This window comes from Devosia sp. ZB163 (assembly GCF_028613635.1).
Taxonomy (GTDB): domain Bacteria; phylum Pseudomonadota; class Alphaproteobacteria; order Rhizobiales; family Devosiaceae; genus Devosia_A.
On record NZ_JAQRMY010000001.1, the window covers coordinates 1001117 to 1451880 of the forward strand.

At 66.0% G+C, this 450764-nt stretch carries 435 protein-coding genes, 4 tRNA genes, 1 other RNA gene, 2 pseudogenes and 2 riboswitches (2 of these 444 running past the window's edge); of the genes and pseudogenes, 203 read left to right on the plus strand and 239 right to left on the minus strand.

Annotated features, from left to right (window positions below):
• The 5 genes from PRN20_RS05140 to PRN20_RS05160 form a co-directional block, all read left to right on the plus strand.
• Nucleotides 1-237, plus strand: the 3' portion of a protein-coding gene (locus PRN20_RS05140; protein ID WP_273955997.1) for an extracellular solute-binding protein. It extends 1188 nt beyond the left edge of the window; 237 of the gene's 1425 nt are visible here — the last part of the coding sequence; the start codon falls outside the window, past its left edge; its stop codon occupies nucleotides 235-237.
• A 176-nt stretch (nucleotides 238-413) separates the two neighbouring features.
• A complete protein-coding gene (locus PRN20_RS05145) occupies nucleotides 414-1652 on the plus strand; it encodes an ADP-ribosylglycohydrolase family protein (protein WP_273955998.1) in 1239 nt (412 codons plus the stop codon).
• A 102-nt stretch (nucleotides 1653-1754) separates the two neighbouring features.
• On the plus strand, nucleotides 1755-3884 hold the full coding sequence (locus PRN20_RS05150; RefSeq protein WP_273955999.1) for an ADP-ribosylglycohydrolase family protein: 2130 nt from the start codon (nucleotides 1755-1757) through the stop codon (nucleotides 3882-3884).
• A 163-nt stretch (nucleotides 3885-4047) separates the two neighbouring features.
• Nucleotides 4048-5238: a CaiB/BaiF CoA transferase family protein gene (locus PRN20_RS05155; protein WP_273956000.1), complete on the plus strand. Its 1191-nt coding sequence runs from the start codon at nucleotides 4048-4050 to the stop codon at nucleotides 5236-5238.
• The gene (locus PRN20_RS05160; protein ID WP_273956001.1) at nucleotides 5235-6056 is read left to right on the plus strand and encodes an HpcH/HpaI aldolase/citrate lyase family protein; all 822 of its coding nucleotides are present in this window, start codon (nucleotides 5235-5237) and stop codon (nucleotides 6054-6056) included. The genes PRN20_RS05155 and PRN20_RS05160 overlap by 4 nt, the downstream gene beginning before the upstream one ends.
• Here PRN20_RS05160 and PRN20_RS05165 read toward each other — a convergent pair.
• Entirely contained in the window at nucleotides 6053-6916 is an 864-nt protein-coding gene (locus tag PRN20_RS05165) for an AraC family transcriptional regulator (RefSeq protein ID WP_273956002.1), read from the minus strand. The genes PRN20_RS05160 and PRN20_RS05165 overlap by 4 nt on opposite strands.
• An 87-nt stretch (nucleotides 6917-7003) precedes the next feature.
• Between PRN20_RS05165 and PRN20_RS05170 the strand changes: the two genes are divergently transcribed.
• Nucleotides 7004-8458 carry an alpha-glucosidase/alpha-galactosidase gene (locus tag PRN20_RS05170; protein WP_273956003.1) on the plus strand — a complete coding sequence of 485 codons (1455 nt, stop codon included), beginning with the start codon at nucleotides 7004-7006 and terminating at the stop codon, nucleotides 8456-8458.
• Nucleotides 8459-8631: 173 nt separating this feature from the next.
• On the opposite strand, the gene PRN20_RS05175 is transcribed toward PRN20_RS05170, so the two are convergent.
• Nucleotides 8632-9474 carry a hypothetical protein gene (locus PRN20_RS05175; RefSeq protein WP_273956005.1) on the minus strand — a complete coding sequence of 281 codons (843 nt, stop codon included), beginning with the start codon at nucleotides 9472-9474 and terminating at the stop codon, nucleotides 8632-8634.
• Nucleotides 9475-9598: 124 nt separating this feature from the next.
• On the opposite strand from PRN20_RS05175, the gene PRN20_RS05180 reads away from it, so the two are divergent.
• The 5 genes from PRN20_RS05180 (at nucleotide 9599) to PRN20_RS05200 (ending at nucleotide 15884) form a co-directional block, all read left to right on the plus strand.
• A complete protein-coding gene (locus PRN20_RS05180) occupies nucleotides 9599-10615 on the plus strand; it encodes a flagellar hook-length control protein FliK (protein ID WP_273956006.1) in 1017 nt (338 codons plus the stop codon).
• Nucleotides 10612-10890 carry an EscU/YscU/HrcU family type III secretion system export apparatus switch protein gene (locus PRN20_RS05185; RefSeq protein WP_273956007.1) on the plus strand — a complete coding sequence of 93 codons (279 nt, stop codon included), beginning with the start codon at nucleotides 10612-10614 and terminating at the stop codon, nucleotides 10888-10890. The genes PRN20_RS05180 and PRN20_RS05185 overlap by 4 nt, the downstream gene beginning before the upstream one ends.
• 57 nt (nucleotides 10891-10947) lie before the next feature.
• On the plus strand, nucleotides 10948-12000 hold the full coding sequence (locus PRN20_RS05190) for a D-TA family PLP-dependent enzyme (RefSeq protein WP_273956008.1): 1053 nt from the start codon (nucleotides 10948-10950) through the stop codon (nucleotides 11998-12000).
• A 32-nt stretch (nucleotides 12001-12032) separates the two neighbouring features.
• A complete protein-coding gene (locus tag PRN20_RS05195) occupies nucleotides 12033-13973 on the plus strand; it encodes a beta-N-acetylhexosaminidase (RefSeq protein WP_273956009.1) in 1941 nt (646 codons plus the stop codon).
• A gap of 102 nt (nucleotides 13974-14075) precedes the next feature.
• Nucleotides 14076-15884 (plus strand): putative bifunctional diguanylate cyclase/phosphodiesterase, encoded by a 1809-nt coding sequence (locus tag PRN20_RS05200; protein ID WP_273956010.1) that lies wholly within the window; start codon nucleotides 14076-14078, stop codon nucleotides 15882-15884.
• 183 nt (nucleotides 15885-16067) lie between these two features.
• Here PRN20_RS05200 and PRN20_RS05205 read toward each other — a convergent pair whose 3' ends face one another.
• The 10 genes from PRN20_RS05205 to PRN20_RS05250 form a co-directional block, all read right to left on the minus strand.
• Complete coding sequence (locus PRN20_RS05205; RefSeq protein WP_273956011.1) at nucleotides 16068-17042, minus strand: ABC transporter substrate-binding protein; 975 nt, start codon at nucleotides 17040-17042, stop codon at nucleotides 16068-16070.
• 20 nt (nucleotides 17043-17062) lie between these two features.
• Nucleotides 17063-17953 (minus strand): ABC transporter permease, encoded by an 891-nt coding sequence (locus PRN20_RS05210; protein WP_337956234.1) that lies wholly within the window; start codon nucleotides 17951-17953, stop codon nucleotides 17063-17065.
• Between the two features lie 221 nt (nucleotides 17954-18174).
• On the minus strand, nucleotides 18175-19059 hold the full coding sequence (locus PRN20_RS05215; RefSeq protein WP_273956012.1) for an ABC transporter permease: 885 nt from the start codon (nucleotides 19057-19059) through the stop codon (nucleotides 18175-18177).
• Between the two features lie 3 nt (nucleotides 19060-19062).
• Nucleotides 19063-19863: an ABC transporter ATP-binding protein gene (locus PRN20_RS05220; protein WP_273956013.1), complete on the minus strand. Its 801-nt coding sequence runs from the start codon at nucleotides 19861-19863 to the stop codon at nucleotides 19063-19065.
• 3 nt (nucleotides 19864-19866) lie between these two features.
• On the minus strand, nucleotides 19867-21321 hold the full coding sequence (hydA, locus tag PRN20_RS05225) for a dihydropyrimidinase (RefSeq protein ID WP_273956014.1): 1455 nt from the start codon (nucleotides 21319-21321) through the stop codon (nucleotides 19867-19869).
• Nucleotides 21318-21764, minus strand: coding sequence for an endonuclease domain-containing protein (locus PRN20_RS05230; protein ID WP_273956015.1), 447 nt, complete (start codon nucleotides 21762-21764; stop codon nucleotides 21318-21320). Before PRN20_RS05230 ends, hydA begins: the two co-directional genes overlap by 4 nt.
• A 161-nt stretch (nucleotides 21765-21925) precedes the next feature.
• Nucleotides 21926-23176, minus strand: coding sequence for a Zn-dependent hydrolase (locus PRN20_RS05235; protein WP_273956016.1), 1251 nt, complete (start codon nucleotides 23174-23176; stop codon nucleotides 21926-21928).
• Nucleotides 23177-23179: 3 nt separating this feature from the next.
• Nucleotides 23180-23614: an endonuclease domain-containing protein gene (locus PRN20_RS05240; RefSeq protein WP_443112529.1), complete on the minus strand. Its 435-nt coding sequence runs from the start codon at nucleotides 23612-23614 to the stop codon at nucleotides 23180-23182.
• A 129-nt stretch (nucleotides 23615-23743) separates the two neighbouring features.
• Nucleotides 23744-25240, minus strand: a complete 1497-nt coding sequence (locus PRN20_RS05245) for a CoA-acylating methylmalonate-semialdehyde dehydrogenase (RefSeq protein ID WP_273956018.1) — start codon at nucleotides 25238-25240, stop codon at nucleotides 23744-23746.
• 60 nt (nucleotides 25241-25300) lie between these two features.
• Entirely contained in the window at nucleotides 25301-26632 is a 1332-nt protein-coding gene (locus PRN20_RS05250; RefSeq protein ID WP_273956019.1) for an aspartate aminotransferase family protein, read from the minus strand.
• A gap of 132 nt (nucleotides 26633-26764) precedes the next feature.
• Here PRN20_RS05250 and PRN20_RS05255 point away from each other — a divergent pair, with 132 nt between their 5' ends.
• A complete protein-coding gene (locus PRN20_RS05255) occupies nucleotides 26765-27433 on the plus strand; it encodes a TetR family transcriptional regulator C-terminal domain-containing protein (protein WP_273956021.1) in 669 nt (222 codons plus the stop codon).
• Between the two features lie 62 nt (nucleotides 27434-27495).
• Nucleotides 27496-28503: an ATP-grasp fold amidoligase family protein gene (locus PRN20_RS05260; protein WP_273956022.1), complete on the plus strand. Its 1008-nt coding sequence runs from the start codon at nucleotides 27496-27498 to the stop codon at nucleotides 28501-28503.
• Here the strand turns inward: PRN20_RS05260 and PRN20_RS05265 are convergent.
• From PRN20_RS05265 to PRN20_RS05275, 3 genes are all read right to left on the minus strand, one after another.
• Nucleotides 28489-29412 (minus strand): DMT family transporter, encoded by a 924-nt coding sequence (locus PRN20_RS05265; RefSeq protein WP_273956023.1) that lies wholly within the window; start codon nucleotides 29410-29412, stop codon nucleotides 28489-28491. The two genes, PRN20_RS05260 and PRN20_RS05265, sit on opposite strands and share 15 nt — an antisense overlap.
• A complete protein-coding gene (locus PRN20_RS05270; RefSeq protein WP_273956024.1) occupies nucleotides 29412-29780 on the minus strand; it encodes a DoxX family protein in 369 nt (122 codons plus the stop codon). Before PRN20_RS05270 ends, PRN20_RS05265 begins: the two co-directional genes overlap by 1 nt.
• 169 nt (nucleotides 29781-29949) lie before the next feature.
• Entirely contained in the window at nucleotides 29950-30852 is a 903-nt protein-coding gene (locus PRN20_RS05275) for a GGDEF domain-containing protein (protein ID WP_273956025.1), read from the minus strand.
• 219 nt (nucleotides 30853-31071) lie between these two features.
• On the opposite strand from PRN20_RS05275, the gene PRN20_RS05280 reads away from it, so the two are divergent.
• Nucleotides 31072-31278 (plus strand): TOBE domain-containing protein, encoded by a 207-nt coding sequence (locus PRN20_RS05280; RefSeq protein WP_273956026.1) that lies wholly within the window; start codon nucleotides 31072-31074, stop codon nucleotides 31276-31278.
• A 13-nt stretch (nucleotides 31279-31291) separates the two neighbouring features.
• On the opposite strand, the gene preA is transcribed toward PRN20_RS05280, so the two are convergent.
• Both preA and PRN20_RS05290 read right to left on the minus strand, forming a co-directional pair.
• Nucleotides 31292-32617, minus strand: coding sequence for an NAD-dependent dihydropyrimidine dehydrogenase subunit PreA (gene preA / locus PRN20_RS05285; RefSeq protein WP_273956027.1), 1326 nt, complete (start codon nucleotides 32615-32617; stop codon nucleotides 31292-31294).
• A gap of 13 nt (nucleotides 32618-32630) precedes the next feature.
• The gene (locus tag PRN20_RS05290) at nucleotides 32631-33980 is read right to left on the minus strand and encodes an NAD(P)-dependent oxidoreductase (protein ID WP_273956029.1); all 1350 of its coding nucleotides are present in this window, start codon (nucleotides 33978-33980) and stop codon (nucleotides 32631-32633) included.
• Between the two features lie 471 nt (nucleotides 33981-34451).
• Here PRN20_RS05290 and PRN20_RS05295 point away from each other — a divergent pair, with 471 nt between their 5' ends.
• Nucleotides 34452-34805, plus strand: a complete 354-nt coding sequence (locus PRN20_RS05295; protein ID WP_273956030.1) for a septal ring lytic transglycosylase RlpA family protein — start codon at nucleotides 34452-34454, stop codon at nucleotides 34803-34805.
• A gap of 181 nt (nucleotides 34806-34986) precedes the next feature.
• Here the strand turns inward: PRN20_RS05295 and PRN20_RS05300 are convergent, their stop codons facing one another.
• The 6 genes from PRN20_RS05300 to PRN20_RS05325 form a co-directional block, all read right to left on the minus strand.
• Entirely contained in the window at nucleotides 34987-35130 is a 144-nt protein-coding gene (locus tag PRN20_RS05300; protein ID WP_273956031.1) for a hypothetical protein, read from the minus strand.
• The gene (locus tag PRN20_RS05305; RefSeq protein ID WP_273956032.1) at nucleotides 35117-35266 is read right to left on the minus strand and encodes a hypothetical protein; all 150 of its coding nucleotides are present in this window, start codon (nucleotides 35264-35266) and stop codon (nucleotides 35117-35119) included. Before PRN20_RS05305 ends, PRN20_RS05300 begins: the two co-directional genes overlap by 14 nt.
• A gap of 57 nt (nucleotides 35267-35323) precedes the next feature.
• Nucleotides 35324-35878, minus strand: coding sequence for a phosphonate metabolism protein/1,5-bisphosphokinase (PRPP-forming) PhnN (gene phnN, locus PRN20_RS05310; RefSeq protein ID WP_273956033.1), 555 nt, complete (start codon nucleotides 35876-35878; stop codon nucleotides 35324-35326).
• Nucleotides 35878-37014 (minus strand): alpha-D-ribose 1-methylphosphonate 5-triphosphate diphosphatase, encoded by a 1137-nt coding sequence (locus PRN20_RS05315; RefSeq protein ID WP_273956034.1) that lies wholly within the window; start codon nucleotides 37012-37014, stop codon nucleotides 35878-35880. Before PRN20_RS05315 ends, phnN begins: the two co-directional genes overlap by 1 nt.
• Entirely contained in the window at nucleotides 36992-37714 is a 723-nt protein-coding gene (locus PRN20_RS05320) for a DUF1045 domain-containing protein (protein ID WP_273956036.1), read from the minus strand. The genes PRN20_RS05315 and PRN20_RS05320 overlap by 23 nt, the downstream gene beginning before the upstream one ends.
• Before the next feature lie 90 nt (nucleotides 37715-37804).
• Nucleotides 37805-38284 carry a hypothetical protein gene (locus tag PRN20_RS05325; RefSeq protein ID WP_273956037.1) on the minus strand — a complete coding sequence of 160 codons (480 nt, stop codon included), beginning with the start codon at nucleotides 38282-38284 and terminating at the stop codon, nucleotides 37805-37807.
• A gap of 298 nt (nucleotides 38285-38582) precedes the next feature.
• On the opposite strand from PRN20_RS05325, the gene PRN20_RS05330 reads away from it, so the two are divergent.
• On the plus strand, nucleotides 38583-39839 hold the full coding sequence (locus PRN20_RS05330) for a glycerate kinase type-2 family protein (protein WP_273956039.1): 1257 nt from the start codon (nucleotides 38583-38585) through the stop codon (nucleotides 39837-39839).
• A 27-nt stretch (nucleotides 39840-39866) separates the two neighbouring features.
• Here the strand turns inward: PRN20_RS05330 and PRN20_RS05335 are convergent, their stop codons facing one another.
• Nucleotides 39867-40067, minus strand: coding sequence for a hypothetical protein (locus PRN20_RS05335; RefSeq protein ID WP_273956040.1), 201 nt, complete (start codon nucleotides 40065-40067; stop codon nucleotides 39867-39869).
• A gap of 125 nt (nucleotides 40068-40192) precedes the next feature.
• On the opposite strand from PRN20_RS05335, the gene PRN20_RS05340 reads away from it, so the two are divergent.
• The 3 genes from PRN20_RS05340 (at nucleotide 40193) to PRN20_RS05350 (ending at nucleotide 42592) form a co-directional block, all read left to right on the plus strand.
• Nucleotides 40193-41131, plus strand: coding sequence for a Gfo/Idh/MocA family protein (locus PRN20_RS05340; protein ID WP_273956042.1), 939 nt, complete (start codon nucleotides 40193-40195; stop codon nucleotides 41129-41131).
• Between the two features lie 107 nt (nucleotides 41132-41238).
• Nucleotides 41239-41736: a 2,4'-dihydroxyacetophenone dioxygenase family protein gene (locus PRN20_RS05345; protein WP_273956043.1), complete on the plus strand. Its 498-nt coding sequence runs from the start codon at nucleotides 41239-41241 to the stop codon at nucleotides 41734-41736.
• Nucleotides 41737-41863: 127 nt separating this feature from the next.
• Nucleotides 41864-42592: an SDR family NAD(P)-dependent oxidoreductase gene (locus PRN20_RS05350; RefSeq protein ID WP_273956044.1), complete on the plus strand. Its 729-nt coding sequence runs from the start codon at nucleotides 41864-41866 to the stop codon at nucleotides 42590-42592.
• Here PRN20_RS05350 and PRN20_RS05355 read toward each other — a convergent pair.
• The 5 genes from PRN20_RS05355 to PRN20_RS05380 all read right to left on the minus strand — a co-directional run bounded on the left by PRN20_RS05355 (nucleotide 42585) and on the right by PRN20_RS05380 (nucleotide 46431).
• Nucleotides 42585-43052, minus strand: a complete 468-nt coding sequence (locus PRN20_RS05355) for an anthrone oxygenase family protein (protein WP_273956045.1) — start codon at nucleotides 43050-43052, stop codon at nucleotides 42585-42587. The two genes, PRN20_RS05350 and PRN20_RS05355, sit on opposite strands and share 8 nt — an antisense overlap.
• A gap of 292 nt (nucleotides 43053-43344) precedes the next feature.
• Entirely contained in the window at nucleotides 43345-43878 is a 534-nt protein-coding gene (locus tag PRN20_RS05365; protein ID WP_273956046.1) for a hypothetical protein, read from the minus strand.
• On the minus strand, nucleotides 43875-44822 hold the full coding sequence (locus tag PRN20_RS05370) for an aldo/keto reductase (protein WP_273956048.1): 948 nt from the start codon (nucleotides 44820-44822) through the stop codon (nucleotides 43875-43877). Before PRN20_RS05370 ends, PRN20_RS05365 begins: the two co-directional genes overlap by 4 nt.
• Nucleotides 44823-44899: 77 nt before the next feature.
• Nucleotides 44900-45466: a hypothetical protein gene (locus PRN20_RS05375; RefSeq protein WP_273956049.1), complete on the minus strand. Its 567-nt coding sequence runs from the start codon at nucleotides 45464-45466 to the stop codon at nucleotides 44900-44902.
• 131 nt (nucleotides 45467-45597) lie between these two features.
• The gene (locus PRN20_RS05380; RefSeq protein ID WP_273956050.1) at nucleotides 45598-46431 is read right to left on the minus strand and encodes an alpha/beta hydrolase; all 834 of its coding nucleotides are present in this window, start codon (nucleotides 46429-46431) and stop codon (nucleotides 45598-45600) included.
• A gap of 162 nt (nucleotides 46432-46593) precedes the next feature.
• Between PRN20_RS05380 and PRN20_RS05385 the strand changes: the two genes are divergently transcribed.
• Nucleotides 46594-47046: a MarR family winged helix-turn-helix transcriptional regulator gene (locus PRN20_RS05385; protein WP_273956051.1), complete on the plus strand. Its 453-nt coding sequence runs from the start codon at nucleotides 46594-46596 to the stop codon at nucleotides 47044-47046.
• A 67-nt stretch (nucleotides 47047-47113) separates the two neighbouring features.
• On the opposite strand, the gene fabA is transcribed toward PRN20_RS05385, so the two are convergent.
• The 7 genes from fabA to PRN20_RS05420 all read right to left on the minus strand — a co-directional run bounded on the left by fabA (nucleotide 47114) and on the right by PRN20_RS05420 (nucleotide 54522).
• Complete coding sequence (gene fabA, locus PRN20_RS05390; RefSeq protein ID WP_273956053.1) at nucleotides 47114-47653, minus strand: bifunctional 3-hydroxydecanoyl-ACP dehydratase/trans-2-decenoyl-ACP isomerase; 540 nt, start codon at nucleotides 47651-47653, stop codon at nucleotides 47114-47116.
• A gap of 34 nt (nucleotides 47654-47687) precedes the next feature.
• Nucleotides 47688-48263, minus strand: coding sequence for a TetR/AcrR family transcriptional regulator (locus PRN20_RS05395; protein WP_273956054.1), 576 nt, complete (start codon nucleotides 48261-48263; stop codon nucleotides 47688-47690).
• Between the two features lie 142 nt (nucleotides 48264-48405).
• Nucleotides 48406-49326: a transporter gene (locus PRN20_RS05400; RefSeq protein ID WP_273956055.1), complete on the minus strand. Its 921-nt coding sequence runs from the start codon at nucleotides 49324-49326 to the stop codon at nucleotides 48406-48408.
• Between the two features lie 205 nt (nucleotides 49327-49531).
• Nucleotides 49532-51346 carry a phosphogluconate dehydratase gene (edd, locus tag PRN20_RS05405; protein WP_273956056.1) on the minus strand — a complete coding sequence of 605 codons (1815 nt, stop codon included), beginning with the start codon at nucleotides 51344-51346 and terminating at the stop codon, nucleotides 49532-49534.
• 33 nt (nucleotides 51347-51379) lie between these two features.
• Nucleotides 51380-52078 (minus strand): 6-phosphogluconolactonase, encoded by a 699-nt coding sequence (gene pgl / locus PRN20_RS05410; RefSeq protein ID WP_273956058.1) that lies wholly within the window; start codon nucleotides 52076-52078, stop codon nucleotides 51380-51382.
• Nucleotides 52075-53556 carry a glucose-6-phosphate dehydrogenase gene (zwf, locus tag PRN20_RS05415; protein WP_273956780.1) on the minus strand — a complete coding sequence of 494 codons (1482 nt, stop codon included), beginning with the start codon at nucleotides 53554-53556 and terminating at the stop codon, nucleotides 52075-52077. Before zwf ends, pgl begins: the two co-directional genes overlap by 4 nt.
• 39 nt (nucleotides 53557-53595) lie before the next feature.
• Nucleotides 53596-54522 (minus strand): BadF/BadG/BcrA/BcrD ATPase family protein, encoded by a 927-nt coding sequence (locus tag PRN20_RS05420; RefSeq protein ID WP_273956060.1) that lies wholly within the window; start codon nucleotides 54520-54522, stop codon nucleotides 53596-53598.
• A gap of 220 nt (nucleotides 54523-54742) precedes the next feature.
• On the opposite strand from PRN20_RS05420, the gene cobU reads away from it, so the two are divergent.
• Nucleotides 54743-55309 (plus strand): bifunctional adenosylcobinamide kinase/adenosylcobinamide-phosphate guanylyltransferase, encoded by a 567-nt coding sequence (cobU, locus tag PRN20_RS05425; protein ID WP_273956062.1) that lies wholly within the window; start codon nucleotides 54743-54745, stop codon nucleotides 55307-55309.
• A gap of 187 nt (nucleotides 55310-55496) precedes the next feature.
• Here the strand turns inward: cobU and PRN20_RS05430 are convergent, their stop codons facing one another.
• On the minus strand, nucleotides 55497-56549 hold the full coding sequence (locus tag PRN20_RS05430; protein WP_273956064.1) for a LacI family DNA-binding transcriptional regulator: 1053 nt from the start codon (nucleotides 56547-56549) through the stop codon (nucleotides 55497-55499).
• Between the two features lie 150 nt (nucleotides 56550-56699).
• Between PRN20_RS05430 and PRN20_RS05435 the strand changes: the two genes are divergently transcribed.
• Both PRN20_RS05435 and PRN20_RS05440 read left to right on the plus strand, forming a co-directional pair.
• Nucleotides 56700-57080: a hypothetical protein gene (locus PRN20_RS05435; RefSeq protein ID WP_273956066.1), complete on the plus strand. Its 381-nt coding sequence runs from the start codon at nucleotides 56700-56702 to the stop codon at nucleotides 57078-57080.
• A 9-nt stretch (nucleotides 57081-57089) separates the two neighbouring features.
• Entirely contained in the window at nucleotides 57090-57398 is a 309-nt protein-coding gene (locus PRN20_RS05440; protein WP_273956068.1) for a MoaF-related domain-containing protein, read from the plus strand.
• Here PRN20_RS05440 and cbiB read toward each other — a convergent pair.
• Both cbiB and PRN20_RS05450 read right to left on the minus strand, forming a co-directional pair.
• On the minus strand, nucleotides 57395-58348 hold the full coding sequence (cbiB, locus tag PRN20_RS05445) for an adenosylcobinamide-phosphate synthase CbiB (RefSeq protein ID WP_273956069.1): 954 nt from the start codon (nucleotides 58346-58348) through the stop codon (nucleotides 57395-57397). The two genes, PRN20_RS05440 and cbiB, sit on opposite strands and share 4 nt — an antisense overlap.
• Nucleotides 58348-59799 carry a cobyric acid synthase gene (locus PRN20_RS05450; RefSeq protein WP_273956071.1) on the minus strand — a complete coding sequence of 484 codons (1452 nt, stop codon included), beginning with the start codon at nucleotides 59797-59799 and terminating at the stop codon, nucleotides 58348-58350. Before PRN20_RS05450 ends, cbiB begins: the two co-directional genes overlap by 1 nt.
• Nucleotides 59800-59844: 45 nt before the next feature.
• Between PRN20_RS05450 and cobF the strand changes: the two genes are divergently transcribed.
• Nucleotides 59845-60600 (plus strand): precorrin-6A synthase (deacetylating), encoded by a 756-nt coding sequence (gene cobF / locus PRN20_RS05455; RefSeq protein ID WP_273956073.1) that lies wholly within the window; start codon nucleotides 59845-59847, stop codon nucleotides 60598-60600.
• 135 nt (nucleotides 60601-60735) lie between these two features.
• Here the strand turns inward: cobF and PRN20_RS05460 are convergent, their stop codons facing one another.
• Complete coding sequence (locus tag PRN20_RS05460; protein ID WP_273956075.1) at nucleotides 60736-62061, minus strand: cobyrinate a,c-diamide synthase; 1326 nt, start codon at nucleotides 62059-62061, stop codon at nucleotides 60736-60738.
• A gap of 77 nt (nucleotides 62062-62138) precedes the next feature.
• Between PRN20_RS05460 and PRN20_RS05465 the strand changes: the two genes are divergently transcribed.
• Entirely contained in the window at nucleotides 62139-62864 is a 726-nt protein-coding gene (locus tag PRN20_RS05465) for a cobalt-precorrin-6A reductase (RefSeq protein ID WP_273956077.1), read from the plus strand.
• 73 nt (nucleotides 62865-62937) lie between these two features.
• On the opposite strand, the gene cobM is transcribed toward PRN20_RS05465, so the two are convergent.
• From cobM to PRN20_RS05500, 7 genes are read right to left on the minus strand one after another with little or no spacing between them, the layout of a single operon-like run.
• Complete coding sequence (gene cobM / locus PRN20_RS05470; RefSeq protein ID WP_273956079.1) at nucleotides 62938-63720, minus strand: precorrin-4 C(11)-methyltransferase; 783 nt, start codon at nucleotides 63718-63720, stop codon at nucleotides 62938-62940.
• Nucleotides 63717-65489, minus strand: a complete 1773-nt coding sequence (locus tag PRN20_RS05475; protein ID WP_273956082.1) for a cobalamin biosynthesis protein — start codon at nucleotides 65487-65489, stop codon at nucleotides 63717-63719. The genes cobM and PRN20_RS05475 overlap by 4 nt, the downstream gene beginning before the upstream one ends.
• Nucleotides 65486-66196, minus strand: coding sequence for a precorrin-2 C(20)-methyltransferase (gene cobI, locus PRN20_RS05480; RefSeq protein WP_273956084.1), 711 nt, complete (start codon nucleotides 66194-66196; stop codon nucleotides 65486-65488). Before cobI ends, PRN20_RS05475 begins: the two co-directional genes overlap by 4 nt.
• A complete protein-coding gene (gene cbiE / locus PRN20_RS05485) occupies nucleotides 66193-67548 on the minus strand; it encodes a precorrin-6y C5,15-methyltransferase (decarboxylating) subunit CbiE (protein WP_273956086.1) in 1356 nt (451 codons plus the stop codon). Before cbiE ends, cobI begins: the two co-directional genes overlap by 4 nt.
• Nucleotides 67549-68169 carry a precorrin-8X methylmutase gene (locus PRN20_RS05490; protein ID WP_273956088.1) on the minus strand — a complete coding sequence of 207 codons (621 nt, stop codon included), beginning with the start codon at nucleotides 68167-68169 and terminating at the stop codon, nucleotides 67549-67551. It lies immediately after the preceding gene.
• The gene (locus tag PRN20_RS05495; RefSeq protein WP_273956089.1) at nucleotides 68166-69146 is read right to left on the minus strand and encodes a hypothetical protein; all 981 of its coding nucleotides are present in this window, start codon (nucleotides 69144-69146) and stop codon (nucleotides 68166-68168) included. The genes PRN20_RS05490 and PRN20_RS05495 overlap by 4 nt, the downstream gene beginning before the upstream one ends.
• Nucleotides 69147-69148: 2 nt before the next feature.
• Nucleotides 69149-70447, minus strand: a complete 1299-nt coding sequence (locus PRN20_RS05500) for a sirohydrochlorin chelatase (RefSeq protein ID WP_273956091.1) — start codon at nucleotides 70445-70447, stop codon at nucleotides 69149-69151.
• A gap of 254 nt (nucleotides 70448-70701) precedes the next feature.
• On the opposite strand from PRN20_RS05500, the gene PRN20_RS05505 reads away from it, so the two are divergent.
• Nucleotides 70702-71601 carry a cation diffusion facilitator family transporter gene (locus tag PRN20_RS05505; protein ID WP_273956092.1) on the plus strand — a complete coding sequence of 300 codons (900 nt, stop codon included), beginning with the start codon at nucleotides 70702-70704 and terminating at the stop codon, nucleotides 71599-71601.
• A gap of 144 nt (nucleotides 71602-71745) precedes the next feature.
• The gene (locus PRN20_RS05510) at nucleotides 71746-72210 is read left to right on the plus strand and encodes a hypothetical protein (RefSeq protein WP_273956094.1); all 465 of its coding nucleotides are present in this window, start codon (nucleotides 71746-71748) and stop codon (nucleotides 72208-72210) included.
• A gap of 1 nt (nucleotide 72211) precedes the next feature.
• On the opposite strand, the gene cobO is transcribed toward PRN20_RS05510, so the two are convergent.
• The 6 genes from cobO to PRN20_RS05540 form a co-directional block, all read right to left on the minus strand.
• A complete protein-coding gene (cobO, locus tag PRN20_RS05515; RefSeq protein WP_273956096.1) occupies nucleotides 72212-72853 on the minus strand; it encodes a cob(I)yrinic acid a,c-diamide adenosyltransferase in 642 nt (213 codons plus the stop codon).
• The gene (gene cobN, locus PRN20_RS05520; RefSeq protein WP_273956099.1) at nucleotides 72850-76554 is read right to left on the minus strand and encodes a cobaltochelatase subunit CobN; all 3705 of its coding nucleotides are present in this window, start codon (nucleotides 76552-76554) and stop codon (nucleotides 72850-72852) included. The genes cobO and cobN overlap by 4 nt, the downstream gene beginning before the upstream one ends.
• Nucleotides 76554-77615 carry a cobalamin biosynthesis protein CobW gene (gene cobW / locus PRN20_RS05525; protein WP_273956102.1) on the minus strand — a complete coding sequence of 354 codons (1062 nt, stop codon included), beginning with the start codon at nucleotides 77613-77615 and terminating at the stop codon, nucleotides 76554-76556. The genes cobN and cobW overlap by 1 nt, the downstream gene beginning before the upstream one ends.
• A complete protein-coding gene (locus PRN20_RS05530) occupies nucleotides 77612-78370 on the minus strand; it encodes a CbtA family protein (RefSeq protein ID WP_273956105.1) in 759 nt (252 codons plus the stop codon). Before PRN20_RS05530 ends, cobW begins: the two co-directional genes overlap by 4 nt.
• Before the next feature lie 18 nt (nucleotides 78371-78388).
• Nucleotides 78389-78574 carry a CbtB domain-containing protein gene (locus tag PRN20_RS05535; RefSeq protein ID WP_273956108.1) on the minus strand — a complete coding sequence of 62 codons (186 nt, stop codon included), beginning with the start codon at nucleotides 78572-78574 and terminating at the stop codon, nucleotides 78389-78391.
• A 38-nt stretch (nucleotides 78575-78612) separates the two neighbouring features.
• Nucleotides 78613-78824: riboswitch (cobalamin riboswitch) on the minus strand.
• 20 nt (nucleotides 78825-78844) lie between these two features.
• Nucleotides 78845-79441 (minus strand): hypothetical protein, encoded by a 597-nt coding sequence (locus PRN20_RS05540; protein ID WP_273956111.1) that lies wholly within the window; start codon nucleotides 79439-79441, stop codon nucleotides 78845-78847.
• 116 nt (nucleotides 79442-79557) lie between these two features.
• Here PRN20_RS05540 and PRN20_RS05545 point away from each other — a divergent pair, with 116 nt between their 5' ends.
• Nucleotides 79558-79914, plus strand: a complete 357-nt coding sequence (locus PRN20_RS05545; RefSeq protein WP_273956113.1) for a DMT family protein — start codon at nucleotides 79558-79560, stop codon at nucleotides 79912-79914.
• A 16-nt stretch (nucleotides 79915-79930) separates the two neighbouring features.
• On the opposite strand, the gene PRN20_RS05550 is transcribed toward PRN20_RS05545, so the two are convergent.
• Nucleotides 79931-80878 (minus strand): zinc ABC transporter substrate-binding protein, encoded by a 948-nt coding sequence (locus PRN20_RS05550; RefSeq protein ID WP_273956115.1) that lies wholly within the window; start codon nucleotides 80876-80878, stop codon nucleotides 79931-79933.
• A 122-nt stretch (nucleotides 80879-81000) separates the two neighbouring features.
• On the opposite strand from PRN20_RS05550, the gene PRN20_RS05555 reads away from it, so the two are divergent.
• Genes PRN20_RS05555 through PRN20_RS05565 form a run of 3 tightly spaced genes read left to right on the plus strand, consistent with a single transcriptional unit; the run spans nucleotide 81001 to nucleotide 83061 of the window.
• Nucleotides 81001-81822 (plus strand): ATP-binding cassette domain-containing protein, encoded by an 822-nt coding sequence (locus PRN20_RS05555; RefSeq protein WP_443112530.1) that lies wholly within the window; start codon nucleotides 81001-81003, stop codon nucleotides 81820-81822.
• Complete coding sequence (locus PRN20_RS05560; protein ID WP_273956781.1) at nucleotides 81815-82621, plus strand: metal ABC transporter permease; 807 nt, start codon at nucleotides 81815-81817, stop codon at nucleotides 82619-82621. Before PRN20_RS05555 ends, PRN20_RS05560 begins: the two co-directional genes overlap by 8 nt.
• Nucleotides 82622-82623: 2 nt before the next feature.
• Nucleotides 82624-83061, plus strand: coding sequence for a Fur family transcriptional regulator (locus PRN20_RS05565; protein ID WP_273956116.1), 438 nt, complete (start codon nucleotides 82624-82626; stop codon nucleotides 83059-83061).
• A 51-nt stretch (nucleotides 83062-83112) separates the two neighbouring features.
• On the opposite strand, the gene PRN20_RS05570 is transcribed toward PRN20_RS05565, so the two are convergent.
• The 6 genes from PRN20_RS05570 to PRN20_RS05595 all read right to left on the minus strand — a co-directional run bounded on the left by PRN20_RS05570 (nucleotide 83113) and on the right by PRN20_RS05595 (nucleotide 90676).
• Nucleotides 83113-85263, minus strand: coding sequence for a putative bifunctional diguanylate cyclase/phosphodiesterase (locus PRN20_RS05570; protein WP_273956119.1), 2151 nt, complete (start codon nucleotides 85261-85263; stop codon nucleotides 83113-83115).
• A 166-nt stretch (nucleotides 85264-85429) separates the two neighbouring features.
• The gene (locus PRN20_RS05575; RefSeq protein ID WP_273956122.1) at nucleotides 85430-86266 is read right to left on the minus strand and encodes a dipeptide ABC transporter ATP-binding protein; all 837 of its coding nucleotides are present in this window, start codon (nucleotides 86264-86266) and stop codon (nucleotides 85430-85432) included.
• Nucleotides 86266-87102, minus strand: a complete 837-nt coding sequence (locus tag PRN20_RS05580; protein WP_273956123.1) for an ABC transporter ATP-binding protein — start codon at nucleotides 87100-87102, stop codon at nucleotides 86266-86268. The genes PRN20_RS05575 and PRN20_RS05580 overlap by 1 nt, the downstream gene beginning before the upstream one ends.
• Before the next feature lie 8 nt (nucleotides 87103-87110).
• On the minus strand, nucleotides 87111-88013 hold the full coding sequence (locus PRN20_RS05585; RefSeq protein WP_273956125.1) for an ABC transporter permease subunit: 903 nt from the start codon (nucleotides 88011-88013) through the stop codon (nucleotides 87111-87113).
• Nucleotides 88013-89020: an ABC transporter permease subunit gene (locus tag PRN20_RS05590; RefSeq protein WP_273956126.1), complete on the minus strand. Its 1008-nt coding sequence runs from the start codon at nucleotides 89018-89020 to the stop codon at nucleotides 88013-88015. The genes PRN20_RS05585 and PRN20_RS05590 overlap by 1 nt, the downstream gene beginning before the upstream one ends.
• 60 nt (nucleotides 89021-89080) lie before the next feature.
• Nucleotides 89081-90676, minus strand: coding sequence for an ABC transporter substrate-binding protein (locus PRN20_RS05595; RefSeq protein ID WP_273956127.1), 1596 nt, complete (start codon nucleotides 90674-90676; stop codon nucleotides 89081-89083).
• 290 nt (nucleotides 90677-90966) lie between these two features.
• Here PRN20_RS05595 and PRN20_RS05600 point away from each other — a divergent pair, with 290 nt between their 5' ends.
• Entirely contained in the window at nucleotides 90967-91356 is a 390-nt protein-coding gene (locus tag PRN20_RS05600; RefSeq protein WP_273956128.1) for a VOC family protein, read from the plus strand.
• Between the two features lie 36 nt (nucleotides 91357-91392).
• Here the strand turns inward: PRN20_RS05600 and PRN20_RS05605 are convergent, their stop codons facing one another.
• Genes PRN20_RS05605 through PRN20_RS05615 form a run of 3 tightly spaced genes read right to left on the minus strand, consistent with a single transcriptional unit; the run spans nucleotide 91393 to nucleotide 95098 of the window.
• Nucleotides 91393-92934 (minus strand): hypothetical protein, encoded by a 1542-nt coding sequence (locus tag PRN20_RS05605; protein WP_273956131.1) that lies wholly within the window; start codon nucleotides 92932-92934, stop codon nucleotides 91393-91395.
• Nucleotides 92935-92947: 13 nt separating this feature from the next.
• A complete protein-coding gene (locus PRN20_RS05610) occupies nucleotides 92948-93889 on the minus strand; it encodes a DUF6384 family protein (RefSeq protein WP_273956132.1) in 942 nt (313 codons plus the stop codon).
• Nucleotides 93890-93910: 21 nt separating this feature from the next.
• Entirely contained in the window at nucleotides 93911-95098 is a 1188-nt protein-coding gene (locus PRN20_RS05615; RefSeq protein ID WP_273956134.1) for a cell surface protein, read from the minus strand.
• 237 nt (nucleotides 95099-95335) lie between these two features.
• On the opposite strand from PRN20_RS05615, the gene PRN20_RS05620 reads away from it, so the two are divergent.
• The 8 genes from PRN20_RS05620 to PRN20_RS05655 all read left to right on the plus strand — a co-directional run bounded on the left by PRN20_RS05620 (nucleotide 95336) and on the right by PRN20_RS05655 (nucleotide 104983).
• Complete coding sequence (locus tag PRN20_RS05620; RefSeq protein WP_273956136.1) at nucleotides 95336-95797, plus strand: CoxG family protein; 462 nt, start codon at nucleotides 95336-95338, stop codon at nucleotides 95795-95797.
• A 192-nt stretch (nucleotides 95798-95989) separates the two neighbouring features.
• Entirely contained in the window at nucleotides 95990-96982 is a 993-nt protein-coding gene (locus PRN20_RS05625; protein WP_273956138.1) for a BMP family lipoprotein, read from the plus strand.
• 96 nt (nucleotides 96983-97078) lie between these two features.
• Nucleotides 97079-98629 (plus strand): ABC transporter ATP-binding protein, encoded by a 1551-nt coding sequence (locus PRN20_RS05630; RefSeq protein WP_273956782.1) that lies wholly within the window; start codon nucleotides 97079-97081, stop codon nucleotides 98627-98629.
• A complete protein-coding gene (locus PRN20_RS05635) occupies nucleotides 98626-99762 on the plus strand; it encodes an ABC transporter permease (protein WP_273956140.1) in 1137 nt (378 codons plus the stop codon). Before PRN20_RS05630 ends, PRN20_RS05635 begins: the two co-directional genes overlap by 4 nt.
• A gap of 3 nt (nucleotides 99763-99765) precedes the next feature.
• Nucleotides 99766-100731, plus strand: a complete 966-nt coding sequence (locus PRN20_RS05640) for an ABC transporter permease (RefSeq protein ID WP_273956142.1) — start codon at nucleotides 99766-99768, stop codon at nucleotides 100729-100731.
• 212 nt (nucleotides 100732-100943) lie between these two features.
• Nucleotides 100944-101351 carry a cytidine deaminase gene (locus PRN20_RS05645; RefSeq protein WP_273956145.1) on the plus strand — a complete coding sequence of 136 codons (408 nt, stop codon included), beginning with the start codon at nucleotides 100944-100946 and terminating at the stop codon, nucleotides 101349-101351.
• Nucleotides 101352-101407: 56 nt separating this feature from the next.
• Complete coding sequence (gene deoC / locus PRN20_RS05650; protein WP_273956146.1) at nucleotides 101408-102442, plus strand: deoxyribose-phosphate aldolase; 1035 nt, start codon at nucleotides 101408-101410, stop codon at nucleotides 102440-102442.
• A 168-nt stretch (nucleotides 102443-102610) separates the two neighbouring features.
• Nucleotides 102611-104983 carry an aldehyde dehydrogenase family protein gene (locus PRN20_RS05655; protein ID WP_273956149.1) on the plus strand — a complete coding sequence of 791 codons (2373 nt, stop codon included), beginning with the start codon at nucleotides 102611-102613 and terminating at the stop codon, nucleotides 104981-104983.
• Nucleotides 104984-105070: 87 nt separating this feature from the next.
• On the opposite strand, the gene PRN20_RS05660 is transcribed toward PRN20_RS05655, so the two are convergent.
• Together PRN20_RS05660 and PRN20_RS05665 are read right to left on the minus strand one after the other, a co-directional pair.
• The gene (locus PRN20_RS05660; RefSeq protein WP_273956152.1) at nucleotides 105071-106108 is read right to left on the minus strand and encodes an FUSC family protein; all 1038 of its coding nucleotides are present in this window, start codon (nucleotides 106106-106108) and stop codon (nucleotides 105071-105073) included.
• Between the two features lie 12 nt (nucleotides 106109-106120).
• Nucleotides 106121-107386: an HlyD family secretion protein gene (locus tag PRN20_RS05665; protein WP_273956154.1), complete on the minus strand. Its 1266-nt coding sequence runs from the start codon at nucleotides 107384-107386 to the stop codon at nucleotides 106121-106123.
• Nucleotides 107387-107493: 107 nt separating this feature from the next.
• On the opposite strand from PRN20_RS05665, the gene PRN20_RS05670 reads away from it, so the two are divergent.
• Nucleotides 107494-107988: a MarR family winged helix-turn-helix transcriptional regulator gene (locus PRN20_RS05670; RefSeq protein WP_273956155.1), complete on the plus strand. Its 495-nt coding sequence runs from the start codon at nucleotides 107494-107496 to the stop codon at nucleotides 107986-107988.
• 54 nt (nucleotides 107989-108042) lie between these two features.
• Here PRN20_RS05670 and PRN20_RS05675 read toward each other — a convergent pair whose 3' ends face one another.
• Entirely contained in the window at nucleotides 108043-108882 is an 840-nt protein-coding gene (locus tag PRN20_RS05675; protein WP_273956158.1) for a 5'-3' exonuclease, read from the minus strand.
• A 136-nt stretch (nucleotides 108883-109018) separates the two neighbouring features.
• On the opposite strand from PRN20_RS05675, the gene deoA reads away from it, so the two are divergent.
• Genes deoA through upp form a run of 3 tightly spaced genes read left to right on the plus strand, consistent with a single transcriptional unit; the run spans nucleotide 109019 to nucleotide 112156 of the window.
• Complete coding sequence (gene deoA, locus PRN20_RS05680; protein WP_273956160.1) at nucleotides 109019-110332, plus strand: thymidine phosphorylase; 1314 nt, start codon at nucleotides 109019-109021, stop codon at nucleotides 110330-110332.
• Complete coding sequence (locus PRN20_RS05685; RefSeq protein WP_273956164.1) at nucleotides 110332-111510, plus strand: phosphopentomutase; 1179 nt, start codon at nucleotides 110332-110334, stop codon at nucleotides 111508-111510. The genes deoA and PRN20_RS05685 overlap by 1 nt, the downstream gene beginning before the upstream one ends.
• Nucleotides 111511-111526: 16 nt before the next feature.
• The gene (gene upp / locus PRN20_RS05690; RefSeq protein WP_273956165.1) at nucleotides 111527-112156 is read left to right on the plus strand and encodes a uracil phosphoribosyltransferase; all 630 of its coding nucleotides are present in this window, start codon (nucleotides 111527-111529) and stop codon (nucleotides 112154-112156) included.
• A 109-nt stretch (nucleotides 112157-112265) separates the two neighbouring features.
• On the opposite strand, the gene PRN20_RS05695 is transcribed toward upp, so the two are convergent.
• From PRN20_RS05695 to PRN20_RS05710, 4 genes are all read right to left on the minus strand, one after another.
• On the minus strand, nucleotides 112266-112883 hold the full coding sequence (locus tag PRN20_RS05695) for an HAD family hydrolase (RefSeq protein WP_273956167.1): 618 nt from the start codon (nucleotides 112881-112883) through the stop codon (nucleotides 112266-112268).
• A gap of 63 nt (nucleotides 112884-112946) precedes the next feature.
• On the minus strand, nucleotides 112947-113525 hold the full coding sequence (locus PRN20_RS05700; RefSeq protein ID WP_273956169.1) for a TadE/TadG family type IV pilus assembly protein: 579 nt from the start codon (nucleotides 113523-113525) through the stop codon (nucleotides 112947-112949).
• Nucleotides 113507-114115: a TadE/TadG family type IV pilus assembly protein gene (locus PRN20_RS05705; RefSeq protein ID WP_273956171.1), complete on the minus strand. Its 609-nt coding sequence runs from the start codon at nucleotides 114113-114115 to the stop codon at nucleotides 113507-113509. The genes PRN20_RS05700 and PRN20_RS05705 overlap by 19 nt, the downstream gene beginning before the upstream one ends.
• A 112-nt stretch (nucleotides 114116-114227) precedes the next feature.
• Nucleotides 114228-114695, minus strand: a complete 468-nt coding sequence (locus tag PRN20_RS05710; protein WP_273956783.1) for a pilus assembly protein N-terminal domain-containing protein — start codon at nucleotides 114693-114695, stop codon at nucleotides 114228-114230.
• 323 nt (nucleotides 114696-115018) lie between these two features.
• Here PRN20_RS05710 and PRN20_RS05715 point away from each other — a divergent pair, with 323 nt between their 5' ends.
• The 8 genes from PRN20_RS05715 (at nucleotide 115019) to PRN20_RS05750 (ending at nucleotide 123258) form a co-directional block, all read left to right on the plus strand.
• The gene (locus tag PRN20_RS05715; protein WP_273956175.1) at nucleotides 115019-115216 is read left to right on the plus strand and encodes a Flp family type IVb pilin; all 198 of its coding nucleotides are present in this window, start codon (nucleotides 115019-115021) and stop codon (nucleotides 115214-115216) included.
• 126 nt (nucleotides 115217-115342) lie between these two features.
• The gene (locus tag PRN20_RS05720; protein WP_273956178.1) at nucleotides 115343-115855 is read left to right on the plus strand and encodes an A24 family peptidase; all 513 of its coding nucleotides are present in this window, start codon (nucleotides 115343-115345) and stop codon (nucleotides 115853-115855) included.
• A gap of 133 nt (nucleotides 115856-115988) precedes the next feature.
• Nucleotides 115989-116972 (plus strand): Flp pilus assembly protein CpaB, encoded by a 984-nt coding sequence (cpaB, locus tag PRN20_RS05725; RefSeq protein ID WP_273956180.1) that lies wholly within the window; start codon nucleotides 115989-115991, stop codon nucleotides 116970-116972.
• Nucleotides 116969-118471, plus strand: coding sequence for a type II and III secretion system protein family protein (locus tag PRN20_RS05730; RefSeq protein WP_273956182.1), 1503 nt, complete (start codon nucleotides 116969-116971; stop codon nucleotides 118469-118471). Before cpaB ends, PRN20_RS05730 begins: the two co-directional genes overlap by 4 nt.
• A gap of 15 nt (nucleotides 118472-118486) precedes the next feature.
• The gene (locus PRN20_RS05735) at nucleotides 118487-119767 is read left to right on the plus strand and encodes an AAA family ATPase (protein ID WP_273956185.1); all 1281 of its coding nucleotides are present in this window, start codon (nucleotides 118487-118489) and stop codon (nucleotides 119765-119767) included.
• A 14-nt stretch (nucleotides 119768-119781) separates the two neighbouring features.
• A complete protein-coding gene (locus tag PRN20_RS05740) occupies nucleotides 119782-121254 on the plus strand; it encodes a CpaF family protein (protein WP_273956188.1) in 1473 nt (490 codons plus the stop codon).
• 9 nt (nucleotides 121255-121263) lie between these two features.
• On the plus strand, nucleotides 121264-122244 hold the full coding sequence (locus PRN20_RS05745) for a type II secretion system F family protein (protein ID WP_273956190.1): 981 nt from the start codon (nucleotides 121264-121266) through the stop codon (nucleotides 122242-122244).
• Between the two features lie 9 nt (nucleotides 122245-122253).
• Nucleotides 122254-123258, plus strand: a complete 1005-nt coding sequence (locus tag PRN20_RS05750; protein ID WP_273956192.1) for a type II secretion system F family protein — start codon at nucleotides 122254-122256, stop codon at nucleotides 123256-123258.
• 88 nt (nucleotides 123259-123346) lie between these two features.
• On the opposite strand, the gene PRN20_RS05755 is transcribed toward PRN20_RS05750, so the two are convergent.
• Complete coding sequence (locus PRN20_RS05755) at nucleotides 123347-124135, minus strand: tetratricopeptide repeat protein (protein WP_273956193.1); 789 nt, start codon at nucleotides 124133-124135, stop codon at nucleotides 123347-123349.
• 153 nt (nucleotides 124136-124288) lie between these two features.
• Between PRN20_RS05755 and PRN20_RS05760 the strand changes: the two genes are divergently transcribed.
• Both PRN20_RS05760 and PRN20_RS05765 read left to right on the plus strand, forming a co-directional pair.
• Nucleotides 124289-125632, plus strand: coding sequence for a leucyl aminopeptidase family protein (locus tag PRN20_RS05760; protein WP_273956197.1), 1344 nt, complete (start codon nucleotides 124289-124291; stop codon nucleotides 125630-125632).
• A 35-nt stretch (nucleotides 125633-125667) separates the two neighbouring features.
• Nucleotides 125668-126582 carry a bifunctional helix-turn-helix transcriptional regulator/GNAT family N-acetyltransferase gene (locus tag PRN20_RS05765; RefSeq protein WP_273956199.1) on the plus strand — a complete coding sequence of 305 codons (915 nt, stop codon included), beginning with the start codon at nucleotides 125668-125670 and terminating at the stop codon, nucleotides 126580-126582.
• A gap of 45 nt (nucleotides 126583-126627) precedes the next feature.
• Here PRN20_RS05765 and PRN20_RS05770 read toward each other — a convergent pair whose 3' ends face one another.
• Nucleotides 126628-127575, minus strand: coding sequence for a 2-hydroxyacid dehydrogenase (locus PRN20_RS05770; RefSeq protein ID WP_273956202.1), 948 nt, complete (start codon nucleotides 127573-127575; stop codon nucleotides 126628-126630).
• A 72-nt stretch (nucleotides 127576-127647) separates the two neighbouring features.
• The gene (locus PRN20_RS05775) at nucleotides 127648-128322 is read right to left on the minus strand and encodes a c-type cytochrome (RefSeq protein WP_273956205.1); all 675 of its coding nucleotides are present in this window, start codon (nucleotides 128320-128322) and stop codon (nucleotides 127648-127650) included.
• A gap of 245 nt (nucleotides 128323-128567) precedes the next feature.
• Between PRN20_RS05775 and PRN20_RS05780 the strand changes: the two genes are divergently transcribed.
• Nucleotides 128568-129407 carry a prephenate dehydratase gene (locus PRN20_RS05780; RefSeq protein ID WP_273956207.1) on the plus strand — a complete coding sequence of 280 codons (840 nt, stop codon included), beginning with the start codon at nucleotides 128568-128570 and terminating at the stop codon, nucleotides 129405-129407.
• Here the strand turns inward: PRN20_RS05780 and PRN20_RS05785 are convergent.
• On the minus strand, nucleotides 129401-129619 hold the full coding sequence (locus tag PRN20_RS05785; RefSeq protein ID WP_273956209.1) for a hypothetical protein: 219 nt from the start codon (nucleotides 129617-129619) through the stop codon (nucleotides 129401-129403). The genes PRN20_RS05780 and PRN20_RS05785 overlap by 7 nt on opposite strands.
• A gap of 88 nt (nucleotides 129620-129707) precedes the next feature.
• A complete protein-coding gene (locus PRN20_RS05790) occupies nucleotides 129708-130103 on the minus strand; it encodes a hypothetical protein (RefSeq protein WP_273956213.1) in 396 nt (131 codons plus the stop codon).
• A gap of 99 nt (nucleotides 130104-130202) precedes the next feature.
• On the opposite strand from PRN20_RS05790, the gene ffs reads away from it, so the two are divergent.
• From ffs to recR, 4 genes are all read left to right on the plus strand, one after another.
• Nucleotides 130203-130298, plus strand: an RNA gene (gene ffs, locus PRN20_RS05795) — signal recognition particle sRNA small type.
• Nucleotides 130299-130393: 95 nt separating this feature from the next.
• On the plus strand, nucleotides 130394-132160 hold the full coding sequence (locus PRN20_RS05800) for a DNA polymerase III subunit gamma/tau (RefSeq protein WP_273956216.1): 1767 nt from the start codon (nucleotides 130394-130396) through the stop codon (nucleotides 132158-132160).
• Entirely contained in the window at nucleotides 132157-132477 is a 321-nt protein-coding gene (locus tag PRN20_RS05805; protein ID WP_055877229.1) for a YbaB/EbfC family nucleoid-associated protein, read from the plus strand. The genes PRN20_RS05800 and PRN20_RS05805 overlap by 4 nt, the downstream gene beginning before the upstream one ends.
• Before the next feature lie 234 nt (nucleotides 132478-132711).
• Nucleotides 132712-133308: a recombination mediator RecR gene (gene recR / locus PRN20_RS05810; RefSeq protein WP_273956230.1), complete on the plus strand. Its 597-nt coding sequence runs from the start codon at nucleotides 132712-132714 to the stop codon at nucleotides 133306-133308.
• Nucleotides 133309-133481: 173 nt separating this feature from the next.
• Here the strand turns inward: recR and PRN20_RS05815 are convergent, their stop codons facing one another.
• Nucleotides 133482-133958 (minus strand): hypothetical protein, encoded by a 477-nt coding sequence (locus tag PRN20_RS05815; RefSeq protein ID WP_273956233.1) that lies wholly within the window; start codon nucleotides 133956-133958, stop codon nucleotides 133482-133484.
• Between the two features lie 64 nt (nucleotides 133959-134022).
• Entirely contained in the window at nucleotides 134023-134910 is an 888-nt protein-coding gene (locus tag PRN20_RS05820; RefSeq protein WP_273956235.1) for a dienelactone hydrolase family protein, read from the minus strand.
• Between the two features lie 238 nt (nucleotides 134911-135148).
• Here PRN20_RS05820 and PRN20_RS05825 point away from each other — a divergent pair, with 238 nt between their 5' ends.
• On the plus strand, nucleotides 135149-137551 hold the full coding sequence (locus PRN20_RS05825) for a bifunctional diguanylate cyclase/phosphodiesterase (protein WP_273956238.1): 2403 nt from the start codon (nucleotides 135149-135151) through the stop codon (nucleotides 137549-137551).
• Here the strand turns inward: PRN20_RS05825 and PRN20_RS05830 are convergent, their stop codons facing one another.
• Nucleotides 137552-138679 carry a DNA recombination protein RmuC gene (locus PRN20_RS05830; RefSeq protein WP_443112542.1) on the minus strand — a complete coding sequence of 376 codons (1128 nt, stop codon included), beginning with the start codon at nucleotides 138677-138679 and terminating at the stop codon, nucleotides 137552-137554. It lies immediately after the preceding gene.
• 200 nt (nucleotides 138680-138879) lie between these two features.
• On the opposite strand from PRN20_RS05830, the gene def reads away from it, so the two are divergent.
• From def to truA, 3 genes are all read left to right on the plus strand, one after another.
• On the plus strand, nucleotides 138880-139401 hold the full coding sequence (def, locus tag PRN20_RS05835; RefSeq protein WP_273956240.1) for a peptide deformylase: 522 nt from the start codon (nucleotides 138880-138882) through the stop codon (nucleotides 139399-139401).
• 203 nt (nucleotides 139402-139604) lie between these two features.
• Nucleotides 139605-140525: a methionyl-tRNA formyltransferase gene (gene fmt, locus PRN20_RS05840; RefSeq protein WP_273956243.1), complete on the plus strand. Its 921-nt coding sequence runs from the start codon at nucleotides 139605-139607 to the stop codon at nucleotides 140523-140525.
• A gap of 289 nt (nucleotides 140526-140814) precedes the next feature.
• Complete coding sequence (gene truA, locus PRN20_RS05845; protein WP_273956246.1) at nucleotides 140815-141552, plus strand: tRNA pseudouridine(38-40) synthase TruA; 738 nt, start codon at nucleotides 140815-140817, stop codon at nucleotides 141550-141552.
• Here the strand turns inward: truA and PRN20_RS05850 are convergent.
• The 6 genes from PRN20_RS05850 to dapD form a co-directional block, all read right to left on the minus strand.
• A complete protein-coding gene (locus PRN20_RS05850; RefSeq protein ID WP_273956248.1) occupies nucleotides 141549-142127 on the minus strand; it encodes a hypothetical protein in 579 nt (192 codons plus the stop codon). The two genes, truA and PRN20_RS05850, sit on opposite strands and share 4 nt — an antisense overlap.
• Nucleotides 142127-142666 carry a hypothetical protein gene (locus PRN20_RS05855; RefSeq protein ID WP_273956250.1) on the minus strand — a complete coding sequence of 180 codons (540 nt, stop codon included), beginning with the start codon at nucleotides 142664-142666 and terminating at the stop codon, nucleotides 142127-142129. The genes PRN20_RS05850 and PRN20_RS05855 overlap by 1 nt, the downstream gene beginning before the upstream one ends.
• Nucleotides 142663-143211 (minus strand): hypothetical protein, encoded by a 549-nt coding sequence (locus PRN20_RS05860; protein WP_273956253.1) that lies wholly within the window; start codon nucleotides 143209-143211, stop codon nucleotides 142663-142665. Before PRN20_RS05860 ends, PRN20_RS05855 begins: the two co-directional genes overlap by 4 nt.
• Nucleotides 143211-144365, minus strand: a complete 1155-nt coding sequence (gene dapE, locus PRN20_RS05865; RefSeq protein ID WP_273956255.1) for a succinyl-diaminopimelate desuccinylase — start codon at nucleotides 144363-144365, stop codon at nucleotides 143211-143213. The genes PRN20_RS05860 and dapE overlap by 1 nt, the downstream gene beginning before the upstream one ends.
• Before the next feature lie 19 nt (nucleotides 144366-144384).
• Entirely contained in the window at nucleotides 144385-144942 is a 558-nt protein-coding gene (locus PRN20_RS05870) for a DUF805 domain-containing protein (RefSeq protein WP_273956257.1), read from the minus strand.
• A 171-nt stretch (nucleotides 144943-145113) separates the two neighbouring features.
• Nucleotides 145114-145953: a 2,3,4,5-tetrahydropyridine-2,6-dicarboxylate N-succinyltransferase gene (dapD, locus tag PRN20_RS05875; protein ID WP_273956259.1), complete on the minus strand. Its 840-nt coding sequence runs from the start codon at nucleotides 145951-145953 to the stop codon at nucleotides 145114-145116.
• A gap of 115 nt (nucleotides 145954-146068) precedes the next feature.
• Between dapD and PRN20_RS05880 the strand changes: the two genes are divergently transcribed.
• Nucleotides 146069-146920: an LOG family protein gene (locus PRN20_RS05880; protein WP_273956261.1), complete on the plus strand. Its 852-nt coding sequence runs from the start codon at nucleotides 146069-146071 to the stop codon at nucleotides 146918-146920.
• Here PRN20_RS05880 and PRN20_RS05885 read toward each other — a convergent pair.
• Both PRN20_RS05885 and PRN20_RS05890 read right to left on the minus strand, forming a co-directional pair.
• Nucleotides 146887-147531, minus strand: coding sequence for an NAD(P)H-dependent oxidoreductase (locus tag PRN20_RS05885; RefSeq protein WP_273956263.1), 645 nt, complete (start codon nucleotides 147529-147531; stop codon nucleotides 146887-146889). The genes PRN20_RS05880 and PRN20_RS05885 overlap by 34 nt on opposite strands.
• 28 nt (nucleotides 147532-147559) lie before the next feature.
• The gene (locus PRN20_RS05890; RefSeq protein ID WP_273956265.1) at nucleotides 147560-148264 is read right to left on the minus strand and encodes a pyrimidine 5'-nucleotidase; all 705 of its coding nucleotides are present in this window, start codon (nucleotides 148262-148264) and stop codon (nucleotides 147560-147562) included.
• Between the two features lie 143 nt (nucleotides 148265-148407).
• Here PRN20_RS05890 and PRN20_RS05895 point away from each other — a divergent pair, with 143 nt between their 5' ends.
• The 3 genes from PRN20_RS05895 (at nucleotide 148408) to PRN20_RS05905 (ending at nucleotide 150851) form a co-directional block, all read left to right on the plus strand.
• Complete coding sequence (locus PRN20_RS05895) at nucleotides 148408-149022, plus strand: TetR/AcrR family transcriptional regulator (RefSeq protein WP_273956268.1); 615 nt, start codon at nucleotides 148408-148410, stop codon at nucleotides 149020-149022.
• 3 nt (nucleotides 149023-149025) lie between these two features.
• The gene (locus PRN20_RS05900; RefSeq protein WP_273956270.1) at nucleotides 149026-150522 is read left to right on the plus strand and encodes an MFS transporter; all 1497 of its coding nucleotides are present in this window, start codon (nucleotides 149026-149028) and stop codon (nucleotides 150520-150522) included.
• Between the two features lie 116 nt (nucleotides 150523-150638).
• Nucleotides 150639-150851 carry a hypothetical protein gene (locus tag PRN20_RS05905; protein ID WP_273956272.1) on the plus strand — a complete coding sequence of 71 codons (213 nt, stop codon included), beginning with the start codon at nucleotides 150639-150641 and terminating at the stop codon, nucleotides 150849-150851.
• Nucleotides 150852-151099: 248 nt separating this feature from the next.
• On the opposite strand, the gene argB is transcribed toward PRN20_RS05905, so the two are convergent.
• Complete coding sequence (argB, locus tag PRN20_RS05910; RefSeq protein ID WP_273956274.1) at nucleotides 151100-152008, minus strand: acetylglutamate kinase; 909 nt, start codon at nucleotides 152006-152008, stop codon at nucleotides 151100-151102.
• A gap of 139 nt (nucleotides 152009-152147) precedes the next feature.
• Here argB and PRN20_RS05915 point away from each other — a divergent pair, with 139 nt between their 5' ends.
• From PRN20_RS05915 to PRN20_RS05935, 5 genes are all read left to right on the plus strand, one after another.
• Nucleotides 152148-152696 carry a sigma-70 family RNA polymerase sigma factor gene (locus PRN20_RS05915; RefSeq protein WP_273956277.1) on the plus strand — a complete coding sequence of 183 codons (549 nt, stop codon included), beginning with the start codon at nucleotides 152148-152150 and terminating at the stop codon, nucleotides 152694-152696.
• Entirely contained in the window at nucleotides 152693-153409 is a 717-nt protein-coding gene (locus PRN20_RS05920; protein ID WP_273956281.1) for an anti-sigma factor, read from the plus strand. Before PRN20_RS05915 ends, PRN20_RS05920 begins: the two co-directional genes overlap by 4 nt.
• 159 nt (nucleotides 153410-153568) lie before the next feature.
• Nucleotides 153569-154132: a fasciclin domain-containing protein gene (locus PRN20_RS05925; protein ID WP_273956284.1), complete on the plus strand. Its 564-nt coding sequence runs from the start codon at nucleotides 153569-153571 to the stop codon at nucleotides 154130-154132.
• 135 nt (nucleotides 154133-154267) lie between these two features.
• A complete protein-coding gene (msrB, locus tag PRN20_RS05930; RefSeq protein WP_273956286.1) occupies nucleotides 154268-154777 on the plus strand; it encodes a peptide-methionine (R)-S-oxide reductase MsrB in 510 nt (169 codons plus the stop codon).
• A 215-nt stretch (nucleotides 154778-154992) separates the two neighbouring features.
• A complete protein-coding gene (locus tag PRN20_RS05935) occupies nucleotides 154993-155697 on the plus strand; it encodes a glutamine amidotransferase-related protein (protein WP_273956290.1) in 705 nt (234 codons plus the stop codon).
• A 131-nt stretch (nucleotides 155698-155828) separates the two neighbouring features.
• Here PRN20_RS05935 and yihA read toward each other — a convergent pair whose 3' ends face one another.
• Genes yihA through rpmH form a run of 5 tightly spaced genes read right to left on the minus strand, consistent with a single transcriptional unit; the run spans nucleotide 155829 to nucleotide 159720 of the window.
• Nucleotides 155829-156479: a ribosome biogenesis GTP-binding protein YihA/YsxC gene (yihA, locus tag PRN20_RS05940; protein WP_273956293.1), complete on the minus strand. Its 651-nt coding sequence runs from the start codon at nucleotides 156477-156479 to the stop codon at nucleotides 155829-155831.
• Nucleotides 156480-156534: 55 nt separating this feature from the next.
• Nucleotides 156535-157302, minus strand: coding sequence for a class I SAM-dependent methyltransferase (locus PRN20_RS05945; RefSeq protein ID WP_273956297.1), 768 nt, complete (start codon nucleotides 157300-157302; stop codon nucleotides 156535-156537).
• A 51-nt stretch (nucleotides 157303-157353) separates the two neighbouring features.
• Nucleotides 157354-159213: a membrane protein insertase YidC gene (gene yidC / locus PRN20_RS05950; RefSeq protein WP_273956298.1), complete on the minus strand. Its 1860-nt coding sequence runs from the start codon at nucleotides 159211-159213 to the stop codon at nucleotides 157354-157356.
• On the minus strand, nucleotides 159213-159572 hold the full coding sequence (gene rnpA / locus PRN20_RS05955; protein WP_273956300.1) for a ribonuclease P protein component: 360 nt from the start codon (nucleotides 159570-159572) through the stop codon (nucleotides 159213-159215). Before rnpA ends, yidC begins: the two co-directional genes overlap by 1 nt.
• Before the next feature lie 10 nt (nucleotides 159573-159582).
• Nucleotides 159583-159720, minus strand: a complete 138-nt coding sequence (gene rpmH, locus PRN20_RS05960; RefSeq protein ID WP_055886015.1) for a 50S ribosomal protein L34 — start codon at nucleotides 159718-159720, stop codon at nucleotides 159583-159585.
• A 278-nt stretch (nucleotides 159721-159998) separates the two neighbouring features.
• On the opposite strand from rpmH, the gene PRN20_RS05965 reads away from it, so the two are divergent.
• From PRN20_RS05965 to PRN20_RS05975, 3 genes are all read left to right on the plus strand, one after another.
• The gene (locus PRN20_RS05965) at nucleotides 159999-161432 is read left to right on the plus strand and encodes a dihydrolipoyl dehydrogenase family protein (protein WP_273956306.1); all 1434 of its coding nucleotides are present in this window, start codon (nucleotides 159999-160001) and stop codon (nucleotides 161430-161432) included.
• Nucleotides 161433-161489: 57 nt separating this feature from the next.
• Nucleotides 161490-162920 (plus strand): sensor histidine kinase, encoded by a 1431-nt coding sequence (locus PRN20_RS05970; protein ID WP_273956308.1) that lies wholly within the window; start codon nucleotides 161490-161492, stop codon nucleotides 162918-162920.
• Nucleotides 162921-163022: 102 nt separating this feature from the next.
• Nucleotides 163023-163099 (plus strand) — tRNA-Arg (locus PRN20_RS05975).
• Here PRN20_RS05975 and PRN20_RS05980 read toward each other — a convergent pair.
• From PRN20_RS05980 to PRN20_RS06010, 7 genes are all read right to left on the minus strand, one after another.
• Nucleotides 163070-164716 (minus strand): recombinase family protein, encoded by a 1647-nt coding sequence (locus PRN20_RS05980; RefSeq protein WP_273956310.1) that lies wholly within the window; start codon nucleotides 164714-164716, stop codon nucleotides 163070-163072. The two genes, PRN20_RS05975 and PRN20_RS05980, sit on opposite strands and share 30 nt — an antisense overlap.
• Nucleotides 164717-164844: 128 nt before the next feature.
• Entirely contained in the window at nucleotides 164845-165264 is a 420-nt protein-coding gene (locus PRN20_RS05985) for a hypothetical protein (protein ID WP_273956312.1), read from the minus strand.
• Between the two features lie 79 nt (nucleotides 165265-165343).
• Nucleotides 165344-165550: a hypothetical protein gene (locus PRN20_RS05990; RefSeq protein WP_273956314.1), complete on the minus strand. Its 207-nt coding sequence runs from the start codon at nucleotides 165548-165550 to the stop codon at nucleotides 165344-165346.
• Nucleotides 165543-168233, minus strand: a complete 2691-nt coding sequence (gene mobF, locus PRN20_RS05995; protein ID WP_273956316.1) for a MobF family relaxase — start codon at nucleotides 168231-168233, stop codon at nucleotides 165543-165545. The genes PRN20_RS05990 and mobF overlap by 8 nt, the downstream gene beginning before the upstream one ends.
• Nucleotides 168234-168368: 135 nt before the next feature.
• Entirely contained in the window at nucleotides 168369-170135 is a 1767-nt protein-coding gene (locus tag PRN20_RS06000; protein ID WP_273956318.1) for a type IV secretion system DNA-binding domain-containing protein, read from the minus strand.
• Entirely contained in the window at nucleotides 170128-170733 is a 606-nt protein-coding gene (locus PRN20_RS06005) for a hypothetical protein (protein WP_273956320.1), read from the minus strand. The genes PRN20_RS06000 and PRN20_RS06005 overlap by 8 nt, the downstream gene beginning before the upstream one ends.
• On the minus strand, nucleotides 170726-171601 hold the full coding sequence (locus PRN20_RS06010; protein ID WP_273956323.1) for a hypothetical protein: 876 nt from the start codon (nucleotides 171599-171601) through the stop codon (nucleotides 170726-170728). The genes PRN20_RS06005 and PRN20_RS06010 overlap by 8 nt, the downstream gene beginning before the upstream one ends.
• Before the next feature lie 407 nt (nucleotides 171602-172008).
• Here PRN20_RS06010 and PRN20_RS06015 point away from each other — a divergent pair, with 407 nt between their 5' ends.
• The 6 genes from PRN20_RS06015 (at nucleotide 172009) to PRN20_RS06040 (ending at nucleotide 179116) form a co-directional block, all read left to right on the plus strand.
• A complete protein-coding gene (locus tag PRN20_RS06015) occupies nucleotides 172009-173190 on the plus strand; it encodes a DUF932 domain-containing protein (RefSeq protein ID WP_273956784.1) in 1182 nt (393 codons plus the stop codon).
• A gap of 143 nt (nucleotides 173191-173333) precedes the next feature.
• Entirely contained in the window at nucleotides 173334-175454 is a 2121-nt protein-coding gene (locus PRN20_RS06020) for a ParB/RepB/Spo0J family partition protein (RefSeq protein ID WP_273956325.1), read from the plus strand.
• Nucleotides 175455-175523: 69 nt separating this feature from the next.
• Nucleotides 175524-175955 (plus strand): hypothetical protein, encoded by a 432-nt coding sequence (locus PRN20_RS06025; RefSeq protein ID WP_273956327.1) that lies wholly within the window; start codon nucleotides 175524-175526, stop codon nucleotides 175953-175955.
• A gap of 68 nt (nucleotides 175956-176023) precedes the next feature.
• The gene (locus PRN20_RS06030; RefSeq protein WP_273956329.1) at nucleotides 176024-177061 is read left to right on the plus strand and encodes a DUF7146 domain-containing protein; all 1038 of its coding nucleotides are present in this window, start codon (nucleotides 176024-176026) and stop codon (nucleotides 177059-177061) included.
• Nucleotides 177062-177383: 322 nt separating this feature from the next.
• Complete coding sequence (locus tag PRN20_RS06035; RefSeq protein WP_273956332.1) at nucleotides 177384-178304, plus strand: DUF2493 domain-containing protein; 921 nt, start codon at nucleotides 177384-177386, stop codon at nucleotides 178302-178304.
• 494 nt (nucleotides 178305-178798) lie between these two features.
• Nucleotides 178799-179116, plus strand: a complete 318-nt coding sequence (locus PRN20_RS06040) for a DUF736 domain-containing protein (protein WP_273956334.1) — start codon at nucleotides 178799-178801, stop codon at nucleotides 179114-179116.
• Nucleotides 179117-179175: 59 nt separating this feature from the next.
• Here the strand turns inward: PRN20_RS06040 and PRN20_RS06045 are convergent, their stop codons facing one another.
• From PRN20_RS06045 to PRN20_RS06055, 3 genes are read right to left on the minus strand one after another with little or no spacing between them, the layout of a single operon-like run.
• Nucleotides 179176-180900 (minus strand): hypothetical protein, encoded by a 1725-nt coding sequence (locus PRN20_RS06045; RefSeq protein ID WP_273956335.1) that lies wholly within the window; start codon nucleotides 180898-180900, stop codon nucleotides 179176-179178.
• Between the two features lie 38 nt (nucleotides 180901-180938).
• Complete coding sequence (locus tag PRN20_RS06050; RefSeq protein ID WP_273956336.1) at nucleotides 180939-181325, minus strand: hypothetical protein; 387 nt, start codon at nucleotides 181323-181325, stop codon at nucleotides 180939-180941.
• 48 nt (nucleotides 181326-181373) lie between these two features.
• Nucleotides 181374-183038 (minus strand): DUF3987 domain-containing protein, encoded by a 1665-nt coding sequence (locus tag PRN20_RS06055; RefSeq protein WP_273956338.1) that lies wholly within the window; start codon nucleotides 183036-183038, stop codon nucleotides 181374-181376.
• Between the two features lie 568 nt (nucleotides 183039-183606).
• Between PRN20_RS06055 and PRN20_RS06060 the strand changes: the two genes are divergently transcribed.
• A complete protein-coding gene (locus PRN20_RS06060; protein WP_273956339.1) occupies nucleotides 183607-184266 on the plus strand; it encodes a hypothetical protein in 660 nt (219 codons plus the stop codon).
• A 399-nt stretch (nucleotides 184267-184665) separates the two neighbouring features.
• Here PRN20_RS06060 and PRN20_RS06065 read toward each other — a convergent pair whose 3' ends face one another.
• The 3 genes and pseudogenes from PRN20_RS06065 to PRN20_RS06075 form a co-directional block, all read right to left on the minus strand.
• On the minus strand, nucleotides 184666-185358 hold the full coding sequence (locus PRN20_RS06065) for a hypothetical protein (protein WP_273956340.1): 693 nt from the start codon (nucleotides 185356-185358) through the stop codon (nucleotides 184666-184668).
• Nucleotides 185342-185602 (minus strand): annotated as a pseudogene (locus tag PRN20_RS06070) (transposase); the annotation flags it as partial. The pseudogene PRN20_RS06070 and the gene PRN20_RS06065, both read right to left, overlap by 17 nt.
• 65 nt (nucleotides 185603-185667) lie before the next feature.
• On the minus strand, nucleotides 185668-185985 hold the full coding sequence (locus tag PRN20_RS06075) for a hypothetical protein (protein ID WP_273956341.1): 318 nt from the start codon (nucleotides 185983-185985) through the stop codon (nucleotides 185668-185670).
• 794 nt (nucleotides 185986-186779) lie between these two features.
• Between PRN20_RS06075 and PRN20_RS06080 the strand changes: the two genes are divergently transcribed.
• The 7 genes from PRN20_RS06080 to PRN20_RS06110 all read left to right on the plus strand — a co-directional run bounded on the left by PRN20_RS06080 (nucleotide 186780) and on the right by PRN20_RS06110 (nucleotide 192396).
• The gene (locus tag PRN20_RS06080; protein ID WP_273956785.1) at nucleotides 186780-187616 is read left to right on the plus strand and encodes a transglutaminase-like domain-containing protein; all 837 of its coding nucleotides are present in this window, start codon (nucleotides 186780-186782) and stop codon (nucleotides 187614-187616) included.
• A 103-nt stretch (nucleotides 187617-187719) separates the two neighbouring features.
• Complete coding sequence (locus tag PRN20_RS06085; protein WP_273956342.1) at nucleotides 187720-187995, plus strand: hypothetical protein; 276 nt, start codon at nucleotides 187720-187722, stop codon at nucleotides 187993-187995.
• A gap of 159 nt (nucleotides 187996-188154) precedes the next feature.
• Nucleotides 188155-188346, plus strand: coding sequence for a hypothetical protein (locus tag PRN20_RS06090; protein ID WP_273956343.1), 192 nt, complete (start codon nucleotides 188155-188157; stop codon nucleotides 188344-188346).
• Nucleotides 188347-189359: 1013 nt separating this feature from the next.
• Entirely contained in the window at nucleotides 189360-189734 is a 375-nt protein-coding gene (locus tag PRN20_RS06095; RefSeq protein ID WP_273956344.1) for a hypothetical protein, read from the plus strand.
• Between the two features lie 556 nt (nucleotides 189735-190290).
• Nucleotides 190291-190536: a hypothetical protein gene (locus tag PRN20_RS06100; RefSeq protein WP_273956345.1), complete on the plus strand. Its 246-nt coding sequence runs from the start codon at nucleotides 190291-190293 to the stop codon at nucleotides 190534-190536.
• An 847-nt stretch (nucleotides 190537-191383) separates the two neighbouring features.
• The gene (locus PRN20_RS06105; protein WP_443112531.1) at nucleotides 191384-192187 is read left to right on the plus strand and encodes a DUF2092 domain-containing protein; all 804 of its coding nucleotides are present in this window, start codon (nucleotides 191384-191386) and stop codon (nucleotides 192185-192187) included.
• The gene (locus PRN20_RS06110; RefSeq protein WP_273956346.1) at nucleotides 192184-192396 is read left to right on the plus strand and encodes a hypothetical protein; all 213 of its coding nucleotides are present in this window, start codon (nucleotides 192184-192186) and stop codon (nucleotides 192394-192396) included. Before PRN20_RS06105 ends, PRN20_RS06110 begins: the two co-directional genes overlap by 4 nt.
• Before the next feature lie 560 nt (nucleotides 192397-192956).
• Here the strand turns inward: PRN20_RS06110 and PRN20_RS06115 are convergent.
• Nucleotides 192957-193373: a BA14K family protein gene (locus PRN20_RS06115; protein WP_273956347.1), complete on the minus strand. Its 417-nt coding sequence runs from the start codon at nucleotides 193371-193373 to the stop codon at nucleotides 192957-192959.
• Nucleotides 193374-193643: 270 nt separating this feature from the next.
• Between PRN20_RS06115 and PRN20_RS06120 the strand changes: the two genes are divergently transcribed.
• The 4 genes from PRN20_RS06120 to PRN20_RS06135 all read left to right on the plus strand — a co-directional run bounded on the left by PRN20_RS06120 (nucleotide 193644) and on the right by PRN20_RS06135 (nucleotide 196235).
• A complete protein-coding gene (locus PRN20_RS06120; protein WP_273956348.1) occupies nucleotides 193644-194147 on the plus strand; it encodes a hypothetical protein in 504 nt (167 codons plus the stop codon).
• The gene (locus PRN20_RS06125; protein ID WP_273956349.1) at nucleotides 194144-195220 is read left to right on the plus strand and encodes a TrkA C-terminal domain-containing protein; all 1077 of its coding nucleotides are present in this window, start codon (nucleotides 194144-194146) and stop codon (nucleotides 195218-195220) included. Before PRN20_RS06120 ends, PRN20_RS06125 begins: the two co-directional genes overlap by 4 nt.
• A 50-nt stretch (nucleotides 195221-195270) precedes the next feature.
• A complete protein-coding gene (locus PRN20_RS06130; RefSeq protein ID WP_273956350.1) occupies nucleotides 195271-195720 on the plus strand; it encodes a universal stress protein in 450 nt (149 codons plus the stop codon).
• A 227-nt stretch (nucleotides 195721-195947) separates the two neighbouring features.
• Nucleotides 195948-196235: an HdeA/HdeB family chaperone gene (locus PRN20_RS06135; RefSeq protein WP_273956351.1), complete on the plus strand. Its 288-nt coding sequence runs from the start codon at nucleotides 195948-195950 to the stop codon at nucleotides 196233-196235.
• 257 nt (nucleotides 196236-196492) lie between these two features.
• Here the strand turns inward: PRN20_RS06135 and PRN20_RS06140 are convergent, their stop codons facing one another.
• On the minus strand, nucleotides 196493-197185 hold the full coding sequence (locus PRN20_RS06140; protein ID WP_273956352.1) for an outer membrane protein: 693 nt from the start codon (nucleotides 197183-197185) through the stop codon (nucleotides 196493-196495).
• A gap of 2403 nt (nucleotides 197186-199588) precedes the next feature.
• On the opposite strand from PRN20_RS06140, the gene PRN20_RS06145 reads away from it, so the two are divergent.
• The 5 genes and pseudogenes from PRN20_RS06145 to PRN20_RS22850 all read left to right on the plus strand — a co-directional run.
• Nucleotides 199589-199795: a cold-shock protein gene (locus PRN20_RS06145; RefSeq protein ID WP_273956353.1), complete on the plus strand. Its 207-nt coding sequence runs from the start codon at nucleotides 199589-199591 to the stop codon at nucleotides 199793-199795.
• 88 nt (nucleotides 199796-199883) lie between these two features.
• The gene (locus PRN20_RS06150; protein ID WP_273956354.1) at nucleotides 199884-200135 is read left to right on the plus strand and encodes a hypothetical protein; all 252 of its coding nucleotides are present in this window, start codon (nucleotides 199884-199886) and stop codon (nucleotides 200133-200135) included.
• A 64-nt stretch (nucleotides 200136-200199) separates the two neighbouring features.
• Complete coding sequence (locus PRN20_RS06155; protein ID WP_273956355.1) at nucleotides 200200-200430, plus strand: hypothetical protein; 231 nt, start codon at nucleotides 200200-200202, stop codon at nucleotides 200428-200430.
• A 42-nt stretch (nucleotides 200431-200472) separates the two neighbouring features.
• Nucleotides 200473-200727 (plus strand): 30S ribosomal protein S21, encoded by a 255-nt coding sequence (gene rpsU, locus PRN20_RS06160; RefSeq protein WP_273956356.1) that lies wholly within the window; start codon nucleotides 200473-200475, stop codon nucleotides 200725-200727.
• Between the two features lie 177 nt (nucleotides 200728-200904).
• Nucleotides 200905-201033, plus strand: a pseudogene (locus tag PRN20_RS22850) ((2Fe-2S)-binding protein); the annotation flags it as partial.
• A gap of 38 nt (nucleotides 201034-201071) precedes the next feature.
• Here PRN20_RS22850 and PRN20_RS06165 read toward each other — a convergent pair.
• The 8 genes from PRN20_RS06165 to PRN20_RS06200 all read right to left on the minus strand — a co-directional run bounded on the left by PRN20_RS06165 (nucleotide 201072) and on the right by PRN20_RS06200 (nucleotide 208572).
• Nucleotides 201072-201419 carry a hypothetical protein gene (locus PRN20_RS06165; protein WP_273956357.1) on the minus strand — a complete coding sequence of 116 codons (348 nt, stop codon included), beginning with the start codon at nucleotides 201417-201419 and terminating at the stop codon, nucleotides 201072-201074.
• Nucleotides 201419-202420 (minus strand): Gfo/Idh/MocA family protein, encoded by a 1002-nt coding sequence (locus tag PRN20_RS06170; RefSeq protein WP_273956358.1) that lies wholly within the window; start codon nucleotides 202418-202420, stop codon nucleotides 201419-201421. The genes PRN20_RS06165 and PRN20_RS06170 overlap by 1 nt, the downstream gene beginning before the upstream one ends.
• A gap of 13 nt (nucleotides 202421-202433) precedes the next feature.
• Nucleotides 202434-203201 carry an SDR family oxidoreductase gene (locus tag PRN20_RS06175; protein WP_273956359.1) on the minus strand — a complete coding sequence of 256 codons (768 nt, stop codon included), beginning with the start codon at nucleotides 203199-203201 and terminating at the stop codon, nucleotides 202434-202436.
• Nucleotides 203202-203213: 12 nt separating this feature from the next.
• Complete coding sequence (locus tag PRN20_RS06180; RefSeq protein WP_273956360.1) at nucleotides 203214-204419, minus strand: amidohydrolase/deacetylase family metallohydrolase; 1206 nt, start codon at nucleotides 204417-204419, stop codon at nucleotides 203214-203216.
• A 77-nt stretch (nucleotides 204420-204496) separates the two neighbouring features.
• Nucleotides 204497-205576 (minus strand): Gfo/Idh/MocA family protein, encoded by a 1080-nt coding sequence (locus PRN20_RS06185; protein ID WP_273956361.1) that lies wholly within the window; start codon nucleotides 205574-205576, stop codon nucleotides 204497-204499.
• Between the two features lie 67 nt (nucleotides 205577-205643).
• Nucleotides 205644-206804 (minus strand): ABC transporter substrate-binding protein, encoded by a 1161-nt coding sequence (locus PRN20_RS06190; protein ID WP_273956362.1) that lies wholly within the window; start codon nucleotides 206802-206804, stop codon nucleotides 205644-205646.
• A gap of 69 nt (nucleotides 206805-206873) precedes the next feature.
• Complete coding sequence (locus PRN20_RS06195) at nucleotides 206874-207719, minus strand: ABC transporter permease (RefSeq protein WP_273956363.1); 846 nt, start codon at nucleotides 207717-207719, stop codon at nucleotides 206874-206876.
• Between the two features lie 7 nt (nucleotides 207720-207726).
• Nucleotides 207727-208572 (minus strand): ABC transporter ATP-binding protein, encoded by an 846-nt coding sequence (locus PRN20_RS06200; protein WP_273956364.1) that lies wholly within the window; start codon nucleotides 208570-208572, stop codon nucleotides 207727-207729.
• Nucleotides 208573-208859: 287 nt separating this feature from the next.
• Between PRN20_RS06200 and PRN20_RS06205 the strand changes: the two genes are divergently transcribed.
• A complete protein-coding gene (locus tag PRN20_RS06205) occupies nucleotides 208860-209786 on the plus strand; it encodes a MurR/RpiR family transcriptional regulator (protein ID WP_273956365.1) in 927 nt (308 codons plus the stop codon).
• A gap of 449 nt (nucleotides 209787-210235) precedes the next feature.
• Here PRN20_RS06205 and PRN20_RS06210 read toward each other — a convergent pair whose 3' ends face one another.
• The 3 genes from PRN20_RS06210 to PRN20_RS06220 all read right to left on the minus strand — a co-directional run bounded on the left by PRN20_RS06210 (nucleotide 210236) and on the right by PRN20_RS06220 (nucleotide 213157).
• The gene (locus PRN20_RS06210) at nucleotides 210236-211027 is read right to left on the minus strand and encodes an ATP-binding cassette domain-containing protein (protein ID WP_273956366.1); all 792 of its coding nucleotides are present in this window, start codon (nucleotides 211025-211027) and stop codon (nucleotides 210236-210238) included.
• Entirely contained in the window at nucleotides 211024-212031 is a 1008-nt protein-coding gene (locus PRN20_RS06215) for an ABC transporter permease (RefSeq protein WP_273956367.1), read from the minus strand. Before PRN20_RS06215 ends, PRN20_RS06210 begins: the two co-directional genes overlap by 4 nt.
• A 64-nt stretch (nucleotides 212032-212095) precedes the next feature.
• Nucleotides 212096-213157 (minus strand): sugar ABC transporter substrate-binding protein, encoded by a 1062-nt coding sequence (locus PRN20_RS06220; RefSeq protein WP_337956235.1) that lies wholly within the window; start codon nucleotides 213155-213157, stop codon nucleotides 212096-212098.
• A 28-nt stretch (nucleotides 213158-213185) separates the two neighbouring features.
• On the opposite strand from PRN20_RS06220, the gene PRN20_RS06225 reads away from it, so the two are divergent.
• The gene (locus PRN20_RS06225; RefSeq protein ID WP_273956369.1) at nucleotides 213186-213974 is read left to right on the plus strand and encodes an SDR family NAD(P)-dependent oxidoreductase; all 789 of its coding nucleotides are present in this window, start codon (nucleotides 213186-213188) and stop codon (nucleotides 213972-213974) included.
• A 79-nt stretch (nucleotides 213975-214053) separates the two neighbouring features.
• Here PRN20_RS06225 and PRN20_RS06230 read toward each other — a convergent pair whose 3' ends face one another.
• Nucleotides 214054-214833, minus strand: coding sequence for a DUF3147 family protein (locus tag PRN20_RS06230; protein WP_273956370.1), 780 nt, complete (start codon nucleotides 214831-214833; stop codon nucleotides 214054-214056).
• Between the two features lie 90 nt (nucleotides 214834-214923).
• Here PRN20_RS06230 and PRN20_RS06235 point away from each other — a divergent pair, with 90 nt between their 5' ends.
• Nucleotides 214924-216231: an alpha-L-fucosidase gene (locus PRN20_RS06235; protein WP_273956371.1), complete on the plus strand. Its 1308-nt coding sequence runs from the start codon at nucleotides 214924-214926 to the stop codon at nucleotides 216229-216231.
• A 35-nt stretch (nucleotides 216232-216266) separates the two neighbouring features.
• On the opposite strand, the gene PRN20_RS06240 is transcribed toward PRN20_RS06235, so the two are convergent.
• On the minus strand, nucleotides 216267-217271 hold the full coding sequence (locus tag PRN20_RS06240; RefSeq protein ID WP_273956372.1) for an N-acetylglucosamine kinase: 1005 nt from the start codon (nucleotides 217269-217271) through the stop codon (nucleotides 216267-216269).
• A 106-nt stretch (nucleotides 217272-217377) separates the two neighbouring features.
• On the opposite strand from PRN20_RS06240, the gene PRN20_RS06245 reads away from it, so the two are divergent.
• From PRN20_RS06245 to PRN20_RS06260, 4 genes are all read left to right on the plus strand, one after another.
• Complete coding sequence (locus tag PRN20_RS06245; protein WP_273956373.1) at nucleotides 217378-218322, plus strand: MurR/RpiR family transcriptional regulator; 945 nt, start codon at nucleotides 217378-217380, stop codon at nucleotides 218320-218322.
• 4 nt (nucleotides 218323-218326) lie between these two features.
• Nucleotides 218327-219073, plus strand: a complete 747-nt coding sequence (locus tag PRN20_RS06250; RefSeq protein ID WP_273956374.1) for an SIS domain-containing protein — start codon at nucleotides 218327-218329, stop codon at nucleotides 219071-219073.
• A 62-nt stretch (nucleotides 219074-219135) separates the two neighbouring features.
• Nucleotides 219136-220509, plus strand: a complete 1374-nt coding sequence (ngcE, locus tag PRN20_RS06255; RefSeq protein ID WP_273956375.1) for an N-acetylglucosamine/diacetylchitobiose ABC transporter substrate-binding protein — start codon at nucleotides 219136-219138, stop codon at nucleotides 220507-220509.
• Between the two features lie 11 nt (nucleotides 220510-220520).
• A complete protein-coding gene (locus tag PRN20_RS06260; protein WP_273956376.1) occupies nucleotides 220521-222419 on the plus strand; it encodes an ABC transporter permease in 1899 nt (632 codons plus the stop codon).
• A 95-nt stretch (nucleotides 222420-222514) separates the two neighbouring features.
• Here the strand turns inward: PRN20_RS06260 and PRN20_RS06265 are convergent, their stop codons facing one another.
• Entirely contained in the window at nucleotides 222515-222661 is a 147-nt protein-coding gene (locus PRN20_RS06265; protein WP_273956377.1) for a hypothetical protein, read from the minus strand.
• 63 nt (nucleotides 222662-222724) lie between these two features.
• The gene (locus tag PRN20_RS06270; protein ID WP_273956378.1) at nucleotides 222725-224224 is read right to left on the minus strand and encodes a beta-N-acetylhexosaminidase; all 1500 of its coding nucleotides are present in this window, start codon (nucleotides 224222-224224) and stop codon (nucleotides 222725-222727) included.
• A gap of 68 nt (nucleotides 224225-224292) precedes the next feature.
• Between PRN20_RS06270 and PRN20_RS06275 the strand changes: the two genes are divergently transcribed.
• The 7 genes from PRN20_RS06275 to PRN20_RS06305 all read left to right on the plus strand — a co-directional run bounded on the left by PRN20_RS06275 (nucleotide 224293) and on the right by PRN20_RS06305 (nucleotide 230968).
• The gene (locus tag PRN20_RS06275) at nucleotides 224293-224766 is read left to right on the plus strand and encodes a hypothetical protein (RefSeq protein ID WP_273956379.1); all 474 of its coding nucleotides are present in this window, start codon (nucleotides 224293-224295) and stop codon (nucleotides 224764-224766) included.
• 89 nt (nucleotides 224767-224855) lie between these two features.
• Nucleotides 224856-225866 (plus strand): ATP-binding cassette domain-containing protein, encoded by a 1011-nt coding sequence (locus PRN20_RS06280; protein WP_273956380.1) that lies wholly within the window; start codon nucleotides 224856-224858, stop codon nucleotides 225864-225866.
• Nucleotides 225863-226675 (plus strand): ABC transporter permease, encoded by an 813-nt coding sequence (locus PRN20_RS06285; RefSeq protein WP_273956381.1) that lies wholly within the window; start codon nucleotides 225863-225865, stop codon nucleotides 226673-226675. Before PRN20_RS06280 ends, PRN20_RS06285 begins: the two co-directional genes overlap by 4 nt.
• Entirely contained in the window at nucleotides 226672-227484 is an 813-nt protein-coding gene (locus PRN20_RS06290) for a substrate-binding periplasmic protein (protein WP_273956382.1), read from the plus strand. The genes PRN20_RS06285 and PRN20_RS06290 overlap by 4 nt, the downstream gene beginning before the upstream one ends.
• Before the next feature lie 182 nt (nucleotides 227485-227666).
• Nucleotides 227667-228287 (plus strand): c-type cytochrome, encoded by a 621-nt coding sequence (locus tag PRN20_RS06295; protein WP_273956383.1) that lies wholly within the window; start codon nucleotides 227667-227669, stop codon nucleotides 228285-228287.
• 40 nt (nucleotides 228288-228327) lie between these two features.
• The gene (locus tag PRN20_RS06300; protein ID WP_273956384.1) at nucleotides 228328-230085 is read left to right on the plus strand and encodes a pyrroloquinoline quinone-dependent dehydrogenase; all 1758 of its coding nucleotides are present in this window, start codon (nucleotides 228328-228330) and stop codon (nucleotides 230083-230085) included.
• A gap of 61 nt (nucleotides 230086-230146) precedes the next feature.
• Complete coding sequence (locus PRN20_RS06305) at nucleotides 230147-230968, plus strand: substrate-binding periplasmic protein (protein WP_273956385.1); 822 nt, start codon at nucleotides 230147-230149, stop codon at nucleotides 230966-230968.
• Here the strand turns inward: PRN20_RS06305 and PRN20_RS06310 are convergent.
• On the minus strand, nucleotides 230965-231579 hold the full coding sequence (locus tag PRN20_RS06310; RefSeq protein WP_273956386.1) for a hypothetical protein: 615 nt from the start codon (nucleotides 231577-231579) through the stop codon (nucleotides 230965-230967). The genes PRN20_RS06305 and PRN20_RS06310 overlap by 4 nt on opposite strands.
• 109 nt (nucleotides 231580-231688) lie before the next feature.
• A complete protein-coding gene (locus tag PRN20_RS06315; RefSeq protein WP_273956387.1) occupies nucleotides 231689-232405 on the minus strand; it encodes a FadR/GntR family transcriptional regulator in 717 nt (238 codons plus the stop codon).
• Nucleotides 232406-232506: 101 nt separating this feature from the next.
• On the opposite strand from PRN20_RS06315, the gene PRN20_RS06320 reads away from it, so the two are divergent.
• Together PRN20_RS06320 and araD are read left to right on the plus strand one after the other, a co-directional pair.
• A complete protein-coding gene (locus PRN20_RS06320; RefSeq protein WP_273956388.1) occupies nucleotides 232507-233187 on the plus strand; it encodes an RraA family protein in 681 nt (226 codons plus the stop codon).
• An 8-nt stretch (nucleotides 233188-233195) separates the two neighbouring features.
• Nucleotides 233196-234905: an L-arabinonate dehydratase gene (gene araD / locus PRN20_RS06325; RefSeq protein ID WP_273956389.1), complete on the plus strand. Its 1710-nt coding sequence runs from the start codon at nucleotides 233196-233198 to the stop codon at nucleotides 234903-234905.
• A 22-nt stretch (nucleotides 234906-234927) separates the two neighbouring features.
• On the opposite strand, the gene PRN20_RS06330 is transcribed toward araD, so the two are convergent.
• Entirely contained in the window at nucleotides 234928-235641 is a 714-nt protein-coding gene (locus PRN20_RS06330) for a GntR family transcriptional regulator (protein ID WP_273956390.1), read from the minus strand.
• Nucleotides 235642-235887: 246 nt separating this feature from the next.
• On the opposite strand from PRN20_RS06330, the gene PRN20_RS06335 reads away from it, so the two are divergent.
• From PRN20_RS06335 to PRN20_RS06355, 5 genes are all read left to right on the plus strand, one after another.
• Nucleotides 235888-237132, plus strand: coding sequence for an ABC transporter substrate-binding protein (locus PRN20_RS06335; RefSeq protein WP_273956391.1), 1245 nt, complete (start codon nucleotides 235888-235890; stop codon nucleotides 237130-237132).
• A gap of 71 nt (nucleotides 237133-237203) precedes the next feature.
• Nucleotides 237204-238145 (plus strand): carbohydrate ABC transporter permease, encoded by a 942-nt coding sequence (locus PRN20_RS06340; RefSeq protein ID WP_273956392.1) that lies wholly within the window; start codon nucleotides 237204-237206, stop codon nucleotides 238143-238145.
• A 10-nt stretch (nucleotides 238146-238155) separates the two neighbouring features.
• Complete coding sequence (locus PRN20_RS06345) at nucleotides 238156-239010, plus strand: carbohydrate ABC transporter permease (RefSeq protein ID WP_273956393.1); 855 nt, start codon at nucleotides 238156-238158, stop codon at nucleotides 239008-239010.
• A 22-nt stretch (nucleotides 239011-239032) separates the two neighbouring features.
• Nucleotides 239033-239956 (plus strand): dihydrodipicolinate synthase family protein, encoded by a 924-nt coding sequence (locus PRN20_RS06350; RefSeq protein WP_273956394.1) that lies wholly within the window; start codon nucleotides 239033-239035, stop codon nucleotides 239954-239956.
• A gap of 50 nt (nucleotides 239957-240006) precedes the next feature.
• Entirely contained in the window at nucleotides 240007-241326 is a 1320-nt protein-coding gene (locus PRN20_RS06355; RefSeq protein WP_273956395.1) for a mandelate racemase/muconate lactonizing enzyme family protein, read from the plus strand.
• A gap of 46 nt (nucleotides 241327-241372) precedes the next feature.
• On the opposite strand, the gene PRN20_RS06360 is transcribed toward PRN20_RS06355, so the two are convergent.
• The 3 genes from PRN20_RS06360 to PRN20_RS06370 are packed head-to-tail and all read right to left on the minus strand — an operon-like array spanning nucleotide 241373 to nucleotide 243905.
• Nucleotides 241373-241807 carry a winged helix-turn-helix transcriptional regulator gene (locus PRN20_RS06360; protein WP_273956396.1) on the minus strand — a complete coding sequence of 145 codons (435 nt, stop codon included), beginning with the start codon at nucleotides 241805-241807 and terminating at the stop codon, nucleotides 241373-241375.
• Nucleotides 241808-241848: 41 nt separating this feature from the next.
• A complete protein-coding gene (locus tag PRN20_RS06365) occupies nucleotides 241849-243234 on the minus strand; it encodes a sensor histidine kinase (RefSeq protein ID WP_273956397.1) in 1386 nt (461 codons plus the stop codon).
• Nucleotides 243231-243905 carry a response regulator transcription factor gene (locus PRN20_RS06370; RefSeq protein WP_273956398.1) on the minus strand — a complete coding sequence of 225 codons (675 nt, stop codon included), beginning with the start codon at nucleotides 243903-243905 and terminating at the stop codon, nucleotides 243231-243233. Before PRN20_RS06370 ends, PRN20_RS06365 begins: the two co-directional genes overlap by 4 nt.
• Nucleotides 243906-244067: 162 nt before the next feature.
• Between PRN20_RS06370 and PRN20_RS06375 the strand changes: the two genes are divergently transcribed.
• The 4 genes from PRN20_RS06375 to PRN20_RS06390 all read left to right on the plus strand — a co-directional run bounded on the left by PRN20_RS06375 (nucleotide 244068) and on the right by PRN20_RS06390 (nucleotide 251221).
• On the plus strand, nucleotides 244068-245300 hold the full coding sequence (locus PRN20_RS06375) for an efflux RND transporter periplasmic adaptor subunit (protein ID WP_273956399.1): 1233 nt from the start codon (nucleotides 244068-244070) through the stop codon (nucleotides 245298-245300).
• Nucleotides 245301-245303: 3 nt separating this feature from the next.
• Entirely contained in the window at nucleotides 245304-248432 is a 3129-nt protein-coding gene (locus tag PRN20_RS06380) for an efflux RND transporter permease subunit (protein ID WP_273956400.1), read from the plus strand.
• Between the two features lie 28 nt (nucleotides 248433-248460).
• The gene (locus tag PRN20_RS06385) at nucleotides 248461-249888 is read left to right on the plus strand and encodes an efflux transporter outer membrane subunit (protein ID WP_273956401.1); all 1428 of its coding nucleotides are present in this window, start codon (nucleotides 248461-248463) and stop codon (nucleotides 249886-249888) included.
• A gap of 283 nt (nucleotides 249889-250171) precedes the next feature.
• Nucleotides 250172-251221 (plus strand): aldo/keto reductase, encoded by a 1050-nt coding sequence (locus tag PRN20_RS06390; RefSeq protein WP_273956402.1) that lies wholly within the window; start codon nucleotides 250172-250174, stop codon nucleotides 251219-251221.
• 150 nt (nucleotides 251222-251371) lie between these two features.
• Here the strand turns inward: PRN20_RS06390 and PRN20_RS06395 are convergent, their stop codons facing one another.
• The 22 genes from PRN20_RS06395 to PRN20_RS06500 form a co-directional block, all read right to left on the minus strand.
• Complete coding sequence (locus PRN20_RS06395; RefSeq protein ID WP_273956787.1) at nucleotides 251372-252178, minus strand: alpha/beta fold hydrolase; 807 nt, start codon at nucleotides 252176-252178, stop codon at nucleotides 251372-251374.
• Nucleotides 252179-252244: 66 nt separating this feature from the next.
• A complete protein-coding gene (locus PRN20_RS06400; RefSeq protein WP_273956403.1) occupies nucleotides 252245-253375 on the minus strand; it encodes an alpha-D-ribose 1-methylphosphonate 5-triphosphate diphosphatase in 1131 nt (376 codons plus the stop codon).
• An 84-nt stretch (nucleotides 253376-253459) separates the two neighbouring features.
• Nucleotides 253460-254008, minus strand: a complete 549-nt coding sequence (locus PRN20_RS06405) for a hypothetical protein (protein WP_337956224.1) — start codon at nucleotides 254006-254008, stop codon at nucleotides 253460-253462.
• A gap of 51 nt (nucleotides 254009-254059) precedes the next feature.
• The gene (locus tag PRN20_RS06410; RefSeq protein WP_273956404.1) at nucleotides 254060-254617 is read right to left on the minus strand and encodes an acyloxyacyl hydrolase; all 558 of its coding nucleotides are present in this window, start codon (nucleotides 254615-254617) and stop codon (nucleotides 254060-254062) included.
• A gap of 172 nt (nucleotides 254618-254789) precedes the next feature.
• On the minus strand, nucleotides 254790-255494 hold the full coding sequence (locus tag PRN20_RS06415) for a hypothetical protein (RefSeq protein WP_273956405.1): 705 nt from the start codon (nucleotides 255492-255494) through the stop codon (nucleotides 254790-254792).
• A 7-nt stretch (nucleotides 255495-255501) separates the two neighbouring features.
• Complete coding sequence (locus PRN20_RS06420; protein WP_273956406.1) at nucleotides 255502-257244, minus strand: ABC transporter ATP-binding protein/permease; 1743 nt, start codon at nucleotides 257242-257244, stop codon at nucleotides 255502-255504.
• Between the two features lie 55 nt (nucleotides 257245-257299).
• Nucleotides 257300-259612 (minus strand): TonB-dependent hemoglobin/transferrin/lactoferrin family receptor, encoded by a 2313-nt coding sequence (locus PRN20_RS06425; RefSeq protein WP_273956407.1) that lies wholly within the window; start codon nucleotides 259610-259612, stop codon nucleotides 257300-257302.
• A 146-nt stretch (nucleotides 259613-259758) separates the two neighbouring features.
• Nucleotides 259759-260274, minus strand: coding sequence for an invasion associated locus B family protein (locus PRN20_RS06430; protein WP_273956408.1), 516 nt, complete (start codon nucleotides 260272-260274; stop codon nucleotides 259759-259761).
• Entirely contained in the window at nucleotides 260271-261068 is a 798-nt protein-coding gene (locus PRN20_RS06435) for a HugZ family pyridoxamine 5'-phosphate oxidase (RefSeq protein WP_273956409.1), read from the minus strand. Before PRN20_RS06435 ends, PRN20_RS06430 begins: the two co-directional genes overlap by 4 nt.
• A gap of 16 nt (nucleotides 261069-261084) precedes the next feature.
• A complete protein-coding gene (locus PRN20_RS06440; RefSeq protein ID WP_273956410.1) occupies nucleotides 261085-262209 on the minus strand; it encodes an energy transducer TonB family protein in 1125 nt (374 codons plus the stop codon).
• On the minus strand, nucleotides 262209-262646 hold the full coding sequence (locus PRN20_RS06445; RefSeq protein ID WP_273956411.1) for an ExbD/TolR family protein: 438 nt from the start codon (nucleotides 262644-262646) through the stop codon (nucleotides 262209-262211). The genes PRN20_RS06440 and PRN20_RS06445 overlap by 1 nt, the downstream gene beginning before the upstream one ends.
• Nucleotides 262646-263359 (minus strand): protein TolQ, encoded by a 714-nt coding sequence (tolQ, locus tag PRN20_RS06450; protein WP_273956412.1) that lies wholly within the window; start codon nucleotides 263357-263359, stop codon nucleotides 262646-262648. Before tolQ ends, PRN20_RS06445 begins: the two co-directional genes overlap by 1 nt.
• Nucleotides 263359-263796, minus strand: coding sequence for a hypothetical protein (locus PRN20_RS06455; RefSeq protein ID WP_273956413.1), 438 nt, complete (start codon nucleotides 263794-263796; stop codon nucleotides 263359-263361). The genes tolQ and PRN20_RS06455 overlap by 1 nt, the downstream gene beginning before the upstream one ends.
• Before the next feature lies 1 nt (nucleotide 263797).
• Complete coding sequence (hemP, locus tag PRN20_RS06460; RefSeq protein WP_273956414.1) at nucleotides 263798-263992, minus strand: hemin uptake protein HemP; 195 nt, start codon at nucleotides 263990-263992, stop codon at nucleotides 263798-263800.
• A gap of 167 nt (nucleotides 263993-264159) precedes the next feature.
• On the minus strand, nucleotides 264160-265248 hold the full coding sequence (locus PRN20_RS06465; RefSeq protein ID WP_273956415.1) for a VWA domain-containing protein: 1089 nt from the start codon (nucleotides 265246-265248) through the stop codon (nucleotides 264160-264162).
• Nucleotides 265249-265295: 47 nt separating this feature from the next.
• Entirely contained in the window at nucleotides 265296-266228 is a 933-nt protein-coding gene (locus PRN20_RS06470) for a DUF58 domain-containing protein (RefSeq protein WP_273956416.1), read from the minus strand.
• On the minus strand, nucleotides 266203-267225 hold the full coding sequence (locus tag PRN20_RS06475) for an AAA family ATPase (protein ID WP_273956417.1): 1023 nt from the start codon (nucleotides 267223-267225) through the stop codon (nucleotides 266203-266205). Before PRN20_RS06475 ends, PRN20_RS06470 begins: the two co-directional genes overlap by 26 nt.
• A 27-nt stretch (nucleotides 267226-267252) precedes the next feature.
• Nucleotides 267253-268146 carry a S1C family serine protease gene (locus PRN20_RS06480; RefSeq protein WP_273956418.1) on the minus strand — a complete coding sequence of 298 codons (894 nt, stop codon included), beginning with the start codon at nucleotides 268144-268146 and terminating at the stop codon, nucleotides 267253-267255.
• A 277-nt stretch (nucleotides 268147-268423) separates the two neighbouring features.
• Nucleotides 268424-269647: an OpgC family protein gene (locus PRN20_RS06485; RefSeq protein WP_273956419.1), complete on the minus strand. Its 1224-nt coding sequence runs from the start codon at nucleotides 269645-269647 to the stop codon at nucleotides 268424-268426.
• Nucleotides 269640-271379, minus strand: a complete 1740-nt coding sequence (gene mdoH, locus PRN20_RS06490; RefSeq protein WP_273956420.1) for a glucans biosynthesis glucosyltransferase MdoH — start codon at nucleotides 271377-271379, stop codon at nucleotides 269640-269642. The genes PRN20_RS06485 and mdoH overlap by 8 nt, the downstream gene beginning before the upstream one ends.
• A 43-nt stretch (nucleotides 271380-271422) precedes the next feature.
• On the minus strand, nucleotides 271423-271563 hold the full coding sequence (locus tag PRN20_RS06495) for a hypothetical protein (RefSeq protein ID WP_273956421.1): 141 nt from the start codon (nucleotides 271561-271563) through the stop codon (nucleotides 271423-271425).
• Entirely contained in the window at nucleotides 271560-273227 is a 1668-nt protein-coding gene (locus PRN20_RS06500; protein WP_273956422.1) for a glucan biosynthesis protein, read from the minus strand. The genes PRN20_RS06495 and PRN20_RS06500 overlap by 4 nt, the downstream gene beginning before the upstream one ends.
• An 82-nt stretch (nucleotides 273228-273309) precedes the next feature.
• Between PRN20_RS06500 and PRN20_RS06505 the strand changes: the two genes are divergently transcribed.
• The 10 genes from PRN20_RS06505 (at nucleotide 273310) to recQ (ending at nucleotide 281644) form a co-directional block, all read left to right on the plus strand.
• Nucleotides 273310-274470 (plus strand): hypothetical protein, encoded by a 1161-nt coding sequence (locus PRN20_RS06505; RefSeq protein WP_273956423.1) that lies wholly within the window; start codon nucleotides 273310-273312, stop codon nucleotides 274468-274470.
• The gene (locus PRN20_RS06510) at nucleotides 274463-275062 is read left to right on the plus strand and encodes a hypothetical protein (RefSeq protein WP_273956424.1); all 600 of its coding nucleotides are present in this window, start codon (nucleotides 274463-274465) and stop codon (nucleotides 275060-275062) included. Before PRN20_RS06505 ends, PRN20_RS06510 begins: the two co-directional genes overlap by 8 nt.
• Nucleotides 275063-275142: 80 nt before the next feature.
• Complete coding sequence (locus PRN20_RS06515) at nucleotides 275143-275691, plus strand: SRPBCC domain-containing protein (RefSeq protein ID WP_273956425.1); 549 nt, start codon at nucleotides 275143-275145, stop codon at nucleotides 275689-275691.
• A 5-nt stretch (nucleotides 275692-275696) separates the two neighbouring features.
• Nucleotides 275697-276506 carry an alpha/beta fold hydrolase gene (locus PRN20_RS06520; protein ID WP_273956426.1) on the plus strand — a complete coding sequence of 270 codons (810 nt, stop codon included), beginning with the start codon at nucleotides 275697-275699 and terminating at the stop codon, nucleotides 276504-276506.
• A 14-nt stretch (nucleotides 276507-276520) separates the two neighbouring features.
• Complete coding sequence (locus PRN20_RS06525) at nucleotides 276521-276865, plus strand: ArsR/SmtB family transcription factor (RefSeq protein WP_273956427.1); 345 nt, start codon at nucleotides 276521-276523, stop codon at nucleotides 276863-276865.
• An 89-nt stretch (nucleotides 276866-276954) separates the two neighbouring features.
• Nucleotides 276955-277623, plus strand: coding sequence for an SRPBCC family protein (locus PRN20_RS06530; RefSeq protein WP_273956428.1), 669 nt, complete (start codon nucleotides 276955-276957; stop codon nucleotides 277621-277623).
• Nucleotides 277624-277625: 2 nt separating this feature from the next.
• A complete protein-coding gene (locus tag PRN20_RS06535) occupies nucleotides 277626-278123 on the plus strand; it encodes an SRPBCC domain-containing protein (RefSeq protein ID WP_273956429.1) in 498 nt (165 codons plus the stop codon).
• Entirely contained in the window at nucleotides 278120-278554 is a 435-nt protein-coding gene (locus PRN20_RS06540; protein WP_273956430.1) for a YdeI/OmpD-associated family protein, read from the plus strand. The genes PRN20_RS06535 and PRN20_RS06540 overlap by 4 nt, the downstream gene beginning before the upstream one ends.
• A 312-nt stretch (nucleotides 278555-278866) precedes the next feature.
• Nucleotides 278867-279667 (plus strand): alpha/beta fold hydrolase, encoded by an 801-nt coding sequence (locus PRN20_RS06545; RefSeq protein ID WP_273956431.1) that lies wholly within the window; start codon nucleotides 278867-278869, stop codon nucleotides 279665-279667.
• 153 nt (nucleotides 279668-279820) lie between these two features.
• On the plus strand, nucleotides 279821-281644 hold the full coding sequence (gene recQ, locus PRN20_RS06550) for a DNA helicase RecQ (protein ID WP_273956432.1): 1824 nt from the start codon (nucleotides 279821-279823) through the stop codon (nucleotides 281642-281644).
• A 197-nt stretch (nucleotides 281645-281841) separates the two neighbouring features.
• Here the strand turns inward: recQ and hrpB are convergent, their stop codons facing one another.
• The 9 genes from hrpB to PRN20_RS06595 all read right to left on the minus strand — a co-directional run bounded on the left by hrpB (nucleotide 281842) and on the right by PRN20_RS06595 (nucleotide 294938).
• Nucleotides 281842-284286, minus strand: coding sequence for an ATP-dependent helicase HrpB (gene hrpB / locus PRN20_RS06555; RefSeq protein ID WP_273956433.1), 2445 nt, complete (start codon nucleotides 284284-284286; stop codon nucleotides 281842-281844).
• A 41-nt stretch (nucleotides 284287-284327) separates the two neighbouring features.
• Complete coding sequence (locus PRN20_RS06560; RefSeq protein ID WP_273956434.1) at nucleotides 284328-285212, minus strand: PAS domain-containing protein; 885 nt, start codon at nucleotides 285210-285212, stop codon at nucleotides 284328-284330.
• Nucleotides 285213-285272: 60 nt separating this feature from the next.
• The gene (locus PRN20_RS06565; protein WP_273956435.1) at nucleotides 285273-287741 is read right to left on the minus strand and encodes a sensor domain-containing protein; all 2469 of its coding nucleotides are present in this window, start codon (nucleotides 287739-287741) and stop codon (nucleotides 285273-285275) included.
• Nucleotides 287742-287887: 146 nt separating this feature from the next.
• On the minus strand, nucleotides 287888-289132 hold the full coding sequence (locus PRN20_RS06570; RefSeq protein ID WP_273956436.1) for an aminopeptidase: 1245 nt from the start codon (nucleotides 289130-289132) through the stop codon (nucleotides 287888-287890).
• A gap of 352 nt (nucleotides 289133-289484) precedes the next feature.
• Complete coding sequence (gene ppk2 / locus PRN20_RS06575; protein WP_273956437.1) at nucleotides 289485-290408, minus strand: polyphosphate kinase 2; 924 nt, start codon at nucleotides 290406-290408, stop codon at nucleotides 289485-289487.
• Between the two features lie 74 nt (nucleotides 290409-290482).
• Nucleotides 290483-292246 (minus strand): adenylate/guanylate cyclase domain-containing protein, encoded by a 1764-nt coding sequence (locus PRN20_RS06580; protein ID WP_273956438.1) that lies wholly within the window; start codon nucleotides 292244-292246, stop codon nucleotides 290483-290485.
• A gap of 85 nt (nucleotides 292247-292331) precedes the next feature.
• Nucleotides 292332-292742 carry a cupin domain-containing protein gene (locus PRN20_RS06585; RefSeq protein ID WP_273956439.1) on the minus strand — a complete coding sequence of 137 codons (411 nt, stop codon included), beginning with the start codon at nucleotides 292740-292742 and terminating at the stop codon, nucleotides 292332-292334.
• A 163-nt stretch (nucleotides 292743-292905) separates the two neighbouring features.
• Nucleotides 292906-293742: a phosphoenolpyruvate hydrolase family protein gene (locus PRN20_RS06590; RefSeq protein WP_273956440.1), complete on the minus strand. Its 837-nt coding sequence runs from the start codon at nucleotides 293740-293742 to the stop codon at nucleotides 292906-292908.
• Nucleotides 293730-294938, minus strand: a complete 1209-nt coding sequence (locus tag PRN20_RS06595) for a Tm-1-like ATP-binding domain-containing protein (protein ID WP_273956441.1) — start codon at nucleotides 294936-294938, stop codon at nucleotides 293730-293732. Before PRN20_RS06595 ends, PRN20_RS06590 begins: the two co-directional genes overlap by 13 nt.
• Nucleotides 294939-295071: 133 nt before the next feature.
• On the opposite strand from PRN20_RS06595, the gene PRN20_RS06600 reads away from it, so the two are divergent.
• From PRN20_RS06600 to PRN20_RS06655, 12 genes are all read left to right on the plus strand, one after another.
• Complete coding sequence (locus tag PRN20_RS06600; RefSeq protein WP_273956789.1) at nucleotides 295072-295704, plus strand: TetR/AcrR family transcriptional regulator; 633 nt, start codon at nucleotides 295072-295074, stop codon at nucleotides 295702-295704.
• Nucleotides 295705-296051: 347 nt separating this feature from the next.
• Nucleotides 296052-297344: an extracellular solute-binding protein gene (locus PRN20_RS06605; RefSeq protein WP_273956442.1), complete on the plus strand. Its 1293-nt coding sequence runs from the start codon at nucleotides 296052-296054 to the stop codon at nucleotides 297342-297344.
• A gap of 64 nt (nucleotides 297345-297408) precedes the next feature.
• Nucleotides 297409-298305 (plus strand): carbohydrate ABC transporter permease, encoded by an 897-nt coding sequence (locus PRN20_RS06610; RefSeq protein ID WP_273956443.1) that lies wholly within the window; start codon nucleotides 297409-297411, stop codon nucleotides 298303-298305.
• Nucleotides 298306-298535: 230 nt separating this feature from the next.
• Entirely contained in the window at nucleotides 298536-298940 is a 405-nt protein-coding gene (locus PRN20_RS22855) for an endonuclease domain-containing protein (RefSeq protein ID WP_443112532.1), read from the plus strand.
• Nucleotides 298940-299896 carry a carbohydrate ABC transporter permease gene (locus PRN20_RS06620; protein ID WP_273956445.1) on the plus strand — a complete coding sequence of 319 codons (957 nt, stop codon included), beginning with the start codon at nucleotides 298940-298942 and terminating at the stop codon, nucleotides 299894-299896. The genes PRN20_RS22855 and PRN20_RS06620 overlap by 1 nt, the downstream gene beginning before the upstream one ends.
• Nucleotides 299893-300135: a hypothetical protein gene (locus PRN20_RS06625; RefSeq protein WP_273956446.1), complete on the plus strand. Its 243-nt coding sequence runs from the start codon at nucleotides 299893-299895 to the stop codon at nucleotides 300133-300135. Before PRN20_RS06620 ends, PRN20_RS06625 begins: the two co-directional genes overlap by 4 nt.
• Nucleotides 300128-301231, plus strand: coding sequence for an ABC transporter ATP-binding protein (locus tag PRN20_RS06630; RefSeq protein WP_273956447.1), 1104 nt, complete (start codon nucleotides 300128-300130; stop codon nucleotides 301229-301231). The genes PRN20_RS06625 and PRN20_RS06630 overlap by 8 nt, the downstream gene beginning before the upstream one ends.
• A 4-nt stretch (nucleotides 301232-301235) precedes the next feature.
• A complete protein-coding gene (locus tag PRN20_RS06635) occupies nucleotides 301236-302309 on the plus strand; it encodes an ABC transporter ATP-binding protein (RefSeq protein ID WP_273956448.1) in 1074 nt (357 codons plus the stop codon).
• 181 nt (nucleotides 302310-302490) lie between these two features.
• The gene (locus PRN20_RS06640; RefSeq protein ID WP_273956449.1) at nucleotides 302491-303540 is read left to right on the plus strand and encodes a TIM barrel protein; all 1050 of its coding nucleotides are present in this window, start codon (nucleotides 302491-302493) and stop codon (nucleotides 303538-303540) included.
• 176 nt (nucleotides 303541-303716) lie between these two features.
• A complete protein-coding gene (locus tag PRN20_RS06645) occupies nucleotides 303717-304850 on the plus strand; it encodes a Gfo/Idh/MocA family protein (RefSeq protein ID WP_273956450.1) in 1134 nt (377 codons plus the stop codon).
• A 119-nt stretch (nucleotides 304851-304969) separates the two neighbouring features.
• Nucleotides 304970-305821, plus strand: a complete 852-nt coding sequence (locus PRN20_RS06650; RefSeq protein WP_273956451.1) for a sugar phosphate isomerase/epimerase family protein — start codon at nucleotides 304970-304972, stop codon at nucleotides 305819-305821.
• Nucleotides 305822-306037: 216 nt separating this feature from the next.
• Nucleotides 306038-307051: a lactonase family protein gene (locus tag PRN20_RS06655; RefSeq protein ID WP_273956452.1), complete on the plus strand. Its 1014-nt coding sequence runs from the start codon at nucleotides 306038-306040 to the stop codon at nucleotides 307049-307051.
• 202 nt (nucleotides 307052-307253) lie between these two features.
• Here the strand turns inward: PRN20_RS06655 and PRN20_RS06660 are convergent, their stop codons facing one another.
• A complete protein-coding gene (locus tag PRN20_RS06660; protein ID WP_273956453.1) occupies nucleotides 307254-308459 on the minus strand; it encodes an MFS transporter in 1206 nt (401 codons plus the stop codon).
• Between the two features lie 228 nt (nucleotides 308460-308687).
• Complete coding sequence (locus tag PRN20_RS06665) at nucleotides 308688-309680, minus strand: NAD-dependent epimerase/dehydratase family protein (protein ID WP_273956454.1); 993 nt, start codon at nucleotides 309678-309680, stop codon at nucleotides 308688-308690.
• 183 nt (nucleotides 309681-309863) lie between these two features.
• Between PRN20_RS06665 and PRN20_RS06670 the strand changes: the two genes are divergently transcribed.
• The 4 genes from PRN20_RS06670 (at nucleotide 309864) to PRN20_RS06685 (ending at nucleotide 313254) form a co-directional block, all read left to right on the plus strand.
• A complete protein-coding gene (locus PRN20_RS06670; protein ID WP_273956455.1) occupies nucleotides 309864-310223 on the plus strand; it encodes a GntR family transcriptional regulator in 360 nt (119 codons plus the stop codon).
• Nucleotides 310216-311097, plus strand: a complete 882-nt coding sequence (locus tag PRN20_RS06675) for an ABC transporter ATP-binding protein (protein WP_273956456.1) — start codon at nucleotides 310216-310218, stop codon at nucleotides 311095-311097. The genes PRN20_RS06670 and PRN20_RS06675 overlap by 8 nt, the downstream gene beginning before the upstream one ends.
• The gene (locus tag PRN20_RS06680) at nucleotides 311094-311978 is read left to right on the plus strand and encodes a hypothetical protein (RefSeq protein ID WP_273956457.1); all 885 of its coding nucleotides are present in this window, start codon (nucleotides 311094-311096) and stop codon (nucleotides 311976-311978) included. The genes PRN20_RS06675 and PRN20_RS06680 overlap by 4 nt, the downstream gene beginning before the upstream one ends.
• Before the next feature lie 355 nt (nucleotides 311979-312333).
• Complete coding sequence (locus PRN20_RS06685; RefSeq protein WP_273956458.1) at nucleotides 312334-313254, plus strand: VOC family protein; 921 nt, start codon at nucleotides 312334-312336, stop codon at nucleotides 313252-313254.
• A 112-nt stretch (nucleotides 313255-313366) separates the two neighbouring features.
• Here PRN20_RS06685 and PRN20_RS06690 read toward each other — a convergent pair whose 3' ends face one another.
• Nucleotides 313367-314404, minus strand: a complete 1038-nt coding sequence (locus tag PRN20_RS06690; RefSeq protein ID WP_273956459.1) for a threonine aldolase family protein — start codon at nucleotides 314402-314404, stop codon at nucleotides 313367-313369.
• Nucleotides 314405-314548: 144 nt separating this feature from the next.
• On the opposite strand from PRN20_RS06690, the gene PRN20_RS06695 reads away from it, so the two are divergent.
• Complete coding sequence (locus PRN20_RS06695) at nucleotides 314549-315550, plus strand: zinc-binding alcohol dehydrogenase family protein (protein ID WP_273956460.1); 1002 nt, start codon at nucleotides 314549-314551, stop codon at nucleotides 315548-315550.
• Between the two features lie 132 nt (nucleotides 315551-315682).
• Here PRN20_RS06695 and PRN20_RS06700 read toward each other — a convergent pair whose 3' ends face one another.
• Both PRN20_RS06700 and PRN20_RS06705 read right to left on the minus strand, forming a co-directional pair.
• A complete protein-coding gene (locus PRN20_RS06700) occupies nucleotides 315683-316453 on the minus strand; it encodes an alpha/beta hydrolase (RefSeq protein WP_273956461.1) in 771 nt (256 codons plus the stop codon).
• Nucleotides 316454-316724: 271 nt separating this feature from the next.
• On the minus strand, nucleotides 316725-317018 hold the full coding sequence (locus PRN20_RS06705; RefSeq protein ID WP_273956462.1) for a hypothetical protein: 294 nt from the start codon (nucleotides 317016-317018) through the stop codon (nucleotides 316725-316727).
• A 45-nt stretch (nucleotides 317019-317063) separates the two neighbouring features.
• On the opposite strand from PRN20_RS06705, the gene PRN20_RS06710 reads away from it, so the two are divergent.
• Both PRN20_RS06710 and PRN20_RS06715 read left to right on the plus strand, forming a co-directional pair.
• Nucleotides 317064-317663: a DUF924 family protein gene (locus tag PRN20_RS06710; RefSeq protein ID WP_273956463.1), complete on the plus strand. Its 600-nt coding sequence runs from the start codon at nucleotides 317064-317066 to the stop codon at nucleotides 317661-317663.
• Nucleotides 317663-318283 carry a LysE family translocator gene (locus PRN20_RS06715; protein ID WP_273956464.1) on the plus strand — a complete coding sequence of 207 codons (621 nt, stop codon included), beginning with the start codon at nucleotides 317663-317665 and terminating at the stop codon, nucleotides 318281-318283. The genes PRN20_RS06710 and PRN20_RS06715 overlap by 1 nt, the downstream gene beginning before the upstream one ends.
• 138 nt (nucleotides 318284-318421) lie before the next feature.
• Here PRN20_RS06715 and PRN20_RS06720 read toward each other — a convergent pair whose 3' ends face one another.
• A complete protein-coding gene (locus PRN20_RS06720; protein WP_273956465.1) occupies nucleotides 318422-319339 on the minus strand; it encodes a sugar kinase in 918 nt (305 codons plus the stop codon).
• Between the two features lie 173 nt (nucleotides 319340-319512).
• Here PRN20_RS06720 and PRN20_RS06725 point away from each other — a divergent pair, with 173 nt between their 5' ends.
• Nucleotides 319513-320988, plus strand: coding sequence for a mannitol dehydrogenase family protein (locus PRN20_RS06725; protein WP_443112533.1), 1476 nt, complete (start codon nucleotides 319513-319515; stop codon nucleotides 320986-320988).
• A gap of 189 nt (nucleotides 320989-321177) precedes the next feature.
• Here PRN20_RS06725 and PRN20_RS06730 read toward each other — a convergent pair whose 3' ends face one another.
• The 6 genes from PRN20_RS06730 to ppk2 (PRN20_RS06755) form a co-directional block, all read right to left on the minus strand.
• Entirely contained in the window at nucleotides 321178-322335 is a 1158-nt protein-coding gene (locus PRN20_RS06730) for an iron-containing alcohol dehydrogenase (RefSeq protein ID WP_273956466.1), read from the minus strand.
• Nucleotides 322336-322433: 98 nt separating this feature from the next.
• Nucleotides 322434-323816, minus strand: a complete 1383-nt coding sequence (locus PRN20_RS06735; protein WP_273956467.1) for an aldehyde dehydrogenase family protein — start codon at nucleotides 323814-323816, stop codon at nucleotides 322434-322436.
• A gap of 29 nt (nucleotides 323817-323845) precedes the next feature.
• The gene (locus PRN20_RS06740; RefSeq protein WP_273956468.1) at nucleotides 323846-325210 is read right to left on the minus strand and encodes a glutamine synthetase family protein; all 1365 of its coding nucleotides are present in this window, start codon (nucleotides 325208-325210) and stop codon (nucleotides 323846-323848) included.
• Between the two features lie 77 nt (nucleotides 325211-325287).
• Nucleotides 325288-326811, minus strand: a complete 1524-nt coding sequence (locus PRN20_RS06745) for an amino acid permease (RefSeq protein ID WP_273956469.1) — start codon at nucleotides 326809-326811, stop codon at nucleotides 325288-325290.
• Nucleotides 326804-327640: an N-formylglutamate amidohydrolase gene (locus tag PRN20_RS06750; protein ID WP_273956470.1), complete on the minus strand. Its 837-nt coding sequence runs from the start codon at nucleotides 327638-327640 to the stop codon at nucleotides 326804-326806. Before PRN20_RS06750 ends, PRN20_RS06745 begins: the two co-directional genes overlap by 8 nt.
• A 124-nt stretch (nucleotides 327641-327764) precedes the next feature.
• Complete coding sequence (gene ppk2, locus PRN20_RS06755; protein WP_273956471.1) at nucleotides 327765-328622, minus strand: polyphosphate kinase 2; 858 nt, start codon at nucleotides 328620-328622, stop codon at nucleotides 327765-327767.
• A gap of 97 nt (nucleotides 328623-328719) precedes the next feature.
• Here ppk2 (PRN20_RS06755) and PRN20_RS06760 point away from each other — a divergent pair, with 97 nt between their 5' ends.
• From PRN20_RS06760 to PRN20_RS06780, 5 genes are all read left to right on the plus strand, one after another.
• Nucleotides 328720-330000, plus strand: a complete 1281-nt coding sequence (locus PRN20_RS06760) for an ATP-binding protein (RefSeq protein ID WP_273956472.1) — start codon at nucleotides 328720-328722, stop codon at nucleotides 329998-330000.
• 408 nt (nucleotides 330001-330408) lie between these two features.
• Complete coding sequence (locus tag PRN20_RS06765) at nucleotides 330409-331050, plus strand: ThuA domain-containing protein (protein WP_273956473.1); 642 nt, start codon at nucleotides 330409-330411, stop codon at nucleotides 331048-331050.
• Nucleotides 331035-332075, plus strand: coding sequence for an aldo/keto reductase (locus PRN20_RS06770; RefSeq protein WP_273956474.1), 1041 nt, complete (start codon nucleotides 331035-331037; stop codon nucleotides 332073-332075). The genes PRN20_RS06765 and PRN20_RS06770 overlap by 16 nt, the downstream gene beginning before the upstream one ends.
• A 55-nt stretch (nucleotides 332076-332130) precedes the next feature.
• Entirely contained in the window at nucleotides 332131-332805 is a 675-nt protein-coding gene (locus PRN20_RS06775) for a dienelactone hydrolase family protein (protein WP_273956475.1), read from the plus strand.
• Nucleotides 332806-332860: 55 nt separating this feature from the next.
• On the plus strand, nucleotides 332861-333232 hold the full coding sequence (locus PRN20_RS06780; protein ID WP_273956476.1) for a hypothetical protein: 372 nt from the start codon (nucleotides 332861-332863) through the stop codon (nucleotides 333230-333232).
• Nucleotides 333233-333236: 4 nt separating this feature from the next.
• Here PRN20_RS06780 and PRN20_RS06785 read toward each other — a convergent pair whose 3' ends face one another.
• Entirely contained in the window at nucleotides 333237-333794 is a 558-nt protein-coding gene (locus PRN20_RS06785) for a DUF1697 domain-containing protein (protein WP_273956477.1), read from the minus strand.
• A 60-nt stretch (nucleotides 333795-333854) separates the two neighbouring features.
• Entirely contained in the window at nucleotides 333855-334403 is a 549-nt protein-coding gene (locus PRN20_RS06790) for a GcrA family cell cycle regulator (RefSeq protein WP_273956478.1), read from the minus strand.
• A gap of 382 nt (nucleotides 334404-334785) precedes the next feature.
• Here PRN20_RS06790 and PRN20_RS06795 point away from each other — a divergent pair, with 382 nt between their 5' ends.
• The 4 genes from PRN20_RS06795 (at nucleotide 334786) to PRN20_RS06810 (ending at nucleotide 338865) form a co-directional block, all read left to right on the plus strand.
• On the plus strand, nucleotides 334786-335982 hold the full coding sequence (locus tag PRN20_RS06795) for an aspartate aminotransferase family protein (RefSeq protein WP_273956479.1): 1197 nt from the start codon (nucleotides 334786-334788) through the stop codon (nucleotides 335980-335982).
• A 75-nt stretch (nucleotides 335983-336057) separates the two neighbouring features.
• A complete protein-coding gene (gene argF / locus PRN20_RS06800; RefSeq protein WP_273956480.1) occupies nucleotides 336058-336993 on the plus strand; it encodes an ornithine carbamoyltransferase in 936 nt (311 codons plus the stop codon).
• 92 nt (nucleotides 336994-337085) lie between these two features.
• Entirely contained in the window at nucleotides 337086-338102 is a 1017-nt protein-coding gene (locus PRN20_RS06805; RefSeq protein ID WP_273956481.1) for an Hsp33 family molecular chaperone, read from the plus strand.
• A gap of 61 nt (nucleotides 338103-338163) precedes the next feature.
• Nucleotides 338164-338865 carry a methyltransferase family protein gene (locus tag PRN20_RS06810; protein WP_273956482.1) on the plus strand — a complete coding sequence of 234 codons (702 nt, stop codon included), beginning with the start codon at nucleotides 338164-338166 and terminating at the stop codon, nucleotides 338863-338865.
• An 88-nt stretch (nucleotides 338866-338953) separates the two neighbouring features.
• Here the strand turns inward: PRN20_RS06810 and phoB are convergent, their stop codons facing one another.
• The 7 genes from phoB to metZ form a co-directional block, all read right to left on the minus strand.
• Nucleotides 338954-339655 (minus strand): phosphate regulon transcriptional regulator PhoB, encoded by a 702-nt coding sequence (phoB, locus tag PRN20_RS06815; protein ID WP_273956483.1) that lies wholly within the window; start codon nucleotides 339653-339655, stop codon nucleotides 338954-338956.
• A 10-nt stretch (nucleotides 339656-339665) separates the two neighbouring features.
• Nucleotides 339666-340364 (minus strand): phosphate signaling complex protein PhoU, encoded by a 699-nt coding sequence (phoU, locus tag PRN20_RS06820; protein WP_273956484.1) that lies wholly within the window; start codon nucleotides 340362-340364, stop codon nucleotides 339666-339668.
• A gap of 23 nt (nucleotides 340365-340387) precedes the next feature.
• Nucleotides 340388-341203 (minus strand): phosphate ABC transporter ATP-binding protein PstB, encoded by an 816-nt coding sequence (gene pstB, locus PRN20_RS06825; protein WP_443112534.1) that lies wholly within the window; start codon nucleotides 341201-341203, stop codon nucleotides 340388-340390.
• 20 nt (nucleotides 341204-341223) lie between these two features.
• Nucleotides 341224-342543 (minus strand): phosphate ABC transporter permease PstA, encoded by a 1320-nt coding sequence (gene pstA / locus PRN20_RS06830; protein ID WP_273956486.1) that lies wholly within the window; start codon nucleotides 342541-342543, stop codon nucleotides 341224-341226.
• Entirely contained in the window at nucleotides 342540-344009 is a 1470-nt protein-coding gene (gene pstC, locus PRN20_RS06835) for a phosphate ABC transporter permease subunit PstC (RefSeq protein ID WP_273956487.1), read from the minus strand. Before pstC ends, pstA begins: the two co-directional genes overlap by 4 nt.
• A 73-nt stretch (nucleotides 344010-344082) precedes the next feature.
• Nucleotides 344083-345105: a PstS family phosphate ABC transporter substrate-binding protein gene (locus PRN20_RS06840; protein ID WP_273956488.1), complete on the minus strand. Its 1023-nt coding sequence runs from the start codon at nucleotides 345103-345105 to the stop codon at nucleotides 344083-344085.
• Nucleotides 345106-345388: 283 nt separating this feature from the next.
• The gene (metZ, locus tag PRN20_RS06845) at nucleotides 345389-346600 is read right to left on the minus strand and encodes an O-succinylhomoserine sulfhydrylase (protein WP_273956489.1); all 1212 of its coding nucleotides are present in this window, start codon (nucleotides 346598-346600) and stop codon (nucleotides 345389-345391) included.
• A 37-nt stretch (nucleotides 346601-346637) separates the two neighbouring features.
• A riboswitch (SAM riboswitch) is annotated at nucleotides 346638-346716 on the minus strand.
• Nucleotides 346717-346900: 184 nt separating this feature from the next.
• Between metZ and PRN20_RS06850 the strand changes: the two genes are divergently transcribed.
• From PRN20_RS06850 to PRN20_RS06860, 3 genes are all read left to right on the plus strand, one after another.
• A complete protein-coding gene (locus PRN20_RS06850; RefSeq protein ID WP_273956490.1) occupies nucleotides 346901-348010 on the plus strand; it encodes a 2'-deoxycytidine 5'-triphosphate deaminase in 1110 nt (369 codons plus the stop codon).
• Between the two features lie 840 nt (nucleotides 348011-348850).
• Entirely contained in the window at nucleotides 348851-349942 is a 1092-nt protein-coding gene (locus PRN20_RS06855; RefSeq protein ID WP_273956491.1) for a helix-turn-helix transcriptional regulator, read from the plus strand.
• 262 nt (nucleotides 349943-350204) lie between these two features.
• Nucleotides 350205-351566, plus strand: coding sequence for a hypothetical protein (locus PRN20_RS06860; RefSeq protein ID WP_273956492.1), 1362 nt, complete (start codon nucleotides 350205-350207; stop codon nucleotides 351564-351566).
• Between the two features lie 74 nt (nucleotides 351567-351640).
• On the opposite strand, the gene csgH is transcribed toward PRN20_RS06860, so the two are convergent.
• From csgH to PRN20_RS06880, 4 genes are all read right to left on the minus strand, one after another.
• Nucleotides 351641-351934 carry a curli-like amyloid fiber formation chaperone CsgH gene (gene csgH, locus PRN20_RS06865; RefSeq protein ID WP_273956493.1) on the minus strand — a complete coding sequence of 98 codons (294 nt, stop codon included), beginning with the start codon at nucleotides 351932-351934 and terminating at the stop codon, nucleotides 351641-351643.
• A 173-nt stretch (nucleotides 351935-352107) separates the two neighbouring features.
• A complete protein-coding gene (locus PRN20_RS06870) occupies nucleotides 352108-352551 on the minus strand; it encodes a hypothetical protein (RefSeq protein WP_273956494.1) in 444 nt (147 codons plus the stop codon).
• Nucleotides 352552-352562: 11 nt separating this feature from the next.
• On the minus strand, nucleotides 352563-353126 hold the full coding sequence (locus tag PRN20_RS06875) for a hypothetical protein (RefSeq protein ID WP_273956495.1): 564 nt from the start codon (nucleotides 353124-353126) through the stop codon (nucleotides 352563-352565).
• A 296-nt stretch (nucleotides 353127-353422) separates the two neighbouring features.
• A complete protein-coding gene (locus PRN20_RS06880) occupies nucleotides 353423-353638 on the minus strand; it encodes a hypothetical protein (protein WP_273956496.1) in 216 nt (71 codons plus the stop codon).
• 331 nt (nucleotides 353639-353969) lie between these two features.
• On the opposite strand from PRN20_RS06880, the gene PRN20_RS06885 reads away from it, so the two are divergent.
• Nucleotides 353970-354758, plus strand: a complete 789-nt coding sequence (locus PRN20_RS06885) for a metallophosphoesterase family protein (protein WP_273956497.1) — start codon at nucleotides 353970-353972, stop codon at nucleotides 354756-354758.
• Between the two features lie 63 nt (nucleotides 354759-354821).
• Nucleotides 354822-354895 (plus strand) — tRNA-Gly (locus tag PRN20_RS06890).
• Nucleotides 354896-354958: 63 nt separating this feature from the next.
• Here the strand turns inward: PRN20_RS06890 and PRN20_RS06895 are convergent.
• The 4 genes from PRN20_RS06895 to PRN20_RS06910 are packed head-to-tail and all read right to left on the minus strand — an operon-like array spanning nucleotide 354959 to nucleotide 361614.
• Nucleotides 354959-355249 (minus strand): ubiquitin carboxyl-terminal hydrolase 14, encoded by a 291-nt coding sequence (locus PRN20_RS06895; RefSeq protein WP_273956498.1) that lies wholly within the window; start codon nucleotides 355247-355249, stop codon nucleotides 354959-354961.
• Nucleotides 355246-356676: a sensor histidine kinase gene (locus PRN20_RS06900; protein WP_273956499.1), complete on the minus strand. Its 1431-nt coding sequence runs from the start codon at nucleotides 356674-356676 to the stop codon at nucleotides 355246-355248. The genes PRN20_RS06895 and PRN20_RS06900 overlap by 4 nt, the downstream gene beginning before the upstream one ends.
• Nucleotides 356677-356679: 3 nt before the next feature.
• The gene (locus tag PRN20_RS06905) at nucleotides 356680-358371 is read right to left on the minus strand and encodes an FAD-dependent oxidoreductase (protein ID WP_273956500.1); all 1692 of its coding nucleotides are present in this window, start codon (nucleotides 358369-358371) and stop codon (nucleotides 356680-356682) included.
• 3 nt (nucleotides 358372-358374) lie between these two features.
• Complete coding sequence (locus PRN20_RS06910) at nucleotides 358375-361614, minus strand: adenylate/guanylate cyclase domain-containing protein (protein WP_273956501.1); 3240 nt, start codon at nucleotides 361612-361614, stop codon at nucleotides 358375-358377.
• A gap of 385 nt (nucleotides 361615-361999) precedes the next feature.
• Between PRN20_RS06910 and PRN20_RS06915 the strand changes: the two genes are divergently transcribed.
• From PRN20_RS06915 to PRN20_RS06935, 5 genes are read left to right on the plus strand one after another with little or no spacing between them, the layout of a single operon-like run.
• Nucleotides 362000-362821 carry a cytochrome c oxidase subunit II gene (locus PRN20_RS06915; protein ID WP_273956502.1) on the plus strand — a complete coding sequence of 274 codons (822 nt, stop codon included), beginning with the start codon at nucleotides 362000-362002 and terminating at the stop codon, nucleotides 362819-362821.
• Nucleotides 362822-362874: 53 nt separating this feature from the next.
• A complete protein-coding gene (locus PRN20_RS06920; protein WP_273956503.1) occupies nucleotides 362875-364644 on the plus strand; it encodes a cytochrome c oxidase subunit I in 1770 nt (589 codons plus the stop codon).
• Nucleotides 364641-365345: a cytochrome c oxidase subunit 3 gene (locus PRN20_RS06925; RefSeq protein ID WP_273956504.1), complete on the plus strand. Its 705-nt coding sequence runs from the start codon at nucleotides 364641-364643 to the stop codon at nucleotides 365343-365345. The genes PRN20_RS06920 and PRN20_RS06925 overlap by 4 nt, the downstream gene beginning before the upstream one ends.
• 17 nt (nucleotides 365346-365362) lie before the next feature.
• Nucleotides 365363-366082 carry a heme-copper oxidase subunit III family protein gene (locus PRN20_RS06930; protein WP_273956505.1) on the plus strand — a complete coding sequence of 240 codons (720 nt, stop codon included), beginning with the start codon at nucleotides 365363-365365 and terminating at the stop codon, nucleotides 366080-366082.
• 10 nt (nucleotides 366083-366092) lie between these two features.
• On the plus strand, nucleotides 366093-366449 hold the full coding sequence (locus tag PRN20_RS06935) for a cytochrome C oxidase subunit IV family protein (protein ID WP_273956506.1): 357 nt from the start codon (nucleotides 366093-366095) through the stop codon (nucleotides 366447-366449).
• Nucleotides 366450-366475: 26 nt separating this feature from the next.
• Here the strand turns inward: PRN20_RS06935 and PRN20_RS06940 are convergent, their stop codons facing one another.
• Nucleotides 366476-366865, minus strand: a complete 390-nt coding sequence (locus tag PRN20_RS06940; protein ID WP_337956227.1) for a c-type cytochrome — start codon at nucleotides 366863-366865, stop codon at nucleotides 366476-366478.
• Between the two features lie 95 nt (nucleotides 366866-366960).
• Nucleotides 366961-368433 carry a hypothetical protein gene (locus PRN20_RS06945; RefSeq protein ID WP_273956507.1) on the minus strand — a complete coding sequence of 491 codons (1473 nt, stop codon included), beginning with the start codon at nucleotides 368431-368433 and terminating at the stop codon, nucleotides 366961-366963.
• 228 nt (nucleotides 368434-368661) lie between these two features.
• Between PRN20_RS06945 and PRN20_RS06950 the strand changes: the two genes are divergently transcribed.
• Nucleotides 368662-369918, plus strand: a complete 1257-nt coding sequence (locus PRN20_RS06950) for a D-amino acid dehydrogenase (RefSeq protein WP_273956508.1) — start codon at nucleotides 368662-368664, stop codon at nucleotides 369916-369918.
• Here the strand turns inward: PRN20_RS06950 and PRN20_RS06955 are convergent.
• Nucleotides 369906-371738 (minus strand): glycosyltransferase family 2 protein, encoded by a 1833-nt coding sequence (locus PRN20_RS06955; RefSeq protein ID WP_273956509.1) that lies wholly within the window; start codon nucleotides 371736-371738, stop codon nucleotides 369906-369908. The genes PRN20_RS06950 and PRN20_RS06955 overlap by 13 nt on opposite strands.
• Before the next feature lie 165 nt (nucleotides 371739-371903).
• Between PRN20_RS06955 and PRN20_RS06960 the strand changes: the two genes are divergently transcribed.
• Entirely contained in the window at nucleotides 371904-372713 is an 810-nt protein-coding gene (locus PRN20_RS06960; RefSeq protein ID WP_273956510.1) for a transporter substrate-binding domain-containing protein, read from the plus strand.
• Here PRN20_RS06960 and PRN20_RS06965 read toward each other — a convergent pair.
• Nucleotides 372710-373114 (minus strand): tellurite resistance TerB family protein, encoded by a 405-nt coding sequence (locus PRN20_RS06965; RefSeq protein ID WP_273956511.1) that lies wholly within the window; start codon nucleotides 373112-373114, stop codon nucleotides 372710-372712. The two genes, PRN20_RS06960 and PRN20_RS06965, sit on opposite strands and share 4 nt — an antisense overlap.
• Nucleotides 373115-373257: 143 nt before the next feature.
• Here PRN20_RS06965 and PRN20_RS06970 point away from each other — a divergent pair, with 143 nt between their 5' ends.
• Entirely contained in the window at nucleotides 373258-374871 is a 1614-nt protein-coding gene (locus PRN20_RS06970; protein ID WP_273956512.1) for a lysine--tRNA ligase, read from the plus strand.
• Here the strand turns inward: PRN20_RS06970 and PRN20_RS06975 are convergent.
• A complete protein-coding gene (locus tag PRN20_RS06975; protein ID WP_273956513.1) occupies nucleotides 374868-375467 on the minus strand; it encodes a dienelactone hydrolase family protein in 600 nt (199 codons plus the stop codon). The genes PRN20_RS06970 and PRN20_RS06975 overlap by 4 nt on opposite strands.
• Complete coding sequence (locus PRN20_RS06980) at nucleotides 375464-376108, minus strand: S24 family peptidase (RefSeq protein ID WP_273956514.1); 645 nt, start codon at nucleotides 376106-376108, stop codon at nucleotides 375464-375466. Before PRN20_RS06980 ends, PRN20_RS06975 begins: the two co-directional genes overlap by 4 nt.
• Nucleotides 376109-376252: 144 nt before the next feature.
• Here PRN20_RS06980 and PRN20_RS06985 point away from each other — a divergent pair, with 144 nt between their 5' ends.
• Nucleotides 376253-376606, plus strand: a complete 354-nt coding sequence (locus PRN20_RS06985; RefSeq protein WP_273956515.1) for a DUF952 domain-containing protein — start codon at nucleotides 376253-376255, stop codon at nucleotides 376604-376606.
• Entirely contained in the window at nucleotides 376603-377712 is a 1110-nt protein-coding gene (locus PRN20_RS06990; protein WP_273956516.1) for a quinone-dependent dihydroorotate dehydrogenase, read from the plus strand. Before PRN20_RS06985 ends, PRN20_RS06990 begins: the two co-directional genes overlap by 4 nt.
• A 579-nt stretch (nucleotides 377713-378291) precedes the next feature.
• Here the strand turns inward: PRN20_RS06990 and pdeM are convergent.
• Together pdeM and PRN20_RS07000 are read right to left on the minus strand one after the other, a co-directional pair.
• The gene (gene pdeM, locus PRN20_RS06995) at nucleotides 378292-379023 is read right to left on the minus strand and encodes a ligase-associated DNA damage response endonuclease PdeM (protein WP_273956517.1); all 732 of its coding nucleotides are present in this window, start codon (nucleotides 379021-379023) and stop codon (nucleotides 378292-378294) included.
• Complete coding sequence (locus tag PRN20_RS07000; protein WP_443112543.1) at nucleotides 379020-381554, minus strand: ligase-associated DNA damage response DEXH box helicase; 2535 nt, start codon at nucleotides 381552-381554, stop codon at nucleotides 379020-379022. The genes pdeM and PRN20_RS07000 overlap by 4 nt, the downstream gene beginning before the upstream one ends.
• A 137-nt stretch (nucleotides 381555-381691) precedes the next feature.
• Here PRN20_RS07000 and PRN20_RS07005 point away from each other — a divergent pair, with 137 nt between their 5' ends.
• The 3 genes from PRN20_RS07005 to PRN20_RS07015 all read left to right on the plus strand — a co-directional run bounded on the left by PRN20_RS07005 (nucleotide 381692) and on the right by PRN20_RS07015 (nucleotide 383838).
• Nucleotides 381692-382138: a DUF1931 family protein gene (locus tag PRN20_RS07005; RefSeq protein ID WP_273956519.1), complete on the plus strand. Its 447-nt coding sequence runs from the start codon at nucleotides 381692-381694 to the stop codon at nucleotides 382136-382138.
• Between the two features lie 247 nt (nucleotides 382139-382385).
• Nucleotides 382386-383093 (plus strand): head GIN domain-containing protein, encoded by a 708-nt coding sequence (locus PRN20_RS07010; RefSeq protein ID WP_273956520.1) that lies wholly within the window; start codon nucleotides 382386-382388, stop codon nucleotides 383091-383093.
• A gap of 64 nt (nucleotides 383094-383157) precedes the next feature.
• Complete coding sequence (locus PRN20_RS07015; protein ID WP_273956521.1) at nucleotides 383158-383838, plus strand: nucleoside/nucleotide kinase family protein; 681 nt, start codon at nucleotides 383158-383160, stop codon at nucleotides 383836-383838.
• On the opposite strand, the gene PRN20_RS07020 is transcribed toward PRN20_RS07015, so the two are convergent.
• From PRN20_RS07020 to PRN20_RS07030, 3 genes are all read right to left on the minus strand, one after another.
• Entirely contained in the window at nucleotides 383835-384593 is a 759-nt protein-coding gene (locus PRN20_RS07020; protein WP_273956522.1) for a TIGR02186 family protein, read from the minus strand. The genes PRN20_RS07015 and PRN20_RS07020 overlap by 4 nt on opposite strands.
• Complete coding sequence (locus PRN20_RS07025) at nucleotides 384593-385525, minus strand: sulfite exporter TauE/SafE family protein (protein WP_273956523.1); 933 nt, start codon at nucleotides 385523-385525, stop codon at nucleotides 384593-384595. The genes PRN20_RS07020 and PRN20_RS07025 overlap by 1 nt, the downstream gene beginning before the upstream one ends.
• 217 nt (nucleotides 385526-385742) lie before the next feature.
• Nucleotides 385743-389390, minus strand: a complete 3648-nt coding sequence (locus PRN20_RS07030; RefSeq protein ID WP_273956524.1) for a peptidoglycan-binding protein — start codon at nucleotides 389388-389390, stop codon at nucleotides 385743-385745.
• 207 nt (nucleotides 389391-389597) lie between these two features.
• Between PRN20_RS07030 and PRN20_RS07035 the strand changes: the two genes are divergently transcribed.
• Nucleotides 389598-390257 (plus strand): response regulator, encoded by a 660-nt coding sequence (locus PRN20_RS07035; protein ID WP_273956525.1) that lies wholly within the window; start codon nucleotides 389598-389600, stop codon nucleotides 390255-390257.
• A gap of 4 nt (nucleotides 390258-390261) precedes the next feature.
• Here the strand turns inward: PRN20_RS07035 and PRN20_RS07040 are convergent, their stop codons facing one another.
• Nucleotides 390262-391890: a hybrid sensor histidine kinase/response regulator gene (locus PRN20_RS07040; protein ID WP_273956526.1), complete on the minus strand. Its 1629-nt coding sequence runs from the start codon at nucleotides 391888-391890 to the stop codon at nucleotides 390262-390264.
• Between the two features lie 197 nt (nucleotides 391891-392087).
• Here PRN20_RS07040 and mscL point away from each other — a divergent pair, with 197 nt between their 5' ends.
• From mscL to PRN20_RS07055, 3 genes are all read left to right on the plus strand, one after another.
• Nucleotides 392088-392525 carry a large conductance mechanosensitive channel protein MscL gene (mscL, locus tag PRN20_RS07045; protein WP_273956527.1) on the plus strand — a complete coding sequence of 146 codons (438 nt, stop codon included), beginning with the start codon at nucleotides 392088-392090 and terminating at the stop codon, nucleotides 392523-392525.
• 325 nt (nucleotides 392526-392850) lie between these two features.
• Complete coding sequence (locus tag PRN20_RS07050; RefSeq protein ID WP_273956528.1) at nucleotides 392851-393489, plus strand: response regulator transcription factor; 639 nt, start codon at nucleotides 392851-392853, stop codon at nucleotides 393487-393489.
• Nucleotides 393490-393664: 175 nt separating this feature from the next.
• Nucleotides 393665-394378: a glyoxalase superfamily protein gene (locus PRN20_RS07055; protein WP_273956529.1), complete on the plus strand. Its 714-nt coding sequence runs from the start codon at nucleotides 393665-393667 to the stop codon at nucleotides 394376-394378.
• 33 nt (nucleotides 394379-394411) lie between these two features.
• On the opposite strand, the gene PRN20_RS07060 is transcribed toward PRN20_RS07055, so the two are convergent.
• Complete coding sequence (locus PRN20_RS07060) at nucleotides 394412-394879, minus strand: GNAT family N-acetyltransferase (protein ID WP_273956530.1); 468 nt, start codon at nucleotides 394877-394879, stop codon at nucleotides 394412-394414.
• 40 nt (nucleotides 394880-394919) lie between these two features.
• Complete coding sequence (hemA, locus tag PRN20_RS07065; RefSeq protein ID WP_273956531.1) at nucleotides 394920-396200, minus strand: 5-aminolevulinate synthase; 1281 nt, start codon at nucleotides 396198-396200, stop codon at nucleotides 394920-394922.
• 385 nt (nucleotides 396201-396585) lie between these two features.
• Here hemA and PRN20_RS07070 point away from each other — a divergent pair, with 385 nt between their 5' ends.
• A complete protein-coding gene (locus tag PRN20_RS07070) occupies nucleotides 396586-397911 on the plus strand; it encodes a hypothetical protein (RefSeq protein ID WP_273956532.1) in 1326 nt (441 codons plus the stop codon).
• 150 nt (nucleotides 397912-398061) lie between these two features.
• Here PRN20_RS07070 and PRN20_RS07075 read toward each other — a convergent pair whose 3' ends face one another.
• Nucleotides 398062-399066: an endonuclease/exonuclease/phosphatase family protein gene (locus PRN20_RS07075; protein ID WP_273956533.1), complete on the minus strand. Its 1005-nt coding sequence runs from the start codon at nucleotides 399064-399066 to the stop codon at nucleotides 398062-398064.
• 143 nt (nucleotides 399067-399209) lie between these two features.
• Here PRN20_RS07075 and PRN20_RS07080 point away from each other — a divergent pair, with 143 nt between their 5' ends.
• Both PRN20_RS07080 and PRN20_RS07085 read left to right on the plus strand, forming a co-directional pair.
• On the plus strand, nucleotides 399210-399980 hold the full coding sequence (locus PRN20_RS07080; RefSeq protein ID WP_273956534.1) for an SDR family NAD(P)-dependent oxidoreductase: 771 nt from the start codon (nucleotides 399210-399212) through the stop codon (nucleotides 399978-399980).
• A 129-nt stretch (nucleotides 399981-400109) separates the two neighbouring features.
• Nucleotides 400110-400775, plus strand: a complete 666-nt coding sequence (locus PRN20_RS07085) for an OmpA family protein (protein ID WP_273956535.1) — start codon at nucleotides 400110-400112, stop codon at nucleotides 400773-400775.
• 49 nt (nucleotides 400776-400824) lie between these two features.
• On the opposite strand, the gene PRN20_RS07090 is transcribed toward PRN20_RS07085, so the two are convergent.
• The 4 genes from PRN20_RS07090 to PRN20_RS07105 form a co-directional block, all read right to left on the minus strand.
• Complete coding sequence (locus tag PRN20_RS07090) at nucleotides 400825-401010, minus strand: hypothetical protein (RefSeq protein ID WP_273956536.1); 186 nt, start codon at nucleotides 401008-401010, stop codon at nucleotides 400825-400827.
• Nucleotides 401007-401624, minus strand: a complete 618-nt coding sequence (locus tag PRN20_RS07095) for a sugar phosphate isomerase/epimerase family protein (protein WP_273956537.1) — start codon at nucleotides 401622-401624, stop codon at nucleotides 401007-401009. Before PRN20_RS07095 ends, PRN20_RS07090 begins: the two co-directional genes overlap by 4 nt.
• 10 nt (nucleotides 401625-401634) lie before the next feature.
• Entirely contained in the window at nucleotides 401635-402006 is a 372-nt protein-coding gene (locus PRN20_RS07100; RefSeq protein ID WP_273956538.1) for a cupin domain-containing protein, read from the minus strand.
• Nucleotides 402007-402095: 89 nt separating this feature from the next.
• Nucleotides 402096-403040 (minus strand): S1C family serine protease, encoded by a 945-nt coding sequence (locus tag PRN20_RS07105; protein ID WP_273956539.1) that lies wholly within the window; start codon nucleotides 403038-403040, stop codon nucleotides 402096-402098.
• Nucleotides 403041-403179: 139 nt separating this feature from the next.
• On the opposite strand from PRN20_RS07105, the gene PRN20_RS07110 reads away from it, so the two are divergent.
• Both PRN20_RS07110 and PRN20_RS07115 read left to right on the plus strand, forming a co-directional pair.
• Nucleotides 403180-404043: a S1C family serine protease gene (locus PRN20_RS07110; protein ID WP_273956540.1), complete on the plus strand. Its 864-nt coding sequence runs from the start codon at nucleotides 403180-403182 to the stop codon at nucleotides 404041-404043.
• Nucleotides 403991-404587: a helix-turn-helix transcriptional regulator gene (locus tag PRN20_RS07115; RefSeq protein WP_273956541.1), complete on the plus strand. Its 597-nt coding sequence runs from the start codon at nucleotides 403991-403993 to the stop codon at nucleotides 404585-404587. Before PRN20_RS07110 ends, PRN20_RS07115 begins: the two co-directional genes overlap by 53 nt.
• 56 nt (nucleotides 404588-404643) lie before the next feature.
• On the opposite strand, the gene coaA is transcribed toward PRN20_RS07115, so the two are convergent.
• Together coaA and coaBC are read right to left on the minus strand one after the other, a co-directional pair.
• A complete protein-coding gene (gene coaA / locus PRN20_RS07120) occupies nucleotides 404644-405603 on the minus strand; it encodes a type I pantothenate kinase (RefSeq protein WP_273956542.1) in 960 nt (319 codons plus the stop codon).
• Nucleotides 405600-406817, minus strand: coding sequence for a bifunctional phosphopantothenoylcysteine decarboxylase/phosphopantothenate--cysteine ligase CoaBC (coaBC, locus tag PRN20_RS07125; protein WP_273956543.1), 1218 nt, complete (start codon nucleotides 406815-406817; stop codon nucleotides 405600-405602). Before coaBC ends, coaA begins: the two co-directional genes overlap by 4 nt.
• Before the next feature lie 119 nt (nucleotides 406818-406936).
• Here coaBC and PRN20_RS07130 point away from each other — a divergent pair, with 119 nt between their 5' ends.
• The 5 genes from PRN20_RS07130 to PRN20_RS07150 all read left to right on the plus strand — a co-directional run bounded on the left by PRN20_RS07130 (nucleotide 406937) and on the right by PRN20_RS07150 (nucleotide 412832).
• Nucleotides 406937-407935, plus strand: a complete 999-nt coding sequence (locus tag PRN20_RS07130; protein ID WP_273956544.1) for an ABC transporter ATP-binding protein — start codon at nucleotides 406937-406939, stop codon at nucleotides 407933-407935.
• The gene (locus tag PRN20_RS07135; protein ID WP_273956545.1) at nucleotides 407932-408726 is read left to right on the plus strand and encodes an ABC transporter permease; all 795 of its coding nucleotides are present in this window, start codon (nucleotides 407932-407934) and stop codon (nucleotides 408724-408726) included. The genes PRN20_RS07130 and PRN20_RS07135 overlap by 4 nt, the downstream gene beginning before the upstream one ends.
• A 4-nt stretch (nucleotides 408727-408730) precedes the next feature.
• The gene (locus PRN20_RS07140; protein ID WP_273956546.1) at nucleotides 408731-409528 is read left to right on the plus strand and encodes an ABC transporter permease; all 798 of its coding nucleotides are present in this window, start codon (nucleotides 408731-408733) and stop codon (nucleotides 409526-409528) included.
• A gap of 107 nt (nucleotides 409529-409635) precedes the next feature.
• Nucleotides 409636-411342, plus strand: a complete 1707-nt coding sequence (locus PRN20_RS07145) for an alpha/beta hydrolase (RefSeq protein ID WP_273956547.1) — start codon at nucleotides 409636-409638, stop codon at nucleotides 411340-411342.
• Complete coding sequence (locus tag PRN20_RS07150; RefSeq protein WP_273956548.1) at nucleotides 411339-412832, plus strand: alpha/beta hydrolase; 1494 nt, start codon at nucleotides 411339-411341, stop codon at nucleotides 412830-412832. The genes PRN20_RS07145 and PRN20_RS07150 overlap by 4 nt, the downstream gene beginning before the upstream one ends.
• A gap of 46 nt (nucleotides 412833-412878) precedes the next feature.
• Here the strand turns inward: PRN20_RS07150 and PRN20_RS07155 are convergent, their stop codons facing one another.
• From PRN20_RS07155 to murA, 13 genes are all read right to left on the minus strand, one after another.
• The gene (locus PRN20_RS07155) at nucleotides 412879-413451 is read right to left on the minus strand and encodes an HdeD family acid-resistance protein (protein WP_273956549.1); all 573 of its coding nucleotides are present in this window, start codon (nucleotides 413449-413451) and stop codon (nucleotides 412879-412881) included.
• A gap of 105 nt (nucleotides 413452-413556) precedes the next feature.
• Nucleotides 413557-414264 (minus strand): exopolysaccharide biosynthesis protein, encoded by a 708-nt coding sequence (locus tag PRN20_RS07160; RefSeq protein WP_273956550.1) that lies wholly within the window; start codon nucleotides 414262-414264, stop codon nucleotides 413557-413559.
• A 10-nt stretch (nucleotides 414265-414274) separates the two neighbouring features.
• Nucleotides 414275-415345, minus strand: coding sequence for a helix-turn-helix domain-containing protein (locus PRN20_RS07165; protein ID WP_273956551.1), 1071 nt, complete (start codon nucleotides 415343-415345; stop codon nucleotides 414275-414277).
• Nucleotides 415346-415358: 13 nt separating this feature from the next.
• Entirely contained in the window at nucleotides 415359-415739 is a 381-nt protein-coding gene (locus PRN20_RS07170; protein ID WP_273956552.1) for a PLDc N-terminal domain-containing protein, read from the minus strand.
• A gap of 758 nt (nucleotides 415740-416497) precedes the next feature.
• Nucleotides 416498-416573: transfer RNA gene (locus tag PRN20_RS07175), tRNA-Phe, on the minus strand.
• 144 nt (nucleotides 416574-416717) lie between these two features.
• The gene (locus PRN20_RS07180) at nucleotides 416718-418556 is read right to left on the minus strand and encodes an MFS transporter (protein WP_273956553.1); all 1839 of its coding nucleotides are present in this window, start codon (nucleotides 418554-418556) and stop codon (nucleotides 416718-416720) included.
• Nucleotides 418557-418772: 216 nt separating this feature from the next.
• A complete protein-coding gene (gene yacG, locus PRN20_RS07185) occupies nucleotides 418773-418982 on the minus strand; it encodes a DNA gyrase inhibitor YacG (protein ID WP_273956554.1) in 210 nt (69 codons plus the stop codon).
• Between the two features lie 62 nt (nucleotides 418983-419044).
• Nucleotides 419045-419683 carry a Maf-like protein gene (locus PRN20_RS07190; protein ID WP_273956555.1) on the minus strand — a complete coding sequence of 213 codons (639 nt, stop codon included), beginning with the start codon at nucleotides 419681-419683 and terminating at the stop codon, nucleotides 419045-419047.
• 6 nt (nucleotides 419684-419689) lie between these two features.
• Complete coding sequence (gene infA, locus PRN20_RS07195; RefSeq protein ID WP_035082742.1) at nucleotides 419690-419908, minus strand: translation initiation factor IF-1; 219 nt, start codon at nucleotides 419906-419908, stop codon at nucleotides 419690-419692.
• A 230-nt stretch (nucleotides 419909-420138) separates the two neighbouring features.
• Complete coding sequence (locus PRN20_RS07200) at nucleotides 420139-421098, minus strand: UPF0262 family protein (RefSeq protein ID WP_273956556.1); 960 nt, start codon at nucleotides 421096-421098, stop codon at nucleotides 420139-420141.
• Nucleotides 421099-422391 carry a histidinol dehydrogenase gene (gene hisD / locus PRN20_RS07205; protein WP_273956557.1) on the minus strand — a complete coding sequence of 431 codons (1293 nt, stop codon included), beginning with the start codon at nucleotides 422389-422391 and terminating at the stop codon, nucleotides 421099-421101.
• On the minus strand, nucleotides 422391-422819 hold the full coding sequence (locus tag PRN20_RS07210; RefSeq protein WP_273956558.1) for a DUF2948 family protein: 429 nt from the start codon (nucleotides 422817-422819) through the stop codon (nucleotides 422391-422393). Before PRN20_RS07210 ends, hisD begins: the two co-directional genes overlap by 1 nt.
• 119 nt (nucleotides 422820-422938) lie before the next feature.
• Complete coding sequence (gene murA, locus PRN20_RS07215; protein ID WP_273956559.1) at nucleotides 422939-424225, minus strand: UDP-N-acetylglucosamine 1-carboxyvinyltransferase; 1287 nt, start codon at nucleotides 424223-424225, stop codon at nucleotides 422939-422941.
• 386 nt (nucleotides 424226-424611) lie between these two features.
• Here murA and PRN20_RS07220 point away from each other — a divergent pair.
• Nucleotides 424612-424686, plus strand: a tRNA-Thr gene (locus PRN20_RS07220).
• Nucleotides 424687-424735: 49 nt separating this feature from the next.
• Here PRN20_RS07220 and PRN20_RS07225 read toward each other — a convergent pair.
• From PRN20_RS07225 to PRN20_RS07260, 8 genes are all read right to left on the minus strand, one after another.
• Complete coding sequence (locus PRN20_RS07225) at nucleotides 424736-425458, minus strand: ABC transporter ATP-binding protein (RefSeq protein ID WP_273956560.1); 723 nt, start codon at nucleotides 425456-425458, stop codon at nucleotides 424736-424738.
• Between the two features lie 4 nt (nucleotides 425459-425462).
• Nucleotides 425463-426305 carry an ABC transporter ATP-binding protein gene (locus tag PRN20_RS07230; protein ID WP_273956561.1) on the minus strand — a complete coding sequence of 281 codons (843 nt, stop codon included), beginning with the start codon at nucleotides 426303-426305 and terminating at the stop codon, nucleotides 425463-425465.
• Nucleotides 426302-427201, minus strand: a complete 900-nt coding sequence (nikC, locus tag PRN20_RS07235; RefSeq protein ID WP_273956562.1) for a nickel transporter permease — start codon at nucleotides 427199-427201, stop codon at nucleotides 426302-426304. Before nikC ends, PRN20_RS07230 begins: the two co-directional genes overlap by 4 nt.
• On the minus strand, nucleotides 427198-428232 hold the full coding sequence (locus PRN20_RS07240; protein ID WP_273956563.1) for an ABC transporter permease: 1035 nt from the start codon (nucleotides 428230-428232) through the stop codon (nucleotides 427198-427200). The genes nikC and PRN20_RS07240 overlap by 4 nt, the downstream gene beginning before the upstream one ends.
• 236 nt (nucleotides 428233-428468) lie before the next feature.
• A complete protein-coding gene (locus tag PRN20_RS07245) occupies nucleotides 428469-430079 on the minus strand; it encodes an ABC transporter substrate-binding protein (RefSeq protein ID WP_273956564.1) in 1611 nt (536 codons plus the stop codon).
• A gap of 53 nt (nucleotides 430080-430132) precedes the next feature.
• Nucleotides 430133-430648 (minus strand): hypothetical protein, encoded by a 516-nt coding sequence (locus tag PRN20_RS07250; protein ID WP_273956565.1) that lies wholly within the window; start codon nucleotides 430646-430648, stop codon nucleotides 430133-430135.
• The gene (locus tag PRN20_RS07255) at nucleotides 430645-431250 is read right to left on the minus strand and encodes a helix-turn-helix domain-containing protein (protein WP_273956566.1); all 606 of its coding nucleotides are present in this window, start codon (nucleotides 431248-431250) and stop codon (nucleotides 430645-430647) included. Before PRN20_RS07255 ends, PRN20_RS07250 begins: the two co-directional genes overlap by 4 nt.
• Nucleotides 431251-431492: 242 nt before the next feature.
• The gene (locus PRN20_RS07260; RefSeq protein ID WP_273956567.1) at nucleotides 431493-432461 is read right to left on the minus strand and encodes an NAD-dependent epimerase/dehydratase family protein; all 969 of its coding nucleotides are present in this window, start codon (nucleotides 432459-432461) and stop codon (nucleotides 431493-431495) included.
• 235 nt (nucleotides 432462-432696) lie between these two features.
• On the opposite strand from PRN20_RS07260, the gene PRN20_RS07265 reads away from it, so the two are divergent.
• The 3 genes from PRN20_RS07265 to PRN20_RS07275 all read left to right on the plus strand — a co-directional run bounded on the left by PRN20_RS07265 (nucleotide 432697) and on the right by PRN20_RS07275 (nucleotide 435676).
• Entirely contained in the window at nucleotides 432697-433680 is a 984-nt protein-coding gene (locus PRN20_RS07265; protein WP_273956568.1) for a sugar phosphate isomerase/epimerase family protein, read from the plus strand.
• A 14-nt stretch (nucleotides 433681-433694) separates the two neighbouring features.
• A complete protein-coding gene (locus PRN20_RS07270) occupies nucleotides 433695-434504 on the plus strand; it encodes an SDR family NAD(P)-dependent oxidoreductase (RefSeq protein WP_273956569.1) in 810 nt (269 codons plus the stop codon).
• Between the two features lie 107 nt (nucleotides 434505-434611).
• Nucleotides 434612-435676, plus strand: coding sequence for a hypothetical protein (locus tag PRN20_RS07275; RefSeq protein WP_273956570.1), 1065 nt, complete (start codon nucleotides 434612-434614; stop codon nucleotides 435674-435676).
• Here the strand turns inward: PRN20_RS07275 and PRN20_RS07280 are convergent.
• Entirely contained in the window at nucleotides 435626-435784 is a 159-nt protein-coding gene (locus PRN20_RS07280) for a hypothetical protein (RefSeq protein WP_273956571.1), read from the minus strand. The genes PRN20_RS07275 and PRN20_RS07280 overlap by 51 nt on opposite strands.
• A 304-nt stretch (nucleotides 435785-436088) precedes the next feature.
• Here PRN20_RS07280 and PRN20_RS07285 point away from each other — a divergent pair, with 304 nt between their 5' ends.
• Nucleotides 436089-436505 (plus strand): CAP domain-containing protein, encoded by a 417-nt coding sequence (locus PRN20_RS07285; RefSeq protein WP_273956572.1) that lies wholly within the window; start codon nucleotides 436089-436091, stop codon nucleotides 436503-436505.
• A 166-nt stretch (nucleotides 436506-436671) separates the two neighbouring features.
• Here PRN20_RS07285 and glpK read toward each other — a convergent pair whose 3' ends face one another.
• The 3 genes from glpK to PRN20_RS07300 are packed head-to-tail and all read right to left on the minus strand — an operon-like array spanning nucleotide 436672 to nucleotide 440473.
• A complete protein-coding gene (gene glpK, locus PRN20_RS07290) occupies nucleotides 436672-438162 on the minus strand; it encodes a glycerol kinase GlpK (RefSeq protein WP_273956573.1) in 1491 nt (496 codons plus the stop codon).
• Nucleotides 438159-439691 carry a glycerol-3-phosphate dehydrogenase gene (gene glpD / locus PRN20_RS07295; RefSeq protein ID WP_273956574.1) on the minus strand — a complete coding sequence of 511 codons (1533 nt, stop codon included), beginning with the start codon at nucleotides 439689-439691 and terminating at the stop codon, nucleotides 438159-438161. Before glpD ends, glpK begins: the two co-directional genes overlap by 4 nt.
• On the minus strand, nucleotides 439688-440473 hold the full coding sequence (locus PRN20_RS07300; RefSeq protein WP_273956575.1) for a DeoR/GlpR family DNA-binding transcription regulator: 786 nt from the start codon (nucleotides 440471-440473) through the stop codon (nucleotides 439688-439690). Before PRN20_RS07300 ends, glpD begins: the two co-directional genes overlap by 4 nt.
• Nucleotides 440474-440763: 290 nt before the next feature.
• Here PRN20_RS07300 and PRN20_RS07305 point away from each other — a divergent pair, with 290 nt between their 5' ends.
• Entirely contained in the window at nucleotides 440764-441699 is a 936-nt protein-coding gene (locus tag PRN20_RS07305; protein ID WP_273956576.1) for an AEC family transporter, read from the plus strand.
• Between the two features lie 91 nt (nucleotides 441700-441790).
• Here the strand turns inward: PRN20_RS07305 and PRN20_RS07310 are convergent, their stop codons facing one another.
• From PRN20_RS07310 to PRN20_RS07320, 3 genes are all read right to left on the minus strand, one after another.
• Nucleotides 441791-442588 carry a transglutaminase family protein gene (locus PRN20_RS07310; protein ID WP_273956577.1) on the minus strand — a complete coding sequence of 266 codons (798 nt, stop codon included), beginning with the start codon at nucleotides 442586-442588 and terminating at the stop codon, nucleotides 441791-441793.
• Nucleotides 442588-443532, minus strand: coding sequence for an alpha-E domain-containing protein (locus PRN20_RS07315; protein WP_273956578.1), 945 nt, complete (start codon nucleotides 443530-443532; stop codon nucleotides 442588-442590). The genes PRN20_RS07310 and PRN20_RS07315 overlap by 1 nt, the downstream gene beginning before the upstream one ends.
• Before the next feature lie 216 nt (nucleotides 443533-443748).
• Complete coding sequence (locus PRN20_RS07320; RefSeq protein ID WP_273956579.1) at nucleotides 443749-445167, minus strand: circularly permuted type 2 ATP-grasp protein; 1419 nt, start codon at nucleotides 445165-445167, stop codon at nucleotides 443749-443751.
• Between the two features lie 483 nt (nucleotides 445168-445650).
• On the opposite strand from PRN20_RS07320, the gene PRN20_RS07325 reads away from it, so the two are divergent.
• From PRN20_RS07325 to PRN20_RS07335, 3 genes are all read left to right on the plus strand, one after another.
• Nucleotides 445651-446580 (plus strand): 2-hydroxyacid dehydrogenase, encoded by a 930-nt coding sequence (locus PRN20_RS07325; protein WP_273956580.1) that lies wholly within the window; start codon nucleotides 445651-445653, stop codon nucleotides 446578-446580.
• 2 nt (nucleotides 446581-446582) lie between these two features.
• Entirely contained in the window at nucleotides 446583-447365 is a 783-nt protein-coding gene (locus PRN20_RS07330; RefSeq protein ID WP_273956581.1) for an SDR family NAD(P)-dependent oxidoreductase, read from the plus strand.
• Nucleotides 447366-447827: 462 nt separating this feature from the next.
• The gene (locus PRN20_RS07335) at nucleotides 447828-449474 is read left to right on the plus strand and encodes an alpha-glucosidase family protein (RefSeq protein ID WP_273956582.1); all 1647 of its coding nucleotides are present in this window, start codon (nucleotides 447828-447830) and stop codon (nucleotides 449472-449474) included.
• A 115-nt stretch (nucleotides 449475-449589) separates the two neighbouring features.
• Here the strand turns inward: PRN20_RS07335 and PRN20_RS07340 are convergent, their stop codons facing one another.
• Nucleotides 449590-449898: a hypothetical protein gene (locus PRN20_RS07340; protein ID WP_273956583.1), complete on the minus strand. Its 309-nt coding sequence runs from the start codon at nucleotides 449896-449898 to the stop codon at nucleotides 449590-449592.
• Nucleotides 449899-449950: 52 nt separating this feature from the next.
• Nucleotides 449951-450764 carry the 3' portion of an AbrB family transcriptional regulator gene (locus PRN20_RS07345; RefSeq protein ID WP_273956584.1) on the minus strand. Its footprint extends 239 nt past the window's final position, so only the last 814 of its 1053 coding nucleotides appear in the window; the start codon falls outside the window, past its right edge; it ends in the stop codon at nucleotides 449951-449953.

Below are 450764 nucleotides of genomic sequence, written 5' to 3' on the forward strand. Positions count from 1 at the left end.
GCCGCCCAGGAGTCGCTGAAGAACGTCTCGGCCTGGTTCAAGCCCGACAATGCCTTCGTCTGGCCGGCTGACTTCGCCGCCGATCTCGATGCGACCGAGAACGTCTACCGCGCCTGGGTCTACAAGTTCATCTCGGGCGAAGCCTCGATGGACCAGTGGGATGCCTTCGTAGCCGAGTGGAAGGCCGCCGGTGGCGACCGTCTCAACGAGTACGCCCGGACCAAGCTGAACGGCTGAGGCCCGGCGTTTGCCCGAAGGCCGGTGAGGAACCTCCCCCTCATCCGGCCTTCGGCCACCTTCTCCCACGAGGGAGGAGGTCTGACTGAAAGGTCTCGGCCCCTTCACCTCTCCCCTTGTGGGAGAGGGTGCCCGACAGGGCGGGTGAGGGGTAGCCAAGTACACAGGACGTAAGAGTGACCGATCCTAGAACTTCCCTTCGCGGCCGCGTCCGCGCCATGTTGCACGGCATCGCTCTCGGCGATGCGCTCGGCGCCCCGGTCGAAAAGCTCTCGGCCGCCGATATCCGCGCCCGCTATGGCCGTGTGACCTCCCTCGAGGCGCGCTGGCACAAGATGGACCTGCCGCCCGAGCAGCGGAACCACCGCATTCGCGGCAACGGCATCGTCACCGACGATACGCTGATGACGCTGGCGCTGATGGATATCTACGCCGATACCAACCGCCATCTCGACGCCTGGGACATGGCCGACGGCATGGTGCGTCAGATCGCCTGGAAGCCGCGCTGGATCCCCGAGATGCAGCGCGAGGCCAACCTGATCGATCGCCTGTTCTATCCCGAGAAGTGGATCTTCCAGCGCCACCAGCTGGCCAACTGCGACCCCCGCCAGGGCGGTATCGGCAACATGGTCAACTGCGGCGCGGCCATGTACATCGCACCCGTCGGTGTGGTGAATGCCTGCGACCCCCGCGCCGCCTATGATGAAGCCATCGCCTTCGCCTCCGGCCACCAGGAGAGCTTCGGCCTCGAGGCTGCCGGCGTATTCGCCGCCGCCGTCGCCGCTGCCTTCGTGCCAGGCACCACGATCGAGGCGATCGTCGAGACGGTGATTGCTCTCGCCAAAGACGGCACCAGGGCCGCCATCTCCGAGATTGCCCAGCAGGCCGTCACGCTCAAGGGCGTCGACCACGCCATCGTCGTCGAGCGGTTCCACGGCATCATCGGCCGCTATTCGCCGATGGGCGACGAAGTGAACCACACCGCTGCTCGCGCCGGCCGCCTCTCTGCCGCCTATCAGCCCTCGCGGCTCGGCGCCATCGAGGAACTGCCGCTGGCGCTCGGCTTCGCTCTCGCTAACGGCGGCGACTTCCGCAAGTCCATCGAGGACGGCATCAACTCCGGCCGCGACACGGACTCCATCGGCGTCATGGCCGGCGCGATCCTCGGCGTCCTGCACGGCGAGAGCGTCATCGACGCGGCCGACCGCGCGACACTCGACAGCGCCAACCGCTTCGACCTCGCCGCGGCCGCCGACCGCTTCACCGCCACCGCCACCGACATCCTCCTCGCCGACCGTCGGCAGCGCGAGGCCGCCGAGCGCAGCCGCGACACGCTGTTCGGGGAAGGCCTCCTCAACCGGCCCGCGGCCGACCTCCCCCCACGGGGCGCTACCCCCAAGGGAGAGGTGGTGTAGCGGCACGACATCGCCCATGCCCCACCTCTCCCTTGGGGGAGAGGTCGCTGCGAAGCAGCGGGTGAGGGGGCCTTTTGCCTACTCAGACGCCAAGGACCGTTCATGCCCCTGACCACCCAAGCCCTTTCGACCCAAGCCCTTTCGACCCAAGCAATCTTCGATCGCATCTATGCCGGCTTCATCGGCAAGGCCATCGGCGTCCGCCTCGGCGCGCCGGTCGAGCCGACCATCTGGAGCTATGAGCGCATCCGCAACACCTACGGTGAGGTCACCCAGTACCTCCGCGATTTCAAGAATTTCGCCGCCGACGACGACACCAACGGCCCGGTCTATTTCATCCGCGCCCTGCGCGATTACGGCCTCAAGGCGACCGCCGCCGATGTCGGCCGCACCTGGCTCAACTACGCCGCCGAAGAGCACGGCATGTACTGGTGGGGCGGCTTCGGCAACTCCACCGAGCACACCGCCTACAAGAACCTCAAGTCCGGCATGGAAGCGCCGGAGTCCGGCTCCATCGCCACCAACGGCACCACCGTCGCCGAGCAGATCGGCGGCCAGATCTTCATCGACAGCTGGGGCTGGGTGAACCCGGGCAACCCGAAGCGCGCCGCCGAAATGTCGGCCATGGCCGCCTCGGTCGCCCATGACGGCGACGGCCTCAACGGCGCCCGCTTCTGCGCCGCCGCCATCGCCCAGGCGTTCGTCGCCAAGTCCATCGACGAGATCGTCGAGACCGGCCTGTCGACGATCGACGCCAACTCGACCTACGCCAAGGTCGCCCGCGCCGTCATCGACTTCCACAAGGCCAACCCCAAGGACTGGCGCGCCTGCCGCGACATGCTCACCGCCGACTGGGGTTACGACCGTTACCCCGGCGTCTGCCACATCATCCCCAATGCCGGCGTCACCGTCATGGCCATTCTCTACGGCGAGGGCGAGCTGACCCGCACCGCCGAGATCGCCACCATGGCCGGCTGGGACACCGACTGTAACGCCGGCAACGCCTGCGCCATCGTCGGCACCTTCCAGGGCGTACAGCCGAGCTGGGACAAGTATCGCAAGCCCATCAACGACTTCGTCATCGCCTCCGGCGTCATCGGTACGCTCAACGTCGTCGATATCCCGAGCTTTGCCCGCGAGCTCACCGTGCTCGCCCTCCGCCTCGACGGCAACGAGCCGCCGGCGCTCTGGGTCGAGGATTTCGAACGCCGCGGCGTCCGCTTCGACTTCGATGCGCCGGGCGCCACCCACGCGTTCCGCACCGAGCCGTTCAACCAGATCGAGGTGAAGGCCGCGAAAGACAAGCAGGGCCCGAACTCGCGCGGCGCGCTCGAAGTGCTGCTCGACCGGCTTGAGCGCGGGCAGGGTGGCCGCATCTTCTGGAAGCCCTTCTATCGCCGCGAAGACTTCGACGACGAGCGCTACCGCCCGATGTTCACTCCGCTCGCCGACGCCGGCCAGACGGTGAAGTTCAAGCTGCAGCTCGACCCCTGGAACGGCGACGGGAACCTCCGCGTTGCTCCCTATGTCCGCCGCGCCATCTCCCGCGAGATCGTCGAAACCGGCGCCTGGCACGTCCCCAGCTCCGAGGGCTGGCAGGACTATGAGTTCACCATCCCCGAGGGCGACGAGGCCATCGACGAGATCGGCGTGCTGGTCGAGTATTTCGGCCGCCTGAAGTTCCTCGGCCGCCTGTTCCTCACCGAGTTCTCGGTGTCGGGCAAGGGCAAGCTCGCCATCGATCCCAAGGTCGAAAAGCAGGAGTGGGGCGGCATCACCCGCTTCACCTGGAACCGCGGCCACTGGTCCCTCCAGAACGGCGCCATCCACGCCCACACCGCCGAAGACGCCGACGCCTGGACCGGCAACGGCTACCTCCGCGACGTAACCGTCACCGCCGACCTCACCCCCCTCGCCGGCAAGTCGCACCTGGTTACTGCCCGTGTCCAGGGCACGAGCCGGTTCTACGCCGCCGGCTTCGAGAACGGCGAAGCGGTGATCCTGAAGCAGGACCACGGCACCACCGTGCTGGCCCGCGCACCGTTCGCGATCAAGCCGGGCGAGGCGCACAAGGTCGCCCTGACGGTCAAGGGCGACAAGCTCACCCTAACCGTCGACGGCAAGGACCTCGTCACCGCGAGCGACAGCCAGTTCCGCTACGGCCAAGCCGGCTTGCGTATGGCCTCAGCTGGCCGCATGACGGTGGCTCGGCTGGAAGTGGTGGAACTCTAGTGTTCGAGCGCTTGGCACCCCCCTCCCCAACCCTCCCCGCAAGGGGGAGGGTGCCCGCCTGTGCCAGTGGCACCACGTCGCCACAAACTCGATCGGCACCTCCCCCCTTGCGGGGGAGGTTGGGAGGGGGGGCGACCTACGCTGGATCTATGGGCATTGCACCATGACCCAGCCCATCCCCTTCAACCCCGCCCTCACCGGCCCTCTCGACGGCATCCGCGTCATCGACCTCTCCCGCCTCGTCGCCGGCAACATGTTGTCCCTCCAGCTCGCCGACTTCGGCGCCGACGTCATCAAGATCGAACCCCCGCAGGGCGATCCCTTGCGCGAGTGGCGCGATGACGGGCACTCGCTCTACTGGAAGACCTACGGCCGCAACAAACGCTCGGTGCAGCTCAACCTCAGGCAAGCCCCGCACATGGCCGCGCTGAAGGCCCTGATCGCCACCGCCGACGTGTTCATCGAGAACTTCCGGCCCGGCACGCTCGAGGAGATGGGCCTGGCGCCCGACACCCTCCTCGCCGCCAACCCCAACCTGATCGTCGTCCGCATCTCCGGCTTCGGCCAGACCGGCCCCTACGCCCAGTTCCCCGGTTTCGGCACCATCGTCGAGGGCATGTCGGGCTTCGCCTACCGCACCGGTTTCCCGGATCGCGAGCCGGTGCTGCCGCCGCTGGCGCTGGCCGATATGATCGCCGGCGTCTACGGCGCCAACGCCACCGTCACCGCACTGCTCGCCCGCTTCCGTGGGCGTGCCAAGGGCCAGGTCATCGACCTCAGCCTGCTCGAACCCATGTACTCCGTCCTCGGCCCCGAAGCCGCGATCTATCAAGTCACCGGCAAGGTCAAGGAGAGATCCGGCTCCGCCTCCAACACCGCCTCGCCGCGCAACGTCTACCGCTGCGCCGATGGCCAGTACGTGGCGCTGAGCGGTTCCACTCCGCAGGTCGCCCGCCGCATCTTCGAGGTGATCGGCAAGCCCGAGATGAACACCGACCCGCGCTTCGCCACCAACTCCGATCGGGTGAAACACCGTGATCTAGTCGATGCTGCCGTAGGCGAATGGTTCGGCCGCCACACCCACGACGAGGCACTCGCCATCATGCGCGAGGCCGGCGCCACCGTCGGACCGATCTACTCGATCGCCGATATCGCAAGGGATCAGCATTTCGTTGATCGAGGCATCATTATCGATGTCGAAGACAAGGATTTCGGCTCGCTGCCCATCCACAACATCGTCCCGCGCCTCAGCGAAACCCCCGGCACCTTCCGCCGCCCGGCGCCGGACCTCGGCGAGCACACAGCCGAAGTGTTGATCGAAGCCGGCGTCGATCCTGCTACAGTGCTGGGATGAAGCTCCGTTCCCTTCTCTACGTGCCGGCGCATTCCGAGCGCTTCATCGCCAAGGCGCATGAGCGCGGCGCCGACGCCATCATCCTCGACCTCGAAGACTCCGTCCCCGAGGCCGACAAGGATGCAGCGCGCGCCAACCTCGCCACCGCCGTCCCCAGCGTTGGCCAGGCTGGCGCCCAGGTCTTCGTCCGCGTGAACGCCGGTCCCCGCCAGCGCGAGGATGCGCTCGCCGCCTGTCGCGCCGGGGCAGGGGGATTGCTCATCCCCAAGGCCGCCTCCACTGGTGCCCTCGAATCCCTTGCCGGAACGCTGCGCGCCGAGGAGGCCTCGCTCGCCCGCCCCGCCATGAGCTTCATCGCGACCATCGAAGACCCGGCGGCCCTGCTCGATGCCCGCGCCATCGCCGGCGTGCACCGTGTCATCGGCCTCTGCCTCGGCAGCGAGGATTTCGCCCTCGCGATCGGCGCGACGCCCACCCCGGATGTGCTGCGCCACCCCAAGCTGATGCTGCACTATGCCGCCAAGGCCGCCGGCAAGCTCTCGCTCGGCCTCCTCCGCTCCATCGCCGACTACTCCGATCTCACTGCCCTGACCGAAGCGGCCCGCGAGGCCCGCCTCCACGGCTTCGATGGGGCCACCTGCGTCCACCCGTCGGCCGTCCCCGTGCTCAATGCCGCCTTCCAGCCCAGCGACGAGGAGCGGACCTGGGCTGCTCGCGTGATCGCCGAGGCCGCCCACCACTCCGGCGCCTTCGAGTTCGATGGACGGATGATCGATGCCCCCGTCCTCGCCCGGGCCCGCCGGATCGCCGAGGGCTAGTCGCCGCCGCGCGCCGCCGCCGCCCGGTACTCGCTGGGCGACACCCCGTTGAGCCGCCTGAAGGCCTTGGCGAAATAATTGCCATTGGCAAACCCGGTCGCTGCCGCGATGAGGCTTACCGGCTGGTCGGTCGCGATCAGCAGGCGCGTCGCCCGCTCCATCCGCGTCCGTGCCACGAAATCCGATGGACTCTGCCCGGTCTCGGCGCTGAACCGCCGCACGAAATGCGCCCGGCTTAGCCCCGCAACCCGCGCCAGCCGGTCGACCCCCAGCGGGTCCGCGAGATGGGCCTCGACATAGGCTCGCGCGCGGGTCACCGGAGCTGCCAGCTTGGGGGCATCCGGCGCCGCACCGAACAGCCCGTCATAGAGCGCCATCACCGCGTCATAAGTGGCGGCCGACACCGTGCCGCTGAGTTCCGGCCCCGCCATCAGCGCAAGGCACGCCCCCGCCATGCGATCGACCGCCCCCGCCGACGGGGTTACCACCGGCCCCTTGAGATCGATCACCGCCCGGATAAGGCGCAGCGCCTCGCGCCCGTTGGCGCCGATCCAGAAATACTCCCACGTCTGGCCCCGATCGAGCCAGTAGCGGTTGGCATGCGGAAAGCTCAGCACCATGGTCTGCCCGGGCAACAGCACATGCCGCGTGCCCTCGAAATCGAGCTCGCCCCGCCCCGCGATCGTATGCTGGATGATGACGAAAGGCGCGTCGCCGCGCTTCAGCCCCTCCCAGTTGTAGACCTCGTTCTGGCGCTTCTCGAAGCCCGCGCCCGTGGCCATCACGTGAAAGCCCAGCGGCCCTCGCGGCGCCTCGATGCCCTGCACCTTGTGTCCGTGCGCGATCAGATCCGACAGCATGAAATTACCCGCGAGCGCATGACTTTCCTCTACAAGCTTGCGGACGTCGCGGCTACAAAAATGCCAGTTTCGTTAGGGAGGAACGGCATGTCGTTTAAGGTCGCCATCATCGGCGCGGGCTCGGTCGGGTTCACCAAGACCCTGGCCTCGGATCTGCTGAAAGTGCCGGAATTCGCCGATGTCGAGTTCGCGCTGACCGATATCAACGCCCACAACCTCGACATGATCCACCAGATCATCTCGTCGATCGTGGCGGTCAACAAGCTGCCGGCCAAGGTCACCGCGACCACCAACCGGCGCGAGGCGATATCAGGCGCCCGCTACATCATGAGCTGCGTCCGTGTCGGCGGGCTCGAGGCCTTCGCGACCGACGTGAACATCCCGCTCAAGTACGGCGTCGACCAGTGCGTCGGCGACACCATCTGCGCCGGCGGCATCCTCTACGGCCAGCGCAACATCCCGGTCATCCTCGATTTCTGCAAGGACATCCGCGAGGTCGCCGAGCCCGGCGCGCTGTTCCTCAACTATGCCAACCCGATGGCGATGAACACCTGGGCCGCCGATCTCTATGGCGGCGTCGACGTGGTCGGCCTTTGCCACGGCGTCCAGCACGGCGCCCACCAGATCGCCCAGGTGCTCGGCGTCGACGACCGCGACCTCGATTACGTCTGCTCGGGCATCAACCACCAGACCTGGTACATCGACATCCGCGCCAAGGGCCGCAAGATCGAGGCGGACGAGCTGATCGCCGGCTTCGAAAAGCACCCGGTCTATTCCAGGCAGGAAAAGGTCCGCATCGACGTCCTGAAGCGGTTTGGCGTCTACTCGACGGAGTCCAACGGCCACCTCTCCGAATACCTGCCCTGGTACCGCAAGCGCCCCGAGGAAATCTCGCGCTGGATCGACATGAGCGACTGGATCCACGGCGAGACCGGCGGCTACCTCCGCCACTCGACCGAACGCCGGAACTGGTTCGAAACCGATTTCCCCAAGTTCAAGGCTGAAGCCACCAAGCAGCTCTCGGAGCACAAGCGCACCACCGAGCACGCCAGCTACATCATCGAGGCGCGCGAGACCGGCCGCACGTATCGCGGCCACTTCAACCGTCGCAACAACGGCATCATCAGGAACCTGCCGGCTGACGCCATCATCGAGAGCCCCGGCTTCGTCGACCGCTTCGGCATCAACATGGTCGAAGGCATCGAGCTGCCGATCGCCTGCGCCGCCACCTGCTCGGTCTCCGTCTCGGTGCAGCGCATGAGCGTCGAGGCCGCAATGACCGGCAACATCGACATGCTGAAGCTCGCCGTCCTGCACGATCCGCTGGTCGGCGCCATCTGCACCCCCGACGAGGTCTGGCAGATGGTCGACGAGATGGTCGTCGCCCAGGCCGAGTGGCTGCCGCAATACGCCGACGCCGTCCCGGCCGCCAAGGAGCGCCTCGCCAGGGCCACGGTAAAGACCAGTGACTGGGCCGGCGCCGCCCGCAAGGTCGTCCGCTCGGTCGAAGAACTGCGCGAGATGAAGGGCGCCCACCACTGAACTGGGGGCGCAACCGAAGGCCCCCTCACCCGGCCTTGGCCGACCTCTCCCCCCGAGGGAGAGGTGCGGGGCGGCGCGATCGTGCCAACGCACCACGTCTCCCTTCGGGGGAGAGGTCGCCGCGCAGCGGCGGGTGAGGGGGCCTTTCGCAGTCCTGCAACAGTTAACTCCCGTTAACCCGACTCCCTGCATGGTGGCGGCATGTCCGATGTCGCCACCCTCCTGGCCCAGTTGAGCGGCCGCGCCGAGCCTGCCGCCGATCCGGCCATGGCGGCAGTGCGGCTTGCCCGCGCCAGCCTCGATGCGCTGGTGCTGAAACTCGGCCAGACCATTGCCGCCAAAGTGGTAGCCGAACTGCCGGGCGGCTTCACCCAGCTCTCCTCTGGCAGCGACAACTTCGTGCTGAAGCTCGCAACGCCCCTGCCGGCCGGCACCCCCGTGAAGCTCACCGTCACCCCGACGCCCTCGGGCCAGCCGCAGGTGACAGTGACCCCGCTGCCGGCGCCGACGAGCAACTCACCACCCCCGGTGTCTGCCCCTCCCGCAACGCGGCCGCCCGCGACAACCTCGGTTCCACCTCCTCCCGTCGCCCAAAACCCCGTCGCAGCACCCCCACTGCCTTCCTCGCCACCAACTGCTTCCCCGGCACCGACCGTACCCCCGTCGCCCCCGGTACCCGCTCCAGTAGCCACCGCCGCTCCAGCTCCCGTGCCACCTTCCCAGCCTGCGGCATCTCCACTTCCCGTACCCACATCGACCTCGGCAACCATCCCGCACCAACCGCAGCCGGTTCCACCGCCCACGACCGGCCCGCTGCCCCAGATGCAGCCGTCACCAGCCCCACCGGCGATCACCCCCACGCCGCCAACTCCCGCGCCGATTGTGCCGACGCCGACCGCCACAGCACCGGCGCCGGCTCCACCACCCCAGATCGCCGCGCCGCCATCGCCTCCCGTCCAGCCAGCACCAGCCGTCGTCGTGGCCACAACGCAGCCCGCCATCGCAGCGCCAGCCACCCAGACCGCTCCGTCGCCAGGCTCACCGCCGATTGCGGCACCGGCGGTTCAGCCGCCACCGCTCGCCCAGGCACCATCCGCGCCGCCCTCCCAGCCGCTCCCGGCGACGCCGTCGCCCTATCCCGTGGCCGCGCGACCAACGACCACGTCGACGCCGTCGCAGCCCGTCACGACGCAATCGCTCCCGGCACAGCCCGCGCTCCCGCCAGCCCGCCCCGCCGCAGTCACCGCTCCTCCACCCCTCGCCCAGGTCCTCGCCGATCCGGTGCAGGCAGCAGCGCGGCAGGATAGTCTCGCGCCTCTCCTCGCCAAGGCCGCCTCGGTTCTCGCGGCACCTGCCGCTGCCGCATCGTTCCCGCGACCGGTCATCGAGGCCGTGGTCCGCCTCCTCGCCGTCCGGGTGGATCTCAACCGCGCGCCGCTCGACGGCAAGGCGCTGAAAGAGGCCGTGCTCAAGGCCGGCGTCCTGAGCGCGCCTGCACCGAGCCAGGGCAATGCCCGCTCGGCGCTCCTTGCCTTGCGTTCCGCCGCGCTCGGTTTCCTCGGCGGCGAAGTCGAGCCCGTTGCGCCCGTCGGCTCCCGGCCGCCGCCACCGCTCAAGGGCGAGCCGCCGCGTGCCCCCGAGCCACGCCTGGCCCTGCCGCAACTGGGCGAGGAGCCGGCCGAGACCGTGCGCCAGCTGCTCGGCCATACCGACAGCGCGCTCTCCCGCCTGAAGCTGCTCCAGCACGCCTCGTCCCCGCCCGATGCCCGGCCGGGCGCCGCTGCCCTCGCGAGCCCCGAGCTCCGCGTCGAAATCCCCCTGCAGCTCGGCGCCGAGACCGGCATCCTGCAACTGCTGGTCGAGCGCGACGGCCGCCGCAAGGCGACGCCGCGCGAACGCGGCTGGCGCATGCGCTTCGCCCTCAACTTCAGCGCCACCGGCGAGGTCGGCGCCGAGATCGCCCTGTTCGGCCGCGCCGCAAACATCGGCCTCTGGGCAGCTGAGCCCGCGACGGCCGCTGCCCTCGAAGCCATGCTGCCCGAGCTGGCGCCGGCCCTTGCCCGTCGCGGCCTCGAGGTCACCGGCCTCCACGTTCGTCGTGGCGCCCCCCGGCGCCAGTCCGCCGCCCCCGGCCAGCTCCTGGATAGCGCCCGATGAGCGACACGCCCGATCCGACCGTCAACCTCGCCGTCGCCCTCGACTACGAGCGCGGCACACGCGACGCCCCGCGTGTCATCGCCAAGGGACGGGGCGAGCTTGCCCGCCGCATCGTCGCTGTCGCCGGGGAGAGCGGTGTCGTCATCGACGCCAACGGCCCGCTGGCTGAAGCCCTGTCCGGTGTCGAACTCGACGAGGAGATTCCCATCGAGCTTTACGAAGCCGTGGCCGAGATCATCGGCTTCGTGCTGCGGGCTGCACACTCGCGCCAATAGCTTGCATTCTTGCCGGCTCCGGCGCCAATTGTCGGCCGCCAGTTCGGAGCCTTTGCCATGACCAAAATCGCAGATCTCGATACGCCCGTCGTCCTCATCGACATTGATCGGGTCGAAGCCAACCTGAAGCGCGCCCAGGAGCATGCCGACAAGGAAGGCTATGCGCTTCGCCCGCATATCAAGACGCACAAGCTGCCGCGCTTCGCCAAGCGCCAGATCGAGCTCGGCGCCGTCGGCATCACCGTGCAGAAGCTGGGCGAAGCCGAGGTCATGGCCGACGCCGGCATCACCGACCTCTTCCTGCCCTACAACATTCTCGGCGCGAAGAAGCTGGCCCGTCTCAAGGCCCTCAACGACCGCCTGACCATCGCCGTCACCGCCGACAGCCCCGACACCGTCGCCGGCTATGCCGCGACCTTCGCTTCCGGCAAGCCGCTCACCGTCCTCGTCGAATGCGACTCCGGCGGCGGCCGCTGCGGTGTGCAGACCCCCGCACAGGCGCTGGCCCTCGCGCGGCAGATCGAGCTTGCGCCCGGCCTCCGCTTCGGCGGGCTGATGACCTATCCGCCGCTCCACGGCGTCGACAAGTCCAACGCCTGGATCAACGACACTCTCGCGGTGTTCAAGGAGGCAGGCATTGCCGTGCCCAAGGTCACCTCCGGCAACAGCCCCGACATGTGGGCGCCGGGCGGCGGTCCGGTCACCGAACGCCGTCCCGGCACCTACATCTACTACGACCGCTTCCAGGTGCACGAGAAGGTGGCCAACCTCGACGATTGTGCCCTCACCGTCATGGCCACCGTCGTCAGCCGTCCCACCCCGACCCGCATCGTCATCGATGCCGGCTCCAAGTCGCTGACCTCGGATCTCCTCAACATGAATGGCTACGGCCTCGTCATGGGCACCGACCTCACCGTCAAGGGCCTGTCCGAGGAGCACGGCGTGATCGAGCTGCCGGTCGCCTCCGACTGGCCGCGCATCGGCGAGCGCCTGCGCATCATCCCCAACCACGCCTGCGTCGTCTCCAACCTGTTCGACACCGTCACGCTGATTTCGGGCGACGAAGTGCAGGAAACCGTGCCGGTTGCCGCTCGCGGACGAGTCGACTAGAACTTCCACCCGCAAGGGGGAGTGGTATCAAAATGGTCGCCGATTGGTATGATGGCCTGACGCTGTCCAGTGAGTGGCGACCAGCGGGCGAGGGGACAGCACCCCGCTATCGCCTGGTCCTGCGCAACGATGGCGCCCAGGCCCTGCGCGATTTCCGGCTCGGCATCTCGGGTCCGATGCGCATCAGCGACGATGCCGAGCTCATCGGCGGCAAGGTGATCTCGCAGTTGTCGAACTTCTGCGAGATCGCCCCGACCAGGGGCTTCGAGCTGAACCCCGGCGAAAGCTGGATCGTCGATATCCTCAAGCTCGACTTCCCCCTCCGCCACTGGACCGACGGCGTCACCACCGGGTTCCTCATTCTCGCCGATGGCAGCATCCGCTCACTGCGCACCATCCCGACGGCCCGCGAGGGCAGCGATGCGCCGCGCCTCAAGGGTACGGCGATCTTCGAGGTGCCAGAGGTTCCTCCCGTACCGGTCTCGATCGTGCCGTGGCCGAAGACGGTGGCCGTCTCCGGCCGCCGCACCGTGCCGTCGGGCCTCGCGCTCGTCGCCAACGGTGATTTCGGCAAGGCCGCAATCACCGCCTTCAGCAAGCTCACCGACCGTCTCTTTGCCGGCGAAGGCCTCGTCCGCCCCGCCCATGAGGGCGGTCTGCCGGTCGAACTAGTCGCCGGCCCCGGCGGCAAGGAAGGCTACGCCATCGAGTTTTCCGCCGAGCGCGTGCGCATCGCCGCGGAAACCGAGACGGGCGCACTCTACGGCCTGATCACCCTCGGGCAGGTCCTTCGCGGCGCCCGCCTCCACCTGCGCCAGTTCGACTTCCCGGTCGCCGGCCGCATCGAGGATGCACCGGCCATGCTCTGGCGCGGCTCGCATCTCGATGTGGCGCGCCGCGTCTACGCGCGCGACGAGGTCGAGCAGTTCCTCGCCGTCCTCGCCTGGAACAAGCTCAACGTCTTCCACTGGCATCTCAGCGACGACGAGGCCTGGCGCGTCGAGATCGAGGCCTATCCGCAGCTGACCGGCAAGGGCGCCTGGCGCGGCTACGGCATGACCGTGCCACCGCTGCTCGGCTCGGGTCCCGAGCGGACCGGCGGCTACTACACCAAGGCCGATATCCGCGCGATCGTCTCGCTCGCCGGCGAGTGGGGCATCGACGTGGTGCCCGAAATCGACGTGCCCGGCCATTGCTTTGCCATGCTGCAGGCCATTCCGGCCCTGCGCGATCCGGGCGAGAACGCGCCCTACCACTCGATCCAGAGCTTCCCCAACAACTGCCTCAACCCGGCAGTCGAGGCGACCTACGGCATCATCGAAACCATCTTCTCGGAGATGATCGAGCTCTTCCCCTCGCGCTATTTCCATGTCGGCGCCGACGAGGTGCCCGAGAATGCCTGGCACGCCTCGCCTGCCGCCAAGCGCATGCGCGCCGATCTCGGCGTGAGCGGCGCTGCGCCGCTCCAGGCCCGGTTCCTGCAGCGGCTGCAGGCCTACCTCACGGCGAGGGGCAAGATCACCGGCGCCTGGGAGGAAGCTTCCCATGGCGGTGGCATCGACAAGGCCAACTGCTATCTCGTCGGCTGGCGCACCACCGAAGGCAGCCAGCAACTCGCCGCCGAAGGCTACGATGTCGTCGTCGCGCCCGGCCAGGCCTACTATCTCGACATGGCCAACTCCGAGGATTGGCACGAGTGCGGCGCTGCCTGGGCCGGCTGGTCCTCGCCGGAAAAGACCTACCGCTATGAGCCTGCCGCGGGCTGGAGCGAGGCCGAGCGCAAGCGGCTCCTTGGCGTCCAGGCCTGCATCTGGTCCGAGCCGATGACCGACCGCGCCGTCTTCGACCGGCTGGTCTTTCCCCGCCTGTCGGCCATCGCCGAAACCGGCTGGAGCCATGATCGCGACTACGATCGTTTCAAGTCGCTGGTCGGCCTGATGCCCAATCTCTACGGGGGCTACGAGGGGTTCTGAGGGCTCGCGGCGTATCGCGCGGATACGGCGCGCATAACCGAGTCTTTACTGCCGCGACGATAGCGTGGGAAACGCCTTCCCAAGCCATCGGGGCCTCATCTCTTGCCCAAGACCGGCGCTACGACCGGACTGCCGCCCGAGGATCCACCGTCTCCGCCATCCGGCGCCGAGACGGCAGTGGTCCGCCTCGAGGGCAACGAGGCGCATCTGCGCGGCTCGCTCGAAACGCTCGAGCTCAGGGTCCGCGCCATCCTCGACAATCTCGCGCACGGGCTGTCGCTCTACGACAGCCAGGGCCGGCTCGTGCTCTGCAACCAGCAGTTCCTCGATATCTACCGGCTGGGCCCCCAGTTCGGCCGGCCGGGAACGACCTTTCGCGAAATCCTCGAGGCGCGCATCGCCGGCAACACCCATGTGGGCGACGACCCCGGCGGCTATCTCGCCGACCGTCTCTCGGCCGTCAGCGAAAGCCGGACGCTTGGCGGCATCCACCGGCTCAATTCCGGCCAGGTGATCTCGATGACCCACACACCGCTGGCGGACGGCGGCTGGGTCTCGACCCACAAGGACGTGACCGAACTGCACAACATGCAGGCCGAGCTCACCCATCTCGCCTACCACGACGCGCTGACCGGCCTGCCCAACCGCACCCTGTTCTATCGCCGGCTTGGGAACGCCGTCGGCAACGTCACTCCTCGGTCGGGCTGTGCCGTCCTCTGCCTCGATCTCGATGGCTTCAAGCCGATCAACGATTCCCTCGGCCACGCGGCGGGTGACACGCTCCTCCGCCAGTTTGCCGAACGCCTCAGCAGCTCTCTCGGTCCCGAGGATTCGGCCGCCCGCATGGGCGGCGACGAGTTCGCCGTCCTGCATCACGGCTCGGTTGCATCGGCCACCGCCGTCGCCACGCGGATCACCGACGCCATGCAGCATCCCTTCGATCTCGATGGCGATGTGGTCAGCATGGCCGTGAGCGTCGGCCTCGCCGCGACCGAAGACAACGGGACCGATACCGACACCCTGCTGCACCAGGCCGACCTCGCCCTCTACGCGGCCAAGCGCGAGCGCCACGGCGGCATCCGGTGCTTCGAGCCCGATCTCGACCAGGCCATGGCCGACCGGCGTCGGCTCGAGGTCGATCTCAAGCGCGCGCTCGAACATCGGGAGTTCGAACTCCACTTCCAGCCCATGCTGGATCTGTCCCTGCAGGAATTCACCGGCTTCGAAGCCCTGCTGCGCTGGCGCCATCCCGAGCGCGGGCTCGTGTCGCCGGCCGAGTTCATTCCGGTGGCCGAGGAAACGGGGCTCATCGTCCCCATCGGCGATTGGGTTCTCCGGCAGGCCCTCGCCGAGGCGTCGCGCTGGCCGGCCGGGTTGCGCATCGCCGTGAACGTCTCGTCGGCCCAGTTGATCCGCGGCAGCCTCGTCACCACGCTCATGCAGGCGCTCGCCAGTTCGGGCATCGCCCACGACCGCGTCGAGCTCGAGATCACCGAGTCGGTCTTTCTCGCCAACTCCGAGCAGAGCCTCGATACCCTGCGCCAGCTGCGCAGCCTCGGCGTGCGCATCGCCCTCGACGATTTCGGCACCGGCTATTCCGCGCTCGGCTACCTGCTCGCCTTCCCCTTCGACCGCATCAAGATCGACGGCGCCTTCGTTCGCGCCCTCTCGAGCACCGACGATGCCAAGACCATCGTCGCCGCCGTCGCCGATATCGGCGCCCGCCTCGGCATGCAGACCACCGCCGAAGGCATCGAAACCGCCGACCAGCTCCGCGCCGTCCACGCCGCGGGCTACTCCGAAGCACAAGGCTTCCTGCTCTCCCGCCCCATGACGCGCGAAGCCGTCCACCGCATGCTCGCCGCCGCCTATGACGTCGTGTCCGCGACCCCCGAGCTGCTGGCCGGTTAGGCGTCCCGCACCATCCCGGCGCAGGTGCAGCAACAAGCACCGCCCACGCTGAAAACCTCCGTCATCCCCGGGCTCGACCCGGGGACCCATGTCACCCGCACCAGACATGCGAACGGCAGCTGGCACCCGCAAAAGCAAAAGGCGGGGATCGCTCCCCGCCCTCTCAAATCATGACCAGTCAGCTCAGAGCTTGTCGGTGATCTCGCTCGTGTAGGCGCCCGACGGCTGGTTCTTGATGATCTTCTGGTCGAGCAGCGCCTTCTCGGTGCGGTTGTACGCGTCCATGTTGAGCTTGAAGTCGCTGGCGTCGACCAGCTTGGCCACTTCGCCCATCATGTACTTCTGGTGCGCGAGCGTCTGGGCGCCCGACTCGTCGTTGTCGATGACGATCTGGGCCGCCTCATCGGGATGCTCGATCGCATACTGCCAGCCCTTCTGCGAGGCGCGGACGAAGCGCACCATCTTGTCGGCGAATGCCGGGTCGGCGAGCTTGTCCTCCATCGCATAGAGGCCGTCCTCGAGCAGGTCGTTGCCGAGCTCGGTGTAGTTGAAGACGACCAGCTTATCGAGCGTGAAGCCGGCGTCGATCGCCTGGCCGAGCTCGTTATAGGTCATCACCGAGATACAGTCGGCCTGCTTCTGGACCAGCGGCGACACGTCGAAGCTCTGCTTGAGGACGTTCACGCCATCGGGGCCGCCCTCGGTCGGAATGCCGAGCTTGTTCATCCAGGCGTAGAACGGATACTCGTTGCCGAAGAACCAGACGCCGAGCGTGCGGCCCTTGAAGTCGGCTTCGGTCTGTACCGGGCCGTCCTTGGGGCAGATCATGAGGAGGCCGGATTTCTTGTACGGCTGCGCGATGTTGACGAGGCCGACGCCCTGTTCGCGTGCTGCCAGCGCGCCGCCCATCCAGTCGACGATCACATCGGCGCCGCCGCCGGCGATCACCTGCTCGGGCGCGACGTCCGGGCCACCCGGCTTGATCGTGATGTCGATGCCTTCATCGGTGTAGAAGCCCTTGTCCTTGGCGACGTAATAGCCGGCGAACTGCGCCTGCGTTACCCACTTGAGCTGCAGCGTGACCGGGTCAGCCGCGAAGGTCGCCGAAGCGCCGAGCGCCATGGCGCCGGCCAGCAACCCAACCAGAAGCTTGTTCATTCTCGTTCCCTCATTCCCTGTTACGCCCGACCACCACGGACGGACGGATGCCAGAAGGTGACTGCCCTCTCGATGAGCGCCACCACCCAGTAGAAGACAGAGCCCGCTAACGCCGCCACGGCGATCTCTGCCCAGACCATCTCGACATTGAGCTTGCCGATCTCACTCGAGATGCGAAAGCCCATGCCGACGATGGGTGTCCCAAAAAACTCGGCCACGATTGCGCCGATCAGCGCCAGTGTCGAGTTGATCTTCAACGCGTTGAAGATGAACGGCGCCGCAGCCGGCAGCCTGAGCTTGAACAGCGTCGACCAATACCCGGATGCGTACGTGCGCATCAGGTCGCGCTCCATGTGGCCGGCGACGTTCAGGCCCGCCACCGTGTTCACCAGCATGGGGAAGAACGTCATGATGACGACGACGGCCGCCTTGCTCGGCCAGTCGAAACCGAACCACATGACCATGATCGGCGCGATGCCGATGAGCGGCAGCGCCGAGATGAAGTTGCCCAGCGGCAGCAGCCCGCGCTTCAGGAACGGCGAGCGGTCGATCGCGATGGCAACGAGGAAGCCCGCCCCGCAGCCCAGCACATAGCCGGCCAGCACCGCCTTGAGGAAGGTCTGCTGGAAGTCCGCCGCGATCTTGGGAATGTTGTCGATGAGGCTCGTCCAGATGCCGGAAGGCGAGGGGAGCAGCACCTTGGGCACGTTCCCGCCCCGCGTGATCGCCTCCCAGGCCACGACGATGGTGAGCCCGAAGACGACGGGAATGAGCACGCCCGCCACCTCCCGCACCTTGTCGGCGCTGATCGCGCTGGAGAGCCGCTCGGCAAACAGCCAGGCGAACAGCCAGGCCGAAACCAGCGCGAACCAGTAGCCCGGCTCGCCCTGCTGCAGCGTGTCGAGCGCCATTATCAACCCGATCGCGCCGAGCGCCGCGAGCCCGCCATCGATCCAGTAGGAGAGCGCCAGGCGGAAGCGCGCGAGGCTGAGGAGTGCGAGGACGAGGAACACGCCGACAACCGGGAACTCCCACACCGGCAGCGGCGCCCCCTCGGTCGAGGCGAAATCGAAGATCAGCGCCAACAGCGCAAAGCCCGACGCAAAAGCCGCGAGGAGGCGCTGGAACATGCTCATGCCCGCGCCCCCAGTGCCGTATTGGTCACCCGCTCCGCAAGGCTCACCAGCGCAATCAGTGCACCAGCCAGCAGCGCCGCAGCCAGCAGGGCCGACCAGATCTGGATCGTCTGCCCATAGTACGAGCCGGCCAGGAGCCGCGCGCCGATCCCGTTGCTCGTGCCCGCCGGCAATTCGCCCACGATGGCCCCGACAAGGCTCGCCGCCACGCCCACCTTCATCGAGGTGAACAGGTAGGGCAGGGCAATCGGCCAGCGCAGCTTGGTGAACACCTCGAAGCGCGAGGCATTGTAGGTCCGCATCAGGTCGAGCTGGATCTGCTCGGGGCTGCGGAAGCCCTTCACCATGCCCACGACGACCGGGAAGAAGCTCAGATAGGTCGAGATCAGCGCCTTGGGGATCAACCCCGAAATGCCCACTGCGTTCAGCACCACGATCACCATCGGCGCGATGGCGAGGATCGGGATGGTCTGGCTGGCGATGATCCACGGCATCAGCGAGCGATCCATCGCCTGGTTGTGGACGATGAACACCGCCAGCCCGATGCCGAACACCGTGCCCATGATGAACCCGAGCAGCGTCGCCGAGAGCGTCTGCCAGCCATGGTAGACGAGGCTGCGCTTCGATGTGACGGCCTGCTCGACCGTGGTCTTCCAGAACTCGCCGACGATCTGATGCGGGGCCGGCAGCAGCGGCTTCTCCGCGTTCAGCACATCATTGAGCTGCTGGCCGAAGCTGACATTGCTCACGTCGGTGCGCTGGTAGAAATCCGACATCCCCTGCCAGTTCATCAGCACCGCCGCCACGTACCAGACGACGATCAGCCCCGCGAGCACGATCAGGATCGGAACGAGACTGCCCTCCCTCAAGGATCTGCCCATCCCCTACACCTCGTAGGAATGGCCGGCCCGCAATCCCTCGCGGACCCGGTGCGCGATCTCGAGGAACTCGGGCGTCTCGCGGATTTCGAGCGGGCGCTCGGCTGGCAACGTGCTCTCGATGATGTCGGTGACGCGACCCGGGCGGGGCGACATCACCACGATCTTGGTCGAGAGGTACACGGCCTCGGGGATGGAGTGCGTCACGAACGCGATGGTCTTCCGCGTCGAGGCCCAGAGCTTCAACAGCTCCGAGTTGAGGTGGTCGCGCACGATCTCGTCGAGCGCGCCGAACGGCTCATCCATCAGCAACAGGTCGGCATCGAATGCGAGCGCCCGCGCGATCGAAGCGCGCTGCTGCATGCCGCCCGAGAGCTGCCAGGGGAACTTCTTCTCGAACCCATCGAGGTTGACGAGCTTCATCGTGCGCGCAATGCGCTCGCGGCGCTCGGCCTCGCTATAGCCCATGATTTCCAGCGGCAGCGCCACGTTCTTTTCGATCGTCCGCCATGGGAACAGGGCCGGCGCCTGGAACACGTAGCCATACGAGCGGTTGACCCGCGCATCAGCCGGCGACGTGCCATTGACCGTGATCGAACCCGATGTCGGCTGTTCGAGGTCGGCGATGACGCGCAGGAACGTCGTCTTGCCGCAGCCCGATGGGCCGATGAACGAGACGAATTCCCCGCGCTTGATGTCCAGGTTGACATCCGACAGCGCCACCACGTCGCCGTCCGCTGTCTTGAAGGTCAGGCCGAGACCCTTGGCCTCGACCACGCTTTGCGATTTGCCCCCGTCAGTCGTCAAACTTCAAACCCCGCTCTGCGGAATGCCAGTGCGCTCGATCTTGCGCGGAGCCGTGATTTCCTTCCACTGGCTCAGTGCCCGGTTCACAGGGTTCTTGGCCTCGCGCGCGACGAATTCGCCATGCCCGGGCTCATTCGACACCGTCCCCTCGGTCACCGCAACCTTGCCGCGGGTCAGCGTGAAGCGCGGCAGGCCCGTCACCTCGATTCCCTCGAACACGTTGTAGTCGATGATCGATTGCTGCGTCTTGGCCGCGATGGTCTTCTTCCGCTTGGGATCCCAGACCACGATGTCCGCATCGGCCCCGACGAGGATCGCGCCCTTCCTGGGGTACATGTTGAGGATCTTGGCGATGTTGGTCGAGGTCACCGCCACGAATTCGTTCGGCGTGAGCCGGCCGGTATTGACGCCCTTCGTCCACAGCACCGGCATCCGGTCCTCGAGCCCGCCCGTGCCGTTCGGGATCTTGGCGAAGTTGCCGATGCCCGTGCGCTTCTGCTCGGTGGTGAAGGCGCAATGGTCGGTCGCCACCACCTGCAGCGAGCCCGAAGCGAGCCCGGCCCATAGCGAATCCTGATGCTGCTTGTTGCGGAATGGCGGGCTCATCACCCGGCGCGCCGCATAGTCCCAGTCCTTGTTGAAATACTCGGTCTCGTCGAGCACGAGATGCTGGATCAGCGGCTCGCCATAGACGCGCATCCCCTTGCTCCGCGCCCGGCGGATCGCCTCATGCGCCTGCTCGCACGAGGTGTGCACGATATAGACAGGCACCCCCGCCATGTCGGCGATCATGATCGCCCGGTTGGTCGCCTCGCCCTCCACCTCGGGCGGCCGCGAATAGGCATGCGCCTCCGGCCCGTTGTTGCCGGCGTCGAGCAGCTTCTGCGTCATAGTCGCGACCACGTCGCCATTCTCGGCATGCACGAGGGGCAGGGCGCCGAGGTCCGCGCAGCGCTGGAACGAGGCGAACATCTCGTCGTCGTTCACCATCAGCGCGCCCTTGTAGGCCATGAAGTGCTTGAACGAGGTGATGCCGCGATCGACGACCTCGGCCATCTCGTTGAACACCTGCTCGCCCCACCATGTGATCGCCATGTGGAACGAGTAGTCGCACGATGCCTTGGAGGTCTTGTTGTCCCACATCTGCAGCGCTTCGAGCAGCGACTGGTTGGGGTTCGGCAGGCAGAAATCCACCACCATCGTGGTGCCCCCGCTCAGCGCCGCCCGCGTCCCGCTCTCGAAATCGTCGGTCGAGTAGGTCCCCATGAACGGCATCTCGAGATGCGTATGCGGATCGATCCCGCCCGGCATCACATAGCAGCCCGAGGCATCGAGGATTTCTCCCCCCGTCAGGTTCTGCCCGATCTCGGTGATCTTCCCGTCCTCGATACGGACATCGGCCGCATAGGTGAGATCGGCGGTAACGACGGTGCCGTTCTTGATGATTTTGCTGGTCATTCGAGTTCCCCTGTCATTCGAGTGTGCCCCCGGGCCACCTCTCCCTTGGGGGAGAGGTCGGATTTCGCGAAGCGAAGTCCGGGTGAGGGGGCCTTCTCCAGCCTGTCGGCGATAACCTGCAGCACGCCGTCGATGTTCGTCAGAACGTCTGAGTTCCAGAAGCGCACGACTCGATAGCCATGCTGGCTCAGCACTTCGGTCCGCCCCGCGTCTGCTAGGACACCGTCAGCGGTGCCATGCTGCCCGCCATCGAGTTCCACGATCAAGTCGCGTTCGCGGCAGGCGAAGTCGACGACGTACGAACCCACCGGCTGCTGGCGCACGAACTTGCAGCCCAGCAGCTGTCTATCCCGCAGTCGGTACCAGAGCTTGCGCTCGGCATCCGTCGAGTTTTCCCTGAGGGAACGGGCACGCGCGACGAACCTGCTCTTGAGCGTCCCCATAAGGCCCCCTCACCCGGCGCTACGCGCCGACCTCTCCCCCAAGGGAGAGGTGGAGCCGCGGCACGATCTGGCCCTCCCGTCACCTCTCCCTTGGGGGAGAGGTCGGATCGCGTGAGCGATCCGGGTGAGGGGGCCTTTCGTTGATTGGGTGGAAACTAACCTCACCCCACGATCTCCGCCGTCTCCAGCACCGCGCGCAGCAGCACATCCGTCCCCGCCGCGGCCCATTCCTTCGAAATCTCTTCCGCCTCGTTGTGGCTCAGTCCATCCACGCACGGGCACATGATCATCGCCGACGGCGCCACGCGGTTGATCCAGCACGCGTCATGCCCCGCCCCCGAGACGATATCGCGATACGAGTACCCCAGCTCCTTCGCCGCGGCCCGAACATTTCCCACCAGCGTTTTGTCAAATGTCACCGGGTCGAAATGCCCGACCTGCTCGACCTCGAAGCCGATATCCAGCCCCTCGGCGATATTCTCGATGCCGTAGCGGATGCGCTCGTCCATCTCGTCGAGCACCTCCTTGTTCGGTGAGCGGATATCGATCGTGAACACCGCCTTGCCGGCGATGATGTTGCGCGAGTTCGGGTAGACCTGGATGTGCCCCACCGCGCCGACGGCATCGGGCTGGTAGTCCATCGCCACCTCGTGCACCAGCTCGATCACCCGTGCCATGCCGAGGCTGGCATTGCGCCGCTTCGGCATCGGAGTGGAGCCGGTATGGGCCTCCTTGCCGGTCAGCGTCACCTGCAGCCACTTGAGCCCCTGGCCGTGCGTCACCACGCCGATATCGATGCCCTCGTCCTCGAGGATCGGCCCCTGCTCGATATGGAGCTCGTAATACGCGTGAATCTTCCGCGCCCCGACCACCTCGTCGCCGCGCCAGCCGATCCGCTCCAGCTCCTCGCCGAACGTCTTCCCGTCCTTGTCCTTGTGCGTATAGACGTCGGCCTGATCCAGCACCCCGGCGAATACGCCGGATGCCATCATCGCCGGCGCAAACCGCGCCCCTTCCTCATTGGTCCAGTTCACCACCACGATCGGGCGCTTGGTCCGGATGTCGAGGTCGTTGAGCGTCCGGATCACCTCGAGCCCGCCCAGCACCCCGAGCACCCCGTCATAGCGTCCGCCGGTCGGCTGCGTGTCGAGATGGCTGCCGACATAAACCGGATCGAGCCCCGGCTCGGTGCCCTCGCGCCGCGCGAACATGGTGCCCATCTGGTCGAGCCCCATCTCCATCCCGGCCGCCTCGCACCACCGCTTGAACAGCGCCCGGCCCTTGGCATCGTCATCCGTCACCGTCTGCCGATTGCTGCCGCCCGCAACCCCCGGACCGATCTCGGCCAGTTCGTGAATGGAGCTCCAAAGGCGCTCGGGGTCGATACGGAGGTTTTCGCCAGGAGCTGCCATAGGTCAGTCTTTCTGTGAGGTCGCAGTCAGGTCCCCTCGCCCCTCTGGGGAGAGGGTGGCTGGCGCAAAGCGCCAGTCGGGTGAGGGGCAGTTGCGCAAGGTCAGGAGCAGCGCCTGCAGAACGCCGTCAGTATTGTCGAGGACTTCATTGTTCCAGAAGCGGAGTACCGAAAAGCCCTGTTCGTTCAGGTAGCGCGTTCGGCGCGCGTCGTTCGCCGATACCGAATGCTGGCCGCCATCCACTTCCACAACAAGCATTGCATCGCGGCACACGAAGTCAGCAAAGTATGGGCCGATCGCGTACTGACGGACGAACTTGAACCCTTCCAGCCGACGGTCGCGCACACGGGACCACAGGCGCGACTCGGCATCAGTCGGTTGGGCCCTTAGCCCTCGCGCCCGCTTCCGAATCTCTGGGTCCCCGTGGCTGCCCCTCACCCTGACCCTCTCCCCGGCGGGGAGAGGGGACGCGCCTTGCACTGCCGGTGCCCCATCGCCCCCTCTCCCCTCTGGGGAGAGGGCCGGGGTGAGGGGCAGACCAGCAATGCCAGCGCTTATCCGCATCGCTTACTTCATGCTCGGGAAGGTAAACTCAGCCCCGCTCTTGATCCCCGCGGGCCAGCGCGTCGTCACGGTCTTGAGCCGCGTGTAGAAGTGCACACCCTCCGGCCCATAAATCCCGTGGTCGCCGAAAATGCTGCGCTTCCAGCCGCCGAACGAGTGGTAGGCCACCGGCACCGGGATCGGCACGTTGATGCCGACCATGCCCACTTCGATCTTGTCGGCAAAATCGCGTGCGGCGTCGCCGTCGCGGGTGAAGATCGCGGTGCCGTTGGCATATTCGTGCCCGTGGATCAGGTCGACCGCATCCTGGTAGCTCTGCGCCCGCACCACCGAGAGCACCGGCCCGAAGATCTCCTCGCGGTAGATCTTCATGTCCGGCTTCACATGGTCGAACAGCGTGCCGCCGACGAAAAAGCCGTTCTCATAACCCTGCAGCTTGAAGCCGCGGCCGTCCACCACCAGCTCTGCCCCGGCTTCGACGCCGGAGTCGATGTAGCCGACGATCTTGTCGCGCTGCGCCTTGGAAACGATCGGGCCCATCTGCGCGTCCTTGTCGGTCGCGGGGCCGATCTTCAGAGCCTCGACGCGCGGCTTCAGCCGGGCGATCAGCGCGTCCGCGGTCTTGTCGCCCACCGGCACCGCCACCGAGATCGCCATGCAGCGCTCGCCGGCCGAGCCGTAGCCCGCGCCCATCAGCGCATCGGCCGCCTGGTCCATGTCGGCGTCGGGCAGGACGATCATGTGGTTCTTGGCGCCGCCCAGCGCCTGCACGCGCTTGCCGGCCTGCGTACCGCGTCGATAGACGTACTCGGCGATCGGCGTCGAGCCGACAAAGCTCACCGCCTTGATGTCGGGGTGGTCGAGAATGGTGTCGACCGCTTCCTTGTCGCCATGGACGACGTTCAGCACGCCGTCCGGCAGGCCCGCATCCATCAAGAGCTGCCAGGCGAACATCGGCGCACTCGGATCACGCTCGCTCGGCTTCAGGACAAACGTGTTCCCGCAGGCGATCGCCAGCGGATACATCCACATCGGCACCATGGCGGGGAAGTTGAACGGCGTGATGCCGGCGACGACGCCCAGCGGCTGCCGGTCGGAATAGCTGTCGATGTTCGGGCCGACATTGCGGCTGAACTCGCCCTTCAGGAGCTGCGGGATACCGCAGGCGAAGTCGACGCAGTCGATGCCGCGCGCCAGCTCGCCCAGCGCATCGTCATGCACCTTGCCGTGCTCGCGGCTGATGTGCTCGGCCAGCTCGTCGGCATGCTTTTCGAGCAGCTCCTTGAACTTGAACATCACCCGCGCCCGCTTCATCGGCGTGGTGGCGGCCCAGGCGGGCAGGGCTTTCTTGGCCGCGGCGACCGCGGCGTTGATCTCGTCGACGCTCGACAGCGGCAGCGTCGCGATGGCCTCGCCGGTGGCCGGGTTGAACACCGGCTGCGTGCGGCTGCTGGTCGAGGTGACGAGCTTGCCACCGATGGCGTTCTGAATCGTCTGCATCACATGTCTCCGCCTGGAACGTTCATTCTATTCGCGTCGATATAGAACATGCGTTCCATTCTACTCAAGCGTCTTCAGGATGCCCCCGAGTGTGCCGATGAGTTCGTCGATCTGCGCCTTGGAGATGATCAGCGGCGGGCTCATGGCGATGATGTCGCCGGTGGTGCGGATCAGGATGCCGGTCTCGAACGCCTTCACGAACGCCGAGAAGGCGCGCTTGGTCGGCTGCCCGGCGATCGGCTCAAGCTCGATCGCACCGATCAGCCCCAGGTTGCGGATGTCGATGACGTGCGGCAGCCCCTTGAGGGAATGGAGCGCATCGGCCCAGTAGGGCGCCAGTTCCGCGCCGCGGGTCAGCAGCCCCTCGTCCTTGTAGGTCTCGAGTGTCGCAAGGCCCGCCGCCGAGGCGATCGGATTCCCCGAATAGGTGTAGCCGTGCATGAACTCGATGACGTGCTCGGGCCCCTGCATGAAGGCGTCGTGGATTTCCGAGCTGACCAGCACCGCGCCCATCGGGATCACGCCGTTGGTGAGCCCCTTGGCGGTGACCATGATATCCGGCGTCACGCCGAAATAGTCCGCCGCAAACGGCGTGCCGAGGCGGCCGAAGCCGGTGATCACTTCGTCGAAGATCAAGAGGATGCCGTGCTTCTTGGTGATCTCGCGCAGCTTCTGCAGGTACCCCTTGGGCGGGATCAGCACGCCGGTCGACCCGGCCACCGGCTCGACGATGACGGCCGCGATGGTCGAGGCGTCATGCAGCGTCACGATGCGTTCCAGCTCCGACGCCAGGTCCTCGCCGCCCGTCTCGCGCTCGCCGCGGGTGAACTGGTTCTTGCCCGGCGTATGGGTGTGCGGCATGTGGTCGACGCCGGTGAGGAGCGTGCCGAACATCTTGCGGTTGGTGACGATGCCGCCCACCGAGATGCCGCCGAAATTCACCCCGTGATAGCCGCGCTCGCGGCCGATCAGCCGGAACCTGCCCGCGTCGCCTTTGACCTTGTGATAGGCCAGCGCCACCTTCAGCGCGGTCTCGACCGATTCCGAGCCCGAATTGGTGTAGAGCACATGGTTGAGCCCCTCGGGCGCGATCGATACCAGCGCATTGGCCAGTTCGAACGCCTTGGGATGGCCCATCTGGAATGCCGGCGCGTAGTCGAGTTCCGCTGCCTGCTCCTGGATCGCCTCGACGATCTTGGGCCGGCAGTGCCCCGCGTTCACGCACCACAGGCCCGCCGTGCCGTCGAGCACCTGGCGTCCGTCGGAAGTCGTATAGTGCATGTCCTTGGCGCCGACGAACATGCGGGGCGCCTTCTTGAACTGCCGGTTGGCGGTGAAAGGCATCCAGAACGCGCTGAGGTCGTTCGGCGTGACATTGCGGCGGTCGGACACCTGGGGCTCCCTGCAGTATTTGTTGATCTATCTGGTCAAGTTTATTTGGCGCTTGACCTTTGGATGTGTTATCCAGAAATTTGACCAGTTGGAAAAAACGCTATCACTTCCATGCCGCCGATCAAGGTGAAAATGCTGGAGACGGAAGGCGGCGCGGGGGCCACGAAAGCGGCCCGTACCAAGCGGCCGCGGCCGCAGACTCGCATCCAGCGCGAGAAGCAGGAAGTGATCCTGGAAGCGGCGCTCGACGTGTTCAGCCGCGAGGGCTTCCGCGGCGCGACGATCGACCAGATCGCCGAGGCGGCGGGCATGAGCAAGCCCAACCTGCTCTACTATTTCCCGCGCAAGGAAGAGATCTACAAGCGGCTGATGACCGAGATGCTCGACATCTGGCTCGCCCCGCTGCGCGAAATCGATTCGGTCGGCGACCCGGTCTCCGAACTGCGCTCCTACATCCGTCGCAAGATCGAGATGAGCCGGGACTATCCCCGCCAGAGCCGCCTCTTCGCCAACGAGATGCTGCAGGGCGGTCCGCGCGTCGTCGATGTGCTCGAAACCGACCTCAAGACGCTGGTCGACGACAAGGCGCAGATCATGCTGGGCTGGATGGAGACGGGAAAGATCGTCCGCACCGACCCCTACCACCTGATCTTCTCGATCTGGGCCACTACCCAGCACTATGCCGATTTCGACGTGCAGGTCCGCGCCGTGCTCGGCAAGGATCGCGGCGGCGAGGGCCGCTTCGAGGACGCGGCGCGCTTCCTCGAGAACCTCTTCCTCTACGGGCTGCTGCCCAAATAGCCGACCCAACTAGCCGAAAGTTCGAGCCCCTGGTCGCTTGACCTGCCGCACCGACGCAGGCCATGTCCGCGCTCGCCCGCATTGTTTCGCGGGAATCAGCAGCAGACGTGACCAGCATTATCGACGAACTGATCCTGCGCGCGGCCAACGCCTGGATCTTCATTACACGTGGACGTTTGCGGCGGCGTTGCATCCGGCATTTCGGACGCTTCCCCGACATCGCACGCCCATGCGGGCACGATGCACTGATGCAATGGCGCAAGGTGTTCGACCACAACCCCCTGTTCGTCACCTTCTGCGACAAGCTCGAGACACGCGAATGGGTGCGCCGACGCATGCCCGAGCTGAAATGCGCCGAGCTGGTCTGGGTTGGGACCAGCGTCGACGACCTCCCTCTCGATCTGCTGACGGCGGACGTGGTGCTCAAGGCCGCCAGCGGGTCAGGGTGGAACTACTTTCCTGGCCGCCAGCATTGGGATGTCGCAACCGTCCGCGACCGTTGCGCCCGCTGGCTGCAGCGTCCCCGCCGGCGGGACGAGTGGGCCTACGGCCAGTTGCCCGCGCGCATCCTCATCGAACGGCTCAACGGCACGGTAGACGAACTCGTCGATCTGAATCTGCGCTGCCACAACGGTCGGGTCGCGTCAGCCTTCATCGGCTACGCCTGGAAGACGGACGATGCCCGCGGGGCCTACGTCTCGGCAGATGGAACGCCCCTCTCCGATGCCGGCCAGGCGATTCTCGAGCAGGTTGGACGGCCCGTCCCGCCAGAGCTGTTTCAGCGGGCCTCGTCCATCGCGGCGCACCTGAGCGCAGGCATCGATCACGTCCGTGTCGATTTTCACCTGCGCGGCGACGAGATTTTCCTCGGAGAACTCACGGTCTACTCTTCCTCCGGCCTGGGCGAGGAGGAAAAGGAGGGCGTGGGCCCCATCATCGAGCGCCAGTGGATCGAGGAGCTTGACGAGTCGTGGTTCCTCTCTACGCCCCAGCCGTGGCCTGTCTCCCTCTACCAGGGGGCCTTCCGCCGCTGGCTCGAGCGCCGACGGGCCGAGCTAGGCGTCTCGTAGCGCCGCCAGCACCACCAGCCCCAGCACGGTCACCAGCGCTCCCGCCGCGACGCTGAGGCTCGCCCAGCCGTGTCCGACGATCCCTTCGAACACGATCACGAAGGCAGGCACGATGTAGCCATAGGCGATGACCTTGGCGGCGGGCAGGTGCGCCGAGGCGAACTGGATGAGGAAGAAGCAGATCGCCGTCGGCCCTATCGCCAGGTAGAGCACCACCCCCCACACCACCGGCGGCAGGCTCAGCCAGTCGGTGGCGAGGATCTCGGGCAGGCCCCAGGCGGTGATCCACGCTGCGCAGGCCGCCATCGTCCAGAAGCTCAGCACCATCGCCGGCTCGCCGCGGTTGAAGCGACGGAGGAGCGGCGTGTAGATCGCATAGGCGATGCAGCCCACGAAATAGATGATCTCGCCCTGGCCGATATCGAAGCTGAGCAGGGCCTCGAGATCGCCGCGGAAAATCACCCAGATCGCCCCGGCGCCCGCGAGCAGCAGGCTCACCAGCACGGCCGGGCCCGAGCGCTGGCCGACGATGAACCACGCCGTCACCGCCGTCATCAGCGGCACCAGCGTGTAGACCGCGCTGGTCGCCACCGGCTGCGTCATGGTCAGCGCGATGAACATGGTGACGAAGTAGATCGCGGTCAGGAACCCATTGACGGCGAAGCGCCAGGGCGCCGCCGGCCAGGCCAGCCGCTGTCGCGCGATGCCGAAGGCGAAGACGCCCATGAACAGGGCCGCGAGGACGAAGCGCAGGGCGTTGAGCGGCGCCGCCTTGATATAGGGCACCGTCATTGCGCCGAAGGTGAAGGAACCGGCGATCAGCGCCGCGAACAGCAGCATCGCCAGATGCGCCACCGTCCGCTGCCGGCCGGCGGCCGCGTCGCCTGCTCCGATCCCGATTTCCGTCATCACAGTCCCGTCGCTACCACCATCAGGAACGCGCCCAACAGGCCCGTATTCATGATCGTCGCCTGCACATGCGGCTTACGTTCGTCGCCGGAATACAGCCAGAACGGATGAAAGAGGATCGTCGCGAACACGATGAACACAACCAGCATCAGCCCGCCGAGCCAGGCCCACGGCCCGACGGCGGTCAGCAGCCCGCCGACGATCTGCAGCCCGACACCCATCGCGGCAGAGACCTGGGGCAGGGGCAGCCGCTTCGCCGCCAGCGCCCCGGCGAGCTTGGGAATCGCCTTGATGTTGCGCAGGCCGAAGACCAGGAAGGCGCCACCCAGCAGCAGCCGGGCGGCGAGATAGACAAGATCAGCAGACACGGAATAGCTCCTCGAGCATGGTGGGCCACACCCTCAAGACGGGCGAAGAGCCTCCGTTTCGACAACGGCGCACAAGATACCGGCAATGCCGCTGATGCCGCGAGTGGTACAATGCCTGCTGCCGAAGTCCAGCCCCCCGCGACGGTGGGGCGGACGGTTTCGGGCAGGGTCAGGCCGCTTCGGCGAAGACGAAGGTCTGGCCCGGGAGCGCCTTGGCGCGATAGAGCGCCGCATCGGCCAGCGACACGAGCGTGGGATCGCCAGATTTGCCGATGGCCACACCAACGCTCGCCGCAGCCGAGAGCTCATGGCTCCCGATCTGGATCGGCTCGGCCAGCGTCGTGCCGATGTCGGCGGCCAGTTCGGCGAGGTCGGACCGGGAGACCGGGCCGGGGCGGATGATCGCGAACTCATCGCCGCCGATGCGCGCGACCAGGTCGTCGTCTTTCGACAGGCGCAGCAGGCGGCTCGCCACCACTTTCAGGAGTTCATCGCCGTTGACGTGCCCGAGCCGGTCGTTGACGCCTTTGAAGTCGTCGAGATCGAGGTAGAGCAGCCCGACCTCCCGGTCGGCATCGCCGCGGGTGAGCCAGTTGTTGAAGGCGAGGCGGTTGCCGAGCCCGGTCAGCGCGTCGCGCTCCGCCGCCTGCGCGGCTTCGCGCCGCCGCCGCTCGAGTTCGCGCGTCATGCCGTAGAGCCGGCGCAGCACGATGACGAGGCCGCCGAGAAAGGCAAAGGACACCGCGATCCGCAGGGGCGCGAGGTGCAGGAACATCTCGCTGCCGATGCGCACCGGCACCCAGGCCAGCACAGTGCCCGCCACACCGGGAACCGCCAGCGAAATCTCTTCGCCGCGCAGTTCCGCCGGATTGGTGAACCGCGCGCCCTGCAGCATGTATTCGTCAGCGAGCCGGGTCGCAGCGCCCGCGCCGCCGCCCGTATGCTCGAGCGCGACAGTCGCCCGCTCGATTTCCTCGCGGATGGCCGCGCGATCGATCGTGTTGACGGCATAGAACGCCGCGGCAATGACGGAGAGGGCGAGGAGCGCGATACCCACAATGCCGGTGGTCATCAGCCGCCGCGGATCGGGAAGCGGCCGATCGCCCTCCGTGAGGACCTTCCGAGCCTTTGCTGGATTGCCACGCGCCGCCATGAACTTCCCCCGAGTCTCGCCAACTCTATCGACCAGAATATTGGCCAATCCTTAGCGCGGGCCCATGGCTAGCGGGCGATGGTTGACGAGGGATTAAGGCTGCCGTCTGCTGACCCGGTCCGAACCGGAGGCCTGAACATGAAGCTCAGCGCGCGCAATCAGATTCGCGGCACCGTCATCGAGGTGATCAAGGGCGCGACCACCTCGCATGTCCGCATCGACATCGGCGCAGCCGTCATCACTGCTTCGATCACCAACGAGGCGGTCGACGATCTCGGCCTCGCTGCCGGCAAGCCGGCGATCGCCGTGATCAAGGCCTCGGACGTGATGGTCGGCGTGGACTAGCCACGCCGCCCTCTCATTCCGCCGGCTCGACCGCCGGATCCTTGCGCATCGGGTTGTTCGGGTGCGTCGTCCAGTTGGCGTAGGTCGGCTCGACCACCTTCTTGGTGCGCTGGTCCAGCATGCCGGGCTCGAGCGCGATCATCTCGATGCAGTCCTCGACCGGGCAGACATTGACGCAGAGGTTGCAGCCCACGCACTCGTCTTCCAGCACCTCGAAGTGGCGCTTGCCGTCCTTCGTCTTGCTGATCGCCTGGTGCGACGTGTCCTCGCACGCGATGTGGCAGCGCCCGCACTTGATGCACAGGTCCTGGTTGATGCGCGCCTTGGTGATGTAGTTGAGGTTGAGGAACTGCCAGTCGGTGACGTTGCGCACGGCGCGGCCGGTAAAGTCGTCCAGGCTCGCGTGCCCCTTCTCGTCCATCCAGTTCGAGAGCCCCGAGATCATCTCCTCGACGATCTTGAAGCCATAGGTCATGGCCGCGGTGCAGACCTGCACGTTGCCCGCGCCCAGCGCCAGGAACTCGGCCGCATCGCGCCAGGTGGTCACCCCGCCGATACCGGAAATCGGCAGCCCCAGCGTCTCGGGGTCGCGCGCGATCTCGCTCACCATCGACAGCGCGATCGGCTTCACCGCCGGCCCGCAATAGCCGCCATGGCTGCCGCGCCCGTCGATCGAGGGCTCGGGCGAGAACGTGTCGAGGTTGACCGCGGTGATCGAGTTGATCGTGTTGATCAGGCTCACCGCGTCGGTGCCGCCGTTCTTGGCGGCGCGCGCCGGCTTCCGGATATCGCTGATGTTCGGCGTCAGCTTGGTGATGACAGGCATGCGCGAGTACTGCTTGCACCAGCGCACGACCATTTCGACATACTCGGGCACCTGGCCCACCGCCGAGCCCATGCCGCGCTCGCTCATGCCGTGCGGGCAGCCGAAGTTGAGCTCGATCCCGTCGGCCTCGGTTTCCTCGACGAGCGGCAGGATGGCCTTCCAGCTCTCCTCGTCGCAGGGCACCATGATCGAGACGACCAGCGCCCGGTCCGGCCAGTTCTTCTTGACCTGCTTGATCTCCTGCAGGTTGAGCTGCAGCTGCCGGTCGGTGATCAGTTCGATATTGTTGAGCCCGAGCAGTCGCCGGTCAGCGCCCCAGATTGCGCCGTAGCGCGGGCCATTGACGTTGACGACCGGCGGGCCTTCCTCGCCCAGCGTCTTCCACACCACGCCGCCCCAGCCCGCCTTGAAGGCGCGCTCGACATTATAGGCCTTGTCGGTCGGCGGCGCCGAAGCCAGCCAGAACGGATTGGGAGACTTGATCCCGACGAAATTGTTGCGGATGTCGGCCATGGCGTGTCCCTCCTCAGTTCCCGCTCAGGTACCGGTGGATGCTCTCGGCCGCGTCGCGCCCCTGTGCGACGGCGGTCACGGTCAGGTCGTCGCCCTTGTCGATGCAGTCACCGCCGGCCCAGATGCCGGGTCGCGATGTCCGGCCCTCGTCGTCGACGGCGATGCGGCCGCCGCGAAGCTCGAGCCCGGCTGCCGTCTCGTCATCGAGCGTCTGGCCGATGGCCTTGAACACCTGGTCGGCCGGCAGCGTCAGCGTGTGGCCCATGCCGACGAGCCGCCCGTCCTTGAGCTGCGTGTATTCGAGCTCGATGCCGGTGACCTTGCCGTTCTCGCTCAGCACCCGCTTGGGCTGGAGCCAGTGACGGATCGTAACGCCCTTGGCAGCCGCCAGTTCCTGCTCGAAGCCCGAGGCGTTCATGTTCTCCTGGCCGCGCCGGTAGCAGATGGTGACGTCCTCGGCGCCCAGCAGCTTGCTCTGCACCGCCGCGTCGATGGCCGTCATGCCGCCGCCGATCACCACGACGCGCCGACCCACGGGGAGCTTCGAGAGATCGTCGCTCTGGCGCAGCTCGGCGATGAAGTCGACCGCGTCGGTCAGCCCGTCGCCGGCCGTCTGTTCGCCCTCGGCCCGCAGCGCATTGACGCCGCCCAGTCCGATCCCGAGGAACACCGCGTCATGCGTACCCATCAGGCCGTCGAGCGTCAGGTCCCCGCCAAGCCGCTGGCCCAGTGAGATCTCGATGCCGCCGATGGCGGTGACATAGTCCACTTCCGCCTGCGCGAAGCCGTCGGGTGTCTTGTAGCTGGCGATGCCATATTCATTGAGCCCGCCTGCCTTGGGCCGCGCGTCATAGATGACGACGTCGTGCCCGTGCATGGAGAGCCGGTGCGCCGCGGCGAGGCCGGCCGGGCCGGCGCCGACGACGGCGACCGTCTTGCCGCTCGAGGGCGCGCGCGTGAAGAACTGCGCGTTCTCCTCCATGGCGATATCGGTGGCGTAGCGCTGGAGCTGGCCGATCTTGACCGGCTTGCCCTCCGCCTCCTCGCGCACGCAGGCCTCTTCGCACAGCTGCTCGGTGGGGCAGACGCGGGCGCACATGCCGCCCAGGATGTTCTGCTCGAAGATCGTCTCGGCCGCGCCCAGCGGATTGTCCGTCGAGATCTCCCGGATGAACAGCGGGATATCGATCGATGTCGGGCACGCGTTCATGCACGGCGCATCGAAACAGAAATAGCATCGGTCGGCTTCGACGAATGCTTCGTGCTTGTCGAGCGGTGGATGCAGGTCCGAAAAATTGCGTGCGTACTGCCCCGGCTCGAGCCGGCCCGCCGAAATGCCGTTCTTGAGCATACCCTCGCTCATCGACAGCTCCCTCTCTCCTTAGAGCCATTCCAGGTTGGACGCTAACGCAGCGCCGAAATTTTATCAATTGGTCAAAAATAGGAAAGTTGTGCCGGCCGGCGAGGTCCCGTTTCGGGGCCAAAAGGACCCGGAGGAGGCTGTTTTCGTCGCTCCGGATACGCCGGAAAGAGGGGATTTCACGCAATATCCGGCCCATTGTGGCCACATTTGCCCCGCGCGCCGGCGTCTGGCGCTGAGGCACGTACCCATCGGGTGAAAGAATGTCGCACCCGCCTATCCCTTATGGAGTCTTGGTTAACGCCGGACAAGTTTCTGGAATGTCGCGGAAAAATCTAACGATCTGGGTAAGGACTACTGATGCATTTACGCAACGGTTGCATTTGCAGGGGCCGTATTCAGATTCGGTTCATATTCTCGCCACACCACCAGAGCCTTCTCCCGCCGTGTTAAACAAGCGTGAGTAGTCCAAGGTTGAATAAGAAGATTGTTGCGGTCGCCGCCCTGGTGGCAGGTCTTGCGTTCTCTGTCACCGGTGCGATGGCTCAATGCGGTGGTGCGTCCTGGTACGGTCCGGGATTCCACGGCAAGAAGACGGCTTCGGGCGAGCAGTTCAACCAGAATGCCATGACTGCGGCCCACAAGAGTCTTCCCCTCGGCAGCGTCGTGAAGGTCACGAACCAGCGTACGGGGAAGTCCATCCAGGTCACGATCAACGATCGTGGTCCCTTCGTTAAGGGCCGTATCATCGACCTCTCCAAGGCGGCCGCCGCCAAGCTCGGCACCGAGCAATCGGGTGTGGGCAGCGTGTGCATCGCCAAGCTCTGACCTTGTCGGAACACGTTCCGGCACAGCTGTCAGGCACAAAGATCAAGGGGCCGCTCCGGGGAAATGGGGCGGCCCCTTTCCGTTTCCGAAAGGTTAACGCCGGACGGCCTCAGAGGTCGTTGGCGGCGTTCAGTTCCTTGGGCGTCAGCCCGTCGCCCTCGGGATCGAGCGGGCTGAGGGGCTAGAGGCCGATCTGCGCCTCGATATCGACCGCCAGCTTGGTGAGGTCGAGATCGGCGACCTTCTCGACCTTCTGGCGGGCAAGCGCATGTTTCAGCGCTTCCTCGATCTGCTGGGCCCGCAGGCTCTCGTCATCCGTTGCCATCGATCTTGATCCCCCCTTCGTCGACGCGGATCTCAAGCGCCGGTCGCTGCGACTCCTGGTAGGCGATGTAAACGCCGAAGCCGACGGCAATGGCGGCAAGCGCCGCGATTACGAGATAGAGCGAACTTCTGGTCATGCCGGACCCTTTGTCTGACGCTGTTCGAAGGAGCAACGCGACACCGGCGGGAAAAGTTCACCCCGCGATGGACTTGAGGGCTCCGACGAACCGGCGCACGCCGGCATCGAGGTCGGTGGAATTGTCGATGACGATGGGGTCGACCCCATCCGGCACCGGCGCACCTTCGCGCGCCAGCCGGGCCGACACTTCCGCGGCTGTCTCTCGCCCGCGGCCGGCAAGCCGCTCCGCCCGGATCTCGGGCCGGGCCGTCACCAGCAGCACGTGACAGGCGGGGTATTTCTCGATCGCCCGCTCGACCACCCGGCGCGAGGTATTCACCACCACGACGCGCCCGGCGACCATGGCGGCATCGATCGCGGCCGGCACGCCGTAGCAGAGCCCGTGCGCCTCCCAGTCGAGGGCATAGGCGCCGCGCTGCTTCTGCCGGTTGAACTCGCTCACATCGACGCTGTCGTGGTCTTCGAGCTCGACCATGGCGGCGCGCGTCACCACCCGGCGCGGGAAGTTGAAGCGCCCGTCGCCGGCCAATGCCGCCTTCGCCGCGCCGATCAGCGTATCCTTGCCGGCGCCCGACGGTCCGACGACGAGGACAAGGGCACCGGTTGCCATCAGCTGACCCGCTTGCCCTGCCGCCACACCGAGCGCACCACCGGCACCGGATCGGTCCGCCGCACCCGCACGAGGTCCGCGCGCTTGCCGACGGCGATCTCGCCGCGATCGTTGAGATGCGCCGCCGCTGCGGGCCGCGCCGTCACCATCCCCACCGATTGCGGTAGGGTGATCGTGTCGGCCACCTCCGGCAGCAGGAACGCCGCGTACATCAGCGAGAACGGCACATAGTCCGAGCTCAGCACGTCGAGCACGCCGGCCTTGGCCAGTTCCGCCGCCGAGATATTGCCGTTGTGCGACTTGCCGCGCACGACGTTCGGCGCGCCCATCAGCACCGCCATGCCGGCCTCGTGGCAGGCGCGCGCGGCTTCCATGGTGGTGGGGAACTCGGCGATCGCCATGCCGTCCCGCACTGCCTCGTCGACATGCTCGACCGTCGCGTCGTCGTGGCTGGCGAAAGCCAGCCCGATCTCGCGGCCGCGCTTCAGGATCGCCGCGCGGTTCTTGTCGGCGTACTTGTCGCGCTCGGCCTGCCGGTCGGCGATGTACTTCGCCATCTCGGCGTCCGACAGGCGCAGCTTCTTCTGGTAATAGGCGATGTAGTGGTCGAGCGTCGTGTACTGCCGCGCGCCCGGCGTGTGGTCCATCAGCGAGGCGAGCCCGACGATCGGGTTGCTGCAATTGTCCTCGAAATGCTGCGCGACGTCCGGCGTCGCCAGCTCGCAGCGGAGGTGGATGTGGTGGTCGGCCCTCAGCCGGTCGTCCGCATCCGCCTCGGCCACCGCCTCGACCATGGCGCGCACGTCGGCAGTGATGTCGCCCACTTCCGGGTCCGAACCGATCCGCACCGCATCGAACACCGTGGTGATGCCGGCGCCGGCGACCTGTGCGTCGTGGCTCTGCAGCGCCGCGATGGCGTTCCAGGTCACCCCCGGCCGCGGCCGGTAATGGTTCTCGAAATGGTCGGTGTGGAGTTCCACGAGGCCCGGGATGACATAGTCGCCCTCGACGTCCTCGCCGGCGCGCACGGCGCCCGTATCGATGGCCGCGATCACCCCGTCGCGGATCAGCACCGAACCGGTCACCACCTCGTCGCCGAGAACGATACGAGCGTTAGCGAGCGCGAATTCGCTCATCGGCGGCCTCCCCAGTGAGAATGAAATCGTCGAGGCGCACGAACGGCGCCCCCGGCTCGGGCTCGTGGAACAGCACGAGCCGGTCGAGCATCAGCTCAGCCCCGGCCAGCGCTCCGAAATGCCTGGCCGCGGCGGCCCGGTAGGGCTCGCGCTCCACTTCCGGCAGCCGGTCGGTCAGCGTCATGTGCAGGCGGAACTGCTCGAACACATAGGGGTAGCCGAAGCGGTCGATGAGCTCGACCTGCCGCTCGGTGAGATGTCCGCCCTTGAGGCGCCGCTCGCGCTCCGCGGCACTGACTGCCGCGCGGAACGGCTCGAACGCCTCGACCACGTCGGCGGCGAAGTCGGTCAGCGCCGCCGTCTGGTCGGCCGGAATGAGGGCAAGGAAGCCGTCGATCAGCGCCAGCGTCACCTGTCCGATCGCGACAGGCTCCATCATGCTGGCAAAGTCGGCGAGGGCGTCCTCCAGCTCGGCCCGGGTCTTGCCCGTGGCGAGCGGCATGGGCTGCTTGATGGTGGCATGGAAGCCATAGCGGCGGGCCGACACCGAGCGCGCCGCCAGGTCCTCGCGCGCAACGCCGCCCACCGGCGTCTCGAAGGTCGCCCCGGTCAGCGGGTCGCGCCCCAGCCATTCGGCCGCCTTGGTCCAGAGTGGATGGTCCGCGGCGGGCGCGTAGTAGATGGCGAAGCGTTCGGGCATGGCGAACCGGTCTGAGGCGGGAACGGCGGCTGACTAGCCTTGTTCGATGTCAGTTTTTTGTCAGTCCGGCAAGCGGGCCTCTTGGCGGTGTCAGATGGTCCGCGCCGTGCAGGACGCGGCGTTGTCCGCCGTGCCGCTCAGCACGTTGTCGGCCACCAGCGTCTCGCCCGCGCCCAGGGGGCCGAGCAGGGCGAAGAAGCCGCGCTGGCCGGGCAACTGCCACTTGATGCGCGTGCCGGGCGGCAGGTCCTCGGCGCCTTCGTTGACGACCACGATCGCTCCCGGCTTGTCGGCGACGGCGCACGACAGCGCGGCCTGCGGGCCGAAATGGCGGGTCTGCAGGGTAGGGCCTTTGTCGAACGGCCATTCCGAAGGGCCGTCGCCCTTGGACGATGGGCCCGCCGCAGGGGTGTCTTCCTGCGCCGGCCCGGTGTCGGAAGGGTTGTCCGTGGACGGCAGCCCGCCCTCGGGTTGCCCCGGAATGATGGGTTCGACTTCGGCGGCATATCCCGCCGGCAGAAGCAGAAGTGTCGCAAGCATCGCGCCCGCGAGGGGACGAAGTCTTTTCATCGTGTTTCCTGGCGTGAGGCCAATCGGTCGCGTCCACGACCGAGCCCGACTATGTCTGTGCATTGTTTGCCCGGCAACTACCCCATCGCGATTGAACCCCGACTGATCCATCCGTTTAGCCACCGTTCAGCCGATCACAGGGTTAACGTTGCGTACCGGTCACAGCTGACCGCTAAGTTGCTTGCCGATATGGGTATTTCCCGCCGTAGCGCAAGCAGCTCGCACCTTGGTGAAGCGCCCGCCCGGCTTGCGCGCCGCATCCGCCCCCGCCAATATGCCTCCAACCGGGGCTGATTTCATGGATCGCGAACTTCTCGAACGGCTCTTCCACCGCGCGGTGGATGCAGCCCAGCCGCAGCACGCCATCGCTGCCAACCTGCCCGATCCGCCCAGCGGCCGCACCATCGTGATCGGCGCCGGCAAGGCCTCGGCCCAGATGGCGCAGGCCTTCGAGAAGGCCTGGCCCCATGCGATCGACAGGGGCCTGGTGGTCACCCGCTACGGCTATGCCGTCCCCTGCGAGCGCATCGAGATCGTCGAGGCCGCCCACCCGGTCCCCGATATCGCCGGCTACCTCGCCGCCCGCCGGCTGATGGAGACCGTCTCGGGCCTCAGCCATGACGATCTGGTCGTGGCGCTGATCTCGGGCGGCGGCTCCGCCCTCCTGCCGCGACCCGCCCCGGGCCTCAGCTTCGAGGACGAGCAGGAGGTCAACCAGATCCTCCTCGCCTCCGGCGCGCCGATTTCGGTCATGAACGTCATCCGCAACGAGCTGAGCGCCATCAAGGGCGGCCGCCTCGCCGCCATGGCCGCCCCGGCGCGGGTGGCGACGCTGATCGTCTCCGACATTCCCGGCGACGATCCCTCGCTCGTCGCCTCCGGCCCCACCGTGCCCATGGCCTCGAGCCGCGCCGAGGCACGGCACCTTGCCGTGCTCCACAAGCTGAAGCTCCCGCAGGCGGCCGAAGACCTGATTGCATCGGAAGAGAACCGCGCGCCCTCGCCGGGCGACCCGCGCTTCGCCCACAACACCGTGCGCATCGTCGCCTCCGCCGCCCTCTCGCTCGACGCCGCCGCCGCCGAGGCGCAAGCAGCCGGCCTCACCCCGCACATCCTCTCCGATGCCATCGAAGGCGAAGCCCGCGACGTGGCGGGCGTGCTTGCGGCCCTCGCCCGTGAGGTCAGGGCGCGCAACCGCCCCTTCACCCGGCCCACCGTCCTGCTGTCGGGCGGCGAAACCACCGTCACCATCCGTGGCACTGGCCGAGGCGGCCGCAACGCCGAGTTCCTCCTCGCCTTCGCCATCGCCATCGACGGCATCGAGGGCATTACCGCGCTCGCCGCCGACACCGACGGCATCGACGGCGCCGGCGACAATGCCGGTGCGATCTGCGATGGCGCCACGGCCTCGCGCCTCCGCGCCGCCGGCATCGACCCGCGTGCCGCACTCGCCAACAACGACGCCTACAACGCCTTCCGCGCCATCGGCGGGCTGTTCGTCACCGGCCCCACCGGCACCAACGTCAACGACTTCCGCGCCATCATCGTCCGGTAGCGACGAGCTTGGATCCCCGTGGAGAGGTCACTCCTCGACCCACGAGTCGAACTCGCCGTCCTTGCGCAGTCGCGCCACCATGAAGCCGCCGCGCTCGCGCGGGCGCACCTCATAGTCGTACTGGCGGCCGTCCATCGCGCGCTGGATGTTTGCCGCGCTCTCGGCGCTCTCGGCCGTGGCGTAAACCTGCGGCACGCTGCCGCCTTCGGAAACGAATGCCCGTGACATGGCGCTTCTCCTCGCCCGCCAGCATACACCCGCCTTAGCCAGCCGGACGAATTTCCTTGGCCGCGCGCTTCCTTTTCCGGCCGACTTCCCGTTAAGTGCCGCCCGATTTCAGGGAGACCCCTCGCATGGCCAAGAAGAAGATCGCCGTCATCGGCATCGGCAAGATCGCTCAGGATCAGCACCTGCCGGTGATCGACAAGAGCCCGGATTTCGAGCTCGCGGCCTGCGTCTCGACCCGCGGCGTCGGCCATCGCGACGTGCCGGTCTTCAAGACCCCGGCCGAACTCTACAAGGCCATGCCCGAGGTCAAGCTCGTCTCCATCTGCACCCCGCCGGGCGTCCGCCACGCCTATGTCCGCGAGGCCATCGATGCCGGCAAGGACGTGCTGCTCGAAAAGCCCCCGACCCCGACCATCACCGAGTTCGAGGACCTCGTCACCTATGGCGAGAAGAAGGGCCGCGTCCTCTACCAGACCTGGCACAGCCGCTATAACGCCGCTGTCGATGCGGCCCAGCTGATCCTCAAGGACGAGGGCGTCGCGTCGGTCCGCATCGACTGGCGCGAGAGCGTCCGCAAGTGGCATCCGGGCCAGGAATGGGTGTGGGAGCCGGGCGGCTTCGGCGTCTGCGATCCGGGCATCAACGCCATGTCGATCTTCACCAAGATCATGCCGTTCCCCGTCTTCGTCGAGAAAGCCACGCTGAAGTTCCCGGCCAACCGGCAGACCCCGGTCGATGTCGAGATCGTCTTCAAGTCGGCCCAGAAGCACCGGCCCAAGCTCAGCGCCGGCTTCAACTGGCTCGAGGAGTCGGGCGAGATCTGGACCGTCGCCATCGAGACGAGGAAGGGCACCCAGCTCAAGCTCGAAAAGGGCGGCACGGTCCTCAAGGTCGACGGCAAGGAAACCGTCGCCAACCCGTCCGAGGAATACGAGGCGATCTACGAGCGCTTCGCCAAGCTGCTGAAGAAGGGGAAGTCCGAGATGGACGGCTCGCCCCTGCGCCTCATCGGCGATGCGTTCCTGCTCGGCGCCCGCGAGAACGTCGAGGAGTTCCACTGGTAGTTCGGCCTGCTCGTCGTCGAGCTCCAGGGGCGCTGAACCAGACATTTGTCCACTGGCGCCCCGACGCCTGGCCGACTATGACTACCATACCAGATTGAGGAGGCACCATGTACGATACCTTCAACGGTTCGACCCACCCGCTTGCGCCCAGGGAAATCGCCATCACCGCGGTCCCCGAGGACGAGCGCGTCTGGGTGCCGCAGGCCGAAGGCGTCTGGTTCCGCCCGCTCTTTCTCAACACGCTGCAGGGCCAGTGGTGCAACCTGCTGCGCGTCCGCCGCGCCGGCATCCTCAGCCGGCACCTCCATCCCCAGCCCGTCCACGGCTATGTCATCAAGGGCCGCTGGCACTATCTCGAGCATGACTGGGTCGCCGAGACCGGCTCCTATGTCTTCGAGCCGCCGGGCGAGATCCACACCCTCACCGTCCCCGAGGACACGCCCGAGATGATCACCTTCTTCAACATCTCCGGCTGCATGGTCTACCTCGACAAGGACAACAAGCAGATCGGCTTCGAGGACGTCTTCACCAAGATCGACATGTGCCGCCGGCACTACACCAAGGTCGGCCTCGGCGCCGACTACGTCGATCAGTTCATACGCTAGCAACTGCCTGACCTCTCCCCTCGGGGAGAGGTGCGCTGTGGCAGGATCGTGCCTCTGCACCACCTCTCCCTCGGGGGAGAGGTCGCCGCGTAGCGGCGGATGAGGGGGCCTCAACGGAGCATCTCATATGAGCACCTGGGCATCCGAATTCTTCACCGGCAAGACCGTCGTCATCACCGGCGGCACCTCGGGCATCGGCCAGGGCATCGGGCAGGCCTTCGCTGATGCGGGCGCCATCGTCCATGTCACCGGCGCCACCCAGGTCGAGGTCGAAGCCGGCGCCCAGGCCGAGCCGCGCTTCCGCTACACCCAGCTCGATGTCCGCAACAGCGAGCAGGTCGCCGAGTACGCCGCCGACTTCGTGAAGGTCGACGTCCTCATCAACTGCGCCGGCGTCAACCTGCGCGCCGCCGAGCACACGGTCGAAGGCTTCGAGACCGTCATCGACATCAACCTCAACGGCTCGATGCGCACCGCCTATGCCTTCCGCGGCAAGCTCTTCGGCGGCGCGGTGCTGAACATCGGCTCGATGTTCTCGTTCTTCGGTGCGCCCCACGCCCCGGCCTATTCCGCCAGCAAGCACGCCGTGGCGGGCCTCACCAAGTCGCTCGCGGCCGCCCTCGCCAAGGAGAACATCCGGGTCAATGCGCTGGCCCCCGGCTGGATCGAGACCGCGATGACCGCAGTTCCCCGCGCCAACGAAACCCGCAACGCCGAACTGATGGCCCGCACCCCGATGGGTCGCTGGGGCACGCCGGCCGATCTCGCGCCGGCCGCACTCTTTCTCTGCTCGCCGCTCGCCGGCTTCATTACCGGCGCGGTCCTCCCCATCGACGGCGGCTACCTCGTCAACTGACGAGCGCCAGCATCAGGAGGACGGTCGCGAGCAGCCCGGCGAGGCCGCGAAGCCGGTTCCAGCGCGTCCATTCGGTGAGGTAGTAGCCCCAGTAGGCGACGCCCTCGGTGCTGAGCTCGTTCACCGATTTCAGCCGCTCGTTCATCGGCACGTTGCGCGACATGGTCACGCCGAGCAGCCCGACGATGTAGAGCAGCGCGCCGGCAGCCGCCCACAGGCTTCCCTTCTCGAGGAACACGCCGACGACGAGGACGAGCCCGAGCAGGGCCGTCCCCATCAGCGTGCCGAGGAACACCGGGTTCAGCACCCTCACGTTGATCGAGCGCATGGCGAGGATGCCGGCGATCGGCGGCTGCAGCTTCAGCGCCGGCATCACGATATTCGAGAAGGCGAAGAACGTGCCCCCCATCGTCGCAGCGCCGAGCGCCACGACGATGGTGAGGATGTCGATCCAGCTCATGCTGCCACTCTCCAGCTTCCCTTCGCCGCCGCAGCCTGAGCAAAGTCCGCGAAATCCCGCGGCGCACGACCGAGCGCGCGCTGAACGCCGTCGCCCAGCGACTCGTTCCCCCCGTCGAGCACCACCCCGAACAGTTCCGCGACCAGCTCGGTCGCGCCGGCAATCGGCGACCGGTCGCTGCCGGTCAGCCGGTCGGTCTGGTGGCAACTCGGGCAACAGTTCCGGGCCCCATCTCCACATCCACGCGGTGCGCGCCGGAAGGGGCGGTGTCATGCAGGGCGACCCGGTCGCCCTAACGTTCGGCGGCGTGTTTCCCGTCCGTGGGACCATCATCCGGACCTGAGGGCACCCGCGGCGCGCAGAAGAACAGCGCCTGGTTGATCGCATGGAGCGATCCCGAAAGCGGAATGCCGTTGGTGGGCAGTTCCGGTCCCGCCTTGGGATCGAGATAGGCCACGCCGCCATTCTTGATCGCCTCGATCACCTCGGTGACGTCCCCGGCAAGCTTGGCGTGGTAGGGCGCGCCGTCCGCCTTCGCGTCCACCTCGAAGCCCGCTTCGCGGTCGATGTCGATGCGCCAGCGGCCCGCATCCCCACCCGGCCGGCTGGTGTGGAGGTGCACGCCGACGGTGTAGTCGTCCTCGCACCGCACCGCGATGCAGGCAAAGCTCTGCGGCGTGGAGTTGTAGGCGCAGCCCAGCGTCGCCCGGTCGCCCTCGCCATCGAACGGCGAATAGTGCCAGCCCTGCTCCTGTGCCGAAGCAGGCAGCGCGAGGGTGGCGAAGGTCACCGCCACCCAGCCGATCCGCGAGCCGCCAGTCCTCACTTGCCTGCTTCCGTGAGCTCCTCGAGGTCTTCCTCGCCGAGCGTCAGCCGCGCGCCGCGCGCGAGGCTCTTTACCTGTTCCACCGAGGTTGCCGAGGCGATCGGCGCCGCGACGCCCGGCTGCGCCGCCACCCAGGCGAGCGCGATCTCGCTCAGCGCCGCCCCCGTCCGCGCCGACACCTTGTCCAGCGCCGCGAGGATGCGGAAGCCCCTGTCGTTGAAATAGTTGTCCACCACGCCCTTGCCGCGCGGGCTCTTGGCCGCATCCGCCGGCACCCGGTACTTGCCGGTGAGGAACCCTCGCGCCAGCCCGAAATAATGGATGCCCGACACCTCTTCGGTCACGCACAGTTCCTGCAGCGCGCCCGAGAACTTCTCGCGCGAGTAGAGGTTGAACTCGTTCTGGATCGTCTCGTAGCGGGCAAAGCCGCGGCGCCTGGAGATTTCCAGCGCTTCGCCGAGCAGCGCCACATCGTGGTTGGACGTGCCGATCGAGCGCACCTTGCCGGCCTTGACCAGCCGGTCATGCGCCTCGAGCGTTTCCTCCTGCGGCGTGTTCGGATCGGGCCAGTGGCTCTGGTAGAGGTCGATATAGTCCGTCTGCAGCCGCTTCAGCGAATGCTCGACCTCCTCGATGATCCACTTGGCGCTGAGGTCGCGATGGCCCTGGCCCATGTCCGAGCCGACCTTGGTGAAGACCAGCACCTTGTCGCGATTGCCCCGCGCCTTGATCCAGCGACCGATGATCTTCTCGCTCTCGCTGTCATTGCCCGGGATCCAGCGCGAATAGGAGTCCGCGGTGTCGATGGCGGTGAAGCCCTCGGCGACATAGGCGTCGAGGATGTCGAACGAGGTCTTTTCGTCGACGGTACCGCCGATGACATTGGTGCCCAGCACCAGCGGGTCGATGAAAAGCTCCGAGCGGCCGAGGCGGCGCTTGGTCATTTGCAGTCTCCAGTAGCGTGCATGAGGAACGTGGGCGGGACGGGGACGCTAGCGCCGCTCCCCTCTATTGCCAAGCGCTATCCGGAATGGCCGGCGCAGGCCGGTATCTCCGCCCCCTGCAGCACGGCGTTGAGCGGCTGGTTGCTGAGCAGCGGCGATAGCCCCGTGGCGCCCGGCAACGCGACCAGCGCCGATACCGTGGTCTTCGCCGGGTTGATTTCGGCCGTGCGGCAGAGGCGCGGGCTCAGCGAGATCGAGAACGCGTTGTTGCCCGGCGGCAGCCCCCGCGCCCAGGCCTGGGCCTCGCGGATCGCCTGCTTGTCGGCGTCCGAGAAGCCGAACAGGTAGTAGTTCCGCTCCCCCGACGGCGGCGGCAGCGTGCCGGCCAGCTCGTCTGCATCGGCCGCGACCAGTTTCGCCTCGATATGCTTTGCGCCGCTCGCGGGCGTGGTGATGTCGAAGCTCAGCGTCGAGGCGCCCTGCGCCGGCTCGAGCTCGGGCGGCAGGTCGAAGGCGAGCAGGAGGCTCGCGACGTCGTCGTTGAGATAGTCGAGGGTCCTCAGCTTCCCCGCCGTGCCGATGGGGATCGAGGAGCACCCGACGAGCGCGGTGACTACCAGGATCGCGGCAACCAGACGGATCACTTGTTCCTCCCTACCCGAAGCGAGCTTCCGATCCCTACCGGATTCCCGCCGCTCGGGAAACGGCGCAGCAAGAAGCCCCGCGGGCAAGTGCCGCGCGGGGCTTGGGGCAGTCTCGGTCATCGGTCAGCCAGTCAGTGGATAGCGGCCGGCTTGGTGACTTCATTGGCCCAGTCGAGGGCGTAGTTGGCGACTTCTTCCCAGCCCTTCTCGCCGGCGAGGAAATGCGAGCGGTCGGGGAACTGGTGGAAGTCGGTCCGGGCCGGCGCCTTCTTCTGGAGATTGTAGACCGCCTTGGCGAGGTACGGCGTCACCGTGCGGTCATGCTCGGCCACCATCACCAGCAGCGGCTGCTTGCGCTCCCTGACCTTGACGCCGGTGCCGATCATCCCGGCGGCCTGGTAGAAGATGTTGGTCGGGGTCGGCACCACATAGGCGTCATAGGCGGCCGTCTGTTCGCCGGCCGGAACCGTGTTGGCGAAGTTCTTGGCAAAGCCGTCGCGGGTGATCGTGTGGGTATGGCCGGGGCCGGCAAAGATGGGCGGCAGGGCGGCGAGCAGCGAAACCGGGCCGGGCAGGGCGCCGGCCACCGGGCCGGGGTCCATCGCGATGGCGGCAACGCCGTAGCCGCGGTCGAGCAGCAGCTGCGTGATCAGCCCGCCCATCGAGTGCCCGATGATCAGCGGCTGCTCGTCGAGGCCATCGATGATCTTGGCGTAGTGGTCGACGATCTTGCCGAAGGTCAGCGTGCCGATCCGCTTGTCGGGGTTGGCGCGGAGCGCGGCAGGGTCGGCGTCGAGGAACGGCCAGGCCGGAGCCAGCGTCTTGTAGCCCGCGGCCTCGAACACCGAGCGGAACTTGTCCCAGCTCGAGGTGTGCATCCAGGCGCCGGTGATGAAGAGAACAGTCTTGGTCGCGGCGGCATTGGCGGCGGCGACCTGGGCGGCGGTCTCAAGGTTGGTGCTCATTTCAATCTCCCGTTGAAAGTGCTCATCGCGTCTCTGCGATGTCGATTAGATCGCATGCGATTGAAATGGTCGCAACGCACGAGGATGCATGGCTGCCATGCATGCATCGCTTGCGATTTAATCGCATACGTCCTATATAGAAGGCACGACTGGAGACGTCAGATGGACAAGAAACAAATCGCCGGGCAGCTCAAGCTGGACGCGCTGCTCTGCTTTTCGGCCTATTCGCTGAGTCACGCATTCAGCCGGTTCTACCGGCCCATGCTGGACAAGCTCGGCCTGACCTACCCGCAGTTCATCGTGATGATGGTGCTGTGGGAACGCGGCAAGATCACGATGAAGAAACTGACCGATCTCGTGATGCTGGAATCGAACACGCTGACCCCGCTCCTCAAGAAGCTCGAGGCCGCCGGCCTCGTCAACCGCACCCGCAACAAGGCCGACGAGCGCGTCCTCGACGTCGAGATCACCGAAGCCGGCCTCAAGCTCAAGGAGGAGGGCCAGCTCGCCGCCGTCGAACTGGCCCTCGCCAGCGGCGAAGACCTCGACGGCGTCATCGAGATGCAGCAGCGCATGTCCAGGATGCGCGACAGCGTCCGCGCGAAGCTTGAGTAGGTAGGCCTGACGTCGGCCGATGCCGACGGCATCCTCGCGGCAAGGGGCGTCGAGCGCCTGTGCGCGCCTACACCTGCTCCTCGCGGCCGCCGATCAGCGTCACCCGCATATCCCTCGCCACATAGACGCAGACGTCATCGGCCCAGACACTGCCGTCCGCCACCCCAACCGGCAGCCTGCCCCGCCGGACCTGCCGCATGCTGACCTCGTAGCGGACGAGCTGCGTCTCCGGTGTGATCTGGCCGCGGAACTTCACCTCGCCGACGCCAGCCGCCCGCCCCTTGCCCGGCAAGCCGGACCAGCCCAGCCAGAACCCGATGATCTGCCACATGGCATCGAGCCCGAGGCACCCGGGCATCACCGGATCGCCCGGGAAATGGCAGGCGAAGAACCAGAGCTCCGGCGTGATCGCCAGCTCCCCGACAACATGACCCTTCCCGTACTCGCCGCCATCGAGGCTGATGGCGGTGATCCGGTCCATCATCAGCATCGGCGGCGCCGGCAGCTGCGCATTCCCGGGACCGAAATAGCCGCCCGCAGCGGACTGGAGCAGGTCGCCCCTCTCATAGGCAGGCTGCGGGCGGTGGAAGTCTAGCGGCGTCGGCATGGCTGGTAGTCCCGTCTGTCAGGGTGAGGATGCGTCACGCCACCGGGCGCAGCGCCGCGGCGATGAAGCTCCAGATCTCGTCGGTAAGCGCAGCCGGATCGGGCCGTGGCTCGCGGGTGAGGGCGCCCAGCACGGCCTGCCGGACGGCCCCGATCATCATGGCGATGGTCAGTGCGGCATCGAGGTCCGGCCTCACGATGCCGTCGCGCTGCGCCGCCCGGATCATCCCCTCGCCGTCGGCAAGCTGCCGGCTGGTAAAGGCAGTCTCGACATCGAGCACCTCGGGCGACCGGCTCAGCGCACCAACCACCAGCGGCGCAAACGGATGCGCATAGTGGAACGCCACATAAGCCCCGATCCGCGCCTTCTCCCGCTCGGCCCAGCTGCCCGAAGGCAGCCTGGCATTGGTGAACGCCGCGGCATCCAGCTGCTCGTAGAACGCCTCGACCACCGCCGCGATCAGCCCGCTCTTCGAGCCGAAATGGTGATAGGCGAGCCCCACCGACACCTTCGCCCGCCGCGCCACCGCCTGCATCTCGAGGTGCCCATGCCCCCCGATCAGCTCCGCCTCCGCCGCCCCGATCAGCCGCTCCCGTGTGTTGGTACTCAAGGCAGTCCCCACATCCTGAATTGAATTCAATTCAAACGAGCGCGACGGAAATGTCAAGCGCGCCGGCATCGGCGCTTCGCTGCGACGGTATCAAGGCGTCGACACCGGTCGGAAGGAGGCGAGGGCGTGCCCGGGCCGGCCCCTAGAACAGAAATGCCGTAGCCACCTCGAGGGTGCGTCCCGACGAGTCGGGGATGTTGGATTGCACCAGCTCGCGATAGCTGAGCCTGAGGGAGACCTGGGGGCTGACCACGAGGCCGAGCGTCGCCCCGAGCGAGAATGTCTCGAGCCCGTCGTCCCGCCCGATCCCATCGGTCGAAGTTTCGCCGCCGGTCTCGTAGTAGGCGTCGATGCCCGCCCATAGCCGCAGACCGAAACTGCGGGTGACATGCGCCTCGACCCCGAAGATCGGCTCCTGCCCAGCCACGAGCGCGGGCCCGAACGGGTCCTCGTTGTCACCGAAGAACTGCACCACCGGCCGGACCTCGAAGGTCATCAGGTCCGGATCCAGCATCGAGTCGCCGAGCGTGTAGATCATCGGCAGGCTGGCCTGGATCGACCAGCGGTTGAGGCCGAGGCTCAGCATCCGCCTGGAGTCGTAGTCACCTGTCGGAATGAACAGCTTGCCCTCGGCAACGGCGTGAAACCCGGGCTTGTACATCGCGAACTCGAGGGGGGTGAGCGCCGGCGTGCCCACCAGCCCCACCGTCCCGCCGAGCAGCAGGTCGCCCTGCGCGATGCTCGTGTCGAGGTCGATGGTCCCGGCTGAAGTTCTGAATGCCACGTCGCCGATGGGCAGGCTGGCCAGCAGGAACACCAGGTTGCCGCCGACGTCGAATGCATGGCGAATGCTGGGGGTCACGACGCCGACTTCGAGATCGGTGCCCTGGACGAACCCGCCACCGAAATCGATCGTGCCCCTGCCTTGGAGGACCGTCGTCGTGAGGCTGATGTCGGTCGTGCCCGCGGGGAGCAGGTGATAGGCGCGCGCGCCATCCCAGGCGGACGCGCCGGTGATCATTGATACCGACGCAACTGCTGCAATCACAGTCCTTGTAAGCACCGCACCCTCCCGTTGATCGCCTGTCATAGGCGGTCGCAGCCGGCGCGAAGCACCAGCTTCCCCGCGCGCAGAGTGCCTGTAGATTAAAGTGCGGCCAAGAACTTATCGGATATCGCAAGCGCATTCGTGCGCTGCGTTGCGCGGCGTCCACAGCTGGCCCGCTCCCCGTGCGTGAGCCCGACAGGAGCGGCGGGCGCTCGGCGCCCTAGCCGAAAACGCTCGCGCCGCGATCCGCCGTCCCCACCAGCGCCCGGAACCCCGCGAACAGCTCGCGGCCCATGCCGTAGTGCTCGCGGCGCAGGTCCTCGGTCGCCGGGGTGCGCGAGAAGAACTCCTTCTCGTCACCGATGAACGTCAGCGTGCCCTCGTTGGCGTCGAGCCGGATCAGGTCGCCGTCGCGGATCTTGGCGATGGCGCCGCCGTCCGAAGCCTCCGGCGTCATGTGGATGGCCGCCGGGATCTTGCCCGAGGCGCCCGACATGCGGCCGTCGGTGACGAGCGCGACCTTGTAGCCACGGTCCTGCAGGATGCCGAGCTGCGGCGTCAGCTTGTGCAGCTCTGGCATGCCCACCGATTTCGGCCCCTGGAAGCGCACCACCGCGATCACGTCGCCATTGAGCTCGCCCGCCTTGAACGCGGCCTGCAGCCCTTCCTGGGTGTGGAACACCCGCGCCCGTGCCTCGATCACGCGGTTCTCCGGCTTCACTGCCGAAACCTTGATCACCGACTTGCCCAGGTTCCCCGAGAGCACCTTGAGCCCGCCATTCGCCGAGAATGCGTCCTTGGCCGGCGCCAGCACCTTGGGGTTGCCCGAAACGGCCGGCGAGGGCTCGAAACTGAGCTTCTCCTCGATCAGCTTCGCCTCGACCGTGTAGCCCGAAAGCCCCGCGCCCCAGACGGTCTTGACGTCCTCGTGCAGGTACCCGGCCTCGAGCAGCTCGCGGATCAGGAACCCCATCCCGCCCGCGGCGTGGAAGTGGTTCACGTCGGCAATGCCGTTGGGGTAGACGCGCGCCAGCAGCGGCACGGCGGCCGAAAGATCGGACATGTCCTCCCACGTCACCTTGAGGCCCGCGGCCGCCGCGATGGCGACGAGGTGCATCGTGTGGTTGGTCGAGCCGCCCGTCGCGAGCAGGCCCACCATGCCGTTGACGATCGCCTTCTCGTCGACCACGTGGCCGATCGGCGTGTAGTCGTTGCCCTCGGCGGTGAGCGACAGCGCGCGCTTCGTCGCCTCGCGCGTCAGCGCCTCGCGCAGCGGCGTGTTCGGGTTGACGAAGCTCGCCCCCGGCAGATGCAGGCCCATGATCTCCATGAGCATCTGGTTCGAATTGGCCGTGCCGTAGAACGTGCAGGTGCCCGGCGAGTGATAGGACTTCGCCTCGCTCTCGAGCAGCTCGGCCCGTCCCACCTTGCCCTCGGCATAGAGCTGGCGGACCTTGGCCTTCTCGTCGTTCGAGATGCCGGTCGGCATCGGCCCCGCCGGCACGAACACCGCCGGCAGGTGCCCGAAGGTCAGCGCCCCGATCATCAGGCCGGGCACGATCTTGTCGCAGATGCCCAGGTACACCGCCGCATCGAACATGTTGTGGCTGAGCGCGATCGCCGTCGACATGGCGATCACGTCGCGGCTGAACAGGCTCAGGTCCATGCCCGGCTGGCCCTGGGTGACGCCGTCGCACATCGCCGGCACGCCGCCCGCCACCTGCGCCGTCGCGCCGATCGAGCGCGCCGCATCCTTGATGATCTCGGGATAGGTCTCGTAGGGCTGATGCGCGCTCAGCATGTCGTTGTACGAGGTGACGATGCCGAGGTTCAGCGCCTTCGAGCCGGCAAGCTTGGCCTTGTCCGAAGGCGAGCACGCCGCAAAGCCGTGCGCCAGGTTCCCGCAGGCGAGCGCCGCGCGATGCACGCCCTGTATGCGCGCGCCCTCGATGCGGTCGAGATACTCGCGGCGCGACCCTGCGCTCCGCGCCGCAATGCGGTCGGTGACTTCCTGAACGGCTTTGACGACGGACATATTATGCTCCTTGGGGGAGCGCCCTGACTGTTCTCAGGGGCTCCAGAAGATAGTCAGCGGTGTCTGGCTTTGCCGGAGGACGGAGCGGATCGGCATGTCCTCGACAGGACCGTCGCCCGCGGCTTTCTCCAGCGTTGCCAGCTTCTCCTCCCCCTCGATATGCAGATAGAGCCCCGCGGCGTCGAGCAGGCGCCCCAGGACCAGCGTCACCCGGGGTTCTCCCGCCCCGGGCGCCCGGATCGCCATGGCCGGCCCCTCGCCAGTCAGGGCCTCGGCGAGCGTGTCGCCGCCGGGAAAGAACGAAGCCGTGTGCCCGTCATTGCCCATGCCGAGGATCACCGCGTCGAACGGTGTCGGCAGCGCGTCGATCGCTGCATTGGTGCGGGCGATGCCGGCATCGTCCGGCTCGTCGCCCCCAGCATAGAGCGGCACGAAATGCGCCGAGGCCGCCGGCCCCTGCAGCAGCTTCTCGTTGACGAGGCCCGCGTTGGAGCGCGACGAAGTTTCCGGCACCCAGCGCTCGTCCACCAGCGTCACCGTCACCCGGCTCCAGTCGATGTCCTTGCGCCGCCCCAGCACCTGGAAGAAGCGGCCCGGCGTCGAGCCGCCCGAAACCGCGAGCACCGCGTGCCCGCGCGCCTCGATGCCGTCATTGAGGTGCTCGGCCACCGCCTCGGCCAGCGCGACGGCGAGATCTTCCTTCGTCCCGAAGCTGCGGCGCGTCGCGATCAATGTCCGTCCTCGTGCCACGTGCGGCCATCGCGCTCGATCAGCGCAATGGCGCCGGTCGGGCCCCACGTGCCGGCCGTATAGCTCTGCGGCGCATCGGTGGCGGCGTCCCAGGCCTCGCGGATCGGGTCCACCCAGCGCCATGCGGCCTCGAGCTCGTCGCGGCGCATGAACAGCGTCTGCTGGCCACGGATCACGTCGAGCAGCAGCCGCTCATAGGCTTCCGGCGTGCGCTCGGAGAAAGCCTCGGCGAAGCTGAGGTTCAGCGGCACTTCGCGCAGGCGCATGCCGCCCGGGCCGGGGTCCTTGATCATCAGGAACAGCTTCACGCCCTCGTCGGGCTGGATGCGGATCACCAGCCGGTTCGGCTTGGGCGCGCCCTCGGCATGATCGAAGATCGAGTGCGGGATCGGGCGGAACTGGATGACGATTTCCGATGCCCGGGTCTGCAGGCGCTTGCCGGTGCGGATGTAGAAGGGGACGCCCGACCAGCGCCAGTTCTCGATCTCGGCCTTGATGGCAACGAAGGTCTCGGTGCGCGAGCCCTTCTTGTCCTCGGGCAGCTCGTCCTGGTAGCTCGCCACCGCCGAGCCGTCGACGCTGCCGCCGCGATACTGGCCGCGCACCGTGACGCGCGCCACGTCGCCGTTGGCGATCGGCTTCAGCGAGCGCAGCACCTTCAGCTTTTCGTCGCGCAGCGCATCGGCGTCGTCCGAGGCCGGCGGTTCCATCGCAACGAGGCAGAGCAGCTGGATGATGTGGTTCTGCACCATGTCGCGCAGCGCACCGGACTCGTCGTAGTAGCCGCGCGTGCCGGCCCCGACGCTCTCGGCCACCGTGATCTGCACGTGGTCGATATGGGCCGAATTCCAGATCGGCTCGAACAGGATGTTGGCAAAGCGCAGCGCCAGGAGGTTCTGCACCGTCTCTTTGCCGAGATAGTGGTCGATCCGGTAGACCTGATCTTCCTTGAAGATCCTCGACACTTCGTCGTTGATCGCGATCGAGGACGCGAGGTCGTGGCCGAGCGGCTTCTCGATGACGACGCGCGCATCGCGCCGATAGTAGCCCTTCTTGAGGATGTACTCGCAGGTCGGCCCGAACAGGTCGGGCGCGATGGCGAGGTAGAAGGCCCGGACAATCTTCGGGTCGTCGCGCAGCTTGTCGCCGAGGTCCGCCCACTTGCTCTCGTCGGTCACGTCGTTCGAGACATAGCTGAAGATGCCGACGAAGCGCTCGATCGTCTTCTTGTCGAGATACGAGGGCTCGACGAACGCCTCGATCGACTCGCGGGCGATCTTGCGGAACTCCTCGTCGCTCAGCTTGGAGCGCGACACGCCGATGATGCGGCTCTGCTCGTCGAACTGGCCGTCCTTGAACCGATGGTAGAGCGCCGGGATCAGCTTGCGCTTCGTCAGGTCGCCCGTAGCGCCGAATACCACGTAGTCGAACGGCGGGACCGGGATGATGCGGCTGGACACGGGCTTGAGGCTCCTGTCGTGGTAGGTCATGGCAACTACTCAGGCAAAGTTCTGCTTGGCGAGGATCACCGCGCCGTGCAGGGGTTCCGAGACGGGCCGGACGATGAAATCGCCGTACCGCTCGATCATCAGCGGATAGAGGCGGGTTCCGAAACCACCCACTGCCGCCATGCGAGTGACGCCGCGCGCCTTGAACCAGCGCACGTAGTTGTCGATGTAGCCGAGCTCGATTTCCATCAGCTCCTTGGCCACTGCGTCGCCCTTTTCGTAATACTCGAAAAACAGCGGGATCAGGGCGCCGAACTCGGCCGGGGCGCGACCCAGCAGCGTCGAGGGGGCGCCGTTTCCAGCCGGCAGGGGCCCACGCGGGTCCTGCGGGAACGACCAGTCCATCACGGCGTCGATCGAGCCGCCGAGCTTGTCGACCACCGCCTGGGTGAGTTCGGAGCCCGGGACGAGCCCGTCGTCGGCTTCCACCGCGCGGCGCACGAGTTCGCGGCCGAGGATGGCGCCGCTCATCTGGTCGCCGATCTGGAAGCCCCAGCCGCCGGCCTGATGGCGCTTTCCGTCGACCATGGCGAGGGCGGCCGAGCCGGTGCCGACGATGATCACCGCGCCGTCTTCGCCGCCATGGGCGCCGGCGCGGGCAATGTCGATATCGTCATAGACCTTCACGCCGGCGAACGGCCAGGGGCGCTTCTCGAAGGCCTCGCGCGCCGAAGGCAGCCGGCCCCCTGCCATGCCGAAGCAGGCATAGGTGTTGGCGGCCTCCGAATAATCGATTCCGGCCTTGGCGAACGCTTCCTTGCTCCCCTCCATGATCGACCGGTAGGCCGGCTCGCCGGCCTCGATCTGCAGGTTGGAACGACCGCCGGCCGCATCGGCCAGCGTATTGAGGTTCTCGTCGGCAAGTCGGATCCGGCAGTTGGTGCCACCACCGTCCACCCCGAGATAGTACCTAGGCACCGAACGCGCTCTCCAGGAATATGGGTTGGCGACCCAGGTAGCCCCCCGAGTCCGGCGCGGACCATAATGCCAAAGGGTTTCAGACGAAAGTAGAATAAGCGACCTATTGCGCCGGGAAAGCTCGCTTGCTGCATGGCTCGCATGCATGTGGCGTCCGGCGCAAGGGATCGAAAGCGTCCGGCTGGGCATTTTGATCGCAGATCAAGGCGGAGAGGCAACCATGGGTCACGTACTGGTGTTGGGCGGCGCGCGCTCGGGCAAGACCGGGTTGTCGGAACGCATCGCCATGCGTGCGGGCAAGCGCCCGGCCTATCTCGCGACGGCCGAGGCTCTCGACGACGAGATGGCCGAGCGGGTCCGCCTGCACCGGCAACAGCGCGGGCCCGGGTTCGCCACCATCGAGGAGCCGCTGCAGCTGAGCGCTGCCCTCCTGACCGCGGCCCGGCAGCACGACGCCATCCTCGTCGACTGCCTGACGCTCTGGATCACCAACATGATCGTCGCCAACCGGAACGTCGCCGGCGCCGTCGACGAGTTGATCGCCACGCTCGGGCAGATCACCGACAGCAAGGTGATCCTCGTCTCCAACGAGGTCGGCCTCGGCATCGTCCCCGACAACGCCATGGCCCGCATGTTCCGCGACCTCGCCGGCTCCGCCCACCAACGCATCGCCGAGATCTGCGACGACGTCTACTTCGTCGTCGCCGGCCTCCCCATGGTCCTCAAGGGCAGCCCCCCGGACGCCAGCGACGCCCCGGCATCGAAATCCGGCATGCACGAGGCCTGACCGGGCAGGGCAGGGCGCGCGTCACCGGCAGCTCCCCCAGCGTCCCCTCGCCCCTCTGGGGAGAGGGCCAGGGTGAGGGGCGCCAAGCCCCCTGACCTCCCAGTCGTCATCCCCTCAGTCTTCATCCCCGGGCTTGACCCGGGGACCCATCTCTCCCCCCGCACCGAGGCCAGTGGCGCACGCCCCCTCACCCCCGCGGCGGCGCCGTCGACGCCCTGACCACCAGTTCCACCGGAATCGTCCGCCGCTCCATCGGCAGGTCGCCGAAGATCATCCGCGCCGCGACCCGCCCCTTCTCCACCGTGTCCTGCCGTATCGTGGTGAGCGGCGGATCGAGCGAGGCCGAGATCGCCACGTCGTCGAAGCCGATCACCGAGAGGTCCTGCGGCACGCGGATGCCTCGCTTCGCCGCCTCTTCGAGGATGGCCTTGGCATTGCGATCCGACATGGCGAGGACCGCCGTCGCGTCCCCCATGTTGTCCAGCAGCAGCTTTGCTCCCGCCTCGGCCCAGGGCGAGGGCGGATGCGACTCGACCATCGGCACCGCGTCGATGTCGATGCCTGCCGCCCCCAGCGCCTCGGCATATCCGGCGAGCTTCTCGCGATCGAGCGGGAACCCGCTCAGCGCCCGCTTCCCCTGACCGGGCGGGTGCCAGATCGGCTCCACCGGCTGGCGCCGCACCGCCATGATGGCGAAGCGCCGGTGCCCGAGCGCCAGCAGGTGCACCACCTGCTTCCGCGCGCCCGCCCGCCCGTCGACCAGGGCCGAGCCGACGCCCGGCCCGCCCTCCACGTCGATCATCGCGAACGGCACCGCCCGCTGCCGCCCTTTCACCATCGCGATCTCGTCCGTCTGTCCCAGCACGAACCCGTCGACCAGCGCGTTCTTGATCGCCCATTCCTTGCGGTCGTGGGCGCCGGACACGACGACAAGGCTCGCCCCGTGCTCGTCGCAGACCTCGGCGACGCCGAGGAGTAGGGCGCTGAGATAGGGGCTGCCGATGGTGAACGACACCGACATGTCGCCGGCCGGCAGCACGCCGATGGCATTGGCCTTGCCGCCCATCAGCAGCCGTCCGACCGGGTCAGGCCCCGAAAAGCCGAGCTCGCGCGCCACACGCTCGACATGCTCGCGCACCTCGGCCCTGACGATGTCGGGCCGGTTGAACACATTCGAGGCGGTGCCCAGCGACACCCCGGCAGCGCGGGCGACATCGGACAGGCGGACAGATTTGTTCATAGGCAGTCCTTGAAGCGCTTCATTATCTGCTTGACGATCGCAATATCTCTGCGCTATCACGATAATGAAGCGCTTCAAAACAAATTCTGAGGGGAATTTGAGCGCTTCAACTGATATCTGCCCACGCGGGCGGTTGAGCAGGAGGGACTAATGACGATCGCCATGGACGTTAGCGATCCCGAGACCTGGGATCCCAAGCTTGATGCCGTCGCGGCAGCGCCGGAAAACCACAAGGTCCTCTACGAGGACGACAACATCCGCGTCGTCTCGGTCAGCATCGAACCCGGTGCCATCGAGAAACCCCACCACCATCGCTGGCCGTCGGTCTTCGTCATCGACAGGATGGTGAAGAAGGCACGCGACTTCGACGCCGCCGGCAACCAGATCCCGCTACCGGTGCCGACCGAGTTCGAGCCGCCGCTGATCGCCAAGATGCCGCCGCAGCCCATCCACTACGTGGCCAACGACGACACCTACGCCTTCCACGGCACCCGCATCGAGTTCAAGCGCGGCTACGCCGGCGAACTCTAGGAGGAAGCAATGTCAGTTGAGACTCTTGCCGGAAACACCTTCGATCTCGACCTTGGCGCCTTCGTTCCCCGCCTGAGCTACCTGAGCGCCAGCCAGGCCCGCCTCTATCTGGAACTCGGGCCGCACGTGATCGACGAAATCGTCGACGTCGAGATCGTGCCGGTCCGGCCCGATGTCTTCGTCGTCAGCTGGACCGAGGCCAGCGGCAACTACATCGTGCAGGTGCAGGATCACGAACTTGGCGTCGTGCACAACCGCGCCCGGCTCGCCGATGGCCAACGGCTCTCGCTGGTCGGAACCATCCGGCCGGTGAACTAGCCCAGCCACCACAGCATGGCGGCGACCACCAGAGTCGCCGCCAGCGTCAGGTTGAGCGTCGCCCGGTAGAGCCCGAGCGCGCGCTCGATATCGGCAGGGCCGAGGTCGGCGCGACCGGCGCCGAAGCTCGGCAGGTCGACCACTTCGCCGGCATAGCTGCGAGGACCGCCCAACGTGTAACCCAGCGCGCCGGCGAAGGCGGCCTCCGGCCAGCCCGCATTGGGCGAGTCGTGCTTGTGCGCATCGCGCCGCGCGGTAGCCCAGGCGGCAGCCGGGGCCGCTCCCCTGACGAAGAACGCCGCGCCCGCAACCAGCAGCGCCGTCAGCCGCGCCGGGACGAGGTTCACGAGGTCGTCGAACTTCGCCGCCGCCCAGCCGAACGCGAGATGGCGCTCCGTCTTGTGCCCGATCATCGAGTCGGCCGTGTTCGCCGCCTTGTAGAGCGCGATGCCTGGTAGCCCGAGCAGCACCAGCCAGAACAGTGGTGCCACCACTCCGTCCGAGCTCGACTCGGCAAGGCTCTCGACCGCCGCCCGCGCCACCCCGGCCTCATCCAGCACTTGAGGATCGCGCCCCACGATATGGCTGACCGTCGTCCGTCCCTCCGCCAGTGACCGCCTGAGCCCCGCCGCCACCGCCGCCACCGCATCGCCCAGCGACTTCTGCGCAATCAGCGTCGACGCCAGCACCGCCTCGACCAGAAACCCGAACGGCAGCATCCGGCAAAGCCACGCCACGGCCACCGAAACCACCCCCGTCACCCCGAGCAGCAAGACCAGCGCCGCCACGCCCTTGCCCCGCCGACCCGCTCCGCCATTGAGCCCCTTGTCGAGCTGCGCAATCAGCGCGCCCATCCACATTACCGGATGCCCGATGCGCCGAACCAGCCAGTCCGGATAACCAACGAGCCGCTCGAACACGAGCGCGATCGGCGCAACCAGTGCCCCCATCAGCGCGCCAACTCCAGCAGCATATCGAGGTCGAGAGACCGCTCCAGATGCGCCGCCAACCCATCGAGCGTCGCCTCGATCACCTGCTCGTACCGAAGGTCCGACCCCTCCGCCGCCGCGCCGAGAAAAGCCCGCCGGAACCCGTCGGCGGCAAACAGCCCGTGCAGATACGTGCCCATCACCAGCCCATCCGGGCTGATCGCCCCATCGGCTTCGTTCCCCACCCGCGCGAACGGTCGCGCCAGCCCCGGCCCGGATGTGACCCCCATATGCATATGATAGCCCGCAAGCTCGTCCCCGGTCAGCGCCGACACCGCGTGCTCCGCCCTGAGTTCCTTTCGCGGTCCCAGCACCGTCGCCACATCGAGCAGCCCCAGCCCCGCCGAAATCCCCGGCACCCCTTCGATCCCCTCCGGATCGGAAACCAGCGTCCCCAGCATCTGGTACCCGCCGCAGATCCCGAGCACCCGCGTCCCCGTCCGATGCTGCGCGAGAATGTCGATATCCCAGCCCTCCTGCCGCAGCGCCGCGAGATCGCTCCGGGTCGCCTTCGACCCCGGCAGGATGATCAGCTCGGCCGGCGGCACCGGCCGCCCCGGCTCGACGATCTCGACGCTGACCCCGGGCTCTAGCCGCAGCGGATCGAGGTCGTCGAAATTGGCGATCCGCGGCAGTCGCGGCACGACGATCCGATATTCGCCCGTGCCCGTCACCCACACTCCCTCGAGCGCCAGCACATCCTCCGCCGGCAACCGGCCCGCATCCGCGAAATACGGCACCGGCCCGAGGCACGGCACACCCGTCCGCTCGGCGATGTACCGCCGCCCGTCCTCGAACAGCGCCGGGTCCCCCTGGAACTTGTTCACCAGCGTCGCAACGATCCGCGCCGCGTCGTCCGGCGCCACCACCGCGAACGTCCCCACCAGCGCCGCGATCACCCCGCCGCGCTGGATATCGCCGATCAGTACCACCGGCAGGTCCGCCGCCTCGGCAAAGCCGAAATTGGCGATGTCGTGGGCGCGCAGGTTGACCTCCGACGCGCTGCCCGCGCCCTCGACCAGCACGAGATCGTTGTCCGCCGCGAGTTCGGCATGCGCCGCCAGCACCTGCGGCATCAGCTCGCCGCGCCGCGCCCAGTATTCCCGCGCCGGCATCGAGCCGACGCGCTGGCCGCGCACCACGACCTGCGCGCCGCTTTCCTGCTCCGGCTTCAGCAGCACCGGGTTCATCGCCGTCACCGGCTCCCGCCGCGCCGCCCGCGCCTGCAGCGCCTGCGCCCGCCCGATCTCGCCGCCATCGGCGGTCACGGCCGCGTTGTTCGACATGTTCTGCGGCTTGAACGGCGCGACGCGCAGCCCCCGGTTGGCATAGGCGCGCGCCAGTCCCGCCACCAGCAGCGACTTGCCGACATCGGAGCCAGTGCCCATGAACATGATCGATTTGGCGGTCATGCCGAGGTTCTAGCCGCTCGGGTGCCGATCCGATAGGGAAGAGATATGCGCACCATCCTCGTCATCGGCATCGGCGCCGGCAACCCGGATTACCTCACCGTGCAGGCCATCCGCGCCATGAACCGGGCCGAGGTTTTCTTCATGCCCGACAAGGGCGAAGAGAAGTCCGGCCTCAACGCCATCCGCCTCGCCATGCTCGCGCAGTTCGTCGAAAAGCCTCAGTATCGCCTCGTCGATTTCGCCATCCCCTCGCGCCGCCGCGCCGAAACGCCGGACTATCGCGAGAGCGTCGAGGAATGGCGCGACAAGCTCGAGATCGCCTACCGCCGGATGTTCGCCGAGCTGCCCGATGGCGGCACCGGCGCCTTCCTCGTCTGGGGCGATCCGACCCTCTATGACGGCACGCTCCGCATCCTCAAGGACATGCAGTCGGCCGGCTGGGATCTCGCCATCGAAGTCATCCCCGGCATCAGCGCCCCCCAGGCGCTCGCCGCGCAGCATCAGGTCACCCTCAACCGCGTCGGCGAGGCGGTCACCATCACCACCGGCCGCCGCGTCGGCGAAGGCGAGGCCGATGCGCTGTCGAGCGCCGTCGTCATGCTCGACAACCACCAGGCCTTCCGCCGCTTCGAAGACGCCGAAATCTTCTGGGGCGCCTATCTCGGCACCGCCGACGAAATCCTCGTCGCCGGCCGCATCGCCGATGTCGCCGCCGAAATCGACGAAAAGCGCCGCCAGGCCCAGTCCCGCAACGGCTGGATCATGGACACCTACATGATCCGCAAGCCCGAGAAGAGCTAGCCCGGCGCACCCAGCCCCTCACCCTGACCCTCTCCCCAGAGGAGAGAGGGGACGTAGGACCACCGGCCGTGCCACACCGCCCCCTCGCCCCTCTGGGGAGAGGGCCGGGGTGAGGGGCAGCCCCACGCGCCGCCGCTACCCCACATCAATCACATGGGCATACGAGCCCATCACCCGCCCCTCGACCAACCCCATCGGTGGCAGCTCTTCCCCCAGCGCATCCGTCGCCATAAACAGCGGCGTCCCGTGCGTCCGGCGCGCGCTCGAATAGTGGAACTCGTGCCCGTTGAGCCGGCCGGCAAAGGGCAGGGGGCTCGCATGCGCCAGCCGCCGGTAGCCCAGCACGCGCTTCGGCCGGTCGATCCGCGTCTCATGCGGCAACAGGCCCGACATGCGGTGCGTCACGCCCGCCTTGTCCGTCAGCCCGGCCCCCAGCACCATGAACCCGCCGCACTCGCCGTAAACCAGTGCGCCCCGCTCCGCCGCCGCCCGCAGGCCGGCCATGAAGCTCCCCGCCGCCGCAAGGCGCCCCGCATGCAGCTCGGGATACCCCCCCGGCAGGAACACTGCATCCGCCATCGCATCCGGCGCCTCGTCCAGGAGCGGCGAGAAGAAGCTCAGCTGTGCCCCCGCCCGGCGCCAGTCCGTCACCCAATGCGGATAGAGAAACGCAAACGCCTCATCCCGCGCAATCGCCACCCGCTGCCCCAACGGCCGCAGCCCCCCTCCCCCTTGAGGGGAGGGGCCGGGGGAGGGGGTCGTGCGGCGGGTCTCGGACGTGGAAGCAAGTGGCGCGGACAACGCCAGCAGCCGGTTGAGGTCGACATAATCCTCCACCGCCTCCGCTGCTTCCGCCACCACCGCGTCGAACCGGGCCACCTCGTCGGGCAGCACCAGCCCCAGGTGACGCTCCGGCAGCACCAGTCCCTCGCGCCGCGGCAGCACGCCGAGCAGCGGCACGTCCACCGCAGTCAGCGCCGCCCTCAGCATGGCCTCATGCCGCGTCGACGCGGCACGGTTGACGATGACCCCCGCCACCGTCACGCCCTTCCGCCAGGTGGCAAAGCCATGCACCAGCGCCGCGATCGATTGGCTCTGCCGCTCCGCATCGACCACGAGGATCACTGGCAGCCCCAGCGTCTCGGCGAGGTCCCCCGTCGATCCGCGCCCGTCCGCCGCCCCGTCGAAGAGGCCCATCACCCCTTCGACCACCAGCACGTCTGCCTGCGCCGCATGGTCGGCGGCCAGCGCCCGCAGCCGTTCCGGCGCCATCGCCCAGGGGTCGAGATTGACCGACTCACGTCCCGCCGCACGCGCGAGGATGCTCGTGTCGATATAGTCCGGCCCGGTCTTGGCCGGCGCGGCGGCAATTCCCCTCCGGCGGAGCGCCGCCAGAATACCCAGCGTTATCGTGGTCTTGCCCGAACCCGAGCGTGGCGCTGCGACGACCAGTCCGTTCATCTTCGTACACAACAATTGTACTGCAAATTCCGTGCTGTAGCGCCTATACTGGTGCCATTGGGGAATGCAGTCTGACGATGAAGATATTGATCCTTGGCGGGACCGAAGAAGCGCGGCTCCTCGCTGCGCATCTGGTCAAAATGGGGCACGAAGTCACCACCTCGCTTGCCGGCAGGACGAGCGATCCGCTCCTGCCTGTCGGCAGCACGCGCGTCGGCGGTTTCGGCGGTGGCGATGGGCTGGGCAACTACGTGCTGCAGGAGCATTTCGATCGAATGATCGATGCGACGCACCCCTATGCCGCCGAGATCAAGAAGCACGCCGTCCGCGCCGCCGAGCTGGCGGGGCTCCGTCTCGTCCGCCTCACCCGGCCGGCCTGGAACGAGCCGCAATATGCCTTCTGGAAGCACGTTGCCAATTCCGAGGAAGCTGCCGCTGCCCTCCCGCGCGGCGCGCGTGCGCTTCTCACCGTCGGCCACGCCGACCTCGAGACCTATCTCGCCCGCACCGATTGCAGCTTCGTCGTGCGCTCGATCGAGCCGCCCAGCCGCAACCTGCCGGTAAATGCCACGGCGCTCGTCTCGCGCCCGCCCTATTTCTTCAACGGCGAGTTCACGCTGCTGCAGGAGCAGGGGATCACCCATCTCATCTGCAAGAATTCCGGCGGCGCCCAGACCGAGGCCAAGCTCCAGGCCGCCCTGCGCCTGCGCCTCCCGGTCTTCATGATCGCCCGCCCCCAGTTGCCCCCGGCCCACGAGGTCCCCACCGTCGGCCAGGCTATCGCCGCGCTGAAGCTGGGATAAGTGGATGCGGTCGTGATCCTCCCCTGCGCAGCGGGGGAGGGGGACCACCCGAAGGGTGGTGGAGGGGGCGACCCTATCCACCCGTCCTCGCCTTCTTCTTCCCCGCATTGCGCAGCACATGCGCAAAGTCCTGGTCGTAGAGCCGCGACTCCTTGAACCGCGTCTCGCCCAGCACCCGCCCCACGAGGATCAACGCCGTGCGGGTGATCTTCTCTTCCCGCACCCGCGCCTTCATCTCGCTCAGCGTCGTGTGGATCACCTCTTCGTCCGGCCACGTCGCCCGGTAGATGATCACCACCGGACAGTCCGCGCCGTAATGCGGCGTCAGCGCCGTCTCGACATAGCCAAGGTTGCGGATCGACAGGTGGATGCAGAGCGTCGCCTTGGACTGCCCAAGAATTTCGAGGCTCTCCGACTCCGGCATCGCCGAAGCCTTGCCCGAGGTCCGCGTCAGGATGATCGTCTGCGAAATCTCCGGCAGCGTCAGTTCTGCCGCGAGCCGCGCCGCTGCCCCGGCAAAGGCCGGCACGCCCGGCACGACCTCGTAGGGAATGCCCAGCGCGTCGAGCCGCCGCATCTGCTCGGCCACCGCGCCATAGATCGACGGATCGCCCGAATGCACGCGCGCGACATCCTTGCCTTCAGCATGCGCTTTGTTGATGTCGTCAATGATCTCGTCGAGATGCATCGGCGCCGTGTCCTTGACCAGCGCACCCTCGGGGGCCGACGCGACGATCTCGGCCGGCACCAGCGAGCCGGCATAGAGGCACACCTCGCATCTCTCGATGAGGCGCTGGCCGCGCACCGTGATCAGGTCCGGCGCGCCCGGTCCGGCGCCGATGAAGTAGACGGTCATTTCGAAGTCTCTATGCTCTTTGCCGCGTAGCCGCGCGGCGTGTAGGCCACCGTCCCGCTGCCGCGCTCGAACGCGCGCGACGTGCTCGACCCGATCATCACGATGGTCAGCATGTCGATCTCGGTCGGATCGAACGCCCCCAGTTCGACCACGCGCACCCGCTCGGTCGGCCGCCCCAGGTTCGAGCCGATGATCACCGGCGTCGTCGGCGGGCGATGCTCGAGGAACACGCGCTTGGCCTCCTCGATCAGGTCGGTGCGGCGCTGCGAGCGCGGATTGTAGAGCGCGGTGACGAAGTCGGCCCGCGCCGCCCCGTCGAGGCGCTTCACGATATCGGCGCGCGGCGTCAGGAGGTCGCTCAGCGAGATGCAGCAGAAGTCATGCCCGATCAGCGCCCCCGCCGCGGCCGAAGCCGCCTGGAAGGCCGAGACACCCGGATGCGTCTCGACATTCACCCGCCGCGCCACGTCCGACACGGCGCGCGACCCGGTCGCCTCCAGCAGCTCATAGGCCAGCGCCGCCATGGCGTAGATCTGCGCATCGCCCGAGCAGACCAGCGACACGACCTTGCCCTCCGCCGCGAGCTCGAGCGCATAGCGCACCCGCGCCTCTTCCTCGCCCAGGTCGTAGCGGTGTTCGTTCTGCCCGTGCCGGAGGTCGGCGATGAAATCGAGATAGAGCCCATACCCGACCCAGTCCGTGCTGGCCTCGAGCGCCGCGATCGACGCGCCGGTGCGCGAAATCGCCTCCCCCGGCCCGATGCCGACGAGGTGCAGCAGCCCCGGCCGATGACCGAAGCTCGCGGCATCGATAGGTCGCTGCGCCTTGCCGATGGCGCAGGTCGCCCGCGCCGACTTGAGCTTGTCGACCACCAGCGGTCCCGCCTTCAGCGCCGCCGCTTCCGACACGCTCGGCGTTCCCACGGTGTCCTCGACATAGGCGGATGGCTGCTTCAGCCGGTAGCGCTCCTGCGCCAGCTCGGCCGCCGTGAACAGCCGCAGCGGCACCTTGAAATGCGCCGCCGCCTCCAGCAGCGCCGGCTCGTCCGCCTTGATGTCGATCGAGGCGATGGCCGCGAGACTCTGCGGCGCGAGGTTCTGCTGCGCCAGCGCGAATTCGATGAGCCCGATCACCTCGGCCGCTCCCGCGCCTCGCTCGCACCCGACCCCGGCGACCAGCGTCGCCGGATGATAGACGATGCCCCGGTCGACTCTGAGCTTCTGCTCGGTCACCACCACCTTCACCGCCCCCATCGACGAGACGGGATAGCCCGCCTCCTCGAGGAACGGCGCATGGCCTTCGATCTGCAGCTTGGCGCCTGAGAGCAGCGCCATCATCGCCGGCTTGGCGTCCTGCGGCGTCCCCAGCGTCCAGCCCTGCGGCGGCTCGTCGAGGCTGTGCGCGAACCTGCTGTCCGACGCCGTGGTGATCGCCGCGCGCCCGCCGAGCGCTTCGGCGATCTCGCGCGCCAGCCGGTTGGCCCCGTGATGTCCGCCGAGCAGCGGCACCACCGAGCTGCCGTCCTGCGATACCGCCAGCACCGGCGGTTCCTTCTGCTTGTTCTCGAGGCTGGCCGCCAGCAGCCGGATCAGGATGCCCGCCGCGCACACGCCAACGATCGTCCGCCCCTCGGCAAACAGCCGCTGCAGCAGCTTCAGCGCATCCGTTCCGCCCGTGCCGCAGGAGAAGATCTCGCCGCCCGTTGCTCCGGCGATGCGCGTGGCCGTCTCGAGCCCGCTCTCGCCGAAGATGATGATTGCAGCACTCACGTCCGGCCCCAGGCTTCGTCTCCGCGGTAGCAGAGGATGGTCGAAAAATACGGCCGTTCGTCATGCGCGAAATCGCTCAGCCGCGTGATGCGCTGCCTGGTGCTCGTCGCATGCTCGATCACCACCGCACCCTCGGCGTGGCCGGTTTCGGCCAGCACCTGCCGCACGCGGTCGAAATGCCGCCCCACCTTGATGATCGCCGCCGCCTGCGTCGCGTCGAGCTCGGCCCTCAGCGTCGCATCGTCGAGCGGCGCCGGCAGCACCTTCAGCATCTCGTTGCGCGCCGCCAGCGGCCGCCCGATCGCCGCGGCCGCCGCCGTCAGCGACGTCACGCCCGGGATCACCACCACCGGCGCCCGCGCACCCACCCGCGTCACGAGATACATCGCCGAGCCGTAGAACAGCGGATCGCCCTCGCACAGCCAGGCAACATCACGCCCCGCCTCGAGATGGCCGATTATCCGCTCCGCCGCCCCGTCATAAGCCGCCTGCGCCGGTCCCCGCTCCACTGTCATCGGAATGGCCACCGGCAGCCGCTCGGCCCCGGCATGGATGTGCGGCGCAGCGATCTCGAGCGCCAGCGCCGAATCCTCGCCCGTCGTGGGATAGGCCACCACCGGCACGCTGCCGAGCAGCCGCACCGCCTTCAGCGTCAGCAGCTCCGGATCCCCGGGACCAACGCCGACAAGATGGAGCGTCCCCGTCATGGGGTCACCACGAGGCCATGCACGGCCTTGGTCACCACCCATTGCGTCACCGCCATGCGCGGCTTGAACGCCCGGTGCCCGCCCACCCGGTCGAGCGCCGAGACCTCGATCCGGGTCAGTTCTCCGCCCAGCTGCAGGTGCCGCGAATAGAGCGCGTGCTCGGCATCGAGCGTCACCGCATTGGCGACCAGCCGCCCGCCCGGCTTCAGCGCGCTCCAGCACGCATCGAACAGGTCGTCATTGCCGACGTCGCCGCCCATGAAGATCGCATCCGGCGGCAACCGCCGCCCGAACGTCCCCGGCGCCTCGCCCGCCTCGATCTCGAGCTGCGGCACGCCCAGCGCCGCCGCGTTCGCCGCAATCATCTGCACCCGGTCGCCCGCACGTTCGAAGGCCACGGCCCTGGCGTCGCGCGCTGCCCGCATCCACTCGATGGCGACCGACCCCGATCCCGCCCCCACGTCCCACAGCAGCGCGCCGGGGAAGGGCGCCAGCTTTGCCAGCGTCGCCGCCCGCACCTCGCGCTTGGTGATCTGCCCGTCATTGATGAAGCTCTCGTCAGGCAGCCCCGGCACCGGCGGCAGCAGCGGCGCCGTGAAATCCGGCACGCAGTCGATCGCCAGCACGTAGAAGTCCTCGACCTCCCGGCTGCCGAACTCGTCGGCCTCGCCGCTGGTGATCCGCTCCTCGGGCGAACCGAGGTTTTCGAGCGTCGTCACCATGCTCCGCCCGTAGCCGCGGTCGATCATGAGCTCGATGGCAAGGTCCACCGTCGAATGGTCGGCCGTCAGCGCGAGGATCCGGTTCCCCGGCAACAGGTGCGAATGCAGCGCCTCCACCGGCCGCGCATGCAGCGAGATTGCCGCCACCGATTGCAGCGGCCAGCGCATCCGCGCCGCCGCGAGCTGGAAGGCCGAGGGGTGCGGATGGATCACGAACTCGCTCGGCAGGAGGTAGCGCGTCAGCGTCGCGCCGATCCCGAACCACATCGGGTCGCCCGAAGCGAGGATCACCGTCGGCGTGTCGCGCAGCGCCAGCACCTGCTCCACCATGTTGTCGAGCGGTGGTTCCCACTCGACCAGCGTGCGCCCGTCGGCATAGGTCGCCGACGGCGAATGGTCCGGCTCCTCGCCGGCCAGTGCCCGCGCCACCGCCTCGAAGCTGCTGCGCGTCACGAATTCGGGGTTGAACAGGTCGGCGGTCGCGTTTGGCCGCGCCACCGGCTCGAGATCGGCGAGAAAGCGCGGCGGCCCCACCACCGTATCGGCGTAGTTGAGCAGCAGCTTGAGCGAGGCCGGCAGCTCGCTGGGCCCCCGCTCGCCAACTCCGATGATGTGCAGCCAGGCGGTCATCTAGGTCTTGCTCATGGCATTGAAGGCGGCGCTGGCAATCGCCGAGCCGCCCCGGCGCCCGCGCACCGTCACAAAGGGAATAGAAAGCCGGTCGGTCGCCAGCAAGGCCTTGCTCTCCGCCGCCCCCACGAAACCGACCGGCGCCGCAACGATTGCTGCCGGCCGTGGCCCGCCTGCCTCGATCAGTTCGATCAGGTGGAACAGCGCCGTCGGCGCATTGCCGATCAGGACGATCGCCCCCTCGAGCCGCGGCCGCCAAAGCTCCACTGCCGCGGCCGACCGAGTCGTTCCGAGCGATCTGGCGAGATCGGGCACTCCCGGATCGTTCAGCGTCAGCACGAGCTCAGTCGTCTCCGGCAGGAAGCGCCGGATCACCCCCGAGCGCACCATCTCGCAATCGCAGAACACCGGCGCCCCGGCAGCGAGCGCACCTCGCGTGGCCGCAACCACGCCCTCGTCACCCACCACGTCCGCAGCGAGGTCCACCATCCCGCACGCATGGATCATCCGGATCGCCACCGGATGCAGAGCCGCCGGCAGGTGCGACAGGTCCGCCTCCGCTTCGATGGTGGCAAAGCTCTGCGCATAGATCGCGTCGGGGTCGCGCAGATACGCGGTCATGCCGCCGCCCTCCACTCGGCCAGCATCGCCTCATGCCCGGCCCCCGCAATCCAACCCTCCTCGCCAAGGATCACCGCCCGATCCTCCGCGTCGAGGACCACCGGCGCCTCCGATCCTCCCCCGTTCACGGTTGAGGGGGATCGGCGAAGCCGGTGGAGGGGGCGGCCCCCCGCGCCATCTTCCGGCAGGCTGAGAAACACCCCAAGCAATCCATCGCGATCGAGCGCCGCATAGCGCGAAGTGCACATCTCCACCTGCGCGCGATCCCGCGGCAGCCCGTCGGCCTCCGTCACCGGAAACAGCGATGGATAGATCTCGACCATCGTCACCGGCCGGCCGAAATCCTCGGCGAACCCCGTCTCGAACGGCCACACCGCGATCCGATCGGCGAACCGCGGGTCCGTCCGCAGCGCATGCAGTCGCGCAATGCCCAGCAGGGTCTGGCTGCCCACCGATCCGGCGCCAACCAGTTTCCACACTGGCTGCGCACTGCGCACGAAGCGCTCCGCCATCCGCCGCTCTGGCAGCTCGGCATAGGCCGTGGCCGGCCGGCGCGGCCCCAGTGCCGTGTAGCTGTGCTGGTGCGGATGCCCCCAGAAATGCGGTCCGTCCTCAAGCGTGGCGTTGATCCGCTCCGCCAGCGCGAACCGGTTGGAGCGGTTGTCGGCTTGGTCGCTCACCGCCGCGCCGAAGAACCGCCACAACGCGTCCCAGCCCGGCGCACCGGCAATCGCCGCCGCCGCGCCCTTGGGATAACCGAACACGAAATCGAAGCCGATCATCGTCCGCTCGCCACGCCCGAGCGCGCTTTCCAGCCGCCGCCCGATGCTGGCCATCGCGGCATGGCGCGTCGGGGCGTTCTCGCTCGCAGTCCGTCCCTCCGGCCCAAGCTCGCCGATCCAGATCGAATCGCGGCCGAGCCGCGGCGCGTTGGCCGCCGACCAGTCCACCGCGATGTAGCGATCGAACAACGGCATGCTCAGCGGTCCTGATCCTCGCGTGCCAGCCGTCCCGGCACCTTGGGCAGCGTCACCGGCCCCAGCGGATGGTCGGCATGAGGGTAGGGGTGGTGATGGTGGTCCGCATCGTCGTGGTGGTGATGCGCACCATCGCCGTGGTGGTGGCCGTGATCCTCGGGGTAGCCATGGTCATGGCTCATCCCGAGCCGGATCGCCGGTACCGCCGGGTTGGCGAGCAAGGCATGCCGTGCCGGCGCATGGCTATGCGGAGGCGTGTGCGGATGATGGTGGTGACCATGCCCATGGTCATGGTCGTGCCCGTGGTCATGCGTGTGCAGCGGCGTCCACGGCAGTCCATGCTTCAGGCAGAACGCCTCGTCGCGGCATGAGGAATCGCAGTCGCCCTTGCACGGGCAGTTCTCGAGCCCGCCGCCGATGCCTTCCACATGGTGGTGGTGGCTCTCCTGCTTCAGGCCGACCTCCGCCTCGAAACCGAGCACCTGCTCGCGATACTTGCACATCGCGCAGTTCATCAGGTTCTGTCCCACCAGCATCTCCTGGATGCGGTCGAGGAAGGTGTCGATCACCAGCGGGTGGTCGTTGAGATAGGGCGCGTTGATGAACTCGATCCCGGGATACTTCGCCGCGGCCTCGTTGGCCGCGTCGTAAATGCGCTTCACCAGCACCCCGGTGAACAGGAAATAGGGGAACACGATGATGCGCCGGTAGCCCAGCCGCACCGCATGGTCGAGCGCCGGCGTCACCAGCGGGAAGGTCACGCCCGAATAGGCGACCTCGCCCCAGCCGAAGCCCATCCCCTCCCACAAGAGGCGCATCACCTTGGCGACGTTGGAATTGGCATCGGGGTCCGACGCACCGCGCCCCACCACCATCAGCAGCGTCTCGTGCCGCGGCACCGCCGTCGGCGCTGCTGCGATCGCCTCTTCGATGCGGTCCCCCGCGGCGCGCAGCATCTTGAGGTCGACCCCGAGCTCGCGCCCATAGGTGATGTCGACGCCCTTGGCCGCGGCATAGGTGTTGAGCACCGAGGGGATGTCGTTCTTGGCGTGCCCGGCCGCGAACAGCATGCCCGGCACCGCGAGCACGCGATCGACGCCCTGTTCGCGCAGCCTGTCGAGGCCCTGGTGGATCACCGGATTGGCGAACTCGAGATAGCCGTACTCCACCGGCACGCCCGGCAGCCGTTCACGCAGCCGCTCCGACAGCACCGCGAACTCGCCGACGGCAAGCTGGTTGCGACTGCCATGGCCGCAGAGCATCACGCCGGTCCGTTCCGGCAGGATCAGGGATTTTTCCATTCTCGCCTCTGTTATGCACAAGAGGCAGAGTTCGCTTATTCGACCAATCAGCAGCCCCGGAATTGGTCCCCGAATTGGGTCGACCGCACCGGGCGTGAGTTGCAGTCCGTCAAGGAACGCTGCGCTATCAAGGGGTTGTAGAGAGGGGCCCGGTGGGGGTCAAACGATTCCCGCCCCCGATGCCAACGCTTCTGAAAATCACTTGCAAATACAGGTGATTGTCAGCCTCCTGCCGTCGGTCTATGGCCCCGTGGATGAGCAAATCGAGCAATATCGCGATCCGCATCGCCTATGGCAGCCTCGCCGTCGGCATCCTCGTGCTGGCCCTCAAGGGCTTCGCCGCCTGGGCCACCGGTTCGATCGCGCTCTTTTCCGATGCGCTCGAAAGCGTGGTCAACCTCGTCACCGCCATCGTTGCACTGGTGGCGGTCCGCCTCGCCGCCCGCCCCGCCGATGCGGCATTGCCCTATGGCTACCACAAGGCCGAGTACTTCTCGGCCGTCGTCATCGGCGTCTTCATCGCCCTCGCGGCGCTGCTCATTTTCCGCGAGGCCTATATCGGCTTCTTCGCCCCCCGCGACTTCCGGCTCGATCCGCTCGGCATCACCGTGAGCATCGTCGCTACCGCCATCAATGCCGCCTGGGCCTGGCAGTTGATCCGCCTCGGCCGCCGCGAGCACTCGCCGGCGCTGCACGCCGACGGCCGGCATCTGGCAACCGATGTGGTTTCAACCCTGGGCGTGCTGATCGGCGTACTTCTGGCCGCGGCGACCGGCTATCGCCAGCTCGATGCCATCCTCGCGGCCCTCGTCGGCCTCACCATCCTCTGGTCGGGCTGGGAGCTCGTGAAGCAGAGCGTGATCGGCCTGATGGACGTCGCCGTCGAGCCCAAGGTCATGACCCAGATCCGCGAGATCATCTCGGCCAATGCCGAAGGCGCCATCGAGGCCCACGACATCCGCACCCGCCAGGCCGGCCAGATGGTGTTCATCGATTTCCACCTGGTCGTTCCCGGCACGATGAGCGTCGATGCCGCCCACGCCATCTGCGACGCCATCGAGCTCAAGCTCAAGCAAGCCGTTGAGCGCGCCCAGATCACCATCCACGTCGAACCCGAGAACAAGGCCAAGCACTCCGGCATCGTGGTGGTCTGAAACCCACCCCCGGACCTCCGGAAGATTTAGCTGGAACATGCCTGGCACATGGCGCTGCCGCGAGGGCATGTTCCGGCACTGTTCCAGTGCAGTTTGTCCCCCTTGGGAGTTGCGGCGCAATCCATGCCGGGCGATCCTTCCTGCATGCGCACCCTGATCATCGCCGCCCTGATACTGCTCACACCCCTGTCCGCCCTGGCCGGTGACTGGGCTCGCTACGAGAATGGTCGCTTCGCCTATGGCATTGATGTGCCAGCCGGATTCACCTGGGGACGCGAGACCGACAACGGCGACGGCCGCACCTTCCGCGACGGCGCCACACGCCTCGCCGTCTGGGGCGCCAACCATGGCGAGGACAGCTTCGAGAGCGCCGCCTACGCCGCCATCGGCCTCGCCGGCGGCGACGGCTGGCAGATCACCTACGAAGCAGTAACCCCGAGCTGGGCCAGCTTCTCCGGCACCCAGGGCAAGCGCGTCCTCTACCAGCGCATGGTCGCGCTCTGCGATGGCCAATATGCCGCCTTCCGGCTCGAATACCCGGCCACCGACCTCGCCCGCCTCGACCCGGTCGTCGACCACATGGTGCGCTCTCTCACCGGCAGCTGCTGACCTAGAACTCGATCCCCGCCTGCGCCTTCACGCCTGCTCGGAACGGGTGCTTGATCTCGGTCATCTCGGTGACGAGGTCGGCCAACTCGATCAGTTCGTCCTTGGCGTTGCGCCCGGTGACGATCACATGCGTGTCGCGCGGCTTGTTCCTGAGCACCTCGAGCACTTCCTCGAGCGGCAGGTAGTCGTAGCGCAGCACGATGTTGAGTTCGTCGAGCAGAATCAGCTTGTAGCTCTCGTCGGCGATGAGCCGCTTGGCCTCCTCCCACGCCCCGCGCGCGGCCGCGAGGTCGCGCTGGCGGTCGGCGACGTCCCAGGTGAAGCCCTCACCCATGGCCTTGATCGTCACCTGCTCGGGGAACTTCTCGAGCACGTCGCGCTCGCCCGTCCCCCAGGCGCCTTTCACGAACTGCACCACGCCGACCTTGAAGCCATGCCCGATGGCGCGGAACACCATGCCGAAGGCCGCGGTCGATTTGCCTTTGCCCTTGCCCGTGTGGACGATCAGCAGGCCGCGCTCCTCGGTCTTGGTGGCGAGGATCTTGTTCCGCGCCTCCTTCTTCTTCCGCATCTTTTCGGCGTGATACGCGTCGCGTTCGGCCTCGCTCATGAGGTCGGTCTTCTTGGTCGGCTTGTCGGTCATCGGGTCACCTCGAGAAAGCCATAGGCCGAGTTGGATCGCGGCGTCCAGAAGCCGCGTCGGCGGGCCTCGTCAAACTTGGCGATGAGCTCGTCATAGCCGTAGCGGTTGTTCTGCTGGATGAAGGCTCGCGTCGCGTCGTCCTCGACGAAGGCCTCGAAGGCAAGATCGAAATGGTGCGTCTTCACCGCCCCGGTGGTGGCGGCGAAGGCGAACATGTAGTCGACCGTGGCGATGATCTCGAAGGCGCCCTTGTAGCCGTGGCGCTTCACCCCATCGATCCACTTGGGGTTCACGACGCGAGACCGCACCACGCGAGAGATTTCCTCCTCGAGTGTCCGCGCCAACGGACGCTCGGGCCGCGAGTGGTCGTTGTGGTAGGCGGCCGGCCGTCGCCCGGTCAGCGACTCGGCGGCCACCGCCAGTCCACCCTCGAACTGATAGTAGTCGTCGCTGTCGAGCAGGTCGTGCTCGCGATTGTCCTGATTGTGGACGACAGCATCGATATCGGTGAGTCTGGCAACGAACCTGTCGCGCTCCGGTGTTCCCGCCGCAAGCGCGCCATAGGCATATTGCCCCCAGTTGAGGAAGGCCTCGGCGAGGTCGCCCTTTGCCTCCCACGACCCCGAGTCCATCAGCCCCTGCAGCCCGGCGCCATAGGCGCCCGGTTTCGAGCCGAAGATGCGGTGGCCGGTCTTGATTGCTGCCTCGCGCTCAGACGCGCCGGATTTGATGATCTCGAGCGCATCGGTCCGCATCCGCGCCGCGATCGGATTGTCATCCTCGGGCTCGTCCAGCGCGCCGATCGCCCGGACGGCCTTGTCGAACAGCGCGATCTGCGCGGGGAACGCGTCGCGGAAGAAGCCGGAGATGCGTAGCGTGACGTCCACCCGCGCCCGCCCGAGTTTCGCCAGGGGGATGATCTCATAGCCCGAGACCCGCAGCGACGACGGGTCCCACACCGGTCGTGCTCCGATGAAGGCGAGCGCCTGGGCGATGTCGTCACCGCCCGTACGCATGTTCGCCGTGCCCCAGACCGAGAGCGCCAGCGACCTGAGCGGCACGCCGTGATCCTGGAAGTGCCGCACCAGCAGGTTCTCGGCCGACTTCCGCCCCAGTTCCCACGCCGTTGGTGTCGGCACGGCGCGGTTGTCCACCGAGTAGAAGTTCCGCCCGGTCGGCAGCACGTCCAGCCGCCCGCGCGACGGTGCGCCCGAAGGACCGGGCGCCACGAACTTGCCGTCGAGGCCGGCGAGGAGGGAGGCGATCTCGTTCGGTCCGGAGGCGGCGAGGCGCGGACGGATGGTTGTCTCGACGGTCCCGAGCACTGCCGCCGTGGCAAGCCATTCGGGATCGCACGCGCGGCCCTCAACAAGATCGGCGGCTAGGCTCTCGAGCCGCTCGACAATGTCGCCGACGGTCCGCTCCACTCCCCCCACAGAGGAGGGCAGGTGCGGCCCCGTCCACGGCGCGCCGAGATCCGCCGTCAGCGGGTCGAAGCCGAGCTTCAGGTCGTCCGCCAGCGCCCGGATCAGCGACGCATCGCCGGCACCTTCGCCGCGCGGCACCCGCGCCAGCGCAACGATCAGGTCGCGCTCCAGCCGGCCCGTGGGCGATTGCCCGAACACGTGCAGGCCATCGCGGATCTGGGCTTCCTTGAGGTCGCACAGGAAAGTGTCGATGCGCCTGAGGTTTTCCGTTTCGTCGGACACGAGCCCGATATCGCGGTCGAGCCGGGCATCGCGCGTGAAATCGAGGATACGCTTCCTCAGCCCCGCCAGGCGCCGGCGGTCCATGCCCGACGCCGCGTAGTACTCGTCGAGCAGTGCCTCGAGGTCCTTGAGCGGCCCATAGGTCTCAGCCCGCGTCAGCGGAGGCACCAGATGGTCGATGATCACCGCGCCCGTCCGGCGCTTGGCCTGCGTGCCTTCGCCGGGATCGTTGACGATGAACGGGTAGAGCTGCGGCAGCTCTGCCCACAGCGCCGCGGGATAGGATGCCGCATCGAGCGCCACCGCCTTGCCCGGCAGCCATTCGAGGTTGCCGTGCTTGCCGTTGTGGATCAGCGCATGGGCGCCGAACTCGTGCCGCAGCCACAAATAGGCGGCGAGGTAGCCATGCGGCGGCACGAGGTCGGGGTCGTGATAACTCGCCGTCTCGTCGAGGTGATATCCGCGCGACGGCTGCACCAGCACAGCTATGTTGCCTAGCCGAACCGCCGGAAGGTGGAAGCTCTCGCCCCGCACGAACGGGTCGGCCTCAGGCTCGCCCCAGCGAGCGCTGACCTCGGACCGGACCTTGGCCGGCAGCCGGGTGAAAAGTTCGCGATAGCGGCTGACACGGAATGGTATGCCATCGCCCCGCTCGGGGTGAGCATTTGTCGGGCCGGCCTGAAGCAGTTCGATGAGCTCGTTGCCCGTGGCCATCCCCTGTGTGGGGGCCGCATAGCCCGCCCCCTCCAGCGCCCGCAGGATCTCCACCGTGGACTGCGGCGCGTCATAGCCCACGCCGTTCGCCAGTCGGCCGTCGCGGATCGGGTAGTTCGCCAGCACGATGGCGACACGCCGCTCCCCGCGTGCCGTCTTTCGCAGGCGTACCCAGTTCCCGGCGAGGGTCACCGCGCGCCGGATGCCGTCATGGTCGGGTGCATAGGCCGAGAGCGGGCATTCGGTCCGGGCATGCCACACCGCATCCTGCTTGTGTCCGATGAGGATCATGCCGTGACGTCCGTCGAGCTCGGGCAGCACCACCTGCATGGCGAGGTCCTTGGCCGTCAGCCCCTGCACATCGCCCGCCCATTGCTGCTCCGGCCGCCCGCCCTGGATCAGCTGGATCACCGGCGCGTCGATCCCCGCGAAGGGGTTCTGCTTGTCGTCGAGCCCGTCGATCCCGAGCGCAAAGCCGGTGACATTCAGCACCACGCTTGGTGGATACTCGGCGAACACCGCCTGCACGAAGCGGATACAAGCCCCCTCCTTCAGCGTCGAAACGACGACCGGGACGGGGTTGAGCTGTTGGGTCTCCAGTTCCGCGACGAGTGCCTCGAGCGTCGCCGTCCCCGCGCCTTCAAGCGCGGCGCGGTAGAAGAGGATGGGCACATTCGGATGCGGCAAGGGTGGGATCTCGTCCACCATGCCACGGGCAGGATTCCATAGGCCGAACCGGGGGAAGGGCTTGACCACCAGCCCATCGAGCTCTCCCCCCCGAGGGGAGGACGAAGGTGCGCCGGCCAATGCCCGAAATGCCGCCAGCAGCCCATCGGCATTCTCAGGCCCACCGGCCGTGAACAGCGCGTGGAGCCGCTGCCAATCCTCGGGCGCCACGGTGGAGCGCTGCATGAGGATCGGGTCCGGGTTCGCGTCCCCCGGCAACAGCACCAGTTTGGTCGCGCCGCCCATCGCAAGCGCGGAAAGCTCGTCGACCCCATACTGCCAGTAGGCCGGTCCGCCGAGGAGGCGAACCACGACCAGCCGGGCATGGCGCACGGTCTGGTCCAGCCACATGTCGACCGAAAGGTTGTGCGAAAGCCGCAGCAGGTTCGCGAGCCTGAGGTCACTCGCCCCGGCCCGATCGGCCGCCGCCGCCAGCATCATCAGCTCGCTATCGGCAGCCGAAGCAAAGACGATGTCGGCGGGCGACTGGGCGAGGTCGATCGCCTCGCCTTCCTGCTGCAGGGCACCGGCCTGTGCGGCAAGAAGGTGCATCAGGCCGCGGCGGCCGCCGCCCTCTCGAGGCTCGTGCTGATTGCCGCCCGGTCGAGCGGACTCTCGCCGATCACCACGAGCGCGGTCTGGCGCACCTCGCCCGGTTTCCACGGCCGGTCGAAATAGGCGGTGACCCGCGGTCCCACGGCCTGGATGGCCAGCCGGGCGGGAGCGCCGGGCAGGGCGGCAAAGCCCTTGAGCCGCAACACGTCATGAGCGCGGATCGTCTGCTCGATGGTCTGGAGCAGTTGATCCTTGCTGGTGACGCCATCGAGAGTGACCGAGAACGAGTCGAAGTCGTCGTGCTCGTGTCCCTCGCCGCCATGCTCGAGCTCGTGGTGGCTCTCGCGGCCCGCTAGGTTGTCCTCGGTCGAGAGCCCCATGCCGAGAAGCGCAGCGACGTCCACATGGCCGTTATGGGCGCGGACGATGCCGGTGCCAGGCCGCATCTCGGCCCTCAGGTGCTTCTCGATGGTGTCGAGCTTGTCGCCCGCAACGAGATCCGACTTGTTGAGGATCACCATGTCGGCGGCGATCAGTTGGTCCTCGAACAATTCGCCAAGCGGCGTTTCGTGGTCGAGCATGGCATCGGCCGAGCGTAGCGCGTCCACGGCGGCCTCGTCATTGGCGAACCGGCCCTCGCTCAGCGCCGCAGCGTCGGCGACGGTGACGACGCCATCGATCGTCACTTCCGACTTGATCTCGGGCCAGTTGAAGGCCCGGATCAGTGGCTGCGGCAGGGCGAGGCCCGACGTTTCGATCACGATGTGGTCCGGCCGGTCCTCGCGGGCAAGGAGTTGCTGCATGGTGGGGATGAACTCGTCGGCCACGGTGCAGCAGATGCAGCCGTTCGAAAGCTCGATCATATCCTCCTCGCGGCAGGTCTCGTCGCCACATCCGGCGAGGATCTCCTTGTCCACCCCGAGCTCGCCGAACTCGTTGATGATCAGCGCAATCCGCTTGCCCTTGGCATGCGCGAGCACGTGGCGGACCAGCGTGGTCTTCCCCGCGCCGAGGAACCCGGTGATGACGGTGACGGGGATTTTCGAACCAGCGGTCATGCGTGTGCTCCCTTGAGGGCAAAGGCTTCGGACTTGGCGAACCGCTCGTTGAGCCAGCCGAGCAGCGGCCCGGCGATCAGCCAGAACAGGGCGCCTGTTGCCAGCGCGTTTGCGGCATAGGCGGTGGCAAGGTGCGCCGGCACGCCACTCGGCTCGTGCGGGGCAGGGGGCGCGCCGATCACATGCGGCGCCGCGATCAGCACCACGGCAATCGCAAGGCCGGTCCAGTTCCTGAGCCTGGCGATCGCCAGTATCCCGGCCCCTGTGGCGATCGCCGTGCCGATCCACCAGGCCTGCCGGGCCACGAGATCCGCCGCCGGCATTCCCGGCAGTTCGGGCGGCAGGCCCACCGCTGGCGCGAGCTGCAGCGCGATGAAGCCGCCCAACCCCCAGATCAGTCCATTCCGCGTCGTGATCTCGATCCCCGAAAGGACGGAGACGGCGGCAAGGAGGAACGCGAAGCCGATCGCGCCCAGCACGTTGGCGAGCACGGTGTAGACAACCCGCTCGGTGCCATCCTGGGGCGCCCAGGCTTCCTCGTCGTGATGATGGTCGTCGGCCGGAGCCGCTGCTTCGGTCGTTGCGGCCGCCGTGCCCGCGTCATGGCTATGCTCGGCCGCGGGGGCCGCGTTCTCGTATGTCTCGGCTTCGAGGATCAGCGGAGCGACACGCCATTGCTGGACGGCGCTCATGGCCAAGCCGGCTGCGAGCCCAGAAAGGACCGCAGCGAAGAAAATTCGCTGGAAGAGTTTCATCGATGTCTCGCGGGGTGCTTAGTGGCAGGGGAAGCCAAGCGCATGGCGCGTGTCGTGCGCGCCATTGTGGATGGCCATGTCGCTGGCAAAGCCCACCCCGCCCACGAGGACGAGGCCGAGGAACAGCGCCAGCACACCTGCGGTGAGCCGCTGCGAGATCGAGAGAGAGGCAATAGTGGTCGACGTTTGCGTCGCGGTCGTCATGAGTGGACACCCTCCGTGTGCACGTTGATCTGGGCTCTTCGCCCGGTTGCACGCTGGCAGGTCTCCTGGCTCACGGGTCTTCGTGTTCCTCCACCTTCCCGGCATTCGCCAGTGGTGATCGGAGGGGCACTCGCCGCTTACAGTTGCGGGGGCAGCCACGGATTTGGTCCCTGATGGGTACGCCTCACCGTGTTCCCTTTTGATCCGCTTGCCCGAACGGGGTCGCGGAACCAACGTGGGGCTATCGTTACGCCGTCCGATGGGGTGCGGTCAATCTTCCACCACGTTGGGATCGGCGTATCCGATGGTGATCGTCTCGATCCGCGCGCCCACCTTCTCGAGCAGCGGCTCGGTCGACGAGATCTGCTGGTCGCCGGAAATGGCATCGACATTGAGCTCGGCCGGATAGTCCGCCGTCCCGAACCGGACCGTCACCTCGCAGCCGCCGTCGAGCGCGGCGAGCTTGCCGCCTTCGAAGATCGCCGTGCCGCCATAGTCCCAGAAAAAGCCGTACATCTGGAAGGGGCCGCCATTCAGCGCCTCCACCTCCTTCACCGTCATCCCGGTCCTGAGCCCGCCCGGCGTCAGCTCCCCCGCCGGCACGGTGAAATAGGCTGTCTGCTCGTTCTTCTGCTCGTCCCACCAGCCGAACTCCATGGTCCTCGCCGGATCGTTCGGGAACACCGTTGTCGCAAGCACCGTCGAGCCTTCCGGGCCGGGGACCTCGCCGGTCAGAACATTCTCCTTGCCGAAGGTCTCGATCAACCGGGCTTCCGAGCTGTCGGCGCCGAAGGGCCCCTCGCACTTGATCTCTCCGCCGAGAGCCGGCGTGACGAGAAGCAACGGGAGCAGTGCGAGCGCGCGCATGGCGACACCTCCTTCGTGTCCGCACATCTTGGCGGATTTTCGTGAGTCTGGGCAGGGCTTGCGGCGGAAGCGGGGCGGGAGGATCAATATCGCACCCCGATTCTCCGGTGCTACCGATGTCCTTTACCTTTCAGACGGTCATGCCGATCGTCCTGCTCGTTGCGTCCAACGTCTTCATGACCGTGGCCTGGTACGGCCACCTAAAGTTCCCGCACGCTGCCATGTGGGTGGCTGTGATGGTGAGCTGGGGCATCGCCCTCTTCGAGTACTGGCTGGCCGTCCCCGCCAACCGTATCGGCTATGGCACCTATTCGGCCGCCGAACTGAAGACGATCCAGGAGGTCATCAGCCTCACCGTCTTCGTCGGCTTCGCCGTGTTCGTCCTCGGCGAGAAGCTCACCTGGAACCACGCCGTCGGCTTCGTCCTCATCTTCGCCGGCGCCTTCTTCATCTTCCGCGGGCCGTTGCGGTAACGCCCGCGGCCGCGTCCTATCGGGCGAGGCAGTCCTTGAGGTTGGCCGCGAGGTTGCCGATCAGCTGGCGGTAAAGGCCGACGCCTTCGTCCAGCGTTGCCCCCTCGGGGTCGAGCACGCCCTGCCTTGCGCCGGTTCCTTCGATCAGGACCTCGACGATGCGGGGATCGAACTGCGGCTCGGCGAAGACGCAGGCGGCATCAAGTGTCTTGAGTTTGTCGCGGATCGCATTGATCCGGTCGGCGCCAGGCGCCACCTCGGGGCTCACCGTCACTGTGCCTGCCACGTTCAGCCCGAACCGGTTTTCGAAATACTGGTACGCGTCGTGGAACACGACGAAAGGCCGGTCCTTGACTGGCGCAAGGCTCGCCCCGGTCTCGGCAATCAGCGCGTCGAGATCGGCTGTTTCGGTGGCGGCATTGGCGCGGTAAGTCTCGGCATGCTCGGGGTCGGCTGCCGCTAGCTTGTCGGCGATCACCGCCACCATCGCCTTGGCATTGGCCGGGTCGAGAAAGAAATGCATGTCCGCGCCGTCCTCGTCCGCGTGCTCATGACCGTGATCGTGGCGGTCCTCGCTCTTGTCCCCCTCGTGCGCATGCTCCTCGAAGGTCCCGCCTTCGCGCGGCGCCAGCAGTTCGATCCCGGGCGACCTGCTGAGTTCGACCACCTCGGCCTTGGGCGCGAGGGTCCCGATCGAGTCCGCCAGGAACAGCTCGAGCCCGTGTCCCGTCCAGAACACCAGGTCCGCGCCCTGCAGCGCCTGCGCATCGGACGGCTTGAGCGTATAGCTATGGGGCGAGCTCGCACCCTTGACGATCAGCGCCGGGCTTCCGAGATCCCCCATCACCGCCGCCACCAGCGAGTGGATCGGCTTTACCGTCGCGACGACGCTGGGCACTTCGGCCAGCGCTGCGGTCGACAGGGCCAGTGCGGTGGCCAGCGTTGCGAGAAATCTCTTGTGCATCGAACAGGCCCTCATCCGTGAATAGCAGCCGCAAGCGGTGAAATGTTATGACATAACGCTATCGACGTGTTACGCTATAACGTAATGGTAGAACGTCAGCAAGAGACGGAATCGCGAATTTCATGGATGCACGTTTGAGCGAACAAGTGCTGGTCGATGTGGCCGGCGCTGGCGTGCGGCGCGATGGGCGCTGGCTCGTCGAGGGCGTCGATCTGTCGATCCGCCGTGGCGAGATCGTCACCATGATCGGCCCCAACGGCTCGGGCAAGTCGACGACCGCCAAGCTCGTCACCGGCGTGCTGAAGCCCTCCGTCGGCTCGGTCACCCGCAAGTCCGGCCTGCGCATCGGCTACGTGCCGCAAAAGCTCGCCATCGACTGGACCATGCCTCTCACCGTCCAGCGCCTGATGTCGCTTACCGGCCAGTACGGCAAGGATGAAATTGCCACCGCGCTGGCCGCTACCGGTGTTGCCCACCTCGCCCAGGCTGAGGTCCAGCATCTGTCGGGCGGCGAGTTCCAGCGTGCGCTGCTGGCCCGCGCCATGATCCGGAAACCCGACCTGCTTGTCCTCGACGAGCCGGTGCAGGGCGTCGATTTCTCGGGCGAAGTCGCGCTCTATGATCTCATCGGCAAAATCCGCGACGAGACGCGTTGCGGCATCCTGCTGATCAGCCACGACCTGCACGTCGTCATGGCCGCGACCGACACGGTCATCTGCCTCAATGGCCACGTCTGCTGCCGCGGCACGCCGGAATCGGTGGCGCGCAGTCCCGAGTACCTGAGCCTCTTCGGCGCCCGCGCCGCCAATGCGCTGGCCGTCTACCAGCATCATCACGACCATACGCACCTGCCCGATGGCCGCGTGCTCGAGTCCGACGGCCGCATCGTCGAGGCCCACGAGCACGTGCACGAGCCCGAGGGGCATGATCACCGCCATGTTTGACGACTTCTTCACCCGCGCCCTCGTCGCCGGCATCGGCCTTGCCTTCGTCGCCGGGCCGCTCGGCTGCTTCATCGTGTGGCGTCGCATGTCCTACTTCGGCGACACCATGGCCCACTCGGCCCTGCTCGGCGTGGCGCTGAGCCTTGTTCTCGACATCAACGTCACGCTCGGCGTCTTCATCATCGCCGCGGCGGTGGCCGGCGCGCTCCTGCTGCTTCAGCGTCGCAACACGCTTTCCACCGACGCGCTGCTCGGCATTCTCAGCCACTCCGCCCTCGCCATCGGCCTCGTCGTTGCCTTCCTCAGCGGCATTCGCGTCGACCTGATGGGCTTCCTGTTCGGCGACATCCTCGCCGTCTCTGTCATCGACATCGTCGTCATCTATCTCGGTGGTGCAGTCATCCTGGGCGTCCTCCTGGCCATGTGGCGGCCGCTGCTCGCCGCCACGGTGAATGCCGAGCTGGCCGAGGCCGAAGGTATGCGCCCCGATGTCACCCGCGTCGTCTTCATGCTGCTGCTCGCCTCGGTCATCGCCATCGCCATGAAGATCGTCGGCGTGCTGCTGATCACCGCACTGCTCATCATTCCTGCCGCCACGGCCCGCCGTATCAGCGTCACGCCCGAGCAGATGGCGATCGCCTCGGCCTTCGCCGGCGCTCTCGCCGTCACCGGTGGGCTCTTCGGCTCGCTGCGCTTCGATACCCCGAGCGGCCCCTCCATCGTGGTCGCCGCGCTTGCGCTGTTCCTCATCTCCGTCGCCCTGCCGGCGCGGCTCTGGCGCAAGAAGCAGGAGGTCTGACCATGGCCCACAGCCACGACGACCACCATCACGAACGACCGCGCGACCTGACTCGCAACCAGGATCTCGTGCTGCAGACCCTCAACCATGCCGAAGGCCCGCTCTCGGCCTACGACATCCTCGACAAGCTGCGCGAGGATGGCCTGCGCGCGCCGCTGCAGGTCTATCGCGCGTTGGACAAGCTCGTGGAGCAGGGCCTCGCCCACCGGCTTGAATCGCTTAGCGCCTTCGTCTGCTGCGCCGATGCCGGCTGCCACGACGGGGCCCGCACCGCCGCTTTCGCCATCTGCTCCGGCTGCGGCCGCGTCGACGAGTTCGCCGATCCCGAAGTGGTGGAGCGCCTTGCGGCCTGGGCGCAGGAGAAGGGCTTCGGCCTCGAGCGCACCACCATCGAGCTGCGCGGCCGCTGCGCCAGGTGCCTCGGTTCTTCTACCCCCTAGGGGCATGGGTGACCACCGAACCGTCCCATTTCGAGGATGGGAGCAGGACCGCTAGCTTGCGGCTTTCAGTGGCTCCTGCTCGCCGATCAGGCGCATCAACTGCGCCAGCTTTAGCGGCCGTGCGAAGAGGTATCCCTGGAACTCGCGGCACCCCAGCCGCGACAGAAGTGCCGCCTCCTCGCGTCGCTCGACGCCTTCGGCAGTCACTGCCAGCCCCATGGCATAGGCGTAGATCATAGTGGATTCGACCAGCGCCGCCTGTACCGGGTCGCTGTCGATATCGGCCACCAGCGAACGGTCGAGCTTTACGCGATCGAAGCTGAACTGCTTGAGATAGCCGATCGACGAATAGCCCGTGCCGAAATCGTCCAGCGCAATCAGCACGCCCGCCTGCCGCAACTGCTCGATGAGCTTGATGGCGCGGTCGGGATGGGCGACGAGGAAGGACTCCGTCACTTCGAGTTGCAGCCGGGCCGGGTCCACGCCCCACTCGTCGAGCGCGGTGAATACCGTCTGCGGCAGGGTCGGGTTCCGCAACTGCGCGGTCGAGACGTTCACCGAGATCTTGAGGTTGCCCAGCGGCCCGATCTCCTCGATCGCCCGGCGCAACGCGAACATGCCGAGGTCGTCGATGAGGCCCGAGGCCTCCGCCGCAGGGATGAACTCGCCTGGTCCCATCGGTCCCGCGGCGCGGCGGTTCCAGCGCATCAGCGCCTCGACACCGATCACCCCCTGGGTCCGGAAGTCGATGATCGGCTGATAGTCGAGATCGAACTCGCCCGCGTCCAGTCCACGGCGGATGTCGGCCTGCAGTTCGATGCGCCGGCGCCGTTCGTCCTCGATCCTGGGATCATAGACCACCAGGTGGTTGCCGCCGGTTTCGCGCGCCCGGGCGCATGCCGTCTCGGCCATGCGAACAATGTCACTAACGTTGTCACGTGTAGCCGTCGCCGATACGAAGCCAACGCTCAGTCCGCGGATCTTGAGCTTCAGCGCGCCCACCGGCACCGGGTCCGCAGCTGTCGCGATGATGCGTTCGGCGAGGTTCGAGACCACCTCGCGCGCGTCCTCCCCGGAACGTTCGATCGAGAACTCCGACGGCGCCGTACGCGCCAGTGTCACCGTGCCATCGGCCAGTGCTTCGATGCGCGCGGCCAGCGCTGTCAGCAGCTGGTTCGAGGTCTCCCGGCCATAGAGCCCGGTCACGTCGAGCACGCCGTCGACGTCGATTTGTGCCACGGCCACCGGCAGTTCCGGCCGCTTCTTGGTGATCTGCCGGGAGATGTGCTCGACGAGGCCGAAGCGGTTCCTGAGCCCGGTGATCTCGTCGTAGCGCGCATTGTACCAGTCGCGTTCGTCGGCGACGGCGCGCTGCTGGATCGAGCGGCGGAACAGTGCGAGCACCACGAAGACGAGTGCGCCGATGACCAGCATCACCAGCACCGCGACGGTGATGGTATGGGCGAATGCCGGGTCGCCCGGACGGCGCGGCGGCCAGTCGATAATGGCGATCTCGGCGCCGGTGGCATCGGTCAGCGCCATCCAGTCGTGTCCGGGCTGCGGCGCACTCACCAGCCGGGGCAGGGGGAGTTCGAACCGTGCCGCGACCCCACGCAGCATGGCGTCGTCCAGTTGCTTGGCGAGCCACAGGATGCGCCGGTGCTCGCGCGGAATGCTCGCCTGGCCCGAACTGCCGTGGACCACTGCGCCTGCCAGCGCCGCGGCGCCCCGATCGTTGCGCGACAGATGCGCGACGGTCGCATCGTCGCCCACGGTCGCGATGCCGCTCTCGAGCTCGCGCAGCAGGCTCGGGACGCCCGAGAAGGCATTCGCCAGGGTGCCTGTTACCGGTCCGCGGTTGGTCTCGCCGAAGATGATGTTGCCGTCGACGTCCGTCAGGATTGCCGTGTCGAAGGTGTCCGAGATCCGCGCCGTCGAGCCCCAGGTGGAGTCGTGCCAGGCCGGGTTCGGCTCGACATAGGTGTTGATATAGGCCTCGGTCCACGTGGCCTCGTCGGCCGCGCTCTCGCCAAGCCCCACCACGAGCGACTCGACGGCTGCGGCGATGGCCTTCTTGCCGCGGTCGGAATCGATGGCGTTCATCTCGGAGCTCATCAGGTGCATGGCGACGAACACCAGCGCACAAACGCCGACATAGACCGCGAACGCAGGGAGCGCGATCCAGAGCGTGAAGTTGAGCAATGCCGATTTCGGGCGGGCGTGCCTCTTCGTGCCGCGGGCGCTAGCGGCCGGTGCCAGAGGTTTTGCGGCAGCTTTCGGCAATAGGAAACACCGGCAGGTGAGGCATGCCGGGAACCCTAAAGTTCCTCGCTTAACAGCGGCTTAAGCCGGTTGCGCCGCGGCCGCGTCAGGCGGTCGCAAGCGCCGCCTTCCTGGCCAGCCTCGCCTTGATGCTCTCGACGTCGGCGCGCGGCGTCGCGGCGAACAGCGCCTTGGTGTAGGGGTGCTCGGGATTGGCGAACACCTTGTCGCGCGTTCCCTGTTCCACCGCCTCGCCCAGGTACATCACCAGCACCTCGTCGGCGATGTACTTCACCACGCTCAGGTCGTGACTGATGAACACGTAGGTGAGTCCGAACTCGTCCTGCAGGTCCGCCAGCAGGTTGAGGATCTGCGCCTGCACCGACAGGTCGAGCGCCGAAACCGGCTCGTCCAGCACCAGTAGCGAGGGCTGGAGGATGATCGCGCGGGCAATGGCGATGCGCTGGCGTTGTCCACCCGAGAACATGTGCGGATAGCGGTTGAAGTGTTCGGGCTGGAGGCCAACCTTGGTCAGCATGTCGAGCGCCTTGTCGCGCCGCTCGGCCGCCGGCATCGACGTATTGAGGAGCAGGGGCTCCATCAGCACGTCGCCGATCTTCTGGCGCGGGTTCAGCGAACCATAGGGGTTCTGGAACACCATCTGCACTTTGCGGCGCATGGCCGGCGTCACGCCGGACTTGGCGATGTCGACGACCTGGCCGTCGATCTTGAGCTCGCCTGCCGTCTGCCTGTCGATCAGCGTCAGGATGCGCGCCAGCGTCGACTTGCCCGAGCCAGACTCGCCGACGATCGCCAGTGTCTTGCCCTGCTCGAGCTTGAAGCTTACGCCCTTGACCGCGTGCACGGTGCGACCGCCCCCGAACAGGGTGCCGCCAATGTGGTAGTCACGCACGATATTGTTGGCTTCGAGAACCGTTGCCATCAGTTGGCCTCCTCGAAGCTGAAGCCCGAGATGGTCGGCAGCCTGTCTCCCGTCGCGTTCTCGGGCAGGGCCGCGAGCAGCGCGCGCGTATAGGCGCTCTTGGGGGCGGTGAAGAGCTCGAGCACGCCCGCCTCTTCCATCTTCTTGCCCTTGTACTGCACCACCACGCGGTCGGCCGTCTCCGCCACCACGCCGATATTGTGGGTGATCATGATCAGCGCCATGCCGTGTTCGGCCTGGAGCCGCATCAGCAGGTCGAGGATCTGCTTCTGGATGGTCACGTCGAGCGCTGTGGTCGGCTCGTCCGCGATCAGCAGCTTGGGGTTGCAGGCGATCGCCATGGCGATCATCACGCGCTGGTTCTGTCCGCCCGACATCTGGTGCGGATAGGCATTGAGCCGCTCGGCCGGGTTGGGAATGCCCACCTGCTCGAGCAGTTCGACCGCCCGCGCGCGGCGTTTCGCCTTGTCCATTCCGAGGTGGAAGCGCAGCACTTCCTCGATCTGGAAGCCCACCGTGAAGCACGGGTTGAGGCTGGTCATCGGCTCCTGGAAGATCATGGCGATGTCCTTGCCGATGATCTTGCGCTTGTCTGCCGGCGGCATGGCGAGGAGGTCTTTGCCGTCGAAGGTCATCTTGTCGGCGCTGACCGTAGCGGTGGGGGGCAGGAGGCCCATGACGGCGAGCATGGCCACCGATTTGCCCGAGCCGCTCTCGCCCACGATGGCGAGCACCTCGCGCGCATCGACATGGAGGTCGATGCCCTTGACCGCGTGGAACACGCCGACCGAGGTATCGAACGAGACGGTGAGGTTCTTGACTTCGAGTAGGGGCATGTTCGGCCTCAGCTGCGCTTGAGCTTGGGGTCGAGCGCGTCGCGCAGACCGTCGCCGATGAGGTTGATGGCGAGCACCGTGATGAGGATGGCGAGGCCAGGCATGGTGACGATCCACCAGGCCGAGGTGATGAACTCGCGCGCCCGCGCCAGCATCGTGCCCCATTCCGGCGTCGGCGGCTGCGCACCCATGCCGAGGAAGCCGAGCGCCGCTGCCTCGAGGATGGCGTTCGAGAAGCTCAGCGTTGCCTGGACGATCAGCGGCCCAAGGCAGTTGGGGAGGATCGTGATGAACATCAGCCGCAGGTGCCCGGCACCCGCCACCTTGGCCGAGGTCACATACTCCCGGCTCTTCTCGCTCAGCACGGCAGCGCGCGTCAGCCGCGCGAAGTGCGGCTGCAGCACCAGCGCGATCGCCAGCATGGCGTTGAACAGGCCCGGCCCGAGGATCGCGACGAGCACGAGGGCGAGCAGCAGCGAGGGGAAGGCGAGGATGATGTCCATCACCCGCATGATCAGCGCATCGACCCAGCCGCGGTAGTAGCCCGCGAGCAGCCCGAGGGTCACGCCGACCACGAGCGCGCCGGTGACAACGATGAAGCCGATCATCAGCGAGTAGCGCGAGCCGTAGATCAGGCGCGAAAGGATGTCGCGGCCAACCTCATCGGTGCCGAGCAAGAACTGCGGCTGCGTGCCGCCCGCCCAGGGCGGCGCCATGCGGATGAACTCGCGGAACTGCTGGTCGGGCGGGAACGGTGCCAGCAGGGGCGCAAAGATCGCCACGAGGATCAGCAGTACGAACACGACGAGCCCGAGGACTGCGCCCTTGTTCATCGAGAAGTAGTACCAGAACTCGCGCAGGCCGCTGAACCGGCCGGTCGAAGTCGAGGAAGTGGTGGTTTCTGCGGCCATCACTGCACCCTGATGCGCGGGTTGATGACAGCGTAGAGGATGTCGACGATGAGATTCACCGCCATGACGATCAACGCGATGAGCAGCAGGCCCGACTGCACCGAGACGTAGTCGCGCTTCGATATCGAGTCGATCATCCACTTGCCGATGCCCGGCCAGGAGAAGATCGTCTCGGTCAGGATGGCGCCCGCCATCAGGAGGCCGATCTGGAGGCCGATCGTGGTCACCACCGGGATCAGCGCGTTGCGGAAGGCGTGGACGCCGACGACGCGGTTGGGCTCGAGTCCCTTGGCACGGGCGGTGCGCACATAGTCTTCGCCCAGCACTTCGAGCATGGCCGAGCGCGTTTGTCGCGCGATCACGGCGAGCGGGATGGTCCCGAGGACGACAGCCGGCAGGATCAGGTGCCTGAGCGCCGAGATGAACGCGTCTGGTTTGCCTGCGATCAGGCTGTCGATCAGCATGAAGCCGGTCACGCGCGGGAAGAAGAAGCTCAGCGATATTCGGCCCGAGACCGGGGTCCAGCCGAGATAGCCGGAAAAGAAGATGATGAGGAGCAGGCCCCACCAGAAGATCGGCATCGAATAGCCGGTGAGCGCCACGCCCATGGTGATCTGGTCGAACCACGAGCCGCGCTTGATGGCGGCAAAGATGCCTGCGGGGATGCCCAGCGCGACGGCGATCAGCATGGCGAAGAGCGCCAGCTCGACGGTCGCGGGGAACAGGGTGAGGAACTCGTCGATGACCGGGCGCTTGGTGGCGAGCGAAACGCCGAAATTGCCCTGCAGGATGCCGGCCACGTAGTTGAAGTACTGCTGCCAGATCGGAAGGTTGAAGCCGAACTGCTCCTTCAGGATCTCGTAGCGTTCAGGGGTGACGCCATGCTGGCCGGCCATCGCGAGGATGGGGTCGCCGGGGAGCAGGCGGATGAAAGCAAACGACGCAATCGTGATGCCGATGATGGTCGGCACGATCAGGGCGAGTTTCTGGAGGATGAAGCGGAGCATTACTTATGATGTGCCAAAGGGCGGCGCTGGTCAAAGCGCCGCCCTTCAGTTTTGCTTGTCTTATTCGGTGACGTCGACGTTGTCGAAGCGGTGAATGCCGAGCGGGTCCATGGTGTAGCCCACCACGCGCTTGCTCATCGGCATGAAGACCTTGGAGTGCGCCATGGTCAGGGCCGGCTCTTCGGCTTTGAAGATTTCCTGGGCCTTGGTGTAGAGCGCAGTACGCTCAGCCGGGTCGGAGACCTTCTTGGCGTCCTGGATGGCCTTCTCGAAGTCCTCGTTGCACCAGCTCGAGTAGTTGGAAACGCCGATGGCCGAGCAGGAGAACAGGGTCGCGAAGAAGTTGTCCGGATCGCCGTTGTCGCCGGTCCAGCCGATCTGGAACGCACCCGGGCGGTCCTTGGCCTTGCCGCGCTCGCGGTACTCGGTCCACTCGTAGGTCACGATATTGGCGGTGACCCCGACTGCAGCCCAGTCGGCCTGGATCATTTCGGCCGCGCGCTGTGCGTTCGGGTTGTACGGACGCGAGACGGGCATGGCCCACAGGTCGAGCGTCAGGCCCGAGACACCGGCTTCCTCGAGGAGCTTCTTGGCGCCTTCCGGATCGAACGGCGTGTCGACGATCTTGTCGTCATACGACCACATGGTCGGCGGGATCAGGTTCTTGGCCGGCTGGCCTGCACCCTGGTAGACCGCATCGACCAGCGCCTGCTTGTTGATGGCCATCGAGAGCGCCTTGCGGACGTTCACGTTGTCCATCGGAGCAACAGTCGTGTTGTACGACATGTAGCCGATGTTGAGGCCTTCCTGCTCCAGGACGGTCAGGTTCGTGTCGGCCTTGAGGCCCTCGATGTCAGCCGGGGCCGGGTACGACATGATATCGCACTCGCCCGCCTTCAGCTTCTGCGCACGCACGGCCGGGTCGGTCGTGATGGCGAAGATCAGGTCGTCGAGGGCCACCTTGCCGCGCCAGTAGTCGGCGAACGCGGCGTAACGGATCACGGCGTCGGTCTGGTAGTCGACGAAGGTGAACGCGCCGGTACCGACCGGCTTGTTGGCGAAGTCGGCGAGGTTGCCGGAAGCGGCGAGCTGGTCGGCATATTCCTTCGAGACGATCGAAGCGAAGTCCATGCCGAGGTTGGCCAGCATCGGAGCGTTGGGCTCGTTCAGCGTGATCTTGACGGTCAGGTCATCGATCTTCTCGACCGACTTGAGGAACTTGGGCATGTCCATGCCCTGGAAGTAGTCCCAGGAAAGACCCTCGAGGTACTGGTACCACGGGTTGTCCTGCTTCCACTGGCGCTCGAACGAGAAGATCACGTCGTCGGCGTTCAGGTCGCGGGTGGGGGTGAAGTACGAGGTGGTGTGGAACTTCACACCGGGACGCAGCTTGAAGGTGTACTCGAGCCCGTCGGCCGAGATTTCCCAGCTCTCGGCGAGGCCCGGAACGACGGCGGTGCCGCCATGCTCGAACTCGACAAGGCGGTCATAGATGGTGCGCGACGAGGCGTCGAAGTCGTTGCCGCCGGTCGTCGGACCGGGATCGAAGTGCGCCGGCGAGGCTTCCGAGCAGAACACGAGCTGCTTGGCGTAGGCACTGCCGCCCATCACCGCGACAAGCGCGGTGGCAGCGAGCAGGGTGCGCATCAATTTCATGATGTTTTGTCTCCCGAATAGCATTGCGCCCCGGCATTCTTCGGCAAGGTATCTCGCCTGCAGGCCGGAGCTTGGGGGGCAACAAAGCGCTTTTTCCAAGGCCGCGCAATGGGAAGTTGACCAATTGGTCAATCTTGCTGTCCTTGCGAAACCACTTTCTCCACATGAACCGTATTGGAGAAAAACGCCGCTCGTGCACGAAACGTCGCAGGTAAATCGGTTGCCGAACCCATTCCAGCCGAGCGGTCTCTGTCGATACCATCACAGCCGTCCCAGCGAGATTCTTTCCGATGCCCCAGTCCATCGCCACCATCGCCCTCATCGTCGCCGATTATGACGAAGCCATTGCTTTCTATCGCGACCGGCTCGGCTTCTCCGTTCTGGCAGATACCCCACTCGGTGGTGGCAAGCGCTGGGTCCTCGTCGCCCCGGCCGGCGGCGGCGCGCGGCTTCTTCTGGCCCAGGCCGACGGTGAGGCTCAGCTGGCGCGGGTCGGGGACCAGACCGGCGGCCGGGTCGGCTTCTTCCTCGAAACCGACGACTTCGCCCGCGACCACGCCGCCTACGCCGCGCGCGGCGTCAACTTCCTCGAGCCGCCCCGTCACGAGCCCTACGGCTCTGTCGCTGTCTTCGAGGACCTTTACGGCAACAGGTGGGACCTGATCGAACCCAGGGGCTGAGCTACGCCGAACCACGCCGGCGCCGAGGGCGGGCCGCTAGAATCCGCCGCCGGTCTTGAATCCGCCGCTCGTGCGATTCCCGCTCGTGCCGGTGCGTGGCCGCGAGAATCCGCCGCCCGATCCGCCACCGCCGCCGAAGCCGCCGCCACCGGTAGGCAACCGGCCCCAGCTGCCGCCGAAGCCGCCGTTGTCCCGTCCGCCTGAGACCCCGCCGCCGAAGCTCGAATCCGGCCAGGTGAAGCCGCCCGAGTTTCCGCCCCACGGCGTTTCCTGCCGCGGCTGCGGCCGTCCGCCGCCCTGCCAGTTCTGGCTGCGCCGCCACTGTCCCCAGTAGTCCGCGGCGCTGATGCCGCCGCGCAGGAAGTCGTTGAGCAGGTCGCCGACCAGTTGGTCCTCGCGGAAGGTCGAGCGCGGATTGTCGAAGCCCTGCTTCTTGAACTCGTACTGGATGTCCTCGAGCTCGCGCCGCCGCGCCGCGAGCGTCTTCAGCCGGCTGCGCTGGTCGCGGCTGTCTGCATCCTCCTCGGAGGCCCGCTGCCGCGATTCGTCGATCTGCTTGACGATCGTGTCGTCCTGCGCCGTCTGCGTGGCCCGTGCCTGGGCCAGCAGCGACTGGATGTCCTCACGCCCCAGCGCCTCGGCAAGCCCGCCCACGGCCGAGGTGAAGGCCGGATCGCTCCCCTGCGCCAGCTCGCGCTGCTCGCGCGCCAGCGCGTCGCGCTTGTCCTCGGAGCTGACCATCTCGGCGTCGATCGCAACGATCCGCGCCTCAGCCTTCTCGAGAATCTCGCGCGTCGGCTTGCCGCCGGCCGCATCGACGGCAGCCTTCTCCAGCTTGACCACCACTTCGGCTGCCGCCTTGGCAATCTGCTGCTGCCGTTCGGCGTGCTCGCGCAGGCGCAGCGGAATCTCGTTCAGCATCGCGAAATTGGCCCGCGCCTCGGGGAACCCGACAATCCGCGCGATCAGGCCGTCGAGATACTTGATCAGGTTGTTGTGCCGATAGTTCTTGGTGCCGTAGCCGCGCTCCCACAGGTACATGAACAGCGAATCGTCGCGGTACGGCTTGCCCTTCTCCTCACGATCGGCCTCGGCCTGCTCCGTCTTGCGCATGCTCTCGGCTGCCACCTGGGCCAGGTGCTCGGCCGCCGTGCGCTTCTCGACATACTCCGGATTCTTGACTGCATCGACCGACACGCGATCCGCCAGCGCCTTGAGCTCGGCCTGCGCCTTGTCGACAACCGCGCGCTTCTCGGCCCGCTCCTTGGCGAGCGCCGCGATCAGCTTGTCGAGGTTCTTGAGTTCGGTCTCTGCCGAGCTGAGTTCAGCGCCGTGCCGGCTCAGCATCTCGCGCGCCTTGGTCTCGGCCTGCGAAAGCCGACCAGTGAGTTCCGCCTGTGTCGAGGGGTCGAGCCTTACCGCTGCGAGCTGCCGCAGCAGCTCGCTCTCGGTCTCCCTGAACTTGGTGACGAGCTCGGCCGAGCGCGACAGACGCTTGGCGATCTCGTCCTCCTCGCGGCGGATGTCGCGCAGCGCGTCATCCAGCGATCTCAGGGCCTCCGGGCCGGAAAGGGTCATGACAGGACCAGCCTTACCACCGCGTCACCGCCCCGCCTTGCACGGGCATGACATAGTCCACATCGAGGAAGCCGTATTCCTTCAGCCCGAGCACATTGCGCTGCACGATCCCGTCGTCGCGCTTGTCCGCCTCGACGGAGCGATAGGTGCTCTCGGGCACGCGCACCCCCCAGGTCGAGACGTTCTCGGTCTGCCCGTTCTCTTCGTTAGTGACGGGCAGGGTGAGCGCCTTGCCGTCGTTGTCGATCGCCTCGACCACGACGTAATAGTTGGTTGCCGCCGTGTTGACCTCCGGGAATGTCCAGAAGCCGGTCTTCTGGCCTTCGCGGTTGACGATCCTCAACTGGTACTCCTGCCGCAGCTTGTCGCGCAGCGCCGTCATCCCGGCGATCGCCTGCTCAGCCCCCGCCCGGTTGCCTTCGGCAGCAGCCTTCTTGCCGCGCTCACGCAACTGCTCGGCCTCGGTGGCCGCCTGCTGTACCTTGGTTTCCTCGAAGATGGTCTGGTAGAGCGCGTCCATTTGCGCCGGCAGCTTTTCGGCCAGCTCGATGCGCGCGCCCTCGATCTGCGCCTGCTGGAACGGACGGTAGGCGAGGAAGTAGCCCCCCAGCCCCAGCGCCGCGACGAGCAGGATGGCCAGCACCGCTGGTCCCCACCTCCGGCGCTTCACATAGAGCCGGGCAAGGGTCACCCCCAGGCTCGATTTTGGCGGTGCATAGGCGAAGCGGCTCTCCTCGAGCGCTTTCACGCCCTCCTTGAGCACATCGTCGGTCACCTCGATGCCCTGCTGGTGATAGATCTCGCGCAGCTTGTCGATAAGCCTTTTCTCGCGATCCTCTCCGGCGAGCTCCCGTTCGACAAGATCCTGCCGGTGACGGAGCGTGTCGACCACGTCCATCGCCATCATCACCTCGTCGAGCGGGGCCTTTTCGGCCGTAGCCGTCGTCGTGCTCATGGTCGAGCCAGTTCGCGCTCCTTAGGCCTTCTTCTCTTCGAGAAGCAGGGCGTTGCCTTCGGCCGCCAGCTCGGCGAGCCGACGCTTGCCATCCTCGACTGCATCGCGGATCTCGGCGGAGTTCTTCGTTGCCGCATCGCGCATTTCGTTGATGATGACCCGGGACTTTTCCTGGAAGTTTACCACGGAGTCGACCAGCTTCTTGACCGCGTCGGCGCGGATGGTCGGGCCATAGCCGGCCTTCACGGCCGCCTCGCCGACCTGGTCGCCGATCTCGCTCAGCGTCTCGAGGCTCTTGGACATCCCTTCCTTCATCGCGTTCAGCGTTTCGGTCGATTCGTGCAGGCCGAACAGGCCCGTGAACGAAGCCGAGAGCGCCGTGAACACGGTCTCATTGGTCGAAAAGAACGAAATCGCCTGCTGGTAGACGCGCTCCTTGGCCTGCGTCGTCTGCATCAGCCGCGCCATCACCACTTCCGAGGTGGAGTAGGAGATGGTGAGGTTGTCGGAGAGGTCCTTGGCGATCTGGTAGCGGCGCTCCTCGTTCTGCAGCGCGCGCAGCTTCTCGTCGCGATCCATCTCGAGCTTGGCCCGGTCGGCCGGCGTGCCGTCCTTGAAGTTGGCCACGGCGTCCGAGGCGGCCTTCAGCGTCGCCTTCTTCTCTTCGAGCTTCCTGGTCGCGGTGTCGAGCACCTCGAGCGCCATCACCTCGGCCTGCTTCAGCGCGCCCCGGAAGTCGCGATAGGCCTCGAGGATGGTGTGCTCGCGGTCGACCTGGTTCTTGGTCTCCTTGGAGACGTCGAGATAGGTGTCGCGGATCTTATCGAAGCGGGTGGCGATATCGCCGCGGCTGACCTTCATCCAGACGTTCGACACGCGCTCCATGAAGTCGAGCTTGCCGTCGTCGAGCTGGTCGACCATGGACTTGGCGTCGTCGCGGATCGAGTTGAAGCCGTTGGTGATGTCCTCGTAGCGCTCGCCCACGTTCATGGCGGCCACCTGGCTGCGCACCACTTCGTTGAAGGCGCTCGCCTGGGTCAGCGTGCGTCCGATCAGGATGACCTTGTTCTCGTCGAGGTCGGTGATCTGGTTGAGCAGTCCGGTGATCGGCTGCTCTCCCGTCTGCTCCGGCCAGATCCCCAGGTCCTTGATGGCACCCATCGCCTTGTCGAGATACTGCAGGGGCTTATCCATTACATCAGTGGCCATTGGACGCTCTTCCCTAGTTAGGTCACCTTGGGGCGACATGATTCCCGTTCACGGCATCGGGTGACAATCTAGCTAACGCCGAACCCGACTATTTTGCGGCATATGGTGCGAAAAAGCCTCACGAAAAGAGCGTCTGGCAAAGAATGCGTTGACCGTGGCGATCAGGCTGCAATTGTCCATGGCGGCGTGGCACATTAGCTATCGACGGGTTGATCCGGTTCGTTCATCGAGGTGCGCATGGAATTTGGCGGCAAGTACCTGGTCGCAGCCCCCCGGCTGAAGGTCTGGGAGGCGCTCAACGACACCGAGATCCTGCGCGCCACCATTCCCGGCTGCCGCCGCATCGACTGGACCAGCGAGACCGCGCTCGAGATCGAGATCGAGGTCAATCTGGGCCTGATGCAGCCCGTCTTTTCCGGCGATCTCGAACTGCTCAACGTCGTCCCCGCCGAGCGCTACACCCTGGCCGGCCGCGGTCGCGGGGCGCTGCTGGGCAAGGCCGAGGCCGCCGCCGACATCTCGCTGCGCGACGAGGGTGCGCACACGCGCCTCGTCTTCACCGCCAACGGCGGCGCCGATGGCGGCATCATGAAGCTGGGCAAGACGCTCGTCGGCTCTTCCGCCCAGAAGGTCATCGACGGCTTTTTCAAGCGCTTCGGTGAGGCCATGGGCGTCGAGGTCACCCCGCTCCCCGGCTGACCGGAACCGGCGCCCTCCGCTCGCCGGGAGCCAGTCGGGTCAACCTTACCGCACGGTTTTTGCCCACTTGGTCAAAAATTGCGTGAAAGCCCCCTTGCAGAGCGCGGTTTTGCACGATTGTATTCCGGCCAACGTGCCGGGCTGTCAGGGCGGCGGTTGCCGTTGCCGGTGCGGAACAGGGAGACAACCTCAATGAACTTCATCAGCAAGCACCTCGGTGCTCTCGCCGCTGGCGTCGCCGCATCGGTGCTCGTCGCCGGCGCTGCCTTCGCCGACCCGGCCGTCATCTATGATCTCGGCGGCAAGTTCGACAAATCCTTCAACGAAGCGGCCTACAACGGCGCCGAGGCCTGGAAGAAGGAAACCGGTGGCACCTTCACCGATCTCGAGCTGCAGAACGACGCGCAGCGCGAGCAGGCGCTCCGCCGCTTCGCCTCGCAGGGCGCAAACCCGATCGTGATGGCCGGCTTCTCGTGGGGCACTGCGCTCGGCACCGTCGCCGCCGAGTTCCCGGACACCCACTTCGTCGTCATCGACGCCGTGGTCGACGCGCCCAACGTGCAGTCGATCATCTTCGACGAGCACACCGGTTCGTTCCTCGTCGGCGCCATCGCCGCGCTGAAGTCGCAGACCGGCACCGTGGGCTTCGTGGGCGGCATGGACGTGCCGATCATCCACAAGTTCTACTGCGGCTACGCCCAGGGCGCGAAGGCCGCCAACCCGAACGTCAAGGTCATCGAGAACTACACCGGCACCACGCCGGCCGCCTGGAACGACCCGGTTACCGCCGGTGAGCTGACCAAGGCGCAGTTCGACGCTGGCGCCGACGTGGTCTTCGCCGCCGCCGGCGGCTCGGGCCTCGGCGTGCTGCAGGCCGCTGCCGACGCGGGCAAGTTCTCGATCGGCGTCGACAGCAACCAGAACTACCTGCACCCCGGCTCGGTCCTGACCTCGATGCTGAAGCGCGTCGACGTCGCCGTTCAGAACTCGCTCACCGACGCGAACTTCAAGCCCGGCCTCACCGTGCTCGGCCTCAAGGAAAACGGCGTCGGCTATGCCCTCGACGAGCACAACCAGGCGCTGATCACCGAGGACATCAAGACCGCGGTCGACAAGTTCTCGGCAGAGATCCAGTCGGGCGCGATCACCGTCCACGACTACACCGTCGACAACACCTGCCCGTAAGGTCCAAGCGTGACCGACCCCGTGCAGAACGGCGACAATCTCCAGCAGCGGCCCCAAGGGGCCGTTGCATCTTCGGCCGCGGCATCTGATCTTGCCATCGAGCTGATCGGCATCAACAAGCGCTTCGGCGCCGTGCATGCCAACAAGGACATCGACCTCAAGGTCCGTCGCGGCACGGTGCATGGCATCGTCGGCGAGAACGGCGCTGGCAAGTCGACGCTGATGTCCATCCTCTATGGCTTCTACACTGCGGACTCGGGCGAAATCCGCGTCGGCGGCACGCCCCACGCCATCACCGATTCCCGCCACGCGCTGGCGCTCGGTATCGGCATGGTTCACCAGCACTTCATGCTGGTCGACAATTTCTCCATCCTCGAGAACGTCGTGCTCGGCGCCGAGGATAGCGCCATGCTCGGCCCCAGCCTCGACCGCGCGCGCAAGGAACTGACCCGCCTAGAGAAGGAATACAATCTCGAGGTCGATCCCGACGCCATCATCGAGGACGTCTCGGTCGGCACCCAGCAGCGCGTCGAAATCCTGAAGGCGCTCTATCGCGGCGCCGACGTGCTGATCCTCGACGAGCCCACGGGCGTGCTCACCCCGGCAGAGGCCGACGATCTGTTCCGCGTCCTCCGCGTGCTGCGCGACCAGGGCAAGACCATCATCCTCATCACCCACAAGCTGCGCGAGATCATGGCCATCACCGACTACGTGTCGGTCATGCGCCAGGGCGCCATGGTGGATACGCTCAAGACCTCCGAGACCAATCCCGAGCAGCTCGCCGAGCTGATGGTCGGCCGCCGCGTGCTGCTGCGCGTCCACAAGACGCCGGCCAGGCCGGGCGACACGTTCCTCTCGGTCGAGAACCTCGTCGTGAAGGACGATCTTGGCGTCACCCGCGTCAAGGATGTGAGCTTCACCGTGCGCGCCGGCGAGATCGTCGGCATCGCCGGCGTTGCCGGCAATGGCCAGTCCGAGCTGCTCGAATCCATCTCCGGCATGCGCGACCAGTCGAGTGGCACCGTCCGTTTGAAGGGCACGCCGCTGTCGCTCGAAGGCGACGACGGAGCCCACCGTGCCCGCAAGGCTGGCCTCGCCCACGTGCCGGAGGACCGGCAGCGCATGGGCCTGATCACCGGCTTCGAGGAGTGGGAAAACGCCATGCTCGGCTATGAGGACGACCCGGCCTACGGCAAGGGCGTGATCCTCGATATCCCGGCGGCGCAGGCCCAGGCCCGCGAGCGCATCAAGAAGTTCGATATCCGCCCGGCCAACGAGCGGCTGAAGACCGCGCTGTTCTCGGGCGGCAACCAGCAGAAGATCGTTCTGGCTCGCGAGATGGAGCGCAACCCCGACGTGCTGATCGTCGGCCAGCCGACCCGCGGCGTCGACATCGGCGCCATCGAGTTCATCCACAACCAGATCATCAAGATGCGCGATGCCGGCAAGGCGATCCTCGTCGTCTCGGTCGAGCTCGACGAAATCCGCTCGCTCGCCGACCGCATCCTCGTGATGTTCGACGGCCACATTGTTGGTGAGGCAGATCCTGCCACGGCCACCGAACGCGAACTCGGCCTGATGATGGCCGGCGTCACCGACAAGAAGGCACCCCCGGCGCGCGAAGCGGCCGAAGGAAAGATGCCATGAGCTCCGCCCTCCTCAAGCCGCTGCCGCGCTGGGCCGATGTGGTCCTGTTGCCGTTGCTCAACCTGGCGCTGGCCTTTGTCGTCTCCGGCCTCGTCGTCCTCGCCATCGGGCAGGATCCGCTGGCGGCGCTGAATGCCATCGTCACCGGCGCCTTCGGCAACGGCTACAACATCGGCTACACGCTTTATTACTCCACCAATTTCATGTTCACCGGCCTTGCCGTGGCGGTCGCCGCGCATGCCGGGCTGTTCAACATCGGCGGCAACGGCCAGGCCTATATCGCTGGCCTCGGCGTCATCGCAGTCGCGCTGCCTCTGCAGTTCCTGCCGTGGTGGATCACCTTCCCGATCGCCATCGTGGCCGGAGCCGCGGTAGGCGGGCTCTGGGGCTTCATCCCGGGCTGGCTGCAGGCCAAGCGCGGTTCGCACGTCGTCATCACCACCATCATGTTCAACTTCATCGCCGCGGCGATCATGGTCTACATGGTGGTGAACGTGCTGAAGCCAGCCGGCATCCTCGCCCCGGAATCCGCGATGATCGCCCCTGAGGGCCGCATGCCGAAGCTCGGCGCCTTCATCCCCTGGTTCAAGAACACCGACGTCAACTTCACGCTGATCCTGGCGCTCATCTGCCTCGTCGGCGCCTACTTCCTGATCTGGCACACCCGCTTCGGCTTCGCCATGCGCGCGCTGGGCCAGAACCCGACCGCCACCCGCTATGCCGGCATGTCCAACAGCAGGATCATCATGATCGTCATGACCATGTCGGGCGCACTCGCCGGCATGGTGGCGGTCAATCAGGTGTTCGGCGTGCAGTACCGTCTCGTGCTCGATTACGTCGCCGACGCCGGCTTCGTCGGCATCGCCGTGGCGCTGATGGGCCGCAACCATCCCGTCGGCATCCTCTTGGCCGCCATCCTGTTCGGCGCGCTCTACCAGGGCGGCAACGAGCTGCAATACGTCATCCCGGGGCTCTCCAAGGAAATGGTCGTCGTCATCCAGGCGTTGGTCATTCTCTTCACCGGCGCCATGGAAGGGCTGTTCCGGCCCGGCCTGCAGCGCATCTTCATGGCCCTGTCGCCGCGCCAGAAGGCCGGCGCCATCGAAGCCAACAGCGTCAAGTCGGGGGGCTGAGCCATGGATCTCGGCATCATCCTCTCCACCCTCGACGCAACCCTCCGTCTGTCGACGCCGCTGCTGCTCGCCTGTCTGGCCGGCCTCTATTCCGAACGTGCCGGCGTGTTCGACATCGGTCTCGAAGGCAAGATGCTGGCCTCGGCCTTCGCTGCTGCCGCCGTCGCCGCGGTCACTGCCAATGTCTGGCTCGGGCTGCTCGCGGGCGTCGCGGTCTCCATCACCACCGCGAGCCTCCAGGGCGCCGCCGCCATCACGCTGCGCGGCAACCAGTTGATCGCCGGTGTCGCCATCAACATGCTGGCGGCCGGCCTCACCACCTTCCTCGGCATCCAGTGGTTCGGGCAGGGCGGCCGCACCCCGCAGCTCACCACCGACGGACGCTTCCAGAACATCACTTTGCCTTTCGCCAACGAGCTCTCGGGCGTTCCGGTCATCGGCCAGATCTATTCCGAGCTGATCTCGGGCCACAACATCCTGGTTTACGTCGCCTTCCTCGCCGTGCCGATCACCTGGTGGGTGCTTTATCGCACCCGCTTTGGCCTCCGCCTCCGCGCCGTCGGCGAGAACCCCAAGGCCGTCGACACCGCCGGCATCTCGGTCACCAAGCTGCGCTACCAGGCCGTGCTGATCACCGGGCTGCTCTGCGGCCTCGCCGGCGCGTTCTTCTCGATCGCCCAGGGTTCCGGCTTCGGCAACAACATGACCGCCGGCAAGGGCTTCATCGCGCTCGCCGCGCTGATCTTCGCCAAGTGGAAGCCGGTCCCGGCCATGTTCACCTGCCTGCTGTTCGGCTTCCTCGATGCGCTGCAGATCCGCCTGCAGGGCGCCGAAATCTTCGGCATCGACGTGCCGGTGCAGGCCATCCAGGCGCTGCCCTACCTGCTGACGGTGATCCTGCTCGCCGGCTTCATCGGCAAGGCCGTCGGCCCCAAGGCCGGTGGCGTGGCGTATACCAAGGAGCGGTAGCTTGGGCTCGATCCAGCAACAAGCACCGGCCCCCACCTCCCCCTCGACGGTGGAGGCAAGCGCAGCTTGTGAGCAGAGCGAACTAGCGCAGCTCGGAGGGGGTGCACGGCGCCACGGTGCTCACCGCTCACCCCCTCCCAACCTCCCCCGTCGAGGGGGAGGTGCCGCTCCGTGGGGGTGGCAACATCGAGGCCCGCAGCAGAAGATCGACCATGCCACACCCTAAAGACGCCGAACTCCTCGCCGCCGCCGAAGCCGTGCGCGTCAAGGCCTATGCGCCCTACTCGAACTTCCACGTCGGCACGGCCATTCTCGCCGACGACGGCAAGATCTATGTCGGCTGCAACGTCGAGAACGCCGCCTATCCGGTCGGCAATTGCGCCGAGCCCTCGGCCATCGCCGCCATGCTCGCCGGTGGCGCCCGCCGCATCAAGCGCGTCTACACCACCGGGCCGGGCACCACGCCCGTCACCCCTTGCGGCGGCTGCCGCCAGCGCATCCGCGAGTTCGCCGACCAGGATGTCGTCGTCGTCTCGCACGGCATCGACGGCACGCCGCTCGAGCAGACCATCGCCCAACTGCTCCCGCACTCTTTCGGACCCGAGTTTTTGGGCCGATAATGGCAGTCGACAAAGTGCCGCAAAAACCGCCTAACGGGAGGCGGCAAGGAGGCCATATGGAACTGCGAGTCGTCGATCAACCTGCAGGGGGCAAGCCTGCCGTCGTCAAGGCGCAGGAGCCCGCTGCTTCGGCCGCTGCCTCACATCGCCGCAATCCCGGCTTCCCGCTCGATCTCGATTGGGTCGAACGCGTCCGCATGAACCGCTCGGCGCTCGAACGCCGCGCCGCGACGCTGCCTGCCCGCCGTACCGTGAAGAAGGATTGGCAGGCCGCCTGGCTGCTCAAGGCCATCACCCTGATGGACCTGACGACGCTCAATTCCGACGACACCCCCGGCCGCGTCGAGCGCCTCTGCGCCAAGGCCCGCCACCCGGTGCGCCAGGATATCCTCGAAGGTCTCGGCGCCACCGAGCTCGACATCAAGCCCGCTGCCGTCTGCGTCTACCACTCCTTCGTCAAGACTGCCGTCGATGCGCTGAAGGGCACCGGCATCAACGTCGCTGCGGTGTCGACCGGCTTCCCCCACGGCCTCGCGCCGCTCTCGACCCGCCTTGCCGAGATCGAAGCCTCGGTCGCCGATGGCGCCAACGAGATCGACATCGTCATCGAGCGCGGCATGGTGCTGCGCGGCGACTGGCAGGCGCTCTATGACGAAGTCCGCGCCATGCGGAAGGCCTGCGGCGACGCCCACATCAAGACCATCCTCGGCACAGGCGAGTTGGCCACCCAGACCAATGTCGCCAAGGCCTCGCTGGTCTGCATGCTGGCCGGCGCCGACTTCATCAAGACCTCGACCGGCAAGGAAAAGGTCAACGCCAACCTCCAGACCTCGCTGGCGATGGTCCGCATGATCCGCTGGTTCCACGAGGAAACCGGCATCGAAATCGGCTACAAGCCCGCCGGCGGCATCGCCACGGCCAAGCTCTCGCTCGACTACATGGCGCTGATGAAGGAAGAGCTCGGCACCCACTGGCTCCAGCCGCACCTGTTCCGCTTCGGCGCGAGCTCGCTGCTCACCGACATCGAGCGCCAGCTGGAGCACACGCTGACCGGGCACTACGCGGCGGACTACCGGATGCCGATGGTGTAGGGGCAGCGCCCCTCATCCGGCGCTACGCGCCACCTTCTCCCCGACGGGGAGAAGAACAGAGCGCCGACTGCGCAGTCGGGTATTCCTCTCCCCGTCGGGGAGAGGGTGGATCGGCCGAAGGCCGAGACGGGTGAGGGGCTGGGCCCCGATCCATCGAAGGAGGAACCCATGAACAAAATCGCCGAAATCTTCACCTCCCTCGACTACGGCCCGGCACCCGAGTCCGCCGATGTGGCGCTGGCATGGCTCGCCGCGCACGACAACACCTTCGGCCATTTCATCAACGGCGCCTGGACCAAGCCCGGCAAGACCTTCCCCAGCGAGAACCCCGCCAACGGCAAGGTCCTCGCCCAGGTCACCAATGGCACCGCCGCCGACGTCGATGCCGCGGTGAAGGCCGCCCGCGCCGCCGCAAAACCCTGGGCTGCCCTCTCGGGTTACCAGCGCGGCAAGTACCTCTATGCCATCGCCCGCCTGATCCAGAAGCACTCCCGCCTGTTCGCCGTGCTCGAGACGATGGACAATGGCAAGCCGATCCGCGAGAGCCGCGACGTCGATATCCCGCTGGTCATCAGGCATTTCTACCACCACGCCGGCTGGGCCCAGCACCTCGAGCGCGAGTTCCCCGACCACGTGCCCTACGGCGTCTGCGGCCAGATCATCCCGTGGAATTTTCCACTGCTGATGCTGGCCTGGAAGATCGCCCCGGCCCTCGCCGCCGGTAACACCGTGGTGCTGAAGCCGGCCGAGTTCACCTCGCTCACCGCGCTGCTCTTCGCTGAAATCTGCGAGAAGGCGCACCTGCCCAAGGGCGTCGTCAACATCGTCACCGGCGAGGGCGACACCGGCGCCGCCATCACCAACCACCCCGATATCGACAAGATCGCCTTCACCGGCTCGACCGAGGTGGGAAAGATCATCCGCCGTGCCACCGCCGGCACCGGCAAGGGCCTGTCGCTCGAGCTCGGCGGCAAGTCGCCCTACATCGTCTTCGACGACGCCGACATGGACTCGGCCATCGAAGGCCTCGTCGACGCCATCTGGTTCAACCAGGGCCAGGTCTGCTGCGCCGGCTCGCGCCTCCTCGTCCAGGAATCGATCGAGGAACGCTTCCTCGAAAAGCTGAAGAAGCGCATGTCGACCCTCCGCGTCGGCGATCCCTTGGACAAGGCGGTGGATATAGGCGCCCTCGTCGCCCCGGTGCAGGTCGAGCGCGTCAAGGATCTGGTCAAGAAGGGCGTCGCCGAGGGCGGCCAGCTCTACGAGCCCGATATCGATATCCCGGGCGGCGGCTGCTTCTTGAAGCCGACGCTGATCACCGGCGTCTCGACCGCCAACACTGTCGCCAACGAAGAGATCTTCGGGCCGGTGCTGGTCGAAATGAGCTTCCGCACCCCCGAGGAAGCGGTGGCGCTCGCCAACAACACCCGCTACGGCCTCGCCGCCACCGTGTGGAGCGAGAACCTCAACCTCGCGCTGGACATCGCGCCCAAGCTGAAAGCCGGCGTCGTGTGGATCAACTCCACCAACAACTTCGACGCCGCCGTCGGCTTCGGCGGCTATAAGGAGAGCGGTTTCGGCCGCGAAGGCGGCAAGGAAGGCATGGCGAGCTACCTCAAGCCGAAGTGGGAGAAGGAGCTAAAACCCTTCGTCGCCGCGACGGCCAAGGCAGCCAAGTCAGCAAACCCGCTCGATGACGCCGGCGGCATCGACCAGACCGCCAAGATGTACATTGGCGGCAAGCAGGCCCGCCCGGACTCCGGCTATTCCCGCCCGGTCTACGGCCCCACCGGTACGCTCGTCGGCGAAGTCGGCGACGGCAACCGCAAGGACATCCGCAACGCCGTCGAAGCCGCCCGCGCCGCCCTCGGCTGGGCCACCACCTCGGCCCACAACCGCGCGCAGATCCTCTACTTCCTCGCCGAGAACCTCGAATACCGCGCCGACGAGTTCGCCGCCCGCATCAAGGCGCAGACCGGCGAGGACGGCGCCGCCGAAGTCGCAGCCTCCGTCGAGCGCCTCTTCGCCTTCGCCGGCTGGGCCGACAAGTACGATGGCGCCGTGCACAACCCGCCGCAGCGCATGATCGCGACCGCCATGGTCGAGGCCATCGGCGCGATGGCCATCCTCGCCCCGCCGTCGCGCCCGCTGCTCGGCTCCATCGCGCTGATCGCCCCGGCCCTCGCCATGGGCAACACCGTGGTGCTGGTGCCGTCCGAAAAGTCGCCGCTGTCGATGACCGATTTCTACCAGGTCCTCGAAACCTCCGACGTGCCCTCCGGTGTCCTCAACATCGTCACCGGCGAGAGCAAGGTCCTGGCCAAGACCCTCGCCGAACACGACGGCATCGACGCCATCTGGTTCGCCGGCGACGCCGAAACCTCCGCCATGGTCGAGAAAGCCTCCGCCGGCAACGTCAAGCAAACCTGGACCAGCCGCGGCCTCTACTACGACCTCGCCGACAAGGCGAAGTTCGAAGGCGACTACTTCCTCCGCCGCGCCACGCAGGTCAAAAACGTCTGGATTCCCTACGGAGCTTGAGTCGCGGCTGTAGCGAATTCCTTGGCGCCGGCGTTCGTGTGAGGGTCTCCCTCCCCCATTCTTAGGGGGAGGGGACAGAGGGCGGGCTCAGGCTGCACCGGCAGGAGCCGCGGTGATCCCCTTGCGCGGAATGAAGATCGCCTCCAGCAGTGCCAGCAGCGCAATCGCGCCGACCATCGCCCCACTGGTCAGCACCACGCGCTGCACTACCACTTCGAACGCATCGCGCGCCCCGAACGTCGAGGACAGCAGCATCACCAGCGCCACCGAGCAGATGTACTGGTAGTAGAGCGGCCGACTGGCCCCGGTCGTCTTCTTTTCGATGAGGAAGAAGGTGATGATCGCGATCAGCGCGACGAGCACCGGGAACTGCGGCACCACGTAGTAGACCGCCATGGCCGCTACCGCCACCGCCGCGCCGACGATGGTGCCGCCGCCACGGTCGATCAGCTGCTGCAGCCGCCCGCCGCGATCCGGCTCGGCGCAGATGAAGGCCAGCATGATGGGCACGATCAAGAGGTTCATGTCGCCCGTCGCATAGGTCGCGAGCATGATCGGTACATAGACGGCGAGCCGGATCAGCAGCTCGGCAATTGGGCTCTCGGTCTCCAGCGGCCTCGTCTGCTCGAAATGCACCCGCTTGGTCTGCGGCGGGAACAGGATGTTGAGCACCACCGCGGTCCCGCCGACGATCAGCCCGCCCATCGCCATGCTGTCGCGGATCGCCACCAGCGCCTGGTCGCTGTAGAGCACCGACATCGACATCATGGCGGGAAACACCGTCAGCATGATGCCCATGCGCGAGCCCCTGAACAGCATCAGCGCGATGCCCGCCGCCGCCAGCACCACGTTGACGGTCACGAACAGCATCGGCTCGCTCACCGTTGCGGCGGCCAGCCAGCTGAACACGAACGCCATCACCGGCAGCATGATCGGGCCCATGAACGAGCGCACGTTGAGCGCGCCGCGCTGGTTCGACATCAGGCTCATCCCCAGCACCACCGGCATCATCGGCTGCGTGACGCCCAGCGGATCGGCAAGGATCACGCAGAGCGCCACAGACAACGCCGTGCGGAGCGCCAGGTAGGGGTCTTCATTTGGGTCGACTCGGGTGAGCTCTTCCATGCGATGGCGCTCCTAGTTGAAGCCCGACAGCAGCCCGCCGACGCTTATCAGGCCGCGCGCGATCGCCGGCACGATCCCGTCCTTGGGCACGATCAGCACGCTTGCTTCCGAGCCGAGCCGCACGTTGGCCGGCAGGGCGCTCATGTCGTCGATGGTGACGCGCACCGGGATCTTGCGCGCCGGCGGGAACCAGCGGGTGTCGTTGGACGACTGCGCGAGGCCATTGGCCGTGGTGCGGCCGCTATTGATGCCCCAGGCGATGCTGTCGACGGTCGCCTCGAACTTCTTGCCAGGAGCGGCTTCGAACATCACCAGGGCCTTGTCACCGGCTTTGACGTTGACCAGCTGGTTCTCGCGCAGGTCGGCGATCACCATCTGCGTCGCCGGGTTGATGAAGGTCAGCGCGGGCGTGCCGGCGGCAACGAACTGCCCCTCGGCCAGCGACAGGTTCGAGACATAGCCGTCGGCAGGCGCCACCACCGTGGTGTTGGCGAGCGCGAACTCGGCCTTGTCGACCGCCGCCTGCGCCGCACGCACATTGGGGTTGCTGGCGTCAGCGGTGCTGGCCGAGGCCTTTACGCGCTTGACCTCGGCCTTGGCGGCTTCGACGTTGAGCTCTGCGGTCTGTGCGTTGGCATTGGCGGTGTCGAGCTTCGCCTTTGACAGCAGGCCCTTGGCCTGCAGCTGCGTCGAGCGGTCGAGCTCCTGCTTTGCGTTGGTCAGCGCCACCTCGGCCTGCGCCAGCTTGGCTTCCGCAGCGGGAATGGCCGCAACACCGGATGTTACGTTGTTGAGCGCCTGGTCGAGCTGCCCCTTGGCCTGCGCGACGTCCATGTGGAACGTCGTGTCGTCGATCTCGAACAGTGGCTGCCCGGCTTTCACCGCGGCATTGTCTGATATCAGCACGCGCTTCACCGGCCCGGCGACGCGCGGCGCCACCTGGGCCACCTCGGCGGTGATCGAGCCGCCCGATGCGAACGGCGCATAATGGTCCGACAGTGGATACCACGCCACCATCGCGCCCAGCGCCACCAGCAGGCCTATGCCGAAGAGCTTTGCCTTCTTGCGGCTCTTGTTCGGCTTCTCGGCCGCCTCCGAGACGACACTCGTGTCCGCTTCGAGCGTTGCAGGCGCGGGAGCAGGCGCCGGCTCCGCGACGCGATCCACCGGAATGCTCACGACTTTGGACTCGTGCGCAGCGCGCCCGATCGCGGGCAATGCGGTCCTGTCCGCGCTCGCCTCGTCTTTCTCGTCCATCGTTGCCTGTGCCTGTGCCATAGTCCGCTCCATTGGCTGCATCCGTTTGATCACATCTAGGATAGCCCATTTCACTTTGCAACAAAGATACTATGTTGCATAGCTAGATTGCGCGTGAGGAATGAGACGTGGAACGAACTGCCCAGATGGATGAGCTGCTGCGGGACCTGACCTCCGAGGTCACCCATGTCTATCGGTGGCTCGCCGAGCGGGCCGGCATCAATCACACCGATCTGATGTGCCTGTTCTACGTGCGCTCGGCCGACGGCAAGGCCACGCCCAAGGCCATCTCGCAGCATCTGGGGCTCACCACCGGCGCCACCGCCATCATGCTCAACCGCCTCGAGGCCGCTCGCTTCATCGAGCGTCACCCGCACCCCACCGACCGGCGCGGCGTGCTGATCACCCTCGGACCGGCCACTCAGGAAACGGGCCTCCTGCAGCTGCGCGACTACGTGATGCGCATGAACCGCAGCGTCATCGCCACCTACTCGGATGAAGAGCTGGCGATCGTCCGCCGCTTTATCGGCGACATGCTGTCCAACACTCGCGATACGCTGCGCCAGGCCCGGCACGACAAGGGCGCGTTGCTCCCCGCCGATACTGGTGAAGAGACAGCGTAACCCGCCGGACTGCCCGGGCGTTGAACGCGTCGCGCAGCAGCTCGTCGGGCCCGATCAAGTCGCCCTTGCCAGCTGCTCGAGCCGCTCGCTCAGCGCTTTGAGCTCCCAGTCGCGCGCCAGCGCCGCCGCCCGGCCCCAGGTCGGCGGCGTATCCGGCACCTCGCCCAGCGGGGCGTCCGCCACCATGGTAGCGATGCGCTTGTAGAGCCTCAGGTCCTCGGCCTGCAGCTCGAACTTGCCGTCGCCCAGCATAGCCTCCAGGTCGGGATAGCGTTTCAACAGGCTCGCCGCCGTCGTCGCCCCCACGCCCCTGGCGCCGGGGATCTTGTCCGACGGGTCACCACGCAGCGCGATGAAGTCCGGCACCTGCGCGGGCTCCACGCCATAGCGCTCCCGCACCTCTGCCGGTCCGATCCGCGCGATCTCCCCGGCCTTCACCGGCTGGAGGATCGTCGTGCGCTCCGAGGCGAGCTGGAACGCGTCACGGTCGCCCGTCGCCACCAGCGCCGTACCGCCGCGCGCCTCCTCGAGCCGCACTGCCGTTGCGAGGAAGTCGTCCGCCTCGAACCTTGCGCCCTTGCCGACGATGAACCCGCAGGCCTCGACGAACTCGGGCAGGATGCTCAACTGGTCGACGATCTCGTCGTCGAACTCCCGTCCGCCCTGGTAGCCTTCGAGCTCGAGCGCCCGCCAGTTGGGCACCTCGAGCGTATCCCAGCCCACCACCACCGCGCGCGGCTGCGCGTCGGCGTAGAGCCGCAACATGTAGTTGGCGAAGCCGACGATCGCGCCACCCCCCTTGTCGCCCTTGCGCCGGATGGTCTTGGGCAGGCCGTGATAGGCGCGGTGGGCAAACGAGTCGCCGTCGATGACGAGCAGGGGACGATCGGACATGTGACCTCGGGAAGCTTGGCGTCGTGCAACTTGCCAGTCTTGCCCCCCTTGGCGTCAAGTGCCCGACAGTAACGCTGCAGCCGCGCATCCCCCTCGAAAACTTGAGTTTCTTCGCCTGAGGGCGCAAAAAGACGCCATGAGTTTTCTTCCCCAGGAAGTCATCGCCAACAAGCGCGATGGCCTTGCCCTCACCGCCGGTGAAATCTCGGCCTTCATCAACGGACTCGCCAAGGGTACGGTCAGTCATGCGCAGGCTGCTGCCTTCGCCATGGCCGTGTTCTTCCGCGACATGGATAACACCGAGCGCGTCGCGCTCACCGAGGCCATGCGCGACAGCGGCACCGTGCTCGATTGGTCCGATCTCGATGGTCCGGTTGCCGACAAGCACTCGACCGGCGGGGTAGGGGACAACACCTCGCTCATGCTGGCGCCGATCCTTGCCGCCTGTGGCGTCTACGTGCCCATGATCTCGGGCCGCGGCCTCGGGCATACCGGTGGCACGCTCGACAAGTTCGACTCCATCCCCGGCTACACCACCAGCCCGGACAACGCCTTGTTCCGCAAGGTCGTGAAGGAGGCGGGCTGCGCCATCATCGGCCAGACCGCCGATCTCGCGCCCGCGGACAAGGTGCTCTACGCCATCCGCGACGTCACCGGCACGGTCGAGTCCATTCCGCTGATCACCGCGTCCATTCTCAGCAAGAAGCTCGCTGCCGGCCTCGGTGCCCTGATCCTCGACGTCAAGACCGGGTCAGGTGCCTTCATGCCGACGCGCGAGAAGTCGCGGGCTCTGGCCGATAGCCTCGTCTCGGTCGCCAACGGCGCCCGGCTCAAGACGGCCGCCCTCATCACCGACATGAACGAGCCGCTGGCCTCGGCCGCCGGCAACGCCCTCGAGATCCGCAACGCCGTCGATTTTCTCACCGGCCGTCATCAGGACGCACGACTGCGCGAAGTGACCCTGTCGCTCGCCGCCGCCGCGCTCGAACTGACCGGTCACGAGGGCAACGCGCGCGCCGTTGTGGACCATGCCCTCGACAGTGGCCGCGCCACGGAGCACTTCTCGCGCATGGTCGCGGGCCTCGGCGGGCCGACCGATTTCGTCTCCCGCATGGACGATCATTTGTCCCCGGCTCCGATCGTGCGGGATATTCTCGCGCCTGCCACGGGCTACATCACTGCCATCGACACCCGCGAAGTCGGCATGGGCGTCGTCGCCCTCGGCGGCGGCCGACGCCTCCCCACGGACAACATCGATCATGCGGTCGGATTCGACCAATTGCTCGGACTTGGGGCCAAAACCGACGTTCAGACTGTGTTGTGCCGCGTTCATGCACGCACGGAAGAAATGGCAGCGGATGCGACCGATCGGCTGCTCGCCGCCTACACCATCGGGGACCAGCCGGCCCCGTCTCACCCTCTCATTGCCGACCGGATCGGAGCCCCCTGATGCCCCGTGCCATCCTCTGCATCCTCGACAGCTTCGGCATCGGCGGCGCGCCGGATGCGGCCGACTATGGCGACGAGGGCGCCAATACGCTCGGCCACATCGCCGCCAACTATCAGATTTCACTGCCGAATCTGGATGCGCTTGGCCTCGGCGCTGCAGCGAGGCTCTCCACCGGTGAAGTGCCGCGTGGTCTCTCCGAGGTGCCGCAGGGCGGCCGCTTCGGCGTCGGCCGCGAGGTCTCCAAGGGCAAGGACACCCCATCCGGCCACTGGGAGATCGCGGGTGTCCCGGTCCCGTTCGACTGGGGTTACTTCCCCCAGACCGAGCCCACCTTCCCGCCCGATCTCATCGCGCATCTCATTGAAAGATCAGGCATTCCTGGCATTCTCGGCGACAGGCACGCCTCCGGCACGACCATCACCGCCGAGCTTGGCGAGGAGTCGATCAGGACCGGCAAGCCCATCTGCTACACCTCGATCGACAGCGTCTTCCAGATCGCGGCGCACGAGACCCATTTCGGCCTCGAGCGGCTCTACCACCTGTGCGAAACCGCCTTCGAACTTACCGCGCCGCTGCGCATCGGCCGCGTCATCGCCCGCCCGTTCGTCGGCGAAAATGCCAGCAATTTCAAGCGCACAGGCAACCGCCGCGACTTCGCTATCCCCCCTCCCGAGCCGACCTTGCTCGACCGTGCCAACACCGCCGGCCGGCAGGTCTATGCCCTGGGCAAGATCTCCGACATCTACGCGGGCCACGGCGTCACCCACAAGATGAAGGCCACCGGCAACATGGCCCTGTTCGACCGTACGCTCGAGGCCATGGAAATGGCCGCCGACGGCGCCTTCATCATGGTCAACTTCGTCGATTTCGACCAGGAATACGGCCACCGCCGGGACATCCCCGGATACGCCCAGGCCCTCGAGACGTTCGACGCGCGCATCCCCGAACTGATCAGCAGGCTACGGCCCGACGACCTCGTGATCTTCACCGCCGACCACGGCAACGATCCATCGTGGCGCGGCTCCGACCACACGCGCGAGCAGGTGCCGATTCTGGCCTTTTCCCCAACGCTCGGCCCCGGAACCATTGGCATCCGCCCGACCTTTGCGGATATAGGAGAAAGCATAGCCCGCTGGCTCGGCCTCGCGCCCGGCAAGCACGGCAAGTCCTTCCTCTAGCTCCGGGGTTCCCCTCATGCGCGGCGTAACGGTGATCGACCACCCGATGGTGCAGCACAAGCTCACCATCATGCGCGACAAGGATACCTCCATCGCCGGATTTCGCAGGCTTTTGAGGGAGATAGCGCACCTCATGTGCTACGAGGTGACGCGCGACCTCGAGCTCGAGATGATCCCCATCGAGACGCCGATGACGGTCATGGAGGCCCCGACCATCAAGGGCAAGAAGCTGGTCTTCGCGTCGATCCTGCGCGCCGGAAACGGCTTGCTTGACGGCATGCTCGACCTCGTCCCGGCCGCCCGTGTCGCCCATATCGGCATCTACCGCGACCACGAGACGCTGCAGCCGGTGGAGTACTATTTCAAGGCGCCGTCCGAGCTGGACAACCGGCTGATCATCGTCGTCGACCCGATGCTGGCGACGGCGAATTCCTCAATTGCGGCAGTGGATAAGCTCAAGGAACGCGGTGCCAACAACATCCGCTTCCTCTGCCTGCTCGCCGCTCCCGAGGGCATCGAGAAGTTCATTTCCGCGCATCCGGACGTGCCGATCTTCACTGCGGCCATCGACAGCCATCTGAACGAGAAGGGCTATATCATCCCCGGCCTCGGCGATGCCGGCGACCGGATGTACGGGACGAAATAGGCCATCGGACCGCGCTGGAACTCGGCCCCAAGCGTTGCCATTGTTGGTGCTCAGGACCGACGGAATTCCATGAACTTCTGCCGGCGCGGCGGCCCGGCCCGATTTTGCGCTACTTCTTGAGCGGCAGACCGAGCCCGATCAGCTCCTTGCGGAGCGATTTGGGGTCGGTGAAATGGATGGCGTTCATGCCGAACTTGCGCGCCGAGATCACGTTCGGCTCGCTGTCGTCGATGAACACGCACATCTCCGGCGCCAGCGCGTAGCGCTCGCAGAACACGCGGTAGAGCCGCGGGTCGGGCTTTACCAGCCCTTCGAGCCCCGACACCACCACGCCGTCGAACTTTTCGAGGAACGGCCATTCGCCGAGGCAGCTCGTCCATTTCTCCCACGAGAAGTTCGTGATGGCGAAGGTGGGGATGTCCTGCGCGATCAGCTCGTCATGAATGTCCGACGTGCCGGTGATGAACTCGCCCACCGTTTCCTTCCACCTCAGGTCGAAGGCCTGGATCTCGCGCCAGTAGCGCGGATACCGGGTGATCAGCTTGGCCACGCCCTCGGCGAAGATGTCGCCGGCGTCGAACTCGAGGTTCCAGTCCTTGGTGCAGATATTGTCCCAGAACCACTGCGCCTCCTCTTCCGTCTCGAAGAGCTTGCGGAACAGGTACATCGGGTTCCAGTCGACGAATACGCCGCCGAGATCGAAGACTGGGATCAGGGTGTCGTGCATGAAGCTGGCCTCGTCGGGGGAAGGGAGCCCGGCCTATGCCATGCCGGCCCCAAGGCCACAAGCTCAGGTCCCGGTGTTGAGCACGATCTCTTCCTGGAAGCGCGGCAGGAAGTACTCGGTGTGACGGATGTCGAGCGTTTCCTTGATGATGTAGCCGACAAGCGGCTGATACGGATAGGTCACCTCGGCGGCAACTATCCAGCCATTGGCGTTGCGGGCCAACTGGCTCATCTCCGTGGTCGCGGCGAGCGGAAAGGGGCTGTTTGCCACGCGCGGCACCCCCGATCCGTTGGCGGAACTCCAGCGGACAGTGGCCACACCGTCGTCGTTGACTTGTATGAAGGTAACGACCTGCCCAAGCCCGGCGGCGGAAAACGGCTGGATGATGTTCGCGGCTGCCATGAAGTAGTCGTCGAGCCTGGATTGATCGATCTCACCCCGTTCGCGGGAGACCAGGTCCGCCATCGAACTTGCGATCACCGCCACCTTGCGGTCGGCGGTGAAGATCTGCGTGCCTTCCACCGATCCCAGGTACAGTGCGAGGAGCAACGGGACCACGAGGGCAAACTCCACTGCCGCGACGGCGCCGTCGTCGCGCGCGAAAGTCCCGATACGGCAGTGTTTCAGGAGCAATCGCTGCATCCGAAGGGCTCGTTCCTGAAGACGCGCGAGGCACCAAGGAGGCGGTCGCCGCCCGCCAGGGTTGCGAAGTTGATGCCGAAGAAGTCGGCGATGGTCGGCCACTTGTAGAATGCGCGGACCAGCACGACGTCCGCGCCGGTGCCGGGCACGTAGTCGCTGCTGATTTTCCAGTCGCACCCATCCTCGCCGCATTCGTCCCCGATCTCGAGCGGATAGCCGACCGTTGCAGCGCTGAAATCGGTCACGACGGCGACGCTGACGCGCAGGCGCTCGTTGGCTCCGTTGCTGCAGTCGAAAAGTCCATAAAGACCCTCGCAGATTGCACCCCGGAAGTTGTCGCCGTTCCATTCCAGCGTCTGGGCCTGACCGGTACGGACCAGGCGGGCGGAGTCGTTGACCGCACTGTCGAGGATTTGGCCGGCCAGGAAAATCAGTGCGGTCTCCAGAATGGCCACGATGACCATGAAGAAGGGAATGGCGAGGAAACCGAATTCGATGAGAGTGGCGCCTCGCTCATCGCGACAGAAGGCTCGGCCGCGGCGAACCGTGGTCTGCATGAACCCTTTCAGTCCTGTCGCGCGCTTGCGCATCGAGCCCCGCAAAAGCAAGCAATTGCCCGGGGCACGCTAGCGCAAAGCACCTATCGAATGGTTAGTGCGAAGTCGCCATTTGTGCCGTTTGGTACGCGTGCTTAACGGCGGGTTAGCGAGCGGCGGACTCGATGGATTTCGAGGCGCCGATGGTATCGCTCGAGTATGCCGCGTCGTCGCCCAGCATGATGATCGGCTGGCATACCGGTTCACACGCAAGGCTGGTACGGCTTGTCCCCATGTAGACGGTAACGAGACCCGCCTGGTCCTGCACCACCTCGACCATCGTGTCGGCGATCGGGCTGCCCGCGCCGTCAAGGACGATGAGGTTGGTCTGGCCGTAGCTCTTGCCGGTGAGAACGAGCGTCTGCGGATCCTGGATCGTGACGTCGGCGATGCCGGGGTTTCCAATGATAACCGTCGCTGCCGGCGCACTTATCCTGAGGATGCGCGCCATGTTGACGTTGACGCTCACGGGAGCCGTCTCGGCCAGCGCCGGGGTGGCCATGAGGAGCGAGACGGCGATTGCGGCTAGTCTGGCATTGAGCGGCATGGCGACCTTGAACGCGTACTCTATCACCAAGAGAGTGTTGCGTGGATTGGTGAATAATTCGCAAACGCCACCTCAGATCGCCATGGCCTCAGGGTGCTGGTTAGTCTTGGAGTGGGTGACGGGGGGTGAATACTTGAAGTCAGCAGTGTATCAATTTTACGGACCGCATTAACGGTCTGCTCAGCATGCCGAAAGCCCTTGTAAACCGGGGCTTTCGGCCGAATTCTCATTAACTCAATTTCAAGAGGTCACGACTAGCGTTCGGCTCATGTTCGATGTGTGACGTGTCGAACGGTGCCGACGCATCAAGAGATGCGCCACAGAATGACGTGTGCAAGGAGCCAACAAGAATGAACACTCTCGCTCGTTTCGCGAATGACGAGTCTGGTGCCACCGCCATCGAGTACGGCCTGATTGCCGCGCTCATCGCCGTCGGCATCATCGCAGCAGCAACCCTTCTCGGCGACAGCCTGTCGGGGCTGTTCACCGGTATCTCGAGCCGCATCGGCGAAGTCGAAATCCCGGAAGCCGCTGCCACCACGCCGTAATAGTCCCAAGGGGCTCGCAAGTTTCGGAGGGGACCCGCAAGGGTCCCCTCTCTCATTTGGGCTTTGTTAACCGTAGATGGTCAGACTGAGCACTGCCGGGCAGCCGGCTTTTCGCACAGGCCCGCCATGCCCTCTTTCATCCCGATCGCAGCGCTTTTCATCTTTCCGATGCTGATGGCTTTCGCCGGAGCCTCAGATCTGTTGACCATGCGCATCACGAACAAGCTCGTGCTTCTCGTGGCAATCGGCTTCTTCCCCGTCGCCCTCGTCGCCGGGTTGCCGCTTGAAACCATCGGGGTCCACGTTGCGACAGCCCTGGTTGTTCTCGCCGTCACAATCGGCTTCTTCGCCCTCGGCTGGATAGGCGGAGGCGACGCCAAGCTGATTGCCGCGACCACTCTGTGGTTCGGACTGACCGGCCTGCTGCCCTATCTGCTCTACGCTTCGCTGCTCGGCGGCGCTCTGACACTGGTCCTCCTCGCCGTCCGCAGTAGGCCCTTGCCGCTTCTGCTCAAGCAGGTGACCTGGATCGATCGGCTGCACGACACCAAGACCGGCGTGCCCTATGGCATTGCACTGGCGGCGGCCGCCATCCTGCTTTATCCCGGCAGCATCGTCTTTCAACGACTGGTCGGCTGAAAGTCTTACGTTTACTTGACGTTAACCGTCACAGACAAGCATCGATTAACCAAACTTTGACCCTTTGCCGCGATAGTCGAAGGCAAGTGTAACCGGGGCTCGTTACGGGCTCGTTGGGTCTGGAGTCTGGGCGATGAATGCCTCGCGTATCATCCTGCTGGTTGTTGCGTTGGTGGCCGGCGGACTTGCGGCGTTCCTTGCCATACGCGGCAGCGCCCCGCAGCAAGTGGTGGTCGAAGGCCCAACGCAGGTTGTCGAGGAGCAAAAGGCCAAGGTCCTCGTGGCGCAGAGACCCATCGGTGTGGGGCAGCGCCTCGCTCCCGCAACCATACAGTGGCAGGATTGGCCCGAACTCGCAGTCCGCCCGGAGTACATCACCGAAGCGGCGTTTCCCGATGCAGTGACCCAGATGCAAGGGGCGGTCGCACGCTTCGAGATATTTGCCGGCGAACCGATCTCAGAGCAGAAGCTCGTTCGCTCCGACCAGGGCTATCTCTCGGCCGTGCTGACCAAGGGTATGCGCGGGGTGTCCGTGCCGGTGAGCGCCGATGCCGCAGCCGGCGGCTTCGTGGTACCCAACGACCGCGTCGACGTCGTGATGACGCGTGGCGGCGTCAGTCAAACGATCCTCACCAACGTGAAGGTGCTGGCGATCGGCACCCGCCTCGGCCAGGTCAACGAGAAGGCCAAGAAGGAAGGCGAGCAGCCTGGACCGGTCGACAACAGCACCTTCCAGGGCGGAACCATCGCGACCCTGGAGCTGACACCCGCCCAGGGCGAGCTCATCATCAACTCCAGCCGCATGGGCGCGCTTTCGGTCGTGCTGCGTTCGATCGCGGACTTCGCCCAGGCGCCCGGCGATGCTGTTCGCAACGAAACCAGCCGTGCCGTCAAGATGATCCGCTTCGGTGTCGGCGCAACCGTGATGCCGTCGGACCCCGGCTCCGCGGCAACGGTTGCCGACGCCGCCTACACCGAGGTGTCCACGACCAGCGACGTTGCTGATGGCGACGGTGCCGGAGCGGCGTCCGCCGGCGAGTCCACCGTCACCGATGAAGCAGAGATCGATCGCCGGCTGGCAGCCGGAGAGACCGGCTCAGAAGAGCAGGCCCAATGATGCGTGAGGATTACGTGATGAACCCGGTGAGTGCCCACAAGCCGATGCGCGGCCTCCTTTCGCAAACAGTGCAGCTCACGCTGGCGGCTGCAATCATGGGGACTTTGCTGAGCCTCGCGCCGCTGGGCTTCCAGCATGCCTACGGTGCCGAGCAGACCCACCTGCGCGTGTCCTCGTTAGGGACGACCCAGGTGGTCAGCCTCGACGTCAACAAGTCGATGCTGATCGACCTGCCGGTCGACGTGAAGGAAGTCATCGTCTCCCAGCCGGGCGTCGCCAACGCGATCCTGCGCAACAAGCGGCGGGCCATTGTCCAGGCCGTCGGGGCAGGTGAGAGCAACATCTTCTTCATGGACGCCAACGGTCGCACCATCGTGGTGCTCGACGTCAGCACCAAGGGCTCGAACATCCAGAGTGCGAACATCGCAGCAGTGCTGCGCGACACCTTCGCCAAGGTCATCCCCAAGGCCAAGATCGACGTCGAAGCCGTCGCGGTGACAGGCGTCGATGGCGCGATCCTCAACCGCATCGTGCTTTCGGGCGACGCCAACAGCGCCGACGAGGCCCACAAGGCCATGGCGATCGCGGCCCAGTTCGCCGGTGGCCCGGACAATGTGACCAGTGTCCTCAACATCGAGGGCTCCCAGCAGGTCATGCTGAAGGTCACCGTCGCCGAGGTGAACCGCAGCCTCGCCAAGCAGTTCGGCATCGACCTCTCCGGCAGCTTCTCGAGCGGCGGGTTGACGACGTCGTTCGTCAGCGATCAGCCCCTTGGCGGTGCCTCCAACCTCTTTTCCAACAGCAGGATCGGCGGTTCCGTGACGGCCGGGCCGTTCACCATAGATGCCCAACTGCGCGCCATGGAGCAGCGCGGCGCCTCTCGCACGCTTGCCGAGCCCGTGCTTACGGCCATCTCCGGTCAACCCGCAACTTTCACCGCAGGCGGGCAATTCCCTGTGCCTACGGGCGTGAAGGACGACACCGTGTCGTTCGCGTACCAGGATTTTGGTGTGACCCTCGCGTTCACCCCCACGATCAAGTCAGACGGCATGATCGGCCTGGAGGTGGATACCGCGAGCAGCGAACTCAGCCCCGAGGGCAGCATCACCGTCGGCGCCATCACGCTGCCGGGCATCAAGAAGCGCGAGGCCAAGACCTCAGTCGAGATCCGCGCTGGCGAAACCCTCGCCATTGGCGGCCTGATCCAGGATACGACGCGTGCCCAGGTGCACCGTCTGCCGGGTCTCGGCGACATACCGATCCTGGGCACCCTGTTCCGCTCGCGCGATTTCATCCGCTCGCAGACCGAGATGGTGATTCTCGTGACTCCCTACCTCGCCCAGGCGACGAGGGAAGTTCCCGAGCTTCCTACGGATCGGATGGTATTTGCTAACGATGCCGAGGCTATTTTCCTCGGGCGCATCGAGACGATGTACGGTGTCGGCCCCGCCGGCACGCGCGGGAGCTACGACGGTGCCGTCGGCTTCGTGCTGGATTGATGGAGTGAGTTTGTCATGAGTCTGCTCTCTCGGGATGGTGGCAAGTCCACCGAGGAACCCGCCCTCGACATCGTGGCTGGTGCCCGCCTGCTCCCGCGCATTACCATCCAGGCTTTCTGCGAGCACAGCCAGACCGCGCAGCTGGTGGAATCCGCGGTGCATGACCGGCGCATGTCCAAGGTCGCGCTCACCACGCACAATGGCGGGCTCGACGGGGCGATCGAGACCTATCGGTCCAATCCCACGCCGAACCTGATCATTGTCGAGACCTCCCTCAGCCCCGAGGAGATCCCGTCCGCGCTCGAGCGTCTCGCCGCGGTCTGCGACGCCGCCACGAGGCTGATCGTCCTCGGGCATGTCAACGACGTGCTGCTCTACCGCGAGCTCATCCGCTCCGGCGTCTCCGAGTATATCGTGCTGCCGGCCGCGGCGCTGACCATCGTCGACGCCATCAGCGAGCTGTTCGCCGCCGAGGGCGCCGCCCCGATCGGTCGCACCATCGGCTTCATTTCCGCCAAGGGCGGTTCGGGCGGGTCCACCGTCGCCCACAATGTCGCCTGGGCGATCAGCCAGCACCTGCGCCAGGACACGCTGATCCTCGACCTCGACTTCGCCTTCGGCACCGCCGGTCTCAACTACAACCAGGATCCGCCCCACGGCATCGCCGACGCCATCGGCAACAGCCAGAAGATGGACCAGACGATGCTCGACCGCCTGATGAGCAAGGCGGCCAACCATGTGAGCCTGTTGACCGCCCCCGTGGTCCTCGACCGCCCCTTCGATTTCGAGGAGCGCGAGTTCGAGCAGGTGATCGAGCTGAGCCAGAAGTCGATGCCGATCGTGGTGCTCGACATCCCGCACGTCTGGAGCAGCTGGGTTCGCTACACCATCGGCACGATCGACGAGATCATCATCGTCGCCGAGCCGGACCTGGCGAACCTGCGCAACGCCAAGAACCTGTCGGACACCATCAAGGCGCTGCGCCCGACCGAGAGCGAGCCGCTGCTGGTGATCAACAAGGTCGGCATGCCGCGTCGTCCGGAAATCGCCCCGAACGAGTTCGCCACCTCGGTGGAATGTCGCCTGATCGGCCAGCTCGGCTTCGACGCGGCGACCTTCGGCACGGCCGCCAACAACGGCCAGATGATCGCCGAGGTCTCGGCCAACAACAAGTCGAACGAGGCATTCCGCGCCATCGGCATGCATGTGACGGGCCGCAATGCTCCCGAGCGCAGCAGCTCGCGCATGCCGAGCCTCAAGCTGCCCTCGTTCATGATGAAGCGGAAGCGCGCCTGAAAGGCTAGTCCTCGATGTTCGGCAAGCGTACCAGTTTCGGCGGCAACACTCCGGGCGCCGCACCCGCTCCGCGGCCCACCGTCGCCCCGGTGGCCGCCGCTGCTCGGCCTGAACCCTCACGCGCGCTCGATACGGCCAAGCGCCCCGACGAAGTCGTCGATGTGCGCAGCCCGGAAGCGGCAACGCGCGACAAGGAATACTTCCAGACCAAGTCGGCGATCTTCAACGCCCTGATCGACTCGATCGACCTGAGCCAGCTCGCGACGATGGAGCAGGAGACGGCGCGCGAGGAAATCCGCGACATCGTCGCCGAGATCATCGCGCTCAAGTCGATCATCATGTCGATCTCCGAGCAGGAAGACCTGCTCGAGGACATCTGCAACGACGTGCTCGGCTACGGCCCGCTCGAGCCGCTGCTGGCCCGCGACGACATCGCCGACATCATGGTGAACGGGTCGCAGAAATGCTACATCGAGGTGGGCGGCAAGGTGCGGCTGACGAACGTCCGCTTCCGCGACGATGCGCACCTGATGAACGTCTGCCAGCGCATCGTGAGCCAGGTCGGCCGCCGCGTCGATGAAAGCTCACCGATCTGCGACGCGCGCCTTCCCGACGGTTCGCGCGTCAACGTGATCGCCCCGCCGCTCTCCATCGACGGCGCCGCACTCACCATTCGTAAGTTCAAGAAGGACAAGCTGACCCTCGCGCAGCTGGTCAAGTACAACTCGATTTCGCCCGAAGGCGCCGAGGTGCTGCGCATCCTCGGCCGCGTGCGCGCCAACATCCTGATCTCCGGCGGTACCGGCTCGGGCAAGACGACGCTGCTCAACTGTCTCACCGGCTTCATCGAGAAGGACGAGCGCGTCATCACCTGCGAGGACTCGGCGGAACTGCAGCTGCAGCAGCCGCACGTGGTGCGCCTCGAAACCCGTCCGCCCAACCTCGAGGGCGAAGGCGAGATCACCATGCGCGATCTCGTCAAGAACTGCCTGCGTATGCGCCCCGAGCGCATCATCGTGGGCGAAGTGCGCGGACCGGAGGCATTCGACCTCCTGCAGGCGATGAACACCGGCCACGACGGCTCGATGGGCACGCTCCACGCCAACTCGCCGCGCGAGGCGCTCAGCCGTCTCGAGTCGATGATCACCATGGGCGGCTACTCGCTGCCCAGCCGCACCATCCGCGAGATGATCGTGTCCTCGATCGACGTGGTGGTCCAGGCCGCCCGTCTCCGCGACGGTTCGCGCCGCATCACCCACATCTCCGAGGTGCTGGGCATGGAAGGCGACGTGATCGTCACCCAGGACGTGTTCCTCTACGACATCGTCGGCGAGGACGCGAACGGCAACCTGCTCGGCCGGCACCGCTCCACCGGTATCACCAAGCCGAACTTCACCGAGCGCGCCCGTTACTACAACGAGGAAGCCAACCTCGTTGACGCGCTGGAGCGCTCGAACATCGAGCACCACGAGATCCTCAGTGCATAAGGGGCGCGCATGAATCCGCTCATTCTCGCGATCCTCGCGGCGGTCTGTGTCGCCGCCGCCGGCTTCGCGCTGGTGCCCTCGATCCTGGGCAACAGCGCCCGTGCCGACAAGCGCATCAAGGCCATGCACGGCGACGTCCGCGCCAATCGCGCGACCGCCGAAGTGGCCCGCACGCGCGATACGCGCCGCAAGGAACTGCAGCAGACGCTGAAGGCGCAGACCGCGGCGATCGAGAAAAAGAAGAAGAGCATCCCGCTCGGCGACCGGCTCTACCAGGCGGGGATGAAGCTGAAGCCCGCGGGCTTCATTCGCAACTCGATCATCCTTGGCGCGGGGGTGTTCGTTGTCACGTTCATCCTCCAGCTCGAGCTCATCTACTGCCTCGTCTTCGCCATTGCCGGTGGTTACCTGCTGCCGCGCATGTATGTCGGCCGGCGGCGCAAGAAGTACCAGAACGCCTTCCTCGACGAGCTGCCCAACGCCGTAGAGGCCATCGTGCGCGGCGTGAAGTCGGGTCTGCCGCTCAACGACTCGATGCGCCTCGTGGCGCGCGAGGCCAAGGAGCCGATCAAGTCGGACTTCCAGCGCGTGCTCGACCAGCAGTCGGTCGGCAAGACCATCCAGGAGGCGGTGGTCACGCTCTATGATCGCGTGCCGGTACCTGAAGTGAACTTCTTCGTCGTGGTCATTACCGTGCAGGCCCAGTCCGGCGGCAACCTCTCCGAGGCGCTGGGCAACCTCGCCCGCGTGCTGCGCAACCGCAAGAAGATGAAGGAGAAGGTGAAAGCCATGTCCTCGGAAGCCAAGGCCTCCGCGGGCATCATCGGCTCGCTCCCGATCATCGTTGCCATCCTCGTCTCGCTGACGACACCGACCTACCTGCTGCCGATGATCGAGACACCGATCGGCAACCTGCTGCTTGGTGTCGCGGCGATCCTGATGTTCATGGGCGGGTTCATCATGAACCGCATGGTCCAGTTCGAAGTGTAGGGGCGCGCAGTGGATCTCGTAGCAACCCTCACCAACACACAGTTCCTCGTCGCGGTCCTCGCCGCGGTCTCTGCCGCGGCTGTCGTCTTCTCGATCGGCGCCACCTTCTTTTCCGGCGGATCAAAGGTACGCCAGCGCATCAGGCGTGTGGCGCTCGAGCGCGAGAAGATGCGGGCCCAGGAAATGGCGCGCCTGCGCGGCAGTGGGGACCCCGACCAGCCGACGCGGAGCATCCGCCAGGCGGCCGGCAAGGACTACATGAAGAACGTCGTCGAGAAGTTCTCGCTCGAGAAGGCGTTCGTCGACGACAAGACCGCCGAGACGCTGGCCCGCGCCGGCTATCGCGGCCAGTCCGCCATGACGACCTGGCTGTTCGTCCGGTTCGTCACGCCCTTCGCGCTGTTCTTTCTCGGCTTCGCCTACATGAGCCTGACGGTGTTTGCCGACAAGCCGCTGTGGCTGAATGCCATCTACGCGCTGCTCGTCGGCCTCATCGGCGCCTACCTGCCGATCGTCCTGCTCAAGAACCAGACGGTGAAGCGCCAGGCCTCGATCCGCCGCGCCTGGCCGGACGCGCTGGATCTCATACTGCTCTGCGTCGAATCCGGCATGTCGGTCGAGCACGCGTTGAAGCGTGTCGCCAAGGAAATGGGCTCCCAGAGCGCGGAACTCGCCGAGGAGATGACCCTCACGACGGCCGAGCTCAGCTTCCTCGAGGACCGGACCCGCGCCTACGACAACTTCGGCCGCCGTACGGGCCTCGACAACGTCAAGGCCGTGATGCAGGCGCTGATCCAGGCCGAGCGGCACGGTACCTCCGTGGGTACTTCGCTGCGCGTGATGGCCGAAGAAGGTCGCGAGCAGCGCATGATGGACGCCGAAAAGAAGGCGGCCGCGCTGCCGCCCAAGCTCACCGTCCCGCTGATCGTGTTCTTCCTGCCGGTGCTGTTCATCGTGATTATCTCCCCGGCGATGATCAGGGTGTTCGCGAACGGGATGATGGGCGGCGGCTGAGCCAGGCCCGCCGCTCCGAGCCAGTAAAGAAGAGGGCGCCTCGCGGGGCGCCCTTCCTGTATTCGGGATAAGCGGGGTAGGGCGCGCGCTAGCCCTGCTTCTTCACCAGGTCCCAGCGGTTCTGCTGGGTGAGGAGCGAGCGGATATAGGCCATGTTGGCCTCGACGCCGTCGGCGGGCAGCTCGGCCGCGAACAGGGTGCGGCTTTCGTCGAAGCGGCCCTGCAGCCCCACGATCAGCGCCAGGTTCTGGCGGATCTGGCTGTTGGCGCCGCGCATGGAGACGGCCGCACGCAGTTCCTTCTCCGCCTTGTCCAGCTCGTTGGTCATGGCATAGGACAGCCCCAGGTTGGCGCGGATACCCGCCTGGTCCGGTGCGATCTTCTGCGCCTGGGCGTAGAACGTCCGTGCTTCCTTGTTGCGCCCGCTCTGGTCGAGGATGGCGCCTTTCACCATCAGCTCGTTCCAGCCCGGCGTCGCCGGGTCGATGGCGCGATCGATGACGTTGAGTGCCCGGTCGAACTGCCCCGACGCCGACAGCGCCTTGGCGAAGGCGACCAGCATCTCGCGGTCGTTCTTGAACTTCATCACGCCGTTCTCGAGCACGGCGACGGCCTGCGCACTCTGGCCGTTCGCCCTGAGCGCCGAGGCGTAATAGAAGATGGTCGACCGGTCGCCCGGGTTCTTCTTGTAGTGCTGTTCGAGCTTGGCGAGCGCGGCGGCCTGCTTGTTGGCCGGCATCGCGGACGCACCGGTATCGCCGATGCTTCCCGTCGTCATCGGGCTGGTGGCACAGGCCGAGAGTGCGAGGGATGCGGCGCCGGCGAGGAGCAGCGCCCGCAATGGCTTGAGGTCTGATTGAAAGAGGCGAGAGAACACTTTGGTCGTCCTGCGAAGCGGATTGCCGAGCCCGGTAACCAGCAATAATTGATTAACCCTAACAGCGCGTTAAGTAGCTCTGCGGAGGGCGTTGTCACTTCTACGAGTGGGGCGTACACCTTGGCTGAAGCTCCTCACTCGCAGAGTTCTCTGATGGCCAAATCCGCCCCGCTCCCCCTGATCGCAGTCGAGGAGGGGAAGGTGCCTTCGACGCTGTCTCCAGGCGCCGCGCGGTGGGCCGCTTCGCACGCCTTTTCCGGCCAGCGCGGCAGGCTCCTGGCGCTGCCGGGGGAGGACGGATCGCTCGAGGGATACCTCTTTGGCCTCGGCGCGGCCGAGGGGCGATCGCCGCTGCTTCTCGGCACCGCCGCTGCCGCGCTCGAGCCCGGCAGCTACCGGCTGTCCGGTGCTTTCGGTGATCCGACACTGGCGGAGCTGGGCTTCCGCCTTGGCGCCTATCGCTTCGACCGTTACCGCAAGGCGCGCGAACCCGTGCTGCTCGACGCGGTCGATGGCGCTGATGCCGCCGAAGTGGCGCGCCTCGCCGACGCGGCCTATCTCGCCCGCGATCTCATCAACACCCCGGCCAACGACCTCGGCCCCGAGGCTTTCGAGCAGGAAATCCGCGCCTTCTGCAATCGGCACAAGCTCGACATCAAGGTGATCGCCGGCGACGAGCTGCTGAAGCAGAACTTCCCGATGATCCACGCCGTCGGCCGCGCCGCTGCCGAGGCGCCGCGGCTGGTCGAGTTCAGTTGGGGCAAGGCCGGGGACCCCAAGGTCACCCTCGTCGGCAAGGGCGTTACCTTCGACACCGGCGGGCTCGACATCAAGCCGTCCTCCGGCATGCTGCTGATGAAGAAGGACATGGGAGGCGCCGCGAATGTCCTCGGGCTCGCCCATGCCATCATCGATGCTGGCCTGCGGGTGCGGCTCCGCGTGCTGATCCCGATCGTCGAGAACGCCATCTCCGGTCCGGCCTTCCGCCCGGGCGATATCCTGCGGGCCCGCAACGGCACCACGGTCGAGATCGGCAACACCGACGCCGAGGGCCGGCTGATCCTCGGCGATGCGCTGGCGCTGGCCGATGAGGAAAGCCCCGAACTGATCGTCGACATGGCAACGCTCACCGGCGCCGCCCGCTCGGCGCTGGGGCCGGACCTGCCGCCGCTCTATTCGACCGACGATGCGCTTGCGCGCGACCTGATGGCGGCCGGCGCCGTGTCCGACGACCCGCTCTGGCACATGCCGCTCTGGCCGGCCTATGACACGATGCTCAACTCGAAAATCGCCGATGTGAACAACGCGGGATCGACGCCGTTTGCCGGCTCGATCACCGCGGCGCTGTTCCTCAAGCGGTTCGTCAAGCAGGCCAAGGCCTGGGTGCATCTCGATATCTATGGCTGGGCCCCGGAGGCGAAGCCGGGCCGCACGTTCGGTGGCACCGACCAGGGCATTCGCGCCATCTATGGGTACCTGAAGCAACGATATCGTTGACAAGATCAACGATATCGGCGCCAATCTCATCCATCATGGATGAGACCCAGATTGCCGAGATTCGTCGCTTCAACCGCGCCTTCGCGCGCTGGCTGGGGCTGTTCGACGAGCATTACTCGAAGACCGAGCGCAGTCCGGCCGAAAGCCGGCTGTTCTACGAACTGTCGAAAGCCGGTCACTCGAGCGGCGCCGATCTCGCGCGGGCGATGGGGGTAGATCCAGCCTATCTCAGCCGCATGCTGCAGAAGCTCGTCGCCGAGGGGCTGGTTTCCGTATCGCCGGGGGTCGCGGACCGTCGCCGCAGCCAGCTCGCGCTCACTTCCGACGGCGACAAGGCGGCGGCGAAGGTCGAGGCTGCCGCCGACCGGGCCATCGCCGATCTCATCGCGCCGCTGTCACAGACCGAGCGGCGCGAACTGGTCTCCGCCATGCAGACCATCGCCCGTATTCTCGATGGCGGCGACCAGGCGGCCTCGATCGTTCTCAGGCCGCATCACATCGGCGACGTCGCCCACGTCGTAGCCCGGCAATCGCGGCTCTATGCCGATGAGTTCGGCTGGGACGGCAGCTACGAGGCGCTGGCAGCCGAGATCGGCGGCAAGTTCCTCGAGGCGTTCGACCCGGCGACCGACAGCTGCTGGATCGCCGAACGCGACGGCAGGGTGATCGGCTCGGTATTCGTCGTCGATGCGGGGCAGGGGGTCGCGCAGCTGCGCCTGCTCTATGTCGAGCCCGAGGCACGCGGCCTCGGGGTGGGCAAGCTCCTGGTCGACCAGGTCGTCCGCTTCGCCCGCGAGAAGCGCTACGGCAAGGTGCGGCTCTGGACCCAGGCGAGCCTGGTTGCCGCCCGCAAGCTCTACGCCGCCGCGGGGTTCGTCCTCACCGAGAGCAAGCCGCACCGCAGCTTCGGCAAGGACCTCGTGGGCGAGTATTGGGAACTGAAGCTCTAGGGGCGCAGGCCGGAGCGCGTGGGGTGGGGCAGCGCGCTCGACGCCCTAGTAGCCCCGCCCGAAGTCGATCACGTTGGGCAGCGGCTGGCCGGCCGCGTGGTCGCGGATCACCTTGGAGAAGTACGCAACGCCCGTGCGCTCGCTCGAGGCGGCGGCGATGTGCGGGGTGATGTAGACATTGTCCATGGCCCAGAGGGGGCTCTGCTGCGGCAGCGGCTCGACTTCGAACACGTCGAGGCTCGCCGCCTTGAGCGTGCCGTCCTCGAGCGCCCGGACGATGTCCGCTTCCTTCTGGTGCCCGCCGCGACCGGCATTGACGATCACCGGTCCTTCGCCGTCGAGGCCGCCGCGCCGGAGCCGGGCGAAGGTCTCGTAGTTGAGGATGCCCTGCGTCTCGGGCGTGAGCGGCAGCAGGTTCACGAGGATATCCGTGCCGTTGAGGAAGGCTTCGAACTGCTCGGTGCCGGTGAACACCTCGACGCCCTCGATCTGCTTGGCCGAGCGGCTCCAGCCGCGCAGCTTGTAGCCGAACACCTTGAGGTGCTTGATGGCATCGAGGCCGAGCTGGCCAAGGCCCATGATGCCCACGCTCGCGTCCCAGGCGGGAGCCGGATAGAGCTGCGACCAGCGGCGCGCCTGCTGGTCGCGCCTGAAGCGCGTGATGAGGCGCTGGTGCATGGTGACCTGCGCGACGACATAGTCGCTCATGCGCTGCTGCAGGTCCTCATCCATGAAGCGGACGATCGGCACGTCGACAGGGCGCGAGGGATTGCGCAGCAGGGCATCGACGCCGGCGCCCAGCGACAGGATGGCCTTGAGGTTTTTGAGGCCGGCGAACGCATCCGGCTTGGGCTTCCAGATGAAGATGTAGTCGATCTCGTCGGGATCGTACTGGTCGGCCCGCGTCACCACGCGGTGGCCGGGCAGGGCGGCGGCGAAGCCAGCGGCCCAGCGGCGCTCGTTGAAATCGGCAAGATGCAGCAGCAGGGTCACGGTGGCTTCTCCCCCAAAAAGAACGAGCCGCACCATAGGCGCGGCTCTGAAATCAGTCGGCTGTGAAAGCCCTCAGTGCGAGGCCGGTGCGGCCGGCGCTTCTGCCGGTGCTTCGGCTGGCGCCGCGGCGCCACCCTCGTCCGGAGCAGCTTCGCCAGCGGCCGGCGCGGCGCCTTCGGCCGGAGCCGCATCGGCGGCCGGGAACGGCACGGGCGAGGGCGACAGCGTCGCGAGGTAGGCGAGGATGTTGGCGCGCTCGACCGGATCCTTGATGCCGCCGAAGTTCATCTTCGTGCCCGGCGTGTAGGTCTTGGGCGAGGTGAGGAACGCGTCGAGGTTCTCGTACGACCAGACGTCGCCGTTCTTCTGATGCTCGAGCATGCCGTCCGAATAGGCGAAGCCAGGATGGCTGCCTTCGACGCGGCCGACCACGCCATAGAGCTCGGGGCCCTGCTTGTTGCCGGCGCCTTCCTCGAAGTTGTGGCAGCTGGTGCACTTGCGCGCCGCAGCCTGGCCGGCTGCCGGGTCGGCGCTGGCGAGCAGCACACCGATCGGCACAGCGGGAGCCTCGGCCTCGGCGGCCGCGCCGCCATGGCCGTCGCCCGCTTCCGCCTCGGCGAGCGCATAGCCCGGGCCGCGACCTTCGATTGGGCTGTAGATGGCCTCGGCCAGGAACCCCACGCCCATGACGAACAGGAGGGTACCGAGAACGGCGCCAATGATCTTATTGAGTTCGAACGAATCCATCGCGGGTATCTTAGCCTTTGACGCCGGAATGATGAACGGCGGAACGATGCGAGGCCATACATAGCCTGCCCCGGCGCTTCAAGCCCCAGTCCCGACGCGCGCGAAAGATAGTCGGTCGCCGGGAGGGGTGCAACGGGGTTCGCATCCGCTGCGACATAGTGGAAACAGGAGTGTATTCCTCAACATTGACTTGGGCCGGCGCCGGTTCCATTAAGGCGCCCGCCAGCTGTGGGGAGTTCCAGTCCATGACCAGAAAGATCGCGTTCCAGGGTGAGCCGGGGGCGTTCAGCCATGCCGCGACCCATGCGCTCTTTCCCGACGACGAAGCGCTGCCCTGCACGACCTTCGAGGACACCATCGCCGCCGTGCAGAACGGCGACGCCGAGTATGGCGTGGTACCGGTGGAAAACTCGCTCTACGGGCGCATCACCGACATCTACCACCTGCTGCCCGAGAGCGGCCTGTTCATCACCGGCGAGCATTTCCTGCGCATCGAGATGAACCTGCTCGGCCTTCCGGGCACCAGGCTCGAGGACATCAAGGCGGTGCAGTCCCTGTCGGTAGCGCTCGGCCAGTGCCGCAAGTTCATCAACAAGCACAAGCTGAGGACGATCAACGGCGTCGACACCGCCGGCTCGGCTCGCGAGATCGCGCAGAAGGGCGACAGGACGGTGGGCGCCATCGCCTCGCGCTTTGCCGCCGAGGTCTACGGCCTCGACGTGGTGGCGGGCAATATCGAGGACGCCGCCCACAACACCACCCGTTTCCTCGTCATCTCGAAGAAGGCCGAGGAGCCCAAGCCGGGCAGCGCCAAGGTGAAGACCACGTTCGTGTTCCGCGTCCGCAACGTGCCGGCGGCGCTCTACAAGGCGATGGGCGGCTTTGCCACCAATGGCGTGAACATGACCAAGCTCGAGAGCTACATGCTCGATGGCTCGTTCACCGCCACGCAGTTCTATGCCGATATCGAGGGGCACCCGTCCGATCGGGCCGTGCAGCTCGCCTTCGAGGAGCTGAGCTTCTTCACCGACCACTTCCACGTGCTCGGCGTCTACCCGGCGGCTTCGCCGGACGGCGCTCAGTAGAAGTCGTCGTCCTCGTCGGCCCCGATCGTGAGGCCGCCGGCTTCCGCGCCCCAGTCGAGGTCGTCGGTCGGCTCGTCGCGCCGCGCGTCGGCCTCGAGGATCTGGTGCTCGAACGCCGGCAGGTAGAGCGGGGCGCCGACTTCGCGGACGGCGGCACGCTGCATCTGGCTCAGCGCGATGAGTTCATGGGGAACGCGGACGGTCTTCAACATGACAAGCCTCCTTTGGGGCTCGTGATGTTGATTAGAATGCGCCCGACTTTGTTAACAAGGCCTGAGGGATACGTTCAGGGTTCACCGACTAGGCGCCCAGTCCCGCATCGCGCTTGAGCGCTCCGAGCAGGTATTTCAGCCCGGCGATGTCGTGGTTCGCCTCGATGCGCGGCACCATGCGGTCGACCGATATGCCGACGCTGGCGCTGAGCGCTTCCAGCGCGGCCGAGACCTGGAACAGGTCGCGACGCAGGTCGTGGCCATGCGGGAGATTCTCGATGAGCCGGTCGGCCAGCTCGTGTGCCTGCTGGATGGCGCGGCGCGTGCTGTCGGCCTCGTCCAGCAACTCGTCGCTGGCGGTGGCCCGTCCGCGGGCGGCGTTTCGATAGCCGTCCGCCACATTGTTCCAATGCGCGATCATGCCCTGCCAATGGGCGATGTAGCGGCCAGCTTCCTGTTCGTCCTGGCTCCCTCTGGCGATCATTGCCGGGCTCCGTTTACGCAGAACTGGGCGAATCAACGGCAGGACTGGGGCAAAGGTTGCATCTTGCCTTCGCCGCAATGAGCAGCCATATACCGGACCGGGAGGTTGGCGCGGACGTGTTCCTCGCCAACCGGGTCAGGACCGGAAGGTAGCAGCCCCAACGAGACCTTCACGGGTCGTTGCCAGCCTCCTACTTCCCCACATCTTTATCGGTCGGGCCGTCATGTCGCGGGCATGATCTTTTGCGATCCGTGCCTGCGCTCGCTATATGCTCTGCCATGGCTGAAGGAATGTTCCCCGACGATATGCTGCCGCCCGCCACCTCGCCGGCGTCGTCGCCCTATCTCGTGCTCGCCCGCAAGTACCGGCCGCTGAGCTTCGATTCCCTGATCGGCCAGGACGCGATGGTGCAGACGCTGCGCAACGCGTTCAAATCCGGCCGTATCCACCACGCCTTCATCCTCACCGGCGTGCGCGGGGTGGGCAAGACCACTACTGCGCGCATCCTCGCGCGTGCCTTCAACTACGAGGACGAGACCGGCCGCCGCCCGACGCTGGATTTCACCAAGGAAGGCATCCACGACCGCGCCATCATCGAAGGCCGCCATGTCGACGTGGTCGAGATGGACGCTGCCTCGAACACCGGCATCAACGATATCCGCGAGATCATCGACTCGGTGAAGTACGGGCCCGTCTCGGCGCCCTACAAGGTCTACATCATCGACGAAGTGCACATGCTCTCGACGGCGGCCTTCAACGGGCTGCTGAAGACGCTCGAAGAGCCGCCGCCCTATGTGAAGTTCATCTTCGCCACCACCGAGATCAGGAAGGTCCCGGTGACGATCCTGTCGCGTTGCATGCGCTTCGACCTGCGCCGCGTGCCGCCCGACGTGATGAACGCCCATCTCATCGACCTGCTCGGACGCGAGAAGATCGAATACGAGCCCGAGGCGCTGGCCATGATCGTGCGCGCCGGCGAAGGCAGCGTGCGCGACAACCAGTCCCTGCTCGACCAGGCCATCAGCCATGGCGACGGCAAGGTCACGGCGGCGACGGTGAAGGCGATGCTCGGGCTGGGCGACCGCGCCCGCACCATCGACCTGTTCGAGGCGCTGATGGCCGGGCGCATCGGCGACGCGCTGACGAACCTGCGCGAACTCTACGATGCCGGCGCCGACCCGCTGACGATCATCGCCGACCTCTGCGACTTCACCCACCTCGTCACCCGCATCAAGGTCGTGCCGGCCGCGGCCGACGACGTGTCGCTGACGCCCGACGAGCGGGCGCGCGGGGCCCAGATGGCCCAGAAGCTCGGCATGCGCGTACTGAGCCGCACCTGGCAGATCCTGTTCAAGGGCTTCGACGAAGTGCAGCAGGCGGGCAACGGCCTGCAGGCAGCCGAAATGGTGCTGGTCCGCCTCGCCTATGCCGCCGACCTGCCGACCCCAGACGAGCTGATCGCCAAGCTCGGCAACTTGCCGCCTCCGGCCGCGCCGCAGATGGCGCCGTTGGCGCGCGGCAATGGCGGTGGCGGTGGTCCCGCGGCGGCACGCCAGCTACAGCCGCAGGTTGCGCCGCAGTTCGAGGCCGCGCCCGCGCCCGCAATTGCAACGCCGGCGCCGCAGGCCTTCGCCAATCCGCGCAGCTATGCCGACCTCGTGGCGCTCGCCGGCGAGAAACGCGACCTGATCGTCAAGCATGCGCTCGAGAGCTCGCTCCGTCCGGTTTCGATCGGCGACGGGCGGCTCGAGGTGGCGCTCGTCCCCAATGCCGACCCGGGGATCATCCAGACCCTCAGCGCCAAGCTGAAGCTGTGGACCAACCGGCAGTGGATGATCACCCTCAAGAATGACGCACAGCACGTGCCCACCATGCGCGAACAGCGCGAGGAACGGCAGGAAGCGGTGCGCCAGGAGGCCCACCAGGATCCGCTGGTGCAAGCCATCATCGAGAAGTTCCCCGGCGCCACGGTGCGCGTCACCGTCAAGCAGGAACAGATACCGATCGAAGCCTACGCGGATGCCATCCGCGACAGCGATGAGGAAGACGACGAATGAAAGACCTGATGGGAATGATGAAGGCCGCCCAGGAGATGAAGGGGCGGATGGAGGAGTTCCAGAACAAGGTCGCCGAGATGACCGTCGAGGGCCGCTCCGGCGGCGGCCTCGTGGTGGTGACGCTTAACGGCAAGGGCGAGATGAAGGGCCTGAAGATCGACCCCAGCCTCGTCTCCGACGACGTTTCGGTGCTCGAAGACCTCATCCTCGCGGCCCACAATGACGCCAAGGGCAAGGCCGAGTACGAGATGAATGCCAAGATGCAGGAGATGACAGCGGGCCTGCCGCTGCCTCCGGGCATGAAGTTCCCGTTCTGACGTCTACCGGGGTGTTTCCCCGGACACCGGCTTGCCTTCTCCCCGTGTGGGCAGCGGACGAGGGCCTAGCCCTCGCCGCGAGGTGGCGCGAAGCGCCGGATGAGGGGTCCCGCGACGCGCGAGTGTCGCGCGATCCGAGTGTAGCGAGGAGCGGTCCCGACTCGCGGAGAGAACCCCTCATCCGCCCTTTCGGGCACCTTCTCCCACAAGGGGAGAAGGTAGACCGGAGAGACCATGGCCAACGGCGGACCCGAAATCGAACAGCTGATCCAGCTCCTCGCGCGCCTGCCCGGGCTCGGGCCGCGCTCGGCGCGGCGGGCTGTGCTGCAGCTGATCAAGAAGAAAGAGCAGTTGATGATCCCGCTGTCGGCGGCGCTCGATCGCGCCGTCGAGGCGGTGACCGTGTGCGAGACCTGCGGTAATATCGATACGCGCTCGCCCTGCCACATCTGCGTCGACCCGCGCCGCGGCGAGAGCGGTATCCTCATCGTCGTCGAGGATGTCGCCGACCTCTGGGCGCTGGAGCGCGCCGGGGTAGGGGCGGTGAAGTACCATGTGCTGGGCGGCGTGCTGTCGCCGCTCGATGGAGTCGGGCCGGACGACCTCTCGATCGATGCGCTGCTGAAGCGGGCGCCCGAGTTCAACGAGATCGTGCTGGCGGTCAATGCCACGGTCGAGGGCCAGACCACGGCGCACTACATCACCGACCGGCTTGCGCCGAGCGGGGTGAAGATCACGCGGCTTGCGCATGGCGTGCCGGTGGGCGGCGAGCTGGACTATCTCGACGAGGGCACGCTCAGCCAGGCGCTCAAGGCGCGGACGGCGTTCTAACGTCTATCCTTCGAAGTGCCACACCCCATGGTGGTCCCTCATCACCGGGCTTGTCCCCGGTGATCCAGCTGCCGCGCGTCGGCGCGGCGAAAGCGGACGCTGCGTAGCTGGATGGCCGGGACAAGCCCGACCATGAGGGACAAACTGGAGAAATCGACGGTGGGGCGGCCGAGTCAGCCGTCTTCGTCCTCGACTTCGTCGCGATCGAGCCCGTCGCCGTCGAGCCATTCACGCTCGTCGACGGCCTCCTCCTCGTCCTCGGTCAGCGAGGCTTCGTCAGCTTCCTCGATGGCTTCGAGCTCGTCGGAATCGGGGGCCAGCGTCTCGCGATGCGCGGAAGGGTCGTGGTCGATCGAGGTCGGATCCATGCCTTCCCCATCAAGACCGGTCAGCCTGGCGATGGCTTCGTCGATGGAGCGGACCAGCACCAGCGGATCCTCGTCGCCGAAGTCCGTCGCTTCGAGATCGGCGAGTTCCTCGCGCATCTCGCGCAGCCGCGCCAGCCGGTCCTCGATGGGCCAGTCGTCGCCGTAGAGCAGCTCTTCGATCTCAGTCTGGGTCACCGGCTGGGCGAAACCGGGCAGGTCACCATCGTTTCCCGCCGGGGTGTCTTCGGCGATCAGGTTTCGGAAACGATGGTTCGTGCTCATGGCGTTCTCCTCGAAGGATCAACGCGCCGGGATGTCGGCCAGTTCATGGCCGGCCGACATGTGATCAGCTTAGCACTTCCTTGAACAGGCCGACAGTGCGCGACCACGCGAGGTCCGCCGCTGCCTTGTCGTAGCGCGCCGCCGACGTGTCGTTGTTGAAGGCGTGGTTGGCGCCCTCGTAGACGAAGATCTGGTAGTCCGTTCCCGCTGCCTTCAGCGCTGCCTCGAACTCCGGGATGCCGGCATTGATGCGCTCGTCGAGCCCGCCATAGTGCGCGAGGACCCTGGCCTTGATGGCGGCCACGGCCTCGGGGTTGGGCTGGCCGCCGTAATAGGCGACAGCGGCGAGGAGATCCGGGGCCTGCGTGGCGAGATTGTTGACGGTGCCGCCGCCCCAGCAGAAGCCCATCGCGCCGACCTTGCCGTTCGATTTCTCGTGCTGCTTGAGCCAGGCGATGGTCGCGATGCCGTTGGCGACGACGTCGGTCTGGCTCAGCTGCTGGAACAGCGGGCGCGCGGCTTCCTCGTCGGCCGGCGTGCCGCCGAGATCGGACAGGAAGTCGGGCGCGATGACAAGGAAGCCCTCGAGCGCCATGCGCCGCGCCACGTCCTTGATGTGCGCGTTGAGGCCGCGGTTCTCGTGCACGACGATCACCGCGCCGAACGGGCCGCCTTCCGACGGATAGGCGAGGTAGCCTTTCATCTCGCCCTTGGCGCCGGGATAGGTCACGTCTGCCGTCGTAAGCCGCGCGTCGTCCTCGGCAACGAGCCCCTGCGCTTTGACGCTGGGCGCCATCATTGCCGCGACGATCGTCGCGGCGCCCATCGAGCCCGTGAGCTTGGCGAGGTTGTCCATGAACCTGCGGCGATCGAGGCTCAGGTGCGTGTAGTCGTCGAAGAGATTGATCATCTCCTGGGTGATCTTGGGAGCAGTCCTGCTGGTATCGTCCACTTTATGGCCCTCCACTCTTTGAACAACGCAGAGGCTAACCCATCGATCGGCGGGGCGGGGTGGCGGTCGCGAAAATGTCAGATTGCGTGAGGCGCTCGCCGGCGGCCCCATTAAGCGGGCGTTTACGGCGTCGGCGAAAGTGAGCGCCTAAGTACAGTCAGTTGCACGGCCGGCAAGACTCCCTTCACCAGCCTCGGACACAGCTGGGGGCGGTTGGCTCCAGAAGGACGCGGGCATCGTGCAGTCAGTGATTTCAACAGTGTTCGAGCAGCATGACCTTCGCCTCGTGGCCCTCGCGGCCCTGGTCTGTTCGCTCTCGGCGTTTGCCGGCATTACCCTGCTCATCCATGCCCGCCGGACCGAAGGCCCGATGAAGAAGGTCTGGCTCGCTGTTGCCGCCGTTTCGGTGGGCTTCGGCATCTGGGCGACGCACTTCGTCGCGATGCTGGCTTTCCACGCCGGCATGCCGGTCGGCTACGACCTGCCGGTCACCGTCCTGTCGCTCGCCATCGCCATCGCGATCGTTGGTGGCGGCCTGTGGTTCGCCGCGATTGGCCCGCGCCCCATGGACGCGGTGCTCGGCGGCGCCGTGGTGGGGATCGGCATCGCCTCGATGCATTACACCGGCATGGCCGCGCTGCTCATCGGCGGCGGCATCGTCTGGCACTCGCCGCTTGTCGCCGCTTCCGTGCTGTTCGGCATGGCCTTCGGCGCCGGCGCGCTCTATTTCGCCGTGCGCGGCCACACGCTGCGCCGCCGCCTCCGCGCCACGGTACTGCTGACGCTGGCCATCTGCGCCATGCACTTCACCGCCATGGGCGCGGCAGGCCTCGAGAACTGTTTCCCCGTGGTTGCCGCCAATGACGCGACGCCGCAGTGGCTGTCGATCGTCGTCGCGCTGGTCTCGGTGATGATCCTGCTGTTTGCCGTGGGCGGCACCTATCTCGACATGCTCGACCGCCGCCGCACCGCTGCCGAGGGCGACCGCATGCGCGGTCTCGCCGACGCCGCAGTGGAAGGGCTGGTCGTCGCGAAGAACGGCATCATCGTTACCGCCAACCAGAGCTTCCTCAAGCTGATCGAAGCGCCGGAGGCCGACGTGCAGGGCCGGCCGCTTGCCGACTTCCTCGGCACCGCGGTGTGCAACGCTCTCGATGAGCGGCCCAACGCGCCGATCGAAACCGACCTCAGGGCCGCCTTCGGTGTCGTGCCGGCGGAGGTCATCCTGCGGCATGTCGATTTTGCGGGTGCCCCGCACCAGGCCATCGCGGTGCGCGATCTTTCGGCGCGCAAGCAGGCCGAGCAGCACATCCGTTTCCTCGCCCACCATGACGCCCTCACCGGGCTCCCCAATCGCGTGAGCTTCGCGCGCAAGCTGGCTGACGAGATCGCCCATGCCCGCCGTCACGAGCAGACCTTCGCGGTCATGTGTCTCGACCTCGATCGCTTCAAGGAAGTGAACGACCTGTTCGGCCATGCCGCCGGCGATACGCTGCTGCAGCGTGTCGGGCAGGCGCTGCTCGGCACGATCGAAGGCGTCGGTTACGCCGCGCGCCTCAGCGGCGACGAGTTCGCGGTGCTGCTTCCCGATATCGGCACACCCGCGCGCGCCGGCCGTGTCGCCGAGCAGATCCTCGATGCCTTCCGCCGCGACAACGACATGTCGACGAGCGGCGCCATGATCTCCGGCTCGATCGGCATCGCGCTTTTTCCGGACAATGCCGACACCGACGAACAGCTGATGACCCATGCCGACACGGCCCTCTATCGCGCCAAGCAGGATGGTCGCGGCATCTATCGCTTCTTCGAAAGTGCCATGGGCGCCGAAGTGCGCGACCGCCGCATGCTCGAGCACGATCTGCGCCACGCCGTGTCGCGCAACCAGCTGCGGCTCGTCTACCAGCCGCAGGTCGATATCCAGTCGGACGAGGTCACCGGCTTCGAGGCGCTGGTGCGCTGGACCCATCCCGAGCGTGGCGAGATCTCGCCGGGGGTGTTCGTGCCGGTGGCCGAGGAGAGCGGGCTGATCCTGCAGATCGGCGAATGGGTGCTGCGCACCGCCTGCGCCGAGGCGGCCAGGTGGAAGGTGCCGCTCAGCGTCGCCGTAAACGTCTCCGCCGTGCAGATCCACTCGCCCACCTTCGCGCAGACGGTGCACGAGGTGCTGCTGCAGACCGGGCTCGACCCGACGCGGCTCGAGGTCGAGATCACCGAGTCGGCGCTGATCCGCGACATGGCGCGCGCCATCACCACCCTGCGCCAGATCCGGGCGCTCGGCGTTCGCATCGCCATGGATGATTTCGGCACGGGCTACTCGTCGCTCGCCAACCTGCGTGCCTTCCCGTTCTCGAAGATCAAGGTCGACCAGTCGTTCATCCGCTCGGTGGACAACAACATGCAGTCGGCCGCCATCGTGCGTGCCGTGCTGGGGTTGGGCAGCGGGCTGAACGTACCGGTTGTCGCCGAAGGCGTGGAGCGGCCCGAGGAACTCGAGTTCCTCAGGGGCGAGGTCTGCCAGACGGCGCAGGGCTACCTGCTCAGCAAGCCCAAGGACATTCGGCACTTCGAGTCGCTGACCGAGGGCAAGACGCGAACACTGGATGCCGCAGCGCAGTCCGTGCCCATGAAGGCAGTCGGCTGATCACTCCCCGGCGAGGCGCTGCTCGGGCCGCGCCTCTTCGAACTCCATCGCCTCGATCCGCTCGCCGCGCCGGAGCACCTTGCCCGACGAGGTGAGGATGTCGCCGATATCGTTGCTGGCCTGGGTGAAGTGGGTCTGGAGCTTGCGCACGCGCTCGTCGAGCCGGCCGACATCGAGCAGCAGTTCGCGCACCTCGCGCTGGATCTTGTGCGCTTCCTCGCGCATCCTCACGTCGCGCAGCAGCGCCTGCACCACCTGGATCGACAGCATCAGGATCGAGGGCGAGACGATCACCACCCGCGCCTTGAGTGCGCGCTGCACGACGTCCTCGAACTTTTCGTGCAGGTCCGCAAAGATCGACTCCGAAGGCACGAACAGGAAGGCCGTGTCCGCCGTCTCGCCGGGGATCAGGTACTTCTCCGAGATCGCCTTGATGTGGACGCCCATATCGTTACGGAAGCCGTTTGCGGCGAAGCGGGTCTCTTCCTGCGCCTGCGCATCGCCCAGCCGCTGCCAGCTCTCGAGCGGGAACTTGGCGTCGATGACCAGCGAGGGGGCGTTGTTGGGCATGTACACCAGCGCATCGGGCCGGCTGCCGTTCGAGAGCGTTGCCTGAAAGGCGTAGGAGTTGGGCGCGAGCCCGTCCCCGATGATCGTCTCCATGCGCCCCTGGCCGAAGGCGCCGCGCGTCTGCTTGTTGGCGAGGATCGACTGCAGGCCGACCACGTCCTGCGAAAGCTGGGTGATGTTCGACTGCGCCCGGTCGATGACCGCCAGCCGCTCCTGGAGCTTGGCGAGGCTCTCGTTGGTCTTGGTATTGCCCTCCTGCATGGCCGCGCCGAGGCGCTGGCCCTGGCTGTCGAGCCGGTCGTTGACGAGCCGTGCGAGGTCCGACGTGCGCGAGCCGAAAATCTCGCTCATCGTCTGCATGCGGCCGGTCATCTCGGACTGGATGCGCATCATGTCGGCGAGGTGCCGCTCGGTCTCGGTGGACTTCAGCCGCAGCGCTTCCGCCTCCGCGGCCCGCTGCTGCGCCTCCTCGGTCCGTGCCTTGGCCTGCCGGATCGCGACGACGAGCAGCGCGATCAGGAGGGCAGCGAACAGCCCGGCGGCTGCAAGCGCGGCCATTTCGAGCGTGACGGGAAAGTCGGCGACGACGAAGAGGATGCGGTCCATCGCGGCAGCCTACACGATTCGGCGTAGCAATGTTCTGGCATTGTTCACGTCCGCCGCAATTATCCTTGCGAACCGGTAAACCGGCTTGCCGTTGACCCGGGGCGGGGAAATACCATATTCAGCGGCAACCCCCGATGAAGGACTGAACGTTCATGGCCAAGCGCCCCATCCTTATCCTTCCCGACGAGCGCCTGCGCGCCATTGCAGAGCCGATCGAGAAGATCGACGATGAGGTGAAGCAACTCGCCAAGGACATGCTCGAGACCATGTACGATGCGCCCGGCATCGGCTTGGCCGCGCCGCAGATCGGCGAACTCCGCCGCATCGTGGTGATGGACCTCGCCAAGGAAGGCGACGCACCTGATCCGATCGTGATGGTGAACCCCGAGATCCTCAAGTACTCGGACGAGACCGTCGTCACCGAGGAAGGGTGCCTGTCGATCCCCGAGCTCTACTACGATGTGGAGCGTCCGGCCGAGGTCACCGTCCGCTACACCGATCTCGACGGCAAGGTGGTCGAGCGCGACGCCGCCGACCGGCTCGCCATCTGCATCCAGCATGAGATCGATCACCTCGATGGCGTGCTCTACATCGACTACCTGAGCCGCCTGAAGCGCGACCGCGTGCTGAAGAAGTTCCAGAAGGCCGACCGGCTGTCCAAGAAGGCGAGCTGAGTCAACCGCATCAGCTGTGAGCGCCTTCTCCCCTTGTGGGAGAAGGTGCCCGAAGGGCGGATGAGGGGTATCTCTCCGCGTACCGGACGCTCCTCGCTTCACTCGGATCGCGCTACACTTCGTTTCGCGGGACCCCTCATCCGGCGCTGCGCGCCACCTTCTCCCACAAGGGGAGAAGGCGACCATCGAGAGACCGGGGACTTATGAAAATCATCTTCATGGGCACGCCCGAGTTCGCGGTGCCCACTCTCACCGAGATCGTCTCGACCGGACACGAGGTCGTCGCCGTCTATTCGCGCGCGCCAAAACCGGCTGGGCGCGGGCAGGTGGAGCGGAAGTCGCCCGTGCACGAGGCGGCTGAGGGCTTCGGCATCCCGGTCTTCACGCCGCGCTCGCTGAAGCAGGACGCCGAGCAGGAGGTTTTCGCCTCGCTCGATGCCGATGTCGCCATCGTCGTCGCCTATGGCCTGATCCTGCCCAAGCCGATCCTCGAGGCGCCGCGTCTCGGTTGCCTCAACCTCCACGGTTCGCTCCTGCCGCGCTGGCGCGGCGCGGCTCCCATCCAGCGTGCCGTCATGGCCGGCGACGCCCGCACCGGCGTCATGGTGATGCAGATGGACGAGGGGCTCGATACCGGCGCTGTCGGCCTCATCGAGGAAATGCCGATCGGTCCGGACATGACGGCCGGCGAACTCCACGACAAGATGATGCTGGTCGGCGCCGACCTTATGGGCCGGGCCCTCGCCGCACTGGATCGCGGCAGCCTGCACTTCACGCCCCAGGCGGAAGAAGGCGTCACCAACGCCGCCAAGATCGACAAGGCCGAGGCGCGGATCGATTGGACGAAGCCCGCCGCCGAGGTGCACAACCAGATCCGCGGGCTGTCGCCGTTCCCCGGTGCCTGGTTCGAGCTCGAACTCAACGGCAACCCGACGCGCATCAAGGCGCTGCGCTCGACGCTGGTCGCCGGGCAGGGCGCGCCGGGCACGATCCTTTCCGATCTCACCATTGCCTGCGGCAGCGGCGCCGTGTGGCTGACCGCCGTGCAGCGGGAAGGCAAGGGCGCCATGGATGCGGCCACGTTCCTGCGTGGGGCGGGGTCTCTGCCGGAGAAGGCTTCGTGATGCCGCAAGGCCCCCTCACCCGGAGCGCTGCGCGCTCCGACCTCTCCCCCAAGGGAGAGGTGGCGATGTGGCGCGATCGTGCTGCCGGACCGGGCGGGATGAGTAGCCCCTCGGCGCTTACCTGTGTCCCTCATCACCGGGCTTGTCCCGGTGATCCAGCCGCCGCGCGTCGGCGCGGCGAGAGAAGTCTTCTCACGCGGCAGACGCCGCGTGGCTGGATGGCCGGGACAAGCCCGGCCATGAGGGGGATAATCGAGGCAGGGATGCCGGGTCGCGAGGTCCGTTCCTGATGCCCCGCTACCGCCTCAGCATCGAATATGACGGCCGCCCCTTCTGCGGCTGGCAGCGGCAGGCTGGCGATCTCTCGGTGCAGCAACTGCTCGAGGAGGCGATCGAGCGTTTTTCCGGCGAGAGCGTGGTCACGCAGGCCGCCGGCCGCACCGATGCCGGTGTGCATGCGCTGGGGCAGGTGGTGCATTTCGACCTCGAGCGGGAGTGGGATCCGTTCAAGGTGCGCGAGGCGCTGAACTATCACACCAAGCCGCACCCGGTGGCGATCCTGACCGCGGATCGGGTCGACGAGAGTTTCGAGGCGCGCTTTTCGGCGATTGCCCGTTACTACGAGTATCGCATCCTCAATCGGCGCGCCCGGGCGGGTCTCGATGCCGGCCGGGTCTGGCATGTGCCGGTCGTGCTCGATGCCGACGCTATGCATGCCGCGGCGCAGCTGATCCTCGGCAAGCACGACTTCACCACCTTCCGTGCGTCCGAATGCCAGGCCAAGTCGCCCCAGCGCACGCTCGATATCTTCAGCGTGTCGCGGCAGGCCGAGATGATCGTCGTCGCCGCCAGGGCGCGGAGCTTCCTCCATTCGCAGGTGCGCTCGATGGTGGGTTCGCTCAAGCTGGTGGGCGAGGGCAAGTGGACCCCGCGCGACTTCCGCGCCGCGCTCGACGCGCGCGATCGCAGCCGCTGCGGCCCGCTGGCGCCGCCGGACGGATTGTACCTGACGAAGGTCGACTACTAGCGCGCGCTGCTTGCCGCGGCGATCTCGGCCAGCTGCTCCGGCGTCGGCGGGAACAGCAGCACGATCAGGATCAGTGCCAGGATCAGCCCCACCGCCTGCGCGAGGATCAGCAGCACGATCTGCACCGGCTTCAGCGTCATCACCAGCCGGGCGATGTTGATCGACAGCACGATGCCGACGATGAGGAAGACGAGGACGAGGAAGCCGAGCCCCAGCATCAGGGTCACGAGCATGATCATCGACAGGATCGCGTTCGACCAGTTGACCGTGACGACGAACGGCACGAGCGCATCCCACCGGCCGATCTGCCGCAGGTAGAGCGCCGAGGCGCCCAGCGTCGCGCCATAGATGATCACGGACTGCACGAGCGACGCGAGCATGCTGCCCGAGCCGACGGCTGCGGTGAGCACCAGCTGGATCCCCGTGACAATCAGCACCGCGATGAAGCTGCTGACGAGGCCCGTCTCGGTGAACAGGAAATGGCGCGAGGCACCGCGGTCGCCCATCACGAGGGCGAACACGCCGCGCGCTGCGGCGCGCGCCTCATCGAGGAAGTTGCTGTTCGGTGCTGGCACTAAAAGGGTCCGAGAATGCTGGTGACGAGCATGTAGAGCCCCGGGGGGATGGCGGCAAGCAGGGCAGTGCAAAGAATGGCAAATGCCGTGGAAACGCCGAACCCGAGTTGTCCCATTTCGCGCGCCGCCCGGAAGAACATCAGCACCCGCAGCGCCATGACGAAAGCCAGTGCGCCGGGGCCCGCGAAATAGGCCACGATCCACGAAGTGCCGAGCAGCAGGCCCATGGCGTAGGTGACGGGCACCGCGATCGCGAGGGCGGGCGCCTTCAGCAGCCGTGCGGTGGCCCAGGTGACGAACAGCGCCGCGCCGAGATAGAGGCCGTTGACCAGGAGGCTCAGCACGACCTGGAGCCAGCCAGGAAATCTCGTGAGCGCTGATTCGATCGCGATGATCAGCAGCACCATGGCGAAGTAGAAGCCCGCGGCATTGACGAGGCCGGCGCGGGTGAGGGTGAATTTCTCGCGCGCCTTCGGGCGGGCAAGCAGCAGTTCGAACCATCCGGTGATGGCCCGCCACAGCTCGCCGAAGGCGTTCATTGCGCCCCCAGCATTGCCTGTCCCGTTGGCAGCGCGAGGATCAGGGATTGCGCCGCGAACATTGCCAGCGCCACGACCGCCCCGATAAGGATCGCACTGCCCCAGCCGACCCTCAGTAGGCTTTTCGTCGCCCGGGCGGAGAAGTATCCGACGAGGCCAACTAGCGCGGAGCCCGCCGAACCGACACCGAACGCACCGAGTGCCAGCAACGCGATCTGGCTGATCGCAAGAACAAGCGCCATGAACAAATAGATCGCCGGGAGCTGCTCGCGCTTCAAAAGCACTGCGGCAGCGCCGAGCACGACGAAGGGCGCCGCCAGCGTCACGATGGCAACTGTGCCGAAATCGACGCTGACCCTGAGCGCCTCTAGCGGCATGCTGGAGACGGACCAGACGATGATCGCCGCCTGCAGGATTGCCAGCACCACGATGCCGGTGACGGCATGCGTCCAGGTGACGGTCACGGGCGGGGCATCCGCCTTGGGCGGCAGACCCATGGCCGCGCGGCTGGCCGCGCCGACGGCGCTGTAGAAACCGTCGGCCATCACTTCGTCCCCAGGTAGTCCGCGATGAACGTGGCATAGAGTGCGGTCAGTTCCTCGACGTCGCTGACGCGCACGTTCTCGTCGACCTTGTGCATGGTCGGGCCGGGGAGGCCGCACTCCACCACCGGGCAGTACTCGGCGATGAAGCGCGCATCCGACGTGCCGCCGCCGGTCGAGAGCTCCGGTGGTATGCCGGTGCGGCGCGCGATGGTCTCGACCAGCGTCTCGACGCCGCCGCCGAGCGGCGACAGGAACGAGCGCGATGGCCGGCCCACCACGGTGAACTCGACCTGCGTGCCCCGCAGGTCCTCGGTACCGATGACGTCATTGACCGCATCGGCGAGCGTCTCCGGCGTCCAGCGGTCATTGTAGCGGACGTTGAAGCGCAGCAGCGCCGAGGCCGGGATGACATTGGTCGTCGCGTTGCCGACGTCGATCGAGGTGAACTCGAGGTTCGAGGGCGGGAAGTGATCCGTGCCGTCATCGATCTTGCCCGAGAGGGCGAGCACCAGCGCGGCGGCCACGGGCAGCGGATTGTTGGCCCTGTCGGGATAGGCGACGTGCCCCTGCGTGCCCGTCACCCGGATCTGGCCGTTGAGCGAGCCACGCCGCCCGATCTTGATGCTGTCGCCCACGCGCGCGGTGGCGCTGGGCTCGCCGACGATGGCGAAGTCGAAGCTGTGTCCCTGCGCCCTGGCCCAGGCCATCAGCTTGTCGGTGCCGTTGACCGAGTCCGCTTCCTCGTCATTGGTGATGGCGAGCGAGATGGTGCCGTTCGGGTTGATCCGCGAGATGGCGGCGACGAACGCCGCGATCCCCGACTTCATGTCGGCCGCGCCGCGCCCATAGATCGTGCCGTCGACGATCTCCGCCGCAAAGGGCGGATGCGTCCACGCCGCGACGTCGCCGGGCGGCACCACATCGGTGTGACCGGCAAACAGCAGGTGCCTGCCGCCATTCCCGCGCGTCGCGAACAGGTTGTCGACCGGATACGAGCCGTCCCCCTCGAAGCGCACCCGCTGGCACGTGAACCCGAGCGGGATCAGAGCGGCTTCGAGCACGTCGAATGCGCCGTGCAGTTCGGGGGTGACCGAAGGCTGGCGGATCAGGTCGGCGAGGAGTTGGACGGGATCGATCCCGGGTGGTGTGGGCATGTCCCGTCCGTTCTTCTGGTTACGCGGTAGCGGCCGCGCCGCCGGTCAGCGGATCGGGGCCGTAGTCATTGGTGCCGTTGGTGCCCTTGAGGAAACCGAGGACGACCAGCATGTAGAGGCCGAGAACACCGACCGCGAAGCCGATTACCGAGAACAGCACGTTCGGCGTCGGCACCTGCACGCCCTGCACATCGGTCACGGTGAAGCCGAACCCCAGCGCCTGGACCAGCAGCGTCACCACGATCGCCGCGAAGTAGATCAGGATGTCCCTGCCGTTGTTGTTCTTGTCGTGCCGGCGCTTCACCGACAGGCAGTAGGCCGGATAGGCGAAGATCAGGAACACCACGAGGCTCCCCCAGGCCGAAGCCTGGATGATGCCGCCCGCGATCGCCGCGACCTGCACCGGATCGGTATTGTTCGCCATGATCGCCGCCATGTTCGGGCCCCCCAGCCCGACCAGCGGCAGAATGAGAAACGAGATGATGAGGTTGGCCACCAGCAGCACGATGGCCCCGATCCACCACGTCTTGCGCGAGATGCGCCCGTCGGTTCTCAGGTAGAGATACTGAAAGTCCATTCTTCCCTCTATGGCTTTCCGCGGCGCCCTCATGCCGCGCGCGAAGCCTAGTAGAGTCGCCGCCATCCCACCAGCCGCACCGCTAGATCGCGGGAACCGGCGGGCGGAGGGGATCGGGGCCAAAGCGGTTCGGCCCGTTGGTGCCCTTCAGGAACCCGAACTGGAGGCTCACTAGTCCCGCAGCAACTCGTTGATCCCGGTCTTGCTGCGGGTCTGTGCGTCGACCGTCTTGACGATCACGGCGCAGTAGAGGTTCGGGCCGGGGTTGCCGTTGGGGAGGGGCTTGCCGGGCAGGCTGCCGGAGACCACCACCGAGTAGGGCGGCACCTTGCCGATGTGCACTTCGCCGGTGGCGCGGTCGACGATCTTGGTCGAGGCGCCGATATAGACGCCCATCGACAGCACCGAGCCTTCGCCGACCACGACGCCCTCGACAACTTCGGAGCGGGCGCCGATGAAGCAGTTGTCTTCGATGATGGTGGGGCCCGCCTGCATCGGCTCGAGCACGCCGCCGATGCCGACGCCGCCGCTCAGGTGCACGTTCTTGCCGATCTGCGCGCATGAGCCGACCGTGGCCCAGCCGTCGACCATCGAGTTCTCGTCGACGAAGGCGCCGATGTTGACGAAGCTCGGCATCAGGACGACGCCGCGACCGATATGCGAGCCGCGCCTGACGATCGAGCCGGGAACCGCACGGAAGCCGGCTTCGCGGAAGCGGTTCTCACCCCAGCCCTCGAACTTGGAGGGCACCTTGTCCCACCAGGTGGTGCCGCCAGGACCCTGGATCACGGCGTTGTCGTTGAGCCGGAAGCTCAGGAGCACCGCCTTCTTCAGCCACTGGTTGACCACCCAGCCGTCGCCCGACTTCTCGGCGACCCGCGCCTTGCCGCTGTCGAGCAGCTCGAGCGCGGTCTCCACCGCCTCGCGCACTGCGCCCTGCGTATTGAAGCTGATCTCGGTGCGCGCCTCCCAGGCGGCATCGATGGTCTGGGCGAGATCGGCGTGGGACATGGACGTGCTTTCAATAGGAAACTCAGGCGCGCCGGACATTATCCGGCCCGGTCCTGCTGTCAACGATCCTTAACCCCGGCCATGGGAAGCTCGGGACCTGTTTCGGAGACGTAGAATGGCCAGACGCGCCCACACCCCGCTTCGCACCTCGGTCGAGGACCTGGATGCGGCCAAACGCGCGCCCTCGACCCCGCAGACGGAATCGGCTGCGTTCCGCCTCGCCTTCTCCGACGAAGAGTTCATGACCAGCGAGGATACCCGCGGGATCCGTTTCCAGCTGGAGTATCTCAAGCCCGAGTTCCGCCTGCGCGAACACGGCATCCGCTCGACCGTGGTGCTGTTCGGTGGCGCCCGCATCCCCGAGCCGGGCAAGCCCGCCTGGGCGGCGCGCAACGAGACGCAGAAGCGCAATCTCGAGGCCGCCTCGCTCTACTATGACGAGGCGCGTCGCTTCGCCCAGTATGCCTCGCTCACCTCGCGCGCGCTCGACTTCCGCGACTATGTGGTGGTTACCGGCGGCGGCCCCGGCGTGATGGAAGCCGGCAATCGAGGGGCGGCCGATGTCGGTGCGCCCACCATCGGGCTCAATATCGTGCTGCCGCATGAGCAGGCGCCCAACGCCTACATCACGCCCGACCTCTGCTTCAATTTCCACTATTTCGCGACCCGCAAGATCCACTTCCTGCTGCGCGCCCGCGCGGTGGCGATCTTCCCCGGCGGCTTCGGCACGCTCGACGAGTTCTTCGAGACGCTCACCCTGATCCAGACCGGCCGCATGGAGCGCGTCCCGCTGCTGCTGTTCGGCAAGCAGTTCTGGAACAGGGTCATCAACTTCGAGGCCCTCGCCGAGGCCGGCACCATCGCCCCGGACGACCCGCACCTGTTCACTGTGGTGGACAGCGCCGAGGACGGCTGGAACGTCATTCGCGAGCACTACAACCTGCCGGAAGTGACGCTGGTGAGCTGAGGGGCGGCCGCGCCCTTGAACTGGGCGAACCGCTGCTCGACCTTCTGCGCGAACTTTTCCCGCGCCTCCGGCGAGATGTCGTAGACGGAGTGCTGCGCGAGATAGAGGTGCTTCACGCCGGGGCCGCCGCAGGTGGCCTTCAGTCCGCGCAACAGCACCTTTCTCGCCGGATCCTGCATCAACAGCCTGTTGTAGAACCAGGGTGCGCCGCAGGTGGTGACCACACCCATCCGGGTGAGGTTCTTGAGAGCCGGCTTGATGAGACCTCCGTCCAGCGGCTGCTCAAATGCAACGCCCGGACGCCATACGCGATCGAAATAACCCTTGAGGATCGCCGGCATGCCCAGCCACCAGGTGGGAAAGCAGAATACGCAGGCGTCGGACCATGTCAGCGCGTCGACATAGACCTTCAGGTCCTGCGGCGGCGGCCGCGTTGGCTCTTCGTGCCCGCGCCACTCCTCCTCCCCCATCGTCGGGTCGAACTTCATCGCGTAGAGGTCGAAGTCGATGACCTCGTCGCCCCTGGCGTTGAGTGTCCGCAGGATCCGCTGGTGCAGCGACGCGTGGTAGCTGTCGGCTGCCGGATGCGCATAGACGACGTTGACCTTCATCGCGAGCGCCCCCCTTGCGCCCATCCGACTACGGCAGCTTGCGCAAAAACCCAGCCAGATCCGCCGTCATGTGGTGCACATGCGCGCCGCCGGTACGTTCGAGCTCCCAGGCTTCCACCTGTTCATGCACGAACGCCTCGCCGGCGATCACCTGCACGGTGGCCATGCCGGTGTCGTGCGGAACCATGAGGTTCTTTTCGAGATCGTCGAACATCGCGGCCCGCCGGGCGTCGATGCCGTGCTTTTGGAAGAACGCGTCATACGCCTCGGCCAGCGGCTTCGGCCTGTAGCTCATGGCGCGGATGTCGAAGATGTCCTCGAACAGCCCGTCGGCATTGCCGAGCCGGTTCAGCACCGACTGCGCATGTCCGACATCGCCGTTGGTGAGGATGAACTTGCGGCCGGGCAGGGCGCGGATCGCGTCCACCAGGTCGGGGTGCGCCACGACAGGCGAATAGTCGATCGCATGCACGGTGGTGAGGAAATGGTCCGGATCGACCTCGTGCAGCTGCATCAGGCCGTTCAGCGTCGTTCCGTAGTCGCGGTAATACGCCTTCTGCAGCGCCCGCGCCTCCTGGTACGGCAGCCGGGTGACGTTCACCATGTAGTCCGAGATCAGCAGGTCAATCTGCGCGAACAGGTTGCACTCGCGCGGATAGAGCGTGTTGTCGAGGTCGAACACCCAGTCGGTGACGTGGGAGAAAGAGCGCGGCGATGGGGTCAGGTCGTTCATCCCACCACTATGGCAGGTATCGCCCGAAGTTTCATCCCGCGGCTTGCGCAAGGCAGTGGAGCGATCCGGCGCATTTTGATCAATCAATCACTTGATTGAGATGCGGCGATGGTGCATGAAGCGCCCTCCAGAAAGGATCGCGCATGTCGCTCACCACCTCCGCCACGAAGCGTGAATCCACCGACGGCCGCCGCCGTGCCATTGCCTCGGCGGCGCGCGGACTGATCGCCGAGAAGGGCTTCGAGGGCCTGAGGACCCGCGATATCGCGGCCCGCGTCGGCATCAACGTCGCGACGCTGCACTATCACGTGCCCACCAAGGAGGCGCTGATCGGGCTCGTCGCCGACGCGATGCGCGACGACTTCCGGGCCCAGTCGCTGGCGCGGCCGCGCGCCCACCTGTCGCCGCTGGAACGGCTCGAGCACGAGTTCTTCGACTTCAGCGAGATGTTCTATGAGCAGCGCGACACCCTCGCGGTCCTGTCCGAGCTGATGGAACGGGCGCGCCGCGACGCGGTCATCCACGCAGCCATCCAGCCCATCCTCATCAGGTGGCACGAACTCGTCGGCGATATCCTCCGTGATGGCGTCGCCGACGGCACCTTCAGGTCCGATCTCGATCCCGAGGCCGCGGCCAGCATGGTCATCGGGGCGTTCACCGGCTTCGCTCGCGGTCCCGATACCGCACCACCATATTTCGAACGCCTGTGCGCCGAGCTGCGCCGCGCCGTTCGCAACCAGGTACCGACCAGGAACTAGTCCATGTCTTCGCATTTCCATGTGCCGCAGTCCAAGGCGGACGCCGATCCGCGCCGCTGGGTGGCGCTCGCCGTGCTGCTGCTCGCCAGCTTCATGAATCTCATCGACGTCACCATCGTCAACGTCGCGCTCCCCAGCCTGCAGCAGAACCTGGGGGCCGATGCGAGCCATATTGAATGGGTCATCGCCGCCTATGTTCTCGCCTTCGCACTCGGCCTGCTGCCCTTCGGCCGGCTCGGCGACATCGTCGGGCGCACCCGCATGTTCCTCATCGGCGTCGCCGCCTTCACGCTGGCCTCCGCCTTCTGCGGCCTCGCGCCCTCGATCGAGTGGCTGATCATCGCCCGCGTGCTGCAGGGCCTCGCCGGCGCCGCCATGACCCCGCAGGTCCTCGCCATCGCCCAGGTCACCTTCCCGCCCGAGGAAAAGGGCCAGGCCTTCTCGCTGTTCGGCTTGAGCTCCGGCCTTGCCGCCGTCGCCGGCCCGATCGTGGGTGGCCTGCTGATCGGCGCGAACCTCTGGGGCCTCGACTGGCGTCCGATCTTCCTCGTCAATATCCCGTTCGGCATCCTCGCCGTGGTCGCCGGCTGGTATCTCATTCCGCGCACCCCCGGCCATCCCACGCTGAAGAACGATTTCGTCGGCATCGGCCTGTTCGTCACGGCCATCGTCGCCCTCGTCTTTCCGCTGGTCGAAGGCCACGCCCTGGGCTGGCCGACCTGGCTCTGGGCCGTGATGGCGGTGGGCCTGCTGCTTGCCGGCCTGTTCGTCATCTGGGAGCGCCACCGCGCCCGCATCAACGAGCCGCAGTTGTTGAACTTCAGCCTGATCAGCAATCCGAACTACCTGCTCGGCCTGCTCATCACCACGATCTTCGCCTCGGGCGTGCCGGCCATGTTCATGGTCATCTCGCTGATGCTGCAGTCGGGCTACGGCTTCACACCGCTCGAGTCGGGGCTGGTGAACACGCCGTTCTCGATCGGCGTGCTCGCCGTCTCGCTGTTCATCGGCCGGCTCGGCCAGCGCTATCTCCGCACCCGGCTGGCGCTCGGCGCCGCAACGCTCGTGGTCGGCATCACCTGGCTTGATCTGATCATCCGCGGGCTCGGCGACAGCGTCGACCACTGGACCCTGCTGCCGCCGCTGCTGATTGCGGGCCTCGGTCTCGGCCTCGGCTTCTCGGGCCTGTTCCAGTCGGTGCTGGCGGGCGTGCCGCCGCGCGATGCCGGCGCCGGTTCGGGTGCGCTGCAGGCCTTCCAGCAGGTCGGTGGAGCGATCGGCGTGGCACTGGTGGGGCAGATCTTCTTCACCCAGCTCGCGGCCGGGTTTGCGGCCGGCGAGGCCCCGCATGTCGCCTTCGCCGAGGCGGCGGCGCCGGCCATCGTCTACCAGATCATCTCGTTCAGCCTGGTGGTGATCCTGGTGCCGTTCCTCAAGATCAGGCCGCCCAGCGAGGGCGCCGGGGCACCGGCCTCGCTACCGGACGTCGCCGAGGCATGATGCAAAGGGCGTCTGCGGGCGCCCTTTGTTTTTGGCATCCCGGCCGGCTCTGGTGCCGGGCGGCAACACGTTGGCAATTGGCTAACCATTGCTGACGACTTTCCGTAAAATGCCACATGTCGGTCGCCGTGCCGGCCAAGTCCGGCTCCATCTCGCGTCCCACCAACGCAACAGGAGCCATCGTGAACAGCCTCGCCATCTTCGGCATCACCGCCGCCGTCCTCTTCGGGTTCGCCACGATTCTCGCGGGTAGCGTCCAGGCTGCCGACGCCTGCCTGGACGTCGACGCCATCGCCTGGTGCGTCAGTGCCCCGTGGCCGAAGCAGTGAGGGCAGGTCGATGCACGAGAGAGCGACGACGCGCAGCCTTCCCCACACCAGCCGTCAGCCGCGCGAGAGCCGGAATCCGCGCCGGGCAGGGCAGGACCTGACGGCAAGGTCGGAAAGGCCGAGCGACTGGATGGGTTTGAATATCGTCGGGCGGTGAAACGCGGTCACCCCCACCTGCCAACCGTCATCCCTGCGAAAGCCGGGATGACGCTCAGTGGTTGGAGCCAGACCGCCGGGCGCTCGCGCTGTTAGCGGACGATCAGCGTGCCAGCGCCATGCGCGGTGAACAGCTCGACCAGCACCACGTGCGGGGTCTTGCCGTTGAGGATCACCACGCCCTCGACGCCGTTGTCGAGCGCTTCGAGGCAGGTCTCGACCTTGGGGATCATGCCGCCATTGATGGTGCCGTCGGCGATCAGCGCGCGGGCGTCGCGGGCCGAGAGCTCGGGGATGAGCTTCTTGTTCGCGTCCAGAACGCCATCGACGTCGGTGAGGAACAAGAGCCGCTTGGCGCCGAGCGAGCCGGCGATGGCGCCGGCGAAGGTGTCGGCGTTGATGTTGTAGGTCTGGCCGTCGCGGCCGGGCGCCACCGGGGCGATCACCGGGATCATTTCGGAGCGCGCCAACAGGTCGAGCAGCGTGCGGTCGACTTCAATCGGCTCGCCGACGAAGCCGAGATCGAGTTCGCGCTCGATGTTCGAGCCGGGGTCCTTGACGGTCTTGGTGGCCTTCTTGGCGAACACCATGTTGCCGTCCTTGCCGCACAGGCCGATGGCCCACTCGCCCTCGGCATTGATCAGCGCGACGATCTCTTTGTTGATCGAGCCGGCGAGCACCATCTCGACGACTTCCATCGTCCGCTTGTCGGTGACGCGCAGCCCGCCCTCGAACTTCGATTCGATGCCGAGGTTCTTCAGCATCGAGGCGATCTGGGGCCCGCCGCCATGCACGACGATCGGATTGACCTTGGATTGCTTGAGGAGCGCGATGTCGCGCGCGAAGGCCTGGCCCAGCTCGACGTCGCCCATGGCATGGCCGCCGTACTTCACGACGACGGTCTTGCCCTCGTAGCGCTGCATGTAGGGAAGCGCCTGCGAAAGGACCGCGGCGTCACGGGAAAAACTTTCGATGTCGGGCATAGCGCGCTGAGTATCCATTGTGTCCGTCCTATAGCGCATTCCATTGGAGTCGAAAGCGCTTTTGCGTCCCGGGTCGTGGCTTCAATAGAACAATCACGATGATTTCGTGACGCGCCGGGGATAGGCATACGCATGGGCTTTGGCTAGGTTCCCGTCCATGACCAGCAGCGCCAGCCTGGAGATCGCCGAGCTCATTGCCCGCACCGCGTTGCGTGATCGCGCGGCTTTCCGCGACCTCTACGCCCGCACCAGCGCGAAACTTTTCGGCGTGACGCTGCGTATCCTAAAGGACAGGTCTGAAGCCGAAGAGGCGCTGCAGGAGGTGTACGTCAAGATCTGGCAACGCGCCGACCGCTACGTCGCCGGCGCCTACAGCCCGATCAGCTGGCTTGTCGCCGTGGCGCGCAACCATGCCCTCGATATCCTCAGGGCGCGCCGGCCGGTGAGCGACGACATCGAGGTCGCGGCCGAAGTCGCCGACGCCGGGCCTGACCCCGAGCAGTCGAGCATCTATCGCTCGGAGCGCGCCCGGATCGACGGCTGCCTCGATACGCTCGAGGCCGACAAGGCCGACTGCGTGCGCGGCGCCTATCTCGACGGCTACAGCTACGAAGAACTGGCGACGCGCCAAGGCGTGCCGCTCAACACGATGCGAACCTGGCTCCGGCGGAGCCTCATCAAACTCAGGGAATGCCTCTCGGCATGAGCACGGAAGGACATGGCAGAAGCGGCGAAGACGACCAGGTCCTGGTCGCCGAGTACGCGCTTGGCCTGCTCGAGGGCGGCGAACGCGCGGCTTTCGCGCGCCGCCTCGCCACCGAGCCCGCGCTTGCCGCCGAGCTGAAACTCTGGCGCAGCCGGCTGTCGACGCTCGACCGCGAGTTCGCCGAGGAACCCGCGCCCGCCCATGTCCTCGAGCGCATCGAGCGGCGCCTGTTCGGCGATGCCGCCCCGGCGCGGGCGGGCTGGTGGAACTCGCTGCCGCTTTGGCGTGGCCTGACCGCGACAGCCGCCGCAGTGGCGGTGCTGGCGATCGGCTTCAACCTCATGCAGCCCCGGATCGATCCGGCCCAGCTCGCGACGCAACTGGTGGCGGCCATCGAGTCTCAGGAAGGCTTCGGGGTCGAGTTCATCGCCGTCTACGACGAGGCGCTGGGTCAGGTCCGCGTGACGTCCCTGCGCGGCGATGCCGTGCCCGACCGGGACTATGAGCTCTGGTACATCAAGGGTGATCAGCCCGCCGTCTCCATGGGCGTGCTGCCAATGAACGAGCGCCGCGAAATCCCGCTCGATGCCGATGCCCGCGCCAGTATTGAGCCGGGCACGGTTTTCGCCGTCACTCTCGAGCAGAAGGGCGGCTCGCCCACCGGCGTTGCCCAGGGCCCGATCGTCGCTGTCGGTACCGCCAGATCGATCTAGGGTCGCGCTTACGAAAGCGCGGCCCGCAAAGTTTCACCGATGTGGGCGAATTATCCCGCCAGAACGAAAATGTGATCCGAAACCGACCTGAACGGCAGCTCGTAACTCCGTCTGCCTTGTCACCAAGACATCGCGGAACCATTCAGGAAGGAACAGACGATGAAGCTCTCTACCCTGCGCGCAGTTGCCGCCGCCGCCATGCTGTCGGTCACCGCCATTGCCGGTGTCGCCTATGCCGAGAACCCGATGGTTGGCGGCGCGCCGATGTCGGAGACCAAGGACATCATCGACAACGCCGTGAACTCGGCCGATCACACCACGCTAGTGGCTGCCGTGACGGCAGCCGGCCTCGTCGATACGCTGAAGGGCGCCGGTCCGTTCACCGTGCTGGCTCCGACCAACGATGCCTTCGCGGGCCTGCCGGCCGGCACGGTCGACAACCTGCTGAAGCCCGAGAACAAGGAGCAGCTGGTCAAGATCCTCACCTGCCACGTCGTCCCGGCCAAGGCGCTCGCCGCCGACATCACCAAGATGGCGATGGACGATGGCGGCACCCACGAGGTCGATACGGTCGGCGGCTGCAAGCTCTGGCTCAAGGCCGATGGCGGCAAGGTCACCATCACCGATGAAGCCGGCGGCACCGCCAACGTGACCATTGCCGACGTGATCCAGTCGAACGGCGTGATCCACGTCATCGACAAGGTCCTGCTGCCCAAGACGTGAGTTCGGCGGGAACCTCCGCGACGATCGCATCGACATCCGGCCATGTGTCCCGTCCCTGATGGGACACATGCTTTTGTACTGCCGCTCCGGTCCCGCCCGGATTAGACTGGACCAGCCTCAGAAGGGGACGATCCCATGCCGACCAACCGTCTCAATCGTCGCTTCGTTCTGCTCGGCGGTACGGCAGTCGCCGCGCTCGGCGCAGCTGCCCTGCTGCGGCCCATGGGGGCCAGCACCGCTGCCGAAGGCACGTTCGAGTTCACCCTCACCGACGAGGAGTGGAAGAAGCGCCTTTCCCCGCTCGCCTACCAGGTGCTGCGGCATGAATACACCGAGCACCCCGGCACCTCCGAGCTGCTCAACGAGCACCGGACCGGCACCTTCGCCTGCGCCGGCTGCGACCTGCCACTGTTCGATTCCAAGACCAAGTATGACAGCCACACGGGCTGGCCCAGCTTCTACCAGCCGCTGGACAACGCCGTGGGCGAGGCGACGGACACCAAGCTCGGCTACCCACGCACAGAAGTGCACTGCCGCCGCTGCGGTGGCCACCTCGGGCACGTCTTCAACGATGGCCCCGAGCCGACCGGGCTGCGCTACTGCATGAACGGCGTGTCGCTGGTGTTTCACCCCGCCGAAGGGTGAGGCGGGCGGGCCGCAGTATCGCATGGGTCCCCGGGTCAAGCCCGGGGATGACGGTGGTTTGGGGCTTGGCCGGTGCGCGGGGCCGGCGCCAAGCGTTGCTCGTGCCAATAAGCACCGGTCGTGCATGGAGGGCGTCGGGTGTCGCCACTGCGGGTAGGAGGCATGCGTGCCGCCATCTTGCGTCCGGCTCCGAAGCGGGCCATCTGATTGGCATCATGAAGCTCACCATCATCCAGACCGGCGACGTCCCGGCGCCGCTGCGGCCGAAGTTCGGCGCCTATCCCCCGATGTTCCAGCGCATGTTCGACGAGGCCGGCCACGGTTTCGACTACGAGACCATCCCGGTCCACGACGGCGCCGCTTTTCCGGACGCCGGCAAGCTCGACGCCATCCTCATCACCGGCTCGGCGGCAGGCGTCTACGATGACTATGCCTGGCTCGATCCGCTGCGCGCCTTCATCCGCTCGGCCTATGCAGCGGACACGCCTATGCTCGGCATCTGTTTCGGCCACCAGATCATGGCCGACGCACTGGGTGGCGACGTCCGCAAGTCAGAAAAGGGCTGGGGCCTCGGCCGCCATACCTATGGTGTGAAGGCGCGCCCGGAGTTTCTCGGCACCGACCTGCTTGCGCTCTCCATCGCCTGCTCGCACCAGGACCAGGTCATTGCGCCGCCCAAGGAGGCGGAGGTCTTCCTCGCCTCCGAGTTCACACCGAACGCCGGGCTCGCTTACCGCAACGGCAGGGCCCTGAGCCTCCAGCCGCACCCGGAGTTCCACGACGACTACACGCTGGCGCTGGCCGAGCTTCGCCGCGGCAAGGCACCGGACGAAGTGGTGGAGAAGGCCGTGGCCTCGGTGGCAACGCCCTCGCACAGCAAGGATGTGGCCGGGTGGCTGGGGAGCTTCCTCACGCGGTAGTGCGCGCCGCGCCCCTCACCCCGGCCCTCTCCCCAGAGGGGCGAGGGGGCGTTGTGGCACGGGCGGTTCAACTCGCGTCCCCTCGCCCCTCTGGGGAGAGGGTTAGGGTGAGGGGCGCCAAGCACCGGGAGCTACTGCTCCAGCAGCTGCCGGATTTCCGCCCTTAGCTGTTCCATGCCGAACTTGGTCTCGCTCGAGGTGAGGATGAGTTCGGGGTGCGCGGCGGGGCGCTTCCTGATGGTGTCGCGGGTCTTCTTGATCGCGGCGTCGAGTTCGGCCTTGTTCGGCTTGTCGGCCTTGGTGATGACGACCTGGTAGCTCACCGCCGCCTTGTCGAGCTCGTTCATCACCGAGATGTCGTTGGCGTTCGGGCCGTGGCGGCCATCGATCAGCACGTAGACGCGCCTGAGGTTCGGCCGGCCGGTGAGGTACTGGTGGATCAGCCTGGTCCACTGCTTCACCTTGTCCTCGGGCGCCTTGGCGAAGCCGTAGCCCGGCATGTCGACGACCCTGAGATCGGCGTGCTGGCTCTCGAAGATGTTCAGTTCCTGCGTCCGGCCCGGCGTATTGGACGTGCGGGCAAGCCCGGTAGTGCCGGTCAGCGCGTTGATCAGCGAGGACTTGCCCACGTTCGAGCGGCCGGCGAAGGCGATCTCGAGCCGGTCTGACGGCGGCAGGTCGGCGATGCGGACGCACCCCTTGGTGAACAGGAACGGCCGCGCGAACAGCAGCCGCCCGGCCTCGATCTGGTCTTCGCTGAATTTGGACGGGGTCTCGGACATGGCCGTTCAATAGGGGAGGGCGGGGCGGATGGGAAGGGGGCAGCGGGCAACGCCGCTACGCCGCGATACTGCCCCAGGTCAGCCTGGAACGCGTGCGAAATGTCAGCTGGCCGCCGTTCGCGTAAGGACTCAGCATCTCGCCGAGCTCGGAATCGAAGCGGCTGCTGTGTACTCCCAATCTGGACGGCGCAAAGGTGTCGCGCGAATGCTGGCACGCGATGAAGTCCTCTACGCTCTGGACAAAGGGGTCACTGACGAAGTCCTCATCGCCCCTTGCGACGATATGTATCCGAAAGGCGTTCCCTTCCCGCTCCCACCGCGCCGGGTCAAGGGACTTGCCGGTCAGGAACGGTACCCATCTTCCGAGGAATGCCTGCCAGTCCTTTTCCCAGGGCGGATCAAGTGGCGCATCACCGCTGACCACTGCAAAGACATGGTCGGCAGCCGCATGCGCCTGCAGCTTGGGGAACAGCCGGACATGATCCATCCAATGGATGCTGGCGGCCGCAACAGTCAGGTCATAGCGCCCTTCGAGCGGCGCGTCCTCGGCCAGGCTCTCGAGCCACACGACGTTGCCTCCCGCACCGGGCAGGCTCTTGCCTAGCGCGATCATATTGGCGGAGGGGTCCACCGCTGTGACGGACGAGAAGACCGGCGAAAGCGCTCGCGAAATCTTCCCGGGTCCACTGCCGATATCGAGCAGTGCGTTGTGCGCTGGCGCGATGGCGACGAGCCTGTCGAGCAGCGCGCTCGGGTAGGGTGGCCGATGCACGTACGAGGCAACGACCCCCGCCTCTTCGAACGTTTGGCCCTTCCGGGTCATGAGCTTCCCCCAAAACGAAAACGGCGGGGTGTTGCCCCGCCGCTTGGTACGTCAGCTCGCCTTGCCGCCGGCTTCCGCCTTTGGCTTGCGCTTGAAGCTTGCCGCGATGTTGCCGAGCAGGTCTACCTCGGCGCCGTGGCGCTTCATGATGAACCACTGCTGGGTCACCGAGAGCAGGTTGTTCCAGGCCCAGTAGATCACGAGGCCGGCGGGGAACGAGCCCAGCATGAAGGTGAAGATCACCGGCATCCAGTTGAAGATCATCGCCTGGGTCGGATCCGGCGGGGGCGGGTTGAGCCGCATCTGCACCCACATGGTGACGCCCATGATGAGCGGCCAGATGCCGAGGTGGAGCAGGCCGCCGATGACCGGCACGGCAGTCGGGTTCCACGGGATCAGGCCGAACAGGGTGAAGATGTTGGTCGGATCGGGCGCCGCGAGGTCGACGATCCAGCCGAAGAAGGGCGCATGCCGCATCTCGAGCGAGATGAAGATGACGGTATAGAGCGAGAAGAACACCGGGATCTGGATGAGGATCGGCCAGCAGCCCGAGAGCGGGTTGATCTTCTCTTTCTTGTACAGCTCCATCATCGCCTGCTGCTGCTGCACGCGATCGTCCTTGAAGCGCTCCTGGATGGCCTTCATTTCCGGCTGCACGCGCCGCATCGCCGCCATCGAGGCGTAGGAGCGGTTGGCGAGCGGGAAGAAGAGCGCCTTGACGATGACCGTCACCGCGAGGATCGCGAGGCCGAAATTGCCGAGGATTCCGTAGAGGAAGTTCAGCAGCTCGAACATCGGCCGGGTGATGAAGTGCAGCCAGCCCCAGTCGATCAGCAGTTCCAGCCGGTCGAAGCCGTAGGTCTTGTCGTAGTTGTCGATGACATGCGTCTGCTTGGCACCGGCAAAGGTATAGGTCTTGTTCTCAGCCGTGCCGCCAGCCGGCACGACGAGCGGGGTGCTCTCGACGAAGCTCGTCTGGAAGACGTCGGTCGTGCCCTGGCGATTGGCCGAGAAGCGCGCGTTCAGCGGCGCGCCGGGGAACGAGAGAATGGCCGTCGCCCAGTACTTGTCGCCGATGCCGACCCAGCCACCGGTGGCCGAGGTCCAGTTGTTCTGCCCGTCATGCAGAACGTCGGAGTACTTCTTGGAGACGAGGTTGTTCGTGCCGAGCACGCCCAGCGGGCCTTCGTGCTGGACGAAGAAGTTCTGCACATGCGGCATGCCCTGGCGCACGACGCGCGAGAAGGGGAACAGCATGACGTCGCCGGTGCCGGCGTTCTCGACCGACTGGACCACGGTGAACAGGTAGTGGTCGTCGACACTGATGGTGCGGCGGAAGACGAGGCCGGCGCCATTGTCCCAGCGCAGCGTCACCGGGGTCGCCTGGGTCAGCGTCTGGTTGTCGCCCTCGACAGCCCACGTCGCATCAGGCGGGGTGGCCTGCGCGCCGTCGGCGGTGGCAAAGCCCTGCTCGACATAGTAGCCGCCCGGGCCACCCGCGGGGCTCAGCAGCGTGATGATCGGCGAGTTGGGGTCGACGGTCTCGTGGTATTCCTTGAGCCTGACGTCATCGATGCGCGCGCCCGTGAGGCTGATCGAGCCGGACAGCGCCGGGGTGTCGATGGCGACGCGCGGCGAAGCCGCAAGCGCCGCGTCGCGGGTGGCGAAGGTGCCGGGCAGGGTGGCATCGCCCGAGGCCGCTGCAGCGGGGGCCGCGCCGGGCGCAGCAGTGCCCGCGGGTGTCGCGAGGCCCTGATCGGCAGTCGGCTGCAGTTGGGCGGCGGTCTCGGCCTCGGCACGGCGCTGCGCCTGCTCGAGTTGCGGCCCGGCCACGAAGAATTGCCATCCGAACAGCACTACGACGCTGAGCACGATCGCAATGATCATGTTGCGGTTGTTTTCGGACTGCATCAGCTCTTCTTCTTCAAGTGTATCTTGGAAATGGAGGTGGCGAGCTCGTTGACGAGCTGGCCGAAAGGCATGCTCAGCGCCTCGCGGCGACCGACGAGCACGTAGTCATGTCGTGGCTCGAACCCGTTCTCGCAAGCCTTCGCGGCAGCCCTGAGGCGCCTGCGGATCCGGTTGCGCTCGGGCGAGTTGCCCATCTGCTTGGTAACAGTGAACCCGATGCCGGGTTCATCAATCTCGCGTGCGTTCGCCTGAAGCGAAAACGCAGAGCGCCCGACGCGCTGGCCCCGGGCGGCTCTGAGGAATTCCGATCGTTTCCTGAGGCGCCGCAAGGCTGCCCCCTGCGACCCGGCCGTGAGCACGGCCGTCGCCTTAGGCCGACAGCTTGGCGCGGCCGACGGCACGGCGGCGATTCAGGATCTTGCGGCCGTTCTTGGTCGCCATGCGGGCGCGGAAGCCGTGCCGACGGGTGCGAACGAGCGTGCTCGGCTGGAAAGTGCGTTTCGACATACGATCTGACCACGCCGGCGCGCGGTTCCCTAATTCTCAACTACGGGCAGTTGCATGCCGGGCTGCACCCTCGCTAGGGCGCTTACGGCAGATTGGGGCGGCTTATAGGGAAAGGAACCTGCGAAGTCAACGCGACCCTGTGCGGCAGAAATGCCGGTGTGCGAGGCCGAAATACGCCGATTTCCACACGGCCCTTGCCCCGCCCACTATTGTCCCGCAACCACCGGGTGCTATTGAGGCCGGGGGTTATGGGGCCCCGGCGCATCAAGAGGGCAAGATTGGCCGATATCCTTACTCCCGATCTCTGCGTCATCGGGGCCGGATCGGGCGGACTTGCAGTCGCCGAGTTGGCCCGCAACTATGGCGCTGAAGTGGTCCTCGTCGAAAAGGCGCGGCTGGGCGGCAATGCTCTCGGCACCGGCGCCGTGCCGGCTGCCGCGTTGTTCGCCGCCGCTGCCCAGGCCCGCGCCATGCGGGACGGCGCCGCGTTCGGCATCGCGAGCGAAGAGCCCAAGGTCAATTTCCGCCGCGTCCACGACCATGTCGAGCAGGTGATCGCCGCCATCGCCCCCGACAGTTCGGTAGCAAGGCTCGAGGCCCTGGGCATCGAGCTTCTGCGCGGCGGCGCGCGCTTTGTCAGCCGCAAGGCCGTGCAGGTGGGCGATACCGAGATCCGCGCCCGCCGCTTCGTCGTCGCCACGGGCGCCAGGGCGCCGGTTCCGGCGATCCCCGGTCTCGATGCGGTGCCCTATTTCACCACCGAGACCATCCTCGACAACACCCGCAAGCTCACCCACCTCGTCGTCATCGGCGGCGGTGCCGCCGCTGTCGCGCTGGCCCAGGCCTATGCCCGCCTCGGCTCGGAGGTCACTGTGGTCGCGCCGGGCAACCTGCTCGAGGGAGTGGACCCCGAACTCGCCGTCGTGGCGCTGAAGCAGGTGGCCGAGGAGGGCGTGACCCTTCTCCCCCATACCGGCGTCGCCGCCATCCAGGGCCGCTCGATGGGCATCGGCGTCGCCATCCGCTCGGGCGAGCAGGACCGCCTGCTGGATGCCTCGCATATCCTCGTCGCCGGCGAACGCCTGCCCAATCTCGATGGCCTCGACCTCGACAAGGCCGGAATCAAGCGCAGCAAGGCCGATCCGCGCCAGCTGCAGCTGGGCCCGACGCTGAAGACGACGAACCCGCGCATTTACGCCGTGGGTGACGTCGCCGGCGGGCATTCGGTGCAGGCAGCCGCGCATCAGGCCCGCGCCGTGGTGCGCAGTGCGCTCCTCGGTCTCGTCGCCCGGCCCGATCCGCAGGTTGTGCCGCGGCTCGTTTCGACCGACCCCGAGATTGCCGAGGTCGGCCTCAACGAAGTGACGGCGCGTACCCGCCACGGGATCAACTTCCGCGTCACCCGGCTCGCCTTCGCCGAGAACGACCAGGCCCGCGCCTCGCGCCAGACCTACGGTGTCGCCAAGCTCGTCACCGACCGGTCCGGCCGCATCCTCGGGGCCGGCGTCGTCGGCACCGGCGCCGCGGAACTTGTCTCGCTCTTCGCCCTCGCCATGGCGGGCGGGCTCAATGCCAGCCGGCTCGCCGATTTTGCGGCGCCCTATCCCTCGCGGGCCGATATCGCCGTGCGCCTGGGCGCCGAGCTGCAGCGCTCCGAGGCGGCCAATCCGCTGCTGAAACACTGGCTCACCCTCAACCGCCTGCTCGGCTGACAGCATCTTTGCGCCTGTCGCTGGAAAGGAAGGGCTTTTCCGGGTAAGCATCGCTCAATGGCCACACAGACCCGCGCGATGCCGGGCCCGTTCTCGGGCCTCTCCGTCAAGATCATCGCCACCATCATCGTGGTGATTCTCGCGGTCGAGGTGGTGATTTACCTGCCGTCGGCCGCAAACTTCCGCCAGAGCTGGCTGAACGACCGTCTCCGCGTCGGCACTGTCGCGGCCCACGTGCTCGATGCCGTGCCCGACGCCATGAACCTGCCGCGCACGCTCACCGACCGGCTGCTGAACTCGGCCGGCGCCCTCGCCATCGTCTATCGCCGCGAGGGCCAGAGCCAGCTGCTTGCCCTCGACAATGTCGAGCTGCCGCGCGAGGCCGTGACCGTCGACATGCGCCAGCGCGACCCCGCCACGCTGATCATGGGCGTCCTCGATACGCTGCTCTTCGGCTCCAACCGCACCCTGCGCATCGTCGGCGAGGAGAATGGCCAGCCCGACCGCGTCATCGAGGTGCTGATGCCCGAGGCGCCGCTCAGGGCAGACCTGCTGGTCTACTCGCGCAACCTCTTCTTTCTCTCGCTGATTCTGGCGATCATCACCTCGGCGGTGCTCTATGTCTTCGTGTCGCGCATCCTCATCGCACCGATCCGCCGCCTCACCGCCAACATGGTCGACTTCTCCGAGGCCCCCGAGAATCCCGGGCTGATCATGGCACCGTCCGATCGCCAGGACGAAATCGGCGTCATGGAGCGCGGGCTCGCCACCATGGAGACCGACCTCTATTCCATGCTGCGCCAGCGCCGGCACCTCGCCGATCTCGGCCTCGCGGTCGCCAAGATCAACCATGACCTGCGCAATACGCTCACTTCGGCCCAGCTGCTCTCCGACCAGGTGGCCAATGTCGACGATCCCAAGGTGCAGCGCCTCGCCCCGCGGCTGGTGCAGTCGATCGACAAGGCCATCGGCTTCGCCCAGTCGGTGCTCGACTACGGCCGCCAGAGCGCGACACCGCCGCGGCCCGTCCCGGTCGATCTCCACCTGCTGCTCGACGAGGCCGCGTTCGATGCCGGGCTCGTCGGCCATCCCTCCATCCGCTGGCGCAATGGCGTGCCCGACGCGGTGAGCATTTCCGCCGACCCCGACCAGTTCGCGCGCATCTTCGACAACCTGTTCAAGAATGCGCGCGAGGCCCTCGAGGCGGCCAACGGCAAGATCGAGGAGCCCTATGTCGAGGTCGTGTTCGACGAGACCCCCGACTGGCTCGTCCTAACCGTCTCGGACAACGGCCCGGGCCTGCCGCCACGGGCCCGCGAGAACCTGTTCGTCGCCTTCGAGGGCTCCGCCAAGGCCGGCGGCACCGGCCTCGGCCTCGCCATCGCCCGCGAGCTCACCGAAGCCCATGGCGGCCGCCTCAACTATGTCGACCAGCCGCTGGGCACCCGTTTCGACGTGACCCTGCCGCATGCCATCCGCATCGCCTGAACCGTCCACACCTGTGTCAATTTCCCTGCTTCACCCGGCTTGCAATGCCAGATCACCCAATGTATGGGTCACGCCGTTCGCCGAAACCGCTCGGCGCAACAGGCGCCCGTAGCTCAGCTGGATAGAGCACCAGACTACGAATCTGGGGGTCAGGAGTTCGAATCTCTTCGGGCGCGCCACTTCCGTGCAAAACTGCGAACCCCGGACTTACCGGCGATCACGTCTTCAAGGGTCGCCTTGTCTCCGATGATGCGGATGACCTCGTCATTGATTTCGACGCGATCGATGACTGAACGAAGATAGGTCCGGCGGAAGCCTATCTCGCCAGTCGCGATGTTCTTGCGCATGCCGAGGCAGAACTTTTCCAGCATCGCAGGCGAGACTGCATCTTTGGCGATCTGGGGACGGATACGATCCAGGGCAGCCTGCGCTCGCTCGCGGTCAGAACGAAGCGCTGCGATACGATCGCGCAGGATGTCATCGAGTTCGGCAACGCCATCTTCGACCATGCGATAGAGGCGCTTCAGCTTATCTTCGGCCTCGATTGCCTCGGCTTCCAGCGCAGCGATGCGGCGGCCGATCTCTGCGTCTTTTTCGGCACGGCGCTGCGCAAGCGAACTGACAATCTCTGATAGTCGATCCGGCGTGAACAACCGATCGGAAAGCCGATCAACCACCATTGTATCGAGCTTGTCCATGGCAATCGACCGACCCTTGCACATGCTGTCACCGACCCGCGCCGCACCTGAACAGGTGTAGTACTTGTAGACGCGTCCAGTCTTGGAGGTGCCGGTGCGCAAAGTCATGGCGCTCCCGCACGTCCCGCAGGTGGCGAGGCCCGTGAGCAGGATGGGACCCGTCACGACCCTTGGCGCCGTATTCTTCGGATTGCGGGCAACGAGCGTCTGCTGGACGCGCTCGAACTCGACGCGGTCGATGATCGGAGGGACCTCGACAATGATATGCTCGGAAGCGGGCTTTGCCTTGCCGGTCTTTGTGCTCCGGCGGTTGAAGGCCATTTCGCCGATATAGACCCGATTGGTCAAAATGCCGTGGACGGTGCCGACGCCAAACCGGGCTCCAGACCGCGTCCGGTGGCCACCGCTGTTGAGCCACTTGGCGAGCCCCTTGGTCCCGAGCGGCCCGGTTTCGCCATCGCCGTGCCGATAGAGCTTGAAGATCAGTTCGACGAGCTGCTGTTCGACCGGGTCGATCTCGACGCGCTTCTTGATGCGGGCGCCCTTCCTTTCAACCTCGACGGCGCGATAGCCGAGTGGCAACGGGCTGCCGTTGTAGTAGCCCTGTAGGGCGTTCTCCTTCATCGCTCGCAGCACATGTTTGGCATTCTCGCGCGACTGGTACTCGTCGAACAGCGCGATCACCTGGCGCATCATGACCTGCGCGGGGTCGTCACCCAATTCCTGGGTTACGGAAATGAGCCGCACATCCGCTTTGGCGAGCTTGCGGATGTACATTTCGAGACCGAAGGAGTCGCGGAAGAATCGGGAGTAGCTGTGAACGACTATGACATCAAAGGGACGATCATCGTCAGTTGCCCGTTCGATCATGCGCTGGAATTCCGGTCGCTGATCGTCGGTCGCTGAGGCCCCCGGTTCGACGTATTCGGTGACGAGAGTCCAAGTCCGCGCCTCGCAGAAGGAAGTCACCTGTTTGCGCTGATCGGGGATCGACAGATCACCTTCCGCCTGCCGTCCGGTCGAGACCCGAAAGTATCCACAGGCACGCAGAGCCGTTGCCGAATGCTCGCCTGCCACTTCTTCGGTAGTCTTCGCCATATGGACATTCATTGTGCTTCTCCGGGCGTAGTCTGCACCATGTATGGTGGCTTTAAGTCATTGTACAAAAACGTGAATCTTAAACAATGACAAAATGGAGCGCCTCGAAGGCGCTTCATTGGGTCAGCCTAACAAATCTGAACCCGGAGGCATCCGAGGCGCGGATGAAGGGCGATATGCGCGATGACGTAGCCTCCCGTCTTGCTCGTGACCCAGATCGCCGGCTCAACACCAGAGCCGTCGTCGCTAGCCGTCCACGGAGCGACGTCATAGGCCAACTTACCAGCTACCAACGCTTCGGCGAGCTGCCCGACCGCCTCGGGGCGATCACTCAGGTCCACGATGGCATCCGCCAGCGGGATGTCATCGTCGTAGAAGTGCCAGCCGTCGTCGACGTCGATCGCTGTCATCAGGGAGCAGCCCGTCCAGCCTTCGGCGAGGGTTGCAATGAATTCGAGAACCTGCCGCAAAACGGCAGGCGCTTCCTGCTCGGGGTACGTCAGCACTCGCTGTGCGTAAGCCGCCGCTGAAACAAATTGGTTCGCCATTTCAGGCCTCCTTTGGAGAAATCGGTGAGGTAAGGCTATGGAGCCGTGAGGCGGGGCCCGGCCCTGTGGTTGAATCCGCCTATGCATCGTCGCCTCCGAACAGTTCGTCGAGCAGCGTGCGCAGCCAGATTTCGATGACCTCGAGCTCGCCGGTGGCAACGGGAACTCCCTCGGGCCAGTTGTCCTCGACATTGGTTGCCGACGGTTCCCGATTGCTGTCCCTCGAAGAGGAAGCTGTGAGCGGCCCGGACCCCGTCCTTCCGCGTTTGCCGCCCGCGTCAGTCAAGGCCGATCTCCGCGACCTGGTTGCGCCCGCGACCCTGGCTCTGGCGCTCCTGTGACGCCGACAGGGACGGCTGTTGATCGGGGACCGGTTGAAAGTCCTGGGTGGTGCGTTTCAGCCGTGCTCGTGAAAGTTGAGTCGCGAGGAAGTCCAGCCGCTCCTCGAACTGGATAGTTTCCTCCTGGCGGCGCTGGTCGAGTGGCAAGCTGGCCTTGAGGCTTGCGTCCAGCCCCTGGCGATCTAGAAAGAATCGGGTTTCTGCTCGAGCGCGGCTCGCCGCCACGTAGATGTCGTGGCGGTCCATACCCGGCGTGAGCCAGACAAATGCCCGTTCGACTGTCATTCCCTGCGCGCCATGAATGGTACTGGCATACGCATGGTCGATGCGGGCCCGGCCATGCTCATCGGCAATCTGGTCGGGCGAAAACCGGATCCGGCCGTCTTGGGTAGTGACGGTCAGTTCGACCGTCTCCCCCACCCGGATCGCCTCGACTCGGCCCTCCGCCCCGTTGATGACCTCGGTGCCATCGAGCGTTGCGCGCTTCAGGAAGCGGATACGATCCCCCTGGGCAACCGGCAGCGCGACTGCATGGCCGGAGGCCGAAACAGCAGATATTGTTTGGTCGGGACCGACAATCTCGCCCTGTTCGCGCATGCGCCGGCGGACCTCAGTCGAGATGGCGCGAACCTGGGCATTGGTCTTGGTGACCATCAGGACCGATGCATTGCTGGATTCGGTCCGCGCCCGGTTACAGGCGTCGACCAAGGTCCTCACATTTGCTCCCGTGCCGTTGACCTCATGGATCATCCCATGGTCGCGGTATGCCCCGAGTGCTTCCTTGGCTCGGCCCTTGCCGAAATCGGTGACCGCGTCGCGCGCCCATTGCTCATTCTGGCGAATGATGCGGTCCACCCGCGTAACCGAAAGCGCGTTGGCGACGAGGCGAAGGCCGGATCCGGCGCCAACGCTCTGGAGTTGGTTCCGGTCTCCAAGCAGGAGCAGGCGGCGACGGCCATTGCCCGCAAAAAAATGCTCGCCACTGACGGCCTTCAGCAAGGCGTGCATCTGCCGGCTTGAAAGCAGGCCGGCCTCGTCGATGACCAAGACGGTATTTTCATCGACGAAGTTGCCGCCGTGTTCGGCAACGGCGAGCCAGGAATCGACCGCGCGCGCTTCGATCGAAAGCTCATCGCGAAGGGCATGCGCCCCTTTCCAGGCCGTGGCGCCGGCGATGACGCGACAACCGGCTTCCTGCAGCGCTTGCACCACCGGTTTGAGCAGTGTCGTCTTGCCACAACCCGGCGCACCCTCAATCAGGTTGACGGCCCGGCTTGCGAGAGCTTGGCGTACCGCGGCAGCCTGTTCGGCATTGAGCTCGTGCCCTGCAATCAGCCCATCGACCCGCTCGGTGTTGATCGGTTCGGCATTGATCGCCGACAGCGCCTGCGCCATCTCACCGATCTCGCGCTCGAGCCGCAGCATTTCGGGCGTCGTGAGGATTTCCTGACCGAAGCTGTCGTGGTCCAGCACAACGAACCGACCAGCAGCAATCAGCCGATCGACTTCCGACGCGGCGCGGCTGGGGTCTTCTCCGGTCCCGACGAAGGCCGACGCAACGGCACCGTGCAGGGCCCGCCGGTCGAACGTGCTCTCATGCTCAGTCAGCTCGAGAGGAATACGGGCCAGGCGGTCTTCGAGATGTTCCCGCTGCTCGCATTCGGCGAGGCTGGCCTCGATGACAGCGGCGGCGTCATGGCCCTGCTCGGCGACCCGGGCGCGCCAATCGGCATGCCGATCCTCGACCTCATGCTCCTGCTTGGCCTTGCGCGACTTGCGGGCGATCGACGCTGCCAATGCAGGCGAATCTGAGCTTGCCATGCCGGACGCGGCAAGTTCGTCCTCGATCTCCTTCCGTCGGGCCGAGAAGTATTTGATAAGGTCGACTGGAACGCCGCGGACCTCGAAGAGGCCGTTCTTGCCGGTGGCCTCGACGCTCAGCCCGAGTCGCATCAACTCGAACGACAAGGAGGCGTGGTACTGGGCTCCCAGACACATCTTGGCAGCGAACAGGGCGGTACCGTCGAGGGCACCAAAGTCGGCGGCGCCAGAGTCAGCGTCCTGTCGGTTCTCGCCGCTACGGTCCCGCCGGGGACCGGCATTGATGACCACACAGTGGGTGTGAAGGTTAGGATCGGAGAAAGTCTGGCCGTCGGCGTGCTCAGCGGGGCGGGAGTCGCCGTGCTGGAAGGCCGCGACTGTCAGGAAGGTCTTCTCCCGGCGGATGCCGCCTCGGCCAAACCGACAGAAGGCAGCGTAGTCTTCCGCCAGACCTATGGCCTGGGCGACCACCTTGGACTGTGCGGCCTCCAGACTGGCCCGGAATTCGTCATCGGCGATCGCCCACAGCAGTGCGACGCTCTTGGGTGCTGAGAAGGTCGCGTCGTACCCGCCAATGCGGCGGCGCGGACCGCCGACGCCGACGGTAGAGAGCAACACGGAGCCGTCGGGGCGCAGGCCGGCGTGAATCTGTTCGAAGTCCGTCCGCTCAACGACGGCACCGATCGCCAGCGGCAGTCCCGGTGCGACGGCAATCCAGCGCCCGGCAGGCTCCCGCCCGCCAAGATAGTAGTCCGTCGTCTCGATGTAGTACTGGGCGGAAGTCCCCGCCGCGATCGTTGCGACCATTGCGCCTGTGCTCACGTTCACAGGCGAGACTACCGAAGCTGAAAACCCGTCCTCCGGGCACCCCCCTCCCTTAAGGATGCGGCCGCGAACAAAATGCCCGCGGCCGCCATGTAGTCTTTCGAAGGGTTTGCCTTGTCAGCCGGGGAGGCCAGTCCACTCGCTGAATTTCCACTCCAGCACGTAGACATCGCCCAGCCCGGCGACCGCAGCCCGGATTGACTTGCCGCCGCGCCAGTCCATAGTCAGGCCCAGCGCTTTTGCCATTTCACTAGGCGACAGGGCTGGCAGCTTGTGGATCGACTGTTCGCCATCCTTGCCAACATTCACCCCGAACGTTGCCTGCCCGACGAGTGTTTCGGCAATCTGCTCGGCATTCTTGCCCGGCCGCACCTTGCATATGACGACTTTGCCGAAATTCTCCAACAGTGCCTCGGCACCGGTTGCCGACAGCTTCTCCTCCAACTGCGCGATGCTTTGCGCGCTCGCCACGATTCTGATTCCGCGTGAGCGACCGAGAGACGCCAACAACGAGACATCGCCGGCCGCGCCGGAGAAGCGAGGCAACTCATCGGCAAAAAGCCAGATGCCGTGGTCGACGCCGTCCTCGACCCGGCTACTCAGCAACTCACTGGCAACGACACTCAGCATGGTCGCGATCAGTCGTCCCGAAAGCTCGGCATTTCCAAGGTCGTGCTGCAGGACTAAGACCGGGTGGGCCTCAGCCACTACCCACTTGGCGAGAGAGATCTTTGGCCAGCCGGCAGCTTCCATGTCGGCGAACACGCCGACGAAGTCGTCCACGTGCGAGATCATGTTGAAGATTGTGGAAAGGGCCATCGATGTCGGCTCTCCCTCCCGGTTGCGCAGCAGTTCGGCGACCTGCTGCATTGTGGGGGCCAGTTCTGCGGCAATCGCCTCCACGGGACGCGATATTGAGTGCTTCACGTCCGTCCAGCCCCAGTTCCGACCGCGTGTTTCTCGCAGCTTGACGAGCATGCCCGCGAACAGAAGCCGGGACGCTGCCGACCAGACCGGGTCCTTGGAATCCGGAATGAGAAGGGCGGCAATCCGCTGTGCCGCCTGCCGGCTTCGCAAGTCCTGACCGATTGCCCAGACCCCGCATCCTCGTCCGAGGCCGACGACACTTGCGGTGCCCTTGCCGAACACCCTGGTGATCCGTCGGAACAATCCCCCCTTTACGTCAAGGCAGAGCAGACGCTCCTTGCGCTCTACCGCCTGCCGCATGATCCCCTCCGCGATCACAGTCTTTCCCGAACCAGGGAGACCCATGATGAAGAGGGACTCATGCTCCGCCAGTCGGGGCAATTGCAGGCCCGGCGCCAGGGTAACACCAACGGGTGCTTCCTTGATCATTGGCCGAAGAAGACCGCCGGCAGCAGCAATAGCCTCGCCGAACCAGAGCACCCTGGGGCCATCGATCCAAGTTGCGCGACGGTGATGCGGAGCCCGGCTAGCGACGTGCCTAAACACCAGGTCCGCGGCCACCAGACCCGCCACAACTACACCGATCAGTCGGATCGACACATCGGTTGAGAGGTCGGCCCCAGCCAGTCGCGCCGGCAACGCAACGAGAAAACTGAGCGGAACGAGCAGCCACTCAACAAAGTAGCCAATGAAGTTGATTAAAAGAACGAGCCCATTATCAGAAGAGGTCGGGTAGATCGGCGCGGCCTCCGCGACCAACTCGCCGACCAGACCCACGAGGGCATTGAGATCGAAATACGCCGTGTGACCAGCGACAGCGTTCCAACCCCTGATCGGAAGAATGGCAAACACAAAGGCGGCTACGACAATCGCCGCGAGGACGAATGCGGTGAACGCGGCGCCACGAGCTTTGGTCTCGTCCGGCACCGGGGTAAGGGCGTGTTGCTTACTATTCACTCCGGTCTCCCGTTCGTTTGATGCGAACATGCGCTCCGCTTGGGAGCGGGTCGTTCGGTGAAAGATTTGGGTTTTTGGCAGCGAGCGTCGCCAGCGGAACACCGATGAGTTCCGCCACCCGCGTCATGGATAGATCGTTGGCCCTGACCTCGAAGCTGCAGTCGTCGGTCAACGCATCGAGGCGCAGACAGAGTCCCATCTCATCGCCGCTGAACAATCCAACATGATGAAGCAGCCACCGAGCGTGGCGCTCGCCCGACGAGGCAGCCACGGTGACTGCGGTGACGACTACGATGCCGAGGATTAGCAGTTCGAGAAGCGAGGGAACTCGCTCCGGGTTCTGGGTCGTGCCGCTCTTGGGTGCAGCGGCGCTTGACTTCGCGTCGACCGGTTCAGCCTTCTTCGGCGTGCTTATCGGCTTAGCAGTCGCGTCTGTGGGCAATTCGACCTCGAGCCGTTTCAAGGTCGAGCGGGGCACCTTGGCCACCTCGCGGATCGGAAAGGTCGCAATGTTCCGACGCAGATAGAGGCGCGCGGACTTGCCGCGCGCCCTGTTGCTGGCGATCCGGTCCATCACTTTGGCCGGAGTGCTAGCCATTGGCCTTCTCCACGTCAAAGCCCACCACGGCGCCCAGGCGCGGCCAGACTTCCGCGAGGAAGTCCGCGACATCGGCGCGCACCGCCACAGCGACGGCGCGCGACAGCCCGAGACGAGCCATGAGTTCGTCCTCCGATACCATCATCGCTTCAGTGAAGGTCATGCCGACGGCCTCGAAGAGTGGCCAGGCACCCTCTGCGACCGCGGGCAAGGACAGGTGGCGGCGCCCCTTCAGGGCAGGCTGGATGCGTTCCGCGAAACACTTCCGCGCAGGACTGCCGGCAATGAAGCGGAAGCTGCCACCGTAGGCGTTGAGGACCGGAACGATCTCGGCAGAAGGATGCACCTGCTCCAGGTCGGCGATCACCGACGCCGTCTGCGTCATCGCGCTGCTATCGGCAGTCGTCACTGCCAGCGCTACGGCCTTCACCTCGTGACTGCCGAGATAGTTGTCGAAGCGGCTCCTGCTGATGAAATGCAGCAGTGCGCCCGTGTTGTGGCCGGCGCCGACATCGACGACCAGCACGCCCTTGCGCAGGGCGATGCTGCTGACCGCCAGGTCCAACGGCTCGAAGACGCGAACCGCCGAGAGCGGGTCGATGCGCAGATCTTCTGCCGACGGGGCCACGATGGTGGTGGTAATCCCCTCATAGAGCTCAGGCAGGGTAGGCGCGCGGTCGATCTGGATGATCGACACATCGCGACCGGCGGCTTTGCAGCCGTCGATCACGAGGCGCGCCACCGTCGACTTGCCGACGCCCCCTTTCGGGCCAACCGTGTAGACGATCGTCGGCTGCTCAGTGGCATGCTCCTCCTGGCTTGCCGACTTCGTCGCCGGCTCATTGCCGGCGCTGTTCTTAGTGATCACGACTTTCTCCAAAGCGCCGAAGTGACGCGCTGGAAGTACAGCACATTGAAAGATGCCCCCTCCGGGCACCCCCCCGACTTAAGCCTGAACCGGCGAATTCTGGGTGTGATCTCCTCTTCCGTGGAACCAGGCCAACGGCGGTTGTCGTCGGACGATCTGCTGACAGAATTGACAAAATTGCCAAAACGGTCGGGATCCGAAAGCGCCTGAGGCTTGGCACCGCTGGTGGTATTGCCCGTGTGCTTCTCGCCACATGGCCGCTCCGGAGCTCCGCATCGGGACGACGCGGAACCCCTCCTGTTTCCAGCGCCGAGAGATAGAGGAGTGTGGAAGCGTTCATGACGGATCAGGGCTAGGAGAGAGTCTCCCGGCGCCCGTCGTGGAGAATACCCGTGACCCAGATTGTAATGGCGGCCGATACCCGCGATAGGCGGAGTGGCTACAAGGTCGATGCGAGCCGCGGCGAGCGAGTTGGCCGAGTGAGTTCGGAGTGGCATTCGAGACCGGACGACGAGAGATACCTATCACTCGCCGACCTGCACGCTTCGGTCGTTACTCGAACCGAGCGCAGCCGAACGCGGACGGTCGAGAGTTCTGCGATCCGCGTCGAGGCCAGCAACAATGACCCGGAGCGTCTGCGACTGATCGTTCCGGGCTCCGACACGCCGATCGCGCCGACCAACTGGTCGTTTGGACAGTTGTCGAGCCTGGTCGGTGCGCCGGCCTCATACCTGCGGGAACTGCCGGCTCCGCTCGCGGCGATCAATCTGCAGTACGGTCTCGCCGCTCATCGCTCCGAACAGATCAAAACCTACGAAATTGACGACGGCCGCACCGAACTGCGTGCCGCGACCGGTCCCGATTACGGCAGGATTTTCGACCACCAGTTGGTCGAGTCGGTGAGGCGGATAGCCGGCAACGGGACCGGAGATACGCGCTGGAAGGTTCCAGGCGTCCTCGACTGGGGCACCGGCATGTACAACCCCCACACCGAAATCTCGAAAGAAACGACTACGCTTTACGCGAGCGATAGGGATATTTTCTTGTTTCTGGTCGACGATCTCAACCCGATTGAGGCTGGTCGTTTGCCGAGCGGCGAGCCGGATCTGTATTTTCGCGGATTCTATTGTTGGAACTCTGAAGTCGGTGCGCGAACATTCGGAATCGCCAGCTTTTACCTTCGCGCCGTCTGTCAGAACCGCAATCTCTGGGGTGTCGAAGATTTTCAGCAGATCACGATCCGGCATTCGAAACTCGCGGACTTCCGCTTCGCCCGCGAGGCGGCACCGGCACTGACCCGGTTTGCCAATTCATCGCCGCAGCCGTTCATCACCAGCATCAGATCGGCCCGCGAGACGATCGTCGCCCGCAACGATGACGATCGGAGCGATTTCCTGCGCAAGGCCGGCTTCTCGAAGGCCGAGACCGGCAAGATCATCGAGACTGTGCTGCGCGAGGAAGGTCGGCCGCCAGTGTCCATCTTTGACTTCGTGCAAGGCATCACCGCCATCGCGCGAAGCCGCCCGCACCAGGATGCGCGGCTCGATCTCGAAGCCAAGGCAAAGAGATTACTCGAAAAAGCTGCGTAACGCAGTCGGTCGGCTCCCCGATCCAGTCCGTCTCCCCACTGACAGTTCGGCGCCGTCCTCGGAGTAAGAGGGCGGCGCCTTGCTTCGTGACGGGTTTGGAGGCCGGGAGAGAGTTTTCCGGCCGCCCGTTATGGAGATCTGCCATGGCAAAGGCTACACCCATGATCGCGCTCAACCTCTCGCGCGACATCCCCTTCAGCCAACTCGTGCTGTCGCAATCGAATGTCCGCCGTATTCAGGCCGGCATCTCGATTGAGGATCTTGCCGAGGACATCGCCCGTCGCGGGCTGCTGCAAAGCCTCAATGTCCGGCCGCTGCTCGACGCCGACGGCAAGGAAACCGGAACGTTCGAAATCCCTGCGGGCGGCCGGCGCTATCGTGCCCTCGAATTGCTGGTGAAACAGAAACGCATGGGGAAGCACCAGCCAGTGCCCTGTGTCGTCGTCGACGCCGGCAGCGCAATCGCACTCGAGGAAGATTCCCTTGCCGAAAACGTGCAGCGCGCCGACCTGCATCCGCTCGATCAATTCAGGGCGTTCGCCGCCTTGCGCGAGAACGGTGTTGATGAGGAGGACATCGCCGCCAGGTTCTTTGTTCCGGTCACCATCGTGCGCCAGCGGCTGAAACTCGCCGCCGTCTCCCCAAAGCTCCTTGATCACTATGCCGAGGGCACCCTGACGCTCACCCAGTTGATGGCATTCACCGTCAACCCTGACCACGGGCGCCAGGAGCAGGTCTGGGAGGCGATCCAGCACTCTTGGTCGAAGGAGCCTTTTGCGATCAAGCGCATGCTCACAGAGAACACGGTTCGAGCCAATGACCAGCGCGTTGGCTTTGTCGGCATCGACGCTTATGTGGCGGCCGGCGGCGCTGTACTGCAGGATCTCTTCGACAATGACGGAGACGGCTGGCTGCAGGATGTCGCTCTGCTCGACCGCTTGGCCGGCGAGAAACTTGCCGCCGAGGCTGACGGCATCCTCGCCGAGGGCTGGAAATGGATCACGGCCGCCATCCAGCACCCTTACGGGCACAGCCAGGGCATGACCCGTGTCTGGGGCGTTCCGGCGGAACTCAGCGATAGTGAGAGAGTAGCCATGGACGCTCTCGTCGCAGATCAGCAGAGGATCGAGGACGAGTACGCCGACGCCGATGAGTTGCCCGAGGAGATCGACGCCCGCCTGGGCGAGATCGAGACCCAGCTCGAAAGTTTCGAGAACCGGCTGGCCGTCTTCAACCCCGAGCAGGTCGCCCATGCCGGTGTGTTCGTGTCGATTGACCAGAACGGGTCTCTGCTGGTCGAGCGCGGGTTCCTTCGTCCCGAGGACGCCGAAGCCCTCCGCTCGGACAGCAACAAAGAGGACACCCACGACAGCGCTCGGGAGGAACAGGAGCCCGGCGACACGGTCGATACCAACGGTAGCGCTCCGCCCGCGGACAGCGATGCTGACGATGAGGAGGAAGGAGATGGCGGTAAACCGCTGCCCGAGCGGCTGCTGGGTGAACTAACGGCGTTCCGGACGTTGGCACTTCGCGACGCGGTGGCCGAGCATCCCGATACTGCGCTGACCCTGCTGCTCCAGCAACTGGTCACCGACCGCTTCTACTATCGTTCGTTCGGTGGCTGCCTGCAAGTCGCGCTGCATGAGCAGCACTTTCCGTTCCAGGGCAATAATCTCACGGACAGCGTGCCGGCGAGGACGATCGCCGAGCGGCATGAGAACTGGAAAGCCGATATCCCCGAGGATCGTGAGGCGCTCTGGGACTGGCTCGCGGGTCTCGACGCCCATAGCCGCCTATCGTTGTTGGCGCATTGCCTGTCGTTCGGCGTCACCGCATTGCACGAACGGACCGATCGCTTCAGCAACCCTTCGGGCGCCGCGATCCAGCGACGGTTGGAGGATGCCGATCGCCTCGCGGCCGCAGTCGCGCTCGACGTGGCCGAAGCGGGCTGGGCCCCGACCGTCGACACGTACCTTGGTCGGGTGACGAAAGCGCAGATCCTCGACGCGGTGCGGGAGGCAAAGGGCCAGCGGGCGGGCGACCGGATCGAGCACCTCAAGAAGGCGGAGATGGCCCAACTCGCGCAGGAACTGATCGCCGATTCCGGTTGGTTGCCCGCGGCATTGCGCACTCCGGGTCTCTCCACTCCGCCCGCACTGGAGGCCGAGTTTCCCGTCGAAGATGCGGAAGTCTCGGTCGATCCTGCCCTCGAACATGATGTCCGTGCCGAACTGGCAGACATCCATCCCGTCGCAGCCGAGTAGTCAGGCTTTCAATCAATCCCATCAATCGGGCCCGGCCTTGCGTCGGGCCCCTCTGATATGGAGGCTCACTTGGCCGAATATCCGCTGCGGTTTTCCGTCGCCCTCGACACCGGCACCGCCGCCAACGCCGCAGAGGCGATTGCGCTTTACGCGGCGCTTGCCAGCACCGTCGCCGAGGACTTCATCGCCCCCGGCTTCGTCGTCGGCCCACATCCCGCTCTCCGTTCATCGACCATATGGATCCACGACCTGAACGGCCGTGGCGACCCTGAGCGGGTCGTTACCTTCGTCACCCGCTGTGCCGAACTGTTCGGGCTTGAGGGCAAATGGGGCTTTCAGTGGGCCAACACCTGCTCCGAACCATTGCTCGATGCGTTCGGTGGCGGCGCCCTGGTCCTGAACCTCGCCACCGGCGAGGTCGTCGACGCCGTTCACACCGACGCCTGGCTTCCCGTCCGGCTCGACGACGATGCCGCGGGGGATGCCGCGCGGCAGCGTTGAACCTTCGCAATCCACCCCTCATCCGGGCTCGCCATCTGGCGGGCCCGTTCGTTTTCGGAGAACAGAATATGCTCTACACCCCTAACGAGGTGGCGGTCGAACTCGCGCGTCGTGCCGAAGCCGTATGCCGACGCTACCTCTCCAACGGACAACGCCAGGGGCGCTATTGGATTGTCGGCGACGTCCGCAACGCACCCGGCAGTTCCATGTTCGTCCGTCTCGTCGGCCCTGTCCGCGGTCGCGGGGCGGCGGGCCGGTGGACCGATGCCGCGACGGGCGAACGTGGCGACCTGATCGATGTCATCCGGGCCTCGCTCGGCCTCGCAGAATTCCGGCATGCCATGGACGAAGCCCGACGATACCTCCTGATGACTCCAGCGAGCCCACAGCCGTTGATCACCCTGAACAGGTCGCCGGCACCCACCGGATCGCCCGAAGCTGCCCGTCGGCTGCTCGCCATATCGAACCCCATCGGCGGCACGCTTGCAGAGACCTACCTGCGCGGTCGCGGCATCATCGATCTTCGCCATTCTAGCGCCCTGCGTTTCCATCCACGTTGCTACCATATGCCCGCACAAGGGCCGACCGAGACGTGGCCTGCAATGATCGCTGCCGTGACCGACCTCTCTGGCAATGTCACCGGGGTGCACCGCACCTGGCTGGCACGGGACGGCAGCGGCAAGGCACCACTCGACACACCGCGCCGCGCCATGGGCGAACTGCTCGGGCACGCGGTACGCTTCGGCACTGTATCCGACGCCTTGGTGGCTGGCGAAGGCATCGAGACGGTGCTGTCGCTGCGGCAGGTCATGCCCGAACTGCCGATGGCCGCATGCCTTTCGGCCGCCCATCTGGGCGCCTTGGCGTTCCCGCCGACACTGCGCCGGCTCTATGTCGCCTGCGACGACGATGCCGCGGGTGAGGCCGCCTGGATCGCTCTCGCCCAACGAGCTCGCGCCATAGGCATCCAGCCGATAATGCTCTCGTCACGGCTGCAGGACTTCAACGATGACCTTGTCCTGCTCGGTATCGACGCGCTCAGGACCTCGATGCGGGAGCAGCTTGCTATCGAGGACGTCCTCCGCTTTCTCGGCTCACCGGCATAACGCAGGAGCGTGCGTGTCGCCACGTTCACACCGCGCAACCCTCTCGCTGCGCCGCGCCCGGCCTTCCAGAGGGCGATCGAGCCCACGGGCAGCTCGGTACGGCAACGGCTCCTGCCGGCTATTTTCCGGCGGCGCGCCCCTGGTGTGCGACGACCGGCCAGCAGACCAACGCCGTTCCATCGCGAAGCAAAATAGCCCGCCTCCGCCATCCTCCGCTTTCGCTCCGTCCCGCCGCTTCGCTCCGGGTGCCGCCCGTCCCGCCCCTGGGCTTTCGTCGCCATGAAGGCCGCGAGGGTCGCGGCTAACCGACAGGAGCAGCCCCATGTACGACCGCGACGACATCGAACATCACGATGCCTCTCCAACGGCCCATATCATCAGCGAACTCGAGCTCCATGGCTGGAGACCATCTGGCGACGACATCGACACTCGACCAATGCCCGAAGACTATGTGCTCGCCGGCGCAATCAGCGACGTCTTCGACGCTATGGTTTCGAGCTTCGCCGACACTGCGCTCGACGCGGATCTCGAGGAACTACTCTGGTCGATCACGAACGGCTTCCATCGCGCGGCCGCCCGGATCGAGCGGCAGCTCGACGACAACGAGCAGTCCCAGCGCCGGCTACAACAGGAGCAGGACGGCACCGAAGTGAAGGCAGTCGAACTCGAGCGGCTGCTGACCACAGGCGAGTTGCTGATTGCCCGACGCGATGCGCTCGAACTAATGCGCGATCAGGCCGCCGAAAAGTTTGAGCACCAAACCGGCTCACCCTGGCGACCGCGCAACGGTTCGGTGGTCAACCACAGGGCCCTAACGTCCGCTCTCGTTGATAGCCGCGACTACCTGGCGGCAAGAAAGCGGGCCGACACGAAGGTCATGCTTCCGATCGGACCGAAGATCGCCCTCACCGGTGGCCTCGACTTCAACGATCACCGTCTGATCTGGGAAACACTCGACAAGGTCCATGCCAAGCACAAGGACATGGTTTTAGTTCACGGCGGCAGCGCGAAAGGGGCCGAGTTGATCGCCGCCAAATGGGCCGATACCCAGAAAATCAGCCAGATTGCTTTCAAGCCCGATTGGACGGCGCATGGAAAGGCAGCCCCATTCCGCCGCAACGACCAGATGCTCGACATCTTTCCCATCGGCGTCCTGGTCTTCCCTGGATCTGGAATTCAGCACAATTTGCGCGACAAGGCCCGTAAGCTCGGTATTCCCGTCTGGTCAGTCGGGGGCGCATAAGCGCCTTCGACCTGCAGCGATACAACCCTAGTGCTTGGCCCGCTGCCTCCTGTACCAGCACCAGTCCTTCTCGGGATATCCGAAACGTCGACCGCGACGCCCTACCTCGCAGCCACGGAACAGGAACGAAGGACAGCAGCCGTGACGCCACTTAGCGCTCACTCGCCAGGCCATCGCCATAACCACTCGAGATCCGCGGCCACGCCAACATCTCCAAGACCCGTGTCGCAGCCCTCTCCATCCCGGCCTGACTGACTGGCTGATCTGGCTGTAGGACGGCTTCGCCTCGACCAGCTTTGCTTCAACGGCGGCGCCGAACTTTCTTCCCCTGCCGGCTCTGCCGGCATTCCTCGCGGGAAAGCCAAGAAAGTTCTATGCCGCCGTCCTCCGCTGCGCTGCGGCCCGTTGGGTGAAGCACCGGTCGCCTGCAGCCTGTCGATCGCCATCGAGGCCGCGATGGCGCGGGCTCGGAACATCAGATCAAGGAGACTACCATGGCGACCATCGGCACCTTCAAGAAGTCCGGCAACGAACTCACCGGCGAGATCATCACCCTCTCGGTCCAGGCCAAGAACGTCCGCATCGTCCCCGAGGCCAGCCCGGCAAACCAGAACGCCCCGACCCACCGCGTCTTCGTGGGCAAAGCCGAGATCGGCGCCGCCTGGACCAAAAAGTCGAACGAGGGACGCAGTTACCTCTCGGTCAAGCTCGACGATCCGAGCTTCGCAAGTCCGATTTACGCAAACCTCTTCGACGACGACGACACCGGAGCGACGCTCGTCTGGTCAAGGCCGGCGCGAAAGGCGGAGTAAGATTGGGAGGCGCTCCCTCGGAGCGCCTCCGTCCCCCTACAAACCGAGAGATGTTCGGTTCACGCTATTTTGGTGTCGTCCTCTAGAATGCCGATAGCTTCCCTCCAGACAGCCAACGCCGAACCCGAGGGATCCATCGCTTCAAGGACGGCCTTGATTACTGCCTCATCAGGCCGAGCTCCCCAGACCATCAACTCCGGGTCGTGCTCAAGCTCCATCCTGTAACGCTCAAGTGCGGCTGGCACCGTCGGAACTTCGTTTGGCACCCCCCCGGTCCGACGCTTGATGTCCGCCTCATAGACTACACCCTCATCGAAGCGCGCAGCCAGTTCGCGATACCAGTCGAGCGTCGGAGTGGCTACTTTCTCAAGCATTTCCTTCCGCAATGGTCCGTAGTTGCCGCCTCGCTCAAGCAACTTGGCATGACGGACATGGAACATCTCGGTGAGGGCGCGCAGCTTCACCGAGCTATCGCGAAGGCTCCAGAGCCGTTCAAGAACGCGCTGACGCCCCTCCTCCAAACGTCCCGTCGTCTTCCTCTGATGTTCGGAGGCGTACATGACCGGCGAGCCGCGATCGAGATAGTGGGCGTTGGCAGGCGGCCGCTCCGTGTCTTCGCCATCATTGGGATCGAGCAGTTCCACTTTAGCGATGTGGATACTTCTCCAACGCAGCTTCCACTTCAGGATGCGCAGCACATGCCGGGCGTGCTTGGCGCCTTCAAGTGCGGCATCGACAGCTTCCTTCTGCAAATCGACCCCGACGTCGCCCGGCATGGCAATCTCGTTCAACCCTTCGCCACCCCGCGTCGGCGCCAGCAACTCGAAGATGGTGCGTCCGAATTCGAGGAGCGGACTGGGCCTAGTCCAACTGGCGATTGTCTCGCCGGACTGATTATTCCTTTGACGATCCGTCATCTGGAATTCGATCTCGAGGAAGCGCGCAGCGCGACGCGCAGTAGTCGCCAGGTTTTTACGTGCTTCCACGAAACCCTGTCCTTCCTCGGGGAGTCCCTTCTGCATGGGGGATGTTTCCTTCCCAGAAAGCAGATCTCGAGCCCCTTTGAGGCTTGCGAAAATGCCTCCTGCGAAAGGCTCTGCATTTTCGATCGCCTGTCGCGACCGCTCTCCAAGCTCCCACGTTGCCTGATCGACACGAAGGCTTGCCGGCGCGCCAAACTTGCTTGCCAGGGCGAACTTGCGCTTGAGCTTGCGCGAATTAGCCGCTTCATCGGCGGTTAGATGCGACGGGTCGTGAAAACCGAAAACTGTCTCGTCGTGATCCTCCGGAACGGCCGTTCCTTCCGCATCAACATTCTTCTCACCGAGTTCGACGAACCGCAGGTCATCCCTACGCGGCCTACCATCCAGCGGATCAGGAAAGGACACCAACAGCGGTCCCAACACGCCCTTCTTCTCGAGCGCGTCCACAACATCGGTCGGGATCGGGCGATCGCCGAGCCTGGGCTGCTTCCGGCCGGGCTTGAGATCCCAGCCGAAAACCTCGCCGATGCGCTCCAGTTGCTTGATGAGAGAGATGCGGCTACGCGGATGCTCGCCCAACGTGGTCCCATCGGTCTTAGCTGCAGGATCGAGCGCCACGTTCCAATCGAGCGCCGACCAAAGATATCCAGCCAACAATTCGACGCTCTGCGCGGAGGTCAGTTTCCGACGCGGCTGTCCGATACGTTCGAAAACCTCGGACATGTACTCGGCGAACTCTTCCGCCTCGCACGTGGCGAGAGGTGTGGTTTCAATTAAATTAACGACCGTTGAAATATTCATGAATTGTACTACCGAATAATATCTCGCACTGGGCCAGTTTACTCATCGTATTCAGACATTCTAGATTTGATTAAACTTCTTGCTTCTGCCAGCCGACCGACGAGCCCGGTCTTTGGTGGCGCCGACTGTCGAGGAGTCGGCCCCATCGGCAACCGGACGTTTTCGACGATCGGCGGCAACACACTCATGTTGGTCGCCGCGGATTTCTTCTTGCAGCGCAGATAGACGGCATTGAGTTGTCGCCGGGACAGCGGGCGTCCACTTCTCTGCGTCACGCCGGCCCGAGCGAGTGCCGCTGCAATGGAAGACCAGGTGAGCCCCTGTTTGATAAGGTCATCGAACAGCGAGAGGCGCTGCCTGACAACTCTCTCAAAAGGTACGTCTGCCGGCCAGTCGGCCACTAGCTTGTCGTATCGTGCGGTCATCGGAGCCATCCGTTAGGAAGAAGGGGCCGTACGGCCCCTTCGTCATGTCTATGCCCTTCCCAGCGCCAGCAGCGCGGGGTGGACCTGCCAGTCTCCCGAGGGGCGACCACGGCCAGCACCCCGCGGCGCGGGCCTGACGAGACCGCGCTGCCTCAGTTCCTCGAGCGCCTCACGAACCGCCAAGGGCTCGCGCAGAGGCGAGCCATGCCCGCGGACGATGTCCTCGCGCCCGTTGATTTCCGGCTTGCCGGCGCGGGCCAGGTACTTCGCCAAGGCGCTCGCATCCGAGTCCTTGGGGCGATGGCTGGTGAAAGTACGCTCGGCCATGGGCAGGATGTAGCCATCGACCAGTGCAATGGCACTTGCCATGGCCTGGTGACCTACGGCCACCGGGAGCCCATGCTTCCCCGCTACGACGTGGTCCAGGATCTCGAAGAGACCGCCAATGCGAATGGCGTACTGGCGGCCGCGGCCCAGGGCCGTGGCAAACAACTCGCCGCTCAGATCCTGCTGTCGCAGCCAGATCGCCGATGCCGTCTCGACCAGTTCGCGCGCACCAGCAGCGAGCGGGATGATCGTCGAATAGGTCGTCCCGTCTCCTGCCGGCTTGATCGAGATCAGTCGCGACAACAAGTTGTGCAACACGTCAACCGGGCCCGGGTCGGACCCAAACTCGGCAGTGGATTCGACATTGGGATAGACCCAGAAGACGCGAGCCGCAAAGCCGTCGTCCGCGCCGCGCAAGAGCGCCGGCAGCTTCCTCGGCTGCGTGGCACCCAGAATCGAGAGCACCAACGCCGGAACCCTGAGCCGGCCTCCCGATTTCGACCGCGCCGTGTAGGGACCCCCGTCAAAGGCACTCAGCAGAATACCTTGCGAGCGCGCCGCCTGGCTCGACATTAGATAGCCGAGCGAACCGGTAATCTCATGGGTCAGCAGCATGCGGCCATTTTGGTCCATGCTGAGTTCGTCGAGCAGTCCCGAGGCGGTTCCTTCAGTCACCAACAGCGAGGCGCTCACTGGCTCCGTAACGCTGGCCACCGCGTTCTCGTAGTCAATGGCGAGGCGGCGCGACACCTTGGACTGGATCTGTTCGAGTATCGTGTTCAGGGCCTCTTGCCCGTCGGTCGCGGCAGCGCCACGAGTGTCGCCGCACATTTCGTTGTCGATGACGCGCAGAGGCTCCTCGACGACCTTGAGGGCATTCCCCTTGCCCTTGCTCGCGTCACCGACCAGGACAATATAGGTGCTCAGGGTTTCCGTCGTTCCATCCGGAAGGCCGACCCGAGCGCGATTGCCGATCGCCCCCGACACCGCGCCCAGAACCGCAAATGCCACGTAGTCGGGCACGAGCTTCCGTGCCTCGACCAAGCCCGCCACGAGTTCCGAGAACTTGGCCGGCAGCTTTTCCATCGGCAACGTCGGCGCAGGGGCCACTGCCGGCGTCAGAAAGCTCGTGTCCGGGTCCGGCCAGACGGTGCCAACGGCCGATTCGATGTCGGCCGTTTCAACGATGGCGATGGCCGCCGACTCGGCGGGCGCGGAAGTCTGGCTGGCTTCACTCTCGCCGGCAGTGATCAAAGCTTCCTGAGGCTGTTCGTCCACCTCCTTATCAGCGGGAGCACGCTCGACCGTGGCGGTCTCTGTCGACGCCTTGTTCGCGTCAATCCCGCTAGCCGCCTGAAACGCATTCTTCGCTCTTGGCTTACGCATATACAACTCCACGGGTATTCCGTGGTCCCTGGGCTAGGAGCCGGGCTGAATTGCTCGACTACGCGTAAACCCTACCCCGGCTGATAATGCTTCCTCCGGGCACCCCCCCGCCTTAAGCGAGGTGCCGCGCAATTGATTCAATTTCTTCGAGCCCCTCATTGTTGGTGAGGGGCATCCGACAGCGAAGAGAAGCGATTCGCTGTCAAAATTGACAGAACTGCCAAAAGTCGGATCGCTGCACAGCCCGGACCGCAATCCGTCAACGAAAGTCAACAAACGTCAACATTGCCTGATGTTGACTTAAGTTGACCTCACACCGGTGCATCCGTGGATGACGCCGGCCTTTCGCACTGGTTCCTTAGCCGTGCAATATCCGGTCGTTGTGGTCATCTCTTCGACCGTTGCGCTGCAGCACTCAATTCTGCCGTGACTGATTCCTCATGCTTGGCCGCTTGCGAAAGCGGCCAGAGTTGCGTTGCAGCGAGGCCAGCGATTTGACGCACAGCCAACGGGACGTTTTCAGCATCCGCTACTGGCGTAAACTCAAAAGGCGTTGCAAATAGGAGCAATGGCAAAAGGTTTCAGCGGATCGAGAATCAAGTCCTGGTTTCAGTACCGCTGTGAGCGGAAGGTTCGTTTCGAGCTCTCAACTAATGACGAGTTGGCCGCGGTACCTGTGGTCAAAGACATCCGCCAAGCGAGTTGGGCTGCGCTCGGTACCGCCTACGAGGCCCGAGTAGTCCGGCGTCTTGGCCGCGAGCAGGGTGTGCGAACCCCAGTCACGCCGCGCGAGCCCCTGGACGAGAAAGTGACTGCCGCCTTTCTGCGGGGCCTGATCCAAGTACCGTATGTCGCGCAGGCGAACTTGACCCCACGAAGCGTGCCCCGCTTTTTGGCCGGTACCGGCCTTACCCTGAACCGAAATCTGCCTGACCTGATACGGCGCGCAAAAGACGACGGTGGTGACGGCCACCTCTTCACCGTGATCGACGTCAAGGCCACGCGACGCGCCACCGCGTTCCACAAGACCCAGGTCGCCTTCTATGTTCGGGTTCTGGAGGAATTGCTGCGCGAACTCGACGCTTCCGCCCCGACCGGGGCAACGCTCGACCCCTTCGGGGAGATTTGGCGAATTCCAGACGACGGCACCGCGGAAGGCGATGCATGGGAGGCAGAGCGGTTCCGCCCTCGGGCCATACCTTCGCCTGGTGGACGAGTTCTGCAATGACATTCTCCCCGGCATCGGCGCCAAGAAGCTCGGCCCGGGAATTGATCAGACGTTCTTCCATCTCTGTTTTAAATGCGAGCAGTGCGAATACCTGGGACATTGTTCCAAGAGCATCGACCCGTCGCTCCCGCCAGAGCAGCGCGACGTGTCTGCTGTTCCAGGCCTCACTCACGAGGGCAAGCGGTCGCTACAGCGGCTGAAGATCAGGTCGTTGCGCGATCTTAGCAACGCATCTGGTCTTGCGGGAGCGCCCGGCCTCGGATGGTCGCTCAGCAGGCGCGCGGCGCTCCTTGCCGCGCGCGCGCAGGCGCTAGCGACCGGCTCCGTATTGCGGACCGAGGAGGAGCACACGTTCCTGATGCCACCGCGAGCCGATGCAATTCTCATGCTTTCGGTCGATCACGATCCGGTGGATGACCGCTTGCCCCAATGCGCGCGAGGATAGCCCGTGGGCGTCGGCGCCGTCGAGCGCACCGTCCGATCCGTTTCCTCTTGGCGGGTGTTCGTGACTTGCTGCGACGGCGCTGCGGCTGGGCCAGCTCCCCCGGTAGTCGGCCGCATGGTCTCAGGAGCAGCGACTTGCTCTCCGTCTGCGCGATCGCTGCCGATCCAGGGAAGGTTGAAGGCGCGCAGGAGGCTTTCGCTCACGCCTGCGAGCGCGAGTTCTCCTTTTTCCTCTATAGTGTCGGCGCGGTCAGGATCGCCCCAGTAGGCGAACGTTCTGCGCATTCGGCTTCGCTCCTGCTCGGAGCTGGCGGCAAGTTGCGTCTTGATGATCGCACCAAGCCGGTTCGAGGAGAGCACGCGGTCTGCCCGTCGATGCTCTTCGATGGGCAGCGGCTCAATCCCGACGCCCGGATACGACCCCTCGTCCAGCCGATGCGGTTCAGACAGCGACGGAAGCAGAACTGCCTGGAGCATACCCCTGGGCGTCTTCCACGTGAGACCCTTGTCGCTTTCCTTCAGGCTGTCATACAGGCGATCGAGGGCGGCACCGGTGAAGGGAAACAAGGAAACGCCGGCGACTTCTCCGAACGTGCTAACGCACGCGTCGCGCTCGCGTCGGGCGTCACCATTTTTTTGCAGCGACATCCTTGAGGATGGCGTTGTCCAGCATTGCCTCGGCCAGAAGCTTCTTGAGTCGGGTGTTCTCGTCCTCGAGTGCCTTCAGCCGGCGGGCATCAGACACTTCCAGGCCACCGTACTTGGCCTTCCACTTGTAGAAGGTCGCACTGCTGATCCCATGCTTGCGGCACAGGTCGGCCGTCCCCAGCCCCGCTTCCTGCTCCTTCAAGATCGCAATGATCTGCTCTTCGTTGAACCTGCTGCGCTTCATGCGTCCGCCCCCTATTGCGGCGGACTCTACCAAAATCTGGAAGAGATCTAGGGGCTCAGGTCAGGTCACTTAGGACGGTGACGACGGAATGGTGCAGATGCCGCACCACCATCGTCTGACCACCGTTCAATCGAAGTGTCTGCCAAGGACGTGGCGGCCAATAGGCGCGCCTCGTAGCCTTTGAGCCACTCATGCACCTCGCCCCGTGCTTCGGAGCGGGACTTGCCGGTACGGTCTTTGACCATGGTGACGAGTTGAGGTTCGTTGTGAATTACCGAAAGGTCCAAGGTGGTGAGGAACGGCCACCGGTTTCGCGCAGCATCTCGTTCTGCAATCATACCGACGAGCACCTGTGGTGCGCCGCCTGCTGCATATCCAAACATTGGAGGATCTCCGTGAGCGCGGGCGGCCGACGGCCGTTGGATCCGGCTACTCTGACCGGAAGTGCCTCTGCACTCTCACCCATTGAAAGTGGTGCTTAGGGCATCCCTTTACAATGGAGATGCCCAACTAGTGAGGTGATGCTGTCTCGTCGGCAATTGCTCGGTCCACCGCTTCAAGTTGCAGCTGGAGTGTTACCACCACCGTGGGAAGGTGTGCGGCAGCCGCTGCTCGGCGGGCGACAACCAGCTCCTCGCGCATTTGGTGGAGAGGCGCCAGGTAGGAATTCTTCTCGTGCGGGATCATGGGAGTTCCTCAAGCAACCGGCTCCATCCGTCGCTCCTGGAGCAGTGCCCTAAAGGTCGGTCGCCCGGGTTCGCGGAACAAGGCATGGCTACTGTCGCATAATGCCGGCCGGCAGTTGCAACCGTCCTTGGCACCAACCGTTGTGTTCTCACGACCGCATCGACGACGATGCATATGCGGGCTGTCCTCTTCAGCCCGGCATCAGTTCCCGTCCGAATCGGACCTCAGCAGACAGCGAGAAATCATGAGTACGACAAACCGTGCTTCCGAGCGCAGCAAGTTTGGTCGCATCAGAGCGGAACTGGTGTTTCCCCGACATCAGCAGGAGCAGCCCCGCGCCAGAACCGTGTGGCAGGCCACGATTGATGAAGGCAGCGAGCCGCTCCTCATCGATGCACTCGAGGGGGCGCCGCATGCATCTGCGCCACGCCCTGCTCGGTCGGGATGCTCCGGAGGGGCCGCCGACCCAACGAAACCCGGGGGCACAGCATTGATCATCCGGGCCGGCTACACCATCAGCTATGATTGCCCGAAGCCAACACCCACCATCTTGACGCTAAGGGTGCACCCCTCGCGTCGTGCCGATTTGCTGGCTCCGGAGCGCCTCAGATTCTCGCCCATGCTGGACGCGAGTGACTACACCGACGGCTTCGGCAACGCCTGTACGCGGCTGACGGCTCCTGCGGGTCGGCTGACGATTTCGACCGAGTTCGACATGTTCGACTCGGGCATACCGGACGTGGTTCCGTTCGATGTCGCACAGCACGACATCCAAGAGCTACCCGATGATGTGCTGGTCTATCTCCTGAGTTCCCGCTACGTCGAAACGGACGTGCTCTCGAACATCGCGTGGGACCTGTTTGAGGGAACGCAGCCTAGCTGGACGCGCGTGCAGGCGATCCTGAACTTCGTTCACCGGCATATCCGCTTCGACTACATGCAGGCGGACAATATGCGATCAGCCTTCGGAGCCTATCTGCAACGCGTTGGCGTCTGCAGGGACTTTGCCCATCTCGCGATTGCGTTCTGCCGCTGCATGAACATTCCGGCAAGGTACTGCACCGGCTACCTCGGAGACATCGGCATGCCTCCGAACGATGCGCCGATGGATTTCTCCGCCTGGTTCGAGGTCTATCTTGGCGGCAAGTGGCACACCGCCGACGCTCGTCACAATACGCCCCGGATCGGCCGGGTCCTTATGGCGCGAGGTCGCGACGCCACGGACGTGGCGCTGTCCACGCAATTTGGGCCGAGCACTCTCGCTGGCTTCGTTGTGAACACCGAAGAAGTCGAGCCAACAAGGCGGCAGTTCGAGCGGACCGCCTGACGAAGCCTCGCAGGCACCGGGCGTGGCTGGGGGGGTAAGGCCGAAGCCACCGACAGCCGCCTCGGGCGTTCCAGTGTGGCTACAAACCGCAACGGAGATGGACATGTCGACCCAGGAAGTGGTCTTCTACAGCAGCGAAAATGGCGACGAGTGGCTGTTGCTCGTCGGCGAGGACGGCGCCGTGACGGTACGGCACTCGCCAAATGCGGCCTCTGGCGGCCAGAAGCGCGACGTCGATCTGAACGACTTTCTTTCGCGCGAACAGAACACGCCGCAGAACCAGGCGTTGCTGCGAATTCTGGAAACGCTGGACCTGCGCCGCTCGTCGAGTGCGATCGAGAACCTGATGCAGGCGGCGAAGGGCTCTAGAAGGACTTAAGCAACCGCCCAGTGAGTCTGGCGTTCCGTCTGGCACTGCGATCGCGCCTCACCAGGGGTGGTAGACGGAACCGGTTGGAGGACCCTCACCGGTTCGCCAACCTGCGTCCTCGGGCCGGTGACCTGATTCCATTAGGCCCCTCGGACCAAGGGGCGTACTGTGAAGTTGCGCGTCCATGCGCCAGCAAGCGAAAGCGATCCCCTGATGCCCGTCGATCATCCTACGCCACCGCCGGGTGCGGTGCGGCCTGTGCGCGCTCGCCTTCTGTTCCTGACGTTGAGCTTTCTGGTCACACTCGGTGCGATGCTCGCAATCGCGCCGCTGCTCAGGCAAGCCAACATGCTCGGCTGATCCCGGCCGGAGAGGAAGTCGAATGCTCAGGATCAGCTTTACGGGGGTGGCTCGGTTTCTAATGTCCTTCGGCGACACGATGGACCCTGACAATATCGATGCGTCGCCTTCCAGCCAAGCGATGGCTGGCGCCCAACTCCCGCCGTTTCCAGTCCAGGGAATTCACTGGACGCGGCATGAGCGTCCACGAAGGCCACCACGAGCCCAGGCCTCACGCGCGCATCTACGGGTCGTGAAGTGATCGGCCCTTCGTAAGTCGCGGGGAATGGAGAAGTCGTTCCCCCCGCTTCGTCAGGCCGGCAGCTTTGCCTCCTGCTTCCAGGAACGAAGGGACGAGCCCGCCACAGGCTTTCAACCGTGGTTCCTGAACTTGACGTCATCGAGTCGCTTTTGGTCGACAGAGTTCGGCTCTGCACACTCGAGGCGGGGGGCGTCACGATCAGTTGGCCGACGCAAGGTCCGGGCGGCCTGCTTGCCCTGAACCGCCGGCGCTAGCTGGTGCGCCGCAGCGGCGGGCCCGCTTCATGCAAAGCGTCTAGTCGATCGCATGCCGCCGGCGGAGATCTGCCTTGAGGGCCTCCGGTAGTTCTAGGGTAGCCAGAAGCTGGCGCACCAAGTCCCGCCGGGACCTCGGCAACTCGTCGAGCGACATCAGCCGATGATGCTCGATTGTGTGACCGGGGCTATGCCAAACGCTTGGAATTGCGGGCTTCGGAGGAAAGCTGGGTAAGGGCATCAACGCGCCTGAGTACTTGAATGGACTCAACACCTCGCTCCCACCGGCGTTCCATTCGAAACGAACGTGTGATCTTGCCGGGGTAGCAGGGCGCGTGGGTATGTTCGCGTCTGGCGACAGCAATTTGCTCGTCCCAGGGAACGATGCGTACGTCAGACGATTAAGCTTTGTTGTGCCTTGTTCGGCACCGTCCGGAGGGAGTACGCCGATGACCCCTAGTCGACTTGCTGAGTGTCTTCAGATCGTGCACTGGGGTCCGGCTACCCTGACCCAGGTCATGAGCCTGCCGGAGGATACCGTCGAGAGCTGGCTGCAAGGCGAACGATCGATTCCCACCAATGTGGCATCCTGGATCGAGGCCCTGTGTTTCACCCACGAATCCGCTGACTTGCTCATGCCGAAGGTGGACCCCGACGCGGCAAGTGAGGGAGACGACAGCGTACAGCGGTTGGAACATATCCCCTCCTACTCGTACCACCTCCTCAGACGGCTTAGCGAAGGGCCCGTTGGGCTGCGCAGCCTGTTCGGAACCGATGATGAAGCTGCGGTCTTTTTTCTGGTCTCGCGGGGGCTCGCAGAACGCAAGGAAGGGGACCTGACCATCACTCCCTCCGGCAAACGGATCGGAGAGATCCAGGAGTTCCCGTCATGAGCCTTTGCCAACGTCCATGAGAAAAGCCCGCGCTGTTGGCAAACAGACGCAGGCTGGTTCGGGCGATTTCGGCCGTAGCCAATGCTGTGAGGGCTAGGGAGACGGCCGCCGAACGTCCGGGACTATGCTGCCTGGTGCGTGATGGGCGCGTTACCCGTCTACGAGCGTTGCCACCCGATAGGGGCCGCGCCGAGTGCACTGGGTGCAGTCGAATGCGCTCCACCGCCACCGTTGACAGCCTCGGCCACTCCGGCCCGCGCTCAGGCGGCGGCGAGGCCGGCAGAACTCGCCCCATCAGTTCGCTTGCGAATTAGGCTTGTCCCGAAGTCCGCCCCTGCCAAGCGCTGTAGTCGGTCAACTCGTGGATTTCCTCGACTGAGAGCCCTCTTGGTCCGGAGCCAATTTCTGGATGCGCGCTGATGCGTTTACCTTGATCTAGATGGGCATAGTCACCCCCATTTTGGGGGACTCATACCACAGCGAACAAAACCAGATCAGACGGAGGGCTAGTGGCGTTCCTTCGACGCGCCTACAAGCCGCCGAGTTCGCCTGCGAGATGGATAGCGACCTGACGAAACACGTCATCGTCTCCCGGCTCGGGCAGGAGATCACCGTGCAGGTGCGCTACGCGTCGGATGTGGTGCTGGAGGAAGACGTCCACCGCTTTCGCACCAATGGGCCGGTCGAGATTGTCGGACGACAACTGGGGAACGATCGACTACGCGACGGCTCTGCTCTTCGGTCTCTTCCGATGGCAGCGGCGAGTTCGGTTCTAGTCTGCGCGGCCGTTGCTCCCGCCTAGGAAAGTTGGGGCTTCGCCGCCGTCAGTTGAGCAAGCCCACTGTGAGCAACACGAGTGCCAGGAACACCAGGATCAGCGCAACAAAGCCGCGTCCGTTGAGGTTCGGTCGCAGGGTCACTTAGGACGGTGACGACGGAATGGTGCAGATGCCGCACCCCCATCGTCTGTCCATCGTTCAATCGAAGTGTCTGCCAAGGACGTGGCGGCCAATAGGCGCGCCGCGCCACGCCCTGCTCGGCCGGCAAATTCCGGAGGGGTCCCCGGCCGCAACGCCCCGCGTCGGAGCGGCTCGCGATACCTGACGGCACGCAGAATGATCCCCCGGGCCCTAAGCAGCACATGAACTAAATTGCCTAAATCAAGCGGGTAGCGCCAGCTATTTGCGAAGCGCCTAGTCTATCCCATGCCGCCGGCGAGATCTGCCTTGAGGGCCTCCGGTAGCTCTAGCGTCGCCAGAACTGGCGAACCAGGTCCCGTTTAGGCCTCGGCAGCTCGCTTGGCGGAGAAGGAGCCGGCAGGGGTTTAGGCCGTCCGCCCCACGCCCAGCAGAGTCACGATGAGAATAGGGCGGCGATTACAGGCGGTGCCGAAAATTGTCATGAATTGACTCCGCCTGATTCCGAGTTTGTTTCGACGTGCCGTAGTTGGTTGTAGGAGTTGGCGAAGGGACATCTGGTTCCTAACTGGAAACGCCCACCCCTTCTTGCCGACACTGCCTCACCTTGATGACCGCGGACACACTCGTTCGCGCTTTACGGGTTGGAGGTTCAATCACCGCCGGTTCACACCTCACAGCCCTTATTGTAGGCGCCATGACTGCAGTCTCAAACGACCGAGGAGCGAGCAATTGACACGCAATACACTCAGGGGACTGACGCCCGGCACAATGACCGTTCTGGCGGTCTCGGTGCTGATGGGAACAAGCATCGCGACCCCCGCGGGTGCTGCCGAAGCGGAAGCCAAGACCGCATTCAAGGCAATGTCGGACTACATGGCCGCCCAGACGGATTTTTCCTTTGACTACGACTCCGACCTGGAAATCGTGACAAGGGATCAGCAGAAGCTGGCACTGGCCAGTTCCGGCTCGATGACAGTGGAGCGACCCGACAAGATACGGGCCGAGCGCACTGGTGGATTCACCGACGTCGAGCTCGTGTTCGACGGCAAGACGGTTTCGCTTTTGGGCAAGGAGGCCAACGCCTACGGCCAGGCCGACATACCGGGCACATTGGACCAACTGATCGACGCTTTGCGCGACGACTACGAGCGACCGATTCCGGGAGCCGACCTGCTCTTGTCGGACATCTACGGCGAACTGATGCCGCTGGTCACCGACGTGAAGGACCTGGGAAGCGGTATGATCGGTGGTGTCGAATGCGATCATTTCGCGTTCAGGACGGACGAGGTGGATTGGCAGATCTGGATCGCACAGGGGGATCGCCCGTACCCGTGCCGATATGTCGTTACCAGCAAGTCTGTCCGGGGATCTCCCGAGTACAGCATCGACGTCAGGAACTGGAAGACAGGGTCTGAGGTCGACCCGGTCGAGTTCGCTTTCCAGGCACCGGCAAACGCCAAGAAACTGGACCTCAAGGAGCTTCCGGACACCGATGAGTTGCCGAAGACGTTTCTGGAAGGAGGCGTGAAATGACGATCTCTAGAAAAATGGGTACCGTAGCACTGGCGGCGGTGATCGGCCTTGCCGGCCTGGAACTTGGTGCAAGCATCGGAGTTCCAGGGCTACCGACAGTTGTTGACGAAGCATTCGCCCGGGTCGGGCGTCCGTTGACCCCCGTCAGCGCAGCGGGAGCTGCACGTCGAACCGTTCGGCGCTGCGCCGCTGGCGTTTACACCTGCTAGCCAACTGGCCGGGTGGGCCCAACGTCCATCCGGCCCATCGGCTCTTCCCCCATCAACCCACCCGAGCTGGACGAGCGGCGGCTTGGTTGAGCCAGGAGCGGGTCGCCAGACGGTGTTGGCAGCTGCCAAGCCTCGTAGAGCCGATCCGTGATGCGTGCCGTAGGCCGGTGTCCTCAACTCCCCTGACGCGTGAAGAGGGACAGAACCATCAGCGCCATGGCCGCGCGCCGTTACCGGCGAATGCGACATCGGGTGCCGTTCGGCTCGAGCGCCGCCATCCACTGGCCATCGACGGTTTGAACGGCAATCGGGTAGCGCGAGCACAATGGCGAGCCTCGATTCCCGAACCATGATTGACAGCTCGGGGTTTGGCGCGTCGTAGGCAGCCCGGCGCAGATCGTGGCCTCCGTCTCCATCACCGCGTCGACTCTGTTGCCCGCCTTGAAGCGAGAGCATCTTGCCGCGCTTGGTGATGTAAGAAGAACCTTGGGGCCAGGCGCTAGCCGCTCCCGTCATCGCCAGACAAGGGGAGGGCCCCCCACGGGAGGCCCTCCCAGCAACTACGGGTTGCAGCGGTGGTACGCGCCGTCAAAGCCGAGGAACATATCGGTTTCGGGATTGTAGGACCGATAGCGTGCCTCACATAGCGCGACATGCTCGTCCACGGTGACTATGTTCTGGTTGACGTACCTTTGATTGGTTAGCGCGGCACCGGCTCCATAGCCTATCACGCCGGCGCCAAGTCCCCAGCCGTAGGGCCGATAGCCCGCACCCCAACGGTTGTAGTAGCGGTTATTCAGGCCAGCGCCGCCCCAACGATTGTAGTAGCGGTTGTTGTTCCAACCAATGCCACCCCCGCGGTCTATACCCGGATTCAGGTGAACTCCTCCACCGAATCGCTGCGCACTTGCGGGTATCGTGGTCACGAGCATCCCTACGACTACGGCCGCCATGGCGGCCAGGGCGAGCTTCCGCATCGTCCCTCTCCCTTCTTGGGTCATGTCGTGAGGCAATGTTGAACGCGCATCTGCGAGTTTGGTTGCGTTGTAGTATACCAAACAGGACATTCAAATATCAACGGGGCGCTGATGGCGCCAGTAATTCTTATCTACTTGCGGCGCATTTGTTATGTGATCGGCAAGAGTAGTTGGACATAGAATGTAGACGCCTCATCCCTCTGGACACCCGGCGCCGCTCCGTCTCGGACATATCGGCGACCTGATGTGCCGCGCCTAGGCGGATCGCAGATGGTTGAGAGCTTCGTCGAGACCCTACGCGCCTACCCGTACATCGCGCTCTTCCTCGCGCTCGCGTTGGGATATGTGATTGGCCAGATCAAGGTCGGCGGGCACCCCCTGGGGCTGGTCACGGGCTCGCTCTTTGCCGGTCTACTCGTGGGGCAGCTCGCCATCGAGCTAAGCCCCGAGCTCAAGACGATATTCCTGCTTCTCTTCCTGTTCGCCAACGGATACGGAGCTGGGCCCCAGTTCTTCCGGGCACTCCGGCATGATGGCGTCGGACCGTTGCTGCTTACGCTTGTGGTGTGCTTCACCGGCCTCTTCATGGTCTGGCTGATGGCAAGGCTCAAGGGGCTCGATATGGGATACGCGGCGGGCCTTCTGTCCGGCACTCTCACCCAATCCTGTTCGGATTCTGGGGTGAGGTGCTGTTCGTTGCTGCGATCCTACCGCGCCTTTTGGGCATCGAACTCGAGCGTGAGGCCCGCGCACTCGAAAAGCAGCTTAGCATGAAGCAGGATTCCGGCATGCAGTCGGCATGTGCCATTCACGCCACCCGGGCTTTTAGGCTCGACACCGACCGTTACGCGACCGCAGCCTCGCTTGAGGACGAAGCGGCGGCCGAGGGGATGCGCGTGCTTGTGCTGAGGCTGCGGCGAGGCGAGATTATCTATGATGCAACACCGGCAACTGAGCTTCGGATGGGCGACATCTTGGCGCTCGGCGGACAACGACAATACCTCCTCGCCTTCGAGGGCCGGATCGGAAGCGAGCTGGACGACGCTCTGCTTCTCGACATCCCGGTAGAATCCGCCAGCGTCATCGTCACAAAGGCCGGAGCAGATGGCAGCAGCATCGGCGAGATGGCGCAGCAGGACTATGCCCGGGGGGTGTTCCTCACGCGTCTGATGCGCGGCCAGCAGCAGATTCCGATCACGGCCGTTACCCAGATCCAGCGGGGCGATGTGCTCTCGCTTATCGGTAATCCTGCCCGGTTGGATGCGGTTGCCGCAGAGATTGGGTACCGGGAGCGTTCGACGCTTGTCACCAATATGCTGACGTTCGGGTTGGGGATTGCCGTGGGATGCCTGATTGGTCTGCCGGCGTTCTTTATCGGCGGTGTAAAGCTTGCGCTTTCTACTTCGGTGGGCACCTTGCTGGCGGGACTGCTGTTCGGCTGGCTGCACAGCAGGCGACCCTGGCTGGTGGGGCACATCCCCGAGCCCTCGCGCATGTTTCTCGTAAACTTCGGCCTAGCCGGGTTCGTCGCGATCACCGGCCTGCATGCCGGGCCGTCCTTCATAAGCGGACTGCTGGAGGTCGGGCTCGCCCTCTTTGTCGCGGGAGTGATCTGCACATGCGTCCCACCCACCATAGGCGTCCTCTTCGGCCGCTACATCCTCAAGATGAATCCGGTGCTGTTGCTCGGCGCTGTTTCGGGCGCGCAAACAATGACGGCGGCGATGGTCGCGGTCCAGGACCGTGCGAAGAGCCAGGCCCCGGTGCTCGGCTTTACGGTGCCCTATGCGCTGGGAAACGTCATCCTAACCACATTTGGCACGGTGATCGTGCTGCTTATGAGTTGAAGGCCGCGAAGCTCCCGAAGCATCGACACCTTCGTGATGGAGATCAGCAAATGTACAGGCGCATCCTTGTTGCAATCGATGGATCGGACGTTGCGGCGCGAGCCCTACAGCATGGGCTGGCGCTTGCCGGGGTTCTCGGGTCCACGGTGACTATCGTCCATGTTGCCGGGATGACATCCCCGCCGATTGATGTTCACGCCGCCGCGGCCGGAGCGCGTTTGCCGCGCTTGTCAGTGGTACCCGAAGACATGCAAGCGTCGTCCAATCGCCTTCTCGAAAGGGCGAAAGAAGTCGCCGCGACCGCGGGGATAGAGGCGAAAACCTTGCTGGTGGAATACCGCCGGCCCGCCGAAGGCATTGTTGAGGCCGCGATCCTCGAGAGTGCAGAGCTTATTGTGATGGGTACTAACGGACGCCGTGGGCTCAGCCAGATGGTTCTTGGCAGTCAAACCAATACTGTGTTGCAGCACACGAACGTGCCGGTGCTGGTGACGCGCTGAGGCACGGCGAACCGCCGTACCCCCAGTTTGTGCTCTTGGCGTCGTAAGGATGGTAAACGCTGGACGAGAACCCCCAAGAATACGGCGCTCGAGTGGCACCTCTCGGCCGTTCGGCTCTAGGACGATTTGCTGCGATATCGCCCCGAATGCGGGGAGTGATGTTCACCCGGTGTTGGAACGGGATCGCGATGATGTCGTGGGCAATGTTGCCCCCAAAGGAGAAGGTCATGACGCGCTTTCGCATTTTTGCAGTCGTTGCTTCAGTCCTGATTGTTGCTGGCCCGGCCGTCGCTGCCGAGGCCGACCTGTCCAAGTTGACCTGCAAACAAGCTGCTGAAATGGGGCCAGTCGCCACGGGAGTGGTTGCGGCATGGGCAAGTGGTTATTCTCACGCCAAGAGCAACAACCCGATGGTGGAAGTAGGGACCCTCACTGCCAATGTTGACAAGGTGAAGGCCGCTTGCGCCACGTCTCCCGACGCTACCGTTTCGAGTATCATCGAGGGAATGAAGTAGAAGTAGCTCATCTGAGTAGGCGCATGGCGGCGATAGGAACGGGCACTGTCGCCGCTTGCTTTAAGGAAACGGCCAGGGAGCTGCGCCGTCTATTGGTGCCCGCAGCTCGATCGCCACGCGGCCACCGGGGCCATCGACGCCGAACGGGTTGGGGAACCTATGCGACCTCTCCGCCAGCCTGCTTTCGCTCCTGAAAGCGAAACCCCGCCACGGGCTGCCGGGGCGGGGGCCACTGGAGCACGGAAGCTCTCGAGGGTCTAGAAGCTCCAGTTGAGTCCGATAGTAAACCTGCTGGTGACCAGCCCGAAATCGGGATTGTCGTCATCCCAGCCGATGTCGATTTCCTCTTCATCGTACCAGCTGGCGCGGTACTGCAGATCGACCGCGAGGTTCTCGGCAACCGCGTAGGCGACGCCAACGCCGGCCGTGCCACCCACGGCGCTGACGTCAACTTCCACGTCGGCAAACTCCGACCAGTGCGTGGCATCAATGAAGGAAATACCGGCTGTCAGGTAGGGCATCCATAGGCCACCATCCCAGCCCAACACGCCGCGCAGCGAGCCTTCGAAGTTGACGTTGCTTTCCCAGTCGCCGAATTCGTCGAAACTGTCGTCTGCGGACAAGTCGACCCAGGCGATATCACCAGCCACGCCGAGGACAATACCGCCCGATCCGTTGAGCGCAAAGTTCCAGCCGGCATTGACGCCGAGCAGCCAGCCGCTGAGGTCGAGGTCACAGCCATCGGGCCAGCACAGTCCCTCTTCATCAGGGTTGTGGTCGAGGCCGCCCCAGCCAAAGCCGCCGAATACACCGATGTAGCCCCCATCCCAGATGCTGTAGGGGATCACTTCGACGGGCGGTTCCTCGATAACGAGGTCTGCCGCGTAGGAAGCCGACGTCAAGCCCAATGCGGCCGCGCCCACTAGTAGCATAGTCGAGACTTTCTTCACTTGAGTGGCCCTCCGGAGGTTTAGCCCAAGCACGAAACTACGCTGACTCCGTTGGGTAATCGATTGTCCGCGGCCCGTTTCAAGTCACAATATCGCAAGCAGTTGCGACACAGTAACAAGCATAAATACGTAAGAATATAAGCGCCACTCCAGATGCCGTTACGGCTTCCGATGCGGGATGCGTCAGCCTAATGCTGCTGGCGTCCACGTCAGCGGCAGAGCCGCATTACGATATTCATGACTGAAGGCAGACCTCAGCCTTTAGTCGCGAAGGGCTGGGTCGTAGAGGTCAATCAGGTCCCTACTTCAGCTTTGGGGCTCGGTGAGAACCTTGTCTACTATCGTAGAGAGTCCCAGTCTCGTGTCACAATCAATATCGACGTATGGACCAACTCAATGTTCGTCCGACTTCGCACGCTACATATCGCAAAGCGTTGATCTAGCTGCGCGCGCCCCTAGGAACAACTCGACCTGCGGGCCATTGTTGATCGTTGTCATCGTGGGAATTGGGCGTCAAAAACGCCGTAAATTGTCGACGCCGCATCTCCAAAGTGGCAACTACATCTCACGTAGACCTATTTGTGCGCCAGTGTTCGCCCGCTCACCAGAACATGTGGCGCCGGTCTCGAGTAGTGAGGCAATGCACTCGAGACCGTCTCTTCTCGGACCTCTACGTCAGGGCGCTAGCGCACTGTCAACGTTCGCGAGGTCGAGCGGTGTCCAAGTTTACGATATGTGATTGGATCGACGTCGAAGGAGCGGCCTTCCCCTATCATCGGCTGGCGCCGCATCGGTATCGAACTTGCGCGATGGCGAGGCGCGACGACGCGGCGACCAGGCGTTAAGCCACTAAACTCGAAAGCGAGCGACGATCCGTCCTCCGAAGGCTGGGATCAGTGGCAGATCCTACCGGATGCTTCGCGGAGCCGAAACCGAGCCAAGGGCGCTCTTGCCGCAGACGCGACAACATCGGGTTATGTCCCGCTACCGAAGGACACTGAAAACCGGCTTCCCTTCAACTACGTGGCGGATCGGCAGAACCGGACTAATGAATCCTAGACAATGGGCTAGAGGGCCGATTACGCAAAGAAGAGCCCCAGCCTCGGGTCGCCCAAGGCCGGGGCGTATTCCGCCACCCATCGAACCGAGAAGTCTTAGGGGCAATACCGGCTCCGCCGTCGGTGGCAATGCAGTATATCGCGGCCATTGATAGACCGTGAGTGCGTTCCCGATCAAGGATCTGAGCGATCTGCCACTCATCCATCTTACGCCCGCCTAGCAGTTCCGCTATCAAAGCATCTCGTCGGTTACCGCGCGACCAGTGTGCCGCGGAACGATGAGCTTCGTGAGGTCAAACGGTGAAGTTTCGCCGTAACGGAAGACCTCGAGGTCCGATCCAACCATCCTGGCGCTGCTGGAAGTTCTTCAACCGCCCGGGCTGAGGCTCAGCGTCGCTCCACCGTCGTGAAAGCGATGAATGGTCCCATTGTCGGCACCGTCGGACTGAAGGCCAACCCAGCGTCACGACGACATGTTTGCCAATCCCATCCGAGGCATCTCCGCGATCGCGTTCCAGGGCTCGCATGCCGGTGCGGCGCAAAGCCAGGTCAACTCAAAGGCACGCGCAGTCGCGTAAGCAGCGCGCGCACCGGCGGTACATCACGCGCGACGACGAACGGCTCTTCTACGAGAAGTTGCGCGATTATCTGGACGACGGATTTGACTCACGCCGGCAGGGGAACCAGGAGATTCGCTCTCGATTTCCTGATGGTCATCTTCTCCGCTTGTTGCAAACCGGTCGCCCCCCAAGTTGGCGCGCATCGCCGTGGATTATCTCGTGATTTCAATAACATAGGAGTTCGCGGTTTTGATCTGACTGGCGCGCCATTCACTTTCACCGACAGTTCAATGCGTTAGGCCCGCCAGACCCTAAGTCCGTGCTGGTAGTGACCCCGGGACGGCGTCGGCGCCTCCGGAATCGGCTTGATCGGCGGCCTCAAACCGAACCAGCCCCGCGTCTGTCTCCTGACAGCGCGGGTTTCTCCCCGTTGGCGGATTCGTGCTTCGTGGCGACAATCGTCCAGCAAGGTCAATGACTCTTCCTTGCGCACACGGTGCAGGGGTAGAGAGGCCTGCTTCTGAAGTGTTTCGCGTTGGCCACCAGCCCCCAAAGGGTTTCGATAGCCCGCTGCCGCGGCGATATTTCAGCGGCTGGGCGAGTTTACCTTGTTTTTTGAACTGAATAGGCGCATGGTCTGCTACGCTTCGCTGACGTCTTGCGACATTCTCGGGTCTTTCCCGCGGTTTTCCTCGATATTGTGAACGATTAGGCCCGGTTGGCACGTCGCCACCGGGAACTGGCGCCTGCACGTGTAGGCGCCGCATATCGAGAAAGGCCCAACCATGATTCAGGGCACCGTAAAGTTCTTCAACACCACCAAGGGTTTTGGCTTCATCCAGCCCGATGACGGCAGCAAGGATGCGTTCGTCCACATCAGCGCCGTCGAGCGCGGTGGCATGAGCACGCTCTCTGAAGGCCAGAAGGTCAGCTACGACCTCGAGCAGGGCCGCGACGGCAAGGTCTCCGCGACCAACCTGCGCGCTGCCTGATCACTCTGCCAGCCGGACGCGTAGTCCGGCCTGAACGCACAGTGCGCGGCTGCCCATCGGCTGCGCCCTGTCGTCACGAGGAGATGACATGACGCACCAGTACGCCGTGGGGCAGATGCTCGAGATGCGATCGTCGCCCACCAACTCACGCCGGGCCGGCCCATGCGAAGTGGTGTTCCGCCTGCCGCATGATAGCGGCCCGCTGCTTTACCGGGTACGCCCCGTCAACGACAGGGTCGAGCGCGTCGTCGCCGAAGCTGATCTCTTCGCCAGCACCGAACCGAGGCCCGATGTAGCCATGGTCGTGCCGGCATTCACGATCGCGATCTCCCGGCGATAGCTCGGAGTTCGTCGCACGCGGCTTCTGCCGCAAGAGGTCGGCAGGTGCCGACGGAAAGACTTCATTGATACTGCATTCATTCGCTGCTCCCGGAAAGCTGTTCCTGGGCAGTGACGTCGACACGGCGTTGGCCCAAGGGCCGCGCACCTTTCGGACGGCAGCCAACGCCATCCGCTTCGCGATGGAGCACGCTGCTCCGGTCAGCCTTCGGGGCGCCATGCTGATTGTCGGCAAGCGCTCTTACGGCCCGGACCAGATCAGGTCTCTGCATCGCGCCCTGCCACAGCCCACCTGAATCCCGCTCGGCCCTGCCGACGACGAAAAGATTGGAAGCCATTTGCAAGTCATGGTTCGCGACAACAATGTCGATCAGGCGCTTCGCGTCCTCAAGAAGCGACTCCAGCGAGAGGGCGTCTTTCGCGAGATGAAAATGCGAAAGTACTACGAGAAGCCGTCCGAAGAGCGGGTACGCGAGAAGGCCGAAGCGGTTCGGCGGAGCCGGAAGGCTGCACGGAAGCAGGCCATTCGGGAAGGGCTGATCGCTGCCCCCAAGCCGCGTGCAGGGGCCACGACCAGGGGGGCCTCGCGGTAGTCGCAAGGGGCCGCACAAATCGGTACTGGAGCGCGCCTTTGAATTGGCGCGCTCGGGGCGCTTTGAGAAGGCCGGCGAGGTGAAGCTAGCCGTCGCGGTCGAAGGACCGCCGGCAACTCGATGACCCTTCGTTGACCCCTGAGCAGGCAACCCAAGAAGCTGCCGCCCGTTGCCGCATCCGTTCGTGCCGGCTGCCTCAGTGTCGATGCGATCGGTGCCGCCCTGAAAGCCGGTACCAACTGCGGCTCCTGTCACCCGGAGATCCGCAGGCATATCGAGGATACCGTTTCAGTGCCGACCAGCTGACGCATGAGCCACTTGCTGCCGACCCGCGCCAGCGAGCCTCAGTTCCCGAACCAGCCGTCCTTCAGGTAGCGCATGTACTCGAAGATGGCGCCGTGCTTGCGCACGAACACCACTTCGAGGAAGTCGCCGACGATGAAGGGAGGGATCAGGATCTCGACTCCCTCGGCCTCCAGGTGCGGCTTGAGGTCCTTGACCCGGTAAGCGACGTGCGGGTTGTAGCGCACGGCGTCCGGCACGGTGCTGTCGTCACGGTAGCGCAGGAACTCGATGTGCTCGGGGTGGTTGCGGGGATTGGTGACCCAGATCTTGCTGGCCTCGACCCAATCCTCCTGCGGCTGTTCTTTCGTCGTGGTGATGCCGACGTGATCGAACTCGAAATCCGACATCAGCCGATCCTCACCACATTGCCGGTGCGAGCCGACTCTTCGGCAGCGAGCGTCGCCTCAAGGGCAGCCGTCGCATCCTCGGGCGTGCCGATGGTCACCTTTCCGCCGCTGAGAGCGGTGGAGGTGAAGTAGGTGAACTCATCGCGCAGCGCGCCGCCACGAACGCCATCGAACATCGGCCAGTAGGTGGTGTCGGGCGAGTGCAGCTTGTTGCCGTCGACGATGCCGAGGTTGGGGAAGGTATCTTGGATGTGGATGATGCCTTCGGTGCCGATGATCGACATCCGCTCATCGATGTCGAAGGGCGTCTTCTCGGGCATGCACCAGACCGTCTCCAGCGTCGCCGACGCGCCGCCCTTGAAGCGGTACATGGTCTGGCCGATGTCGGGGTGCTTGAGGCCGCGCACGTCGACCGTCTGCGCGTAGGTCGAGGCGACGGTGTCGCCTGTGAACCAGAGCATGATGTCGGTATCGTGGATGGCGTCGCCGACGATCGGGCCGATCTTGTTGAGGATCGTCGGGGTCCACGCGGCCGGGATGTTGCGGCGCGAGGACAGCGCGACGATCTTGCCGATACGGCCTTCGTCGATGGCCTGTTTGGCCATGCGGTAGCGCGGATTGAAACGGACGACATGGCCGATGAACAGGATGCCCTTGGCCCCCTTGGAGGCGGCGGTGATCTTGCGCGCGTCCGCGACGGTCGAGGCGATGGGCTTTTCGAGGAAGACGTGCTTGCCGGCCTTCAGCGCGGCAATGGCGGGCTCGGTATGCTGGTCCCACATGGTGCAGATCGAGACCGCATCGATCTCTGGATCGGCCAGCATGTCGTTGTAGTCGCGATAGAGCTTCTTGACGCCGAACTTTTCGCCCATTGCGGCGAGCCGATCGGGCGTGCGGGTGCACAGGGCCGCAAGTTCGAGATTGGGAATGCCGGCGATGGTCTCGGCGTGGATCTCGCCGAACCAGCCAAGGCCGATAATGCCGATACGCAGACGGTCCATTCTTCGTTTCCTCCTAGAAATCCTCGAGCGTCAGCTCCCGCGCCATGACGATGTTGCCGGCCGTCAGTCCGCAATCCACGGGGATCGCCGCGCCGGTGATGGCGCTGGCGGCATCAGAGGCGAGGAAGGCGATGACGCGCGCCACCTCGTAGGGTTCGACGATGCGGCCGAGCGGATACCAGCGCTCGAGCGTCTTGAGCACGTTGGGGTCCTTGGCCTTGCGCTCGTCCCAGGCAGGGGTGCGCACCGTGCCGGGCAGGACGATGTTCGCGCGGATGCCGTAGCGGCCATATTCCTGCGCGATCGAGCGGGTCAGCGAGATCATGCCGGCTTTTGCGGCGCTGTAGGCCGGGTCGCCCAGTGCCGAGAGGCCGTTGACCGAACCGACGGTGACGATGCTGCCTGAGCGACGCTCGACCATCTGTGGCAGCACCGCGTGCGCACAGGCATGGGCGCCGTTGAGGTTGGCCGCGATATCGGCTGCCCACCCCGCCGGATCGGTTTTCGCCGCCGTGTGGTGGTTCGACACGCCGGCATTGTTGATCAAGAGGTGGACGTCGCCGAAGCCGGCAAAGGCGACCTCGATCGCTGCGGCATCGGCGAGGTCGACCACGGCAGTCGTGTGGGCGATACCCTTCGCGACGAGGTCGTGCACCCGTTCGCTGCGGTCGATCGCAGCAATCCGGGCTCCCTCTTCCGAAAAGAAGCGGCAGAGCCACTGGCCGATGCCACCGGCAGCGCCGGTGATGGCGATGGTCTTGCCGGCGAACTGTCCGCTCATGCGCCCTGGTCCCTAGTGCGAGTGATGGCCGCCGATGAGGAAGGTCTCCTCGAACGGCCGGCGGCTGACTTCCATGCTCTTGCCGTCGAGATAGACGGCCATCGGCTGCAGCAGTGTCGAGCCCTGACGCTGCGTGCCGACCACATCGGTGAACACGTAGTCGCTCCTGTACTCGCGCAGCACCGCGATATCGGCGGGGGCACCGACCCCCAGGTGTCCGAGGTCGGGACGGCGGATGGCGAGGGCAGGGCGGCTCGTCGACATGCCGATCACCTCGGCGACCGAGAGGCCGCAGTTGAGCAGCTTGCTCATCGTGTGCAGCAGGTCGTAGCCCGGGCCCTCGACGGCGATGACGTGCACGTCCGACGAGATCAGGTCCGGCTTGAACCCGTCCCTGAGCGCCGCCTCGGCGGTGTCGTAGCCGAACGCGCCCATGCCATGCGCGATGTCGAACAGCACGCCGCGCTCGCGCGCTTTCCACACCGCATCCAGCACCTTGCCGTCGGGCCCGATCGCCGAGTTCGGCTCGGGGCGGTAGCAGTGGGTGAGAATGTCGCCCGGGCGCAGCATGTCGACGACGTCGGAATAGCTCGGCGGCGGGTGGCCGATATGGGTCATCAGCGGCAGGTCGACGGCGTTGGCAGCTTCGAGCGCCAGTTCCAGCGCACCGAGGCCGAGGTCGCCGGTGACGATGCCGCCGATGCGCACCTTCACGCCGACGATGCGGTCTCGATTGGCCTCGACCTTTTCGACGCAGCGGTGCACCGGCAGCATGGCGCGCGCCGTCGCCTCGCCAATCGAGACGTCCTTGTCGAACCCGAAGATGCCGGGGAAGGAAATGTTGAGGAAGGCGAGGATCCGGTACGGCGACGGGATCATCACGTAGTCGCGGAAGCCGTCATAGTTGCCGGCGCCGGCGCTGCCCGCATCGATCAGCGTGGTGCAGGCCGAACGGCGCGCAATGAAACCCGGGTCGACGCTCAGCGAGGTCGCCTTGTGGTAGACGTGCGTGTGGATGTCGATCAGCCCCGGCGCGACAATCGAGCCGGCGACGTCGCTGACCCTGGCTCCGGCCGGATCGATCGAGGGCGCTACCGCGGCGATCTTGCCGGACTTGATGGCGACGTCGAGCTGGCCGTCGACGCCGTTGCGCTCGTCGATGACGCGCCCGCCCTTGAGGACGAGGTCGTATTTCGGCTGGTTGGCAGGTCCAGGCATGGGAGCCTCCGGGGTGAGCGAGGCCCTGCGGCGGACCTGCCGGGCCGCCGCCGAAACGCGCTGCAACGTTGTGGGGGTCAGGCGAGCTCTACGACACGCTTCTCGTTGATGCTCTGCTCTGCGGCGAGAACGATGCGGAGGCTGTTCACCGCGGCATCCATCGAGTCGGACAGGTCGATGTCCTCCTGGATCGCCTTGAGGAAGAAGGCCTGCTCGCGATCGCACAGGTCCTGGTGACCCGGCTCGTCGGTCATGGTGAAGATCTCGTCCTTCTTCACGAAGCTCTTGTCGCCCGGCGCCACCTCGGCGTGGTGGTACTGGATGGCGTCGGTCTTGGTGTGCTGGTCGATGTTGGAGGAGTCCGAGACGCCGTCCTTGTGGTCGTGCGGGTTGGGCACGATGGAAACGGCGCCCTTGGGGCCCACCACGTCCTTCACGAAGTACGCGACCTCGCTCATCATCGGGCCCCAGCCGGCTTCGTACCAGCCGACAGAGCCGTCATCGAAGGTGACATGCAGGTGACCGTAGTTCGGCTTGTCGGCCTCGGCCCACAGATGTGCGCCGATACCGTGCACCCGCACCGGCTTGGCGCCGGTCAGCTGGCACATGACGTCGACATAGTGCACGCCGCAATCGACGATCGGGATCAGCGAGTCGATCAGGTTCTTGTGCCAGTCATAGGTGGGGCCGCCGGACTGCTGGTTGAGGTTGAGGCGCATCACCAGCGGCTTGCCGAGCGTCTGGCCCAGCTCGATGAATTTCATCCAGCTCGGGTGCACGCGCAGGATGTAGCCGAGCACGAGCTTGCGGTTCTTCGCCCGCGCCGTCGCGACCACCTTCTCTGCATCCTCGATATTGGTCGCGATCGGCTTTTCCATGAAGACGTGCGCGCCCGCGTTCATCGCCTTGATGGCGTATTCGGCGTGGCTGTTGGGCCAGGAATTGATCGACACCGCGTCGGGGCGGGTAACGGCGAGAGCTTCGTCGAAATCCTCGAACAGCGGATAGCCCTGCAGCTCATCGGGGACCGGCTTGGACTTGGCCGTGCGGCTCATGATGCCGACGATCTCGAACCCCGGATTGCGATGATAGGCGCTCGCATGGGACTTGCCCATGTTGCCCAGCCCCACCACCAGCACGCGCACCTTGTCAGCCATCCGGCCCTCCCCGTTGTCTTGTTGTCTGCAAAGACGCGGGCGGCGCGTTGGCCGCCCGCTTCAGTGGTCAGGCGATGGCCTGGTCGAACAGCTTGGCCTTGACGGCCTCGATGTCGACGGCAGCCAGATCGGCCGGCAGCTCGACGGCGAGCGCGTCGGCCTTGACCTTTTCGTGGTCGAAGTCGTTGGCGGCCGCGATGCAGTCGTTGGTGACGACGTCCTCGGCCTTGATCGGCGCCTTGACCTGGCCGAGCTCGTGGACCTTGTCGAAGAAGGTCTGCCAGGCGGCCATGTCATGGTGGCCCCAGCCCGCGCGCTTGGACATGTCGCCACGCACCACGTTGAGGTTCTGCAGCATAGACATGGCGCCCTGCTCAGGGCCGTTGGCCGCCGCGACCGACGGGAACTGCTCGAACACGGCATGCACCGCGGCCATCGGGTTCTGGTAGGAGGCCTCGAGGCCCATCGACCAGGCGCGCAGGTACTTGTCGAGGAACGCCTTCTTGTCCGGGTCCTCGAGGTCGGCAGCGCGCACCACGTAGGTGTTCGCGAACAGCGGCGAGCGCTGCACGCCAAGCCAGTACTCGAAATCGAGCCCGGTCGAGATCCACTCGGCGCGCAGGCCTTCCCAGGCGAGGGCGGCATCGCCCTGGCCGGCGGCGAGCGCCGTGCCCCAGGTCGGCCAGCCGGCTTCGACATACTTCACCTTGGTGATGTCGACGCCGTGCACGGCCAGCATCGGATCAACGATCGACTGCCAGGCGGCCGAGCCGAGCAGGATCGTCTTGCCTTCGAGTTGCTTCAGGTCGTTGGTGCCTTCGCCCTTGCGGAAGGCGAGGCTGAACGTGTCGAGCGCGCCCCAGTGGAAGGCGGACTTGAGCTTCATGCCGTTCTCGAGCGCGAACGAGAAGATGCCCGGGGAGGGGAAGCCCATGTCGGCCTGGCCGACATCGACGAACTTCACCGTCGCGGTGCCGTCGGACGGGCCGGGCTGCATGTCGACTTCGACGCCCAGGTCGTCGAAATAGCCGAGCTTCTTGCCCATCCAGAAACCGAAATCGTCGAGCACCTCGAGCGTGCCGCGCGGCGAGATCCAGGTGAACTTCGAGTACGGAGCCGCACTGGCGCGGCCGATCCCGCCCAATGCCGTCGCGGTGACGACACCGGCGGCGGAAACCTGAAGGAAGGTGCGGCGGCTCATGCCACCGGGAAGCGCTAACCTAACCATTGTCTACCCCTGTATGATGGTTCGTTTGTAGTCCCTTGGTCCGTCGCGTCCCTCCACGACGGGTTGGTCTCAGGCCTCCCAACTCGCGAACTTCTTCCCGAGCAGGAAGAAGAGCACGTAGATCAGGATGCCCAGAAGCGAGAGGATCAGGACCACAGCGAAGAACTGCGGCATCTGGATCATCGAAGAATAGGAGGTGAGCCGGTTGCCCAGCCCGAAGCCACCGCCGACCATTTCGGCGCCGACCGCGGTGAGCAGCCCGAAGATCGAGCCGACCATCAGGCCGACGAAGATCATCGGCAGCGCCATGGGCGCCCGTACCTTCCAGAAGATCTGCAGCGTCGAGGCGCCATAGGAGCGCGCCAGCGCGATCTTGCCACTGTCGACGCGGCGGAAGCCGGTCGCGGCGTTGATCATCACCATCGGGCCCGAGGCCAGCGCCACGGCGATGATGCGCGGCTCGTAGCCGAAGCCGAAGCGCAGGATCAGCAGCGGCACCAGCGCCAGCATCGGCGTCGTCACGAGCAGCAGGATATAGGGGGTGATGATCTTTTCGGCGAACGGGAACTGGGTGATCACCGCAGCGAGGATCAGGCCGATTGTCGCGCCGATGGCGAAGCCGCTCAGCAGTTCGACGAGCGTGTGCCCAAGGTGCGGCAGGATGAGGTGAAAGTCCGTCACCAGCGCCACCGCGATCTCGCTGGGCTTGGGCAACACGTATTGCGGCACCTGGAATAGGTTGAGCAGCAGTTCCGTGCCGCCGATGATGACCACCGCGACCAGCACGATCGCCAGCACCTCGCGCAGCGAGCGGATGCCTGGCCCGGCGGCCAGCGCCGACATGCCGCCGCTGATGCCGACCTCGCCGGTCGCGCCGCCGCGCTTGAACTCGGGAATGGCGTCGGTTTCGCTCACGGGATCCTCAAACGGAAGGCTGCGCGGGCTGGGCGATGGAGGGCCTGGCGTAGCGGCTCTGCTGCTCGCCAATGATCTCCATCTTGATGGTGTTGGTGAGGTCGAACACTTCCCTTGTCGCCATGATCTCCAGCGAGCGCGGCCGCGGGAAGGGAACCTCGTGGATGCTGGCAACCCGCCCCGGACGGGCGCTCATCACCACGATGCGGTCCGACAGGAAGATCGCTTCCTCGATCGAGTGGGTGATGAGGACGATGGTGGTACGGGTGTCGAGCCAGATCTCCTCGACCATCTGGTTCATCTCTTCGCGCGTGAAGGCGTCGAGCGCACCGAACGGCTCGTCCATCAGGAGCACCGATGGCTTGAACGACAGCGCGCGCACCAGCGCGGCACGCTGCTGCATGCCGCCCGACAGCTCACGCGGAAACCGGCCGCCGAAGCCGCCGAGGCCGACGCGCTGCAGCAGGTCGTCGATCCAGGCGCGATCGGGTTTGGTGCCCTTGATCTCGAAGGGGAAATTGATGTTGGCGTCGAGGTTGCGCCAGGGCAGGAGGTTGGCGTCCTGGAACACCATGCCGATCTCGGGGCTCGGACCGTCCACCGGCGCGCCGTCGAGCAGCACCTGACCGGAGGTCAGCTTATGCAAGCCCGACATGGACCACAGCAGCGTGGTCTTGCCGCAACCGGACGGGCCCACGATGGAGACAATTTCTCCAGCCCGGATGTCCAGCGAACAACTGTCGATCGCCAGCAGGTCACCTGATCGGGTATTGTATACCTTGGTGGCGTCCCTGACGCGCAGCTTGGGCTGACTTGCGGCTCCTGACAATCGTCCCTCACGATTCGCGCCCATGCCGGCCGCTCCCCGGCGAGCTCCCTCAAGCCCGTCGTAAGCCGACGATCATAGTGTGTGACTAACCTACTTTTTCTGTCAAGCGACCAAAATGCGCTGCTGAGCAACATTGGCAGTATGCCCGAAAATCGGAGCTTACACGCCTTGATGGGTGTGTAAGTTTCCGACATATTGCGCTCTACTGTCCCTGTACGACGCGCTTGCAGGGGGCTGTGGGCGATTGAGTTCGTTAGATCCTGAAAAGCGGTGCTATAGGGCCCCGACTTCAAGCTGCGAAAGGCGCCCTTATGCGCACGCATGTGTCCGACGGTCGAACCAGCGACGGCTACGCCAAGCCGATCCCCGACATCCTTGCGATCATCAAGGATTCGTATGCCGAGCTGCGTCCGGCGGAACGCCGGGTTGCCGATGTGGTGCTGGCCGACGTCACCTTCGCGGTCGACGCGGCCAATGCCGAGATCGCAAAGCGCGCCGGCGTCAGCGAGCCGACGGTGACCCGCTTCTGTCGCGCCATCGGCTGCGAGGGGGTGCGCGACTTCAAGCTGAAGCTGGCCCAGAGCGTGGTGGTCGGGCGCCTCTACCTCGCGCCGGGCGATCCGATGCCGCCGACGTCGGACGCGTCGCCGCTATGGAGCGTGGTGTTCGGCGAGGCCAGGAACGCCCTCTCGGCGGTGGAACGGTCCGTGGATCCGGCCGATATCCTGAAGGCGGCCGAGCTCGTCGCAAAGGCGCATCAGGTAGTGGTGTTCGGCCTCGGTGGAAGCTCCACGGCGCTGGCACAGGAGACGCAGAATCGGCTGTTCCGCTATGGCGTGGTGGCCGTCGCCCACTCCGATCCATATGTGCTCAAGATGACCGCCGCGACGCTGAAGCCCGACGACCTGGTCATCGCCATTTCCGGCACGGGGCGGACGCCCGAGGTGATCGAGGTGGTCGAACTCGCCAAGCACTATCGCGCCAAGGCGATCGGGATCACCACGCCCAACTCCGAACTCGCCGCCATCTGCGACGTGAAGCTCACCGTCGATATCCCGGAATACCCCGACCCGCTGAAGCCGACGGCGTCGCGCTACGCCTTCCTCGTCATCATCGACCTGCTGTCGAGCGCCGTGGGCTATCGCCTCGACCCTTCGGCACGCGAGACGCTCAGGCGCATCAAGTACACGGTCCTGAACCACCGCAAGGGCAAGGTCCTCGAACCGCTTGGGGACTGAGCCGCCTGAGGGGGCTGGCGCCTGGTTGGGGTCCGTTTTGCACTGGCGGCACCGCGGTCAGCGACTTTGCCGAGCGAGGGCGATGCGCGTACGAGTGCGTCGCCCATTATGAACGCCTGGTCGTTCGGCGCGAGCTGGCAAAGCGTGCCGATCGTCATCCCGTATCTGCAGCGGCTCGGCTCGGAGTGGGGCTCGAAGACATCCGCGACAAGCTGGTGGCAACCTGCAGGGACATCGCGCGCAACCTGAGCCCCTGATCTGCAGTGGCCGAGTCCCGGCCCGGCACTGGTGTTGCGCCTGCGCTCCCAGCTTGATCGGGGAGAACCTGTCTCGGGTGGATGTCCGAGGTCGTCTACCCCAGTGGGAGCCGTGATCAGGAAACTCCAGACGGAGGGCCCATGTCAGCTCTTGGCCCGAAGCGACATCCGCCAGTCGCGCATACTGGGTTCCTAGGTTGTCTTGACCTCCTCGACTGTGGTGGCCGCGCCGGTCATCAGTGCGACCAGGTCGGTGCCGGTGAGCGCCGACATCTGCCCGTCGAATACCTTGCGGCCGAGCCGCAGGACACAAACCCGATCGGCAACCCGCATGACGTGCTGCATGTTGTGGCTGATAAAGATCACGGCGACGTTGTGACTGCGCAACTGCTCGATGAACGACAGCACCAGTTCGGTCTGCTTGACGCCGAGCGCTGCGGTCGGCTCGTCCAGCACGACGATGCGGCTGCCCCACAGCACGGCCCGTGCAATGGCAACCACCTGCCGCTGGCCACCCGACAGTCCCGCGACCTTGGTACGGATATCGGGCAGGCCGAGGCCGAAGCGCTCGTAACCCTCCTGTACGCGGCGGCGCATGGTTGCCACGTCCATAGTGCGCGTCATGTCACCCAACGGCCCGGACACAAGCAGTTCCCGACCGAGGAAGATGTTCTCAGCGATGTCGAGGCCGGGGACCAGTGCCAAGGTCTGGAACACCGTCTCGACGCCTGCACGGCGAGCATCCTGTGCGGTCTCGAAGGTGCGGTTCTCGCCGGCAACGAGAATCTGGCCGGTATCTGGACGGATCGTACCGGCCATCATGCGGGTGAGGGTGCTCTTGCCCGCACCATTGTCGCCGACCAGCCCGATCACCTCGCCCGGATATAGGCTGAGGCTGACCGATTTCACGGCATGCACGGGACCAAACGATCTGCTGAGGCCGCGCAGTTCAAGCGCAGGCGCGTGCGTCTGCGTGGTGCTCATTGGCCGCCTCCCGCGCCTTGCGTGACAGGTTCGATCGGTTCCTTGTCGATCGGCACCTGCAGCCGTTCGAGCCGCTGGTACAGCATGTCGAGGGCGGCCGCGCCACAGAGCGCCGCGCCGATCGCCACCTGCTCGACATAGGGACTGACGTTGATCTGGATCAGGCCGTTCGACAGCACCCCGACGAAGAGCAGGCCGAAGAACACCCCGAACAGCGATCCGCGCCCGCCAGTGAACGAAACACCGCCCAGCAGGATTGCCGTCAGGACCTCGAGCTCCATCCCGGTGCCGATGGTGACCGCAGCACCATCGAGCTGGGACGCGACAATCAGGCCGCCAAGCGCTGAAGCGACACCGGAGGCGACATACAGCCAGAAAGGGACGAGCTTGACTGGGATGCCGAGTTCGGCGGCGGTGTCCTTGGCGCCACCGATGGCGATCATGTGACGACCGAGCGGCGCCCTGTACCAGAAATGGAGGCCAACGGCCAGGACGAGCAGGAACAGCAAGATGGGGACCGGCACGCCGAGCAGCTTGCCGTTGCCGAGGAAGGCGAACTCCGGGCCGTAGCCGTAAGTGGTGTAGCCCTGGGTGATGAATTCGGCAAGGCCTCGGGCGCCGGCCAGTCCGCCCAGTGTGATGATGATCGGCGAGAAGCCGTTAATGGCAATCAGATAGCCATTGAACGCGCCCCACAGCATGCCGACGCCGAGGCCGAACAGCAGGGAAGCCGGAAGGCCGAGGCCGTTCTCCATTGCCTGGCCAAAGACGACTGCGGCAAGCACGGCGACGGAGCCGACCGATAGGTCGACGAGGCCGCACAGGATCAGCATCGCTCCGGGTACGACGATCAACCCGATCACTGCGTTCTGCAGCAGGATCACGGTCACGTTCGGCAACGTCAGGAAGCGACTGCTCGCGAACGAGAATATTGCGACCAGGAGGACTAGTGCAAAGAACAGGCCGTTGCGCTGGATCCAGGTCAGTATCTGCTGGCGTGTCATGTTCGGGGCCCCCCAATGATGAGACGGCGGGACCTGAGCCCCGCTGTCGCGTTCGCCAGGTAGGTCAGGAATAGACACTCAGGATGACGTCGATGTCGGCTTCGTCCGTTTCATGCGAAACGAGCGTGTAGTCCTGCAGCACGTGCGTCTCGGACTCCGGCCCGCCGTTCCAAAGCTGGTACGGGATGTCGATGACGCGGCGGCCGATCGCTCCGATATCCAGAGCCATGCTCACCTGCAGGTAGGGATCGCGAGCCTTGACCAGTTCGAGGTTCTGCTTGGCGCCGTCGAAGCCGGCGATGAGCACGTTGTCGGGCCCCAGGCCGCTGTTCTGGTAGGCCGAACGGGCGCCGAGCGCGCCGTCGTCGGTGCAGCAGATGACGATCTTCATCTCCGGATGCGCCTGCAGCAGCGACTGCGTGGCCTTGAGCGCGTCGGGCGCACTAAGTGCCGTCGCTTCGAAGAATTTGGTTTCGGGGAGCTCGGCGAGGATCGCCTCACGGGTCGACTCGATGCGGTCGGTCACGACCTGGATGTTGGTCGCGGTGAGGAAACCGACCTCGGCCGAACCTCCAAGCTTTTCCTTGATGTGCTTGGCTGTGTACGCCCCGAGAAGGGCACCCGCTTCACGGTCGGCCCACTTGATGAACCCGTCTTCACCCTCGATGCGGTTCGCATAGGAAACAAAGAGCGCGTTTTGCTCATGCACCTTGGCGACGATCGGCGCCATGGCATTGGCATCAAGCGACAGCACGATCAGCGCATCAAAGCCCTGCGCCAGCCAGGTATTGACCTCGGCGAGCTGCTTCTGCGGGTCCATGCCCGAGAAGCTCTGCAGTACTTCGTAGCCGCGCTTGTCGGCTTCAGCCAGCGCAGAATTCATGAAGCCCTGAAAGTAGTCCGCCGCGCGATCCGGATGCGCGATAGCGATGCGCTTGCGCTCTTGTGCAACCACCGGAAGTCCAACGGACGCCACGCCGGCCACGGCGATGCCTGCTGCTGTCATTTTGAGAAGATCGCGACGCGTTACCGCGCGAGAAGCCTTGGTCCCCATACAAGTCCCTCCATCCAATACTGGCCATCCCAGTAGACGTACCGTAAATCGAGGGCTATCATATATCAACATTATCTTTCGTATATGATAGGACGCGAGCGTGAATCTCAAAGGTAAGGTTGCCGTCGTCACCGGCGCGGGCCGTGGACTAGGGCGCCATGTAGCCCTGCGGCTAGCGGCACTCGGCGCCGACGTGGCGCTGATCGCGCGAAGCGTCGCACAACTCGATGATACGGCAGCGGTCATAGCCGGCATGGGCCGGCGCGCTGCGGCACTTCCCTTCGACCTCTCCCGGGAACAGTCCCCAGACGTCATCCGTGCGGCCGTGGAAGAGGCGCTCGGCCGTCCCGCCGTCCTCGTCAACGCCGCGGGGATTTTCGGTCCGCTTGCGCTCGTCCAGGATGGCAACCCGGCGGCATGGATCCAAACCATGACCGTCAATATGCTCAGCCACTACGTGACCTGTCGTGCCTTTGCCGGCGGTATGGTGGAGGCGGGGTGGGGCCGAATCGTCAACGTGTCGTCGGCTGCGGCACTGCTCACGCCCGGTCCGGCTGACAGCGCCTATGCGACGAGCAAGGCGGCGCTCAATCACTTCACCCGCCACCTTGCCGCCGAGCTCACCGGCACTGGCGTTACCGCCAATGTCATTCATCCCGGCGATGTGAAGACCGACATGTGGGCCGACATTCGCATTGAAGCGGACCGCCTGGATGACAAGGGCGCGGTGTATCGAGGCTGGGCGGAGTGGGTCGGTTCGACCGGCGGTGACGATCCCGACAAGGCAACGGACCTGATTGCTCGCCTGATGGACCGCGAAGCAGACGCCATCAACGGCCGTTTCCTATGGATCGAGAACGGCCTCAGAGAGCCAATCGCGAGCTGGTAGGAGTCACGGATTGTATGGCACGCGATGTCCCCTTGTGCGATCGGCTGCCTGGTCAAGGCGTTCGACGGTCCATTCACCCTCACCGCGCCAGCTGACGCTTTCCGATGCGTCGGTCTATCCAGAGGACAATGATGCTCGTTGCGACGACGCTGGCGGCGCCTAGCGCCAGGGACACGGCGAGGCCGTGGGTGTGCAGCGTGAGGCCGATGGTGACAAAGCAGCTTACGAACGAGAACCACGACAGCACGCTGCCCCGGAGCAGGGCCGTCGCGGCCTTGGCGCCCCATTGGTGATGCGTGAAGCTGACGACCACGGTCGAGACCACGGGGAAGGTGCCGATGATGCCGCTGGATATCGGCCCGAGCCATCCTGCAGCGGTGGTGATCGCCAGCGTCAGGAGCGCTGCGGCGAGCATGCGCAGCCACAGGTCCCACCATGGCGGCGGCGCCTTGCCCACCGTTTGCTGTGCGCGCGGCATGATGAGGACGGCAAGGATCAGCGCGGCATAGGCTGCGAGCGCAGCGCCGGCGAGCCCGCCGCCGATCAGGCTGATGGCGAACGAGGCGATGAAGAAGGCGAGGAGCGCCGCGGACAGCGCGCCGGGCCAGGTGGTACGCCTTGCCGCCGCGGCGTAGACGAGGGCGAACGCGACGACGCCGACGAGGCCGAAGAGGATCCCCACCGTGGCGCGCTCGGCGAAATCGAGGCCCTGATCGAGCGCGAGGAACAGGAAGATCGGCCCGGTGGACAGCGGGAAACCCACTACGATCCCGCCGATCGTGGGCCCCCAGCGGCGGGCGACCAGGGTTGCGAGCGCAACGAGCGCCGGGGCGAGCACGAGCTTCAGCAGCAGGAGCATTGACGTCCTTTTCCCGGCCGTGCCCCGGCCTTGAAGCGCGCGACGGGCATGGTACTTACCCGAGTATTCACCGCCCGCAGGAAATCTTCCATGGCCGACAAGCTACCCAACGACCTCTTTCTTCCCGAGGAAAAGAAGGCGTGGTTCAACCACGACCGTTTCGGCATGTTCATCCACTGGGGCATCTATGCGCTCGCGGCGCGGCACGAGTGGGTGAAGAGCCGGGAAGAGATCGACGATGCCGGCTACCAGAAGTATTTCGACCACTTCGATCCCGACCTCTACGACCCGCGCGAGTGGGCCCGCCGCGCCCGCGAAGCCGGGATGAAATATGTGGTGCTGACGGCCCGGCACCATGACGGCTTCTGCCTGTGGGACAGCAAGGTCACCGACTACAAGGCGACCAGGACCGCTTACGGCCGCGACCTCCTGAAGCCGTTCGTCGAGGCGTTCCGCGCCGAGGGGCTGAAGATCGGCTTCTACTATTCGCTGCCCGACTGGCATCACCCCGACTTCACCATCGACATGTACCACCCGCTGCGCAACCGCGAGAATGTGGCCGAGCTCAATGCCGGGCGCGACATGAAGCGCTACGCGCAATACCTGCGCGACCAGGTGACGGAGCTGCTCACCGGCTACGGCCAGATCGACATCATCTGGTTCGATTTCAGCTACCCCGGCCGCACCTACAAGGGGCTGCCGGGGAAGGGTGCCGCCGATTGGGAAAGCCTCGAGCTGCTGAAGCTTGTGCGGAGGCTCGCGCCCGACATCATCGTCAACAACCGGCTGGACATCGAGACCGAGGTTCCGGACGTGCTGACGCCCGAGCAGTACACGCCGCGCACCCCGCCGACGATCAATGGCCGCCCGGTGACGTGGGAGATGTGCCAGACCTTCTCGGGATCGTGGGGTTACTACCGCGACGAGGACACCTGGAAGAGCCCGGAGCAGTTGCTCCAGATCCTGATCGACGGGGTGTCGCTGGGCGGCAACCTGTTGATGAATGTGGGGCCGACCGGCCGCGGGACATTCGACCAGCGCGCCATCGACGCACTCGAGGCCTATGCCGGATGGATGAAGCTCCATAGCCGCGCCATCTACGGCGCCGGCCGCTCGGATTTCGAGGCTCCGGATGGCTGCCGGCTGACCCAGCGCGGCAACCGGCTGTACCTGCACATCTACAACTGGCCCAACCGCTTCGTGCACCTCGACGGGCTGGCGGGCCGGGTTCGCTATGCGCAGCTGCTGCACGATGCGAGCGAGGTGAAGTGGATCGGCGCCAGCGACGATCCGCACTTCGTGCCGCCCGTCGGCGAGACCACGCTCACCCTCGACCTGCCGGTGAAGAAGCCGGATGTGATCGTGCCGGTGGTCGAGCTGTTCCTCAAGGACGCCTGACGGGACGGCCGGCTCTGCCGGCCGCATATCGACGGCTAGGCGTTTGCCTTTGCGGTGTGACCGGCAACCGAGGTGATGATGCGCTGCACCATGGCCTCGTCGACGGTAACATTGGCGCTCCGCAGCGCCAGGACGATCGCGCCCACGGAGCCATCCTTCACGAGGCGGATGTCCGGCGTCTGCCCGGCGGCGCGGACAATGTCGCTGATGGCCGCCGGCAGGCCGGTGAGATGCGCGACGACGCCGCCGCCAAGGCCGACGGGGCCGGGCATGCCAGGATCGAACACCATGCGGAAGTCCTGCAGCAGGTAGGCCTCGGCCTCGGCGAGGAGCCGTGCCGCCACGGGGTCGGTGCGGTTGGCGATGACCAGCGGCGCAAAGCGCGCAAGTTCGATCGGACGCATGGCGTAGATGGCGTCGACGAAGAGGCGGAGCGGCTCCGGGCGGCTGTCCGAACCGCGATCGTCGGACCAGGGGATGTCGAACGAGCCGAGCAGGGCGCCGGTCAGCGCCGTCCTCTCGCCGCGGCCCTCGATGGCGGCGGTGACCGCACGCGCCGCCTGGTGACCCAGCCAGTAGCCCGACCCGGCATCGCCCAGGAGCCAGCCGGCAGCATCGATCACCGCGTCGATCTCGCCATCGCGCAGTCGCACGGCGCCGGCGCCGGTGCCGCACACGATGCAGTAGCCATTGGTGGCGGAGGTGACGGACGCCAGCATGGCCTGCAGGTCGCCGGTGAAGATCAGTGGACCGGCAAGGCCCAACCGGGCGAGGCCCTGCTGGAGCCGGGCTTCGGCGATGAGGACCGCCGGGCCAGCCATGGCAAGCAGAACAAGTTCGATCCTGAGCGATGGGAGGCCGGCATCGGCGATGGCCGCCGCGGCTGCGGCAATGATCGCATCGGCCGCGAGGTCAGGAGGATTGGAGCCCGGATTGCCCCCGCGATTGCGGCCCTGTCCCAGGCAGTTTCCGGCGTGATCGACGAGCGTGGCGCGCGACGTGGAGCCACCGACATCGATGGCGAGCAAGGCTGTTGTCATTCGCTATCGGACCGCTTGCAAAGGGCAAACTTCATGAATAAGAATTGTTTTCAACTTTGGGTCACAGGTTCTGATAGCGATTTTCAAGGCACCGGCTGTATCATAGATGACCGCCCTCGCAAACACGTTCAAAGTCCTGGACCGGATCGAGACTTACCAGTCTCAGATGCCGGCGACGATGGGCAAGATTGCGGCCTTCCTGCGTGAAGATCCCAAGGCGCCGTTGACTTTGTCGATCACCGAACTTGCTGAGCGTGCCGGGACGTCGCCAGCCAGCGTCACGCGCTTCTGCCGTATGCTCGGGTTCGATGGCTACTCGCAGCTTCGCGTCGATATTGCCGAGGACGTGGGCCGCGGCGGGGCCAAGGCGGCCTGGATCGCCGATATCGGCCGCTCGCTCGGTCCGGACGATCCGCCGGATGGTATCCGGAACACCCTGCTCAATACGCACATCCGGTCGCTGCAGCGGACCGCCAGCCTGCTCGATCTCGATACGGCGATCCGCGTTGCGGCGGCCATCGTCAAGGCGCGGCAGCTCGATGTCTACGGGGTGGGCGGCAGCGCCCTGACGGCGCTGGAGACCGAGGCGCGGCTCTACCGGATCGGCGTCAACGTCCACACCTGGGCCGAGGTCCACAACGGGCTGACCAGTGCCGCCATCCTCGATGAGCACTGTGTCGCCGTCGGCATCTCCAACACCGGCCGCACCGAAGAAACCATCCAGATGCTGACGGTCGCCAAGGCCTCGGGCGCTCACACGGTTGCCATCACCGGCAACCCGGATTCGCCGCTGGCGCGGCTGGCCGACGACGTGCTGATCGCGGCCTCGCCCGACGGCTATCTGCAGCCGGCCGACCTCTCGGCCCGCCACTGCCAGCTGTTCGTCGTCGATCTGCTCTACCTGCTGATTGCCCAGTCGAACTTCGAGCGCACGACGCGGCTGCTCGCCGCTTCCGGCGCGGCCGTCGCGCCTCGCCGTCGTCCGATGCGCGGCGGCGGTCTGCCCCAGGCTTCCGTGTCACGTGACGAACTAACCAACCGAACCGAGTGAACTAATGACCGACCTGACTGAGCAGTTTCACACCGAAGTCTCGACGCGCCTCGCCAAGCTCGTGACGGACAAGTCGATCGACGACGCCATCGCGCTGGTGACCGATGCGGTCGCGGCCGGCGGCGTGGTGCAGGCCTTCGGCACCGGTCACTCGGAAGCCTTCGCCATGGAGATCGCCGGCCGTGCCGGTGGCCTGATCGCTTCCAACCGTATCCCGCTGCGCGCCCTGGTGCTGCGCGGCGGCGAGGACATCTCGATCCTCGGCGGCGCGGCGCTGGAGCGCGATCCGACCGTCGCCGACCGGCTGCTGTCGCTCTTCGACATCGACAAGAACGACATCTTCATGATCGCCTCGAACTCGGGCGTCAACGGCTCGATCGTCGGCCTCGCGCTCGCCGCCAAGGCCCGTGGCCACAAGGTGATCGCGGTGACCAGTTTCGACCACACCAGCAAAGTCACGCCCAAGCATCCGAGCGGCAAACGCCTGAAGGACGTGGCCGATATCGCCATCGACAACCTCGCTCCATTCGGCGACAGTACGCTTGAACTGGAGGGTGGCATGGGCGTGGGCGCCGTCTCCTCAATCACCGCGGCATTCATTGCTCAGCGCGTCACCATCGGGGTGGCGCAGGCGCTGATCCAGCGCGGCAAGAAGCCGCCGCTCTACATCTCTGCAAACATACCCGGGGGCGATGAGCACAATCGTGCCCTCGAAGATCTTTACGGCAAGCGTATCCGCGGGGAATCCTGAGGGATTGCGAAGCGCTTGGCGTGGGGCCAACGACTAAGTACTTGGAGAAGGGAAGAAACTAAATGTTCAACAAGCCCATCGATCGCCGCAGCTTCTTGCTCGGCACGACGGCCCTGGCGGCGGCAGCGCCGTTCGGCGGACTGCTCGGCTCGACCAGCGCGCTCGCACAGGACGCTGCCAATCCGTTCGGCCTTGCCGAAGGCTCGACCGTTGACGCCGTGATCTTCAACGGCGGCTACGGCATCGACTATGTCGAGTTCGCTGCCAACCTCATGCAGAAGAACCACCCGGGCGTCACCGTGAAGGTGTCGCCCTCGACCCAGATCGCCCAGGAACTGCAGCCGCGCTTCCTCGGTGGCAACCCGCCGGATCTGATCGACAACTCGGGTGCCCAGGCCATCGGCTTCTCGGCCATCATCGACCAGCTCGAGGACATGAACTCGGTGCTCGACGCTCCGAGCCTCGAAGGCGTCAAGATCCGCGACACCCTCGTGGGTGGCGTCGAAAAGCCCGGCACCTTCGGCGACAAGTTCATCGCGCTCAACTACGTGATGACCGTCTACGGCATCTGGTACTCGGCTCAGCTGTTCGAGGACAATGGCTGGACTCCGCCGACCACCTGGGCCGAAGCCATCGAGCTCGGCAAGGTCGCCAAGGAGAAGGGCATCTACCTGTTCGGTTGGGGCAAGGAAGCCGCGACCTACTACCGCACGACCGCGGTTGCTTCGGCGATCAAGGCAGGCGGCGACGAAGTGCGTCTCGCTGTCGACAACTTCACTCCGGGCTTCTGGTCGCATCCCGCGTTCCAGGCGGTCTTCACCTCGCTCTACGAGATCATCCAGGGCGGCATGATGAAGCCGGGTGGCGCTGGTACCCAGTTCACCGCTGCGCAGGCGCAGTGGTCGAACGACCAGTCGTTCCTGCTCTACCCCTCGGGCTCGTGGATCGAGAACGAGATGAAGCCGGCGACCAAGGAAGGCTTCCGGATGACCGGTATGCCGGAACTGTCCGTCGACGAGAACGACAAGCTGCCCAAGACTGCTCTGCACGCCACCGCAGGCGAGCCGTTCATCATCCCGCTCGGGGCGCTCAACCTTGCCGGTGGCAAGGAACTGCTCCGCACGATGCTGTCGAAGGAAGCCGCGTCGAACTTCGCCAAGACCAAGCTCGCACCGACCATCGTCAAGGACACCGTTCCGGCTGACGGCTTCGGTTCGACCGCTCTCGTCTCGCAGAGCAAGCTCCTGGCCGACGCCGGCAGCGACGTGTTCACCTGGAACTCGTTCGACCTGTACGGCACCAACCAGGACGAACTCGTCGTCTGGAACAGCTTCCTCGACGGCAAGCTGGACGTGGCGGCCTTCACCGCTGCACTGGAGGCAATCACCAGCGCAGTCTACAATGACGCCTCGGTCACCAAGGTCCTTGTAGAGTGATGGAAGGCACGATGGCGAGAGCACCGGTCGCTACAAACCGGTGGAAGTTGCCGAGTTTAGAGAACACCAGCTTCGCGCTGGTGTTCCTCGGCCTCCCGCTGGCTATCTATGTGATCTTCGTGATCTCGCCATTCGTGCAGGCCTTCTACTACTCGATGACCGACTGGACCGGCTTCTCGAAGAACATGAACTTCGTGGGGCTGGCCAACTATGCGGCGCTTCTGCAGGACCCGGTCTTCACCAAGGCTGTCTACAACAGCATTGTGCTGGTCGTGGTCCTGCCACCGCTCGTCATCATCCTGGCGCTGACGCTGGCGACGCTGGTCACCGTTGGCGGGGTGACCCGAGGCCAGATCCAGGGGCTTCGCCACGCGGGCATCTACCGCGTCATCTCGTTTTTCCCCTACACCGTCCCGGCGATCGTCATCGGCATCCTGTGGGCGCAGATGTACGACCCCTCGAACGGGTTGCTGAACGGCATCCTGACGCTGTTGGGGTTCGATTTCTTCAAGTCGTTCGCCTGGCTGGGCGACGAGCGCACCGCCATGGGCGCATCGATCTTCGTGATCGCCTGGTCGATGGTCGGCTTCTACATGGTGCTGTTCGTCGCAGCCATCAAAGGCCTCCCCTCCGAGGTCTACGAAGCCGCCCGCGTCGACGGGGCAGGGCGCTTCCGCACTGCCATCAGCGTCACCGTGCCGATGATCCGCGACACGATCCGCACGGCCTATATCTACCTTGGCATCCTGGCACTCGACGCCTTCGTCTACATGCAGGCGCTGAACCCGAGCGGCGGGCCGGCCAACTCCACCGTCGTGATTTCGCAGCACCTGCTGAACACCGCCTTCAAGAAGGGCAAGTTCGGTTACGCGACCTCCATGGGCGCCACGCTGGCGATCATCACGCTGGTGTTCGCGGCGCTGGTGTTCTTCGTCTTCTGGTGGACCGGCCGCCCTGCCAAGTCGGAGCGGGCCAGTTCTGCTGCTGCATTGCCCGAGCTTCGCCCTGTGCCGATCGCAGCGCCGGCAAAGCCCGCCAAGTCAGCCGGCCAGCTCGAGCACCCGGTGGCCAGGAAGACCTTCTGGACGGACAAGACCGTCGCCACGATTTCGCACGTCGCCCTGATCGGGTGGGTCGTCATCATCTGCGCCCCGCTGCTCTGGGTGCTGATGAGTTCGTTCAAGACGACCCAGCAGATCTTCGCCTCGCCCTTCACGCTGCCCACCAGCTTCAACTTCGACAACTACATCTCGGCCTGGACCACGGCGAGCATCGGCACGTACTTCGTGAACACGGTGATCGTCGTCGGCTGCGCGCTCGTCATCGTGATGCTGCTCGGCGCCATGTGCGCCTATTATCTCGCGCGCTATGAGTTCAAGGGCAGCAAGGTCATCTACTACCTGATGCTGGCGGGTCTCACGTTCCCGATCTTCCTCGCCGTGGTGCCGCTGTTCCAGACGCTCAAGGGCTTTGGCCTCTTGAACACGTTCCCCGGCCTGATCATCACCTATGTGGCGTTCGCGCTGCCATTCACGGTGTTCTTCCTCTTCGCGTTCTTCAAGACGTTGCCGCAGGAGATCGCCGAGGCGGCCATGATCGATGGCGCGGGCCCGTGGCGGATCTTCTTCACCATCATGCTGCCCATGGCCAAGCCGGGGATCGCGTCGGTCGCGATCTTCAACTTCCTCGGCTTGTGGAACCAGTTCCTGCTGCCGATCGCGCTCAACACCAACACCGCCAACTATGTGCTGAGCCAGGGCATGGCGTCATTCGCCTCGCAGGCCGGCTACGCGGTCAACTTCGGCGCCCTGTTCGCCGCCGTCGTGATCACGGTGCTGCCGGTGCTGGCGACCTACATCATCTTCCAGCGGCAGCTGCAGGGTTCGGTGTCGTCGGGACTGCTGAAGTAGCGGCCAACTCACAAGCTAACCAGCCCGCGCGCATACTTTCGCGCCCGGGCTGGTGGCCATCCTGCTGAACTGAGGGCCGGCGCTTTCGCCTGACCTCAGCCCACCTCGACCACCGATCGGGCAGCTTTCGTTGCCGCACCAACCAGCGCCTCGGCGGACCCCTGCGCGAACGCTGCCGGCGCCTCCTCGACTTCGTAGCCCCCGGCGGAATAGGCCCCGATGGGCGGGATATATCCCGGCACCCCATCGGAGGCCCCGCCCCATCACCCGGACGGGCCGGGGGGATGGTGCGGGGGATGGCGCGATTACTCGCTGGCCCAGTTGCCGTACATGATCGGCATCAGGCCGACGATGGACTTGAAGCGCTCCCAACTCTTGCGCTCGGGCAGGGTCCAGCCGGACTCGGCGATGGCGGAGAGGCGCGGGAAGACCAGGCGGTCGAAGATGGCGCGGTCGGTCATGCTCTCGGACCAGATGCAGCTCTGGATGCCCTTGAGGTGCTTGAGCCCCTCTTCGCTGAAGCCCGCACGGGCTTCGAACTCGTAGGTTTCCTGGGGGCCCGACCAGCCGGCCCAGCCGGCGCCCGGCTCGGCCCAGGAGACGCCGTTGGCCATGTCGAGATAGTAGCGCTGGGCGGGCGAAACGACGATGTCGAAGCCGCGCTCGGCCAGGGTCGCGTTGATCTCCACATTGCGCCAGCCGACGACGTAGGACTTGTCCTTGGCCACCGCGTCGCCATGTGCGGCTTCTTCCCAGCCGCCGGTGATGGCGCCCTTGGAGGCGATGTACTTGTGCACGCGCCTGATGAACTCGGCCTGGAGGATCGCGGTGGGCGAGCCTTCGATCTCGTCGGCGCCGTGATGATTGCCGAGCTGGTTGAACTGGGCCTCGTGCTTCTTGCGCATGGCGGGGCCGGCCATCTTCTCGATCATGTCGAGCGCCAAAGGCGAGCCCGACCAGGCGGCCAGCGGCACTTCGTCGGCACCCAGGTGGAAGATGCCGGCCGGGAACAGCTCCAGCACCTCGTCCACCACCTTTTCGACGAACCGGTACACCGGCTCATGGGCGGGGTTGAGGCTGTTGTTCGGGAAGCCCTGAACCGACTGGTACTCGCCCTTTTCATCGGGGTCGCGCAGTTCCGGCACCGCCTTCAGCGCAGCGTAGAAGTGGCCCGGCATGTCGATTTCCGGGATGACGGCAACACCCAGGTCGTCGGCGAGAGCAACGATCTCGCGGACGGCCTTCTTGCTGTAGTAGCCGCCGGTCGGCTGCGGGCCCGAGCCCAGCAGCGGCGGCAATGCCTTGCCGTGACCGCGCCATGCGCCAACCTCGGTGAGGGCCGGATAGGCTTCGATCTCGAGGCGCCAGGCCTCGTCCTCGGTCAGGTGCCAGTGGAACTTGTTCATCTTGTTCCAGGCCATGAGGCGGATGAAGCGGGTGACCTCGGCGGCGGTGTAGAACTGGCGGGCGACGTCGAGGTGGCTGCCGCGAAAGGCAAAGCCAGGCTCGTCGCTGATGGTGCCCGCAGTCGGGAAACTGAAGGTCGTTGGATGCTGGCGGGCGCCCCTGAGGATGTGCCCCAGGGTCACGAGACCATAGAACAGGCCCGAGCGCGTCGTGGCGGACACCGTGGCGCTGTTCTGGGCGAAGGCGATTTCATAGGCTTCGGCGCCGAGGCCCGGCCTTTCCACCACATGCACCGGCATGCCGGCCTCCGAGGCCGGGCGCACGATGGCTTCCACCGGGAAGAGTTCGGCGGTGAGATCGGCGAACGCCGCCGCTGCCCGCTTCGCGAGTTCGCCCACGGGCTTCAGATCGAGGCCCGGCGGAGCGATACGGCTGCCGGTGGCCGCGACATTCTGGGGCCAGGGGGATGATCGAGAAGGGGGCAGCGTCGGTCAATCGATCCATCCGCGATGTGCTCGACACCGTTGGCCCCGGCATCAGCCGGGCTGCCCAGCCGCCAGCGGATGACGGCGACGTGCGGTTCGAACCCAGGCTCTATCGGGAGACCATGGTCGCGGCCATGGTCGAAAGCCTGCGGCTTTGGCGCGTCGCTACAGGAGAATCGAAGTTTGAACTGGCGGAGCGGAGCGGGATCTGGCGGGTAAGCCTGGACCGGTCTTCGCTGCAGGCGCGCACGCTGGACAAGTACCTGCTGCTGGAGACGCTTCCCGTGCAGCCGCGCTGGCGCGACGTGGTCAACACGGCCGAGTTCGTGATCCACGCGGCGGGCGACAAGGCGGACAGGGCGTCACTGGTTCAGTTGCTCGACCTGCTGAAGCGTCTCATCCGCAAGTCGAGGAGCCCAGCCGAGGAGCTTGCCGATCCGCCGCAGCAAGGCTGACGAACGAGCGGTCGGCTCGACGAACGGCCCATGCTGACCGCACAACTACGGGATCGACTATCCGAGAAGGCTGGTGCTATCAGGCCTGAATGACTTCGCCGCTGCCTGAAGCCCCGCAAGGTCCCTTGCCCGCGATCGCCATCAGCGTCGAGAAACTGAGTGCTGCCTATGGCGGCAGGACGGTGCTCGACGAGGTCACGCTGCAGATTCCGCGCGGCACCAGCTTCGCGCTCCTCGGCCCCAACGGCGCCGGCAAGACGACCTTGCTCAACATCCTGAGTACGCTGCGCCGGCCCGATGGCGGGTCGGCGAGCGTCGCCGGGGCCGACGTGGTGCGGCAGCAGACCCTGGCGCGGCGTTCGCTCGGTGTCGTGTTCCAGGATTCGAGCCTCGACGACCGTTTGAGCGCCTGGGAGAACCTCGAGTTCCACGGTCTGGTCTATGGCATGGCGCCGAAACTGCGGCGCGAACGCAGCGCCGCGGTGCTGGCGCTGGTCGAGCTCGAGGACTGGCGCGACGACATCGTTCGCAGTTTCTCGGGTGGCATGCGGCGCCGGCTGGAAATCGCGCGCGCCTTGCTGCACGAGCCGCAGATCCTGTTCCTCGACGAGCCCACGGTCGGCCTCGACGCTCAGACCCGCCTCCGCATCTGGCGCTATCTCGATGAGATGAGACGGGAGCGCCAGCTGACCGTGCTCACCACCACCCACTACATCGAGGAAGTCGAGAGCGCCGACACGGTGTGCATCATCGACCATGGCCGGATCATCGCCGAAGGCTCGCCCGAGGTGCTGAAGAGCCGGCACGGCAGCCGGTGGCTGCATGTCGTGCCGCGCGACCAGGCGGCCCTCGATGCGATCCGGGCGCAGCGGCCCGACGCCCAGTTGCTGGGCCAGCATGGCCTGGCACTGCCGGCCGACGATGGGGCGATGACCGATGCTTTCCTGACCGCCTTCCGCGATCGCCTCACGGAAGTCCGCTTCCAGGATCCGACGCTGGAAAGCGTCTTCCTGTCGCTGACCGGCCGCCAGTTGCGCGACCGGGCAGATGGCGACCGCGATGCCGAGAGAGCCGCCGGCCGGCGGGGAGGCAGGCGATGAACACCTTCGTCATGGCGCTTCGCGGCCTCTACGGCGTGTGGCTGCGCGAGATCACCCGGGCCACCCGCGACCGGGCCCAGCTCATCGGCGGTATCAGCCGGCCGCTGATCTGGCTGCTGATCCTGGGGGTCGGTCTCAACCCGTATTTCCGCGGCGAAGTGTATGGTGAGGTGCGCTACGTCATCCCCTACACCTACCTGCAGTTCCTGTTCCCGGCGGTGATCGTCCTCAACATCATGTACACCTCGATCCAGTTCGCCGTTTCGGTGATCTGGGACCGCGAGTTCGGCTTCCTGCGCGAGGTGCTGGTCTCGCCCATGCCACGCTGGCTGATCCTCTTGGGCAAGGTGCTGGGCGGCGCGACCGTGGCCATGCTCCATGGCGGGCTGGTGCTGATCCTCGCCCGCTTCGCCGACGTGACGTTGAGCCTCGAGCAGACGGCGGTGGCGCTGGTGCTGATGTTCGTCCTCGCCTTCGGCCTCACCAGCTTCGGCGTGATCCTTGCCGCCCGGGTGCGCAGCTTCGAGGGGTTCGGGGTGTTCTCCAACACCGTGATCCTGCCGCTCTACTTCACCTCGAGCTCGGTATTCCCGCTCGATCCGGCGCTCACCCGGGCCCAGCAGGCGGTGACCTATCCCGAGTGGCTGGTGTTCCTCGTGCAGATCAATCCGATCACCTACGCGGTCGATGCCCTGCGCGGCGTGCTTATCAACTTCAACCAGTTTCCCCCGCTCTGGGGGCCCCTGGTCATCGTGGCGATGGCGGTCGTCTTCTTCATCATCGCCCTGATCGATTTCAACCGGCAATGAAACGGCGCCCGCATCGCTGGCTGCAGGCTGCCGTGAACCTCGCGATCGTCGTCGTGCTGCTCACGGCGCTGAGCTTCCTGCCGCCTGACACTTCGTTGAAGGACCGGCAGGCGGCGGGCGTCCTGAAGCTCTGCGTGCCGCCCAGCTATCCGCCGCTGGTCACCGGTGATCCGGCGCAGCCCGGCTTCGATGTCGAGCTCGTGGGTGCCGTCGCCGAGCAGCTCGGGCTGCGCCTCCTCGTCAACACGCTCCCCTCGATCGGCAGCGACTTCAATCCGCGCAACTGGTCGCTGACCCGTGGCCAGTGCGACGTCATCGCCGGCGGGCTGGCCGACACCGTGCAGACCCGCAGCTTCCTTCAGACAATCCCGACATCGGCGGAAACCGGCTGGGTCGGCATCTCCCCGACCGGGCAACTTCCGGCGGCGGGCGGCACCGTGGCAGTACTGCCCGGGACCAGCGGCCTCGACCGCCTTGCCCTCTCGGGTTGGCTCCGCGAGCAGCAGCTGGCGGTCGTTCCGACGCGCAACGCGCAGCAGTTCACCGAGGCGCTGCAGTCCGGCCGCGCGCAGGCGGGGATCACCGAGAGCTTCGTGGCGGGCGCGCTGAACCTGGGCCCGGACCAGCGCATCTTCTGGCTGCCGGACGATCGCTTTCCGCACTACCGGATGGCGCTGGGCATGTGGAAAGGCGACCAGACGCTGAAGACCGCCATCGCGTCGGCGCTCGGCGAGCTCGAGCGTTCGGGTGCGGTCGACGGCATTGAGTCTCGGTATTATGTCAAACAATACATAACATTGAGTCCGTGAATTGGCTTTGCGCACTCTCTGAAGCTAGGGTTGCGTAGCGTTCCGAACCGGCTTAGGCGAAGGTGTGGTTGACCCGCACTGACTAGGACGATCGTTCACACGGTACGTGCCAGTCACGGCCTACCGCGCCCCACAGAAGTCTTACCGCAAGACGCGCTCGACTCCATTCTCGGGAGGATCCCGTGCCTTTGAAATCCATATCGCTAGCCTTCGCCACGGCGTTCGTCGCCCTGGCCGGCAGCTCCGCCCAGGCGGGCGGTTTCACCGCAGAGCAGGCTGCCGCCGGTGAAACGGCGTACAATGCCAACTGCGCCCAGTGCCATGGCCGCCAGCTCGAAGGGACGGAAGCTCCGGCTCTCGTCGGGCCGGACGTCATGCAGAACTGGGACACCGCAGCCGGTCTGTTCGACTTCATCCGCGTGGCCATGCCGCCGTCGGCGCCTGGTCAGCTCGGTGATGAGACCTATCTCAACATCGTCGCCTACATCATGAAGTTCAACGGCGCCGAGCCGGGGGACAAGCCGTTGACCAACGATCCGGCCCTGCTCGCGTCGATCTCGCTGCCGGCCGAAACCGCCGCCGGTGCGTCGAGCGCTGCAGCTGCCGCACCCGCCGAGGCCACCCCGGAAGCAGCCGAGGCCGCACCGGCCGTGCCGCAGGCCTTTACCTGGGGCAAGCAGCTCCCCGGCGGCCCGGCCCCGGGCGCTCAGGGTGCCGCCGCTACGCCGGCCGCCCCCACCGTTCCGCAGGCCTTTACGTGGGGCAAGCAGCTCCCCACGGTTCAACCCGCTACAACCAAGTGATCTATGGCGCACCGATGTGCGCCGCTCTTAGGAGGTCTCGATGAAAATCGAACTGTTGAAGTCCATGATGGTCGCAACGACCGCGCTGGCGCTGATCGCCGGGCCGGCGTTCGCGCAGAACGTGAAGGAGAACTACGTTCCCGTCACGGACGAGATGCTCAAGAACCCGCCGCCGGAAGAGTGGCTGATGTTCCGCGGCAACTACGCCAACCAGGGCTATAGCCAGCTCGACAAGATCAACAAGGATACCGTCGGCAAGCTGCAGCTCGCCTGGGCCTGGCCGATGGCCGAGGCCGGCATCCAGGAAACCGCGCCGCTCGTGCATGACGGCGTGATGTTCCTGCAGACAAACAACAGCATCGTCGAGGCGCTCGATGCCAAGACCGGCGACCTGATCTGGACCTACCGCCACGTCCTGACCGAGCTGCCCGCGAGCTGGAGCTACCAGCTCAACCAGGCCCGCCGCCAGAAGAACTCGATCGCCCTCTATGGGGACAAGGTCATCCTCACCACCGCCGACGCCAAGATCGTCGTGCTGAATGCCGCCGACGGCAAGGTGGTGTGGGAGAAGCAGGTCCTCGATGTGCTGAAGGGCTACAGCTACACCGTTGGTCCGGTGATGGCCGAGGGCAAGATCATCTCCGCCATCTCGGGCTGCTCGATCGCCGGCACCGCCGGTGGTTGCTTCATCATGGCCCACGACGCCAATACCGGTGAGGAGCTCTGGCGCTTCAACACCATCGACGACCCCGAGAACCCCAAGCAGGGCGAGAGCTGGGGCGGTGTGCCGCCCGAGAACCGCTGGGGCGGTACGCCGTGGACGACCGGCTCGTACGATCCGGCGACCAAAACCACCTTCTGGGGCATCGGCATGCCGGGCCCGTACTCCGAGCTCATCCGTGGCTCGGGCGACGGCAGCGTGCTCTACACCAACTCGACGCTCGCCCTCGACACCGAGACCGGCAAGCTGAAGTGGTACTACCAGCACCTGCCGCGCGATAACTGGGACCTCGACAGCCCGTTCGAGCGTATCCTCGTCGACCAGGAAGTTGACGGCAAGACGCAGCACCTGCTGGTCACCGCCGCCGGCAAGAACGGCATCGTGTTCGCCCTCGACCGCGATACCGGCAAGTACCTGTGGCACAAGGAGACGGTGAAGCAGAACGTCGTCACCGGCATCGACGCCGATGGGACCGTGCACATCAACACCGACCTCATCCCGCAGGCCGTTGGTGAAGAAGACCTGATCTGCGCCTCGGTTTCGGGTGGCAAGCTCTGGATGACCGGCTCGTACAGCCCGCTCACCAAGGCCTACTACGTGCCGCTGACCGAAGCCTGCAACACCGTGGCTCCGACCCAGACCGAGTTCACCGCCGGTAACGCGGTGGGCGCGACCAAGTTCGGCCCGCGCGTGCTGCCGGAAGGCATCACCGATGCCGGCCTGCTCGACGCGGTCGACATCAACCCGACCCAGGGCGACCACAAGTGGCAGTATCGCAGCCGTCCCTCGATGACCTCGTCGGTGCTCGCCACCGCCGGTGGCCTCGTGTTCGGTGGTGACGCTGCACGCAACATCAACGCCTGGGACCAGGAGACCGGCGAGGTCGTGTGGTCGCAGCGCCTGAACGCTCCGATCGGCGGCTACCCGTCGACCTACGAGATCGACGGCGAGCAGTACCTCGTCGTGCCGACTGGCTACTCGAACGCGGCGAGCTCGATCTCCTCGGCCTTCCCGGAGATTCCGCTGCCGACCGGTTCGGGCAACTCGATCTTCGTCTTCAAGCTGCCCAAGAGCTGAGTTCAAGATCATAGCGAATGCGGAAGGGGCTTCGGCCCCTTCCTCTTTTCTGGAGACCGCCATGCTGAAATTCCTAGTGCCCGCGCTGCTGCTGCTTTCGACCGGCGCGACCATGGCGCAGACCTCCGGCATCCCGCCCGAGGAGCTGACCAACACCCGCCGCCAGGCCGGCGACACCATCAATGTCTGTTTCGACCGGACGAGCCTGGGCCGGCAGTTCGACGAAGCCGTGGCCAAGGCCCTGGGCGACGCGCTGTTCCTCGACGTCAAGGTCATCGAAGGCTTTGGCGGCTTCCCGCTCAACGGCGACGGTTTCATAGACGAGCTGACGCTTGCCATGAACAACGACTGCGACATGTTCATGGGCGTCTCGGTCTCGGAAAACACGCCGGTCTCCGATGCCTTCTCGATCACCCGCCCCTACGCCACCATCCCCTTCGTCCTCGCGGTCAAGAATCCGGATTGGCAGAGCCTGGGGGATATCCCCAAGGACCAGCGGCTCGGCACCGCCATGGCCTCGATGGGCGAGATGAACTACATCACCTGGGCGCAGCAGCGGGCCAAGCCCGAGCGCTGGGTGAGGCTGCCCTACGCCGATCCCGAGCTGATGGCGACCCGCGTGCTCGATGGCACCATCGCCGGCATGATCCTGTGGCAGCCGGTTCTCGCGCGCCTGCAGAAGGACCGGCCTGACGCCGCCGAACTGCGCGTCATCGCCAACGCACCGATTCCGGAATCGGAGACGCGCGTCGGCGCACTCGTCTCGAGCCGCAACAGCTTCCTGCGCAGCCAGATCGACCAGGCGATCGACGCGCTCGTCGCCGACGGCTCCATCGACGCATTGCTCAAGCAGTTCGGCTATGCGGGGCGTGCCGGCAGTTAGGCGTTGCCGACCAGCGTCACGTAGGGCAACACGGCGGCGCCGAGGCTGGGCACCAGCCCGGCGACGACCGCCGCGGTGACGACGGCAAGTCCGATCGACTCGTAGCGCGGCAGGCGCTTGCCCTGATCCGGCCGCACGGCCTGCCAGATCGCCCCGGCAGCGAGGCCCGGGATCGGCAGCAGGTTAAGCAGCACCGAGCCGGCCGCCACGAGCTGGAACTGATTGATGCCGTACAGCACGGCGTAGCCGCCGGTACGCGGCAGCATCAGTGCCAGCGGGCGCAGCAGGTCGGCTGCCGGAACCAGCAGCGCCATGGCGGCGAGGCCGCCCAGGACGACAAGCACCACGCCCCAGCCGCCTAACCGATTGCTCGCCGGCTCGTAGCGCAGCGGCCGCACCCAGCTCATCGCGAACAGGACGCCCACGGCGAGTCCCCAGACCGAAAGCTGCACGAACGGGTTCGGCGACAGCCGGCCATCGTACTGTGGACGCCTGTCCCCCATGAGCCGTGCGAGGCCCGCGAACAGCAACCCCTGCAGCCAGGCAAACACGATCACCGCGCCGATGCGCGATACGATCTCGCTCATGCTCAGGTCGCCAAGCAGCGTCATCCGGGGTCCCGTGTTCGTGCCGTGGCTCTAGCAGCGGAGCCGCGCCTTGTCGAACCTGGTAAGTATCGACTGGCTGTCGCCGGCCCTTCGTCGGTGGCGCCCGTCGCTGCTAAGGCTTTCTCTCGAGCGCGCGCGCTGCCATGACCATGTGCTGCTTCATCTCGTGAAAGGCCGCATCCGCGTCACGCGCCAACACTGCCGAGACGATCGCCTCGTGCATGCGCTGGACGGCATTGACCTCCTCGAGGTTCACCCGCAATTGCATGCCGCGCAGCGATGCATCCTGCATGGCGACGCGAATTGACTGGATCATGCGTTCGTACAGCGAGTTGCCGCTGGCCCGCGCGATCGCGACATGGAGGTCGGCGTCGAGCTGGCTGTAGCGCTGGGCATCGCCGAGCGCGGCGCGCATCTCGAGCAGCAGCGCCTGCATGGCGGTCGCGTCCTCGGCATCGTGGCGCTCCGCTGCCAGAGCTGCCGCCTCGCATTCGAGGCCCAACCTCAGCTCCATCAGCTCGATCACCGAGTTGGACGTCGTCTGCAGGGCGTGCGCGAAGAACACTTCGAGCGAGGTGCTGTTGAGCTGCCCCACGATGGCGCCCCGGCCGTTGAGGATTTCGACGATGCCGAGCCCGCGCAGGTTGCGCAGCGCCTCGCGCACGACCGGCCGGCTGACCCCGAGCAACTCCGTGAGCTTCGCTTCCGATGGAAGCGCCGAGCCCGGCTTGAGCTGCTGGGCGCGGATATGCTCGAGCAGCGCAGCCGTGGCCTTGTCGCCCAGCGTGGTGTTGTCGAGCCGCTGCAGCGTCAGTTTCGGTTCTGTCATGGTCGCGAAGGTAGTCCCGGCCGCCGCGACCCGTCAACCTGTATGACAGATTGACAGCGTTGGGCCGGGGTCAATACGGTTCGCCGCAAGGGAGATCACACATGCCTTCACGTTCCAACTCGCCACTCGACATCCTCAGGACCCGGCTGCACACGGCCGTCGTGGGGGACATCCTCGATGTCATGGGCCTGACGCGCCAGTTCCTGCCGCCGCAGATCCGTTCGCTCAACCCAGACCACGTCCTCGTCGGTCGCGCCATGACCGTGCTCGAGGCCGATTGCGCCACCGACCGGCTGGGGCATCGCGATCTGACCGATTCCTTCGGCATGATGTTCCGCGCGCTCGACTCGCTGCAGGCGGGCGAGGTCTACATCTGCACCGGCTCCTCGCCGCGCTACGCGCTGTGGGGTGAACTGATGGCAACCCGCGCCCGTGGCCTCGAGGCGGTCGGCGCTGTGCTCGACGGCTACCACCGCGACACGCGCGGCATAAAGGCGCTGGACTGGCCGGTCTTCTCGATGGGCGGCTACGCCCAGGACCAGCGGTTGCGCGGGCGCGTCATCGACTATCGCTGCCCGATCGAGTTCGGCAACGGCGCCCGCGTCGAGAACGGCGACATTGTCTTCGGCGACATCGACGGCGTCCTGATCATTCCCGCGGCGCGCCTGAACGAGGTGGTGGAGCTGGCGCTCGCCAAGGTCGACGGCGAGGAAAGGGTCCGCCTCATGATCGAGGCTGGCGGCTCGACCGAACGGATCTTCGACGAAACCGGAATCATGTGATCAGGGCCATGAAAAAGCTTCGCTCCAGCAACTGGTTCGGTGGCACCGGCAAGGACGCATTCATCCATCGCAGCTGGATGAAGAACTCCGGCCATCCGGAGGACATGTTCGAAGGCCGGCCGGTGATTGGCATCTGCAACACCGCCTCGGATCTAACGCCCTGCAACGCGCATTTCCGGCAGCTGGTGGAGCCGATCAAGCGGGGCATCTACGAGGCGGGCGGGTTCCCCGTGGAGTTCCCCGTCTTCTCGTGCGGCGAGTCCAACCTGCGTCCGACCGCGATGATGTTCCGCAACCTTGCCTCCATGGATGTCGAGGAAGCGATCCGCGGCAACCCCATCGACGGCGTCGTGCTGCTCTGCGGCTGTGACAAGACCACGCCGTCCCTCGTCATGGGCGCGGCGAGTTGCGACCTGCCCAGCATCGTGCTGTCGGGCGGCCCCATGCTCAATGGCATGTACAAGGGCCGCAAGATCGGCTCGGGCACCGACGTGTGGCGCCTGTCCGAGGAGGTGCGGGCCGGCACTCTCTCGATGGACGATTTCCTCGATGCCGAGAGCTCGATGTCGCGCTCTCCGGGCCATTGCATGACCATGGGCACCGCCTCGACCATGGCTTCGATGGTCGAAGCGCTTGGCCTGTCGCTGCCCGGCAACGCGGCTATTCCTGCCGTCGATGCCCGGCGGGCGCGCCTCGCCCATCTGACTGGCCGTCGCATCGTCGACATGGTGCGCGAGGACCTCACACTCTCGAAGATCCTCACGCGTGAAGCCTTCGAGAACGCCGTGAAGGTCAACGGCGCAATCGGTGGCTCGACCAACGCCGTGGTCCACCTCTTGGCCATCGCCGGTCGCGTCGGCGTCGATTTCACCCTCGACGACTGGGACCGCTTCGGGCGCGATGTGCCCACCATCGCCAACCTCATGCCATCGGGTGAGCACCTGATGGAGGACTTCTACTATGCTGGCGGCATCCCGGCGCTGATGCACACCATCCGCGACAAGCTGCAGCTTGGGGCGATGACCGTCACCGGACAGACCGTGGCCACCAACATCGAGGGCGCCACCGTGCACCTGCCCGACGTGATCAGGCCGCTCGACAATCCACTGGTCGAGGAGGGCGGCATGGTCGTGCTGCGCGGCAATCTCGCGCCCGGCGGCGCGGTGCTGAAGCCCTCCGCGGCGACCCCCGAACTGCTCGAGCATCGCGGCCGTGCCGTCGTCTTCGACAGCATCGAGGACTATCGCCACCGCATCGCCGATCCCGACCTGGAGATCACCGCCGACAGCGTCATGGTGCTCCGCAACTGCGGCCCGAAGGGTTACCCAGGCATGGCCGAGGTCGGCAACATGGGCCTGCCCGAAAAGCTGCTGAAAGAGGGCGTCCGCGACATGGTCCGCATTTCCGATGCGCGCATGAGCGGAACGGCCTACGGCACCGTCATCCTCCACACCGCGCCCGAGGCCGCAGCCGGCGGACCGCTTGCGCTGGTGCGTGAAGGCGACGACATCTCGATCAGCGTGGCGCGGCGCGAAATCACGCTGCATGTGGACGACGCGGAATTGTCCCGTCGACGTGCCGAATGGCAGGCGCCCAGTTTCGACGAGAGCGGCTATCGCGGCCTCTACCGCCGGCACGTGATGCAGGCCGACACCGGCGCCGACTTCGACTTCCTGCTCGGCTGCCGCGGCGCGCCAATTCCCGAAGAGAGTCACTAGACCGGGACAGACGGGGAGGCGCTCAGCGCTCCTGCGTCGCCTCGAAGGCGAGGAGCACCATGGCCATTGTGCCGCGCACGTGGGCGGCGCTGATGCGGGCGGCGGCGTCGGGGTCGCGGCGGCGGAAGGCGTCGAGGAGGGCGTGGTGTTCGGAGCGGACGCGGTCGGCGAAGCTGGCGTCGCGGCCGTAGCGGTTCATCAGGCTTTCGCTGAGGCCGTAGTAGCGCGGGATGAGGTGGTCCGCGGCCTCGAGGTTGCCCCCGTGCGTGTTGATGAAGCGGTGGAAATCGTGGTTGGACGCATCGATCCGGGCCCAGTCCATGTCGTCGATCGCCGCGTCGTGGATGGCCTGCAGGGCCTCGAGCTTCCGCAACGACGAGAGCGATGCCTCCTCGGCGAACTGCCGGGCGAGGAAGGACTCGAGCGCTTCGCCGATCTCGTGCGCGTGGATCAGGCGGTTGCGATCGAGCATGCGGACCCGCGCGCCGTGATTGGGGATGAGCTCGACCAGCCCTTCGCCCTCGAGCTGCTGCAGCGCCTCGCGCACCGGCTGGACGCTGACGCCGAGTCGCTCCGCGATGGCAGTCATGCGCAGCCAGCCGCCGAGTGGAATGTCGCCGTTGACGATCTCGTTGCGCAACAGCCCGGTCACCCGCTGGTAGGCGGTCTCGACCTTGGTGTCCGGCGCGCCGGCGCGCTTGCGCTGCCTGGGTGCCGATGGGGCGTCCTGATCCATGGCGTCCTCGTCATCGTATACGATGTTGACAGGTTTGATACGATCTTGCATGTTCGTATACGTGACCTGTTACCGAGCGGTCCAGCGGAAATCCAACAAATAACGCTGGTCCGGGGGCACGTCGCGCAAGTTCTGTGGCAAGCGCCGAGCGCGTGAAAACGGTCTCCCCGGCCGTTGGCGAAGCCTTGCTGTCCGCCTCAAATGGACGAGTTCTTCGTCCCGTGACTGCATACTGGGAGGATCATTGTGATCAGAAAGCTTTTGGTGGCTGCCGCCTTCGGGCTCGCGGCCGGTGTCTCCGCGCTGCCTGTGCAGGCGCAGACGACGCTCGACTTCGCATCCTGGCAGCTCGAGGAGCCCGGCAACGCCGACTGGTGGAAGGCCGTTATCGCCGCCTTCGAGGCTGAGAACCCCGATATCAAGATCGGCCAGACCTATATTCCCTTCGCCGACTACCTGACGCAGCTGACCATCCGCTTCGCGTCCAACCGCGCGCCGGCGCTGCTGCAGATTTCCGAGCAGAACTATGGCGCCTACGCCGCGCAGGGCTGGCTCGCCGGGCTCGACGACCACATCAAGGGCACCGACATCGAGACCGGCTGGGCCAGCGCCCAGAAGGACCTCACCTGGGACGGCGAGACGCGCGGCGTCATCGTCTCGAACAGCTCGCTGATGCTGTTCTACAATGAGAAGCTGCTCGCCGATGCCGGCGTCGCCGTGCCCACCAGCTTTGCCGAATACCAGACCGCCGTCGCGGCGATGACCAAGCCGGACTCCGGCGTCTTCGGCCTTTCGGCCGTGACCACCGAGCACCCGACCGTGGCCGAAGATCTCCACCGCTACATCGGCTATGCCGGTACCAGCGTCATCAAGGACGGCAAGTACAACCTCACCTCGCCCGAGGTGATCGCTGCCGTCGAGACCTACCGCAACGTCGTCGGCAAGAATGCTCCGCTCGGCAACAACTCGGCCGTCGCGCGCCAGCTCTTCGTCGATGGCAAGACCGCCTTCCTCGTTGACGGCCCGTGGGTCTGGTCGTGGCTCGAGAAGGCCACTCCCGAAATGCGCCCCAACCTCCACATGGTGCGCACCCCCTGGGATCCGCCGCAGGCTCCGGGCGGCATCACGCTGCACATCGCAGAGGGCCTCGATGAGGCGACCGAAGCTGCTGCGTGGAAGTTCGTCCAGTTCGCGACCAAGCCCGAGTGGCAGCGCGAGTACCTGATCATCACCGGCCAGCCTTCCGGCCGCGCCTCTTCGGTGCTGACCGCCGAGGACGTCGAGAAGTACCCGCACCTGCAGCTGATCAGCGAGACCTCGGCCGCCGGCGTGCCGCTGTTCCCGACCAACCAGGCTGTGCGTGCGTACTTCAACGAGTACTCCGCGATCCTGCGCGCCACGGCGCTGAAGGTCCTGACCACGGCCGATCCGGTCGACAAGATCCTCGCCGATGCGCAGGCTGAACTCGAGCGCGCGGTTCCGCTGAACTGACGCTCTCTCCCCGGGCGCGGCGACCTCCCTCGCCGCGCCCACCCGACTCCAATCATCTGAGGACGAGGCCGATGACGAACACGTCTTCACTCGATTCCGCCGGCTCCCGGCCGCGGCAGTTCGGCATCAACTACCATCGCCGGCAGACATTGCTGTCATTCGCACTGCTGCTGCCTGCGGCCGCTGCGGTGCTGATCCTCATCGTCTACCCGCTCTACCAGGTCGTCGATATCTCGTTCCGCGACGGCCGGGTAATGAACTTCGCCAAGATCGGCGAACTGCCGCTGGGCCTCGGCAACTACGCCCGGGTGCTCGCCGACCCGCTGTTCTGGCGCGCCACGCTCAATTCGACGCTCTATGTCGGCGGCAGTGTCGGCGGAGCCTTCCTTGTCGGCCTCGGCACGGCGCTGCTGCTCAACAAGGAGCTGCCGGGCAACCGCTTCCTGCGCACCATCATCCTCGTGCCATGGGCGGTGCCGGGCGTCATCGTCGCCATCATGTTCCTCTGGATCCTCGACGGCTCGTTCGGCGTGTTCAACGCGATCCTGCGCTCGACCGGGCTGCTGCAGGGCGAGATGCCGTGGTTCGTCGACAGCCGCTCGGCGATGATCGCGGTGATCATCCCGACCATCTGGAAGACCTATCCGCTCATCACGCTGACCATCCTTGCCGCGCTCCAGTCGATCCCGCGGGAACTCTACGAGGCCGCCAATGTCGACGGCGCCAACAAGGTGCAGCAGTTCGGCTACATCACCTGGCCCGGCATCCAGGGCGCGTCCTTCCTCGTCGTCATGATCTCGGCGCTCGGCGTCTTCCGCGATGTCGACATCGTCTTCGCGACGACCGGCGGTGGACCGGCCAACGCCACCGAGACGCTGGCGCTTTACGTCTACAAGGAAGCGTTCCACTACTTCCGCATGGGGACGGCTACCGCGGTCGGCACGCTGATGATCTGCGCGGCGTTCGCCATCGCGGCAACGCTCGCCACCCTGTCGCGAAACTCGAAGTTCTGAGGGGGACATCATGCAGCGCTCCGAAAAGAAGCCACTCTCCCTCTCGCGCATTGTCGCGTTCGTCGTGCTCGCCGGCTTCGCCGTGGTGACGGTGTTCCCGTTCTACTGGATGGTGATGACGGCGATCATGCCGACCGACACGATCCTGTCGCGCACGCCGTCGCTGCTGCCCGATCTGTCGCGCCTCAGGTTCGATGCCTTTGCGCAGGTGTTCGACGGCCGGCCGTTCCTCACCTGGATCATCAACAGCCTGATCGTCGCCTTCGCGTCGACCTTCCTGAGCCTGTTCGTCTCGACGCTCGCCGGCTACTCGCTGTCGCGCTTTTCGAGTCCGCCGCAGCAGGCGCTGGGTGGGGCACTGCTGATCAGCAAGCTGATCCCGGCGAGCCTGATCCTCATTCCGCTGTTCATCATCTACACCAACACCGGCCTGTTCAATTCGCTGGGCGGGCTCGTCGCTGCCAACATGACGATCGGCGTGCCGCTCGCCACCTGGCTGATGAAGGGTTTCTTCGACCGCATTCCGCGCGAACTCGAGCAGGCGGCGATGATCGATGGCGCCAACCAGATCCAGGCGCTGTGGCTGGTGGTGCTGCCGCTTGCCAAGCCCGGCATGGCCGCTTCGACCGTCTACCTGGTGCTGACCAGCTGGAGCGAGTTCATCTTCGCCCGCACGCTCGTCGACAAGCCCGGTGTGCAGGTCCTGACCGTCGGCATGCAGAGCTTCGTGGGCGAGCAGATGGTCGACTGGTCCATGCTGATGGCTGCCGGCACCATCTCGGTGCTGCCCGCCATCGTCCTCTTCATCTTCCTCGAACCGTTCCTGGTCTCCGGCATGACCAAGGGCGCGCTCGCCGGCACCTGATTTCGAACAAGGCAGTTACAGAATGGATCGCAACAGCTACCGCGGCATCTTCGTCATCGTGACGACGCCGTTCACCGACGATTTCGCGCTGGATGAGGCAGCGCTCGAAAAGACCATGGACTTCTGCCTCGCAGCGGGCGTCCACGGCGTCGTCGCCAACGCCCTCGCCAGCGAAGGTGGATACCTGAGCGAAGCCGAGCGCCGGCGCGCTGCCGAGATCGTCGTCGGCAAGGCCAAGGGCAAGGTGCCTGCCATCGTCGCCGTTTCGGCGCCGCACTATCGCCTCGCGGTCGAATTTGCCCGGCACGCAGAGGAGATCGGCGCCGATGCGGTGATGTCGCTGCCGCCGACGCTCCATCCTTCGAGCCCTGCCGACATCAAGGCCCACTACAAGGCCATCGGCGCCGCGACCTCGCTGCCCCTCGTGATCCAGAACGTCTCGGGGCAGGGCGCCTCGCCGCTGAGCGCCGGCCTCATCGCCGAGCTGGTGAAGGAAATCCCGACCGCCCGCTTCGTCAAGGAAGAGTCGGGCTACCCGGCCCAGACGGTGGGCGAGATCATCAAGCTCTGCGGTGACAAGCTCGAGGGCGTCATGGGCGGCAAGGCCGGCAAGACGCTGATGGAAGAGGTCCGTCATGGCGTTGCCGGCACCATGCCGGCCTGTGAAATCGCCGACGTGCACGTGGCGCTCTGGAATGCCATCGAGGCCAAGGACGAGAAGCAGGCCCGCGATATCTTCCGGCGCCTGCTGCCGCTGCTCGACATGGAGAGCAACTACGGCATGCCGCTGATGAAGGAAGTGCTGAAGATGCGCGGCGTGATCGGCACCAATGCCGTCCGCCAGTCCGGCTTCCGTTCGCTCGATGATGCCGCCCGCGCCGAGGCCGCTGTCATCATGGACGACCTCGCCGACCTGATGCTCCCCGCCTACGCACACCGCCGCTGAGCCGCCACCCTTTGTCGGCCCGCCGGCAGTGACCAACCTGAGAAAGACCAATGACTGACAAGCAGCTGGGGCGTATCGAAAACGCCATCAACACCCACTCGAACCCGACCGAACTCCGCATCACAGACATGCGCATCGCGGTTGTCGCGGCCAACTACGACTACCCGATCATCCGCATCGACACCAACCAGGGCGTCTATGGCCTCGGCGAAGTGCGCGACGCGGGCCACGCCATGGATGCGCTGCGCTTCAAGTCGATCATCCTTGGCCAGAACCCCTGCAACGTCGACATGATCTTCCGCGCCATCAAGCGCTTCGGCAACTGGGGTCGCGAGGGCGGCGGCGTCTCGGGCATCGAGATCGCGCTGATGGACCTGATCGGCAAGGTCTACGGCGTGCCGTGCTACCAGCTGCTCGGCGGCAAGTACCGCGACAAGGTCCGCCTCTACGGCGACACCCCGACCCCCGATGATCCGACCCCCGATGATTTCGTCGAGGCAGTGAAGGGTCGTCGCGACCGCGGCCTCACCTGGATCAAGTTCGACCTGCGCCCGTCGCTGTTCGAAACCGGCGACAGCCCGCTGATCGGCCATGATGCCCGGCACGAGACCGACTTCGAGATGGGCAAGTGGTTCAAGGCCCCGATGGCCGGCCGCGGCGTCAAGCTCACCGACGAGACCATCGAGCGCGCGGCGCATGTGGTGTCGGAAGTCCGCAAGGCCGTCGGCAACGGCGTGCAGCTCTGCGTCGACCACTTCGGCGAGAACTACCTCACCGCCGACGAGGTGATCCGGCTGGGCAAGGCGCTCGAGCCCTACAACCTCGCCTGGATGGAAGACCCGGTGTCGCGCTTCGACATTCCGGGCCACAAGGTGGTGGCCGATGCGCTGCTGACCCCGATCGCCGCCGGCGAGGACCTCTACCTCCGCGACGGCTTCCGCGAGGCCATCCAGACCCGCGCCTTCGACATCGTCCACCCGGACCTGCTCACCTCGGGCGGCCTGATGGAGACCAAGCGCATCTCCGACGATGCGGAAGAGCAGGGTATCCCCACCGCGCTCCACTGCGCCGGCTCGCCGATCGGCTTCATGGCCAACATCCACACCGCCGCGGCGATCTCGAGCTTCCTCGCCTGCGAGCACCACGGCCTCGACCTGCCGTTCTGGGAAGGCCTCGTCACCGGCCTCGAGCCCGACTACATGGCCGATGGCTATGTGAAGGTGCCGGAAAAGCCCGGCCTCGGCGTCGACCTCAACCTCGAGGCGATCGAAGAGAACCTCCGCACCCCCGGCACCATGTTCCTCCCCACCGACGAGTGGAACACGCCCAAGCTCGGCTTCTGGCGTCCGGACGACCGCTGGCCCGAGTAAGCGGACGCAGGCTGTTGCGGGGCAGGTGGCCTGCCCCGCGGATGGCCTATGACGCCTGACTCATTGCTTCCCGCTCGGCGGTCGCTGCATCGTAGCGCTGCCGGGCGGTTTCTATTTTCTGGCGGTGATCGAGCGCGAACTTCCCCACGAGGAAGAGTCGCGTGACGAGCTGATGCCCGAGCTCGGTCAGGCTGTACTCGACGCGGGGCGGGATCGTCGCGTAGGCGGTGCGCAGCAGGTAGCCGTCGCGTTCGAGATGGCGCAGCGTGTGGGTCAGCTGCTTCTGCGACAGCCCCGGCAACGCGCGCTGCACGGCGCCGAACCTGACATGGTCGCCATCGCGCAGGGTGGCGAGCACGGGAACCGTCCAGCGCTCCCCGGTGAGGTCGAAGAGACGGCGGACATGCTCTGCGGCCTGGGGCGTGACCGGGCGAATCCCCTGTCCCTGCGTGGCCTCGGTTGCGGTGTCTGCTGGTCTCATCTTTTCGGCCCTTTCGTTCGTTTGCATCAGGGCCTAGGCCGTCAAGATTGCCTCAACATTGCGGGCTCGGCGGACCGCGGAAACGTGATCGTGAAACTGGCCCCGCCGGTTGGCGAATGGCCCGCGGCAATCGTTGCGCCGTGGCGGTTGACGATGTTCTGCACGAGGCTGAGTCCCAGCCCGGCTCCCTCCGAGGAGGGTTTGGCCCGATGGAACGGCTCGAAGATGTTTTCTTCCTCGCCGGCCGGGATGCCGGGGCCATCGTCGGTGATGGTGATGGTCGCCGGTGCGCTGACGGTGACGGTGATGCGCCCGCGATTGCCGGCATGGTTGATGGCGTTGCGCACGATGTTGGTCACCGCCCGCTGCAGGCTGCCCTGGTCGCCATCGACCATCATCGGCCCCTCCGGCGCGTCGAGCTCCAGTTCGTAGCCAGCCGCGATGGCGAGCGGCGCGAGGTCGGCGACGACGCCGGCGCAGAGTTCGACGAGATCGACCGGTACGAACACCGGGTCGCTGAGAGTGAGGCGCTGCACATCCAGAAGCTGATTGGTCAGCTCCCCCAGCCGCGTCACGTCGGCGAGGAGCTTCTGCTGGCCCTCGAACGGTTCCGCCGTCTCGATGCGGGCCGAGAGGATCGCGATGGGTGTCCTGAGCTCATGCGCGGCGCGGGCGAGGAAGGCTTCGCGGCGCGAATGGGCGTAGTCCAGCCGTTCGAGGGCCTCGTTCACTGCGTGGACGAGGCTCTGCACCTCGGCCGGCAGGTCGGCTTCGGGGATGCGGATGCCGCGCTGGTTGACGTCGATGCTGCCCGCCGCCTCGGCAGCGGCGTAGAGACCCTTCATCTCGCGGCGGATGAAGCGCGGGATGGCGATGCCGCTGGCAATGGCAAGCACCAGGAAGGTCGCGACCATCAGCGAGAAGATCAGCGACTGGATGATCGCGGGCAGCACGAGCGTGGGGCCGCCGCCAGTGGCGACCTTCACTCGCCCGCCCGGCATGTTGATCGTCCGTACGAGCAGCGTCGGGCTGCCCGATTCAAGCTCGAGCATGACTTGAAGCGACACGACTTCCTTCAGGCCGGTCCGTAGTGCCGCCGCCTCCGGCGGGAACGTGCCGAAGGTCGCGTCGCTGTCATCGGAGGCCACGGCGATGAACCAGAAGTCGGGATACTGCGCCGCGAGCCGCCTGAGTTCCGGCGTCTGGCTGAACTTCAGCGGCCCGCCGGGCTCGTAGGTCAGCGCTTCCTCGATGATCCGGACCGCATTGGGATCGGGCGGATGGACGTTGCGCACGCCGGAAATGACCGGCAGCACGAAGACGGCAACGAGGATCAGCCCGAAGAACAGCGCGAGCGTGACCAGCTGCACGCGGATCATGCCCTTGGTCAGGTTGTGCGACAGCGACTTCCTGGTGGGGCCGGTCACTTTGCCGTCCGCAGCAGGTAGCCCACGCCGCGCACCGGGTGGATTTCGACGCTCGCCCCGGCATCGGAGAGCTTGCGCCTCAGCCGCGAGATGTTGGCATCCAGCGAGTTGGACTGGATCTCGTCGTCGACGCCGTAGACGCTCTGCTCAAGCGTCGTCCGGCGCACCGTCTGCCCGGGGCGGCGCATCAGCGCCTCGAGCGCAAGGAACTCGCGCCGCGGCAGCTCGAGGACATTGCCGTCGACCTGGATCACGCCCCGGGTGATGTCGAACTCGACATTGCCGGCCATGATCGCCTCGGTCTGGACGTTTGCCGGGCGGCGCAGCACGGCCCTCATCCGGGCGATCAGTTCCTCGATCAGGAAGGGCTTGGCGAGATAGTCGTCCGCGCCCTTGTCGAGGCCATGAACGCGGTCGGCGGGCTTGCCCAGCGCCGAGATGACGATGACCGGCAGGTTGGGGCGCTTCTTGCGGATGAGGTCGAGCAGCGCGATGCCGTCGCCGTCCGACAACTGCCGGTCGAGCAGGGCGACGTCGTGCTCGATCATGGCGATCGCTTCTTCGGCCACTTCCAGCGTGGCGGCGTGATCCACGACATACCCCTGCTTCTCGAGGGTAGTGCGGAGCATGGAGGCGAGTTCGGGCTCGTCCTCGACCAGCAGAATTCTCATGGCCTACCCATGCCACGCGCCCAAGGTACGAGGCAACAGCATGCCCGCCCTGCCGCCTCGGCCCCCATCCCGCAATGTTCGCGCAATGTTGACCCCGCATTTAGGGGGGCTTCGCTCGCCCCCTTGCGGGGTGGGCCCGACCAATCTGGCCAGGACGCAACGATGGATCAGCACAATCAGCCGCCGCAAGGTGCAGTGAAGCCCGAATGGGCCATGTCGCGCCGCGATCGCAAGCGCAAGGCACTGCGTGAGGCCGGAATTGAGCCCGCGCGCTTCCCCTGGGTGGTGGTCGTGGGCATCGTCCTTCTCGGCGGCGCCGCGGCCTTCGTCATTCCCCAGTTCACCAACCCGAAGGCCTCGACGCCGGCAGAAGCTGTCGAGCAGTCGTCCGCGCCGGTCACCAAGCAGCTGCTGGCGATCGACGTCGCCACGGCCAGGGTCGAGACCCTGATCGAGGTGCTCAAGGCCACCGGTTCGCTCGCGCCCCGCCGCCAGGTCGCGATCACCTCGCAGGTAAGCGGCACCATCGAGGAAGTCCCGGTCCGCGTCGGCGACGCGGTGAAGGCCGGCGACGTCCTCGTGCAGGTCGACGCCGAAACCTCGACTATCCAGCTTCAGCAGCAGCGCGCGACCGCCGCGGCGACCCGCGCCCAGCTGGCGCAGGCAGTGAGCCAGCTCGAGCGCACCGAGGGCCTCGCGGCCCGTGGTCTCTCTCCCGACGCGACGGTCGAAGCCGAGCGGGCCAGCATCGAAGCGCTCAAGGCCAATCTCGAGGCTCTCGAAGCCGGGGTTGCCGCCGCCGAGCTGTCGATCCGCAATGCCACCATCACCGCCCCGTTCGACGGCGTGGTCGCGGCCCGCAGCATCGAGCCGGGCCAGGTCATCGCGCCCGGCGCCGCGCTGGTCGAGGTCGTCGATCTCTCGGTGATGGAACTCACCGCCTATGTTCCCGTCAGCGCCAGCCCGACCCTGCGTCAGGGCCAGAACGTGACGCTCACGGTCGAAGGCATCCCCGGCCGCGCCTTCGCCGGAACCGTCCAGGGGATCAGCCCCGTGGCGGCCAAGGGGACCCGCACCGTGCCCGTGCTGGTGAGCGTCGACAACGCCGATGGCGTCCTGCGCGGCGGCATGTTCGCCACCGGCCAGATCGTCACCGACGAGGTCGCGGGAGCGCTGGCCGTTCCCTCCGCCGCCCTGCGCCAGGACGACGAGGGCCAGCATGTGCTCGCCATTGTCGACGGCAAGCTCGAGCGCCGCGCCGTCGAGGCGGGCCGCTCCTGGAACGGCGCCAGCAAGGTTCAGCTTTCGGCCGGCCTCGAGGCCGGCACGGTCTTCGTTTCGGGTCGCCTCGATGATCTCGAGCCGGGCATGAACGTCACCGTGCTGGAGAACTGATCGATGTTCCTCACCAAGATCAGCGTCCGCCATCCCGTCTTCGCCACCATGGTCATGGTGGCGTTGATGGTCTTCGGGCTCTACTCGTACTCGCGCCTGTCCATCGAGCAGATGCCGAACATCGACCTCCCGGTCGTTGCGGTCGTGGTGAGCTACCCCGGCGCTTCGGCGCAATCGGTCGAGAACGACATCATCAAGCCGATCGAGGATGTCGTGAACTCGATCAGCGGCATCGATACGCTGCAGTCGGTGGCGCAGCAGAACGCTGCCATGATCATCATGATGTTCGACCTCGAGGTGAACTCCGTCGAGGCCGTGCAGGAGGTGCGCGACAAGATCGCCACCATCGAGGCGACCCTGCCCTCGAACGCCGACAAGCCGCAGATCCTGCGCTTCGACCCCAACGCCATGCCCATCATGGCGCTGGCCGTGCGCTCGGATGCGCTCTCGGCGCGCGAACTGACTCAGCTCGCCGAGGACGTGGTCGTCGACCGCCTGCGCAACATTCCCGGCGTCGGTAGCGCCGATCTCGTCGGCGGTGTGCCGGCGCAGCTGGATGTGCTCGTCGATCCCGATCGCCTCGACGGCTTCGGCGTCAGCATGGGCGAGGTCATGTCGGCCATCGGCCAGAACAACATCGACCTGCCGGCCGGCACGATCACCGAGGGCGCCGTCTCGCGGGCCATCCAGATCGAGGGCCGCCTCGAGAACGTCGAGGACTTCCGCAACATCATCGTCGCCCGCACCGGCGGCCAGGCCGTCCGCCTGGGCGACGTCGCGACCATCACGCAGGGTCAGGGCGACGAGGAGAGCCTCGCCTTCATCAACGGCGAGCGCGCCCTCGCGATCAACATCATCAAGGTCCAGGGCGGCAACACGGTCGGCGTCGCCAAGGCGGTGCACAAGGAAATCGAGCGACTGCAGGAGCGTGAGCTGCCCGCGAGCGTCAGTATCGAGACGGTGTCGGACAATGCCGTGCCGGTCGAGCAGTCCTTCCACACCGTGCAGAGCATGATCATCGAAGGCGCGGCGCTCGCCGTGCTGATCGTGTTCCTTTTCCTCAACTCATGGCGCTCGACCGTCATCACCTCGCTGACGCTGCCGATCTCGATCATCGGCACGATGACCGTGCTGTTCGCGCTCGGCTTCAGCCTCAACATGATGACGATGATGGCGCTCTCGCTGTCGGTCGGCATCCTGATCGACGACGCCATCGTGGTGCGCGAGAACATCATGCGCCACCTCCACATGGGCAAGGGGCACCTGCAGGCTGCGGTCGACGGCACCAACGAGATCGGCCTCGCCGTGCTCGCGACGACCCTCTCGATCGTCGCCGTGTTTCTCCCCGTCGCCTTCATGGAAGGCATCATGGGGCGGTTCTTCATGCAGTTCGGCGTCACCGTCTCGGTGGCCGTGCTGATCTCGCTCTTCGTCGCCTTCACGCTCGACCCGATGATGTCGTCGGTCTGGCACGATCCGGATTCCGAGCCGGGTGCCAAGCGCGGCCCCCTCGGCCGCGCCGTGGCCAGGTTCGACCACTTCTTCGAGTGGTGCGCAGGCGGTTATCGCGCGCTGCTGCGCTGGTGCCTCAGCCACCGCGTGGCGACGCTCGCGACTGCCGTGGTGCTGTTCTTTGCCAGCTTCCTGCTCGTCCCCATGGTCGGCTTCGAGGTGACCCCGGCGACGGACAACAGCGAGTTCCAGGTCGAGGTCGAGACCCCGCAGGGTTCCTCGCTCGACTACACCGGCGAGAAGGTGCGGCAGGTCGAAGCCCTGCTGCGCACCATGCCCGAGGTCGAGCGCACCTATGCCACGGTCGCTGGCGGCCGCGGCGTGTCGAGCAACAATGCCGGTACCGTCGTCGTCACCATGGTGCCGCCCGGCGAGCGCGCGCGGATGCCGCACGAGATGACCGCGCCGGTGCGCGAGCTCCTGGCCCAGGTCCCCGGCGTCAAGACCATCGTCGGCGTCTCCAGCGGCTTCGGCAGCCTCACCAAGCCCATTCAGATCACCGCCTATGGCGACAGCTTCACCGTGCTGGGCGACCTCACCGACCAGCTGGCGAACAAGCTCGAGGAAATCCCCGGCCTAACCGACGTCGAAACCTCGCTGCAGGCGGCCCAGCCGATCGTCGGCATCCGCGTCAACCGCGAGCTTGCCAGCGAGGCCGGTATCTCGCTCCAGCAGATCGGCGCGGTGCTCCAGCCGATGCTGAGCGGCGAGGAAGTCAGCGAGTGGACCTCTCCCGAGGAGCAGACCTACAAGCTGGTGGTCCGCCTGCCCGAAGGCGAGCGCAACAATGTCGAACGCCTGACCAACCTGCCGATCAGCCGCACCGAGAGCTCGGTCATCCGGCTCGGCGACATCGCCGACATCCAGACCTCGACCGGTCCGGCCGAGATCAACCGCCAGGACCTGTCGCGCCGCGTGACGGTCGACGCCAATATCGGCAGCGGCAACATCGGCGACGTGATGCCCAGGATCCAGGCTGCGATCGCCGAGATCGAGGTGCCGCCGGGATACCGCATCACCATGGGCGGCGATGCCGAGCAACTGGCCGAGATCGGCTCGTCGGCCGGTTCGGCGCTGCTGCTGGCCGTTGTCTTCATCTACCTCGTGCTGGCCAGCCAGTTCGGCAGCTTCCTGCAGCCCGTCGCCATCATGATGGCCCTGCCGCTGTCGCTCATCGGCGTGCTGGTCGGCCTGCTCGTCGGCGGCTCGACCCTCAACATGATGTCGATGATCGGCTTCATCATGCTGATGGGCCTGGTGGTGAAGAACGCCATCCTGCTGGTCGACAATGCCAACCAGCATGTGCGCGACGGCTGGAACCTCTACGACGCGCTCATCGAGGCCGGTGGCACCCGATTCCGTCCGATCATCATGACGACGCTCGCCATGGTGTTCGGCATGCTGCCGCTGGCGCTCAGCCTGCATGAAGGCTCGAGCCAGAACGCCCCGATGGCCCATGCGGTGATCGGCGGCCTCATCAGCTCCACCCTCCTGACGCTCGTCGTGGTGCCGGTGATGCTGACCTACATCGACTCCGCCAGCCGCTTCTTCAAGCGGCTGTTCGGAGGCAAGGCGCCCACCCGTCACGACACCGAACCCCACGTGGCGCCGGCCGAATAACCAGCATCCCCCAGGAAGGACTAATCCCATGCACTCGACCATGCGGGCGCCCGTCGCTCGCTTCCGCCTGCCCGCGCGCGCCGGGCATGTGGCCCTGGTGACGCTGGCCGCCATGCTGCTGGCGGGTTGCTCCACCCTCACCAGCTATCAGCAGCCGACGCTGGCGACACCAGTGAGCTTCGCCGCCTCTGGTGCCAGGCAGTCGGTCGACAACAGCCGCACGCAGTGGTGGCTCGCCTTCCGTGACAAGCGGCTCAACACGCTGATCCAGCGCGGGCTCGGCCAGAACCTCGGCATCGCCCAGGCCGTCGAGCGCATCAACGAAGCCAATGCCGGTATGATCAGCGCCGGCGCAACCGCCCTGCCGACGGCTTCGGGCAGCGCTGGCGGTTCGCGCCGCCAGACCGGCGACGCCAGCCCGGTCTCCTCGGTCACTTATGCGGGCAACGCGTCCTGGATGATCGACCTGTTCGGAGTGGCCACCAATACCCGCCGCGCTGCCGAGGCCAACCTCGATGCCGCCTACTACTCGGCCGACACGGCGCGCCTCGCGTTCCTCTCCGAGCTCACCAACGCCTATATCGACCTGCGCTACTACCAGGAGTCCCTGGCGCTCACCCGCTCGAGCCTCAGCACGCGGCAGGAGACGCTGGCGCTGACCAAGACGCTGCTCGAAAGTGGTGCCGGCTCGCAGCTCGACGTCATCCAGGCCCAGAGTGCACTCGATGCCGCCTCGCTCCAGGTCCCGGCGCTCGAGCTCGGTTTCATCCGCGGCGTCAATCGCCTCGCGACGCTGACCGCCGACAACGCCGGTTCGCTCCAGGCCGACCTGCAGAAGGGCGCGCCCCAGCCCTGGCCGCGCCTCAAGGTGAATGCCGGCATCCCCGCCGACCTGATCCGGCAGCGCCCCGACATCATGGCGGCCGAACGCGCCGTCATGGCGGCGACGGCCAATGCCGGCATCGCCGAGGCCCAGATGTATCCCTCGCTCACGCTGAGCGGCAACATCAGCCTCGCCTCGATCGCCGCGGGCAACACGACCAGCTGGGGCTTCGGCCCCACGCTGAACCTGCCCTTCCTCGACGGCGGGCGCTCCAAGGCCAACCACAAGGCCGCGCTGTCGCGGGTCGAGCAGGCCTACATCTCGTGGCAATCCGCCGTGCGCCGCGCCATCGAGGAGACCGAGAACGCCCTCGCCGCCGTCCGCCGCGATGGCCGCAGCATTGACGGCGCGACCAAGGTGAAGGACAGCGCCACCAAGCAACTCGAGCTCGCTCGCATCTCCTACGAGAGCGGGCAGGGGCAGATCCTCGACGTTTTGAACGCCGAGCGCGCCCTGTTCGACGCCCGGGCCCAGCTCGCGAGCGCCACGCAGCAATATGCGAGGAACTTCGTGATCCTGAACGTTGCGATTGGCGGCGGAGTGTCGGCCCTAGCCGACGGCTCGTCGCGCTAACGAGGCGGGGCGCGAAGACGCTGCGCTTCGTCTGCCTTTGCGCTGCTCGCCGAGCAATCGGCGAGCGGCTACATCTGTCGCCGCATCCGGGCCAGCGACCTGCGGGACGTAGAGCCCGCGGAGCTAGCCGTCATGGGCGGGCGTGTGCCGGCCATCCGGCCCAGACGGGGTGGAACCGGCGCGCTCCGACACAAGAAGGGTTTACCTCCGCGCCAATAGGCTGTTCGATGCGGCCGGGCCTGCCGACGGAATAGGGACGGAGGCCTGCAATCGGAGGATACTTATGAAATACCGCTATCTCGGACGCTCCGGGCTGCTCGTCTCGCGTCTGTGCCTTGGCACCATGACCTTTGGCAACGCCCAGTGGGGCTGCGATCAGGAAGGGTCGAGCGCCATCGTCAGGAAGTTCGTCGAAGGCGGCGGCAACTTCATCGATACGGCCAACAGCTACTCGAACGGCGAGTCCGAGCGGATGCTGGGCGTGGCCCTCAAGGACTACAACCGCGATCACCTCGTGGTCGCCACCAAGTGCTGGTTCCCGTCCGACCAGGCCATGACGGCCCGCGGCCTCAGCCGCAAGAACATCGTCGAGGCCTGCGAAGCGAGCCTCAAGCGGCTCGGCACCGACTACATCGATCTCTACCAGTTCCACGGTCCCGACCCGTACACCCCGATCGAGGAAAGCCTGCGCGCCGCCGACGATCTTATCCGCGCCGGCAAGATCCGCTACCTCGGCTGCTCCAACTTCTATGGCTTCCAGATCGCCAAGGCGAACGGCGTCGCCGCGCTGAAGGGCTATGAGCCGCTGGTTTCGGCCCAGCACCTCTACAACCTCGTGCGTCGCGACATCGAGCGCGAGGTGCTCCCGGCCTGCGACGACCAGGGCCTCGCGATGATCTGCTGGAGCCCGCTCGGCGCCGGCATGCTCAGCGGCAAGTACCGCGGCAGCGACAAGCCCGATGCCAATTCGCGCATCGGCATCCAGGCCGCCATCACGCTGCCGCGCTACTGGTTCGAAGACTCGCTCAAGATGATCGACCTCGTCGTCGAGACGGCGACCGAACTCGGCAAGACCCCGAGCCAGGTCGCGCTCAGCTGGCTCTTCGGCGATGCTCGCGTGACCGCCGCCATCATCGGCGCCCGCCGCGTCGAGCAGGTCGAGGAGAACATGCTGGCCGGCGATTTCGACCTGCCGGCCGACGTGCGCCAGAAGCTCACCGACGCCATGCCGCTCAAGCTCGGCTACCCCTACGAGTGGATGTCGACCAACCTGCCCGGCACCTTCGGCAAGGCCGAAGCCGAACCCGCCCACACCGCGCGCTTCCCGCGCTAGTCGAGTGCACCTGTGACCCCCTCATGGCCGGGCTTGTCCCGGCCATCCAGCCACGCGGCGTCTGCCGCTTGAGGGAGCTTTCACGTCGTGCAACGCGCCGACTGGATCACCGGACAAGCCCGGTGATGAGGGATTGCCCGCTTGGGCGTCTCACTTTTCTAGCCCCTCGAGCCAATCCAGCACCACCCGGCTGAACTCCGCCGGCCGTTGCACCGGAGCGAAGTGGCTGACCCCCGGGAGCGCGACATACCCCGCTCCCGGGATGCTCGCAGCGATGTAGCGCGCATGCTCGGGCCGGATGAACTGCTCGAACTCCGACTGCGCCACCATGACCGGCACCCGCACCGCGGCCAGGTCCGCCGCCGTGTAGTTCGGCTGCGTCCGCTGCATCGTGCCGAGATCGGCCCCGAACGCATCGAACGCCTCGGGCGTCGACGAGAGCGCCGTGTAGTCCGCCCTGTGGCGGTTGATGCAGCGCTCGATCTCCGGCGTCATCTCGAATGGAAACGTGCCGGTCTCATCGACATTGCAGGCAAAGAAGAACACGCCGGCGATGCGCTCGGGCGCCCGCTTGGCCATGACGAGGCCGGTGACGGCGCCGTCGCTCCAGCCCACGACCGGTGCGCGCTCGATGCCGAGCCCATCCATCACGGCGAACACGTCGGTCGCCATCTGCTCGTAGCTGAATGGCCGCGTGTCCCGCGTGCTCCGGCCATGCCCGCGGCTGTCGATCACGACCACCCGGCGCCCCGCCGCTGCCAGCACGGGCACCTGGTAGCCCCAGTTGCCGGCATTGCCCATGCCGCCATGGAGCAGGATGACGGGCGCGCCCCTGCCATACTCGGCACACCAGATACGCGCTCCGTCGCTGTCGACATAGCCCTGCCACACCGTCTCCGGCAGCGGAGCGGGCCCCTCGCGCTCGAAGCGCTCCAGATCGTCGTCGCGGAAATCCATGGCCATTCGATTCCAGTTCCCATCGCCTGATGCAACTTGTCGAACGGCGGTCCGGTGTTTCGACAGCTAGAAGTAGCGCTGCCCGTTGACCCACAGGCCGCGGATGACCGGCTGCCCGTCGACGAGCCGCACCCGCAGCAGGTCGGCCCGCAGGCCCGGGGCGATCCGCCCACGGTCGGCAAAGCCGATGGCACGCGCCGGGTTCGCCGTCACCTTGGCGATCGCCGTCTCGAGCGGCATGCCGCGCGAGGCGAGGATGAAGGGGGCGTGGAGCAGGCTCGAGGGCACATAGTCCGACGTCAGGATGTCGAGCAGCCCGATATCGGCGAGGCCGATGGCGCTGGCATTGCCCGAGTGCGAGCGCCCGAGCACCACGTTCGGCGCGCCCATCACGATCTGCATGCCGAGTTCGCGCGCCCGCCGCGCCGCCACTTCGGTGGTCGGGAACTCGCTGATGGTGATGCCGTCGGCATGCGATTCCTCGACATCGGCGATGCTCGTATCGTCGTGGCTCGCGATCATGATGTCGCGCTCGCGACCATGCCGGCCCACCTCGGCGCGCCCCGGGACGACCAGCGCCTGCTGGTGCTCGCGGCGTTCGGCGAGGTAGAGCTCGAACTCCTCGTCGGTCCATACCTGCGCGTTCTTCTTGCGCCGGAAGTCGCGGTAGAGCCCGGTATTGTGCCACTGGCGCTGGCCGGGCGTGTGGTCCATGACGCTCAAGAGGCGCACCGCCGGGTTGTCGATGTTGCGCTCGAAGATGCCGAGCAGGCCCGGATCTGACAGTTCGCAGCGGAAGTGCAGGAAGTGGTCGGCCTTCAGCAGGCCGCGCTCCCTGGCGGTGGTGATGCCACTGATCGCGTCGTTGAGCATCGCCGTGCGCGATCCACCGGTGTCGTAGTCGCCCAGGGAGAGCGCATCGAGCACCGTGGTCGTGCCGGCGCCCAGCACCTGCACGTCATGCGCCATCACCGCCGAGAGCGTCGCCGGCCAGCGTACGCCCGGGCGCGGCACGAAATGGTGCTCGAGATTGTCGGTATGGATGTCGATCAGGCCGGGAACGATGAAATCGCCGTCGCAGTCGATCTCGTCGCCTCCGGTGCCGATGGCTTCGATCCCCGCGGGGGAGAAGGTCAGGGCGTCTTCGACGACGGCGTCTTCGAGTACGAGGCGGGCATTGGCGAGGGTGGTCTTCACGTGGGGTATCCAGGACAGACTCGATTGGAGTGAGCCTACATCCATATCCCGTGTGACAAAGCAATGACGGTCGCGAAGTCGAAGCTAGAAGAAGCTTCTGACACCGAGGGCGACCGCATCCGCCGCGCCGTGCATCTCGCCCAGGGTTCCCCAAGCGCCGGACCGGTGGTGCAGGCGGGCAAAGACCTCGTATTCGGGGTGCTCGGCCATCCCGAAGCTGATCTCGGGACCAAGATAGAACAGCAGATGGGCGTCGCCATCGCCGTTGTCGTCCTGGCGGTTGGTCTCGCCGCCGACCATGGGGTCGGTGACGGCACTCAGGCCGAAGGTGAGGGCAGGCGCGATCCGAAGCGAGCCGACATCGAAATTGTACCGGGCGAATATGCCGCCCCACGCTTCGAGCGTGTAGGTCTGGCCGAACCGCTGGGCGAGGCCGCCTTCAAGCCCGTAGAGCAGGGCTCCCCAATCCCCCCAGGCACGCTGGTAGCCGAGCCCGAGCAGGTAATTGTCCTCGAAGCCGATCGATGTCTCGTCCGCGGAGAGGACGGCCGAGCCGAAGCTGAAGACCGCGTTGCGGCCGTTGTCGAAAAACGACTGGCCGCTGGCGCTCGTGACGAACATGAGCATCGCCACAAGTACGGCTCCGGCTGAACCAATCGCTACCCGCATGCCGCGTGCCCCGAACTACTGGATGAATGAGCGGAACCCGATGGCAAGGACGTCCGTCGCGCCATGCATGTCGCCGAGCGTGCCCCACGCACCGGAACGATGATGCAGGCGTGCGAAGACCTCGTATTCGGGGTGCTCGGTCAGGCCGAAGCTGATCTCCGGCCCAAGGTAGAACAGCAGCGTCGCATCGCCGCCGAACTCGGCGACATTGTCGCTCTCGCCACCGTTCATCGTGTCGGTGATCGCACTGAGGCCGAAGGTGAAGGCCGGCGCGATCCGCACCGTGTCGAGATTGAAGTTGTAGCGCGCGAACAGGCCGCCCCACGCTTCGAGCGAGAACTTGTCGCTGACCCGCCCGGCAAGGCCGCCTTCGACGCCATAGAGGAGCGAGTTCCAGTCGCCCCAGGCGCGCTGGTAGCCGACGCCAAGCAGGTAATTGTCCTCAAGGCCGATCGGCAGGGCGAGGCCATCGAGCTCCACCCCGGCAAAGCCGAAGACGTTCTGGACGAACTGATTGCCGACTTCCTGTCCGGAGGCGCTGCTGGCGAGCATGGCAAAGCAAACGGCAGCCATGCCAAAAGTCGTTGAAGATGCCCGCATTGCCCGCCCCAGGAACCGATTCCTGCGGCGAGCATATTGATTTCACGCTATTTTAAGCAACGCAGGGAAAGCCGCAAATCCACTGCTCGCGCCTTACTGTACGATGCTTGTACGCAATCGCACTGTGTTGCGAACTGGCCGTCGATCAGTGCGATCGAACCAGTGTCAGGCCCAGTGGTTCGCCATCGGAATTGTGGGCCTCGCGCTCGCCGGTCACGCTGTCGCGGCGCCATTCGGCCACGGCGCCCGCCTTGAGGTGCAGGTGGAAATCCGCGCGCATGACGTTGATGAAGCCCATGGCCGGCTTCACCGTCTCGATGGTCCCGCGCCAGAACTGCTTGAAGCCGGGCCGCCGGAAGCCGATCACCACCGACGCCGCCGCGGCCTGGGCGTCCTCGAGCGGCAGCCGGCCGGGATCGGTCTCGCTCGCCTCGATGCGCTCGCCGCCCGGTGCCTCGGGCCTGGGGTCGATCGGCGTCCCCTGGCCCAGTGGAGCAACCGCGGCATCGAAGGGCTCGATCCCGTCGAAGCCGACAATGCCGCAGATGTAGCTGCCATCGGCCCGATGCAGGTCGATGCGCGGATAGGCCTTGTCCTTCATCACGCTGGTGCGGTCGACGACGATCTCGCCGATCGCGGCAAGCTCGATCTGGCTGTCGTGCTCGGCGCCGGCGATCACCGCCCAGCCGCTCTCGAAGGTGACGCTTTCCACCTGGCCGATGCGCTCATGCGTGGCGCCCAAATGCTTGGCCGTCACCATCAGCCGGCCGATGGCGGGCAGGGTGGCGAGCACGTCGCGGGCATCGGCGTCGAGGCGGGCGCGGGGCAGGGTGGTGGGTTTGTCGAGCATGGCAACCTCAGGCAGGAAGGAGGGTATCGGCGCGCGGCGTGGGGGCGGCGTCGAGCAGCACGGTGCGCAGGGCGTCGAGACCGGCGGGCTGGCGGTGCGCGACGATCACCAGCGCGGTCTCGGGCAATTCGCGCCGCACCAGCGCCAGCAGTTCGGTCTCGGCGGTTACGTCGAGCGCGCTGGTCGCCTCGTCGAGGAACGCCCAGTCGGGCTTCAGCAGCAGCAGGCGCGCCAGCGCCAGCCGCTGCGCCTCGCCACCGGACAGCGCGCTGCCATCCTTGAAGTCGAGGCAGGCACCAAGACCCACGGCGTTGATGGCAGCCTTGCGCTCGGCCAGCCCGATGCTCTCGGGCACGCGCGGATAGGCGACGATATCGAGGATCGGGCCGGGCGGGAAATAGCTCTGCTGAGGCAGGTAGAGGCTCTCGCCCGACATGTTGCGGATCGCGCCCGAGGCATGCGGCCAGGTCCCGGCGATCGTCTTGATCAGCGTGGTCTTGCCGAGGCCCGACGCGCCGGAGAGCCAGACGGCTTCGCCGGGGGCGACCGCGAGGTCGCCGACGTGCAGCAGCGGTCGGCCCTGCGGCGTCGACAGCGTCAGCCCCGTGACGCCGAGCCCGCCATCCGGCGACGGTGTGCGGCTCAGTTCGGCGGACGGCGCCTCGGGACCCTCGACCACGTCGAGGAAGCCGTCGAGACGCGACGACGCGGCGACGAGATCAGCGAGGCGGCGATAGGAGAAGATGAACCATGAGAGGGTCACCACCACTTGCGAGAAGGCGGAGGCCAGTTGCATCAGCCCGCCAAAGGTCACCGCGCCGGCGAAGAAGATCGGCAGCGCGATGAAGGTCGGGATGCGCAGCACCGTATACTGGTAGGGGAAGTTGAAGGTGAGGAGCTTCAACTCCTGCACGATCAGGCGCTGGAAATTGTCGACGATGCCGCCGAAGCGGTTGTCGAGGTCGCGCCGCTCGGCCGCCTCGCCGCCACCCAGCGCGATCGCCTCGGCATTCTCGCGCACGCGCACCAGGCTGAAGCGGTAGTCGGCTTCGCGGCGCTGCTGCTCGCTGTAGAGCCGCTTCAGCGGGTGGCCAAGCCAGTGAGTGAGGCCGCTCGAGACCAGCACGAACAGGATCGCCGCCCACACCAGGTAGCGCGGCAGCTCGAAGGACAGGCCGCTGACGTTGACTGGCAGCGCGTAGCTCGACAGCTCCCACAGCACCGCCATGTAGGAAAAGATCGCCACGACCTTGGAGATCAGGTCGATCGACAGCGCGATCAGCCCGATTTCCGAGCCGTGGCCGGCGCCCGGACCGGCGAGGAAGAAGCGGCAGTCCTCGGCGATGCGCTGGTCGGGATTGTCGATCGCGGCGTCCTTGCCGTCATGCCGCCGCCGCTCGATGCCGACATACTTGCCGTCCTTGAGCCAGCGGTCGGTGAGTGCGTCGGTGAGCGAGCGGCGCCAGCGGATCTCCAGCTTGCGGCTGGCGAAGGTGCCGCCGACGCTGAACAGCGTGGCCAGCAGCACGAGGATGACGAACACCCCGACCTGCCGCAGCGCCTCCTCACCGTTCATCTGCTGCAACGCGTCGTAGAACGCCTTGCTCCACTCGATCATCTTGAGGGTGACGGGGATTGAGGCCAGCTCCAGCGCCAGCACCAGCAGGTAGAGCACGATGCCGAGCTTGCCGCCCTTGCCCGAAATGCAAAGTTTGAGCAGCCGCCAGAATTGGGCCAGCACACGGATCATCGTGGTCTCCGGAAAGCAAAAAAAGGGGAGGGCTCGGAAGCCCTCCCGGCAGGGGTTAGAACTTGACGGTGGCGCCCAGCTTGAAGGTGCGTCCCGGTGCCGTCTGCAGTTCGCCCGGCGAGTTGCCGGCGTCCGCCCCGCCATTGCCCGGTGTGTTGTAGCCGGTCATGGTGTTGGGGAAGTAGCGCGTGTCGAAGATGTTCTGGATGCCCGCGGTCAGCTCGATGTTCTCGGTCGGCTCCCACTTGGCGTAAGCGTCGAAGATCGCGTACCCGTCCGGCTTGAAGGCGTTGGGGTCGTTGCGATGCTCAGGCCCGGCTGCAAAGGTGCCCATTACCTCGAGCTCGAGGTTGTTCTCGGGCAGCTCGTAGCGGAGGCCGAGTACGGCGGTCAGCGGCGTCGCCGGCTCGTACCAGCCTTCGGCGACATCGGGCGAGCGCTGCATGCGGCCATACTGGTAGGTAATCGCCGTGTTGAAGAACAGGTTCTCGTAGACCTCGAACTCGCTGGCGAGCTCGATGCCCGACAGCTTCACCTTGGACAGGTTCAGGGCCGTGAACCGGTCCGGCGCGATCTCCTCGAGGCGGGAGATGAAGTCGGTGTAGTCGGCATGGAAGGCCGTGGCGCTGATCCAGCCGTTCTCGAACTCGCCGCGCAGGCCTGCCTCGTAGCTCTTGACGGTCTCCGGGCGCAGGTTCGGGTTGGGAACGACTTCGGCACCAGTGAAGGCGTTGATGTTCGACACGAACAGCATCTGGCTGGTCGGCATCTTGTAGCCTTCGTTGTAGGCGACATAGCCGGAGATGGCGTCGGTGAACTGGTACCTGGCCGACAGGCTCTTGATCAGCGTCTGTGAGTCGATCTTTTCCGGCTCGAACCCCGGCAGGGGCTTGGGGGCTTTCCCCTTGGTCGGATCGATTGAGTAGGTTGCGTAACGCAGGCCCGGCGTGATCGTCAGCTTCTCGTCGAGGAGCCTGATCTCGTCCTGAATGTAGAGATCGGCGCGTACCGTTTCCGAGTCAGGGAAAGCGAAGCCGTTGTACTCGGACTCCGTGGTGCCACCAGTTTCCGAATTGTAGGTCTTGTTGAAGTCGACGTAGTCCGCCTTGGTGATGTCGCCATCGAACCCGTAGGTCAGCGTGTGGTTGCTCCCGCCCACGTCGAAGCTGGAGACAGCCTGGATCTCGGCCTCGAGGAACTCCTCGCCGTAGTCGCGCACCTGCCGCGCTTCGGTGTAGCGCGGCTTGGGCACAGCATAGACCTGCCGCTTGAAGCTGTCGGTGCCGCGCCGCTGGGGCGAGTAGCTCAGGTTCCAGGTCACCGAGTCGAGCCAGTCGTTGTTCACCTGCCACTCGTGCTCGATGGCGAAGCGCGGCCGCTCGATATTCACTGTCCGCACCCACTCGTCGACATTGTACTGCGACGAGGTCTGCGGCACGCCGGTCACGGCATTCGAGCTCGAGTCGTACATCTGGAAGACGTCCGACTTGCGGCTGTAGAACTCGGCCATCACCTCGATGCGATGCTCGTCGTTCGGTGTCCACACCGCCTTGGCCATGCCGTCATAGGCATTGACGTCGGTCGGGAAGAACCGGTCACACGTCCACTTGGGAAGCCGCGGGCAACCCCAGATGCCGCCGTCGGCGCGGGCATTGGAGAGCGTCGCCTCGTGGCCCGACAGGTGTCCGAGCGTGCCCAGCACCTGCAGTCCATTGCCGAAGTCGTAGGCGGCGTTGATCTGCTGGCGGAAGCTCTTGTCGAGGCTGTCATAGGCGGTCTTGATCTCGACGGCCCACGGCTTGTCGCTGCCATCCAGCACGTCCTCGGGATCGAGCGTCTCGAACGACACCACGCCGCCGAGCGCGTCCGCGCCCCACAGCACGCCGGCCGGTCCCTTGACGATTTCGACCTGCTTCATGTTCCACGGATCGATCACGTCGCGGCTGCCGTCGATGATGCTCTCCATCGTGCGCGAGCCGTCCACCTGCATCTGCACGCGGTTGCCGCTCACGCCGCGGACGGTGAAGCCATCCAGCGTGGACCAGGGCGTCGTCAGCGAGTTGCCCCGGGTGACCTGCACGCCCGGCTCGTAGCGCACCAGATCCTGGATATCGCGGACCTGGTGCTTCGCCAGCGTCTCGGCGTCGATGACCGAGACCGTGGCTGGCACCTCGAGCACGCTCTTGCTGCTGCGCTGCGCGATGACGGTGATGCGCTTGAGGATCGTCGTCTGCGCCTGCGTCAGCTCCTGGCTGACGACGGGCTGGGGCAGCGCGCAGGCGAGTGCGATGGCGCTGACCCCCAGCAGATGAACGGGTGAAACTGATGCGCGCGCGGAAACGCCGGCGCGACGCGGCCGATAAGACATGCCTGCCCCCAAAGAAAAGTCCGGTTTGTTGGCTGGCTGTCGGCGCGTTGCACGCCGCGTGGCTGGCTGCGACGCCCTGCTGCGGGCGTACGTTTACGTACTATTAAAGTGGACCCACTGAGTCAACAATAATTGGAGCTCGCCCGTCAGCGGGCAAGCTCTGCGGTGCGCTCGTAGGCAGCCGTGAAGCCGGCGAGCGACAGGTTCACCGTGACGGGCTGGCCGTCGTCGACCTTGACGCCGGTCACCTCGAGCGTCGAGCCGACCTTGAGGGCGCTCAGTGCCACTTCGTCGAACTGCAGCGGCACTAGGCACCCGCTCGGCACGCAGGTGAGGAACGGCCGCGCCGTGCCCAGCTGCTGCCCGTCGATGCCCAGCTGCACGCCGGTATCGAGCCTCAGGCCGAACGCCGTCAGCAGCATGCCCTCGGCCGTATTCACCGCCGGTGCGGCGAGTTCCATGCCCATCAGCGGACTGCCCGTCTGGGGGTTGCCGACGGTCTGGTTGAAGCCGCAATCCTTCTTGGCCTCGACCAGCGCGCAGTTCACCGACCAGCTGCCATGTGTCTCGCTCAGCGAGGACGCGCCGCCCGGCAGGCTAGCCTCCTGCGCCAGGGCAGGGGAGGCGGCAACGAGCGTTGCCGCGACCAGAAGCGCCTTCACGATGCCGTCCTCGCGTCCTTGAGCGGGCGGTTCAGCGCGCGCCGAGCCTCGCCGGCCATGCGCACCAGCGTCATGTGCATGTCCTTGCTCGAGGTGAGTTCGGTCTCGAACCAGACGCGTCGCACGTCGTCGCCGTCGACGAGATCCATGCCTTCCGCATCGACGCCGACCAGCCGCCAGTTGCCTGCGGGAGCGCGGGCGAAGTGCTCGGCATAGAGGCCGACGGCCTCGGTGTGGTCGTCGTTCATATGCTCGACAGCGCTCGGCTCCGTCATCGCCAGTTCCGGATTGGCCGGGTTGGCGTTGATCAGGTCCTCGCGCGTCAGCGCGAAGGCCTTGCCGAAGCCACCGTTCAGCGAGGCGCTCTTCACCTCGAGCCGGAAGTAGCGGAAGTCGCCGAGGCTCGAATAGAGCTTGGCCTTCTGCTGGTGGCAGAGATAGCGGTTGTCGAGCCGCTGGTGCTCCTCGCTGTCACGCTCGACCTCGCGGGCCTCGCAGGCAAGGCTCATGCGCGCATGGGCCAGCGGGTCGCCCTTGCCGGGATAGCCGACCAGCAGCGAGCAGCGCGGATCGGCCAGCAGGGCCGGCGTGTGCGCGGCGAGCTTCGAGATGAGGATGATCGGCGTCCCGTCGAAATCGGTCGATACGCCCACGCGCGTCGCGATCGGCCAGCCGGTGCCCGGCTCGATCGTCGCCAGCGCCGCCGAGCGGGCCGTACGCACCAGCGTCTTGCCCATCCGCACCGCATCCGGCGTGGTCTCGAGGATCACGTCCTTCTTCTTTTCTTCCTGCATAGTCGAACTCCTGAGACTACTTCTTGAAATAGAGAGGCACGGTGAACGACCAGCTCGATCGTCCCGCAGCTTCGGGGATAGGGGGGAAGGGCGCGGCGCGGTTCACCGCCGCGATGGCGGCGTCGTCCAGCGCGGCATTCCCCGAACTGCGGGCTAGCGCGACCTGCACCAGCTTACCACTGGCGCCCACGACAAAGCTCACCAAAGCTTCGCCATCGTCGCCCTTCGCCTTTTTCGGGTACTTCGCCGCCCGCACCACCTTGGCCTCGACGAGCCCCGGATACTTGCTGGCCGCAGCGCTGCCGCCATCGTCCTTCTTGCCCTGACCTCCGCCCGATTTCTTGCTCGCGGCGTTGTCCGCGTCGGCCGCGCCGCCGTTGCCCAGGTTGGCCTGCCTGCTCGGCGGCTTCTTTTCGGGCTGCTTCTTCTCCGGCTGCTTCTTGGGCTGCTCGGCCTTGGGCTGTTCCTTGATCGGCTCGGCCCTGGCTTCCACCGGCTCGCGAACGATCCGCGGCTTCGGGATGGGCACGACCTCGGTGATTTCCTCGACGGTCGGCGAGAGGCTCGCCTCCTGCACCGGCTGGATCGTTTCGACCGGCTTCACCAGCGCTTGCGGCAGCACCTGTGCAGGCGTTTCCGGCGTCAGTTCGCGGATAGTCGCCGTGCGGATGGCATCGAGCGGATCCGACTGCGACGGCGTCACGCTCTCCGCGACGATCGTTGCGGCCTCGCTCACGATCTGTGGCACGTCGCCGGCAACCGGCTGAGCCGTCTCGACCGCCGCACTCAGCACCTCGGCCGACGCGATTTCCTCGCTCTCGACCGCTTCCACCGGCTCCGCCGAAACGGCGGCGGCGACGGCCTGTACCGGCTGGACCGCCTCCGCCACGAGCGGCTCGGACTCCGCCACCTCAGGCACTTCCATCGCTTCGACTTCGGCCCCGGCCGAAACCAGCGTCTGGTTGGACTCCGTCACCACCTCGCTGGGATCGGTCGAGACCATGTCCATCGAGATGATGTCCACCGACACCGATTCCGCATCCGTTTCCGACACGACAGGGCCCATCTGCATGAAGGCCCAGGCCCCGGCGATGAGGCCGGCGTGAATGGCGAATGAGGCGGCGGCGGCCTTGCGCATCATCAGGACTCGCGCTGCCGGGTGATGAGGCCGATGCGGGCATAGCCGGCGCCCGACAGCTCGCCCATGACCTCCATGATGAGCCCGTAATCGGCGTCGGCATCGCCGCGGAGGTAGATGCGCTGCTCCTTGCCGGCCTCGCCCGCCGCCGTGGCGACGGAGGAGAGCAGCGTTTCGAGCGCGATCCGGTCCTCGCCCAGGTAGATCTCGCCGGCCGAGTTGATCGACACCGTCAGCGGCTTGGCGTTGTCGACCTTGAGCTCCGGGGCATTGGTCTGCGGCAGGTCGATGGGCACGCCCGATGCGAGCAGCGGCGCGGTCACCATGAAGACGATGAGCAGCACCAGCATCACGTCGACCAGCGGCGTCACGTTGATATCGCCGATCGGTCCCCCGCGCCGTCCGCGCCTGCCGCGCGAGCTTTGCATCGACATGCCCATCAGGCATTCCCCCGGGCGTCGAGCTGGCGCGACAGCAGTACCGACACACGATCGGCAAAGGCCTCCAGCCGCCCGATGATGCGTCCGGAGTCGCCGCTCAGCTTGTTGTAGGCGATCACCGCCGGGATGGCCGCGAGCAGCCCCAGCGCCGTCGCGAACAGCGCCTCGGCGATGCCGGGCGCCACGACGGCAAGGCTGGTCGACTTGGCTGCGGCGATCGAGGTGAAGGCGTTCATGATGCCCCACACCGTGCCGAACAGGCCCACGAACGGCGCGGCGCTGCCCACCGTCGCAAGCAGGCTGAGGCTGCGGTCGAGCTTCTCGCTCTCTTCTGCCACGGTCGTGTCGAGCACGATCCTCAGCCGCGCCTGCAGGCCTGCCGGGTTGGCGGCATTCTCGGCATGCGAGCCGTTCCATTCCTCCATCGCAGCGGCGAACAGGGCGCCCAGCCCCTGGCGCGGCTTGTCCTTGATGCGCGCGTAGATGGCCCCCAGCGGCTCGCCCGAGGCGAACACCTTGTCGAACGCCTTCATCTCGCGCCGCGCCCGCGCATAGGCGGCGCTCTTCGAAAAGATGATGGCCCAGCAGGCGACCGAGGCGAACAGCAGCCCCAGCATCACCGACTTCACCACCCAGTCCGCCTGCATGAACAGGGCGAACATCGACATGTCGTGAGCGACGATCGGCTCCACGGCTTCGATCACGGTCTCCATCAGACGCCGAACTCCACCTTGTCGAGCCGCGACAGCGTCGTCAGGCGATCGAAACAGACCTTGGGGTCGAGCCCCTCGCCGTCACAGGCGACGACGTCGTTGATCAGCACCCGGCTCAACGTGTCGCAGCCGACCTCGCCGATATCGAACTGCAGCACGCGCGTCTTGCCCTCGGGCATGGCCTTGAACTCGAGCGACACGAGCCGCTCGATGCCGCCGCCCGCGCCGAACAGCGCGATCTCGAAGGACGAGCGGGTCACTTCGGTGCCCAGCGAATTGGTGGCGAGAAAGGTGACGCGGCAGCCGGTCTCGCTTGATGTCAGCGCGTTGAGCTCGAGCGCGAGGCCGGCCGGCGCGGTGGCCGGAGCGTCCTGCGCGAGGACCGGAGATGCCAGCAGGGTGGCGACGATCAGGGCGGAAGCGAAGCGCATGGTCATCCTACTTGTTCAGCACGAGCTTGCCCTGCCGCGTGATGCGCAGCCGGTAGACGAGCCCCTGGTGGGTGATGCCGATTTCGGTGTTGCCGCCGAACAGTTCCTCGGTGCTGAACACCGGCTGGCCGGGATTGTGTCCGTCGTTCGCAGTTGCCGAGGCTGGCAACGCTGTCACGTCTCGCAGGTCGTCTAGTCGCACTCTCGTCACTCCGACCGCCACGTGCAGCCATAAACATGAGTGTGATTATCAGAATTACGGCGCCACGCAAGCGCCGCAATGTCGCCATCGCGCCTGCCGGTTTCACGCTACCCGCTGATGATCGCCCGTATCCCCCGGGCGCTGGGCGTTGGGGCGCCGCTCCCGGACTACGCTACGCGCCCGAACCACCACAACGACAGGCCGGCCGCCGCTGCCGCGAGAAGCCCACCCAGCCCCGCGAACAGGAATGCGATCTCGGTCAGCTTCTTCTCGGTGATCAGGCGCGACGACAGCGACTTGTAAACGTCGCTGAGGTCCGTGGCGCTCTTGGCCTCGTAGTACTCGCCCTCGGTCGCATCGGCGATCGCCTGCAGCGTCTCGGCATCGAGCTGCGCCCGCATCGAGCGGCCGCCGAAGTCGACGACGTCGCCCGTCGCCGAGCCGAAGCCGACGGTATAGACCTTGACGCCATAATCGCCGGCGAGCCGCCCTGCTGCGAGCGGGTCGGGGCCCGTGGTCGTCGCCCCGTCGGTGAGCAGGATCACCACAGCGCTCTCATAGGAACCCGGCTCTACGGGAATGTGCTTCTCGGGCTCGGTCGCCGACAGCAGTCCGTCCACTTCACCGGTCTGCCGGACATTGCCGTTGACACCCGCGCCGCCGACGCTGGGCAGACCCAGTGCGTCGCGCAGATCGTCGCCTTCGAGGTTGAAGTTCTCGTCCGGGAAGATCGTCTTGAGCGCTACGAGCACGCCCGATCCCACCGCCGTGCCGCGCCGCAGGTCGAACATGTCGATGGCCTGGTACAGCGCCTCGCGGTCGATGGTCGGGGCCTGGACGAGCACCGCCGCCGAGGCGAAGGCCACGATGCCGATCTGCACGTCGGCCGGCTGGGCCTTGATGAACTCCTTGGCCGCAGTCTGCGACGCCGCGATGCGGGAGGGCTCGACGTCCCGGGCCCGCATCGACCCCGAAACATCCATCGAGAGGATCACCGTGGCGCGGGACGATGCCAGTTCGACCACCGCCGCCGGGCGCGCCACCGCAATGATCAGGACCGTCAGCGCCGCGAGCAGCAGGGCCGGGGGCACATGCCGGCGCCAGCCCGCTGTCTTGCCCATGGCCTCCTTGACGAGCGCAAGGTTGGCATAGCGCACCGCAGCTCTCTTCCGGCGCCGCATCAGCCAGATGTAAGCGCCGATCAGGAGCGGCACCAACAGCAACAGCCACAGCATGGGCATCCAGATGAAGGTCATGTCGTCACCCGTCGTCTAACTTCCCCGTTCCGCCATGGAACCGGGGCCTATGCGCCTGCGAGGGCAGGCAGCGCACCTCCACCGCCGAGTCGCGACTGCACCTTGCGCATGTGGGCAAAGCGCAGCACGGCGTCGACGAGGTCGTCTGTCGTGGAGAGCTCGAGCACATCGACGCCAGCGGCAGCGAAGGCGTCCATCAGACGGTCTTCGTTGTGCGCCGCGAGAGCCTCGAAACGCCGGCGGAACCGCTTGTCGACCGTGTCGACGAATAGCTGCTCGCCCGTCTCCGCGTCCTGGAACAGCAGCATCCCCATGTCGGGCAACGCCGTGTCCACCGGATCGATGAGCCGCACCGCGATCGTCTCGTGCCGCCGGGCCAACTGGTTGAGCCCGCGCTCCCATCCCGGCCTGGACACGAAGTCCGACACCACGAAGCAGATCGTGCGCCGCTTCATCACGCTCAGTGCCCGGCCGAGGAAGGCATTGAGGTCCGTTTCCGGCGAGCGCAGCAACCGCGGGTTGGCGAGCACCTTGTCGAGCATGTGCAGCACGTGCCGGCGCCCTGCGTGGGGCGGCACGACGTAGTCGCTTATCCCGTTGAAGAGGATCGCGCCGACCTTGTTGCCCTGCCGGCTGAGCAGCCGCGAGACCACCGCCGTGAACTCGGTCAGCATCTGCCGCTTGCTGACCTCGGTTGAACCGAAATCCACCGACGGCGAGAGGTCGAGCAGGAACCAGGCCGTGACGTCGCGGTCCTCGTTGTAGATCCGAACGTGCGGCACCTGCGTGCGCGCCGTCACGTTCCAGTCGATATGCCGGACATCGTCATATGCCTGGTATTCCCGCAGGTCCGCGAAATCGAGCCCGAAACCCCGGAACAGCGTGCGGTAGTCGCCCTGCAGCAATCCGTCGAGCCGGCGGATGACAGTCCACTCCAGGCGGCCGAGCAGCTTCTCAGCCTGTCGCGGCGATGCGGACATGAGACTCCAGGGGCTTTTCGGGGGCGGGGATGGCCTTGAGTATCTGGCCGACGATCTGGTCGGGCGTCACCGATTCCGAGATCGCCTCGTAGGAGAGGACGAGCCGATGGCGCAGCACGTCCGCGGTCACGTCCAGCACATCCTCGGGCAGCACGTAGTCGCGTCCGCGCAGGAACGCCAGCGCCCGGCCGGCCTCGATCATGTTGATCGTCGCGCGCGGGCTGGCGCCGAACGTGATGAAGCGCTGCATGTCGTCGAGGCCGGCGCTTTCGGGGTCGCGCGTCGCTGCCACCACCTTGACGGCGAACTGGATCAGCGAGGGATCGACGAAAAGCTGCCGGCACTTGGCCTGCAGGCCCACCAGCTGCTCGGTGGTCGCCACTCGCGTCACCGCCTGCATGAGGCCGGTGACGCGCGAGACGATGACGAATTCCTCCTCTTCGCTTGGATAGCCGACGAGGACCTTCATCATGAACCGGTCGACCTGGGCCTCGGGCAACGGATAGGTGCCCTCGGTTTCGATCGGATTCTGGGTAGCCATCACCACGAACGGGTTCGGTACCTTGTGGGTTTCGCCCGCAATGGTGACCTGGCGCTCCTGCATCACCTCGAGCAGGGCGCTCTGCACCTTGGCGGGCGCGCGGTTGATCTCGTCGGCGAGCAGCAGGTTGCAGAAGACCGGCCCCAGCGTCGTCGAGAAGTCACCCGTCTTCTGGTTGTAGATGCGCGTCCCGACGAGGTCGGAGGGAACGAGGTCGGGCGTGAACTGCACGCGCTTGAACGTGCCCTGCATCACGTCGGCCAGCGTGTTCACCGTCAGCGTCTTGGCGAGGCCCGGCACGCCTTCGACCAGGAGGTGCCCCTTGGCCAGCAGCGATACCAGCACGCGTTCGAGGAAATGGTCCTGTCCGACCACGACTTTCTTCACCTCGTAGAGCACCTGCTCCATCAGTGAAGCGACGGCCGTGCCGGAGTCTTTCGATGTGCTGTCGTCCATGTTTCCCCGTCGGGTTCTGGTTGAAGGCTAGAGCGGATTCTCCCCCGCCGCCGAGGCGGCGCTTTCGATCGGGACGGCAAAGCCGATCCCGGCAAACGTGCGCAGGCCCGATGGGTTGAGGATGGCGGTCACGATCCCCACCACCTCGCCATCGGCGTTGACCAGCGGTCCGCCCGAGTTGCCCGGGTTGGCCGCCGCGTCGAACTGGATGAGATTCTGCAAGGCGGCCCGCCCCTCCTGGGCCAGCGAGCGCTCGAGGCCGGACACGACCCCCGCCGAGGCCGAGGGGCCGATGCCGAACGGGAAGCCGACCGCAACAACCGCGTCGCCGGGGTTGAGGCTGGCGCTCGAGGCCAGCGTCGCCGGGTGCACCTCGTCGGGCACGTTGAACGGCCGGATGACGGCGAGGTCGCTTTCGGGCCGTGCGCCAACCATCATGGCCGGCGATTCCGAGCCGTCGGCGAAGGTCACGCGCAGGCGCTTGGCGGCCCCCGCGACATGGAGGTTCGTGAGGATCGTTCCCTGCTCGTCGATCACCACTCCGGTTCCGACGGCGGTGAACTCCTCATGGAAGTCCTCCTGGAGGTTGCCTTCGGGTGGATTTTCCGCGGTGGGAGCTTTCGGTTCGGTCGGACCGGTGGAGGGATCGTCCGCCTCGTCGCCATATCCGTCCACCCGTACGACCGAGGGGATGATCGTCGCGTAGGCCATCGACTCGACGCTCGCGCCGCGCGGGCGCTCGTCCACCACCTTGTTGACCGCGGTGGTGAACTGCCAGTCCGTGATGCGCTGCGGGTCTGGCGCGATGAGATCGTAGGCGCCGATCAGCAGGATGGTCACCAGTGCCCCGCTCGCCACCAGCACGGGACCCTGGTGACGGCTGTAAAGCCCATGCCACCAGCCGCCAATGCGCTGGCGCAAAGTCGGTCCGCGGGTTTCGTTGTAGGGGTCGAGGTAAACCGGCGTTGCGCCACCTTGCGGCGTAAACGCGGAACTCCCTGCGCTCCGCGGTCTCTGAGACCGGCTGTAGAGCGGTCGCCTTCTCGCCATCAAACGCTCCCGCGCTCGAGTATAGGCTTCCCCCTCCCTGTGCTATCGAGGCTAGTGGAGCGGCCTCCGCACTGCCAAGTGCAAAAGCGGCGCTACATGCAACGCTCTCTGAAAAGTGAGGGACTATTGCGACCTAGTTTTGTTTCGACTACGCGCTAACCGCCGCTGCAGCACGGGTCATTTGCTGTGTCCGCGTAAGGACATGGGCCAGAAGCACGAGCACTGCCACGCCGGCGCCGAGCAGCAGGGTATCGATCCAGATGTTGGACGAGATACCTGCCTTCACTGCCTGCAGGAACAGGCTGATCACCGTGCCGGTGGCAAACACCGCGAGCCCCTGCCGGCCCATCAGCCTCAGCGGTGCCGTCCACTTCGATTCGGACACCTGGCGCATCACGCCCAGCGAGGCGACGACGTAGAACAGCGCGAGCGCGTGCAGCAGTCGCGGCAGCGCAAGGAACGTCTTGTCGAACCACGTCACGTAGAACGGCAGCCCGAGCTTGCTGAGGAAGCCGAGCACCTGCCGCCCGGCATCGCCGACCGGCGGCACCTTCACCCACACCAGCACGAGCAGCAGGAACGCAGCGGCCGCGCCGAACAGCCACGGGCTGCGCGGCACGAAGCGCTTGCCCTGCTTCATCGCCATGCCCGAGAGCAGCCCGATGACGAACAGGATTTGCCACGACAGCGGATTGAAGAACCAGCCGCCCGGCGTCGGGAAGTTCGGCAGGTTAAGCCGGAACTGTCCCGCGATCACCCAAAGCGCGATCGAGCCGATCAGCGTCCGCACCGGCCAGCGGAGGCCTGCGAGGATGATCGCCGGCGTCGCCAGCAGCAGCGTGATGTAGAGCGGCAGGATGTTGAGGTAGCCCAGCTGATGCGTCATGAGCGGCAGGCCGATCATCGCCTCGAGCGGGGTGGCGAAAAGCGGCGCGAGGTTGTTCTTGCCCAATAGCTCGTAGAGCCCGAACCACAGCGCCGCAGCCGCAAAGACGGCGAGCGCCATCATCGTGATCGACAGGTGGACGAAGTAGAGGTGCCGCGCCCGTGCCCAGACCTTGGCGATCGCCGGCCATAGCGGTCCCGTCGCGAGCTTTCCCGAATAGGCGAGGCCCGCCGCGAGCCCCGACATGAACACGAAGGCTTCGGCCGCGTCGGAGAAGCCGAAATTTCGGCTGGTCAGGGTCTCGTAAAACGTCCCCGGCACGTGGTTGATGAAGATCATCAGCAGCGCCAGCCCGCGGAACATGTCGAGCCGCGCGTCGCGCCCCTTGAGCGGTGCGGTGGTGTCCGTCCCCATCGGGATGGCGAGCCAGCCCTTCAGGCGCTCGCCGAGCGGGGCACGCAGCAGTGCCGGTTGACTGTCAGGCATGGACACGGCTCACCCCGGCGACTGATGGTTCGTTGACGACCGGACCCTGGTGCGTCCAGCTCAGGTAGATGCGCTGCTGCTCGACGATCACCGGTGCCGGCGCCGTTTCGCTGGTCGTCGTGAACAGCAGCGGCTTGCGGGCCGACCCGTTCGACGTCCAGGCGATCAGCAGCGGAGCGAGGATCGCAGGCAGGGCGACCGGAATCAGCCATGGCACGAGGTCGCGCGCAAAGACGAGGGAGATGGCCAGCACCCCGGCACCCGCCACCGTCACCCACCAGCTCGCGGCGAAGGCGAGCGGCAGGCTCACCCGGCTTTCCGAACGGTTGGTCGCCGGCCAGCCGCCGTCGAGCCCGAGCAGGATCTCGATCACCGCCTTGCTCTGGAAGCACAGCATGATCGGCGCCAGCAGCGTCGACACCAGGATCTCGGCGAGGACCGAGGCGCCCGCCCGCAGCGTACCGCCGAAACCGGCATTGCGCCCGCCCAGCGTCGAGCGGAGGAGGATCAGCAGCTTGGGCAGGAGCAACACCACCGCCACGGCCACGGCCAGCACCCAGATGCCGGTCTCGTCGTCGCGCCACCAGTAGCGTCCGGGGATCGCCTCGGCGAGGATGCTGGCCGCGAGCAGCATCAGCCACAGCGGCGAGGCGACATAGGCCATGATGCCCTGCACGAAGGTGAAGCGGCTCCAGAACCTGAGCCCCGGTGCGCCGAGGAGCCGGCGGTGCTGCAGGTTGCCCTGGCACCAGCGCCGGTCGCGCTTGGCATATTCGATGAGGTTCTCCGGGCCTTCCTCGTAGGAGCCGCCCAGATAGGGGTCGACCTCGACCTTCCAGCCGGCGCGCGACAACAGCGCCGCCTCGACATAGTCGTGGCTGAGGATATGCCCACCGGCCGGCGGCTTGCCCGACAGTACCGGCAGCCCGCAGCTCGCCGCAAACGCCTGCATCCGCACGATGGCGTTGTGCCCCCAGTATGGCCCTTCCTCACCCTGCATAAGCGAGGTGCCGCGGGCGAAGAACGGGGAGAGATAGGCCGCCGAGAACTGCATCAGGCGCCCGAACATGCTGCGCGCGTGGATGACTTCCGGCACCGTCTGCAGCAGGCCGAGCCGCTTGTCCTCGTCCATGCGCCGCGCCATCGCCTGGATCGTCGCGCCGTCCATCAGGCTGTCGGCATCGAGGATCAGTGCGTAGTCGTAGGCCGCACCCGAGCGCGAGATGAAATCCTCGATATTGCCGGCCTTCTTGCCGACATTGCGCTCGCGCCGGCGGTAGTACATCCGCCCTTCGGCCATCGGCTCCTGGAGCAGTTGCTCGAACCAGACGACCTCCTCTGCGGCCACCTCCATGCGGTTGGTGTCCGAGAGGATGGCGAAGTGGAACCGGTCGGCGATGCCGAGCGAGACGAGGCTGCGATTCATGGCCGCGACGCGCGAGAAGCTCGCGGCGGCGTCCTCGTTGTAGATCGGCATGAGGATGGCGGTCATGCCCTCGGGCTTGCCCGCGGACACCAGCCGCCGCTTGGGCGGCGCGAGCACGCCGAGGACGCCCGCCACGCCGCCCCACACCAGCCAGAAGCTGGTGAGCGTGAACAGCGAGGTGCGGAACCAGTCGAGCAGGTTCGTTCCATCGCTGCCGATGAAGCGCATATACAGCCATCCGGCTCCGAGGCTGATCAGACCCGATGCACAGAGAGCTGCAACGCGGATACGCTGCGCTCGCGCCATCTACTGGCGCTCCGAAACCGGCATTGTGTGAGGCTCCAGCCGGTCAGAAGCGCGGAAGCGCGGCGGCAAAGGCGGCTCGCAGCGCAGTGAACAGCGATACCCGGCGGCGCTCCAGCACCTGCTTGGGCATCTGGAGCGGGGCATCCGGAAGCGCGTTCGAAAACATCGGTCCTTCGTGCTTCATGCCTGCCCTCTCCACTGATAGAGCCAAGTTTCGGTGATCGTGCGCCCAGAACTGGCAACATTGGCCTTCAGTTCCACCGGGCCGGTGCCGTCGATCATGACGTCGAGGGCGAGCCTCCAGGCTCCGTTGGCGTCGATTCGTGACAGGGCTGAGGAGACGATCTCGCCGCCCGCCACCGTGGCGACGACATCGAGCTGGGCCTCCGTCGGCATGGTCCTGAGCGGGCCGCCGGCGAAATCCACCACGAACTTCCGCAGCTTGGCATCGTTGGCGACGCCCGAGACACCACCCTGTCCGGCGCGCGTTTCGACCACGTGGGCCAGCGTCGCATCGTCGTGGGGCATTAGGTCGCCCCAGATCAGGCGGTAGTGGAACTCGCGCGTGTCGCCGGCTTTCACGGGATCCGACGGAATCCAGAAAGCGACGATATTGTCCTCCACCTCGAGCCGGCTCGGCGCCTCGATCAGGCGGACATGGCCCTGGCCCCAGTCGCCCACCGGCTCGACCCGCGCCGACGGCCGGCGCTCGTAGTGCGCACCCGCGTCCTGGTAGGTCTCGAAGTTGCGGTCGCGCTGGTAGAGGCCGAACGCCCGCGGGTTGTTCTCCCACAGGTAGGTATTGCCCAACTGGTCGGTGTTGTTGAGCGAGCGCCAGAACACCTCGCCGCCGTCGCGCTCGACCATGAGGCCGTTGCTGTCGTGCACCTGCGGCCGGAAGTCGTCGAACAGGTGCCGGTTGGTTTCGGCGAACAGGAACATCGAGGTCAGCGGCGCGATGCCGATCTCGCCGATGTCGGCGCGGAAGAACAGGCGCGCGGTGACATCCATCACCGTCTCCTGCGCCTCGGCGCTCGGCGGCGTGATCTCGAAGCGGTAGGCACCCGTGACGCTCGCGCCCTCGAGGCTCGCATACATCACCAGCGGCTTGTCCTCGGTCGGGCGCTCCAGCCAGAACGAGGAAAAGCGCGGAAACTCTTCCGGCCCGGCCTGCCACGAGTTGATCGCGAGGCCGCGGGCGCTGAGCCCGTAGATGTTGGCGCGCCCCAGTGCCCGGAAGTAGCTCGAACCGAGGAACGAGACGAGCTCGTCCATCTTGTCGGCCTGGTTCAGCGGGTAGTTGATGCGGACGCCTGCGATGCCGGGGAAGCTCTCGGCCTCCGCCTCGGTCTTCATCGCCGCGTCGTAGAACAGGAAATCCTCGTTCGAGAAGTCGAAGGGCAGGGCCTTGCCCTCGGCGACCTCGAACACGCCCACCGGCTCCTTGAACAGCCAGCCCATCGGGAAGGCATGCACCTGGAAGCCCGAATTGTTGTCGATCCAGCGCGCATGCTGCGCGTCGAACTGGACCTTGCGGTAGCCGTCATAGTCGAGCCCGGCGAAGAGCTTGGGCAGCTCCGGCACGGTTGCGTCGAACGGCTCCGCCGCCTTGGCGCGCATGCGCTCGGTCAGAACCTCGAAATCGAAGGTCTCTGCATCCTGCGCGATGGCGATGGGGGTAAGAGCGGTGGTGGAAAACAGAGCGGCTGCTGCCGCGGCGGACTTCAGGAAGGCTCGTCGACCGAGCCGAGGATATGATGTGGGGTGCATGCAGTAACTGTGAGGGGAGGGCTCGAGCATCAGAAGCACGAAGTCCGCAACGCCGTTGAGCCCCGAAAGTTGTAGCATGGCAGGTATGCACCGGCGGAATGGATATGATTTCGCCGTAATGCGTTAGGAGTTCCCGGCGTTCCCCGACCTTGGATCACACATGAGCGACGCCCTCGCGGTGCGCACCCCCAGAAGCCTGCCCCTCGAGGCGGCCCTGCTCGCGATCCCGGTCGCACTGGCCTGCGCCGGGTTGCTCATCCGCTTTCTTGCCTATGCCGCCACGGCGGACGACCCCTCCATCGCCAGTTTCGCCGCCGGCATGTGCCGCTGGGATTGCCAGTGGTACGTGAAGCTCGCCGAGCAGGGTTATGACGGTTTCCCCACGCCGACCCTGATCAATGCCGGCAACTGGGCTTTCTTCCCGCTCTATCCGCTGCTGGTCGGCATCGTGCGCGCCCTCACCGGCCTCGAGACCATCGTCGCGGCGACCGGTCTGTCGCTGCTCGTCTGCATCGCGACAGCCCGCGTCGCCTGGCCGCTGCTCGGCCGGAACCTGCGCGCCTACACGCTGTTCTCTGCCTTCCTCCTCGCCGGCCCGTTCTCCATCTGGTTCACCACCTTCTATACCGAGGTGCTGTTCCTCTTCCTGACGGTGTGCGTGTTCGCCGCGCTACAGGCCCGGCGCATCCTGCTCGCCGGCGTGTTCGCCGCGCTGCTTTCGGCGACCCGCATCGTCGGCTGCTTCATCGTCTTCGCCATACTCATCAAGATCTGGCTGCGTCATCGCGAGGCGGGTGGCACCTGGCGCGATTTCATCCCTGCCGTGCTGAAGCGCCCCGATTGGCTGCTCGCCATCTTCATCGCCCCACTCGGGCTCTTCGCCTACATGCTCTTCCTCCACCTGCACGTTGGCGATGCCCTGGCCTTCAGCCACGTGCAGCGCGCCTGGGCCCGCCCCACCGGCAACCCGCTCGGCTTCCTGTGGCAGGCCCTGACGACGTTCCCGGCACAAGGCTGGATCCCGACCCCGCCCCAGCAGCTCGCCGTCGCAACGCTTGTCGGCTACGCGCTGGCCATCGTCCTGCTGGTCCGCCGGCAATACGCCATGGCCGTCTACGCCCTGATGTGCCTCACCGCGCCGCTCTTTGCCGGCATGGCTTCGATGCTGCGCTTCACCGCCGGCCTCGCGCCCATTCCGTTGATCCTGACGCAACTGCTCGCCTCGTCACGCTGGCTCTTCGCCATCGCCCTGCTGGTGTTCCTCGCCTCGGGCTACTTCACCACCATCGGCTGGCTGACGGAGTACCTGAGCCTTGTCTAGCGCGCTCCGCATCGGCGCCTACGCGCTCGTCGTCCTCGTTGCCGGCTTCGAGCTCGTCGTCTTCTGGCTGATGCTCCACCCGGACGTGCCGCCGGACTACCGCGCCTACTACATCGACAAGACCACGACCTGCCTCAATCAGCCGGTCGCCGGCACCTATGCGCTCGGCACCACCATCGACTTCACCCCCGATGGGCGCGAGGCGGCCAAGCCCCTGCGCGTCTGCGGCTGGGAAGGTCCGGCGGGGGACGGCAACCATGCCGTCGGCACCAGTGCCCGCCTGCGCTTCGTCTACACCGAACCGGCCACCGCCCTGCGGCTCGAACTCAGGCTGGTGGCCGTCAAGAAGGACGACCAGCCGACGCAGCGCGTGACCGTATCGGTCAACGGCCAGCCTCTCGGCACCCTCACCGTCACCGGCGATCCACCCCAGGACTTCGCCCTCGACCTGCCGGCCGACCTCGTCTCCGAGGCGAACGGCCACATCGAAGTCGAGTTCGATCTCCCCGATGCGGTCCAGATGCGGCCAACCGACCCCGATAACCGGCGTCGCTCCATCAAGCTCGTTTCCGCCGCTCTCATCCCCGCCTGACGGTTTCCTTAACCGATCGGTTGACAACCCTCGTTGCGAGGTGTATTCAACCAATAAGTTATCAACTTGAGAGTTGAGCAATGGACTGCGTCGAACTCACCGGCACCGCGCCGACCCGGACCTCCGCCGTCACCACGCCGGCCAACGATCCCGTCATCCTCATCGCCCGCAGCTTCGAGGCGCCGCGCGCGCTGGTCTGGCGCTGCTACACCGAGCCCAAGCACCTGGTGCACTTCTGGGGCCCCAAGGGCGCCACCAATCCGGTCAGCGAAGTCGACCTCCGCGTCGGCGGCGCCTGGCGCCAGGTGATGCGCTTCGCCTCGGGCAACGAGTACGGCTACACCAGCGTCTATCTCGAGATCTCGCCGGTCGACCGGCTGGTCTGGCGCGACGCCCCCGCGGGCTATCGCTTCGGCGATAAACTGCCGCCGGCCGAGATGGTCACCGAGATGACCCTCGCCGAAGCCGGCCGCCTCACCAGCGTCCACATCACTGTCCGCTTCACCTCGCTCGCCGCCCGCGACCAGGCCGTGAAGCAGGGCTTTGCCTCCACCGTCTCCGAGGGCAGCGACAAGCTCGACCTCTATCTCTTCACTCTCAGCGCCACCGCGGCGTTCCAGCAGGAGTAAGCGTCATGAACACCTTCACCTCTCGCGATGGCACGAAGATCGCCTACGACGTACGCGGCTCCGGCCCGGCCGTCATCCTGATCGACGGCGCCTGGTGCGGCCGCAACATGGGCCCGATGCCCAAGCTGGCCCCGCTGCTGGCCCCCCACTTCACCGTCTACAACTATGACCGGCGCAGCCGCGGCGACAGCGACCTCTCCACCGACTATTCGCCCGACCGCGAATACGAGGACCTCGCCGCCCTCATCGAGATCGCCGGCGGCTCGGCCAGCCTCTACGGCACCTCGTCCGGCGCAGCGCTGGCCCTGTTCGCCGCCGCCCGCGGCCTGCCGGTCGATCGGCTCGCCATCTTCGAGCCGCCGTTTACCGACGTTCCCGGCGGCAAGCCGATGCCCCGTGGCTATCAGGCTGAAGTCGAGCGCCTGGTGCGCGAAGATCGCCGGTCCGAGATCGCCAGGTTCTTCATGGTCAAGATGATCGGCATGCCCGCCATCATGATGCCGATGATGCGGCTCAACCCGCACTGGAAGGCGATGATGCACAACGCCCCCAGCCTGCCGCACGATACCGCGGTCATGGAGGGCTACGGCTTCCCCACCGAGGTCGCCCGCTCCATCCGCGTCCCCACCATCGTCATGGCTGGCGACAAGACCTTCAAGCAGCTCAGGGAGCCGGTACGCCTCGCTCGCGAGACCATCCCCGGTGCGCGCTTTGCCTCGCTGCCCGGCCAGAGCCACGATGCGGCGGCCGAACTCGTCGCCCCCGTGCTGATCGACTTCTTCTCGGGCGCCGCTACCGCCCGCGCCGCTGCCTGACCCAAGAGACCGAAATGACCGACCGCCTGTCCCTGACGCTCTCCGCACTCGCCGACCCCACCCGTCGCGGCATCCTTGCCCGGCTGGCAACGGGTGAGGCGACGGTCAGCGAACTGGCCGAGCCCTATGACATGTCCATGGCTGCCGTCTCCAAGCACCTGAAGGTGCTCGAGAAGGCGGGGCTGATCTCGCGTGGCAAGGAAGCCCAGTGGCGTCCCTGCAAGCTCGAGGCGGCCCCCATGGCCGAAGTCGCGGACTGGGTCGAAAGCTACCGCCGCTTCTGGGACGAGAGCCTCGACCGCCTGGGCGATTACCTCGCCGAACTGCAGAAGGGAGACCCCGGCGCCCCGAAGAACTAGGCGCGCGAACAGCAAAAGTTGCAGACTTTTGCGGTTCGGGAGCGCGACCACTAGGACCACCCCGGGGCGGCTGGGGCCGCGAAACGCAAATGGAACGACCCAAGGTCATCTCGCTTTCGGACTATGTCCGGAAGCGGCACGGCGAAGCTTTGCGCCGCCTCCGGCCGGGCGCCGGCAAGGGACACTGGTTCGTGGCCTACTGGCGACATTGGCAGGAAAGCCTCGATCGCCTCGACGACTACCTGATGAAACTCAAGGAGAAGAAAATGCCCATCGACAACCTGAAGATCGAGGCCCCCGCCAACGAACCGATCATCATCGCCACCCGCGATTTCGCCGCGCCGCGCGCCCTGGTGTGGAAGGTCATGACCGAGCCCGAGCACGTCGCCCGCTGGTGGGGCACCGAGGGGCAGAAGAACGTCATCACCGCGTTCGATGTCCGCCCTGGCGGCAAATGGCGGATCGAGTCCCACGATCCGGACGGCAACGTCTACATCTTCACCGGCGAGTACCGTGAGGTGACCGCCCCCGAGAAGTTCGTCTGGACCTTCGGCATGGAGAACATGTTCTTCGGCAAGACCCTGCTCGAAACCCATACCTTCGAAGCAGACGGCGCCATCACGCACTATAAGTCAGTCTCGAACCACGACAGCATCGAGGATCGTGACGGCATGGTCGCCTCGGGCATGGAGGAGGGCATGCGCCACGGCTACGAAGTGATGGACCGCATCCTCTCCGAACTCACCCAGGAAGCCTGAAGGTGCTCTCAGACCTCACCACTGTTCCGAACGATCGCCGGCTCGAGATCGAGCGCGAGTTCGACGCGCCGCGCGATCTCGTGTGGCGGATGTTCGCCGATCCGTTCCATCTGAGCCAGTGGTGGGGTCCGAAGGGCTTCACCAACCCCGTGGTGGAGCTCGACCTCCGCCCGGGCGGGCGCTGGCACCACGTGATGCGCGGGCCGGACGGTCGCGAATACCCGACGGACAGCGAGTTCATCGAGGTCACCCCGCCCGAACGCATCGTCTACCGCAACGCGGCGGCCACCGACCAGGTGTTCGGCGACAACCCGCCACCAAGCTTCCTGAGGGTAATCACCCTCAGCGACATCGGCAGCGGCCGCACCCGGCTGACGCTCGACGCCTATTTCGATACCGCCGCCGACAAGGACGCCGTCGTCCGCCGCGGTTTCCGCGAGGGGGTGCTCGAGAGCTTCGACAAGCTCGCCGCCCACCTCACGACTGGAGCAACGAGATGAAGTTCGTGACCACCATCCTGCAGGCCGGCAACAATACCGGCATCATCGTGCCGCCAGCAGTGCGCGACGAACTCGGCGGCGGCAAGAACCCGCTGGTCGTCGTCACCCTCGCCGGCCACACCTGGCGCAGCAAGGTGGCGACCATGGGCGACAGGCTGCTGATCGGCGTCAGCGCCGAGATCCGCAGCATCACCGGCGTCAAAGGCAGCGAGACCCACGAGGTCGAGCTTGTCCTCGACGACCAGCCCCGCATCATCGAGGCTCCGGGCGATCTCCAGGCCGCCCTCGATGCCGATCCCGTCGCGCTGGCCGCCTGGAACAAGCTGGCCCCCAGCCACAAGAAGGCCCACGTCACCGCCATCGAGGGCGCCAAGGCCCCCGAGACAAGGCTCCGACGCGTCCGGAAGGCCATCGAAATGCTGACCACCTAGCAGGAAGACCCCTCATCCGGCGCTACGCGCCACCTTCTCCCCGACGGGGAGAAGAATCCCCAACCATCGGCGATCACCCCTGTTCCTCTCCCCGTCGGGGAGAGGGTGGATCGGCCGAAGGCTGGGACGGGTGAGGGGAGAAACCACGGAACTATTAACCGCCACCAACCCGCATCTCGCGGGACCGGCGGAGCCATATCCAACCCACGGAGACTTCCGATGCTACGTCGAACTGTACTTGCCCTCGCCGTCCTCGCCAGCTTTGCTCTGGCCGTGCCGGCACCCGCCATTGCCCAACAAGGAGTTGCTTCCATGCCCACCCCCACAAAGTCCGGCTACGTCCCCGTCAACGGCGGCAAGGTCTATTACGCCACCTATGGCAGCGGCGCTCCGCTCGTCCTGCTTCACGGCGGCCTGATGACCATCGAGTCCTTCGGTCCTGTCATTCCCGCGCTCGCCGAAACCCGCGAAGTGATCGCCATCGAGGCGCAGGGGCACGGCCGTACCGGCCCGCTCGACAGGCCCATGAGCTTCGAGAACATGGCGGCCGACGTTGCCGAGGTCATCCGGGCGCTCGGCTACGACACGGTCGATGTCGTCGGCAACTCGATGGGCGGCACCACTGGCCTTCGCCTCGCGCTCGATCACCCCGAACTGGTCAAGCGGCTGGTCATCGCGTCGGCCCCCTACGCCTTCTCCGGCTGGCACGACTACAACCAGCAGGGCATGCGTTCGATGAACGCGGGCCTCGCCGGGATGATGAAGGGCACGCCCCTCTACGAGGGCTTCGCCGCCGTGAACCCCGACCCCGAGGTCAACTTTCCCAAGCTGCTCGACCAGATGGCCTACATGGGCAAGGACTACGATCTGTCGGCCGAAATCCCGAACCTCACGGTCCCCACCCAGTTGGTCTACGGCGACTGGGACGCGGTGCGCACCGGCCACGCCGCCAAGTTCTTCGAGCTGCTCGGCGGCGGCCTGCAGGACGCGATGTGGGACGGTTCGGGCATGAACCACAACCGCCTCGCCATCCTCCCGGGCGTTACCCACTACACCATGATGAACTCGCCTAGGCTGGCCGAAACCGCGCTCGCGTTCCTCGATCAGGAGTGACGGAGGCCACCACCCTCTCAGTCGTCATCCGCGGATCAAGCCCGCGGATGACGACGCGTGGGAGAGGTATCTGGTGGGATCAACGGTGGGGTGGGGCAACACGTACCGGACACGAGGCTTGACCCCGTCCTCCAACTTAACACTCTAGCAACCATGCTTGAGTCGCTGTTCGACACCCCGCACGATCCGGCGGAGATTCTCCGTTCGGTCTTCGGCCACCAGAGTTTTCGGGGCCAGCAGGAAGATGTCGTCCGCCACGTTACCGGCGGTGGCGACGCGGTGGTGCTGTTCCCCACCGGCGCCGGCAAGTCGATGTGCTTCCAGGTCCCGGCCCTCGCCCGCCAGGGCGTCGGCATCGTCGTCTCGCCCCTCATCGCGCTCATGCGCGACCAGGTCGAGGCGCTGAAGCAGGCCGGCGTGAACGCCGCGACCCTCAATTCCTCGGTCAGTTCCGAGGAGTCCTCCCGCACCTTCCGTGATCTCAAGTCCGGCAAGCTCGACCTGCTCTACGTCGCCCCCGAGCGCATCGTGCTCCCCGGCTTCAAGTCGATGATGCAGGGCGTGCCGATCTCGCTCATCGCCATCGACGAAGCGCATTGCGTGTCGCAGTGGGGCCACGACTTCCGCCCCGAGTATCGTGAGCTCAGCAATCTCGCCGCCGACTATCCCGGCGTGCCGCGCATCGCGCTCACCGCCACGGCCGACCCGACCACCCGCGAAGACATCATCGAGCGCCTCGGCCTCACCGACGCCCGCGTCTTTACCACCAGCTTCGATCGCCCCAACATCAGCTACTCGATCGTCGAGCGCGACAATGCCCGCTCGCAGCTGAAGAGCTTTCTTGCCCGCCACAATGGCAGTTCCGGCATCGTCTATTGCCTCTCACGCGCCAAGGTCGACACCACCGCCGAGTGGCTGAACAAGGAGGGCATCCGCGCGCTGCCCTACCATGCCGGCATGAATGCCCGCGACCGCAGCGCCAACCAGGATGCCTTCCTCAAGGAAGAGTCGCTCTGCCTCGTCGCCACCGTCGCCTTCGGCATGGGCATCGACAAGCCCGACGTGCGCTACGTCGCCCACATGGACCTGCCTTCGTCCATCGAGGCCTACTACCAGGAGACGGGCCGCGCCGGCCGCGACGGCCTGCCGGCGGAGGCCTGGATGTGCTACGGCATGTCCGACGTCGCCCAGCGCCGCCGCATGATCGACGAGGGCAATGCGCCCGATGAGGTCAAGCGCGTCGAGCGTTCCAAGCTCACCGCGCTCCTCGCCGTCTGCGAAACTCCCGAATGCCGCCGCAAGTCGATCCTCGCCCATTTCGGCGAGGCCCACGCCGGCGCCTGTGGCAACTGCGATACCTGCCTCTCGCCGGTCGAAACCTGGGATGGCTCGGACGCCGCCGTCAAGGCCATGGCCGCCGTCTACCGCACCGGGCAGCGCTTCGGCGCCGGCCACATCGTCGATGTGCTGGTGGGCAAGCAGACCGACAAGGTCACCCAGTTCGGCCACCAGGATCAGCCGGTCTTCGGGCAGGGCAAGGACCTCGACCCGCGCTCCTGGCAATCGGTCATCCGGCAGCTGACCGCGATGGGCCTCCTCACCGTCGATCACTCCTTCGGCGCGCTCCACCTCGGCGAGGGTTCGCGCGATGTCTTCCGCGGCGAGCGCAAGATCACCTTCCGCCGCGATCGCCCGCGCAAGGCCACCGAAACCCGGCGCTCCCTGCAGAACGCCGTGGCGCTCCCCGGCCCGGCCCAGGCCCTCTTCGACGCCCTGCGCGCCGAACGCGCCCAGATCGCCAAATCCCAGGGCGTCCCGCCTTACGTCGTCTTCCACGACACGACCCTGCGCGAAATGGCCATGGACCGGCCACAGACCATGGCCGAACTCGCCACCATCTCCGGCGTCGGGGAGTCGAAGCTCAAGCGCTACGGGGCCGAATTTCTCGCGGTGCTGAAGGCGGCCGGGCCGGCGTAAGTCCCTGGTCGTGCCCCTCGCGTCCCCTCGCCCCTCAGGGGAGAGGGCAAGCGCAGCTTACGAGCGTCGCGAGTTAGCGAAGCTAGGGTGAGGGGTGCAGCCCATCGGCGACGCTGCATCGCCCAGCACCTGCCACCGCCTCACCCTCATCCGGCGCTTCGCGCCACCTTCTCCCCTGAGGGGAGAAGGGAGGGCCCTCAAGTCCCCCGCGGCTTCGCCCGCGCCGTCGCCGCCGCCTCCAGCGGGTTGTCCGGCCAGTAGTGCCGCGGATACCGCCCCTTCAGGTCCTTGGCCACGTCCTTCCAGCTGCCGCGCCAGAAGCCCGGCAGGTCGCGTGTCGTCTGGATCGGCCGGTGCGCTGGCGACAGCAGCACCAGCAGCAGCGGCACCTTCCCGCCCGCGACGCTCGGGTGCTTGTCCATGCCGAACAGTTCCTGCACCCGAACTTCCAGCGCCGGGCCGTTCTCCGCCCCATAGTCGATCGGCAGCCGAGACCCCGACGGCGCGTCGAAATGCGATGGCAGCAGCCGCTCCATCTCCTGCCGCCTGCCCCAGGGCAGCAGCCCCTCCAGCGCCCCGGCGAGGTCGTCCGCCGTGACTTCGCCCAGTGCCGTCTTGCCGATCAGGCTCGGCACCAGCCAGTCGATATCCGCCGCAAGCCCCGCATCCGAAAGGTCGGGCCAGTCCTCGCCCAGCGTCGCCCGCAGGTAGCTCGCCCGCTCCCGCAGCGCGCGTTGCTCCTTCGTCCACGGCAGCTGCCCGATGCCGAGCCCGGCTATACCTTCGGCCAGTGCCTGAGCCGCCGCGGCGTCATCCGCAATCGCCACCGGCGCCTCGTCCAGCCGCAACGCGCCCAGCCGCCGCACCCGTCGCGCCCTCACGCTCCGCGACGCGCGGTCGAAAGCCATCACCGTTTCGTCGACGATCTGCCCGGCGAACAGCTCTTCGATTGTTGCCCTGTCGATCGCCACAGCCGAGCGGATCCGCCCCGTTGCCGCCGCACCGGTCACATCCGCCACGACGAGGTACGGCGCCGTCGCCAGCGCATCCGTCTCATCGAGGCTCGCCTGCCGGCCGTTGGCCAGCCGGAACCGCCCCCGCGCGCCTGCCTGCTGCGCCACGCGATCGGGATAGGCCCGCGCCAGATGCCGCCCAACCTCGCCGCCGGCGCCGGTATTGCCCACCATCTGCGCCCAGCGCCGCGCCAGGCCGTGCGCCTCGTCGGCCCGCTTGCCGCGTTCGCGCCCAAGCCGCTCGAGCCGATGTCCGAGGTCGGTGCCGTCTCCCCCCAGACCGCGCTCACCCAGCAGCACCGCCAGCTGCGCGGCCGTCAGCGCATCGTCTTCCTCGGCGGCCCGGTGGATCATGTGGGCGAGCCGTGGATGCAGCGGCAACCGTGCCAGCGCCTTGCCCTCGGCGGTGATCCGTCCGCCCTCGTCCAGCGCCTCGAGCCCCTTGAGCAGGCCGACCGCTTCATTCCACGCTGGCCCCGGCGGCGGATCGAGGAATCTCAGTTGTCCCGGATCGGTCACGCCCCAACCCGCCAGATCGAGCGCCAGCCCGGAAAGATCGGCCTCCAGCATTTCCGGCGCATCGAACGCCGCGAGCGCCGCGTTCTGTCCTTCGCCCCACAGGCGATAGCAGACACCCGGTTCGACACGCCCCGCGCGGCCCCGTCTTTGATCGGCCGACGCCCGCGAGACCTTGCGCGTCTCGAGCACCGTCAGCCCGGTTGCCGGCTCGTAGGCCGGCGCACGCCTCAGGCCGCTGTCGACGACGATCCGCACCCCTTCGATGGTCAGCGACGTCTCCGCGATCGAGGTCGCCAGCACCACCTTGCGCCGGCCCTTTGGAGCCGGCTGGACCGCTCGGTCCTGTTCCTCGGGCGTCAGCTGCCCGTAGAGCGGGGCGATGTCGACATCGGCAGGCACCCGCCCGGCCAGCCGCTCCGCCACCCTACCGATCTCGGCCTGACCGGGCAGGAACACGAGCGCCGAGCCCGGCTGCTCCCGGAGCGCCTCCAGCACCACGCCCGTCACCTGGTCCTCGATCTTTTGCAGGGGATCGCGGTCGCGCCAGATCGTCTCGACAGGGAAGGCCCGTCCTTCCGACGTCACCACCGGTGCTCCGTCGAGCAGGTCGGCAACGCGCGCCCCGTCGATCGTCGCCGACATCACCAGCACGCGCAGGTCGTCGCGCAACGCCGCCGCATCGAGCGCCAATGCCAACCCGAGGTCGGCATCGAGGCTACGTTCGTGGAACTCGTCGAACAGCACTGCGGCGATGCCCGTGAGTTCGGGGTCATCGAGGATCATCCCGGTGAACACGCCCTCGGTCACGACCTCGATCCGCGTCCGCTTGCTCACCTTGGCGTCGAGCCGGACCCGATAGCCGACGACCCCGCCAACCTCGTCGCCGAGCGTCTGCGCCATGCGCCGCGCCGCCGCCCGCGCCGCGAGCCGCCGCGGCTCCAGCATCACGATCCGGCCATCGCCCCGCCATGCCGCGTCGAGCAGGGCCAGCGGCACCCGCGTCGTCTTGCCCGCCCCCGGCGGCGCCACCAGCACTGCATGGGGTCCAGCCTCCAGCGCGGCCAGAAGCCGGGGCAGGGCCTCGTCGATGGGAAGGGGCGGCAGGTTCATGCCGCTTCAATCGGAGAAAAGCTGATGCCGCGCAAGCGCGGCTAGACCACCGTCTTCAGCATATCGAGCAGCGAGCCATCGAAATCATCGACCGGTTGCGGGGCCGGGGCGGTGGATTTCACGGTCGCGATCTCCGACCAGCCGATGGTCATGGTGACGCCGCCAACCTTGCGCTCGGCCACGAACCACGGCGAGATGACCGTGGCGAACTGCACTGCCGCCCCGCTGGTCGGGCTCGCGAACGTCCGTCGCGTCTTGACCGTCTGGCCCTTCAGCGCTGCCTCGTACTCGGCCAGCTGGTCCGCCGGCGTATCGGGCAGAAGCTGGGTGATCGCCTTGCCCACAACCTCGCGGCGCTCGACGAAGCGGTGCGCCTTGAGCCAGTGGATCGAGCAGTCCATCACCCGCAGCTTGTCGTCGAGGACGACGATCGGGGCGGGCAGGTCGCTGACGAGGTCCTGCGCCACCTTCATGCGACCCTGCACCTGCAGCTCGCGTTCCATCTCCGCCGTCACGTCGCGGCTGGCGCCGAAGAGCTCGGTTACCCGCCCGTCGCGCACCCGGAGGTCGGCGATGGTCTCGATCATTCGCAGCTGGCCGTCGCGCCGCTCGACCCGCAGCCGGCAGCGGAAGCCGCGCCGGTCCTGCAGCGATTGCGCGATCAGGCCCAGCAGCTTGCCCCGGTCCTCGGCGACATAGAGCTTCACCATGTCCTGCAGCGGCACCGGCGTCTCCGGTGCGAGCCCGTAGATCTCGGCCATCCGTTCGGACAGCACGACGGTGCCGGGGAAGATCACCTTCCACTGCCCATAGCCCTCGTGCAGCTCGATGAGCTGCAGGACGCGCTCGGCATCGGTAATGGCCGGCGCCGGCTCAACCAGCGCCAGCGACTCTGATGGCGCGGCGATCAACTGCTTGTCGAACATTGGGTCCGTCGCAGGCGTTTGTTTGGGCGCGACGCTAACCGGCCGGGGTTAAGTATTGGTTCAGGCCGGCCGCTTGCGGGGCGTCTCCTGCCGGGGCAGGGCGACGAAACCGGAGAGGGCCAGCCCGCGGGCCTGGCTGGCCGGCAGGGGTCGGCTGAAGAGATAGCCCTGGGCCTCGTTGCAGCCCTCGTCCCTCAGCATCAGCAGTTGCTCCCAGGTCTCCACGCCCTCGGCCGTGACCCGCGTCTTCAGCGATGCGCCCAGCCCGATGATCGCCCGCACGATCGCGGCCGAGCCTTCGGCATCCGGCAGGTCGGTGACGAACGACCGGTCGATCTTGATCCGGTCGAACGGGAACCGCCTGAGATAGCTCAGCGACGAGTAGCCCGTGCCGAAATCGTCGAGCGCCACGCGTATCCCCATACCGTGCAGTTCGTTGAGCGCCGCCACGGCTTCCACGTTGTCGTCGAGGAGCACCGACTCGGTGATTTCGAGCTCCAGCCGCTCCGCCGGAAGCCCGGATCGCGACAGTGCGTCCGACACGGCCCGCACCACGCCGCGATTGCGGAACTGCGCCGGCGAGAGGTTCACCGCCACCGACACCGTTTCCGGCCAGCTCACGGCTTCGCGGCAGGCCTGATCGAGCACGAACGCGCCGATCTCGTCGATCAGCCCGCTCTCCTCGGCGAGCGGAATGAAGACAATCGGCGACACCGAGCCATGCGCCGGGCAGTCCCAGCGCACCAGCGCCTCGAACCCGGTCAGCCGGTTGCCCGCGATGTCGATCTGCGGCTGGTAGACCACGGACAGCTCGCCGCGCCCCAGCGCCAGCGCCAGGTCGCGCTTCATCTCGCGCCGCTGCCTCAGTTCCTCATCCATCGCCGCCTCGAAGAAGCGGAAGTTGCGCCCCTTCTCGGCCTTCACCCGATACATGGCGACGTCGGCATGGTGCAGCAGCGCGTCCGCACTCTCGCCATCGCGCGGAGCGGCGGCGATGCCGATGCTGGCGCCGATATGGACGATCTCGCCGTCGATTTCGAAGCGGTGCCGCAGGGCGTCGAGAATGGCCTGCGCCGTTGGAGCGGCGTCCTCGGGAGCAGCGATATCGAGGAGCAGGGCGAATTCGTCGCCGCCGAGCCGGGCCACGAGGTTGCCGCTGCCGGCGCAGAGCCGCAGCCGCTCGGCCGTCTCGCGCAGCAGCGCATCGCCGACCTGGTGCCCCAGCGTGTCGTTCACCAGCTTGAAGTCGTCGAGGTCCACCGACATCACGGCCAGCACCCGTCCGCCGAGGTTGTCGAGCGCGATCTCCAGCCGTTCCTGGAAGTGCATGCGGTTGGGCAGTCCCGTCAGCGTGTCGTGCCGCGCGAGGTGCGCGATCTCGGCTTCGGCGTACTTGGCCTCGGTCACGTCGCGCGACAGCGCCAGCAGCCGCGCCACCGTCCCGCCCTCGTCGAGGATCGGCGAGATCGACAGGTCCCACCAGCGCGCCTTGCCCTTGGCCGTGGGCCCGAACAGCGTATGCCGCACCGTGACGCCGCGTCGCGCCGCCACGATCGCGTCTCGGATCGTCTGCTTCACATCGTGCGGCCAGAACGTCTCGAACCCGCGTCCGCGGATGGCGTGGAAACTGTCCACCTCCATGATCCGCATGCCCGGTCCGTTCATGAAGATCAGCCGGCCCTCGGCGTCGAGCACCTCGATGGCCATGGTGCTTGCCTCGAGGATGGAGCGCGAGAAGGCCTCGCTTTCGCGTAGCGCCGCCTCGACCATGCGGCGGTCGTGGATGTCCTCGAGCGTGCCGTACCAGCGCAGGATCCGTCCCAGCCGGTCACGCCGGGCTGCCGCCCGCGCGCGCATCCAGCGGTAGCTGCCGCTCTTGAGCCTCAGGCGATACTCCACATCGAGCGGCTGGCCGGACGACAGGGCCTGCCGCCATCGCTCGATCGTGGGGACCAGGTCGTCCGGGTGGAGAGCCCGCAACCAGCCTCGGCCCAGCGTCTCCTCCGCGTTGAGTTCCACCATCTCGAGCCAGCGCGGGCCGAACTCGACGATGTTGCCCTCCGGGTCTGCCAGCCACGGCACCTCGGGGTTCAGCGCCACCGCTGTCCGGTAGTGGTCCTCGCTCTCCCGCAGGGCCAGCTCGGCGCGCTGCATGCGCGTGACGTCCTGGACGATAACCTGCACTTCATTGGGGCCGACCGCGAAGTGGGTGGCGTTGTACAGGCGGATATCGTCGCCCACCGGGGCGCCGCGAAAGCGGAAGGCGCCGGACTTGCCGCTGCGCACCGCGGCATGGAGGCGCCGGCGCATGCGCGCCCGGTCGCCGGGGTGCAGGCGCGCCAGCATCTCGGCGAGCGCGATCCCCTGGTCCAGCGCGTCGCCGCGAATGGTCGTGGCCGAGTGGTACACGCGGTCCGTGGCCGCGTGCCACGTCCATACGGAAATGCCGACCGCATCGCCGATCTGGCGCAGCGTCGCCGCAGCGTCGTCGCGGTGATCCTCCTGTGGCGGAGCCACTCGGTTCTGCATGCCCACCCCTCAGCGTCGCGGGTGATGCTAGGTCCCGCCCACAAGCCAAAACATTAATCTCGGGGTGCGCATGGCCCCGCGACAGCATGACAAGTTACACGGATGGTTAAGGAGCGCTTATCGCGCCCCTGAGCATTTGCCCTGACTCAGGCCCATTCGCCCTTGCGCATCACCGGCACCTTGCTGCCATCGGGCTTGATGCCGTCGATATCGATCTTGTCCGAGCCGATCATCCAGTCGATGTGGATCAGGCTCTTGTTGCCGCCGCGCGCCGCAATCTCGTCGGGTGTCATCTTGGTGCCGTTGACGAAGCAATCGGCGTAGCACTGGCCCAGAGCGATGTGGCTGGCGGCATTTTCGTCGAACAGCGTGTTGTAGAACAGGATCCCCGACTTGCTGATCGGCGAGGAGTGGGGCACGAGCGCCACTTCGCCGAGCCGGCGCGCGCCTTCGTCGGTATCGAGCACCTTGAGCAGCACCGCCTCGCCCTTCGAGGCCTTGGCCTCGACGATCCGGCCGCCCTCGAACTTCACCTCGATGTCGGCGATCAGCGTGCCGTTGTGGCTCAGCGGCTTGGTCGAGCGCACATAGCCCTCGACGCGCTGGCTGTGCGGGGTGGTGAAAACTTCCTCGGTCGGGATGTTCGGGTTGCAGGTGATGCCGTTCTTGGCCTCGGACGCACCGCCCTTCCAGCGGTGCTCGTCGGCGAGCCCGATGGTGAGGTCCGTGCCCGGCCCGGAATAGTGCAGCGACGCGAACTGGTGGCCGTTGAGCCAGGTCCAGCGCTCCTTGAGCCTGGCGTTGTGGGCGTGCCACTCCGAGATCGGGTCCTCGCGGTCGACGCGGCTCGCCGCAAAGATCGCCTCGGCCAGCTTGCCGATTGCCACCTCTTCCTCGTCATCGGGGAAGACGAGTTTCGCCCAGGCCGGGTTCGGGTAGGAGACGATGTTCCAGTTGATGTCGAAGCCGGTGATCTTCTCGAGCGCCGGCCGATAGGCCATCGAGGTGGCGCGGTTGGCCCGCGCTACCTTGGCCGGGTCTTCCTTGGCCAGCATCATCGGGTTGTCGCCCGAAATGGCGAGCCGCGCCGCGTTGCCGTCGAACGCCTTGGCCATACCCTCGAACAGCCAGCCCGGCGCCTTGTCGAAGCTCTCATCGGCCGCATAGCGGTAGCGGTTGAGGGTGATCTCCTCGTCCGAGAAGATCGGCTGCACGATGCCGGCGCCCGCCTTGTAGGCATGCTCGGTGATCTTGCGCACCAGCGGCAGCGCCGACATTGGGGCAGTCAGTACAAGGTCCTGTCCGGGCTCTAGTCGGAGGCCGACCTTGATGGCGACCTCCGCCAGTCGGTCGAGTTTGACGGGGTCGATCGGATTCTTGCCCAGAGCCATTGGAAAACCTTCGCGAAAACGGGGTGAGAACCCTTACCCCTCGCTTCCGCCTGCTTCAAGCGCACGAGCAGCTCCAGCTCGCTCTCGGGCTGCGCCACCTGCGTCCCCATACCCAGGCACCACGCCCGCACCATCGCATCGTCGATGGGGTTCATCTTCGCTTCTCCCGTTGGTTACGGGAATGGTCGAACGCCCCCGGGGGGAATCGACAGCTCCACGTCCACGCGGGGCGCGGCACCCCTCCCCCTTGAGGGGAGGGTAGGGTGGGGGTCCATCAGTGGACCACCGAACCACCCCCTCCCTCAGTCCCTCCCCTCAAGGGGGAGGGAGGCGATAGTCGGGCATTCTGCGCTCAATACACCTGTGGCACGTACAGTTCGGGCGGCACCGGATGGCGCACGTAATCGGCGTGCCGCACCCGGTCGGGCAGGGTCACCTCGCTCTTGGGCACGTCGCCATAGGGGACCTGGCTTAGCAGGTGCGCGATCATGTTGAGCCGCGCCCGCTTCTTGTCCACCGCCTGCACCACCCACCATGGTGCTTCCTCGGTATGGGTGCGGTCGAACATCTCTTCCTTGGCCTTGGTGTATTCCTCCCAATGCACCCGGCTCTCGAGGTCCATGGGGCTGAGCTTCCACTGCTTGAGCGGATCATGCAGCCGCATCTTGAAGCGGAACTCCTGCTCCTCGTCGGTGATCGAGAACCAGTATTTGACGAGAATGATGCCCGAGCGGACGAGCATGCGTTCGAACTCGGGCACGGTGCGGAAGAACTCCTCGAGCTCGTCCCTGGTGCAGAACCCCATCACGCGCTCGACGCCGGCCCGGTTGTACCAGCTGCGGTCGAACAGCACGATCTCGCCCGCCGTCGGCAGGTGCGGCACGTAGCGCTGGAAGTACCACTGGTGCCGCTCGCGCTCGGTCGGCGCCGGCAGCGCCACGACGCGCGCCACCCGCGGATTGAGCCGCTGCGTCACCCGCTTGATCGCGCCGCCCTTGCCGGCCGAGTCGCGTCCCTCGAAGATCACGACCATCTTGAGCTTCTTGTAGGCCACCCAGTCCTGCAGCTTCACCAGTTCGTGCTGCAGCCGGAACAGCTCGCGGAAGTAGAGCTTGCGGTCGAGCGAACTGCCGCCCTCTTCGCCCATGGCTTCGGCGACCAGCTCGTCCAGCCGGTCGTCCTCCATCTGCATCTCCAGCTCCTCGTCGAAATCGTCGACGATGGCCTGCTTGATGCGCTCGAGGGCGGCCAGGTCCTTGGTCGGGGGGGCGTTCATTTGCGGGCTCCCTTTGCTGTGGCGTGAGGGGTTGCCCGTGTTGTGCAACAGCAATGTGACGGTCTGTCGCCGGGCTATTCTTCGGGCAATCCCGCGAGTCTCAGCCCCTCGAGCACGGACGCAAGCCGGCTCGGATCGCGCTGCGGCTGCCCGTCCCAGACGCGCTTCACCGTCACGCCGGGCGAGAGCCGCTTCAGCGTCGCGATATGCCGCTTCGCGTCATCCATATGGCCCAGATGCGCGCTGGCCGCCGCCAGCATCCAGAACGTGCACACGAAGCTCGGGTTGGCCGAGGCCGAACGCTTGGCCCAGCGGAGGGCTTCCTCATAGTCGCCCTTGATCATGTGGGCATGCGAGATCGCCGTCAGCGGCCAGTACCCGCCGTCGAGCGCCGGGCTCAGCCGGATCGCATGCTCGCTGTAGGCGATCGCCTTGTCGATGCTGCCCAGGTGCAACTGGGCGATGCCGGCGAACATCATCACCGTCAGGTTGTTGGGGTTGAGCTCCACCGCCCGCTGGCTGACCTCGAGGCCACGGTCGTAGTCCTTGAGGTTGTGGATCAGCATCATGCTGCACAGGCTGAGGATCACCGCATCGTCGCGGGCATGCGCCAGCGCCCGCTCGACGAGCTCGATGCCGCGCGTATGGTCGTCCTCGCCGATCGCCGGCCAGCCCTGCGCCGCCCGGTGCAGCATGGCGTTGCCGGCATAGACCAGGTAGGTCGGGTTGGTGGGTTCGAACTCGATGGCGCGCAGCAGCAGCGCGATGGCCTCGGCATTGGCCGCTTCCGTCTGCGACAGGTGCATCGGCATGGCGCGCAGGTAGAGATCGTAGGCCTCGACGCTGTCCGGCCGCTCGCGCCGCGAACGCTCGATTTCGGCCCAGCGGATCGCCGGCTCGACGATCGAGGCGACCGTCCCGGTGATGCGGTCCTGGAAATCGAACACGTCCTCGAGCGTGCCGTCGAACTTGTCGGCCCACAGGTGCGCGCCCGTCGTTGCGTCGATCAGCTGCGCGGTGATCCTCAGCCGGGTGCCCGCGCGCCGCACGCTGCCTTCGAGCAGGTAGCGCACGCTCAGCTCCTTCGCCACCTGGCGCACGTCGACGGCGCGGCCCTTGTAGACGAAGCTCGAGTTGCGGGCGATGACCGCGAAATCCTTGAAGCGGCTGAGCGCCGTGATGATGTCTTCCACCACCCCGTCGGCGAAGTATTCTTCCTCGCTGTCCCCGCTCATGTTGTCGAAGGGCAGCACCGCTACCGATGGCTTGCGCGGCATGACCGGGCTGGCCCTGCGTCCCCGCGTATCCGAACCGCCTTCGGCCACCACTTCGAACACGCGCACCGGCCGGGCGATGTTCTTGAGCTCGCGCTCGCCCAGGTCGAGGAAACCCGCCTTCATGCGGTCGCGGACTTCGTCGAACACCTTGCCCGAGACGTAGACGCCGCCCGGCTCGGCAATGGCCTGCAGGCGCGCCGCCACATTGATGCCGTCGCCGTAGATGTGGGTGTCGTCATGCACCACATCGCCCTGGTTGATGCCGATGCGGAAGACCAGCCGCCGGTTGGCCGGCACCTCGGCGTTCCGCTGCTGCATCAGGGCCTGCATGGCGAGCGCGGCTTCGACCGCCGATACCGTACTTGGGAACTCGGAGACGATTCCGTCGCCCGCAAGGTCGACAACCCTCCCGCCGTGCCGCTCGAGGAGCAGGATCACGGCCGTCTGGTGTCCCTTGAGGGCAGCTACCGTGCCGGCTTCGTCAACGCCCACGAGGGCGCTATACCCGGCAACGTCAGCACAAAGCACCGCAGCTAGGCGGCGCGACAAAACCTGTTCCATTTCCGCTTCCTAGGCGGAGCCTGCTCGCTCTGTCCAAAAGTAAGTCGTCGGAGCGTTACTTGGAAGTGGAAACCGACCGAAAGTGTTACCGCTCTGTCGGAATCTGCCTGAAATCTGGCAGTTCTCGCAACACCAGCTCCGGTCCGGCGGGAGAATAGACCACAAACAGCTGCATCGGCGCCGATCCGGTGTTGAGCGTCGAGTGAAAACGACTCTCCGGCACGAACACCGTGCAGCCCGGTCCGACCTTGCGTACCTCCGGCACGCCCTCCGGCGTTTCGACCATCTGCTCGCCTTCGCCTGATATGACGAAGATGATCTCCTCGGCCCCCGGATGGTTGTGCCGCGTATGACCTTGGCCCGGTGGCAGGTCCACCACACCCCCCGAGAAATTCCGCGCCCCATTCACCTCCGGCGCCACAGTCAGCGCCAGCCGTCCCCAGTCGAACCCGAACGCACTGACGTCGCGCGGATAGACGAAGTTGTTCTCGGTCATGTCCTTTTCCTCATCCCTGGTCCGTTGTCCCACCCTCATCCGGCCTGTCGGCCACCTTCTCCCGTCAAGGGAGAAGGCCCCGCGACTGAGATTGCTGCGGGGTGGCCTTCTCCCCTTGTGGGAGAAGGTGCCCGAAGGGCGGATGAGGGGTGAGCCCCACGCACTATTCCCCCGTCCTCAACCCCTTGAACCCCTCGACCTGCGCCTTGATGGCCACCTCCACCGGCAGCCGCTCCATCGAGCTCGCGCCATAGAACCCGTGACAGCCCTTCACCCGCCCGAGCACGAAGCGCGCATCCTCGGGCATCGCGATCGGCCCGCCATGGCAGAGGACGATCACATCCGGCTTCACGGCCTTGGCCGCCTCCGCGATCGCCGCGATCTCGTCGCAGCACTGCTCGAGCGATTTCGCCGCCTTGGCCCCGATGGCCCCGCCGGTCGTCACCCCCATATGCGCCACGACGATATCCGCGCCCGCGCCGGCCATGGCCCGCGCCTCGTCGGGGTTGAACACATAGGGCGTCGTCAGGAGGTCCAGCCGGTGTGCCTCGGCGATCATGTCGACCTCGAGCCCGTAGCCCATGCCGGTCTCCTCGAAGCTCTGCCGTATCACCCCGTCGAAGAGCCCGATGGTCGGGAAGTTCTGCACCCCCGAGAACCCCATCGCCTTCAGCTCTGCGAGAAACTGCGGCATCAGTACGAACGGATCCGTCCCGTTCACGCCCGCCAGCACCGGGGTACGCTTCACCACCGGCAGCACTTCGAGCGCCATTTCCTTGACGATCTCGTTGGCGTTGCCATAGGCGAGCAGGCCCGCCGCCGAGCCGCGCCCGGCCATGCGATAGCGTCCCGAATTGTAGATGATGATGAGGTCGATCCCGCCGGCTTCCTCAGCCTTGGCCGAGATGCCCGTCCCCGCGCCGCCGCCCACGATGGGTTGGCCACGCGCCACCATGTCGTGGAACTTCCTGAGGATTTCGGCGCGCGCTATCGCTGCCATGTGGCCTCCTGTGCCGCAATTTCATTGAATGCCGCGACGGCCGCCGCCGCGAACTCGTGATCGTTGATGTGGCAGTCGAGCGTGATGAGCTGCCGGTCCTCGTGCCACTGCACACCCCGCTCTATCGCCTCGAACAGAGCCGCATCCGCCTCAGCGTCGCGGAAGGGTCCCCCCTCGATGTCGAGCGCCGAAACGCCCCTGAGCGGAAGCAGGAACCGCACCGGCCCCACCGCGGCATTGAGCTTGCTGCCGATCCATTCCCCGATCACTCGGCACTCGTCGACCGTCGTCCGCATCAGCGTCACGTTGGCGTTGTGAGAGTAGAAGAGGCGTTCGGCATAGTGCGCCGGCACGGTCTCGGGCGCCCAGAAGTTGACCATGTCGCACGCCCCGACCGAGCCCACATAGGGTATCGGCCGGCGCGCCAGGCAATCGAGCCGCTCCGGCCCGGCCGGCAGCACGCCGCCCAGCAGGTAGTCGCAAACCTCGGTCGTCGTGACGTCGATCAGCCCGGTCACGAGGCCGGAATCGACCAGCATTTCCATTGTCTTGCCGCCGGTCCCCGTGGCGTGGAACACCAGCGGCTCCACCGCCCCCGCGAGCAGGTCGACGATCTGCGTCACCGCCTTGGTCGTCACCCCGAACATGGTGAGCCCCACGGCGCGCCGGGTCGCCGGCTCCACTGACGTCGGGTTGGCGCTCATCGCGACGATCGCGAGCGCCGCATTCGAGAGGATAACGCGCGATATCCGGTTGAGCCCGGCAAGGTCGGTCACCGACGGCATCATCACGATGTCGCTGACCCCGACATAGGGACCGACGTCCCCCGAGGCGAGGGTCGAGACCATCACCTTGGGCAGTCCGATCGGCAGCTTGCGCATGCCCGCGGTCACGATCGAGGTTCCGCCGCCGCCACCGATGCCGACGATCCCGGCAATATCATCACGTGTTATGACAAATCGCGCGAATGCCTCCGCCATCCCCGCTACGGCGACACCGCGGTCGTTCCCTTCCAGCAGGTCCGGCGCGCCGAACTTGGCGACATCGGCCGCCCATACTTCGGTCGGAATCGCCGGCGCCCTGGTGCCGACATCCACCACCACCGGATCGCCGCCCAGCGCACGAATGCGCTCGGCGAGAAAGGCGAGTTCCTCCCCCTTCGTGTCGGCGGTGCCGACCACGTAGATGCGCTTCATCGCGCCCCTCCCGGCACGCGCTTTCGCCCCGGTCGCTCTCCTCCCGACCGGGCCGCGCCTGCTCCTTGGCCAAAGTCATGGCAGACCGGAGGCGGCGTTGCAAAGCATTTTGAGATGTGCGTATCATTTCGATATGGACGTCTCACAACCTGCCGACCTGCCTGAATCCGAGCCGCGCGGCGCCCGTGCCCGCACGCGAAAACTCATGCTGGAAACGGCCATTGCCCTGATGCAGAAGGGCGAGACTCCCTCCGTCAGCGACGTCGCCGAGGCCGCGCAGGTCTCGCGCGCCACCGCCTATCGCTACTTCCCCAGCCAGGCCGCCCTGATCCATGCCGTGGTCGACGAGGGGCTGGGCCCCATCCTCAGCTGGCAGAGCGCCAGTCCCGACCCCGAGCAGCGCGTCCACGAGCTGCTCGAGCTCACCATGCCGCGCGTCGCCGAGTTCGAGGCCACCTTCAAGGCTGCGCTGAAGCTCTCGCTCGAGCAGTGGGCCCGCCGCCAGGCTGGGACCCTGGGCGAAGAGCCCCCCTTCAAGCGCGGTCATCGCGTCCACATGCTGCAAATGGCGATCGCGCCACTCAAGAATAAGCTGCCCGAAGCCAAGTTTCAGCGCCTCGCCAAGGCGTTGTCCCTGGTTTACGGCCTCGAAGTTCTCATTGTTCTCAAAGACTTGTGGGGACTCGACTTCGATGAGACGAAAGACGTTGCCACCTGGGCTGCTTCGGCGCTTGTGCGTGCCGCAGTCGACGAAGCAGCGGCTTGAATTGGTTGAGGGAAACGACTTTTCCCGAACCCGCCGAGACTTGCGAAAATGCTAGCATGTTAGCTTGACGAGGCAGGCAAAACGTAGAAACAATACTTGTTAAGACGCACGTCGATCAGAAGGAGAGATCAAGTGCGACGGGCGCTGGAGGAGCGCCCTGGCTGGCCGCTTTGGGAGAGGCGATTGCCGGCCGGGAGGGAGGTAACCCCCGACGTCGCGACCTAAACGGCCTGCCGCATGGCTTGGGAGAGCCTTGGCTGGTCCGCTGCTGAACGCCCCCGGCAATGGAGGAGGGGCTTCGTCCGGCGCTGCTTGAGCCGGTCGGAAGCGCAAGAGGGAGGACCATTATGCGCACTGTCCATAAGGGCATATTGGCCGGCATCGGCCTTATGCTGGCGTCGAGCACGTCCGTGCTCGCGCAGGAGCTGACCATCTTCTGGGCCGAATGGGATCCGGCCAACTACCTGCAGGAACTGGTCAACGATTACACCGCCGAGACCGGCGTCACCGTCACCGTGCAGACCACGCCCTGGTCGGACTTCCAGACCAAGACCTTTGCCGAGCTCAACGCCCAGGGCGATGCCTACGACATGGTCGTGGGCGACAGCCAGTGGCTGGGCGCCGCCTCCGAGGGCGGCCACTATGTCGACCTGACCAAGTTCATCACCGACAACGGCGTCGACAAGTCGTTCGTGCCCGCCACGCTCCAGTACTACAGCCTGTACGGCGACAAGTACTGGTCGGTGCCGCTCGAGGGCGACGCCAATGGCTGGGCCTACCGCAAGGACTGGTTCGAGGACCCGACCGAGATGGCCAACTTCAAGGCCAAGTACGGCTACGACCTCGGCGTTCCCAAGAACTACAAGGAACTCACCGATATCGCCGAGTTCTTCACCCGGCCCGACGAGAACAAGTACGGCGTCGCGCTCTACACCCAGACCTCGTACGACGCCATGGCGATGGGCGTCGAGCAGACCATCTTCACCTGGGGTGGCGATCTGGGCGACTACGCCAACAAGAAGGTCACCGGCATCCTCAACTCGCCCCAGAACATCGAGGCGCTCGAGGCTTACCGCAAGCTCTACACCTTTACCCCGCCCAACTGGAACCAGGCCTTCTTCGTCGAGAACAACCAGGCCTTCACCGAGGGTCTGGTGGCGATGGCGATGAACTACTTCGCCTTCTTCCCGGCGCTGGCCAACGAGGCGACCAATCCGCACGCCAAGAGCACCGGCTACTTCGCCAACCCGCCCGGCCCGACCGGGGCCCAGCACGCCGCTCTCGGCGGCCAGGGCATCTCGATCATCAGCTACTCCAAGAACCAGGAAGAGGCCTACAAATTCCTCCAGTGGTTCATCCGTGACGACGTGCAGCAGAAATGGGCCGACCTGGGCGGCTACACCTGCTCGGCGGCAGTGCTGAACTCCGAGGGTTTCCTAAAGGCCACGCCGTACAACCAGGCCTTCGCCGACTCCATGAAGATCGTGAAGGACTTCTGGGCCGTGCCGGTCTTCGCCGACATGCTGTTCCAGATGAACGATCGCCTCCACCCCTACATCACCACGGGTGAGGGCACGGCCAAGGACGCGCTCGATGCGCTGGTCGGCGACTGGAACAAGACGCTCGGCAACGACTCCTGACGGAGTCCCGACCACGGACCGGGGCGCGTCCCCGGTCCTCATCTATCGACATCAGGGGGTAAGATTGGCTGTCCTTGCGACGCTCGATTCCGGTTCCCGGGCCGCCGCGCGGGGCTGGAGCGACCTGGCGATACGGAATGCGTTCATCCTTCCGACCATCGCCTTTCTCATCGTGTTCAACATCTTCCCGCTGATCTATTCGCTCGGCTTCTCTTTCACCGAGTATCGCGTCTCGCTGCAGAAACCCGCCGAGTTCGTCGGGCTGCAGAACTACGCGGATCTGCTCTCCGATCCGGCCATCTGGCGCAGCTTCACCACCACCGCGCAGTACGTCATCGTCTCCGTCGGCGGACAGATGATCGTCGGCTTCGGCCTCGCCCTGCTGCTCAACCGGCCCTTCAAGTTCAAGGGTCTCGTGACGACGCTCCTGATGCTGCCCATGATGCTGTCGCCGGCCGTCGTCGGGCTGTTCTGGAAGCTGCTCTACGACCCCTCCTGGGGGCCCATCAACTATGCGCTGGGCATCGGCAAGTTCGAGTGGCTGAGCAACCGCGTCAACGCCCTGTTCGCCGTTGCCATCACCGATATCTGGATGTGGTCGCCCTTCGTCATGCTGCTCTCGCTGGCCGGCCTCTCGGCCATTCCCAAGAGCCTCTACGAGGCCGCAGCGATCGATCGCGCCAGCTGGTGGTACACGTTCCGCCGCATCACCCTGCCGCTGGTCTCGCCGCTGCTGCTGATCGCCCTGATCTTCCGCACCATGGAAGCCTTCAAGGCCTTCGACCTGCCCTTCATCATGTCGACCGCCAGCGTCGAAACCATCGCCATCAAGCTCTACCAGATGGCCTTCCAGGGCTGGGACACCGGCCGCGCCTCGGCGCTCGCCTACATCGTCCTGATCGTCGTCGTCTGCATCACCAACATCTACGTCAAATACCTCAACCGGGCGAAGGAGCGCTGATGATGACCCAGCCTCCGAGCGTGCAGCAATCGCCTCCCTCCCCCTTGAGGGGAGGGATCGAGGGAGGGGGTGGTTCTGTTGATCACCGCCCGACCCCCACCCCCCACCCCTCTCTTCCAGGGGGAGCGGAGCCCGCCGACGCCATCTTCTCCAATGCGCGCCATCTCCGCACCAGGAGCGTCGCCTCAGCCCGCCGCCTGCGCACCGGCGCAACCGTCCCCGAACGCCACATGTGGAGGCTGCTGCGGTCATTCTCTGGCCGCCGTTTCCGCCGACAGGTTCCGTTCGGACCGTTCGTGGTCGACTTCGCGTGCCACCAGGTCGGTCTGATCATCGAACTGGACGGGGAAACGCATTTCGATACCGAGGCCATCGAGCGCGATCGGCACCGCACGGCTTGGTTGAACGCAGCCGGCTATCACGTCCTGCGCTTCACCAACGGTGACATCATCACCAACGCCCAGGGTGTCTGGACCACCATCAACGCCGCCCTCAACACCTCGCCCCCCTCCCCCTTGAGGGGAGGGGCCGGGGGTGGGGGTCCATCAGTGATAACCGCACCACCCCCTCCCTCTATCCCTCCCCTCAAGGGGGAGGGAGGCGATGGGGTCGCAACAGCCGAGGGGAAATCCTGATGGCCGCCGTTACTTCGCGTGGCCAGCGCTTCGGCCGTCCGGTTGCCATCCTCGCCATCCTTGCGGTGACGCTTATCTTCCTGTCGCCGATCCTGTGGATCGGGGCCACGGCGTTCAAGCCGCGCGCCGTCGCGACATCCGTCCCACCCACCGTCTTCTTCGAGCCCGAGGTCACGCCCTTCGTGAAACTCCTCACCAAGCGCGTGCAGCTGAAGCAACCCGTGGCGCCCGAGGTCTACGAGGCCGCCCCGTGGTGGGAGAAGCTCGTCTACGATGGGGGCGAGCGCGTGCTGAAGGTCGGCGACGAGCCGCAGCTGTCGCAGTACCCCAACCGCTTCCTCAACAGCCTGATCGTATCGATCGTCTCGACGGTGCTCGCCGTCTCGATGGGCACGATCACCGCCTATGGCTTCTCGCGCTTCAAGATCAAGGGCGAGCAGGACCTGCTCTTCTTCATCCTCAGTACGCGCATGCTGCCGCCGGTGGTCGTCGCCATCCCGATGTTCCTGATGTACCGGCAGTTCGACCTGACCGACTCGCATGTCGGCCTCATTATCCTCTACACCGCCTTCAACCTCAGCTTCTCGGTCTGGCTGATGAAGGGCTTCATCGACGAGATCCCGAAGGAATACGAGGAAGCGGCGCTGGTCGACGGCTACACGCGCATGCAGGCGTTCTTCAAGATCGTCCTGCCCGAGGCGGCCACCGGCATCGCCGCCACCGCGGTGTTCTGCTTCATCACCGCCTGGAACGAGTACGCCTTCGCGCTGATCATGACCAACCGGCGCGCCCAGACCGCGCCCCCCTTCATTCCCAGCCAGATCGGTTCGGGCCTCCCCGAGTGGACGGTGATCGCCGCTGGCACCGTGCTGTTCCTGCTGCCGGTCGCGATCTTCACCTTCCTGTTGCGCAATCACCTGCTGCGCGGCGTTACCTTCGGAGCGATCCGCAAATGAACCTGCGCGTCTTCAACCAGCGCTTCCTCGAGCCCGGCGCGCAGCTGCTGATGATCCTGGGCATCATCTTCCTCTGCCAGCCCTGGGTGGCGTTCCTGCATGAGTGGAGCGTTCTCGTCATGCTGGTCGGGCTGATCAGTTTCAACGTCGCCGTCCACATCCCGCCGCCCGAGCCCGCGACGGTCGACGAGGACGACACCGGCCCGGTCTCGGTCCGCGAGGCGGTGCACCATGGCTGAGATCGAGCTCCGCCACATCCAGAAGTACTTCGGCGCCGTCCATGTCATCCGCGATGTGAACCTTACCATCCGCGATCGCGAGTTCGTCGTCCTTCTCGGCCCCTCGGGCTGCGGCAAGACCACCACGTTGCGCGCCATCGCCGGCCTCGAGGAGATCAGCTCGGGCGAGATCCTCATCGACGGCAAGCCCGTCCAGAACCTTCATGCCTCCGAACGCGACATCGCCTTCGTCTTCCAGCTCTATGCGCTCTACCCGCATCTCAGCGTCTTCGAGAACATCGCCTTCCCCCTGAAGGCCACGGGCATGGCCAAGGCCGAGGTCGATCGCAGCGTCATGGCCATCGCCGATGCGCTGGCCATCCATCACCTCCTGAGCCTCAGGCCTTCCGCGCTCTCGGGTGGCGACATGCAGCGCGTCGCCATCGGCCGCGCCCTCGTGCGCCGCCCCAAGGCGCTCCTGCTCGACGAGCCCATCGGCGCTCTCGATGCCAAGCTCCGCGAGGACATGCGCGTCGAGCTGAAGCGCCTCCACCTCGAGAACGGCTCGACCTCCATCTACGTGACCCACGATCAGGTCGAAGCCATGTCGCTCGCCGACCGCATCGTCGTCATGCACGATGGCATCCTGCAGCAGGTCGGCACGCCCTCCGAGGTCTATCTCCGCCCCGCCAACCTCTTCGTTGCCCAGTTCATCGGCTCGCCCGTGATGAACATCGCCGAAGCCTCCATCACCAGCTCCGGCGGCAAGGTCGCGGTTGAGCTCGATGGCGAGAGCTTCGCCATGCCCCACGACCTCGTCGGCATGCTGGTCGAAAAGAACGCCGACCGCATCTCGCTCGGCGTCCGCCCCGAGGGCGTGCTGCTGAGCCACGAGGAGAAGGCGGGCTATCGCCCGGTCGAGGCCCACATCATCCAGCCCTACGGCCCCTTCGATATCGTCGACCTGCGCGTCGGCAGCCAGACCCTTCGGGCCCGCACCCACACCGGCTTCGTCGAGAAGGCGGGCGAGCGCGTCTGGGCCCGCATCGATCCCGCCCAGGCCCATTTCTTCGATACCGCCTCGGGCAATTCGCTCGAAATCCGCCTCAGCGAGTAGTCCGATGGCCCGCATAGAGCTGCAGAACATCACCAAGACCTTCGGCCACCACACAGCGCTGGCCGACCTCAACCTCGATGTGGCCGATGGCGAGTTCTTCGTCCTCCTCGGCCCTACCGGTGCCGGCAAGACCACGACGCTCCGCCTCATCGCCGGCCTCGAGAAGCCGACCGCCGGCAATATCCGCATCAACGGCATCGACGTGAACGACTGGGGCCCGGCCGAGCGCGACACCGCGCTGGTGCTCCAGCAATACTCGCTCTACCCGCGCCTCACCGTGCGCGAAAACCTCGCCTTTCCGCTCAAGGCCAAGATCCGCAACACACCGCCCGCCGAGGTCGAGAAGCGCATTGACTACGCCGCGCGCACCCTGCGCATCGGGCACCTGCTCGATCGCAAGACCGACCGCCTCTCCGGCGGCGAGATGCAGCGTGTCTCCATCGGCCGCGCCATCGTGCGCGAGCCGCAGGTCTTCCTCATGGACGAGCCGCTTTCCAACCTCGATGCGAAGCTGCGCGAGGCCATGCGCTCCGAACTCAAGGACCTGCAGCGGCGTCTCGGCGCCACCTTCATCTTCGTCACCCACGACCAGGTCGAGGCCATGACCATGGGTGACCGCATGGCGGTGCTCAACAACGGCCGCATCATCCAGGTCGGCCGCCCGCACGAGGTCTACAACAACCCGCGCGACACGTTCGTTGCGAGCTTTGTCGGCTCGCCCGCCATCAACCTGCTGAACGGCCACCTCGCCGCCAACCGCGCCGTAGTGAAGCCCCAGAGCTTCGAGCTTCCCATCTCCGGCGCCCCTGCCAGCGACGGCCCCATGACCTTCGGCGTTCGCCCCGAGGACATCCAGCTCGCTTCTGGCGCCCCGGTTGAGGCCCGCATCCACGACATCGAGAACCACGGCATCGAGAAGATCGTCACCCTGCGCGTCGGTTCCGACCTGCTCCGCGCCGCCGTCCCGGCCCGCCTCGAGGTCAAGGTCGAGGACCCCGTCCGCTTCGGCTGGGACCCGGAAAAGGTCATGCTCTTCGACGCCCAGACCGGCCTCAACCTCAGGCACAAGGCGGCGTGATGATGCTGGCCGCCCCCTCATCTGGCCTTCGGCCACCTTCTCCCACGAGGGGAGAAGGCCCGAATGCGAAATCGGCCGGGTGGCCTTCTCCCTTGATGGGAGAAGGTCGTCGAAGCCCGGATGAGGGTGGGGCAGCGCACGCCGGATTCAAGTGAAGCAATAATCCCCGGGGGAGGGGGCCATGGCATCCAACAACTACCCGAAACTGCACAACGCCGCCTGGCCCGGCATCGTCGGCAAGGGCGCGCCGGACTCCGAGCCGATCATTGCGCTCGATACGCTGCTGAAGCTCACCGCCAATGCCGAGGTCGACGGCCAGAAGTTCGACGGTATCGACCTCTTCGTCACCTCCCCGCACTTCAACATCGATTCCGATGCCGGCGAAGTCCGCCGCATGTCCGATCACATCGCGAGCTACGGCCTGAAGGTCGGCAGCTTCGTTGCCCCCATCTGGGGTGGCGCCGGTGGCGGCTCGGCCATGGGCGACGCCGATGACGTGAAGCGCTTCCTCACCCAGGTGCGCAAGGCCTGCTCCATCGGCCAGCAGATGCGCGAGATCGGCATCCGCCCCACCGGCGGCGTCCGCGTCGACAGCTCGGTCGGCGTCGAGGAGTGGGACAAGAACCCCGAGGGCAACACCAGGCGGATCGCAGACACCTTCCGCGAAGCCGGCAAGATCGCCCAGGACCACGGCGAGTACATCGTCGCCGAGGGCGAGATCTGCTGGGGCGGCATGCACTCCTGGCGCGAGAACGTGAAGCTGCTCGAAATGGTCAACATGCCCGGCATCGTCGGCTACCAGGCCGACATGGCGCATTCCATGCTCTTCGTCCTCGGCGCCAATGCCGAAAAGGACCGCATCCTGCCCCGCGATTTCGACTGGTCCGACACGGCCGCGCTCGACGCCGCCTACCACAAGGTCGCCGACGCGCTCCGCCCCTGGACGCTCGATTTCCACGTCGCCCAGAACGACGGGACCACCTTCGGCTCCGGCGATCACGCCAAGACCGGCCGCCACTGCCAGATCGACGACCCCAACGGCCGGCTCGATGTGACCAAGCATGCCGGCTACTGGCTGCGCGACGACAAGGGCTATCTCAACAAGAAGATGCGCCACATCTGCTGGGACGGCTGCATGTTCCCCAACGCGGTGATGGAACGGCAGGACACCTGGAACAAGGTGCTCGGCGCCATGCTCAAGGTCCGCGACGCCCATGGCTGGCGGGAGTAGGCGATGAAACAAGGCCCCCTCACCCGGATTGCTGCGCAATCCGACCTCTCCCCCAAGGGAGAGGTGCGAGTGGGCCAGATCGTGCCACAGCTCACCTCTCCCTTGGGGGAGAGGTCGGCGCGAAGCGCCGGGTGAGGGGGCCTTGCCCCGCCAACCGTCCACCAGGAACACACCAGATGACCAAGCAACTCAACATCGGCATGATCGGCTACGGCTTCATGGCCCGCTGCCACTCCCATGCCTGGGCCTCCGTCTCGCACTTCTTCGATACCGGCTATCACCCGGTGCTCAAGGCCGTCGCCGCGCGCAACGACAGCAAGGTGCGCCGCTTCGCCGAGCAGTGGGGCTACGAGAGCGTCGAGCATGACTGGCGTGTGCTGATCGAGCGCCGCGACATCGACGCCATCGACATCTGCGTGCCCAACGACCTTCACGCCGAGATCGCCATCGCCGCGGCCCAGGCCGGCAAGATGGTGCTCACCGAAAAGCCGCTCGCCCGCACCGCGGCGGAGGGGCTGCCCATGGTCGAGGCGGTCGAGAAGGCGGGCGTCCCCAACCTCGTCTGGTACAACTACCGCCGCATCCCGGCCGTCACCCTGATCCACAACCTCGTCGCCGAGGGCAAGCTCGGCCGCATCTTTCACTACCGCGCCAAGTTCCTGCAGGATTGGACCATCTCGCCCGATGTCCCGCAGGGCGGGCAGGGCACCTGGCGCCTCGATGTCGATGCCGCCGGTTCCGGCGTCACCGGTGACCTGATCTCCCACTGCCTCGACAGCGCCATCTGGATCAACGGCGGCATCTCCTCGCTCACCGCCATGACCGAAACCTTCGTCAAGGAGCGCAAGCACGCCGAGACGGGCAAGGTGCAGGCGGTCGGCATCGACGATGCTGCCGCCGTCCTCACCCGTTTCGCCAATGGCTCGCTCGGCACGTTCGAATCCACCCGCTACGCCCGCGGCCACAAGGCCGGCTACACGCTCGAGATCAACGGCGAGAAGGGCTCGCTCGCCTGGGACCTGCACGACATGAACCGCGTGCAGTGGTTCGATCATTCGACCGAGGGCACCCTGCGCGGCTGGACCAACATCCTCGTCACCGACGGCGATCACCCGTACCTGGGCAAATGGTGGGTCCCCGGCCTCATCATCGGCTTCGAGCACAGCTTCACCCACACCGCCGCCGATTTCCTCGAGGGCTTGAGGACGGGAAAACCCGCCGCCCCCACCTTCCGCGACGCACTGGAAACCAACAAACTCTGCGACGCCATCATCGCCTCCGGCCAATCGGGGCAGTGGGTGAACATGTAGCCCGGATGCAGTAAACCATCGGCGATCACTTCTGTTCCTCTCCCCGTCGGGGAGAGGGTGGACCGGCGAAGCCGGGACGGGTGAGGGGTTGGGCCACCGACAGTCAACGTGAGAACACAATGAAACTCGGCTTCAACCTCCTCCTCTGGACCACTCACGTCACCGACGAACACTGGCCCATCATCGAGCGCCTGAAGGCCACGGGCTATGACGGGGTCGAAATCCCGATGTTCGAGGGCACGCCCGACCATTACGAACGCCTCGGCCGCCGCCTGCACGATATCCGGCTTGGCGCCACCGGCATCGGCGTCATGCCCGGCGGCGGCAAATCCGCCGTCTCGCCCGACCTCGCCGAACGCGCCGGGGCGCTGTCGCATCTGCAGTGGCTCACCGATTGCACCGCGGCCCTCGGCGGCACCCTGGCCGCCGGCCCGTTCCACCAGCCGCTCGGCGAGTTCACCGGCCGGGGCGCCACCGCCGACGAAAAGGCCCGCGTCCGCGACATCCACAAAGAGGCGGCGCAGTACGCGGCGAAGCAGGGCGTCGCCCTCTCGGTCGAGCCGCTCAACCGCTTCGAGTGCTATTTCCTCAACTCGGCCGCCCAGGCCGCGGAACTGGTGCAGGCCGTCGACGAGCCGAACTACGGCTATCTCTACGACACCTTTCACTTCAACATCGAAGAGGACTCGATCACCGCGGTGATCCCGGCGACCATCCGCCAGATCAACCACGTCCACATCTCCGAGAACAACCGCGGCGTCCCCGGCGCCGGCCACATCGATTTCCAGTCGGTGTTCAACGCCCTGAGACAGGCCGGCTACGACGGCTGGATGACCATCGAAGCCTTCGGCTCGGCTCTCCCGGACCTCGCCGCCGCGACGAAGATCTGGCGCCCGCTGTTTGGCAGTGAGGCGGAGGTCTACGAAAAGGGCTTCAAGCTTATGCGCGAGGGGTGGGATCGGGCGCGCTGACGCGCGACCCCTCATCCGCCCTTCGGGCACCTTCTCCCACAGGGGGAGAAGGCCGTCCCCTCGATATCTCAGTCGGTTGCCTTCTCCCCTTGTGGGAGAAGGTGGCGCGCAGCGCCGGATGAGGGGTCGGCAATGCGCAGCACTGCCGTTCTTCGACTTCCCATAACCCCGTGACTCCCCTAACACTTCCGCCCGCATCTCGAGGAGGAACTGCGTATGACCAAGCTCAACCTGCTGTCCGGATCCTATACCGGCCCCAACGGCGAAGGCCTGAAGCTGCTGAGCTTCGACACCGCCACCGGCACCATCGAGCTCGTCCGCAGCTTCCCCGGCACCCCTGATGTCTCGTGGATCGCCTTCGCACTCGCCACCCGCACCGTCTACGTCACCGACGAGATGGCCGAAAAAGCCGGCGCCTTCACGCTCGCTGCCGACAACACTACCGCCACCCCGCTCGGCTACCAGTCGACCGGTGCGAAATACCCCTGCTACCTCAGGCTCAGCCCCAAGGGCACCAAGCTCGCCGTCGCCAACTACGGCGACGACTCGACCCCGGTCTTCTCGATTGACACCACGACCGGCGCGCTGAAGCCCGACCCCACGGTGCTGCGCAGCGCCCACGCCCACGACAAGGGCCACGCTCACTGGGCCCAGTGGTCGCCCGAAGCCGACCGGCTCTACACCGCCGATCTCGGCCACGACGAAGTCCGCAGCGTCCGCTACGAAGCCGGCAGTTTCGTCGGCGGCCCCGAGACCGCGTTCTCGACGCCCAAGGGCGCCGGCCCGCGCCACATGGCGTTCCACCCGAACGGCAAGTTCGCCTATCTGTTCACCGAGTACGCCGAAACCGTCACCGCGCTTGCCCGCCACGCGGACGGCACCCTCACCGAGCTCAACACCCTCCCGGCGCTCCCGGCGGACTTCAAGGGCGAGTCGACCGGCGCGCACATCCAGATCAACGCCGCGGGCACCGTGGTCTATGTCTCCAACCGCGGCCACAACTCGATCACCAGCTTCGCCATCGCCGCCGACGGCACGATCAGCCTCAAGCAGAACATCGCCTGCGGCGGCAACTGGCCCCGCTTCTTCCTGCTGCTGGACCAGCACCTGATCGTCGCCAACCAGGAAAGCGAAGACCTCGTGGTCTTCAACGTGGCGGCTGATGGCACGCTGACCGCGACGGGCAAGGTGTTCAAACTGCAGAAGCCGGTGGCGTTGCTGCAGATCTAGTAACGCGGCGCACGCGCCGCGACCCCTCATCCGCCCTTCGGGCGCCTTCTCCCACAAGGGGAGAAGGCGACAGCTTCGACATCTCAGTCGGGATTCCTTCTCCCCTTGTGGGAGAAGGTGGCGCGCAGCGCCGGATGAGGGGTCCCGCATCGTTTGGCGATGCGCGATCGAAGCGCAGCGACGAGCGACGGATGCGGTACGGTCACCGCACCTTGTGCTGCATCTCCGGCAGGAACACCGTCAGCAGCCCGGCCAGCGGCAGGAACGAGCACAGCCAGAACACATACTGGATGCCCGCGACGTCCGCCAAAGCCCCGAGTGCCGCGGCCGCAATGCCGCCCGCCCCGAACGCGAAGCCGAAGAAGATCCCGGCGATCATCCCGACCCGGCCCGGCATCAGTTCCTGCGCAAACACCACGATGGCCGAGAACGCCGACGAGAAGATCAGCCCGATCAGCACCGTCAGGATCACGGTCCAGGTGAGGTCCGCATAGGGCAGCGCCAGGGTGAACGGCAGCACCCCGAGGATCGAGAACCAGATCACGAACTTCGCGCCGAACCGGTCGCCGATCGGCCCGCCGAGGAACACGCCCAGCGCCGAAGCCCCGAGATAGACGAACAGCAGGAGTTGCGCGTCCTGCACGCCGACCTGGAACTTGTCGATCAGGAAGAACGTGTAATAGCTCGAAAGCCCCGCCATGTAGGCGTTCTTGGTCAGTGTCAGCACCGTCAGCACGGTGAGCGCGATCGTCGTGGTGCGCTTGTCGAACAGTAGCGCAGTGCTCGCCGGCGCCTTGCCGGCATTGGCCTTGCGGTGCGCCGCGTACCACATGCCGACGCGCGTCAGGATGAAGATGCCGATCAGTGAGCCCACCGCGAACCACGCCACGCTCGATTGCCCGCGCGGCAGCACGATGAAGGCCGCCAGCAACGGCCCGATCGCCGAGCCGAGATTGCCGCCCACCTGGAACAGCGATTGCGCGAGGCCATGCCGCCCACCCGATGCCAGCCGCGCCACGCGCGAACTCTCCGGATGGAAGATCGCCGAACCCAGGCCCACGAATGCCGCACCGAGCAGCAGCAGCCAGTAGCTCTGCGCAAAGCCGAGGATGATGAGGCCCACGAGGCTCGAAGCCATACCCACGGGCAGCGAATAGGGCAGGGGCCGCTTGTCGGTATACATCCCGATCGCTGGCTGCAGCAGCGACGCCGTGCACTGGAAGGTCAGCGTCAGCAGCCCGATCTGGACGTAGTCCAGGCCGTAGTTTTCCTTGAGGATCGGGTAGATGGCCGTCAGCAGCGACTGCATCACGTCGTTGATCAGGTGGCACACGCTCACCGCAACGATGATGGAAAGCGTGGTTTTGCTGGCGATGCTGGTCGCCGGTGCCGAAGCTGTGGCCGTCAATTTGGGAATCCGGAAAGAAGGATGGTCGGCGGGTGCCGATCAGAAAGCAATACTTGCCTCTAGCATGTCAGCCGACCCGAGTCGTTAGCACTCAAGCGGTATTCCGTTCGGTCGAAGGAACTACATCGGCGGATTCCGACCACCCACCGGCCCCTCCTTGATCCTCCCCCGCGTGGCGGGGGAGGGGGACCACCCGAAGGGTGGTGGAGGGGGCGGCCAAGTGCTCGGTCAGCTCCCCCGCCACCCCCTGAACCACTCGACGAACGCCTGGACCCCGTCCTCCACCGGCGTCGCCGGCACTTCCCCCACCAGCGTCCGCAAAAGCCCTACTTCTGCCGCCGTATCGGTCACGTCCCCCGGCTGCATCGGCAGCAGTTCCTTGTTCGCCTCGCGCCCCATCGCAGCCTCGATCGCGGAGACGAACCGCATCAACTCCACCGGCCGCCCGCCCGCGATGTTCACCACCCGCCAGGGCGCAACTGCGGACAGCGAGTCCCCCGCCACCGGTGCGCCCTTCACCGGCACCGCCTCGATCAGTCGCCGCACCGCCACAACCACGTCGTCGACATAGGTGAAGTCCCGCCGCATCCGGCCCTCGCCGAAAATGCTGATCGGTCGCCCCTCGGCAATCGCCTCGGTGAACTTGAAGGGCGCCATGTCCGGCCGTCCCCACGGACCATAGACAGTGAAGAACCTCAGGCATGTCGTCGGGATGTCGAACAGGTGCGCATAGGAATGGGTAATCGCCTCGGTCGCCTTCTTGGTCGCAGCGTAGAGCGACACCGGCTCGTCCGTCTTGTCGGTCTCGCGCGAGGCGCGACCGGCCATGCCGTAGACCGAGCTCGACGACGCAACGAGCAGGTGCCGCACCGGCCGCGCCCGCGCCGCCTCGAGCACGGCGAGCGTCCCAGTCACGTTGCTGTCGGTGTAGCTGAACGGCGCCTCGAGGCTGTAGCGCACGCCCGCCTGCGCCGCGAGATGCACCACCACCTCCGGCCCATCCGCGAACGCCGCCTCGATCGCCGCCGCGTCCTCGAGCCGCCCGATCACCGGCCGGAACCCCGGCATCGCCTCCAGCATCGCGTGCCGCTGCTCTTTCAGCGCCACGTCGTAGTAGGGCGTCAGCCCGTCGAACCCGACGACCTCGTGCCCCTCCGCCAGCAGCCGCCGAGCGAGGTGATACCCGATGAATCCGGCGCTGCCGGTGACCAATATGCGCAAACTGGCTTCCCCCGAAAACCGCGGCATGGCGGGCACTGGCCCGCCGCCATGTCGAAACTACGCATCCCCAATCGACAATGCCAAGACCTCGGTCAATGACCCCCTCGCGTCGACGCCTGAAGATTCCGCTTGCGCCTCTGAAATGGTGTGCTACATAACTAGCACACTACCAAGGCATAACGCATGAGTCAGTTCAACGACAGCCAGCCGATCTTCGTGCAGATCAGCGAAAGGATTGCCGACATGATCCTCAGCAAGACAGCAGGGGAGGGCGAGGCGCTGCCCTCCGTCCGTCAGATCGCCGCCGAGCTCTCGGTGAACCCGCTCACCGTTACCCGAGCCTATCAGTCCCTTGTCGATATCGGCGCCGTCGAGTCGCGCCGCGGCATGGGCATGTATGTCGCCCAGGGCGGTCGCGACCGGCTGCTCGCCCACGAGCGCGAAAAGTTCCTCTCCGATGAGTGGCCGCGCGTTCTCGCGCGCATTGCAGCTCTCGGCCTCGATCCCAATTCTCTTTTGAAGCAAGGCGGTGAAGATGAATGATCCGGCTCAAACCTCGGCTGCTCCGATCGTCTCGGCGCGCGGCCTCAAGAAGCGCTTCGGCCGCACCGAAATCCTTCACGGTCTCGATTTCGACATCCCCGCAGGACGCATCTATGGGCTTGTCGGTCACAACGGCGCCGGCAAGACCACCACGCTGAACGCCCTGCTCGGCCTTACCTCCTACGAGGGCACCGTTCGCGTCCTCGGCAAGGACCCGTTCGAGAAGCGCGCGAGGCTTATGGAGAACGTCGCCTTCATCTCCGACGTGGCGAGCCTGCCGCGCTTCCTGAGGGTGCGCGAGCTGTTCGCGCTCCTCACCAATATCCATCCGAACTTCGATCAGGCGAAGGCCCGCAGCTTCCTCGACGGCACCGACGTCAAGATGGAAGCCAAGATCAAGAACCTTTCGAAGGGGATGATCGCCCAGCTCCATCTCGCGGTGGTGATGGCCATCGACGCCAAGCTTCTCGTCCTCGACGAGCCCACGCTCGGCCTCGACATCACCTACCGCAAGCGCTTCTACCGGCGCCTGCTCGAGGACTACATGACCGAGGAGCGCACCCTCATCATCACCACCCACCAGGTGGATGAGATCGAGTTCATGCTCAGTGACATCATGTTCATCCGCGATGGTGATCTGATCCTGCACATGCAGATGGAGACCGTGTCGGGCAAGTTCGCCCAGGTCCTCGTCCGGCCCGACAATGTCGCGGCCGCCTCGGCGCTCAACCCCATCTACAGCGAGACCCGCTTCGGTCAGACCGCCATGGTCTTCGAAGGCGTCGATCGCGATCGCCTCGCCCAGTTCGGCGAGGTTTCCACGCCCACCCTGAGCGACCTGTTCGTCGCCCTCATGCAGCGCGGTGCCAAATGAAGTCCCTGGTTGCCCTCATCAAGCGCGAATACATCGAGCACAAGGGTGCCTTTGTCCTCGCGCCGGGCATCATTCTCGCCCTCATGACCGTCATTCTCGTCGGCAGCATCGTCACCCATCGTTTCGAGATGGCCTACGAGGTCGGCGCGCCGTCCGCGCTCAAGTTCTTCGAGTTCGGCTTTCTCGCGGTCTCCGCGCTCTGGTTCGTCTACCTGATGGCGACGCTGTTCTTCTACTATGCCGACGCCTTCAACGCCGACCGGCGCAACAACGCCATGCTGTTCTGGAAGTCGATGCCCGTCACCGATTTCAAGATTCTCGGCTCCAAGATGCTCGCCGGCATGACCATCTTCCCGGCCATCATCTTCGCCGCGTCGCTGGTCACGGGCCTGCTGGTCTACTTCACCACCATGGCCGCGGTCCTGTTCTTCCCCCGCATCAACCTCCCCGGCCTCGACAGCTTTGCCGTCAGCGCCTGGAGCATCGCGAGCTTCGATCTGGTCTATCTGGTGCTGGCGTTGCTCTGGTACGCCCCGTTCTTCGCCTGGGTCGGCGCCCTGTCCGCCGTGGTCGGCCGCTGGTCCATCCCGCTCGCCTTCCTCATTCCTGCCCTGGTCGGCCTCGCCGAGAACGTCATCTTCAATCTCGGCGGCCCGCGCGGCGGCTATGTGCTCAACTACCTCCGCGAGCGTTTCCACTTTGGCGACGGGGATGATCACGAGATGACGTGGTTCTTCACCGACGGTCCCATCGACACCGGCCGGATGTTCGGCAACCTCCTCGCCTCTATCGATTGGTCCCAGCTGATCGGCGGCCTCATCGTCGCTGCCCTCCTTGTCTACGCCGCCAGCGAATACCGCCGCCGCAACGTCGCGACCTAACCCGCGCCCCCCTTGATCCTCCCCCGCCTGGCGGGGGAGGGGCTTCGAGCCGTGCCGAAGGCAAGATCGTTCCAGTGGAGCGATCTTAGGGGAGAAGGCCTTGAGAGCTATGCTCGAAAGGCCCGGCCGAAGCTGGTGAAGGGGGCAGTCAGACCCACTGTCTACCGCACCGCCTACCTCGAGGGACCGAGGGTGGGGGGCAACAACAAGCAATTCTTGTTTCCAATCCGGCCCATCGCCGCCCCATTCGTGCAAATCAGTATCGAGTGCCACCCGCAACCCGGTGATGGTCCCCCGACCGCCTTCGGCTTATATCTGTCCCCAACAGACAAAACCCGTTTGGGGGACACCCATCATGATCACCGTTGAATCCCAGGCCGCCGTCCGTTCGGCTCCCGTGCTGCCTCTCGCCACCCACCTCGGCCCCGTCCGCATCGGCGTCACCAATCGCGAGAACGCGCTCGCCGTCTGGCGCGATGTCCTCGGCCTCGAGCTGATTTCGGAGGATGCCGAGGCGCTGCATCTCGGCGCCGGCGGCACCGAACTCATCATCCTCGAGCTCGGGGCCAAGACCCCGTTCCCGGATCGCTCGCTCGGCCTCTATCACGTCGCCGTCCACGTCCCGACCCGCAAGGCGCTGGCCGAGATGGTGGTGCGCGCCCTCATGCGCCGCGTCCGCATCTCGCCCACCGATCACCTCGTCTCCGAGGCCATCTACCTGTCGGATTACGACAATAACGGCATCGAGATTACCTTCGAGACGCCGTGGCGCGGCACCATCGGCGACGGCGAGGACGGCTACTACGTCAAGACTGTCGATGGCTCGCCCCACTCGGGCCGCGAGGCCATCGACGTCGATGATCTCCTCGCCGAACTGGATGACATCAACGCCGTCCCGGCCGCGATGCCCGAGGGCACCCGCATCGGCCACATCCACCTGCACGTGAACGATCTCGAGCGCGCCATGCGCTTCTATCGCGACGGCATCGGCTTCGGCGGCCTGTTCATCATGCGCCAGTTCGGCATGGGCGATCTCGGGCTCGACTACCCGCCGCACACCATCGCCTTCAACATCTGGTCCGGCCCCAACGCCGCCCAGGCGTCGAAGGGCTCGGCGGGCCTGCGCTGGTTCCACATCGTCGTCCCCGACCAGGCGGCGCTCGACGCCGTCCGCGGCCGGCTCGCCGCCATCGGTGCCGCCTACACCGACACCAACGAAGGCCTTGACACCCGCGACCCCGCGGACAACCTCGTCAAGCTCGTCGTGGCCCGCTGATCCTCCCCCGCGTGGCGGGGGAGGGGGACCGGCGTAGCTGGTGGAGGGGGCCAGCCCCATGCGCAGGCGGCCCCTGCCTCTCCCGACGCGGATGGTAGCGGCGATGTCGCCGCTACCCCACCATCGCGAGGAACCGCGCCACCTCGTCAGGGCTCGTCGCCCAGCTCGTCACCAGCCGCACCAGATCCTCGTCGGCCGTCAGCCCCATGCCCTCGGCCGGCCATTCGTAGAGCGTTCCGCCCGCCAGCCGGATCCTCGCGATCGTCTCCCGGGGCAGCACGGCGAACACCTCGTTCGCCTCGCTCCCCCAGCCGAGCCGCGCCTGCGAACTTGCACGCAGTCCTACGCGCAGCTGCTCGGCCCGCGCATTGGCCTGTCCGGCCCAGCGCAGCCAGTTGCCGCCGGTGAGATAGGCCTCGAACTGCGCCGCGACGAACCGCGACTTCGAGAAGGTGTGCCCGGCCCGCTGCCGCCGCGCTGCGAGGTCACTCAGCTTGTCGGGCGAGAACACCACGATGGCTTCCGCCGCCCAGCATCCGTTCTTGGTTCCGCCGAAGCTCAGGAAATCGACGCCCGACTTCCATGTCAGCTCGGCCGGCTTCGCGCCTGTCGCCGCCACCGCATTGCCGAAGCGCGCGCCGTCCATGTGCACGGCCAGCCCCTGCGCCCGCGCGAGGCCCGCCAGTTCGGCCACCGCGGCCGGCGCGTAGACCGTGCCGCACTCGGTCGCATTGGTAAGGCTCAGCGCCACCGGCACGCCGAACCGGTTGCCCTCGGGAAAGCGCGACAGCGTCTGGCGCAGGGCCTCGGCCGAAACGCGCCCCGCCACCTGCGGCATGGTCACGAGCTTCATGCCGCCCGACTGGAACTCGGTCGCCCCCCATTCATCGGAATGGATGTGCGCTTCGCTCGAACACAGCACCAGCCCGCCCGGCCGGCTGAGCGCCGCGAGGCCCAGCGAGTTCGATCCGGTCCCCGTCGCCGTGAACCAGACCTCGACCTCCTTCTCGAAGACCTCCGAGAACAGCCCGGTCACGCGCCGCGTCAGCGCATCGCTGCCATAGGCAGGCGCCGCCCCGTCATTGGCCTTGACCAGAGCCGCCATCACTTCGGGCGTCGCCCCGGCCCAGTTGTCGCTTGCGAAATTCACTTCACCGAACCCTCGATCATCGTGGTCACGCTCCTACCACGCCCGACCCACCAGCTGTCATCCCCGCAGGGTCGGCGGTTTGCGTCCAAAGCCTACTTCCATACCAGCACCACGCCGCTATGATCCGCCCAAGAGGAGACCACGATGCGAGCCATATCCTGCGTCGCGCCGAACCAGCTGGCGCTTATCGAAATCCCGCGGCCGGAGCTGAAGCCGGGCTGGGTGCGCGTCGCCATCCGCCACATCGGCATCTGCGGCACCGACTACCACATCTTCGAGGGCAACTTTCCCTACTTCGAGTACCCGCGCATCATCGGCCACGAGCTGAGCGGTACGGTGGTCGATCCGAACGGCTCGAGCCTTTCGGTTGGCGAGAACGTCGTCATCAATCCCTATCTCAACTGCGGCGAGTGCCCGGCCTGCCTCGAGGGCAAGTCCAATTGCTGCGAGACGCTGAAGGTCATCGGCGTGCATGCCCCCGGCGGCATGGCTGAAGAGATCGTCATGCCCGCCGCCAACCTCTATCCGGCCGGCGACATGAGCCTGCGCGATGCCGCCATGGTCGAGTTCCTCGCCATCGGCGCCCACGCTATCCGCCGCACCGCCGAGCTGAAGCCCGGCTCCCGCGCCCTCGTCGTCGGCTCGGGGCCCATCGGCCTCGGCGTCGCCTACTTCGCCCGCATCGCCGGCGCCGAGGTCACTGTCGTTGATGCCGCGCCGGACAAGATCGCCGCCACCCGCGAGCTCGGCTTCGAGACCTTCGCTCCGGAAGATCTCGAGGGCGCCGAGTTCACCAACCGCCGCAAAACCGGGTTCGACGCGGTCTTCGATTCCACCGGCTCGATCAAGGCGATGAACGCCTCGCTCTTCCACACCCGCAACGGCGGCGCCTACACGCTGGTCGGTGTCATCAAGGGCGATCTCGTCTTCCCCGACAGCGAGGTGCACCGCCGCGAGCTCACCATCCGCGGCTCGCGCAATGCCACGCGCCAGGATTTCGAGCACGTCATGGCCTCGATGCGCGCCGGCAAGGTCGCCACCGATCGCCTCGCCACCCACCAGACGAGCCTCGACGACGTCCCCAACACCATGCCCGCCTGGGCCCACGACCGCACGGGTCTGATTAAGGCGATCGTCACCGTCTGATCGCTCCTGATCCTCTGTTCCTCCGCCTCCCTCCCCCTTGAGGGGAGGGATCGAGGGAGGGGGTGGCCGCAGTTGACCGCCGGACGACCCCCACCCCAGCCCCTCCCCTCGAGCGGGAGGGGAGCTGCCCCGCTACTTCTTCGCTGCCGCCTTCGCCGCGGTCTCGATCAGCGCTGCCGTCGCCGCGGCATTGGCGATGAACGCCAGGTGCCCGCCCTCGACTTCCTCGACTGTCGATCCGGCCCGGGCCGACATCTGCCTCTGCGCGTCGGGCGGGATCACATGGTCGCCCTTGGCCACCTGGTACCAGCTCGGCTTGGTCTTCCAGGCCGCGACCGTCAGCGGCGTGCTGCCGCCCTGAACCGAGATCGGCACCTGGCTGTCGCGCATGAACTCGGCGTCCGCCGCCGGCAGCGCGTCGGCGAAGCCGGGCACGTATGCCTCTTCCTTGAAGAACGCGAAGCCGTCCTTGCCGATGTCGAACGGCGGCGGATTGTTCGGGTCCTGCGGGATGAGGCCGAACGTGGATTCCCCGACCTCCGGCACGAACGCCGCGACATAGACCAGCCCGGCCACATTATCGTGGTCGCCCGCCTCGGAGATCACCGCGCCGCCATACGAATGGCCCACGAGGATCGCCGGGCCGTCCATCCGGTCGAGCACCCGGTCGGTCGCCGCAACGTCCGCCTCTAGCGAAGTCAGCGGGTTCTGCACGATGCGGACGTTGTAGCCGTCCTTCTTGAGGATCTCGTAGATCGGCCGCCAGCCCGAGCCGTCGGCCCAGGCCCCATGCACCAGAACGATGTTCTTGACGCCGATGTCCTGGGCGGCCGCCCCACCGATATCGGCCATCATCGCCACGCTGGCGATGAAACCGAGCGCCGTACTGCGAAGAAGAGTCATGATTGCACTCCCGTTGCGTTACGGCGAGGACAGTGCCCGGCGGCCCCTTGCCGCCCGCTTGTACAAATGCCTCGTTCTTGTACGAAGTTGACGCACAAATTTCCGGGCAGGAGCCCAAGGCCGGCCTCGGGCAAGGCAGCAGCGCCGCGCCGCTCACCTGCCGACGACGACCACCCAACCCGTGGATGAGACTGCCGCCGGGTGATGGACATGCCACCGGCCGCCTGGCGTCGCGCCCGTCGGTCCGACTCCCAATCCGGGTGGCTTGTCGTCAGCCCCGGCTGAGTGCAGTTCGCGGCGTCACGTCGAGCTCGATCTCTTCCATCCCGAGCAGCCGCGCCACCACGTCCGGTGGGTCCTTCACCACATGCGTGCCCGACACGGTGTCGATCTTGGTGTCCCGCAGGCCCTTGACGATCGCCACCACGTGCTCGGGGTTGATGTACATGGTGCCTTCCGGCGTATCGAGCTTCACCAGCCGCATTGAACTCTCCTGTGCCCCCGGGACATAGACGAACGGCTGCGCCCCGGTGACATTCTGCCCGCGCCATGGGAAATGAAGCATGAAGGCCCTCTTGATCCTCCCCCCGCGTGGCGGGGGAGGGGGACCATGCGAAGCATGGTGGAGGGGGCGCTGATTGTCACAGCCGGGAGCCCCGTCAACATGCACACCGCCGACGATATTCTGGAGTTCTGGTTCGTCGAGTGCACCAAGGAGCAGTGGTTCGGCGGCGGCCCTGACTTCGATGCCGCGCTCGCCGCGAGATTTATCGACACCCATGCGGCCGTCGCCGCGGGCGAGGCCTGGACCTGGCGCAGCACCCCGCGCGGCCGCCTCGCCGAAGTCATCGTCCTCGATCAGTTCTCGCGCCAGATCCACCGCGGCACGGCCCGGGCCTTCGCCTCCGATCCCATGGCGCTCGCCCTTGCGCAGGAGGCAGTCTATGCCGGCCTCGACCAGCAGCTGACTCCAATGCCCGAGCGCATGTTCCTCTACATGCCCTTCATGCATTCGGAGTCGCTCGTCGTGCACGAGGAGGCGGTGCGCCTCTTCACCACGCTCGGCAGCGAGGACGTGCTGAACTACGAGATCGCCCATCGCGATCTGCTCCGCCGCTTCGGCCGCTACCCGCGCCGCAACGAGCCGCTGGGCCGCGTCTCTACGCCCGAAGAAGTCGAGTATTGCGCCAGCGAGGAGGGCAAGTGGTGATGGAACACTTCATCCCGCTCTTCGCCATTCTCGGCGCGCTGCTCATCGGCGCCATCAGCCCCGGCCCGAGCTTCGTCTTCGTCGTCCGCACCTCCGTCGCCCAGTCGCGCCCGGAAGGGCTGGCCGCCGCGCTCGGCATGGGCGTCGGCGCCATGGCCTATGGTGCGCTCGCCGTCCTCGGCCTGCGCACGCTCATGCACGATGGCGGGCTGCTCTTCACCATCCTCAAGGTCGCCGGCGGCCTCTACCTGCTCTATCTCGCCTGGAAGATCTGGAGCCATGCCGCCGACCCCATCACGGTGGAGACCTACGGCGCCGCCGCCAATCCCACCAAGGCCTTCACGCTGGGCCTCTTCACCCAGCTCTCCAATCCCAAGATCGTCGCGGTCTTCGGCGCCGTCTTCGCCGCGCTCCTCCCGGCTAACCCGGAGCCCTGGCTCTACTGGGCCCTGCCGCCCCTGATCTTCCTCCAGGAAACGATCTGGTACGCCATCGTCGCGCTCGCCTTCTCGTCCTCGAAACCCCGCGCCCTCTATCTCGGCGCCAAGCTCTGGGTCGATCGCGCCGCCGCCGCCTTCATCGGTATCCTCGGAGTACGGCTGATCATCGAGGCGAGGTAGCGCCGCCCCTCTTGATCCTCCCCCGCATAGCGGGGGAGGGGGACCAGACGAAGTCTGGTGGAGGGGGCAACCCCGCGCGTCCTGCCCGCAGCCAGTCCGCTCAAGCTTTGCGCATCCACGCCGCCGTGGATGCCTCCATCACACCCCTTGCACCAGCGCCGGATCGACAAGCGCGCCCTTGTGCCCGATCACGACGCCGGCCACGCGATGCGCCCGCTCCGCCGCCTCGACCGGCGTGAGGCCACGCGCCCGGCCACTGAGGTATCCGCCATTGAACGAGTCCCCCGCGCCGGTCGCATCCACCACCACGTCCGCCTTCGGCGCCGGCACGTACTGTGCCACGCCATCAACGGTCGCGACGAATGCGGGCTTGGCGCCATCCTTGGCCACTACCTCGCTGGCGCCGAGCTTGAGGTAGCGCTCGGCCGTCGCCTCCGGCGACTTGTCGCCAAAGAGTGGCGCCTCGTCCGTATGTGTGGGGAGGACGATGTCGGCGATCGAGGCCGCCGCCGTCAGTGTCGAGGCCATGACGCGCGGGCTGGTCCACAGCGCCGGCCTGAGATTGGTGTCGAACACCACGGTCGCCCCGGCATCACGCGCCTTGACGATGGTGCGCATCAGCTTGCCGCGCGCCCGCGGCGCCAGGATCGCCATCGAGATGCCCGAGAAATAGACCGTGTCGGCGCCCACCACGGCCGCCTCCAGCGCCTCGACGTCGTCGGCGAGGAGCTTCGCCGCCGATTGGCCGCGCCAGTAGGTGAAGTGGCGGTCGCCCTTCTCCTGGTGGATCATGTAGAGGCCCGGCCGCCGGCCCTCGATCGTCTGGATGCGGTCCGTACCGATCCCGGCCTTGTCGATGAACGCCCGCATCTGGCCCGAATACATGTCGTCGCCCAGCGCCGTCACATAGTCGACCTGCCACTCCTCGGGCAGCAGCGCCTTGGCGTACCAGGCGGTGTTGAGCGTGTCGCCGGCATAGCCGAGGCGATACATCCCACCTTCGCCGCCAGACATTTCGATCATGGCTTCGCCGATGCTAACGAACCGCTTGCTCACGCTGGACTTCCCCTCAACTGTCCGTTGCTTATGCCGGGGATATTTCGCCCATGCAACCGCCTGGTATGGCAGTCCCCGACAAGCTCCGATATTGATGCACGCACCTCTTCACCTCCCCCCCTTCATGGGGGAGGCCGGGAGGGGGCCGTCTGCTTCAGTGGAGGAACCGCCGCATGCCGCGCCTGTCCATGTCCGAAATCCGTTCAGACGCCGTTCATGCGCGTGGCATTGCGGCGATGGATTACGACAGGTCCGCTGTCACACCCGGCATCGTCCACCTCGGCATCGGCGCCTTCCACCGCGCCCACATGGCCGCCTATGTCGACGATCTGCTGAAGGACAACCCGTCCTGGGGCATCATCGGCGCCTCGCTGCGCCGCCCGGACACGCGCGATGCCCTCGCCCCCCAGGACTTCCTCTACACCCTCGCCATCCGCGACGCCTCGGGCACCGGCTGCCGCATCATCGGCTCCATCCTCGATGTGCTCGACGCCAGCACGCAGCGAGCCCAACTCATTGAAACCATGGCGGATCCGGCGATCCGCATCGTCTCGCTCACGGTCACCGAGAAGGGCTATTGCCACGACCCCGCCACCGGTGACCTCGACGAGAACCACCCGGATATCGTCCACGATCTCGCCCACCCCGAGACCCCGATCAGCGCCCCCGGCATCATTGTCGCCGCTCTGGCGCTCCGCCAGCAGCGCGGACTTGTCCCCTTCACCGTGATGAGCTGCGATAATCTGCCTTCGAACGGCAAGACCGCCGGCCGCATCGTGCGCCGCTTCGCCGAACTGAGAGGGGTGGGTACGAACTTTGCGAACTACGTTCAGACCGTAAGTTTCCCCTCGACGATGATCGACCGGATCGTGCCGGCCACCACCGACGCTGACCGCGCCATCGTCGCTGAAATCACCGGCCTCGACGACGCGTGGCCGATCATGACCGAGCCCTTCACCCAATGGGTGATCGAGGACGATTTCCCAGCCGGCCGGCCGCCCTTCGAGACCGTCGGCGCCGAACTGGTCGAGGACGTCGAGCCGTTCGAGCTGATGAAGCTGAGGATGCTCAACGGCAGCCACTCGACCATGGCCTATCTCGGCTATCTCTCGGGCTACCAGTACGTCAACGAGGCCATTGCCGACGCCGGAATTCACAAGGTGATTCATGGGCTTATGACCGAGGAGGCGATGCCGACCCTGCCCATGTCGCGCGCCACGCTCGAGGCGTACCGCGACCAGCTGCTGGCCCGCTTCGCCAACCCGGCCCTCAAGCACCGCACCTGGCAGATCGCCATGGACGGCACCCAGAAGCTCCCCCAGCGCCTGCTCGGCACCATCCGCGACCGCCTAGAGGCGGGGCAGGGGATCCAACGCCTCGCCCTCGGCGTCGCCGCCTGGATGCGCTACGTCACCGGCATCGACGAAGCCGGCCAACCCATTGATGTCAAAGACCCACTAGCCGCCCGCCTCCGCGCCATCGCCGACGTGGCCGGGCGTGATCCGGTGCAACTCGCGAACGGCCTCCTCGCCGTCACCGAAGTCTTCGGCACCGACCTGCCCCAGGTCGTCACCTTCCGCAACACCGTCACCAACCACCTGAAATCGCTGCTGGAAAACGGCGCGAAGGAAACGGTGAGACGCCTCTAACCTCTCAGTCGGGCCCTTCTCCCCTTGTGGGAGAAGGTGGCCGACAGGCCGGATGAGGGGTCCCGCAACCAAGGGTTGCGCGATCGGAGCGAAGCGACGAACGACCGAGTGCGCGGAGAGAGACCACTCATCCGCCCTTCGGGCACCTTCTCCCACAAGGGGAGAAGGCGAACACCGCGCTGTCGCAGACTAAAGCCGCCCCTCCATCGCCCGGTCGAAAATCTCGAGCGCCAGCTTTTTGGTCAGTTCCACCGGATTGCCCCCGGCCGTCGGGTCGACGATCGCCATGTCGCCGATCAGCTCGCGCTTCTCCCCGCTCACCTTGAAGTCGCGCAACGTGTTGGGAACATTGAGCTTCGAGCGCAGCCCGTTGATGGTGTGGAGGAACGCATCGAAGCTGGGCGAGAGCCCGCAATAAGCGGCGAGCCGGGCGACCTTGGCTTCGATCGCATCGCGGTTGGCGACCAGCACATAGGGCATGAACACGGCGTTGGTCATGCCGTGATGGGTGTCATAGAGCGCCCCCACAGGGTGGCTCAGCGAGTGGATCGCGCCCAGCCCCTTCTGGAAGGCGGTCGCTCCCATCGCCGCCGCGCTCATCATGTGGCCGCGTGCCTCGATGTCATTGGGGTTGGCGGCGACCTTGGGCAGGTTCTCGAGCGCGAGCCGAACGCCCTCCACTGCGATGCCGTCCGCCAGCGGGTGATACCCCTTGGCGCAATAGGCCTCGAGACAGTGAGCCAGCGCGTCGAACCCGGTCCCCACCGTGATGAAAGCCGGCATGCCCACCGTCAACTCGGGGTCTGCGATCACCACCTTGGGCATCATCAGCGGATGGAAGATCACCTTCTTGGTATGCGTCGTCTCGTCGGTGATGACGCCCGCGCGGCCGACTTCGGAGCCGGTTCCCGCGGTGGTCGGCACCGCGACGATCGGGAAGATCCCCTTGGGGTCGGCCCGGGTCCACCAGTCGCCGATATCCTCGAAATCCCACATCGGCCGGGTCTGCCCCGCCATGAAGGCGATCACCTTGCCCGTATCGAGCCCCGATCCGCCGCCGAACGCGATCACCCCGTCATGCCCGCCCTTGCGCAGCACCTCGATGCCGGCGTTGACATTGGCCGAAATCGGATTGGGCTTCACGTCCGAGAACACCCCGACCTCGAAGCCAGCGTCTCGCAGCAATTTCAGCGTGTTCTGCGTCACCGGCAGGTTCACCAGCCCCGCATCGGTCACGAGAAGCGGCCGGGAAATACCCGCCGTCCTCAGCGCCTCGGGCAGCTCCTTGATCCGCCCCGCGCCGAACTTCACCGCGGTAGGGTAGTTCCAGTTGGCCTTGATGCTCATTCCTGCTCTTCTCCTGGCACCGCGTGCCTTGACCCCGGTGTCATCCCGACACGCCGGGATCCATCCCTCAACTTATGCCTGCGCCCCGAGCGGCGCCGCTAAACCCGCCGCAAATGATAGCTCTTCGGCTGCGTCAGGTTCGCGTAGCCGATCTCGCTCAACGCGCCGCCCTTGCCCGTCTCCTTGACCCCGGTCCACACCAGCGCCGGGTCGAGATAGTCGCAGCGGTTGGCGAACACCGTGCCAGTCTCGACCTTCGATCCGATCTTGGCCGCCGCCCCGAGATCCTCCGTCCAGATCGAAGCCGTCAGCCCATATGGGCTGTCGTTCATCAGTTCGATCGCCTCGGCGTCGTCGCGCACCTTCATGATGCCGACCACCGGCCCGAAGCTCTCCTCGCGCATCACGGCCATCTGGTGGTTGACGTTGGTCAGCACCTCCGGCGCGAGGTAGGGCGAGCTCTCTTCGTCGAGGTCGTGCTTGCTGTTGAGGTGCGCCTTGGCGCCCTTGCGCAGCGCCTCGAGCGTCTGCCCGCGAACCAGGTCGGCGAAGCGAGGCGTCGCCATCGGCCCCACCATCGTGTCGGCATCGAGCGGGCTGCCGAGGGTCCAGCCCCGTGCCACCTCGACGAAATCCTTCACGAACCGGTCGTAGACCGAGGCGTGGACATAGATGCGCTCCACCCCGCAGCAGCTCTGCCCCGAGTTGAAGAACGAGCCGTCGACGAGGTTCTCCACCGCATGGTCGAGCTTGGCATCGGCCCGCACATAGGCCGGGTCCTTGCCGCCGAGCTCGAGTCCCAGCGTCGCAAACGTCCCCGCCGCCGCCCGCTCGATCCGCCGTCCGCCCTCCACCGAGCCGGTGAAGTTGACGTGGTCGATCGAGCCGGAGCCGATCAGCTTTTCGGTGTCGGCGTGGTTCAGCACCAGGTTCTGGAACAGCCCATCGGGCAGGCCCGCTTCCTTGAACGCCTCGGCGAACCGCTCACCCGCCAGCAGCGTCTGCGACGCATGCTTCAAGATCACGGCATTGCCCGCCATCAGCGCCGGCACGATCGAGTTGACGGCCGTCAGATAGGGGTAGTTCCACGGCGCGATCACCATCACCGTGCCGAGCGGCTCGCGTGCGATCCAGCGCTCGAAGCCGTCCTTCTCGGGCCGCATCGAGGGCTTGAGGCTCTCCTCGGCGATGCCGATCATGTGGCGCGAACGTTCCTCCACGCCACGCTTTTCCCCGCCATAGCGCACCGGCCGGCCCATCTGCCAGGCGAGTTCCGGCACGATCTCGTCGTTCTTGGCCAGCAACGCATCGAGGAAGTGCTCGAGGAATTTCACCCGCTCCTTGACGGTGATCTCCCCCCAAACCTCGCGCGCCCGCCGCGTCTTCGCCACCGCAGTAGCGATCTGCTCGCCGGTCGCCACCGGCCGTTCCGCATACACCCGCCCGTCGATGGGCGAGACGATCTGGACCCTGTCGGTCATCTGTCACCTATGTCGTTGTGCCCGGAGTCCTAGCTGCGCTCGAACCCCCGCTTCAACTCCCAATCGGTAACACGCCGGTCATATTCGAACTGCTCCCACTCGGCGGTATGCACATAGTGCCCCACCACCTGCTCGCCGATCGCGGCTTTCAGCATGGCCGAGCCCTTGAGAGCGCTGATCGCGTCGCGCAGCGTCTTGGGCACCTCACGCAGCTTCTCGCCGAGATAGGCGTCGCCTGTGTAAGGCGCCTCGAGCGCGAGCTTCTCCTCGATGCCGCGGAGCCCGGCTGCGATCAGCGCTGCGAAGGCGAGGTACGGGTTGAGATCGGCGCCGCCGATGCGGCACTCGATGCGAACCCCCTTGGTGTCCTCGCCACAGAGCCGGAACCCGGCCGTGCGGTTGTCCCGGCTCCAGATCGCCTTGGTCGGCGCAAACGTACCCGCCTGGAAGCGCTTGTACGAGTTGATGTAGGGCGCGAGGAAATAGGTGATGTCGTGGGCATAGGTGAGCAGCCCCGCCACGTAGTGGCGCATCATCTCGCTCATCCCGAACTCGGCCTTGGGCGCGAAGAACACATTCCCCTTCTTGTCGGCCAGCGACATGTGGATGTGGCTCGATGAGCCTGCGAGCCCGTAGTCCCACTTGGCCATGAAGGTGATGGACTTGCCGTGGTTGTGCGCGATTTCCTTCATCGCGTTCTTCATCACGACGTGCCGGTCCGCCATGGTGAGTGCGTCCGCATAACGAACGTTGAGCTCTTCCTGCCCCGGGCCCCACTCACCCTTCGAGTTCTCGACGGGAATGCCCGATGCCTGCAGCTGACGCCGCATGTCGCGCAGCACGCCTTCTTCCTTGGTGGTCTGGAAGATGTGGTAGTCCTGGATGTAGTAGCCCGCCGTCGTCAGGTTCTTGTAGCCCTTGTCCCAGGCAGTCCTGAAGCCGTCGTCGAACAGGTAGAACTCGAGCTCCGAGGCGAAGTTCGCCGTCAGCCCCAGCTTCTCCAGCCGCGCCAGTTGCCCCTTGAGGATGGCGCGCGGCGAATGCGGGATCGGCTCGTGATGGTGGTGGTCGACGAGGTCGGCGAGGATAATCGCCGTACCCTCGAGCCAGGCCGCCTTCATCAGCGTCGTGACATCGGGCTTCATGACGAAATCGCCATAGCCGCGGGCCCAGTTGGCCGCCTCGTAGCCGGGCACCGGCTCCATGTCGATGTCGTTGGCCAGCAGGTAATCGCAGCCGTGTGTCTCGTCGATTGCGCCTTCGAGGAAGAACTCGGCCTGGAAGCGCTTGCCGATCAGCCGCCCCTGCATGTCGGGGAAGGCGACCAGCACCGTATCGATGGTCCCGGCCTTCACGTCGGCCTTCAGTTGGTCGAGCGAATAGGCTGCGGCCATGTCGAACTCCTGTACGCGTGGATTGATGTCGTGAGGAAAGAGGCCGCGGCCAGAACCGCGACCTCCTTGTGGCCCCGTTATTTCTTGGCGTGTTCGAGAGCGAACTCTTCCTCGGGTGAGAGGATGAGCTTGTGGCGGCCGACCAGCGCGAAATAGACGATACCGACCGCGCACCAGACGATCACCCAGATCACGCCCTTGAAGAAGTTCGGGTCCTGGACCTGGTAGGACAGCGTCACCGCCGCGATGATGATCGTCAGCACCGCACCGGGAACGCCCACCGGGCTCCGGAACGGCCGCTCGATGTTGGGCAGGTTTCGCCTGAGGATGATGAAGCTCACCGCCTGCGCGATGTAGCTCAGCATCGCGCCGAACACCGCCATGTTGAGCAGCACCGAGCCGATGATGTCATCGCCCAGCTGCGTTTCGCCGGGCCCGCCGCCGCCATTGGCGAACCAGATCACCAGCATCACGCCGAGCCCGAGCAGGGCGCCCGAGATCATGGCGAGGTGCGGGGTCTTGTACTTGGCGTGGGTCTCCGACAGCGCCGACGGGAAGTAGCCCGCGCGGCTCAGCGAATAGACCTGCCGACCCTGTGCGTAGAGGATGGTGTGGAACGAGGCGACGAGGCCCACGAGGGCGACCACGCCGAACGCCGCTGCTGCCCAGGACACGTCCGGGAACATGGCGCGGATACCGTCGAGTGCCGGCTCCAGCGACGAGCCGAGGGCATGGGAGCCGACCCCGGCGATCGAGGGATTGAGGAACACGACGAGGAAGGCCGACAGGGCGAGCGTCGCAAAGCCCAGCATGATGCCGCGCGGCATGTCGCGCTTGGGATCGACCGACTCTTCTGCCGCCAGCGGCACCTGCTCGATGGCGAGGAATAGCCACACCGCAAAGGGCAGGGTGGCGAGCACGCCGCCGAAGCCCTTGGGGAACAGCTCACCGCCGCCTTCCGGCAGCTCCGAGCCGTCGGGCGCAATGTTCAGCGCCCAGCGCGAGAAGTCGATATGCCCGAACGCGCTAATGTAGAAGAACGCCAGGCCCGCCAGCGAGATCAGCGTCACCGCCAGCGTCACCTTGTAGCTCAGCGCCACCCCGAAGATGTTGAGCGCAAGGAAGATCGCGTAGAACACGATCCACAGCACTGGATAGAGCGATGTATCGAGCCCGGTTATCGAGCCGAAATAGGCCGATATGAACGTACAGATCACCGCTGGCGTCAGCACATACTCGACGTTCTCGAACAGCCCGGTGACGAAGCCGCCCCACGGCCCCATCGAGCTGCGCGCGAACGAGTAGGCTGCGCCCGTATGCGGCAGCGCCGGGCTCATCTCGGCGATCGAGAAGGTCAGCCCCAGGTACATGATGGCAATGATGATGCCGGCCACCAGCATGCCGCCCCAGCCGCCGGTGGCAAAGCCGAAGTTCCAGCCCGAGAAATGGCCCGAGATCACGGCGCCGACCCCCAGCGCCCACAGCGACCAGATGCCGGCATAGCGCTGCAGTCCGCGCTTTTCGAAATAGCTCTTGTCGCGGGTGGCGTATTTCACCCCACCCGCCCGCGTGCCTGTGGCGGTAGAAGGTACGTCAGCCATCAAACCCTCCTGTGAACTGGCCGTGTCTTTCAATGAAGTTTGCTGCCCCGCCACGCGAACCATGCGCGGCCTGCAGACACCGGGCGAGCCGTTCGGCCCAGCCGATGATCCCGTCTGTCTCGAGAATCTCGTCGTGGCGAATCTCGATCATGGTAGATTCGATCCCGCGGCCGTCGCCATGATGCTCGAGCGTGTACGTGACGCCGTTGAGCGCCGAGTAGGGCTGGTTCCAGCCCACGTCGAGTTCCGGCCCGTCCGCTATCAACGCATCCCTCAGCGCCGCCGTGAAACCTTCGTCCCGGGGGTGGATCAGCCCGATCGGCCAGGGCCGCGGCACATCCTTGTAGACCGGCGTGAACGAGTGCACCGTGACGAGGATCGGCGCCTGTCCCCCCGCCTTCCGCGTTTCGATCACCTCGCCCAGCAAGTCGTGGAAGGGCGTGTGATACGCTCCGATCCGTTCCGCCCGCTCGTTGGCGCCGATCCCGCGGTTGCCGGGGATGTCGGTTCGCTCTGATATCGCGGGGCAGAGGTCCGGCGCGTCGGGCCGGCGGTTGCAGTCGACCACCAGCCGGCTGACCGTCGAGGCAACGAGTGGCGCATCGAGCAGGTCGCTGAGCCGCAGCGCCACGGCGAGTGCGCCCGGATCCCATGCGATGTGCATCAGGCGCTGGTGCGGCGTCAGTCCGAGGTCGCCAAATCGGTCGGGGAAGCGGTTGGAGGCGTGATCGCAGGCCAGCACGAAGGGCGAGCGCCCCGTGACATTGAATACCAGCACTGGCGGCACGACGCTGGCCTCACGGCCCAAGTCGTATTGGTGCCCCACCATACTGACCCCTGCGGAACGTTCCGGGCCCCCAAGGCCTCGTCCCGGCTTGTTCGATCCCCCCCGCCTCCGGAGTGATCGTTAACAGCCAGTTGACGGGGTTTTGACCGATTGGTCAATCCTGCCGCTACAACTGGCTGTGAGTACCGAGGAACTGCTTTGCCCCGACGACGATCTTGCCATCGACTTCCCCGATCAGTTTCTCGTCTTTGCCCTCGTAGTCCAGCGTGTGCAGCACCGTGCGGATGATGCCCAGCCGCCCGCGCTTCTTGTCGTTGTTGAAGACCACGTGCCAGGGCGCATGCTCGGTGTGGCTCGCTTCGAACATGCGGTTGCGCGCCTTGGAATAGTCGTCGAAGCGCTTCAGCGCCTCGAGGTCGACGGGCGAGAGCTTCCAGATCTTGAGGGGGTCGTGCCGGCGGTCGTGGAAGCGCTTGAGCTGCATCTCCCTGCCTATGGTCAGCCAGAACTTGAACAGGTGGATGCCGTCCTTGACCAGCATCCTCTCGAAGTCCGGCACCTCGTCGAGGAACTTGTCCGTCTCCTCGGGCGTGCAGAACCCCATCACCGGCTCGACGCCCGCCCGGTTGTACCAGCTGCGGTCGAACAGCACCTGTTCACCCGCCGCCGGCATCCAGTCGACATAGCGCTGGAAATACCATTGCGTGCGTTCCCGGTCAGTCGGTTTGGTTAGGGCTACGTCAGTGTTGAAGCGCGGGTTGAGGTTCTCGAGATAGGCCGCGATCGAACCGCCCTTGCCGGCGGCGTCACGGCCTTCGAACACGATCACGATGCGCTTTCCGGTCTTGGCCTGGTCATGCTGCAGCAGCGCCAGCTGGCGCTGCACGTCCAGCATTTCGACCTCGTACTCGTCGTCGTCGATTTTTTCGTCATAGGGGAAGCCGCCCGAGGTCAGCGCCTTCTTCTTGATGGAGCGGGGCAGGACCGGATCCTCCAGGTCGAACTTCTCAAGTGCATCGGACATTCACCCGCTCCATCTGTCATAGCCATGTCACAACCGTGTTATGAACACCCCGGTCTGGCAAGGCGAGCCGAATCGTCGGCGCGCCGGAGAAGGATTCATGGTGGACCAAGCTGAGCGCCGGACGGGCGGCTCCATCTGGCTCGAAACCCTGCGCAATCGCCTCTATGGGCGCCTGCTGCTGCTGCTGGCCGTGGCCCTGGTATTCATGGTGCTCGCCGGCTCGAACGTCCTCGATTTCTGGCTCGCCGCGCTGGCCTATGCCGGCGTCGTCGCCATCGCCGCGGTGGTCCCCGAAACCACCGATTCCGCCTCCGGTCTCTCGGCGGCCGGAGGACGCAGCGAACTGGCCTTCGCCGACGCCGTGCGCCATTTCGCCGACGCATTGCCCGATCCGTCCATCGTCGTCGATGCCCGCAGCGTGATCGTGCACGTCAACCCGGCCGCAGCCCGCCATTTCCCAGGCGTGTCGCCCGGCAGCCCGATCGCCTTCACCCTGCGCTCGCCCCAGCTGATCTCGGCCATCGAGGCCGCCCGGCTCGGTGCCGCGCAGACCATCGAGATGCACCAGACCGTGCCGACCGAGACCTGGTACAAGGCCACGATCGCGCCGCTTGCCCCGGGCGATCCGCTCAACGACGGCGTGCTCGTCATCACCCTCCAGAGCCTCACCGAGGCCAAGCGCCTAGAGTCGCTGCGCACCGATTTCATCGCCAATGCCAGCCATGAGCTGCGCACGCCGCTGACCTCGCTGGTCGGGTTCATCGATACGCTGCTCGGCCCCGCAGCCAACGACAAGGAGGCCCGCGAGCGCTTCCTTGGCCTCATGCGCGGCCAGGCCGCCCGCATGGCCAAGCTCATCGAGGACCTGCTGTCGCTGAGCCGCATCGAGATGCACCAGCACATGAGGCCCACGGCGCCGGTAGAACTCGGCGGGCTGCTGCGCGAGGTAGCAGAAGGCCTCAGCAAGCTTGCCGAGGATTCCGGCACGCAGCTTGACGTCAAGGTGCCCGAGGCGCCGGTGACGGTCAGCGGCGACCGCGACGAGCTTTACGAGGTGTTCGAGAACCTCATCGACAACGCCATCAAGTATGGCGCCGACGGCGATACCATCGAGATCACGCTCTCGGCCGACCACGGCCGCCCCGGCTTCGACGCGCTCGTCTCGATCGTCGATCACGGCGCAGGCGTCGCGTCCGAGCACGTGCCGCGCCTCACCGAGCGCTTTTACCGCGTCGATGCGGAATCGAGCCGCAAGAAGAAGGGCACCGGCCTCGGCCTCGCCATCGTCAAGCACATCGTCACCCGCCACCGCGGCCAGCTCTCCATCAGCAGCCAACCCGGCCAGGGCACCCGCGTCGACGTCCTGCTGCGCAAGTAGGATGGCCAGCCCAGCGCGTGGCGAGATGGGTCCGCCGGTCAAGCCCGCGGATGACGGCATTTGATGCTCATAGAGTGGCATCAGCCGCGCACCGGCAAGCCCCTCCCCACCGTCATCTGCCGGCTTGACCCGGGGAGCCCCGCGATGGCGCGGCTCGCCCATCGTTCCCCGGCTGTCATCCCTGCGAAAGCAGGGACCTAACGCGGAGCCAACGCCGGCGGAGAGGTGTATCCCTGCCTTCGCAGGGATGACAACCGTGGTCATGCGGTGTCTGTCGAGTGATTACGGCCCCAACTATCGGGTCCCATGCCCTCGCCCGCGTCACCCCACCACCCTCCCGATTGCCCCTTGCTCCGATCGGGTGCATTTGTTGAACTCCGGCGCCGGCTCTCGGCGGGAAGAGGAATAATGAAGTCAGCGTTGGTCGTGTGGGGCGGGCTCGAGTTGCACGAGCCCGAGAAGGGGGCTCATGTCGTTCGTGAGATCCTCGAGGCAGAGAATTTCAAGGTCACGGTCACTGATGACTACACGGCGCTCGGCGCCGACGGAGTGGGCGCGTTCGACCTGATCGTCCCCCAGATCACCGGCGGCGAGCTCGATCGCGAGCACTCCATCCGCTTCTGCTCGGCCATCGAAGCCGGTACCGGCCTTGCCGGCTTCCACCATGCCCTCGCGACCACCTTCCCGGGCAACCCGCGCATGCGCTTCCTTGGCGGCTCCACCTTCGCCACCCATCCGGGTGACATCATCACGTACAGGGTCGATCCGAAGGTGACGAGCGATCCGATCATGGCCGGGATCGGCAGCTTCGAGCACACCTCGGAGCAGTACTACATGCATGTCGACCCCACGGTTGAGGTGCTGGCGACGACGACCTTCAGCGGCGAGCATGCCTTCTGGAAGAAGGGCGTCGAGATGCCGGTGGTCTACAAGTCCGCCTATGGCAACGGCCGTGTCTTCTACACGGCGCTGGGCCACAAGCCGGCCGAGCTTGACAAGCCCGAGATACGCACCATCCTCACCCGGGGGCTGCTATGGGCGGCCCGGTGATCGAGAAGCGCCCCATCGGCAGTACGGGGGTATCCATCAGTCGCATCGGTTTTGGTGGCGCGCCACTGGGCGACGTCAAGCGCGCACCCTCTGACCAGGCCGCGCACCAGCTGTTGCAGATGGCCTGGGATGCCGGCATCCGCTACTTCGACACCGCGCCGTTCTATGGCCAGGGCCTATCGGAGCGCCGCATCGGCGATTTCCTGCGCGACAAGCCGCGCGACGAATACGTGCTCTCGAGCAAGGTGGGGCGCCTGCTCGTCCCCGATCGCGAATGGGCGATGGAGCGTCACGGCGATCCGCGTGCCATGCCCTTCCGCCCGGTGTTCGATTTCACCTATGACGGCGTCATCAAGAGCTTCGAGATGTCGCTGCAGCGGCTCGGCCTCGAGCGCATCGATATCCTGTTCCTGCACGATATCGGCTGGTTCAGCCAGCGCGACAACCACGAAGCGACCATGCGACAGGCGCTCGAGGGCGGCGGCATCAAGGCACTTGAGGAGTTGCGCGCCGCCGGCACGGTCAAAGCCATCGGCGCCGGCGTCAACGAGTGGCCGATCATCGACGAACTGATGAACCACGCCCGTTTCGACGTGTTCCTTCTCGCCAACCGCTACACCCTGCTCGACCAGGAGGTCATCGATACCCTCCTGCCACGGGTCGAGCGCGAAGGCGTCGCCATCGTCGACGGGGCTCCGCTCAACAGCGGCATCCTCGCAACCGGACCGGTCCCCGGTGCGACCTACGATTATGCCCCGGCGAGCGCCGAGATGATCGAGAAGACCCGCCGCATCAAGGTGCTGACGGATCGGTCCGGCACCACGCTGATCCGCGCGGCGCTCAGCTTCCCGCTCGGGCACCCTGCGATCACCTCGATCATTCCGGGCTTCTCGAAGGCGGAAGAATTCACCGACAACATGGCCGGATACCACAAGGCGATCCCGGACGAGCTGTGGAGCGACCTCAGGGCCGAGGGGCTGCTGCATCCCGCGGCGCCGTCGCCCCGGACCCCGATCCTCGAGTAATCCCCGCAGCGAGAACTCACGCTACAGCAACCGAAGAACCAGGAAAAACCAGGACATGGGTGAACGTTTCAAGCTGACTGCCTCCGACGGCTTCGTCCTCAACGCCTACCGCGCCCGGCCGGAAGGCAAGGTGCGCGGCGGCGTTGTGCTCATCCAGGAGGTCTGGGGCCTCAGCAACTGGATCCGCAGCGTCGCCGATCGCTGGGCCCACCATGGCTATCTCACCATCGCGCCCGCCATGTTCGACCGCGTCGACTATGGCTACGAGAGCAACGACTACACGCCTGAACAATTCCAGGTCATCGGCGCGCTCATGAAGCAGTTCTCGATGGACACGGCGATGCTCGATGTCGAGGCGGCCATCCAGTCGGCTGCCGAAGGCGGCAAGGTCGGCATCACCGGCTATTGCTTCGGCGGTCGCATCAGCTGGATCGCGGCGAGCAACCTGTCGGGCCTCTCGGCCGCCTCGGGCTACTACGGCGGAGGTGTGCCCAACTACATCGACCTCACCCCGCGGGTGCCGACCGAAATGCACTTCGGCGACAAGGACCAGGGCATCCCCCTCGATCAGGTCGAGCAGCTGAAGTCCCGCCACCCCGAGGCTGACATCTACGTCTACAACGGCGACCATGGCTTCTGTAACAGCGACCGTCCGGACAAGTTTGACGAGGCCTCCTGCACCAAGGCCTCGGCCCGCTCGCTGGAGTTCTTCCATAAGCACCTCGGCTGACCTCCGGCGGCGCCTCGCCTACCTCGAGGAGGCAGTCGCCGACGCGCGGCAGGCCATGCTGTCGCGCAAGAAGGCGATGCTCGCCGCTCATCTGGTCGATGCCTACGCCGACCGGTTGTTCGAGGCCAAGGCCGAACCGGCCGGCGACATCCTGGCTTTTCGGGCCGGGCTTGCCGCCGCCCATCCCGCCCTCGCCCAGGCCTTCGACCTCGTGACCGGTCGCACGGAGCTGATCACAGAGGCCGTCGAGGTGCCGATCGCCGAATACGGCAAGCTCAGCGTCGAGGACTTCATGGTCAGCCTCTACAACCAGCACACGGTGCAGCGCGTGCGCATCGCCATGCCGGACGGCACCCGGCAGGACGTGCACGAAGTCTTGGCCGCCGCAGTCGCGGCGCTGAAGGGGGAAGGTGGGCATCACCCGTGAGCCGTCAGTCCTCGCCGAGCAGCTCCAGCAGCTTTTGCGTCGTCTGCCAGCTGCGAATGGTCATCGACTTGTAGAGAGGGGACGCCACGATGCGGCCGAGCCGGCTCTTGGTGCGCTCGGCGCTGAGGCGCTGCGAGTAGATGACGCCCTCGCCGGGCCACACCTTGTCCACGCCGTCGCGCGGCTTGAACACTGCGAGGGCCTCGTCCCCGTCGATCTCCATCAGGAAGATCGCGTCGCTGTGGAATTTGTCCGGCTCGTCGCCGAAGCCCTTCGGCCGCTTGTCGACCACGGCCTTGAGCTGGTCGCGGCTGAGCACCAGCACCTTGACCAGTGCGTCGTCCAGCTTGAACGTCGCCGTAAGCCCTTCCTCGATCATCCGGGCGATGGTCCTGGCGGCGAGGCTGGAGCGGAACATGGCATTGCCGCTCTGGATGTAGGTCGAAACGTCCTCGAGCCCGATCTCCTCGAGCAGCTTCTTCAGCCCCGCCATCGGCACCTTGTTCTTGCCGCCGACATTGATGCCGCGCAGCAGGGCTAGATAGGTGGTCTTGGCGGTCATTCCGCTGCTCCAAAAACGAAGGCCGGGATCGCTCCCGGCCTCTTCATTCCCAGTGCTGTATCAGCGCTTCTTCTTGTCGAGCTGGTGGTAGGCCCGGCGCGAGTGGAACTCGCAGTACGGCTTGCCCTCGTCGGAGTGCTGGCCGCAGAAGTAGAAGTCGGGGGTCAGCGGATCGCCGATCGGCCACTTGCAGGTGTGCTCGTTGAGCTGCAGCAGGCTCAGCCGCTGCTCGACCGGGATGAACAGCTCGGCTGCCTGCGGCGTGACCTCGAGTTCCACCGCGAACTCTTCCGACACCTTGAGCGCGGTTGCGCCCTGGATGGCGCCGGCGCTGATGGTGTTGCGAGCCTTCATGACGCTGCCCAGACCGCTCGAACGCGAGGCGCTGGCCGGCGACGACACGCGACGGGCGGCCGGGCGCGGAGCGCTCCGGACCCGCGGGGTCGACGTGGCAGGCTTGGCGCGGCCCGAGAGCTTCAGCCGATGTACCTTGCCGATCACTGCATTGCGGGTAACACCTTCACCCAGCACGCCCGCGATCTGACTGGCGCTGAGCCCCTCAAGCCAAAGTTTCTTGAGCAGCTCGACGCGTTCTTCAGTCCAGCCCATCAAATCAAATGCTCCTAACCGCCTTTGAGGCGTGGACGGACTCCAAGACCGTGCCGTTGCTCGTGCAACAGCCTGGTACGCTACACATCGTAGGTCAGATGGGTCCGCCACACGAGATATCGTGTCCCAACACCTTGATACTACACGGGTCGCGGAATCTGGTGCAAGACTAGGGGGCGTTTTACACGGGGATAACGTGGCAGGAATCGGGCAGCCCCCGAAGCCGAGTCAAATCAGCCACTTGCCCCCGGGAAAGCCCGTTTCCGTTGACTTCATCACGCCACAAAGGCATATGGAAATACCCACAACGCGCCGCCCGATGGCAGCGCGTTTTTGGTTTCTGTGGGGCTTTTGCAACAGTCCCTTCCCCGAGCCCTGAAAGGTGCGAAACATGTCTGCGCTATACGGCACGTATGCCCGGTCCAACCTCGCTTTTGAGCGGGGCGAGGGCGTGCGATTGTTCGCGCAGGATGGCACCGAGTACCTCGATTTCCACGCCGGCGTCGCGGTGAACGCGCTCGGCCATGGCGATCCGCACATGGTGGCCTCGCTCAAGGCGGCGGCCGAGAAGGTCTGGCACACGGCCAACACCTTCACCATTCCCGAGCAGGAGCGGCTGGGTCAGCGGCTGGTCGAGAACACGTTCGCCGACGCCTGCTTCTTCACCAACTCGGGCACCGAGGCTGTGGAGTGTGCGGTCAAGACGGCGCGCCACTACTTCTGGGCCAACGGCGAGAAGGACCGCTACGAGGTCATCGCCTTCACCGGCTCGTTCCACGGCCGCACCATGGGTATGATCGCCGCGGCCGGCAACGAGCACTATCTCGAAGGCTTCGGCCCGGCGCTGCCTGGCTTCAAGCATGTCGATCCCAATGATCTCGCCGCGGTCGAGAAGGCGATTACCCCCCAGACCTGCGCCATCCTCCTCGAGCCCGTCCAGGGCGAGGGCGGCTGCACCGAAATGACCGCCGACTTCATGCGCGGACTGCGCGCGCTATGCGACAAGCACGGCATGCTGCTCATCCTCGACGAAGTGCAGTCCGGCTACGGCCGCACGGGCAAGTTCTTCGCCCATGAGTGGAGCGGCATCGAGCCCGACATCATGGCCGTCGCCAAGGGTATCGGCGCCGGCTTCCCGCTCGGCGCCTGCCTCGCCAAGGGCGAGGTAGCCAAGTCCATGGTTCCCGGTACCCACGGCTCGACTTACGGCGGCAACCCGCTGGCCTGCGCCATGGGCAACGCCGTGCTCGACCGCATGCTGGCCCCCGGCTTCTTCGACCAGGTCGACAAGGTCGGCCAGCGGCTGAAGTGGCACCTGCAGCAGCTCGCCCAGCGCTTCCCCGACCAGGTGCTGGAACTGCGCGGCCGGGGCCTGCTCGCGGGCATCCGTATCGCCTCGCCGGTGCGTGACGTCGTGGCCAAGCTCCGCGACGAGCATCACCTCCTGGCCATGACAGCTAACGAGAACGTGCTGCGCCTTCTGCCGCCGCTCGTCGTCACCGAGGCCGATATCGAAGAGGCAGTGAGCCGGCTCGCCGCCGTCTTCGAAGAGTTCGAGGCCGCCAAGGCCACCGCCTGACCCAATTGCTGGACGCGATCTGAAGGGCGGGGGACAGCAGCTCCCGCCCAGTCGCGTTCCGAAAGGAGAGGTCTGATGACCGCCACCCCACCTAGGCACTTCCTCAATCTCGACGACTTCGATGCCGTGACGCTTCGCGGCATGCTGAACCAGGCCGTCGAACTGAAAGACCGCCTGAAGAAGGGGGACCGACCGCAGCTGCTCAAGGACAAGGTCCTGGCCATGATCTTCGAGCGCCAGTCCACCCGGACGCGCGTCTCGTTCGACGTCGGCATGCGTCAGCTCGGCGGCGAGACCATCATGCTGACCGGCCAGGAAATGCAGCTTTCGCGCGAGGAGACGCTGGCCGACACCGCCCGTGTCATGTCGCGTTATGTCGATGCGATCATGATCCGCATCCTGACCCATGCCGACCTGCTCGAGCTGGCGGAGGCTGCGACCGTTCCCGTCATCAACGGCCTCACGCGTCGCGCCCACCCGTGCCAGGTCATGGCCGACGTGATGACGTTCGAGGAACACCGCGGCAACATCAAGGGCGCCAAGGTTGCCTGGGTCGGGGACAGCAACAACGTGCTCGCCAGCTGGGTGAACGCCGCCGAGCTGTTCGGCGCTGAGCTGACCATCGCCGTGCCCGAGGAATATGCGCCCGAAAAGGACCTGCTCTCCGATATCAAGAAGGCCGGCAAGGCCGTCCGGCTGATCGAGGATCCGGAAGAAGCGGTGAAGGATGCCAACCTCATCATCACCGATACCTGGGTCTCGATGGGCGATACCGATGCCGCCGAGCGTCGCCGGGCCTTGAAACCCTACCAGGTGAATACCCAATTGATGGCCTTGGCCGACAAGGACGCGCTGTTCATGCACTGCCTGCCGGCCCATCGCGGCGACGAGGTGACCGACGAGGTCATAGACGGGCCGCAATCGGTGGTCTTTGATGAAGCCGAGAACCGGCTTCACGCCCAGAAGGCAATCCTGTGCTGGGCCCTGGGCCAGGACCGGCAGAACATCTAGCCGTTCTGCCAACTCTGATGCGCACAATTGAATAAGGCGCGGAGCCGGTCCCCCTGCGGAGCGGTATTGCTCCGCGAGATCGGATTTTGACGATGACGCAGACTGAGCTCAGCACCTATGGCCTCGATCGCCCGGAGTCGGGCGACGACGTCGTGGTGCCCTTCACCCTCGACCGGCTGGACAGCCGCGGCCGGGTCGTTCGCCTCGGGGCGGCACTCGATGCCATCCTTAATCGCCACAACTATCCCGATCCGGTGGCTCGCCTGCTCGGCGAAGCGGTCGTTCTGGCCGCGCTGATCGGCTCGTCGCTGAAGTTCGAGGGCCGCTTCATCCTGCAGACGCAGACCGACGGTCCGGTAAACCTCATCGTCGTGGACCTCGATGCGCCGGACGGGCTGCGCGGCTATGCCCGGTTCGATGCTGATGCGATCATGAGCGCCATCCAGCGCGGCGAGACCTCGCCGGCGCAGCTGCTCGGCAAGGGGCACCTGGCGATGACGGTCGACCAGGGTAGCCATATGGACCGCTATCAGGGCATCGTCGCTCTCGAAGGCGGCTCGCTCGAGGACGTGGCGCACGCCTACTTCCAGCAGTCCGAGCAGATCCCGACGCTCGTCCGCCTCGCCGTTGCCCAGCATTCGGTGCGTGGCGCGGGCGGTCCGCAATGGCGCGCCGGCGGTGCACTGGTGCAGTTTCTGCCCCCGCACGGCCAGTCGGCAATGCCCGATCTGCCGGGGGATGGCAACTTCGACAACCCGGACATGACCGATCCGGACTTTGTCGAGGACGACAAGTGGACGACCACCCGGGCCCTGCTCTCGACGGTCGGTGACGACGAACTCGCCGATCCCGACCTGTCGGCCGAGCGGCTGCTGTTCCGGCTGTTCCACGAACCCGGCGTCCGTGTCTTCGAGCCGATCGAGCTCGAGGAGCGTTGTACCTGCTCGGCTGGACGGATCGAAGCGATGTTGCGCGACAACTTCACTGCCGAAGAGCGGCAGGAGATGGTCGTCGATGGCGAGATCGAGGTGGTGTGCGAGTTCTGCTCCGCGGACTACCACTTCAAGCCGCATGAGTTCGACGACACCGACCACTCGCACCAGCACTAGCAATTGATATGACTTGCCCGTAGCGGCGGAGGTAAAATCCCCGCTGCTACGGGAGGTCGACATGCGCGACGCCACCCATCACGGCTTCGGGGCCGACGAGTATCGCGCCCTCGGTTCGCTGGCCCTCACCATCATCGTCATGACCCTGCTGCTGTTCGTACCGGCAGGGACGCTCGCCTGGCAGCGCGCCTGGTGGTACCTGGCGGTCTTCCTCGCGGCGATGGCCGTAGCCATCGTCTATGTCTGGCGCACGGACCACGAACTGTTCGCCATCCGGCGCAAGGTCCAGCCGGGCACCAAGCCCTGGGACCTCGCCTTCGTCGTGGTGACGATCACCTCCATTGCCGCCATCCTGCCGGTCGCCGGTCTGGATTTCCGCCTGGGCTGGCTTCAACTCCACGACGGCTTTGTCTGGCTCGGCTATGCCGCCTTCCTCGGCGGCTTCTGGCTGACCGCGTGGGCGCAGGGGGTCAACCGGCACTTCGAACTCACGGTGCGCATACAGACTGATCGGGGGCACAGGGTCATCGACGACGGCCCCTACGCCACCGTGCGGCACCCAGGATATGTCGGTGGTACGGCACTCGCCGCCGGCACGGCGCTCGCCCTCGGCTCGGGCGTAGCGCTGATCCCGGCGCTGATCTGCGCCGTCGCCCTCGCGCTCCGCACCCTGGCGGAAGAGCAGACCCTGCGCGAAGAGCTGCCGGGCTATGCCGCCTATATGCAGCGCGTCCACTTCCGCTGGATCCCCGGCATCTGGTGATACTGGCTCGCGCGCATCGTCGTCATCCGCGGGCTTGACCCGCGGACAATCTCTCTACGCGCTGGAGATCCGACAGCCCTATGGCCGCTCAGTTCATTGCGGCGAAGCGTTCGTCGAAGGCGTAGCCGGCGCCGCGGACGGTGCGGATGGGGTCGGCGTCGCGGTGGCGGTTGATGGCCTTGCGGAGGCGCCCGACATGGACGTCGACGGTGCGCTCGTCGACATAGACATCATTGCCCCAGACGCCGTCGAGCAGCTGCTCGCGTGAGTAGACCCGGCCGGGGTGGCGCATCAGGTACTCGAGCAGGCGGTACTCGGTGGGGCCGAGATGCACTTCCCGTCCGCCGCGGCGGACGCGGTGGCTGGTGCGGTCGAGTTCGAGGTCGCCGGCCTTGAGGACTGCCGTGACGAGCTGCGGGCTTGAGCGGCGGAGCAGGGCGTTGATGCGGGCCAGCAGTTCCGGGATCGAGAAGGGCTTCACCACATAGTCGTCGGCGCCGGTGGCAAGGCCGCGGACGCGTTCCTCTTCTTCGCCGCGCGCGGTGATCATGATGATCGGCGTGCGCGCCGTCTCTTCCTTGGCGCGCCAGCGGCGGCAGAGCTCGATGCCCGAGAGGCCGGGCAGCATCCAGTCGAGCAGGATCAGGTCCGGCACGCCGTCGCGAATACGCTCCACGGCCTCGTCACCCGAAGCGGCGGTCGCGACGCGGAACCCCTCGGCTTCGAGGTTGTAGCGGAGCAGCACGGCGAGGTCGGCTTCGTCCTCGACGATGAGGATGGTGGCGCTCATGGGCTAGTCCTTAACGGGGCTGGCGCTGCTGTTCTTCGGCGCCGAGATGGCGTCCGGTCTCGAGGTAGTAGGCGGCTTCAGCGATGTTGGTCGCGTGGTCGCCGACGCGCTCGAGGCTCTTGGCGCAGAACAGCAGGTGCGTGCACTGCGTGATATTGCGCGGATCTTCCATCATGTAGGTAAGGAGTTCGCGGAACAGCGAGGTGTAGAGCGCATCGACCTGGTCGTCGCGGCCGCACACCTCGACCGCGGCCTTGGAGTCGCGACCGAGATAGGCGTCGAGCGCCGACTTCAGCTGCTGGGCTACTAGCTCCTTGAGGTGCTTGATACCGTTGTAGAACTTCGGCGCGAGACCCAGCGTCTCGATCTGCAGCGCACGCTTTGCCAGTTGCTTGGCCATGTCGCCAGTGCGCTCGAGGTCGTTGGCGACCTGGATCGCGGTGACGACCATGCGCAGGTCCGCCGCCATCGGCTGGCGGCGCGCGATGATGGAGACCGCGGCATCGTTGATGCGCTGCTGCATCTCGTCGATGCGCTTGTCGAAGGCGCGCACGTTCTGGGCCTGCTGGTGGTCGAGCCGGAGGAGCGCGACCGCCGACTCGGTGATCGCCTGCTCAACCATGCCGCCCATCTCGGAGATGGCCTTGTTGAGGTTGGTGAGCTCGTCCTCGTAGGAGGTGACGATGTGCTCGTTGAGCGTCGTGGCCATTGTGGTTCGGATCCTTGTCGCGGTCAGCCGATACGGCCGGTGATGTAGTCCTGCGTCTGCTTGTTCCGAGGATTGGTGAAGATGTCCTCGGTCTTGCCTTCCTCGATGAGCTTACCGAGGTGGAAGAACGCGGTCTTCTGGCTGACGCGGGCGGCCTGCTGCATGGAGTGGGTGACGATGACGATGGTGAAGTTCTCGCGCAGCTCGTCGATCAGTTCCTCGATCACGGCAGTCGCGATGGGGTCGAGGGCCGAGCAGGGCTCGTCCATCAGGAGCACTTCGGGGCGCGTGGCGATGGCGCGCGCGATGCAGAGGCGCTGCTGCTGGCCGCCCGAGAGGCCGGTGCCGGGCTCGTTGAGGCGATCCTTCACCTCGTTCCACAGGCCGGCGCGGCGCAGCGAGGAATGGACGATCTCGTCCATGTCGGTCTTGTTGCGCGCGATGCCGTGGATGCGCGGGCCGTAGGCGACGTTCTCGTAGATCGACTTGGGGAACGGATTGGGCTTCTGGAACACCATGCCCACGCGGGCACGCAGCTCCACCACGTCGATCGAGGGATCGTAGATATCGTCCTTGTCGAGCGTGATCTTGCCGCTGACGCGGCAGCCGTCGATGGTGTCGTTCATCCGGTTGAGCGAGCGCAGGAACGTGGACTTGCCGCAACCCGAGGGGCCGATCAGCGAAGTGACGCTGAACTGCTCGATCTTGAGGTCGACATCGAACAGGGCCTGCTTGGCGCCATAGAACACGCACACCTTCTCGCCCTGCATCTTGGGCGGGGCGTTGCGCGGTGCGGTGACCGGGGCGGCGGAAGTGGTGGCGACGGTTTCGAGGGACATGTCGTTCATCCAGGTGGGGCTTACCAGCGGCGCTCGAAGTGGCGGCGCAGCAGGATCGCAGCAATGTTCATGATGGCAAGGAATGCGAGCAGCACGATGATCGCGCCCGAGGTGCGCTCGACGAAGGCGCGCTCGGCCTCGTTGGACCACATGTAGATCTGGACCGGGAGGGCCGTCGCGGGACTGAGCGGAGAGGTCGGGGCATCGGCGACGAAGGCCACCATGCCGATGAGCAGCAGCGGCGCAGTCTCGCCCAGCGCACGTGCGAGGCCGATGATCGTGCCGGTGAGGATACCGGGCGTCGCGAGCGGCAGCACGTGGTCGAACACCATCTGCATCTTGCTGGCGCCGACGCCGAGGGCGGCCGTGCGGATCGAGGGCGGCACCGAGCGGAGCGCGGCGCGCGTGGCGATGATGATGGTGGGCAGCGTCATCAGCGTCAGGACGAGCCCGCCCACGATCGGCGCCGAACGCGGCAGGCCGAAGAAGTTGATGAAGACCGCGAGGCCGAGGAGGCCGAAGACGATGGAAGGCACCGCCGCGAGGTTGTTGATGTTCACCTCGATGAAGTCCGTGAAGCGGTCTTTCTTGGCGAACTCCTCGAGATAGATCGAGGCGGCGACGCCGATGGGCAGCGCGCAGAGCAGCACGATCGCCATCATGTAGAGAGATCCGGCGAGCGCGACGCCCAGGCCCGACGTCTCGGGACGGCTGGAGGCGCCGAAGGTCAACAGGCCCCAGTTGAACGGGGTCGAGATTGCGCCCTCGGCCTTGAGCTGGTCGAGCCAGGCGATCTGCCGGTCGGAAACCTTGCGCTTGTCCTGGGGCACCGCCAGATCGATCTGCCCCTTGTTGGCGCTGTCGATGTCGGCGGCAGCAAGGAGCGTGACGTCGCGCGTCGTGCCGATGACCGAGGGGTCTTCCATCACGATCTGGCGCAGCGTGGCGCGGTTGCCGTCGGAGACGAACTTGGCCACTTCGCGCATCGCCGCCTTGTCGTCGGGCGAGACACCCAGCGCCTTCGCGACGGCATTTCGGGCGACCACCGGATAGTTCGCCGAGACGAGGACGCGCGGGTTGGTGGCGCGCTCATTGTCCTTGTCGATGATGTCGGCGGAGAACTCCACCGGCACGGTGATCGCGGTCTGGACGAAGGCGGTGTAGCCCTTGCTGACGATCGAGACGAGGAGGATCGCGAGGAAGCCCAGGCCGATGAAGATTGCCACGATCCCGTACAGGCGGAACCGGCGTTCCGCGGCGTGGCGGCGCTTCAGACCGAAGTCGCGGCGCGCGGGAGCGTCGGCTTCGACGGCGCTATGGGGCAAGGCAGCGTCGGTCATTCATACTGCTCCCGGTACTTGCGCACGATGTAGAGCGCATAGACGTTCATGCCGAGGGTGATGGCGAACAGGGTAAGCCCGAGGGCGAAGGCCACCAGCGTCTGCGGCGAGTTGAACTCGAGGTCGCCGGTCAGCTGGTTGACGATCTTGACGGTGATCGTCGTCATCGCCTCGAACGGGTTGATGGTCAGGCGGGCCGCCACACCGGCCGCGAGCACCACGATCATGGTCTCTCCAATGGCGCGCGAGGCGGTCAGCAGCAGGGCGCCGACGATGCCGGGGAGGGCCGCCGGCAGGATCACCCGGCGGATCGTTTCCGAACGGGTGGCGCCAAGCGCCAGGGAGCCGTCGCGCATGGCGCGGGGCACGGCGGTGATCACGTCATCGGAGAGCGACGACACCACCGGGATGAGCATCACGCCCATGACGATGCCGGCCGTGAACACCGACTGCGACTGGATGAAGGCAAAGCCGCCGGATAGTGCCGCCGACAGGTCGCGCAGGAAGGGCCCAAGCGTGACTACGGCGAAGATGCCGTAGACGATCGTGGGAATGCCCGCGAGCAGCTCGAGCAGCGGCTTGACGATGGAGCGGATGCGAGGCGTGGCGTACTCACCCATGTAGACGGCAGCCATCAGGCCGACCGGCACGGCGAAGAGCATCGACACCAGCGCGATGTAGAGCGTGCCCGAAAGCAGGGGGATGAGGCCGAACTGGCCTTCCTCGCCAGTCGAACCCGCTGCTGCGAAGCGCGGATCCCAGACGGTGCCGAAGAAGAAGTTGAGCGGGTTGATCTCGGAGAAGAACCGCATCGTCTCGCCCAGCATCGAGAGCACGATGCCGACGGTGGTGAGAATTGCGACGCTCGAGGCGGCAATCAGGCTCCACAGGACGATGCGTTCGACCTCGTTGCGGGCCCTGAGGCGCAGCCGGATGCGGGAATAGGCGAAGGCGGCGCCGGCGAGCGCCAGGGCCAGTGTCAGGCCGTGGATGAGCAGCCTGTGGGCGCCGGCATCCTCGTTCACCGACGCGGCGAGCGGGACCATGTAGTCCTCGCCGCTCTGGGCCAGCACGATGCCGGCGGACGAAGCCATGTCACGCAGGGCGGCGTAACTGGTGGGAACGTTGGTCCCGGAAAGACCAAGCCGCGTCAGCGCGTTGGCAGCATTGTGCACGATGCCGATCTGCAGGCTGGACCCGGCGCTGTCCCCGACATGGGAGGTGACCTCGGTGCGCACGCGGTTCTCGAGCAGGCCGCTGGAAACCGAGCTCAGCACGAGGAAGACGATGAGGGCGGGAAGGGTGGCGAGCAGGAAGCTCAGCCAGCCGTGATAGGTCGGCAGCGAGTGCGCCTGTTCAGTGCGGCGATCTGCCCCGTCGCGCTGCGTCCGGGCGCGCTGGGCCGCAAAGAAGTACGCCACTGCGCCGATGGCGAGAACTATGGCAACGACCCAACCTGCGGACATCTACGCCTCACATTGAACGAACAGGACCGCTCCAGGGCGGTAAGGCGCGGGCCCTGGGGCCCGCGCCGAATAATCAGAGAACGGTGCCAGCTTCGAACCTGGCGCGGATCTCTTCACGCTCGGCCTCCGGAGCGGCGACGAGGCCATACTCTGCCAGCGGCGAGTCGGGGCCGATCATGTCGTCGGAGATGAAGAAATCCACATACTCCTTGAGGCCAGGGATGACGCCGATGTGGGCCTTCTTGACGTAGAAGAACAGCGGACGGGAGACCGGATACTCACCCGACGAGATCGACTCGGTCGAGGGCACGATGCCGCCGACGGTCGCGACCTTCAGCTTGTCGGCATTGTTCTCGTAGAACGACAGGCCGAACACGCCGATGCCGGTCTTGTTGCTGTCGATGCGGGCGAGGGTCTCGGTGTAGTCGCCGTCGATGTCCACGGCCTTGCCGTCCTTGCGGACCGCGACGCAGGTCTTGAACAGGTCGGCATCGGCGATACCGGCGGCGGTCAGGGCCGGCTTGTCGCAACCGCCTTCGAGGAGCTTGGTCTCGAAAACCTCACGGGTGCCGTGCTTCTCGCCCGGGATGTAGGCGGCGATATCCCACTGGGGGAAAGCCGGGTTCACTTCGCTCCACTTGGTGTAGGGGTTGGCGACGAGCTTGCCGTCGACGATTACCTGAGCGGCGAGGGCCTTGTAGATGTCGGCCGGCGTGAAGGCGAAGTCCGGGCCGGCGATGTCCGAGGCGAACACGATGCCGTCGTAGCCGATCTTGACTTCCTCGACGTCGGCCACGCCGTTCGCCTTGCAGGTCTCGAGCTCTTCGGCCTTGATGGCGCGCGAGGAGTTGGCGATGTCGATCTTGTCTTCGCCGACGCCTTCACAGAACTGCTTGATGCCGGCGCCCGAACCACCAGACTCGATGACCGGGGTCTTGAAGTCGGGGAAGGCTTCGCCGAACTGCTCGGCGACGATCTTGGCGTAGGGCAGGACGGTGGACGAACCGGCGACCTGGACCTGGTCCCGGGCGGCGGCCGCGCCGAGGCCGGCGGCAAGCGCGATGACCGCGGCGCTCGCGAAAACTGCAATCTTCATGATGTCTGTCCCTTTCGGAAGGAGTGGCCGTTTAAGGCCATTCGGCGGTCCCGGCTCCCCGGCCGCCCTGTCTGCAGGGCGGAACCTATGGGCGTTGTCACAACGTTTTATGACAACCGGATTGCACTTTTGTGACAGAGGATGTCGTTGAATTTAAACGCGGTTTCTCGTTCCGCGACGGAGCCGCCTGTGGATAGCTCGGAGGGTGCCGCCGCCGTATGACGGCATCGCGACAAATGGCGGCCGCCCAAGCGGCCGCCTTCAGGTTCGAAGGGAGCGTTCCCTAGATCTGGCTCAGACCGAACTCGAGGTCCTTGATCAGGTCCTCGCTGTCCTCGAGCCCCACCGACAGCCGCAGCAGGCCCGGGGTGATGCCGGCTTCGAGGCGGACCTCCTCGGTGAAGCGCGCATGCGTCGTCGTACCGGGGTGGGTGATCAGCGACTTGGCGTCGCCCAGGTTGTTCGAAATCAGGATCACCGCCAGCGCGTCCGACAATGCGAACGCCGCCTCACGACCGCCCTTGACCTCGAACGCCACCAGCGTCGAACCGCTCTTCATCTGCCGCTTCGCCAATTCATACTGGGGGTGAGACGGATGGAACGGGTAGGACACGTGCTCGATCTTGGGATGGCCCGCGAGGAAATCGGCTACCTTGGCCGCGCTCTCGGTCATCTGCTTGACGCGGATCGGCAGCGTCTCGACGCCCTTGAGCAGCACCCACGCGTTGAACGGCGACAGTGACGGCCCGGTCTGGCGCAGCAACGTGTGCACGTCACCCTCGATCAGTTCCTTGCTCCCGAGCACGACGCCGCCCAGCGCGCGGCCCTGGCCGTCGATGTGCTTGGTCGCCGAGTACGTGACGAGGTCGGCACCGAGCTGCAACGGCTTCTGGAACATGGCCGTGGCAAACACGTTGTCGACGATCAGCTTGGCGCCATGCGCCTTGGCGATTTCAGCCACCGCAGCGATATCGACCAGCTCGAGCGTCGGGTTGGTGGGCGTCTCGATGAAGATGACCTTGGTGTTCTTCTGCATCGCCCGCGCGAAGTTCTCGGGGTCGCGGCCGTCGACCAGCGTCGAGGGCACGCCGAAACGCGGCATCAGGTCCTCGACCACGTAGCGGCAGCCGCCGAACAGCGCCCGCGCCGCGACGATATGGTCGCCCGCCCGCACCTGGCTCATCACCGCATTGGTGACGGCCGACATGCCGGTGGCGAAAGCGCGCGCGGCTTCTGCCCCCTCCAGCAGCGCCATCCTGTCCTGGAACATCTCCATGGTCGGGTTGGCGAAGCGCGAGTAGTTGTGGGCGGGCTTGTTGATCTTGTTGAGGAACAGGTCCTCGGCATATTGCGAGCTCGGGTAGGAGTAGCCCGAGTTCATGAAGATCGCTTCCGACGTCTCTTTGAACTGGCTCCGCTGTGTGCCGCCATGGACGAGCATGGTGGCCGGAGCGCGGTTCTTCTCGTCGCTCAGCGGGTTCTTGGATCTGGACATCGAATGAGCCTCGAAACGAAAAAGCCGGCACGCGTTTGCGGCCGGCTCGAAGGTCCCTTTAGCGACTTGTTTTAGGTGGCTGCAATCAGACCGGCCAAATCGCCACCAGCACCACGGCGTGTCCGCAGGGGCGCATACGGGGGATATACGACCCAAGCCGACTTGGCGTCAACGGTTGAGGTTGGTAGGGGAGAAGCGGAGCCGGATCAGGAAGCCGCAGAGTTTTCTGCGATACCGGCGGCCAGTGAATCCCGGAGCGATCCTGCTGGGCGGTGATCGCTGGGTTCAGGGTAGGTGTAGTTGCAAAGCGAACTTTGGCCCAAGGGCGTTTTTCCCGCCCGCATCATCGAGCGGCTGGCGAACGGTGGCGGCATACGCGCCGACCGCCCGTTCGATGCCGACCAGGTGCAGCCCGCCAGCCTCGACCTGCGGCTGGGCCGTGTGGCCTATCGCGTGCGCTCGAGCTTCCTGCCCGGCCCCGAGCATACGGTCGCCGATCGCATCGGGAGGCTGAAGCTTCACGAGCTCGACCTCACCGATGGCGCCGTGCTGGAGCGAGGCTGCGTCTACCTGGTGCCGCTGCTCGAAAGCCTCGACCTGCCCGAGAACGTCGCCGCCGGCGCCAACCCCAAGAGTTCGACCGGGCGACTCGATGTCTTCACGCGTGTCATCGGCGACTTTGTCCGCGGCTTCGACACGCTGCCGCATGGCTACAAGGGACCGCTTTACCTCGAAATCAGCCCGCGCACCTTCCCGGTGCGGGTCCGGACCGGCTCGCGCCTCAGCCAGATGCGCTTCCGGGTCGGCGACAGCCGGCTGAGCGTTCACGAGCACCGCTCGCTCCACAACATCGAAACGCTGGTTTTCGACGCCAATGCCGAGGTCGGCGAGGGCGTGCTGCTGTCGATCGATCTGAAGGGCGAGGGCAGGGGCGGGCTGATCGGCTTCCGGTCCAAGCGCCACACCCCGGTCATCGATATGGACATCAAGGACAACCTCGATGTGCTGGATTACTGGGAGCCGCTTATCAACCGTCAGTCGGACGAGTTCATCCTCGACCCCGACGAGTTCTACATCCTGGTGTCGCGCGAGAGCGTCCACGTTCCGCCGGCCTATGCCGCCGAAATGGTGCCGTTCGACCCGCTGGTGGGCGAGTTCCGCGTCCACTATGCCGGCTTCTTCGATCCCGGCTTCGGCCACTCGGCCGCCGGCGGCACCGGCAGCCGCGCCGTGCTCGAAGTCCGCAGCCGCGAAGTGCCGTTCCTGCTCGGCCACGGCCAAACCATCGGCCGCCTGATCTACGAGCGCCTCGCCGAGGCCCCCGACCGCCTCTACGGCACCGGCCTCGGTTCGAACTACCAGGCCCAGACGCTCAAGCTCAGCAAGCACTTCAAGCCGTTCTCGCTGTAGGCGGCTTGACCGGGCTGGAGGTGGGCATCGATAAGTATCGGCCTGTCCTGAGGCAAAACCGTCCCATGCCGTCCCTGATTCAAGCGCGGTGCCAAGTGGGCCGGATTTCAGCGTTTCGATGGATCTGAATGGCGGCTCGCGGCACCGGCTGGCGGGCTCCCGTCCGCCATCTGCACGCATGGTCCGTGGCATTGAGAGCTTTCCGAATACTAAGTTATTACTTTAGTTGAAAACAACAATTTGATCTGTCCTGCCCGGGCTTTCTCGCAATGCCGATTGGCCCGCGTCCGTCGAGTGTCCCTTCGAGGGGGCGCATTCGGATCACGATTTAGGCATTGTTCGACCCGGAGCGCCCTGAATCTGCTGGAAATGCTTGGGGATTCCCTTCGGCGTGCCCTGGTAAAGCCGCCGCCAATGCGAAGCGAGTCAATTAATTACGGAATACGAACTTATCCTTGTGAGCTGTGGCGCGAGAGGGCTGCTCCGATCGAGCGTCAGCCGTTCACTTCGATGATACTTAAAGTAGAAGTGTTGCGCGGCGTCTGTTTGGGCAGTATTGTCATACCCAACTACCGCCGTAGGAGGTCGCACTGTAGTGCGTCTGCGGGGAAGGCAGGTGGCTGGTCTGATCTATCGGACCGATTTACTGCATCTCCGACGTCTGAACCGGGGGGAACGGTGCAGCGTGGAGCTACGACCGGCATCTCAGGATGTCGGTCGAGGTCGAACGGGCATCTCTTCGTCCGTACGACCGGCGCCATTGGTGCGGCTGGGCGCTTGGACGGCGAGTAACGGGACATGGGGCATTCACCGAGTAGCCTCATAAGCTGCATTTATGACATGGCCCTTGGCCGGACGACCTGGGACGGTATCCTGGACATCCTCAGCGGATCGTTTCCGGGCAGCCTCGTACTGGTATCCGGCGATGACCTGGCGTCGCGACGGAACATCGTTTTCGCGCAGCGCGGCCTCCAGCCGTCCGCCGTCGGGGCCTATGTCACGACGTTTGCGGCGCTCAACCCGTGGCTGGAGGCGATCTCGGACCGTCCCCCGTTCCAGGTCTACCATGACGATCAACTGGTCCCCCCCGGAACCTCTGCCGGATCGGACTACGTCGGACGCTGGCTGAACAAGCAGGGTGACTTCGGCGCGGGGACCCGAGTTGTGATCCTGCGCGAGGGAACGCGCCAGCTCACGCTGGAGATCCGCTACCCCGCCGCCGATACCGCGGCCCGTGAACGCGCTGCGGCCGTACTCGGTGAGGCCGGGTACCATCTGGGTCGGGCGATCGAGATATCTGCCCGGTCCCGGTTCCCGGCAGGAAAGGGCTACCTCGACAGCGTCGTCGAAGACCTGCCCTTCACGGTGTTCTTCGTCGACCAGGCGATGCGCATCCACTACTCCAACTTCCACGCCGAGAGCCTGAGGCGGCACAATAACGGGCCCTTCTCGAGCTCGGATGGCATCCTGCGTGCCGGCGACGGGCACACCGACGAGATGCTGCGCGAACTGGTGCAGCGCACGGCGGCCTCCAAGCGCACGCCGACATCGGTTCTTCAGATCAGTCGGCCGGGCGTCGACGAGCGCTACTTCGCCATCGCCCGTGTCGCCTCGCGCGGCAACCAGCACTACCAGCTGCACGACGCCATTCTCGATCCCGGGCCGCTCGTGATGCTGGTCGTGCACGGCAGCTTCGAAGTGTCGTCGCTGCCCATGGACCTGCTGTGGCGTGCCTTTGGGCTGACGGAGTCCGAGGCGCGGCTCGCCGAGGCGCTGGTCAACGGGGCTACGCTCGCCGACTTTGCGCGCGAGCGCGAGGTCGCCAAGCAAACGCTGCGGAATCAACTTGTGGGTGTGATGAGGAAGACTGGAACGAGGCGCCAATCGGAACTTGTTTCTTTGCTGACTCGGCTGGCGCTGACCTGCCTCTAGGTCAGTTTTTGGTACGCTTCCGTACCCCGGAAAGCCCCGGAAACCGTGGCATCTCAGCCACACTTTGGCGATTTTGGAGAACGCCCGAACTTATCCCCATCGGTGGGTCGGCGGATTCATTTGCTGAATCAAGCTGCTGCGAAAGAAAGTACTAGTTTCTTGGTAGTAAGTCAAAACGGGGCGGGAATTGGTCTGAAACCATCGACAATTTGTTTGAATCGAGGCACCTTGGACACGTTGTTTGAGGAGGCTAAGACAAGCCATGACACGTCTGTTTGCGCTAAGCGCTCTTATCCCTGCACTGATGACCTCCACGGCGCTGGCGGCAGATGTCCTTGCCGAACCCGTAGTAGTGGAAGATGTGCCCATCTACGCGCTGACCGGGAGCTTCGGTCTGGGTGGGTTCTGGATGCCCGAATTCGACGACGGCCTCTTCGCCGGCGGGACCGATGACCCGCTGTTCGGCGGGATAGCCACCGTCTCCGGCAGCGTCACGACCGGCACCTACAACGACTGGGACATCATCCTGGGCTTCAATCTCATCGGCGGCTTTGCCAGCGACGACAGCAGCTCGAGCCAGTCGTTCGGCGGCCAGGGAACGGTCTTTATTTCGGGTCTTTCGACCCCGGGCGGTGAGAGCAGTATCACATTGAATACGGCCAACGACCTTACTGCCGACGTAACAATCTCTCCGCCACCGCCCGGCGACCCTGTTCCTGGCGAGAACGATTCAAAAGTAGATATATCGGGAGGCACTACGAGTGGTGCCGCCGTTGCGCTTGCTGAAGATGGAAGCGGTTTCGTGATCGGTGTGGCTACCGTCGACGGTGGTAGGACGGCATTCGGTGCCATTGCAGACGTGACAGGGGGCATCGCGGTCATTACCGGCAATCTTGACGGTCTTGAGATCACGACAAACACCAGCCGGGATCTGTTCTATACGGGCGCCGATCTAACGATCGGTCTTGGAAACGCCAGCTATGGTGGCGCTGCCGTATCGGTCTATACCGGGCCGAGCTACCGCGGCCTGTTCCAGGACACCGACACGGACGTCACCATCGATCTTGCGGAAGTTGGTGAGGGTTTGACTCTGCCGGACTTTACGATTTCGTCCGAAGAGGACCTGGACAGCCACTACTTCGGCGGCATCCTGGGCGGTACGGCGTCGTGGGGAATCGGCACGGGCATGATCTTCAGCATAGGGCTTGAAGGCGGCGTGTACGGCGTGTCCGCTAGCTGGAGAGGGCACGACACGTACTCGACCGGCGGCGGCGTTTTTGATGACCCGAACACCGAAGACGTTGAGCCGATCACTCAACTTCCCGTCACGGTTGAAGGGGCGGATCTCGACCTCGATGATATCGACGACGGAACGATCGCCTTTGCTGCGCGCGGTAACGCGGCAATCACCTGGGCAGTCAGCGAGAACCAGGCGATCTCGCTCGGCGGCAGCCTCGAGTATCTTTCGCAGGTCGCGACCGTGACGCATGACCGCGTGAGCGATCCGGCATACGACAACGGTGCCAGCTGGACGCCGGGCGATCCTCCCACGGGTGCGCCCAGCGTTTCCTGGGGCAGCATGGTGAACTTTGCCATCACCGCGTCGTGGACCGGTACGTTCTGACCGATCCGCGAGCAGGAAGCCAAAGGGCCCGGCACGTGCTGGGCCTTTCCCTATGACGTAGTATGATGCTAGCGCTAGACGTCGTCCGGCGCCTGGACGAGATCGCATTCGATCTTGCCCTCCTCCCACGTAACGATCAGGTGCGCGTCAAGCTGGGTGTCTCGTAGCGGCAGCCGCGTGTGGCCGAACTCCGTCGGTATGTGAGGCGGTACATCGACATCACCGATCTCGGAGATCATTGAGGCTCCCGCGTTTCCCGATTGGGCCACGGTGAGCACATAGTGGATGCGCGCCGGCGCATCCGAAACGGCGAGGCCCAGCAGCTGAACGCCGGTGCCCGCCTCCAATCGTACGATTGTGCAATCCATCCCCGTTACCCTTCCCCGAGGGACCAACATTCTTGGAAGCCAGGCCCGTTCCCCGATGCGTCACGTCTTTCTGCCCAGGAACCTACGTGAGGCACCGACAGCGCAGAGCCTGAATGTCGGCGCCGGAAGGAGATTGTGAGGGCCGACTTGAGGCCGGCCCTCAGCCGCTACGCTCAGTAGCTGTTGGACACGATCTTGACCGTGACGTCGTCACCCTGGCTGCTCGCGGCAGACCAGTTGCCGTTGCCATTCTGGATGATCGTCGTCTCGTGATCGTCGCCAACCTGGAGGATGCCGGACTTGTTGCGGTTGCCATTCTGGATGGTCTTGGCAGACAGGTCCGTTCCGTACTGGCCGGTATAGGCCGCGTTGTCGTCGCCATTCTGGATGGTGACGGAGAACACGGTGGACGACGTCGGGTAGCCGAGCTCGGTCTTCTGCTTCGTCACTGCCCAGTTACGGCTGCCAAAGGCAAACTGGTGAGCGCAGAGCTTGACCGAGTTAGGAGACTCCTCACACTGCTTCTTGAGGAGCCAGATTGGCACTGAGCCGGCAATCGCCGTTGGTGCGCTCAGGGCCGTCAGCACTACGCTGACGAGAGCGAAACGTCCGAGCATTCCGGCCTCCCTTAGTAGCTGCCGATGGCGATCAGCCCATTGGACTGGTCAATCGACTGGTAGTTGTCGTCGCCGTTCTCGACCGAATTCGTGGCGACGTTCTTCTGCTCGATGTCTTCGTCCGTGCCGACGGCCTTGGCGAAGTTCTTCTGCTCGATCTTCTGGGTATTGCCGTCACCGTGATCGACAGTGTTGACGCCGACGTTCTTCTGCTCGATGTCGTCGCTGTAGATCCCGATGGCCTTGTTGGACTGCTTGATCGACTGGTAGTTGTAGTCGCCCTTGTTGACCACGTTCACGCCCAGGTTGACCTGCTTCAGGTCGTCAGGATCGGTGCCGTAGAGGAAGGCCTTGTTTCGCTGCTTGATCTTCTGGGTGTTGTCGTCGCTCGAGCCGTAGTGGCCGCCGACATAGTTCGCGCCGCAGTTGGCCTGCGGCTTGGTGTGGTGGACTTCTTCCTTGCACTCCCAGAGGAGGTGCTTGGCGATATACCAGGCACTGCCGGCATTCGCGGTCGTGGTGCTCAGCGGGGCGAAGGCCATGACTGCCACGCCGGCGAGAAGAATTGCACGCATATATACTCTCCCAAGATGAGTTGATCGTTGAAGAGGCGGTTGTGGGGGTTGCCGCCTGACAGCAACAAAGCGTCCAAAAGCGGATTTGGACAATTGATCTTGCATATGCTTGCGGTAAAGTTATGCGTGTACGGGGTGGTTATTTACCATCCAATTCAGCGAGACATCGCGTGTGGCTGGTGCATCTTGATGAAAGTGCATGACGATCGGTCATGCATGTGTGACGCCTGCCGTTGCGAGGAGTATGTATGTACCAGCAACGCCCACGCCCATTACGCGGTGTGGATGCGTGAGGTCTATCCGCGGTACAGGAGTCGGGCGGCCAGGACGCCAGCCAGGATGCCGGCGTTGAAGCTCAGTATGACGAGGAGCAGGTCCTGGAGCGAAGCACCGAATGCGAGACGCAGGACGATAGCACAGGCGGCGATAACAACCGCGGCCAACACCACAGCCATCACCGATCGCAGGAAGCCCGCCAACGCCCCGACCGCAAATGGTATCAGCCAGATCATCCGAGTCCCTGGTGGCCAGATAAGTTCTGGTTACGGTGTAATTATGCCCTCGCGATGGAAGACCGTGCCGCGAGATTCGCCCCCGTGTATCCGGCTTGGCCAAACTGCATGGACCGGCACTCCGCTCTTCGTTAAGGACTGGTTAGTATCCACGGCTCGTAACCGTCGATGTCCTGGCTGCACCCTGCCTGGCGCCTCGCGGGAGAGATTGGACGGAACAGCGACTGTCCGAGTGACGGGCGATCGTCCGGTGAGGTAGGTCAATGCGACACATGACGGTGGTGGGGCGGACGTCGGACAGCAGGCCTTTCGCTTGCGGGGAGTGCCGTTGATGCTTGCCTTCTTCCGCGCGCTCATGGGGCGCCCCACGCCAGCGCCGCAGCAAGCCCAGCGGCCGCGATTGCACGCTGCCGAGTGGCCGGCGGTGGTCTATGCGATCGGCGACATCCACGGCTGCTACGAGCAGCTTGTCGCGCTCGAGCGTCAGATCGCCGACGATGCGCGGGCCATTGCGGGCGAGCGATGGATCGTGACCCTCGGCGACTATGTCGATCGCGGGCCGCAGTCGGCACGCGTCGTTTCGCACCTGATGAAGCCATTGGACGGCTTCAAGCGCATCGCACTGGCGGGCAATCATGAGCAGATGATGCTGGGCTTCCTCACCGACCCGGTCGGCAACGCCCAGTGGCTGGAGTTCGGTGGCCTGGACACCGCGTTGTCCTATGGTTTCCGCCAGCGCACGAGTCCTGCCGGGACCCGATGGCTGCGCAGCGTCGCCACCGATCTCGCGAGCCTCATCCCAGAGGCCCACCTGCAGTTCCTCAGCCACCTGCCCGTGAGCCTGTCACTGCCCGGCTACCAGTTCGTCCACGCCGGGATGCGCCCCGGAATACCCGCCGATGAGCAGGCGGAAGACGACCTGCTCTGGATCCGCGAACCTTTCCTGGAAGGAGGCGGCATCGAGGGCGAGATCGTCGTTCACGGCCACACGCCGGAGCTCGAGCCTCAACTCCGACCCTGGCGCATCGGAATAGACACGGGCGCGTTCGCCGGTGGGCCATTGACGGCCGTACGGCTCCAGCAGGGCCATCCGCCCGTGTTTCTTGGGGCGCTGGGGTAGGCGAACAGCCCGCGGCCCTCGCCCTTGACGCATCGCCCCATCTCCGGCACATACGAACCCGCTGCGGGTGTAGCTCAATGGTAGAGCAGAAGCTTCCCAAGCTTACGACGAGGGTTCGATTCCCTTCACCCGCTCCAGCCTCTCCATTGATCACCTTCTGAGTCGAACCCGACAGCGTCGGTGCGCGCGCGCCAGTTCTATCACCGCCGTATCGGCAAGCCCGGCGGCAGCTCGGTGTCGTCGGCGAAGCAGTAGCGCCAGGTCTCGCCCGGCTCGTATGACTGGATCACCGGGTGGCCGGTTTCGTGGAAGTGGCGGCGGGCGTGGCGGTTGGGGGAGGCGTCGCAGCAGCCGACATGGCCGCAGACGAGGCAGACCCTCAGGTGAACCCATTCGTCGCCCGACTGCAGGCATTCCTCGCAACCTTCGGGGGTCGTCGGCACGACGTCGCGGATCAGGCCGATATGGCTGCAGGCGCTTCCTTCGCTCATTGACCATCGTCCCCCTCCGCCGGTCGGCTCAGCCGCAACGGCAGCACGACGCGGAACTCGGTTCGGCCGGGACGTGAGCTGAAGCCGATGCGGCCATGGTGCCGGTTGACCACGATGTTGTGGGCGATATGGAGGCCGAGGCCGGTGCCTACCCCCTGCGCCTTGGTGGTGAAGAACGGCTCGAATATACGTCCTTTCACGTCTTCGGGGATGCCCGGGCCGCTGTCGGCCACCATCACCTCCACTTCCTCGCCGAGCCGCCGCGCGCCGACTTCGAGCTGGCCGGTGCCATCCATGGCCTGCACGGCATTGTCGATGAGGTTGGTCCACACCTGGTTGAGTTCACCGGCATAGGCCTCGATGCGGGGCAGGGCGGGCTCGTAGTTCCTCAACACCGAGACGCCGTGCTTGAGCTTGTGGTTGAGGATCATCAGCGTGTCATCGAGGCTCATGACGATGTCGACATCCTGCACCGGCGCTTGGTCGAGATAGGCGTAGGATTTGACCGAACGCACGATGCCCGAGATGGCCTGTGCGGCCCGTTCGATCTCCTCCATCAGCTGCTGGGCTGCGAGCCCGGCCCCGAGCCACTGCAGCACCGGCACGACGTGAACCGGGGTGAAGCGCGCGGCGACGGGGTCGATCCGGTCTGCCGACCAGCCGAAGGCGGCCATGGCGGGGGCGAGTTCCCAGGGGTCGGCGACGCCGAGCGCTTCGAGCCGGTCGCCCAGCCGCGACTCGGCCCGGCGCGCCTCGACGTCGGACGCGCGCGTCAGCCGACAGTCCGCAATGCCCTTCTCCAGCTCCGCCAGTCCCACTCGTTCGTCCGGCGACAGATCGAGCATGCCGAGTTCGACGGTGCGGCCGCGCCAGCTCTCGAAGGCCTGCCCCAGGTATCCGGTGGAACGCTGGATCGCGGCGGCCGGGTTGTTGAGTTCGTGCGCGAGTCCCGCGGCGAGCGTGCCGAGCGCCGCGAGCTTGTCCGCCTGGACCAGCGAGGCTTCGGTGCTTCTCAGCCGCGCCGTGACCGTGCGGAGCAGCGTGGCCGCGGCCTCGGAATGTCCCGCGAGGAGCTGGCGAAAGGCCTCGGGGCCGATCGCGAGAAGCTTGCTCGGAACCGTGGCCCGCACCGAGGCGGTACGCGGCGCCTGCTCGATCAGGCTCATTTCGCCCAGGACCTCGCGCGGACCGCGGGTCGCAAGCGTGATCTCGTTGGCTCCGTCGCGTTTGGTTACCTCGAGGGCGCCCTCGAGAATGATGTAAAGCGAGTCACCGGGATCGCCCTCACGGATGATGAACTCACCGGCCGGAACCGACACGACCTGCCCCGCGGCCCACAGGTCATCGCATTCGGCGTCGCTCAGCTCGGCGAAGATCGGCACCTGCCGGATCAGGGCCGCGTTCTTGTCGGTGTCGACCGCGCCCATGGCTCAGCTTCCTGCCGACATCGGCGGCTGCGTCGGGCCAGGTCCGCGCAGGTGCTGGTGGACGAAGGCGACCGCCATGGCGCCATCGCCTACGGCGGACGCGATACGCTTGGTCGATTGCCGCCGCACGTCGCCGGCAACGAACACGCCGGGAACGCTCGTCTCGAGCCAGTACGGTTCGCGCTCGATCGACCAGCCGTCCGGCTTGCGGTTGGGCTGTCTCTCGAGGTCTGGGCCCGAACGGATGAAGCCCTGCGCGTCGAGCTGCAGGTTGTCCTTGAGCCAGTCGGTGCGCGGCGACGCGCCAATGAAGACAAAGACTGCCCGCGCCGGAACTTCCGTCGTTCCGCCCTCGCCACTGATCGACACCGACTCGAGGTTGTCCTTGCCATGGAGGGCCGCGATCGAGGCGCCCGTCCGGACCGTTACATTGTCGGCCTCCTCGATCCGCTCGATGAGGTATTTCGACATGCTCTCCGCGAGCGATTTGCCACGGACGAGCAAAGTCACCGAGTTGGCGTAGCGTGCGAGGTGAAGCGCCGCCTGTCCGGCCGAGTTGCCGGCGCCGACGACGAACACGTCCTGTCCTTTCACGCCCATGGCCTCGGTCAGTGCCGCCCCATAGTAGAGCCCTGCGCCTGAAAGCCGGTCGGCGCCGGGCACGTCGAGCAACCGGTAGGAGACCCCGGTCGCGACGATCAACGCCTGCGATGCGACCTTGCTGCCATCGCTCAAGGTGAGGATGTGGTAGCCGTCTTGCGTGTCGAGCTTCACCGCTTCCATCGGCGTGAGGATCTCGGCCCCGAAGCGCCTCGCCTGCGCGACGCCGCGGCGTGCGAGATCGGCCCCGCTGAGCCCGGATGGGAAGCCGAGATAGTTCTCGATGCGCGAGCTGGTCCCGGCCTGGCCGCCCGGCGCTTCGCGCTCGATGAGCAGCGTGCGCAGGCCTTCCGAGGCGCCGTAGACAGCCGAGGCGAGGCCCGCCGGACCCGTGCCGACGACGATGAGATCGTAGGTCTCCGCGATGGCATGGGTGTGGAGCCCGATTTTCTCGGCCAGCGCCCCGATGGTGGGGCGCGACAGCGCCGTCCCGTCGGCGAGCAACACCAGCGGCAGCGGTTCGGCGGCGGCGCCCGCAAGCTCGCGCAGGCGCTCCGCCTCGGAATCGGTCTCGATGTCGAGCCAGCGATAGGGGATGAGGTTGCGCGCGAGGAAGTCGCGGACCCGATGGCCGTCGGCGGACCACCGGGGCCCGACGATGCGGACGCCCTCGAAGACCGGCTGGTAATCGGCGCGCCAGTCGTCGAGCAGGTCGTCGAGAACGGGATAAAGCAGCTCCTCCGGCGGGTGCCATGGCTTCATCAGGTAGTGGTCGAGCTTGACCTCGTTTATCGCCCGGATCGCGGCATCGGTGTCGGCGTAGGCGGTCAGCAGCACGCGCTTGGCTTCGGGGAAGAGTTCCATCGCCTTTGCGAGGAAGGCGACGCCGCTCATTTCGGGCATGCGCTGGTCGACGAGGAACAGCGCCACCACCCGGCTGGCGAGCTTGAGTTCGCCCAGCAGGTCGAGCGCCTCGGCGCCCGATCCGGCGCGCTGCACCTCGTAGGCGGCGCCATAGTGATGGCGCAGGTCGCGTGCCACGGCGGCGAGAACCGACGGTTCGTCGTCGACCGCGAGAATGACGGGCTTTTCCATCGATCAGGTCTCGACCGTTGCCGGAGGCGGCTCGGCCGGTATCGGCACGGGGAGGCGGATCTCGTCGCGGAGGCTCGCTGCTTCCTGCCGCGCGTCAGCGGCAGCATCGGTTTCCCCCAACGCATCGGCCACATCCCCGAAGACGCTCAGGGCGTTGGCGAGGTAGGGCTTCAGTTCCATGCGGCGGAAATAGGCGATGGCCTGCGCAATCGGTTCGCGGGCGGCAGTCGCCTGGTCGAGACGCAGCAGGGCGCGAGCATAGGGTAGCGCCAGGGCGGCGACGACGAAGTCGTCATCGGTCGTGCGTGCGCTGTCGATGGCGCCGCGGATCTTGTCGACCGACTCCGTCGCACCCTTCTCGAACTCGGCCTCGCCCAGGCCGGCGCGGATCAGGTTGATGTAGTAGTCCATGCCCACGGCATCGGCGAGCTTCAGCGAGCGCCGGAACTCGGTCAGGGCGTCGTCGAGATTGTGTCGGTCCAGTTCGCCGCGTCCGACCCCGAAATACCCGGCGCAGGCACACTCGATGCCATTGGCCGACATCGCCTTGTCGGCGCCGATGCGGGCGTGCATCAGCCCCTTCTCGATCTCGCCCATGTCGTAATAGGCCATGCTGGCGCCGATATGGACGTCCGCCTGCTTCACCGGCGAGCTGATCGAATGCGTCATCGCCAGTGCTTCATCGATCAGCGCGTTCGCTTCCTCGAACTCGCCCAGGCGCGCCAGTGCGGTGGCGCGATAGACGAGGGCGTGGCCCATCACATCTGGTGCGTCGAGCTTGCGGGCGAGAGCGATCACCTCGGCAAGCTTCTGCTCGCCCGAGCGAGCGTCGCGTTCGACCAGCGACCACGTGGCGATGAAGAGTGGGAGCAGCAGGATCTGATCGTCACCCGTTTCTGTCGCGAGGCCCTCTGCCTCCCGGAGGTAGGCGAAGCTGCGCGATGGGAAGCCCGTCACCATGTGGACGTTGCCGGTCCAGGCTAGGACGCGCCCCAGCCGGCGCTTGTCGCCCAGCTCGCGTGACAACTTCTCGGCCTGGCCCAGCCGTTCGAGCATGCCCTCGTACTGGGCCAGCCGGTTGCGCACCCAGCACCATTCGAGGATGGCATCGATCACCTCCGCCGGGTTGGCGTCGGGTATCCGGTCGAGCGCGCCGAGGATCGCCTCGCGATGCTCCAGCTCTTCTCGCACGGCATAGAGCCGGCGGGCGTTGGCCGCCGCAATCCGCGTGTACTTCAGCATGCGTTCGGGGTTGCCCGCCTCGTCGAAGTGATGCGCCAGCAATGCCGCGAACTCGTCGCGACGATCGGCGAAGAGGTTTTCGAGTGCTTCCCCGCAGCGGGCGTGCAGGTCCTTGCGGCGCGAGCGCAGCAGCAGGTCGTAAGCCGCCTCGCAGGTCAGGGCGTGCTTGAAGATGTACTCGCGCTCGGGGATGCGCGCCTTCTCGCGCACCAGCTGCTCGTAGCTGAGGGTCGCGAGGTGCGGCTCGACATGCTCGATTCGTTCGGCCGGCGGAGCATCGCGGCACACCGTCTCCAGCACGCGGTGCTGGAACACGCGGCCGATCACCGATGCCGTCTGCGCCACACGCTTGGTCGTATCGGGCAGCCGGTCGATGCGGGCGCTGAGCACGCCGGCGAGCGTATCGGGGATGGTCGCCTCGAGGATGGCGCGCGTCGCCCGCCAGTGCTCGCCTTCGCGCACCACCTGTCCGCCGTCGATCAGGGCTCGCAGCACCTCTTCGAGATAGAAGGGGTTGCCCTCGGAGCGTTCGAGGATCTGTGCCCGGATGGACTCGGGCAGCTCTTCGATGTGGAGCAGGTTGCCCAACAGCTCGCTCGACGCCGGGGCGTCGAGAGGTTCGAGCTCGATCTTGTAGAAGCTGCTGCCCAGGCTCCCCTGCAGGCGGTCGACCAGCTGCCAGCTCGCGGCTTTCCTGTCGGGCCTGAGGATCACCACCAGCATGATCGGCTCGAACGCCGTCAGCGTCGCGACCTGCGCGATGAGCTCGAGCGTGGCGCTGTCGGACCAGTGGAGGTCGTCCATGACCATGATGTACGGCGTGGTGACGCCGCCGGCGTGGATCACCGACTTGATGGCATTGACGATGGCCGCAGCCACGCCGCCGACCACGGCCTCGCCGGACATCGCGGCCAGCGCCATCCGGCTCGTCTCGCCCTCCACGGCCAGCATGGTCTCGTAGAAGGGGATGTCGTCCTTGTTGAGACCCAGTTGCCCGACCCAGGTCGCGATCTTCTCGCGCACGGCCGGCGCGGCATCCATCTCGCCGGCACCCACGATCTGGCGGCCGACCTGCCGCCAGGGATAGTACGGGATCGCCTGGCCATAGGAGATGGCGCGCGACTCGCGCCACAGCGGCCGCGGCTCGGGCAAGGCGTCCCGCAACTCCCTCAGTTCCGCGATGAGGCGCGACTTGCCGAGCCCGGCCTCCCCGATCACCGCTATGGCGGAGCCGATGCCACGACCGAGGTCGCCGAGCCGGTCGCGGAGAAGGCCGATCTCCTCGTCGCGGCCGACAAGCGGCGAAGTCAACCCTTCGAGGCCGCGAGTCGGTCCGGGAGCCGCCTTTATGCCGGCGACTTCGTAGGATTCGACCGGCTCCGACTTGCCCTTCATCTCGATGTGGCCGCGCGGACGGAAGTCGAACAGGGCATGGACGAGGCGGTGGGTGTCGGCGCTGATCAGCACCGTGCCCGGCTCGGCCGCCGACTGCAGCCGGGCAGCGACGTTCGCCGCATCGCCCAGCGCGGTATACTCGGTCCTGATCGCGTCGCCCACGAAGGCGAGCACCGCCGTGCCGGTGTTGATGCCCACCCGCATGGCAAACTCGACGCCGTGCTGCTGGCGCACTGCGACGGCGTAGCGGGCTGCTGCGTCCTGCATATCGAGCCCGGCGCGGACGGCGCGCTCGGCATCGTCCTCGTGCGCCACCGGGGCACCGAAGAGGGCGAGCACGGCATCGCCCATCAACCGTGAGACGGTGCCTCCATAATGTGAAACGGCGGTGTTCATGAAGGCAAAGGCGCCGTTCATGATGCCGGCCCAATCCTCGGGATCGAGCTGTTCGGCTATGGCGGTGGACCGTGCAACATCGGCAAAGAGCACCGTTGCGAACCGTCGTTCACCGTCGACCGGGCGGGCCGGAGCGAGCGCGGTACCGCAATTGGCGCAGAACTTTGCCGAGTCCGGATTCTCGTAACCGCACTTCAAACATGCCTGCATGTCACCTCTCGGTGGCCGCGGCGAACGGACACGAGCCATACGCCGACAGTCCGGTTCCGAGTTTATCTTCGCGTCCCGACGCAAACAAGTTGTCGTGCATTCCGGACAGTCGCCATCATGTTTTTTGTTTCGGTTGCGGGCATTGGTCGCAGTTGACAAGAAAGACGATGGGATCGATTATTTGCCACTAAGTGCCGGTGCCTAAAGCAAATATGGCTCCGATTCTTCCGATCTGCGACAGATCGGGCCATGTTTGCTCTGCGGCGGTGCGTGACGCATCGGCTGGAGACGGGGCAATTCGTTGCCAGCCGCTACTCGCGTTTTGCCCCGACGCCTTGGGGGACCGACTGTTCATCCGACGCCCGCTGGGCAGGGGAGCGATGGAATGGTCGTGGCCGTAGTGTTTGTGCTGATCGTTGTCGGCTCGGTGGTATTTCACTTCCTGAGCCCCTGGTGGTGGACGCCGATCGCGTCGAACTGGGGATTCATCGACAACACCATCCTGATCACGTTCTGGATCACTGGCGCCGTTTTCGCGGCGGTCGTCCTGTTTGCCGCCTACTGCCTGTGGCAGTTCCGGCATCGCCCGGGACACAAGGCGGACTACGAACCCGAGAACAAGAAGCTCGAGAACTGGCTGATGGGCCTGACCGCCGTCGGCGTCGTGGCCATGCTGACGCCGGGCCTGTTCGTGTGGAGCGAGTTCATCAACGTGCCCGCCCACGCCAGCGAAGCCGAGGTCATGGGCCAGCAGTGGCAATGGGCCTACCGCCTGCCCGGCGCCGACGGCAAGCTCGGCCGGACCGACACCAGGCTTGTCGGTTCCGACAACCCCTACGGCATCATCCCCGATGACCCGAACGGCGGGGACGACGTGCTTATCGAGGCCGACTACCTGCACCTGCCCATCGACAAGCCGGTGAAGATGCTCCTGCGCTCGACCGATGTGCTGCACGATTTCTACGTCGCCGAGTTCCGCGCCAAGATGGACATGATCCCGGGCTCGGTGACCTATTTCTGGTTCACCCCCACCCGCACCGGCCAGTTCGAAGTGCTGTGCGCCGAACTATGCGGCACCGGCCACCCCTACATGCGCGGCGGCGTCGTCATCGACACCCAGGAAGATTATGACGCCTGGCTCGCCGGCCAGCAGACATTTGCCCAGCTCTACGCCCCGGAGGTTACCAAGACGGCTGAACTCAACTAAGGCCGCCAACGTCCGGCGCGATCTCAAGAGGCCAGTGCGGAGGAGGCACGCCTATGGTCGACGCCACTCATGGGCATGATGCCCACGCTGCCGAGTTTCCGGATGCCGAACTCTACCATCCGCGAAGCTGGTGGACGAAATACGTCTTCTCGCAGGACGCCAAGGTCATCGCCATCCAGTACGCGAGTACCGCGCTGGCGATCGGCTTCGTGGCGCTGGCGCTGTCCTGGGTCATGCGCATGCAGCTGGCCTTCCCAGGCTTCCTCGAGTTCGTCGACGCGAACGCCTACTACCAGGCGATCACCGTCCACGGCATGGTTATGGTGATCTACCTGATCACCGCGCTCTTCCTTGGTGGCTTCGGCAACTACCTGATCCCGTTGATGCTCGGCGCCCGGGACATGGTGTTCCCCTACGTCAACATGCTCAGCTACTGGACCTATCTACTCGCGGTCCTCGTGCTCGTCGCCAGCTTCTTCGCGCCGGGCGGGCCGACCGGCGCCGGCTGGACCCTCTATCCGCCCCAGGCAATCCTTTCCAACACGCCCGGACAGCAGGCCGGCATCATCCTGATGCTGGTGTCGCTCATCCTGTTCGTCATCGGCTTCACCATGGGCGGGCTCAACTACATCGTCACCGTGCTGCAGGCCCGTGCCCGCGGCATGACGCTGATGCGCATGCCGCTGACCATCTGGGGCATCTTCATCGCCACCGTCATGGCCATGCTCGCCTTTCCGGCGCTTTTCGTCGCTTGTGTGATGATGCTGTTCGACCGGCTGCTCGGCACCAGCTTCTTCATGCCGGCGCTGGTCGAGATGGGCGAGCACCTGAGCTATGGCGGCGGAAGCCCGATCCTCTTCCAGCACCTGTTCTGGTTCTTCGGTCACCCCGAGGTCTACATCGTCGCGCTGCCGGCCTTCGGCATCGTCTCCGACCTCATCTCTACCCACGCCCGCAAGAACATCTTCGGCTATCGCATGATGGTGTGGGCACTCGTCATCATCGGGGCGCTGAGCTTCGTCGTCTGGGCCCACCACATGTATGTGAGCGGCATGAACCCCTGGTTCGGGTTCTTCTTCGCGACGACCACGCTGATCATCGCGGTACCGACCGCGATCAAGGTCTACAACTGGGTGCTGACGCTCTGGCGCGGCGACATCCACTTCACCCTGCCCATGCTGTTCGCCCTGGGCTTCATCGTCACCTTCGTCAATGGCGGCCTCACTGGCCTGTTCCTCGGCAACGTGGTGGTCGACGTGCCGCTATCGGACACGATGTTCGTCGTCGCGCACTTCCACATGGTGATGGGCGTCGCGCCGATCCTCGTGATCTTCGGCGCCATCTATCACTGGTACCCCAAGGTCACCGGACGGATGCTCGACCAGACGCTGGGGCTGATCCATTTCTGGATCACGTTCGTGGGGGCCTACCTCATCTTCTTCCCCATGCACTACCTGGGCATCATGGGCGTGCCGCGCCGCTACTTCGAGAGCCAGGACATCTCGTTCCTGCCGCCCTCGGCCCATGACCTCAACGTGTTCATCACGGTGTGCGCGCTGATCGTCGGCGCGGCCCAGATGGTCTTCGTGTTCAACCTCATCTGGTCGATCCGTCACGGCAAGCCGGCCGGCGGCAACCCCTGGCGCGCCACGACCCTCGAATGGCAGACGCCCGAGACACCCCCGGCCCACGGCAATTTCGGGCGCGAACTGCCGGTGGTCTATCGCTGGGCCTACGACTACAGCGTGCCCGGGGCCGCCGAGGACTTCATCCCGCAGAACCAGCCGGGCGGAGCGCCACCCCACAAGGAGGGCTCGGAATGACCGTCGTCCTCATGTTCTTCGCCATGTTGGCCGGGCTGGCGGGCTGGTGGCTCGCCCGGCAGCGTCTCACGGCCAAGCCCTGGCTCGAACAGGGCGTGCTCGACGGCGTGCCGGACTTCCAGCTGTCGCACGATCCGGCCAAGCGCACCGGCCTCAGCTTCCTGCTCGCCGTCATCGGCGCGCTCTTTACGCTGGTCATCGGCGCCTGGTTCATGCGCAGCGACTTTGGTGATTGGCGCGCCCTGCCGATACCGGAAATCCTGTGGGCCAATACGGGCGCACTGATCCTCAGCAGCATTGCGCTGGAATACAGCCAATGGGCGGTGCGCAGGGGTGACCTGCTGCGGGTCCGGATCGGGCTCGTCGCCGCCGCGCTGTTCGCCGTCCTTTTCGTGCTGGGCCAGCTCGAAGCATGGTGGCAGCTATACTCCGCCGGCTTCTTCGTTGCCGGCAACCCGGCCAACAGCTTCTTCTATCTGGTCACGGGCTTGCATGGCCTGCACATCCTGGGTGGGCTGATCGCCCTGGTCTGGGCAATCGCCAAGGCTTGGACGGCGGAGCAGGCGGATACAGTCCGGCTCAAGGTCGAGCTCGGTGCCACCTACTGGCTGTTCATGCTGTTCGTGTGGATGGTGCTGTTTGCGCTGCTCAACGGCTGGATCGGCGAGTTCGTCGCCTTCTGCCAGTCCCTGATCAGCTGATCTCCGGAGGCTAACCGATGTCGGACCACGCACTCACCACCCATACCGCCCCCGAAGGTCAGCCAGGTCTCGCCGGCGTCGTCTCCGATTGGTCGTCCGACCGGACAGCCTTCAAGACAGCGACGTGGGGCAAGGCGATGATCTGGGTGTTCCTGCTTTCGGACACCTTCATCTTCGGCTGCTTCCTGCTCGCCTACATGACGGCGCGCATGTCGACGACCGAGCCCTGGCCCAACCCCAGCGAGGTGTTTGCGCTCGAGATCTTCGGCGTCAACATGCCGTTGATCCTCATCGCCATCATGACCTTCGTGCTGATCTCCTCGAGCGGCACCATGGCCATGGCGGTGAACTACGCCTACCGGCGCGACCGGGTGAAGACGACGGTGCTCATGCTGCTGACCGCACTGTTCGGCGCGACCTTCGTGGGCATGCAGGCCTTCGAGTGGACCAAGCTCATCAGTGAAGGCGTGCGCCCGTGGGAGAACCACTGGGGCGCGCCGCAGTTCGGTGCCGTGTTCTTCATGATCACCGGCTTCCACGGCACGCACGTGACGATTGGGGTGATCTTCCTGCTGCTCATGGCGCGCAAGGTCTGGCGCGGCGATTTCGATACCGGGAAGAAAGGCTTCTTCACCTCGCGCAAGGGCCGATGGGAGATCGTCGAGATCACCGGCCTCTACTGGCACTTCGTCGACCTCGTGTGGGTCTTCATCTTCGCGTTCTTCTACCTGTGGTGAGAGGCGAGCCATGACACAAGCTGAAGCACAAGCCATCCCGGCTGACGCCACGGCCCACGCCGAAGGCCAGCAGCACCCGATCCGGGTCTACCTGATCGTCTGGTTCTGGCTGTTCGTCCTGAGCGCCTGCTCGTATCTCGTGGATATCCTGCAGTTCCAGGGGCTCTTGCGCTGGGGCCTCATCGTCATGCTGATGCTGGGCAAGGCGGGGCTGATCATCGCCATCTTCATGCACATGGCATGGGAACGCCTGGCACTGGCCTACGCCATCCTGGTGCCGCCGGTACTGGTGGTGATCTTTGCGATCATCATGGCCTTCGAGGCCGACTACACGCTCGTCACCCGCCTGGTCTTCGGTAGCGGTTGACGAGCGCATAGGGTCACGTCGCCGGCCTATTGGGCCGGTGTCGAGAATGTCTGCAGATAGGCGATGAGGTTGGCGACGTCCTCGGGCTTGGGCAGGCCGGGGAACGACATCTTGGTTCCCGCCACCACGTCCTTGGGCTTGGTCAGGAACGGCGTGAGCGTATCCGGGCCCCAGACGAGCCCGCCCTTGCCGGCCGCGACCATCGCGTCGGAGTAACTGTAGCCTTCCACCGATCCGGCAACGCGGCCGATCAGCTGATTGAGCTCAGGGCCGACCTTGGTCTTGGCGCCCTCGCCGATCGCATGGCACGACATGCACTTCTTGAATACCTGTTCGCCGGCAGCTACGTCGCCTTGGGCGAACGCTCCGCTCACGCTCATGGCGAGAACGGCAATCGCAACAGCAGTCCGTATCATCTCGACCTCCCTGGCTGACCGCATTGCGGCTACGGGAGAGATACCCGATCCGTCGGGTCAGCGATCGGGATGATAGTCGATCTGTCGAGGCTTGGCTAACCCGCCGACGATGGCACGGGCACCCAGCCGGTGGGCAGGAACCCGCGCTCGTCCACCGGCCAACTGGTGCCACCGGGTAGCTGCACCCGGCCGTTCGAGCATGCCCACGTCCCCGCTGGCGCCACCAGTTCCGGAACCTCCGGGTGGGTGGCGCAATAGGCACGCATCTCCGAGGCGGTCGGCGTCATGTCGCAGATCGGCCCCGCGTAGGACGCGCAGGCCAGCACCGAGCCGCGCAGGCAGCGCCACCGCACGCGATCGCGGGAAGCCTCCTCGGTGAGCGAGAGGGCCCGCACGATCTCCCTCGTCACGTTCGGGCCCGAGTAGCGGCCATCGACATAGTCGATCGTGCCGACCGCGCGGCAGTAGGCAAACGGATCGTTGAATGTCTTTGCCGCCGGAGTGGCGGCCGCCAGTTGCGTCGGCGCCGCGGCGGCGGGGGTGGCCGGCGCCGGCGAGGGGACAGCCACAGCCTGGGCCGGAACTGCCGGAGCCTTCGTGGCGGGAGCCGCTGCTTCTCTAACCCCGGCGCCCGCCGGCGCCTGCTGCGGTTGCACCAACGCGATCATCCGATCGACCCAGCCCGCTCGATAAGCGACATAGCCCCCTGCGGCCAGCCCGCCCAGTATGACCACCGCAGCAAAAGCCGCCAGAACCGGCATGAGCGCGCTGCGGCGCCGGGGCCGCGGCTCGACTGGTTGGGCAACCGCCTCGAGCGGCTCCTCGGGCCACATCTCGTGCTCGACCCGCAGCGGATCGGCCTGGCGGACGGGCTCGGCGCGTCGCGGCTCCAGTCGTGGGGCAGGGGTCGAACCCGGCTCGAAGCGCTGCCCATGGGGGGTATCCATGCGGTCCCAGCGGAAACCCTGGCGCTGGCCGGCGCGAGCCTGGTTGCCTGGCTCCATAAGCTCGGCCGCGGCGGGCTCGCGCCTGGCTTCGCCCCAAGCATCGGGACGGTGGCGAACGTCGGCGGGCGTATCGAGGTCCTGCCAGCGCGGCGGCGGCCCGGCGGGGCGCTCGGTGGCAGACACGTCGTCGATCGTCAACGGGACGCTGCGCGCCGCCGGTCGCGGCGTCTGACTGCGTGGAACGAGCACGGGGTCCATGCGCAGCGCGGCCTCGCGCTCGATGTGGTCTTCGTCGGCCAATGCATCTGTTGCCGCCCGCCGGTTGCGGCGGGCCACACGGTGCCTGCGGATATCGAGCTCGCCCGCGATCAGGGCCAGCAACGCGGCAAGTCCCGCGGCGGCTGCGGGGGCGAGGAGCTTGTAGTCGAAGAGGTCCGGCAGCAACAGGCCGATGCCGGCCCAGCCGGCCGCCGCGACAGTCAGCAACACTGCAGCGAACCCCGGCGTGACCGTGGCAAGCACGCCACCGAGCAGAGCAACAGTTGGAATGGCATACCAGACGATCAACCCGATTGACCGCTCGCTGCCCATCGCTGTCCAGGCGTCGAGAAAACGAGACATGAGGTCGAGTTTGAGCGCGCTCGGCGCCAGAAGCGCGAACAGGCCCGCCATCAATCCCAAGAACAGCGCCGCTACCCTCACCGCACTTCCCCCGAACGGTCCCGTCGCGCGCCCCCAATGGTCCCGAACATGCCCAGCCCCGCCACCGAGCGCAAGCCCGGATACTGCACTGCAGGGCCTCGCTTCAGCGGGCTTGCCTTTCCGGTGCGCCTCGGCAACAAGGTTTGCATGAGGGTCCTCGTCCTGGGTGCCGGCGTCATCGGCACGACTTCCGCTTACTACCTCGCCAAGGCCGGCCATGAGGTGACGGTGCTCGATCGCCAACCGGGGGCCGGGCTCGAGACCAGCTACGCCAACGCCGGCGAGCTTTCCTACGGATACGCCTCGCCATGGGCGGGGCCGGGCATCCCCGTGAAGGCCATCAAGTGGTTGCTGATGCAGGACGGGCCGCTCGTCCTCAGGCCCAAGCTCGATCCGCGCATGTGGATCTGGGGGCTGCAGCTTCTCGCCAACTGCACTGAGCGGGCCTACGCCATCAACAAGGGCCGCATGGTCCGCGTTGCCGAGTACTCACGCGACCAGATGATCGCGCTGCGGGCCGAGACCGGCCTGCAGTTCGACGGGCGCCAGCAGGGGACGCTCCAGCTTTTCCGCGAGCAGAAGCAGCTCGATCATGCCGCCGACGACATCGCGGTGCTCGAGCAGTACGGCGTGCCCTATGAGGTGCTCGATCCCAAAGGCTGCGTTGCTGCCGAGCCGGGCCTTGCTGCCTCGACAGTGCCCTTCGTCGGCGGGCTGCGCCTGCCCAATGACGATACGGGCGACTGCAAGATGTTCACCGAGGGCCTTGCGGCCCTCGCGGCCGGCCTCGGCGTGGCCTTCCGTCATGGCGTGCATATCGACCATGTCGCGTTCTCGGGCGGGGCAGTTACGGGCGTGGTCACCGACCAGGGCGAGATCACAGCCGATGCCTATGTGATGGCCCTGGGCAGCTACTCGCCGCTCATGCTGCGCCCGCTTGGCATCAACCTGCCGGTCTATCCGATCAAGGGCTACTCGCTGACGGTGCCGATCGTCGACGAGGCGATGGCGCCGGTCTCCACGGTGATGGACGAGACCTACAAGGTCGCGACGACGCGGCTTGGGGATCGCATCCGGGTCGGCGGCACGGCCGAGATCGCCGGCTACGACACGGCGCTCCACGCATCGCGGCGGGGCCCGCTCGACCGCTCGCTGCGCGAGCTGTTCCCCGAGGCCGGCGATGCCAGCCGGGCCAGCTTCTGGTGCGGGTTGAGGCCGATGACGCCGGATGGCACGCCGGTGCTGGGGCGCTCGAAGCTAGGCAACCTCTATCTCAACACCGGCCACGGCACGCTCGGCTGGACGATGGCCGCGGCCTCGGGTCGCGTGCTCGCCGACATCGTCTCCGGCACGAAGCCCGACATCGAGGTCGGCGATCTGGATCTCGGCCGTTATTCGAGCTGAACCGGCGCGCCTAGCGGCCGCGCTCCGCGCGTGAGGCGGGTTTGCCCATGCGCGGTCTTCGCCCAGAAATAGGGCTTGGTCAGCAACTCCCACAACGCCCGCATTCCCGCGAGTGAGTAGAGCACCCAATAGACCGGCAACAGCAGTTGCCAGGCGATGAGGTCCGGGCGCCGCTGGCGAAGCAGGCCCGCGACCACCAGCGCGGCCGGTCCGCCATAGCCGACGAGGAAGATGGCGATGCTGGCCATATCCCAGGCATCCATCGGCCTCGAGGGAAACGCGGCGCTGACGACGAGCGAAAGGACGAAGAACGTGTGCAGCGGAGCCGACAGGATCATGCTGCCGACATAGATCTGGAAGGCGAGGAACCCGCGCCAGCCCAGATCCTGCAGCAGCTCGAAGGGCCTGCTGGTGTGGACGATATAGGTTTGCATCCACCCCTTCATCCAGCGCGTGCGCTGGTGGAGCCAGGAGTGGAAGGTGACAGGTGCTTCCTCGCCCGTGCGGCTCTCGAGCGTGTCGGTCACCATGCCGCGCCGCGCCAGCCGCACGCCGAGGTCGGCATCTTCCGTCACGTTGAAGGGATCCCATCCGCCGATCTCGCGGAGCGCCGAGACGCGGAAGTGGTTGCTCGTGCCGCCGAGCGGCATGGGCAGCCGAAGGCGGGCGAGCAGTGGCAGCATCAGGCCGAACTGCCCGGCGTACTCGCCGGCGAACAGCGCCGTGAGCCAGTTCTCGTGGGCATTGTCGATCACCAGCTCCGCCTGGAGGCACACGACCTCGGGCCGCTGGGCGAAGAGGCTCGCGGCCAGCCGGGCCTGTCGGGGTTCGGGAATGTCCTCGGCGTCGTAGACCACGAGAAAATCCCCGCGCACGAAGGGCAGGGCGAAGTTCATGGCCTTGGGCTTGGTACGCGGCATCGCGTCGGGCACGACGAGCAGCTCGAAGCGTGGGTCGTGCAGTTCGGCATTCACCGCTGCCACGGTCTCAGGGCTGCTCTGCTCGACGAGGAACAGCACTTCGAGCTTTTCGGGAGGGTAGTCGATGGCGCGGACGGCGTTGACGAGTTGGCGCACCATCTGCGCCTCGTCCCTGAGCGGCAGGAGGATGGTGTAGACCGGCAGTTCGGCATCGCTGAGCGGCGGCACCGCGTCGACCGCCCGCCTGGGGCCGATCGCGGCCCAGAGGCGCAGAACGGCAGGTATCGCGAGTATTGCCCACACGAAGGGCAGGAAGACCGGAGCGGCGAGGAGGGGCGCCAGCACGGCAAGCAGCAGCAGCCCGAGCAGCACGGCCGCGAAGGCGATCCGCGAGGACTTTGGCAGGTCGACATGTCCGCTCGCCCGCGGCCACCGCCGGAACAGCCGGTGCCGCGCCTCGGTAAGCAGCGCTTCCTCGCTGGCAGCGACCAGCTCGGCACGGATCGCCGCTTCCGGTGCGACGCAGAAGTTGCGGCGGAACTCGGGATTGCGCCATCCATGCCGTCTCAGCCGGATGAACTCGCTGAACCGCGGTGCCGAGTAGATGACCTCGCGGTCGAACAGCCGCGCCCTTATGGTCCGGACGGTGCCGAGCTGCTCGATCCGCTCGATGACCGGGCTTCCCGGCAGCGCCTTGGGCACCCGCGGCACGAAGACCAGCCCGGCCCATTGCGCCGCCCGCTCCATCACCCGCTCTTGTCCCAGCCCGAACCGGGCGGCGCAGTAGTCGAGTGGATCGACCTCGAGCGCCAGCGCTGCGTCGAGATGAAACCTTGCTTCATCCTCGCCGTCTATTTGTCCGGCAAGTATTGCGTGAAGAAGCGCCCCCGCCTCCGACACCGCGCCCACCCATTACGACTTGAAAAAGTCCGTAAAGTCTGCGGGCATTAGTTATCACGCGGCGATCATCGTCAATCGGAATCGGAAGCGTTGGAGATCCCGGCACGGCCCTCGCCTTTGCCGACGATTTGGGCGATAAGCCGGTTTACGATCCGCCGGAACGTCATGCGCGCCTTACTTTTCGCCCTCGCTCTGCTGATTGCCCCGGCGCCGGTGCTGGCGCAGGCCTTGCCCTATCACATCGATCCGGGCGCGCGAGAGATTGTACCCAACCTCACCGCGGTTCCCTCGATCCGCTTCCTGACGACCGCGGACTTCCCGCCACTTAACTTCCGCGACGACAAGGGCGATCTGGTCGGCTTCAACATCGACCTCGCGCGGGCTCTGTGCGCCGACCTCAAGATCAACTGCACCATTCAGGCCTGGCCCTGGGACCAGGCGGCGCAGGCGCTGGAGGACAACCAGGGCGATGCGCTGATCGCTGGCCTCGCGATCACGGCCGAGAATGCCCAGTCCTTCGACTTCTCGCAGATCTACCTGATGTTCCCGGGGCGGTTCGTGACCCCGCTGGACCGGGCCCAGGGTTTCGAGCCCCATTCGCTCGACGGCAGGCGCGTTGCCGTCCGCCGCGGCTCCGCCCATGCCGAGTTCATCCGTCGCTACCTGCCGGCTGCCGGCATCATTCAGCTCGGCAGCGAGATCGAGGCCCTGGAGGCACTGAAGAACGGACAGGCGGATGCCTTTTTCGGCGACGCCATGCGCGCCGCCTTCTGGCTCAACGAGAATGTGGGCTGCTGCGATTTCGCCGGCGAGCCCTATTTCCGGCCCGACCTGTTCGGCGATGGGCTCGCCGTGGCCGTGCCCGCCGGACACGATGCGGTCCGCCAGGCCATCGACTACGGCCTCGCCCGCCTCAAGCGGTCGGGCGCCTACGACGAGCTCTACCTCAGGTGGTTCCCGGTCAGCTTCTACTAGGCCGAACGCATGCGGGCGCGGGCGCTCGCTTCGATCGCACCGGTGACGAGGCTGTCGACGTCGAGCCGGTCGCGAACCATCTCGAGCAGACGAAGCTCTTCCTGCGGCAACTGCACGTCGATCACCGCAATCTCCACGGCGAGTGCATAAGCCGTGTCGTGCAGCCGGTCGGGGATCGCGGCGACTGCGGCGTCGAGCACGCCTTCAAAGCCATCGGCATTGGTCTTGTCGATCGCCGCGTTGGCGACTTCCTCGAGCCGGCCCATGTCGTATCCTTCGAAGACCGGCGACCGCTCGATCAGGTGCCCGATGGCGTCGAGCTCATGGTCCGAAATGCCTTCGTCGGACGAGGCGGTAACGACCATGAGATGAATGAGTGCGTCCTGAAGGGAAAGAGCCATCGGTTCCTCGGAGGGGGCAAAGGTTCCGCATAACTAGGCAGCGGGTCCCGGCTTGGCAAGGCACGCGCCATCCGTCGGCATTGACGCACCCCGCTCGCTGGTGCATTTGAGCGCCTCTCCAACCATTTCGCCAGAGGCCTGCCGTGCCCGCGCCCCTTCCGACCCTCGACCCCGCCTTCTTCGAGCCCGCGCAGACAGCGCGTGCATGGCCATTCGAGGAAGCCCGGAAACTGGTCGCTCGCGTCGAGCGGCTTGGCCTCACCGAAGTGCTGTTCGAAACCGGCTACGGCCCCTCGGGCCTGCCGCATATCGGCACGTTCGGCGAAGTGGCGCGCACTACCATGGTCCGCACCGCCTTCCGGCTGCTGACCCGCGACCAGATTCCGACCCGGCTGCTCTGCTTCTCCGACGACATGGACGGGATGCGCAAGATCCCCGACAACGTGCCGTCCAAGGCCTTCCTCGAGCCCTACCTGCAGATGCCGCTGACCTCGGTCCCTGATCCCTGGACCAACGAGTTCACGAGCTTCGGCGAGCACAACAACGCCATGCTCCGCCGCTTCCTCGACACCTTCGGCTTCAACTACGAGTTCGCCAGCGCCACCGACTACTACAAGTCGGGCAAGTTCGACGACGTGCTGCTGCGCGCCGCCGAGCGCTACGACGACATCATGAACGTAATGCTGCCGACCCTCGGAGAGGAGCGGCAGGCGACCTACTCGCCGTTCCTGCCGATCTCGCCGATCTCGGGCCGCGTGCTCTACGTGCCGATGAAGGAAGTGAACGCCAAGGACGGCACCATCACCTTCGCCGACGAGGACGGCCGGGACACCACCGTGCCCGTGACCGGTGGCCATGTGAAGCTGCAGTGGAAGCCGGATTTCGGCATGCGCTGGGCGGCGCTGGGCGTCGATTTCGAGATGTTCGGCAAGGATCACCAGACAAACCAGTCGATCTACGACCGCATCTGCGCAATCCTCGGCGGCACCCCGCCAGAGCACTATGTCTATGAACTCTTCCTCGACGAGAACGGGCAGAAGATCTCGAAGTCGAAGGGCAACGGCCTCACCATCGACGAGTGGCTGACCTACGCCAGCGAGGAGAGCCTGGGGCTGTACATGTTCCAGAAGCCCCGGGCGGCCAAGCGTCTCTACTTCGACGTCATCCCGCGCGCGGTCGACGAGTACTACCAGTTCGTCGACGCCTACCAGACGCAGGACGTCGCGGCTCGCCTCGAGAGCCCGGCGTTCCACGTGCATTTCGGCCATCCGCCTGCTGCGACGATGCCGATCACCTTCGCACTGCTGCTCAACATCACCTCGGCGTCGAACGCGCACGACAAGGACGTGCTCTGGGGCTTCATCTCGCGCTACGTGCCGGGTGCCACCCCGGCGACGCAGCCCGAACTCGACCGGCTGGCCGGCTATGCCGTGGCCTATTTCAACGACATGGTCGCTCCCACCAAGTCGTTCCGCGCACCCACCGACAAGGAGCGCGCCGCGCTGCAGGATCTCGCCGATCAGCTCGCGGCACACGAGGGCTCGCGGAACGCCGAGGAACTGCAGAACCTCACCTATGAGGTTGGCAAGGCCCACCAGTTCGAGCCGCTCCGCGACTGGTTCCAGGCCATCTACCAGGTGCTGCTCGGCGCCGAGCAGGGCCCGCGCTTCGGCTCGTTCATCGCGCTCTACGGCGTGGCCGAGACGCGCAAGCTGATCGCCGACGCGCTGGCGGGCAAGCTGCTTAAGGCCGCCTAGCCCTTCAGGAACGCCACCGCGCGATCGAACGCGGACTGAGCGGCCGGGGCATCGAACTCCGGCCGGTCCTTTTCGGCGAACCAGTGGCGCGTGCCGGGATAGGCGATCGCTTCGCTCGGCGCGCCGGCAGCAGCCAGCGCCGCGATCATGCCCTCCTGGTCGTCGGCAAAGGGGTCCGTTTCGGCAAAGTGGCCCAGTACAGGCACCTTCAGCGTTACCTCGCGATCGGCGTAGTAGGTGACGAGGCGGCGGAGCGGCAGCTTCTCCTGGAGTCCGAGCAACTGGAAGCCGCCGAAAGAGAAGCCGAGCCCGCTGACGCCGCCACGCACCGCCGGGTTGGCCGCGAGCTGATCGAACGCCTGAGTGAGGACTGACGGCGCCGTCTGCCAGTACTGGTCGAGCAGGCCCTGCGCTTCGTCCTGCCCGGTGACGACCGATCCCGCGAAGGCATCGGCAAGTCCGACGACGAACCCGGCATCTGCGAGCGCCGCCCCATAGTCGCGTACCGTCTGGTTGAGACCCCACCAGGGATGGACGACGAGGACGCCCGGGCCTGAGCCCGCTGGCGGCAGGAGGATGTCGAGCGGGGCGCTCACTGGCTCGCCCACACGATCCGCCCCATGCCCTCGACATCCTTCACCTCGAGCACGCGAGGCGGATGGGCCGGGTTCAGCGAATGGAGCTCCAGCGTCTTCGCAGTCTGCCGGTGGAGCACCTTCACCAGCACCTCGCCGTCCTTGGTGCGCACGACGACACGATCGCCGCGGCGCAGCTGGGCGGTGGGCGACACCACGATCACGTCGCCGTCGCGATAGAGCGGCTGCATCGAGTCGCCCGAAACTTCGAGGGCGTAGCTGCCATCCTCGGGCGCCGACGGGAACGCCACCTCGTCCCAGCCCTGGCCCTGCGGGAAGCCGGCGCTGTCGAAAAAGCCGCCTGAACCGGCCTGGCCGAGGCCGAGCAACGGCACATAGGAGCGTGCCGGACCGGCCATCTGCGTCTGGAGATAGGCACCCCCGGCAGCCAGGAACGCATCGAACGTCTCGCCGGTGGCCTCGAGGATCTTGGCGACGCTCTCGGTGGAGGGCCAGCGCTCGCGCCCGTCCTTGCTGACGCGCTTGGATTTGTTGAAGGCCGTGGCATCCAAGCCGGCGAGCCGAGCCAGGCCGGACGCCGAGAGTCCGTGCCGTTCGGCGACCGCATCGATCGCGTTCCAGATATCGCGATGCGAGAGCATCTCCGGCCTCGCTGAGGAATGATGTCTCCTTGCGGAAACAAATCCTATCTATGCTGCTGCCCAGAGCTTGTAAAGCTCGGCCTGCAACTTGTGATCGGCGCCCCGAATCTCTAGGGTCCGGCCCGACCGAACAGGAGCCTATCCGTGGCCACTCCCACCCATGTCTACAAGGTCGCGAGCCGCGAGGTCTATGAGGCCTCGGTGAAGGCCGGACGCTTCGTCGGCCAGCCGATCGACCTGAAGGACGGCTACATCCATTTCTCGACCGCCGCACAGCTTGCCGAGACCATCCGGCTCTACTTTGCCGGACTTGGCGGGCAGATCCTGTTCGCCGTGCCGGTAGCGCCCTTCGGCGATGCCATGAAGTGGGAGGCATCGCGCGGCGGCGACCTGTTCCCGCACCTTTATGGCGAACTGCCCATGACGGCGATCGGCAACTCTGCCGCCCTCGACGTGCCCGCCGACGGCATCGTCGCCCTGCCGGAGTGGGTGAAATGATCCTGTCCCGCCTCTCGCCGCTCCTGCGGGTGCCGCTCGTTTCGGGCTTTACCCGCGAGGCGCTGCTCAAGATGGACCCGGAGATCGCGCACGGCGCCACGATCGCCGCGCTCCGCCTCGGCCTCGCGCCGGAACAGGAAGGCGCCGATCCCCCCGAGCTCCGCACCACGCTCTGCGGTCTCGACCTGAAGAACCCCATCGGCATGGCGGCTGGCTTCGACAAGAATGCCGAGGTGCCCAAACCGCTCGCCCGCATGGGCTTCGGCATGGTCGAGGTGGGGACGGTGACGCCCCGCCCGCAGCAGGGCAACCCCAAGCCACGACTCTTTCGCGTGGCCGAAGCCGAGGGTGTCATCAATCGCATGGGCTTCAACAACGAGGGCCATGAGGCGACCTTCGCGCGGCTGAAGGGCGCCCATGTCGGCGCCATCCTCGGCGTCAACATCGGGGCCAACAAGGACAGCGAGGATTTCGTCGCCGACTACGTGAAGGGCGTGACGCGCTTCGCCGAGGTTGCCGACTATCTGACCGTCAACATCTCCTCGCCGAACACGCCGGGCCTGCGCAACCTGCAGGCCGACGAGGCGCTGACCCGGCTGCTCGCGGCCGTACTGAAGGCTCGCGCCAAGGCGTCGGTCCGAGTGCCGGTGCTGCTGAAGCTCGCGCCCGACCTCGACGAGAAGCAGCTCGACGCCATCGCCAAGGTCGTGCTGGCGACGGATCTCGACGGACTGATCGTCTCCAACACCACGGTCAGCCGCGACCCTGTCGCCGGCATGGAGAATGCCACCGAGACGGGCGGCCTCTCCGGCAAACCCCTGTTCAACCTCTCGACCCAGAAGCTCGCCCAGGTCCGCCAGCGCGTCGGGACCATGCCGATCATCGGAGTAGGGGGCATCTATTCGCCCGAGAGCGCCGTCGCCAAGTTCGAGGCGGGCGCCGACGCGATCCAGCTCTACTCGGCCATGGTGTTCGGGGGCCTGGACCTGCTCGACCGCATCAAGCGCGGCCTGCTTGCAGCCGTGCGCAGCCGTGGGCTGAAATCGGTCTCCGAGCTGACCGGGAAGACCACCGCCGAGTGGGCCGCAGGAAAGGCGAGCCTGTAAGTCCCCGGGTTGCCTGGTCGTGGCTGGCCTTCTATCCCCCGTCATCCGCGGGCTTGACCCGCGGACCCACTCTTTCGCGCACGCGGATGCATCCGACGGCCCTTCGGCCTCGGAATTTGTCAAAGACCCATCCCCGCACGGGGATGAAGCGGGGACCGGCGAGGCGTTTGCCCCTCGCGGGTAGTCCGCAGAATGAATGAGGCTCACGCCTCGCCGGTCGATCGGGGTTTTTGGCCTATGGCACGCGAGCTCGGGCGCATCCCGTGCCGCATCGCGAGACCGGTGGGTCTTGCTGGCCGCCGATCCGTTGGATCCGTCACGACCACCGCCACCCGCTGCCCATGCCCGGCAGCTTTCGGTCCTTGGTGGAACAGGCATTGTTCCACCGCGCGTTGATAGCGGCTCATCCGGCGAACCGGATCATGCCACGTGTGCTTTGAACCTGAGGCAACACGACTGTCACCCCACCCAACCTCCCCCGCACCAACCACTCGTCATGATCTCGCTTCGGTGCAGCGGACGGGCGGTAGAATCGCACGGGTGCAAGGGCGGGGGGATTACTGGGCCCAGGTCGGCCCGCTAGTAGTACTCGTATCCGGCCACCAGCCGCTTCGGGCTGACCGGATAGACCCGTCCCCGGCCGATCATCGCCACCTCGAGCGTCGGCCAGTGCAGCAGGCCGACGAAGGCCGGGCTGAGGATGTTGAGCGATCCCGTCGCCGCGCCGTAGGCCGGCAGTACCATGATCCGGCCGTCATGGACGAAGCAGGGCCGGCGGACCGAGCGGCCATTCATTGCGAGATGCGCCGCCGGGTGCAGGTGTCCGGCGATCAGGCCGGTGCCCTGCCGTGGCTCATGGGTCAGCGTCAGGCCGGCCCGTTCGAGGACCGGGGTGCAGGTGCCGCCGAGGCTGTGCGGGGAGGGGTCGTGGTTGCCCGAGATCCACGTCCACCGCGCCTTGCCCATCAGCGCGGCGAGGCGCAGCCGGTCGGCATCGAGCAGCGTCGTCGTCCCCTCGTCGCGGTGGAAGCTGTCGCCCAGCGCGATTACTTCCTCGGCCCCGGTCCGCGCGATATCGGCCTCGAGGCGCTTGAGGGTCAGCGCCGTGTCGTAGGGTGGCAGCAGGCTGCCGCGTCGGGCGTAGGAACTGAGCTTTTCGAGATGGAGGTCGGCGACCAGCAGCGCGCGCTCCGCTTCCCACCAGAGGGCGCCGGAGGGCAGCGGTTCGAAAGTGTGGCCGGCGAACGTGAGCAGCACTGGCTCGCCTTCATCGTCTGGTTGGGCGGTGCGCGCCGCCCAGGCTGAAGTCAATTCGCCCGCTTCCTCTGTTCCGGCCCGACGCCCATGGCTTCCGCGATCAGTTCCTCGGCTGCCTCCGCCATGGTGCTTTCGCGCGCTTCGCCCATCACCGGGACCTTTCCGATGTCGAGCATCACCGGTACCGCCAATGGCGAGATTCGGTCGAGCGGCTTGTGGACGATGTGACGCTTGATGCGGGCAAGCATGTGGCCGAGCCGCTCGATATCGAGCAGGCCGCGGGCGGCATCGCGCCGCGTCGCCTGGATCAGGATATGGTCGGGCTCGTGCTGGTAGAGCACGTCGTAGATGATGTCGGAGGAGACCGTGATCTGCCGGCCGGTCTTTTCCTTCTGGCCGGGATGTCGGCGCTCGATCAGCCCGGCGATGATGGCGCAGTTGCGGAAAGTGCGGCGCATCAGCTGGCTCTCGTCGAGCCAGGCCTCGAGGTCGTCGCCCAGCATGTCCTCGTCGAACAACTCGTCGAGCGACAGCCGCCCGGTGCGGATCAGCGCCGAGAAGTCGCCCAGGCCCCAGACCGCGAGGGAATAGTCGGAGGCGACGAAGCCAAGCGGGCGGGCGCGCGCCCGCTCCAGCCGGCGGGTCAGCAGCATGCCGAGCGTCTGGTGCGCGAGACGGCCTTCGAAGGGGTAGCAGACGAGATAGTTCTGCGCACCGCGCGGAAAGGTCTCCACCAGGAGGCTGTCCTGTGCCGGCAGGATCGAGGCCTCCTGCTGCAGGCGCAGCCAGTCGCTCACCTGGTCGGGGAGCAGATGCCACTGGTCCGGGTGCGCCAGCAGCTTTCGCACGCCATCGGCGAGAAAGGTCGAGAGCGGAAACTTGCCGCCCATGTAGGACGGGATCTTGGGTTCCTTCCCCTGCGAGCGGCTGACATAGGCCTCGTTCTCGAACATGCCCTCGAAGGCGACGACCTCCGAGCCGAAGAGGAAAGTGTCGCCACGCGTCAGCGTCGTGAAGAAGTACTCCTCCATCTCGCCCAGCACGCGGCCGAAACGGCCGATGGGGCCAGTGGTGGCACCCTTGGTGAAGCCGCGGCCACGCACCAGCCGGACCTTCACCATCGGCTCCTCGACGATGGTGCCGATGTTCAGCCGGTACTGCTGCGCGATACCGGGATGGGCGATGCGGAACCTGCCGTCCTCCATCTTCCTCAGCTTGGCGTAGCGCTCATAGGCGCGCAGCGCGTAGCCGCCGGTGGCGACGAAATCGACCACGCGCTCGAACTGCTCCCAGCTGAGGTCGCGGTAGGGCCAGGCGCGACGGACCTCTTCGTGGAGTTTCACCGGCTCGATCGGCATGGCGCAGGCGGTGCCGAGCACGTGCTGGGCGAGGACGTCGAGCCCGCCGGAAACGGGGTCCTCGCTGTCCTGCGCGTTGCGCTCCACCGCCTCGAGCGCCGCCTCGCACTCCAGCACCTCGAACCGGTTGGATGGGACGAACAGGGCCTTCGACGGCTCGTCGAGCCGGTGGTTGGCGCGGCCGATGCGCTGCAGCATGCGGCTCGCGCCCTTGGGCGCGCCGATCTGGACGACGAGGTCCACGTCGCCCCAGTCGATGCCCAGATCGAGCGTCGAGGTGCACACCACCGCCCTCAGCTTGCCATCCGACATCGCCGCCTCGACCCTGCGCCGCTGCTCGACGGCCAGCGAGCCGTGATGCATGGCGATGGGCAACATGTCGTCATTGGCCTGCCACAGCTCCTGGAACAGCATCTCGGCCTGGCTGCGGGTGTTGACGAAGAGCAGGGTGGTCTTGTGCTCCCGGATCACCTCGTAGAGCTCCGGGATGGCATAGACAGTCGAATGCCCGGCCCAGGGGATGTGGGCCTCGGACCGCATGATCTCGATATGCGGCTTCGCTCCGCCTTCGCCCATGAGCAGTTGGGCCCTGGCATTCGGCATCGGCGCCGCAATCCAGTCGCGCAGCAGGTCCGGCCGCGCCACCGTGGCGCTGAGCGCGGTGATCCGGATCTTCGGAGCCAGCGTTCCGAGCCGGGCGAGGCCAAGCGACATGAGCTCCCCGCGTTTGTTGGTCACCATGGCGTGGAGTTCGTCGAGCACCACGCGCTTGAGGTTCGCGAACATCTTGTCCGCGTCGCCATGCGAGAGCAGCAGCGCGAGCTGTTCGGGCGTCGTCAGCAGGATCTGCGGTGGGTCGTAGCGCTGACGCTGCCGCTTGTGGGACGGTGTGTCACCGGTTCGCGCCTCGACCTTGATCGGCAGCCCCATCTCGGCAATGGGCGTCATCAGGTTGCGCTGCACGTCCACCGCCAGTGCCTTGAGCGGCGACAGGTAGAGCGTGTGAAGGCCCTTGTGCGGGGTTTCGATGAGGTCGTTCAGCGTTGGCAGGAAGCCGGCAAGCGTCTTGCCCGCGCCGGTAGGGGCAATGAGCAGGGCCGAGTCCCCGGCTTCGGTCGCCTCCAGCACGCTCAGTTGGTGCCGCCGCGGCGCCCAGCCCTTCGACGCAAACCAATCGGTGATCTGGGGGTGAAGGGGCAAGGCACGTTCCCGGTTTGTGCGCATTATGGGGTGGCACTGGCGAGGGAACAAGGCCTTCCTATCGTTGGTTACGACCGCAGGTTGCGAACTTGACGTTCGTCATGGAAGCGGTCTGCAACACGGCATCTATTGCTGAACCGACCCCAAACGCGTCAGGAGCAGTCATGCCGGTGCTCGGTGTAAAACGGCTCGAACACGTCTTCGCCGCGGCGGCGAGCCTCGATGTCGACAAGTCCGACCTGAAGCGTCATGACGAATTCCTGGCGCGCAAGATCGCGGACATGCTGTTGCGCGGCAACGCGATTGCCAACGCCAATGCCCGCGAGGTGATCGAGCCGCAGGATTTGCCGATCACCAAGGGGTTGCAGGAACGCATGCACGAATTTCGCGCCCTCGACGACGCGAATGCCGAGGAGATCCTGGCGCAGAAAGTCGCCATCCCGCCCGGTGACTGGGTGATAAGCGACGACACGATGGCGATGCTGCCCGAAGTCGCCGGCGGGCTGAGCGTGGCGCTGGCAAAGTCGTTCAAGGTAATCGACCCGGACTTGAAGAACCCGCAGACGGAACACTGGGACCGCGCTTTCGAGCTGTTCGATCTGCTCCTCTAGCCCTTGCCTGCAGTCTCAGTGCGACACCGCGCACCGGTTCCTGGGGTCGCCCCCTCCACCGGCTTTGCTGGTCTCCCTCCCCCGTAAACGGGGGACGATCAGCTGTCGCACGGTCTCTGCCGATCCTCTCCTGCGAAGCGGGGGAGGGGGACCGGCGAAGCCGAAGGACCACAAATAACCCGGGCAACCTCTTGATTGGCACCTAACACACCACCCACCTCTCTCGGACCACGAGGGAGGAGATCTCATGCGCCCGACGACCATGCTCGCCGCTGCCGCGGCGGTTGCGCTGTTGCTCGCCGTTCCGGCCTATGCCGAGACCCGCGCCATAGAGCTTCCGGCCTTTACGGCAGTCGACATCTCGTCGGGCATCGATGCGGTGGTGAAGATCGGGCCGACGCAATCCATCGAGGCCGAGGCCTCCGATCCGCGGCTGCTCGACGACCTGCAGGTCAAGGTCGAGGGCCGCACCCTCAAGGCCTATTTCGACTGGAACATCTTCGACCTGCTGAGCTTCGGTTCGGATCGGCGGATAACGCTCCACATTACCGCGCCCGCGCTCGACACCGTCGACGCCAGCGCTGGCTCCGACATCAACGCGACCGGCATTACCGGTGACCGCCTCAGCTTCAACGCCTCGTCCGGCGCCGACATCTCGGCCAGCGGGGTCGTAGCCAAGGCGATCAATCTTCAGGCCTCCTCGGGGGCCGGGCTCGATATCGCCGGCACCTGCGATGTGGCCAAGGCCAATGCCTCCTCGGGCTCCGATCTCGACGCGAGCGATCTGGTCTGCGCCACCGTGGATGCCAACGCCTCATCCGGCTCCGATCTCGAGGTTCATGCCACCGGAGCGGTGAAGGTCAACGCTTCCTCAGGCTCCGACGTCACGGTCAGCGGCAGCCCCTCCGACGTCGAGCAGGAATCGAGCAGCGGCGGCGATATCCAGGTCCACTGAGGGCCTCCCGACGCGGGGTCGCGCCTCGACATGGAATCCGCTACTCCACCTCTCGGAGGAGCCCATGAACGACAATGACCAACAGGTGCTCAGCCTCACGCCTCAGCAGGCGCTAGGCTGGCTGGCCGAACGGACAGGCGCGGTCCTCTCGTCGCAGCAGCGGCGGGTGGCCGTCGGCCTCGCCGGTGGCCCCGGTGTGGGCAAATCGACGCTTGCGACGCAGCTGGTCGAGACCCTCAACGCTGCAGAACCGGGCATCGCTGCCTATGTTCCGATGGACGGCTTCCACATGCTGCACGCCAAGCTCGAAAGCCTCGGCACCGTGGCCGACAAGGGCGCGCCGCACACGTTCGAGGGCGGGGCTTTCGCCGATTTCCTCGAGGGGCTGAAGTCCGCCGATGGACCGGTCAGTGGTCCGGGCTATTCCCGCGAGATCGAGGACGTGGTTCTCGACGCCTTCATCGTGCCGGCGGCCGTGAAGGTGCTGGTCGTCGAGGGCAACTACCTGCTGCTCGCCAACGCGCCCTGGTGGCGGATCAAGCCGCTGCTCGACCTCGCGGTGTTCGTCGACGTGCCGCGCGACAAGGTGCGGGCCCGGCTGATGAAGCGGCATTCCGAGCATGGATTGTTCAGCGAGGAGCGCAACCGCGCGCATGTCGAGCGGGTCGACCTGGGGAACTACGACCTCGTGCGGCGCTCGCGCAGCCGCGCCGACGTGGTCATCGACCTGGTGACCGAGGCCTAGCGGCGGAACACCACGCCGCCCAGCCAGCCGGTGAACAGCGCCAGTGCCACGCACACGATGCCGTAGAGCAGGGGCTGCTGGCGCGCCGCGAGACCGAGGAAGCGCTCGAAGCCGATCTTGCGCACCGAGAAGCCCTCGGACTTTTCGGCGATGATCTCGCCGTTCTTGAACAGGAACGTGTGCGCGAGATAGGGGCCAGGCGGTGCATCCGCCGGCAGCGAGACGCGGGCGTAGTAGAACGTGTCGGAGCGGAAGACGACGCCGGTCTCGTTGAGCCGGTAGAACCCCTTCTCCTCCATGAGCCGGACGAGTTGCGGGGCGAAGGCGAGCATCTCCTGCGTCGCAGCCGTCGGCGTCGCGATCGGCTGCAGGTCGAGCGGGATCTTGTTTTCGGCCAGCGTGATGACATTGGTGATGTCGGCCAGCCGTGCGTCGCTGAGGACCTGGTAGAACGACGGAACGCCGATGAAGTCGGCCTGCGCGGTGTTGAGCCAGATGCCGAACTGGTTGGTCTTGCGCCGCGCCACACGGTTCTGCAGCGGGCCTGTCACCGTGATGATGACGTGGTACGGACCTTCGACGAAGCGCTGCGTGGCACCGACCTCGGGCTCGATCGAGCCGAACAGGGTCAGCGTCTCGCCGGCAAAGCTCGAGGTGATCGACACCTCGTCCTGGCTCACCTGCGTCACCAGCCGCTCGGCCCCGGCGGGGGAGACCGCAAAGACGAGAGCGATCGCGAGGAGCAGCCGCCGCATCAGATCACCCCAGCCGCGCCGAGGACCGCGGTCGAATAGGGGTCGGCGGGGGCGAGCACCAGGCTAACTCCGAAGCGGATCGCCACGGCCAGCACCAGCACTGCCAGCAGTGCCCTGAGCTGTTCGCCGCGCAGGTACTTGCCCGCCGAGGCGCCGAACTGGGCTCCGACCGTGCCACCTACCATCAGGCAGAAGGCGAGAAGGATATCGACGCTCTGGCTCTGCACGGCGTGGAGGATCGTCGTCGCCGCCATCATCGCCACCACCTGCAGCAGCGAGGTGCCGATCACCATGGTGCCGGGCATGCGCAGGATGTAGACGAGCGCCGGCACGAGGATGAAGCCGCCGCCGATGCCGAGCAGCGAGCCGACAAAGCCGATGGCAACGCCCAGCGCGAGGACCGGGATTACCGAGATGTAGAGGCGGGACTTCTTGAAGCGCACGCGCCAGGGCAGGCCGTGGAACCAGTTGTGCTGGTTGGGCAGCTTCTCGCGCACCACGATGCCGGCCCGCCGCTTCATGATGGCGCGGGCGGACTCGACCAGCATCAGCGAGCCGACGAAGCCGAGCAGGATCAGGAAGCCGAGCGAGATGACGAGATCGAGCTGTCCCGCGGCGCGCAGGACCTGGAAGGTCGCGACACCGCCGAAAGCGCCGAGGACGCCCGATAGCACCAGGTAGAGCGACATGTGCAGGTCGATCTGCCCGCGCCGGTAGTAGCTGAGCGCGCCGGAGGTCGAGGCGGCCACGACCTGGCCTGTCACCGAAGCGACGGCGACCGAGGCAGGGACGCCCGAGAAGATGAGCAGGGGGGTTAGCAGGAAGCCGCCGCCGACACCGAACAGGCCCGACAGGAACCCGACGGCGCCCCCGATCCCCACAAGGAAGAACAGGTTCATCGAGAGTTCGGCGATCGGCAGATAAACCTGCACGTGAGGCGTCCGGTGGGGCTAGGGCATTCCCGGGCTCTAGCCTGCCCGAGCGACGGAAATGCGACGAATTCGCGAAATGCTTCTAAGCCCTAGCAGCAAAGTACGAAGGCAAGGTTAGCCTACCCGATGGGTCGGGATTCCCTCGTCTCCTCCGCCTTGCTTCCCCCCGATGGGAGCGGCGGAGGGTGGGTTGAGCCCACCCTCGCATGATCTGTCCCTAGACGGGCTGGCTGCCCAGCACGGCGAGCAGCCGCGGGTTGATCTCACCCTTTTCGCTCATGCCGGTTGCGCGCTCGAAGCTCTTGATCGCTTCGGTGGTCTTGGCGCCGGCGACGCCATCGGGCGTGCCGATGTCGTAGCCGAGCAGGGCAAGCACCTTCTGCACGCCCATCACCACCTTGGTGTTCGCGATCGGCGCACCGGGATCGAAGGCCTGGCTCCAGGTCCCGATCGGCGCAAAGTTGGCGACGAGGTCGATCTGCTGCGGCTTGAACGCTTCGACGTCGGCGATGAGCTTCTGCACTGTGGCGGCATCGAGCGAGGCCGCGATGTCGTCACGGGCCTTGACGGCGTCCTTGTCGCCGCGATCGGCAGCGAGCGAGAACCACTTGTAGGAGGCAGGGAGATCCTGCTTCACGCCCAGCCCGCGCGCATAAAGCATGCCCAGGTTGAACTGGCTGTCCTTCATGCCGCGGACCGCCGCTTCCTCGAACCATTTTGCCGCCGCATCGAACTGCTGCTGGCCCAACCCGCCACCGGCATAGAGCGCCGCGAGGTTGTGCATGGCCATGCGGTTGCCCGCCTCGGCCGCGCGCTGGTACCAGAGCCGCGCCTGCGCGAGGTCCTTCTCCACGCCACGCCCGTTCTCGTAGAGATTGCCGAGCCGGTACTGGGCCGGGGCAAAGCCCTGGCCGGCGGCACGCTCGTACCAGATGGCGGCGGCCTCGAGGTCCTCGGGCACCGCCCGTCCCTCGGTGTAGATCGCCGCAACCTCGAACTGGGCCCGCGCATCGCCATTGGCCGCCGCATCGAGCAGCTGGTCGGGGCCGATTTCCCGGGGCGGACGATCGACCTTGACCGGGCCCTCGAGGCTTTCGACCAGCGGCTCCACCCCGTCGCTGAGCTTCGCCACATCGATCGTGTCGGCCGCGGCGAGCGCACTGGCAGCCTCGAAGGCCTGTGGCATCCTGGGTGCAGGATCTGCGGGAACGAACTTCTGTGCCGTACCGCCGTCGATCGACGCGGTGGTGAGGGTATCGAGCACGACGCGCGGCTCGGCCTTGGGCTGGATCGCGGAGCCCTGCGCTGACAATGGCACCGGCTCGAGCGAGGCATCGCCGACGGTCTGGGCCTGCACGGCCGGCGCCGCGGGCTCCTCGGGCTTCATCCGCTGGTTGATGAGGTTGATCGTGAGGCACGCGATGGCCACCACGCTCGCGGCGAGCAGGATCGGCTGCTTGTGCCGCAGCAGGAAGCTTTGCGCCTTGGCTGCGCCCTCGGCAACCGGGCTCGTTTCCTCCGCACCCAGGGCGACGCGGCTCGGCTCGGGGGCGACAGGCAGCACGCGCGGCGCCGGCTCGTCCGACTTCCACTCGCTGGGCGGATCCTTGTCACCGGCGAGCTGGCGCGGGGTCCGCGGCTTCAGGAAGGGAATGTTCAAGGCCTTCCGCGGCTGGGCGGCAGGCTTCTCCTTCTTGGGCACCTCGGCCTTGATCTCACTGGCTTTGGGCTCGGCGAGCTTGCGCTTCGGCTTCTCCAGCGACGGCTTCACCGGCATCGACACGGCCGGAGCCGCCGGAGTGTCGTTGGCCCCGCTCGCCTGGAAGCGCGAGAAGGCGCGGCTGATGAGCGAGCCATTGTCGGCCACGGTCGGCAGCGACTTGTTCGTTGCCGCCAGCCGGGCGGCCCGGCGGTGCGCTTCGATGAAGGTGTTGCGGCTCGGCAGCGGTTCGACCGCCAGATCGGCATCGCGCCCGGAAGCGGGGCCAAACACTTCCTCCTCGGGCAGGTCGAGGGTGGATTTGGGCTGCGGCGGGCGCTCGGCGAGGTTGGGGTCGAAGGCCGCCTTCGCTGGCGGCTCTTCGCCGGGCTGCGGTGCTGACCTGTGTCGCGGCCCGTTCTTGGCCTCGAGTGCCGCTCGCAGGGGATTGGGGTCGCCGAAGGGCTTGTCGACCAGCGGAGCATCCACGCTCGGATCGGCCGGCATGATGTCTTCGGGCTCCACCGGCCGCGCGGAGATCACCGGCTCGTCGGCCAGTACCTCGACCAGCGCCGCCACGGGCGAGGCTTTCGGCGCCGGCGTCGGCTTGACCTCGAGCCTGGTCTCCACCGGCGGCCTCGCGGGCGGAATCTGCGGTTGCACGGCCATGGCGGGCTCGGGCTTCTTCTCCAGCGAGACCTCGAGCCGCTTCAGCCGCTCGTTGACCTCGCGGATGGTGGCTTCGAGCACCACCGTGTCGTCGGCCGGCTTCTCCTTGGCGGCGGCCTGGATCACCTTGCCGAGGCGCTTCTCGATCTCGGCATAGCCGGCCTCGTCGAGGCGGCCGGCTGCGGGCGTGTCGGCCTGCTTCAGCGCCGCCGAGGTGCGGGTCGCGACCATCTCGGCCAGCTTGTCGAAGTCGGGCAGGGCGACTTCGGGGGGAGCGCTGTAGAGCTTGGCGAGACCGGTGAGCTGCTCGCCCGTCTGATCCATGCGCGCCACCAGCTGGCGCACTTGCGCCTCGAGCTGGCCGAGGCTCAACTCGGTCGGCTTCTGCTCGGCCACGCGGTCGCTGAGCGCCCCGATCTTCTCCTCGATGGTGGAGAAGCGCGTGTCGAGCGCCGTGGTAACGGTCTGCTTGAGCGCCTCCATGTCGAGCTTGAGGCCGCCGATTTCCGTGCCCCGGCCCTCGATGTCGGAGATGCGGTCGTTCAGTGCGTCGATGAGCTCGATCAGCCCCTGCGGCTGCTGCGGCGACTTGATCGCCTGCGCCACCTTGCCCAGCTCGACAATGACGGTCTCGAGCTCGGCCGGCGGCATCGCCATGGTCCGCTCGATCGTATCGATCCGGTCGTAGATGTTGCGGACGCCGTCCTCGATCGCCTTCATGGCGTCGGTGAGCCCGTCTCTTGGGGCCTCGACCCTGTTGGCGAACTGTACCTGCAGGTCGGCGAGGCGGCCGACCGTCGCCGTCACGTCGTCGAGCCGCTCGTTGAGGGAATCGACGTCGACCTTCGGGCCATCGGCGATGAGCCTGGCGAGGCTCGCGATGTGCGTTTCGAGCCGCTTGACCTGTCCGGCCTCGCCCACGGCGCCGGCCAGCAGCTCGACCACCTGGCTCAGCTGACCGACCTGCTCGGCGATCTCGCGCACATTGGCGGTCTGCCCCTTGGCCGTCGTCTTGAGCTCGCCCTCGAGCCGCTCCAGCCGGCTGGAGATGCCGCCGACGGCAGTAGCAAGTTCACCGAAACGCGGAGCTTCGGGCTCGACCGCGACGGAATGGCGGGGCGCCGCCCGCTCTGGTGCAGGAGCAGGAGCCGAAGGGAAGTGCCGGGCGCGAATCTGCTGGATCGCCACCTCGAGCGAGTCGCGCGGGTTGGCCGCCATCACCGGCTCGGGCCGGTCGCTGAACTTGTCGATCGCCCGCTGTACGGACTTGAGCGCCTCGCGGTGCCTCGTATCGGGCTCGGCGGCCGTCACCTGGTGCCTGAGGTCCCGCATCTGTTCGGCAAGGCCGTCATAAGCCCGCTCCGGCCGCGCCGTGCGGGCGACCTGGGTCTCCACCTGGTTGAGCAGGGCCACCAGTTCGCCCCTGAGCTCCTGCCACTCGCCGGAGCTAGACTGGCCGTAGTCCTCGGGTTGATAGGGGGATGTCGCACGGGCCATCGGTCGATCCAAGCACCTGGAGCGGGGTGTCGTGTAGCCTTCTCGGGGCCACTAGCATTCCAGTTACTCTTGGGAAAACATGGTAAAGATCGCGTTAAGCCGCGCTCGCATTTTGCGAATCGGGAATCAGACGCCCCACGCCACCTTAAGTGGGATACAAAAGAAGCGTCCGACTTGATAGCTACGGGCGACCTGGAGACTGCCCCCATGAGCAAGCGTCGCATCATCATCGTCGACGACCATCCGCTGTTCCGCTCGGCCCTGCGCCAAACCCTGGCCGGCGGCGATCCGTCCATTGCGGTGGAAGAGGCAGGGGACCTGAACGAACTCAGCGCCGCGCTCGAGGCCGATCGCGACTGCGATCTCGTCCTTCTCGACCTCAACATGCCCGGCACGCGCGGCTTCTCGGGCCTGCTGCTGCTGCGCGCCCAGTACCCCGAAGTGCCGGTGATGATCGTGTCGGCTGTCGAGGACAGCGGCACGATCCGTCGCGCCTTCGAGCTCGGAGCCTCGGGCTACCTTCACAAGTCGGTCGGTTCGGCCGACATCCGCCGCGCCATCGAAACCGTGCTCTCGGGCGAGGTCTATGTGCCGGAGGGCATGGAGTTCCCCGCCGAGGATTCCCAGTCCCAGTTGATGCGTCGCCTCGCGACGCTCACCCCGCAGCAGGTCCGCGTGCTGATGATGCTGTCGGACGGGCTCATGAACAAGCAGATCGCCTACGAGCTCTCGATCTCGGAAGCGACCGTGAAGGCCCACGTCTCGGCGATCCTGCAGAAGCTCGACGTCGACAGCCGCACCCAGGCGGTGATCGCGGCCTCCAAGATCGAGGAAGGCCAGTTCGGCGAACTGCTGAGCGGGAACTGACGCCCTAGCCCTCGACCACCTTCCGCCCGCGCTGACCGGCGAGCTGGCTGATCGAAGCGCGAAGCGCTGCCGGCTTCACCGGCTTGGTCACCACGGTGATGCCGCGTTCCTCGGCCAGTGCACGCACGGCCGGAGTGCGGTCGGCCGTCACCAGCGCGGCAGGCAGATGGCCGCCCACGTTGTGGCGCAGCCACTCGATGGCATCGAGCCCCGAGGTCTGGTCGAGGTGGTAGTCCATCAGCACGAGGTCGGGCAGCCAGCCGAGCAGCAGCCCGTCCTTGTCGATGTCCTTGAGCGAGCGGGCCGAGCGGACGTCGCAGCCCCAGCCGCCAAGCAACCCCTCCATCGCATCGAGGATGGCGCGTTCGTTGTCGACGCACAGGATGCGCAGTCCCGCGAGGTTCGAAGCCGGCTCGCGCGGCGGAGGCGGCTCCAGCGGCACCTTCATCGAGCGGTGATAGGGCATGAACAGCGAGAACCGCGAGCCGCGGCCTTCCTTGCTCTCGAGCTCCATCGTCAGCCCCAGCGCCGAAACCAGCCGCTTGACGATCGACAGGCCGAGGCCGAGGCCCTGCGCCATGCGTGCACCGTGCTCGAGCCGGCTGAACTCGGCGAAGATCAGCGCGTGCTGGTCCTTGTTGAAGCCGATCCCGGTATCGATCACGTCGAACCGTACGCGCGTGCCGCGCAGCCGCGCGCCCACCAGCACCCGCCCGCCCGGCTTGGTATACTTGATGGCGTTCGAGACGAGGTTCTGGATGATACGTGCTACCAGCGCCCGATCACCGATCGCCGAGAGCGAGGTGTCGACCAGCCGGAGCGAGATCTCCTTCTTGAGCGCCAGCGGCGCGAACTCCACGTCGACCTTCTTGAGGAGGTCGCGCACCTGGAACGGCACCGAGGCCGGCTTCACCGCGCCCGCATCGATGCGCGAGATGTCGAGCAGGGCCGACATGATCTCCTCGACCGCGCTCAGCGAGGCCTCGATCGAATGAGCCAACTCGTCGAGCCCGGTCCCTCCGGCCCGCTCGACCAGCGTCGAGGTATAGAGCCGGGCCGCATTGAGTGGCTGCAGCAGGTCGTGGCTGGCGGCCGCGAAGAAGCGCGTCTTGTCGCGATTGGCGGCGTCGGCCTTGGCGCGCGCGGCCTCGAGTTCGGCATTCACCTGGATCAGCGCCGCCGTGCGCTCCTCGACGCGTCCCTCGAGCGTCTGGTTGATCGTCGCGAGCTCGGTCTCCGCCTCCACTCGCGCCGTCACGTCGGCAAAGCTGATGACGAGGCCGCCGTCTGGCAGGCGGGCGGAATGGAACTCCAGCACCTGGCCTTTGGCGCCCAGCCGCTGGCTGACCGTCGCATGCGACTGCGTCAGCTCCTGCACGCGCTGGACGGCGAGGTTGATGGCGTCGCCGGACCCGAAATCGCCCCGGCGCGCGACATGGAGCGCAAGATCGTAGAGCGCCGTGCCGGGCCGTATCAGCTCGGCCGGCACGTCGAGCAGTTCAGCATAGCGGGAATTGGACGTGACGATCCGCAGGTCACGGTCGAACACCGCCACCCCCTGCGGAATGAAATCGATCGCCTGTCGCAGCGCATCCCACGCGTCTGTCGGTATTCCGTCCAGCGTCTCAACCATCTCAGTTTCTTGCCCGGGCGAATATCTGCCTCGCCCGGGGCGGCGGCAAGGCCGCACAAAGTCGTGGGCACCGGTTCTATCGGCGCGATGTGAGTTGCTTTTACCGGCCCAAGGGCGAAAAGCTCAATGCAGGGCGCGGCTTGGCAGTTCGCCGCAGCGGGAACGAGAACCGGCGCCAGCAGACAAAGGGTAGAATCATGCCAGTGTTGAAAGAATTCCGGGACTTCGCGCTCAAGGGCAACGTCGTCGATCTCGCCATCGGCGTCATCATCGGCGCCGCCTTCGGCGCCATCGTGTCGTCCATCGTCGACGACCTGTTCATGCCGCTGATCGGGCTCGCGCTGTCCGGCCTCGATTTCTCGAACCTCTTCATTGTTCTCAACAACCCCGGCAACGTGCCCGTGCCGTCTGTCGCGGCAGCCAAGGCCGCTGGCGTCCCGACGTTCAACTACGGCCTGTTCATCAATGCCGTGGTGAAGTTCACCATCATCGCCTTCGTGCTGTTCCTCGTGGTCAAGGCCATCAACCGTCTGCGCCGCCAGGAAGCGGCCGCACCCGCCACGCCGCCCGCTCCGACGGCCGAGGAAAAGCTCCTCGTGGAGATCCGCGACGCCATCAAGGCGCAGGCGAAGTAAGGCCACGCGACTCCAGCCTGCCGGCCTCCTTGGTCCCGGCAGGCACGACGTCCTATCTATTAGGAATAATGTCCTTGACAGGATGGCGATCCGGGATCTATTCCTGATTGCCATAGGGGCTCGCGCATACGTAGTTCCTCTAATCGGAGGGCGAGAACACTTGTTGCATTCTGTGACCCGTTATTTCGGGGCACCGGCCTGGAACTGTGCCAGGCAGCAACAAGGGTTGTGATGTGGAGCGCGTGCGCCCGGTAGAGCTGCGTGGATCATTGCTGCCCGCTGGGCAGGTCAGGCGATCCGGTTGCCCGTTGCTTCGGAGGACGTCGTGACTGACTCTTTCTACTACCCATCATATTTGCACAGGGATCTTCTGATCCACGTTCTCGACGCCGATGCATCGACCTGCGAGGCGTTGAGCGTGCTGTTCCGCCTCGAGGGCTTCCAGACGGCGGTCTCGCTCGATGCCGACAGTTTCCTCCGCGCCGTCCAGCGTCGCCGGCCGGACGCCGCGATCGTCAATATCCGCATCGGGCAGGAAGATGGCCTCGCCATCCTCAGGCGCATCAAGACCATGCGAACGGGCACGCCAGTGTTCATCATCGAGGACAGCCCGGAGGTCGATACGGCGGTACTGGCCATGAAGGCGGGCGCATCCGACGTCTTCCCCAAACCGATCGCCGCCGAGCGCCTGGTGCGGGCGGTGCGCGAAGCGCTGCAGCAGGACATCCAGCTCGGAACGGTGGCCGAAGGCGGGCGACGCCACGTCGAGGTCCGCGGCTTCGAGCAGCTGACGCCGCGCGAGCGCGAGGTGTTGCAACTCATCACCAACGGCCAGTCGAACAAGGAAGCCGGCCGCGAACTCGGCATCTCCCCGCGCACCATCGAGGTCCATCGCGCCCGCGTCATGGAAAAGCTCGGCGCCCGCAACACCGCCGACCTGATGCGGATCGTGCTGACGAGCTAGGGTTTGACAGACTCGCCGGTCGCGGCTTTGATCGATCCCGGCCGGTGCAGCCTGCCGCTCGCGCCCTTCCGGGCATGGTGAATGCACTGATCGACCGCCGGGTTCTGGACCTCATCGGACAGCCCGTCAGCAACGCGAGCACTGACCCCAGCGCTGTCCGCCCGAGGATCAGACCATGCATTCTTTCGTCGATGCCAAGCTCATGGCAAAAACCCTGCGCCAGTCGCTCGCCGGGCGCGGGCACGCCGTTTCCCATTCCGAGGCGCTCGAACTCGTGGCGCAGCAGTTCGGCCTCGCCAACTGGAACATGCTTGCGGCCCGGATCGAAGCCACAAGCCTGCCGGCGCTCGCGCTGCCGGGCGGGTGGCACGTCGCGGGGCACACCAATGAGCGCAACTATCGGCTCGGCCTCGATCCCGACCGGCCCGGGACGGCGCTCATCGAAAGCCGACCTGATCGCGAGGAGGCGATCGATCGCGCGGCCGGCGAGACGGGCGTGCTCATGCAGTCGATCCTCGCCGATCCCTGGCGCGGCCATCGCCTGCTGCTCACCGCCAAACTTCGCACCGACGCAGCCGAGACGGCGACGCTGTGGATGCGTGTCGATCCGGCCGAAGGCCGCTATCTCCACTTTGACAACCTGATGCAGCGGCCGGGTGGGCCACTCGAAGGCACCCACGGCTGGACCGAGCGACGCATCGTGCTCGAGGTGCCACCTGGCGCGGCCACCATCCGCTACGGCTTCTTCCTCCGGGGAACGGGCAGGGTCTGGGCTCGCAGCTTCAAGCTGGAAGCCGTGGGTGCGGATGTCCCCACCACCGAGCCCGGCCCACGCTACCTGGCGCGCCCCACCAATCTCGACTTCGGTGGCGAGCCCCACGGGGCGTGAAGCCGTGAGAGGACGGGCGCCTCCGGGCGCCCGTCAGTCCGGGAGGCGCTTGCTGAGATGGAGCGTCGTGCCGCCCATGAACGGCTCGCTGCGCGCCGTGACGTAGCCGACGCTGTGATAGAGCCGGACATTGGACTCGAAGGCGGCATTGGTCAGCAGGCGAAGCTCGGTCCGGCCGTGGCGGGCGGCGAGGCTCTCGGCGTGAGCAAGCAGGCGCCGGCCATGGCCCCGGCCCTGGACTTCCGGCGCGACCGCGAGGTTCTCGATCCAGAGGTGTTCGTCATGCAGCCGGGTCTCGATCAGGCCCAGCAGCCGCCCGTCAGCGATGAGGAGGTCGAACCGGTGGCGGCGCAGGGCCGCATCGTAGTCGGCCAGCATCGGTCGCGGTTCGCGGCCGATCACCGGTATCCAGCGGGCATAGGCGGCACGCACGAGCGTCCGGATGGCTTCCGCATGCTGCGGGCCGGCCTCGACCAGTTGCGGCTCGGGAGTTGCAGCCATTGCTACTCCGTCGCTACCGGTCAGGGCGCATGCGGCCCGATCAGCCGCCGACGCCCGGCAGGGTCAGGTCGCCGCTGGTAAGCTTTTCGGCGCTGACGCGCGGCGCCGGCCGCTCGCGCGGCAGCTCGAGGCTGGCCCAGACGCTGACCAGCGCATGCCGAAGCTCGATGATCATCTCGTCGGTATGCAGCGGAGTCGGCGTGATGCGGAGCCGCTCCGTGCCCTTGGGCACGGTCGGGTAGTTGATCGGCTGGATGTAGATGTTGTGCTTTTCCATCAGCATGTCGCTGGCGGCCTTGCACAGGCGCGCATCGCCGACGATCACCGGCACGATATGGGTGTCGGTCCTGAGGACCGGCAGGCCGGCATCGGCAAGGATGTCCTTGGTCAGCTGCGCCTGGCGAAGCTGGCCTTCGCGCTCCACCGACGAGACCTTGAGGTGCTCGATCGAGGCGCGCGCCGCGGCGCAGAGCGCCGGGGGCAGGGCGGTGGTGAAGATGAACTCGGGCGCGTAGGAGCGCACCGCATCGATGATGGCGCGGTTGGCAGCGATGTAGCCGCCCATGACGCCGAAGCCCTTGGCCAGCGTGCCCTCGATGACGTCGATCCGGCCCATCAGCCCATCACGGTCGGCGATGCCGCCACCGCGCGGGCCGTACATGCCCACCGCATGGACTTCGTCGATATAGGTGAGGGCGCCGAATTCCTCGGCGAGGTCGCAGATCTCGGCGATCGGCGCAACGTCGCCATCCATAGAGTAGACCGACTCGAACACGATGAGCTTCGGACGCTTGCGATCGACCGAGGCGAGGAGCTCGCGCAGGTGGCCGAGGTCGTTGTGGCGGAAGATCTTCTTTTCCATACCGCTCTGACGCACGCCCTGGATCATCGAGGCGTGGTTGAGCTGGTCCGAGAAGATCACGCAATCGGGCAGCAGCCGGCCGATCGTGGCGATCGAGGCTTCGTTCGAGACAAAGCCTGAGGTGAAGACGAGGGCCGATTCCTTGCGGTGCAGGTCGGCGAGCGAACGCTCGAGCTCGACCAGCGGGCGGTTGGTGCCCGAGATATTGCGGGTGCCGCCGGCGCCGACGCCGAGATTGGCGGCCGTCTCCTGCATGGCGGCGATGGTCACCGGATGCTGGCCCATGCCCAGGTAATCGTTGGAGCACCAGATGGTGATCTCGCGCTCATTGTCCACCGCGTCGCGGTAGATGGCGCGCGGGAAGCGCCCGGCGATTCGCTCGAGGTCAGCAAAGACGCGGTAGCGCTTCTCCTGCCGCAACGCGTCTACGGCATCCTCGAAAAACCCGCGATAGTCCATTGTCCAAACTCTTCTAGCTGCAGGGTCGTTGCCCTGCTGGCAGACCCACCGGCCAGCGATAGCTAGACCCCTGTCCGCGTCATTGACATAGGTCAATTCGCCGCGCGGCGCCCAATACAAGTCATTGGCGCCGCTTTGGCTTGGCGGCGAACATTGGAACCATCCTAAACAATCGGTTCGCGTGTGCCAACGGGTTCGCACTGTCGTCCGGACAGGGTGCTTATTTGTCCGAAGTGGGTTATCTTCTTGTTCAGAATGTGTTCAGGCGCACCATGCGACCGGGGAACGGAACGCGCCGCTACGCATTGGCGGCTCCGACGCCTTCCGTTGACCGGGCCCCGGCGACGTCTACTATCGAACCGAGGAACCAGGGGGGAACCGCCAAATGAAGAGTTTTTCTTCTTCGAGCTTTGCCAACGACCACGCCGAGTTGCTCGACCTCGCGCTCGCCGCGGTCAACAAGCATCCGCAGGCGCTGTTCACCGATTTCCAGTGGTTCCTCTATGAGGCGCGCGACACGGTGTTCTTCACCGCTCCCTCACGCACGACGTTCACCCGGGAGTCGCTCGGCAACCTCGTCGCCGACATGGTGGCCCTGGCCCCGCAACTGACCCATGGTTTCGTCGGGGCCCGTCCCGGCCAGCCCTTCCCCAAGCACCTGCTCGACGCCATCACGCACATCGAGGAAGTCGACGATTTCGACGGCTATCCGGACAAGTGGATCAGCAAGTCCGAAGACATCTTCGCGCGTGACGACCTGCCGCTGTTCCGCGTCTCCGCTGCCGTCCGCCGCGGTGGTCCGGATGCCCAGGGCCGCGCCTCGATGATCCAGGTCCGCTCGAGCCACGCCCTGCTCGAAGGCTCGGACTCGGCATTGCTGACCCGCTCGGCCTCGGCCAGCCACGGCATCATGAGCGACAAGTCCAACAAGGTCGGCCTCGGCGCCCGCATCAAGGGAAAGCTGCGCGGCTGGTCGATGACCTGGACCTACGTGATCCTCGCGAACCTCCTCTCGCCGCCGGAGCGGCCGTGGGGCTTCAGGACGCTCGCGCTCAAGCGTCACCGGTTGCGCCTGCTCGCCAACAAGCTGGGCGTCAGGCAGCGTTCGCTGATGTTCGCGCTCGTCACCTATGCGCTGAACGGCGAGGGCGCCGAGAAGTACATGAGCAAGAAGGTGATCGGCGCTGCCTACACCATGCTCGACGGCCGCCGGAACGATGCCGACGACGACTTCTTCCGGGTCCGCGCCCTCACCGCCCGCTTCAAGGTGAAGGACGACTTCGTCGCCTTCGTGCGCGAGATCGACGAGACGGTCGGCCACATCGAGCAGAAGGACATCACCAAGTTCCAGGTGATGATGAACTCGATGTTCCACACCCTGCGCGGCCTAAACCGTTTCTGGAAGGGCCTGCCCGGCAAGCGCTTCTGGCGCTTCAACGGCGGCATGCACATCGTGCTGACGCTGGTGCCGCCGCACCGCACCTATGGTCCGATGACGCACGGCATGATGGAGCCGATCTACTGCGGCGCATGGCACCCGGCCGCCAATATCTGCACCTTCTGCCCCGGCCGCGAATACGTGACGTTCAACTTCTCGATGGATACGCGCCACATCGCCAATGTCGACAAGATCGAGGAACTGCTCGCCAAGGTCGAGGCGATGGACATCGCGCCGACCGGCAGGGTGGTTGTCGAGGACGAGGCGCTCTAGAGCTGAGGTCCGAACAACCGGTCCACCCCTCATCCGCCCGTGGGGCACCTTCTCCCGCAGGGGAGAAGGTTCCACTGCGATGCATGGGGGCGGCCCTCTCCCTTGATTGGAGAAGGTGGGCGAAGCCCGGATGAGGGTGGGGGCGGCCTGCTAACGCAGCCCCTCGACCTCGAGTACGACCATATCGTGATCCGACAGCACCTCGCCATCGGACGCCACCGAAGAGACGATCCGGCTTGATGCCACTTCCACCCCGCGAGTCAGGAACCAGTCGAGCTTCCATGTGCCGCGCGGGTTGCGGCTGACGCGGCTGGGGCGCGTCGTGGTCTGGTCGAGCGGACCGCCATGCCGCTCGAAGCTGCGGCCATAGGCGTGGGCGAACAGCGTCTCCTTCTCGAAGTCGCCATTGTCGGCGAGCCCGGTGTTGAGGTCGCCGCCGATGATCACCGGTGTGTCGCCGGCGAGGGCATCGATGGCGTCGATCAGCCCGCGCATCTGCGTTTCGCGATAGGTGGCGTCGCCCCGGTTCTCGAGATGCACCGAGACGGCATAAAGCGGACCTGCCGTGGTCATCACTGCCGCGGCGATGGCGCAGCGCGTGCCGATCCGCTTCGCCGGCGTTTCGGGCGTGAACCAATGGCCGTGCGCCTCGAGCCGGATCATCGCTGGTGACTGCAGGGCCGCGCGGGCCAGCAGCGCGTTGCCGTGGAAGCCGTGGAGGTTGAAGTCGTCCTCGCAAAACGCGAGCTCCACATCGGCGCCCAGCTCGAGCTCCAGAAACTCGACGCCGAAGGCATGCGCCATGTCGAGCCGGGTCGCGATATCGCGCGAGGTGTGCCGCTGCTTCGTGCGCGCCATGCCGTTGTCGACTTCGGAGAGCAGCACGAGTTCCGCGCCCTCGCGCCCGAGCATGTCGGCCGACTTCTCGACATTGTAGCAGCGCTCGAGGTTCCACGCCGCGACGGTCAGCGGAAAGCTCAGGGGTTCTGCCAGCACGGTGGCGGGAGCCTCGACCCGCTGCAGGCAGGCGAGCCCGGCCATGGCCGATGCGTGGTTGGCTTCGGTGCGCTCGAGCGCAGCGAGGCGGTCGCGCTCCACTTGGGAGGGACCGTTGAGAGGGGCGGTCTGGGCGGGTTTGACGAGGTCGGGAAGCACAGCTTGATCATCCGGGCAACGGGAAGGAAGCCGCCCATAGCCGCGTCGCGTGTCGGCCCGGTGACAGGCGAGGTTCGTCCTGCCTTGCCGACGTACGTTCCTCACGCTAAACCGCCGCCCAACGAATTTCTTTGGGGGAACCGATGTCCGACTACGCCAGCTATCCAAGCCTCAACGGCATGCCCGTCATCATCTCGGGCGGTGCCTCGGGCATCGGCGAGGGCATCGTCCGCGCCTTTGCGGCGCAGGGCAGCAAGGTGGGCTTCGTCGATATCGCCGGGGAGGCAGGCGACAAGCTGGCCGCCGAACTCAACGCGGCGGGTGCCACCACCATGTTCACGCGCTGCGACATCACCGATGTCGGCGCCTACCAGGCTGCCATCCGTGGCTTCGAGGCGGCGCACGGCCCGACGCTGGCGCTCGTCAACAACGCCGCCAATGACCAGCGCCACCAGATCAAGGACATCACGCCCGAGCAGTGGGACCAGAATATCGCGGTCAACCTCAAGCACGCGTTCTTCGCGGCCCAGGCCGTGGCGCCCGGCATGATCGCGGCGGGCAAGGGCTCGATCGTCAACTTCGGCTCGGTGAGCTGGATGACCAACTCGGCCGAACTCACCGTCTACACCGCCGCCAAGGCCGCCATGCACGGCATGTCCCGCTCGATGGCGCGCGAGTACGGCCCGCACGGCATCCGCGCCAACACGCTCGTGCCGGGCTGGATCATGACCGAGCGACAGCTCTCGCTGTGGGCCACACCGGAAGCGCTGGCCATGCTCGACCAGGCTCAGCCGCTCAAGGGTCGCCTCTACCCCGAGGACATCGCCCGCATGGTGCTGTTCCTCGCCGCCGACGACTCCCGCATGATCTCGGGGCAGGATTTCCTCGTCGACGGCGGTTGGGCACACGGCTGACCGACGAGATTGCTTCCCCGCAAGGCAGTCCTCGACTATTAATCGGCGCGGGTTGCTCAGAAGCCACAATGTGACACCTTGCTGCCGCATTCGCTGGTGAGAACGCGCCGAACCTTTTGGGGGTACCTAATGAAGTCCAAAATCCTGGTCGCCGGCCTCGCGGCCCTGTCGCTGAGCGCCTGCACGTCCATCAATCCCTATACCGGTGACACCCAGCTCTCCAACACGACCGGCGGCGCGCTGATTGGCGCCGGCGGTGGTGCAGTCGTCGGTGGCATCCTCGGTGCTGCAACCGGCAGCGACCCGCGCGTCGCGGCGCTGATCGGCGCCGGCGTCGGCGGCCTCACCGGCGCGGCCATCGGCAGCTACATGGACCAGCAGGAGCGCGAGCTGCGCGCCCAGCTCCAGGGCACCGGCGTGTCTGTGACCCGCGTGGGCCAGCAGATCATCCTCAACATGCCGTCGAATATTACCTTCGCCACCGATTCCTCGACGGTGCAGCCGCAGTTCACCGAGACGCTGGTTTCAGTCGGCCTCGTGCTCAAGAAGTTCAACAAGACGGTCATCGACGTCTACGGCCACACCGACTCGCAGGGCTCGGACAGCTACAACCTGGACCTGAGCCAGAAGCGCGCCGTCTCGGTGGCGACCGTGCTCTCCAACCAGGGCGTCGACCAGCGCCGCTTCTACATCACCGGCAAGGGCGAGGCCGATCCGATCGCCTCGAACAGCACCGAAGCCGGCCGCTCGCAGAATCGCCGCGTCGAAATCCAGCTGTCGCCCATCCAGGGCTGATCGCCGATCGAGAACTGAAATGGCCCGGGACTACGTTCCCGGGCCATTTTCATTTGCTGATCGTCTGCGGCGGAGCTGTAGCCGGCGTATCCGGCGGCAGGTCCGAGACGGAGCCGCCTATCATCAGTTGCCCGAACAGCACGATGGCAACCAGGCTGGCGAGGCCAAGCAGGCCATAGCGCCACCAGGCAGTCGGTCCTGTCGCACCGATGGTCTCCTCGATCTTGTCGGTCACTTCGAGGGCGCTGTCCTCGGGCACCGCAATCGGCGCGCCGTTCTCGTCCACCAACTGGTCGACGCGGGCCACCTTCGGAGTGTGCCTGAAGTCGGTTGTCGCCATTTTCTCCCCTCCGGTTCGGGACTCAATGGCGCCACATAGTGCGACAGATCGGCGAGAAGCTTGAGTTCCGGCACGGCCGCGATCAGGTCGAGCGTGAACAGCAGGTCGTTGGTCATCCGGTCGCGATGCGTCTCCACGTAAACCGGGAAATCGACCTGTTCGATGAGCCGCACCCACCCTTCGGCGACGTGGACCGCTTCGGCCAGCGTACGTGGCCTGAGGTTGGGCTGGATGTTGATGTGGTGGACGCCATGGGCCGTCCCCCATTCGAGCGCCGGCTTGAGGCCGTCGATATCGGTGGGAAAGCAGAGCCCCTCGACCACGAGCCCGGCGCCACTGGCCAGCCGGCTCACCCGCTCGGCCTCCGCCTGGTCGATCCAGAGTGTCCCCAGCCCGTCGAAGCCGGCTCCGGCGATCAGCTCGATATTGGCCTCGAGTGACCGCTCCGGCGGCGCCCCCTTGAGGCCCAGCATCGACCAGAGGGACTGCAGTACCAGCAGCTTCTGCATGGCGACGCTCCTAGATCAGCACCACGCTTTCCTGCTCGTTGGGGTCGGTCCGCGCAATCAGCGCGCGCGCCACCTTGTCGGTGGGGTTGAACGGCTGATGCGGCACGCCGGCCGGGATGTAGACGTAGTCGCCCTCGTTCACATGGTCGAGAAGCTCCAGTTTCGGTCCGTGACGGAACGAGGTGCTGCCTTCGAGCATGAAGATCGCCGTCTCGTGGTTCTCGTGGTAGTGCGGCTTGGCCTCGGCACCCGGTGGCATCACCAGCATGTGCATGCAGATGGCCTTGGAGCCGGCCGACTGGGCCGAGACGCCGGCGAAATAATCGAGCCCCTGCTTGCCGCGGTACCCTTCGCTAGCCCGGATCACCTTGCACTCGGCCATTTGCACGTCTCCCATGATTTGGGGCGCATGCTATTGGCGGTGTGGGGGAGGGGCAAGGTTGCCGCACGTTCCGATGAGGGGGTCGTGCGCTACCCGGCCGGCCGCTGCGTCAGCACCACGTCCAGCTCGATCAGCCGCCCCTGCCGCAGGATCTGCAGCCTCACCTGCCTTCCGATGGCGTCAGCGGTGAGCATGCGCAGCAGCGGTCCCGGCCCTTCCACCGGCCGTCCATCGAGAGCGAGCAGCACGTCGCCCTCGCGGATGCCGGCGCGGTCCGCCGGTCCGCCCGAAATGACCGAGTGCAGCACCGCTGCCGAGCGGCTGCCGATATGCGCCGCATCGGCAACGCGCCGCGGCAGGTTCACCGTGTCCGCGGCGACGCCCAGATAGGCCCGCCGCACGGCCCCATGCTGCAGGATTTCGCCCAGCACGAGCTTCACGGTGTTGCTGGCAACCGCAAAGCAGATGCCCTGCGCACCGGCGATCATGGCCGTGCTGATGCCGACGACTTCGCCCAGGCTCGAGACCAGCGCGCCGCCCGAGTTGCCGGGGTTGAGCGCCGCATCCGTCTGGATCACGTCCTCGATCGGCCGGCCGGAGGGCGAGCGCAGGCTCCGGCCCAGCGCCGAAATGACCCCGGCAGTGACCGTCGACTCGAAGCCGAGCGGGTTGCCGATGGCGATCGCGATATGGCCGCGCTTCAGGCTGGCGCTGTCGCCGAGCGTTGCGATCGGCAGCGCCGTGCCGTCGACCTTGAGAATGGCGAGATCCGTGTCCGGGTCGGCACCAAGTACGCGCCCTGCGAGGCGGTGCCCGTCGGGGAGCGCGAGCAGCACGTCGCGGTTCTTGCCCACCACATGCGAATTGGTGACCACCAGCCCGTCCTGCGAGATGACGACACCCGAGCCGTGCCCCTTGCCGTCAGTCGTCACCATGCCCACGGCTGGCCCGACCGCTTCGGCCACGTCCGATACGGTGAGCGAGTAGGCGTCGAGCAGGTGCTCGTCGGTCTGAAGGGGCAGGGGAGTACCCACGGGCGTTCTCCGGTGAGTTCGGAATGTGAAATCATGTGGTCAGCCGACCGGCCCGCCGCGAGACTGCCCATATGGGGAGCTTTCGGCTTCCCGGCCTCGAGAGCAACCTTTTGCCCGGAACACTGGAGGGCTCTTCCCTATGGCCTACCCGGAATTGCAGGGGCTTTCGAACGCCCTGGCGGGCCTGACCGCAGACCTGTCGCCACGCATCATCGCGGTGCAGGGCACCGACGGGCGCGAGCTCTCCGGCTTCATCTGGCGCACCGGCCTTGCCGTCACCGCGCACGAGGCGCTCGAGGGCGAGGACGAGGCCGGCGTCCTCAAGTCCGACGGGACGATCCTGACGGCCCAGATCGCCGGCCGCGATCCGACCACCGACATTGCGCTGCTGAAATTTGACACCGGCGAGTTCGCCGAACCCGCTCACGCTGCCATCCCAGCCCCGGGCTCACTATCCGTGCTGGTAGGACGCGGCGAATACTCGACGCTCTCGAGCCTCGTCTCGATCAGCGAGGTCGGTGGAGCCTGGCGCAGCATGCGCTGCGGCGATATCGATGCCCGCATCCTGCTCGGCCTGCGCCTCTCGACGCGAGCGGAAGGCGCCGGGGTCTTCGCACCGGATGGCGCCCTGATCGGCATGGCCGTAACCGGCGCTGGCCGCCGTACTCTCGCCATCCCGGCCGCTACAATCGCCCGTGCCGTGGCAACCCTCGAGGACAAGGGCTATGTGCCGCGGGGCTGGCTCGGCGTCAGCCTCCATCCGCTCGGCCGGGACAGCGGCGCCATCGTCGTCGGCATCGAGCCGGAGAGCCCCGCTGCCAAAGGGGGCTTTCTTGTGGGCGACATAATCACCACATGGGGTGATAAGGAAGTCCACTCTGTGGGCGACGTGGCCGACCGGCTGGGGTCCGGCATGGTCGGAACGAACATCAATCTGGGAGTACTACGCGGTGGCAGTGCACTGGAACTCGAGATCACTATCGGCGAGCGCCCGCGGGGCTGAACGTCCCGTTGCGCAGTCTGTCCTCGGCGGACTGACGCTGGGTGTCGCCTTCGATCTCACCGACCCGGCGCTCGAAGCGGTGCTGCGCACCCTCGTTGCCGGCCGCGCCGATCTCTACGAGGCCAATCCTGATGAAGCCGAGGTGACGATTACTGATCGCCCCGCTTCGCTGGGCGGCGTCGTCGGCCCGCACCGCGTCTTGCGCGTTGGCGCGGACGAAGTGCGCCGCAATGCCATCGACAGCCTCGATCCTGTGCTCATCCTCGCCGCTGCGACGCTGATCGGCGCCGGCTATGCCCTCGAGCGCGATGCCTCTGAGGGCGAGCGCACGACGGCGGCCGTGCTCCCGCGGCTCAGCCAGCGCGAGCGCCAGGTGGCGGCCCTGCTGGTCGATGGTGCCAGCAACAAGGTGATCGCGCGCGAACTGGATATCTCGGTGCACACCGCCAAGTTCCACGTCACCGCCATTCTCGACAAGCTGCAGGCCCGCAATCGCGCCGACGCGGTGTCGATCCTCCTGCGCGAGGGACTGGTGGCGATCTAGGCTTGATGCTGAAAACCTGCAATGCAATCAAATCGTTGTAGGCACCTTGCCCGCAACTACACCAGCCTCAGCCACACCTGCTCGAGCAGGTGATCGCCGCCCTTCCTGAGGATGAGGTCCGCCCTCGACCGGGTCGGTGCGATGTTCTCGACAAGGTTCGGCAGGTTGATGGAGCGCCAGTTGTCCATCCCGAACTTGCCGGCTTCCTCCTTGCTCATGTCGGCATAGCGCTTGAAGAACGAGGCGGGGTTCCTGAACGCCGTCTCGCGCAGCCGGTAGAAGCGCTCCATGTACCAGCGCTCCAGGTCGTCGATATCCGCATCGACATAGATCGAGAAGTCGATGAAATCCGATGCGAAGCGGATGGGCTCACCGCCCTTGCCCGGCACACCCGGCTGCAGGATGTTGAGGCCCTCAACGATCAGCACATCCGGCCGATCGATGGTGACGTGCTCGCCCGGGATCACGTCGTAGACGAGGTGCGAGTAGAGCGGCACCTCGACATTGGCCTTGCCCGACTTGATGTCGGCAAGGAACCGCACCAGCCGCGCCCGATCATAGCTTTCGGGAAAGCCCTTCCGGCGCATGATGCCACGCTGGTTGAGTACCGCATTGGGCTGGAGGAAGCCGTCCGTCGTGACCAGGTCGACCTTGGGGCTCGACGGCCAGCGCTGCAGCAGCGCATGCAGGATGCGCGCCGTGGTCGACTTCCCCACCGCCACCGATCCGGCAATGCCGATGACGAAGGGCACCTTCGGCTCGTCCGTGTTCAGGAAGCGCTGCGACACCGTGTGGAGGTTCTGGATCGCCTCCACGTAGAATGAGAGCAGTCGCGACAGCGGCAGGTAGGCCCGCTCTGCCTCGTCGAGCGAGATCGGGTCGGACAGCGAACGCAGACGCACCACGTCCTCGGCGGTGAGCGTCATCGGCTCGTCTGCCCGCAGCGCTTCCCATTCGGCCTTGGTGAAACGGCGATAGGGCGTGCCGTCCCCGCCCTCGAGGAAGTCGCCGGTCAAGCTCTTGCCTGCCCGAGGCGATCGGCGATGACCTGCGCCAGCCGCTCGGCGACTTCGGCCTTGCCGAGTTCCGGCCAAGCCTCGGTGCTGTCCCGTGAGATCAGCGTCACCTTGTTGCGGTCGCCGCCCATCACGCCCGTCTCCGCTGACACGTCGTTGGCGACGATCAGGTCGGCGCCCTTGCGGGCCAGCTTGGCCTGTCCGTTGGCCAGCACGTCGTCCGTCTCCGCCGCAAAGCCGACGACGAGCGTCGGGCGCTGGCCGTGGTGGGCGATGGTGGCAAGGATATCCGGGTTCTCGACGAGGTCGAGCACCGGCACCTTCGCGGCGCCCGGCACCTTCTTGATCTTGCCGCTCGCCGCTTCAGCGACCCGCCAGTCCGCCACCGCGGCCACGAATACCGCGCCGTCGGCGGGCAGGGCGGCCTCTACCTCACTGAGCATTTCGCGGGCCGTTTCGACATGTACCGTCGTGACGCCCCTGGGATCGGCGATCGTCACCGGCCCCGTCACCAGCGTCACATCCGCCCCCAGCTTCGCCAAAGCAGCCGCGATTGCGTGGCCCTGCTTGCCCGATGAGCGGTTGGCGATGTAGCGCACCGGGTCGATCGGCTCATGCGTCGGCCCCGAGGTAACGACGAATTTCCGCCCCGCAAGCGGGCCGGGCGCACCCAGCAGGTCGACGACTGCGGCAAGGATCTCCGCCGGCTCCGCCATCCGGCCCTCGCCGGCTTCCCCCGCCTCGGCCATCTCGCCCCGGTTCGGACCGACGAAGCGCACGCCGTCGCCGGCGAGCGTTGCCCGGTTGCGCCGCGTCGCGGGATGCGACCACATCTTCGGGTTCATCGCCGGCGCGATCAGCACCGGCTTGTCGGTCGCCAGCAGCACCGCGCTTGCGAGATCATTGGCGGCCCCGGTCGCAAGCTTCGCCATCAGGTCGGCCGTCGCCGGCGCGACGACGATGAGGTCCGCCTCGCGCGACAGCCGGATGTGGCCGACATCGTGCTCGTCGTTGCGATCGAACAGGTCCGTGAACACGCGGTCTGCGCTGAGCGTCGCGACCGAAAGCGGCGTCACGAACTCCTGCGCCGCCGCCGTCATCACGCAGCGCACCCGCGCGCCCTCGTCGCGCAGCCGGCGGATCAGCTCCAGCGACTTGTAGGCGGCAATACCCCCGCCGATGACAAGCAGGACGCGCCGATCTCTGAGCTTCATGGGCCGCTCGCCGTTACGACAATCTCGAGCAAGCCCTCTACACGAAGTCGGCCCCTGCGCCTACCCGAGCGTCAGTCTGAGAATCGTGTAGCTCTGTATTGAGGTGAGGGGGATGTCGAATGGTTGAGGTCATCGAGGTACGGTCCGTATCCAAGACCTACCAGCAGCCCAAGCGCTTCCCCGGTGTCCTCGGCGCGCTCAAATCGCTCGTCACGCCTGAGTACACCGAAGTAAAGGCGGTCGCCGACGTGAGCTTCGGCATCCGCAAGGGCGAGGCGGTGGGCTATCTCGGGCCAAATGGCGCCGGCAAATCCACCATGATCAAGATGATGACCGGCATCCTCGTGCCGACATCGGGTTCGGTCAGCGTGCTTGGCTGCACGCCGCACGAAAGGCGCATGGAGATCGCCCGCCGGATCGGCGTCGTCTTCGGCCAGCGCAGCCAGCTCTGGTGGGACCTGCCGGTCGCGGACTCGTTCGAGCTGCACCGCCGCATCTACGACATCCCTGCCGCCCGCTACGCCGACAATCTCAGGCGCTTCGCCGAACTGCTCGAACTCGAACCCTTCCTCGACCGCGCGGTGCGGCAGCTCTCGCTCGGCCAGCGCATGCGCGCCGAGATCGTCATGGCCCTGCTGCACGACCCGCAGATCCTTTTCCTCGACGAGCCCACCATCGGCCTCGACGTCGTCGCCAAGGATGCCGTGCGCCGGTTCCTCGCCGAGGTTAACCGCGAGCGCGGCATCACCATCATCCTCACCACGCATGACCTGCAGGACATCGAGACCATCTGTCCCCGCCTGATCATGGTCGATCATGCACGGCTCGTTTTCGACGGCGAGCTGGGCCGGCTGCGCTCGGCGCTCGGCTCGGCCCGGCGGTTGACGCTGGAATTCACCACCGATCCGGGGCCGCTCCCCCTCACGACGGCCGTCCTGACGGCCGACGACGGGCTGCTCAAGCACTACCGGATCGAACGGGACGACGTCTCCCTGGTCGATGTCCTGACCGAGGTCGGTCCGGGTCGCGAGATCAAGGACATCGCGCTGGAGGAGCCCAACATCGAGGAGGTGATCCGCACCTTCTACCAGCGCAGGAACACGGCGGTTCCCGCATGAGCGCCTATCTTGCTTTCGCGCAGAGCGGCTTTCTCACCCAGCTCGCCTATCGCAACGAGGTGTGGGCCAACCTGTTTGGCAAGCTGGTGCAGGTCTTCGCCCGTGTCGCCATCTGGACGGCGATCTATGGTGGCGCCGGCGTCATCGGTGGCGTGAGCCTCGAGGAGATGGTGACCTATGCGCTGCTCGGCGGCGCCGTCACGGGAGCCGCGCGCTACGAGACCGTCGTCGGCGGTATCGGCCACGCGCTTAGAACGGGCGACGTCGCCGTCTGGCTGCTGAAGCCTGTGCACTTCCCTCTCTATGTCATCGCCAGCGAAGTCGGCCGGGCCCTATACCGCTTTACCTTCCTCGTCGTCCCCACGGTGATCTTCGTCGCCCTGTTCTACGGCATGCTGCCGCCGGCGAGCTTCTTTCATGGCGCGATGTTCGTCGCCTACTGGGTGCTGGCGCTGGCCATCTTCTTCCTGATCGCAGCCTTGTTCGGACTGGTTGCCTTCTGGCTCCTGACTTCCTTCTCGCTCGAATGGCTGATGCAGGCGCTGCTCAACCTGCTGGCCGGCCAGTTGATCCCGTTCTGGTTCTTCCCTGAACCGCTCGGCGCGATTGCCCGGCAACTGCCCTTCGCCTGGATCGTCTACTACCCGTCGGCCGTCTGGCTCGGCCGCCTCTCGCCTGAAGAGTGCCTGGCCCAGTTCGGCATCGGGCTGGGCTGGGCCGCGGCGCTCGCCTTTGGGGTGTGGCTGCTGTGGCGGCGCGCCTCGGGCCGTGTCGTCGTGCAGGGAGGCTGAGCCGATGCGCCAGCTCCGTATCGCCCTTCGCCTCGTGCTGATGCAGATCCGCTCGCAGATGGAGTATCGCGGCGCGTTCTGGATCGATCGCATCGCCCAGATCATCACCTACAGCAGCTCGCTGGCGGTGATCTGGCTGCTGGTCGACCGCTTCACCGAGCTTGCCGGCTGGCGTTGGCCGGACCTGCTGCTGCTCTACTCCTTCCATGTCCTCGGCTACGCAACCGGGGCAGCGATCAGCTTCACCCAGATGCGCGATCTCGAGGAGCGGGTGCGGCTGGGTACCTTCGACTCCCTCCTCACCAAGCCGATCAGCCCCTGGCTCTACATCGTCTTTTCAGGTTTCAACATCGGCTATGCCGGCCACATCCTCCTGGGCATCGCATTGATGGTCTGGGCGCTCTGGATCGCGCCGGTCGACTGGTCCCTGCTGACCATCGCCTACTTCATCGCCAGCCTCCTCAGCGCGGCGATGGTGACTGCGGCATTCCTGACCATGATCGGTCTCACCGCCCTGATCTGGGTCCGCTCGAACCACCTCTATTCGATCTTCTTCGGCTTCTGGGAGCTGACGCGCTACCCGCTCGACATCTTCCCGGTGGGCATCCAGGGCGTGATGCTGACCATTGTGCCGCTCGCCTTCACCAGCTCGGTTCCCGTTGCCGTGGTTCTCGGCAAACAGGTGCCCCTGCTTGGCGACTGGGCGCCCGCACTGGCGCTTCTGGCGGGCCCCTTCTTCGTCCTGCTCGCGGTGCTATGCTGGCGCGAGGCCGTCAATCGCTACCAGGGCGCCGGCGGCTAGCCGCAACGCGCCGCGGACGCGCTGCAGGTTATTGGGATTCCTGGCTCATCCCCGGCGCGCCTCGGGGTGGCATCCTAGGCGCCCACCAGCTGTTCATAGGGTCGTGCGTGTCGCAGGCATCTGCACAGGAACAGACATCGATACTGCGGCGCTTCCTCGGCGTGATCCGCTCGCACCTGTCGCTGCCCGGCCTCGCAGTTGGGGCTGTGTGCTTCGCGCTGTCGCTGACGCCCTCCCTGATCCCGCGAACATTTCTCATCCAGGGTGTGCTGGCCGGATGCGTGTTCGCAGTCGGTTATGCCGTCGGCGCCACTTTCGAGTGGCTCTGGTACTTCCTGCAGCTCAAGCCGCCCAAGGGGCGCCTGCGCTTCTGGCTCACGGCCATCACCTCGGCCATCTGCACCGTGATCGTCGTTTTCTGCATGTCGCGCGCTGCCGAGTGGCAGAACTCGGTGCGCCTCGCCATGGGTGCCGAGCCGGTGCAGACCGGCCACCCGATCCAGGTGCTGCTCGTCGCCATCCTGCCTGCGGTGGTGCTGATCACCCTCGGCACGCTCCTCGCCGTCGGCATCAACTTCGTCGCGCATAAGCTCCGCAGGCTGGTTCCGCCGCGCGTCGCCATGCTGGTAAGCCTCGTAGTGGTGGGCTTCCTCGCGGCCACCCTGTTCAACGGCTTTCTGCTCAGGGGTGCCCTGCGCACGGCCGATGCCTTCTTCGAGCAGCTCGACGATGTCTCCTCTCGCTTCGTCGAACCACCGCCGACCAACCCCACGCAGTCAGGCAGCCCCCAGTCTCTGATCTCCTGGTCGACCATCGGCCGCGACGGCCGCAACTACGTGCAGACGGGTCCCGACAAGGCTGCCATCGAACAGCGCATCGGCCGGCCGGCCATGGAGCCGCTACGTGTCTCCGTGGGCATGCGTTCCGCGCCCACCGTCGAGGCGCGCGCCGCGCTGGCGCTGGCCGAGCTGAAGCGTGTCGGCGCCTTCGACCGCGACGTGCTTCTCGTGATTTCGCCGGTCGGCACCGGCTGGGTCGACCCCGCCGGCATGGATTCGCTCGAGTACCTGATGGCCGGCGACGTCGCGAGCGTGTCGCTGCAGTATTCCTATCTGCTGAGCCCGCTCTCGCTGCTGGTTGAGCCGGACTATGGCGGCGAGGCAGCCAAGGCCCTGTTCGACGCGGTCTACACCTACTGGACCGCGCTGCCGCACGACCGTCGTCCGCGCCTCTATCTCAACGGGCTCAGCCTCGGCGCTCACGCCTCGCAGAACTCGACGCAGATCCTCGACGTCCTGCGCGACCCCTACCAGGGTGCCCTGTGGGCTGGCCCGCCCTTCACCAGCCCGATCTGGCGGTGGGCTACGGCCAATCGCAACCCCGGCTCGCCGGAATGGCGGCCTCAGGTGAGCGACGGCGGCACCTTCCGCTTCTCCAACCAGGGCGACGGTCTCGCCGATCCCAGGGGCAAGCCCTGGGGGCCGATCCGCATCGGCTTCCTGCAGTATGCCAGTGACCCCATCGTCTTCTTCGATCCGCGCACCCTTTACCGCGAGCCCGACTGGATGAAGGGCGAGCGCGGACCGGATGTGTCCAAGGAACTGACCTGGTACCCGATCGTCACCCTGTTCCAGCTCGGCATGGACATGGCGCTGGCGCTCACCTCGCCGCTCGGTCACGGCCACGTCTACGCCCCGGCCGACTACATCGATGCCTGGATGGTGCTGGTCGAGCCCACCGGCTGGGATGCCGAAAGCCTTTCCCGCCTCAAGAGCGAGATGACCCGCGAGTTCGAGGAAAAGGAGAAGCAATGACCGGCTCTTCCGAACGCCCCTGGCTCAACCTCGTCGGCGGCCTGCTGCTGACGGTAGGCGGGCTGATCGCCGCGCGGGCAGTGGAGCTGCCGTCCGGTGGCCTGATCGAGGGCACCGGCGGCATCCCGTGGGTGCCGCTCCTGCTTGGGCTCTTCCTGTGCGGGAGCTTCAGCTGGTGGCTGTTCGTCGGCCGCAGGCAGAAGCCGAGCCTTCTGCGCGGGGCGCTGGCCGGAATCCTCTGCGGCATCCTCGCCTATCCGGTGGTGCTGCTCATCGCCGAGCTCGTCCGCCGCCCGCCCCCGGGCATCGGCATCCTGCGACGCCTGCTCACCGCTCTCGAAGTCAGCGCCTTCGCCCTGGCGACGACCGGCTTTGCCGCCATGTTCACCATGGCCATTGCTGGCGCCGTCTGCGCGCTCATCCTGCGCCGCGTCTATCCACGCCGACTGCGCAGCGTCCGGGAGACCGCCGGCCGGCTCATCTGGGGGCTGGCCGCGGCCGCCGGCGTCGTGGCGCTGGTGCTGCTCGCCGGCTTCACCTGGCTGACGCTCCTGCCTCTCGACAAGCGCGGGCTGACCGAACCGCACGTCCTTGCGGCGCCGATGAACCACGAGCAGGCGCTCGCGGCCTACCAGGCCGTGCTGGCTGAGGAAGCGAAGCTGCCCCTCAATCCGCGCTGCGCGTCCAAGCTCCTCACCCACGGCCAGCGCGAGGCCCAGACGATCGTCTTTCTGCACGGCGTGACCAACTGTCCCGCCCAGGCCGACGAACTTGCACCCAAGCTGCTCGGCCTCGGCTACAACGTCTACGTGCCTCGCCTCCCCGGGCACGGCATGGCGGACCAGATGACCGACGCGCTGGTTCCGATCACCGCCGAGGAATACGTCGCCGCGACCGAGGCGGCGATCGAGATCGGCCACGGCCTTGGCGACGAAGTCATCGTGGTCGGACTATCGGCCGGCGGCGCCCTGACCATGTGGAGCGCGCAGTACCGCGCCGACGTCCGGAGCACGGTGGCGATGGCAGCCTTTCTCGGGCCCAACCTGGTGCCCGCCTGGGCCAACCGCGCCGCGACCAACCTGCTGCTGATCCTCCCCAGCACCATGTTCACCTGGAACCCGCTCGAGCCGCTGGGCCCGCCCGAAATGGACTATGCCTATCCGCGCGTACCGACGCGTGCGCTGGGCCAGTTCATGCTTATCGGCGAGGTCGTCGCCGACAGCGCGCGCGCGGTCCCGCCCCTGGCGCAGGGGCTCGGCGTCATGGTCAACGAAGCCGATTTCGCCGTGAACAACGCGCTCGCCAAGAACATCGCCAAGGACTGGGAGCGGCACGGCCGTGAGGTGGATCTCAAGATCCTGCCCGTCTCGATGCGGCTGCTGCACGATCTCATCGATCCGCGCCAGGCCGACGCCAACACCGAACTGGCCTACAGCCTGCTGCTCGAGATGCTGCCCCCGCGACCCGCCTGCGCTGGGACGCCCTGCTAGACGGCGCCGCTGGTCGGGACGCGAGGACGGGAAGCGGGCTCGGGGATCAGTGTGCCTGCCTGGCGCCCAGCGACTGGCTGCTCGACATCCAGCTCTTGATGATCTGGACGAGGCCGAACACCAACACCAGCACGCCGCCGATCTGCATGATCAGCAGGGCCCCGCTGAGCGGCAGCAGCAGTAGCAGCACGCCGAGCGCCACATAGATCAGCGCCCCGACGACGGTGCTCCAGATCGGCGGGTACTCCTTGTGGTAGCGCGCCAGCATGTAGAGTTCGATGACGCCCACCGCGATCGCGCCCAGGCCGATGGTCGTCGCGAGGAAGGTGGGTGTGAGCACGGAGGCGAGCAGCGGGCTGAAGAGCACGGCGAGCCCGGCGACGACTGCCAGCCCCCCGCGCGTCATGCTGAGCCAGAACGGCCAGTGCGACTCGAGTCCATAGTTCTGGCTCGCCAGCGCCCCCAGCACGCCATCGACGATCAGCAGGCACCCGCCGACGACGAGCGCGAACTTCAGCGCCACCGTCGGGTAGACGAGGGCGAGTACGCCGGCGACGACGAGCAGTACGCCGCGTAGCAGGTTGATGGTGATCGCAAGTCGCTTGTTCGTGATTTTCATGTCCTTCTCCGACCTCAACGCACCACCCCGGACCTGGCCGGATTGTAGGCGCAGGCGCCGCCTGGCGTGATGGCTCCGCGTCCCACCGACAGGTGGGGAATCCCGTTATCGACCCGGCGCACTGCCTGATGCGCCCTGGGCGGCCGTGCCGGCATCCTCCCCCTCTATGTAGTCGGTGATCGACAGGCCGAGGATCACCAGCAGCCAGACCGTGATCCCGCTGATGATGATGCCGATCAGGACGATGGCTGCTCCTGCAAGCACCACGATGCCGTCGTGGTTGAGGATGCCGACGCAGAGGACCGCCAGCCCGATCGAGGGCAGCATGTTGGTGAGCGGAATCGGGGGCAGCATGAAGATACCGGCCACCACGCCGATCACGGCCACCACGGGCAGCGCCGCCTCACCGGTCAGCACCCGCCAGCGCGGCGACGAGATCCTGGCCGCAAAGGTCGCGAGCCTCTGCAGCGCGTCGAGCAGCTTGAGCACGATCTTGACCGGCAGGCGTAGCCGTCCGAGCGCTCCGGGAAGCGCCATCTCCCGCCCGAGCAGCAGCGATACGGACATGGCGATGATGATGAGCGCCATGACGAAGTTGTAGCCGGGCGGGGCGGGGATGAGGTTCAGCAGCGAGAACATCAGGATCGCAATGACATGCGATCGCGGTCCCACGAGCTTGAGCACGTCGTTGCATGTCAGCGTGGCGTCCGGCTCATCGGCCGCGTGCCTGAGCCGGGCGATGACCTCCGCGACAACGGTTTCGATGGGGTCCTCAGCGGACGACATGGGCTCGGCCCTGGTTGTGTCCGCCATCTGCCGCCCTTCACCGCAAGCCTTGCAGCAGGCCGGCGAGCGACGTTCCCGCGCCGGGCGCACTGCTGGGCGATCGTGCCGGCCGCAACTCGGCGCTGCCGCGGGCGTCACTGGGACGGTAGCCGAACTCACGCTTGAAGGCCCGGCTGAACTCCGCCGGGTCGATGAAGCCGCGTTCGGCCGCGATGTCGACGATCGGCCGGCGGTCGTCGCTGTCGGCCAGCGCCATGTGTGCATCGAGCAGCCGACGGTGGCGGATGTAGTGCACCACGCCACCCATCGGCTCGAACAGGCGATAGAGGCGCGACCGCGACACGCCAAGCTCACGGCAGAGATTGCCGACGCTGAGTGAAGACGAATGGAGCTGCTCCTGCACGAGCCGGCGGGCGCGTTCGACCACCGTTTCGTGCCGTGCCTTCTGGGCAAGCGTCGGGTGCCATGGGGCGACCGCGAGGCTTGCCGTAATCATGGCGCGGATGCTCCCGAGCAGACCCGGATAGTCGGCCGGATCGAGCTCGGGCATGCGCGGCACGAGGTCGAGCAGGAAGTCTGCAAGCATCCGGCCGAGCGCTGAATTCACTGACGTGCCGCCCTGTGTCTCCACCAGCAGCGGGCAGGCCCGGCGCAGGAAGTCGCGCGGCACGCACAGGTGCACCGCTTCCCCGCCAGTCGACTGCCCCTCGAAGGGGCGGCTGAGGCAATGGAACTGCAGCGTGCCCCTTCTGCCCGCCACTTCGCCGCGAACGGCCGACAACACCCAGTGATCGAGCCCGTCGGAGCGGCAGCGCCGGTCCGTGCGACGGAAGGCGATCGCCGGCTGGTGGGCGCTGATCAGCACCAGCTCCCCCAAGTCCCAGGCCTCGAGTACGGCCTCAAAGCCCCGTGACGGATCCGACAGCGGGCTGACCTCGACGATGGGGGAGATCTGCTCGGCCCATGCCTCGAACTGCCTGCGCAACGGCAGGCCCCGCGTTACCAGCCGGACCTGCGGTCGCGACGGCTCTCCATCAGGCAGCGAGGCTGCCGATGTGGGCAGCCCGGGGGAGAACCGGGCCGCGTTGTCCGAAGCATAGTGGAGCATCTCGCCGATCCGTTCAGCCCAGGGCCTTGGCCTTGAGGGTCGCGAACTCCTGCTCGTTGATCGTGCCCTCCTTGAGCAGTGCGTTCGCCCGCGCGATCTGCTCGGCCGGCGATGTGCCCGCCGCTTGCCGGATGTAGGTGTCGACCTCGGCCTTGGCCTGCTGCTCGGCCTGGAGCTGCCGCTGGCCCATGCCGCGGCCACGGGCGATGACGTAGACCAGGGCCGTCACGAGGGGGATGAAGATCAGGGCAATGATCCACAGCGCCTTGGCGAACCCGCTCAGTTTGTGGTCCCGGAACAGATCGACAACGATCTGGAACATCACCAGCAGGTAGGCGAACAGGAAGAAGACCGAGAGGATCAGCCAGAGGAATTCCCAGAAACTGTTGGACATGACTCACCTTTGACGTTGGTGCATACCGCGAGTTTCCCCTGCTGGTTTCATAACATGGCGCTGTATTACCGAGTAACGGCAGAAACTGATGGGAATTGTATAATTAGAAACGAAAATCAGATGTGCTGCGGTGCGTAATAGTACGGCCAGCATCGCGCGTCGATTTGCGCAGGCGGTGCGAGTGTTAGTTCATTTCTGCACGACGTCGACTGTCCCGGCGACGAAACAGGAGGCATCGGCCATATAGTCAATACTCTCTTAAGTGGCCAAGCCCAGCGGCGGGCGTCGACCAACGGGCGCGTCAGCTCCCATGCCGTCGGCTTGGCCTGGCGAGGGGCCGTACTCGCTCAGCACTCTGACCGCCGATGTCGCAGTCGTTCATGCCAGGCTTCGCCTGGAGGGCCAGGCAGCGACGCTCGAAAGTGACCGGACCGCAGTTTGCCATACCATCCTGTCGTTCGTGGTCCATCGACATGCCGAAGGCTGGAGCTGCGCTTCCGCGCAGAACACGGACATCATCCCCAACACCGAAACCAACCTGGTGGAACCGGACGGAACCGTCCGATCTGTCAGCTACCGCCACTGACCGGCACGATCGTCGGCAGCGTGCGCGTGAGGGGAATGCCGTCGGCGGCAGCGCCCGCTGGGAACGATCGAACCCCGTGGAAATCCGCAGGTTCTGCCCGTAGCACGAATGCTCGGCCGGCATTGCAGCCCGAAAGTGCTGTCAGGTCGCCGAAACATGAGTGGGAAAGGAGTGGTGCCCGGGACCGGAATCGAACCAGTGACACGCGGATTTTCAATCCGCTGCTCTACCAACTGAGCTACCCGGGCAACCGTTGCGCCCGAGGGCGCTGAAGTCGGGCGGTTTATAGGGGGCATTGCGGGGGCGCGCAAGCGGGTTTTGCCATCTTTGCGCCTGTGGAAAATCGAGCGACGGGGAGACGGCGTTCCGCCTCCCCGCCCGAATGCACGGCGCTACTTCGACAGGTCGTTGTGCCGCGTGTCGCGCAGGAAGACGAGGCCGATGACCACGGTGATCAGTGCGACCACGATCGGGTACCACAGCCCCTGGTAGATATTGCCGGCGCTCGCGACCATTGCGGTCGCGACCAGCGGCAGCAGGCCACCGAACCAGCCGTTGCCGATGTGATAGGGCAGCGACATCGAGGTGTAGCGTACCCTGGTCGGGAACAGCTCGACGAGGAACGCCGCGATCGGCCCGTAGACCATGGTGACGAAGAGCACCATCACCCACACGACGCCGATTGCCGCTACCCAGTTGATCCGGCTGGTATCGGCCGTCACCGGCGCCAGCACCGTCAGCGGCAGGTCTGCGCCGGTGGCCGAGGTGGCCGGCTCGCCGGCGATGACATTGGCCGCGGCCAGATTGGCAGCAGCCGGGTCCGCCGCCTTGCGGGCCGCGTTGATCACCCCGAGCCGGTCGGCAGGTGTGGCTGCCGCCTGGAAGCTTGCCAACTGCTCGGCATTCAGGGCCACGGTCGCTTCCGTCGCCTTGAAATTCGGGTAGCCGGCATCGACCAGCGCCTTGGTCCAGCCGGACGCGCTGAAGCCTTCGACGGTCGTGCCGCCGACGCTCAGTGTCGCCTTCGATCCGGCCGCGCCGTCCGCCGAGGTGAACGAGATGCCGCGCGAGGCCATGAGCCCCTTCGAGGTATCGCAATCGCCGACGGCCGTGCCCGGCCATTGCGGGAACAGGTTGAAGTGACACTGCGCCGGATCGGCCGTGACGGTGATCGGCGTGTTCCTGTTCCAGTCGGTCAGCGCCGGGTTCACTGCCGCCGCCAGCCAGCCGAACAGCACGAAGTAGCTGAGCGCCCCGATGAGGCAACCCGCGAGGATGATGTAGAGCCGCCCGATTCGGTCCGACAGCGAGCCGAAGAACACGAAGAACGGCGTGCCCAGCAGCAGTGCCACACCGATGATGATGTAGGTCGAGAGATAGTCCACCTGCATGGTCGTCTGCACGAAGAACAGCGCGTAGAACTGGCCGGTGTACCAGATCACGCCCTGGCCCATGGTGGCGCCGAGCAGCGCCAGCAGCACCAGCTTGTTGTTGGGGAACTTCAGGAACGAGTCGCGCAGCGGCGAGGTCGAGCCGCGGCCCTCTTCCTTCATCTTCTTGAAGATCGGCGATTCGTTGAGTCTGAGTCGGACCCAGATCGAGTAGATCAGCAGCAGCGCCGAAACGAGGAACGGCAGGCGCCAGCCCCATTCGCTGTAGGTGGCGGCCGGCATGGCCATGCGGCTGACGCCGATCACCAGCAGCGACATGAAGAAGCCAAGCGTCGCCGTGGTCTGGATCCAGCTGGTCGCGAACCCGCGCATGCCGGGGCGCGAATGCTCGGCCACGTAGGTCGCTGCACCACCGTACTCGCCGCCGAGCGCGAGGCCCTGCAGCAGGCGCAGCGTCACCAGCAGGATCGGCGCGAACACGCCCACCTGCGCATAGGTCGGCAACAGGCCGACGGCGAAGGTCGAGACGCCCATCACGAGGATGGTGATGAGGAAGGTGTATTTGCGGCCGACGAGATCGCCGATGCGGCCGAAGACCAGTGCACCGAACGGCCGCACCAGGAAGCCCGCCGCATAGGTGGCGAAGGCTGAAAGCAGCGCCGCCGTCTCGTTGCCCGGCGGAAAGAACAGTGCCGCGAAAAATGGAGCCAGCGTTGCGTAGAGATAGAAGTCGTACCACTCGAAAACGGTACCGGTGGATGACGCGACGATGACGAAGCGTTCGTCCTTCGTCATGCCTCCGCCACGCACCGACGTGGCAGTTGTATCTGCTGTCGCCATTGGCTCCCCCTCAGGACCAATACTGGTCCGCCCCCCTCGGACGGCCCGTCGGCAACAGTGCGGGCATACAACTTTCGTTTTACAGCAGCATTATTGACCTGATCCGGTCACGGGAAACCGTTTCCCACACGAATACGCGTTGGTGCATGCAATCGGGGAAGCCGGTCTGGCGTCTTTGCTTTTCTGGCGCACCCGCGACCAGGCGACGACTGTGATCTATTCCTCGTCGTCGCCGTTATCGGCGTCGGGGATCTTGTCCTCGTCTTCGTCGTCCTTGGCAGGAATGACGTAGCTGCCGCTGAGCCAGCGGTTGAGGTCGATGTCCTTGCACCGGGCCGAGCAGAACGGGTGGAACTGCTGGCTCGACGGCTTGCCGCAGATGGGGCAGGGGACCGGCTTCCTGAGCTTGACGATCTCGGCGGTCATCGCGAGCGCTTCCAGCAAGAGTGCGGAACGGTTTTCTGGTTCGGAAGCGCGGCCATGGGAAACTACACGGCCGGAAGGCTCGACTGGTTGAGCCAGTTGAAGTGCACGGGATAGCCCTCGCCGGCAAGCAGCGACACCGTCTCGTTGAGCGGCAGTCCGACGACGGCGGAGTATGAGCCCTGAAGCTTCAGGACAAAGGCGCCGGCAATGCCCTGGATGGCGTAGCCGCCGGCCTTGTCGCGCCACTCGGCGCTGGCGAGGTAGCTTTCGATCTCGCGCGCCGAGAGGCGCTTGAAGCGGATGCGCGTCTCGACGAGGCGCTTGCGCATCGCGCCCGAGGTCGTGAGCATCGTGACGGCAGTGAACACCCGGTGCGAGCGGCCGGACAGGAGGCGCAGGCACTCGGAGGCCTCCTCCATCGTCTCCGCCTTGGGCAGGATGCGGCGTCCGACGGCGACGACCGTATCTGCCGAAAGCACGAGTGCGTTGCCCGCAATGCCGGAGGACTTGGCCTTGTGCTGCGCCGTGATCGCCTTCTGGTCGGCGAGGCGCTGCGCGAGCTTGCGCGGCAGTTCGTTCTTCTCGGGGGTCTCGTCGATATGGGCCGGGACCAGATGCTCGGGCTCGATGCCGATCTGGTTGAGCAGCGCCAACCGCCGCGGCGATGCGGACGCGAGGATGAGCTCGGGACGGCTGGCCATCTGGGCCTACTTGAAGCGGTAGGTGATACGGCCCTTGGTCAGGTCGTAGGGCGTCATCTCGCACAGGACCTTGTCGCCTGCGAGCACGCGGATGCGGTTCTTGCGCATGCGGCCCGCGGTGTGCGCGATGATCTCGTGTTCGTTCTCGAGCTTCACCCGGAAGGTCGCGTTGGGCAGCAGTTCCGTCACCACGCCCGGAAACTCGAGCACTTCTTCCTTAGCCATACTCTCTCCTGAGAAGGCCCCGCGAAACGTGTAACTGGCGATGTCGGGGGCTGAATTGGGCGGCAGCTATACTTCAAGCCGCCTGCTTTGTGAACCCACCCGTGCGGGTGACACGGGCTTATGTGGGGATGGAGTCGCCGGTTGGCAATTCGGGGCATGACCGACTGATCATGTTGGGCTCGGTGCGCGCCGCAAACCTGGTGTCATCCCCGCGAACGCGTCAGCCCCGCCTATGCCGTCCTCGTCGCCGCCACAAGCTCGTCGAGCCGCTCCCGTACGCGCTTCTGCAGCGTGTCGCGCAGCGCGCGATAGCCGCTGAGCACGGCCTCGCGGTTCCCCTCGGCCTCGGTGGGGTCGGGCATGGGCCAGTGCTCGACGGCACCGGCCTCGAGGCCGCGCTGCTCCACGGCTTCGAGCGCATCGTTCGAAAGTGTAATGACGAGGTCGAAATGGCTGGCCACCAGTTCGTCCATGGTGTGCGGCGTGTGCACGCTCATGTCGATGCCGATCTCTTCCATGACCTCGTGCACGAACTGATCGGCCTTGCCCGAGCGCACGCCCGCCGAGCGGACCAGCAGCCGGCCGGGGAAGTCTCGCCGCGCCAGCGCCGCTGCGATGGGGGAGCGCACCGAATTCATCGAGCACACGAAGAGTACGCTCGGCAGGGTCGATTCCCGCTCGTCGATGCGGCTCGCGAAGGGCTGTACGGCGCAGATGAGCGTGAACAGCCGCCGCGCCGTGTTGAGATCCATTTCGAGCTTGTTCTGGAGCCGCGTGCGCAGCAGTTCGGCCGCGTCGTTGTGGAGCCCGCGCCGGGCCATGTCCACGGTCTCGATCTGGTAGGTCGAGCCGGTCTTGATCGCGTCGAAATAGTTTTCGCGGATGCGGAAGTAGTCGCGGATCAGCCGCCGGAACGGGTTCAGCGACAGGTAGTGCGCCGCGATCGGCTCATAGGTGTCCGGGTTGCGGACGTCGAGCAGGATGTAGTTGCCGATGATCGACACGTGGAGCGCATAGGGGCCGGTGGCCTTGACGCGCGCAGGCGCGAAGACGTTCTCCTCGACGAGGTCGTAGATGGCGATGCGCCACTCGTGCACCTCGTCCGGGTTGACCGAGGTGATGGTGTTGGGGTCGAGCGTGACGGCGACGAGGTGATCGGTCTTGGGATCGAGCTGTCGCGTTGTCGCCATCTACCGGTTGAGCCTTATCGAAATCGAGCGCTCATGCGCCCCCAGCCCTTCGGTCGTCGCAAGCGTCCGCGCCGCCGGCGCCAGTTCGGCCAGCGAGGCGGGATCGCACCCCAGTACCGACGTGCGTTTCATGAAATCGAGCACACCCAGTCCCGACGCGTAGCGCGCCGAACGAGCCGTCGGCAGCACATGGTTCGAACCACCCACATAGTCGCCGATCGCCTCGGGCGTGTGATGCCCGAGAAAGATCGCACCAGCATTGCGAATCTTGGGCAGCAGCACCTGCGGATCATCCACCGCCAGCTCCACATGCTCGGACGCAATGCGGTTGGCGAGCTCCACCGCCTCCGCGAGTGAGGCGACCGTGATGATCGCCCCGAACTCTTCCCAGCCCTCGCGCGTGATTTCCGCACGCGGCAGGAGTTCGATCTGCCGCCAGACCTCGTCCTCGACGAGGTCGGCGAGCTTGTGGTCGGTGGTCACGAGGATCGACTGCGCGCCCCCGCCATGCTCGGCCTGCGCCAGCAGGTCCGCCGCCACCCAGGCCGGGTTGGCCGACGAGTCGGCGATGACCAGCACCTCGGACGGGCCGGCGATCATGTCGATCCCGACCTGCCCGAACACCTGGCGCTTGGCCGCGGCCACATAGGCGTTGCCCGGGCCGACGACCTTGGAAACGGGCGCGATCGTCTCGGTGCCGTAAGCCAGCGCCCCGACGGCCTGCGCGCCGCCGATGCGGTAGATCTCGGTGATGCCGGCGATCCTGGCGGCCGCCAGCACCGCGTCGTTCACCTCGCCGCGCGGCGTCGGCACGACCATGGCGATGCGGCTCGCGCCGGCGACCTTGGCCGGTACTGCATTCATCAGCACCGATGACGGGTAGGCGGCAGTGCCGCCCGGTACATAGATGCCAACCGCCTCGACCGGGGTCCAGATCGTCCCCAGCGTCACGCCCAGGTGGTCCTGGTAGATGTGGTCGACCGGCCGCTGCTTTTCGTGGTGCGCCTTGATGCGTTCGTGCGCGATCGTCAGCGCACCGATTACGTCACTGGAAACCCGTGCACTAGCGGCCTCAATTTCGTGGTCCTTGACCAGAAAAGACCCCTGAGTTCCAGCGTAGCCATCGAAGCGCGCGGTGTACTCCGCTACCGCCGCATCGCCGCGCGCCTTCACGTCGGCGAGGATGGCTGCAACCGCATTTCCTACTTCCTCCGAAGCTTCGCGCTTCGAATTCAGCAGCGTTTCAAACGACTTGGCGAACCCGGCATCCCGGCTGTCGAGACGAACCGGCATTACGAGGCGTGCTCTGGCTTGGCCTTGGCCGCCCAGGCCGACCCAAGATCGGCCAACCGCGCCTCCAGCACGTCCACATCGAGCCGCACCGTCCCGCCACCGGCAAAAGCAAGGTCGACATGCCCGCTCGGGGCCTCGGTTTCGGTGAAGCGGATGGTGAGCAGCTCAAGCACGCCATCGATGGCGTTGGTGTCGATGCCCGACACCTTCACAGCTGTCACCTGGTCGAAATGCAGCGCCGCGCGCTTGCGGACGCCGGTCTTGCCCCCGGTCCCGTCCTCCCAGGCATAGCGGTTCATGAGCAGCGCGAAGCGCTTGTCGCCCTTGGCATAGCCCATGTCGCCGACGCGCACGACCGCGTCCTGCGTCGTGGCCGAGATAACGTCGAGGTCTTCGCTATCAAGCGCAATAAGCTTGAGATCGGTCATATGTCAGGGGTCCGGAAACGTTGGATTTGACCAAAAAATGGGGGCCCGAACCTCGATCTACAAGCTTGAGGGCAGGCGAGCAATGCAGCTCGCGCCACATCGCCCCACATTGGTGAAGATCACCCCGTGACCCGCTCGATCTCTGCGCCCACCGCGCTCAGCTTGTCCTCGAGCCGCTCGAAGCCGCGATCGAGGTGGTAGATCCGGTTGACCACCGTCTCGCCCTTGGCCGCCAGTCCCGCGATCACCAGTGACACCGAGGCGCGCAGGTCTGTCGCCATCACCTGAGCGCCCTTGAGCCGCGGCACGCCTGTGACCGTCGCCACCTGGCCGTCGACCTTGATGTCGGCGCCGAAGCGGGCGAGTTCGGCCACATGCATGTAGCGGTTCTCGAAGATCGTCTCGCGGATCTGCGAAGTGCCGTTGGCCATCGTCATAAGCGCCATGAACTGGGCCTGTAGGTCCGTCGGGAAGCCCGGGAAAGGCTGCGTCTCGGCGTTCACCGCCTGGATGCCGTTGCCGTTGCGATGGATGCGGATGCCCCTCGCCTCGGGCGTGACGCGCACGCCGGCCGCGCCGAGCGTGTCGAGCGCTGCCTGGAGGTGCTCGGGCCGCGCGTTCTTCAGCAGCACCTCGCCGCCGGCCATCGCTGTCGCCATGGCGTATGTCCCGGCCTCGATGCGGTCGGCCACCACCGTATGGGTCGCGCCGTGCAATTCGTCGACACCCTCGATGGTCAGCGTTCGGGTGCCAATGCCGTCGATCCTGGCGCCCATCTTGACGAGGCACTCGGCCACGTCTGTCACTTCGGGCTCCGTCGCCGCATTCTCGATGACCGTCGTGCCCCTCGCCAGCGTCGCCGCCATCATCAGCACGTGCGTCGCGCCCACCGTGACCTTGGGGAACACGACGTGGCCGCCGCGCAGTCCCCCCTTGGGCGCCCGGGCGACGACGTAGCCCTCGTCGATATCGATCTCGGCCCCGAGCTCCTTGAGCCCCGTGAGGAAAAGATCCACCGGCCGCGTGCCGATGGCGCAGCCGCCCGGCAGCGACACGCGCGCCTCATGCGCCCGTGCCAGCAGTGGCCCGATGACCCAGAAGCTCGCCCGCATGGTCGAGACCAGCTCGTAGGGCGCCGTGGTATCGACGATCTCGGCTGCCTCGAGCGTCATGCGCTGGCCTTCGAGCGTCGCCGCGCGCCGGCCATGCACGGCAATGTCGACGCCATGGTTCTCGAGGATCTTCTCGAGCTGGTTGACGTCGGCGAGCCGCGGCACGTTCTCGAGCACCAGCGGGTCCTTGGTCAGGAGCGACGCGATCATCAGCGGAAGCGCCGCATTCTTGGCGCCCGAGATCGGAATTTCGCCGCGCAGCTCGTTGCCGCCGACCAGACGGATGCGATCCATGATTCTTGCCCCGACTATGGGCCGTGCGGCCCCAGTGCCCTAACGATCCGAGTCACTATCCCGGTTCGGCGGCGCCTGCCCGGCGCCGCTGCCGGAAGATTGAGTATCAGACTTCTCTTTACCGCCCGTTGCCGCCCGTGCCCGGGCCTGCTCCTTGCGGCGCTTGAGGTTTTCCCGGAGCTTTGCGGCCAATCTTTGCTCGCGATCGGTTTGCGACAAGCTCATCTCCATCGCCCGCCATGATCGGGGCGGGGCGTTGCACATCTACCACCGGCGCAGCCGGGATGCAGTGTTTCCCTCGCACGTTTTTTGGCCTTGCGTGACCGCGCACCCTGTGGCACTAACCCGCCACGCCGCCGGGGCCCCGCCCCCGACCCGCCGCGTCTGCTGCAGTAGCTCAGTGGTAGAGCACTCCCTTGGTAAGGGAGAGGTCGAGAGTTCAATCCTCTCTTGCAGCACCATTCCCCCACCTGCGAAAACCTATCGACGCCGGCACGCTTGCGGGGGCTGCTAGGCCGCGGCGATGAGGGTGCGGGTGTAGTCGTTGGCGATTTCGCCGGCGCGGAGTTGGTCGCGGGTCAGGGTTTCCACCGGCTGGGCGTTGCGCATGACCATGAGGCGTTCGCACATGTAGCTGATGACCGCGAGGTCGTGGCTGACGATGACGAAGGTGAGGCCGAGCTCTTTCCGCAAGCGGTTGAGAAGGTTGAGGATTTCGGCCTGGATTGAGACGTCGAGGGCGCTGGTCGGCTCGTCGAGGAGGAGGAGTTTCGGCGAGAGAGCGAGGGCGCGGGCGATGGCGACGCGCTGGCGCTGGCCGCCGGAAAGCTCGTGCGGGAAGCGGAACTGGAACTTGAGGCCGCCGAGGCCGACGAGCTCGAGGAGTTCGGCCGTGCGCCGCTCCGGGTTCGGTAAGCCGTTGATTCGCATGGGTTCTGCGACCTGCTGGCCGATGACGTAGCGCGGGTGCAGCGAGGAGTAGGGGTCCTGGAACACCATCTGGACGACGCGGGCGAGCTGCTTTCGCGGCGTTTTTCTGATGTCGAGGCCGTCGACCTTGATGGTGCCGGACCATGAGCCGTTGAGGCCCATGACGGTGCGCAGGATGGTCGATTTGCCCGATCCGGACTCGCCGACGAGGCCGAAACTCTCGCCGGACCGGACTGTAAGTCCGGTGTTTCGCACGGCGATCTTCCCCGAAAAGTCTACGTTGAGGTCATGAACTTCCAGCATGCGTTCAGGCCTCCGCCCAGCTGGCTTGCCGATTCAGCACCGGCAGGGGCTCGAGCGAGCCGTTGATATGGGGGAGACACGAAAGTAATCCCCGCGTGTAGGGGTGCTGCGCCTCGCTCAACCGGCTTGCCTCGATCGTCTCGACGATGCGGCCGGCATACATGACGATCACCCTGTCGCAGAACTTCGATACGAGGTTGAGGTCGTGGCTGATGAAGATCAGCCCCATGCCGCGGCGCGCGACCAGCTCGTCGAGAATCGAGAGCACCTGGGTCCGCACGGTGACGTCGAGCGCCGAGGTGGGTTCGTCCGCGATGAGCAGGTCCGGTTCGCGTACCACCATCATGCCGATCATGACGCGCTGGCCCATGCCGCCCGACAACTCGTGCGGATAGAGGTTGAACACGCTCTCGGGGTCGCGGATGTGGACGGACTCCAGCACGGCGATGGCGCGGGCGCGCGCCTCGCGATGGCCGACCTTGCGGTCGCCGATGCGGATGGCCTCGACGATCTGCTTGCCCACGGTCATCACCGGGTTGAGCGAGAACTTGGGGTCCTGGAGGATCATCCCCATGCGCCCGCCGCGGAGCGACCGACGCAGGCGAGGGGAGGCGGCCTTGAGGTCGATGCCGTCAAAGCTCATGCGGTCGACGCTGACCCTGGCATAGGGCGGCAGCACGCCGAGCAGCGAGCGGCCGGTGAGGCTCTTGCCCGAGCCGCTCTCGCCGACGATGCCGAGCTTCTCGCGCCCGAGCGTGAGGGAGACGCCGCGTACGGCATCGTTGTAGCCGCCTTCGTCGTTGCGGAAGGCGACGTGGAGGTTCTCGATCTCGACGAGGTTGCTCATTTGCGCTGCCTCAGGTGCGGGTCGAGCAGGTCGCGCAGCGCGTCGCCGAGCAGGTTGAAGCCGAGCGAGACGATGAAGATCGCGGCGCCCGGGATGGTGGCGATCCACCACTGGTCAAAGATGAACTTGCGGCCGGTGGAGATCATCGCGCCCCACTCGGGCAGCGGCGGTTGCGCGCCCAGCCCGATGAAGCCGAGGCCGGCGGCGGTGAGGATGATGCCCGCCATGTCGAAGGTCATGCGCACGATGACCGAGCTCAGGCACATCGGGATGACGTGGAAGACGATGATGCGGAACTCGCTGGCGCCGGCGAGGCGCGCTGCGTTGACGTAGTCCGAGTTGCGGACGACCAGTGCCTCGGCGCGGGCGAGGCGCGCATAGGGCGGCCAGGCGGTGAGCGTGATGGCGAGCGCCGCGTTGACGATCCCGGGCCCGAGCGCCGCGACGAACGCGAGTGCCAGCAGCAGCTTCGGAACCGCGAGGAAGATGTCGGTGATGCGCATGAACACCGCATCGACCCAGCCGCCGACCGTGCCGGAGACCGCGCCGATGATGAGCCCCACCGGCGCCGAGGTGACGATGACTAGAGCGACGATCAAGAGCGTCAGGCGCGAGCCGTAGATCAGGCGCGAATAGATGTCGCGGCCGAGCTCATCGGCGCCGAACCAGTATTCGGCACTGGGGGCGGCAAGGCGGGAGGTGAGATTGGGGAGGTACGGATCGTGCGTCGCGAGCCAGGGTGCGAAGGCCGCCGCGAACAGCAGCAGCAGCACGATCACCAGTCCGGCGACGCCGAGCGGGTTGCGCATGAAGCGGCGCGCAAAAAGCTTGAACTCGGCCCAGCGGGCGGCACGGACGGCGTGGCGCGGATCGGCCGCGATTTCGGTGGTGCTCATCGACGGAGCTCCCGGGATCTGGGGTCGAGGACGCGATAGAGCACGTCGCTCAGCATGTTGAGCAGGACGAACACGATGCCGACGAGCAGCGTGCCGCCAAGCACGGCGTTCATGTCGGCCGCGAACAGCGAGGAATAGATGTAGTTGCCGATGCCGGGCCACGAGAAGATCGTCTCGACCAGCACCGAGCCCTCGAGCAGCCCGCCATAGCTTAGCGCGATCACCGTCACGAGCGGGATCGCGGCATTGCGCAGCGCGTGTCCGGCGACGACGCGGAACTCGCTCGCGCCCTTGAGGCGGGCGGTGAGCACAAACTCGCGGCTCAGCTGGTCCAGCATCACCGAGCGCGTCATGCGGGAAATGTAGGCGAGGCTGTAATAGCCGAGCAGCAACGCCGGCAGGATCATGTGGCTGACGGCATTGGCGAAAATCTCCCACTCGCCGGCGAGGGCGCTGTCGATGAGGATCGAGCCGGTGACGCGATCGACCACGCCGACGTAGAACACATCGAGCTGGCCCGGTCCCGACACCCAGTCGAGCAGGTAATAGAAGACGAACAGCCCGACGAGGCCGAGCCAGAAGATCGGCACGGAGTAGCCGACGAGCCCGATGACGCGCAGCACGTGGTCGGGCCACTTCTCATGCCAGTAGGCCGAGGCGACGCCCATCGGCACGCCCAGCACCACGCCGATGACGAGGCCGATGGTGGCGAGCTCGAGCGTCGCGGGGAAGAAATTGACGAGGTCGGTAAGCACCGGGCGCGAGGTCGAGAAGGATGTCCCGAAGTCGCCGCGCAGGAGCTTGCCCAGGTATTCGATGAACTGCTGCCAGAGCGGCTTGTCGAGCCCCAGCTCGAGATAGACCTTCTGGTAGACCTCCGGCGTCGCCTTCTCGCCGACGATCGACAGCACCGGATCAATCGGCAGCACGCGGCCGATGAAGAAGGTGAGCGCGGCAAGGCCGACCAGCGTGATTGCGACGCTGAGCAGCCAGGAGGCGATATCGATGAACAGGCGGAGCGAGCGGTTCATTGCACTCAAGCGATGCAGGCCTTTGACTTCATTGCTTCGGGCGTCGCCTTCTCCCCTTGTGGGAGAAGGTGCCCGAAGGGCGGATGAGGGGTTCTCTCCACGTACTGGTCGCCCGTCGCGTTCGCTCCGTGCGCGCAACCCTAGGGTTGCGGGACCCCTCATCCGGCGCTTCGCGCCACCTTCTCCCACAAGGGGAGAAGGCAGGGGACGCCGGCGGCGAACCGCCGGCCTCAGTATTATTCCTTCGTCACGCCGCCGTAGCGGTCGTCCGAGAAGGTGATGCCGAGGACGACGCCCTTGACGTCGGAGCGCATGGCGACCTTGCGGCTGTCCTGGAACATGAACACGAACGGCGAGGTGTCCGTGTGCAGGCGCTGGGCTTCGTCGTAGAGCGCCTTGCGCTTGTCGACGTCCTGCTCCTGAACGGCCTGGTTCACGAGCTCGGAGACCTTGCCCGAGTTCCAGCCGAAGCGGTCGGCGAGGTTGCCCTTGGTGCCATCGGGATCCGACGGATCATGGTTGCCGAACGCCTTGGCGTTGGAGTGCGGATCGGGATAGTCCGGACCCCAGAGGCCGAACCAGACGTCGAGATCGTGCGAGCGATAGCGGTCGAGCCAAGGGCCGCCGTCGACGACCTGCAGGTCGAGGTCGACGCCGATCTGGCTCAGCGTGGCCTGCACGGCCTGAGCGTAATCGGGGTAGGGCGGCACGTTCCAGACGACGGTCTCGAGCTTGATCGGCGTCGCAACGCCGGACTCGGCGATCAGCGCCTTGGCCTTCTCGATATCGAGCGAGTAGGGGTTGTAGTCGATGCCACCGCCCAGGAACCCGTCCGGGATCATGGTCTGGTGCACCTTGATGGTGCCCTTGCCGATGGTGTCGGCGATGCCCTGGTAGTCGACGCCGTACTTGATGGCTTCCACGACCTTCGGGTTGCTCAGCGCTTCGTTGCGAACGTTGAGGCCGAAATAGTACATCGTGGAGGAAACGCCCTCCTGCACCTGGATGTCGGCATTGCCGGCAAGGGCGCCGATGTCATCGGGGCCGAGCTTGTTGGCAATGTCGATGTCACCCTTTTCGAGCGCGAGACGCTGCGTCGCCGATTCCGGCATGTGCTGCAGGAAGACGCGATCGACGCCCGGAGCGGTGCCCCAGTAGTTCTCGTTGCGCGAGAGCAGGATCGAAACCTTCGGATCCCACTTGGTCAGCACATACGGGCCCGAACCAGCCGAGTTCTCGGACTTCAGCCAGGCGTTGCCGTAGTCGTTGGTGCCGGCTTCGGTCTTGCCTTCGTGCTGCTTGACGATGGCCGAGTCGACGATGCCGCCGGTGAAGGACGAGAGCACGTAGAGCACGAAGCTCGGGGCGTACTTCTGGTCGACGACGAGCTGCAGGGTCTGCGGGTCGATCGCCTTGATGTTCTCCGCCACGTTGTCCTTGTTCAGGCCGAACTGGGTCAGGATGAACGAGATGCGGCTGTCGAGCAGGATGACGCGCTGCAGCGAGTATTCGGCGTCGGCTGCCGTCACCGGATTGCCCGAGGCGAACTTGGCGTTCGGGTTCATCTTGAAGGTGAAGGTCTTGCCGTCTTCCGACACCGTCCAGCTTTCGGCGAGGACGCCGGTGATCTTGGTCGGATCGGCCGGATCGAAGCTGACCAGCGGCTGGTAGATCTGCTGGCTGGCGAGCACGCCGCCGACTTCCGACACTTCGGCCGGATCGAGCGTGATGATGTCGTCGATCGCGTCGGCGATGACGAGGGTATTCTTAGGTGTTTCGGCAATCGCGCCGGACGCGGTCATCACCGCGCCGACGGCGACCGCCATAAGCGTCTTGAACAAACGCATGACAGTCTCCCTGGTTGAAGTCGTCCGGCGGAGGCCGCCGGCAGTCGCAGTCGTCATCTCTCGCTGATCCCGTGGGGGAGCTTACTGATCCCCTGGAAGGTGAAAGTCAGCGCAGCGATGGGTAGAAGGGTGTCGATCTCGGCGAGGACCGCCGGCGTGAAGATGCCGGCATCGCCCAGCAGCGCCACGACGCCGCGCGTTTCGCCGGCGATTACGATGGGGAAGCACGAGCAGGCGCCATAGCCCATGGCGACGAGCCCGTCGGTCTCGGGCAGGAAGGCGGCCATGCCGGCGACACTGTCGCCGATGACAGGCTTCATCTGCCCCAGGATGGTGTTGTTCCAGACGTCATCGCCCACCGGATCGACATTGCCCACGGGGAAGTCGACCGGGTTGGACGTGCCGATGCGGTGCGTGACGGTCTTGTCGGGCGCCGTTGCGATGAAGGTCGCGGTGCGGACGCCGGGGACGGCCGTGAACAAGGCCGACAGCACGGCGAACAGCTCGGAGGGCCCGGCGGCGAGCGCGGCCTTGAGCTTTGCGGCAATGGCGGGATCGATCACGCTCATTCGGGGAACAGCCTCATGGTGCCGACCCAGAGTTCGAGCGCCTCGTCGGTGCCGATATTGGTCCCGCGGTGCGGCTTGCGGCTGTCGAAATGGAGCGTGTCGCCGGGACCCAGCCGGTATTCGACGCCATCGACCTCGTAGAGCATCTCGCCCTTCACGAGGAAGATCAGGTCCTCGCCCTCGTGGCTCATCATCTCGGACTCGTGGCCGGGCGGCACGTGCGAGAGGCAGGCGTTGAGCTGCGCCTCGGGGAAGCCGCGCTCGAGGAACTCGTAATAGCGCGAGGTGCCGCCGACCTTGTAGGTCTGGCGCTGGCCCGAATGGCTGACGACGCTGTGCTGCCGGGCCGGGGCCGTTGAAACGAACTGGTCGACGCTGGTCTCGAGCGCCTTGGCCAGGTTGTAGAGCGAGGCCAGCGACGGCGTGGAGATGCCGCGTTCGATCTGGGAGATGAAGCCGATGGTGAGGTTGGCCTCGTCGGCGACCTGCTGCTGGGTCTTGCCCAGCGCCTTGCGGCGATCCTTCAACCGCGAGCCGAGACTCGGATCGATCGGTGCAGCCGGATCGGCCTCGGAACGCTTCTCAAACTTCAATACTGGCACGAACGACCCCGCGATTTTAGTGACACTAAATTAGCCGGAGAAGGAGTCAACGGATTCCATTGTCGCGGCAGTGGGAATGGCAGCGGGAGGGGCTGGTGCTTGCCGCGCCATCCCATGGGTCCGCGGGGCAGGCCCGGACGACGGTGGCAACGGGCGAGGTCAGCGAACACGGCCGGCAACGGAACGCCATCATCCCCGGGCTTGACCCGGGGACCCATTTCTCGGCACGCGCCGAACTGGCCTTACCCCTGGCTGAGTTCCCACTCGATGGTGCGGCGCAGCGCCTGCTCTTCCGGCACGATCTCGCTGTAGCCCAGCTCGGCCCGGATGCGCTGGGAGTCGAGGGTGAGCGGGTAGGCGAGGTCGCTGGAGTCCGCGCGGTCGGCGAGGACGCCGTTGTCGGCCGGATCGACCAGGACGATCTCGCTGTCGAGGCCCATCAGCGTGAGGATGGTGCGGGCCCAGTCGGCCTGGGTGCGGACGAACGGCTGCGCCACGTTGTAGACCCGGCCGGCCGCCTCCGGGGAGAGGGCCGCCAGCGTCAGCGCCTCGGCGACGTCGTCGATATAGGCGTAGGAGTTGAGCCAGCCGGCCCCGCGGCGGTCGAGTCGGAACGGTTCGCCCTTCTTCGCGCCCTTGATGGCCCAGCCGAAGCGGTGCTGCTTGTCATCGGGCCCGAAGATCATGGGGAGGCGCATGACCGTCGCCTCGGGCGCGCCGTGGGCGAGGGCGTATTCCTCGATCGGGATCTTGTCGTAGTTCTCGAACAGGTCGTCCTCGACGCCCTGCGGCCGGCGCGGGTTGCCGCGATAGGGATAGCGCAGGGCGCGCAGCGGGGAATCCTCGGTCGCGGGATCGGGGCGGACCGGCGGCGCTTCCTTTTTCAAGAGGCCCCCGTAGTTGGAATAGACGTCGGTCGAGCTCACGAGGATGTAGCGCGCGCCGGCCTTGGCCGCGGCCTCGATCACCGGCTCGGAGTTCTTCAGGCTGAGCGCGAAGATGTCGATGACGGCGGTGACGCCGTTGGCCTTGAGCAGCTCGGCGATGCGCGCCGAGTCCATGCGGTCGGCCTTCTCGAACTTGACGCCGTCTGGGAGGGCGACGGGGCTCTTGCCGCGCGCCACCACCAGCACATCAGCCCCGCGCTCACGCAGGCGACGGGCTGTGGCCGTACCCAGAAATCCCGTCCCTGAGATGATCGCGATGGTCATGTGCCGACTCCGTTGGTGGGGGAGGGGCGACACTGGTCGAGCCGGCCGTCACGTTCAACCCCTGAAGGCCGGATGAGGACAATCCGCCTCAGTGCGCGAGGCTACGAAGGGATCAAAAGAAACCGGAGGCGGTAGTTGTCGGGACATAGTGCCTTTTCGCGCAGAATCCGGCAAACAGAATGTCCCGCCTCGGCGGGAACGAGACTGCGCGCGCGGCTAGGATCCTGGTGACCTCATGAAACTGACGACTGGGCTCAACCCTTACGGGCTAACCTACTATCTCGGCCTGCAGGGCGTGGGCACGCCCCGGCACAACCCCAACGGCGCGGGGCTCGAGGGCTTCATCCGGCTGACGCAGGAGCTCGGCGGCAAGGCCATCGAGCTGTGGGACGGCTGGCTCAAGGACCTGTCCGACGCCGAACTCGCCTCGCTCCGGCAACGTCTCGATGACCTTGGCTGGAAGCGCGTCGTGAGCTCGGGCCTGCAGCACGGCGACATGGACCTGTTGATCCGCTGCGCCAAGGCGCTGGACGCCAGGTACATCCGTGTCGCGCTGACGCCGATCCTCTGCGGTGATCGCGCCGCGGCCGGGCCGCGCTGGCACGAGCTGGTCGCCTCGGTGAACCACAAGCTCGAGGCGGCGGTGCCCAAGCTCGAGGCCGCCGATGTCGTGCTGCTGATCGAGAACCACCAGGATTTCACGTCCCGCGAACTGGTCGGCCTCTGCGAGGATTACGGGCAGCATGTCCGCATCGTCTTCGACATGGCGAACACCTTCCCGGTGGCCGAGTCGCCGCTCGATTTCACCCGCGTGATCGCGCCCTACGTGCGGCACTGCCACGTGAAGGACTATCGCGCGGTGATCGAGCCCGATGGCTTCCGCCTCGTGCGCTGCCCGTCGGGCGACGGCTGCGTGCCGCACAAGCAGATGTTCGACATCCTCGCCCAGCACAATGACGAGATGGTCGCCTGCATCGAGATCGGTGCGCTCGATGACCGGCACGTCAAGCTCTACACCTCGGACTGGTGGCACGGCTACCCGCCCAAGCAGGCCGAGGACCTCGCCGCCTGCCTTCTGGCCCTGCAGAAGAACCGGTTCGAGCCGGGCGAGGAATGGCGCACGCCGTGGCAGCGCAATGCCGACCACGAACTCATCGACTACGAACTTGGGCAGTACCGGAAGAGCGCCGCGAACCTCAAGGCCCTTGGACTTATGTGAATTGGAGGCCTGCTGTGGCTAAGGATCTTTCAGGTAAAATCGCTTTCGTGACCGGCTCCGGCCGGGGCCTCGGCAGCGTCATGGCAAAGAAGCTCGCGGCGCGCGGCGCCGACGTCGTCGTGCACGACCTGACGTGGGACGCGACGGCCAAGTATGGCGAGGCCGACAATCTCGGCGCCATGATCAAGACGATCGAAGGCATGGGCGTGCGCTCGATGGGCGTCACCGGCAATATCGGCGACCGCGACGCGGTCGCTGCCATGCGCAAGGAGATCGAGGAGAAGTTCGGCCCGGTCGAGATCCTCGTCAACTGCGCCGGCGGCGATATCGGCGCGGCGGGCGGCAAGCCCGTGCCCAACAACATCCTCGGCATCACCTACGAGGACCTGATCACGCTGACCAACAACAACCTCATCGGCACCATGCTGGTGACGCAGGCCTTCGTGCCGCAGATGGTCGAGCGCCAGCACGGCATCGTGGTCAACATCTCCTCGGTCGCCGCGCAGATCGGCGTCTCCGGCGGCGGCATCTATGCGACGCTGAAGGCCGCCGTGACGCACTACACCCGCTGCCTCGCCGACGAAGTCCGCGAGCACGGCGTGCGCGTCAACGCGGTGAGCCCGGGCCCCGCCAAGACAGCCCGCTTCCAGGCGACCCGCACGGTCGACCCCGACAAGATGAACTCCAACAAGGTCTCGATGGACCGCTACGCCGAGCCCGAGGAAATCGCCGATGCGGTGGTGTTCCTGTGCTCGCCCGAAGCCAAGTTCATCCACGGCCAGCTGCTGCGCGTTGACGGTGGCCTCCAGCTGTTCGCGGGCTGATCGAGGTGCAGGGGCGGGGATCAGCGAGACCCGCCCCCACTCGCCGTTGGTTGGGACTTGAGCGCGCCCGCCGCCCCCGCTAACGCTAGGCTCCCATACCCGGAGCCATGATGCCCACTCTCGGCCTCATCCTTGCCGCCATCGCGGCTGTCGCCTCGTTCCTCGTCGCCTCCTACATCCTGCACCGGGCTGCGCGCTTCGGGCTGATGCAGGAGGTGAACGCGCGCTCGTCGCACACGCGCCCGACCCCGGGCGGCGGGGGGGTGGGGATCGTCGTCGGCGGATCGCTGGCAGGGCTGCTCAGCGTGCTCCTCCTGCCCTTCCTCGGCGTGCCGGTGATCATGGCCGGCGTGCTGATCGCACTCATCGGCTACTACGACGACAAGCACCCGATCTCGGCGCGCTGGCGGCTCGCGGCGCAGATCATCCTGATGGGCGCCATCGTCACCGTGCTGCCGCTCGACGTGCTCACGGCGCAACTGGGCGTGCCCGTGCCCGAGTCCGTGCTGATCCTGATGCTGACCATTCCGGCTGCCCTCTGGATCAACCTCTACAACTTCATGGATGGCATCGACGGCCTTGCCGCCTCGGAGGCGATCTTCCTCCTCGCCGGCGGCGCGCTGGTTGCCTTCGCCTTCGAGCCGGCAGTGGCGAACGATCCGCGCCTGTGGTGGATGCTCGGCCTCGCTGCCGCCTGCGCCGGCTTCCTGCTGCTCAACTGGCCGCCCGCCAGGATCTTCATGGGCGACGCCGGCAGCACGTATCTGGGGCTGATGACGGCCTTCTTCGCCCTCACCACGATTGCCAGCTTCTGGCTCACCGTGTGGCAGTGGCTGATCCTCGCGGCGCTGTTCCTTGTCGACAGCCTCACCACGCTCATCCGCCGCATCGTGCGGCGCGAGCGGGTCTGGGAAGCGCACAAGCGCCACGCCTACCAGGCGTTGCAGCGCCGGTTCGGCTCGCACCTCAAGGTGACGCTGCTCTACATCGCGGTCGATGTGATCGTGCTGCTGCCGCTGGCCTGGCTGGCCGGCGCCTATCGGGACTGGGGCTGGGCAGTGGCGGTGCTGGTCTTTGCCGTGCTGGTGCCGCTGGCGCTCAAGGCCGGGGCAGGGGCGCCGCTAGAGCCAGAGGCTGACGAAGAACGCGCTGGCGCCAAGGATGCTCAGTGACGCCGCAGTGGCGGCGACGAGCATGTTGCGGGCATGGCTGAGGTGCTGCGCCAGTTCGCGCGGGGTGATGGCGCGGACGTCGAAGCGGTCGAATTCCTGGTCGAACATGATGCGCGCCCCCCAACTGCAAGGCGAGCGTGCGCGCGTCCGCGGAAACCCGCCAGCGCCATGCAAAATCATGCTTAATTAGGTTCAAATGCCGTGTAGTCTGGTCGGGCCTGCAACAAGCGCCGCAGTCGAACCATGCCGGGGTCATCGCCCTGCCATGTTTAGCGTGCTCTAGCCGGCGTCCTCGTTCCGGAATCCCTGCCTTATGCTTGTACGCCGCGCTCTTCTTGCTTTCGCCCTCCTGCCGTTTCTTGCGGCCTGCAGCTCAGTCGTCCAACCCGCCCCCAGTCCCGGCCGCGCCGCCATGGCGCCCGTCGAGCTGACACAGGGCGGCATCCTCGAGGCCATCAATGCGGCCCGCGCCGCCAACGGCAAGCCGCCGCTGCGCTACAACGCAAAGCTCGAGTCGGCGGCACGCGCGCAGGCCAACCTGATGGCCAGTAAGGACACGCTCTCGCACAACCTCGGCACGACCCTGCGCCAGCGTACCGACAAGGCGGGCTACGACGGCGCCGTAGGCGAGAACGTCGCCGGCGGCCAGAAAACGCTCGACCAGGCCATCGCCGGCTGGCTCGACTCCCCCGCCCACCGCAGCACGCTGCTCTCGACCAAGTTCGAGGAGTTCGGGCTGGCCGTGGCGACTGTGCCGGGAGATCGGAAGAGCAGGTACCGGGTGTACTGGGCGTTCGTTGCGGGCGGACCGGTCTCGGCCTGGTTCTAGGCGCCTTCCCCACACGCGGCGGTGCACGCAGCCACCCCCACCCTGTCCCTCCCCCGCAAGGGGGGAGGTGACGTGCGCTCACGGGCTTTCGTTCCACTTGCGCCTGCGCTTGCAGCAAGGGGAGGGGACAGGGGTGGGGATATTCTTTCCGCGCTGACCTATGAGGTCAGGACGCGCTCAGCGTCCGCTTCACCGCTTCACGCCAGCCTTTGAGCTTGCGGGTGCGGGTCGCGTCGTCCATGCGCGGGTTGAACTGGCGGTCCAGCGCCCAGCGTTCGGCGAAGCCCTGCTGGTCGGGCCAGACGCCGGCCTTGTAGCCCGCGAGCCAGGCGGCGCCCAGAGCGGTGGTCTCGAGGATGGTCGGCCGGTCGACGGGCGTGTTGAGGATGTCGGCGAGGAACTGCATGGTCCAGTCCGAGGCGACCATGCCGCCATCGACGCGCAGCACGGTGTCGCTCGCGCCCTTCCAGTCCTTGCGCATGGCATCGACGAGATCGCGCGTCTGGTAGCTGACGGATTCGAGCGCGGCACGTGCCAGTTCCGCGGGGCCGGTGTTGCGGGTGAGGCCGGTGAGCGAGCCGCGCGCGGCTGAATCCCACCACGGCGCACCGAGGCCGACAAAGGCCGGCACCAGGTAGACGTTCTGCGTCGGATCGGCCTTGGCGGCGAGCGCCCCGGCGTCCGAGCTCTTCTCGAAGATCTTCAGCATGTCGCGCATCCACTGGATGGAGGCGCCCGCGATGAAGATCGCGCCTTCGAGCGCATAGGTCGTCTGCCCGTCGAGCCGGTAGGCGATGGTGGTCAGCAGACGGTTCTTCGAGCGCACGAGATCGGTGCCCGTGTTGAGCAGCGCGAAGCAGCCCGTGCCGTAGGTCGATTTCAGCATGCCCGGCGTGAAGCAGGCCTGCCCGATGGTCGCTGCCTGCTGGTCGCCGGCCGCGCCGTAGATGGGGATCGCGGCGCCGAGGATTTCGGGATCGGTCATGCCGAAATCGTCGGCATTGTCCTTCACTTCGGGCAGGATGGCGCGCGGAATGCGGAAGAGCTTCAGGAGCTCGTCGTCCCACTCGCCGGTCTTGATGTTGAGCAGCAGCGTGCGGCTGGCATTGGTGATGTCGGTGGCGTGGCTCTTGCCGCCCGTGAGCCGCCAGATCAGGTAGCTGTCCACCGTGCCGAAGGCGAGTTCGCCCTTTTCCGCGCGCTTGCGTGCACCCGACACGTTATCGAGGATCCAGGCGAGCTTGGTGGCGGTGAAATAGGGGTCGAGCAGCAGGCCGGTCTTCCTGGTGATCATCGGCTCGTGGCCGGCCTTCTTGAGCTTTTCGCACAGGCTCGCCGTGCGCCGGTCCTGCCAGACGATGGCATTGTGGATCGCCTTGCCGGTGGCGCGGTCCCAGACGATCGTCGTCTCGCGCTGGTTGGTGATGCCGATGGCCGCGATCTGCCTCGCGTCGAGGCCGGCCTTCTTCAGCGCGGTCTTCGCCGACCATAGCGAGGTGGCCCAGATCTCCTCGGGCACGTGCTCGACCCAGCCGTCCTGCGGGAAGTGCTGGGTGAACTCCATCTTGCCGAGGCCGGCGATCTTCTGGTGCCCGTCGAACACGATCGCCCGGCTCGAAGTCGTGCCCTGGTCGATGGCGAGGATGTTTCCGCTCACGTTGTTTCCCCCAAGTCTGTTTCCTCAAGGCGCCTGGCCATGTAGCCGGCCAGTTCCGCCTTTTCGTCTTCAGTGAATCTGAGGCCCTGCTTGCTTCGACGCCATAGCACGTCGTCGGCGGTTCGGGCCCATTCACGATCCATCAGGTAGTCGACCTCCACCTGGGTCAGCGTGCCCCCGAACAGGGCGCCGAAGTCGCCGGCCTCCTGGCCGCTGCCGAGGATCTTCGGCACCAGCGTGCCGTAGGCGCGCGTCATGCGGCGCAGCACCGGCTGGCCGAGCCGCGGATACTTCGCCATGTGGCTGCGCAGCGTCGCGGCGAAGGCCGTGGGCGCGAAGTCACCGCCGGGCAGGGTGCCGGTCCTGGTCCAGCGCGGGCCCTTGGCGCCGATCAACCCGTCGATCTTGTCCACCACCTGCTCGCTCAAACGCCGGTGGGTGGTGAGCTTGCCGCCGAAGACGTTGATCAGCGGCGCATCGCCCTTGCCGCCCTCGGTCTTCAGCACGTAGTCGCGCGTCGCTTCCTGCGCGGCGCTGGCGCCGTCGTCGAACAGGGGCCGCACGCCCGAATAGGTCCAGACGATGTCGCTGCGGGTGACGCGCCTGGCGAAATACTCGTTGGCGGCGGCGAGCAGGTAGTCGGTCTCCTCCTCGCTGATCTTCACATTGGCCGGGTCGCCCTGGAAGTCCTGGTCGGTGGTCCCGATCAGGGTGAAATCGCCCTCGTAGGGAATGGCGAAGAAGATCCGGCCGTCCGAGTTCTGGAAGAAGTAGCAGCGGTCGTGGTCGAAGAGCTTGTTGACGACGATGTGGCTGCCTTTGACGAGGCGGACATTGTGCGTGTCGGTGCGGCCGAGGGCCTGCGCGAGAACGCGGTCCACCCATGGCCCGCCGGCATTGACGAGGAGGCGCGCGCGGGTGGTACTGCGCCGGCCTTTCTCGTCCTCGGTCGTGATGGTCCACAGGCCGTCTTCGCGGCGCGCATCGACGACCCTGGTGCGCACGAGAACGGTGGCGCCGCGATCGGCGGCGTCGCGGGCGTTGAGCACCACGAGGCGTGCGTCGTCGACCCAGCCGTCGGAATACTCGAAGGCGACCGTGTGCCCCGGCTTCAGCGGCTTGCCGGCCTCGTCCTGCGTCAGGTCGAGGGTCTTGGTGGCCGGCAGGAGCTTCCGCCCGCCGAGATGGTCGTAGAGGAACAACCCGATCCGCAGCAGCCAGGCGGGCCGCAGGTTCTTCTCGTAGGGCAAGACGAAGCGCAGCGGCCAGATGATGTGCGGCGCCGAGGCCCACAGCACCTCGCGCTCGATCAGCGCCTCGCGCACCAGCCGGAACTCGTAGTGCTCGAGATAGCGCAGGCCTCCATGCACCAGCTTGGTCGCGGCCGACGACGTGCCCGAGGCGAGATCGTTCATCTCGGCCAGGGTGACAGTGTGCCCGCGCCCGATCGCATCGCGCGCGATGCCGGTGCCGTTCACCCCGCCGCCGATGACGAAGATATCGACGGGTGCAGTATCAGTCGTGGTCATGACGGCAGTGGTCCCTGGGAGGAGGCAATCTCGATCCGCACGCCGGCGGCGGCGCAGATCGCGGCGATGGATGGAGGGGGCGGCTCGTCGGTGACGAGCACGTCGATCTGGTCGAGGTGGCCGATGCGGACCGGTGCGGTGCGCGTGAGCTTCATGCTGTCGGCAACGAGGATGGTGGTGCGCGCAGTCTCGATGATCGCCTGGGCGACCTTCACCTCGCGGAAGTCGTAGTCGAGCAGGGTGCCGTCCTCGTCGATGGCGGAGGCGCCAATCACTGCGTAATCGACGCGGAACTGCCGGATGAAATCCACCGCCGCCTCTCCGACCACGCCGCCATCGGCATGCCGCACCACCCCGCCCGCGATCACCACTTCGCTGCTCGCCGCCTCGCGCAGGATATTGGCGACGTTGATGTTGTTGGTGACGACCATCAGGCCCGTATGACGGCGCAGCGCCATCGCCACCTGCTCGGTCGTGGTGCCGATGTTGAGGACCAGGGAAGCATTGTCGGGGATGAGCTCGGCGGCCCTCAGCCCGATGCGGCGCTTGCCCTCGGCGGCGAGGTGCCGGCGCGCCTCGTAGGCATAGTTGGTGACCCCGGACGGATAGGCCGCGCCCCCGTGGAGGCGGTTGAGGAGCTTGCGCTCGCAGAGCTCGTTGAGGTCCTTGCGAATGGTCTGCGGCGTCACCGCGAACTGGATGGCGAGCGTATCGACATCGACCCGCCCGTGCTGCCGGGCGAGCGCCATGATGTCGTCCTGTCTCGGCGTCAGCGCGTCCAAACCATCCCCCTGGATGCAGTTCGTCTATACGCGAGCGATGTTCGTTTCGATAGCGCAATGTTCGGATTGGGTTCGGTATTGGCCGAGGCAGACGGCCCCCTCCCGTCCTCCCCCACAAGGGGGGAGGCGCCCCGCCGGTGCGCTTGGCATGATCCAGCTACAGCCTCGACTCTTCACCTCCCCCCTTGTGGGGGAGGCCGGGAGGGGGCCGTCTCTCTCAGTACGCCCCTCCGCCATTGACCCCCGCGCCCATCCCGTGCATCAGGATCGCCTCTCTCGCCTGGCCCCCCATGCTCGCAATTCTCAACGTCATCCTGCCGGTCTTCGCCCTGCTTGCGCTGGGCTACGGCGCCGTGCGGCTCAGGCTGTTCCCGTCGGAAGGCGTGCGTGGGCTGGTGGTGTTCGTGAACAACTTCGCGACGCCGTGCCTCTTGTTCTACGCCATGCTGAACTCGGACTTCTCGACGACGTTCAACGGGGGCGTGATCGTGCCGTTCTATGTCGGCGCGGTCGTGGTGTTCGTCCTCGGCATCATCCTGTCGGCGAAGCTGTTCCGCAACAAGCCGGGCGAGAGCGTCGCCTCGGGCTTTTCGGCGATGTTCACCAACACCGTGCTGGTCGGCATTCCGGTGGTGCAGCGCGCCTATGGCGAGGAAGCGCTGGCCACCGCGTTCTCGATCATCGCGTTCCATGCTCCCGTGCTGATCACCGCCGGCATGGTGACGATGGAGCTGCTGCGCCGCGACGGCGCGCCGCTCATCAAGACGCTGGGCGTGGCGCTGATGCGCGTCATCGCCAACCCGCTGCTCTGGGGCATCGCGCTGGGCGCCGTGGCCAACCTGATGAACGTCAAGCTCATCGAGCCGGCCGAAGCCTTCGTCACCATGATGGCCGCCGCCGTCACCCCCGCCGCCCTGTTCGGCCTCGGCGGCGCACTCAACGACTACAAGCTCAGCGAGAGCTGGGGCCAGTCGCTCACCATGTCGCTGCTGAAGCTGATCGTGCAGCCGGCGATTGCCTGGGTGATCATGGTGCCGATCCTCAACATCGACCACGACCTCGCCCGCTACGGCGTGCTGCTCGCCGCCATGCCGGCCGGCATCAACGTCTACGTCTTCGCGACGTACTACAATCGCAGCGTCCACATCGCGGCGAACAGTATCCTGATCTCGACGGTGCTGAGCCTGCTGACGGTGAGCGGGTGGCTGTATCTGCTGGGGCTTTAGGCGCGGCCTCCCTCCCCCTTGAGGGGAGGGATCGAGGGAGGGGTGGTGCGGTGATCACCGAGGGACCGCCACCCCCCAGAGGGGAGCCGGGCTACTGCGCCGCTTCGACCGACATCGACAGCACCTGCGGTTCGCCCACCACGGGAATGGATCGCACCGGCATCGTCGTCACCGCATCGAGGCCGACCGCCACCCGCACATGCCGGTCGGTGGGGCAGAGGAGGAGGAGGGGATCGAAGCCGATCCAGCCGAGCCCGCCATCCCAGGCTTCCGCCCAGGCGTGCAGCGCCGCGGGCTCGTCGCCCTCGGCATAGAGGTAGCCCGTGACGTAGCGGGCCGGGATGTCGAGTGCGCGGGCCGCGCCGATGAAGGCGTGCGCGTAGTCGGCGGCGGGGGGCTTGGCAGCCTGCGCCTGCGACTGGCTTTGGCCATCCTGCGATTGTGATTGCTCGCCACCGCCGACGACTTCGGCGACCCGCGCCATCAGCCCGTGCAGCAGCGCGATGCGGTCCTGCCCGGTCTTCGGCGTCGAGCGGAACTTGCTGGTAATGCTGCCGGCCGCCTTGGTGAGCGCTGTCGGCCGCCGGTAGAGGGCAGGGGGGATGTCGCCCGGCACGCGCCCGACGACCCCGTTGCGATCGATCGTGTCGACGATGCCGGCGACCGAGATGGTCAGCTCGCCCTCGGGCCGCGTCTGGCTCACGAGGTGGGCGCGGTTGCCGAAGGCGTCGATGAAGCTCGCCGCCTTGCCGATCCCCGGCATGTCGATGCTCCACTCGCGCACCGTCTGCGTCGGGCCGGTCAGCGGCGTCAGCAGCACGTGCTGCACGCTGCGGGCGATGCCCTGGCCCAATGCGAGGCTCAGCTTATGTCGGATGGCGATCTGCATCAGTAGAAGTTGTAGCTTTCGGCCAGTGCGTCGGTGATCCGGTTGTTGCGGTCGATGAACTCGGTCAGGAAGTCGTGCAGGCCCGACTCGAAGATGCGGTCGACGCTGGTGCCCTCGAGGAGCTCGGCCACGGCATCGACGGCGTCGTGCCCCTTGGTGCGGGTGCCGTAGATGTCCTCCAGCATGTCGACCGTGCGGTTGATCCAGTCGACGCAGAAGATCAGCGAGCGCGGCATCTCGGGGCGGAGGATCAGGTAGTCGGCGATGTTCCAGGCCTTGTAGCGGTCGTGGTAGACGTGCCGGTAGCTGCGATGCGCCGAGGCGGCGCGCAGGATCATCGTCCACTGCGCAATATCGACGTCGCCACCCACCATCGTCGCCCGCGGCAGCAGCACATAGTACTTCATGTCGAGGATGCGCGCCGTGTTGTCGGCCCGCTCGACGAAATTGCCGATCTGGCTGAAGGCATAGCCCTCGTCACGCAGGAACGTCGAGAGCAGGGCGCCGCGATAGCGGTGGCTCACCTGCTTGATCCAGAACAGCAGCTCCTGGAGCCGGGCGCCGTTGACGTCGCGCGGCCGGATGGCGGCGAATTCGAGCCAGGCGGCGTTGATCGACTCCCACATCTCGGTGGTGAGCGCCGTGCGCACCGAACGCGCATTGGTACGCGCCGCGAGCAGGCACGATTTCACAGAGGACGGATTTTCCTCGTCGAAGATCATGTAGTCGGCAACGCTGCCGACATCGGCCTGCTTGTGCTTGAGGTGGAAACCCTCGTCCACCTCCGCCGCCTGCATCATCGAATGGAGGTGCTCGGACGCACTGCCTTCGCGCCGCGAGGTAAGGCTCATGCGGTAGCCGACCTCGAACATGCGCGCCATGTTCTCGGCCCGCTCGATATATCGGGAAAGCCAGAATAGATTCTGGGCGGTTCTACCGAGCATGGCTTGCCCCCCCATCAGCGGCAAACGACCCCTCTCCCCTGAGGGGAGAGGGTAGCAACGCCAGGAGCGAAGCGACGTGGCAGAGCTTGGGTGAGGGGTTCAGCGGTGCAACGCGCGCGTATGGAGAGGCCTCACCCCTCATCCGGCGCTGTGCGCCACCTTCTCCCCTGAGGGGAGAAGGGACCAAGGGGCTGGTTTCGAGGTCAAATTTCATCCTCAATCCTCCAGCACCCAGGTGTCCTTGGTCCCGCCGCCCTGCGACGAGTTCACCACCAGCGAGCCGCGCTTCAGCGCCACGCGGGTGAGGCCGCCCGGGGTGATGCGGACGTCGTCGCCCACCAGCACATAGGGCCTGAGATCGACGTGCCGTGGCGCGATGCCCTTTTCGACGAAGGTCGGGCAGGTCGAGAGCGCCAGCGTCGGCTGGACGATGTAGTTGTCGGGGCGGGCGAGGATGCGTCGCTTGAACTCCTCGCGCTGCGCCTTGGTCGAGGCCGGTCCCACCAGCATGCCGTAGCCGCCCGAGCCGTGCACTTCCTTCACCACCAGTTCGCCGAGGTGCTCGAGCACATAGGCCCGCTCGTCGTCGTTGGTGCAGTTGTAGGTCGGCACGTTCTTGAGGAGCGCCTTCTCGCCCAGGTAGAACTCGATGATCTCGGGGACATAGACATAGACCGCCTTGTCGTCGGCGATGCCGGTGCCCGGCGCGTTGACGAGCGTGACGTTGCCGGCGCGATAGGCGTCGAACAGGCCCGGCACGCCAAGCATCGAGTCCGGCCGGAAGGTGAGGGGATCGAGGAAGTCGTCGTCGATGCGGCGGTAGATGACGTCGACCCGTTCGGGGCCCGTCGTCGTGCGCATGTAGACCTTGCCGTTCTCGACGAAGAGGTCCTGCCCTTCGCACAGCATGGCGCCCATCTGGTCGGCGAGGAACGAGTGCTCGAAATAGGCCGAGTTGTGGATGCCCGGCGTCAGCACCACGAGGTTGGGCGAGCCGTGGATGCCACCCGGCGCGACGCTTTCCATCGTGCGCCGCAGCGTCTCGGGATAGGTCTCGACCGGCGCTACCTTGTAGCGCTGGAACAGCTCGGGGGCGAGCTGCAGCATGGCCTCGCGGTTCTCGAGCATGTAGCTGACGCCCGAGGGGGTGCGGAGGTTATCCTCGAGCACGTAGAAGTCGTCCGGGCCCGTGCGCACGATGTCGGTGCCGATGATGTGCGAGTAGATGCCGCGCGCCGGATCGAGCCCCATCATCTGCGGGCAGAAGGCCGAGTTGTTGAGGATCAGCTTCTCGGGCACCCGCCCCGCCTTCAGGATCTCCTGGCGGTGGTAGATGTCGTAGAGGAAGGCATTGAGCGCCCGCACGCGCTGCTCGATGCCGCGCGACAGCTTCCGCCACTCCAGCGCCGAGATGATGCGCGGGATGATGTCGAACGGGATGAGCTTTTCGGTGCCTTCGTTGCTGCCATAGACAGCGAAAGTGATGCCAAGACGCCGGAACAGGCTCTCGGCGTCGGCCGACATGTAGCTGAGCGCTTGGGGTGGCTGTCCCTTCAGCCAGTCTTCCAGAATGAGGTAAGGCTCGCGGATCGAACCGTCCGCATTGTGCATTTCGTCAAAGGGCGTTGCGGACATTACTCCCAAGGGCTTACGGCCTATCCCACTCGTCAGTCATTGGTACACTTTTGTTGAAAGGCCACAAGCCGGGTTCGCGTGATTGAGAGCCCGGCTCTCTGCACCCCTCCCCCGTGAGGGGAGGGGCTGGGGGTGGGGGTCCATCGGTGATCACCGGATCACCCCCACCCTCGATCCCTCCCCTCAAGGGGGAGGGAGGCGGGGGCTCGCTTCAGGGATCCAACTTTGCTCCCGATGGGTTGCGCGCTGGAATGACGGGCCGGTGCGGGAGAATACCCCCCACCCTGTCCCTCCCCCGCAAGGGGGGAGGAGACGCCCACACTGATGCTGGTGTTCTGGTCTCCCTCCCCCTTGCGGGGAGGGGACAGGGGTGGGGGTATGTTTTCCGCACGAGTGCCCAGCTTGCGGAGCGCCCTCCCACCAACGTCGCCTTCACCCCCGCGCAAAACTACCATACAACCTTGCCTCAAAAGGGATGGGACCATGCCGGAAGAGATTCTCCAGACGCATAAGCTGCTCGATCGGTGCGAGAAGTCGCTCGCCGAACGCTTCACTGTACACAAGCTGCACGAGGCCAAGGACAAGGACGCGCTGATCGCCGAAGTCTCCGGGCGCGTGCGCGCCATTGCCGGCGGGAACGTGTCGGCCGAGCTGATGGACCGGCTCCCCAAGCTCGAGATCATCGCCAACTTCGGCGTCGGCTACGACTCGATCGACACGAGGGCAGCCAAGGAGCGGAACATCCGCGTCACCAACACGCCGAACGTGCTGAACGACGCCGTCGCCGAGCTGACCCTCGGGCTGATGATCGGCCTCGCCCGCCGCATTCCGCAGGGCGACCAGTTCGTGCGCCAGGGCAAGTGGCCGAACAGCGGCTTCCCGCTGCTCACCGAGCTCAACGGCAAGACCGTCGGCATTCTCGGGCTCGGCCGCATCGGCAAGGAGATTGCCACCCGTTGCCAGGCCATGCGCATGCGCGTCGTCTACCACGGCCGCTCGCGCCAGAACGACGAGCCCTATGTCTTCTACGACAAGCTGGTCGACATGGCCCGCGACAGCGACTGGCTGGTGATCATCGCGCCGGGCGGCAAGGGCACCGAGAAGATCGTCTCGCGCGAAGTGCTCGAAGCGCTCGGCCCCGAAGGCTTCATCGTCAACGTCGCCCGCGGCACGCTGATCGACGAAGCGGCGATGCTGGAACTTCTGCAATCGAAGCAGCTCGGTGGTGCGGCGCTCGACGTGTTCGAGAAGGAGCCGCAGGTGCCCGAGGCTTTCTTCGAACTCGACAACGTCGTGCTCTCGCCCCACCAGGGCAGCGCCACGCACCAGACGCGCAACAAAATGGGCGATCTCGTCGTTGCCAATATCGTCGCGCATTTCGCAGGCGAGCCGCTCCTGAGCGCGGTGGTCTGATCATGCTGATAGATCTCAAGGGCAAAGTAGCGATCGTCACCGGCGCCGGCCGCGGCATCGGCCGCGTGATCGCGCGGACTCTCGCCACCGAGGGCGTCACCGTCGCCATCATCGATTTCCGGCAGGACCTGCTGGACGATGCCGCGATGGAGTGGACCGAGGCGGGCTGGCCCGGCCTGCGTATCCTCTGCGACGTGCGCGAGGTGGCGCAGGTCAACGATGCGGTGAGCGCCGTCGATGACGCCTTCGGCCGCGTCGATATCCTCGTCAACAATGCCGGCGTCGCCAACGGGGCGCGGGTCGACAAGCTCGCCGAGGCGGTGTGGGACGCCAATTTCGACACCAACACCAAGGGCACGTTCCTGATGTGCCAGGCGGTGTCGCCGATCATGCAGCGCCAGAACTCGGGCCGGATCCTGAACGCGGCTTCGTTCGCCGCCATCATCCCCTCGGTCGGCAGCGCTGCCTACGCGGCGTCGAAGTCGGCGGTGGTGCAGTTCAGCCGCGTGCTGGCCGGTGAGCTCGGCCCGTTCAACGTCACGGTGAACTCCTATTCGCCGGGAATGATCCCCACCGAGATGAACGGCTTTGCCAGCCTGCCCGATGCGCGCCAGCAGCGCCTGCTCGACACCCTGACGCTCCGCCGCTGGGGCGACCCGCAGGACGTCGCCAACCTCATCTGCTTCCTGTCGTCGGACCAGGCCCACTACATCACCGGCGCCTCGATCGACTGCTCCGGCGGCAAGTACGCCACGCAGTTCCCGTCGGTGGCTTACGAGAGCTGAGCCAATCGAGAAGCCGGGCGCGGGAAGATACCCCCCACCCTGTCCCTCCCCCGCAAGGGGGGAGGAGACGCTTACAGCCGGCCTTGGTGCTTGGGCCTCCCTCCCCCTTGCGGGGAGGGATCGAGGGAGGGGGGAGCGCGGTCATCGCCGATGGACCCCCACTCCCCGCCCCTCCCCTCAAGGGGGAGGGGAGCAGACCTACCGCCACACCGCCAGCAGCCGAGCCAGACCCAGAAGCCGGCCAGCGCGCTGTTGAGTCAGTCGGTGATATTGGCGGCGACGATGATGGCCAACTAATTGACAGCCAGCACGTTTTTCCCTCCCCAGGGGCTGTGGAACCAGCATGAGTTCTGGTCGAGAAGCTGATTGCTCCGCAACCGGCGGGGAACCGGCATGTGTCGAAAGCAATTGTGCTTTTGGGCCCGGATCGCGACACTGTCAGCACATTCGGCGGAGACTTCGATGACGGATTGGTGGCGCGGCGCGGTGATCTACCAGGTCTATCCGCGATCGTTTCAGGACACGAACGGCGACGGCGTCGGCGATCTCGCCGGTATCATGCGGCGGCTCGACCATATCGCGAGCCTGGGTGTCGATGCGATCTGGCTGAGCCCCATCAACCAGTCGCCGCAGAAGGACATGGGCTACGACGTTTCCGATTACATGGAAGTCGACCGCCTGTTCGGCAGCCTCGAGGACTTCGACGACCTGATCAAGCGCGCCCATGCGCTGGGGCTCAAGGTCATCATCGACCAGGTGCTGAGCCATTCCTCGGACCTGCATCCCTGGTTCCGGGAGAGCCGGCTCAACCGCACCAATGCGCGGGCCGACTGGTACGTGTGGGCCGACCCCAAGAAGGACGGCTCGCCCCCCAACAACTGGCCCTCGGTGTTCGGCGGGCGCGCGTGGGAATGGAACCCCTCGCGTGGCCAGTACTACTTCCACAATTTCCTGATCGAGCAGCCCGACCTCAACTTCCACAATCCGGACGTGCAGGATGCGGTGCTCGACGTGCTGCGCTTCTGGCTGGAACGTGGCGTCGACGGCTTCCGGCTCGACACGGTGAACTACTACTTCCACGACAGGCAGCTGCGGAACAATCCGGCGGCGCGTCGGCCGCGACACCTGCCTTATGCGGTGAACCCCTACGACATGCAGGAGCACCGGCACGGCAAGAGCCAGCCGGAGAATGTTGCGTTCCTCAAACGCGTGCGAAAGCTGCTGGACGAGTTCCCCGGTACGACCACGGTCGGCGAGATCGGCGACAGCCACAAGGGCCTGCAGCTGATGGAGGAGTACACCTCGGGCGGCGACAAGCTGCACATGGCCTATACGTTCGACATGCTGGGCCCCGAATTCACCGCCGAGCACTTCCGTTCCAAGCAGCAGAAGTTCTTCACCGGCGCGCCGAACGGCTGGCCGTGCTGGGCCTTCTCGAACCACGACGTGGTCCGCCACATGTCGCGCTGGGGCAGGTACTCGGCTGGCCCGGCGGCGCTGGCGCGGCAGGCCGCGGCGATGATCCTGAGCTTCAAGGGCTCGGTCTGCCTCTACCAGGGTGAGGAACTGGGCCTGCCCGAGGCGGACATCCTGTTCGAGGAACTGACCGACCCGCCGGGCATCCGCTTCTGGCCCGAGTACAAGGGCCGCGACGGGGCGCGGACGCCCATGCCCTGGGAGGAGGGGGAGGCGCCGAACGGGTTCACGACGGCCAAGCCGTGGCTGCCGGTGAAGCCCAACCACTCGGCGCTCAATGTCGAGGCGCAGAACGCCGACCCGAACTCGACGCTCAACTTCTATCGCAGGATACTCGCCTTCCGGCGGGCCCATCCCGTGCTGGCGACGGGCGATCTCGAGTTCATCAAGGTGGCGGAGCCGCTGCTCGCCTTCCGGCGCACATCGAAGTCTGAGGCGATGACGTGCCTGTTCAACCTCTCCGCCGAGCCGATCACGGTGACCCTCGACGGGGGCGAAGGGCTCGAGCCGCTCGAGATTTCGAACGGGGCCGAGCGGCGGCGCAGCAAGCTGAAGCTCGCCGGGAGCGGCTTCGCCTTCTTTCCGACCGGCGACATGAAGGTGGCCTACGGCGGACGGCGGAAGCGGAGCTAGTCAGCGCTCTGCCTCCCTCCCCCTTGCGGGGAGGGAATGAGGGAGGGGGTGGTCCGATGATCACCGATGGACCCCCACCCCCAGCCCCTCCCCGCACGGGGGAGGGGAGCCTCGCCTAGTTCACGCGCTCGAAGGTGTCGGGGTCGTAGTACTGGACACCCCATGAGCCGTCAGCCGCCTGCACGAAGGCCTCGAGGCAGCCGTCGCCGGAAACGCGGACGGAGCGCGCATCGATGCCGTGCTTCTGCTTGATCTGCATCTGGTAGAGCTGCTCGTCCATCTGCGGGTCGTTCACGTCGCCGAGGCCGAAGTGGAACTCGATCTTGAGGCCCGGGGTGGGATCGGGCGTGTCGCAACGCTCGCGCGCCAGTGCCGGTGTGGCGGCGACAACAAGGGCGACAGCGAGGTTCGGCAGCAGGCGCATCGGGGAAAATCTCCAGAATCTGTCGGCACTTGTCCTCAGGATTGCGGCAGCGCTACGGCAGCTCCTTCTCGCGGACCACCATCGCCACCACCGGGATGGCGAAGGTGAGGAACAGCAGCCGCGTCACGTGGTGCGCAGCGATGAACGCGGTATCGAAGCCAAGCGCGATGCCGAGCGCGCCCATGCCCTCGAGGGCGCCGGGCGAGAGCCCCAGCCAGATCTGGCCGAAGGGCATGTCGACAAACGGTGCCACCGCGAAGGTGACGACGGTGCAGATGGCGACGGTCAGCGCCGTCCCGGCGAGGCCGCCCAGCGCTGCCTTCTTGAACTCGTCGCGCGTGATGCCGTTGAAGCGCGAGCCGATGAGGGCGCCGATGAGGATGAAGATGCCGGTCAGCAGCACCGGGGGCATCGTTCCCTCGAACAGCCCGGCGAACTTCGCGCTGATCGAGGTGGCCATGGCGCCTAGCGCGTAGCCGGCCGGGATCTTGAGCCTGGTGAAGATGAAGCCGACCACGCAGCAGGCCACCGCGACGACGGCGAGCGTCACCAGATCCATCGGCGGCGCGGCGGGGGCGCCTTCGTACTGCCCGAGCGGCAGGAACATCGCCCCGATCGGCACGCAGATGGTGAGGATCAGGATGCGGATCACCTGGATGATGATGATCTGCCGGCTGTCGCCCATCCCGGCCGCCGCGATCGACATCACGAAACTGAGGTGCCCCGGGAACGAGCTGAGATAGGCCGTGCCGCGGTCGAGCCCGAACATCTTGCGCAGCAATAGCCCGGTCAGGCTGATGATGAGCACCAGTTCGACCGCCATGGCGGCGAGGGTCACCGGCCACTGCACCATGAGCGCCAGCGAG

Bases quoted from the DNA above. Each gene is read 5' to 3' on its own strand.
- PRN20_RS06905 (WP_273956500.1), bottom strand. From the start codon at position 358,371: ATGGAAAAGCCCGTCATTCTCGCGGTCGACGACGAACCGTCGGTTCTC.
- PRN20_RS06600 (WP_273956789.1), top strand. From the start codon at position 295,072: ATGGACGTCTCACAACCTGCCGACCTGCCTGAATCCGAGCCGCGCGGC.
- PRN20_RS05230 (WP_273956015.1), bottom strand. From the start codon at position 21,764: ATGGGGACGCTCAAGAGCAGGTTCGTCGCGCGTGCCCGTTCCCTCAGG.
- PRN20_RS06735 (WP_273956467.1), bottom strand. From the start codon at position 323,816: ATGACCGACAGGGTCCAGATCGTCTCGCCCATCGACGGGCGGGTGTAT.
- PRN20_RS05235 (WP_273956016.1), bottom strand. From the start codon at position 23,176: ATGGCAGCTCCTGGCGAAAACCTCCGTATCGACCCCGAGCGCCTTTGG.
- PRN20_RS06910 (WP_273956501.1), bottom strand. From the start codon at position 361,614: ATGCAGGCATGTTTGAAGTGCGGTTACGAGAATCCGGACTCGGCAAAG.
- PRN20_RS05905 (WP_273956272.1), top strand. From the start codon at position 150,639: ATGTCGGTCGCCGTGCCGGCCAAGTCCGGCTCCATCTCGCGTCCCACC.
- PRN20_RS07310 (WP_273956577.1), bottom strand. From the start codon at position 442,588: ATGCAGATCGCCATCCGACATAAGCTGAGCCTCGCATTGGGCCAGGGC.
- PRN20_RS05890 (WP_273956265.1), bottom strand. From the start codon at position 148,264: ATGAACGACCTGACCCCATCGCCGCGCTCTTTCTCCCACGTCACCGAC.
- PRN20_RS05700 (WP_273956169.1), bottom strand. From the start codon at position 113,525: ATGCAGCGATTGCTCCTGAAACACTGCCGTATCGGGACTTTCGCGCGC.
- PRN20_RS07070 (WP_273956532.1), top strand. From the start codon at position 396,586: ATGAAGAGTTTTTCTTCTTCGAGCTTTGCCAACGACCACGCCGAGTTG.
- PRN20_RS22855 (WP_443112532.1), top strand. From the start codon at position 298,536: ATGTGGAGGCTGCTGCGGTCATTCTCTGGCCGCCGTTTCCGCCGACAG.
- PRN20_RS05330 (WP_273956039.1), top strand. From the start codon at position 38,583: ATGGATCGCGAACTTCTCGAACGGCTCTTCCACCGCGCGGTGGATGCA.
- PRN20_RS07135 (WP_273956545.1), top strand. From the start codon at position 407,932: ATGAGCGCCTATCTTGCTTTCGCGCAGAGCGGCTTTCTCACCCAGCTC.
- PRN20_RS05495 (WP_273956089.1), bottom strand. From the start codon at position 69,146: ATGCCGTTGTTCGATCGCTACATCGCGGTGGACTGGTCGGCGGCCAAC.
- PRN20_RS05195 (WP_273956009.1), top strand. From the start codon at position 12,033: ATGGTCGCCGATTGGTATGATGGCCTGACGCTGTCCAGTGAGTGGCGA.
- PRN20_RS06630 (WP_273956447.1), top strand. From the start codon at position 300,128: ATGGCTGAGATCGAGCTCCGCCACATCCAGAAGTACTTCGGCGCCGTC.
- PRN20_RS07335 (WP_273956582.1), top strand. From the start codon at position 447,828: ATGACGGATTGGTGGCGCGGCGCGGTGATCTACCAGGTCTATCCGCGA.
- PRN20_RS06170 (WP_273956358.1), bottom strand. From the start codon at position 202,420: ATGGACCGTCTGCGTATCGGCATTATCGGCCTTGGCTGGTTCGGCGAG.
- metZ (WP_273956489.1), bottom strand. From the start codon at position 346,600: ATGTCCAGATCCAAGAACCCGCTGAGCGACGAGAAGAACCGCGCTCCG.
- PRN20_RS06540 (WP_273956430.1), top strand. From the start codon at position 278,120: ATGAAGTTCGTGACCACCATCCTGCAGGCCGGCAACAATACCGGCATC.
- PRN20_RS05380 (WP_273956050.1), bottom strand. From the start codon at position 46,431: ATGAGCACCAACCTTGAGACCGCCGCCCAGGTCGCCGCCGCCAATGCC.
- PRN20_RS06705 (WP_273956462.1), bottom strand. From the start codon at position 317,018: ATGCTTCATTTCCCATGGCGCGGGCAGAATGTCACCGGGGCGCAGCCG.
- PRN20_RS06530 (WP_273956428.1), top strand. From the start codon at position 276,955: ATGGAACGACCCAAGGTCATCTCGCTTTCGGACTATGTCCGGAAGCGG.
- PRN20_RS06625 (WP_273956446.1), top strand. From the start codon at position 299,893: ATGAACCTGCGCGTCTTCAACCAGCGCTTCCTCGAGCCCGGCGCGCAG.
- PRN20_RS06675 (WP_273956456.1), top strand. From the start codon at position 310,216: ATGAATGATCCGGCTCAAACCTCGGCTGCTCCGATCGTCTCGGCGCGC.
- PRN20_RS07010 (WP_273956520.1), top strand. From the start codon at position 382,386: ATGCGCCCGACGACCATGCTCGCCGCTGCCGCGGCGGTTGCGCTGTTG.
- PRN20_RS07200 (WP_273956556.1), bottom strand. From the start codon at position 421,098: ATGGCGACAACGCGACAGCTCGATCCCAAGACCGATCACCTCGTCGCC.
- PRN20_RS06165 (WP_273956357.1), bottom strand. From the start codon at position 201,419: ATGTCGGATTTCGAGTTCGATCACGTCGGCATCACCACGACGAAAGAA.
- PRN20_RS07275 (WP_273956570.1), top strand. From the start codon at position 434,612: ATGATGCCCACTCTCGGCCTCATCCTTGCCGCCATCGCGGCTGTCGCC.
- PRN20_RS06280 (WP_273956380.1), top strand. From the start codon at position 224,856: ATGACTTCGCCGCTGCCTGAAGCCCCGCAAGGTCCCTTGCCCGCGATC.
- PRN20_RS06075 (WP_273956341.1), bottom strand. From the start codon at position 185,985: ATGTTTGGATATGCAGCAGGCGGCGCACCACAGGTGCTCGTCGGTATG.
- PRN20_RS06685 (WP_273956458.1), top strand. From the start codon at position 312,334: ATGATCACCGTTGAATCCCAGGCCGCCGTCCGTTCGGCTCCCGTGCTG.
- phoU (WP_273956484.1), bottom strand. From the start codon at position 340,364: ATGGCCACGACGCTCAACGAGCACATCGTCACCTCCTACGAGGACGAG.
- mscL (WP_273956527.1), top strand. From the start codon at position 392,088: ATGCCAGTGTTGAAAGAATTCCGGGACTTCGCGCTCAAGGGCAACGTC.
- PRN20_RS06570 (WP_273956436.1), bottom strand. From the start codon at position 289,132: ATGGCTCTGGGCAAGAATCCGATCGACCCCGTCAAACTCGACCGACTG.
- PRN20_RS06895 (WP_273956498.1), bottom strand. From the start codon at position 355,249: ATGAGCGAAGGAAGCGCCTGCAGCCATATCGGCCTGATCCGCGACGTC.
- PRN20_RS07060 (WP_273956530.1), bottom strand. From the start codon at position 394,879: ATGGCTGCAACTCCCGAGCCGCAACTGGTCGAGGCCGGCCCGCAGCAT.
- PRN20_RS05980 (WP_273956310.1), bottom strand. From the start codon at position 164,716: ATGGCGAAGACTACCGAAGAAGTGGCAGGCGAGCATTCGGCAACGGCT.
- PRN20_RS05300 (WP_273956031.1), bottom strand. From the start codon at position 35,130: ATGGCAACGGATGACGAGAGCCTGCGGGCCCAGCAGATCGAGGAAGCG.
- PRN20_RS06150 (WP_273956354.1), top strand. From the start codon at position 199,884: ATGACGCACCAGTACGCCGTGGGGCAGATGCTCGAGATGCGATCGTCG.
- PRN20_RS07190 (WP_273956555.1), bottom strand. From the start codon at position 419,683: ATGGCCAGCCGTCCCGAGCTCATCCTCGCGTCCGCATCGCCGCGGCGG.
- PRN20_RS05685 (WP_273956164.1), top strand. From the start codon at position 110,332: ATGCCCCGTGCCATCCTCTGCATCCTCGACAGCTTCGGCATCGGCGGC.
- PRN20_RS06790 (WP_273956478.1), bottom strand. From the start codon at position 334,403: ATGGGCTGGACTGAAGAACGCGTCGAGCTGCTCAAGAAACTTTGGCTT.
- PRN20_RS05385 (WP_273956051.1), top strand. From the start codon at position 46,594: ATGGACAAGAAACAAATCGCCGGGCAGCTCAAGCTGGACGCGCTGCTC.
- PRN20_RS07030 (WP_273956524.1), bottom strand. From the start codon at position 389,390: ATGGCCCGTGCGACATCCCCCTATCAACCCGAGGACTACGGCCAGTCT.
- PRN20_RS06040 (WP_273956334.1), top strand. From the start codon at position 178,799: ATGGCGACCATCGGCACCTTCAAGAAGTCCGGCAACGAACTCACCGGC.
- PRN20_RS05740 (WP_273956188.1), top strand. From the start codon at position 119,782: ATGTTCGGCAAGCGTACCAGTTTCGGCGGCAACACTCCGGGCGCCGCA.
- PRN20_RS05245 (WP_273956018.1), bottom strand. From the start codon at position 25,240: ATGCAGACGATTCAGAACGCCATCGGTGGCAAGCTCGTCACCTCGACC.
- PRN20_RS06375 (WP_273956399.1), top strand. From the start codon at position 244,068: ATGGATCAGCACAATCAGCCGCCGCAAGGTGCAGTGAAGCCCGAATGG.
- PRN20_RS06885 (WP_273956497.1), top strand. From the start codon at position 353,970: ATGCTTGCCTTCTTCCGCGCGCTCATGGGGCGCCCCACGCCAGCGCCG.
- PRN20_RS05595 (WP_273956127.1), bottom strand. From the start codon at position 90,676: ATGAAATTGATGCGCACCCTGCTCGCTGCCACCGCGCTTGTCGCGGTG.
- PRN20_RS05615 (WP_273956134.1), bottom strand. From the start codon at position 95,098: ATGGCCACTGATGTAATGGATAAGCCCCTGCAGTATCTCGACAAGGCG.
- PRN20_RS05655 (WP_273956149.1), top strand. From the start codon at position 102,611: ATGAACAAAATCGCCGAAATCTTCACCTCCCTCGACTACGGCCCGGCA.
- PRN20_RS06020 (WP_273956325.1), top strand. From the start codon at position 173,334: ATGGCAAAGGCTACACCCATGATCGCGCTCAACCTCTCGCGCGACATC.
- PRN20_RS05165 (WP_273956002.1), bottom strand. From the start codon at position 6,916: ATGCTGTCGGATCTGATCGCGCACGGACACAAGGTGCAGGGCATCGAG.
- PRN20_RS06585 (WP_273956439.1), bottom strand. From the start codon at position 292,742: ATGACCGAGAACAACTTCGTCTATCCGCGCGACGTCAGTGCGTTCGGG.
- PRN20_RS06700 (WP_273956461.1), bottom strand. From the start codon at position 316,453: ATGACTCTTCTTCGCAGTACGGCGCTCGGTTTCATCGCCAGCGTGGCG.
- PRN20_RS06290 (WP_273956382.1), top strand. From the start codon at position 226,672: ATGAAACGGCGCCCGCATCGCTGGCTGCAGGCTGCCGTGAACCTCGCG.
- PRN20_RS06285 (WP_273956381.1), top strand. From the start codon at position 225,863: ATGAACACCTTCGTCATGGCGCTTCGCGGCCTCTACGGCGTGTGGCTG.
- PRN20_RS05830 (WP_443112542.1), bottom strand. From the start codon at position 138,679: ATGGCCGCGCTTGCAGCCGCCGGGCTGTTCGCTGCCCTCCTGATCGCG.
- phoB (WP_273956483.1), bottom strand. From the start codon at position 339,655: ATGAGCGCCACCATCCTCATCGTCGAGGACGAAGCCGACCTCGCCGTG.
- preA (WP_273956027.1), bottom strand. From the start codon at position 32,617: ATGGCCGACATCCGCAACAATTTCGTCGGGATCAAGTCTCCCAATCCG.
- PRN20_RS07040 (WP_273956526.1), bottom strand. From the start codon at position 391,890: ATGGTTGAGACGCTGGACGGAATACCGACAGACGCGTGGGATGCGCTG.
- PRN20_RS05640 (WP_273956142.1), top strand. From the start codon at position 99,766: ATGGATCTCGGCATCATCCTCTCCACCCTCGACGCAACCCTCCGTCTG.
- PRN20_RS05815 (WP_273956233.1), bottom strand. From the start codon at position 133,958: ATGAGCACGAACCATCGTTTCCGAAACCTGATCGCCGAAGACACCCCG.
- PRN20_RS05760 (WP_273956197.1), top strand. From the start codon at position 124,289: ATGGCCAAATCCGCCCCGCTCCCCCTGATCGCAGTCGAGGAGGGGAAG.
- coaBC (WP_273956543.1), bottom strand. From the start codon at position 406,817: ATGAAGCTCAGAGATCGGCGCGTCCTGCTTGTCATCGGCGGGGGTATT.
- PRN20_RS07160 (WP_273956550.1), bottom strand. From the start codon at position 414,264: ATGGCGGACACAACCAGGGCCGAGCCCATGTCGTCCGCTGAGGACCCC.
- PRN20_RS06495 (WP_273956421.1), bottom strand. From the start codon at position 271,563: ATGAAGCACGAAGGACCGATGTTTTCGAACGCGCTTCCGGATGCCCCG.
- PRN20_RS06445 (WP_273956411.1), bottom strand. From the start codon at position 262,646: ATGGGCATGTCGATGCAAAGCTCGCGCGGCAGGCGCGGACGGCGCGGG.
- PRN20_RS05535 (WP_273956108.1), bottom strand. From the start codon at position 78,574: ATGACGACCGCGACGCAAACGTCGACCACTATTGCCTCTCTCTCGATC.
- PRN20_RS05205 (WP_273956011.1), bottom strand. From the start codon at position 17,042: ATGAACAAGCTTCTGGTTGGGTTGCTGGCCGGCGCCATGGCGCTCGGC.
- PRN20_RS05895 (WP_273956268.1), top strand. From the start codon at position 148,408: ATGTCGCTCACCACCTCCGCCACGAAGCGTGAATCCACCGACGGCCGC.
- PRN20_RS06050 (WP_273956336.1), bottom strand. From the start codon at position 181,325: ATGACCGCACGATACGACAAGCTAGTGGCCGACTGGCCGGCAGACGTA.
- fmt (WP_273956243.1), top strand. From the start codon at position 139,605: ATGAAAATCATCTTCATGGGCACGCCCGAGTTCGCGGTGCCCACTCTC.
- PRN20_RS06235 (WP_273956371.1), top strand. From the start codon at position 214,924: ATGGCCGACAAGCTACCCAACGACCTCTTTCTTCCCGAGGAAAAGAAG.
- recR (WP_273956230.1), top strand. From the start codon at position 132,712: ATGGCCAACGGCGGACCCGAAATCGAACAGCTGATCCAGCTCCTCGCG.
- PRN20_RS05160 (WP_273956001.1), top strand. From the start codon at position 5,235: ATGAAGCTCCGTTCCCTTCTCTACGTGCCGGCGCATTCCGAGCGCTTC.
- PRN20_RS07035 (WP_273956525.1), top strand. From the start codon at position 389,598: ATGAGCAAGCGTCGCATCATCATCGTCGACGACCATCCGCTGTTCCGC.
- PRN20_RS05900 (WP_273956270.1), top strand. From the start codon at position 149,026: ATGTCTTCGCATTTCCATGTGCCGCAGTCCAAGGCGGACGCCGATCCG.
- PRN20_RS05855 (WP_273956250.1), bottom strand. From the start codon at position 142,666: ATGAACGCCTTCGGCGAGCTGTGGCGGGCCATCACCGGATGGTTCGAA.
- PRN20_RS07260 (WP_273956567.1), bottom strand. From the start codon at position 432,461: ATGACCATCGCGATCATCTCAGGGACGGGATTTCTGGGTACGGCCACA.
- PRN20_RS06320 (WP_273956388.1), top strand. From the start codon at position 232,507: ATGCCTTCACGTTCCAACTCGCCACTCGACATCCTCAGGACCCGGCTG.
- PRN20_RS06210 (WP_273956366.1), bottom strand. From the start codon at position 211,027: ATGAGCACCACGCAGACGCACGCGCCTGCGCTTGAACTGCGCGGCCTC.
- PRN20_RS05430 (WP_273956064.1), bottom strand. From the start codon at position 56,549: ATGAACAAATCTGTCCGCCTGTCCGATGTCGCCCGCGCTGCCGGGGTG.
- PRN20_RS05730 (WP_273956182.1), top strand. From the start codon at position 116,969: ATGATGCGTGAGGATTACGTGATGAACCCGGTGAGTGCCCACAAGCCG.
- PRN20_RS06465 (WP_273956415.1), bottom strand. From the start codon at position 265,248: ATGACCTTCATCTGGATGCCCATGCTGTGGCTGTTGCTGTTGGTGCCG.
- PRN20_RS05555 (WP_443112530.1), top strand. From the start codon at position 81,001: ATGGATGCACGTTTGAGCGAACAAGTGCTGGTCGATGTGGCCGGCGCT.
- murA (WP_273956559.1), bottom strand. From the start codon at position 424,225: ATGGATCGCATCCGTCTGGTCGGCGGCAACGAGCTGCGCGGCGAAATT.
- PRN20_RS07210 (WP_273956558.1), bottom strand. From the start codon at position 422,819: ATGACCGATCTCAAGCTTATTGCGCTTGATAGCGAAGACCTCGACGTT.
- PRN20_RS05275 (WP_273956025.1), bottom strand. From the start codon at position 30,852: ATGACCACCGGCATTGTGGGTATCGCGCTCCTCGCCCTCTCCGTCATT.
- PRN20_RS05790 (WP_273956213.1), bottom strand. From the start codon at position 130,103: ATGATCGCCAGAGGGAGCCAGGACGAACAGGAAGCTGGCCGCTACATC.
- cobW (WP_273956102.1), bottom strand. From the start codon at position 77,615: ATGACCGCTGGTTCGAAAATCCCCGTCACCGTCATCACCGGGTTCCTC.
- PRN20_RS05645 (WP_273956145.1), top strand. From the start codon at position 100,944: ATGCCACACCCTAAAGACGCCGAACTCCTCGCCGCCGCCGAAGCCGTG.
- pstB (WP_443112534.1), bottom strand. From the start codon at position 341,203: ATGTCCCTCGAAACCGTCGCCACCACTTCCGCCGCCCCGGTCACCGCA.
- PRN20_RS05715 (WP_273956175.1), top strand. From the start codon at position 115,019: ATGAACACTCTCGCTCGTTTCGCGAATGACGAGTCTGGTGCCACCGCC.
- PRN20_RS05325 (WP_273956037.1), bottom strand. From the start codon at position 38,284: ATGAAAAGACTTCGTCCCCTCGCGGGCGCGATGCTTGCGACACTTCTG.
- PRN20_RS06620 (WP_273956445.1), top strand. From the start codon at position 298,940: ATGGCCGCCGTTACTTCGCGTGGCCAGCGCTTCGGCCGTCCGGTTGCC.
- ppk2 (WP_273956471.1), bottom strand. From the start codon at position 328,622: ATGTCCGATGCACTTGAGAAGTTCGACCTGGAGGATCCGGTCCTGCCC.
- PRN20_RS05580 (WP_273956123.1), bottom strand. From the start codon at position 87,102: ATGCCCCTACTCGAAGTCAAGAACCTCACCGTCTCGTTCGATACCTCG.
- PRN20_RS06370 (WP_273956398.1), bottom strand. From the start codon at position 243,905: ATGAGAATTCTGCTGGTCGAGGACGAGCCCGAACTCGCCTCCATGCTC.
- PRN20_RS05605 (WP_273956131.1), bottom strand. From the start codon at position 92,934: ATGACCCTTTCCGGCCCGGAGGCCCTGAGATCGCTGGATGACGCGCTG.
- hrpB (WP_273956433.1), bottom strand. From the start codon at position 284,286: ATGAACCTGCCGCCCCTTCCCATCGACGAGGCCCTGCCCCGGCTTCTG.
- PRN20_RS06855 (WP_273956491.1), top strand. From the start codon at position 348,851: ATGGCCCTTGGCCGGACGACCTGGGACGGTATCCTGGACATCCTCAGC.
- PRN20_RS06580 (WP_273956438.1), bottom strand. From the start codon at position 292,246: ATGGAACAGGTTTTGTCGCGCCGCCTAGCTGCGGTGCTTTGTGCTGAC.
- PRN20_RS05780 (WP_273956207.1), top strand. From the start codon at position 128,568: ATGACCAGAAAGATCGCGTTCCAGGGTGAGCCGGGGGCGTTCAGCCAT.
- PRN20_RS06875 (WP_273956495.1), bottom strand. From the start codon at position 353,126: ATGCGTGCAATTCTTCTCGCCGGCGTGGCAGTCATGGCCTTCGCCCCG.
- PRN20_RS07245 (WP_273956564.1), bottom strand. From the start codon at position 430,079: ATGCGTTTGTTCAAGACGCTTATGGCGGTCGCCGTCGGCGCGGTGATG.
- PRN20_RS05510 (WP_273956094.1), top strand. From the start codon at position 71,746: ATGCGCACCCTGATCATCGCCGCCCTGATACTGCTCACACCCCTGTCC.
- PRN20_RS05620 (WP_273956136.1), top strand. From the start codon at position 95,336: ATGGAATTTGGCGGCAAGTACCTGGTCGCAGCCCCCCGGCTGAAGGTC.
- PRN20_RS05215 (WP_273956012.1), bottom strand. From the start codon at position 19,059: ATGGGCAGATCCTTGAGGGAGGGCAGTCTCGTTCCGATCCTGATCGTG.
- PRN20_RS05170 (WP_273956003.1), top strand. From the start codon at position 7,004: ATGTCGTTTAAGGTCGCCATCATCGGCGCGGGCTCGGTCGGGTTCACC.
- rpmH (WP_055886015.1), bottom strand. From the start codon at position 159,720: ATGTCGAAACGCACTTTCCAGCCGAGCACGCTCGTTCGCACCCGTCGG.
- PRN20_RS06330 (WP_273956390.1), bottom strand. From the start codon at position 235,641: ATGGATCAGGACGCCCCATCGGCACCCAGGCAGCGCAAGCGCGCCGGC.
- PRN20_RS07055 (WP_273956529.1), top strand. From the start codon at position 393,665: ATGCATTCTTTCGTCGATGCCAAGCTCATGGCAAAAACCCTGCGCCAG.
- PRN20_RS06780 (WP_273956476.1), top strand. From the start codon at position 332,861: ATGCTGTCGCGCAAGAAGGCGATGCTCGCCGCTCATCTGGTCGATGCC.
- PRN20_RS05720 (WP_273956178.1), top strand. From the start codon at position 115,343: ATGCCCTCTTTCATCCCGATCGCAGCGCTTTTCATCTTTCCGATGCTG.
- PRN20_RS06715 (WP_273956464.1), top strand. From the start codon at position 317,663: ATGGAACACTTCATCCCGCTCTTCGCCATTCTCGGCGCGCTGCTCATC.
- PRN20_RS06695 (WP_273956460.1), top strand. From the start codon at position 314,549: ATGCGAGCCATATCCTGCGTCGCGCCGAACCAGCTGGCGCTTATCGAA.
- PRN20_RS06940 (WP_337956227.1), bottom strand. From the start codon at position 366,865: ATGATACGGACTGCTGTTGCGATTGCCGTTCTCGCCATGAGCGTGAGC.
- PRN20_RS05550 (WP_273956115.1), bottom strand. From the start codon at position 80,878: ATGCACAAGAGATTTCTCGCAACGCTGGCCACCGCACTGGCCCTGTCG.
- PRN20_RS06145 (WP_273956353.1), top strand. From the start codon at position 199,589: ATGATTCAGGGCACCGTAAAGTTCTTCAACACCACCAAGGGTTTTGGC.
- PRN20_RS05560 (WP_273956781.1), top strand. From the start codon at position 81,815: ATGTTTGACGACTTCTTCACCCGCGCCCTCGTCGCCGGCATCGGCCTT.
- PRN20_RS05335 (WP_273956040.1), bottom strand. From the start codon at position 40,067: ATGTCACGGGCATTCGTTTCCGAAGGCGGCAGCGTGCCGCAGGTTTAC.
- cobF (WP_273956073.1), top strand. From the start codon at position 59,845: ATGCGCACCATCCTCGTCATCGGCATCGGCGCCGGCAACCCGGATTAC.
- PRN20_RS06760 (WP_273956472.1), top strand. From the start codon at position 328,720: ATGGTGGACCAAGCTGAGCGCCGGACGGGCGGCTCCATCTGGCTCGAA.
- hydA (WP_273956014.1), bottom strand. From the start codon at position 21,321: ATGACCAGCAAAATCATCAAGAACGGCACCGTCGTTACCGCCGATCTC.
- PRN20_RS06115 (WP_273956347.1), bottom strand. From the start codon at position 193,373: ATGCGGAAGCTCGCCCTGGCCGCCATGGCGGCCGTAGTCGTAGGGATG.
- PRN20_RS05450 (WP_273956071.1), bottom strand. From the start codon at position 59,799: ATGACCGCCAAATCGATCATGTTCATGGGCACTGGCTCCGATGTCGGC.
- PRN20_RS07225 (WP_273956560.1), bottom strand. From the start codon at position 425,458: ATGCTGGAAGTTCATGACCTCAACGTAGACTTTTCGGGGAAGATCGCC.
- PRN20_RS05490 (WP_273956088.1), bottom strand. From the start codon at position 68,169: ATGACCGCGTATCTGCGCGACCCCGACGCGATCTATGCGCAGAGCTTT.
- PRN20_RS05870 (WP_273956257.1), bottom strand. From the start codon at position 144,942: ATGGACTTTCAGTATCTCTACCTGAGAACCGACGGGCGCATCTCGCGC.
- PRN20_RS06240 (WP_273956372.1), bottom strand. From the start codon at position 217,271: ATGACAACAGCCTTGCTCGCCATCGATGTCGGTGGCTCCACGTCGCGC.
- PRN20_RS06775 (WP_273956475.1), top strand. From the start codon at position 332,131: ATGGGTGAACGTTTCAAGCTGACTGCCTCCGACGGCTTCGTCCTCAAC.
- PRN20_RS06345 (WP_273956393.1), top strand. From the start codon at position 238,156: ATGCAGCGCTCCGAAAAGAAGCCACTCTCCCTCTCGCGCATTGTCGCG.
- PRN20_RS07015 (WP_273956521.1), top strand. From the start codon at position 383,158: ATGAACGACAATGACCAACAGGTGCTCAGCCTCACGCCTCAGCAGGCG.
- PRN20_RS06470 (WP_273956416.1), bottom strand. From the start codon at position 266,228: ATGTCCGCATCGCCGCGACAGGCTGAGAAGCTGCTCGGCCGCCTGGAG.
- PRN20_RS05590 (WP_273956126.1), bottom strand. From the start codon at position 89,020: ATGCTCCGCTTCATCCTCCAGAAACTCGCCCTGATCGTGCCGACCATC.
- PRN20_RS07325 (WP_273956580.1), top strand. From the start codon at position 445,651: ATGCCGGAAGAGATTCTCCAGACGCATAAGCTGCTCGATCGGTGCGAG.
- PRN20_RS05765 (WP_273956199.1), top strand. From the start codon at position 125,668: ATGGATGAGACCCAGATTGCCGAGATTCGTCGCTTCAACCGCGCCTTC.
- PRN20_RS06960 (WP_273956510.1), top strand. From the start codon at position 371,904: ATGCGCGCCTTACTTTTCGCCCTCGCTCTGCTGATTGCCCCGGCGCCG.
- PRN20_RS06605 (WP_273956442.1), top strand. From the start codon at position 296,052: ATGCGCACTGTCCATAAGGGCATATTGGCCGGCATCGGCCTTATGCTG.
- PRN20_RS05190 (WP_273956008.1), top strand. From the start codon at position 10,948: ATGACCAAAATCGCAGATCTCGATACGCCCGTCGTCCTCATCGACATT.
- PRN20_RS06990 (WP_273956516.1), top strand. From the start codon at position 376,603: ATGATCCTGTCCCGCCTCTCGCCGCTCCTGCGGGTGCCGCTCGTTTCG.
- PRN20_RS06305 (WP_273956385.1), top strand. From the start codon at position 230,147: ATGCTGAAATTCCTAGTGCCCGCGCTGCTGCTGCTTTCGACCGGCGCG.
- PRN20_RS06435 (WP_273956409.1), bottom strand. From the start codon at position 261,068: ATGCAGGAAGAAAAGAAGAAGGACGTGATCCTCGAGACCACGCCGGAT.
- PRN20_RS05945 (WP_273956297.1), bottom strand. From the start codon at position 157,302: ATGACCCGGAAGGGCCAAACGTTCGAAGAGGCGGGGGTCGTTGCCTCG.
- PRN20_RS05860 (WP_273956253.1), bottom strand. From the start codon at position 143,211: ATGGCCGACGGTTTCTACAGCGCCGTCGGCGCGGCCAGCCGCGCGGCC.
- PRN20_RS06590 (WP_273956440.1), bottom strand. From the start codon at position 293,742: ATGGCAGCGATAGCGCGCGCCGAAATCCTCAGGAAGTTCCACGACATG.
- PRN20_RS06300 (WP_273956384.1), top strand. From the start codon at position 228,328: ATGAAAATCGAACTGTTGAAGTCCATGATGGTCGCAACGACCGCGCTG.
- PRN20_RS06595 (WP_273956441.1), bottom strand. From the start codon at position 294,938: ATGAAGCGCATCTACGTGGTCGGCACCGCCGACACGAAGGGGGAGGAA.
- PRN20_RS06275 (WP_273956379.1), top strand. From the start codon at position 224,293: ATGATCGAGAAGGGGGCAGCGTCGGTCAATCGATCCATCCGCGATGTG.
- PRN20_RS06180 (WP_273956360.1), bottom strand. From the start codon at position 204,419: ATGCCTGGACCTGCCAACCAGCCGAAATACGACCTCGTCCTCAAGGGC.
- tolQ (WP_273956412.1), bottom strand. From the start codon at position 263,359: ATGGAGACCGTGATCGAAGCCGTGGAGCCGATCGTCGCTCACGACATG.
- PRN20_RS06500 (WP_273956422.1), bottom strand. From the start codon at position 273,227: ATGCTACAACTTTCGGGGCTCAACGGCGTTGCGGACTTCGTGCTTCTG.
- PRN20_RS06205 (WP_273956365.1), top strand. From the start codon at position 208,860: ATGCGCACGCATGTGTCCGACGGTCGAACCAGCGACGGCTACGCCAAG.
- pstA (WP_273956486.1), bottom strand. From the start codon at position 342,543: ATGACCGACGCTGCCTTGCCCCATAGCGCCGTCGAAGCCGACGCTCCC.
- PRN20_RS06475 (WP_273956417.1), bottom strand. From the start codon at position 267,225: ATGGACGACAGCACATCGAAAGACTCCGGCACGGCCGTCGCTTCACTG.
- PRN20_RS06425 (WP_273956407.1), bottom strand. From the start codon at position 259,612: ATGTCTTATCGGCCGCGTCGCGCCGGCGTTTCCGCGCGCGCATCAGTT.
- PRN20_RS07265 (WP_273956568.1), top strand. From the start codon at position 432,697: ATGAAACTGACGACTGGGCTCAACCCTTACGGGCTAACCTACTATCTC.
- PRN20_RS06805 (WP_273956481.1), top strand. From the start codon at position 337,086: ATGACGCAGACTGAGCTCAGCACCTATGGCCTCGATCGCCCGGAGTCG.
- PRN20_RS07005 (WP_273956519.1), top strand. From the start codon at position 381,692: ATGCCGGTGCTCGGTGTAAAACGGCTCGAACACGTCTTCGCCGCGGCG.
- PRN20_RS06190 (WP_273956362.1), bottom strand. From the start codon at position 206,804: ATGGTTAGGTTAGCGCTTCCCGGTGGCATGAGCCGCCGCACCTTCCTT.
- PRN20_RS05260 (WP_273956022.1), top strand. From the start codon at position 27,496: ATGTCCGCGCTCGCCCGCATTGTTTCGCGGGAATCAGCAGCAGACGTG.
- upp (WP_273956165.1), top strand. From the start codon at position 111,527: ATGCGCGGCGTAACGGTGATCGACCACCCGATGGTGCAGCACAAGCTC.
- PRN20_RS05315 (WP_273956034.1), bottom strand. From the start codon at position 37,014: ATGAGCGAATTCGCGCTCGCTAACGCTCGTATCGTTCTCGGCGACGAG.
- msrB (WP_273956286.1), top strand. From the start codon at position 154,268: ATGCCGACCAACCGTCTCAATCGTCGCTTCGTTCTGCTCGGCGGTACG.
- hemA (WP_273956531.1), bottom strand. From the start codon at position 396,200: ATGGACTATCGCGGGTTTTTCGAGGATGCCGTAGACGCGTTGCGGCAG.
- PRN20_RS06770 (WP_273956474.1), top strand. From the start codon at position 331,035: ATGGGCGGCCCGGTGATCGAGAAGCGCCCCATCGGCAGTACGGGGGTA.
- PRN20_RS07110 (WP_273956540.1), top strand. From the start codon at position 403,180: ATGGCCTACCCGGAATTGCAGGGGCTTTCGAACGCCCTGGCGGGCCTG.
- PRN20_RS06015 (WP_273956784.1), top strand. From the start codon at position 172,009: ATGGCGGCCGATACCCGCGATAGGCGGAGTGGCTACAAGGTCGATGCG.
- truA (WP_273956246.1), top strand. From the start codon at position 140,815: ATGCCCCGCTACCGCCTCAGCATCGAATATGACGGCCGCCCCTTCTGC.
- glpD (WP_273956574.1), bottom strand. From the start codon at position 439,691: ATGACCACGACTGATACTGCACCCGTCGATATCTTCGTCATCGGCGGC.
- PRN20_RS05345 (WP_273956043.1), top strand. From the start codon at position 41,239: ATGTACGATACCTTCAACGGTTCGACCCACCCGCTTGCGCCCAGGGAA.
- PRN20_RS05185 (WP_273956007.1), top strand. From the start codon at position 10,612: ATGAGCGACACGCCCGATCCGACCGTCAACCTCGCCGTCGCCCTCGAC.
- PRN20_RS05920 (WP_273956281.1), top strand. From the start codon at position 152,693: ATGAGCACGGAAGGACATGGCAGAAGCGGCGAAGACGACCAGGTCCTG.
- PRN20_RS06765 (WP_273956473.1), top strand. From the start codon at position 330,409: ATGAAGTCAGCGTTGGTCGTGTGGGGCGGGCTCGAGTTGCACGAGCCC.
- PRN20_RS07170 (WP_273956552.1), bottom strand. From the start codon at position 415,739: ATGTCCAACAGTTTCTGGGAATTCCTCTGGCTGATCCTCTCGGTCTTC.
- cpaB (WP_273956180.1), top strand. From the start codon at position 115,989: ATGAATGCCTCGCGTATCATCCTGCTGGTTGTTGCGTTGGTGGCCGGC.
- PRN20_RS05675 (WP_273956158.1), bottom strand. From the start codon at position 108,882: ATGTCCGATCGTCCCCTGCTCGTCATCGACGGCGACTCGTTTGCCCAC.
- PRN20_RS06680 (WP_273956457.1), top strand. From the start codon at position 311,094: ATGAAGTCCCTGGTTGCCCTCATCAAGCGCGAATACATCGAGCACAAG.
- PRN20_RS05800 (WP_273956216.1), top strand. From the start codon at position 130,394: ATGTTCCCCGACGATATGCTGCCGCCCGCCACCTCGCCGGCGTCGTCG.
- PRN20_RS07085 (WP_273956535.1), top strand. From the start codon at position 400,110: ATGAAGTCCAAAATCCTGGTCGCCGGCCTCGCGGCCCTGTCGCTGAGC.
- PRN20_RS06125 (WP_273956349.1), top strand. From the start codon at position 194,144: ATGAAGCAGGATTCCGGCATGCAGTCGGCATGTGCCATTCACGCCACC.
- PRN20_RS05440 (WP_273956068.1), top strand. From the start codon at position 57,090: ATGTCAGTTGAGACTCTTGCCGGAAACACCTTCGATCTCGACCTTGGC.
- PRN20_RS06750 (WP_273956470.1), bottom strand. From the start codon at position 327,640: ATGGTGGGGCACCAATACGACTTGGGCCGTGAGGCCAGCGTCGTGCCG.
- cobU (WP_273956062.1), top strand. From the start codon at position 54,743: ATGGGTCACGTACTGGTGTTGGGCGGCGCGCGCTCGGGCAAGACCGGG.
- csgH (WP_273956493.1), bottom strand. From the start codon at position 351,934: ATGGATTGCACAATCGTACGATTGGAGGCGGGCACCGGCGTTCAGCTG.
- PRN20_RS05265 (WP_273956023.1), bottom strand. From the start codon at position 29,412: ATGACGGAAATCGGGATCGGAGCAGGCGACGCGGCCGCCGGCCGGCAG.
- PRN20_RS05985 (WP_273956312.1), bottom strand. From the start codon at position 165,264: ATGGCGAACCAATTTGTTTCAGCGGCGGCTTACGCACAGCGAGTGCTG.
- PRN20_RS07320 (WP_273956579.1), bottom strand. From the start codon at position 445,167: ATGTCCGCAACGCCCTTTGACGAAATGCACAATGCGGACGGTTCGATC.
- PRN20_RS06350 (WP_273956394.1), top strand. From the start codon at position 239,033: ATGGATCGCAACAGCTACCGCGGCATCTTCGTCATCGTGACGACGCCG.
- PRN20_RS06560 (WP_273956434.1), bottom strand. From the start codon at position 285,212: ATGTTCGACAAGCAGTTGATCGCCGCGCCATCAGAGTCGCTGGCGCTG.
- PRN20_RS06185 (WP_273956361.1), bottom strand. From the start codon at position 205,576: ATGGCTGACAAGGTGCGCGTGCTGGTGGTGGGGCTGGGCAACATGGGC.
- PRN20_RS05705 (WP_273956171.1), bottom strand. From the start codon at position 114,115: ATGCGCAAGCGCGCGACAGGACTGAAAGGGTTCATGCAGACCACGGTT.
- infA (WP_035082742.1), bottom strand. From the start codon at position 419,908: ATGGCTAAGGAAGAAGTGCTCGAGTTTCCGGGCGTGGTGACGGAACTG.
- def (WP_273956240.1), top strand. From the start codon at position 138,880: ATGGCCAAGCGCCCCATCCTTATCCTTCCCGACGAGCGCCTGCGCGCC.
- cbiE (WP_273956086.1), bottom strand. From the start codon at position 67,548: ATGACCGCCTGGCTGCACATCATCGGAGTTGGCGAGCGGGGGCCCAGC.
- PRN20_RS07095 (WP_273956537.1), bottom strand. From the start codon at position 401,624: ATGCAGAAGCTGCTGGTACTGCAGTCCCTCTGGTCGATGCTGGGCCTC.
- PRN20_RS05745 (WP_273956190.1), top strand. From the start codon at position 121,264: ATGAATCCGCTCATTCTCGCGATCCTCGCGGCGGTCTGTGTCGCCGCC.
- hisD (WP_273956557.1), bottom strand. From the start codon at position 422,391: ATGCCGGTTCGTCTCGACAGCCGGGATGCCGGGTTCGCCAAGTCGTTT.
- PRN20_RS06250 (WP_273956374.1), top strand. From the start codon at position 218,327: ATGACCGACCTGACTGAGCAGTTTCACACCGAAGTCTCGACGCGCCTC.
- PRN20_RS05290 (WP_273956029.1), bottom strand. From the start codon at position 33,980: ATGAGCGAGGGTATGCTCAAGAACGGCATTTCGGCGGGCCGGCTCGAG.
- ppk2 (WP_273956437.1), bottom strand. From the start codon at position 290,408: ATGAACGCCCCCCCGACCAAGGACCTGGCCGCCCTCGAGCGCATCAAG.
- PRN20_RS06745 (WP_273956469.1), bottom strand. From the start codon at position 326,811: ATGGCTGACGTACCTTCTACCGCCACAGGCACGCGGGCGGGTGGGGTG.
- PRN20_RS07140 (WP_273956546.1), top strand. From the start codon at position 408,731: ATGCGCCAGCTCCGTATCGCCCTTCGCCTCGTGCTGATGCAGATCCGC.
- PRN20_RS06340 (WP_273956392.1), top strand. From the start codon at position 237,204: ATGACGAACACGTCTTCACTCGATTCCGCCGGCTCCCGGCCGCGGCAG.
- PRN20_RS07305 (WP_273956576.1), top strand. From the start codon at position 440,764: ATGCTCGCAATTCTCAACGTCATCCTGCCGGTCTTCGCCCTGCTTGCG.
- PRN20_RS07340 (WP_273956583.1), bottom strand. From the start codon at position 449,898: ATGCGCCTGCTGCCGAACCTCGCTGTCGCCCTTGTTGTCGCCGCCACA.
- mobF (WP_273956316.1), bottom strand. From the start codon at position 168,233: ATGGTCGCAACGATCGCGGCGGGGACTTCCGCCCAGTACTACATCGAG.
- PRN20_RS06520 (WP_273956426.1), top strand. From the start codon at position 275,697: ATGAACACCTTCACCTCTCGCGATGGCACGAAGATCGCCTACGACGTA.
- PRN20_RS05915 (WP_273956277.1), top strand. From the start codon at position 152,148: ATGACCAGCAGCGCCAGCCTGGAGATCGCCGAGCTCATTGCCCGCACC.
- PRN20_RS06030 (WP_273956329.1), top strand. From the start codon at position 176,024: ATGCTCTACACCCCTAACGAGGTGGCGGTCGAACTCGCGCGTCGTGCC.
- cobO (WP_273956096.1), bottom strand. From the start codon at position 72,853: ATGACCGACAAGCCGACCAAGAAGACCGACCTCATGAGCGAGGCCGAA.
- PRN20_RS06360 (WP_273956396.1), bottom strand. From the start codon at position 241,807: ATGAGACCAGCAGACACCGCAACCGAGGCCACGCAGGGACAGGGGATT.
- nikC (WP_273956562.1), bottom strand. From the start codon at position 427,201: ATGAGCACCACCGAAATCGCGGCCGATCCGCGCCACGCCGTCCGTGCC.
- deoA (WP_273956160.1), top strand. From the start codon at position 109,019: ATGAGTTTTCTTCCCCAGGAAGTCATCGCCAACAAGCGCGATGGCCTT.
- PRN20_RS06355 (WP_273956395.1), top strand. From the start codon at position 240,007: ATGACTGACAAGCAGCTGGGGCGTATCGAAAACGCCATCAACACCCAC.
- PRN20_RS07180 (WP_273956553.1), bottom strand. From the start codon at position 418,556: ATGGCGACAGCAGATACAACTGCCACGTCGGTGCGTGGCGGAGGCATG.
- recQ (WP_273956432.1), top strand. From the start codon at position 279,821: ATGCTTGAGTCGCTGTTCGACACCCCGCACGATCCGGCGGAGATTCTC.
- PRN20_RS06515 (WP_273956425.1), top strand. From the start codon at position 275,143: ATGGACTGCGTCGAACTCACCGGCACCGCGCCGACCCGGACCTCCGCC.
- argF (WP_273956480.1), top strand. From the start codon at position 336,058: ATGACCGCCACCCCACCTAGGCACTTCCTCAATCTCGACGACTTCGAT.
- PRN20_RS05370 (WP_273956048.1), bottom strand. From the start codon at position 44,822: ATGACCAAGCGCCGCCTCGGCCGCTCGGAGCTTTTCATCGACCCGCTG.
- PRN20_RS07130 (WP_273956544.1), top strand. From the start codon at position 406,937: ATGGTTGAGGTCATCGAGGTACGGTCCGTATCCAAGACCTACCAGCAG.
- PRN20_RS05625 (WP_273956138.1), top strand. From the start codon at position 95,990: ATGAACTTCATCAGCAAGCACCTCGGTGCTCTCGCCGCTGGCGTCGCC.
- PRN20_RS06135 (WP_273956351.1), top strand. From the start codon at position 195,948: ATGACGCGCTTTCGCATTTTTGCAGTCGTTGCTTCAGTCCTGATTGTT.
- PRN20_RS05585 (WP_273956125.1), bottom strand. From the start codon at position 88,013: ATGGCCGCAGAAACCACCACTTCCTCGACTTCGACCGGCCGGTTCAGC.
- PRN20_RS06915 (WP_273956502.1), top strand. From the start codon at position 362,000: ATGGTCGTGGCCGTAGTGTTTGTGCTGATCGTTGTCGGCTCGGTGGTA.
- PRN20_RS05155 (WP_273956000.1), top strand. From the start codon at position 4,048: ATGACCCAGCCCATCCCCTTCAACCCCGCCCTCACCGGCCCTCTCGAC.
- PRN20_RS06840 (WP_273956488.1), bottom strand. From the start codon at position 345,105: ATGAAGATTGCAGTTTTCGCGAGCGCCGCGGTCATCGCGCTTGCCGCC.
- deoC (WP_273956146.1), top strand. From the start codon at position 101,408: ATGGAACTGCGAGTCGTCGATCAACCTGCAGGGGGCAAGCCTGCCGTC.
- PRN20_RS07330 (WP_273956581.1), top strand. From the start codon at position 446,583: ATGCTGATAGATCTCAAGGGCAAAGTAGCGATCGTCACCGGCGCCGGC.
- PRN20_RS06415 (WP_273956405.1), bottom strand. From the start codon at position 255,494: ATGCTCGACAAACCCACCACCCTGCCCCGCGCCCGCCTCGACGCCGAT.
- PRN20_RS05350 (WP_273956044.1), top strand. From the start codon at position 41,864: ATGAGCACCTGGGCATCCGAATTCTTCACCGGCAAGACCGTCGTCATC.
- PRN20_RS06935 (WP_273956506.1), top strand. From the start codon at position 366,093: ATGACACAAGCTGAAGCACAAGCCATCCCGGCTGACGCCACGGCCCAC.
- PRN20_RS06455 (WP_273956413.1), bottom strand. From the start codon at position 263,796: ATGACCATGCGCTTCGCTTCCGCCCTGATCGTCGCCACCCTGCTGGCA.
- ngcE (WP_273956375.1), top strand. From the start codon at position 219,136: ATGTTCAACAAGCCCATCGATCGCCGCAGCTTCTTGCTCGGCACGACG.
- mdoH (WP_273956420.1), bottom strand. From the start codon at position 271,379: ATGGCGCGAGCGCAGCGTATCCGCGTTGCAGCTCTCTGTGCATCGGGT.
- PRN20_RS06315 (WP_273956387.1), bottom strand. From the start codon at position 232,405: ATGACAGAACCGAAACTGACGCTGCAGCGGCTCGACAACACCACGCTG.
- PRN20_RS05665 (WP_273956154.1), bottom strand. From the start codon at position 107,386: ATGGCACAGGCACAGGCAACGATGGACGAGAAAGACGAGGCGAGCGCG.
- PRN20_RS05305 (WP_273956032.1), bottom strand. From the start codon at position 35,266: ATGACCAGAAGTTCGCTCTATCTCGTAATCGCGGCGCTTGCCGCCATT.
- PRN20_RS05885 (WP_273956263.1), bottom strand. From the start codon at position 147,531: ATGAAGGTCAACGTCGTCTATGCGCATCCGGCAGCCGACAGCTACCAC.
- PRN20_RS05210 (WP_337956234.1), bottom strand. From the start codon at position 17,953: ATGGCGCTCGACACGCTGCAGCAGGGCGAGCCGGGCTACTGGTTCGCG.
- PRN20_RS06120 (WP_273956348.1), top strand. From the start codon at position 193,644: ATGGTTGAGAGCTTCGTCGAGACCCTACGCGCCTACCCGTACATCGCG.
- PRN20_RS06965 (WP_273956511.1), bottom strand. From the start codon at position 373,114: ATGGCTCTTTCCCTTCAGGACGCACTCATTCATCTCATGGTCGTTACC.
- PRN20_RS05805 (WP_055877229.1), top strand. From the start codon at position 132,157: ATGAAAGACCTGATGGGAATGATGAAGGCCGCCCAGGAGATGAAGGGG.
- PRN20_RS06930 (WP_273956505.1), top strand. From the start codon at position 365,363: ATGTCGGACCACGCACTCACCACCCATACCGCCCCCGAAGGTCAGCCA.
- PRN20_RS05935 (WP_273956290.1), top strand. From the start codon at position 154,993: ATGAAGCTCACCATCATCCAGACCGGCGACGTCCCGGCGCCGCTGCGG.
- PRN20_RS06740 (WP_273956468.1), bottom strand. From the start codon at position 325,210: ATGGCCGCAGCCTATTCGCTCGACCAACTGAAGGCCGACGTGAAGGCC.
- PRN20_RS06670 (WP_273956455.1), top strand. From the start codon at position 309,864: ATGAGTCAGTTCAACGACAGCCAGCCGATCTTCGTGCAGATCAGCGAA.
- PRN20_RS06005 (WP_273956320.1), bottom strand. From the start codon at position 170,733: ATGGCTAGCACTCCGGCCAAAGTGATGGACCGGATCGCCAGCAACAGG.
- PRN20_RS06710 (WP_273956463.1), top strand. From the start codon at position 317,064: ATGCGAAGCATGGTGGAGGGGGCGCTGATTGTCACAGCCGGGAGCCCC.
- PRN20_RS05575 (WP_273956122.1), bottom strand. From the start codon at position 86,266: ATGGCAACGGTTCTCGAAGCCAACAATATCGTGCGTGACTACCACATT.
- PRN20_RS06310 (WP_273956386.1), bottom strand. From the start codon at position 231,579: ATGACGCTGCTTGGCGACCTGAGCATGAGCGAGATCGTATCGCGCATC.
- PRN20_RS07165 (WP_273956551.1), bottom strand. From the start codon at position 415,345: ATGCTCCACTATGCTTCGGACAACGCGGCCCGGTTCTCCCCCGGGCTG.
- PRN20_RS06260 (WP_273956376.1), top strand. From the start codon at position 220,521: ATGGCGAGAGCACCGGTCGCTACAAACCGGTGGAAGTTGCCGAGTTTA.
- pstC (WP_273956487.1), bottom strand. From the start codon at position 344,009: ATGTCCGCAGGTTGGGTCGTTGCCATAGTTCTCGCCATCGGCGCAGTG.
- PRN20_RS06640 (WP_273956449.1), top strand. From the start codon at position 302,491: ATGGCATCCAACAACTACCCGAAACTGCACAACGCCGCCTGGCCCGGC.
- PRN20_RS07250 (WP_273956565.1), bottom strand. From the start codon at position 430,648: ATGAGCGTGATCGATCCCGCCATTGCCGCAAAGCTCAAGGCCGCGCTC.
- PRN20_RS06095 (WP_273956344.1), top strand. From the start codon at position 189,360: ATGAGCCTGCCGGAGGATACCGTCGAGAGCTGGCTGCAAGGCGAACGA.
- PRN20_RS05505 (WP_273956092.1), top strand. From the start codon at position 70,702: ATGAGCAAATCGAGCAATATCGCGATCCGCATCGCCTATGGCAGCCTC.
- PRN20_RS07150 (WP_273956548.1), top strand. From the start codon at position 411,339: ATGACCGGCTCTTCCGAACGCCCCTGGCTCAACCTCGTCGGCGGCCTG.
- phnN (WP_273956033.1), bottom strand. From the start codon at position 35,878: ATGGCAACCGGTGCCCTTGTCCTCGTCGTCGGACCGTCGGGCGCCGGC.
- PRN20_RS06060 (WP_273956339.1), top strand. From the start codon at position 183,607: ATGGCAAAAGGTTTCAGCGGATCGAGAATCAAGTCCTGGTTTCAGTAC.
- PRN20_RS06950 (WP_273956508.1), top strand. From the start codon at position 368,662: ATGAGGGTCCTCGTCCTGGGTGCCGGCGTCATCGGCACGACTTCCGCT.
- PRN20_RS06220 (WP_337956235.1), bottom strand. From the start codon at position 213,157: ATGTTGATATATGATAGCCCTCGATTTACGGTACGTCTACTGGGATGG.
- PRN20_RS05610 (WP_273956132.1), bottom strand. From the start codon at position 93,889: ATGAGCACGACGACGGCTACGGCCGAAAAGGCCCCGCTCGACGAGGTG.
- PRN20_RS06650 (WP_273956451.1), top strand. From the start codon at position 304,970: ATGAAACTCGGCTTCAACCTCCTCCTCTGGACCACTCACGTCACCGAC.
- PRN20_RS06645 (WP_273956450.1), top strand. From the start codon at position 303,717: ATGACCAAGCAACTCAACATCGGCATGATCGGCTACGGCTTCATGGCC.
- cobN (WP_273956099.1), bottom strand. From the start codon at position 76,554: ATGCACCTTCTTGCCGCACAGGCCGGTGCCCTGCAGCAGGAAGGCGAG.
- PRN20_RS05540 (WP_273956111.1), bottom strand. From the start codon at position 79,441: ATGCGCGCGCTCGCACTGCTCCCGTTGCTTCTCGTCACGCCGGCTCTC.
- PRN20_RS07100 (WP_273956538.1), bottom strand. From the start codon at position 402,006: ATGGCCGAGTGCAAGGTGATCCGGGCTAGCGAAGGGTACCGCGGCAAG.
- argB (WP_273956274.1), bottom strand. From the start codon at position 152,008: ATGGATACTCAGCGCGCTATGCCCGACATCGAAAGTTTTTCCCGTGAC.
- PRN20_RS06945 (WP_273956507.1), bottom strand. From the start codon at position 368,433: ATGTCTCGTTTTCTCGACGCCTGGACAGCGATGGGCAGCGAGCGGTCA.
- PRN20_RS06395 (WP_273956787.1), bottom strand. From the start codon at position 252,178: ATGGATTTCCGCGACGACGATCTGGAGCGCTTCGAGCGCGAGGGGCCC.
- PRN20_RS07230 (WP_273956561.1), bottom strand. From the start codon at position 426,305: ATGAGCAACCTCGTCGAGATCGAGAACCTCCACGTCGCCTTCCGCAAC.
- PRN20_RS06245 (WP_273956373.1), top strand. From the start codon at position 217,378: ATGACCGCCCTCGCAAACACGTTCAAAGTCCTGGACCGGATCGAGACT.
- PRN20_RS05255 (WP_273956021.1), top strand. From the start codon at position 26,765: ATGCTGGAGACGGAAGGCGGCGCGGGGGCCACGAAAGCGGCCCGTACC.
- PRN20_RS06860 (WP_273956492.1), top strand. From the start codon at position 350,205: ATGACACGTCTGTTTGCGCTAAGCGCTCTTATCCCTGCACTGATGACC.
- yacG (WP_273956554.1), bottom strand. From the start codon at position 418,982: ATGACCGCCGAGATCGTCAAGCTCAGGAAGCCGGTCCCCTGCCCCATC.
- PRN20_RS05545 (WP_273956113.1), top strand. From the start codon at position 79,558: ATGTCCTTTACCTTTCAGACGGTCATGCCGATCGTCCTGCTCGTTGCG.
- PRN20_RS06175 (WP_273956359.1), bottom strand. From the start codon at position 203,201: ATGAGCGGACAGTTCGCCGGCAAGACCATCGCCATCACCGGCGCTGCC.
- PRN20_RS07155 (WP_273956549.1), bottom strand. From the start codon at position 413,451: ATGAAAATCACGAACAAGCGACTTGCGATCACCATCAACCTGCTACGC.
- PRN20_RS05530 (WP_273956105.1), bottom strand. From the start codon at position 78,370: ATGAAACTCTTCCAGCGAATTTTCTTCGCTGCGGTCCTTTCTGGGCTC.
- PRN20_RS05775 (WP_273956205.1), bottom strand. From the start codon at position 128,322: ATGGATTCGTTCGAACTCAATAAGATCATTGGCGCCGTTCTCGGTACC.
- PRN20_RS06525 (WP_273956427.1), top strand. From the start codon at position 276,521: ATGACCGACCGCCTGTCCCTGACGCTCTCCGCACTCGCCGACCCCACC.
- dapE (WP_273956255.1), bottom strand. From the start codon at position 144,365: ATGCCCACACCACCCGGGATCGATCCCGTCCAACTCCTCGCCGACCTG.
- PRN20_RS06730 (WP_273956466.1), bottom strand. From the start codon at position 322,335: ATGAGCATCAAGGCCAACTGGAACTACCCTACCGCGGTGAAGTTCGGC.
- PRN20_RS07240 (WP_273956563.1), bottom strand. From the start codon at position 428,232: ATGAACCGCTCGCTCCGCCTGTTCATCGATATCGCCTCCTGGCTGCTC.
- PRN20_RS06785 (WP_273956477.1), bottom strand. From the start codon at position 333,794: ATGACCGCCAAGACCACCTATCTAGCCCTGCTGCGCGGCATCAATGTC.
- PRN20_RS07285 (WP_273956572.1), top strand. From the start codon at position 436,089: ATGGCGCCCGTCGAGCTGACACAGGGCGGCATCCTCGAGGCCATCAAT.
- PRN20_RS07020 (WP_273956522.1), bottom strand. From the start codon at position 384,593: ATGCGGCGGCTGCTCCTCGCGATCGCTCTCGTCTTTGCGGTCTCCCCC.
- araD (WP_273956389.1), top strand. From the start codon at position 233,196: ATGAAAAAGCTTCGCTCCAGCAACTGGTTCGGTGGCACCGGCAAGGAC.
- PRN20_RS07315 (WP_273956578.1), bottom strand. From the start codon at position 443,532: ATGCTCGGTAGAACCGCCCAGAATCTATTCTGGCTTTCCCGATATATC.
- PRN20_RS06055 (WP_273956338.1), bottom strand. From the start codon at position 183,038: ATGCGTAAGCCAAGAGCGAAGAATGCGTTTCAGGCGGCTAGCGGGATT.
- PRN20_RS05500 (WP_273956091.1), bottom strand. From the start codon at position 70,447: ATGGAAAAATCCCTGATCCTGCCGGAACGGACCGGCGTGATGCTCTGC.
- PRN20_RS06200 (WP_273956364.1), bottom strand. From the start codon at position 208,572: ATGGGCGCGAATCGTGAGGGACGATTGTCAGGAGCCGCAAGTCAGCCC.
- PRN20_RS05565 (WP_273956116.1), top strand. From the start codon at position 82,624: ATGGCCCACAGCCACGACGACCACCATCACGAACGACCGCGCGACCTG.
- PRN20_RS05320 (WP_273956036.1), bottom strand. From the start codon at position 37,714: ATGCCCGAACGCTTCGCCATCTACTACGCGCCCGCCGCGGACCATCCA.
- PRN20_RS06655 (WP_273956452.1), top strand. From the start codon at position 306,038: ATGACCAAGCTCAACCTGCTGTCCGGATCCTATACCGGCCCCAACGGC.
- PRN20_RS06100 (WP_273956345.1), top strand. From the start codon at position 190,291: ATGGATAGCGACCTGACGAAACACGTCATCGTCTCCCGGCTCGGGCAG.
- PRN20_RS05660 (WP_273956152.1), bottom strand. From the start codon at position 106,108: ATGGAAGAGCTCACCCGAGTCGACCCAAATGAAGACCCCTACCTGGCG.
- PRN20_RS05695 (WP_273956167.1), bottom strand. From the start codon at position 112,883: ATGCACGACACCCTGATCCCAGTCTTCGATCTCGGCGGCGTATTCGTC.
- PRN20_RS06420 (WP_273956406.1), bottom strand. From the start codon at position 257,244: ATGATCCGTGTGCTGGCCCAATTCTGGCGGCTGCTCAAACTTTGCATT.
- PRN20_RS06635 (WP_273956448.1), top strand. From the start codon at position 301,236: ATGGCCCGCATAGAGCTGCAGAACATCACCAAGACCTTCGGCCACCAC.
- PRN20_RS06390 (WP_273956402.1), top strand. From the start codon at position 250,172: ATGAAATACCGCTATCTCGGACGCTCCGGGCTGCTCGTCTCGCGTCTG.
- yidC (WP_273956298.1), bottom strand. From the start codon at position 159,213: ATGCAGTCCGAAAACAACCGCAACATGATCATTGCGATCGTGCTCAGC.
- PRN20_RS05280 (WP_273956026.1), top strand. From the start codon at position 31,072: ATGAAGCTCAGCGCGCGCAATCAGATTCGCGGCACCGTCATCGAGGTG.
- PRN20_RS05970 (WP_273956308.1), top strand. From the start codon at position 161,490: ATGGCCACACAGACCCGCGCGATGCCGGGCCCGTTCTCGGGCCTCTCC.
- PRN20_RS06565 (WP_273956435.1), bottom strand. From the start codon at position 287,741: ATGCAGAACCGAGTGGCTCCGCCACAGGAGGATCACCGCGACGACGCT.
- PRN20_RS06410 (WP_273956404.1), bottom strand. From the start codon at position 254,617: ATGGCTGCCGTTTGCTTTGCCATGCTCGCCAGCAGCGCCTCCGGACAG.
- PRN20_RS06035 (WP_273956332.1), top strand. From the start codon at position 177,384: ATGTACGACCGCGACGACATCGAACATCACGATGCCTCTCCAACGGCC.
- fabA (WP_273956053.1), bottom strand. From the start codon at position 47,653: ATGCCGACGCCGCTAGACTTCCACCGCCCGCAGCCTGCCTATGAGAGG.
- PRN20_RS06230 (WP_273956370.1), bottom strand. From the start codon at position 214,833: ATGCTCCTGCTGCTGAAGCTCGTGCTCGCCCCGGCGCTCGTTGCGCTC.
- PRN20_RS05600 (WP_273956128.1), top strand. From the start codon at position 90,967: ATGCCCCAGTCCATCGCCACCATCGCCCTCATCGTCGCCGATTATGAC.
- PRN20_RS06085 (WP_273956342.1), top strand. From the start codon at position 187,720: ATGTCGACCCAGGAAGTGGTCTTCTACAGCAGCGAAAATGGCGACGAG.
- PRN20_RS05340 (WP_273956042.1), top strand. From the start codon at position 40,193: ATGGCCAAGAAGAAGATCGCCGTCATCGGCATCGGCAAGATCGCTCAG.
- PRN20_RS05465 (WP_273956077.1), top strand. From the start codon at position 62,139: ATGAAGATATTGATCCTTGGCGGGACCGAAGAAGCGCGGCTCCTCGCT.
- PRN20_RS05355 (WP_273956045.1), bottom strand. From the start codon at position 43,052: ATGAGCTGGATCGACATCCTCACCATCGTCGTGGCGCTCGGCGCTGCG.
- PRN20_RS06380 (WP_273956400.1), top strand. From the start codon at position 245,304: ATGTTCCTCACCAAGATCAGCGTCCGCCATCCCGTCTTCGCCACCATG.
- PRN20_RS06925 (WP_273956504.1), top strand. From the start codon at position 364,641: ATGACCGTCGTCCTCATGTTCTTCGCCATGTTGGCCGGGCTGGCGGGC.
- PRN20_RS06505 (WP_273956423.1), top strand. From the start codon at position 273,310: ATGAGCGACGCCCTCGCGGTGCGCACCCCCAGAAGCCTGCCCCTCGAG.
- PRN20_RS06545 (WP_273956431.1), top strand. From the start codon at position 278,867: ATGCCCACCCCCACAAAGTCCGGCTACGTCCCCGTCAACGGCGGCAAG.
- cobM (WP_273956079.1), bottom strand. From the start codon at position 63,720: ATGACCGTCTACTTCATCGGCGCCGGACCGGGCGCGCCGGACCTGATC.
- PRN20_RS07080 (WP_273956534.1), top strand. From the start codon at position 399,210: ATGTCCGACTACGCCAGCTATCCAAGCCTCAACGGCATGCCCGTCATC.
- cobI (WP_273956084.1), bottom strand. From the start codon at position 66,196: ATGACGGGGACGCTCCATCTTGTCGGCGTTGGTCCCGGGGATCCGGAG.
- PRN20_RS06385 (WP_273956401.1), top strand. From the start codon at position 248,461: ATGCACTCGACCATGCGGGCGCCCGTCGCTCGCTTCCGCCTGCCCGCG.
- PRN20_RS06065 (WP_273956340.1), bottom strand. From the start codon at position 185,358: ATGTCGCTGCAAAAAAATGGTGACGCCCGACGCGAGCGCGACGCGTGC.
- PRN20_RS05150 (WP_273955999.1), top strand. From the start codon at position 1,755: ATGCCCCTGACCACCCAAGCCCTTTCGACCCAAGCCCTTTCGACCCAA.
- PRN20_RS05735 (WP_273956185.1), top strand. From the start codon at position 118,487: ATGAGTCTGCTCTCTCGGGATGGTGGCAAGTCCACCGAGGAACCCGCC.
- yihA (WP_273956293.1), bottom strand. From the start codon at position 156,479: ATGTCCGAGACCCCGTCCAAATTCAGCGAAGACCAGATCGAGGCCGGG.
- dapD (WP_273956259.1), bottom strand. From the start codon at position 145,953: ATGTCCCACGCCGATCTCGCCCAGACCATCGATGCCGCCTGGGAGGCG.
- PRN20_RS05460 (WP_273956075.1), bottom strand. From the start codon at position 62,061: ATGAACGGACTGGTCGTCGCAGCGCCACGCTCGGGTTCGGGCAAGACC.
- PRN20_RS07280 (WP_273956571.1), bottom strand. From the start codon at position 435,784: ATGTTCGACCAGGAATTCGACCGCTTCGACGTCCGCGCCATCACCCCG.
- PRN20_RS05925 (WP_273956284.1), top strand. From the start codon at position 153,569: ATGAAGCTCTCTACCCTGCGCGCAGTTGCCGCCGCCGCCATGCTGTCG.
- PRN20_RS06880 (WP_273956496.1), bottom strand. From the start codon at position 353,638: ATGATCTGGCTGATACCATTTGCGGTCGGGGCGTTGGCGGGCTTCCTG.
- PRN20_RS06920 (WP_273956503.1), top strand. From the start codon at position 362,875: ATGGTCGACGCCACTCATGGGCATGATGCCCACGCTGCCGAGTTTCCG.
- PRN20_RS05635 (WP_273956140.1), top strand. From the start codon at position 98,626: ATGAGCTCCGCCCTCCTCAAGCCGCTGCCGCGCTGGGCCGATGTGGTC.
- PRN20_RS05435 (WP_273956066.1), top strand. From the start codon at position 56,700: ATGACGATCGCCATGGACGTTAGCGATCCCGAGACCTGGGATCCCAAG.
- PRN20_RS06810 (WP_273956482.1), top strand. From the start codon at position 338,164: ATGCGCGACGCCACCCATCACGGCTTCGGGGCCGACGAGTATCGCGCC.
- PRN20_RS06870 (WP_273956494.1), bottom strand. From the start codon at position 352,551: ATGCTCGGACGTTTCGCTCTCGTCAGCGTAGTGCTGACGGCCCTGAGC.
- PRN20_RS05880 (WP_273956261.1), top strand. From the start codon at position 146,069: ATGGCCAGACGCGCCCACACCCCGCTTCGCACCTCGGTCGAGGACCTG.
- PRN20_RS06045 (WP_273956335.1), bottom strand. From the start codon at position 180,900: ATGAATATTTCAACGGTCGTTAATTTAATTGAAACCACACCTCTCGCC.
- PRN20_RS06900 (WP_273956499.1), bottom strand. From the start codon at position 356,676: ATGGGCGCGGTCGACACCGACAAGAACGCGGCCCTGATCCGGCAGGTG.
- PRN20_RS05785 (WP_273956209.1), bottom strand. From the start codon at position 129,619: ATGTTGAAGACCGTCCGCGTTCCCCATGAACTCATCGCGCTGAGCCAG.
- PRN20_RS06725 (WP_443112533.1), top strand. From the start codon at position 319,513: ATGCCGCGCCTGTCCATGTCCGAAATCCGTTCAGACGCCGTTCATGCG.
- PRN20_RS06485 (WP_273956419.1), bottom strand. From the start codon at position 269,647: ATGCCTGACAGTCAACCGGCACTGCTGCGTGCCCCGCTCGGCGAGCGC.
- cbiB (WP_273956069.1), bottom strand. From the start codon at position 58,348: ATGGGGGCACTGGTTGCGCCGATCGCGCTCGTGTTCGAGCGGCTCGTT.
- PRN20_RS06215 (WP_273956367.1), bottom strand. From the start codon at position 212,031: ATGACACGCCAGCAGATACTGACCTGGATCCAGCGCAACGGCCTGTTC.
- PRN20_RS06980 (WP_273956514.1), bottom strand. From the start codon at position 376,108: ATGCTCTCGCATCGCGATATCTGGAACGCGATCGATGCGGTCGCCGAA.
- PRN20_RS06110 (WP_273956346.1), top strand. From the start codon at position 192,184: ATGACGATCTCTAGAAAAATGGGTACCGTAGCACTGGCGGCGGTGATC.
- edd (WP_273956056.1), bottom strand. From the start codon at position 51,346: ATGTCCGTCGTCAAAGCCGTTCAGGAAGTCACCGACCGCATTGCGGCG.
- PRN20_RS06440 (WP_273956410.1), bottom strand. From the start codon at position 262,209: ATGATGCGCAAGGCCGCCGCCGCCTCATTCGCCATTCACGCCGGCCTC.
- PRN20_RS06130 (WP_273956350.1), top strand. From the start codon at position 195,271: ATGTACAGGCGCATCCTTGTTGCAATCGATGGATCGGACGTTGCGGCG.